General features: G+C 70.0%; 392 protein-coding genes, 3 tRNA genes, 3 pseudogenes and 2 riboswitches (2 of these 400 only partly in view). Of the genes and pseudogenes, 161 read left to right on the forward strand and 237 right to left on the reverse strand.

Translation table 11 applies throughout. The annotated features are described in order from the left end of the window. A protein-coding gene (locus AB3X07_RS20405) for a YceI family protein (protein ID WP_369940727.1) crosses the window boundary here: on the reverse strand, nt 1-615 show its 5' portion. Its footprint begins 18 nt before the window's first position; only the first 615 of its 633 coding nucleotides appear in the window; it begins with the start codon at nt 613-615; its stop codon lies off the left edge, out of view. Nucleotides 616-705: 90 nt separating this feature from the next. Then, nucleotides 706-1,296 (reverse strand): malonic semialdehyde reductase, encoded by a 591-nt coding sequence (locus AB3X07_RS20410; RefSeq protein ID WP_369940729.1) that lies wholly within the window; start codon nt 1,294-1,296, stop codon nt 706-708. A 129-nt stretch (nt 1,297-1,425) separates the two neighbouring features. Between AB3X07_RS20410 and AB3X07_RS20415 the strand changes: the two genes are divergently transcribed. The 4 genes from AB3X07_RS20415 (at nt 1,426) to AB3X07_RS20430 (ending at nt 6,978) form a co-directional block, all read left to right on the forward strand. Next, nucleotides 1,426-2,394, forward strand: a complete 969-nt coding sequence (locus AB3X07_RS20415) for a mitochondrial fission ELM1 family protein (protein ID WP_369940731.1) — start codon at nt 1,426-1,428, stop codon at nt 2,392-2,394. A 212-nt stretch (nt 2,395-2,606) separates the two neighbouring features. After that, nucleotides 2,607-4,919, forward strand: a complete 2,313-nt coding sequence (locus AB3X07_RS20420) for a TonB-dependent receptor (RefSeq protein ID WP_369940732.1) — start codon at nt 2,607-2,609, stop codon at nt 4,917-4,919. Nucleotides 4,920-4,999: 80 nt separating this feature from the next. Next, on the forward strand, nt 5,000-6,076 hold the full coding sequence (locus tag AB3X07_RS20425) for a glycerophosphodiester phosphodiesterase (protein ID WP_369944826.1): 1,077 nt from the start codon (nt 5,000-5,002) through the stop codon (nt 6,074-6,076). Nucleotides 6,077-6,387: 311 nt separating this feature from the next. Next, nucleotides 6,388-6,978 (forward strand): VUT family protein, encoded by a 591-nt coding sequence (locus tag AB3X07_RS20430; protein WP_369940734.1) that lies wholly within the window; start codon nt 6,388-6,390, stop codon nt 6,976-6,978. Between the two features lie 623 nt (nt 6,979-7,601). On the opposite strand, the gene glnE is transcribed toward AB3X07_RS20430, so the two are convergent. Next, entirely contained in the window at nt 7,602-10,430 is a 2,829-nt protein-coding gene (glnE, locus tag AB3X07_RS20435; RefSeq protein ID WP_369940736.1) for a bifunctional [glutamate--ammonia ligase]-adenylyl-L-tyrosine phosphorylase/[glutamate--ammonia-ligase] adenylyltransferase, read from the reverse strand. Between the two features lie 783 nt (nt 10,431-11,213). On the opposite strand from glnE, the gene proP reads away from it, so the two are divergent. Continuing rightward, on the forward strand, nt 11,214-12,695 hold the full coding sequence (gene proP / locus AB3X07_RS20440) for a glycine betaine/L-proline transporter ProP (RefSeq protein ID WP_369940737.1): 1,482 nt from the start codon (nt 11,214-11,216) through the stop codon (nt 12,693-12,695). A gap of 591 nt (nt 12,696-13,286) precedes the next feature. Here the strand turns inward: proP and AB3X07_RS20445 are convergent. Beyond that, complete coding sequence (locus tag AB3X07_RS20445; protein WP_369940738.1) at nt 13,287-15,503, reverse strand: hypothetical protein; 2,217 nt, start codon at nt 15,501-15,503, stop codon at nt 13,287-13,289. A 116-nt stretch (nt 15,504-15,619) separates the two neighbouring features. Between AB3X07_RS20445 and AB3X07_RS20450 the strand changes: the two genes are divergently transcribed. Together AB3X07_RS20450 and AB3X07_RS20455 are read left to right on the forward strand one after the other, a co-directional pair. Beyond that, nucleotides 15,620-17,140: an acetyl-CoA hydrolase/transferase family protein gene (locus tag AB3X07_RS20450; protein ID WP_369940740.1), complete on the forward strand. Its 1,521-nt coding sequence runs from the start codon at nt 15,620-15,622 to the stop codon at nt 17,138-17,140. Nucleotides 17,141-17,179: 39 nt separating this feature from the next. Next, on the forward strand, nt 17,180-18,343 hold the full coding sequence (locus AB3X07_RS20455) for an AAA family ATPase (protein WP_369940742.1): 1,164 nt from the start codon (nt 17,180-17,182) through the stop codon (nt 18,341-18,343). 202 nt (nt 18,344-18,545) lie between these two features. On the opposite strand, the gene AB3X07_RS20460 is transcribed toward AB3X07_RS20455, so the two are convergent. From AB3X07_RS20460 to AB3X07_RS20480, 5 genes are all read right to left on the reverse strand, one after another. Further along, nucleotides 18,546-18,857, reverse strand: coding sequence for a GIY-YIG nuclease family protein (locus AB3X07_RS20460; RefSeq protein ID WP_369944827.1), 312 nt, complete (start codon nt 18,855-18,857; stop codon nt 18,546-18,548). A 468-nt stretch (nt 18,858-19,325) separates the two neighbouring features. Continuing rightward, complete coding sequence (locus tag AB3X07_RS20465) at nt 19,326-20,399, reverse strand: 3-deoxy-7-phosphoheptulonate synthase (RefSeq protein ID WP_369940745.1); 1,074 nt, start codon at nt 20,397-20,399, stop codon at nt 19,326-19,328. A 311-nt stretch (nt 20,400-20,710) separates the two neighbouring features. Then, nucleotides 20,711-20,956 (reverse strand): hypothetical protein, encoded by a 246-nt coding sequence (locus tag AB3X07_RS20470; RefSeq protein WP_369940747.1) that lies wholly within the window; start codon nt 20,954-20,956, stop codon nt 20,711-20,713. Nucleotides 20,957-21,035: 79 nt separating this feature from the next. Continuing rightward, nucleotides 21,036-22,682 (reverse strand): chaperonin GroEL, encoded by a 1,647-nt coding sequence (gene groL / locus AB3X07_RS20475; RefSeq protein ID WP_369940749.1) that lies wholly within the window; start codon nt 22,680-22,682, stop codon nt 21,036-21,038. A gap of 152 nt (nt 22,683-22,834) precedes the next feature. Further along, on the reverse strand, nt 22,835-23,122 hold the full coding sequence (locus AB3X07_RS20480; RefSeq protein ID WP_003470504.1) for a co-chaperone GroES: 288 nt from the start codon (nt 23,120-23,122) through the stop codon (nt 22,835-22,837). A 273-nt stretch (nt 23,123-23,395) separates the two neighbouring features. Between AB3X07_RS20480 and AB3X07_RS20485 the strand changes: the two genes are divergently transcribed. From AB3X07_RS20485 to AB3X07_RS20500, 4 genes are all read left to right on the forward strand, one after another. Beyond that, a complete protein-coding gene (locus AB3X07_RS20485) occupies nt 23,396-25,165 on the forward strand; it encodes an endonuclease (RefSeq protein WP_369940752.1) in 1,770 nt (589 codons plus the stop codon). Nucleotides 25,166-25,623: 458 nt separating this feature from the next. Further along, nucleotides 25,624-25,956, forward strand: a complete 333-nt coding sequence (gene cutA / locus AB3X07_RS20490; RefSeq protein ID WP_369940755.1) for a divalent-cation tolerance protein CutA — start codon at nt 25,624-25,626, stop codon at nt 25,954-25,956. A 4-nt stretch (nt 25,957-25,960) separates the two neighbouring features. After that, complete coding sequence (locus tag AB3X07_RS20495; RefSeq protein WP_369940757.1) at nt 25,961-28,249, forward strand: protein-disulfide reductase DsbD family protein; 2,289 nt, start codon at nt 25,961-25,963, stop codon at nt 28,247-28,249. Continuing rightward, nucleotides 28,249-28,821 carry a TlpA disulfide reductase family protein gene (locus AB3X07_RS20500; RefSeq protein WP_369940759.1) on the forward strand — a complete coding sequence of 191 codons (573 nt, stop codon included), beginning with the start codon at nt 28,249-28,251 and terminating at the stop codon, nt 28,819-28,821. Before AB3X07_RS20495 ends, AB3X07_RS20500 begins: the two co-directional genes overlap by 1 nt. Nucleotides 28,822-29,085: 264 nt before the next feature. On the opposite strand, the gene AB3X07_RS20505 is transcribed toward AB3X07_RS20500, so the two are convergent. Next, entirely contained in the window at nt 29,086-30,477 is a 1,392-nt protein-coding gene (locus AB3X07_RS20505) for an FAD/NAD(P)-binding protein (protein WP_369940761.1), read from the reverse strand. Between the two features lie 518 nt (nt 30,478-30,995). Between AB3X07_RS20505 and aroQ the strand changes: the two genes are divergently transcribed. The 4 genes from aroQ (at nt 30,996) to accC (ending at nt 33,844) form a co-directional block, all read left to right on the forward strand. Further along, nucleotides 30,996-31,442, forward strand: coding sequence for a type II 3-dehydroquinate dehydratase (aroQ, locus tag AB3X07_RS20510; RefSeq protein WP_369940763.1), 447 nt, complete (start codon nt 30,996-30,998; stop codon nt 31,440-31,442). Between the two features lie 105 nt (nt 31,443-31,547). Continuing rightward, a complete protein-coding gene (gene accB, locus AB3X07_RS20515; protein WP_369940765.1) occupies nt 31,548-32,027 on the forward strand; it encodes an acetyl-CoA carboxylase biotin carboxyl carrier protein in 480 nt (159 codons plus the stop codon). Between the two features lie 17 nt (nt 32,028-32,044). Next, a complete protein-coding gene (locus AB3X07_RS20520; protein WP_369940767.1) occupies nt 32,045-32,422 on the forward strand; it encodes a four helix bundle protein in 378 nt (125 codons plus the stop codon). Nucleotides 32,423-32,476: 54 nt separating this feature from the next. Next, nucleotides 32,477-33,844, forward strand: coding sequence for an acetyl-CoA carboxylase biotin carboxylase subunit (gene accC, locus AB3X07_RS20525; RefSeq protein WP_369940769.1), 1,368 nt, complete (start codon nt 32,477-32,479; stop codon nt 33,842-33,844). A gap of 195 nt (nt 33,845-34,039) precedes the next feature. On the opposite strand, the gene AB3X07_RS20530 is transcribed toward accC, so the two are convergent. After that, nucleotides 34,040-34,933, reverse strand: coding sequence for an AraC family transcriptional regulator (locus AB3X07_RS20530; RefSeq protein WP_369940771.1), 894 nt, complete (start codon nt 34,931-34,933; stop codon nt 34,040-34,042). A gap of 99 nt (nt 34,934-35,032) precedes the next feature. Here AB3X07_RS20530 and AB3X07_RS20535 point away from each other — a divergent pair, with 99 nt between their 5' ends. Continuing rightward, nucleotides 35,033-35,806 carry an SDR family oxidoreductase gene (locus tag AB3X07_RS20535; RefSeq protein WP_369940773.1) on the forward strand — a complete coding sequence of 258 codons (774 nt, stop codon included), beginning with the start codon at nt 35,033-35,035 and terminating at the stop codon, nt 35,804-35,806. A gap of 76 nt (nt 35,807-35,882) precedes the next feature. On the opposite strand, the gene AB3X07_RS20540 is transcribed toward AB3X07_RS20535, so the two are convergent. Further along, nucleotides 35,883-36,236 carry a hypothetical protein gene (locus tag AB3X07_RS20540; RefSeq protein ID WP_369940775.1) on the reverse strand — a complete coding sequence of 118 codons (354 nt, stop codon included), beginning with the start codon at nt 36,234-36,236 and terminating at the stop codon, nt 35,883-35,885. Continuing rightward, nucleotides 36,233-37,171: a hypothetical protein gene (locus AB3X07_RS20545; protein WP_369940777.1), complete on the reverse strand. Its 939-nt coding sequence runs from the start codon at nt 37,169-37,171 to the stop codon at nt 36,233-36,235. The genes AB3X07_RS20540 and AB3X07_RS20545 overlap by 4 nt, the downstream gene beginning before the upstream one ends. Nucleotides 37,172-37,373: 202 nt before the next feature. On the opposite strand from AB3X07_RS20545, the gene prmA reads away from it, so the two are divergent. Further along, entirely contained in the window at nt 37,374-38,294 is a 921-nt protein-coding gene (gene prmA, locus AB3X07_RS20550; RefSeq protein WP_369940779.1) for a 50S ribosomal protein L11 methyltransferase, read from the forward strand. Between the two features lie 42 nt (nt 38,295-38,336). Here the strand turns inward: prmA and AB3X07_RS20555 are convergent, their stop codons facing one another. Further along, entirely contained in the window at nt 38,337-38,882 is a 546-nt protein-coding gene (locus AB3X07_RS20555; protein ID WP_369940781.1) for a hypothetical protein, read from the reverse strand. Nucleotides 38,883-38,976: 94 nt separating this feature from the next. On the opposite strand from AB3X07_RS20555, the gene AB3X07_RS20560 reads away from it, so the two are divergent. The 3 genes from AB3X07_RS20560 to fis all read left to right on the forward strand — a co-directional run bounded on the left by AB3X07_RS20560 (nt 38,977) and on the right by fis (nt 40,886). Next, complete coding sequence (locus AB3X07_RS20560) at nt 38,977-39,345, forward strand: helix-turn-helix transcriptional regulator (RefSeq protein WP_369940783.1); 369 nt, start codon at nt 38,977-38,979, stop codon at nt 39,343-39,345. Nucleotides 39,346-39,955: 610 nt separating this feature from the next. After that, nucleotides 39,956-40,498: a DUF3426 domain-containing protein gene (locus AB3X07_RS20565; protein ID WP_369940785.1), complete on the forward strand. Its 543-nt coding sequence runs from the start codon at nt 39,956-39,958 to the stop codon at nt 40,496-40,498. 115 nt (nt 40,499-40,613) lie between these two features. Further along, entirely contained in the window at nt 40,614-40,886 is a 273-nt protein-coding gene (gene fis, locus AB3X07_RS20570; RefSeq protein WP_003471008.1) for a DNA-binding transcriptional regulator Fis, read from the forward strand. Nucleotides 40,887-41,173: 287 nt separating this feature from the next. On the opposite strand, the gene AB3X07_RS20575 is transcribed toward fis, so the two are convergent. The 9 genes from AB3X07_RS20575 to AB3X07_RS20615 all read right to left on the reverse strand — a co-directional run bounded on the left by AB3X07_RS20575 (nt 41,174) and on the right by AB3X07_RS20615 (nt 49,860). Continuing rightward, a complete protein-coding gene (locus AB3X07_RS20575) occupies nt 41,174-42,148 on the reverse strand; it encodes a phosphatidate cytidylyltransferase (RefSeq protein WP_369940787.1) in 975 nt (324 codons plus the stop codon). Next, nucleotides 42,145-42,777, reverse strand: a complete 633-nt coding sequence (locus tag AB3X07_RS20580) for a lysophospholipid acyltransferase family protein (RefSeq protein ID WP_369940790.1) — start codon at nt 42,775-42,777, stop codon at nt 42,145-42,147. The genes AB3X07_RS20575 and AB3X07_RS20580 overlap by 4 nt, the downstream gene beginning before the upstream one ends. Then, the gene (locus AB3X07_RS20585; RefSeq protein ID WP_369940792.1) at nt 42,774-43,427 is read right to left on the reverse strand and encodes a CDP-alcohol phosphatidyltransferase family protein; all 654 of its coding nucleotides are present in this window, start codon (nt 43,425-43,427) and stop codon (nt 42,774-42,776) included. Before AB3X07_RS20585 ends, AB3X07_RS20580 begins: the two co-directional genes overlap by 4 nt. Beyond that, on the reverse strand, nt 43,427-44,926 hold the full coding sequence (locus AB3X07_RS20590; protein WP_369940794.1) for a TIGR04222 domain-containing membrane protein: 1,500 nt from the start codon (nt 44,924-44,926) through the stop codon (nt 43,427-43,429). Before AB3X07_RS20590 ends, AB3X07_RS20585 begins: the two co-directional genes overlap by 1 nt. Before the next feature lie 13 nt (nt 44,927-44,939). Continuing rightward, entirely contained in the window at nt 44,940-45,374 is a 435-nt protein-coding gene (locus tag AB3X07_RS20595; RefSeq protein WP_369940795.1) for a hypothetical protein, read from the reverse strand. Next, nucleotides 45,371-46,708, reverse strand: coding sequence for a phosphatase PAP2/dual specificity phosphatase family protein (locus AB3X07_RS20600; protein ID WP_369940796.1), 1,338 nt, complete (start codon nt 46,706-46,708; stop codon nt 45,371-45,373). Before AB3X07_RS20600 ends, AB3X07_RS20595 begins: the two co-directional genes overlap by 4 nt. Then, nucleotides 46,705-48,459, reverse strand: a complete 1,755-nt coding sequence (locus AB3X07_RS20605) for a bifunctional alpha/beta hydrolase/class I SAM-dependent methyltransferase (RefSeq protein WP_369940798.1) — start codon at nt 48,457-48,459, stop codon at nt 46,705-46,707. The genes AB3X07_RS20600 and AB3X07_RS20605 overlap by 4 nt, the downstream gene beginning before the upstream one ends. A 61-nt stretch (nt 48,460-48,520) precedes the next feature. Then, nucleotides 48,521-49,135 carry a CDP-alcohol phosphatidyltransferase family protein gene (locus AB3X07_RS20610; RefSeq protein WP_369940800.1) on the reverse strand — a complete coding sequence of 205 codons (615 nt, stop codon included), beginning with the start codon at nt 49,133-49,135 and terminating at the stop codon, nt 48,521-48,523. Between the two features lie 98 nt (nt 49,136-49,233). Continuing rightward, a complete protein-coding gene (locus tag AB3X07_RS20615; protein WP_369940803.1) occupies nt 49,234-49,860 on the reverse strand; it encodes a hypothetical protein in 627 nt (208 codons plus the stop codon). A 144-nt stretch (nt 49,861-50,004) separates the two neighbouring features. Between AB3X07_RS20615 and purH the strand changes: the two genes are divergently transcribed. The 5 genes from purH (at nt 50,005) to yccS (ending at nt 56,908) form a co-directional block, all read left to right on the forward strand. Next, nucleotides 50,005-51,591 (forward strand): bifunctional phosphoribosylaminoimidazolecarboxamide formyltransferase/IMP cyclohydrolase, encoded by a 1,587-nt coding sequence (gene purH, locus AB3X07_RS20620; protein WP_369940805.1) that lies wholly within the window; start codon nt 50,005-50,007, stop codon nt 51,589-51,591. 16 nt (nt 51,592-51,607) lie between these two features. Beyond that, nucleotides 51,608-52,477, forward strand: coding sequence for a hypothetical protein (locus AB3X07_RS20625; protein WP_369940806.1), 870 nt, complete (start codon nt 51,608-51,610; stop codon nt 52,475-52,477). 58 nt (nt 52,478-52,535) lie between these two features. Then, nucleotides 52,536-53,825 carry a phosphoribosylamine--glycine ligase gene (gene purD, locus AB3X07_RS20630; RefSeq protein ID WP_369940808.1) on the forward strand — a complete coding sequence of 430 codons (1,290 nt, stop codon included), beginning with the start codon at nt 52,536-52,538 and terminating at the stop codon, nt 53,823-53,825. Between the two features lie 115 nt (nt 53,826-53,940). Continuing rightward, nucleotides 53,941-54,618 carry a uracil-DNA glycosylase family protein gene (locus tag AB3X07_RS20635; RefSeq protein ID WP_369940810.1) on the forward strand — a complete coding sequence of 226 codons (678 nt, stop codon included), beginning with the start codon at nt 53,941-53,943 and terminating at the stop codon, nt 54,616-54,618. A 67-nt stretch (nt 54,619-54,685) separates the two neighbouring features. Beyond that, nucleotides 54,686-56,908 carry a YccS family putative transporter gene (gene yccS, locus AB3X07_RS20640; RefSeq protein WP_369940812.1) on the forward strand — a complete coding sequence of 741 codons (2,223 nt, stop codon included), beginning with the start codon at nt 54,686-54,688 and terminating at the stop codon, nt 56,906-56,908. Here the strand turns inward: yccS and AB3X07_RS20645 are convergent. Next, complete coding sequence (locus AB3X07_RS20645; protein WP_369940814.1) at nt 56,853-58,064, reverse strand: MFS transporter; 1,212 nt, start codon at nt 58,062-58,064, stop codon at nt 56,853-56,855. The genes yccS and AB3X07_RS20645 overlap by 56 nt on opposite strands. 103 nt (nt 58,065-58,167) lie before the next feature. On the opposite strand from AB3X07_RS20645, the gene AB3X07_RS20650 reads away from it, so the two are divergent. From AB3X07_RS20650 to AB3X07_RS20685, 8 genes are all read left to right on the forward strand, one after another. Further along, nucleotides 58,168-59,058, forward strand: coding sequence for a LysR family transcriptional regulator (locus tag AB3X07_RS20650; protein ID WP_369940816.1), 891 nt, complete (start codon nt 58,168-58,170; stop codon nt 59,056-59,058). A 183-nt stretch (nt 59,059-59,241) separates the two neighbouring features. After that, nucleotides 59,242-61,164 carry an MFS transporter gene (locus AB3X07_RS20655; protein ID WP_369940818.1) on the forward strand — a complete coding sequence of 641 codons (1,923 nt, stop codon included), beginning with the start codon at nt 59,242-59,244 and terminating at the stop codon, nt 61,162-61,164. Between the two features lie 106 nt (nt 61,165-61,270). Then, the gene (locus AB3X07_RS20660; RefSeq protein ID WP_369944828.1) at nt 61,271-61,558 is read left to right on the forward strand and encodes a CD225/dispanin family protein; all 288 of its coding nucleotides are present in this window, start codon (nt 61,271-61,273) and stop codon (nt 61,556-61,558) included. A 52-nt stretch (nt 61,559-61,610) separates the two neighbouring features. Next, the gene (locus tag AB3X07_RS20665) at nt 61,611-61,892 is read left to right on the forward strand and encodes a CD225/dispanin family protein (protein WP_369940819.1); all 282 of its coding nucleotides are present in this window, start codon (nt 61,611-61,613) and stop codon (nt 61,890-61,892) included. A 67-nt stretch (nt 61,893-61,959) separates the two neighbouring features. Beyond that, nucleotides 61,960-62,379 (forward strand): DUF2752 domain-containing protein, encoded by a 420-nt coding sequence (locus tag AB3X07_RS20670; protein WP_369940821.1) that lies wholly within the window; start codon nt 61,960-61,962, stop codon nt 62,377-62,379. 94 nt (nt 62,380-62,473) lie between these two features. After that, nucleotides 62,474-62,815: a CD225/dispanin family protein gene (locus tag AB3X07_RS20675; RefSeq protein WP_369940823.1), complete on the forward strand. Its 342-nt coding sequence runs from the start codon at nt 62,474-62,476 to the stop codon at nt 62,813-62,815. A gap of 5 nt (nt 62,816-62,820) precedes the next feature. Then, nucleotides 62,821-63,228 (forward strand): DUF2752 domain-containing protein, encoded by a 408-nt coding sequence (locus AB3X07_RS20680; RefSeq protein WP_369940825.1) that lies wholly within the window; start codon nt 62,821-62,823, stop codon nt 63,226-63,228. Then, nucleotides 63,195-63,590, forward strand: coding sequence for a hypothetical protein (locus AB3X07_RS20685; RefSeq protein ID WP_369940826.1), 396 nt, complete (start codon nt 63,195-63,197; stop codon nt 63,588-63,590). The genes AB3X07_RS20680 and AB3X07_RS20685 overlap by 34 nt, the downstream gene beginning before the upstream one ends. Nucleotides 63,591-63,624: 34 nt before the next feature. Here the strand turns inward: AB3X07_RS20685 and AB3X07_RS20690 are convergent, their stop codons facing one another. The 5 genes from AB3X07_RS20690 to AB3X07_RS20710 all read right to left on the reverse strand — a co-directional run bounded on the left by AB3X07_RS20690 (nt 63,625) and on the right by AB3X07_RS20710 (nt 67,196). Continuing rightward, on the reverse strand, nt 63,625-64,521 hold the full coding sequence (locus AB3X07_RS20690) for a cobalamin biosynthesis protein (RefSeq protein ID WP_369940828.1): 897 nt from the start codon (nt 64,519-64,521) through the stop codon (nt 63,625-63,627). Nucleotides 64,522-64,593: 72 nt separating this feature from the next. Further along, nucleotides 64,594-65,529: an NAD(+) diphosphatase gene (nudC, locus tag AB3X07_RS20695; RefSeq protein ID WP_369940830.1), complete on the reverse strand. Its 936-nt coding sequence runs from the start codon at nt 65,527-65,529 to the stop codon at nt 64,594-64,596. A 48-nt stretch (nt 65,530-65,577) separates the two neighbouring features. Beyond that, entirely contained in the window at nt 65,578-65,964 is a 387-nt protein-coding gene (gene erpA / locus AB3X07_RS20700; protein ID WP_263111202.1) for an iron-sulfur cluster insertion protein ErpA, read from the reverse strand. 31 nt (nt 65,965-65,995) lie between these two features. Further along, complete coding sequence (locus AB3X07_RS20705) at nt 65,996-66,448, reverse strand: bactofilin family protein (protein ID WP_369940832.1); 453 nt, start codon at nt 66,446-66,448, stop codon at nt 65,996-65,998. Nucleotides 66,449-66,455: 7 nt separating this feature from the next. Beyond that, a complete protein-coding gene (locus tag AB3X07_RS20710; RefSeq protein ID WP_369940834.1) occupies nt 66,456-67,196 on the reverse strand; it encodes a DUF6776 family protein in 741 nt (246 codons plus the stop codon). Nucleotides 67,197-67,378: 182 nt separating this feature from the next. Here AB3X07_RS20710 and AB3X07_RS20715 point away from each other — a divergent pair, with 182 nt between their 5' ends. Genes AB3X07_RS20715 through AB3X07_RS20725 form a run of 3 tightly spaced genes read left to right on the forward strand, consistent with a single transcriptional unit; the run spans nt 67,379 to nt 72,427 of the window. Then, entirely contained in the window at nt 67,379-68,011 is a 633-nt protein-coding gene (locus AB3X07_RS20715) for a DUF4126 domain-containing protein (protein WP_369940836.1), read from the forward strand. A 40-nt stretch (nt 68,012-68,051) separates the two neighbouring features. After that, nucleotides 68,052-69,950, forward strand: a complete 1,899-nt coding sequence (locus tag AB3X07_RS20720) for an EAL domain-containing protein (RefSeq protein WP_369940838.1) — start codon at nt 68,052-68,054, stop codon at nt 69,948-69,950. A 35-nt stretch (nt 69,951-69,985) separates the two neighbouring features. After that, a complete protein-coding gene (locus AB3X07_RS20725) occupies nt 69,986-72,427 on the forward strand; it encodes an ATP-binding protein (RefSeq protein ID WP_369944829.1) in 2,442 nt (813 codons plus the stop codon). A gap of 337 nt (nt 72,428-72,764) precedes the next feature. Here AB3X07_RS20725 and bfr read toward each other — a convergent pair whose 3' ends face one another. The 3 genes from bfr to AB3X07_RS20740 all read right to left on the reverse strand — a co-directional run bounded on the left by bfr (nt 72,765) and on the right by AB3X07_RS20740 (nt 74,246). Next, the gene (gene bfr, locus AB3X07_RS20730) at nt 72,765-73,235 is read right to left on the reverse strand and encodes a bacterioferritin (protein ID WP_369940840.1); all 471 of its coding nucleotides are present in this window, start codon (nt 73,233-73,235) and stop codon (nt 72,765-72,767) included. A gap of 110 nt (nt 73,236-73,345) precedes the next feature. Continuing rightward, complete coding sequence (locus AB3X07_RS20735) at nt 73,346-73,555, reverse strand: (2Fe-2S)-binding protein (RefSeq protein ID WP_369940842.1); 210 nt, start codon at nt 73,553-73,555, stop codon at nt 73,346-73,348. A 79-nt stretch (nt 73,556-73,634) separates the two neighbouring features. Next, nucleotides 73,635-74,246 (reverse strand): RNA pyrophosphohydrolase, encoded by a 612-nt coding sequence (locus AB3X07_RS20740; protein ID WP_369940844.1) that lies wholly within the window; start codon nt 74,244-74,246, stop codon nt 73,635-73,637. A gap of 119 nt (nt 74,247-74,365) precedes the next feature. On the opposite strand from AB3X07_RS20740, the gene AB3X07_RS20745 reads away from it, so the two are divergent. Then, a tRNA-Met gene (locus AB3X07_RS20745) sits at nt 74,366-74,442 on the forward strand. A gap of 44 nt (nt 74,443-74,486) precedes the next feature. Continuing rightward, nucleotides 74,487-74,561, forward strand: a tRNA-Gln gene (locus tag AB3X07_RS20750). A 552-nt stretch (nt 74,562-75,113) separates the two neighbouring features. Here AB3X07_RS20750 and rpsI read toward each other — a convergent pair. Together rpsI and rplM are read right to left on the reverse strand one after the other, a co-directional pair. Next, nucleotides 75,114-75,506: a 30S ribosomal protein S9 gene (gene rpsI, locus AB3X07_RS20755; protein ID WP_369940847.1), complete on the reverse strand. Its 393-nt coding sequence runs from the start codon at nt 75,504-75,506 to the stop codon at nt 75,114-75,116. A 2-nt stretch (nt 75,507-75,508) separates the two neighbouring features. Continuing rightward, nucleotides 75,509-75,937, reverse strand: a complete 429-nt coding sequence (gene rplM, locus AB3X07_RS20760) for a 50S ribosomal protein L13 (RefSeq protein ID WP_184412931.1) — start codon at nt 75,935-75,937, stop codon at nt 75,509-75,511. Nucleotides 75,938-76,152: 215 nt separating this feature from the next. Between rplM and coq7 the strand changes: the two genes are divergently transcribed. Both coq7 and AB3X07_RS20770 read left to right on the forward strand, forming a co-directional pair. Beyond that, nucleotides 76,153-76,797, forward strand: a complete 645-nt coding sequence (coq7, locus tag AB3X07_RS20765; protein WP_369944830.1) for a 2-polyprenyl-3-methyl-6-methoxy-1,4-benzoquinone monooxygenase — start codon at nt 76,153-76,155, stop codon at nt 76,795-76,797. 76 nt (nt 76,798-76,873) lie between these two features. Further along, complete coding sequence (locus AB3X07_RS20770; protein ID WP_369940849.1) at nt 76,874-77,491, forward strand: hypothetical protein; 618 nt, start codon at nt 76,874-76,876, stop codon at nt 77,489-77,491. Nucleotides 77,492-77,622: 131 nt separating this feature from the next. Here AB3X07_RS20770 and sugE read toward each other — a convergent pair whose 3' ends face one another. Next, on the reverse strand, nt 77,623-77,940 hold the full coding sequence (sugE, locus tag AB3X07_RS20775; protein WP_369940850.1) for a quaternary ammonium compound efflux SMR transporter SugE: 318 nt from the start codon (nt 77,938-77,940) through the stop codon (nt 77,623-77,625). Nucleotides 77,941-78,060: 120 nt separating this feature from the next. Next, on the reverse strand, nt 78,061-78,855 hold the full coding sequence (gene speD, locus AB3X07_RS20780; protein ID WP_369940851.1) for an adenosylmethionine decarboxylase: 795 nt from the start codon (nt 78,853-78,855) through the stop codon (nt 78,061-78,063). A 146-nt stretch (nt 78,856-79,001) separates the two neighbouring features. Between speD and crp the strand changes: the two genes are divergently transcribed. From crp to AB3X07_RS20795, 3 genes are all read left to right on the forward strand, one after another. Next, complete coding sequence (gene crp, locus AB3X07_RS20785) at nt 79,002-79,691, forward strand: cAMP-activated global transcriptional regulator CRP (protein ID WP_046979198.1); 690 nt, start codon at nt 79,002-79,004, stop codon at nt 79,689-79,691. A gap of 52 nt (nt 79,692-79,743) precedes the next feature. Further along, the gene (locus tag AB3X07_RS20790) at nt 79,744-80,502 is read left to right on the forward strand and encodes a sulfite exporter TauE/SafE family protein (RefSeq protein ID WP_369940853.1); all 759 of its coding nucleotides are present in this window, start codon (nt 79,744-79,746) and stop codon (nt 80,500-80,502) included. 191 nt (nt 80,503-80,693) lie between these two features. Next, nucleotides 80,694-81,704, forward strand: coding sequence for a glycoside hydrolase family 5 protein (locus tag AB3X07_RS20795; RefSeq protein ID WP_369940856.1), 1,011 nt, complete (start codon nt 80,694-80,696; stop codon nt 81,702-81,704). A 268-nt stretch (nt 81,705-81,972) separates the two neighbouring features. On the opposite strand, the gene AB3X07_RS20800 is transcribed toward AB3X07_RS20795, so the two are convergent. The 13 genes from AB3X07_RS20800 to AB3X07_RS20860 all read right to left on the reverse strand — a co-directional run bounded on the left by AB3X07_RS20800 (nt 81,973) and on the right by AB3X07_RS20860 (nt 93,728). Next, nucleotides 81,973-82,695 (reverse strand): haloacid dehalogenase-like hydrolase, encoded by a 723-nt coding sequence (locus AB3X07_RS20800; RefSeq protein WP_369940858.1) that lies wholly within the window; start codon nt 82,693-82,695, stop codon nt 81,973-81,975. Continuing rightward, nucleotides 82,692-83,486, reverse strand: a complete 795-nt coding sequence (trpC, locus tag AB3X07_RS20805) for an indole-3-glycerol phosphate synthase TrpC (protein WP_369940860.1) — start codon at nt 83,484-83,486, stop codon at nt 82,692-82,694. Before trpC ends, AB3X07_RS20800 begins: the two co-directional genes overlap by 4 nt. A gap of 245 nt (nt 83,487-83,731) precedes the next feature. Continuing rightward, the gene (locus AB3X07_RS20810) at nt 83,732-84,664 is read right to left on the reverse strand and encodes a hypothetical protein (RefSeq protein ID WP_369940862.1); all 933 of its coding nucleotides are present in this window, start codon (nt 84,662-84,664) and stop codon (nt 83,732-83,734) included. A gap of 280 nt (nt 84,665-84,944) precedes the next feature. Further along, on the reverse strand, nt 84,945-85,985 hold the full coding sequence (gene trpD, locus AB3X07_RS20815; RefSeq protein ID WP_369940864.1) for an anthranilate phosphoribosyltransferase: 1,041 nt from the start codon (nt 85,983-85,985) through the stop codon (nt 84,945-84,947). A 19-nt stretch (nt 85,986-86,004) separates the two neighbouring features. Then, nucleotides 86,005-86,361, reverse strand: a complete 357-nt coding sequence (locus tag AB3X07_RS20820) for a hypothetical protein (RefSeq protein WP_369940866.1) — start codon at nt 86,359-86,361, stop codon at nt 86,005-86,007. A 2-nt stretch (nt 86,362-86,363) separates the two neighbouring features. Continuing rightward, on the reverse strand, nt 86,364-86,942 hold the full coding sequence (locus AB3X07_RS20825; protein ID WP_369940869.1) for an anthranilate synthase component II: 579 nt from the start codon (nt 86,940-86,942) through the stop codon (nt 86,364-86,366). 10 nt (nt 86,943-86,952) lie between these two features. Continuing rightward, a complete protein-coding gene (locus tag AB3X07_RS20830) occupies nt 86,953-87,732 on the reverse strand; it encodes an SIMPL domain-containing protein (RefSeq protein ID WP_369940870.1) in 780 nt (259 codons plus the stop codon). Nucleotides 87,733-87,753: 21 nt separating this feature from the next. Continuing rightward, entirely contained in the window at nt 87,754-88,827 is a 1,074-nt protein-coding gene (locus AB3X07_RS20835; RefSeq protein WP_369940872.1) for a threonine aldolase family protein, read from the reverse strand. After that, nucleotides 88,824-90,299 (reverse strand): anthranilate synthase component I, encoded by a 1,476-nt coding sequence (trpE, locus tag AB3X07_RS20840; protein WP_369940874.1) that lies wholly within the window; start codon nt 90,297-90,299, stop codon nt 88,824-88,826. The genes AB3X07_RS20835 and trpE overlap by 4 nt, the downstream gene beginning before the upstream one ends. Before the next feature lie 670 nt (nt 90,300-90,969). After that, nucleotides 90,970-91,908, reverse strand: coding sequence for a lipid kinase YegS (gene yegS, locus AB3X07_RS20845; protein ID WP_369940875.1), 939 nt, complete (start codon nt 91,906-91,908; stop codon nt 90,970-90,972). A gap of 324 nt (nt 91,909-92,232) precedes the next feature. Next, the gene (locus AB3X07_RS20850; protein WP_369940877.1) at nt 92,233-92,715 is read right to left on the reverse strand and encodes a GNAT family N-acetyltransferase; all 483 of its coding nucleotides are present in this window, start codon (nt 92,713-92,715) and stop codon (nt 92,233-92,235) included. Nucleotide 92,716: 1 nt separating this feature from the next. Next, a complete protein-coding gene (rpe, locus tag AB3X07_RS20855; protein ID WP_369940879.1) occupies nt 92,717-93,385 on the reverse strand; it encodes a ribulose-phosphate 3-epimerase in 669 nt (222 codons plus the stop codon). 10 nt (nt 93,386-93,395) lie between these two features. Then, nucleotides 93,396-93,728 carry a J domain-containing protein gene (locus AB3X07_RS20860; protein WP_369940881.1) on the reverse strand — a complete coding sequence of 111 codons (333 nt, stop codon included), beginning with the start codon at nt 93,726-93,728 and terminating at the stop codon, nt 93,396-93,398. Nucleotides 93,729-93,871: 143 nt separating this feature from the next. Between AB3X07_RS20860 and AB3X07_RS20865 the strand changes: the two genes are divergently transcribed. The 5 genes from AB3X07_RS20865 (at nt 93,872) to AB3X07_RS20885 (ending at nt 98,071) form a co-directional block, all read left to right on the forward strand. Beyond that, entirely contained in the window at nt 93,872-94,798 is a 927-nt protein-coding gene (locus AB3X07_RS20865) for a phosphoribosylaminoimidazolesuccinocarboxamide synthase (protein WP_369940883.1), read from the forward strand. Nucleotides 94,799-94,930: 132 nt separating this feature from the next. After that, a complete protein-coding gene (locus AB3X07_RS20870) occupies nt 94,931-95,614 on the forward strand; it encodes a hypothetical protein (protein WP_369940885.1) in 684 nt (227 codons plus the stop codon). Between the two features lie 187 nt (nt 95,615-95,801). After that, complete coding sequence (locus AB3X07_RS20875) at nt 95,802-96,284, forward strand: hypothetical protein (protein WP_369940887.1); 483 nt, start codon at nt 95,802-95,804, stop codon at nt 96,282-96,284. Nucleotides 96,285-96,664: 380 nt separating this feature from the next. Continuing rightward, entirely contained in the window at nt 96,665-97,138 is a 474-nt protein-coding gene (locus AB3X07_RS20880; RefSeq protein WP_369944831.1) for a hypothetical protein, read from the forward strand. 450 nt (nt 97,139-97,588) lie between these two features. Then, a complete protein-coding gene (locus AB3X07_RS20885) occupies nt 97,589-98,071 on the forward strand; it encodes a DUF962 domain-containing protein (RefSeq protein WP_369940889.1) in 483 nt (160 codons plus the stop codon). A gap of 13 nt (nt 98,072-98,084) precedes the next feature. On the opposite strand, the gene AB3X07_RS20890 is transcribed toward AB3X07_RS20885, so the two are convergent. Continuing rightward, nucleotides 98,085-99,005: an SDR family oxidoreductase gene (locus tag AB3X07_RS20890; RefSeq protein WP_369940890.1), complete on the reverse strand. Its 921-nt coding sequence runs from the start codon at nt 99,003-99,005 to the stop codon at nt 98,085-98,087. 289 nt (nt 99,006-99,294) lie between these two features. Between AB3X07_RS20890 and AB3X07_RS20895 the strand changes: the two genes are divergently transcribed. The 6 genes from AB3X07_RS20895 to AB3X07_RS20920 are packed head-to-tail and all read left to right on the forward strand — an operon-like array spanning nt 99,295 to nt 105,198. Beyond that, nucleotides 99,295-102,126, forward strand: a complete 2,832-nt coding sequence (locus AB3X07_RS20895) for a monovalent cation/H+ antiporter subunit A (protein WP_369940892.1) — start codon at nt 99,295-99,297, stop codon at nt 102,124-102,126. Next, nucleotides 102,126-102,485 (forward strand): Na+/H+ antiporter subunit C, encoded by a 360-nt coding sequence (locus AB3X07_RS20900; protein WP_369940893.1) that lies wholly within the window; start codon nt 102,126-102,128, stop codon nt 102,483-102,485. Before AB3X07_RS20895 ends, AB3X07_RS20900 begins: the two co-directional genes overlap by 1 nt. Further along, nucleotides 102,482-104,044 carry a monovalent cation/H+ antiporter subunit D gene (locus AB3X07_RS20905; RefSeq protein WP_369940895.1) on the forward strand — a complete coding sequence of 521 codons (1,563 nt, stop codon included), beginning with the start codon at nt 102,482-102,484 and terminating at the stop codon, nt 104,042-104,044. The genes AB3X07_RS20900 and AB3X07_RS20905 overlap by 4 nt, the downstream gene beginning before the upstream one ends. Before the next feature lies 1 nt (nt 104,045). Beyond that, complete coding sequence (locus AB3X07_RS20910; protein ID WP_369940897.1) at nt 104,046-104,546, forward strand: Na+/H+ antiporter subunit E; 501 nt, start codon at nt 104,046-104,048, stop codon at nt 104,544-104,546. Beyond that, nucleotides 104,543-104,827: a K+/H+ antiporter subunit F gene (locus AB3X07_RS20915; protein WP_369940899.1), complete on the forward strand. Its 285-nt coding sequence runs from the start codon at nt 104,543-104,545 to the stop codon at nt 104,825-104,827. Before AB3X07_RS20910 ends, AB3X07_RS20915 begins: the two co-directional genes overlap by 4 nt. Then, entirely contained in the window at nt 104,824-105,198 is a 375-nt protein-coding gene (locus AB3X07_RS20920) for a Na+/H+ antiporter subunit G (protein WP_369940901.1), read from the forward strand. The genes AB3X07_RS20915 and AB3X07_RS20920 overlap by 4 nt, the downstream gene beginning before the upstream one ends. Before the next feature lie 122 nt (nt 105,199-105,320). On the opposite strand, the gene AB3X07_RS20925 is transcribed toward AB3X07_RS20920, so the two are convergent. Both AB3X07_RS20925 and AB3X07_RS20930 read right to left on the reverse strand, forming a co-directional pair. Further along, the gene (locus tag AB3X07_RS20925; RefSeq protein WP_369940903.1) at nt 105,321-106,271 is read right to left on the reverse strand and encodes a calcium/sodium antiporter; all 951 of its coding nucleotides are present in this window, start codon (nt 106,269-106,271) and stop codon (nt 105,321-105,323) included. A gap of 185 nt (nt 106,272-106,456) precedes the next feature. Next, nucleotides 106,457-107,110 (reverse strand): lectin, encoded by a 654-nt coding sequence (locus tag AB3X07_RS20930; protein WP_369940905.1) that lies wholly within the window; start codon nt 107,108-107,110, stop codon nt 106,457-106,459. Nucleotides 107,111-107,433: 323 nt separating this feature from the next. Here AB3X07_RS20930 and AB3X07_RS20935 point away from each other — a divergent pair, with 323 nt between their 5' ends. Then, nucleotides 107,434-107,934 carry a hypothetical protein gene (locus AB3X07_RS20935; protein ID WP_369940906.1) on the forward strand — a complete coding sequence of 167 codons (501 nt, stop codon included), beginning with the start codon at nt 107,434-107,436 and terminating at the stop codon, nt 107,932-107,934. Nucleotides 107,935-108,010: 76 nt separating this feature from the next. Here AB3X07_RS20935 and hmgA read toward each other — a convergent pair whose 3' ends face one another. The 3 genes from hmgA to hppD form a co-directional block, all read right to left on the reverse strand. Beyond that, nucleotides 108,011-109,309 carry a homogentisate 1,2-dioxygenase gene (hmgA, locus tag AB3X07_RS20940; protein WP_369940908.1) on the reverse strand — a complete coding sequence of 433 codons (1,299 nt, stop codon included), beginning with the start codon at nt 109,307-109,309 and terminating at the stop codon, nt 108,011-108,013. Nucleotides 109,310-109,327: 18 nt separating this feature from the next. Continuing rightward, nucleotides 109,328-109,720 carry an endonuclease domain-containing protein gene (locus AB3X07_RS20945; protein ID WP_369940910.1) on the reverse strand — a complete coding sequence of 131 codons (393 nt, stop codon included), beginning with the start codon at nt 109,718-109,720 and terminating at the stop codon, nt 109,328-109,330. A 137-nt stretch (nt 109,721-109,857) separates the two neighbouring features. Continuing rightward, nucleotides 109,858-110,970: a 4-hydroxyphenylpyruvate dioxygenase gene (gene hppD / locus AB3X07_RS20950; protein ID WP_369940912.1), complete on the reverse strand. Its 1,113-nt coding sequence runs from the start codon at nt 110,968-110,970 to the stop codon at nt 109,858-109,860. 134 nt (nt 110,971-111,104) lie between these two features. Here hppD and AB3X07_RS20955 point away from each other — a divergent pair, with 134 nt between their 5' ends. Then, nucleotides 111,105-111,590: a MarR family winged helix-turn-helix transcriptional regulator gene (locus AB3X07_RS20955; RefSeq protein ID WP_369940914.1), complete on the forward strand. Its 486-nt coding sequence runs from the start codon at nt 111,105-111,107 to the stop codon at nt 111,588-111,590. A 113-nt stretch (nt 111,591-111,703) separates the two neighbouring features. Here AB3X07_RS20955 and AB3X07_RS20960 read toward each other — a convergent pair whose 3' ends face one another. From AB3X07_RS20960 to AB3X07_RS20970, 3 genes are all read right to left on the reverse strand, one after another. Continuing rightward, a complete protein-coding gene (locus tag AB3X07_RS20960) occupies nt 111,704-112,312 on the reverse strand; it encodes a thioredoxin family protein (protein WP_369940916.1) in 609 nt (202 codons plus the stop codon). 16 nt (nt 112,313-112,328) lie between these two features. Next, nucleotides 112,329-113,948 carry a peptide MFS transporter gene (locus tag AB3X07_RS20965; protein ID WP_369940918.1) on the reverse strand — a complete coding sequence of 540 codons (1,620 nt, stop codon included), beginning with the start codon at nt 113,946-113,948 and terminating at the stop codon, nt 112,329-112,331. A 329-nt stretch (nt 113,949-114,277) separates the two neighbouring features. Beyond that, nucleotides 114,278-115,204 (reverse strand): tryptophan 2,3-dioxygenase, encoded by a 927-nt coding sequence (locus AB3X07_RS20970; protein WP_369940919.1) that lies wholly within the window; start codon nt 115,202-115,204, stop codon nt 114,278-114,280. A 251-nt stretch (nt 115,205-115,455) separates the two neighbouring features. On the opposite strand from AB3X07_RS20970, the gene AB3X07_RS20975 reads away from it, so the two are divergent. From AB3X07_RS20975 to AB3X07_RS21005, 7 genes are all read left to right on the forward strand, one after another. Beyond that, the gene (locus tag AB3X07_RS20975) at nt 115,456-119,019 is read left to right on the forward strand and encodes a lamin tail domain-containing protein (RefSeq protein WP_369944832.1); all 3,564 of its coding nucleotides are present in this window, start codon (nt 115,456-115,458) and stop codon (nt 119,017-119,019) included. 428 nt (nt 119,020-119,447) lie between these two features. Further along, nucleotides 119,448-120,536 (forward strand): pyruvate dehydrogenase (acetyl-transferring) E1 component subunit alpha, encoded by a 1,089-nt coding sequence (gene pdhA, locus AB3X07_RS20980; RefSeq protein ID WP_369940921.1) that lies wholly within the window; start codon nt 119,448-119,450, stop codon nt 120,534-120,536. Further along, complete coding sequence (locus tag AB3X07_RS20985; protein WP_369940923.1) at nt 120,529-121,608, forward strand: alpha-ketoacid dehydrogenase subunit beta; 1,080 nt, start codon at nt 120,529-120,531, stop codon at nt 121,606-121,608. The genes pdhA and AB3X07_RS20985 overlap by 8 nt, the downstream gene beginning before the upstream one ends. Before the next feature lies 1 nt (nt 121,609). Next, nucleotides 121,610-121,960, forward strand: coding sequence for an SH3 domain-containing protein (locus AB3X07_RS20990; protein ID WP_369940924.1), 351 nt, complete (start codon nt 121,610-121,612; stop codon nt 121,958-121,960). Continuing rightward, complete coding sequence (locus AB3X07_RS20995; protein WP_369940926.1) at nt 121,957-123,399, forward strand: dihydrolipoamide acetyltransferase family protein; 1,443 nt, start codon at nt 121,957-121,959, stop codon at nt 123,397-123,399. The genes AB3X07_RS20990 and AB3X07_RS20995 overlap by 4 nt, the downstream gene beginning before the upstream one ends. 564 nt (nt 123,400-123,963) lie before the next feature. Next, nucleotides 123,964-125,538 (forward strand): M4 family metallopeptidase, encoded by a 1,575-nt coding sequence (locus tag AB3X07_RS21000; protein ID WP_369940928.1) that lies wholly within the window; start codon nt 123,964-123,966, stop codon nt 125,536-125,538. Nucleotides 125,539-125,871: 333 nt separating this feature from the next. Next, nucleotides 125,872-127,146 carry a DEAD/DEAH box helicase gene (locus AB3X07_RS21005; RefSeq protein WP_369940930.1) on the forward strand — a complete coding sequence of 425 codons (1,275 nt, stop codon included), beginning with the start codon at nt 125,872-125,874 and terminating at the stop codon, nt 127,144-127,146. Between the two features lie 294 nt (nt 127,147-127,440). Here AB3X07_RS21005 and AB3X07_RS21010 read toward each other — a convergent pair whose 3' ends face one another. Then, nucleotides 127,441-127,761, reverse strand: coding sequence for a DUF6172 family protein (locus AB3X07_RS21010; RefSeq protein ID WP_369940932.1), 321 nt, complete (start codon nt 127,759-127,761; stop codon nt 127,441-127,443). 208 nt (nt 127,762-127,969) lie between these two features. On the opposite strand from AB3X07_RS21010, the gene AB3X07_RS21015 reads away from it, so the two are divergent. Both AB3X07_RS21015 and AB3X07_RS21020 read left to right on the forward strand, forming a co-directional pair. Then, nucleotides 127,970-128,731, forward strand: a complete 762-nt coding sequence (locus AB3X07_RS21015) for an SDR family NAD(P)-dependent oxidoreductase (protein WP_369940934.1) — start codon at nt 127,970-127,972, stop codon at nt 128,729-128,731. A gap of 781 nt (nt 128,732-129,512) precedes the next feature. Then, entirely contained in the window at nt 129,513-130,805 is a 1,293-nt protein-coding gene (locus AB3X07_RS21020) for a carbohydrate porin (protein WP_369940936.1), read from the forward strand. A gap of 226 nt (nt 130,806-131,031) precedes the next feature. On the opposite strand, the gene AB3X07_RS21025 is transcribed toward AB3X07_RS21020, so the two are convergent. Then, complete coding sequence (locus AB3X07_RS21025; RefSeq protein ID WP_369940938.1) at nt 131,032-131,664, reverse strand: NAD-dependent dehydratase; 633 nt, start codon at nt 131,662-131,664, stop codon at nt 131,032-131,034. Between the two features lie 494 nt (nt 131,665-132,158). On the opposite strand from AB3X07_RS21025, the gene AB3X07_RS21030 reads away from it, so the two are divergent. Continuing rightward, nucleotides 132,159-133,085 carry a carbohydrate kinase family protein gene (locus tag AB3X07_RS21030; RefSeq protein WP_369940939.1) on the forward strand — a complete coding sequence of 309 codons (927 nt, stop codon included), beginning with the start codon at nt 132,159-132,161 and terminating at the stop codon, nt 133,083-133,085. 119 nt (nt 133,086-133,204) lie between these two features. Next, the gene (locus AB3X07_RS21035) at nt 133,205-134,809 is read left to right on the forward strand and encodes a diguanylate cyclase (protein ID WP_369940940.1); all 1,605 of its coding nucleotides are present in this window, start codon (nt 133,205-133,207) and stop codon (nt 134,807-134,809) included. Nucleotides 134,810-134,902: 93 nt separating this feature from the next. Here the strand turns inward: AB3X07_RS21035 and AB3X07_RS21040 are convergent, their stop codons facing one another. Then, on the reverse strand, nt 134,903-135,799 hold the full coding sequence (locus AB3X07_RS21040) for a DUF808 domain-containing protein (protein WP_369940942.1): 897 nt from the start codon (nt 135,797-135,799) through the stop codon (nt 134,903-134,905). Nucleotides 135,800-135,936: 137 nt separating this feature from the next. On the opposite strand from AB3X07_RS21040, the gene AB3X07_RS21045 reads away from it, so the two are divergent. Then, on the forward strand, nt 135,937-137,562 hold the full coding sequence (locus AB3X07_RS21045; protein ID WP_369940944.1) for a dihydroxyacetone kinase subunit DhaK: 1,626 nt from the start codon (nt 135,937-135,939) through the stop codon (nt 137,560-137,562). 203 nt (nt 137,563-137,765) lie between these two features. Here AB3X07_RS21045 and AB3X07_RS21050 read toward each other — a convergent pair whose 3' ends face one another. From AB3X07_RS21050 to AB3X07_RS21060, 3 genes are all read right to left on the reverse strand, one after another. Further along, nucleotides 137,766-138,101 carry a hypothetical protein gene (locus tag AB3X07_RS21050; RefSeq protein ID WP_369940946.1) on the reverse strand — a complete coding sequence of 112 codons (336 nt, stop codon included), beginning with the start codon at nt 138,099-138,101 and terminating at the stop codon, nt 137,766-137,768. A gap of 176 nt (nt 138,102-138,277) precedes the next feature. Continuing rightward, nucleotides 138,278-139,432 carry an XAC2610-related protein gene (locus AB3X07_RS21055; protein WP_369940948.1) on the reverse strand — a complete coding sequence of 385 codons (1,155 nt, stop codon included), beginning with the start codon at nt 139,430-139,432 and terminating at the stop codon, nt 138,278-138,280. Between the two features lie 80 nt (nt 139,433-139,512). Further along, complete coding sequence (locus AB3X07_RS21060; RefSeq protein ID WP_369940949.1) at nt 139,513-139,653, reverse strand: hypothetical protein; 141 nt, start codon at nt 139,651-139,653, stop codon at nt 139,513-139,515. A 387-nt stretch (nt 139,654-140,040) separates the two neighbouring features. Between AB3X07_RS21060 and AB3X07_RS21065 the strand changes: the two genes are divergently transcribed. Continuing rightward, nucleotides 140,041-141,729, forward strand: a complete 1,689-nt coding sequence (locus AB3X07_RS21065) for an ABC1 kinase family protein (RefSeq protein ID WP_369940952.1) — start codon at nt 140,041-140,043, stop codon at nt 141,727-141,729. Nucleotides 141,730-141,847: 118 nt separating this feature from the next. On the opposite strand, the gene AB3X07_RS21070 is transcribed toward AB3X07_RS21065, so the two are convergent. The 8 genes from AB3X07_RS21070 to AB3X07_RS21105 all read right to left on the reverse strand — a co-directional run bounded on the left by AB3X07_RS21070 (nt 141,848) and on the right by AB3X07_RS21105 (nt 152,005). After that, the gene (locus tag AB3X07_RS21070; RefSeq protein WP_369940954.1) at nt 141,848-142,048 is read right to left on the reverse strand and encodes a hypothetical protein; all 201 of its coding nucleotides are present in this window, start codon (nt 142,046-142,048) and stop codon (nt 141,848-141,850) included. 277 nt (nt 142,049-142,325) lie between these two features. After that, nucleotides 142,326-144,704 (reverse strand): DUF3772 domain-containing protein, encoded by a 2,379-nt coding sequence (locus tag AB3X07_RS21075; protein WP_369944833.1) that lies wholly within the window; start codon nt 144,702-144,704, stop codon nt 142,326-142,328. Nucleotides 144,705-144,870: 166 nt separating this feature from the next. After that, the gene (locus AB3X07_RS21080; RefSeq protein ID WP_369940956.1) at nt 144,871-145,914 is read right to left on the reverse strand and encodes an NAD(P)H-quinone oxidoreductase; all 1,044 of its coding nucleotides are present in this window, start codon (nt 145,912-145,914) and stop codon (nt 144,871-144,873) included. A 503-nt stretch (nt 145,915-146,417) separates the two neighbouring features. After that, nucleotides 146,418-147,773, reverse strand: a complete 1,356-nt coding sequence (locus tag AB3X07_RS21085) for a histidine-type phosphatase (RefSeq protein WP_369940957.1) — start codon at nt 147,771-147,773, stop codon at nt 146,418-146,420. 10 nt (nt 147,774-147,783) lie between these two features. Next, nucleotides 147,784-149,370 carry a TonB-dependent receptor domain-containing protein gene (locus AB3X07_RS21090; RefSeq protein ID WP_369940959.1) on the reverse strand — a complete coding sequence of 529 codons (1,587 nt, stop codon included), beginning with the start codon at nt 149,368-149,370 and terminating at the stop codon, nt 147,784-147,786. A gap of 42 nt (nt 149,371-149,412) precedes the next feature. Then, entirely contained in the window at nt 149,413-150,291 is an 879-nt protein-coding gene (locus AB3X07_RS21095; RefSeq protein WP_369940961.1) for a TonB-dependent receptor plug domain-containing protein, read from the reverse strand. A gap of 117 nt (nt 150,292-150,408) precedes the next feature. Then, entirely contained in the window at nt 150,409-151,497 is a 1,089-nt protein-coding gene (locus AB3X07_RS21100; RefSeq protein WP_369940963.1) for a FecR family protein, read from the reverse strand. Beyond that, nucleotides 151,490-152,005 carry an RNA polymerase sigma factor gene (locus AB3X07_RS21105; RefSeq protein ID WP_369940964.1) on the reverse strand — a complete coding sequence of 172 codons (516 nt, stop codon included), beginning with the start codon at nt 152,003-152,005 and terminating at the stop codon, nt 151,490-151,492. Before AB3X07_RS21105 ends, AB3X07_RS21100 begins: the two co-directional genes overlap by 8 nt. A gap of 484 nt (nt 152,006-152,489) precedes the next feature. On the opposite strand from AB3X07_RS21105, the gene AB3X07_RS21110 reads away from it, so the two are divergent. From AB3X07_RS21110 to AB3X07_RS21120, 3 genes are all read left to right on the forward strand, one after another. Continuing rightward, nucleotides 152,490-153,254 carry a helix-turn-helix transcriptional regulator gene (locus tag AB3X07_RS21110; protein WP_369940966.1) on the forward strand — a complete coding sequence of 255 codons (765 nt, stop codon included), beginning with the start codon at nt 152,490-152,492 and terminating at the stop codon, nt 153,252-153,254. Between the two features lie 365 nt (nt 153,255-153,619). Further along, nucleotides 153,620-154,687 (forward strand): pirin family protein, encoded by a 1,068-nt coding sequence (locus AB3X07_RS21115; protein WP_369940967.1) that lies wholly within the window; start codon nt 153,620-153,622, stop codon nt 154,685-154,687. Between the two features lie 319 nt (nt 154,688-155,006). Beyond that, nucleotides 155,007-156,869 carry a M3 family metallopeptidase gene (locus AB3X07_RS21120; RefSeq protein WP_369940969.1) on the forward strand — a complete coding sequence of 621 codons (1,863 nt, stop codon included), beginning with the start codon at nt 155,007-155,009 and terminating at the stop codon, nt 156,867-156,869. A gap of 46 nt (nt 156,870-156,915) precedes the next feature. Here AB3X07_RS21120 and AB3X07_RS21125 read toward each other — a convergent pair whose 3' ends face one another. After that, nucleotides 156,916-157,518: a DUF4142 domain-containing protein gene (locus AB3X07_RS21125; RefSeq protein ID WP_369940970.1), complete on the reverse strand. Its 603-nt coding sequence runs from the start codon at nt 157,516-157,518 to the stop codon at nt 156,916-156,918. 143 nt (nt 157,519-157,661) lie between these two features. Between AB3X07_RS21125 and AB3X07_RS21130 the strand changes: the two genes are divergently transcribed. Both AB3X07_RS21130 and AB3X07_RS21135 read left to right on the forward strand, forming a co-directional pair. Continuing rightward, entirely contained in the window at nt 157,662-157,802 is a 141-nt protein-coding gene (locus AB3X07_RS21130) for a hypothetical protein (RefSeq protein WP_369940972.1), read from the forward strand. A 91-nt stretch (nt 157,803-157,893) separates the two neighbouring features. Next, nucleotides 157,894-158,634 (forward strand): GntR family transcriptional regulator, encoded by a 741-nt coding sequence (locus tag AB3X07_RS21135; protein WP_369940974.1) that lies wholly within the window; start codon nt 157,894-157,896, stop codon nt 158,632-158,634. Nucleotides 158,635-158,846: 212 nt separating this feature from the next. Here the strand turns inward: AB3X07_RS21135 and AB3X07_RS21140 are convergent, their stop codons facing one another. The 10 genes from AB3X07_RS21140 to AB3X07_RS21185 form a co-directional block, all read right to left on the reverse strand. Beyond that, the gene (locus tag AB3X07_RS21140; RefSeq protein ID WP_369940976.1) at nt 158,847-160,202 is read right to left on the reverse strand and encodes an SLC13 family permease; all 1,356 of its coding nucleotides are present in this window, start codon (nt 160,200-160,202) and stop codon (nt 158,847-158,849) included. A 113-nt stretch (nt 160,203-160,315) separates the two neighbouring features. Further along, nucleotides 160,316-161,236, reverse strand: coding sequence for an acyltransferase domain-containing protein (locus AB3X07_RS21145; RefSeq protein WP_369940978.1), 921 nt, complete (start codon nt 161,234-161,236; stop codon nt 160,316-160,318). Continuing rightward, the gene (gene mdcB, locus AB3X07_RS21150) at nt 161,233-162,114 is read right to left on the reverse strand and encodes a triphosphoribosyl-dephospho-CoA synthase MdcB (protein ID WP_369944834.1); all 882 of its coding nucleotides are present in this window, start codon (nt 162,112-162,114) and stop codon (nt 161,233-161,235) included. Before mdcB ends, AB3X07_RS21145 begins: the two co-directional genes overlap by 4 nt. 281 nt (nt 162,115-162,395) lie before the next feature. Further along, a complete protein-coding gene (mdcG, locus tag AB3X07_RS21155; protein ID WP_369940980.1) occupies nt 162,396-163,052 on the reverse strand; it encodes a malonate decarboxylase holo-[acyl-carrier-protein] synthase in 657 nt (218 codons plus the stop codon). Further along, nucleotides 163,045-163,749 carry a biotin-independent malonate decarboxylase subunit gamma gene (gene mdcE / locus AB3X07_RS21160; protein WP_369940981.1) on the reverse strand — a complete coding sequence of 235 codons (705 nt, stop codon included), beginning with the start codon at nt 163,747-163,749 and terminating at the stop codon, nt 163,045-163,047. The genes mdcG and mdcE overlap by 8 nt, the downstream gene beginning before the upstream one ends. Next, nucleotides 163,749-164,666, reverse strand: coding sequence for a biotin-independent malonate decarboxylase subunit beta (locus tag AB3X07_RS21165; RefSeq protein WP_369940983.1), 918 nt, complete (start codon nt 164,664-164,666; stop codon nt 163,749-163,751). Before AB3X07_RS21165 ends, mdcE begins: the two co-directional genes overlap by 1 nt. A gap of 358 nt (nt 164,667-165,024) precedes the next feature. Further along, entirely contained in the window at nt 165,025-165,339 is a 315-nt protein-coding gene (gene mdcC, locus AB3X07_RS21170) for a malonate decarboxylase acyl carrier protein (RefSeq protein WP_369940985.1), read from the reverse strand. A 9-nt stretch (nt 165,340-165,348) separates the two neighbouring features. Then, nucleotides 165,349-166,992, reverse strand: coding sequence for a malonate decarboxylase subunit alpha (gene mdcA, locus AB3X07_RS21175; RefSeq protein ID WP_369940988.1), 1,644 nt, complete (start codon nt 166,990-166,992; stop codon nt 165,349-165,351). Between the two features lie 344 nt (nt 166,993-167,336). Further along, nucleotides 167,337-167,789 carry a hypothetical protein gene (locus AB3X07_RS21180; protein WP_369940990.1) on the reverse strand — a complete coding sequence of 151 codons (453 nt, stop codon included), beginning with the start codon at nt 167,787-167,789 and terminating at the stop codon, nt 167,337-167,339. Between the two features lie 87 nt (nt 167,790-167,876). After that, on the reverse strand, nt 167,877-168,635 hold the full coding sequence (locus AB3X07_RS21185) for an IclR family transcriptional regulator (RefSeq protein WP_369940992.1): 759 nt from the start codon (nt 168,633-168,635) through the stop codon (nt 167,877-167,879). Between the two features lie 298 nt (nt 168,636-168,933). Here AB3X07_RS21185 and fucP point away from each other — a divergent pair, with 298 nt between their 5' ends. The 6 genes from fucP (at nt 168,934) to AB3X07_RS21215 (ending at nt 173,748) form a co-directional block, all read left to right on the forward strand. Next, complete coding sequence (fucP, locus tag AB3X07_RS21190) at nt 168,934-170,253, forward strand: L-fucose:H+ symporter permease (RefSeq protein WP_369940994.1); 1,320 nt, start codon at nt 168,934-168,936, stop codon at nt 170,251-170,253. A 1-nt stretch (nt 170,254) separates the two neighbouring features. Next, a complete protein-coding gene (locus AB3X07_RS21195; RefSeq protein WP_369940996.1) occupies nt 170,255-170,632 on the forward strand; it encodes an L-rhamnose mutarotase in 378 nt (125 codons plus the stop codon). Nucleotides 170,633-171,146: 514 nt separating this feature from the next. Next, a complete protein-coding gene (locus tag AB3X07_RS21200; RefSeq protein WP_369940998.1) occupies nt 171,147-172,043 on the forward strand; it encodes a hypothetical protein in 897 nt (298 codons plus the stop codon). Nucleotides 172,044-172,097: 54 nt separating this feature from the next. After that, nucleotides 172,098-173,006: a WD40/YVTN/BNR-like repeat-containing protein gene (locus AB3X07_RS21205; protein ID WP_369941000.1), complete on the forward strand. Its 909-nt coding sequence runs from the start codon at nt 172,098-172,100 to the stop codon at nt 173,004-173,006. Then, on the forward strand, nt 173,003-173,281 hold the full coding sequence (locus AB3X07_RS21210; RefSeq protein WP_369941001.1) for a hypothetical protein: 279 nt from the start codon (nt 173,003-173,005) through the stop codon (nt 173,279-173,281). Before AB3X07_RS21205 ends, AB3X07_RS21210 begins: the two co-directional genes overlap by 4 nt. A 62-nt stretch (nt 173,282-173,343) precedes the next feature. Next, a complete protein-coding gene (locus tag AB3X07_RS21215) occupies nt 173,344-173,748 on the forward strand; it encodes a DUF6795 domain-containing protein (protein WP_369941003.1) in 405 nt (134 codons plus the stop codon). A gap of 250 nt (nt 173,749-173,998) precedes the next feature. Here AB3X07_RS21215 and AB3X07_RS21220 read toward each other — a convergent pair whose 3' ends face one another. From AB3X07_RS21220 to AB3X07_RS21255, 8 genes and pseudogenes are all read right to left on the reverse strand, one after another. Further along, nucleotides 173,999-175,318 (reverse strand): L-fuconate dehydratase, encoded by a 1,320-nt coding sequence (locus tag AB3X07_RS21220; protein ID WP_369941004.1) that lies wholly within the window; start codon nt 175,316-175,318, stop codon nt 173,999-174,001. Between the two features lie 255 nt (nt 175,319-175,573). Beyond that, on the reverse strand, nt 175,574-176,428 hold the full coding sequence (locus tag AB3X07_RS21225) for a fumarylacetoacetate hydrolase family protein (protein ID WP_369941006.1): 855 nt from the start codon (nt 176,426-176,428) through the stop codon (nt 175,574-175,576). A gap of 33 nt (nt 176,429-176,461) precedes the next feature. After that, nucleotides 176,462-177,208, reverse strand: a complete 747-nt coding sequence (locus AB3X07_RS21230; RefSeq protein ID WP_369941008.1) for an SDR family oxidoreductase — start codon at nt 177,206-177,208, stop codon at nt 176,462-176,464. Then, a pseudogene (locus tag AB3X07_RS21235) lies at nt 177,205-178,102 on the reverse strand (amidohydrolase family protein). The gene AB3X07_RS21230 and the pseudogene AB3X07_RS21235 overlap by 4 nt, the downstream one beginning before the upstream one ends. Continuing rightward, nucleotides 178,099-179,094 carry an aldo/keto reductase gene (locus AB3X07_RS21240; RefSeq protein WP_369944835.1) on the reverse strand — a complete coding sequence of 332 codons (996 nt, stop codon included), beginning with the start codon at nt 179,092-179,094 and terminating at the stop codon, nt 178,099-178,101. The pseudogene AB3X07_RS21235 and the gene AB3X07_RS21240 overlap by 4 nt, the downstream one beginning before the upstream one ends. A 378-nt stretch (nt 179,095-179,472) precedes the next feature. Beyond that, nucleotides 179,473-180,117 carry an HAD-IA family hydrolase gene (locus tag AB3X07_RS21245; RefSeq protein WP_369941010.1) on the reverse strand — a complete coding sequence of 215 codons (645 nt, stop codon included), beginning with the start codon at nt 180,115-180,117 and terminating at the stop codon, nt 179,473-179,475. 95 nt (nt 180,118-180,212) lie between these two features. Then, a complete protein-coding gene (locus AB3X07_RS21250) occupies nt 180,213-180,428 on the reverse strand; it encodes a hypothetical protein (RefSeq protein WP_369941011.1) in 216 nt (71 codons plus the stop codon). Nucleotides 180,429-180,432: 4 nt separating this feature from the next. Next, nucleotides 180,433-180,996, reverse strand: coding sequence for a peroxiredoxin family protein (locus AB3X07_RS21255; RefSeq protein ID WP_369944836.1), 564 nt, complete (start codon nt 180,994-180,996; stop codon nt 180,433-180,435). A 553-nt stretch (nt 180,997-181,549) separates the two neighbouring features. On the opposite strand from AB3X07_RS21255, the gene AB3X07_RS21260 reads away from it, so the two are divergent. Continuing rightward, entirely contained in the window at nt 181,550-181,768 is a 219-nt protein-coding gene (locus AB3X07_RS21260) for a hypothetical protein (protein WP_369941013.1), read from the forward strand. Between the two features lie 113 nt (nt 181,769-181,881). On the opposite strand, the gene glpK is transcribed toward AB3X07_RS21260, so the two are convergent. The 4 genes from glpK to AB3X07_RS21280 all read right to left on the reverse strand — a co-directional run bounded on the left by glpK (nt 181,882) and on the right by AB3X07_RS21280 (nt 187,174). After that, on the reverse strand, nt 181,882-183,381 hold the full coding sequence (glpK, locus tag AB3X07_RS21265) for a glycerol kinase GlpK (RefSeq protein ID WP_369941015.1): 1,500 nt from the start codon (nt 183,379-183,381) through the stop codon (nt 181,882-181,884). A gap of 93 nt (nt 183,382-183,474) precedes the next feature. After that, complete coding sequence (locus tag AB3X07_RS21270) at nt 183,475-184,293, reverse strand: MIP/aquaporin family protein (protein ID WP_369941016.1); 819 nt, start codon at nt 184,291-184,293, stop codon at nt 183,475-183,477. Nucleotides 184,294-184,480: 187 nt separating this feature from the next. Next, complete coding sequence (glpD, locus tag AB3X07_RS21275) at nt 184,481-185,995, reverse strand: glycerol-3-phosphate dehydrogenase (protein ID WP_369941017.1); 1,515 nt, start codon at nt 185,993-185,995, stop codon at nt 184,481-184,483. Between the two features lie 312 nt (nt 185,996-186,307). Beyond that, nucleotides 186,308-187,174 carry a DeoR/GlpR family DNA-binding transcription regulator gene (locus AB3X07_RS21280; protein WP_369941018.1) on the reverse strand — a complete coding sequence of 289 codons (867 nt, stop codon included), beginning with the start codon at nt 187,172-187,174 and terminating at the stop codon, nt 186,308-186,310. Between the two features lie 205 nt (nt 187,175-187,379). Between AB3X07_RS21280 and AB3X07_RS21285 the strand changes: the two genes are divergently transcribed. After that, nucleotides 187,380-187,853, forward strand: a complete 474-nt coding sequence (locus AB3X07_RS21285) for a DUF1456 family protein (RefSeq protein ID WP_369941020.1) — start codon at nt 187,380-187,382, stop codon at nt 187,851-187,853. A 445-nt stretch (nt 187,854-188,298) separates the two neighbouring features. Next, complete coding sequence (locus AB3X07_RS21290) at nt 188,299-189,270, forward strand: IS110 family transposase (RefSeq protein ID WP_369939651.1); 972 nt, start codon at nt 188,299-188,301, stop codon at nt 189,268-189,270. A gap of 121 nt (nt 189,271-189,391) precedes the next feature. On the opposite strand, the gene AB3X07_RS21295 is transcribed toward AB3X07_RS21290, so the two are convergent. Next, complete coding sequence (locus AB3X07_RS21295) at nt 189,392-189,898, reverse strand: hypothetical protein (protein ID WP_369941022.1); 507 nt, start codon at nt 189,896-189,898, stop codon at nt 189,392-189,394. 575 nt (nt 189,899-190,473) lie between these two features. Then, nucleotides 190,474-191,106, reverse strand: coding sequence for a type B chloramphenicol O-acetyltransferase (gene catB, locus AB3X07_RS21300; protein ID WP_369941024.1), 633 nt, complete (start codon nt 191,104-191,106; stop codon nt 190,474-190,476). Between the two features lie 624 nt (nt 191,107-191,730). Here catB and AB3X07_RS21305 point away from each other — a divergent pair. Next, nucleotides 191,731-192,549: an HDOD domain-containing protein gene (locus AB3X07_RS21305; protein ID WP_369941026.1), complete on the forward strand. Its 819-nt coding sequence runs from the start codon at nt 191,731-191,733 to the stop codon at nt 192,547-192,549. 113 nt (nt 192,550-192,662) lie between these two features. On the opposite strand, the gene AB3X07_RS21310 is transcribed toward AB3X07_RS21305, so the two are convergent. From AB3X07_RS21310 to AB3X07_RS21320, 3 genes and pseudogenes are all read right to left on the reverse strand, one after another. Then, nucleotides 192,663-194,051, reverse strand: coding sequence for an FAD-containing oxidoreductase (locus AB3X07_RS21310; protein WP_369941027.1), 1,389 nt, complete (start codon nt 194,049-194,051; stop codon nt 192,663-192,665). After that, a complete protein-coding gene (locus AB3X07_RS21315; RefSeq protein WP_369941029.1) occupies nt 194,048-194,512 on the reverse strand; it encodes a DUF4126 domain-containing protein in 465 nt (154 codons plus the stop codon). Before AB3X07_RS21315 ends, AB3X07_RS21310 begins: the two co-directional genes overlap by 4 nt. 467 nt (nt 194,513-194,979) lie before the next feature. After that, nucleotides 194,980-195,936, reverse strand: a pseudogene (locus tag AB3X07_RS21320) (exodeoxyribonuclease III); the annotation flags it as partial. A gap of 76 nt (nt 195,937-196,012) precedes the next feature. On the opposite strand from AB3X07_RS21320, the gene AB3X07_RS21325 reads away from it, so the two are divergent. The 3 genes from AB3X07_RS21325 (at nt 196,013) to AB3X07_RS21335 (ending at nt 198,182) form a co-directional block, all read left to right on the forward strand. Beyond that, nucleotides 196,013-196,210 (forward strand): hypothetical protein, encoded by a 198-nt coding sequence (locus AB3X07_RS21325; protein ID WP_369941031.1) that lies wholly within the window; start codon nt 196,013-196,015, stop codon nt 196,208-196,210. A gap of 197 nt (nt 196,211-196,407) precedes the next feature. Beyond that, the gene (locus AB3X07_RS21330; protein ID WP_369941032.1) at nt 196,408-196,764 is read left to right on the forward strand and encodes a DUF1428 domain-containing protein; all 357 of its coding nucleotides are present in this window, start codon (nt 196,408-196,410) and stop codon (nt 196,762-196,764) included. A 596-nt stretch (nt 196,765-197,360) separates the two neighbouring features. After that, entirely contained in the window at nt 197,361-198,182 is an 822-nt protein-coding gene (locus AB3X07_RS21335) for a lysophospholipid acyltransferase family protein (RefSeq protein ID WP_369941034.1), read from the forward strand. Between the two features lie 36 nt (nt 198,183-198,218). Here AB3X07_RS21335 and AB3X07_RS21340 read toward each other — a convergent pair whose 3' ends face one another. Continuing rightward, the gene (locus AB3X07_RS21340) at nt 198,219-198,605 is read right to left on the reverse strand and encodes a hypothetical protein (protein WP_369941036.1); all 387 of its coding nucleotides are present in this window, start codon (nt 198,603-198,605) and stop codon (nt 198,219-198,221) included. A gap of 35 nt (nt 198,606-198,640) precedes the next feature. Next, nucleotides 198,641-199,639: a DUF6348 family protein gene (locus AB3X07_RS21345; RefSeq protein ID WP_369941038.1), complete on the reverse strand. Its 999-nt coding sequence runs from the start codon at nt 199,637-199,639 to the stop codon at nt 198,641-198,643. A gap of 344 nt (nt 199,640-199,983) precedes the next feature. Between AB3X07_RS21345 and AB3X07_RS21350 the strand changes: the two genes are divergently transcribed. Beyond that, nucleotides 199,984-200,220: a hypothetical protein gene (locus AB3X07_RS21350; RefSeq protein WP_369941040.1), complete on the forward strand. Its 237-nt coding sequence runs from the start codon at nt 199,984-199,986 to the stop codon at nt 200,218-200,220. 3 nt (nt 200,221-200,223) lie between these two features. Continuing rightward, nucleotides 200,224-201,678 carry a DUF692 domain-containing protein gene (locus tag AB3X07_RS21355; RefSeq protein WP_369941042.1) on the forward strand — a complete coding sequence of 485 codons (1,455 nt, stop codon included), beginning with the start codon at nt 200,224-200,226 and terminating at the stop codon, nt 201,676-201,678. A 430-nt stretch (nt 201,679-202,108) separates the two neighbouring features. Here the strand turns inward: AB3X07_RS21355 and AB3X07_RS21360 are convergent, their stop codons facing one another. Beyond that, entirely contained in the window at nt 202,109-202,840 is a 732-nt protein-coding gene (locus tag AB3X07_RS21360) for a hypothetical protein (protein ID WP_369941044.1), read from the reverse strand. A 270-nt stretch (nt 202,841-203,110) separates the two neighbouring features. Between AB3X07_RS21360 and AB3X07_RS21365 the strand changes: the two genes are divergently transcribed. Next, nucleotides 203,111-205,201 carry a TonB-dependent siderophore receptor gene (locus AB3X07_RS21365; protein WP_369941046.1) on the forward strand — a complete coding sequence of 697 codons (2,091 nt, stop codon included), beginning with the start codon at nt 203,111-203,113 and terminating at the stop codon, nt 205,199-205,201. A 63-nt stretch (nt 205,202-205,264) separates the two neighbouring features. Here the strand turns inward: AB3X07_RS21365 and AB3X07_RS21370 are convergent, their stop codons facing one another. The 3 genes from AB3X07_RS21370 to AB3X07_RS21380 all read right to left on the reverse strand — a co-directional run bounded on the left by AB3X07_RS21370 (nt 205,265) and on the right by AB3X07_RS21380 (nt 209,147). After that, nucleotides 205,265-205,675 carry a DUF6393 family protein gene (locus AB3X07_RS21370; RefSeq protein WP_369941048.1) on the reverse strand — a complete coding sequence of 137 codons (411 nt, stop codon included), beginning with the start codon at nt 205,673-205,675 and terminating at the stop codon, nt 205,265-205,267. A 67-nt stretch (nt 205,676-205,742) separates the two neighbouring features. After that, nucleotides 205,743-206,390: a CPBP family intramembrane glutamic endopeptidase gene (locus AB3X07_RS21375; RefSeq protein WP_369941050.1), complete on the reverse strand. Its 648-nt coding sequence runs from the start codon at nt 206,388-206,390 to the stop codon at nt 205,743-205,745. A 1,839-nt stretch (nt 206,391-208,229) separates the two neighbouring features. Continuing rightward, nucleotides 208,230-209,147 carry a LysR family transcriptional regulator gene (locus AB3X07_RS21380; RefSeq protein WP_369941052.1) on the reverse strand — a complete coding sequence of 306 codons (918 nt, stop codon included), beginning with the start codon at nt 209,145-209,147 and terminating at the stop codon, nt 208,230-208,232. Nucleotides 209,148-209,264: 117 nt separating this feature from the next. Between AB3X07_RS21380 and AB3X07_RS21385 the strand changes: the two genes are divergently transcribed. The 4 genes from AB3X07_RS21385 (at nt 209,265) to AB3X07_RS21400 (ending at nt 211,961) form a co-directional block, all read left to right on the forward strand. Beyond that, nucleotides 209,265-210,005: an SDR family oxidoreductase gene (locus tag AB3X07_RS21385; protein WP_369941054.1), complete on the forward strand. Its 741-nt coding sequence runs from the start codon at nt 209,265-209,267 to the stop codon at nt 210,003-210,005. Nucleotides 210,006-210,043: 38 nt separating this feature from the next. After that, nucleotides 210,044-210,373 (forward strand): hypothetical protein, encoded by a 330-nt coding sequence (locus AB3X07_RS21390; RefSeq protein ID WP_369941056.1) that lies wholly within the window; start codon nt 210,044-210,046, stop codon nt 210,371-210,373. Next, nucleotides 210,370-210,879, forward strand: a complete 510-nt coding sequence (locus AB3X07_RS21395) for a DoxX family protein (RefSeq protein ID WP_369941058.1) — start codon at nt 210,370-210,372, stop codon at nt 210,877-210,879. The genes AB3X07_RS21390 and AB3X07_RS21395 overlap by 4 nt, the downstream gene beginning before the upstream one ends. 440 nt (nt 210,880-211,319) lie before the next feature. Then, complete coding sequence (locus AB3X07_RS21400; RefSeq protein WP_369941060.1) at nt 211,320-211,961, forward strand: hypothetical protein; 642 nt, start codon at nt 211,320-211,322, stop codon at nt 211,959-211,961. Between the two features lie 205 nt (nt 211,962-212,166). On the opposite strand, the gene AB3X07_RS21405 is transcribed toward AB3X07_RS21400, so the two are convergent. From AB3X07_RS21405 to AB3X07_RS21420, 4 genes are all read right to left on the reverse strand, one after another. After that, complete coding sequence (locus AB3X07_RS21405; protein ID WP_369941062.1) at nt 212,167-212,511, reverse strand: hypothetical protein; 345 nt, start codon at nt 212,509-212,511, stop codon at nt 212,167-212,169. A gap of 177 nt (nt 212,512-212,688) precedes the next feature. Next, the gene (locus AB3X07_RS21410; RefSeq protein ID WP_369941064.1) at nt 212,689-213,030 is read right to left on the reverse strand and encodes a hypothetical protein; all 342 of its coding nucleotides are present in this window, start codon (nt 213,028-213,030) and stop codon (nt 212,689-212,691) included. A 266-nt stretch (nt 213,031-213,296) separates the two neighbouring features. Then, the gene (locus AB3X07_RS21415) at nt 213,297-213,641 is read right to left on the reverse strand and encodes a hypothetical protein (RefSeq protein ID WP_369941066.1); all 345 of its coding nucleotides are present in this window, start codon (nt 213,639-213,641) and stop codon (nt 213,297-213,299) included. A gap of 200 nt (nt 213,642-213,841) precedes the next feature. Next, complete coding sequence (locus AB3X07_RS21420; RefSeq protein ID WP_369941068.1) at nt 213,842-214,492, reverse strand: pyridoxamine 5'-phosphate oxidase family protein; 651 nt, start codon at nt 214,490-214,492, stop codon at nt 213,842-213,844. 377 nt (nt 214,493-214,869) lie between these two features. Here AB3X07_RS21420 and AB3X07_RS21425 point away from each other — a divergent pair, with 377 nt between their 5' ends. Beyond that, nucleotides 214,870-215,286 carry a hypothetical protein gene (locus tag AB3X07_RS21425; protein WP_369941071.1) on the forward strand — a complete coding sequence of 139 codons (417 nt, stop codon included), beginning with the start codon at nt 214,870-214,872 and terminating at the stop codon, nt 215,284-215,286. Nucleotides 215,287-215,716: 430 nt separating this feature from the next. Here the strand turns inward: AB3X07_RS21425 and AB3X07_RS21430 are convergent, their stop codons facing one another. The 7 genes from AB3X07_RS21430 to AB3X07_RS21460 form a co-directional block, all read right to left on the reverse strand. Then, nucleotides 215,717-216,304: a hypothetical protein gene (locus AB3X07_RS21430; protein ID WP_369941073.1), complete on the reverse strand. Its 588-nt coding sequence runs from the start codon at nt 216,302-216,304 to the stop codon at nt 215,717-215,719. Between the two features lie 339 nt (nt 216,305-216,643). After that, entirely contained in the window at nt 216,644-218,326 is a 1,683-nt protein-coding gene (locus tag AB3X07_RS21435; RefSeq protein ID WP_369941075.1) for an RNA-directed DNA polymerase, read from the reverse strand. Between the two features lie 504 nt (nt 218,327-218,830). Continuing rightward, on the reverse strand, nt 218,831-220,540 hold the full coding sequence (locus tag AB3X07_RS21440) for a UvrD-helicase domain-containing protein (RefSeq protein WP_369941077.1): 1,710 nt from the start codon (nt 220,538-220,540) through the stop codon (nt 218,831-218,833). Between the two features lie 5 nt (nt 220,541-220,545). Beyond that, entirely contained in the window at nt 220,546-222,345 is a 1,800-nt protein-coding gene (locus tag AB3X07_RS21445) for an ATP-dependent nuclease (RefSeq protein ID WP_369941078.1), read from the reverse strand. A gap of 453 nt (nt 222,346-222,798) precedes the next feature. Further along, nucleotides 222,799-223,638 carry an NrdJb gene (locus AB3X07_RS21450; RefSeq protein ID WP_369941080.1) on the reverse strand — a complete coding sequence of 280 codons (840 nt, stop codon included), beginning with the start codon at nt 223,636-223,638 and terminating at the stop codon, nt 222,799-222,801. Nucleotides 223,639-223,726: 88 nt separating this feature from the next. Next, complete coding sequence (locus AB3X07_RS21455) at nt 223,727-224,401, reverse strand: hypothetical protein (RefSeq protein ID WP_369941082.1); 675 nt, start codon at nt 224,399-224,401, stop codon at nt 223,727-223,729. A 193-nt stretch (nt 224,402-224,594) separates the two neighbouring features. Continuing rightward, nucleotides 224,595-226,748, reverse strand: coding sequence for an adenosylcobalamin-dependent ribonucleoside-diphosphate reductase (locus AB3X07_RS21460; RefSeq protein WP_369941084.1), 2,154 nt, complete (start codon nt 226,746-226,748; stop codon nt 224,595-224,597). Between the two features lie 475 nt (nt 226,749-227,223). Here AB3X07_RS21460 and AB3X07_RS21465 point away from each other — a divergent pair, with 475 nt between their 5' ends. Further along, the gene (locus AB3X07_RS21465) at nt 227,224-228,669 is read left to right on the forward strand and encodes a Do family serine endopeptidase (RefSeq protein ID WP_369941086.1); all 1,446 of its coding nucleotides are present in this window, start codon (nt 227,224-227,226) and stop codon (nt 228,667-228,669) included. Nucleotides 228,670-228,694: 25 nt separating this feature from the next. Here the strand turns inward: AB3X07_RS21465 and AB3X07_RS21470 are convergent, their stop codons facing one another. Continuing rightward, entirely contained in the window at nt 228,695-228,922 is a 228-nt protein-coding gene (locus AB3X07_RS21470; protein ID WP_369941088.1) for a hypothetical protein, read from the reverse strand. 160 nt (nt 228,923-229,082) lie between these two features. Between AB3X07_RS21470 and AB3X07_RS21475 the strand changes: the two genes are divergently transcribed. The 6 genes from AB3X07_RS21475 (at nt 229,083) to AB3X07_RS21500 (ending at nt 233,955) form a co-directional block, all read left to right on the forward strand. Continuing rightward, nucleotides 229,083-229,451 (forward strand): hypothetical protein, encoded by a 369-nt coding sequence (locus tag AB3X07_RS21475; RefSeq protein ID WP_369941090.1) that lies wholly within the window; start codon nt 229,083-229,085, stop codon nt 229,449-229,451. Nucleotides 229,452-229,456: 5 nt separating this feature from the next. Next, complete coding sequence (locus tag AB3X07_RS21480) at nt 229,457-229,954, forward strand: phage holin family protein (protein WP_369941091.1); 498 nt, start codon at nt 229,457-229,459, stop codon at nt 229,952-229,954. Further along, nucleotides 229,951-230,409 carry a hypothetical protein gene (locus tag AB3X07_RS21485; protein ID WP_369941093.1) on the forward strand — a complete coding sequence of 153 codons (459 nt, stop codon included), beginning with the start codon at nt 229,951-229,953 and terminating at the stop codon, nt 230,407-230,409. The genes AB3X07_RS21480 and AB3X07_RS21485 overlap by 4 nt, the downstream gene beginning before the upstream one ends. Before the next feature lie 145 nt (nt 230,410-230,554). Continuing rightward, complete coding sequence (locus AB3X07_RS21490; protein ID WP_369941095.1) at nt 230,555-231,676, forward strand: AI-2E family transporter; 1,122 nt, start codon at nt 230,555-230,557, stop codon at nt 231,674-231,676. A 112-nt stretch (nt 231,677-231,788) separates the two neighbouring features. Then, nucleotides 231,789-232,505 carry an HAD family hydrolase gene (locus AB3X07_RS21495; RefSeq protein WP_369944837.1) on the forward strand — a complete coding sequence of 239 codons (717 nt, stop codon included), beginning with the start codon at nt 231,789-231,791 and terminating at the stop codon, nt 232,503-232,505. Nucleotides 232,506-232,584: 79 nt separating this feature from the next. Beyond that, nucleotides 232,585-233,955, forward strand: coding sequence for a leucyl aminopeptidase family protein (locus tag AB3X07_RS21500; RefSeq protein WP_369941096.1), 1,371 nt, complete (start codon nt 232,585-232,587; stop codon nt 233,953-233,955). Nucleotides 233,956-234,267: 312 nt separating this feature from the next. Here AB3X07_RS21500 and AB3X07_RS21505 read toward each other — a convergent pair whose 3' ends face one another. Next, nucleotides 234,268-235,014, reverse strand: a complete 747-nt coding sequence (locus AB3X07_RS21505) for an anti-sigma factor family protein (RefSeq protein WP_369941098.1) — start codon at nt 235,012-235,014, stop codon at nt 234,268-234,270. Beyond that, nucleotides 235,011-235,526: an RNA polymerase sigma factor gene (locus tag AB3X07_RS21510; protein WP_369941100.1), complete on the reverse strand. Its 516-nt coding sequence runs from the start codon at nt 235,524-235,526 to the stop codon at nt 235,011-235,013. Before AB3X07_RS21510 ends, AB3X07_RS21505 begins: the two co-directional genes overlap by 4 nt. Nucleotides 235,527-236,375: 849 nt before the next feature. Between AB3X07_RS21510 and AB3X07_RS21515 the strand changes: the two genes are divergently transcribed. Further along, nucleotides 236,376-237,479, forward strand: coding sequence for a catalase family peroxidase (locus tag AB3X07_RS21515; protein WP_369941102.1), 1,104 nt, complete (start codon nt 236,376-236,378; stop codon nt 237,477-237,479). Further along, on the forward strand, nt 237,476-238,045 hold the full coding sequence (locus tag AB3X07_RS21520; protein WP_369941103.1) for a cytochrome b: 570 nt from the start codon (nt 237,476-237,478) through the stop codon (nt 238,043-238,045). The genes AB3X07_RS21515 and AB3X07_RS21520 overlap by 4 nt, the downstream gene beginning before the upstream one ends. A 292-nt stretch (nt 238,046-238,337) precedes the next feature. Here AB3X07_RS21520 and AB3X07_RS21525 read toward each other — a convergent pair whose 3' ends face one another. Beyond that, nucleotides 238,338-239,150, reverse strand: a complete 813-nt coding sequence (locus AB3X07_RS21525; protein ID WP_369941105.1) for a ThuA domain-containing protein — start codon at nt 239,148-239,150, stop codon at nt 238,338-238,340. Between the two features lie 401 nt (nt 239,151-239,551). On the opposite strand from AB3X07_RS21525, the gene fhuE reads away from it, so the two are divergent. Further along, nucleotides 239,552-241,690 (forward strand): ferric-rhodotorulic acid/ferric-coprogen receptor FhuE, encoded by a 2,139-nt coding sequence (fhuE, locus tag AB3X07_RS21530; RefSeq protein ID WP_369941107.1) that lies wholly within the window; start codon nt 239,552-239,554, stop codon nt 241,688-241,690. Between the two features lie 264 nt (nt 241,691-241,954). Here the strand turns inward: fhuE and AB3X07_RS21535 are convergent, their stop codons facing one another. The 4 genes from AB3X07_RS21535 to AB3X07_RS21550 form a co-directional block, all read right to left on the reverse strand. Next, a complete protein-coding gene (locus AB3X07_RS21535) occupies nt 241,955-242,557 on the reverse strand; it encodes a response regulator transcription factor (protein ID WP_369941108.1) in 603 nt (200 codons plus the stop codon). A gap of 51 nt (nt 242,558-242,608) precedes the next feature. Continuing rightward, the gene (locus AB3X07_RS21540; RefSeq protein ID WP_369941110.1) at nt 242,609-243,796 is read right to left on the reverse strand and encodes a sensor histidine kinase; all 1,188 of its coding nucleotides are present in this window, start codon (nt 243,794-243,796) and stop codon (nt 242,609-242,611) included. 121 nt (nt 243,797-243,917) lie between these two features. Next, on the reverse strand, nt 243,918-244,805 hold the full coding sequence (locus AB3X07_RS21545; RefSeq protein WP_369941111.1) for an ABC transporter permease: 888 nt from the start codon (nt 244,803-244,805) through the stop codon (nt 243,918-243,920). Next, a complete protein-coding gene (locus tag AB3X07_RS21550) occupies nt 244,802-245,707 on the reverse strand; it encodes an ABC transporter ATP-binding protein (protein ID WP_369941113.1) in 906 nt (301 codons plus the stop codon). The genes AB3X07_RS21545 and AB3X07_RS21550 overlap by 4 nt, the downstream gene beginning before the upstream one ends. Before the next feature lie 247 nt (nt 245,708-245,954). Between AB3X07_RS21550 and AB3X07_RS21555 the strand changes: the two genes are divergently transcribed. Beyond that, nucleotides 245,955-247,199, forward strand: coding sequence for an efflux RND transporter periplasmic adaptor subunit (locus AB3X07_RS21555; protein WP_369941115.1), 1,245 nt, complete (start codon nt 245,955-245,957; stop codon nt 247,197-247,199). 296 nt (nt 247,200-247,495) lie between these two features. On the opposite strand, the gene AB3X07_RS21560 is transcribed toward AB3X07_RS21555, so the two are convergent. Then, the gene (locus tag AB3X07_RS21560; protein ID WP_369941117.1) at nt 247,496-247,798 is read right to left on the reverse strand and encodes a hypothetical protein; all 303 of its coding nucleotides are present in this window, start codon (nt 247,796-247,798) and stop codon (nt 247,496-247,498) included. On the opposite strand from AB3X07_RS21560, the gene AB3X07_RS21565 reads away from it, so the two are divergent. From AB3X07_RS21565 to AB3X07_RS21580, 4 genes are all read left to right on the forward strand, one after another. Next, nucleotides 247,797-248,489: an ABC transporter ATP-binding protein gene (locus AB3X07_RS21565; RefSeq protein ID WP_369941119.1), complete on the forward strand. Its 693-nt coding sequence runs from the start codon at nt 247,797-247,799 to the stop codon at nt 248,487-248,489. The two genes, AB3X07_RS21560 and AB3X07_RS21565, sit on opposite strands and share 2 nt — an antisense overlap. Before the next feature lie 58 nt (nt 248,490-248,547). Further along, a complete protein-coding gene (locus tag AB3X07_RS21570) occupies nt 248,548-249,705 on the forward strand; it encodes an ABC transporter permease (RefSeq protein WP_369941121.1) in 1,158 nt (385 codons plus the stop codon). A 46-nt stretch (nt 249,706-249,751) separates the two neighbouring features. Then, complete coding sequence (locus AB3X07_RS21575; protein WP_369941123.1) at nt 249,752-251,065, forward strand: ABC transporter permease; 1,314 nt, start codon at nt 249,752-249,754, stop codon at nt 251,063-251,065. Nucleotides 251,066-251,457: 392 nt separating this feature from the next. Beyond that, a complete protein-coding gene (locus AB3X07_RS21580) occupies nt 251,458-252,615 on the forward strand; it encodes an alpha/beta hydrolase (protein WP_369941125.1) in 1,158 nt (385 codons plus the stop codon). Between the two features lie 106 nt (nt 252,616-252,721). On the opposite strand, the gene rarD is transcribed toward AB3X07_RS21580, so the two are convergent. The 6 genes from rarD to AB3X07_RS21610 form a co-directional block, all read right to left on the reverse strand. Then, nucleotides 252,722-253,627: an EamA family transporter RarD gene (gene rarD / locus AB3X07_RS21585; protein WP_369941127.1), complete on the reverse strand. Its 906-nt coding sequence runs from the start codon at nt 253,625-253,627 to the stop codon at nt 252,722-252,724. Beyond that, on the reverse strand, nt 253,624-254,526 hold the full coding sequence (gene yedA / locus AB3X07_RS21590) for a drug/metabolite exporter YedA (protein ID WP_369941128.1): 903 nt from the start codon (nt 254,524-254,526) through the stop codon (nt 253,624-253,626). The genes rarD and yedA overlap by 4 nt, the downstream gene beginning before the upstream one ends. A gap of 549 nt (nt 254,527-255,075) precedes the next feature. Continuing rightward, nucleotides 255,076-256,296, reverse strand: coding sequence for a PQQ-dependent sugar dehydrogenase (locus AB3X07_RS21595; protein ID WP_369941130.1), 1,221 nt, complete (start codon nt 256,294-256,296; stop codon nt 255,076-255,078). Between the two features lie 130 nt (nt 256,297-256,426). After that, nucleotides 256,427-258,082, reverse strand: a complete 1,656-nt coding sequence (locus AB3X07_RS21600) for a M28 family metallopeptidase (RefSeq protein WP_369944839.1) — start codon at nt 258,080-258,082, stop codon at nt 256,427-256,429. Between the two features lie 184 nt (nt 258,083-258,266). Continuing rightward, entirely contained in the window at nt 258,267-259,190 is a 924-nt protein-coding gene (locus tag AB3X07_RS21605; RefSeq protein WP_369941132.1) for an MBL fold metallo-hydrolase, read from the reverse strand. Nucleotides 259,191-259,603: 413 nt separating this feature from the next. Beyond that, the gene (locus AB3X07_RS21610) at nt 259,604-260,896 is read right to left on the reverse strand and encodes a tryptophan--tRNA ligase (RefSeq protein WP_369941133.1); all 1,293 of its coding nucleotides are present in this window, start codon (nt 260,894-260,896) and stop codon (nt 259,604-259,606) included. Nucleotides 260,897-261,003: 107 nt separating this feature from the next. On the opposite strand from AB3X07_RS21610, the gene AB3X07_RS21615 reads away from it, so the two are divergent. Then, the gene (locus AB3X07_RS21615) at nt 261,004-261,846 is read left to right on the forward strand and encodes a hypothetical protein (RefSeq protein WP_369941135.1); all 843 of its coding nucleotides are present in this window, start codon (nt 261,004-261,006) and stop codon (nt 261,844-261,846) included. Between the two features lie 68 nt (nt 261,847-261,914). On the opposite strand, the gene AB3X07_RS21620 is transcribed toward AB3X07_RS21615, so the two are convergent. From AB3X07_RS21620 to rocF, 4 genes are all read right to left on the reverse strand, one after another. Then, complete coding sequence (locus AB3X07_RS21620; protein ID WP_369941137.1) at nt 261,915-262,130, reverse strand: CsbD family protein; 216 nt, start codon at nt 262,128-262,130, stop codon at nt 261,915-261,917. A 186-nt stretch (nt 262,131-262,316) separates the two neighbouring features. Continuing rightward, nucleotides 262,317-262,451, reverse strand: coding sequence for an entericidin A/B family lipoprotein (locus AB3X07_RS21625; protein WP_010341024.1), 135 nt, complete (start codon nt 262,449-262,451; stop codon nt 262,317-262,319). A 95-nt stretch (nt 262,452-262,546) separates the two neighbouring features. Beyond that, the gene (locus AB3X07_RS21630) at nt 262,547-262,699 is read right to left on the reverse strand and encodes an entericidin A/B family lipoprotein (protein ID WP_369941139.1); all 153 of its coding nucleotides are present in this window, start codon (nt 262,697-262,699) and stop codon (nt 262,547-262,549) included. A 147-nt stretch (nt 262,700-262,846) separates the two neighbouring features. Beyond that, on the reverse strand, nt 262,847-263,770 hold the full coding sequence (rocF, locus tag AB3X07_RS21635) for an arginase (protein WP_369941141.1): 924 nt from the start codon (nt 263,768-263,770) through the stop codon (nt 262,847-262,849). 351 nt (nt 263,771-264,121) lie between these two features. On the opposite strand from rocF, the gene AB3X07_RS21640 reads away from it, so the two are divergent. Beyond that, nucleotides 264,122-264,301 (forward strand): hypothetical protein, encoded by a 180-nt coding sequence (locus tag AB3X07_RS21640; RefSeq protein WP_369941143.1) that lies wholly within the window; start codon nt 264,122-264,124, stop codon nt 264,299-264,301. A 390-nt stretch (nt 264,302-264,691) separates the two neighbouring features. On the opposite strand, the gene AB3X07_RS21645 is transcribed toward AB3X07_RS21640, so the two are convergent. From AB3X07_RS21645 to birA, 4 genes are all read right to left on the reverse strand, one after another. Next, nucleotides 264,692-264,767 (reverse strand) — tRNA-Thr (locus AB3X07_RS21645). Between the two features lie 85 nt (nt 264,768-264,852). After that, a complete protein-coding gene (locus AB3X07_RS21650; protein ID WP_369941145.1) occupies nt 264,853-265,755 on the reverse strand; it encodes an SPOR domain-containing protein in 903 nt (300 codons plus the stop codon). A 9-nt stretch (nt 265,756-265,764) separates the two neighbouring features. After that, a complete protein-coding gene (locus tag AB3X07_RS21655; protein ID WP_369941147.1) occupies nt 265,765-266,505 on the reverse strand; it encodes a type III pantothenate kinase in 741 nt (246 codons plus the stop codon). After that, nucleotides 266,502-267,491, reverse strand: coding sequence for a bifunctional biotin--[acetyl-CoA-carboxylase] ligase/biotin operon repressor BirA (gene birA / locus AB3X07_RS21660; protein WP_369941150.1), 990 nt, complete (start codon nt 267,489-267,491; stop codon nt 266,502-266,504). The genes AB3X07_RS21655 and birA overlap by 4 nt, the downstream gene beginning before the upstream one ends. A gap of 138 nt (nt 267,492-267,629) precedes the next feature. On the opposite strand from birA, the gene AB3X07_RS21665 reads away from it, so the two are divergent. Both AB3X07_RS21665 and AB3X07_RS21670 read left to right on the forward strand, forming a co-directional pair. Further along, on the forward strand, nt 267,630-267,911 hold the full coding sequence (locus tag AB3X07_RS21665) for a hypothetical protein (protein WP_369941152.1): 282 nt from the start codon (nt 267,630-267,632) through the stop codon (nt 267,909-267,911). Continuing rightward, nucleotides 267,878-268,666, forward strand: coding sequence for a zinc-dependent peptidase (locus tag AB3X07_RS21670; RefSeq protein ID WP_369941153.1), 789 nt, complete (start codon nt 267,878-267,880; stop codon nt 268,664-268,666). Before AB3X07_RS21665 ends, AB3X07_RS21670 begins: the two co-directional genes overlap by 34 nt. 385 nt (nt 268,667-269,051) lie before the next feature. Here AB3X07_RS21670 and AB3X07_RS21675 read toward each other — a convergent pair whose 3' ends face one another. From AB3X07_RS21675 to AB3X07_RS21705, 7 genes are all read right to left on the reverse strand, one after another. Beyond that, nucleotides 269,052-270,242, reverse strand: a complete 1,191-nt coding sequence (locus AB3X07_RS21675) for a DUF1501 domain-containing protein (protein WP_369941155.1) — start codon at nt 270,240-270,242, stop codon at nt 269,052-269,054. A gap of 62 nt (nt 270,243-270,304) precedes the next feature. Then, the gene (locus AB3X07_RS21680) at nt 270,305-271,885 is read right to left on the reverse strand and encodes a DUF1800 domain-containing protein (RefSeq protein ID WP_369941156.1); all 1,581 of its coding nucleotides are present in this window, start codon (nt 271,883-271,885) and stop codon (nt 270,305-270,307) included. Between the two features lie 142 nt (nt 271,886-272,027). Beyond that, nucleotides 272,028-273,398 (reverse strand): sensor histidine kinase, encoded by a 1,371-nt coding sequence (locus AB3X07_RS21685; RefSeq protein ID WP_369944840.1) that lies wholly within the window; start codon nt 273,396-273,398, stop codon nt 272,028-272,030. A gap of 88 nt (nt 273,399-273,486) precedes the next feature. Continuing rightward, entirely contained in the window at nt 273,487-274,170 is a 684-nt protein-coding gene (locus tag AB3X07_RS21690) for a response regulator transcription factor (RefSeq protein ID WP_003469280.1), read from the reverse strand. 78 nt (nt 274,171-274,248) lie between these two features. Then, nucleotides 274,249-274,626, reverse strand: a complete 378-nt coding sequence (locus tag AB3X07_RS21695; RefSeq protein WP_369941158.1) for a hypothetical protein — start codon at nt 274,624-274,626, stop codon at nt 274,249-274,251. Between the two features lie 384 nt (nt 274,627-275,010). After that, the gene (gene dusA, locus AB3X07_RS21700) at nt 275,011-276,003 is read right to left on the reverse strand and encodes a tRNA dihydrouridine(20/20a) synthase DusA (RefSeq protein ID WP_369941160.1); all 993 of its coding nucleotides are present in this window, start codon (nt 276,001-276,003) and stop codon (nt 275,011-275,013) included. An 80-nt stretch (nt 276,004-276,083) separates the two neighbouring features. Continuing rightward, nucleotides 276,084-277,028 (reverse strand): aromatic alcohol reductase, encoded by a 945-nt coding sequence (locus AB3X07_RS21705; RefSeq protein ID WP_369941162.1) that lies wholly within the window; start codon nt 277,026-277,028, stop codon nt 276,084-276,086. A gap of 141 nt (nt 277,029-277,169) precedes the next feature. Between AB3X07_RS21705 and AB3X07_RS21710 the strand changes: the two genes are divergently transcribed. Next, the gene (locus tag AB3X07_RS21710; RefSeq protein WP_369941164.1) at nt 277,170-277,565 is read left to right on the forward strand and encodes a winged helix-turn-helix transcriptional regulator; all 396 of its coding nucleotides are present in this window, start codon (nt 277,170-277,172) and stop codon (nt 277,563-277,565) included. 427 nt (nt 277,566-277,992) lie between these two features. Next, a riboswitch (cobalamin riboswitch) is annotated at nt 277,993-278,246 on the forward strand. Between the two features lie 213 nt (nt 278,247-278,459). Further along, on the forward strand, nt 278,460-280,751 hold the full coding sequence (gene metE / locus AB3X07_RS21715; RefSeq protein ID WP_369941166.1) for a 5-methyltetrahydropteroyltriglutamate--homocysteine S-methyltransferase: 2,292 nt from the start codon (nt 278,460-278,462) through the stop codon (nt 280,749-280,751). A gap of 379 nt (nt 280,752-281,130) precedes the next feature. Here metE and AB3X07_RS21720 read toward each other — a convergent pair whose 3' ends face one another. Beyond that, nucleotides 281,131-282,246 (reverse strand): PDZ domain-containing protein, encoded by a 1,116-nt coding sequence (locus tag AB3X07_RS21720; protein WP_369941168.1) that lies wholly within the window; start codon nt 282,244-282,246, stop codon nt 281,131-281,133. A 245-nt stretch (nt 282,247-282,491) separates the two neighbouring features. Here AB3X07_RS21720 and AB3X07_RS21725 point away from each other — a divergent pair, with 245 nt between their 5' ends. Beyond that, a complete protein-coding gene (locus AB3X07_RS21725; protein WP_369941170.1) occupies nt 282,492-284,483 on the forward strand; it encodes a choice-of-anchor X domain-containing protein in 1,992 nt (663 codons plus the stop codon). Nucleotides 284,484-284,668: 185 nt separating this feature from the next. On the opposite strand, the gene AB3X07_RS21730 is transcribed toward AB3X07_RS21725, so the two are convergent. Genes AB3X07_RS21730 through AB3X07_RS21740 form a run of 3 tightly spaced genes read right to left on the reverse strand, consistent with a single transcriptional unit; the run spans nt 284,669 to nt 290,499 of the window. Beyond that, nucleotides 284,669-286,123: an efflux transporter outer membrane subunit gene (locus AB3X07_RS21730; protein ID WP_369941172.1), complete on the reverse strand. Its 1,455-nt coding sequence runs from the start codon at nt 286,121-286,123 to the stop codon at nt 284,669-284,671. Then, nucleotides 286,120-289,266, reverse strand: a complete 3,147-nt coding sequence (locus AB3X07_RS21735; protein ID WP_369941174.1) for an efflux RND transporter permease subunit — start codon at nt 289,264-289,266, stop codon at nt 286,120-286,122. Before AB3X07_RS21735 ends, AB3X07_RS21730 begins: the two co-directional genes overlap by 4 nt. 9 nt (nt 289,267-289,275) lie before the next feature. After that, nucleotides 289,276-290,499: an efflux RND transporter periplasmic adaptor subunit gene (locus AB3X07_RS21740; RefSeq protein ID WP_369941175.1), complete on the reverse strand. Its 1,224-nt coding sequence runs from the start codon at nt 290,497-290,499 to the stop codon at nt 289,276-289,278. 160 nt (nt 290,500-290,659) lie between these two features. Here AB3X07_RS21740 and baeS point away from each other — a divergent pair, with 160 nt between their 5' ends. Beyond that, the gene (gene baeS / locus AB3X07_RS21745; protein ID WP_369941177.1) at nt 290,660-292,039 is read left to right on the forward strand and encodes a sensor histidine kinase efflux regulator BaeS; all 1,380 of its coding nucleotides are present in this window, start codon (nt 290,660-290,662) and stop codon (nt 292,037-292,039) included. Next, nucleotides 292,036-292,719, forward strand: a complete 684-nt coding sequence (locus AB3X07_RS21750) for a response regulator (RefSeq protein ID WP_369941179.1) — start codon at nt 292,036-292,038, stop codon at nt 292,717-292,719. The genes baeS and AB3X07_RS21750 overlap by 4 nt, the downstream gene beginning before the upstream one ends. 109 nt (nt 292,720-292,828) lie before the next feature. Here AB3X07_RS21750 and purU read toward each other — a convergent pair whose 3' ends face one another. Further along, nucleotides 292,829-293,680, reverse strand: coding sequence for a formyltetrahydrofolate deformylase (gene purU / locus AB3X07_RS21755; protein ID WP_369941181.1), 852 nt, complete (start codon nt 293,678-293,680; stop codon nt 292,829-292,831). 342 nt (nt 293,681-294,022) lie between these two features. Here purU and AB3X07_RS21760 point away from each other — a divergent pair, with 342 nt between their 5' ends. Continuing rightward, complete coding sequence (locus AB3X07_RS21760; RefSeq protein ID WP_369941182.1) at nt 294,023-294,946, forward strand: IS110 family transposase; 924 nt, start codon at nt 294,023-294,025, stop codon at nt 294,944-294,946. A gap of 235 nt (nt 294,947-295,181) precedes the next feature. Here AB3X07_RS21760 and AB3X07_RS21765 read toward each other — a convergent pair whose 3' ends face one another. The 4 genes from AB3X07_RS21765 to AB3X07_RS21780 form a co-directional block, all read right to left on the reverse strand. Next, entirely contained in the window at nt 295,182-295,592 is a 411-nt protein-coding gene (locus tag AB3X07_RS21765; RefSeq protein WP_369944841.1) for an XVIPCD domain-containing protein, read from the reverse strand. Between the two features lie 150 nt (nt 295,593-295,742). After that, entirely contained in the window at nt 295,743-296,618 is an 876-nt protein-coding gene (locus AB3X07_RS21770) for an NAD(P)-dependent oxidoreductase (RefSeq protein ID WP_369941183.1), read from the reverse strand. Nucleotides 296,619-296,664: 46 nt separating this feature from the next. Continuing rightward, on the reverse strand, nt 296,665-297,810 hold the full coding sequence (locus AB3X07_RS21775; RefSeq protein ID WP_369941185.1) for an NADH:flavin oxidoreductase/NADH oxidase: 1,146 nt from the start codon (nt 297,808-297,810) through the stop codon (nt 296,665-296,667). An 81-nt stretch (nt 297,811-297,891) separates the two neighbouring features. Then, nucleotides 297,892-298,752, reverse strand: coding sequence for an NAD-dependent protein deacetylase (locus AB3X07_RS21780; RefSeq protein ID WP_369941187.1), 861 nt, complete (start codon nt 298,750-298,752; stop codon nt 297,892-297,894). 241 nt (nt 298,753-298,993) lie between these two features. Here AB3X07_RS21780 and AB3X07_RS21785 point away from each other — a divergent pair, with 241 nt between their 5' ends. Continuing rightward, a complete protein-coding gene (locus AB3X07_RS21785; protein ID WP_369941189.1) occupies nt 298,994-299,734 on the forward strand; it encodes a response regulator transcription factor in 741 nt (246 codons plus the stop codon). Here AB3X07_RS21785 and AB3X07_RS21790 read toward each other — a convergent pair. After that, nucleotides 299,715-301,127, reverse strand: coding sequence for a sensor histidine kinase (locus AB3X07_RS21790; protein WP_369941191.1), 1,413 nt, complete (start codon nt 301,125-301,127; stop codon nt 299,715-299,717). The two genes, AB3X07_RS21785 and AB3X07_RS21790, sit on opposite strands and share 20 nt — an antisense overlap. 128 nt (nt 301,128-301,255) lie before the next feature. Here AB3X07_RS21790 and AB3X07_RS21795 point away from each other — a divergent pair, with 128 nt between their 5' ends. Continuing rightward, nucleotides 301,256-303,589, forward strand: coding sequence for a YadA family autotransporter adhesin (locus AB3X07_RS21795; RefSeq protein WP_369941192.1), 2,334 nt, complete (start codon nt 301,256-301,258; stop codon nt 303,587-303,589). Between the two features lie 57 nt (nt 303,590-303,646). Then, nucleotides 303,647-305,602, forward strand: coding sequence for a S8 family serine peptidase (locus AB3X07_RS21800; RefSeq protein ID WP_369941194.1), 1,956 nt, complete (start codon nt 303,647-303,649; stop codon nt 305,600-305,602). 37 nt (nt 305,603-305,639) lie between these two features. Here the strand turns inward: AB3X07_RS21800 and AB3X07_RS21805 are convergent, their stop codons facing one another. Next, nucleotides 305,640-306,020 carry a VOC family protein gene (locus tag AB3X07_RS21805; protein ID WP_369941196.1) on the reverse strand — a complete coding sequence of 127 codons (381 nt, stop codon included), beginning with the start codon at nt 306,018-306,020 and terminating at the stop codon, nt 305,640-305,642. Between the two features lie 33 nt (nt 306,021-306,053). Continuing rightward, nucleotides 306,054-307,247 (reverse strand): MFS transporter, encoded by a 1,194-nt coding sequence (locus tag AB3X07_RS21810; protein WP_420018526.1) that lies wholly within the window; start codon nt 307,245-307,247, stop codon nt 306,054-306,056. A 157-nt stretch (nt 307,248-307,404) separates the two neighbouring features. On the opposite strand from AB3X07_RS21810, the gene AB3X07_RS21815 reads away from it, so the two are divergent. Next, nucleotides 307,405-308,310 (forward strand): LysR family transcriptional regulator, encoded by a 906-nt coding sequence (locus AB3X07_RS21815; RefSeq protein WP_369941201.1) that lies wholly within the window; start codon nt 307,405-307,407, stop codon nt 308,308-308,310. Between the two features lie 103 nt (nt 308,311-308,413). Here the strand turns inward: AB3X07_RS21815 and AB3X07_RS21820 are convergent, their stop codons facing one another. The 7 genes from AB3X07_RS21820 to AB3X07_RS21850 form a co-directional block, all read right to left on the reverse strand. Continuing rightward, entirely contained in the window at nt 308,414-309,082 is a 669-nt protein-coding gene (locus AB3X07_RS21820) for a VOC family protein (protein ID WP_369941203.1), read from the reverse strand. Nucleotides 309,083-309,243: 161 nt separating this feature from the next. Beyond that, complete coding sequence (locus tag AB3X07_RS21825) at nt 309,244-309,576, reverse strand: thioredoxin family protein (protein WP_369941204.1); 333 nt, start codon at nt 309,574-309,576, stop codon at nt 309,244-309,246. Between the two features lie 90 nt (nt 309,577-309,666). Continuing rightward, complete coding sequence (locus AB3X07_RS21830; RefSeq protein ID WP_369941206.1) at nt 309,667-310,221, reverse strand: flavodoxin; 555 nt, start codon at nt 310,219-310,221, stop codon at nt 309,667-309,669. Between the two features lie 96 nt (nt 310,222-310,317). Continuing rightward, nucleotides 310,318-311,358, reverse strand: a complete 1,041-nt coding sequence (locus AB3X07_RS21835; RefSeq protein ID WP_369941209.1) for a ribonucleotide-diphosphate reductase subunit beta — start codon at nt 311,356-311,358, stop codon at nt 310,318-310,320. Nucleotides 311,359-311,465: 107 nt separating this feature from the next. Further along, nucleotides 311,466-313,880, reverse strand: coding sequence for a ribonucleoside-diphosphate reductase subunit alpha (locus AB3X07_RS21840; RefSeq protein WP_369941211.1), 2,415 nt, complete (start codon nt 313,878-313,880; stop codon nt 311,466-311,468). 179 nt (nt 313,881-314,059) lie between these two features. After that, nucleotides 314,060-314,283, reverse strand: a riboswitch (cobalamin riboswitch). Nucleotides 314,284-314,622: 339 nt separating this feature from the next. After that, complete coding sequence (locus tag AB3X07_RS21845; RefSeq protein ID WP_369941213.1) at nt 314,623-314,913, reverse strand: hypothetical protein; 291 nt, start codon at nt 314,911-314,913, stop codon at nt 314,623-314,625. A 106-nt stretch (nt 314,914-315,019) separates the two neighbouring features. Next, nucleotides 315,020-315,559, reverse strand: coding sequence for a hypothetical protein (locus AB3X07_RS21850; protein ID WP_369941215.1), 540 nt, complete (start codon nt 315,557-315,559; stop codon nt 315,020-315,022). Nucleotides 315,560-315,736: 177 nt separating this feature from the next. On the opposite strand from AB3X07_RS21850, the gene ompR reads away from it, so the two are divergent. The 3 genes from ompR to AB3X07_RS21865 all read left to right on the forward strand — a co-directional run bounded on the left by ompR (nt 315,737) and on the right by AB3X07_RS21865 (nt 318,766). Further along, on the forward strand, nt 315,737-316,459 hold the full coding sequence (ompR, locus tag AB3X07_RS21855; RefSeq protein WP_369941217.1) for a two-component system response regulator OmpR: 723 nt from the start codon (nt 315,737-315,739) through the stop codon (nt 316,457-316,459). Beyond that, entirely contained in the window at nt 316,456-317,724 is a 1,269-nt protein-coding gene (locus tag AB3X07_RS21860; RefSeq protein WP_369941219.1) for an ATP-binding protein, read from the forward strand. The genes ompR and AB3X07_RS21860 overlap by 4 nt, the downstream gene beginning before the upstream one ends. A 133-nt stretch (nt 317,725-317,857) precedes the next feature. Next, nucleotides 317,858-318,766, forward strand: a complete 909-nt coding sequence (locus AB3X07_RS21865) for an alpha/beta hydrolase (protein ID WP_369941220.1) — start codon at nt 317,858-317,860, stop codon at nt 318,764-318,766. Nucleotides 318,767-318,924: 158 nt separating this feature from the next. Here AB3X07_RS21865 and AB3X07_RS21870 read toward each other — a convergent pair whose 3' ends face one another. From AB3X07_RS21870 to AB3X07_RS21895, 6 genes are all read right to left on the reverse strand, one after another. Then, nucleotides 318,925-319,692 carry an SIR2 family NAD-dependent protein deacylase gene (locus AB3X07_RS21870; protein WP_369941222.1) on the reverse strand — a complete coding sequence of 256 codons (768 nt, stop codon included), beginning with the start codon at nt 319,690-319,692 and terminating at the stop codon, nt 318,925-318,927. Nucleotides 319,693-320,330: 638 nt separating this feature from the next. Further along, a complete protein-coding gene (locus AB3X07_RS21875; RefSeq protein ID WP_369941225.1) occupies nt 320,331-321,254 on the reverse strand; it encodes an IS110 family transposase in 924 nt (307 codons plus the stop codon). A 947-nt stretch (nt 321,255-322,201) separates the two neighbouring features. After that, nucleotides 322,202-322,633 (reverse strand): organic hydroperoxide resistance protein, encoded by a 432-nt coding sequence (locus tag AB3X07_RS21880; RefSeq protein WP_369941227.1) that lies wholly within the window; start codon nt 322,631-322,633, stop codon nt 322,202-322,204. A 110-nt stretch (nt 322,634-322,743) separates the two neighbouring features. Then, the gene (locus tag AB3X07_RS21885; protein WP_369941229.1) at nt 322,744-323,211 is read right to left on the reverse strand and encodes a MarR family winged helix-turn-helix transcriptional regulator; all 468 of its coding nucleotides are present in this window, start codon (nt 323,209-323,211) and stop codon (nt 322,744-322,746) included. 321 nt (nt 323,212-323,532) lie between these two features. Further along, on the reverse strand, nt 323,533-324,627 hold the full coding sequence (gene zapE, locus AB3X07_RS21890) for a cell division protein ZapE (RefSeq protein ID WP_369941231.1): 1,095 nt from the start codon (nt 324,625-324,627) through the stop codon (nt 323,533-323,535). Between the two features lie 49 nt (nt 324,628-324,676). Further along, nucleotides 324,677-325,342 carry an alpha/beta hydrolase gene (locus AB3X07_RS21895; protein ID WP_369941233.1) on the reverse strand — a complete coding sequence of 222 codons (666 nt, stop codon included), beginning with the start codon at nt 325,340-325,342 and terminating at the stop codon, nt 324,677-324,679. An 83-nt stretch (nt 325,343-325,425) separates the two neighbouring features. On the opposite strand from AB3X07_RS21895, the gene AB3X07_RS21900 reads away from it, so the two are divergent. After that, complete coding sequence (locus AB3X07_RS21900; RefSeq protein ID WP_369941235.1) at nt 325,426-326,289, forward strand: EamA/RhaT family transporter; 864 nt, start codon at nt 325,426-325,428, stop codon at nt 326,287-326,289. A gap of 160 nt (nt 326,290-326,449) precedes the next feature. On the opposite strand, the gene AB3X07_RS21905 is transcribed toward AB3X07_RS21900, so the two are convergent. Continuing rightward, on the reverse strand, nt 326,450-327,775 hold the full coding sequence (locus AB3X07_RS21905) for a GTP-binding protein (protein WP_369941237.1): 1,326 nt from the start codon (nt 327,773-327,775) through the stop codon (nt 326,450-326,452). A gap of 75 nt (nt 327,776-327,850) precedes the next feature. Between AB3X07_RS21905 and AB3X07_RS21910 the strand changes: the two genes are divergently transcribed. Continuing rightward, a complete protein-coding gene (locus AB3X07_RS21910) occupies nt 327,851-328,234 on the forward strand; it encodes a MerC domain-containing protein (RefSeq protein ID WP_369941239.1) in 384 nt (127 codons plus the stop codon). 229 nt (nt 328,235-328,463) lie between these two features. On the opposite strand, the gene AB3X07_RS21915 is transcribed toward AB3X07_RS21910, so the two are convergent. From AB3X07_RS21915 to AB3X07_RS21925, 3 genes are all read right to left on the reverse strand, one after another. Then, entirely contained in the window at nt 328,464-330,191 is a 1,728-nt protein-coding gene (locus AB3X07_RS21915) for an ExeM/NucH family extracellular endonuclease (protein WP_369941241.1), read from the reverse strand. Between the two features lie 105 nt (nt 330,192-330,296). After that, complete coding sequence (locus AB3X07_RS21920; protein ID WP_369941243.1) at nt 330,297-330,815, reverse strand: c-type cytochrome; 519 nt, start codon at nt 330,813-330,815, stop codon at nt 330,297-330,299. A 293-nt stretch (nt 330,816-331,108) separates the two neighbouring features. After that, the gene (locus AB3X07_RS21925; RefSeq protein WP_369941245.1) at nt 331,109-331,729 is read right to left on the reverse strand and encodes a TetR/AcrR family transcriptional regulator; all 621 of its coding nucleotides are present in this window, start codon (nt 331,727-331,729) and stop codon (nt 331,109-331,111) included. Nucleotides 331,730-331,861: 132 nt separating this feature from the next. On the opposite strand from AB3X07_RS21925, the gene AB3X07_RS21930 reads away from it, so the two are divergent. The 3 genes from AB3X07_RS21930 to AB3X07_RS21940 all read left to right on the forward strand — a co-directional run bounded on the left by AB3X07_RS21930 (nt 331,862) and on the right by AB3X07_RS21940 (nt 337,724). Then, the gene (locus tag AB3X07_RS21930) at nt 331,862-333,025 is read left to right on the forward strand and encodes an isovaleryl-CoA dehydrogenase (protein WP_369941247.1); all 1,164 of its coding nucleotides are present in this window, start codon (nt 331,862-331,864) and stop codon (nt 333,023-333,025) included. 112 nt (nt 333,026-333,137) lie between these two features. Further along, on the forward strand, nt 333,138-334,748 hold the full coding sequence (locus AB3X07_RS21935) for a carboxyl transferase domain-containing protein (RefSeq protein ID WP_369941248.1): 1,611 nt from the start codon (nt 333,138-333,140) through the stop codon (nt 334,746-334,748). 966 nt (nt 334,749-335,714) lie between these two features. Then, nucleotides 335,715-337,724 (forward strand): acetyl/propionyl/methylcrotonyl-CoA carboxylase subunit alpha, encoded by a 2,010-nt coding sequence (locus AB3X07_RS21940; protein ID WP_369941250.1) that lies wholly within the window; start codon nt 335,715-335,717, stop codon nt 337,722-337,724. Nucleotides 337,725-337,769: 45 nt separating this feature from the next. On the opposite strand, the gene AB3X07_RS21945 is transcribed toward AB3X07_RS21940, so the two are convergent. After that, nucleotides 337,770-338,693, reverse strand: a complete 924-nt coding sequence (locus tag AB3X07_RS21945) for an IS110 family transposase (RefSeq protein WP_369941251.1) — start codon at nt 338,691-338,693, stop codon at nt 337,770-337,772. Between the two features lie 577 nt (nt 338,694-339,270). Between AB3X07_RS21945 and AB3X07_RS21950 the strand changes: the two genes are divergently transcribed. Next, on the forward strand, nt 339,271-340,005 hold the full coding sequence (locus tag AB3X07_RS21950; RefSeq protein WP_369941254.1) for a DUF6065 family protein: 735 nt from the start codon (nt 339,271-339,273) through the stop codon (nt 340,003-340,005). A gap of 128 nt (nt 340,006-340,133) precedes the next feature. On the opposite strand, the gene AB3X07_RS21955 is transcribed toward AB3X07_RS21950, so the two are convergent. From AB3X07_RS21955 to AB3X07_RS21990, 8 genes are all read right to left on the reverse strand, one after another. Then, nucleotides 340,134-340,334: a hypothetical protein gene (locus AB3X07_RS21955; protein WP_369941256.1), complete on the reverse strand. Its 201-nt coding sequence runs from the start codon at nt 340,332-340,334 to the stop codon at nt 340,134-340,136. Between the two features lie 253 nt (nt 340,335-340,587). Further along, entirely contained in the window at nt 340,588-341,133 is a 546-nt protein-coding gene (locus AB3X07_RS21960; protein ID WP_369941258.1) for an excalibur calcium-binding domain-containing protein, read from the reverse strand. A gap of 86 nt (nt 341,134-341,219) precedes the next feature. Beyond that, complete coding sequence (gene chrA / locus AB3X07_RS21965) at nt 341,220-342,395, reverse strand: chromate efflux transporter (RefSeq protein ID WP_369941260.1); 1,176 nt, start codon at nt 342,393-342,395, stop codon at nt 341,220-341,222. A 515-nt stretch (nt 342,396-342,910) separates the two neighbouring features. After that, a complete protein-coding gene (locus AB3X07_RS21970; RefSeq protein ID WP_369941262.1) occupies nt 342,911-345,850 on the reverse strand; it encodes a glycosyl hydrolase 115 family protein in 2,940 nt (979 codons plus the stop codon). 322 nt (nt 345,851-346,172) lie between these two features. Continuing rightward, nucleotides 346,173-346,544 carry a VOC family protein gene (locus tag AB3X07_RS21975; protein ID WP_369941264.1) on the reverse strand — a complete coding sequence of 124 codons (372 nt, stop codon included), beginning with the start codon at nt 346,542-346,544 and terminating at the stop codon, nt 346,173-346,175. A gap of 207 nt (nt 346,545-346,751) precedes the next feature. Continuing rightward, nucleotides 346,752-347,102 carry a hypothetical protein gene (locus AB3X07_RS21980; RefSeq protein WP_369941265.1) on the reverse strand — a complete coding sequence of 117 codons (351 nt, stop codon included), beginning with the start codon at nt 347,100-347,102 and terminating at the stop codon, nt 346,752-346,754. A gap of 114 nt (nt 347,103-347,216) precedes the next feature. Then, nucleotides 347,217-347,627 (reverse strand): hypothetical protein, encoded by a 411-nt coding sequence (locus AB3X07_RS21985; RefSeq protein ID WP_369941268.1) that lies wholly within the window; start codon nt 347,625-347,627, stop codon nt 347,217-347,219. 12 nt (nt 347,628-347,639) lie between these two features. Next, nucleotides 347,640-350,336, reverse strand: coding sequence for a bifunctional acetate--CoA ligase family protein/GNAT family N-acetyltransferase (locus AB3X07_RS21990; protein WP_369941270.1), 2,697 nt, complete (start codon nt 350,334-350,336; stop codon nt 347,640-347,642). Between the two features lie 735 nt (nt 350,337-351,071). On the opposite strand from AB3X07_RS21990, the gene AB3X07_RS21995 reads away from it, so the two are divergent. After that, nucleotides 351,072-352,901, forward strand: coding sequence for a monovalent cation:proton antiporter-2 (CPA2) family protein (locus AB3X07_RS21995; RefSeq protein ID WP_369941271.1), 1,830 nt, complete (start codon nt 351,072-351,074; stop codon nt 352,899-352,901). Nucleotides 352,902-353,465: 564 nt separating this feature from the next. On the opposite strand, the gene zwf is transcribed toward AB3X07_RS21995, so the two are convergent. Both zwf and AB3X07_RS22005 read right to left on the reverse strand, forming a co-directional pair. After that, a complete protein-coding gene (gene zwf / locus AB3X07_RS22000; protein ID WP_369941273.1) occupies nt 353,466-355,301 on the reverse strand; it encodes a glucose-6-phosphate dehydrogenase in 1,836 nt (611 codons plus the stop codon). Beyond that, nucleotides 355,298-357,088 carry a glycoside hydrolase family 15 protein gene (locus AB3X07_RS22005; RefSeq protein WP_369941275.1) on the reverse strand — a complete coding sequence of 597 codons (1,791 nt, stop codon included), beginning with the start codon at nt 357,086-357,088 and terminating at the stop codon, nt 355,298-355,300. The genes zwf and AB3X07_RS22005 overlap by 4 nt, the downstream gene beginning before the upstream one ends. Nucleotides 357,089-357,213: 125 nt before the next feature. Here AB3X07_RS22005 and AB3X07_RS22010 point away from each other — a divergent pair, with 125 nt between their 5' ends. Next, the gene (locus AB3X07_RS22010; protein ID WP_369941277.1) at nt 357,214-357,930 is read left to right on the forward strand and encodes a response regulator transcription factor; all 717 of its coding nucleotides are present in this window, start codon (nt 357,214-357,216) and stop codon (nt 357,928-357,930) included. Here AB3X07_RS22010 and AB3X07_RS22015 read toward each other — a convergent pair. After that, entirely contained in the window at nt 357,927-359,288 is a 1,362-nt protein-coding gene (locus AB3X07_RS22015; protein ID WP_369941280.1) for a sensor histidine kinase, read from the reverse strand. The genes AB3X07_RS22010 and AB3X07_RS22015 overlap by 4 nt on opposite strands. A 213-nt stretch (nt 359,289-359,501) precedes the next feature. On the opposite strand from AB3X07_RS22015, the gene AB3X07_RS22020 reads away from it, so the two are divergent. Both AB3X07_RS22020 and AB3X07_RS22025 read left to right on the forward strand, forming a co-directional pair. Continuing rightward, entirely contained in the window at nt 359,502-361,829 is a 2,328-nt protein-coding gene (locus AB3X07_RS22020; protein ID WP_369941282.1) for a YadA family autotransporter adhesin, read from the forward strand. 64 nt (nt 361,830-361,893) lie between these two features. Continuing rightward, complete coding sequence (locus AB3X07_RS22025; protein WP_369941284.1) at nt 361,894-363,780, forward strand: S8 family peptidase; 1,887 nt, start codon at nt 361,894-361,896, stop codon at nt 363,778-363,780. Between the two features lie 486 nt (nt 363,781-364,266). On the opposite strand, the gene AB3X07_RS22030 is transcribed toward AB3X07_RS22025, so the two are convergent. Both AB3X07_RS22030 and AB3X07_RS22035 read right to left on the reverse strand, forming a co-directional pair. Next, nucleotides 364,267-367,581, reverse strand: coding sequence for an ankyrin repeat domain-containing protein (locus AB3X07_RS22030; protein WP_369941286.1), 3,315 nt, complete (start codon nt 367,579-367,581; stop codon nt 364,267-364,269). Beyond that, nucleotides 367,578-367,835 (reverse strand): YcgL domain-containing protein, encoded by a 258-nt coding sequence (locus tag AB3X07_RS22035; protein WP_369941288.1) that lies wholly within the window; start codon nt 367,833-367,835, stop codon nt 367,578-367,580. Before AB3X07_RS22035 ends, AB3X07_RS22030 begins: the two co-directional genes overlap by 4 nt. 217 nt (nt 367,836-368,052) lie before the next feature. On the opposite strand from AB3X07_RS22035, the gene AB3X07_RS22040 reads away from it, so the two are divergent. Genes AB3X07_RS22040 through AB3X07_RS22055 form a run of 4 tightly spaced genes read left to right on the forward strand, consistent with a single transcriptional unit; the run spans nt 368,053 to nt 372,477 of the window. Next, on the forward strand, nt 368,053-369,252 hold the full coding sequence (locus AB3X07_RS22040; protein WP_369941290.1) for a beta-ketoacyl-[acyl-carrier-protein] synthase family protein: 1,200 nt from the start codon (nt 368,053-368,055) through the stop codon (nt 369,250-369,252). A gap of 8 nt (nt 369,253-369,260) precedes the next feature. Further along, complete coding sequence (locus AB3X07_RS22045) at nt 369,261-370,037, forward strand: beta-ketoacyl synthase chain length factor (protein ID WP_369941292.1); 777 nt, start codon at nt 369,261-369,263, stop codon at nt 370,035-370,037. Next, nucleotides 370,034-370,855, forward strand: coding sequence for a glycosyltransferase family 2 protein (locus AB3X07_RS22050; protein ID WP_369941294.1), 822 nt, complete (start codon nt 370,034-370,036; stop codon nt 370,853-370,855). The genes AB3X07_RS22045 and AB3X07_RS22050 overlap by 4 nt, the downstream gene beginning before the upstream one ends. Continuing rightward, nucleotides 370,852-372,477 (forward strand): NAD(P)/FAD-dependent oxidoreductase, encoded by a 1,626-nt coding sequence (locus AB3X07_RS22055; RefSeq protein ID WP_369941296.1) that lies wholly within the window; start codon nt 370,852-370,854, stop codon nt 372,475-372,477. Before AB3X07_RS22050 ends, AB3X07_RS22055 begins: the two co-directional genes overlap by 4 nt. Before the next feature lie 222 nt (nt 372,478-372,699). Here AB3X07_RS22055 and fabG read toward each other — a convergent pair whose 3' ends face one another. Next, nucleotides 372,700-373,437 (reverse strand): 3-oxoacyl-ACP reductase FabG, encoded by a 738-nt coding sequence (gene fabG / locus AB3X07_RS22060; protein ID WP_369941297.1) that lies wholly within the window; start codon nt 373,435-373,437, stop codon nt 372,700-372,702. 191 nt (nt 373,438-373,628) lie between these two features. Between fabG and AB3X07_RS22065 the strand changes: the two genes are divergently transcribed. Further along, nucleotides 373,629-373,997: a tetratricopeptide repeat protein gene (locus AB3X07_RS22065; protein WP_369941299.1), complete on the forward strand. Its 369-nt coding sequence runs from the start codon at nt 373,629-373,631 to the stop codon at nt 373,995-373,997. 43 nt (nt 373,998-374,040) lie between these two features. On the opposite strand, the gene AB3X07_RS22070 is transcribed toward AB3X07_RS22065, so the two are convergent. The 8 genes from AB3X07_RS22070 to xanC all read right to left on the reverse strand — a co-directional run bounded on the left by AB3X07_RS22070 (nt 374,041) and on the right by xanC (nt 380,549). Beyond that, nucleotides 374,041-374,484 (reverse strand): phosphotransferase, encoded by a 444-nt coding sequence (locus tag AB3X07_RS22070; protein ID WP_369941301.1) that lies wholly within the window; start codon nt 374,482-374,484, stop codon nt 374,041-374,043. Continuing rightward, a complete protein-coding gene (locus AB3X07_RS22075; protein ID WP_369941303.1) occupies nt 374,481-376,847 on the reverse strand; it encodes an MMPL family transporter in 2,367 nt (788 codons plus the stop codon). Before AB3X07_RS22075 ends, AB3X07_RS22070 begins: the two co-directional genes overlap by 4 nt. Before the next feature lie 82 nt (nt 376,848-376,929). Continuing rightward, on the reverse strand, nt 376,930-377,577 hold the full coding sequence (locus AB3X07_RS22080; protein WP_369941305.1) for a LolA-related protein: 648 nt from the start codon (nt 377,575-377,577) through the stop codon (nt 376,930-376,932). After that, nucleotides 377,501-378,475: an acyltransferase gene (locus AB3X07_RS22085; RefSeq protein WP_369941306.1), complete on the reverse strand. Its 975-nt coding sequence runs from the start codon at nt 378,473-378,475 to the stop codon at nt 377,501-377,503. The genes AB3X07_RS22080 and AB3X07_RS22085 overlap by 77 nt, the downstream gene beginning before the upstream one ends. Next, entirely contained in the window at nt 378,472-378,699 is a 228-nt protein-coding gene (locus tag AB3X07_RS22090; protein ID WP_369941308.1) for a hypothetical protein, read from the reverse strand. The genes AB3X07_RS22085 and AB3X07_RS22090 overlap by 4 nt, the downstream gene beginning before the upstream one ends. A gap of 71 nt (nt 378,700-378,770) precedes the next feature. After that, on the reverse strand, nt 378,771-379,520 hold the full coding sequence (locus AB3X07_RS22095; RefSeq protein ID WP_369941310.1) for a lysophospholipid acyltransferase family protein: 750 nt from the start codon (nt 379,518-379,520) through the stop codon (nt 378,771-378,773). Between the two features lie 53 nt (nt 379,521-379,573). Then, nucleotides 379,574-380,305: a ketosynthase gene (locus tag AB3X07_RS22100; RefSeq protein WP_369941312.1), complete on the reverse strand. Its 732-nt coding sequence runs from the start codon at nt 380,303-380,305 to the stop codon at nt 379,574-379,576. Continuing rightward, nucleotides 380,280-380,549, reverse strand: a complete 270-nt coding sequence (xanC, locus tag AB3X07_RS22105; RefSeq protein WP_003470209.1) for a xanthomonadin biosynthesis acyl carrier protein XanC — start codon at nt 380,547-380,549, stop codon at nt 380,280-380,282. Before xanC ends, AB3X07_RS22100 begins: the two co-directional genes overlap by 26 nt. 169 nt (nt 380,550-380,718) lie before the next feature. On the opposite strand from xanC, the gene AB3X07_RS22110 reads away from it, so the two are divergent. The 4 genes from AB3X07_RS22110 (at nt 380,719) to AB3X07_RS22125 (ending at nt 384,091) form a co-directional block, all read left to right on the forward strand. Then, nucleotides 380,719-382,044, forward strand: a complete 1,326-nt coding sequence (locus tag AB3X07_RS22110; RefSeq protein WP_369944842.1) for an NAD(P)/FAD-dependent oxidoreductase — start codon at nt 380,719-380,721, stop codon at nt 382,042-382,044. Then, nucleotides 382,041-383,051: a pteridine-dependent deoxygenase gene (locus tag AB3X07_RS22115; RefSeq protein WP_369941314.1), complete on the forward strand. Its 1,011-nt coding sequence runs from the start codon at nt 382,041-382,043 to the stop codon at nt 383,049-383,051. Before AB3X07_RS22110 ends, AB3X07_RS22115 begins: the two co-directional genes overlap by 4 nt. Nucleotides 383,052-383,161: 110 nt before the next feature. Beyond that, nucleotides 383,162-383,506 carry a hypothetical protein gene (locus AB3X07_RS22120; protein ID WP_369941316.1) on the forward strand — a complete coding sequence of 115 codons (345 nt, stop codon included), beginning with the start codon at nt 383,162-383,164 and terminating at the stop codon, nt 383,504-383,506. Nucleotides 383,507-383,554: 48 nt separating this feature from the next. Beyond that, nucleotides 383,555-384,091, forward strand: coding sequence for an AAA family ATPase (locus AB3X07_RS22125; RefSeq protein ID WP_369941318.1), 537 nt, complete (start codon nt 383,555-383,557; stop codon nt 384,089-384,091). A gap of 46 nt (nt 384,092-384,137) precedes the next feature. On the opposite strand, the gene AB3X07_RS22130 is transcribed toward AB3X07_RS22125, so the two are convergent. The 5 genes from AB3X07_RS22130 to AB3X07_RS22150 all read right to left on the reverse strand — a co-directional run bounded on the left by AB3X07_RS22130 (nt 384,138) and on the right by AB3X07_RS22150 (nt 389,817). Beyond that, nucleotides 384,138-385,502 (reverse strand): AMP-binding protein, encoded by a 1,365-nt coding sequence (locus tag AB3X07_RS22130; protein WP_369941321.1) that lies wholly within the window; start codon nt 385,500-385,502, stop codon nt 384,138-384,140. 136 nt (nt 385,503-385,638) lie between these two features. Further along, nucleotides 385,639-386,655 carry a cytochrome d ubiquinol oxidase subunit II gene (gene cydB / locus AB3X07_RS22135; protein WP_369941323.1) on the reverse strand — a complete coding sequence of 339 codons (1,017 nt, stop codon included), beginning with the start codon at nt 386,653-386,655 and terminating at the stop codon, nt 385,639-385,641. Further along, nucleotides 386,655-388,055: a cytochrome ubiquinol oxidase subunit I gene (locus AB3X07_RS22140; protein ID WP_369941325.1), complete on the reverse strand. Its 1,401-nt coding sequence runs from the start codon at nt 388,053-388,055 to the stop codon at nt 386,655-386,657. The genes cydB and AB3X07_RS22140 overlap by 1 nt, the downstream gene beginning before the upstream one ends. 347 nt (nt 388,056-388,402) lie before the next feature. Continuing rightward, entirely contained in the window at nt 388,403-388,855 is a 453-nt protein-coding gene (locus AB3X07_RS22145; protein ID WP_369941327.1) for a HEAT repeat domain-containing protein, read from the reverse strand. Continuing rightward, entirely contained in the window at nt 388,852-389,817 is a 966-nt protein-coding gene (locus AB3X07_RS22150; RefSeq protein ID WP_369941330.1) for an RHS repeat domain-containing protein, read from the reverse strand. The genes AB3X07_RS22145 and AB3X07_RS22150 overlap by 4 nt, the downstream gene beginning before the upstream one ends. An 894-nt stretch (nt 389,818-390,711) precedes the next feature. Between AB3X07_RS22150 and AB3X07_RS22155 the strand changes: the two genes are divergently transcribed. The 4 genes from AB3X07_RS22155 (at nt 390,712) to AB3X07_RS22170 (ending at nt 395,412) form a co-directional block, all read left to right on the forward strand. Further along, nucleotides 390,712-393,093, forward strand: coding sequence for a prolyl oligopeptidase family serine peptidase (locus AB3X07_RS22155; protein ID WP_369941331.1), 2,382 nt, complete (start codon nt 390,712-390,714; stop codon nt 393,091-393,093). Between the two features lie 161 nt (nt 393,094-393,254). Beyond that, complete coding sequence (locus AB3X07_RS22160; RefSeq protein WP_369941333.1) at nt 393,255-393,806, forward strand: hypothetical protein; 552 nt, start codon at nt 393,255-393,257, stop codon at nt 393,804-393,806. Between the two features lie 434 nt (nt 393,807-394,240). Next, complete coding sequence (hemF, locus tag AB3X07_RS22165; protein ID WP_369941335.1) at nt 394,241-395,140, forward strand: oxygen-dependent coproporphyrinogen oxidase; 900 nt, start codon at nt 394,241-394,243, stop codon at nt 395,138-395,140. Continuing rightward, a complete protein-coding gene (locus tag AB3X07_RS22170; protein WP_369941337.1) occupies nt 395,137-395,412 on the forward strand; it encodes a DUF2164 domain-containing protein in 276 nt (91 codons plus the stop codon). The genes hemF and AB3X07_RS22170 overlap by 4 nt, the downstream gene beginning before the upstream one ends. 104 nt (nt 395,413-395,516) lie before the next feature. Here AB3X07_RS22170 and AB3X07_RS22175 read toward each other — a convergent pair whose 3' ends face one another. Both AB3X07_RS22175 and polA read right to left on the reverse strand, forming a co-directional pair. Continuing rightward, nucleotides 395,517-395,996, reverse strand: a complete 480-nt coding sequence (locus AB3X07_RS22175; RefSeq protein WP_369941339.1) for a DUF421 domain-containing protein — start codon at nt 395,994-395,996, stop codon at nt 395,517-395,519. A gap of 821 nt (nt 395,997-396,817) precedes the next feature. Beyond that, the gene (gene polA / locus AB3X07_RS22180) at nt 396,818-399,586 is read right to left on the reverse strand and encodes a DNA polymerase I (protein ID WP_369941341.1); all 2,769 of its coding nucleotides are present in this window, start codon (nt 399,584-399,586) and stop codon (nt 396,818-396,820) included. A gap of 233 nt (nt 399,587-399,819) precedes the next feature. On the opposite strand from polA, the gene AB3X07_RS22185 reads away from it, so the two are divergent. Then, nucleotides 399,820-400,107, forward strand: coding sequence for a DUF2782 domain-containing protein (locus AB3X07_RS22185; protein WP_369935073.1), 288 nt, complete (start codon nt 399,820-399,822; stop codon nt 400,105-400,107). Between the two features lie 358 nt (nt 400,108-400,465). Here the strand turns inward: AB3X07_RS22185 and AB3X07_RS22190 are convergent, their stop codons facing one another. The 4 genes from AB3X07_RS22190 to AB3X07_RS22205 all read right to left on the reverse strand — a co-directional run bounded on the left by AB3X07_RS22190 (nt 400,466) and on the right by AB3X07_RS22205 (nt 410,156). Further along, on the reverse strand, nt 400,466-406,990 hold the full coding sequence (locus AB3X07_RS22190) for a filamentous hemagglutinin N-terminal domain-containing protein (protein ID WP_369941343.1): 6,525 nt from the start codon (nt 406,988-406,990) through the stop codon (nt 400,466-400,468). Nucleotides 406,991-407,001: 11 nt separating this feature from the next. Continuing rightward, entirely contained in the window at nt 407,002-408,672 is a 1,671-nt protein-coding gene (locus tag AB3X07_RS22195) for a ShlB/FhaC/HecB family hemolysin secretion/activation protein (RefSeq protein ID WP_369944843.1), read from the reverse strand. 392 nt (nt 408,673-409,064) lie between these two features. Further along, on the reverse strand, nt 409,065-409,511 hold the full coding sequence (locus AB3X07_RS22200; protein WP_369941344.1) for a universal stress protein: 447 nt from the start codon (nt 409,509-409,511) through the stop codon (nt 409,065-409,067). Nucleotides 409,512-409,595: 84 nt separating this feature from the next. Next, entirely contained in the window at nt 409,596-410,156 is a 561-nt protein-coding gene (locus tag AB3X07_RS22205; RefSeq protein WP_369941348.1) for a maltose acetyltransferase domain-containing protein, read from the reverse strand. A gap of 227 nt (nt 410,157-410,383) precedes the next feature. On the opposite strand from AB3X07_RS22205, the gene AB3X07_RS22210 reads away from it, so the two are divergent. From AB3X07_RS22210 to AB3X07_RS22230, 5 genes and pseudogenes are all read left to right on the forward strand, one after another. Further along, nucleotides 410,384-411,007: a hypothetical protein gene (locus AB3X07_RS22210; RefSeq protein ID WP_369941350.1), complete on the forward strand. Its 624-nt coding sequence runs from the start codon at nt 410,384-410,386 to the stop codon at nt 411,005-411,007. A gap of 18 nt (nt 411,008-411,025) precedes the next feature. Next, nucleotides 411,026-412,896 (forward strand): annotated as a pseudogene (locus AB3X07_RS22215) (XVIPCD domain-containing protein). 388 nt (nt 412,897-413,284) lie between these two features. Beyond that, nucleotides 413,285-415,222 (forward strand): M61 family metallopeptidase, encoded by a 1,938-nt coding sequence (locus AB3X07_RS22220; RefSeq protein ID WP_369941352.1) that lies wholly within the window; start codon nt 413,285-413,287, stop codon nt 415,220-415,222. Between the two features lie 368 nt (nt 415,223-415,590). Next, nucleotides 415,591-416,085: a hypothetical protein gene (locus tag AB3X07_RS22225; RefSeq protein ID WP_369944844.1), complete on the forward strand. Its 495-nt coding sequence runs from the start codon at nt 415,591-415,593 to the stop codon at nt 416,083-416,085. A 110-nt stretch (nt 416,086-416,195) separates the two neighbouring features. Further along, nucleotides 416,196-416,582, forward strand: coding sequence for a VOC family protein (locus tag AB3X07_RS22230; RefSeq protein ID WP_369941354.1), 387 nt, complete (start codon nt 416,196-416,198; stop codon nt 416,580-416,582). 45 nt (nt 416,583-416,627) lie between these two features. Here the strand turns inward: AB3X07_RS22230 and uvrD are convergent, their stop codons facing one another. Then, the gene (uvrD, locus tag AB3X07_RS22235) at nt 416,628-418,829 is read right to left on the reverse strand and encodes a DNA helicase II (RefSeq protein ID WP_369941356.1); all 2,202 of its coding nucleotides are present in this window, start codon (nt 418,827-418,829) and stop codon (nt 416,628-416,630) included. A 70-nt stretch (nt 418,830-418,899) separates the two neighbouring features. Next, complete coding sequence (locus tag AB3X07_RS22240) at nt 418,900-419,781, reverse strand: LysR substrate-binding domain-containing protein (protein WP_369941358.1); 882 nt, start codon at nt 419,779-419,781, stop codon at nt 418,900-418,902. A gap of 117 nt (nt 419,782-419,898) precedes the next feature. Here AB3X07_RS22240 and AB3X07_RS22245 point away from each other — a divergent pair, with 117 nt between their 5' ends. Then, nucleotides 419,899-421,416, forward strand: a complete 1,518-nt coding sequence (locus AB3X07_RS22245) for an MFS transporter (RefSeq protein ID WP_369941361.1) — start codon at nt 419,899-419,901, stop codon at nt 421,414-421,416. Between the two features lie 193 nt (nt 421,417-421,609). Here the strand turns inward: AB3X07_RS22245 and AB3X07_RS22250 are convergent, their stop codons facing one another. From AB3X07_RS22250 to AB3X07_RS22300, 11 genes are all read right to left on the reverse strand, one after another. Continuing rightward, on the reverse strand, nt 421,610-423,040 hold the full coding sequence (locus AB3X07_RS22250; protein ID WP_369941363.1) for an FAD/NAD(P)-binding protein: 1,431 nt from the start codon (nt 423,038-423,040) through the stop codon (nt 421,610-421,612). A 115-nt stretch (nt 423,041-423,155) separates the two neighbouring features. Continuing rightward, the gene (gene cls, locus AB3X07_RS22255) at nt 423,156-424,574 is read right to left on the reverse strand and encodes a cardiolipin synthase (RefSeq protein WP_369941365.1); all 1,419 of its coding nucleotides are present in this window, start codon (nt 424,572-424,574) and stop codon (nt 423,156-423,158) included. Between the two features lie 169 nt (nt 424,575-424,743). Beyond that, on the reverse strand, nt 424,744-426,534 hold the full coding sequence (locus tag AB3X07_RS22260) for a serine hydrolase domain-containing protein (RefSeq protein WP_369941367.1): 1,791 nt from the start codon (nt 426,532-426,534) through the stop codon (nt 424,744-424,746). Nucleotides 426,535-426,622: 88 nt separating this feature from the next. Then, nucleotides 426,623-426,790 carry a 50S ribosomal protein L33 gene (gene rpmG, locus AB3X07_RS22265; protein ID WP_169411268.1) on the reverse strand — a complete coding sequence of 56 codons (168 nt, stop codon included), beginning with the start codon at nt 426,788-426,790 and terminating at the stop codon, nt 426,623-426,625. 10 nt (nt 426,791-426,800) lie between these two features. Further along, nucleotides 426,801-427,037 carry a 50S ribosomal protein L28 gene (gene rpmB, locus AB3X07_RS22270; protein ID WP_160969509.1) on the reverse strand — a complete coding sequence of 79 codons (237 nt, stop codon included), beginning with the start codon at nt 427,035-427,037 and terminating at the stop codon, nt 426,801-426,803. Nucleotides 427,038-427,210: 173 nt separating this feature from the next. Continuing rightward, on the reverse strand, nt 427,211-427,876 hold the full coding sequence (locus tag AB3X07_RS22275; RefSeq protein WP_369941369.1) for a cation transporter: 666 nt from the start codon (nt 427,874-427,876) through the stop codon (nt 427,211-427,213). Between the two features lie 3 nt (nt 427,877-427,879). Further along, nucleotides 427,880-431,092, reverse strand: coding sequence for an efflux RND transporter permease subunit (locus tag AB3X07_RS22280; protein WP_369941372.1), 3,213 nt, complete (start codon nt 431,090-431,092; stop codon nt 427,880-427,882). A gap of 143 nt (nt 431,093-431,235) precedes the next feature. Next, entirely contained in the window at nt 431,236-432,492 is a 1,257-nt protein-coding gene (locus AB3X07_RS22285) for an efflux RND transporter periplasmic adaptor subunit (protein WP_369944846.1), read from the reverse strand. Between the two features lie 11 nt (nt 432,493-432,503). Then, the gene (locus AB3X07_RS22290) at nt 432,504-433,841 is read right to left on the reverse strand and encodes a TolC family protein (RefSeq protein WP_369941374.1); all 1,338 of its coding nucleotides are present in this window, start codon (nt 433,839-433,841) and stop codon (nt 432,504-432,506) included. A 54-nt stretch (nt 433,842-433,895) separates the two neighbouring features. Beyond that, entirely contained in the window at nt 433,896-434,264 is a 369-nt protein-coding gene (locus AB3X07_RS22295; protein WP_369941376.1) for a hypothetical protein, read from the reverse strand. A gap of 427 nt (nt 434,265-434,691) precedes the next feature. Further along, complete coding sequence (locus AB3X07_RS22300) at nt 434,692-436,530, reverse strand: DUF885 domain-containing protein (RefSeq protein ID WP_369944847.1); 1,839 nt, start codon at nt 436,528-436,530, stop codon at nt 434,692-434,694. Between the two features lie 189 nt (nt 436,531-436,719). On the opposite strand from AB3X07_RS22300, the gene AB3X07_RS22305 reads away from it, so the two are divergent. Beyond that, the gene (locus AB3X07_RS22305) at nt 436,720-437,202 is read left to right on the forward strand and encodes an REP-associated tyrosine transposase (protein WP_369941378.1); all 483 of its coding nucleotides are present in this window, start codon (nt 436,720-436,722) and stop codon (nt 437,200-437,202) included. Between the two features lie 137 nt (nt 437,203-437,339). On the opposite strand, the gene AB3X07_RS22310 is transcribed toward AB3X07_RS22305, so the two are convergent. The 8 genes from AB3X07_RS22310 to AB3X07_RS22345 all read right to left on the reverse strand — a co-directional run bounded on the left by AB3X07_RS22310 (nt 437,340) and on the right by AB3X07_RS22345 (nt 443,604). Then, nucleotides 437,340-437,681 (reverse strand): lipid-A-disaccharide synthase N-terminal domain-containing protein, encoded by a 342-nt coding sequence (locus AB3X07_RS22310; RefSeq protein ID WP_369941380.1) that lies wholly within the window; start codon nt 437,679-437,681, stop codon nt 437,340-437,342. 1 nt (nt 437,682) lies between these two features. Then, nucleotides 437,683-438,405 carry a glycosyltransferase family 2 protein gene (locus tag AB3X07_RS22315; RefSeq protein ID WP_369941382.1) on the reverse strand — a complete coding sequence of 241 codons (723 nt, stop codon included), beginning with the start codon at nt 438,403-438,405 and terminating at the stop codon, nt 437,683-437,685. Nucleotides 438,406-438,514: 109 nt separating this feature from the next. After that, the gene (locus AB3X07_RS22320; protein ID WP_369941384.1) at nt 438,515-439,480 is read right to left on the reverse strand and encodes an NAD-dependent epimerase/dehydratase family protein; all 966 of its coding nucleotides are present in this window, start codon (nt 439,478-439,480) and stop codon (nt 438,515-438,517) included. Between the two features lie 40 nt (nt 439,481-439,520). Beyond that, complete coding sequence (locus AB3X07_RS22325; protein ID WP_369941386.1) at nt 439,521-440,246, reverse strand: suppressor of fused domain protein; 726 nt, start codon at nt 440,244-440,246, stop codon at nt 439,521-439,523. 119 nt (nt 440,247-440,365) lie between these two features. Next, nucleotides 440,366-441,292 carry a ParB/RepB/Spo0J family partition protein gene (locus AB3X07_RS22330; RefSeq protein ID WP_369941388.1) on the reverse strand — a complete coding sequence of 309 codons (927 nt, stop codon included), beginning with the start codon at nt 441,290-441,292 and terminating at the stop codon, nt 440,366-440,368. Then, on the reverse strand, nt 441,292-442,089 hold the full coding sequence (locus AB3X07_RS22335; protein ID WP_369941390.1) for a ParA family protein: 798 nt from the start codon (nt 442,087-442,089) through the stop codon (nt 441,292-441,294). The genes AB3X07_RS22330 and AB3X07_RS22335 overlap by 1 nt, the downstream gene beginning before the upstream one ends. Nucleotides 442,090-442,188: 99 nt before the next feature. Further along, on the reverse strand, nt 442,189-442,830 hold the full coding sequence (gene rsmG, locus AB3X07_RS22340; RefSeq protein ID WP_369941392.1) for a 16S rRNA (guanine(527)-N(7))-methyltransferase RsmG: 642 nt from the start codon (nt 442,828-442,830) through the stop codon (nt 442,189-442,191). A 138-nt stretch (nt 442,831-442,968) separates the two neighbouring features. Continuing rightward, nucleotides 442,969-443,604: a 4'-phosphopantetheinyl transferase family protein gene (locus AB3X07_RS22345; protein WP_369941394.1), complete on the reverse strand. Its 636-nt coding sequence runs from the start codon at nt 443,602-443,604 to the stop codon at nt 442,969-442,971. Between the two features lie 129 nt (nt 443,605-443,733). Between AB3X07_RS22345 and AB3X07_RS22350 the strand changes: the two genes are divergently transcribed. Then, on the forward strand, nt 443,734-443,985 hold the full coding sequence (locus AB3X07_RS22350; RefSeq protein WP_369941396.1) for a GlsB/YeaQ/YmgE family stress response membrane protein: 252 nt from the start codon (nt 443,734-443,736) through the stop codon (nt 443,983-443,985). A gap of 66 nt (nt 443,986-444,051) precedes the next feature. Here AB3X07_RS22350 and AB3X07_RS22355 read toward each other — a convergent pair whose 3' ends face one another. Together AB3X07_RS22355 and xth are read right to left on the reverse strand one after the other, a co-directional pair. Continuing rightward, nucleotides 444,052-444,483: a GFA family protein gene (locus tag AB3X07_RS22355; RefSeq protein ID WP_369941398.1), complete on the reverse strand. Its 432-nt coding sequence runs from the start codon at nt 444,481-444,483 to the stop codon at nt 444,052-444,054. Next, a complete protein-coding gene (gene xth, locus AB3X07_RS22360) occupies nt 444,480-445,265 on the reverse strand; it encodes an exodeoxyribonuclease III (RefSeq protein ID WP_369941400.1) in 786 nt (261 codons plus the stop codon). The genes AB3X07_RS22355 and xth overlap by 4 nt, the downstream gene beginning before the upstream one ends. An 85-nt stretch (nt 445,266-445,350) precedes the next feature. Here xth and AB3X07_RS22365 point away from each other — a divergent pair, with 85 nt between their 5' ends. Further along, a complete protein-coding gene (locus AB3X07_RS22365) occupies nt 445,351-446,586 on the forward strand; it encodes a hypothetical protein (RefSeq protein WP_369941402.1) in 1,236 nt (411 codons plus the stop codon). Nucleotides 446,587-446,606: 20 nt separating this feature from the next. On the opposite strand, the gene AB3X07_RS22370 is transcribed toward AB3X07_RS22365, so the two are convergent. The 4 genes from AB3X07_RS22370 to AB3X07_RS22385 form a co-directional block, all read right to left on the reverse strand. Next, on the reverse strand, nt 446,607-448,043 hold the full coding sequence (locus tag AB3X07_RS22370) for a coniferyl aldehyde dehydrogenase (RefSeq protein WP_369941404.1): 1,437 nt from the start codon (nt 448,041-448,043) through the stop codon (nt 446,607-446,609). 426 nt (nt 448,044-448,469) lie between these two features. After that, on the reverse strand, nt 448,470-449,150 hold the full coding sequence (yjjG, locus tag AB3X07_RS22375) for a pyrimidine 5'-nucleotidase (protein WP_369941406.1): 681 nt from the start codon (nt 449,148-449,150) through the stop codon (nt 448,470-448,472). 136 nt (nt 449,151-449,286) lie between these two features. Further along, nucleotides 449,287-450,945 (reverse strand): MFS transporter, encoded by a 1,659-nt coding sequence (locus AB3X07_RS22380; RefSeq protein ID WP_369941408.1) that lies wholly within the window; start codon nt 450,943-450,945, stop codon nt 449,287-449,289. 129 nt (nt 450,946-451,074) lie between these two features. Beyond that, entirely contained in the window at nt 451,075-452,481 is a 1,407-nt protein-coding gene (locus tag AB3X07_RS22385; protein ID WP_369941410.1) for a DcaP family trimeric outer membrane transporter, read from the reverse strand. A gap of 215 nt (nt 452,482-452,696) precedes the next feature. On the opposite strand from AB3X07_RS22385, the gene acs reads away from it, so the two are divergent. Continuing rightward, nucleotides 452,697-454,026: the 5' portion of an acetate--CoA ligase gene (gene acs / locus AB3X07_RS22390; RefSeq protein ID WP_369941412.1), read on the forward strand. 614 nt of this gene lie beyond the right edge of the window; only the first 1,330 of its 1,944 coding nucleotides appear in the window; the start codon lies at nt 452,697-452,699; its stop codon lies off the right edge, out of view.

Consider the following 454,026-nt stretch of genomic DNA (forward strand, 5'->3'; position numbering starts at 1 on the left):
CGCCTCGGTGGTGATGCGGATCTTGACCTCGTCGCTGACGTTGGGCACGTACGCGCCCAGGCCGAAGTCGCTGCGTTTGACCGTGGTGGTGGCGTCGAAGCCCAGCGCCGGCACCTTCTTCATCGGGTGCGGACCGGCACCGTTGAGCGTCACCGCCAGCACGACCGGCTTGGTCGTGCCCTTGATGGTCAGGTCGCCGGCCACGGTCAGCTTGTTGGCGCCGGCCGCGGTGACCTTGGTGCTCTTGAAGGTGGCGGTCGGGAACTTGGCGGCGTCGAAGAAATCGCCGCTCTTGAGGTGTTCGTCGAACTTGGCGGTGAAGCTGTTGAGGCCCGACAGCGGCAGGGTCACGTTGACGCTGGACTTGCTCACGTCCTGCGCGTTGTACACCAGGGTGCCGTCGACGTCGCCGAAGTGCGCGCTCGGGTTGGAGAAGCCGAAGTGGCTCCACTGCACCAGCACGTCGGTGTGGCTCGGGTCCAGCTTGTAGGTACCGCTGGTGCCCTTGACCGCGGCGGCGGCGGCCGGCGCGGCGAAGGCGGTGCTGACCGGCTGGGCGACGACGACGGCCAGCGCCAGGGCCAGCGGGAGCAGCAGGGTGCGGGTCTTGTTCATGGGCGGAACGCTCCTGGAAGTTCGGTGGTTGGGAGAAACTGCGGCATGCGCAGGCACAACGGTGTGAGGGTGCAGCGAAAACGCGTGGCCTTACTCGATGCGCGCGGCCTCGTCGAAGCTCAGCCGCGGCGAGCGCGGGAACAGGCCCGCCGGGTCGCCGTAGCCGAGGTTGATCAGGAAGTTGGACTTGATCGCGGTGCCGGCGAAGAACGCGGCATCGACCTTGGCGTTGTCGAAGCCGGACATCGGACCGGTGTCCAGTCCCAGCGAGCGCGCGGCCAGGATCAGGTAGGCGCCCTGCAGGGTGCCGTTGCGGAACGCGGACTCGCGGCGGCCTTCGCGCGGACCGTCGAACCAGCTCTTGGCGTCGGCGTGCGGGAACAGGTACGGCAGCTTCTCGTGGAAGTCCTCGTCGTGGGCGACGATCACGGTCACCGGCGCGGCCAGGGTCTTGGCCAGATTGCCTTCGGACAGCGCCGGCTTGAGCTTCTCCTTGCCGGCGGCCGAGGTCACGAACACGAACCGCGCCGGGCTGCTGTTGGCCGCGGTCGGGCCCCACTTCACCAGGTCGTACAGGGCACGCAGGGTCTCCTCGCTGACCGGCGTGTCGCGGAAGGCATTCTGGGTGCGGGCGGTGCGGAACAATTGATCCAGGGCGGCATCGTGCAGGGCGTCGGACATGCGGGCGTTCCTTTGAGTCGTCGGGGGGGAGCCGCCGCCCGTGGGCAGCGGTCTCGGCGCAGGGGGGCCAGTGTAGAGTGGCACGATAGCCGCAACACCCAGCCGCAATGCAACGGATTACTACCAAACGTGAAACGATCGGACGCGCCCTGGGCGATTAGCGACGGGCGCGCCGGCAACGCACGCCAGGCCGATGCGCTGGCCGCGGCGCTGGCCGGGGCGACGCCGCGGTCCGCACCGGGGCTGGTGCTGCAACCACGTGCGCCGTGGCGCTGGCTGGCACCACGGCGCCTGCCCGGCGCCGCGCAGGCCTATGGCCACGGCTTGGCCGAACTGCTGCGGCAACCGCCGGCGCTGGCGGTCGGCTGCGGTCGCCAGGCGGCGCTGGCGACGCGGCTGCTGCGCGCGCGCGGCAGCCGCGTGGTGCAGGTGCTGGATCCGCGCCTGTCGCCGCGGCACTGGGACCTGCTGGTGGTGCCCGAGCACGATCGCCTGCGCGGCGCCAACGTGCTGACCCTGCTCGGCAGCCTGCACCCGGTCGATGACGCCTGGCTGGCGGCCGGGCGCGCCGCGTTCCCGGCGTTCGCCGCACTGCCGTCGCCGCGCACCGCGGTGCTGGTCGGCGGGCCCGCGGCGTTGGCGCCATGGACTGCCGAAGACGCGACGACGACGTTCCGGCACCTGGCGGAGGACGTGCGCGAGTACGGCGGCAGCGTGTTGGCCAGCACCTCGCGGCGCACGCCACCGGCGGTGGCCGCGGCACTGCGCGACGCGTTCGCCGGCGTGCCCGGCGTGGTCTGGTGCGGCGAGCGCGATGGCCCGAATCCGTATGCCGGCCTGCTGGGCTGGGCCGAGCGCATCGTGTGCACGCCCGATTCGGTGAACCTGCTGTCGGAAGCGTGCGCGACGCGCGTCCCGGTGAGCGTGGCGATGCCGGCGGCGGCGCGAGGCCGGGCGCGCGACTTCCATGCGGCGCTGCGCGCGCGCGGCCGCCTGAGCGAACCGGCACAGGACGACGCCGCGCCCCGCACGCCGCTGCGCGAGACGGCGCGCATCGCCGCGCAGGCGCGCGCGCTGCTGGGACTGGATGGCGCGTAGCGTCGCTGCACCGGCAAGCCTCCTCGCACACGCGGCGCACGCCAACGCGATCGCGACCGCTGTCATCGCAGTGTCAGCGGCGTTGCATCTGCCGTTAACAGTTCGGCAACACCCTGGCCAGCGGAATCGCGCCACGCCGCGCTCGTTGCGGCGCACAGGCGCACGGCCTGTGCCTGGCGATTCCGCCCTCCCCCGCTGCCATGGAATCGCCGATGCTCCGTCCCTATCCGCTCGCCACCGCCCTGGCGCTCGCCCTGTCGTCCCTCGCCGCGCAGGCCGCCGCCGCCGATCCCGTCGCGACCGATGCCGCCGCAGCCGGCACCAGCGACGTGCAGCAACTCGATGCGGTGTCGGTGATCGGCCAGGGCGAGACCCGCCAGGTGCAACGCATCACCGCGCAGGACGTGGCGGTGCTGCCGCCGGGCACCAGCATCCAGAAGCTGCTCAACCGCATCCCCGGCGTCAACGTGCAATCCAACGACGCCTTCGGCGCCAACGAGGAATCGCAGACCATCAGCCTGCGCGGCTTCAACGGCGTGCGCCTGGGCTACACCCTCGACGGCCTGCCGCTGGGCGACAACGCCTACGGCAACTACAACGGCCTCAACATCAGCCGCGCGCTGATCGCCGAGAACTTCGTCGGCGTGGAGCTGGCCTCGGGCATCGGCAGCCTGGGTACCGCCTCCACCAGCAACCTCGGTGGCACGGTGCAGTACTACTCCGACGATCCGTCCACCGAAGTCGGCGTGCGCCTGTCGCAGACCGTCGGTTCGGACAACAACCGCCGCACCTTCCTGCGCTTGGATACCGGCGAGCACAACGGTTTCTCCGCCTACCTGTCCGGCATCTACGCCGACGCCGACATGTGGGCCAAGCCGGAATCGCCGACCCACACCGCACAATTCAACGGCAAGGGCGTGTACCAGTTCGAGGGCGGCAAGATCACCGCCTTCGTCGACACCTCGCGTACCTCGCAGGCCGACTACGCCTACCTGTCCAAGAGCGGCCTGCACCGCGGCCTGGGCTGGGACTGGAACCTGTACGCGCCGGACTGGCAGCGCGCGCTGGCCGCGGCCTACTGCGCGCCGGCCACGCGCGATCCCAGCCGTTGCGGCTACAGCGGCGGCGTGGACAACATCGACGACGCCTACTACCAGAGCCGCGCGCTGCGTAACGACGACCTGTACTACCTGGCCGGCGACTTCCAGCCGTCCGATGCGGTGAGCGTGCATACCCAGGTCTACCACCACGAGAACGAAGGCCAGGGCCACTGGTGGTCGCCGGGCCAGCCGTCCTACCCGGGCACGCCGCAGGCGCTGCCGATCTCGATCCGCAGCACCAACTACACCATCAACCGCACCGGCGGCATCGCCTCGCTGGGCTGGGACATCGGCCCGCACCACCTGGAAGCCGGCGTGTGGTACGAGCGCAACAAGCACCACGTGGAGCGCAACTTCTACTGGATCGACGGCCCGATCGACGACGACCTCTTCCTGAGCAACCCGAACCGCCGGCTGTTCTCGCAGGACTACGTCATCACCACCAAGCAGGCCTACGTGCAGGGCACCTTCAAGCTGCTCGACGATCGCCTGACCCTGGACATCGGTGCCAAGAGCCCGCACACCACGATGACCGCGCGCGAGACCCCGGGGATCGCCGTGGAAGCGCCCGTGGCCAACGGCGAACTCAAGGCCAGCAAGGCGCTGCTGCCGCAGGCCGGCGTGCGCTACCGCCTGGCCGAGGGCCAGGAAGTGTTCGCCTCCTACGCCGAGAACATCGCCGCGTTCCAGGGCGGCGGCGCCGGTGGCCCGCTGCTGGTGACCCAGGCCTCGTTCGACGCCAGCGTCGGCGCGTTGCAGCCGGAGAAGTCCAAGACCTTCGAAGCCGGCTACCGCCTGGTGCGCGACCAGTTCGAAGCCTCGCTGGTCGGCTACGACGTGACCTTCGACAACCGCCTGCTCTCGCTCAACCCGTGCCCGAGCATCCAGCAGGGCACCACCCCGGCGTGCACCACGCGCTTCTTCAACGTCGGTTCGGTGAGCAGCCGCGGCGGCGAGCTGACCTTCATCTGGAAGCCGAACGCGCACCTGCAGTGGTACAACTCGGCCTCGATCAACCGCTCCACCTACGACGACAACTACGTGCAGAACGGCGTGGTCATCCCCACCGCCGGCAAGTACACGGTGGATACGCCCAAGCGCATGTTCGCCAGCGAACTCAGCTGGACCTGGAACGGCTGGAACGCCAACCTGCGCGGCAAGTACACCGGCCAGCGCTACTACACCTACACCAACGACCAGGGCTTTGGCGGCTACACCTCCTTCGATGCCGGCGCCGGCTACGATTTCGGCGCGGTGTCGTTCCTGCAGGACCTGAAGCTGTCGTTGAACGTCACCAACCTCACCGACAAGCGCTACGCCTCCAACCTCACCGCCTTCAGCAACAGCGACCCCAACGGCCGCGCGCTGGCCTTCCACGCCAGCGCGCCGCGGCAGGCATTCCTGACCCTGGACGCGCGCTTCTGAGCGCGTCCATCCTGTCCGTCCGCCCCCGAACCGGAACGCATGCGATGATCCGATCCACCTCCTGGTTGTTGGGATGCGCGATGGCCGTGTTGGCGACCACCGCGGCGGCCGCACCGGCCGCCGCACCTAGCGAGAGCAAGCCGCTGGTGATCGGCCATCGCGGCGCCAGCGCGCTGCGCCCCGAGCACACCCTGGCGTCCTACGCCAAGGCCATCGCCGACGGCGCCGACTTCATCGAACCGGACCTGGTCTCGACCAAGGACGGCGTGCTGGTGGCGCGGCACGAGAACGAGATCGGCGGCACCACCGACGTGGCCGCGCATCCGGAGTTCGCCGCGCGCAAGACCGTCAAGCAGATCGACGGGCAGCGCGTGGAAGGCTGGTTCACCGAGGACTTCACCCTGGCCGAGCTGAAGACCCTGCGCGCGCGCGAGCGCCTGCCGCAACTGCGCGGCACCGCCTTCGACGGGCAGTTCCAGGTGCCGACCCTCGACGAGATCATCGACTTCACCGCGGCCGAGTCGGCCACGCGCGAGCGGCCGATCGGGCTGATCCCGGAGATCAAGCACGGCACCTACTTTCGCGGGCTGCGCCTGGCGATGGAGGACAAGGTCGTCGCCACGCTCGATGCGCATGCCTACACGCGCAAGGCGCCGCTGGTGATCCAGTCGTTCGAGATCGGCAACCTGCAGTATCTGCACGACAAGCTCGGCAGCACCCATCCGAACGTGCGCCTGGTGCAGTTGCTGGGTGACCCCAAGGAGCGCCCGGGCGACCAGTTGCGTGACGGCCCGACCTACGCGCAGATGGGCAGCGCGCAGGGCCTGCGCGCGATCGCCAGGTACGCGCAACTGGTCAGCCCCAACCTGCGCGCGATCGTGCCGGTGAACGCCGACGGCGCGCTGGCCGCGCCCACGTCCTTCGTCGCCGACGCGCATGCAGCCGGCCTGCAGGTGATTCCGTACACGTTCCGGCCCGAGAACTATTTCCTGCCCAAGCAACTGCAGGACGCGCGCGGCCCGGCCGCGGTGAACGCCGAAGGCAGCATCACCGAGATGCGCGCATTGCTCGACACCGGCATCGATGGCTTCTTCACCGACGATCCGGCGGTGGGCCGTGCGGCGGTGGATGGGACGGCGGCGGCGCGCGGGCGCTGAGGCAGCGCGCGGCGTATCCCGTTTGTGGGCATCTTCGGTCGACTGACTGTCTCGGGAAAGCCCATCGCAACTGAAGTCGCTCCCACGGAAAAGCATCACTGCTCCTGTAGGAGCGGCTTCAGCCGCGACAGAAACCATCCGACGCTGGCCGCTGCCTGTTGCGGCTAAAAGCGCCTTCTACCCAAGGTATCCGTCGCGGCTGAAGCCGCTCCTACAAGAGCGTGCCGGCGTTGGGTGGCGTACCGCGCTGGCTGCGACGCCGTGGCACCGCGATAATGTGGCGCTTCGCCCCTTCCGCAACACCGCCGTCCGTGCACCGTTCGTCCCCGTCCCCCACCTTCGCCGCACTGACCCCGCGCGCGCTGCTGCTGTCCGTGCTGGCGATGGGCGCGGTGGTGCTGCTGTCGAACGTGCTGGTGCAGTTCCCGATCAACGACTGGCTGACCTGGGGCGCCTTCAGCTATCCGGTCGCATTCCTGGTCAGCAATCTGATCAATCGCCGCTTCGGCCCGCGCGCGGCACGGCGGGTGGCCTGGTGCGGCTTCGCGCTGGCGGTGCTGCTGTCGATCTGGATCGCCACCCCGCGTATCGCCGCCGCCTCGTGCACCGCGTTCATCGCCGCGCAACTGCTGGACATCACCGTGTTCGACCGCCTGCGCCGCGGCCACTGGTGGCGCGCGCCGATCGTCGCCACCACCTGCAGCGCGACGCTGGACACCACGCTCTTCTGGTCGATTGCCTTCGGCGGCTCGGTGCTGCCGTGGGTCAGCTGGGCCGCCGGCGACCTGGCGGTGAAGCTGGGCATCGGCGTGTTCCTGCTGGCGCCGTTCCGCGCGCTGCTGTGGCGGACCGCCCCGCCGGCCGCCGCCGATGCAGCGGCCACGCGCTCGCCGCAGCGTTAGGGCGAACCCGCTCCGCTTGGCGGCCGCCGTGGAAGCAGGTACCCCCGACGTTTGCGCCACGGCCCGACCTGGCGACGCGCCGCCACGCAAGCGCCAATGGACCGATCCGCTGCACCCGCCACAGCAGGCCGACTTTGGCACTCTCGTCGCCGAGCCCGTGCAATGGACCGGACAACGCCGCGACGTGCGATCGCACTCGCGCCTCCGACCCAGCACACACCTCGCATTCTTCCCCGCGACGCACCGACGGGGCCACGCCTCGGACGCGCATCGGCCATCTCACAAACGAAAGGAAGAAAAGACAGATGACATCGAACTCCAGGCGCATGCTCCGCGATCCACTGCTTCTCCCGTTGTTGCTCGCCTCGCTTTTGAATGCGCTTTGCGGGAATGGTCCTTGGCGGAAAATTGCGACCGCATGCGGCCTCGGCCCCGGTTGGCCGGAATTGCTGCAGCGACTCTGCGGCGTTCTTCTGCTGGTGCTCATGCTCATCAGGGCGCTTTGGCTCAGGAAGCGCATCACCCCCGGATGACGGGCACAGCCCGTGTCCGCCTCAGGAGCGTGTCATCCAGGACCGGGAAGGCCGGGCCGGATCCGGCGGGCCGTCGGCGGGCCCGTCGCGCTATCGTCCGCTGCGTCCCGGCTCGAAGGCCAGTTCCCTGGCCTGCGCCACGGCGGCAATCGCCGCGCGCGCGCGCGCGATCGCGGGCGTCATGACGGTCAGTCGCGGGCGCCGATCCAGCGTGCAGGCCAAGCCGGCATCGACCAGCGTCGCGTGCGCCTCGTGCAACGCGGCGGCGGTCGGCGCATCGAACCATGCGCTCGCCGCCAGCGCGTCGATCAGGGCGGGCGTGGCGCGCGGCGCGGTCAGCCCGGCATGCTGCGCGGCGCCGAGCAGCACCCCGGCCTGCAGCAGGAATTCCAGGTCGACCAGGCCGCCGGCGCCCTGCTTCAGGTCGAAGCGCGCCGCGTCGCTGCGGTCCAGTTCGGCGCGCATGCGCGCGCGCATCTTCACCACTTCCTCGCGCAGCTGCGCCGCGTCGCGCGGGCGCGCCAGGGTCTGCGTGCGCACCTGTTCGAAGCGCTGCAGCAGGCCGGCATCCCCGGCCACGCCGCGCGCGCGCACCAGCGCCTGGTGTTCCCAGGTCCAGGCGCGGTCGCGCTGGTACTCGGTGTAGCTGGCCAGCGACGACACCAGCGCGCCCTTGCCGCCATCCGGGCGCAGGCGCACGTCGATGTCGTACAGGCGACCGCCGCCGGTGACCGCGCCGAGCAGCGCGATCACCTTCTGCGCCAGCCGCGCGAACCAGCGCCCGCTCTCCAGCGGGCGCGGCCCGTCGGAGGCTTCCACGCCGGCCGGATGGTCGTACAGGAACACCAGGTCCAGGTCCGAGCCGATTCCCAGCTCGATGCCGCCGAGGCTGCCGTAGCCGACGATCGCGAAGCTGCCGCCCGGCACCTCGCCGTGCGCGGCGACCAGATCGGCACGGGCCAGGCGCAGCACGGTCAGCACCACGCCTTCGGCCAGTTCGGCGAGTTGCCGCGCGCTGTCCACCGCCGGCTGGCGCCGATCCAGCGCGGCCAGGGCGATGCGGAAGCTCAGCGCCTGGCGTGCTTCGTTGAGTCCGCGCAGCGCCGCTTCCGGATCGTCGCCGGCCGCGGCCACGGCGCCGTCGCACAGCCGCCGCATCGCCGCGCGGTCGGGCATCGGCCCGGCGACGCGGCTGTCGAGCAGTTCGTCGAGCAGCACCGGATAGGCCACCAGGCGTTCGGACAGGAACGCGCTGCGCGCCAGCACATCGACCAGCCGCGCCAGCGCGCTGGGCTGTTCGTCGAGCAGCGCCAGGTAGCTGGCGCGGCGCAGGATCGCCTGCAGCAGGCCGAGCACACGGTGCAGGGCGGCATCGGCCTGCGGCGAACGCGCCGCGGCATGCAGCAGCGCCGGCAGCACCCGGTCCAGGCGCGCGCGCGCGGCATCGGACAGCGTGCGCACGCCCAGCGATTGCACGAACCCGCGCAAGGCCTGGTCGGCGCCGCCGGCATCGGCGAAACCGGCCGCGGCCAGCGCCTGCGCGTCGCCCTGCGCGGGCAGCCCGCGCCAGTAGCGGGCCAGCGCATCGGGCGCCTGCGCCTGCACCCGCGGCGCCAGCAGTTCGGCGAATTCGGCGGCGACGCGATCGCGCTGCGCCTGCAGCGCGGCATACAACTGCGTCCAGTCGGCGTACCCCAGGGCCAGGGCGATGCGCGCGCGGTCCAGCGGGTCCTCGGGCAGCGCGTGGGTCTGCGCGTCGCGCAACATCTGCAAGCGGTTCTCGAGCCGGCGCAGGAAGCGGTAGGCCTGCACCAGCGCCGCGCCGTCCTCGGCCGCGACCTGGCCGCCGGCGACCAGCGCCTGCAGCGCCGGCAGCAGGCGGCGTTCGCGCAAGACCGGCTCGCGGCCGCCGCGGATCAGCTGCAGCGACTGCACCAGGAATTCGATTTCGCGGATGCCGCCGGGGCCGCGCTTGATGTCGTCCAGGCGGTCGTGGCGCGCGACTTCGGCGGTGATCGCCGCCTTCATCTCGCGCAGGCCGTCGAGCGCGGTGAAGTCGAGGTAGCGCCGGTACACGAACGGACGCAGCGTCTGCAGCCACGCCTCGCCGGCGGCGACGTCGCCGGCCACCGCGCGCGCCTTCAACCAGGCGTAGCGCTCCCAGTCGCGGCCTTCGCGCTGGAAGTAGTGGTCCATGCCGGCGAACGACAAGGCCACCCGCCCGGCGCTGCCGAACGGGCGCAGGCGCAGGTCCACGCGGTGCGAGAAGCCATCGGCGGTGGTCTCGTCCAGCAGCCGCGCCAGGCGCTGGCCGAGCCGGGCGAAGTATTCCTCGGCGGCGAGCGGACGCGCGCCATCGGATTCGCCGCCCTGCGGATAGGCGTAGACCAGGTCCACGTCGGAGGAGAAGTTCAGTTCGCCGCCGCCGAGCTTGCCCAGGCCGAACACCACCAGCCGCTGCGCGCTGCCGTCGGCGGCACGGACCACGCCGTGGCGCGCGGCGAACTCGCCTTCCAGCGCCTGCAACGCCAGTGCCAGGCAGTCCTCGGCCAGCGTGGTGCTGCCGGCCAGGGTCGCCTCGACGTCGTCCAGGCCCAGGACGTCGCGCCACACCAGCCGCGCCGAGGCGGCGGCACGATAGCGGCGCAGCTGCGCCGGCCACGCCGCCGGTTGCGCCGGATCCAGCTGCGGCAACGCCAGCGGCGGCGGGTCCGGCTGCGCCAGGTGCGCGAGCAAGGACGGCTGCCGGCACAGCGTGTCGAGCAGGAAGTCGCTGGCCGGCAGCGCGCGCGCCAACGCGGCCTCGAAACCAGGCAACGACGGCCACGGCTGCGCGGCCACGGCTTGGCGCAGGCGCGCCAGGTGGCGGTCGAGCATGGGCTGCAGCGCGTCGGGAACCACGAAGGAAGCAGAGGACATCGGCCGATGATGGCATCCCGCGGCGACCGCGGACAGGACCGGGGCGGCGATGCGGCCAGACGCGCGTTGCCGGACGCGGCGAGCGCTAAGGAGAGCGCAAGAAGAGCGCCTCGATCGTGGGAGCGGCGCTGCTCAGTGCTGCATTGCCGGGGCTGCATGGGGGACTTCGGTCGCACCCCGCCGATTCGGCCGACGTTTGTTGCATCCCCCACCCACCGCGCGTCGCGGTGAAGCCGCCCCCACACCGACAGCATCCACATTGTCGAGAACCACGCTTTGGGGGAGCGACGTCAGTCCCGACCCGAAGGCCCGGCCGCCCCTTGCTGCATCCCGCATCCCCGCGTGTCGCGGCTGAAGCCGCTCCCACACTTGCGTCACCCACACTGCCGGGAACTGCGCTATGGGAGGGACATCCGTCCCGACCCGACAGGCACGTCCGGCCCGTCATGCACGCCCACCTTCGCGTGCCACGGCTGATGCCGCTTCACCGCGCGACTTGCAAGATTCGCGTAGAACGCAGCTTTTCGGCGCTTTTCAATGTGTTTCACTGACATTGCCGCCAGCCTCGCCGCGGCGATGGTGTATCATGCGCGCCCCAATGGAGCCTGCGCGCCTGCGCCGCCCGCTCCGTCCTTCGATCCCGCAGCGCCGTGGTGTTGACGCGGCCGTCCGGGATCGTGCCCCCGCGGACAAGTCCGGCGCCTCTGCGCCCTTCCGTCTTGCTTTGCCCTGCCGCGTGCGGGCCGGGGGTCATCACCCCACCGTTCCAGGACAGGAGAAGACATGTCGGAGTTCCACAGCCATTTCGGATGGTTCAAGCGCCGCCGCCAGCTGCGGGTCGAGGACGTCACCGTCGTCGACAAGCCGATGCTCAAACGGGCGGTGGGCGCCGCCGCGCTGGGCAACGCGATGGAATGGTTCGACTTCGGCGTGTACGGCTACCTCGCCGTGACCCTGGGCAAGGTGTTCTTTCCCAGCACCAGCCCGACCGCGCAGCTGATCGCCACGTTCGCGACCTTCACCGTGGCGTTCCTGGTGCGCCCGCTCGGCGGACTGGTGTTCGGCCCGCTGGGCGACCGCTACGGCCGGCAGAAAGTGCTGGCCGCGACCATGATCCTGATGGCGCTGGGCACCTTCTCGATTGGCCTGATCCCGTCCTACGAGCGGATCGGCGTGTGGGCGCCGATCCTGCTGCTGCTCGCGCGGCTGCTGCAGGGCTTTTCCACCGGCGGCGAATACGGCGGCGCCGCCACCTTCATCGCCGAATATGCGACCGACCGCAACCGCGGCTTCATGAGCAGCTGGCTGGAGTTCGGCACGCTCGGCGGCTACATCGCCGGCGCCGCCACGGTGACCGCGCTGCACGTATTGGTGAGCGATGCGCAGATGCGCGACTGGGGCTGGCGCGTGCCGTTCCTGATCGCCGGTCCGCTGGGCCTGCTCGGCCTGTACATGCGCATGAAACTGGAGGAAACCCCGGCGTTCCGCGCCTATGCCGAGGAAGCGGAGAAGCGCGAGCAGGAAACCCCGGGCCTGGCCGCGCTGTTCCGCGTGCACTGGCCGCAGCTGCTCAAGTGCGTGGGCCTGGTGCTGGTGTTCAACGTCACCGACTACATGCTGCTGACCTACATGCCCAGCTACCTCAGCGTCACCATGGGCTATGCCGAGAGCAAGGGCCTGCTGCTGATCATCATCGTGATGCTGGTGATGATGCCGCTCAACGTGGTCGGCGGCCTGTTCAGCGATCGCCTGGGGCGCCGGCCGATGGTGATCGGCGCGTGCGTCGCGCTGCTGGTGCTGGCGGTACCGTGCCTGCTGCTGATCGGCACCGGCAACGACTGGCTGATTTTCCTCGGCCTGATGCTGCTGGGCGTGGCGCTGGTGTGCTTCACCAGCTCGATGCCGTCCACCTTGCCGGCGCTGTTCTACACCCCGGTGCGCTACAGCGCGCTGTCGATCGCCTTCAACGTGTCGGTGTCGCTGTTCGGCGGCACCACGCCGCTGGTCACCGCCTGGCTGGTCGAATGCACCGGCGATCCGCTGGTCCCGGCGTACTACCTGATGGGCGCGGCGCTGATCGGCATGGCGACCATGGCCTTCGTGCGCGAGACCGCGGGTCTGCCGCTGCGCGGCTCGCCGCCCGCGGTGGCCAGCGAGGCCGAGGCGCGCGCGCTGCTGCGCAGCGACGAACCGGTGACCGTCGATCCGACCCCACCGACGCTGCCGCCATCGCCGGAGCCGCCTTCGCAGGCGATGCCGACCTGACGCCGTCGCGGCCACCCGGCGCGTGATGGCGGGTGGCGGGTGGCGGACGTGCGCGGCGCCGATGGCGTCCGCGCGCGAGCAGACCGCGCATCGCTATCGCCGCCCGCGTCCGACGCGGCGGGATCGCATCCGGCAGCGCTTGCCGTACAGCCCCGGCGACGACGGCGGCCCCGAAAAAAGACCAAAAAAAAGCCCGCTTGCAGCGAACTGCCAGCGGGCCTTGCTCCCTCCCCCACGTCGGGATGCAGGGCGATCTTGGTCCCTTTTTTTGGGCATTGCACGCTGCAGTGCAAAACGATACCGGGCAGTACATTCTGCTGCGCTGCACGATCCGCCCGGGAGGCGGCGCGCGCCGATTGCGGCACCGAATCGGGATCGCGGGACCGCGCGTCGTTCCCTGGCAACGCGCACGTTCGGGCGACGCCACGGACAGCGATGATCGCGCCTGCCGCCACCATGCCCTGGATGCGTGCAGCGCTCGCGCAAGCCCGCCTCCGATCCTGCGAATAATCGCCTGGTCACGGCGCGCGTGCGCGACGGCCCCGTGCATGACGCGCCGGACGCGAGACGGATACCGTCAGCGGCGCTCGCTCACGGTGGCGAAGGCGCCGGCGTCGCGCCCTCCGGTAGCCACGCGGGCTGCCGTTCGTACCAGTCGCGCGCGTTCAGCAGATGCCATTGCCGTTGTTCGCCGCGCAAGGCGACGCCGACGCCGAGCACGCCCCAGCGCGCGTACAGGTCGCCCTGGGTGCCGGCATCGCCGACGCGCAAGCGCGCGCGCAGCGCCACGCGCTGGTTCTCCGCGGCGAGGCGATCCAGCCACAGCGCATCCTTGCGCCAGCGCAGTTGGGCGCTGGCATCCAGCTCCCCGGCATCGGCCAGCTTGAGCAGCCACGCCGGCGCGTCGCTGCGCTGCGCGAACACCGCCAGCACCGGGCCGGCATCGCGCATCTGGATCTGCAGTTGCGCATCGACCTGCTTCGCCGGCTCGGCGGCGATGCGCCCCTGCGGCACGCGCAGCGTGGCCCACCAGTCTCGTTGTTTCGCCGCTTCGCCGTAGCGCACGGCCTGCAGGCGCAAGGTGCTGCCGCTCAGGTCGAAGCGCTTGTCGCGCAGGTCCGCGCGCCGCAGCCGCGCATCGAGGTCCAGGTCGCCCAGCAGCGCCAGGCCGGCCGCCTGCAACTGCGCCTGGCGGCCACGCAGGCGCACAGCGCCCGCACCGACCTGTCCGGCCGCATCCAGGCGCAGGTCGCCGCTGAGCGATCCGCTGCCGCCGAGCACACGCACCTGCGACGCCGGCAGGTAGCGGTTGTAGGCGCGCAGGTCGGGGACGCGCGCATCGTCGAAACGCAGACGCGCCTGCAGCGAGTCGTGCAGGGTCGCCAGCGCGCCGTCGCCTTCCAGAGCCAGGCGCAGGTTCTCGCCCTGCACGAACACCGCCTTGGGTTCGGTCACCGGTGCCAGCGCGAACGTGCGCATGCGCACGTCCATCTGCGTGCGCGGCTGCGCGGCGCTGCCGACGATGCGCCCGGACGCCTGCGCCTGGCCACGCACCTGCACCTGCATCACGTCGGCCATGGCCTGTACGTCGGGTACGTCGAGCCGGCTGCCCGGTTGCAAGGTGCCCTGCGCCAGGCGCAGGTCGGCATTGACGTCGCCGCCGCCGGCGAGCCGGAACCAGGGCTTGCGCACCAGCAGGTCGCTGATCCAGTTGAGCGACTCGAAATGCCAGCGGCCCTGCAAGGTGCCGGACAGACGCGGCAACACCGCCGCCGGGTCGGCGAAGGGAATGCGGCGCCCGGCGATGCGCAGGTCGGCATCGAGCATGCTGCGCGGATCGACCTGACCGGGCAGGCGCGCACGCACACGCACGTCGTGGTCCACATCGAGCAGCAGCGCCAGCACGCCACGGTCGGTGGCGCCGACGCCGGCATGCAGCGGCACCCGCCAGTTGAGCATGCTGCCCGGTTGCAGTTCGCCGCGGCGCAGGCGCAGGTTCGCCTCCACGTGACCGAGCCCGGGCTCGGTGCTCAACCGGGTCTGGCCGCCGGAGGTATCGATGCGCAGCGCCACGCTGCGCCCGCGCAGCTGCAGCGCCAGATCGGTGATGTCCAGCTTGCGCAGGCCCGGCGCCTGCGCGCGGTAGTGCCGCGGGAACGAGAAGCGCGCGTCCACATGCGCCTGGTCGGCGATCTGGCGCGTGCCGTAGCGCACGCTGGCCTGGTCGAACACGATCTGCGAGGGAAACAGTTCCGCCGGGCCGCCGCGGAGCTGCTTGAGGAAACCGACGGTGCCATGGCCCTTGCCTTCGATCGCCAGGTCGCCGAAGCGCGCGCGTTGCAGCGTGCCGCTGTGGATCGCGTCGAAGCGCAGCGTCCAGCCCTGGTCGCTCTGCGGCGGCGGCGCGATGGCGTCGGCGACGCGATCCATCTCGCCGATCACGTTCACCGCTTCCAGCCACGGCAGGCGCACTTCGCGGTGCAGCAGCGGCAGCACGGCGATGCGCGCGCTGACCCGGTCCGCGCGCAAGGTCCACACGGTGCGCTGCACATGGCCGCGCATGCGCACGTCCCACGCCGTGACCAGCCCGGGCAGCACGGTCAGCGCCGGGCCGGTCTGCATCCGGAACTTTTCCGGCTTGCGGTTGGTGGCCATGTCGAACAGCGGCGTGTTGAGGAACACGTTGCCCAGCAGCAGGTACGCCAGATAGGCGATCAGCAGGCCGCGCAGCAGCAGGCGCCATGGCCGCGGCAGGCGCCGGTAGCGTTCGAGGGCGGCAGCGGGCAGGAGGCGGGCGAAGGGTGGCACGCCGGCACTATCGCCGCGGCGCGGCGTCGGGCGCGTGAAAGCCGCTGCTTCGCCACGCGCCGGACGCCGGCGCGATCCGCGATAATTGCGGCCTTCCCCTTTTCGCCTGGTTGCCCATGTCCGCCGAACGCATCCTCCACCCGCGCCTGCGCGAGCGCGTCGTCACCGCCGAGGCCGCTGCCGCGCTGATCCAACCGGGCGAGACGGTGGCGATGAGCGGCTTCACCGGTTCCGGCTATCCGAAGGCCGTGCCGATCGCGCTGGCGCAGCGGATCGAGGCCGCGCACCTGCAGGGCCAGGCGTTCAAGATCCAGTTGATGACCGGCGCCTCCACCGCGCCGGAACTGGACGGCGCCCTGGCCAAGGCCGACGGCATCGCCCTGCGCATGCCGTTCCAGTCCGACCCCGACGCGCGCCAGCGCATCAACGCCGGCACCCTGGACTACATCGACATCCACCTCAGCCATGTCGCCCAGCACGTGTGGTTCGGCTTCTACGGCGAGATCGACACCGCGGTGGTGGAAGTGTCCGGCATCCGCGAAGACGGCAGCCTGATCCCGTCCACCTCGATCGGCAACAACAAGACCTGGCTGGACCTGGCGAAGAAGGTCATCGTCGAGGTCAACGACTGGCAGCCGGCCGGCATCGACGGCATGCACGACGTGTACTACGGCACCGCGCTGCCGCCGCAGCGCAAGCCGATCCCGCTGCTGCACGCCGAGGATCGCATCGGCGAACCGTCGCTGCGCTGCGACCCGGACAAGATCGTCGCCGTGGTGCGCACGCATGGCCCGGACCGCAACAGCCCGTTCACGCCGGCCGACGCGACCAGCGCGCGCATCGCCGCGCACCTGATCGAATTCCTCCAGCACGAAGTGGCCAAGGGCCGGCTGCCGGCCAACCTGCTGCCGCTGCAGTCGGGCGTGGGCAACATCCCCAACGCGGTGCTGGCCGGGCTGGCCAGCAGCGGCTTCCGCGATCTGAGCGCGTTCACCGAGGTGATCCAGGACGGCATGCTCGACCTGCTGCGCAGCGGCGTGCTCAAGGTCGCCTCGTGCACCGGTTTCGCGCTGAGCCCGGAGGCCAACGAGGAGTTCAAGCGCAACATCGCCTTCTACCGCGAGCGCATCATCCTGCGCACGCAGGAGATCTCCAACCACCCGGAACTGGTGCGGCGGCTGGGCTGCATCGGCATGAACGGCATGATCGAGGCCGACCTGTACGGCAACGTCAATTCCACCCACGTGATGGGCAGCCGCATCATGAACGGCATCGGCGGCTCCGGCGACTTCGCGCGCAACGGCTTCCTGTCGATCTTCCTCAGCCCCAGCACCGCGAAGAACGGCAGCATCTCGGCGATCGTGCCGATGGTCAGCCACGTCGACCACACCGAGCACGACGTCTCCATCATCGTCACCGAGCACGGCCTGGCCGACCTGCGCGGCCTGCCGCCGCGGCAGCGCGCGCAGCAGTTGCTCGCGCACTGCGTGGACCCCAGCTACCGCGCGCAGCTACAGGACTACGTCGACCGCGCCCTGCACAGCAGCTACGGCAAGCACACCCCGCACCTGCTGCCCGAGGCGCTGTCCTGGCACCAGCGCTGGCTGGATACCGGGACGATGCACGCGGGCGGCTGAGCGGCGGAAACCGCAACGGCAGCGGGGTATGCTGCGCCGATGCTGACCACCTTAGCGGTGTCCTCCTACCGTTCCCTGCGCGAGCTGGTGCTGCCGCTGGCGGGGCTGACCCTGATCACCGGCGCCAACGGCAGCGGCAAGTCCAACGTCTACCGCGCGCTGCGCCTGCTCGCCGACACCGCCCAGGGCGGGGTGATCGCCGCGCTGGCCCGCGAAGGCGGCCTGCCGTCGGCGCTGTGGGCCGGCCCGGAGACGCTGAGCCGCGCGGTCCGGCGCGGCGAGCATCCGGTCGAGGGCACGGTGCGGCAACGCACCGTCGGGCTGAAACTGGGCTACGCCAGCGACGCGTTGGGCTATGCCATCGACCTGGGACTGCCGATGCCGTCTTCGTCGGCGTTCGCGCTGGATCCGCAGATCAAGCGCGAATGCATCTGGGCCGGGCCCTGGCTGCGCCCGGCCAACCTGCTGGTGGACCGCAACGGCCCGGCGGTGCGCCTGCGCACCCAGGACGACGGCTGGAGCGATGCCGGCGCCGGCATCGCCAGTTTCGACAGCGTGCTGGCGCAGTTCTCCGATCCGCGCGCGGCGCCGGAGATGCACGAAGTGCGCGAGAACATCCGGCGCTGGCGCTTCTACGACCACTTCCGCACCGACGCCGCGGCGCCGGCGCGCATGGCGCAGATCGGCACGCACACGCCGGTACTGAGCAACGACGGCGCCGATCTCGCGGCCGCCCTGCAGACCATCCTGGAGATCGGCGATGCCGACGGCCTGCATGCGGCGGTGGACGATGCCTTCCCCGGTGCGCGGCTGACGATCGAGGTGCATGCCGGCCGCTTCGACCTGGCGATGCATCAGCATGGCCTGCTGCGGCCGCTGTCGGCTGCGGAGTTGTCCGACGGCACCTTGCGCTATCTGCTGTGGATTGCCGCCCTGCTGAGCCCGCGCCCGCCGGAACTGCTGGTGCTCAACGAACCGGAAGCGAGCCTGCACCCGGACCTGTTGCCGGCGCTGGCGCGGCTGATCGGCGGCGCCGCGCGGCATGCGCAGATCATCGTGGTCTCGCATGCCAGCCGCCTGATCGCGGCGCTGGAGCAGCAGCCGGATTGCCTGCACCACCTGCTGATCAAGGAACACGGCCAGACCGACGTCGCCGGCCTGCGCGCGCTCGACCGCCCGGCGTGGCATTGGCCCAGCCGCTGAGGCGGACCGTGCCTGCGGCGGCACGCCTGCTGCGGACTGCGGCATGCCTGGTGGGCGATTGTGGCGTCGTTCGAGTCCATCGCGTCGGGACTGAAGTCCCTGCCGCACGGGTGTGCGTGCACGCCCGACGCGCTCCCCTGTAGGAGCGGCTTCAGCCGCGACGGGGCGTTACCGGTAGCGGCTGTCGCGGCTGAAGCCGCTCCTACATCACCGCGGATTCGGCGGTCGCTTGCGGGGTATCGGACACCGGCGCGGGCTCCGACGCGCTCAGGAACGCCAGCTTGCGGCCACGCGGCAGTTGCTTGAGCGCGTATTCGGCGCGCGAGGCGGCGGCGCGGTCCGGATAGGCGCGGCTGGCGAGCAGGCGCACCGGCGGGTTGGCGCGGGTGTACTTGGCGCCGGTGCCGCGCAGGTGCGCCTGGAAGCGCGCCTGCAGGTCGGGGGTGATGCCGGCGTAGTAGCTGCCGTTGCGGCATTCGAGCAGGTACAGGAACCAGGGCGAGTCGGCGGCCATGCGCGCATTATCGACCATGCCATGGCATCCGCCAGCGCGTGCGGCAGACCATGCGATCGGACACGCCGCCTTCGCTCCGGCCCTCACGACGTTGCCGCCCGCGATCGCGCTTGCCGTGGCCACGGCATGCAGGCGCATCCGTCTTCCATCCATTGGAAGTGGCCTTCCGGCAAGGCACGCGACGCGTCTGCCCAGTGCCTCGATCCCGAACACCCGGGGCGAACATGCCCACCGCGCTGAACCCGCGACAACAGGCTTTAACGCCCCGCGAACACCTTGCCAGCCACTGCCACACACCGGCATATCGCGGCGATCAGGGAGGCGGATAACGTCATCACCGGCTCGCAGCCGTCGACACCGAAGCTCTCTCCCTTCGCATTCGGCGGCGCGGCCGGCCCCTCTTCGGGCGAGCCCCGCCCTCCACGCACGCAGCCGGCCAGGCTGCGTGCGCTTTCCGAACGACAGCCCTCAGGCCGCCTGCGCCACGCGCGCCTGGCGCCGCGCGCGCACCGCCTGCGCCAGCCGCTCCAGCACCTGTACCGAGCTGTCCCAGTCGATGCAGCCGTCGGTGATGCTCTGCCCGTAGACCAGCGGCTGGCCGGCGACCAGTTCCTGGCGCCCGCCGACCAGGTGGCTTTCCACCATCACCCCGACGATGCGGGGCTGCCCGGCCTCCAGTTGCGCGGCGATGGCGTCGATCACCTTGGGCTGGTTGTCCGGATTCTTGCCGCTGTTGGCGTGGCTGGCATCGACCATCAGCCGCGCCGGCAAGCCGGCCTTCTCCAGCGCCTGGCCGGCGGCGGCGACGCTGTCGGCGTCGTAGTTGGGCTGGGTGCCGCCGCGCAGGATCACGTGGCAGTCGGGGTTGCCGGCGGTGGCCGCGACCGCGGTCTGTCCGTCCTTGGTCACCGCCAGGAAATGGTGCGGATGCGAGGCCGCGCCGACCGCGTCGACCGCGATCTTGACGTCGCCGCTGGTGCCGTTCTTGAAGCCCACCGGGCACGACAGGCCCGAGGCCATCTCGCGGTGCACCTGGCTCTCGGTGGTGCGCGCGCCAATCGCGCCCCAGGCCACCAGGTCGGCGATGTACTGCGGCGAGATGATGTCGAGGAACTCCACGCCGGCCGGCAGGCCGAGGCGGTTGATGTCGCGCAGCAGGCCGCGCGCCAGGCGCAGGCCCTTGTTGATGTCGAAGCTGCCGTCGAGGTTGGGGTCGTTGATCAGGCCCTTCCAGCCGACCGTGGTGCGCGGCTTCTCGAAGTACACCCGCATCACGATCTCCAGCGCATCGCCGTAGGTGTCGCGCAGCGGGCGCAGGCGCTGCGCGTACTCCATCGCCGCGACCGGGTCGTGGATCGAGCAGGGGCCGATCACCACCGCCAGGCGGTCGTCGCGGCCGTGCAGGATCTCGTGCAGCGCCGCGCGCGCGGCGGCCACGGTCTGCGAGGCCTCCTCGTCGCAGGGCAGCAGCGCCAGCAGTTGCGAGGGGGGAGTCAGCGGTTCGATCTTGCGGATGCGCAGATCGTCGGTGTGGGGAGCCATGGGGAATCTCTCGGTCGGGTCTGGGTGGGGGCCAGTCCGGCGGCATGAAAAAAGCCGCCAGGTTCGCTGGCGGCTTTCGGGATTGCGGCTGAAGTGTCCTTCAGGGTGAACGCGATCCTTCCTCCGCCAGCGGCATCGGAAAACCGTAGTACCAAAAATAAAAGCTGCGGCAGGAAGCGTTCATGGGATGCAGTGATAACACAGGGTTTGCGGCGGCGCCACAGTTGCATTGGCAACTTTGGGGCTGGGAATCGGGATTCGGGAATGGGGAATCGCAAAGCAGCGGTGCCGCGACCGGTTGCGGTGCTGGACTACCGGTCTTCCACTCGCGGCGCCCGGAAATCCGATGCGTACTCCACCGCCGCTTGGCGGTCGATCACGTTGTCGGAAGGGCGGTTGTCGCGCTGGTGGTCGTAGTGGCGCTTCTTGTCGCGCGAGCGCGACCAGATGCGCGCGACGCATTCCTCCAGCGATGCGACCGGCGGATGCGCCGACGGGTTGGCCAGCTGCGCGACGCCTGCAAGCGTGGCGGGCGAGCGCAGCGGCAGGCCGCGCACCGATACGCAAAAAAAGAGCCCCGCATCGCTGCGGGGCTCCTTTCGACTGCGTGGAACGGGTCGGCCGAGGCCGGCTGGATCAGAAATCCATGCCGCCCATGCCGCCCATGCCGCCGCCCATGCCGCCCGGCGCGGCCGGCTCGTCCTTCTTCGGGGCCTCGGCCACCATCGCTTCGGTGGTGATCATCAGGCCCGCGATCGAGGCGGCGTTCTGCAGCGCCGAACGGGTCACCTTGGTCGGATCCAGGATGCCGAACTCGACCATGTCGCCGAACTCGCCGTTGGCGGCGTTGTAGCCGAAGTTGCCGGTGCCTTCCTTGACCTTGTTCAGGATCACGGACGGCTCTTCGCCGGCGTTGGTGACGATCTCGCGCAGCGGCGCTTCCATCGCGCGCAGCGCGATCTGGATGCCGTGGGTCTGATCTTCATTGGCGCCCTTCAGCTCGCCGATCGCGGTCAGCGCGCGCACCAGGGCCACGCCGCCGCCCGGGACCACGCCTTCTTCCACCGCCGCACGGGTCGCGTGCAGGGCGTCTTCGACGCGCGCCTTCTTTTCCTTCATCTCGATCTCGGTCGAGGCACCGACCTTGATCACCGCCACGCCGCCGGCCAGCTTGGCCACGCGCTCCTGCAGCTTCTCGCGGTCGTAGTCCGAGGAGGTCTCCTCGATCTGCGCCTTGATCTGCTTGATGCGCGACTCGATCGCCGTGGTGTCGCCGGCGCCGTCGATGATGGTGGTGTTCTCCTTGGAGACCTGCACCTTCTTGGCGCGGCCAAGGTCCTTGATGGTCGCCTTCTCCAGCGCCAGGCCCACTTCCTCGGAGATCACGGTGCCGCCGGTCAGCACGGCCATGTCTTCCAGCATCGCCTTGCGACGGTCGCCGAAGCCCGGGGCCTTGACCGCCACGACCTTGACGATGCCGCGGATGGTGTTGACCACCAGGGTCGCCAGCGCCTCGCCTTCGACTTCCTCGGCGACGATCAGCAGCGGCTTGCCGGCCTTGGCCACGCCTTCCAGCACGGGCAGCAGGTCACGCACGTTGGAGATCTTCTTGTCGTGCAGCAGGATGAACGGGTCGTCCAGGTCGGCCTGCTGGCTCTGCTGGTTGTTGATGAAGTACGGCGACAGGTAGCCGCGGTCGAACTGCATGCCCTCGACCACGTCCAGCTCGTTCTCCAGGCCCGAACCTTCCTCGACGGTGATCACGCCTTCCTTGCCGACCTTCTTCATCGCGTCGGCGATGATGTTGCCGATCGACTCGTCGGAGTTGGCCGAGATGGTGCCGACCTGGGCGATCGCCTTGTCGTCGGCGGTGGGCTTGCTGATCTTCTTCAGCTCGGCCACGGCGGCCACGACGGCCTTGTCGATGCCGCGCTTGAGGTCCATCGGGTTCATGCCGGCGGCGACCGCCTTGGACCCTTCGCGGATCAGCGCCTGCGCCAGCACGGTGGCGGTAGTGGTGCCGTCGCCGGCGTTGTCGGAGGTCTTGGAGGCGACTTCCTTCACCATCTGCGCGCCCATGTTCTCGAACTTGTCGGCCAGTTCGATTTCCTTGGCGACGGAGACGCCGTCCTTGGTGATGGTCGGGGCGCCGAAGCTCTTCTCGAGCACGACGTTGCGGCCCTTCGGGCCCAGGGTCGCCTTGACGGCATTGGCGAGGATGTTGACGCCGCGCACCATGCGCGAACGGGCGTCTTCACCGAAACGGATATCTTTGGCAGCCATTGGAGTTACCTCGGGAATAGGGAATGGAGAACAGGGAATAGGAAGATCAAGAGCGGAAGGTCGGGACGGGACGGAAATCGCAGGCGGGCAGGAAACCCGCTCTTGCCGATTCCCGATTCACCATTCCCGATTCCCGCGAGCGGCGGCGCTTTTTAGCCGACGATCGCCAGGATGTCGTCTTCGCGCAGCACCTTGTACTCGACGCCTTCGGCCTTGTAGCTGGAGCCGGCGTACTGGCCGTAGATGACCTTGTCGCCGACCTTGACCGCCGGGGCGCGGACGCTGCCGTTGTCCAGCGGCTTGCCGCTGCCGATGGCGACGATCTCGCCCTTGGTGGACTTTTCCTTGGCCGAATCCGGGATCACGATGCCGCCGGCGGAGATTTCGTCGGCTTCGATCGGCTTGACTACGACGCGGTCGTGAAGCGGCTTGATGCTCATTGAGTGAGACCCTCTTAAGTGATTGATTGGTCTAGGAAAGGTCGGCGATGTTAGCACTCGCATGTGACGACTGCCAGCAGCGCTCGCGAAAAAACCCGGTACGCCGGGATGCGCTTGATGTGGTGCTGGCCTGGAGGCTTTCAAGGGCCCGGGCGCAAAAAATTTCGCGATGGCCGCCGGCCCGACGCCGGAACTGGTAACCGGATTCCGCACGCTGTCACACAGGCAGGCTAGGCTCGCAGGCCAGGGGGGATCGTCCAAAGGGAGTTGTCGATGAAGCCATCCGCCGTTGCGTTACCTCTCGCCTGTCTGCTGGCCCTGGCCGGCCATGCCCAGGCCGCCGTGTTCATCAACGAATTGCACTACGACGACGCCACCGCCGCCGGCGATACCGGCGAAGGCGTGGAGATCGTCGCCACCGCCGGGGAGAGCCTGAGCGGCTACAAGGTCTACCTCTACAACGGCAGCAACCCCGGCGCCGCCACGGTCTATGCCACCAGTGCGGTGCCGGCCGGCAACCTGGTCAGCTGCGGCGGTCAGGTCCGCATCGCCACCGTGAGCTATGCCAGCAACGGCGTGCAGAACGGCCCCAACGACGGCCTGGCGCTGGTCGACGGCAGCGGCCAGGTGGTGCAGTTCCTCAGCTACGAGGGCGCGATCACCGGCGGCGGCGGCCCGGCCGCCGGCCTGACCAGCCAGAACCTGCCGGTCAGCGAGAGCAACAGCACCGCGGCCGGGACCTCGCTGCAACTGCGCGGCAGCAACGGCAGCACCGCGGCCGACTTCACCTGGGCCGGCAGCTCGGCCAGCAGCTTCGGCGCCTGCAACAGCGGCCAGACCTTCAGCGGCGGCAGCGCCAATACCGCGCCATCGGTGACCGCGACCACCCCGGCACAGGGCGCCAGCAATTTCCCCGCCGCCGGCGACCTGGCGGTCAGCTTCAGTGAGGCGGTGACCCTGTCCAGCGGCGCGTTCGCACTGAGCTGCAGCCAGTCCGGCACGGTGCCGCTGAGCTACCCCAGCAGCGGCAGCCAGTTCGCGATCTCCACCAACAGCGCCCTGGCCGCCGGCGAAAGCTGCAACCTGAGCATCCTCGCCGCGCGCGTCAGCGACGCCGGCGGTGCGCATCCGGCGCAGGACAGCAGCATCGCCTTCAGCGTCGCCAGCGGCACTGGCGGCGGCGGCAGCGGCTACTACTCGCGGGTCAACACCTCCAGCCCCAGCCAGTTGCGCTGCTCGCTGCACGAGACGATCAAGGGCCACACCGTCTACCCGTACAGCAGCAGCTCCGGCACCAATACCTGGACCATCCTGGAGATCGCCGACGAGGACCCGAACAACAGCGGGCGCATCCTCGACGCCTACCGCAACCGCAGCTACGCCAAGGTCGCCGACCGCGCCGGCAGCGGCAGCGGCCTGAAGTACAACCGCGAGCACAGCTGGCCGAACTCGCTGGGCTTCGGCAGCGCCACCGGCGACAAGGGCCTGCCCTACGCGCCGTACACCGACACGCACATGCTGTACCTGACCGACTCGGCCTGGAACGCCGACCGCGGCAACAAGCCCTACGCCAACTGCGACAGCAACTGCGGCGAGCGCGCCACCGAGGCCAACGCCGGCTTCGGCGGCGGCAGCGGCGCCTATCCGGGCAACTCCAACTGGGTGCGCACCCCGGACGGCAACGGCGGCAGCTTCGAGGTGTGGAACCACCGCAAGGGCGACATGGCGCGCGCGGTCATGTACATGGCGATCCGCTACGAAGGCGGCACCGACGCGGCCACCGGCCAGTCCGAGCCGGACCTGGAACTGACCGACGACCGCAGCAAGATCGTCAAGACCTCGTCCTCGCCGGCGTACATGGGCCTGCTGTCGACCCTGATCGCATGGAGCCAGCAGGATCCGCCGGACGACGCCGAGCGTGCCCGCAACGAGGTGGTCTTCAGCTTCCAGGGCAACCGCAACCCGTTCATCGACCATCCGGAGTGGGCGACGCCGTCGCTGTTCACCTCCGCCAAGCCGGCCAGTTGCCAGTTGCTCAACTGACCCGTGCCTCCCGGCGCGCCGCAATGGCGCGCCGGGACTTGCGTGGCCCCAGGTGCGCCGGATGACGCGCCGGCGGTGCCACCCGGAACCGCCCCCGCACGGCGCTCCACAGCCATCGCCGCGCGCTGACCTTGGTTGGACGTGTGCAGCGCCGAACGGCCAATCGCGGCCAGGCGTTCGCCTCAGGCTACGCTCCCGCCTCGATCGCAACTGGACGGATCGCCACGCCAGCCGGTGGTGGATGGCCGCGCACTGCACCTGCGGAAGCAGCCCGGTGGCCGACCGCCCCTGCCCCGGCCTCGCAACCGCCGCGACCCGCAATGGGAGAGGGGAATTCGGGGTTCGAAAGAGCCACCGCCAGACGCAACCTCGTTGCAGCGGACGCAGCACCAACGCTGTCGCTCTTGCCATTCCCGATTCCCCATTCCCGATTCCCCACTCCCTATACTGTCGGCCGCATGTCGTCGCCCCCACTCCGCCTGCTGTTCAGCACCTGTCCCGACCCGGCCAGCGCCGCGCGGGTCGCCCAGGCCTTGGTCGAGGAACGCCTGGCCGCGTGCGTGAGCCGTCTGCCCGGCGTGCAGTCCACCTACCGCTGGCAGGACACCGTGGAGCAGGCCGACGAAGTGCTGCTGCTGATCAAGACCGCCGCCGACCGCGTCCCCGCGCTGCAACGGCGGCTGGGCGAACTGCACCCCTACGCGGTGCCGGAACTGGTCGAGGTCGAGATCGCCGGCGGCCTGCCCGCCTATCTGCAGTGGGTGCACGCCGAAACCCGTGAGGAACCGTAAGCCGATGACCTTGCTGCACCGTATCGCCGCCCTGTGCCTGCTGGCCGCGGCCGCCTTCCCCGCCCTGGCGGTGGACGAGAAGGACCTGCTGCCGGTCGACCAGGCCTTCGCCCTGAGCGCGCGCGCGCCGGAGCGCGGTCGCATCGAACTGCACTGGAAGATCGCCGACGGCTACTACCTGTACCGACACCGGATCGCGGTCCGCGTGGAGAGCGGCTTCAAGGCCAACCCGACCCTGCAGTTGCCGGCCGGGCACAAGAAGGTGGACCCGTATTTCGGCGAAGTGGAGACCTACCGCGGCCAGCTGAGCGCGGTGCAGACCGGCGCCGCCGCCAGCGGCGTGGACACCCTGCAGGTGGAAGTCCGCTACCAGGGCTGCGCCGACGCCGGGGTGTGCTACCCGCCGCAGAAGCGCCTGCTCAGCGTGGCCTTGCCGGCGGACCAGACCACCACCGCGGCGGCCCCCTCGCCGTTGCCGGGCAGCGGCCCGGGCACGGCCGGCGGCCCCGCCACGCCGCTGTTCGGCGCCGGCGCCGGTGCCGGCGCGATGCAGGGCCTGCCGCTGCCCTCGGACCAGGCGTTCGGCTTCGAGGCCATCGTCGGCGACGGCAACACCCTGCTGCTGCGCTTCACCCCGGCGCCGGGCTATTACCTGTATCGCGACCGCACCGCGCTGGCGCTGGAAGGCGCCCCGGGCATCCGCACCGGGATGCCGCATTGGCCGCAGGGCCGCTCGCACAAGGACGAGCACTTCGGCAACGTGGTGGTGTACTTCGACCAGGCCGAGGTCACCGTGCCGCTGCAACGCCAGCGCGCCGACGCGGCCGAGGCGACCTTGGTGGCCACCTTCCAGGGCTGCCAGACCGACGGCATCTGCTATCCGCCGATGACCCGCCGGGTGAAGCTGTCGCTGCCGGCCGGCAAGGTCAGCCCCGCCGACCAGGCCCAGGTGGCGCCGCTGCTGGTGCCGCCGCTCGCCAGCGATCAGGCCGACGCCAGCGACGCCGACGCCGATGCGGCCCCGGTGACCGCGCCCGACGCGACGACGGCGCCGGATGCGTCGGCGCACAACGCCGCGCGCAGCGCCGCGCCGCCGCAGGCGGAACCGCAGAACCTGCTGTGGATCCTGCTGCTGGCGCTGTGCGGCGGCCTGGTGCTGAACCTGCTGCCGTGCGTGCTGCCGATCCTGTCGTTGAAAGTGCTGGGCGTGGCGCAGAGCGGCGAGAGCCGCAGCCGCGCGCGCAGCCATGCGCTGTGGTACACGCTGGGCGTGCTGACCTCCTTCGCCGTGGTCGGCGGCATCGTCGTCGCCGCGGGCCTGCTGTGGGGCTTCCAGTTGCAGCGCCCGGGTTTCGTCGCGACGCTGGTCTACCTGATGTTCGTGGTCGGACTGAGCCTGTCGGGCGTGTTCACCCTCAGCGCCAACCTCGGCGGCCTGGGCCAGTCGCTGGTGGCGCGCAGCGGGCCGGTCGGCGACTTCTCCACCGGCGTGCTGGCCTGCGTGGTGTCCAGCGCCTGCATCGGCCCGGGCATGGGCACGGCGCTGGGCTACGCGCTGACCGCGCCGCCGGCGACGGCGATGCTGGTGTTCCTGACCCTGGGCCTGGGCCTGGCGCTGCCGTTCCTGCTGATCGGCTTCGTGCCGTCGCTGGCCAAGCGCCTGCCCAAGCCGGGCGCGTGGATGGAAACGCTGAAGCAGGTGCTGGCGTTCCCGATGTACCTGACCGCGATCTGGCTGCTGTGGGTGCTGGGCAAGCAGCGCGGCGTGGACGCGGTGGCGCTGCTGCTGGTCGGCGCCACCCTGCTGGCGCTGGGCCTGTGGTGGTTCGAGCGCGCGCGCTGGCGCGAGCACAAGACCGGCATGCGCCTGGCCACCGTGCTGCTTGTGGCGGCGCTGGTGCCGGCCTGGGGCGTGACCCGGCTGCCGCCGCCCGGCGCGACGGTGGAACGCAACACCGTGGCCTATTCGCCGGAGATGCTGGACCGGCTGCGTACCGACAACCGCGTGGTGTTCGTCAACATGACCGCCGACTGGTGCGTGACCTGCAAGGCCAACGAACGCAACGTGTTCAGCGGCGACGCGTTCCGCGACACGCTCAAGCGCGTCGATGCGGTGTACATGAAGGGCGACTGGACCAACGAGGACCCGCGCATCAGCGCCTTCCTCGCCGAGCACAAGGCGGTCGGCGTGCCCTTGTACGTGGTCTACGGCCCTGGCGCGCCGCCGACCGTGCTGCCGCCGGTGCTGAGCCAGGCGGTGGTCGAGGACGCGCTGCTGCGCGCGGCGCGATGATGGCCACGCCGCCGCGCCTGCTCGCGGTGGCCGCGGTGGCGGCGGTGCTGGGCGTGGCCGCCGCGCAGTTGTGGTGGCGCGAGCCGGCGCCGGCGGCGGAAACGGGCGCGGCCAAGCCGGCGACCGCGGCGGCGGCGCCCGCCGTCGCCGCGCGTCCCGGCGACCTGGCGCCGGCGCTGCAGTTGCCGACGCTCGACGGCGGCCGCCTGACCCTCGACCGCTTCCGCGGCCGCCCGCTGCTGGTCAACGTCTGGGCCAGTTGGTGCGAACCGTGCGTGCGCGAAATGCCGGAACTCGATCGCCTGGCGCAGGCGCAGCCGGCCGACGGCCTGCAGGTGCTCGGCATCGCCCTGGACCGCCCCGAGGACGTGCGTGCGTTCCTGCAACGGGTGCCGATCACCTATCCGATCGCGCTGGAGACGCCCGGCCCGGCCGACGCCAGCGTGCGCCTGGGCGACACCCAGGGCCTGCTGCCGTACAGCGTGCTGATCGACGCCGACGGCCGCATCGTCAGGCAGAAGCTGGGCCCCTTCGCGCCCGGCGAAGCGGAGCGCTGGGTGCAGTTGCCGTAGGCGGCAGCACGAGGCTGCGCCCGTACCCTCATCCGGCCCTGCCGGCCACCTTCTCCCGATGGGAGAAGGAACAGCGGCTAGCCCCTCTCCCACCGGGAGAGGGGTTGGGGTGAGGGTCCGGCGCGAAAGCGACTCGCAGAGTTCGGGGACACGAAACTTCCCCCCTGCCGAACGACGCCGGAGCGGCCGCACCCTCAGGCAGACGCCGCGGCCCGTTCGCGCCAGGCGCAGCCGCGCATGGGGCCGGCGGCGGATCGAATGCCCCTACACCGCCTGCCGCTGCGCCCCACCCTCCACACCACCGCCTCGTGCCTGCCCCAGCGCCGCCAGTTCCGCGGCCAGGCGTTGCGCGCCGGCGCGCAGTTCCGGCACCGCGGTGATTTCCCACAGCCCGCCGCGCAGCAGCGGCCCCAGGCAGTACAGCCCGGCGACCGGATGGCCGCCGCCGTCGCGGACCTGCAGGCGCTCGTCCACCACCAGGCCCAGGCCCAGCGGATCGGCCTGCAGCAGGCCCGCGTCGCGCATCGTGGCGATCAGCGGATGGCTGGTGCGGGCGACGTCGGTGTCCAGCCCGGTGGCGCGGATTAGCACGTCGAACGCTTCGGTCCGCGCGCTGCTGCTGCCGCGGTCGCGGATCACCGCTTCCACCGCGGCCTCGCTCAGCCGCGCACGCAGCAGGCGCCCGGCGCGGATGCGCAACTGCTCCTGCTGCTGCATCTGCGCCAGCGCGGTGGCCGCGGCCGGCGCCAGCCGATGCCGCGCCGCTTCCCAGTACGGGCGCAGGTGGCGCAGGAAACGCGCGCGCGCCGCCGGTGCCAGGCCTTTCCAGAACGGCTGCAGATGCGGGCGCAGCGCATCGACCACGCAGCGCCAGTCCTCCACCACCGTGGTCAACTGGCGCAGGCTGCGCACCAGGCCGCCGAGGTCGTGGTTGCGCAGCGCCTGCGCCACGCTCGGCGGCAGCGTCACCGGCGCGCCCGGCTGGACCAGATGCGCCTGCGGCGCCAGGCCGCGCCGCGACAAGGCGGTGATCGGGCCGCGATGGCCGCGACGGCGCAGGGTCAGCGCGACATCGGCCATGGTCAGGCCGGTGCCGACCAGCAACAGCCGCGCCTGCGGCGGCACCTCGTCCAGCACCCCGTCCTGCCACGGCCAACCGATGTAGCGCCGGTGCACCGCCAGGCGCGGGCCGATGCCGGGCAAGGCCGCCGGCGGCAGCGCGCCGATCGCCAGCACCACCACGTCGCTGACCACGTCCTCGCCATTGGCCAGGAAGATGCGGAAACCGTCCGGCCCGCGCTCCACCGCCACCGCCTCCTCGCTCACCCGCGCCACGTCCACCTTCGAGGCGGCCAGCGCCGCGTCCAGGTGCTGCTCCAGGTAACGGCCGTAGCGCAGCCGCGGCAGGAATTCCAGGCGCTGCGCGGCGTCGAGCTGCAAGGCGTCGGCGAACCCACCCGGATCCTGCGGGTCCACGCCCAGGTCCTTGGCGCGCACGTTCAACAGATGCTCGGGCCGCGCCGCGCCGTAGGCGATGCCGCGGCCGAAGGTCTCCGCCACGCCGATCAAGGTCAGCCGGCTGGCCGTTCCCTGCCTGGCCACCGCCGCGGCCAGCACGTTGCCGCAGAATCCTGCGCCGATGATCGCAATTCGCATGGCTCGCCCTCGGGGCCGGTCGGGGCGTCCTTTGTGCCCGGGATGCCGGCCGCAGGTGTAAATCGCCGGTTAATGCACGCCAAGTGGCGCATTCCGATCGGGCATCACCACATGCGTTTGGTCCATAAGCCGCGCCCGCTGGGCTCCGGCCATGGCGGCACGCCGTGCCTGCACTCTCCAGCACGGCATGGCGCATTTCCCGCATCGCCCGCAACATGCATCAAGGAGCGCGCCGACCTCACAGACGCGGGTGCGAGCCGCTTCGAAAAGCGGACGGCGCCACGCCTCGTGGCACACCGCGCATCGCGGCCATATCGCGGAAGACAGCGCCGCGCCCGACCTCGGCCTGGACGGGCTAGGATGCAGATCGGCGATCGCCCCCCCGCTTCGCGCCCGGCCTGCCAGCGACACACAGGCCACGGAACCAAACATCCGTTTAAAACGCGCGCAACTTCGCCGAACTGGACAGTAATCCCGGCTTCGCGCAGACTGCCGCCCTTTCCGCTGCTTTGTCTTCCATGGCGCGACTGCTGCTGCTGCATGGCCCCAACCTCAACCTGCTCGGCACCCGCGAGCCGGGGGTCTATGGGCACACCACGCTGGCGCAGATCGATGCGGCCCTGCTGGCGCAGGCCAGCGCGGCCGGGCACCAGTTGGACAGCCTGCAGTCCAACGCCGAGCACGTGCTGGTGGACCGAGTGCAGGCCGCGCGCGGCGACGGCACCGCCTTCATCCTGATCAACCCGGCCGCGTTCACCCACACCTCGGTGGCGCTGCGCGACGCGCTGGCGGCGGTGGCGATCCCGTTCATCGAGATCCACCTGTCCAACCCGCACGGCCGCGAGCCGTTCCGCCACCACAGTTACTTCAGCGACCACGCGGTCGGCGTGATCTGCGGCTTCGGCGCCGACAGCTACCGCTATGCGATGGACGCGGCGCTGGCGCGGCTGGGAGCGGGCGCGTGAGCGGCCGCCTGGGCTTCAGCGCGCGTGCACCGGTACCGCGCCAGCTTGTCCGAGTTCGCCGGGCCACGCGCCCGGTCATTTCCCGATTCACCTCAAGAGGCCGTTATGGATCTCCGTAAAATCAAGAAGCTGATCGACCTGCTGGAAGAATCCAATCTCGCCGAAATCGAGATCAAGGAAGGCGAGGAAAGCGTGCGCCTGGCGCGCACCCCCAAGGGCATGATCAGCAGTGCCCCGCAGCAGTACGCCGCCCCGGCCCCCGCCGCGCCGGCCGCCGCGCCGATGCCGATGAGCTCGCCCACCGAGGCCTCCACCGGCGGCAGCGCCAAGCCCGGCAACGCCCTGCCCGAGGGCCACGTGCTGCGCGCGCCGATGGTCGGCACCTTCTACACCTCGCCGGCGCCGGACAAGCCCGCCTTCGTCAGCGTCGGCCAGGCGGTCAAGGCCGGCGAGACCCTGGCGATCATCGAGGCGATGAAGATGTTCAACCCGATCGAGGCCGACGTCTCCGGCACCATCGTCGCCATCCTCAGCGAAAGCGGCCAGCCGGTGGAGTTCGACCAGCCGTTGTTCGTGATTGGCTGAGGCGCCGGGACTCGGGAATGGAGAATGGGGAATCGTCGAAGCGGCCGCACGAGCGGCTCGACGTCTGGCGAGACTCCATGGATCTGGTGGAAATGATCTACCGCCTCTCCGACGCGTTCCCGGCAACGGAACGCTTCGGGCTGACGGCGCAACTGCGCCGCGCGGCGGTCAGCATCCCCGCCAACATCGCCGAAGGCGCCGCGCGCCGCTCCACGCCCGAGTACCTGCGTTTCCTGTCGATCGCGCGCGGCTCGCTATCCGAGGCCAGCACGCACCTGCAGATCGCGCGCCGGCTCGACTACACCTCCGACATCGCGGCACTCGACGGATTGATCGATACGATCTTCGCCAAACTGACCGCATTGATGAATGTTCTGAGCAAGCGCGGAGATTGACGATGCACGCCGTCCTCCATTCCCGATTCTCCATTCCCAATTCCCGGCCTTCCCATGCTCGATAAAGTCGTCATCGCCAATCGCGGCGAAATCGCGCTGCGCATCCTGCGCGCGTGCCATACGCTCGGCATCCGCACGGTCGCGGTGCATTCCACCGTGGACCGCAACCTCAAGCACGTGGCCATGGCCGACGAGTCGGTGTGCATCGGCCCGGCGCCCTCCTCGGAGAGCTACCTCAACATCCCGGCGCTGATCGCCGCGGCCGAGGTCACCGATGCCCAGGCCATCCACCCCGGCTACGGTTTCCTGTCGGAGAACGCCGACTTCGCCGAACGCGTGGAGCAGTCCGGCTTCATCTTCATCGGGCCCAAGGCCGACACCATCCGCCTGATGGGCGACAAGGTCGAGGCGATCCGCGCGATGAAGGCCGCCGGCGTGCCGTGCGTGCCCGGCTCGGGCGGCCCGCTGGGCGAGGACATCGTCGCCAACACCAAGATCGCCCGCGAGATCGGCTACCCGGTGATCATCAAGGCCGCCGGCGGCGGCGGCGGCCGCGGCATGCGCGTGGTGCATTCGGAGGCGGCGCTGAAGGCGGCGATCGAGACCACCAAGTCCGAGGCCAAGGCCGCCTTCAGCAACGACCAGGTGTACATGGAGAAGTTCCTGGAGAACCCGCGCCACGTGGAGATCCAGGTGCTGGCCGACGGCCAGGGCAACGCCATCCACCTGGGCGAGCGCGACTGCTCGATGCAGCGCCGCCACCAGAAAGTGGTGGAGGAAGCGCCGGCGCCGGGCATCACCGAGCAACTGCGCAACGAGATCGGCAAGGTCTGCGTGGACGCCTGCATCCGCATCGGCTACCGCGGCGCCGGCACCTTCGAATTCCTGTTCGAGGACGGCCGCTTCTACTTCATCGAAATGAACACGCGCATCCAGGTGGAGCACCCGGTCACCGAGCGCATCACCGGCATCGACCTGGTCTGCGAGCAGTTGCGCATCGCCGCCGGGCACAAGCTGAGCATCAAGCAGAAGGACATCGTCCTGCGCGGCCATGCGATCGAGTGCCGCATCAACGCCGAGGACCCGGAAACCTTCATGCCCAACCCGGGCCTGATCACCGGCTTCCACCCGCCCGGCGGCCCCGGCGTGCGCGTGGACACGCACATCTACAGCGGCTACAAGGTGCCGCCGAACTACGACTCGATGATCGGCAAGCTGATCGTGCACGGCCCCGACCGCGAGACCGCGATCGCACGCATGCGCGTGGCGCTGAGCGAGATGGTGGTGGACGGCATCAAGACCAACATCCCGCTGCAGCAGCGGATCATGCGCGACAAGGGCTTCCAGGCCGGTGGGCAGAACATCCACTACCTGGAAAAGCGCCTGGCCGAGCGCAAGAACAAGTCGATCGCGTTGGTTTGAAGGCGGGGAATGGGGAATGGGGATTCGGGAATCGCAAAGGCGGTTTCCGGGTCCTGATCCGTTCCTGGGGATGACGGCAGGCGCGGCGGGGCGCTCTTGCCCTGTCGCCGAGGCGTTGCGGGTGGCGGAGATGGCACGGAGGCTGCTCGCGTGGCCGGTAGATCGCGCCGCCACGCTGGGATCGCCGCGCCTGCATCAGCGCCTGGCGTAGTGGCTGGGCGGTTCGCCCGCGTGACGGCTGAAGGCGACGCTGAAGCTGCTGGTGGAGCCGTAACCGACGCGTTCCGCCACCTCGGCCACGGTCGTTCCGTCGCGCCGCAGCAGGTCCTTGGCCACCTGCATGCGCCAGGCCTGCACGTACGCCATCGGCGCCACGCCGACGGTGCGGGTGAAACGCTCGAAGAAGGTCGAGCGCGACAGCGCCGCCACCTTTGCCAGTTCGCCCACCGTCCAGGCGTGGTCGATGCGTGCGTGGATCTGCTTGAGCGCCATCGCCAGTCGCTCGTCGCCCAGCCCGCGCAACAGGCCCGGCGGCGCATTGCCCGCGCTGCTCCAGCGCATGGCCTCGACCAGCAGCAGCTCCACCAGCCGCGACAGCATGTAGTCGCTGCCCGGTTTGCGGTCGCGGTACTCCTCGCCCACCATCCGCACCAGGTGCATCAGGCGGCCCGCCCCCCGCACATGCACTACCGTCGGCAACAGCGAGGCCAGCAACCCGGCATTGGCGCTGTCGAACACGAAGGCGCCGCCCAGGGCCAGCATGTCCGGCGCGCCGCCCTGCTCGCCGTGGCGGAGCTCGCCCTGCCCGCCCGGGACCAGCGTCGGATCGATGAACACCGGCGGCGCCGGCAAGACGCCGGAGAGGGTGAACGCCGGCGTGGTCGGCAGCAACACGAAATCGCCGGCGCCGATCGCGATCGGCGGATGCCCGTCCACCGCCAGCACCGCGCCGCCTTCCAGCACGATGCAGAACCCCGGCTGCCCGTACGCGGCGTAGCGCACCGCCCAGTGGCCCTTGCCGCTGATCAGGTTGGCGAACACCGCCTGGGGGTGCAGCAGACGCACCACATCGGAGAGCGGATCGTGCATTTCGGACGTTCACTAAAACAAAACGGATTCCGCATTATCGATCATCCGGATAATCCCGCCTATCGTGTCCTCCCGACCCACTCGCTCCTGGAGAACACAATGAAGACCGCCCTGATCACCGGCTGCTCCTCCGGCTACGGCCTGGAGACCGCGCGCCATTTCCTGGCGCAAGGCTGGCACGTCGTCGCCGGCATGCGCCAGCCGCGGCAGGACCTGCTGCCGGCGTCGCCGCGGCTGCGCCTGCTGGCGCTGGACGTCACCGATGCCGACAGCATCGCGCGGGCACTGGCCGCCGCCGGCCCGATCGACGTGCTGGTCAACAACGCCGGCGTCGGCCTGTTCGGCGCGTTCGAGGCCACGCCGATGGCGACCGTGCGCGAGGTGTTCGAGACCAATACCTTCGGCCCGATGGCGCTGTGCCAGGCGGTGATTCCGCAGTTCCGCGCGCAACGCGCCGGAACCATCGTCAACGTGACCTCCAGCGCCACGCTGGCGCCGTTCCCGCTGGTGGCGGCGTATACGGCCAGCAAGACCGCGATCGCAGGCTTCACCGCGTCGCTGGCGCACGAACTCCAGGCCTTCGACCTGCGGGTCAAGCTGGTGGAGCCCGGCTACGGCCCGTCCACCCGGTTCACCGCCAACGGCCAGCAGCGCATGCAGGGGCTGATCCCGGACGCCTACGCGCCCTTCGCAAACGAAGTATTCGCGCACCTGGGCCAGCCAGCGGCGGTGACCACGCCCGGCGACGTCGCCCAGGCGATCTGGGACGCCGCCCACGACGCTAGCGACCGCCTGCACTACCCCGCCGGCGCCGACGCCCTGGCGCTATCCGCGCAGGGCCAGCAGCGCTATGCGCCCGCCGAACAGCGTTGATCGCCCAACCGCACAGACCTCACAGAACCCGGGAACCCGCCTTGGCAATTCCCCATTCCCGACTCCCCACTCCCGGCTACTTCCCCTGCGTCCCCGGCATCGGCTCGGCGCCCAGGCTGGAAGTGGGGCTGACGATCACCACCGTCTCGGTGGAGCCGTCCGGCCAGACGATCTGGAAGGTGCTGCCGGGCGGCAAGGTGGAGAACGGCATGCCGCTGCGGGCGCGGTAGATCGCCGCGACCTGCGCGGCGCCGGCGCGGCGCACGTCGGGCGCCGCGTGCGTCGTGGTCAGTTCGACCTTGGACAGCCCGCGGTAGCGTTGCTCGCTGGTGTCGATCAGCAACAGGCCCGCCGCCGCCGCCGAATAGGCGACCAGGGCCAGGACCCAGAACCAGAACTTGGCGCCGTGCAGCCATCGCCGGTACGTCATGAGCCTGCTCCTGTCTGCATCAACCGATTGACCATCTCGTTCATCGTGTCCGTGCCTTGCCGCGGAACCGCGGCATCGTAAACAAAACTCGGGAAATCCTGGGTGGGGTCCTGCGAGCAGATCCCGCCGTTGGCGCAGTAGCGCGTCATCAGTTCGCTGTCCGGGCCGCAATCCAGCCCCAGCCGGCATGCCGCCAGTTGCCAGGCCAGTTCGGTGAACTGGGTCCCGGCGATGCGCTCGTCCAGGCTGTCGTCGCCGCGCGCGGCCAGGCCCATCGCCGGCGCCAGGGCCATGTACGCGTCCGGATCGCCGGAGGCGCGGACCCGTTCCACCAGGTCGCGCTTGTAGTCGGCCGACGCTTGCAGCGGCTGCCCCAGCGCCAGCAGCGCGGCCTCGGCGGCCAGGTTGCCGCCGCGCGCGGCCTGCACGCGCTGGGCGACGATGGCCTGGCGGGTCAGGCCGTCGCCGGGCACGAAGCCGGCGCAGCGCTGGCCGACCCGCGCCCGCGCCGCGACCATGCGCGCGGACAGCGGCAACTGCGCCGCGCCGATCGCGCGGGTGTCGGCGGCGAAGCCGGCCGGATCCATCGCGTAGCCGGCGCAGTAGTCGTAGATGCGGCTCAGCAGCCAGGACGCATCGGCATCGCCCTGGGCCACGGCGGCGGACAGCTGCTGCGCGGAGCGGTACAGGTCGGGGCTGCGCTCCAGCGCGGCGCGGCGGTCGGATGGCGCGGCGTGCGCCAGGCCCGGCACCGCGCTCGATGGCCGCTGCTCCGGCGGCGCCCGCGTCAGGTCGGGCGCGACCGCCGCCACGGCGCTGGCCGGCGCCGCGGGCGCGGCCGTCCGCGGCACGGCGGCGCGATACGCGACCACGCCCAGCAGCAGCGCGGCGGGCGCCAGCAACAGCCAGGTTGTGCGGGACACGGCGAAGGACATGCGCGAGGACGTCGGGACGGCGGGCGGCGCTGGCGGCCGCTCCGCTGAAACCGGCGGCCGCCGCGATGTCGCAGTCTAACGCAGCCGATGGCGGGCCACGGCAGACAATGCCGGCCGCGGTCACGGTACGCAGGCGACCGGCGCGGTGCGGGCCTGCGGCGGTCGTCTAAGATACGGGGTCATTTTCCTCCGTACCCGACCGATGCCGTTCCTCGAACTCACCGTGCGCTGCACCGATGCCACCCAGCCCCGCTACGAGACCGCGCTGGAGGACGTCGGCGCGCTGGCGGTCACCCTGCTCGACGCCGAGGCCGACACCAGCAACGAGCGCGCGATCCTGGAACCGGGGGTCGGCGAGACCCCGCTGTGGGGCACGCTGGTGCTGACCGCGCTGTTCCCGGCCGAGCAGGACGCGTTGCTGCTGCTGGCCGCGCTGGAGGCCTTCGATCCGGGCCTGGACTGGACCCAGGCGACCTTCCGCAAGGTCGACGACCAGGATTGGGAACGCGCCTGGCTGGACCAGTTCCAGCCGATGCGCTTCGGCGCCCGCACCTTCATCGTGCCGTGGAACCACGACCTGCCGGAGGAGGCGCGCGGCGCCGAGGCGGCGGTGGTGCGGCTGGACCCGGGTCTGGCGTTCGGCTCCGGCACCCACCCGACCACCGCGCTGTGCCTGCGCTGGCTCGACGCCCTGGCCGCCGACGGCGCGCTGGCGCAGGCGCGGGTGCTGGATTTCGGCTGCGGCTCCGGGATCCTGGCGCTGGCCGCGCTGAAGCTGGGCGCGGCGGCGGCGGTGGGCGTGGACAACGACCCGCAGGCGCTGCTGGCCACGCGCGACAACGCCGAACGCAACGCGGTCGGCGATCGGCTGGCGGTGCACCTGCCGGACGAGGAGCCGGTCGCGACCTATCCGGTGGTGGTCGCCAACATCCTGGCCTCGGCGCTGGACGCGCTGGCGCCGACGCTGGCGGCGCGGGTCGCGCCGGGCGGGCGCATCGCCCTGTCCGGCATCCTGCACGGCCAGGAACAGGAGCTGCTGCAGCGCTATGCGCCGTGGTTCGACCAGTTGCGCAGCGAACAGGACGGCGACTGGATGCGCATCGACGGCGTCCGCCGGGGCTGAGGCCCGCACACCGTTTCGCCGCTGGCGGGACGCGCCGGAACGTCAGAACCGCCGCGCCGCGACGCTGCGGATCGCCGCGCTGAGCAGGGCGGCCTGCGCATGGATCGCCAGCACCCGCGTGCACGGCCGCCAGCCCTGCGCGCGAAGGCGGCGCTCGTGCCAGCGATGGCCGCGCCAGGCCCGCGGCAGCCGCCAGGCAAGTTCCAGCAGCAGCCCGGCCAAGGCCACGGTGCCCAGCGCCTGCAGCAACCCCACCCAGGCCGCGGCATGCGGCAGCAGCCACAGCGCGGGCGGCAGCGACGCCGGCGGCGCTGGCGGATACGGCAGCGCGAACACCTGCCACGACCAGCCCTGCTTGACCGCATGGCGGCATTCGCCGGCATCGGCCCAGATCCGGTAGCAGTGCACACCCAGGCCGGGCGGCGGGCGGTGCCGCGCGCGGGGTTGCGCGCAGGCGAAACGGGGGTGGCGGGCATCCCGCCGGCTGGCATCCTGCATGGGCATCGGCGCGTCCTGGTCCTTGGCGGCGATCGGTCTGGCGGGCGCATGCGCGGCGGCCTTGCCGGCAACGTATGCGTCCGTCGCCACCGACAGTATCAACAACAAACCACCCATTGAAAGCCCTGCGAACCATCCGCTCGGGTCGGCGCGGCTATACCTCGCCTCCCCTGCGGAGGTGAGCGTGAGCAGCAAGCTGTACGAACGGGTGCGCGAGGCGCGCAAGCTGACCGGGCTGACCCAGGAAGCCCTGGCGCTGGACCTGGGAGTCACCCGCAGCGCCGTGGCGCAATGGGAAATGGCCAATGGCACCGCGCCGGCGGTGGAGCACCTGATCGCACTGGCCTGCCGCAGCGGGCTGACCCTCGAGTACCTGGGCACCGGCCGCGGCGAGCGCGTGTTCGGCGAACCGGTGGCCGTGGCCGAGGAAGCGGCCCAGTACCGGCAGTTGTCCGACCAGCAGGCGCGCCTGCTGGACTGGTTCGAGACCCTGAGCCCGCGCCAGCGCGCCGGCCTGCTGGACCTGATCGGCGCCGGCCGCAAGCGGCGCTGAGCGGCGCCCGCGGCAACGCGCTTCCTGTAGGAGCGGCTTCAGCCGCGACAGACACCTCCGGTAAGTCTCTGTCGCGGCTGAAGCCGCTCCTACAGAAGGCCATGAGGCCGGCGCCACGCTGCAGCCCGCGCCCACGCATGTTTGAATAGCGCCTTCGTTGCCGCCCTCGCCTCCGCGCATGCCCGATCCCGTCCCGCCGCGTCCCAGCCTCGCGACCCTGCTGCGCCAGCCCACGCGTCCTGCGCCGGAGCGGACCGACGACGCCGCACCGGTGGACGCCGGCGCGAATGCGCCCGGCTCTGGCGTCGGCACAGACGCTGGCACCGGCACCGGCACCGGCTTAGATGCTGGCACTGACGTCGGCACGGCCGCAGGCGCTGGGGCCGACGCCGCGTCCGCATCGGCACCGGCCACCGCCGCTGCATCCGTCGCCACACCCGCGTCGCAGGCGGACACGGACGCAGCGGCGGCCATCACGGTTTCGCCGCCGGCCCTGGACGATGCCGAGGCCGAGGCCGGCGCACCGATCGCGCCGCGCGCTGGCGCATCGACGTCCGCACGGCAACCGGGCGCTCGGGAGCCCGATGCCGAACCGGCGCCGGCGCCGAGCGTGGTCAGCGCCCATCCGGGCGCCAGCGCCGCGCCCAGTTTCATGCGCCAAGGCCGGGCACGCCGGCCGGTGCTGCGCGCCGCGCCTTGGCAGTGGATCGCGCTGGTCGGCCTGTGCCTGTTGCTGGGCCTGCAGATCCTGGTCGCCGACCGCCAGCGGCTGGGCGCCGATGCGCGCTGGCGGCCGTGGGTGGCCGGGGTATGCCAGGCGCTGCGCTGCAGCCTGCCGCCGTGGCGCGAGCCGAGCGCGTTCACCATGCTCAGCCGCGAAGTGCGGCCGCTGCCCGGCCGCGCCGGCACGCTGCAGATCCAGGCCACCTTCCGCAACGACGCGCGCTGGGCGCAGGCCTGGCCGCTGCTGCAACTGTCGCTGGCCGACGCCGATGGGCGCACCATCGGCAGCCGCGTGCTGCGCCCGGAGGAATACCTGGGCCGCGACCGCCCCGACGCGGCGACGCTGGCACCGGGACAGAGCGCACAGGTGGCGTTCCAGGTGCGCGAACCGGCGGCGGGCACCGCGGCATTCAGTTTCGACTTCCACTGAAACGCTGTGACACCACGATCCGCCATGGCAGCCGGGCAGGCCACGCGCTAGACTCGTCCCCCCGCGCCGGCCCTCCAGCCTTCCGGCGCCGCTGTCATCCGGGGATCCGTCGAACTTGAACGCTGCCACCACTCGTCCTGACTCCAGTCGCGGCGCGCCGAAGCCGCCGCTGCGCGAACACGTGGCGCAGTCCGTGCGCCGCTACCTGCGCGACCTCGATGGCTGCGACGCCGACGACGTGTACGAGATCGTGCTGCGCGAGATGGAGATCCCGTTGTTCGTGGAAGTGCTCAACCACTGCGAAGGCAACCAGAGCCGCGCCGCGGCGATGCTGGGCATCCATCGCGCCACGTTGCGCAAGAAGCTGAAGGAATACGGGTTGGCGTGAGGCGGGGATTCGGGATTCGGGATTCGGGATTCGGGATTCGGGATTCGGGATTCGGGATTCGGGATTCGGGATTCGGGATTCAAGGCTCACGCTCCGCGTAAATTTCTGTCAATCAGCTCCATGAAAAAAGCCGCCTTTTGGCGGCTTTTTTAGTTCAGTGCTGACGCTTTCTGCAGGAAGACTCCAGCCCCGACGCGTCATCGGTAAGGCGTCGCGGCTGAAGCCGCTCCTACAGGAGGCGGGGCGCTTGTGCGAATCCCCGATCCCGAATCCCCAATCCCGGCCCCTCACACCCATCCATAGCGGATCAGGTGGAAGAACACCGGCGCGGCGAAGCACACCGAGTCCAGCCGGTCGAGCACGCCGCCGTGGCCTTCGATCATGTGGCCCCAGTCCTTGATGCCGCGGTCGCGCTTGATCGCCGACATCACCAGGCCGCCGAAGAAACCCATCAGGTTGGCCACCAGCGCCAGCGCGAACGCCTGCAGCGGCGAGAACGGGGTGATCCACCACAGCGCCGCACCCAGCGCGCTGGCCGTCAGGATGCCGCCGACGAAACCCTCCACGGTCTTGGACGGCGACAGCTTCGGCGCGATCAGGTGCCTGCCGAGCAGCTTGCCCCACACGTACTGCAGCACGTCGGAGGACTGCACCACGATCACCAGGAACGCGAACAGCAGCAGGTTGCGCCCCTCGTAGCCGGGGATCTCCAGGTTCAGCAGCGCCGGCACGTGCGAGATGCAGAACACGCAGATCATCAATCCCCACTGCACCTTGGCGGTGCGCTCCAGGTAGCGCGTGGTGTCGCCGCCGATGGTGGCCAGGATCGGCAGCACCAGGAACGCGTAGACCGGGATCAGCAGCGTGTACAGCCCGTACCAGCCGCTCCACACCAACCAGTACTGCCACGGCAGCACGATGTAGAACGCGGCCAGCAAGGCGTAGTAGTCGCCGCGCCGGGTCGGCGCCAGGGTGATGAACTCGCGCAGCGCGAACAGCGACACCAGCGCGAACAGCACGATCACGCCGATGCGCCCGAACACGAACGCCAGCGCCACCACCGCGGCCATCACCCACCACGCGCGGATCCGCGCCACCAGGTTGTCCAGCACCGCGCTGGGACGTTCGCGCGCGCGCCAGCGCAGGGTTTCGGAAATCAGCGTGGCCAGCACCAGCACCGCGGCGATGCCGAGAAACAGCCAGAGCGTCTGCTGGCGCAGCGAGGATTGCTGCAGATGGTCGCTGAGGGCGATCGGGCTCATCGGGCGGCCTCCATCTGCTCCGGCGCCAGCGCCAGCAGCGCCGTGCGCGTGCGCTCCAGGAACGCCTGCTTGTCCTCGCCGGGGCCCAGCCGCAGCGGTTCGCCGAAGGTGGTGGTGCACAGCAGCGGCAGCGGCAGCCACTTGCCCTTGGGCATCACCCGTTTCAGGTTGTCGATCCACACCGGCACGAATTCCAGCTCCGGCCGTTGCCGCGCCAGGTGGTAGATGCCGCTCTTGAACGGCAGCACGCCTTCCTCGGTGTTGCGGGTGCCTTCCGGGAACAGGATCAACGAGCCGCCGGCATCGACCGCCTCGCACAGGCAGTCGATCGGATCGCGCGTGCGCTGCGCGGGGTCGCGCTCGATCAGCACGCCGTTGAACACGCCATGGATCAGGTAGCGGCGCAGCGCGTCGCGCTGCCAGTAGTCGGCCGCCGCCACCGGCCGCACCTCGCGCCGCAGCGGCGCCGGCAGCGACGACCAGATCAGCACGAAGTCGCCGTGGCTGGCGTGGTTGCCGTAGTACACGCGGCGCTCGCTCGAGGGCACGCAACCGCGCCACAACGCGCGCGCGCCGGTCAGGGTACGGATCGCGGCGCTGCAGCCGCGGGCGATCAGGCGTTCGATCATCTCCACTCCAGTTCGCGCACGATGGCGCGCAGGCGGATCGCGATGGTAAGGGCGGCGGCCGCGACCAGCAGCGCCAGCGCCGCGGCGAACACGGCATGGGCGAGCGCGTCGTGCCGCAGCAGCAGCGCGGCGGCGCCCAGCAATGCCGCCAGCGACAGCCAGTGCATGCGTTGCACGCGCGCCATCGGCCCCTGCAGCGGCTCGCGCACGCCGCAGGCCAGGCCGAGCATGCGCACATAGGCGGTGCCCACGCAGGCCAGCGCCGCGGCCCAGCCCAGCTCCGCGCCCCACGGCAGCACCTGCTGCAGGCCATAGCCGGCGCCCAGGCACACGAGCACGTCGGAGAGCCGGTCCGGCGCCTCGTTGTAGACCTCGCCGGCACGGCCGACCATCTGCGCCTGCCGCGCCATCAGCCCGTCCAGGCGATTGCACAGCAGCCGTCCCTGCAGGCCGAGCGCGGCCAGCACGAGCAGGCCGGCGGCGGCGCGCGGCGGCTCGCGCCAGGCCAGGAAGAACATCAGCGCCGCCAACGCGGCGAAGCCGGTCGCGGTCCACGACAGGCCATTGGGCGTGGCGCCGCGCGCGCGCAGCGCCAGCGCCAGGCGCGCGCGCCACAGCGCACGACGTTCGCGCAGGCGCATGCGCGCCATCAGTCGCCGCCTCCGCCGCAGCCGCCACAGCCGCTGCTGCAACTGCTGCCGCAACTGCTGCCGCCGCCTCCGGCATCGCCACCGCCGCTGCTGCAGCCGCTGCTCCCGTTGCCGCCGCCGCTGCCGCTGGCCACCGGCGCGCGCAGGGCGTGATACTCCGCCCATGGCGTGGCCATCAGCACGCCGGTGCCGGCCAGCGCCAGCGGCGTGGCCAGATGCGCGCCCGGCGTGTCGGAGGAAACGTAGGTCCCGGCGCGCCATGCCGCATCGCGCTGGGCCAGCAGCCGGTCGCCGGCAACGCTGCGCCGCGGCGGGGTCAGCAGGAAGCCCAGCGCGATGAGCGTCACCGCCACCATCGCCGCGACCAGGAAGCCGACCGGGCGCTGCAATTGCAGGCCGATCTGGATCTTCATCGCGCCCACGGCCCACAGCGCCGCCGGCGGCGCGGCGCCGAGCAGGCGCGCACACCAGGCCTGGCCGCGCCCGAGCAGCAAGCGCTTGCCGATCAGCGCCTCGCGCACCGGCAGCGTGTCCTCGCGCAGCGCCTGCAGCGCCTGCTGCAGAGTCGGGTTGGCGCGGACCAGTTGCAGCGCGTGGCGCAGCGACGCCGGCACCGCCACGCGGTCCACGACCAGCAGCGGGGTCGGGTCGCGGCGGCGCCCGGACAGCGTGGACAGCGTCGGCCGCAACTGCACCGCGCCGCAGCTCAGCAGCAAGGCCAGTTGCATGTCCGCCACGCGCTCGCCGCCGCCGGCCAGGAACGCCAGTTCGGCGTGATCGACCACGGTGGCCGCACGTCCCTGGCCGAGGCCGCGCACCGCGCGCCGCAGCCGCGCCGCCAGCGCCCAGGCCAGGCCGATGCCGGCCAGGTACAGCACGATGAAGGAACCGCCGCGCCAGTGCAGCGGCGAGATGGCGCCGTTGTCCGATCCCAGCGCCCATCCCAGCAGCAGCGTGAGCGCCGCCCACAGCCACAGCGCCTTGCCGGAGGCGCGCGGGCTGGCCCAGCGGCGCGCGCGGGGATCGTCGCGCGCCGCGGGCCGGGTCCCGGCCGGCGCCGGCCAGCAGGCCGCCGGCGGTTCCCCGAAATAGCAGCGGTAGCGCGCCAGCGTGGCCCGGTATTGCGCGGCGTGGCGCTCCGCGTCGGCGGTATCGCCGCGCCCGGGCCGGTGATGCAAGGTGGTCTGCAGCACCTGCGGGCAGAACCGCTGCCAGTACTCGCGGGTATCGGTGAGGTGGGTATGCCAGACCTGGTCGATCAGCGCGCTGGGGGTGACATCCTCGCCGCCGCTGCAGGCCAGGAAGCAGAAGCGCCGGTATTCCTCGATCGCCTGCGCGGCCACGGCCAGCGACACGCCGGCCTCCCTGGCCACGCGGCGCACGAACACCGGCAGCGCGTCGTCGGCCTCGCCGAAGCGGTAGTCCTGCAGCCGCTGCCACAACGCCTGTTGCTCGGCATCGGCATGGGGCAGCGGTGCCGGACCGGTCGTCTCGGTCATGCGCGGAACTCCTTCATGTAGCCAGCGCCACGATCAGCGTCGCCAGCAGCGCCGCCAGTTGCAGCGCCAGGCTGGCCAGTTGCCGCCGCAGCAAGCCACGCATGCCGCGCCAGCGCGCCTGCCAGTCGCGCGGCGGCGGCAGCCGGCGCAGCAGGCCGAGCTGGTGCAGGGCGCGATCCAGGTCGGCACCGGCCTGGTCCGGATCCGGTTCGGCCAGCACGGCCTCCAGCAGCGCCACGTCCAGGCCGACGCGCGCGGCCCAGTAGCGCTGCAACAGCCCGGCCAGCACGCCGAACAGGCACAGCGCCGCGGCCAGCGTGGCGCCGGCGCTGGCATACCACGCGCCCAGCACCACGGCGATGGCCAGCAACGCCAGCGACAGCCGGTCCAGCGGCGCGGCCTGGCGCAGCACCGCCGCCATCGTGCGCAGTTCCAGCGGCGTGCTCATGCCGGCAGCTCCCGCGCCTGTAGCGGGGCCGGTGGCGCGGCGCAGGCGGCGGCGATGGCGGCACGTTGCGCCGGCCCCAGCACGATCCGCGGCGCGCGCGCGCGCAGCAGCGCCAGCGCGGCGTCCGGCGCGGCGGCACGGCCGCTGTGCAGCAGCCAGGTGGCGACGGCGGCCGCACTGCGCGAATAGCCCAGCGCGCAGCAGACCAGCACCGGGCCGTGCTGGCGTGCCGCGTCGATCGCGCGCGCGGCGGCGCGCAGGGCGTCGGCCGGCGGCGCGACCAGGTCCAGCATCGGCACGCTGCGGTCGTGCAACGTGGCGTCAGGCAGCGACAGTTCGGCGCTGACATCGACCACCGCGGCGAAGCGGGCGCGCTCGCCGCGCCCGGGCATGCGCCCGAGCCAGACGCCGTCGGCGATCTCCCGCGGCGCCGGGTCGCGCCAGGTCCAGGCGCGCGAGTTGAGCCAGGCCGCGGCCAGGTACGGCGCGTACAGCCAGCGCGCGGCCAGGCTCAGGCGGCCGTCGGCGCGCTTCTGCAGGCCGAGCGGGCCGAGCAGCGCATAGGTCAGCGCGACCAGCAGCAGCGACAGCGCCGGCCACAGCAGCCACCAGCCCGCGCCGCCGATGCCAACGGCCAATGCCACGCATGCCGCGCTGCCGAGCAGGTACGCCAGCGCCAGCCGCCAACGTGCCGGGTCGCGCGCCACGGCCAGCGCGCGCCACGGCGGCGCGATCCGCTCCGGCCACAGCCACACGCACAGCCAGCCGGCGGCCAGGCCGGTGGGGATGTCCAGGAAATGGTGCTGGTAGGTAGTCAGCACCGAGAGCCCGATCAGCGCGAACCACAGGTGCAGCGCGCCGCGCGCCAGCCCGCGCAGGTGCTGCGCATAGCGCACCCACAGCACCACCAGCAGCACGATGTGCAGCGACGGCGCCTGGTTGAACGGCTTGTCGAAACCGAGCAGCACCGCGAACAGCCAGCCGAACACGCTCTCGGTCGGCGGCCGCTCGAAGCTGAAGCGCAGCGGCCACAGCAGGAAGCAACTCACCGCCAGCAGTTGCGCGGTGAGCAGCCGCCTGGCGTGCGTGTCCAGTTCGGCGCGGCTGCGGCAGACGAAGAACGAGGCCACGTAGAACAGGTCGATCGACCAGTACGGCACGATGGTCCACGGCCAGAACGGGATCTGCGTTTCCCATGCGAACGGCAGCGACGGCACGTCGCCGCGGCGCTCGGCCAGGCCGTTGGCCAGGCCGTAGCTGAGGAAGAAGAACGGCCCCAGCAGCGCCAGCCACGCCAGCGCACGCCGCCACGGCCGCGGCGCCGGCGCGGTCACGGCGCGATCCGCTGCGCCAGCGACACGGTGAAGATGCCCCACGCGTCGATGCGCTGCTCCAGCTTGCGGAAGCCGGCCGCGCGCACCAGTTCGTCCATCTCCTGCTGGGTGCGCCGGCGCATCACCCAGGCCGCGCCGCCGCGGTGGCTGGTCAACGCGCGGGCGATGAACTCCAGTTGCGGGTGCCAGGGCTGGCCGGTGTAGGCCAGGTAGCCGCCCGGTTCGACCGCCGCGGCCACGCCCTGCAGCGAACGCAGTACCTGGTCGTTGTCCGGGAACAGTTCGTACAGGCCCGACACCACCGCCAGCGTCGGCCGCGGCTGCAGCGCCGCCAGCGCGTCGCGGTCGAAGGCATCGCCCTGCTCGAAGCGGGCGATGTCGGCGGCGCCGACCTCGGTGATCAGCGCGCGTCCGCGCTCCACGTTCAGTTCACTGAAATCGCGCAACAGGATCGCGTCGGCGCGCGGCCCGGCGCCGGCCAGCGCTTCGAGCACGTACCGGCCATGGCCGGCGGCGATGTCGAGCACGCGCACCGGCGCGCCGGCGTCGCGCAGGCGCTGCATGGCCAGCCGCAGCAGTTCGTGCAGGTGCTGGCGGCGCACCCGGATGCCGCGCCAACCGATCGCGTCCAGGTAGTTGCGGTCGATGAAACGGCCCAGCGGGCCCTTGCCGGCGGCGCGGTCGCGGTACACGTAGTCCAGCGTGCTGCCGGAATCGAAGCCGGTATGCAGGCCTAGCGCCACGCCCTCGGACAGGGTGCCGCCGAAACGCAGGTTGGCGCGCACGAAGCGCCAGCGCAGGTCCTGCAGGCTGTACTTCTCCGGCGGCCAGGCCAGCCGCTCGGCTTCCTCGAACGTGGGGCCGTGGCGGTGCGCCTGCAGCAGGCTGGGTTGCGCCGGCGCGGCGGCGAAGCGCTCGCGCACGAAGCGGCGGATCTGCGCCAGCGCCGGCGCGCGGTCGCGCTCGCCCAGGGTATCGTGGAAGAAGCCAGGCAGCAGATGGCGCTCCTTCACCGGCGAGGACAGCCGCTCGTAGAAGCGGTCCTGCGGGCCGCGGTGTACCACGAAATCGCTGCCGGAAACCAGCAGTTGCACCGGCACGGTGATCGCCTGCGCATCGCCGACCACGCGGTCGGCCGCGGCGTACAGGCCCAGCAACACCCGCACCGAGATCGGCCGCGTGATCAGCGGATCGCTGCGGTAACTCTCGACCCGCGCCGGATCGTGGGTCAGCCACTGCGGCTTGACGTAGCTGTTGACGAAGAAGTTGCCGCGCAGCTTCTGCATCAGGGCCAGCCCGGGCCGCGCGAACGGCACGTACAGCTTGACCTTGAACGCCGGCGAGGCCAGCACCAGCGCGCGCAGCGGCGGCGCGTAGTCGTGCACCCAGGTGCTGGCGATCACCGCGCCCACGCTCTGCGCGACGACGACGATGTCCTGCACGGCGATGCCGTGGACCTGCCCGATGTGCGCGACGAAGCGGTCCAGGTCGCGCACCAGCGCCGGGAAGCCGGTCGCATCGCCGCGCGCGCCGGGCGAGCGGCCGTTGCCGCGCGCATCCCACGCGAACAGCGCGCAGTCGTCCAGGCCCAGTTCCTCGGCCAGGTGCATGACCCGCCCGGAATGCTCGTGGCCGCGGTGCAGCAGCACCACCGCGCGTGGCGGCGCGACCGGCGCGGTGGCCGGCCAGTGCCGGTAGAACAGCCGGGTACCGTCGAAACTCTCGAACTCGCTCTCGTTGACCTGCCGCATCCGTTGCCTTTGTCCTGTTTGCCTTGAATCCTTGCTCCCACGGCCATGATGGCCGCCCCGCTCAGCCGCGCGCGGCCGCCTCGCGCAAGCCGGCCGCGACCCGGCGCAGCACCGTCGCCGCGCACAGCAGCGCCACCGCGATGGCGACGCCGCCGACCGTCGCCGCGCCGATCCAGCCGCCGGCCAGCAGCACGCCCAGCACGCCGACCACGAAGGCGCGGTCGCTCTTGCCCATCGGCCCATCGTAGCGGCGACTGGCGCCGACCATCAGCCCCAGCACACCGGCATATTCGGTCAGCGCCGCGCTCAGCGCCATCAGCCACAGCCAGCCGGCGCCCACGCCCGGCACGCCGAGCAGGCTCAGGTACAGCGCCGCGTCGGCGACCACGTCGCTCAGTTCGTTGAGGTAGGCGCCCAGTTTGGACTGCTGCCCGAACTCGCGCGCCAGCATGCCGTCCACCGCGTTCAAGGCCATACGCAGCAGCATCCACAGCGGCAGCAGCGCGTACCACAGCGGCTGCGCCGGCCCCAGCGCGTACACCGCCGCGGCCACCAGCAGCGACAGCAGCGCCGCGGCCACGGTCACCTGGTTGGCGGTGACGCCGAGCCGGTACAGCGCGCGCACGCCGGGGCGCAGCAGATCCTGGAAGCGTCCTTTGAGGGCATAGATCGACACGCGCGTGGTCCTGGCGGCGGGGGCGGGCGGCGACAGCCTAATGCATCGCGGCCGCGCCGCGCGCGATGACTCGGGGACGCCTGCCAGCCCTACGCGGCCTACTCGGCAATCGACGACACCTCCAAGCCGCCCAGCCACGCTTCCCACGGCAGCCGCCGGTCGACGTGGCGGCGCGCCCAGCGTGGGTCGTCGACGCGCTGCAGGATTGCGCGCAATCCCGCCTGCATCCTCGCGCACACCTGTGCGCTGGCATTCGAACCCTCCAGCGCGCTCACCCGGAACGGACCGCCACGCGTGCGCTGGAAGCGGATGACGCCGCCGCCGGGCAGCAGCACCGCCCCTTCGTCCAGCGCCGGCGTGTAGATGTACAGGTCGAAGGTCGACAGCATCCCGCGCGCGGCCATCGCCTGCAGCAATTCGCGCAGGCGCGGCTGCCTGCGGTACAGGCGCAGGGTGTCGGCGTAATAGGCGCCGTGCTCATCGAGGTGGATCTTGAACTCCAGGCCATGCAGGCGCCGGCGTTCGCGCCGCTCCAGCCACCAGGACAGGATCGCCGGCGCGCTGCCCCACACCTCGTCGGCCTCCGCGCGCAAGGCCGGCGCTTGCGCCGGCCGCAGCCAGGGACGCGTGTCGCCATCGCACCGCGCTTCGTGCGCGTAGCGCGCCAGGAATCCCAGCACGCCGTGCGTGGCGAGCGCGTCCTGCAGGGTCTGCTTGAGCGGCATGTCGGGCTCCGCGGCAAAGGGGCGCCCACCCTGCGTCAAGGCCGGCGCCAGCGCAATCGGCAGGCCGCCGCTGCCTTGCGCCCGGGCGTCGGCCGGCGCCAGCGCCTACAATGGCGGCCCGTTCCGCTGCCCCCGCCCCGCCCCATGTCCTCCGATTTCCTGCCCGTGCGCCGGGCATTGCTGTCCGTTTCCGACAAGACCGGCCTGGTCGACCTGGCCCGCGCGCTGGCCGCACACGACGTCGAGCTGCTGTCCACCGGCGGCACCGCCAAGGCGCTGCGCGAGGCCGGGCTGGCGGTGAAGGACGTGTCCGAGCTGACCGGCTTCCCGGAAATGATGGACGGCCGGGTCAAGACCCTGCACCCGCTGGTGCACGGCGGCCTGCTCGGCCGCGCCGGCACCGACGAGGCGGTGATGGCCGAACACGGCATCGTGCCGATCGACCTGCTGGTGCTGAACCTGTATCCGTTCGAGCGGGTCACCGCCGACCCTGCCTGCACGCTGGACACGGCGGTGGAGAACATCGACATCGGCGGCCCGGCGATGCTGCGCTCGGCGGCGAAGAACTTCGCGCGCGTGGCGGTGGCCACGGACCCGGCGCAGTACACCGAACTGGTGGGCGAACTGGAAGCCAACGACGGCCAACTGTCGGCGGCCAAGCGCTTCGCGCTGTCGGTGGCCGCGTTCAACCGCGTCGCGCAGTACGACGCGGCGATCAGCAACTACCTGTCGGCGGTGGTCGAACACAACGCCGCCGGCGTGTGCCGCAGCCCTTTCCCGGCGCAGAGCAACGGCAACTTCGTCAAGGTGATGGACCTGCGCTACGGCGAGAACCCGCACCAGCAGGCCGCGTTCTACCGCGACCTGCATCCGGCGCCGGGCTCGCTGGCCACCTTCGCGCAGTTGCAGGGCAAGGAACTGAGCTACAACAACATCGCCGACAGCGATGCGGCCTGGGAATGCGTGCGTCAGTTCGACGCGCCGGCCTGCGTCATCGTCAAGCACGCCAATCCCTGCGGCGTGGCGGTCGGCGCCGGCTGCGGCGACGCCTACGAGCTGGCCTACGCGACCGACCCGACCAGCGCCTTCGGCGGCATCCTCGCCTTCAACCGCACGCTGGACGCGGCCACCGCCAAGGCCATCCTCGACCGCCAGTTCGTCGAGGTGCTGATCGCCCCGGACTACGAGGAAGGCGCGCTCGACTACGCCAGGAAGAAGGCCAACGTGCGCGTGCTGCGCATCCCGCTGGCGCCGGCTTCCAGCGGTTTCACCGACACCAAGCGCGTCGGCTCGGGCCTGCTGATGCAGACCGCCGACGACCGCGTGGTGAGCCGCGACGAACTCAAGGTGGTGACCCGCCTGGCGCCGAGCGAGGCGCAGTTCGCCGATCTTCTGTTCGCGTGGAAGGTGGCCAAGTACGTCAAGTCCAACGCCATCGTCTACGCCAAGGACCAGCGCACCATCGGCGTCGGCGCCGGGCAGATGAGCCGGGTGTATTCGGCGCGCATCGCCGGGATCAAGGCCACCGACGCGAACCTGGTGGTGGAAGGCTCGGTGATGGCCTCCGACGCGTTCTTCCCGTTCCGCGACGGCATCGACGCCGCCGCGGCCGCCGGCATCAAGGCGGTGATCCAGCCCGGCGGTTCGATGCGCGACGCCGAAGTGATCGCCGCCGCCGACGAACACGGCATCGCCATGGTGTTCACCGGCGTGCGCCACTTCCGCCACTGAGTCTGGAGCGATACGGATGTCCATGAAGCCCACCCAAGCGTTCGCCCCGCTGGCCCTGGCCGGCACCCTCCTGCTGGCCGGCTGCAAGCCTGAGGCCGCACCTGCGCCTGCCGCCCCGGCCGCCCCAGCCACCGCGCCGGCACCGGCCGCGGCGACCGAGACCGCGCACGTCAGCCGCACCGCGCGCCTGCAGGCGTTCTTGGTCGAGCGCTACGGCAGCGCCGCCAAGCTCTCCGGCAGTTGGCCGGACACGTGGACACAGGACGGCGAGGCGCACGCGGTGGACCGCGAGGTCTGCGCCGAGCAGCCGGTGGTCAGCGGCGACGGCTGGCAACAGCTGCTGGCCGTGTGCGGCGCGCTGCGCGACGCCGGCCACCCCGAGCCGGGCACGATCGACTTCTACGTGTTGCGCCCGGACGGGCAGCGCTTCGCCGTCGCCGCCGAGCGCGTCGGCGGCACCTACGGCAGCATGGGCAGGCCGGGCGAGGTCGGCATCGTGCGCGCCGGCAGCGATTTCTACGGCTTCCGCGTCGAGGACGGCTGGTTCGGGCAAGGCTATGCCTTGCAGTCGCAGACCCTGATCCTGCCCGGCCCCAAGGGCCTGGTGGATGCCGGCAACCTGCGCAGCCACATCGACAACACCGCGAGCGCGGACTGCGACGAGCCCGAGGCCGCCGCCGACTGCCGCGCGCGGCAGTTCAACATCGATTTCGCGCTGCACTTCGACGACAGCGACCGCGCCGCGCGGGTGTGGCCGCTGCGGGTGGAGGAGACCGGTGTCGACTGCGGCAACCGCAAGGTGCGCCGCGAACACCGCTTCACGCTCGATCCCAAGACCTGGACCTACGCCTTCCCCGAGGCGCTGCAACGCGAAGACTGCCAATGACCGCGCGGCGCCGCCGCGCGCTCACGCGCTCCCTTCCCCTGCTTTCTGGAACCCCACGATGAAACTGCTCGTCATCGGCTCCGGCGGCCGCGAACACGCCCTGGCGTGGAAGCTGGCCCAGTCCCCGCGCGTCAGCGCCGTGCTGGTCGCTCCCGGCAATGCCGGCACCGCGACCGAGGCCAAGTGCCGCAATGTCGCGGTCAAGGTCGACGACCTCGATGGCCTGCTCGCGCTGGCCCGGGACGAGGCGGTGGCGCTGACCGTGGTCGGCCCGGAAGTGCCGCTGGTGCTGGGCGTGGTCGATCGCTTCCGTGCCGCCGGGCTGCGCATCTTCGGCCCCACCGCCGCCGCCGCGCAGCTGGAAGGCAGCAAGGCCTACGCCAAGGCGTTCCTGCAGCGCCACGGCATCCCGACCGCGTTCTACGAGGTGCATACCGAGGTGGACGCGGCGCTGGCCTACGTCCGCGCCAAGGGCGCGCCGATCGTGGTCAAGGCCGACGGCCTGGCCGCGGGCAAGGGCGTGATCGTGGCGATGACCCTGGACGAGGCCGAGGCCGCGGTGCGCGACATGCTCTCCGGCAACGCCTTCGGCGACGCCGGCGCGCGCGTGGTGATCGAGGAATTCCTCGATGGCGAGGAAGCCAGCTTCATCTCCATGGTCGATGGCGCCACCGCGCTGCCGATGGCCACCAGCCAGGACCACAAGCGCGTCGGCGACGGCGACACCGGCCCCAACACCGGCGGCATGGGCGCCTATTCGCCGGCGCCGGTGGTCACGCCGGAGGTGCATGCGCGGGTGATGCGCGAGGTGGTGGAGCCGACCGTGCAGGGCATGATCGCCGACGGCGTGCCGTTCACCGGCTTCCTCTACGCGGGGCTGATGATCGACGCCAGCGGCGCGCCCAAGGTGATCGAGTTCAACGTGCGCTTCGGCGACCCGGAAACGCAGCCGGTGATGCTGCGCCTGCAGTCGGACCTGCTGGACCTGGTCGACGCGGCGATCGACGGCCGCCTGCACGCCACCCAGGCGCAGTGGGATCCGCGCCCATCGCTGGGCGTGGTGCTGGCGGCGGCGCCGTATCCGGAGACGCCGGTCACCGGTGAAGCGATCGACGGCCTGGACCAGGTGCCCGCGAGCGCCAAGGTCTTCCACGCCGGCACCGCGCTGGACGCGCAGGGCCGCGTGGTCAGCGCCGGCGGCCGCGTGCTGTGCGTGGCGGCGCTGGGCGACAGCGTGTCCGAGGCGCAACGCAACGCGTATGCCGGCGTGGCGCAGATCCACTGGGCCAGCGAGTTCCATCGCAGCGACATCGGCTGGCGCGCGATCGCGCGCGAACGCGGCGCATAGGCCGCCCACCGCCCTTCTGTAGGAGCGGCTTCAGCCGCGACAGGCTTCACCGATACATCCTGTCGCGGCTGAAGCCGCTCCTACAGGCGACACCATCGGCATTCGAGGACAGTCCATGGCGCTGGATCCCGAACTCCGCAAGCAATTCCGCGCGCTCGCCGCGCAGACCGGCGGCATCGACACCGCGGTCTACGCCGCGTATGGCAAGGACCCGCTCGACCCCATTATCGGCCTCGGCCGCCGCGAGGCGCGGGTGTGCATCCTCGGCCGCGACCCGGGCCGCAGCGAGGTCGAACACAGGCAACCCTTCGTCGGCAGTGGCGGCCAACTGGTGCGCAAGGCGCTGTACCGGCACCTGCACGACGGGGCGCCGATGCCCGATTTCGCCGCCGGGCTCACGGCCGGCCGCGTCGCGTTCTGGCTCAACACCGTGCCGTACAAGCCGGTGGGCAACAAGGCCTGGGCGATGCCGGTGAAGCGGCGCTTCCATCCGCTGATGCGGCGCCTGCTGCTCGAACAGTGGCGCGGCCACGCCATCCTCACCCTCGGCCGCGAGGCCTTCCTGTGGTTCGGCATCGACCAGCCGCGCGAGGTGCGTGCGGCGCTGGACGCGTTCTGGGAACGCGACGATCGCTTCCATGCGCAGATCGAGGTGGCACTGCGCAGCGAGGACGGCCGCCGCGCCCGCCGCGTGACGCTGCACCCGCTGCCGCATCCTTCGCCGCTCAACCAGGCCTGGTACAAGCGCTTCCCGGCGCTGCTGGAAGCCCGCCTGCAACAGCTCGGGGTCTGATCGTCCGCGCGCGCCGATTCCCATCCCGAGGGGATCGCAGACAGCGACGGTGCGCTATCGTGTCGCCGTGCCGACCCCCTCGATCGAATCCCGCCTGAGCCGCCTGTGGGCCCACGAAAAGGCCAGCTACGGGCTGCGCGTGTTCATCGCGCTGGCGGTGGCGATGGGCGTGTGCTGGCACCAGCAGCAATTGGAAGCGCTGCCGGCGATCTTCCTGGGCACCATCGCCAGCGCCATCGCCGAGACCGACGACAACTGGCTGGGCCGGATCAAGTCGGTGCTGCTGTCGCTGCTGTGCTTCGCCGCCGCCGCCGCCGCGGTAGTGCTGCTGTTCCCGTATCCGTGGCCGTTCGCGGCCGGCCTGGCGCTGTCCACCTTCGCCCTGACCCTGCTCGGCGCGCTCGGCGAACGCTACGCCTCCATCGCCCAGGCCACGGTGGCGCTGGCGATCTACGCGATGATCGGCCTGGACCACGGCAACCAGAACGGCCACGTCGGCGGCGACGCCTGGCACGGCGTGGCCCTGCTGCTGCTCGGCGCCAGTTGGTACGCGGTGCTGTCGGTACTGTGGACGGTGCTGTTCGCCAACCGGCCGGTGCGCGAGCGGCTGTCGCGGCTATACCTGGAGCTGGGCCGCTACCTGCGGCTCAAGGCGGCCCTGTTCGAGCCGGTGCGGCAGAGCGACCTGCACGCGCGGCGGCTGGCGCTGGCCGAGCAGAACGCACAGGTGGTGGCGGCGCTGAACGCCGCCAAGACCGCGATCATCAGCCGCTTCGGCCGCTCCGGCCGGCCCGGCGTGCAGTCGGGCCTGTACTTCCGCCTGTACTACATGGCGCAGGATTTCCACGAGCGCGCCAGTTCCTCGCACTACCCGTACGAGGCGCTGACCGACGCGTTCTTCCACAGCGACGTGCTGTACCGCTGCCAGCGCCTGCTGGCCCTGCAGGGCAAGGCCTGCGCGGCGCTGGGCGAGGCGATCCGGCTGCGCCAGCCGTTCGACTACGGCGAGCAGACCCAGCAGGCCACCACCGACCTGCGCCAGTCGCTGGACTTCCTGCATGCGCGCGCCGATCCACGGCAGGCGCGGCTGCTCGGCTCGCTGGAATTGCTGGTGACCAACCTGCACAGCATCGAGCGGCGCCTGGCCGAGGCCGCGCAATCGGACACCACCAGCGACACCCTCGACACCCGCCTGCGCGACTCCTCCCCGCACACCCTGCGCGAGATGCTGCGGCGCCTGGGCCAGCAGCTCACGCCCGGCTCGGTGCTGTTCCGGCACGGCCTGCGCATGGCGATCGCGCTGGTGGTGGGCTACGCCATCATGCAGTCGATCCACGCCAGCAACGGCTACTGGATCCTGCTGACCACCGCCTTCGTGTGCCGCCCCAACTATGGCGCCACCCGCCTGCGCCTGGCCCAGCGCATCGCCGGCACCCTGATCGGCCTGGGCGCGGCGTGGGCGCTGATGCAACTGTTCCCCGGCATCGAGCTGCAGTTGCTGTTCGCCCTGCTCGGCACCCTGGTGTTCTTCGTCACCCGCACCGACCGCTACATGCTCGCCACCGCGGCGATCACGGTGATGGCGCTGTTCTGCTTCAATCTGATCGGCGACGGCTTCATGCTGATCTGGCCGCGCCTGCTCGACACCCTGATCGGCTGCGCGATCGCCGCCGCCGCCTCGTTCCTGATCCTGCCGGACTGGCAGGGCCGGCGCCTCAACCAGGTTCTGGCGACGGTGCTGCACAGCAACGCCCGCTACCTGGCGCAGGTGCTGGAGCAGTACCGCAGCGGCATGCGCGACGACCTGCCCTACCGCATCGCACGCCGCGACATGCACAACGCCGACGCGGCGCTGTCGGTGGCGCTGTCCAATATGTTGCGCGAACCCGGCCGCTACCGCCGCAACCTGGATGCCGGCTTCCGCTTCCTGGCCCTGTCCAACACCCTGCTCGGCTATCTGTCGGCGCTGGGCGCGCACCGCGCGGCGCTGGCCGGGGAGACCGATCCGGACATCGCCCGCGCCGGCGACTACCTGCCGCAGGCACTCGGCGCGCTGGCCGACGCGCTGGCCGAGCGGCGCGCGCTGCCGGCCGCCGACGAACCCGCCGAGATCGCGCTGGCCGAGGCGCTGGAGCGCGAGGACGGCATCGACGAGGCCAAGCGCCGGCTGGTGCGCAACCAGTTGGCGCTGACCCTGCGCCTGCTGCCCAAGCTGCGCGCCGCCGCGCAGGCGGTCACCGCTCCGGCAGCGGCGTCAGCGCCGCCTTCCGCGCTGCCGGCCGCACGCTGAGGCCCATCCACAGCAGCGCCGCCAGCGCCAGCGCCGCGCCCACCGCCACCACCCCGTTCCAGCCGGCGTAGGCGTAGGCCGCGCTGCCGAGGCTGGAACCGATCGCGCCGCCGATGAAGTAGCAGGTGACGTAGGCCGAGGTGATGCGGTTGCGCGCGTTCGGATCGAGTTGGTAGATCGCGTGCTGGTTGCCGATGTGCACGCCCTGCACCGCCACGTCCAGCAGCAGCACGCCGACGATCAGCAGCCACAGCGAGTGCGGCGCGGCGGCCAGCAGCAGCCAGGACAGCAGCAGCATGCCCAACCCGCCCCAGCCCACCCAGTGCCCGCCGCCGCGGTCGGCGAGCTTGCCCGACAGGTTGGCGGCGAACGCGCCGGCGGCGCCGATCAGGCCGAACAGGCCGATCGTGGCGGTGCCGTAGCCATAGCCCGGCCCGGACAGCAGGAACGCCAGGGTGGTCCAGAAGATGCTGAACCCGGCGAAGATCAGCCCGCCCAGGATCGCGCGCGCGCGCAGCACCGGCTCATCGCGCAATAGCGTCAGCACCGAGCCGATCAGGTGCGGATAGGACAGCCGCCGGTTGCCAGGATGCCGCGGCAGCGCGCGCCACAGCAGCCCCGCCACCAGCAGGATCAGCGCCGCGGCCACCCAGTACACGGTATGCCAGCCGCCGGCGCCGGCCAGCAGCCCGGACGCCGTGCGCGCCAGCAGGATGCCCAGCAGCAGGCCACTCATCACCGTGCCCACCACCCGGCCGCGCTCGTGCGGCGCGGCCAGCGTGGCGGCGAACGGCACCAGGATCTGCGCGGCCACCGAACTCATGCCGGTGACCAGGGTGCCTAGCAGCAGCAGCGCGAAGCTATTGGAGACGGCGCTGATCAGCAGGCCGACCGCGCTGAGCGCATACAGGCCGACGATCAGGCTGCGGCGCTCGACCCGGTCGCCCAGCGGCACCAGCAACAGCAGCCCGGCGGCATAGGCCAGTTGCGCGGTGGTCACCACCGCGCCGGCGCGGCGCACGTCGATCGCGAAGGTCTGCGCCAACACTTCCAGCAGCGGTTGCGCGTAGTAGTTGCTGGCCACCGCCAGGCCGGTGGCGGCGGCCATCAACAGGACCAGGCCACGGCGCAGCGGAGGATGCGGGGACGTGTCCATCGTCGAATCCAGGAGGGTGAGGAAGAAGGGCGCCAGTCTGGTCCGGCGCCATCGATCGTTCCAATGTATTGTTTTCACATCATCCATCTTGTTTCGAGATGCCATGCTGACCCTGCGCCAGCTCGAATTCGCGGTCGCGGTCGCCGAGGAAGGCAGCTTCACCGCCGCCGCGCGCCGCTGCCACACGGTGCAGTCGGCGCTGAGCCACCAGATCGCCAAGATCGAGGAGGCGCTGGGCGCGCGCCTGTTCGACCGCGGCGCCCGCCAGGTGCGCACCACCGCCGCCGGCGAGGTGTTCCTGCACAACGCCCGCGAGACCCTGCGCGCGGCCGAGCGCCTGCACGAGGAGATGGCGCAGGCGCTGGGCACCGTGCGCGGCCGGCTGCACATCGGCCAGATCTCCTCGCTGACCACGGTGCAGGTGCCGGCGCTGCTGCGCCGCTTCCGCGACGCGCACAGCGCGGTCGACGTGCACCTGCGCACCGGCATGAGCGATGCGCTGCTGCTCGACCTGGGCGAGGGCCGGCTCGACGTGGCCCTGGTCGGCGTCGGTCCGCACGTCGCGCTGCCCGAGCAGCGCCTGCTGCTGCACGAGGAACCGCTGGCGCTGATCGCGGCCCCCGGCAACCGCTTCGCCGCGCGGACCGAGGTGGCGCTGCACGAACTGGAGGACACGCCGATGGCCGGCCTGATCCCCGGCGCCGGCGTGCGCGGCATCATCGACCGCGCCTTCGCCGAGGCCGGCCTGCGCCAGCGCCTGCAGTACGAGGTCACCCATGCCGACCTGCAGCGTCAACTGGTGGTCGCCGACCTGGGCCTGGCGATCGTGCCGCAGACCATGGCCGCCGCCATGCACGGCGTGGCGGTGATCGCGCTGCGCGAGCGCTTCCGCTTCCTGACCTACGCCACCTGGCGCGCGGATCCGACCCCGGCCGCACGCGCCCTGATCGCGCTGCTGCGGCAGGGCCAGGCCGACGCCGGCGCACCCCTGTAGGAGCGGCTTCAGCCGCGACGAACGAAGCCCGTCCCATGGCACTTCCACCAGATCCTCAACACGCGCAGGCCCACGGACGGCGGCACGAACACCGGCCACCTCCCGGCAACACCCCACCCCACCACCGCCGCATCCACCGCGCGGCGAACCTGTTAGGCTGCGCGCGTTCGCAAAGGAGCCTGCATGTCCGGCCATAGCCAGTTCGCCCTGCTGAAGCAGCGTCGCTTCCTGCCGTTCTTCGTGGTCCAGGGATTGGGCGCATTCAACGACAACGTCTACCGGCAGGCGATCATCGGCCTGCTGTTCTATCTCGGCGTCACCCCCGAGCAGCGCACGCTGTACACCAACCTGGCGCCGGCGCTGTTCATCCTGCCGTACTTCCTGTTCTCCGCGTTGGCCGGGCAGATCGCCGAAAAGCTGGAGAAATCGCGGCTGGTGGTCATCACTACCACCATGGAAATCGCGATCATGTCGCTGGCCGCGGTCGGGTTCGTGACCGAGAACATGGTGCTGCTGCTGGTCGCGTTGTTCTGCACCGGCCTGCAATCGACCCTGTTCGGCCCGGTGAAGTACTCGATCCTGCCCTCGGTGCTGAAGCCGGAGGAACTGACCGGCGGCAACGGCCTGGTCGAGATGGGCACCTCGATCTCGATCCTGTGCGGCATGATCCTGGGCGGGCTGATCTTCCAGATCGCCGGCAGCCACGGACCGGTGGCCGCGGCCACCGCGGTGGTCGCGCTGGCGGTCACCGGCAACCTGGTGGCGCGCTGCATTCCCAAGGTCGACGCCGGCGCGCCCGAGCTCAGGATCAACTGGAACCCGCTGCCCGAATCGCTGGCGATCATGCGCCTGACCCGGCGCCAGTTGGCGGTGCGCAACGCCATCCTCGGCGTGTCCTGGTTCTGGTTCATCGGCACGGTGCTGACCGCGCAGCTGCCGACCTACGCCGAACTCAACCTGGGCGGCGCGCAGGACCTGTACATCTTCGCCCTGGCGCTGTTCTCGATCGGCACCGGCACCGGCTCGCTGCTGTGCGAGAAACTGTCCGGGCGCACCGTGGAGATCGGCCTGGTGCCGCTGGGCGCGTTCGGCATCAGCGCGTTCATGCTCGACCTGTACTTCGCCCGCCCGGGCGCCGCGCTGCAGGCCGGGCTGGGCATCGGCCAGTTCGCGCACCAGGCCGGCAGCTGGCGGATCATGCTCGACCTGGTCGGCATCGGCCTGTGCACCGGCCTGTTCGTGGTGCCGCTGTTCGCGCTGATCCAGAGCCGCACGCCGAAGGCGGAACTGTCGCGCGTCATCGCCGGGCTCAACATCCAGAATTCGCTGTTCATCGTGCTCGCCGCGATGATCGGCATCGCCCTGCAGATGAAGCAACTGACCCTGTTCGGCACGCGGATCCCGATGCCGGGGTTGAGCATCCCGCAGGTATTCCTGGCGCTGGCCATCGCCAACACCGTGGTGGCGCTGTGGATCTTCAGCATCGTCCCCGAATTCCTGATGCGCTTCCTCAGCTGGGTGATGGTGCGCGCGCTGTACCGGCTGCGCCTGCACGGCATCGAACGCCACGTGCCCGACGAAGGCGCGGCGCTGATCGTGTGCAACCACGTCAGCTACATGGACGCGCTGGTGCTGGCCGCGTCGATCCCGCGGCCGGTGCGCTTCGTCATGTACTACCGCATCTTCAACATCCCGGTGATGCGCTGGATCTTCCGCACCGCCAAGGCGATCCCGATCGCCGGCGCGCGCGAGGACCCGGCGCTGATGCAGCGCGCGTTCGACGAAATCGACGCCGCGCTGGCCGAGGGCGAACTGGTGTGCATCTTCCCGGAAGGCGCGCTGACCAAGGACGGCGAGATCGCGCCCTTCAAGTCCGGCATGGAGAAGATCGTCGCGCGCCGCGCGGTCCCGGTGGTGCCGATGGCGCTGCGCAACATGTGGACCAGCATGTGGAGCAAGCGCGACTCGCGCTTGCGGCGCATGCGCGTGCCGCGCCGCTTCCGCGCGCACGTGGAGGTGCTCGCCGGGCCGCCGGCGCCGGCCGCCGAGGCCAGCGCCGAGCGGCTGGAAGCACAGGTGCGGCAGTTGCGCGGGGACGCGGCCTGACACGCACTGGGTGCCTGCGCACGCCGCTTCAGGTAGATTAGGCGCCGGGGAGACGCCTGCATGCTGCAGCGGCGTCCATTTCAAGGGTCGATCAGTGAGTCAGGTTTTGCCACCACCACCGCCTCACGGCGCGGGTATCTACGTCCCCAACAATCTGGTGTGGGCGATCCTGTCCACGCTGTTCTGCTGCCTGCCGCTGGGCGTGGTGTCGATCGTCTACGCCTCGCAGGTGGACGGCAAGCGCGCCGCCGGCGATGTCGCCGGCGCCCGCGAGGCCTCGCGCAAGGCCGGCCTGTGGGCGATATGGTCGGCGCTCGCCATGCCGATCCTGCTCGCGCTGTGGTTCCTGCTGTTCGGCGGGATGGCGATCCTCGGCAGCCTGCTCCAGCACTGACACGCAGCTTCACGTTTTTCCACGTTCCACCACGCAACCGGAGTTAACACGGATGAATACCACCGCACCGCAAGTATCCAACAACCTCGTCTGGGCGATCCTGAGCACGCTGCTCTGCTGCCTGCCGCTGGGCATCGTCTCGATCGTGTTCGCCTCCCAGGTCAACACCAAGCTCGCCGCCGGCGACGTCGCCGGTGCCCGCGAGTCGGCCGACAAGGCCAAGAAGTGGGCGATCTACTCGGTGATCGGCTGGGTGGTGATGGTCGTGCTGTACCTGATCTTCTTCGTCGTCCTCGGCGGCATGGGCATGATGCAGCAGTCCACGTCGTACTGATCGCGCCGGACCGCCGCGGCCGCGTGCCGCGGCGGCCCTCCTCGATCGCGCACGTTCCTGTCCTCCGATGCATTGGCGCAACCGTCCCCTGCCCCGCTGGCTGCCGCTGGCCGCGCTGAGCGCCGCCGGCGCCGTGGCGACGCTGGTGCTGCGCCGGGTCGATCCCAACGTGCCGGGCAATCCGTTGCCGGCCTGTCCGTTCTACACCCTCACCGGGCTGTACTGCCCCGGTTGCGGCAGCACCCGCTGCCTGCACGCCCTGGTCCACCTGGACCTGGCCCATGCGCTGGCGACCAATCCGCTGCTGGTAGTGGCGCTGCCGCTGCTGGCCGTGATGGCGCTCAACGCCGCCGGACTGCGCATGCGCCCGCTGGCGCCGCTGCTGAAGATCCTCGCCGATCCGCGCCTGTGGCTGTGGCTGCTGCTCGGCTACGCCGTGCTGCGCAACCTGCCGTGGTACCCGTTCACGCTGTTGGCGCCGCCCTGAGCGCCACCACGCCAGCCGCGCGCGATGGAGGCGCGGCCGGCACCTCGTCTAGACTTCCCCCACGCCCCGCGCACCCCCCCTCAAGGAGATCCACATGAGCACCGTCAGCCCCGTCACGCCCCCGCCCGCCCCCGTGCCAGGCGCGATCCCCAACTATCTGGCCTGGGCGATCATCTCCACGGTGCTCGGCTTCTGCCTGTGCTGCCCGGCGCTGATCACTGGCATCGTCGCCATCGTGTTCTCCAGCAAGGTCAACGGCCTGCTCAACCAGGGCGACCTGGAGGGCGCGCGCCGCGCCTCCAACAACGCCAAGATCTGGTGCTGGGTGACCACCGCGCTGGCCATCATCGGCCTGCTGATCAACATCGTCATGCTCGCCACCGGCGGCATGCAGGGCTACATGGACTACATGCAGCAGATCCAGCACGCGGGCTGATCAGCATGCGCGCCTGGCAACAACGGGCGTGCCTGGGCGCCGCCGCCGCACTCGCGGCCGGCGGCGCCACGCTGTTGTACCGCTTCGATCCCAACGCCGCGAACAACCCATTCGCGCCGTGCATGTTCCATGCGCTCACCGGCTACTACTGCCCGGGCTGCGGCATGACCCGCGCGCTGCATGCGCTGGTGCACCTGGACCCGGTGGGGGCGTTGGCGATGAATCCCGGGGCGATGCTGGGCCTGGCCCTGCTGCCGGGCCTGATCGCCTGGAAGGCCGGCTGGCGCGCGGCCTGGTTCGCGCCGGTGATCGGCGTGGTCTCGCGCCCGAACTTCTGGCTGGTCGCGCTGCCCGGCTACTGGATCGCACGCAACCTGCCGTGGTTCCCGTTCACGCTGCTGGCGCCGCACTGAAGGCGATGCCGCGCTTCGGCATCTACAGCCATGACCTGCTGATCGGCTGGTCCGACCTGGAGTCCGGCGATCCGCCGATGGGCGTGGCCTTCGGCCGCTTCATCCCGACGCCGGCCTATCGCACCATTCAATCGCGCGTGGTCGCGGCGCAGGGCATGGCCTTGGACGACCTGCAATTGTCGGCACGCACGACGGACGGGACAGCGCTGGCCTGTGCCACCATCGCCATCGGCGACCTGACGGCGGACCTCGGCGAGAGCGGGCTGGAGGTCACGGTGCTGTGCGTCGACCATGCACGCTATGCGCAGGCGTTCCCGCAGCACGTGGCGGCCTACGCCGCGCGCTTCGCGGCCAAGGACTGACCCGCGCCGCGGCGCATGCGCGGCCGCGCCGGCCTCAGCTGACCCAGCCGGCGATCACCAGCAGCGCCAGCACCACCAGCCACAGCAGCAGCACCCGCCAGATCTGGCTCATCGCATCGCGCAGTTCCGGCAGGCTGCGCAATGCCGGCACCAGCATGCCGGCGTCGCTGTAGTCGTGCGCTTCGGCGTCGAGTTCGCCGCGCACGCTGGCGCAGGCGACCGGGCCAAGGAACCCGCCATCGAGCCGCCAGCGATTGCCGCCGGCCGCGCGCCAGGCACCGAACACGCTTTCGAAGTTGCCGACCAGCGCCAGCGAGAAGGTCATCAGCTGCGCCACCGGCCATTCCATCGCCGCCAGCGCGACGCGCGCGCCGGCGGCGGTGCCCAGCGGCAACCGCGGCGCGTACGGCCCGACCGCGGCCAGCGCCAGCAGGCGGTAACCGAGCGCGCCGAACGGCCCCAACAGCAGGAACCAGAACAGCGGCGCGAACCAGCGCCGCAACGCACTGAACGCCACCGCCTCGACCAGGCCCGCCGGATCCTCCCGCAGCTGCACGCCGTCGGCCTGCAGGTGCGCGATCGCCAGGCGCCGCGCGGCGAGGTCGTCGGCCTCGATCACCGCCTCCACGTCGCTGTCCAGATCGCGCGGCCCCCAACTGAAGGCCAGCACCAGCACGCCGAACAGCAGCGCCAGCAGGCCCAGGTGCGGCGCGGCCAACAGCCACTGCAGCAGCGCCACCAGCAGCAGCGCCGGCAGCAGCGCCAGCGCGATGCCGTAGCGGCCGCGCCAGGCGCTGCCCTCGCCGGCATGCGCGTCCAGCCACGACAGCCAGTCGCCATACGCGTCGAACCGGCGCAGCGAGGCGACCATGCCGGGCGCGACATGGCCCAGCACCAGCGCAACGATCACAGCGACGAGAGTAGTGAACATGCAGGTCCTCCGGGACCGTGTTGAAGCGGGTGCGCAGGCAGCGGCGGCGCCGGGTCGGCGCGGCACCACGGCCTACGCGTGGTCGCCGTCGCGGCGATACCAGTCCATCACCAGCGCCCGCGCGATCGAGATCCGCGGCGGCAGGCGCAAGCCGTGGCCGTCGTCGGCACCATCGCCGAGCGTGGCCGCGCGCTGCAGCGCCGCGCCGATCTCCTCGCGCTCGAACCAGCGCGCGTCCTCCAGTTCGCCATCCACCTGCGGCGCATCAGGTTCGGCCAGCGCGCGGAAGCCGAGCATCAGCGCGCCGGGAAACGGCCACGGCTGCGCGCCGTAGTAGCGGCAACTGCCGGGCCGCACCCGCACCTGGGTTTCCTCGGCCACCTCGCGCGCCACCGTCTGCTCCAGCGATTCGCCCGGCTCGACGAAGCCGGCGATCACCGAGTAGCGCCGCGCCGGCCAGCTCGCCTGGCGGCCCAGCAGCAGCCGGCGGCCATCGCTGACCGCCACGATCACCGCCGGATCCACGCGCGGATAGTGCTCGCTGGCGCACTGCGTGCAGGTGCCGAGAAAGCCGCCACGGCCGAACGCGATGGCGCCGCCGCAGACGCCGCAGAAGCGGGTGCGCGACTGCCAGTGCAGCATTCCGCGCGCGTAGGCGAACAACCCGGACGCGGCGGCCGGCCACTCGGCCGCGGCGCGGCGCAGGTCGATGCGCTGCGGCGGGTCGAATTGCGCGTCGAGCGCGGCGGCGGCCAGCGCGAACCAGGCCGCGCCCTCGCGCAGGCCGAGGAAGATCGCCTGCGCGGCGGCGTCGCCCAGCGTCGCGCCGGTCGGCGCCAGCAACTGGCCCTGCGCATCGGCGTAGGCGTGGCCGTCGGCATCGAGCAGCAGCACGCGCGCCTGCGGCCAGGCGCGGCGCAAGGCCTCGGGATCGTTGCGCAGCGCATCGGCGCGGTCGATGACCGCGTCGGCGAAGACGAAGGAAGTGGGCGGCGTCAGGTCGGACATGCGGCGCAGGGTGCCGGCAAACCGCGCGTCCGGCAAGCCGCAGCGTGTCTACACGCTGAAGCTGCTGCCGCAGCCGCAGGTGGTCTTGGCGTTGGGGTTGCGGATCACGAACTGCGCGCCATGCAGGCCTTCGCTGTAATCCACTTCCGCGCCCATCAGGTACTGCAGGCTCAGCGGATCGACCAGCAGGGTGACCTCGTCGGTACGCACCGACAGATCGTCCTCGGCGCGGTTCTCGTCGAACTCGAAGCCGTACTGGAAGCCGGAACAGCCGCCACCCTGGATGTACACGCGCAAAGCCAGCGCGTCGTTGCCTTCCTCGCGGATCAGCTCGCGCACCTTGGCCGCGGCGGCGTGGGTGAAGTTCAGCGGCCGCTCCAGCGACTGGTAGTCGGGCGCGGGCGCGGCACTGGGCAGGGAAACGAGGGTGCTCATGGCAGCAGGATGGGGGCGGCCGCGGGGCGAATCAAGCGTCCGCCTTGGCCAGCACGCGCTGCGCCGGCTCGGCCTGCGGCTCTTCGTGCGAGTGCTCCGGCGGCGCCAGCGCGGCCATGCTGCCGACGTGGATCAACCGCCCGGTCAGCTGCGCGCCGGCGTTCATCTCCACCACCTGATAGTGCACGTTGCCCTGCACCCGCGCCTTCGGCGCCAGTTCCACGCGCTCGGCGGCATGCACGTCGCCGATCAACTGGCCGTTGATGACCACGATCGGCGCGCGCACCTCGCCCTCGATGCTGCCGTGCTCGGACAGGGTCAGCGTCGCCGGCGCCCCGTCCTCGGCCAGCACCTTGCCGAGGATGCGCCCTTCCACGTACAGGCCGCCGCTGAACACCAGGTCGCCGCGGATCGTCACCTGCGCGCCGATCAGAGTATCGACCACGGTCTGGCCGCTGTTGCGGCCATTCTTGTTTCCGAACATAAGCTGCTTACTCCCCTTTGCCGTTGCCGTTGCCGGCCAGTGTCCAATCGAAACTCTGCGTGACCGGCGCCCCCCCGCCGGACAGCGATACTCGCACCCGCTGCGGGGTGAAATCCTTGGGCAGGATCACGCTGCCGTCCAACTGCTGGAAATACCGGAACGAATAGTCCTGGCCCGGCACGCCGCTCTTCTGGTGCAGTTCGTCCCAGCCGACGGTGGTCAGCTTGCCGCCGCGCACGCCTTCCACCGCCAGGCGCATCTGGCCCTGGCTGATCGCGCCGCGGTTGAGGTTCTGGGTCAGCACCACGTTGTAGTGCCAGGTGCCGCCGGCCTCGGCCGAGAACTCCGCCGAGTGCACGGTCAGCCCCTTGCGCTGGCTGGTGGCGCCGACCAGGCGCTCGTAGAACGCCACGTCGGCGCGCAGGCCCGCGATCTCCTCGTCGCGCTCGGCCAGCGAACTCTGCACCGCGTTGTTGGCGGCGCGGCTGATCTGGTCCGAGCGCGCCAGGGTGGCCTGGCGCTGGTTCAGCGTGTCGATCTGGCGCTGCTGCGCCTGCAGCTTCGCCTCGGCCGCGTGCAGTTGCGCGCGGACCGAGCCCAGTGCCGGCGCAGCCCGGCGGCTGGCCAGCCACCAGGTCGCGGCCAGCGACAGCAGCCACACCACGGCGATCAGCAACCACAGGCCGCGGCCGCGGACCGGCGCGGCACCGTTGGGCACGATCTGGAAACGGGGGACGGGTCGGTTCATCGTCAAAGCCGCGCCGCCAGGGCGGCGGCGGCGTCGATCCTCGCGGGGGTTCGGCCGGCCAGCTAGTGTAAGCCACGCGCCTGACCGGCGCCGGACCGCCCGCGGCGCTAGCCGCCGCCAGGCTGGCCTTCGCCGCACGCTTGGCCGATAGTGGCCGCCACCCGCGCGCACAGGAGCGCCCCATGACCGACGCCCACCTCTTCGTCATCGGCATCCTGCTGGCCTGGCTGGCCGGCATCCGCGTCTATCTGACCGTGTTCGGGGTCGGCGTGGCCGGCCTGCTCGGCTGGCTGGACCTGCCGCCGGCGCTGCAGGCGACCGAGTCGTGGTGGGTGCTGGGCACCTCCGGCGCGCTCGCCGTGGCCGAGTTCTTCGCCGACAAGATTCCCGGCGTGGACTCCGGCTGGGACCTGCTGCAGACCCTGACCCGGATCCCCGCCGGCGCCTTCCTGGCCGCGGCCACGCTGTCGCCGGACGGCGAACTCGGCGCCGGCGCGCTGGCCACCGGCGCCGGCGTCGCCCTGACCAGCCATGTGCTGAAGTCCGGTTCGCGCGCCTTGCTGAACACCTCGCCAGAACCGGCCAGCAACTGGATCGCCTCGCTGACCGAGGATTCGCTGGTGCTGGCGGCGTTGGCCCTGGCCCTGGCGCACCCGTGGCTGGCATTGGGCGTGGTGCTGACGGTCAGCGTGCTGGGCGCGCTGCTGGTGTGGTGGGTGTGGCGCCTGCTGTGGCGCGGGATGCGCCGCCTGCTGGCGGTGCCGACGGGCACCGGCATCGCCAGGCCGCCCGTGGACGGCTCGCCGTCTTCGTGAACTTCATCGCATAATGCCCGTGCACCAGGATAAAGACGCGATGGCCGCCAGAGACACCGCACCGCTTTCCAGTCGCGACGAGCCGCGCTCGCGCAACGTCCGTGCCGAAACCCCGCCTCCGCAGTACTGGCGCCGCTGGGTCGCCGACGCCGCGCCCGAGCCGCCGGCACCGGCGCCGGACCTGCCGACGAACACGCAGGAGGCCTCGGCCGCGGCCGCCGCGATCGCCGACCAGGCCAGCCACCTCGAGTCCGCGTTGGAGCCGGCCGGCGACGACGCTGGCGCGCCGCCGCTGGAGGCGCCCTACCGGATCCTGATCGTCGAGGACGACCGCTCGCAGGCCCTGTTCGCGCAGAGCGTGCTGCACGGCGCCGGCATGCAGGCGCAGATGGAAATGCGCGCGGAGGGCGTGCAGCAGGCGATCGCCGAGTACCGCCCCGACCTGATCCTGATGGACCTGCACATGCCCGGCCTGGACGGCATGCGCCTGACCGCGCTGATCCGCCAGCAGCCGCAGCACCAGTTGCTGCCGATCGTGTTCCTGACCGGCGACCCGGATCCGGAACTGCAATATGAAGTGCTCGACAGCGGCGCCGACGATTTCCTGACCAAGCCGATCCGCCCGCGGCACCTGATTGCCGCGGTGTCCAACCGCATCCGCCGCGCGCGCCAGCAGGCGCAGCAGAACGCCAGCGACAGCGCGCCGCTGAACAATCCCGAGACCGGCCTGCCGACCCGCAGCCACGTGCTGAAGCTGCTCGGCGAAACGCTGCACGCGCGCGCCGGCGGCGGCCTGTTCTTCATCGAGATCGCCAGCGCCCTGGGCCTGCGCGAGCGCTACGGCTATGCCGCGTTCGAACGCCTGATGACCCAGGCCGGACGCCGCCTGGCCAGCGTCACCGCGCCGCAGCCGCTGGCCAGGCTCAACGACAACAGCTTCTTGCTGCTGGCCCGGGACGACGCCGCGGACGCCTTGGCGCAGCGCGCGCAGAGCCTGCGCGAGGCCCTGTCCAGCCATGCCTTCCCGCTGCGCGAGGACGACGCCGTGCACCTGCGCTGCGCGATCGGCTACGCCGACCTGGCGCAAGGCTTCGAGGACGCCGGCAGCGCCCTGGAGGCGGTCGAGCGCACCGCGCTGCAGGCGCGCCTGCACCCGCAGGGCGTGGCCGCGTACGCGCCGCCGCGCGAGGATGAGGACCTAGGCCGGATCGCCATGTTCGAAGGCCAGCTGGAACCGGCCTACCAGCCGATCGTCGCCGTCGCCGGCGGCGACACCGCGCAGTACCAGGTGCTGCTGCGCCTGCGCCAGCGCGACGGTACCCTGCTGTCGGCCGGGCAGGTGCTGCCCGCGGCCGAGGCCGGCGGGCGCATCGCCGACCTCGACCAGCAGGTGCTGGACCATGCGCTCGGCCTGCTGCACCTGTACCAGCACGCGCAACCGCCGCTGCGCCTGTTCGTCTCGCAGTCCGCGCGCACGCTGGCGCGCGGCGCCTTCGCCGACTGGCTGGTCGAGGCGATCGGCCGCCGCGGCATCACCGGCACCTCGCTGGTGATCGACCTGCGCCTGGACGATGCGCTGATCCACACCGTCACGCTGCAGCAGTTCTGCGCGCGGCTGATGCCGCTGGGCGTGCAGTTCTGCCTCAGCCAGTTCGAACCCGGCGCCGAGCACGAGGCCTTGCTGGCGCAACTGCCGCTGGGCTATCTGCGCCTGTCCGCGCGCTTCGCCAACGCGCATGCCGATGCCGCGCTGCGCGATCAGCTGCGTGCGACCATCGACCTGGCGCACCGCGCCGGGCTGCTGATCATCGGCCAGCAGATCGAGGAAGCGCAGGCGGCCGCGGCGATGTGGATGGGCGGGGTCGATTTCATCCAGGGCAATCTGGTGCAGTCCGTCGGCCACGAACTGAACTTCGACTTCCAGAACGCGGTGCTGTAGCGATGCCCGCACGCCGGCGCCGGCCCCTGCCGTGGCTGGCCGCGTCGAGCGCGGCGCTGGCGGTCGCCGGCGCGTTGCTGGCGGTGCCGGGACTGGCGCCGGCGCCCTGGCCGCTGCTGGCGCCGGCCTGCATCGGCGCCGCGGTGCTGCTGGCCGCGCTCGCGGCCTGGCGCGCGCGGCAGCAGGCGCGCGCGCTGGACGCGGCGCTGGCGCGCGCGGCGCTGGCCGAAAGCGAACGCGACGCCCTGCAGCGCGACGTGCACCTGCGCGAGCGGCTGGAACGCGAACTGGTGCAGGCCAAGCAGGCGGCCGAGGCGGCGGTGATGGCCAAGGGCGAGTTCCTGGCCACGATGAGCCACGAGATCCGCACCCCGCTCAACGGCATCATCCCGATGCTGGAACTGATCGCGCGCGGCCAGCTCGGCGACGACCAGCGCGAGATGCTGCGCGCCGCCAACGACTCCTCGCTGCAGTTGCTGCGCATCGTCGACGACATCCTCGACTACTCCAAGCTGGAAGCGAACCGGCTGGAACTGGAGATCACCACCTTCAACCTGCGCGAACTGCTCGACGGCGTGCTGCAGCTGATGCAGCGCCCGGCCGAGGCCAAGGGCCTGCGCGTGGCGCTGCAACTGGACCCGGCGGTGCGCCTGCCGGTACGCGGCGATCCGCTGCGGCTGCGCCAGGTGCTGGGCAACCTGATCGGCAATGCGATCAAGTTCACCGCGCGCGGCGGCGTGGACCTGCGCATCCGCCGCCTCGGCGAAACCCCGGCGCAGCACCTGCTGCGGTTCGAGGTGCGCGACACCGGCATCGGCATCAGCGCCGAGCAGCAGGAGCGCCTGTTCCGCTCCTTCACCCAAGCCGACGCCTCCACCACCCGCCTGTATGGCGGCACCGGGCTCGGCCTGGCGATCTGCAAGCGCATCGTGGACCTGATGGGCGGACGCATCGGGGTGGAATCGGGCAGCGACCAGGGCGCCACCTTCTGGTTCGAGATCCCGCTGCTGAAGGTGATCGGCGACCTGCCGCAGACGCAGGGCGCCCTGCCGCGGCAACACGCGCTGCTGGTCGGCGCCGACCAGCGCCTGTACCAGCGGCTGAAACTGCTGCTGCCCGGTTGGGGTGTGCAACTGAGCAAGCTCGACTCGACCCAGGAAGCGCTGGAGCGGCTGCGCGACGGCAACGCCGCCGCGGTCCGCTACGACCTGGTGATCGGCGACCTCGACGGCCTGCGCAACAGCGCACGCGCGCTGCACCGGGCGGTGATGCGGCTGCCGGCGCCGCACACGCCGCGCCTGATCTGGCTGTACGGCGAGGTGGAGATCCCCGAGGAGATCCGTGCCCACGGCGCGCTGCTGCCGCGGCAGGCGGCGGACCTGGACGTGCGCAGCATGCTCGCGTTCGCCGCGCCCGATCTCGCCAGCGCGCAGGCGATGCCGGCGCCCGCGGCCGACGCGGCGGCGCCGGCGCCACTGCCGGCGATGGCGGACGTGGAACAGGCCACTGCCGGACCGGCCTCGCCCAGCGCCGATTACCGCCTGCTGCTGGTCGAGGACAACCCGGTCAACCTGATGGTCGCGCAGAAGCTGCTGGATCTGCTCGGCTACCGCAGCGACCACGCCACCGACGGCGCCGCGGCGCTGGCGCAACTGGCCGCGAACCACTACGACCTGGTGCTGATGGACTGCCAGATGCCGGTGCTGGACGGGTACGCCGCCACGCGCCAATGGCGTCAGTGCGAGACGGCGGCTGGGCGCGAACGGATGCCGATCGTGGCGATGACCGCCAATGCGATGGCCGGCGACCGCCAGCGCTGCCTGGACGCGGGCATGGACGACTACCTGTCCAAGCCGGTGAACCGCGACCTGCTGGCCGCCTGCCTGCAGCGCTGGCTGCCGCATCGCGCCGCCAATGCCGGGACCGCGCCGTCACACGGCGACGCGGCTGCCGCCAGCGCCCCCGCACCGACGAATGCGCAGGCAACGGCACAGGGGACTGCGCCTGCGCCCGCATCCGCGCCGCTTGCTGCGGACAGCGGCCCGGCGCCAGCCGTGACCAGCACCAGCGCGACGCCGTACGCCGAGCCGCTCCCGCCGACGCCGTTGCCGGTGCTGGACATCGCCGTGCTCGACGAATTGCGCGAACTCGCCGGCAGCGCGACCACCGCGCAGATCGTCGAACTCTTCCTGGGCGATGCGCCGCAGCTGATCCAGCGTTTGGAACAGGCCGCCGCGGTCCCGCAGCTGGAGCCGCTGCGCGAGGCGGCCCACACGCTGAAGTCCTCGGCCGCCAATGTCGGTGCGCTGGCGCTATCGGCCGCGGCCCTGCGCATCGAGGCGGGCGTGCGCGCCCATCAACTGGAGCGTCCCGCGGTGGCGGTGGCGCTGGTCATCGCCGAATTCGCGCGCGCGCGGCTGGCACTGAAGGGCTACCGCACCACCCTGCACGACACCGCCGAACGCGCCACGCCGTAGGCGATGCGTGGCATTGGGGCGTTTCTGGTGTTCCTGGCATCTGCTGCCGGCGGGCGACCCTGGTGTCCCCTGGTGCAGGCGACGGTCCCCGGATCATTGACGCCGGCTGCGGTACGAGTGTCGCTGGACACAGGACGTCCGCAGCGGTCTCGACGCTCCTGTAGGAGCGGCTTCAGCCGCGACAGGATCTGACAGGATCCGTCGCGGCTGAAGCCGCTCCTACAGAAAAACGAGCGTCGCCTAGAGAACGGGCGGCACCTGGATCGACGCCGCGCTTCGGCGTGTTCGCGCCGCTACGTATGGGGCCTGTCAGGCACAGCGCCGGCGCGTACCGGGCTCAGTCCTCGAGCTTGGTCAGCAGGTAGTTCGGCTCGCCGATCCGCGCGATCAGGTCGAGCTGGGTCTCCAGCCAATCGATGTGCTCTTCCTCCGACTCCAGGATGTCGGCCAGCAATTGGCGGCTCACATAGTCTTGGATCGACTCGGCGTAGGCGATGCCTTCGCGCAGGGTGATGGTGCCATCCTGCTCCAGGGCCAGGTCGCACTCGAGGATTTCCTTGGGATTCTCGCCGATGCGCAGCTTGCCCAGCGCCTGGAAGTTGGGCAGCCCCTCGAGGAACAGGATGCGGTCCGCCAGCTTGTCGGCGTGCTTCATCTCGTCGATCGATTCCTTGTACTCGTGTTCGGCCAGTTCCTTCAGGCCCCAGTTCTTCAGCATCTTGGCGTGCAGGAAGTACTGGTTGATCGCGGTCAACTCGTTGTAGAGGACCTTGTTGAGGAACTCGATGACCTTGCTGTCGCCTTTCATCGCAGTGCTCGCTGATGCGTGGAAAGCGCAGACTTTAGCGAATCGACCGCGGCGGTGAAGGAACGCGAATCGTGATCATCCCGCTGCGCATGCGCACAGCGCGCGCGGCCTCAGGCGGCGCGGGCCATGCCGCCCAGCACGGGCAGCGGCAACTCGCGCAGCAGGGCGCGCTCCAGCAGGTCGCCGGCCATGTCCAGGCACGAGCCGCAGGTGGCCCCGCAGCCGGTGCGCATGGTCAGTTCGGACACGGTGCAGCAGCCGGCGTCGGCGGCTTCGCGGATCTGGCGATCGGTGACCCCATTGCAGATGCAGACGTACACGATGGCGTAGGCGGCGGGCGGCGCGGACTGCGCCAGCGCCCATTCAAACCAAAGTGAGAATGGTTGTCAATTCCGCCCGTTAATCGTTATTAATCCGCGCCGCCCAGGGCCCGCCGCGCTTGCGGGGGCGCTTGCGCGGGCGCTCGTGCCCGGCGGTGTTGCCCGGCATCCACGCCTCCTGCGCCACGGCCGGCATGGAACGGATGCCCGGCCCGGCGATGCGTTGCGCCAGCGGCGCCAGGTGGCGCAGCGCCCGCGCGTAGACGCCGCGCTTGAACAGCACCACGTGCTCCACGGGATACCAGAAATCGACCCAGCGCCAGTGATCGAACTCCGGGGTCTCGGTCAGTTCCAGGTTCAGCTGGCTCTCGTCGCACTGCATCTGCAACAGGAACCAGACCTGCTTCTGGCCGATGCAGACCTGGCGTTCGTTGCGGCGGATGGCGCGGCTGGGCAGCCGATAGCGCAGCCAGCCGGGCGTGGCGCCGAGCACTTCGACGTGCTCGGGCAACAGCCCGGTCTCTTCGCGCAACTCGCGGTACATGGCCTCGACCGGGGTTTCGTCGGTATTCATGCCGCCTTGCGGGAACTGCCAGCCGTCCCGGCGCACACGACGTGCCCAGAACACCTGACCGTCCGGCCGCATCAGCACGATGCCCACGTTCGGTCGATAGCCGTCCGGATCGATCACGATGCGGACTCCTGAAAATCTACTGGCTCCGACTCTGCCATGGCCGCGCCTGGCCCACAAGCGTGGCGCAACCCCATTGACAGCCGCCCGGTTTACCATAAGAATTGGCGGTTCACCAAGGCTATGTAGCTCAGCCGGTTAGAGCACAGCACTCATAATGCTGGGGTCGGTGGTTCGAGTCCACCCATAGCCACCATGGTATCCACGCCACAGGCGTGCGATAATTGCAGTCCGCGACATTGCCCCGTCGCCAAGCGGTAAGGCACCTGACTCTGACTCAGGCATTCGGTGGTTCGAATCCATCCGGGGCAGCCAAACAAAAAAGAAAGGCCGATCCTTGATCGGCCTTTCTTTTTTGTTTGGGGTTTGCGCAGGCGCTGCGCGCCTGCGCCCCACGCCTTGCTGCGCAAGGCATGGGCCCCAGCCCTCCCCCTCCACATCCCCGCGCCTGTCGGCGCGCCCCCTTGGACTCCAAGGGAGCTTTTCACCAGATACATCACGCACGTCGGCGGATGAAAAGCCTCGATCGACGCCGTCGCAGCGACGAACTTCGACGCCTGTGCCTCCTTTGGCCGCTTCACCTCGATACGAGCTGCATGCACTCCACCGCAGCGTCAGCCTGACGAGTGGCACCACATCACTAACACGACCCCGCCAGCGATGGGCCGGCATCCGAGGATGAGAGCCGCCAGACGCCATATTCGGCTCAGCTCGCCCTGGCTCGCCGCCATCGTCAGGCGACCGCATTCCATTCCTCGTTCAGCACTACGACGCGCAACCGGCCCCAAAACGACAAAAGCCCGGCCGAAGCCGGGCTTTTGCGGATCCCAGGGGAATCCCGAAGGATTCCGCACCAGGCGCGGTGGATCAGCGCTTGGAGAACTGGGTGGCGCGGCGGGCCTTGTGCAGACCGACCTTCTTGCGCTCGACTTCGCGCGCGTCGCGGGTCATGAACCCGGCCTTGCGCAGCTCGGTCTTCAGGGTTTCGTCGTACTCGACCAGCGCGCGGGCGATACCCAGGCGGATCGCACCGGCCTGGCCGGTGGTGCCGCCGCCGGCGGCGGTGACGAAGATGTCGAAGCTTTCGGTGTTCTTGGTCAGCTCCAGCGGCTGGCGCACGATCATGCGCGCGGTCTCACGGCCGAAGAACTCGTCCAGCGGACGGTTGTTGACGGTGATGTTGCCGGTGCCCTTGCGCAGGAACACGCGGGCGGTGGAGGACTTGCGGCGGCCAGTGCCGTAGTTTTGCGAGATCGCCATGATTAGATATCCAGAACTTGCGGCTGCTGGGCGGTGTGCGGGTGCTCGGAGCCCTTGTAGACCTTGAGCTTGCGGTACATGGCGCGACCCAGCGGGCCCTTCGGCAGCATGCCCTTGACCGCGATTTCGATCACGCGCTCGGGATGGCGCTCCAGCGCCTGCTCCAGGCTCTCGGTCTTCAGGTTGCCGATGTAGCCGGTGAAGCGGTGATACTTCTTGTCCTTGAGCTTGTTGCCGGTGACCGCGATCTTCTCGGCGTTGATCACCACCAGGTAATCGCCGGTATCGACATGCGGGGTGTAGACCGGCTTGTGCTTGCCGCGCAGGCGGCGGGCCAGTTCGGTGGAAAGCCGGCCCAGCGTTTTGCCGGCGGCGTCGACGAGATACCAGTCGCGCTGGACGGTCTCGGACTTAGCAGTGAAGGTGCTCATTGAAAGACTCGGTTGGTCGGGCGGATTCCTGCAGGGTCGCTGCCTGAACTTTGCCACGCGTTGTGAATTGCGGAAACGCAAGAGGCGGAATTCTACGCGGCAGCGGCGGCGCATGCAAGCGGGCCCGGTCAAGGCGGCAACGGCCGGCCGCGGCGCTTGGCATAGCGACCACCCGCAGGGAAAATCCCGTGTCCCCCACCGCCCACAGCCCCGCGATGACGGCTCCCCGCCTGCACACCCCGCTCGACCGCGTCCTGGTCGAGGCCCAGCGCGCACTGGAAACGGTCTTCGGCGACCCGCCGGCGCAGCGCCCCTACCCGGCCGCGGCCACCGCCGACGTGGTGCTGGCGCCGGACGAACGCCGCCACGCCGCCGGGCTGATGCGCATCAACCATGTCGGCGAGGTCTGCGCGCAGGGCCTGTATTTCGGCCAGGCCGCGGTCGCGCGCGATCCGGCCACGCGCGCGCACCTGCTGGAGGCGGCGCAGGAAGAGACCGACCACCTGGCCTGGTGCGCGGCGCGGCTGCGCGAACTGGACAGCCGGCCGAGCCTGTTCAACCCGGTCTGGTACGCCGGCAGCTACGCCATCGGCACCCTGGCCGGGCTGCGCGGCGACGGCTGGAACCTCGGCTTCGTGGTGGAGACCGAGCGCCAGGTGGAGGCGCACCTGGACGAACACCTGCAGACGCTGCCGCCGGCCGACCTGCGCAGCCGCGACGTGCTGCGGGTGATGAAGGCCGATGAGGCGCGCCATGCCGACCATGCCGAGCAGGCCGGCGCACGGCGTCTGCCGGCGCCGATCCCGTCGCTGATGGCGGCGGCGTCGCGGCTGATGAAGGCGGTCGCCTACCGGCTGTGAGCATGCGTCCGACCGCGCGCGCCGGCGTGCTGGCATTCGCGCGGGATCCGGGTTAAAGTGAACGAAAGCTGACTGGTTGCCGCGTCCGCCCACCCGTCCAGCGATCGGCGCACCCATTCCGGCGCCGCCCGATCCGCCGCATTACCGCACCGCGCCATCGCACTGCGCCGCCTTCCAGACCGATATGCCCGCACGCTACAGCCCCCTGCCCTCGCCTCGGACCCGCTGGCTCTCGCGCCTGCTGTTCGCGAGCCTGTTCGCGCTCGGCGGGGGCGCGCTGCTTTTCCACCTGCTCGGCGACTACCGCCATGCCAGCGCGATCCTGCGCGACCACTCGGTGGCGACGGTGCCGGTGATCGCCGACGGCGCGTTCGGCGCGCATGCCGAACCGCTGTCGCGCTACCGCTTCCACTATGTGTTCGAGAGCCGGGGCCGGCTGCACCGCGGCGCGTTCGAGACCAGCGCCGCCGAAGCCGGGCCGCTGCTGCTGGACGGCGCGACGGTGGAGATCGCCTACGCCAACGCCGACCCGTCGCGCTTCGGCCGCCTCGACCAGTTGCAGCATGCCGGCAATCTCGGCGGTGTGATCACCCGCCTGGCGATCGCGCTGTCCATCGCCGCGCTGCTGGCCGCGGCCGCGCACCAGGTGCTGATCGGGCGCGTGCTGCGCCCACGTCGGACCGCCACGGCCTGAGCCGCGGGCCGAGACGACCTTTGCGCGTCTCGGCATGCCAATGCCGGACATGTCACCAGGGCGTCTGTCGCGGCTGAAGCCGCTCCTACAGGGACTTGCGGTAGGTGTCTGCGCGCCCCGATTGCCGGCGCTCAGGACTGGACCAGCTTCAGGCCGATCACCCCGGTCACGATCAGGCCGATGCAGGCCAGTCGCGCCGGCGAGGCGCTGTCGCCGAACAGCACGATGCCCAGCGCGGCCGTGCCCAGGGCGCCGATGCCGGTCCAGATCGCATACGCCGTCCCCAGCGGGATGTCCTTCAACGCCTGGGTCAGCAACCACAGGCTGATGCCGGCGCCGGCCAGCGTGCCCAGCGTCGGCCATAGCCGGGTGAAGCCTTCGCTGTACTTGAGGCCGAGGGCGAAGCCGATCTCGAACAGACCGGCGAGCAACAGGTAGATCCATGGCATTGTCTTTCTCCGTAGACAAATGAAAACGAAAACGGCCCGATGTCTGCACATCGGGCCGCCGTCGGCAGGGGTCGCAGCGCAAAGCGCCGCGGGGCGGGCCGCCCCGCCGAATGTGATGGACTACTCGGCCAGATTGCGACCGTGGAACAGTTCCTCGATTTCCCGCTTGAGCAGCGCCTCGATCCGCATGCGCTCCTTGAACGAGAGGTTCTTGGCCTTTTCCTCGAACAGGTACTGGTCCAGGTCGAAGTCCTTCAGGTGCATCTTGGTGTGGAAGATGTTCTCCTGGTAGACGTTGACGTCGAACATCTCGTAGCGCGACTTGATGTTCTTGGCCAGGAAGTTCTGGATCGAGTTGATCTTGTGGTCGATGTAGTGCTTCTTGCCCTTCACGTCGCGGGTGAAGCCGCGCACGCGGTAATCCATGATCACGATGTCCGATTCCAGCCGCTCGATCAGGTAGTTGAGCGCCTTCAGCGGCGAGATCACCCCGCAGGTGGCGACGTCGATATCGGCGCGGAACGTCGCAATGCCGTGCTGCGGATGGGTTTCCGGGTAGGTATGGACGGTGATGTGGCTCTTGTCCATGTGCGCGACCACCGCGTCGGAGATGATCTCCTTGCCGGCCAGCTTCTTGTCGATCACCGGCTCTTCGGAGATCAGGATGGTCACCGACGCGCCCTGCGGATCGTAGTCCTGGCGGGCGATGTTGAGGATGTTGGCGCCGATGATCTCGGCCACGTCGGTGAGGATCTCGGTCAGGCGGTCGGCGTCGTACTGCTCGTCGATGTACTCGATGTAGCGCTGGCGCTCCTCTTCGGACACCGCGTAGCAGACGTCGTAGATGTTGAAGCTCAACGCCTTGGTGAGGTTGTTGAAACCTTGCAGCCTCAGGCGAGGCAACGGCTTGACCACGGCGGATCCTCTAAAAGATGGGCGGGGGAGAAAGGGCATCAATTATGGGCCAAACGCGCGCCTGGCGAAACGCCGGAGCCGGCGCTGGTTTGCCGCAGGCAACGCGTCCCGTTAAGCTTCGGGAATTACGCAGTAGCGAAGCCGCCATGAGTCCTGGAAACACCTCCACCGCAACCCCTGTGCGCATCGCTCCAAGTCCTCTGACGTTGGACACGGCCACCATCGACCGCTTCCTGGCGCATAGCCACCGTCGGCGCTATCCGGCGCGGACCGATGTGTTCCGGCCCGGCGATCCGGCCGGCACCCTGTACTACGTGGTCAGCGGCTCGGTCAGCATCATCGCCGAGGAAGATGACGACCGTGAGCTGGTGCTGGGCTACTTCGGCAGCGGCGAGTTCGTCGGCGAGATGGGCCTGTTCATCGAATCCGACCAGCGCGAGGTGATCCTGCGCACGCGCACGCCCTGCGAGCTGGCCGAAATCAGCTACGAGCGCCTGCACCAGCTGTTCCTCGGCTCGCTGTCGGCCGATGCGCCGCGGGTGCTGTACGCGATCGGCGTGCAGCTGTCCAAGCGCCTGCTCGACACCTCGCGCAAAGCCAGCCGGCTGGCGTTCCTGGACGTCACCGACCGCATCGTGCGCACCCTGCACGACCTGGCGCAGGAGCCGGAGGCGATGAGCCATCCGCAGGGCATGCAGTTGCGCGTGTCGCGCCAGGAGCTGGCGCGGCTCGTGGGCTGCTCGCGCGAGATGGCCGGCCGCGTGCTGAAGAAGCTGCAGGTCGACGGCATCCTGCACGCCCGCGGCAAGACCGTGGTGCTGTACGGCGCGCGTTGAGCGCAGCGCCGACGATGGCGCGCCGCGCTAGCGGCGGCCGCGGACCGGCACGATGGTCCTGAGCGAGACGTTCTACTGGTTCGTGCTGGTCGGCCTGGCCGCCCAGCTGGTCGATGGCGCGCTGGGCATGGCCTTCGGCCTGGTGTCCTCCTCGGTGCTGCTGAGCATGGGCCTGCCGCCGGCGGCGGTGAGCGCCAGCGTGCACAGCGCCGAGGTCTTCACCACCGGCGCCTCGGGCCTGTCGCACCTGGCGCTGGGCAACGTCGACAAGCGCCTGTTCCTGCGCCTGGCCCTGCCGGGCATGGCCGGCGGCGTGCTCGGCGCCTATGTGCTGACCCAGCTGCCCGGCGATCTCATCCGCCCGTTCGTCTACCTGTACCTGCTGGGCCTGGCCGTGCTGATCCTGCTGCGCGCCACCGGACGGGCGCTGCCGAAACGGGAGGTGCGGCGCGTGCCGCTGCTCGGGTTCGTCGCCGGCCTGCTCGATGCCAGCGGCGGCGGCGGCTGGGGTCCGGTGGCGACCTCGACCCTGCTGGCCCGCGGCGGCCAGGCGCGCACCACGATCGGCACGGTCAACGCCGCCGAGTTCCTGGTGACGCTGTCGATCTCGCTGACCTTCCTGCTCAGCATGGGCGTGCGCCACCTGGAGATCGTGCTCGGGCTGCTGGTCGGCGGCATGCTGGCCGCGCCGCTGGCGGCGGTGCTGGTGAAGCGGGTGCGCGAGCGCTGGGTGCTGGTGGCGGTGGGCGTGCTGGTGCTGGGGATCAGCCTGTATCAGGTGGGCGGAGCGCTGTATCGCTGGCTGGGGTGAGGCCGGGAATCGGGATTGGGGATTGGGGATTGGCAACAGCCGCATCTGGGCGCCTGAGGCATCTGCTCGGGTGGCCTGATCTGCGGTTAGGCCGCGTTCGCTTTTCCCGGGGCGGGCCGCGCGATGATCGCGGCCGGACGCTGCCGCCGATCGCCGCACGTCTCGCCCCGCCCCTGCCCCGCGAGACCGCCATGCACCGTGCCATTCCGCTTTTCCTGGCCTTGTGCCTGGCGCTGCCTGCGCCGCGCGCGCAGGCCGACGACGCCTTCGCCCGGCTCGGGCGCGGGATCAACATCCTCGGCTACGACCCGCTGTGGAGCGACCCGGCCAAGGCGCGCTTCCGCCCACCGCTGTACCGCACGATCCAGGACGGCGGCTTCCGCACGGTGCGGGTCAACCTGCAGGCCTTCGCGCACATGGACGCGGACAACCGCCTCGACCCGACCTGGCTGCGGACGCTGGACACGGTGGTGGACCAGGCCACGGCGGCGGGCCTGAACGTGATCCTGGACGAGCACGACTTCCACCCCTGCGCCGCCGACGCGGCGCTGTGCCGGACCAGGCTGCTGGCGTTCTGGAGCCAGATCGCCCCGCGCTACCGCCATGCGCCGTCCTCGGTGCTGTTCGAGATCCTCAACGAGCCCGGCGGACAGCTGAGCAGCGACGCCTGGAACGCGCTGCTGCGCGATGCGCTGCAGATCATCCGCCGCGACAATCCCACGCGCACGGTGGTGGTCGGGCCGGCCAGCGGCAATTCCTTCACCGCGCTCGACAGCCTGCGCCTGCCCGACGATCCGCACCTGCTGGTCACCGTGCACTACTACAACCCGTTCCGCTTCACCCACCAGGGCGCGCCCTGGGTGCGCGCGGACATCCGCGATCACACCGGCGTGACCTGGGGCAGCGCCACCGACCGGGCCAAGCTGTATCGCGAATTCGACAGCATCACGGCCTGGGCCGCGGCGCATCGCCGGCAGGTGCTACTGGGCGAATTCGGCACTTACGAGCAGGCACCACCAGCAGATCGGCTGGCCTGGACCGTGGCCGTGGTCAACGCCGCGGAGAAGCGCCATTTCGCCTGGGCGTACTGGCAGTTCGAGGGCAGCTTCGGCAGTTACGACATCGACCGGGGCCAATGGAACGTGCCGCTGCATCACGCCCTGGTGTCCAGCGATAGCGCCTATGCCGAGCGTGGCCACTGAGCGCAGCGAACATGCAACGCCACGGCACGATCACGCGCTGCTGCGGACGTCCTGGAAGCCGGCACTGCCCGTGTGCGAGGGCAACGCCAGCCGTGCGTGCAGCCGACACGTCCGCGTCATCGCATTCCGGGCGGGGGCGTCGGGTCCGGCAGACGCGTGGCCGGTATCGGGTCGGGCGTGTCCGCGCAATCGCGCCTCCACGGACGCATCCTCACCGCGACGCCCTTGCTGACCGCGCGACGCGGCATGCTCGGGCGCGAGGAACCGGCTAAGCGCCGCCAGCGTCGCCGGCGCGGTCGCGGCAACCCCAGTTCAGGATCGGCGTGGCGGCCGGCAGTTCGCGGCGGAAGCGCGTCACCGCCGAGGCCTTGGGATTGACCACCACCGGCGCGGCGGCCGCGCGCAGCAGCGGCAGGTCGGCGGTGCTGTCGGAATAGGCGATGGCGATGTCGGCGTAGCCCAGCTCGCGCAACATGCGCATCTTTTCCTCGTTGTGGCAGTGGCGGGTGGCGGTGACCGCACCCAGCCGCGGGCCGATCAGGCTGCCGATCACCGGCACGTCCTGGTGCGCGACGAAGGCCAGGATGGCGCGCGCCAGCTCCGGCGGCGCGCCGGTGGCGACCACCACCCGGTCGCCGGCGGCGCGGTGCCGGGCGAACACGGCCAGCGCCTGCGGCAACAGCCGCTGGCGGATCCGCGCCTCGTGGCGCAGCACGTACTGGTCGATCACCCGGTTGAACTCGCGCGCGCGGTGCAGGCCGAAGCTGGCGATCCACACGTAGCCGGAGATGCCGGTGCGCCGGGTCGGCAGCATCGCCACCAACGGCCCCAGCAGCGGGGTGGCCAGCAACGCGGCGGCCAGGCGCAGCGGATTGCGCCGGATCAGCCAGGCGAACAGGTGGCTGCCGGAATCGCCGTCGTAGAGGGTGTGGTCGAAATCGAACACCACCAGCGGCGCATCGGCGCGCGGGGTCGGATACGTGGCGCTCATGCGTCGAAGAACAGTTGGCGCAGCGCCTCGCCGGGTTCCTCGGCGCGCATGAAGGTCTCGCCGACCAGGAAGGCGTGCACGCCCGCCGCGCGCATCGTCGCCACGTCGGCCGGGCCGAGGATGCCGCTCTCGGTGACCAGCAGGCGGTCGCGCGGCACCGCGTCCTTCATCGTCAGCGTGGTCTGCAGCGAGACCTCGAAGGTGCGCAGGTTGCGGTTGTTGATGCCGATCAGCGGCACCGGGACCTGGATCGCGCGCTCCAATTCGTCGATGTCGTGGACCTCGACCAGCACGTCCATGCCCAGTTCCAGCGCCAGCGCCGACAGCTCGGTCAACTGCAGGTCGTCCAGCGCGGCGACGATCAGCAGGATGCAGTCGGCACCGAGCACCCGCGCCTCGTACACCTGGTACGGATCGACGGTGAAGTCCTTGCGCAACACCGGCAGCGTGCAGGCCTCGCGCGCCTGCTGCAGGTAGCGGTCGTGGCCCTGGAAGAAGTCCTCGTCGGTCAGCACCGACAGGCAGGCGGCACCGCCGAACTCGTAGCTGACCGCGATGTCGGCGGGGTGGAAGTCGGGACGGATCACGCCCTTGGACGGGCTGGCCTTCTTGACCTCGGCGATCACCGCCGGCTCGCCGTTGGCGATGGCGGCCTGCAGCGCGCGGGCGAAGCCGCGCGGCGGCGGGGCCGTGGAGGCGCGGGCAGCCAGCTCGGCCAGCGGCACCCGCGCACTGCGCGCGGCGATCTCTTCGGCCTTGCGGGCAAGAATGGTGCGGAGGATGTCGCTCATGCGCTCAGGATTCCGGGGGACGGGCCATTATCGGCCAAGTGGGGCTGAATCGGCGGGGAGCGGGGAGCGGGGATTGGGGATTGGGCGACAGCGTCGGCGCTGGGCTGCGAGTGACGCAATGCGTGTCGCACCATGGGCCCCGGCGCGGCGGTCGGCGCGTGGCGAACGGGTCGTCGGCGTTCGCCACGCAGCGGGGCTTCGGTCGAATGCAGCGCCCAGCTACCAGGCGCGACAGGACGGCGACGTCAGCCCCTGGCCCTGCGCGCCTCGAACTGCGCCCGATTCGACAGTTCGAAATACAGCACCTCGGACCAGTTGCCGAGTCCCAGCGGGCGCTCGGTGCCGCCGCGGACGTCGTCGCACTTGTCGTCGAAGCGCAGCCCGTGAAACGCATCGAGCGGCGGCGCCCCTTCTTCGACCGCCAGACGACGCAGCCACTGCGCGGCCTCATGGAGGTCCGTCGGCAAGGCCTCGAACGCGGCGCCCACCGCGCGGCAGCGCTCGATCTCCTCCTCGACGCAGCGACGCAGCCCCGCTTCGTCGCCCGCCGACATCATGTCCAGCTCGACGGTTTCCAGCAACAGGAAGGCATCGCGGTGCGCTTCCAGAAACGCGACCGCCTCGTCCAGCCAGTCCGGCAAGTGTTCCACCGTTTCGTGCGTCGTGGCGGGCGCGACGGGTGCGGCAGGAACGGCCGGGGCGGCGGGCGCGGCGGGCGCTGCCGAAAACAGGCGCTTGAGGCGTCCGAACAGGGAGTCGGACGGCGCCGCGGACGGCACAGCCGGAGGCGTGACCGGAGGCGTGGCGATCATGACCTTGACGATCTCGGCCAAGCGCCTGACCCGTGCCAGGCCCGGCGCGAACGGACTGCTGATCGCATGCAGGCGCACGCGCTGATCGGCAGCGCCGGCATCCGCTTGCGTGGCGTTCTCCACGCCCTGGGTCGCGTCTTCGCCCTCTTCCTCTTCCTCTTCCTCCTCTTCCTCTTCCTCGTCGTCCTCGTCATCCAGACCCTCCGCCACCAGCGACGCGCACAGCTGCGGGTCGGCCGACAGCAGCAGGCGGTACACGAACGGCACGTCGTATGCCCATTCGGAGAGGCTGGAAATCGTCTCGGGCCGGTCGGCGTACGCGGCGGGCCGGTTGCTGAGGCTGTAGAGATAGGATCGGTTGGCCATGGCATTCCTTGTCGTCGTGCGCCGCCGATGCGGCGCCGGGGAAGCTTACGTGGCAGTTGCCGCGCCGGCCATCCTCGCCGACGTTGCACGGCACCGCATTCGCGTGGCCCGGCGCGTGCGCGCGGCGGCGCTACGCGAATGCGGCGTGCATGAGCGCTGGCACCCAGCAGGCAGTAAACACGCTTACCCGCCGCGGTCGGCGCCTAGGGCGTGTCATCACTCCCCGAGCACGCGGGGAGTGGTGACACGCCCTGGGCCTGCAACGCGGGGCCACCTGCCTTCAGGCGGGCAGCTCGGCCAGGCGCTGCGTGCAGGCCACGTACGCGTCCAGCTTGGCGCGCGCGCGGCCGTCGGCGATCGCCGCGCGCGCCAGCGCGATGCCTGCGCCGATGTCCTCCGCCACGCCGGCCACGTACAGCGCCGCGCCGGCGTTGAACGCGACGATGTCCAGCGCCGGGCCGGGCACGTTGTCGAGCACGCCGCGCAGCATCGCCATCGACTCGGCGGCATCGGCCACCTTGAGGTTGCGGCTGGCCGACATGGCGATGCCGAAATCCTCCGGATGCACCTCGTACTCGCGCACCTGGCCATCGCGCAGTTCGCCGACCAGGGTGCCGGCGCCGAGCGAGAGTTCGTCCATGCCATCGCGGCCCCACACCACCAGCGCACGCTCGGCGCCCAGCTCGTGCAGCACGCGCGCCTGGATGCCGACCAGGTCCGGATGGAACACGCCCATCAGGATGTTCGGCGCGCCGGCCGGATTGGTCAGCGGACCGAGGATGTTGAAGATGGTACGCACGCCCATCTCGCGCCGCACCGGCGCCACCACCTTCATCGCCGGGTGGTGTACCGGCGCGTACATGAAGCCGATGCCGGTGGCCTCCAGCGCCTTGGCCACCTGTTCGGGCTGCAGTTCGATCACCGCGCCCAGCGCTTCCAGCGCATCGGCGCTGCCGGACTTGGAGGAGACGCTGCGGTTGCCGTGCTTGGCGACCTTGGCGCCGGCCGCGGCGGCCACGAACATCGCGCAGGTGGAGATGTTGAAGGTGTGCGAACCGTCGCCGCCGGTGCCGACGATATCGACCATGTGGGCGCGGTCGGCGACCTGTACGGTCCGCGAGAACTCGCGCATCACCGCCGCCGCGCCGGCGATCTCGCCGATCGTCTCCTTCTTCACCCGCAGACCGGTGAGGATTGCCGCGGTCATCATCGGCGACACTTCGCCGCGCATGATCTGCCGCATCAGCCCGACCATCTCGTCGTGGAAGATCTCGCGGTGCTCGATGGTGCGTTGCAGGGCCTGTTGCGGAGTCAACGTCATTGCGGTTCCCGGAAAAGGATCAGAGGCTGGCGTGCTCGAGGATTTCCTGGCCCATCAGCACGCAGTCGCCGTCGGCCATCGGGTAGTACAGCAGGCGCATGCGGTACTCGCCCTTGTAGATGGAGCCCCATACCTGCAGCACTTCGAAGCGCTGCTTCGGATTGGCCGGGTTGACGATGGACGGCAGCCGTTCGACCGTGTCGTCGACCTTGGCGCGCTCGTCGTTGCCGGAATGGAAGGCGAGCAGCTTGCCGGCCTGCTTCACCGCCTCGGCCGCGCAGCGCGGCGCGGCCGGCTTGGCGGCCGGCGCGGCGAGGCATGGAGCGCTCAGCAGCAGCGCGATCGCGGCGGGCAGGAATCGGGAATGCAGGCGCATGCTCATCGCTCCAGGAAGTTCTTGAGCAGGGCGTGGCCGTGCTCGGTGAGAATGGATTCGGGATGGAACTGCACGCCCTCGACCGGGAACTGGCGGTGGCGCAGGCCCATGATCTCTTCCAGCGTGCCGTCTTCGTTTTCGGTCCAGGCGGTCACTTCCAGGCAGTCCGGCAGCATGGTCTTCTCCACCACCAGCGAGTGGTAGCGGGTGGCCTCGTAGCGGTCCGGAAGACCGGCGAACACGCCGCGGCCTTCGTGGCGGATGCGCGAGGTCTTGCCGTGCATGATGGTGCCGGCGCGCACCACCTGCCCACCGTAGGCCTGGCCGATGCTCTGGTGGCCCAGGCACACCCCCAGGATCGGCGTGCGCGGGCCGAGCCGCTCGATCAGCTGTAGCGACACGCCGGCCTCGTTCGGCGTGCACGGCCCCGGCGAGATGACGATGCGCTCAGGCGCGAGGCGCTCGATCTCCTCGACGCTGAGCGCGTCGTTGCGCACCACCTTGACCTCGGCGCCGAGCGCCTGCAGGTACTGCACGAGGTTGTAGGTGAAGCTGTCGTAGTTGTCGAGCATCAGCAGCATGGCGAAGGACTCATTGCGCGATCAGGAAGACCGCATAGACGTTTTCGGAAAGGGTGAGGCTGCCGGCTTCGAGGGATTCGGCCAATGGCGCCGCGGCCGCACGATTGCCCGTCACCTGGATGGCGTCCAGGCTATATCCGTAGCTTTCACCGGCCTGACTTCGCCCTCCTTGCCAGGTTCCTGCCTGAATTCCGTAGGCGAAGTTGGGAGCGACCGTGGAAATCGTGTAGAGCCCGCCCAGCGACACCCCGTAAGCGCGTGCCAATTCTTGCGCCGAGGCACGCGTCTGCTGGACGGCCTGGCGCTTGAGTTCGGCGCGCACCTCCGCTTCCTTGCTGTAGGCGGGAGCGATGGCGGAGACCTGCAGGGACTGGCTGGTCTTCAACTCCGCCAAGAACTGGCGGACATCGTCGAGCGTGGAAAAGTCCGCGGACAAGGTACGTTGCACCTTCGTTCCCTTGAACACCTGGCGCTCGTTCTCGTAGCGCCGTTCGGGCGCGATCGACAAGGTGGACGCCTGTACGCTGTTGCTCAGGGCATGATGTTGCTTGAAGGCGGACAGGACGCTGGTCGCATCCTCCTGCACCCGCTTGCGTGCCGCTTCCGGCGCGACATCGACGGCTTCCAGCGTCAACTTGACGTTGAACCGATCAGGAATCACCTCGCGCTGCGCCTCGCCCTTCACCAACAGATGCGGCTGCGACGGCAGGCTGTTGACCTGCGCGCTGGCGAACGCAGGCAATGCCAGCAACGCGGCAATGACCCAGGAACCGATCGTGTTCGTCTTCATCCTTCCTCTCCTTGGCGAATGTCAGCCGGCGGCGCGTCGCGCGCCGGTTCGGGTCAACGCAGCGAAATCCTCGATCAGCGTCTCGACCGCCGTGGCCTGTGTGGCCCACGAGGTCACGAACCGGATCACCCAGCGGCCGTCGCCCAGCACCTGCCAGCGCTCGAAGTCGTAGCGCCGTGCCAGCGTCTCGACGTCGGCGGCCGGCAATGCGACGAACAACTGGTTGGTCGGCGAGTCCGAGGCGAACTGCGCACCGGCCGCGGCCAGGCCCGCGCGCAGCCGCGCGGCCATGCGGTTGGCGTGCGCGGCCAGTTCGTAGAACAGGCCGTCCTCGAACAGCGCGGCGAACTGCGTGCCCAGCACCATGCCCTTGGCCAGCAACGCGCCGCGCTGCTTGAGCAGGTAGCGGAAATCCGCTTTCAAGACGGGGTTGACGACCACCAGCGCCTCGCCGAGCAATGCGCCATTCTTGGTGCCGCCGATGTAGAACGCATCGGTCGACGCGGCGACGTCGGCCAGCGTCAGGTCGTTGCCTTCGGCGGTGAGCGCGCTGCCGATGCGCGCGCCGTCCAGGAACAGCAGCAGGCCGTGCGTATCGCAGAATCCACGCAGGGCCAGCAGCTCATGCTTGCGATACAGCGTGCCGACCTCGGTGGTATTGGAGACGTAGACCAGTCGCGGCTGCACCATGTGCTCGTTGCCGTGCTCGACCAATAGCGGCGCGATCCGCTCCGGCGTGAGCCGGCCGTCGGCCGCGTCCACGGTAAGCACCTTGTGCCCGGTGGCCTCGATCGCGCCGGTCTCGTGGGTGGCGATGTGCCCGCAGGCCGCGGCGATCACCGCCTGGTGCGGGCGCAGGAACGCGGCGATGGCGGTGAGGTTGGTCTGGGTGCCGCCGACCAGCAGGTGCACGTCGGCCTGCTCGCAGGCGCATTCGCGGCGGATCAGGTCGGCGGCGCGCGCGCTATGCCGGTCCAGGCCGTAGCCGCCGTTCTGCTCGGCGCTGGCCGCGGCCAATGCGGCGAGCAGGCGCGGATGCGCGCCTTCGCTGTAGTCGTTGCGGAAGCCGATCCGCGGCGCGGCGGACACGCTCACAGCCCCTTCGCCGCCTCGGCCACCGCGCGGAACAGCGCGCGGCCCTTGTTCATGGTCTCGTCCCATTCGGCCTGCGGATCGGAGTCGTAGACGATGCCGGCGCCGGCCTGCACATGCAGGCGGCCATGCTTGATCACCGCGGTACGGATCGCGATCGCGGTATCAGCGTCGCCGTGCCAGCCGAGGTAGCCGATGCTGCCGGCATAGACGTTGCGCTTGATCGGTTCCAGTTCGCGGATGACTTCCAGCGCGCGGATCTTCGGCGCGCCGCTGACGGTGCCGGCGGGGAAGGTGGCGCGCAGCACGTCGGCGTAGCTGAGCCCGGGCAGCAGGGTGCCGGTGACTTCGCTGACGATGTGCATGACGTGGCTGTAGCGTTCGATCACGAAGCGTTCGCCGACCGCGACGCTGCCGGCCTGCGACACGCGGCCGGCGTCGTTGCGGCCCAGGTCGATCAGCATCAGGTGCTCGGCGCGCTCCTTCGGATCGGCCAGCAGTTCCGCTTCCAGCGCCTGGTCCTCTTCCACGGTCTTGCCGCGCGGACGGGTGCCGGCGATGGGGCGCACCGTGACCTGCCCGCCTTCCAGCCGCACCAGGATCTCCGGCGAGGACCCGACCACCTGGGTGTCGCCGACGTCGAGGAAATACATGTACGGCGAGGGATTCAGCGCGCGCAGCGCGCGATACACGTCGACTGGGCGCGCGTTGAACGGCACGCTCAGGCGCTGGCTCAGCACCACCTGGAAGATGTCGCCGGCGCGGATGTAGTCCTTGGACGTCTCGACCGCGGCGATGAAGCCCTCGCGGGTGAAGCCGGAGACGAAGTCGCCTTCGTCGAGCACGTCGCGCGCCAGCGGCGCCGGATAGCCGGCGCCGGGCTGGCGCAGGGTGGCGGTCAGCGTGTCCAGCCGCGCCTGCGCCCGTTCCCAGGCATCGGCCTCGCGCGGGTCGGCGTGCACGATCAGGTACAGGCGGCCCTTGAGGTTGTCGAACACGGCGACCTCTTCGGACAGCATCAGCAGGATGTCGGGCGTGTCCAGTTCGTCGCGCTTGTCGCCGCCGGCCAGGCGCGGCTCGATGTAGCCGATGCACTCGAAGCCGAACCAGCCGACTAGGCCGCCGGTGAAGCCGGGCACGCCGTCGAGCTTGGGCACCGAATGCGCCAAACGCAGCGCCTCGACCTCGGCGAATGGGTCGGCGACCTCGCGACGCTCGATCAGCTCGCCGTGGTCGCGCACCTCCAGCGTGTGTCCGCGGAAGGTGTACACGCGGCGCACCGGCAGACCGATGATCGAGTAGCGGCCGAACCGCTCGCCGCCTTCCACCGATTCGAACAGGTAGGTATGCGGCGCGGCGGCGAGTTTCAGGTAGACCGACAGCGGCGTGTCCAGGTCGGACAGCACTTCGCGGACGACGGGGATGCGGGTGTGACCTTCAGCGGCGTAGCGCTGGAACTGCTCGCGGGTGATCAAGACGGCTTTCCTTCCGGGACTCGGTGGCGGGGCGGACGACGGCTGCAGGCCACCATCGCCACGCACGGCGAGCGGAAGGGAAGGAACGCGGGGTCGTCAGGCTGGACACGGCGGCTACTTTACCGCAACTGCGACGACTGGCAACGGTTGCAGACGGGACCATCAGCGCTGCGCGGCAGGGGCGGTCGCGCAGATTGGAAAGCGGCAGGATTGGCTGGGGCGGATGCAGTCGGGACTGAAGTCCCTCCCACAGTGCGCCCAGCCAGCAGGCCTCGCGCCCCTTGTGGGGGCCACTTCAGGGCGCCACTTCAGGGCGCCTCCAGTAACTTCAGTCCGGAAGCTCCACGTTGCGTGCGTCGATGGCATATCGTTTTCCTGTCGCGGCTGAAGCCGCTCCTACAACGGCGCGCGGTGCCCGTGTAGGAGCGGCTTCAGCCGCGACAGGAAGACGAAGTGGCCGCGATGCCAAGGCATCCATGGGAAACGCGTCCGCAACGCCACCAAGTCCCATCGCCAATGCGCCTTTGCCACGCCAGGACATCCCGAACGCCTCGATGCCGAGTGGGCGCATCGGCGGCTCGAAATGCATCGACATGCTTTTGGGGATTAGTAGAGGCGCCCTTCAGTCCAGACGCGCCCCGCCCTGCGGCAATCGACCAGCAGGGCGCCGCTATCCCGCCCGGCCGCGCAGCAAGGCCGAACCGGTCGGCAGGTGCATGCGCAGGCGCCCCGGCACGCAATCGATGCGGAAGTGCCGCGAGGTCTCCGGTTCGCCGTCCAGGTTCAAGGTCAGCGGCATGGCCGCGTCGATGCGCACCCAGGGCAGTTGCGCGCGCACCGCGACCCGTTCCAGCGCGGCCTGCTTGCCGGAGGTGACCAGCGTGCCCAGGGTCGCGGCGACTTCGCCGCTCATCTCCGGGACGATGGTCAGGTCGAGCAGGCCGTCGTCGAGCAGTGCGTCCGGACACAGCGCCTGGCCGCCGCCGGCCTGGCGCCCGTTGCCCAGACCGAGCGCGATGAATTCGCCTTCCCAGGCGAACTCCGGCCCCTCGAAGCGTGCCTGGATCGGATCGATCTGGCCGAGCTTGCCCATCCCGGTGATCAGATAGGCCAGGCCGCCGAGCATCTTCTTCAGGCCCTCGTCGGTTTCCACGGTGACCTGGGTGCCGAAGCCGCCGCTGGCGACGTTGGCGCACCAGTGCGGCCCGTGCTCGGCCTCGATGCGCAGCAGGTCGATGGCCACGGCCGGCGCCTGCGCGACCAGCTCCAACGCCTCCAGCGGGGTGGCGGGGATGCCGGCGGCGGTGGCGAAATCGTTGGCCGTGCCCAACGGCACCAGGCCCAGCGCCGGCAGCGCCACGGCATCGGCGTCGTGGTGCGCGAGCGCGCTGGCCACTTCGCTCAAGGTGCCGTCGCCGCCGGCGGCGACGATGCAGTCGGCGCCGTCGGCCACCGCTTCGGCCACGTAGCGCTCCGCGTCGCCCTCCTCCCAGGTCACCCGCACGTGCAGCTGGATGCCGCGCTCGCGCAGCGCGGACACGGCCTCGCGCAGCGGCTCGTCGCCCGCCGACTTGCCATTGAGGATCAGACGCCAGTGCGGTGCTGCCATGCGGACCTTCCCGAGATCAGGCCTGCAGCCTAGCCGGCGGCGGATGCGGACATCGTGAATGCGCGGCGCGCCGGCGCGCGGACCATGGGCACTGCGCTCGGCACGCGCTGCGGCGGGTCATCGGCACCGGCTGGCCTGCCGTGGTCGGCTACCGGCGCAGGCACGGCCAGCAGCGCGATGGCAACCGCACTGTCATACCCGCGTCACCGATCGCCCGGAACATGGAAGGCCATAGCAAGGACGACGGATGGAGGCAGGATCAGCCTCCGATTTCTCCCAGGGGCCGCACTGGCGACAGTGCGGCTTCTTCTTGTTGCGCGCCGCTCAGCCGGCCGCGAACCGGGCCAGCGCCTCGCCCTGCAGCCGGTACACGGTCCACTCGTCCTGCGCCCGCGCCCCGACCGCTTCATAGAAGTCGATCGCCGGCTGGTTCCAGTCCAGTACCGACCATTCGAAGCGCCCGCAGCCTTCGGCCACGGCCTGCCGCGCCAGATGCTGCAGCAGCGCCTTGCCGGCGCCGACGCCGCGGTGCGCCGGATCCACGTACAGGTCTTCCAGGTACAGGCCGTTGCGGCCGAGCCAGGTGGAATAGTTGTAGAAGTACACCGCGTAGCCGACCGGCTGGCCGCCGGCTTCGCAGATCAGCGCGCGGGCGCTGGCGCCCGGGCCGAACAGGCTGGCGCGCAGGCCGGCCTCGTCGGTCTGCACCGCGTCCTCGGCGCGCTCGTAGCGGGCCAGGTCGCGGATCAGGCGCAGGATCAGCGCGGCGTCGTCGGCCGTGGCCGGGCGGATGTGCAGCGCCGCCATCTCAGCGCGCCGCCACCGCGGCGCGCATCTGCGCGATCACCGCGGCATAGTCCGGCGCATTGAAGATGGCCGAGCCGGCGACGAAGGTGTCGGCGCCGGCGGCGGCGATCGCGGCGATGTTGTCCGGCTTGACCCCGCCGTCGATCTCCAGCCGGATCGGCTTGCCGCTGGCGTCGATGCGGGCGCGGATCGCGCGCAGCTTGTCCAGCGCCGAGGGGATGAAGGCCTGGCCGCCGAAGCCCGGGTTGACCGACATCACCAGCACTAGGTCCAGCTCGTCCAGCACCCAGTCGAGGATGTCCACCGGCGTCGCCGGGTTGAGCACCAGCCCGGCCTTGCAGCCGTGCGACTTGATCAGTTGGATGCTGCGGTGCACGTGGCGGCTGGCCTCGGGGTGGAAGCTGATGAGGCTGGCGCCGGCCTCGGCGAAATCCGGGATCAGCCGGTCCACCGGCTCGACCATCAGGTGCACGTCGATCGGCGCGGTGACGCCGTGCTTGCGCAGCGCCTGGCACACCATCGGGCCGATGGTCAGGTTCGGCACGTAGTGGTTGTCCATCACGTCGAAATGGATCCAGTCGGCGCCGGCCTTGAGGACGTTGTCCACTTCCTCGCCGAGGCGGGCGAAATCGGCGGAGAGGATGGACGGGGAGATGATGCAGTCGGACATGGCGAAGGTCTCAGCGCTTGCGCAGGGTGCGGATACGGTCGTAGGCGGTGTTGAGCTGGCTGGCCTTCTTCTCGGCCCGCGCACGCAGCTCCGGACTGGCGCCGGCGACCTTGTCGGGGTGGTACTGAGAGATCAGCCGACGGTAGGCCAGTTCGATCTCGGCATCGGTGGCGTCGCGGCCCACGCCCAGTTCGCGGTAGGGATCGTCGCGCTGCCCGAGCTTGAACCAGTCGGCGTCGAAGGCATGCCCGATCAGCATTCCGAGCACCGCGCCGAACACCGGATTGGGCCGCAGCAGCAGCGCCCCGGCGATGGCGCCGAGCAGTTTTCCGTACCAGGGCATGGGCGAGGGCGGGCTCGGCGGACAAGGCCTCGTATTTTACGGCACAGCGGGGCTTTCCGGCCGTACACTACGCGGCCCGCTGTCGCGCCGCGGGCCCGCCGGGTCCCGGGACAGCCGCCATTGCGAAGTCCGTAGGAGTGCCTGTGTCCACCACGCTGTTGCAATCCGATCTGCCCGGCCTGCCGTTGCGCCATCGCGGCAAGGTCCGCGACGTCTTCGATCTGCCCCGCGAGCGCCTGCCCGCCGACGCGCCGCCCGGCGACTACCTGCTGATGGTCGCCACCGACCGCCTGTCCGCCTTCGACGTGGTGCTGCCCGACCCGATCCCCGGCAAGGGCGAGATGCTGTGCCAGGTCTCCAACTTCTGGTTCAAGAAGACCGAACACCTGATGCCCAACCACCTCACCGGCATCGACGTGGCCGCGGTGCTGCCCGAGGGCGTGGACACCGCCCTGTACGCCAAGCGCGCGGTGGTGACCCGCAAGCTCAAGCCGGTGCCGGTGGAGGCGATCGCCCGCGGCTACCTGATCGGCAGCGGCTGGAAGGACTACCAGCGCACCGGCAAGGTCAGCGGCATCGAACTGCCCGACGGCCTGCGCCAGGCCGAGAAGCTGGCCGAGCCGATCTTCACCCCCTCGACCAAGGCCGCGGTCGGCGACCACGACGAGAACATCGACTTCGACGCGATGGTCAAGAGCGTGGGCGCCGAACTGGCCGAGCGCGTGCGCGACGCCACGCTGCGCATCTACCGCTTCGCCGCCGACTTCGCCGCCGAACGCGGCATCCTGCTGGCCGACACCAAGTTCGAGTTCGGCACCGACGCCGACGGCCGCCTGTACATCATGGACGAGATGCTGACCCCGGATTCCTCGCGCTACTGGCCCGCCGACGAGTACGAAGTGGGCACCAGCCCGCCGAGCTACGACAAGCAGTTCGTGCGCGACTACCTGGAGACGCTGGACTGGGGCAAGACCGCGCCCGGCCCGCGCCTGCCGCAGGAGGTGATCGACCGCACCCGCGCCAAGTACGCCGAGGCGCTGCAGCGGCTGGCGGGCATTTCGATCGACTGACGACGCGACGGGCGGGCAAGGACGGCAGGGCCTGGCTGCGCGCGGGCCACCTGCCCCGCGCCCACCGGCACGCGTCACTTCACCGCCTGCGCGCTCACCGTGCAGGCCAGGCTCCATCAAGCAGAGACCGCCATGACACCGTCCACCGCGCTCCGTTCTTCTCTGCCGCGCACCCTGGCGCTGGCCGCTACGCTGCTGCTCCTGGCGGCCTGCAACGCGGGCGAGCCGCCCGCCACCACGGCGCCCGCAGCGGCCCCGGCCACGCCTGCGGCGCAACCGGCCAAGCCCGCGCCCGCCGGCACGACGCCCGCAGCGGCGACGGCCGACGCGATGCAGGCACTGATCCAGGCCAGCGGCACGCAATGCCCCGATGCCACCGGCAGCCGCGGCTGCGAGGCCGGCAACCTGGAGGCTGGCGACTTCTACGACGTGGATCTGTCGCCGCAGTGCGACGCCTACAGCTTCGCCGGTGTGGTGCGGGACGAGGGCGTGGACGCGCTCGACCGGGTGCCGACCACCGGCAGCGCGTCGCAAGCGCGCGCGCATTTCGCACCGAATCAGTTCGTGTGCGTGCAGGCCATCGCCCGTGCCGGGCAGAACCCGATGTACTACTACGTCGTCGCCGTCCCCACCGCCAGCGTCGAACAGTGCAAGGGCAAGGACATATGCAGCACCTACGGCGATCGGCCGATTCAGCGCCGCGTGCCCGGACAGGGCGGCGCGTGCCGCCTCGCCGCGCCTGGCATCTATGTCGGCGACTGCGCGCAGGGCTGGGTGAGTGCCGAGGCGCTGGAGGTGTTCTCCAACGGCATCTAGCAGGTTGCGGGAGCGAGGCCGCGGCGGTCCTGCCATCGCCGCGCATGTCCACCGCGGGAACGCGCCTGACCAGGAACACGTGCCGGCGTCGCGCCACCATCGCCGGCTTCACCGCTCGTTTACCCTGCCATCCTAGAATCGGCCGCCCCGCATGGGGTGATGGCATCAAACAGATCAGGAGGATCCGTTGGCTCTCGTCCGCACGCTTTCGACCGCACTGGCGCTCGCGCTGGCCCTTGCCGCCTGCAAGCCGCACCAGGGCGAGCCCGCCGCCGGGGCCACGCCGCCTGCGGCGACCGCCGCCGCTCCCGCGCAGGCCGCGCCGCGCTGCCCCGACACCGATTTCGACGGGTTCCTCAAGCGCTTCGGCGCCGAGATCGCGGTGCAGGAAAAGGCCACCGCCGATCCGCTGACCATGATCCATGTGGATGCGGACGCCGAGCCCGAACCGAAGCCGGTGCGTCGCGAGGTGCCGCTGGCCGAGGTCACCTGGCCGGTCATCCCGAATCTGGAGATCGCCCGCGCCAACGGTCGCGAGGTGGTGGTGTCGGAGACCGCCGAAGGCCGCGAGGTGCTGGTCCGAACCCCGGACACCGGCGACCAGCAGGTCTACCTCTTCGCCCAGCGCCCGTGCTGGACGCTGGTGAAAGTGGACGATCAAGCGCTGTAACGCCGCCGTTCGACGCGTCCAGGCGGCACGCTAGGCGACGCATGACGTGCGCGTCGCCGCGGCGTGTTCGGGAACCGAAGCCCATCGCGCGCCATCCCGTCTCACCCGCGCGCCGCCGCCGAGACGCTCCATCGCTCCTTGCCAAGGACACCTCTGTGCAGCCTTCCAGACTGATCGCCCCCGCCCTGGTCCTCGCCCTCGCCGCATGCAGCGGTCCGCACGCCGAGCGCAATGCCGCAGCCGACGGCGCCACGCCACAGCAGCCAGCCGCGGCCGCCGCTGCGCCGACCACGGTGGCCCCGCAGCCAAGCGCCGCGCCGAACACCGTCCCGCCCGCGAACGCGCCGGCGCCCAGCGTCGATGCCTTCGTTCCCGCCGGCATGCAGCGTGTGGACGCCGTCCGCGGCGACCTGACCGGTGCCGGCCGTGCGGACGCGCTGCTGGTGGTCTCGCCGCCGACGGGCGACGCCAAGCTGGGCGAAGGCGCGCCGCGCACGGTCATCCTGCTGACCCAGGACGCGGCGGGAGCGCTGCACAAGTCCGCGGAGAACACACGGCTCGTGCCCTGCGCGCGCTGCGGCGGAATGGCCGGCGACCCCTACGCCTATGCGCGCATCGAGTCCGGACGCTTCACCATTTCGATTTCGGGCGGCTCGCGCGAACGCTGGGCCGACGACATCGCGTTCCGCTACGACGCCGCGCGCAAGACCTGGCTGCTGGACAAGGTGGTGCGCGAACTCACCGACACGCAGACCGGGCAAAACAAGACCCTGGAGCTGTCGTCCAAGGAGCTGGGCGAGGTGACCTTCGCCGCGTTCGATCCGGCCACCCTGCCCAAACCCGCGCCGCTGTAACCGCCACACCCGGGCGCCGCGCACGCCGCAACGATTCGAACGGCTACCCGTCCCGCGTTTCGCCGCCGCGAGTCCCGATCTAGCCCCTCTCCCACCGGGAGAGGGGTTGGGGTGAGGGTCGGCGCGAAAGCGTCTCGCGGAGTTTGGGTGCACGAGGCTTCGCCCGTACCCTCATCCGCCCCTGCGGGGCACCTTCTCCCGACGGGAGAAGGAAGAGCCTAGCCCCTCTCCCTCCGGGAGAGGGGTTGGGGTGAGGGTCCGGCGCGAAAGCGACTCGCGAAGTTTGGGTGTGCGAGGCTGCGCCCGTACCCTCATCCGCCCCTGCGGGGCACCTTCCCCCGAAAAGGGGGCTATGGTCCCGACGGGAGAAGGAACGGCCGCGGGACGCGTCGCGTGTCTCCGCATCGCCGCGCCGATGGCGCTATGCTGGCCCGGTTCCTGGGAGGGATGATGGATACCACCGCCTACGCGCGCCCGATCGACCGCTATTTCGCCGGCTATTCCGACGATCACCGCAACCGTGCCAACCAGCGCATCCATGTGCTCGCGGTGCCGGCGATCCTGTGGTCGGTGGTGGCGCTGCTGTGGTGCATTCCGGTCGGCGGCACCTGGTTCCAGAGCGGGCTGTGGGCGGCGCTGGGCATGTTCGCGGCGTGGATGTACTACAACCGGCTGTCGCGGACGCTGGGCTACGGCATGCTCGCCGCGTTCTTCTTCTGCGGCTGCCTGTGCCGCCTGCTGGAGGCGCACGTCGGCCTGCAGGGCCTGCTGTGGCTGGCGCTGGGCGTGTTCGTGGTGGCCTGGATCGCGCAGTTCGTCGGGCACAAGCTCGAAGGCCACAGGCCCAGCTTCCTCACCGACCTGGTGTATCTGCTGATCGGGCCGGCCTGGGTGCTGGCCAAGCTCTATCGGCGCATGGGCTGGCGCTACTGAGGCCGCCGCGCGCTCAGCCGGGCAGGCCGAGCATCGTCGCATCCGGCGCGAACGCGCGCGGCGCATAGCCGAAATCGCGCCGCGCCGGCTCCAGATCGAACACCAGATCCTCGCCCATGCGCTGCACCGCGGCGCGGTTCATGCCGCGCAGGCGGCCGAGCGCATGCGCCAGGGCCAAGGCCAGCGCGAACAGGGCGTGCGGCAACGCCAGCAACCTCGGCGGCGGGCGCAGCGCGCCGAGCACCCGCCGCACCATGTCGCGGTAGCTGAGCACCTCGCCGCCGCCCAAGGCATAGCTGCGGCCGTGCGTGGCCGGGTGCGCCAGCACCGCCAGCGCCGCGTCGGCGAGATCCTGCACGTGGACCGGCTGGCGCAGGCCACGGGCGCTGCGCGGCAGCACGAACCAGCCGCTGCGCCGCGCCAGCGCGGCGATCGCGCTCAGCGTGCGGTCGCGGCCGGCACCGTAGACCAGGGTCGGACGCAGCACGGTGACCGCCGCGCCGCGCTCGGCGGCGGTGCCGAATAGCATGGCCTCGGCCTCGCGCAGGCGCCGCGCGACGTCGCGCTCGGCCGCGTCCAGCGAATCGCGCTTGACCTCCAGGCTGGTGGAGCCGAAGGCGACCACGCGCGGCACGCGCAGCGGCGTACGCCGGTACCAGTCGGCGAACGCGTCCAGCGGGCCGCAGCTGAAGATGGCGTCCACCGGCGGCGGCGCCTGCAGCGTGCCCAGTTCGCCGGCATGCCAGGTCACGCCGGCGCGCGGCGGCTGCGCGGCGCGCGAATAGGCATGCACCTGCCAGCCATCGGCCAGCAGGCCCTGCAGCACGCGCTCGCCGATCTGGCCGCTGCCGCCGAACAGCAGCGCCACGCGCGCGCCGGCCGCGTGCACGGGCGCGGAGGAGGCAGCGGCGGCGACGGTGGGCGATACGGTCATCGCACAAGCATAGCGAGCGCGCGCCGTCGCGCCCAATGCCGCCGCCGCGCCGCATGCGAATGAAGCCTTGCGGCCGAGCGCGATGCGGGCGTCGCAACTGGCTATCCGGGCTGCGCACCGCCCCCGCCCGGCGTGTCGGCCTGCGCCATCGCGGCACGCTCGCAGGCGCATCACTCCAGGCGCGGTAACGTGTGCGGATGACCTCGCATGCGCCGTTTTCCATCGCAGGCGGACGCCATTGGGCGCCTGTTACACTCGGGCCCCTGCTCGCGAATCTCGTATTCCCTGCATGATCCCCGTTCTGGACATCCTGCTGGCCTTGCCATTCCTGATGGCGGCCGCCGTCGTCGCCTTGCGCCAGCGTTCGCGCGCCACGCTGGCCTGGGCCGCGGCGGCCGCGCCCTTGGCCGGGCTGGTGCTGCTGGGCATGCTGGCGCCGAGCGTGCTCGACGGCGACATTGTCCGCGCCGACCACGCCTGGCTGCCGCAGATCGGCCTGCAGTTCTCGCTGCGCCTGGACGGGCTGGCGTGGATGTTCGCCGGCCTGGTGCTGGCGATCGGCGCGCTGGTGGTGATGTACGCGCACTACTACCTGGGCGCGCGCGAGAACGTGGCCCGCTTCTATGGCTATCTGCTGCTGTTCATGGGCGCGATGCTGGGCATGGTCATCGCCGGCAATCTGCTGCTGCTGATGGTGTTCTGGGAACTGACCAGCATCAGCTCGTTCCTGCTGATCGGCTTCTGGTCGCACCGCAAGGACGCGCGCGATGGCGCGCGCATGGCGCTGGTGATCACCGGCGGCGGCGGCCTGGCCCTGCTCGGCGGCGTGCTGCTGCTCGGCCGCATCGTCGGCAGCTACCAGCTCGACGCGGTGCTCGCCGCCGGCGATGCGATCCACGCCAGCGCGCTGTATCCGTGGGCGCTGGGGCTGATCCTGCTCGGCATCTTCACCAAGAGCGCGCAGTTCCCGTTCCACTTCTGGCTGCCGCACGCGATGGCCGCGCCCACGCCGGTGTCGGCCTATTTGCACTCGGCGACGATGGTCAAGGCCGGCGTGTTCCTGCTGGCGCGGCTGCATCCGGCGCTGGCCGGCAGCGACCTGTTCTTCTACACGGTCAGCGGCATTGGCGCGATCACCCTGCTCACCGGCGCCTGGTTCGCGATCTTCCAGCACGACCTCAAGGGCCTGCTGGCGTATTCGACGATCTCGCACCTGGGCCTGATCACCATGCTGTTCGGCCTGTCCACGCCGATGGCGGTGGTGGCGGGCGTGTTCCACATCCTCAACCACGCGGTGTTCAAGGCCTCGCTGTTCATGGCCGCCGGCATCATCGACCACGAAACCCACACCCGCGACATGCGCCGGCTCGGCAATCTGCGCCGCTGGATGCCGGTGACCAGCGCACTGGCGATCATCGCCTCGCTGGCGATGGCGGGCATTCCGCTGCTCAACGGCTTCCTGTCCAAGGAAATGTTCTTCGCCGAGGCGCTGGGCGCGGACGGGCCGGCGGCGATGCGCGTGTTCACCGCCGGCGCGGCGCTGCTGGCCGGCGTGTTCGGCGTGGCCTACAGCCTGCGCTTCGTCTACGAGACGTTCTTCGGCAGCGGGCCGCGCGACCTGGAGGCGATGCCGCACGAGCCGCCGCGCTGGATGAAGATTCCGGTGGAGATCTTGGTGCTGCTGTGCGTGGCGGTCGGCGTGGCGCCGGCGCTGACGGTGGCGCCGGTGCTGCGCACCGCGGCCGGCGCGATCCTCGGCGACGCGCTGCCCGCGTACAGCCTGGCGGTGTGGCACGGCTGGAACGCGCCGCTGGCGATGAGCATCGCCGGTGTGGTCGGCGGCGTGGCGCTGTACTTCGGCCTGCGCCGGCTGACCGCGCTGTACACCGAGGTGCGCCGCTCGCTGGGCAAGCGCGTGTTCCACTGGCACGTGGAAACGCTGTTCGGCATCGCCGCACGCTTCACCCGGCTGCTGACCAACGGCAGCCTGCAGCGCAGCCTGCGCTGGCTGCTGCTGGCGGCGGTGGTGGTCGCGGCCGCGCCGTTCGTCGCCGCGCCGGCGCCGTGGACGCAGTGGCCGGCGCCGCAGCCGATGCCGTTGCTGGGCTGGGCGCTGTGGCTATTGATCGTCAGCTGCGCGCTGGCCGCGCTGTTCCTGTACCGGCAACGCCTGCTGGCGGTGCTGGTGATCGGCGGCAGCGGCCTGGGCGTGAGCCTGGTGTTCGTGTTCCTGTCGGCGCCGGACCTGGCGCTGACCCAGTTGCTGGTGGAGATGGTCACCCTGGTGCTGATGCTGCTGGCGATGAACTACCTGCCCAAGGCCTCGCCGCTGGAGCCGGGGCGCTGGCGCCAGCTGCGCGACGCGGTGCTGGCGATCGCCGCCGGCACCGGCATGGCGCTGCTGGCGTATTCGGTGATGACCCGGCCGGCGGACACGATGGCCGGCGAACTGCTGCGGCGCGCGCTGCCGGAAGGCTACGGACGCAACGTGGTCAACGTGATCCTGGTGGATTTCCGCGGCTTCGACACCTTCGGCGAGATCACCGTGTTCGGCATCGCCGCGCTGGTGGTGCACGCGCTGCTGCGGCGCGCGCGGATGGCGCCGGAGAAGGTGATGCCGGGGCCGCCGATCAAGCTGCCGGTGCCGGCCGACCTGGCGCAGCTGATGTTCCCGCTGACCCTGACCGTGTCGATCTTCCTGTTCCTGCGCGGCCACAACGCGCCCGGCGGCGGCTTCATCGCCGGGCTGGTGCTGGCGGTGCCGCTGCTGATGCAGTACGTGATCCAGGGCGCGGCCTCGGTGGAATCGCGCTTCGGTTTCGACTACATCCGCTGCATCGGCCTGGGCCTGCTGCTGGCCGCGCTCGGCGGCATGGCCTCGATGGCGTTCGGCGTGCCGTTCCTGACCAGCGGCCACTACGACCTGCGCCTGCCGCTGATCGGCGACATTCCGCTGGCCAGCGCGCTGGGCTTCGATACCGGCGTGTACCTGGTGGTGTTCGGCGGCACCATGCTGACCCTGTCGATGATGGGCACGATCAAGCCCTCGCGCACCCGCGCGTCGCAGCGCGGCTGGATCGATCCGGCGCAACGTTCGCCACGCACCGGGGAGATGCGCTGATGGAACTGGCATTGGCGAGCGCGATCGGCGTGCTGACCGCGGTCGGCGTCTATCTGATGCTGCGCGCGCGCAGCTTCGACGTGATCCTGGGCATGACCGCGCTGTCCTACGCCACCAACCTGCTGATCTTCGCCGGCGGCCGGCTGGTGCAGGGCAAGGCGCCGGTGCTGCGCGACGGCGTGGCGCCGACCCTGGCCGAACACGCCGATCCGCTGCCGCAGGCGCTGGTGCTGACCGCGATCGTGATCGCCTTCGCGATGACCGCGGTGAGCATCGTGCTGGCGATGCGCAGCCGCAGCGACAACCACAGCGACCACGTCGATGCGCGCGTCGATCACGATGGCGACAGCGCGCTATGAACCATCTCGTCATCCTGCCGATCCTGATCCCGCTGCTCGGCGCGGCCGTGTCGCTGTTCGTGGAGCACCGCCGCTACGGCCGCCACGTGCGCCGCGCGGTGGCCTGGACCGCGATGGCGGCACTGGCGGCGGCGGTGGTCGCGTTGTTCGCGCGCGCCGGCGACGGCCAGGTGCAGGTCTACCTGCTCGGCGACTGGCCGTCGCGGCTGGGCATCGCCTTGATGGCCGACCGCCTGTCGGCGTGGATGCTGCTGACCACCACCCTGCTCGCCGCAGCCTGCCTGCTGCACGCCTGCGCCGGCTGGGACCGGCGCGCGCCGCACTTCCATGCGCTGTTCCAGTTCCAACTGGCCGGGCTCAACGGCGCGTTCCTGACCGGCGACGTGTTCAACCTGTTCGTGTTCTTCGAGGTGATGCTGATCGCCTCCTACGGCCTGCTGCTCAGCGGCGGGCGCGGCCTGCGCCTGCGCGTGGGCTTCCATTACGTGGTGTTCAACGTCACCTCCTCCACCGTGTTCCTGATCGCGCTGGGCCTGCTGTACGCGCTGCTCGGCTCGCTGAACATGGCCGAGCTGTCGCAACGCGTCGCGCAGGCGCCGCCGCAGAACGTGGCGCTGATCAAGACCGCGTTCGGCCTGTTGCTGCTGGTGTTCTGCGCCAAGGCGGCGCTGCTGCCGCTGTACCTGTGGCTGCCGGAGACCTATGCGCGCGCGCCGGCGCCGGTGGCGGCGCTGTTCGTGATCATGACCAAGGTCGGGCTGTACGCGGTGCTGCGGGTGAGCACGCTGATCCTCGGCAGCCAGGCGCAGACGCTGGACGGCTATGGCCGCGACTGGCTGCTGTGGCTGGGCATCGGCACGCTGCTGCTGGCCGCGCTCGGGGTGCTGGCCGCGGTGCGCCTGCGGGTGCTGGTCGGCTATCTGGTGATCGTGTCGGCGGCGACGCTGTTCGTCGCCTTCGCGCTGGACGCGCCGGGCACGCTCGGCGCCGGCCTGTACTATCTGGCGCACAGCAGCTTCGTCGCCGCGGCGCTGTTCATGATCGCCGACCTGATCCGGCGCCGCCGCGGCGACGCCAGCGACCGCAAGGAGATCATCGCGCCGCTGCCCGGCAAGACCGTGCCCGGCGTGCTGTTCCTGATCGCGGCGGTGTCGGTGGCCGGGTTGCCGCCGCTGTCCGGGTTCCTGGCCAAGGTCGCGATCCTGGGCGCGACCCCGGCCGGCGTCACCGGCCCGGTGTGGGCGGCGGTGCTGCTCAGCAGCCTGATGGTGATCATGGGCCTGACCCGCGCCGGCGTGCGCCTGTTCTGGCGCGTGCCGGGCGACCAGCACCGCGACGACGACGGCCTCACGCAACTGCCGCAGCCGCACCCGCGCAAGGCGCGCGCGCGGCCGCTGGAAACCGCGGCGACGCTGCTGCTGCTCGGCTACGGCGTGGCCATGACCGTCGCCGCCGGGCCGATGCTGCGCTACACCGACGCCGCCGCCGCGCAGTTGCTGCGCCCGGGGGACTACACCCACCAGTTGCGCGCCACCACGCCGGCGCTACGGGAGCCCTGACATGCGCCGTTCCTGGTTGCGCCGCCTGTTCCCCTCGTGGCCGCTGAGCATCACCGTCACCGTGTTCTGGCTGCTGATGAGCGACAGCTTCAGCCTGGCCCAGGTGCTGCTGGGCGCGCTGTTGGGCGTGGCGGTGCCGCTGTTCGCCGCGCGCCTGGACCGCGAGTTCGCGCGCATCGGCTCGCTGCGCTCGGTGCCGAAGATGCTGTGCGTGGTCGCCTGGGACATCGTGCGCTCCAACGTGGTGGTGGCGCTGCAGGTGTTGGGCCCGGAATCGCGGATCCGTCCCGGCTTCATCTGGGTGCCGCTGGACATCGGCAACATCCACGGCATCGCCGCGCTGACCAGCATGATCACGCTGACCCCGGGCACGGTGTCGGCGGCGCTGTCGGACGACCGCAAGTACCTGCTGGTGCACGTGCTGCACCTGGACGACGCCGAGACCGTGATCCGGCAGATCAAGACGCGCTACGAGGCGCCGCTGATGGAGATCTTCCCATGACCAGCCACATGTTCATCGAGACCACGATCGTGGTGTGCATGCACGTGGTGGCGCTGGCGATGCTGCTGGCGCTGTGGCGGCTGCTGCGCGGCCCGACCGTGCCCGACCGCATCCTGGCGCTGGACACGCTGTCGGTGACCGCGATCGCCGAACTGATGCTGTTCGGCATGCACCTGGATTCGCCGGTGTACTTCGAGGCCGCGCTGATCATCGCCATGCTCGGCTTCGGCAGCACCGTGGTGCTGAGCAAGTACGTGCTGCGCCGGGACATCGTCGAATGATCGCAGCACTGCAGGTCGGGCTGTCGCTGCTGCTGATCGTCGGCTGCGGCTTCATCCTGCTCGGCGCGCTGGGGCTGGTGAAGCTGTCGGACTTCTTCAAGCGCCTGCACGCGCCGACCAAGGCCAGCACTCTGGGCGTGGGCTGCGTGCTGCTGGCCTCGGTCGGCTACCACCTGTTCCTGGGCCAGGACCCGCAGCCGCGCGAACTGCTGATCACCGCGTTCCTGTTCATCACCGCGCCGATCAGCGCGCACATGATGGCCAAGGCGGCGCTGTCGCTGATGCTGGAACAGCGCCCGCAGGTGCCCGGCAGCGCCGAGCATGCCGACAAGGAAGGCCTGCCGCCGCCGGCGGAGCAGGACGAAGCCTGACGCTGGCATGCGCGTGTAGGAGCGGCTTCAGCCGCGACCGGGCCTTCCCGGGAAGGCCCGGTCGCGGCTGAAGCCGCTCCTACAGGGAGTGGTGTGCGGCGAATGGCCGGTCCGGCCCCGCCTCACCCGACAAGCGCCACTTCCAATCCGATCCAGGCCACGAACGCCACCAGCAGAACCGCGCCTTCGCCGCGGCTGATGCGCATGTCGCCGCGCAACATCGGATACAGCACCACGCTCAGCGCCAGCGCCGCCGGCAGTTCCAGGCGCACGAACGAGGCCGGCAACGGCAGCGGCCGCAACGCCGCCATGCCGCCGATCACCACCAGCAGGTTGAACAGGCTGGAGCCGAGCACGTGCCCGACCACCATGTCGCCCTGGCCGCGCCGCGCCGCGGCGATCGCGGCGGCCGCTTCCGGCAGCGCGGTGCCGATCGCGACCGGCAGCAGGCCGACCAGCAGCGGCGACAGGCCCCAGGCGGCGCCGAGTCGCGGCGCCGTACCGACGACGAGGTTGGTGCCGAGGTACAGCAACACGATCGCGATCAGCAGGCGCAGCAGGTTCAGGCCCAGCCCGGTGCGCGTCACCGCATAGCCGGACAGGCCGAGCTGGCGCGCGGCCTCCTCGCTGCGCCCGCGGCGCAGCAGGAACATCAGCACGCCGACGAAACCCAGCAACAGCAGCCCGCCTTCCAGCCGCGAGATCGCCCCATCCAGGCCGAAGCCGATCAGCGCCAGCGTCGCCACCCCCAGCATCAACAGCAACGGCGCCAGCATCCGCGTGCGCACCAGCAGCGGCGCCGCGAGCGCGGCCAGTGTCAGGGTCAGGCCGAGGTTGGCGATGTTGCTGCCGACCGCGTTGCCCAGCGCCAGGTCCTGCGCGCCGACCAGGTAGGCGCGCATGTTGACCGCCAGTTCCGGCAGCGAGGTGCCAAACGCCACCAGCAGCAGCCCGGCCACGAACGGCGAGGCGCCGCAGCGCTGCGCCAGGCCGGAGGCCGCCTTGACGATCGAGTCGCCGCCCAGGGCCAGCAGCAGCAGTCCCACCACCACCAAGCCGATCGCGCTCGCCATCGCCCACCCCTCGCCGTTCGATGCGCGATTCTATGCCCGGTGTGGATGATGTGGCTGTCATTGCGGGGCGGAGCGGACGCAGCGCTTGGGGCGGCGTTGCGTGTCTGCGGTGATTCAGCCGCGACGCGTGTCGCCAACCACGACTGCCGTGCAACGACTTGGCTGGCGGTATGCAGCGGCTTTCGCTAGCCGCAGCCCTCCACATAGTCCACCTGCGGCGGCAGACCCACGCGCCAGGCGGTCGCCTTGCCCGCGGCATCCACCTCGAACACCAGCACGCCGGCCTGCGCGTTGGCGCCCGCGATCCGCAGCACCTTGCCGCCTTCGACGTACTTGTGCGGTTGCTCTTCCACGCGTCCGGCATATAGCGTGCGCAGTTGCGCCAGGTCCATGCCGACCTTGCCGCCGCCTGGCGCGGTTTCCTTGGCGGTGCGCACGTCGTAGCGCACCAGCTTGTCGCCCTCGAACATCAGGCCGAAGTTCGCGTTGTCCTTGGCCCAGCGCGGCCTGAGGACGTAGCAGCCGCCGGCCTCGCCCGCCTGTCCGTCGAGCTCGCCACCCCAGGCCGCGCGCGCCTGCGCCGCGCTCATGCCCAGGCGCAGGTCGCCGTAGCCGTCCTCGCGCGCCAGTTGCCCTGCCGACGCCGCCATCTCCGGCGGCATCGCCGCGGCCGGGGCCTGCGCCGGGGGCACGTCGCCATCGGGCTGGTCCAGCGCTGGCGGCGCGTCATCGGCATGCGCCGCCGCAGGTGCGGCGGAAGGCGGCGCGGCGGGTGGCGGCGTGTCGCAGGCGCTCAGCGCGAGCAGCAACAAGGCGGCGGCAGGCAGGGTCGGCTTCATTGCATTTCCTCGCGGGAGCAGCGCATAGGCTAGCGCGCGCCGCGCATGCATGCATGCACTGGCCGATGGTGCGTTATGTATCGCGTCTCGCCCGGCCACAGTGCGCACGCCTGCACGGCCATTCGTTCGGCATCTAACTCCACGTCAGCGGCGAGTCCGGCGCAGACCGGCTGGGTGATGGACGTTCGTGCTGCTACGGCCGCGCTCGCGTGCGCCAGCTCCTCGCCGCCACGGTCGCGCATTGCGCGACGTGTGCTTGTGCGGCGCCTGTCATCGCCGTTTCACCGGCAACGGCGAAGCTGGGTCTGTTCCGGACCCCGCCCATGCCTCCGCGCAAGACCGCCCTCGCCATTGCGGCACTGCAATCCCACGCCGCGCCGCTGGACATGCGCCAACGGCGCGTGCTGATCCTGGCCGATGGCCAGCGCAGCGTCGACGACCTGATCGCGCTGGGCGGCAACAATGCCGCCACGATCGTGCAGGAGCTGTTGCAGCAGGGATATCTGGACGATGGCCGTCCCAGCGGCGCGCCGCCGAGCGCGGCGCCGGCAGCGCCCAGCCCAGCGCCAGCGGACCCGCGCCGCGCGTTGCTCAACGCGCGCATGTATCTGCTCGACCTGCTGCAGTTGCAGCGCCACCCGGCCTCGCGTCCGCTGCAACAGCAGTTGCGCGACGCGCGCGAGGATGCAGCCACGCTGCAGGCGATCGCGCAGGCGCTGCGCGCGATGCCGGAGATGACCTCCGAACGCTACGCGCAGCGCATCCGCGAGCGCGTGCTGGAAGTGCTGCCCGCGCCGCTGCACGCGTCGCTGGCGGCGGCCTGAGCGGATCGCCTCAGGCGTTCTTCGGCATGAAGCGTTCCGGCATGCGAGGCGCGCCGGCGCGGCGCGCGCTCCGCGCTCAGGGCGCGCGGAAGTGGCGGCGCAGCCCCTCCCAGCACTGCTGGTAGTCGCGCTGCCGATGCGCGGCCGCCAGCGCCTGCGCGGTCGGGCGCAGCACGGCGCGGGTCTCGAACATGAAGGCCATGGTGTCGGCGATCACGTCCGGTCGCGACAGGTCCGCCTGCGAGGCCTTGTCGAAGGTCGCCGCATCCGGGCCGTGTCCGCTCATGCAGTTGTGCAGCGAGGCCCCGCCCGGCGCGAAGCCCTCGGCCTTGGCGTCGTAGACACCGTGCACCAGGCCCATGAACTCGCTGGCCACGTTGCGGTGGAACCACGGCGGCCGGAAGGTGTGTTGGGCCACCAGCCAGCGCGGCGGGAAGATCGCGAAATCCATGTTGGCGGTGCCCGGCGTGTCGCTGGGCGCGGTCAGCACGGTGAAGATGCTCGGATCGGGATGGTCGAAGCTGATCGAGCCGATGGTGTTGAAGCGGCGCAGGTCGTACTTGTACGGGGCGTAGTTGCCGTGCCAGGCGACCACGTCCAGCGGCGAATGCGCGATCGGCGCACGCCACAGATGGCCCTGGAACTTGGCGATCAGCTCGAAGTCGCCCTCGTCCTCCTCGTAGCTGGCCACCGGGGTCAGGAAGTCGCGCGGGTTGGCCAGGCCGTTGGCGCCGATCGGCCCCAGGTCCGGCAGCCGCAGCAGACCGCCGAAGTTCTCGCACACGTAGCCGCGCGCGTCGCCGTCGGGCAGTTCCACGCGGAAGCGCACGCCGCGCGGGATCACCGCGATCTCCTGCGGCGCCAACTCCAGCGCGCCCAGTTCGGTGCACAGCCGCAGCCGGCCGAGCTGCGGCACGATCAGCAGTTCGGCGTCGGCGTCGTAGAAGAAGCGCCCCTGCATCGATGCGTTGGCCGCGTACAGGTGCGCCGCCACGCCATGCTGGGCCTCGGCCGAACCGTTGCCGGCCATCGTGTACAGCCCGTCGACGAAATCCACCGGTGTCTGCGGCAACGGCAGCGGGCTCCAGCGCATCTGGTCCGGCGGCACCGGTCCGGCGTTGAAGTCGTTGTGGAAGGCATGCGCCTGGGTGTAGGCGGCGAACGCGCCGTGCACCGCCGCCGGGCGGATCCGGTACAGCCAGCTGCGCCGGTTGGCGCCGCGCGGCGCGGTGAACGCGGTGCCCGACAACTGCTCGGCGTACAGGCCATGGGCCACGCGCTGCGGCGAGTTCTGCCCGACCGGCAACGCGCCGGGCACGGCCTCGGTGGCGAACTCGTTGCCGAAACCGTACAGGTAGCGATGATGGTCATGCATATGCTTGAACCTTGGGAATCAAGCCTCTCTCCCATCGGGAGAGGGGTTGGGGTGAGGGTACGGCGCCGCGGTCGCGTCGCAGATGGACTGAATCACCGCGTCAGTCGAGAGCAGGACTTCGTTGTTCCAGAAGCGAACGATCCGCCAGCCTTGCGATTCGAGCCAATGCGTTCTTGTGGCATCACGTGGCTCGGTGTGTTGTGCGCCATCGATTTCGACAATCAGCTTCGACGCCACACAGCAGAAATCCGCGACATACGGCGGGATCGGATACTGGCGGCGGAACTTGAAGCCTTGCAACTGCCCACCTCGCAGGCGCTTCCATAGCATGCGCTCGGCGTCGGTCATGGTTCGACGCAGTTGGCGTGCGATTTCCAGCGTTGCGGTGGGGAGCGGCGGCTTGAGTCTCATGACACCACCGTACCCTCACCCCAACCCCTCTCCCGGTGGGAGAGGGGCTAACGCGGCTGTCGGAACTCTCCGCGCTTGGCTGTCGGCATCACTCGCTGCCAGAACCTGCCGTCGGAACCTGTCGCCGCAAACCGCCGTCAGAGCACGCCGCGCTTCATCTGGTCGCGCTCGATGCTCTCGAACAACGCCTTGAAGTTGCCTTCGCCGAAGCCTTCGTTGCCCTTGCGCTGGATGATCTCGAAGAAGATCGGGCCGATGCAGTTCTGGGTGAAGATCTGCAACAGCTTGCGCTGCTTGGTCTCCGCATCGGCGTCGATCAGGATCTTGTTCCTGGCCAGCCGCGCCACGTCCTCGCCATGGTTGGGGATGCGCTGGTCGATCACCTCGAAATAGGTGTCCGGCGTGTCCAGGAACGCGACACCGGCCGCGCGCATGCGCTCGACCGTTTCGTAGATGTCGTCGGTGAAGCAGGCGATGTGCTGGATGCCTTCGCCGCGGTAGGCGTCCAGGTATTCGTTGATCTGGCTCTTCGGGTCGGACGACTCGTTGAGCGGAATGCGCACCACGCCGTCCGGCGCGGTCATCGCCTTGGACACCAGGCCGGTCTTGGCGCCCTTGATGTCGAAGTAGCGGATCTCGCGGAAGTTGAACAGGCGCTCGTAGTAGTCCGACCAGCGCTGCATGTTGCCGAAGTAAAGGTTGTGGGTCAGGTGGTCGATGAAGGTCAGGCCGAAGCCGGTCGGATGCTGATCCGCGCCGGGCACCGGCTCGAAGTCGGCATAGACCGAACCCTTGTCGCCGTACTGGTCGACCAGGTACAGCATGCAGTCGCCGATGCCCTTGACCACCGGCGCCGGCACCGCGCGGGTGTCGGCCTTGTCGGCGATGGCTTCGCCGCCGTTCTCCAGCACCTTGGCGAAGACCTCGTCGGCCGGGCGCCGGAAGCGGATCGCGAAACCGCAGGCGCAGGGGCCGTGCGCGGCGGCGAAATTGGCGGCGAACGACTCCGGGTCCTCGTTGACCAGGAAGTTGACCCCGCCCTGGCGGTACACGGTGATCGCGCGGTGGCGATGACGCAGCACCGCGCTGAAGCCCATGCTGCGGAAGTAGGCGTGCAACTGCTCGCCCTGCCCGGCCGGCGCGGCGAATTCGACGAACTCGAAGCCGTCGATGCCCATCGGGTTCTCGAAGGTGGTGACCTGCATGCCCAAGTTGGCCGGCTGGGACGGATACGTCGGTTGTGCGCTCATGGCTCGTCTCCTGGAGGACGCGGGCGGTGGCCGGCCGAAATTTCGGATGCGGACGGACGCCAGACTCGCGAGAATGGACGGTAGTGTCCTCCGTTATAGTTACAAATGAAACCACCAGCAAGGTGCAATGCAACATGACGATCGCTTCCGCCACGCCCTCCGTCCCCGAGCAACCCTCGCTCGACCTGGAGCAGTTCCTGCCCTACCGCATCAGCGTGCTGTCCAACCGGATCAGCAGTAACATCGCCCGTGTCTATGGCGAGCGCTACGGCATGGCGGTGACCGAGTGGCGGGTGATGGCGGTGCTGGCGCTGTACCCGGGGCTGTCGGCCGGCGAGGTCTCCGAGCGCACCGCGATGGACAAGGTGGCGGTGAGCCGGGCGGTGGCGCGGCTGCTGGAGCGCGGCTTCATCCAGCGCGAGACCCATGGCGACGACCGCCGCCGCTCGGTGCTGCACCTGTCGGCGGCGGGCGTGGAGGTCTACCAGGTGGTCGCGCCGATGGTGCTCGAATGCGAGCGGCGCCTGCTGGCGCCGTTCAGCGAGGAAGAGCAGCGCGTGCTGAACCGGTTGATCGACCGGCTGGCGGCCGAGGGCTTGCCGAGCATGACCGGCAAGTGAGGCCAGGGCCGCGCGTGGCCGCGCGCCGCAGGCGCAGGAGCGGCTTCCGCCGCGACAGGCCCTACCGGTAAAGCCCGTCGCGGCGGAAGCCGCTCCTACAGGAAGCCGCCGCCTCAGGGCTGCGGCGGCGCCCACTCCTTGAGGAAGTCGAAGAACTTCTTGCGGTCGTAGCCCTTGCCCTTCTCCAGCTCGCCGGTGAGCTGCGAATGCAGCAGCTTGCCGTCGGCATCGAGTACCAGCAGATGCGGGTAGGCGGTGATCTTCGGGTACTGCGCCAGGAACGCTTCGTTCCTGTTCTCGTCGCTGACGTTGACCTTGACCCACACGTAGTTGGCATCGCGGAAGCTGCGCACCTCCGCGTCGCCCTCGATGAATTCGTCGAGGACGTGGCACAACTCGCAGGACTCGCCGCCCACGTCCAGCAGGATCCGCTTACCGCCGCGCTTGGCCTCGACCTCGGCGGTTTCCAGGTCGTTGGCCGGATCGCGCTTGGGATCGAACTGCGCCCCCAGCGCGGCCACCGCGGCCACGTCGGCGGCGGCGGGCGTATTGCCCGAGGCCACCGGCTGGTTGGGATCGGCCACCGGCGGCTTCTGCACCGAGGTGTCCAGCGGCTTGGCCGGCGCCTGTTCGGCTTCCGGCGCGACCGCCTTCTCGCAGCCCGTCAGCGCCAGCAGCAGCGCCACCGTGCCGGCCATCGTCTTGATCGTCTTGTTCGTCATTGCGATCTCCCTCACGTCATTTGACACCGTGCATCAACTTGTTGATCAGCGGTGCAATCAGGAACAACACCACGCCGGCGCCAAGCAGCGCCCAGAACCCGAAGGTATACCCGTCCAGGGCGGAAGGTACCGTCATCCCGTCCTTGCCGCTGACATGGCTGGCGAAGATGCCGGACAGATTGTTGCCGATGCCGGTGGACAGGAACCAGCCGCCCATGCCGAAGCCGACCAGCCGCAGCGGCGCCAGCTTGGTCACCATCGACAGGCCGATCGGTGACAGGCACAACTCGCCCACCGACTGGATCACGTAGACCATGAACAAGGTCCAGAACGGGATCTTGCCGGCGTCGTTCACCAGGCTCGACAGCGCGAACATCAGCAGCAGGAAGGCCAGGCCGTTGAAGGTCAGGCCCAGCGCGAACTTGCGCGGGATCGAGGGATTGAAGCGGCCGGATTTGACCCAGATCCAGGCGATGACCGGCGCCAGGGTGATGATCGCCAGCGAGTTCACCGACTGGAACCAGGCGGTGGGGAAGGTCCAGTCGCCGAAGCGGCGGTTGACGATCTCGTCAGCGAGGAAGGTGAAGGAGCTGCCGGCCTGCTCGAAGAACATCCAGAACAGCACGTTGAAGGCGAAGATGATCAGCATCGCGATCACCTTGTCGCGCGCCACCTTGCCGTTGCGGATGCCCTCGATCAACAGCATCACCGACAACGCGATGAAGATCGCGCCGAGAATCCAGGCCAGCACGGTGGCCGCGGCGAGCGTCTTTTCGTAGTTCAGAACACCTTCCACGTGGACCGGCGTCAGCCACCCGAGTGACATCAGGGCGTCGGCCACATACCGGGCGAGCGCGCCGCCGAGCACGAAGTAGATGACAGGAATCGCCAGCACGCAGCCGAGCACCACGGCGAGGACGCGGCCGCTGCCGCCGGTGCCGGGCGCGGCGGCGCCGATCCCCTTGAGCTGGGCGCGGCCGACGAAGAACCACAGCAGGCTGATCAACATGCCGATGCCGGAGGCGATGAACACCATCTTGTACGAGGGCATCGCCAAGGTGCCGAACACTTTCTCGGCCAGCATCTGGGTCAGCACCGGCGAGACCATGGCGCCGATGTTGATGCCCATGTAGAAGATGGTGAAACCGCTGTCCCGGCGCGGATCGGCCACGCTGTAGAGCTTGCCGACCATCGCCGAGATGTTCGGCTTGAACAGGCCGTTGCCGACGATGATCGTGGACAGGCCCAGCTCGAACACCTGCTGGTTGGGGATGGCGATCATGAACAGGCCGGTGGCCATCACCGCCGCACCGAGCAGGATGGAGCGCTGGTAGCCGAGCACCCGGTCGGCGATGTAGCCGCCGAAGATCGCCGCCGCGTACACCAGCGCCAGGTAGGCGCCATAGGTGGCGCTGGCCGGCGACTGGCCCGCCCCCTGGCCGTCATAGAACTGCGCCACGATGTACAGCACCAGCGCCCAGCGAATGCCGTAGAACGCGAAGCGCTCCCAGAATTCGGTCATGAACAGCATCCACAATGGCCGTGGATGGCCCAGCAGGGTCTTGAATTCGGGCGGTTGCGCTGACGGCGGCTGCGGTGAGGCGGGGTTGTTCGACGCGACGACGTCAACGCTCATGCGGTGTTCCCTTGCGTATTCAGTATGGGCTGGGCGTGTCCCGGTTGCGACCGGGGCAACGGCCGAGGATCACCGAGGGACGCCGTCGCGTCAAATGCGGGGGAACAGCCGCGACCTGGGACGCAACCCCTCCCGGGAGCCCCGAAGCGCGGGGGAGACGAGGACGAGAGGCCGCTCGCGGGACGCGGAACCGCAGCGATCCGGGCAAGCGAGCCTCGGCAGGACCGTGCCTTACACCCTGGAGCGCAGCGGCGCTCAGGCAGCGCGTGGCGGCCACCGGCACAGATCCGGCGCCTGCGCGGCGGACGTTACACGGGGGCCTGCAGCGATCACTGGGCGCTGGTGTCCCCGCGCGCCCCGGGTTCCGGGTCGCGCGCGCCCGCTGCCCCGGTGTCCCGCGCCTCCAGCCCCACCGAGGTGCGCACCTCGAACAGTTCCGGGAAGAAGGTCAGCGCCAGCGCCTGCTGCAGGAAGCCCACGCCGCTGGAGCCGCCGGTGCCGCGCTTGAAGCCGATCACCCGCATCACCGTGCGCATGTGCCGGAAGCGCCACAGCTGGAACTGGGTCTCCAGGTCCACCAGGTCCTCGCACAGCGAATACTCGCGCCAATAGCGGTCGGTGTTCTCGTAGATGCGCTCGAACACCGGGCGCAGCAGCGGGTCGCTGACATGCGGCTGGCGCCAGTCGCGGGCGTGGTACGGCGCCGGCACGGCATGGCCGAAGCGCGCCAGGTAGCGCAGGAACTCCTCGTACAGGCTGGGCGCTTCCAGCACCGCCTGCAGCGCGGCCTGGCCGTGCGGGTCGTGGCCGAACACGCGCAGCATCTGCGCGTTCTTGTTACCGAGCATGAACTCGATGGTGCGGTACTGCAGCGACTGGAACCCGGAGGACGGCCCCAGCACGTCGCGAAAGCCCATGTACTCGGACGGGGTCAGCGTCTCCAGCACCGACCACTGCTCGGTGAGCTGGCGCAGCACCTGCTTGCTGCGCGCCAGCACCTTGCGGCATTGCCAGACTTCGTCGCGCTGCAGGTGCATGATCGCCGCGCGCAGTTCGTGCGCCAGCAGCTTCAGCCACAGCTCGGAGGTCTGGTGCTGGATGATGAACAGCATCTCGTCGTGGTGCGGCGGGTCCGACAGCGGCTGCTGCGCCGACAGCAGTTGGTCCAGCCGCAGGTAGCCGCCGTAGGTGACGCGGCCTTCCAGGTCGGTGTGGATGCCGGCTTCGAGCGGGCGCTGGTTCTGTTCGACGGGCATGGGCGGGAACGGCGATCCGGGGCCGGCAAGGGTACCGCAGCGGCTGAGCGTGCCGACCACCAGCGCGCGCCATCGCCACGCCCAGCGCCCCCTGCACTGCATTTGCATCTGCCTGGCGACGGCCGCGAACTGTGTCACACATTCGTCAGCACACGCTGACAAACTCCGGCACAATCGTCGGCGGCGCCTGGGGGGAGCCGTCGGTTCATCTGCGTTAGTCCACGTCTTCAAGGATCGGGGAGATCTTGTTCATGCGAACCATGCTGCTGCGAGCTGCGGTGTTGTCGTGCGCGTTGGGGTGTGCCGGGTATGCCCAGGCCCAGGTCGTCATCAGCCAGGTCTATGGCGGTGGCGGCAACAGCGGCGCCACCTACAAGAGCGATTTCGTCGAATTGCACAACAACGGCAGCGAGGCGGTGAGCCTGGCCGGCTGGTCGGTGCAGTACGCCTCGGCCGCCGGCAGCAGCTGGCAGGTCACCGCGCTGAGCGGCAGCATCGCGCCGGGCGGCTACTACCTGGTCAAGCAGGCCGACGGCAGCGGCGGCAGCACCGCGCTGCCCACGCCCGACGCCACCGGCACCATCGCCATGAGCGGCAGCGCCGGCAAGATCGCGCTGAGCAAGAGCAGCGCCGCGCTGAGCGGCGCCTGCCCGGCCGGCAATGCCGACTTCGTCGGCTACGGCAGCAGCGCCAGTTGCGCCGAAGGCAGCGCCCCTACCGCAGCGCCCAGCAACACCCTGGCGGTGCTGCGCGGCAACGGCGGCTGCACCGACAGCGACGACAACAACGCCGACTTCGCCACCGGCGCGCCGACCCCGCGCAACAGCGCCGCGCCGGTCAGCCTGTGCGGCGGCGGCAACCTGCCGGTGGCCAGCGTGGCCAACGTCAGCCGCGGCGAAGGCGACAGCGGCAGCACCGCATTCGTGTTCACCATCGCCCTGAGCCAACCGGCCGGCAGCGGCGGGGTCGGCTTCAGCGTCGCCACCCGCGACGGCAGCGCGACCGCCGGCAGCGACTACCAGGCGCTGGCCGCGACCAGCGTGACCATTCCCGCCGGCGAGAGCAGCGCGCAGGTCAGCGTGCTGGTCAATGGCGACACCGCCAACGAACCCGACGAGACCTTCTACCTCGACATCACCGGCATCAGCGGCGCCTTGCCGGCCACGCTGACCGCCAGCGGGGTGATCCTCAACGACGACTTCAACCTGGTGCCGATCCACAGCATCCAGGGCAGCGGCGCGCGTTCGCCGCTGGTCGGGCAGATCGTCGCCACCAGCGGCATCGTCACCGCGCGGCGCAGCGCCGGCTTCTTCCTGCAGGCGCCGGACGCCGAGGCCGATGCCGACCCGCTGACCTCCGAGGGCATCTACGTCTACACCGGCAGCGCGCCGCCGGCCGAGGCCGCGGTGGGCAACGCGGTGCGGGTGCAGGCCACCGTGCTCGAGTACGTGCCCAGCGCCGACCCGACCCAGCCGCCGCTGACCGAACTGGGCAGCCCGACCGTGCTGCTGCAGTCCACCGGCAACCCGCTGCCGGCCGCGGTCGAGCTGACCACCCGCTTCCCCGACCCGAACGGCGCCTACGACCAGCTCGAGCGCCTGGAAGGCATGCGCGTCACCGTGCCCAGCCTGACCGTCAACACGCCGACCCTGGGCAGCGTCAACGAGACCAACGCCAGCGCCACCAGCAATGGCGTGTTCCATGCCGTGGTCACCGGCCTGCCGCGCGCCTGGCGCACCGCCGGCGTGCAGCAGCCCGATCCGTTGCCGGCCGGCTCCCCGGCCGGCGTGCCGCGCTGGAACACCAACCCGCAGGTGATCGCGGTGGGCAGCGCCGGCCTCGGCGGCGAGCGCATCGACGTGGCCAGCGGCTGCGTGGTGCTCGGCGTCAGCGGCCCGCTGGACTACAGCTTCCGCCGCTACACGATCTATCCGGAAACCGCGCCCAGCGTGCAGTGCAACGGCGCCGACCAGCCCAAGCCGGCGCCGGCGCCGCAGGCCGACGACGTCAACGTCGCCACCTACAACATGGAGCGCTTCTTCGACGACCAGAACGACCCGGCGATCGGCGAACCGGTGCTGACTCCGGCCGCCTACCAGGCCCGCCTCAACAAGGCCTCGCTGGCGATCCGCAACTACCTCAACACGCCCGACATCCTGGGCACGGTGGAGGTGGAGAACCTGAGCGTGCTGCAGACCCTGGCCGCGCGCGTCAACGCCGACGCGGTCGCCGCCGGCCAGCCCGATCCGCAGTACGTGGCCTACCTGCAGGAAGGCAACGACGTCGGCGGCATCGACGTCGGCTTCCTGGTCAAGACCGCGCAGGTCGGCGCCGGCATCGCGCGGGTCGAAGTGGTCTCGGTGAGCCAGGAAGGCAAGGCCGCCACCTGGACCGAACCCAGCGGCACGGTCAGCCTGCTCAACGACCGCCCGCCGCTGCTGCTCAAGGCGATCGTGCATTTCGCCGACGGCCGCGCGCTGCCGCTGACCGTGGTCGAGGTGCACCAGCGCTCGCTCAACGGCGCGGAGACCGACGACGCCAGCGGCCAGCGCATCCGCGCCAAGCGCCAGGCGCAGGCCGTGTTCCTGGCCAACCTGCTGCAGGCGCGCCAGGCCGCCGATCCCGGCGAGCAGTTGCTGGTGATGGGCGACTTCAACGCCTTCGAGTTCAACGACGGCTACGTCGATGCGATGGGCACGGTGACCGGCCTGCCGTCGGCCGACGCGCAGACCGTGGTCGAGGGCGACGGCGCCGACCTGGTCGAGCCGGACCTGTACAACCTGACCCTGCTGTCCACGCCGGACCAGAGCTACTCCTACGCCTACGACGGCAATGTGCAGTCGCTGGACCACATCCTGGCCAACCGCGCGCTGATGCAGTCGGCGCAGGTCGCGGGCCTGGTCGAAGGCCATGCCCGGCTCAATGCCGACTTCCCCGCCATCGCGCGCAACGATGCCAACTCGCCGGCGCGGCTGTCCGACCACGACCCGGCGGTGGTGCTGCTCAAGCTCAAGCCGCTGCAGCGCGCCGACCTGGGGGTGACGGTGAACGCCGCCAATGCCGCGGTGCACGCCGGCGATACCATCCGCTACGGCGTGGAGGTCGGCAACGCCGGCCCGGACGCGGCGCGCTTCGCCGCGGTCGCCTTCGCCCTGGACGCGGCGGTGACGCCGAGCGTGACCGCCGCGCCGGGCTGGGCCTGCGCCGCGCCGGAGATCGCCGCGCAGACCGTGGTCACCTGCACCACCACGCAGTTCGCCGCCGGCGCGGCGCAGCGCTTCGAGTTGGCGGTGCCGGCCGACGCCGCCCTGGTTGGGCGCAGCCTGACCCTGGCCGCCTCGGCCGCCTCGCAGACCGAGGACCCGAACAGCGCCAACAACGGCGCCAGCGCCGCGGTGGCGGTGCAGGCTGCACCGGCCGGCAATCTGGCAGTACGCATCGACGGCCCGGCGACGCTGCCGCTCACCGCGTTCAGCGCCAGCTACCGCATCGCCCTGCGCAACCACGGCAATGCGCCGGTACGGCGCGCCAGCCTGAGCGTCAGCGGCAACACGCTGTCGGTGCTGTCGGCGCTGGTGCCGCCGCGCGGCTGGCAGTGCGTGCGCCAGGCGCACGGCCTGCGCAGCGCGCAGTTCCAGTGCAGCACCCGCGCCGACCTGGCGCCGGGCGCCAGCACCGCGTTCACCCTGGCGGTGGCGACCCGCCCGCTGCCGGCCGACCGCAGCATCGTGATCGAGGCCAGCGCCAGCTCCGCCTCGGCCGATGCCGATCCGGCCGACAACACGGCGCGCTTCAGCACCCGCATCGGCCGCTGATCGCAACCGCCGGCAACGACGAAGGGGCGCGGCCGCAAGGCCGCGCCCTTTTCGTTGGCGGCGCGCACGCGCGTCGCCACCTCAAAGCCAGGGCTGCTCAAACCCCTCTGCCTCCGGGAGAGGGGGTGGGGTAAGGGTAGGGGCGAAGCCACCTCGCACTCCATGCCACTGCAATCGCGTCGGCACCGGCATTCGCCGACCCACCACCTCCGCCGCCACGCACGACCCGCGGCTGCACTCGCAACGCGCCAACACCGCGGCGCAACACGCCGCCAGCTAAACGGCAGCAACGCCTGCAGCGCACAGGACACGCGGTTTTGCTGCAATCCAGCAACACGCCGTGCTGCGGTGCACGACGGCTTTTGTGCACGGCTTCCTTAACATGCCAGGTCATATCATTTGAAACTGTTGTCGAGAGTGCCGCCGTCATGACCATCGCCGCGCAATTCGAAATCGAATCCCTGCAGTACCTCGACGCGAGCGGCCAGCCGGTCCGCGACGCGCTTCCGGCCGATTCGGCCAACCCGCAGACCCTGCTGGCGCTGTTCAAGCAGATGCTCTACGTGCGCACCTTCGACAGCAAGGCGATCGCCCTGCAGCGCACCGGCAAGCTCGGCACCTACGCGTCCTGCCTGGGCCACGAAGCCACCCACATCGGCATCGGCGCTTCGCTGCGCAGCGGCGACGTGCTGGCGCCCAGCTACCGCGAGTACGGCGCCATGTTCATGCGCGGCGTGCGCCCGCGCGAGGTGCTGCTGTACTGGGGCGGCGACGAACGCGGCAGCGATTTCCCGCGCGATTCGGATGCCGCCCGCGATTTCCCGATCTGCGTGCCGATCTCCACCCAGTGCCTGCATGCCGCCGGCGCCGCGCTGGCGTTCAAGCTGCGCGGCGAGGGCCACGTCGCGGTCGCCACTTGCGGCGACGGCGGCTCGTCGAAGACCGACTTCTACGCCGCGCTCAATTCCGCCGGCGCCTACCAACTGCCGCTGATCCTGTGCGTGATCAACAACGGCTGGGCGATCTCGGTGCCGCGCGCGGCGCAGACCGGCGCGCAGACCCTGGCACAGAAGGGCCTGGCCGGCGGCCTGCATTGCCTGCAGGTGGACGGCAACGACCTGATCGCGGTGCTGGAGGCGATGCGCCAGGCGCGCGAGCGCGCGCTGTCCGGCCAGGGCGGCACGGTGATCGAGTTCATGACCTACCGCCTGTCCGACCACACCACCGCCGACGACGCGCGCCGCTACCGCGACGACGCCGAGGTCAAGCGCGCCTGGGCGAACGAACCGCTGCTGCGGCTGCGCGCCTGGCTGACCGCGCAGGGCCTGTGGAGCGAGGCCGAGGAGGCGGCGTGGAAGCAGGAGTGCGCGCGCCTGGTCGACATCGAGGTCGACGCCTACCTGGCCACGCCGGTGCAGCCGGTGGAGGCGATGTTCGACTACCTGTACGCCGATCCGCCGCCGGACCTGCTCGCGCAGCGCGCCGAGGCCATCGCCCTGGAGCGCCGCCATGGATGAGCTCAACCCCCGCCTCGCCGACACCGCCGCCGCGCACGCGGCCGGCACCGCCCACAGCGCCGCCACCGCGCGCGGAGACAGCCCGATGACCAGCACGCCCATTACCCTGATCGAGGCGGTGACCCAGGCACTGGCCTGGGAACTGCAGCACGACCCGTCGGTGCTGGTGCTGGGCGAGGACGTGGGCGTCAACGGGGGCGTGTTCCGCGCCACCGCCGGCCTGCAACAGCGCTTCGGCGCGCAGCGCGTGCTCGACACCCCGCTGGACGAGACCACCATCGCCGGCCTGACGGTCGGCCTGGCCGCGCAGGGCATGAAGCCGGTGGCCGAGGCGCAGTTCGACGGCTTCGTCTACCCGATGGTCGATCACCTGATCTGCCACGCCGCGCGCCTGCGCAACCGCACCCGCGGCCGCCTGCACTGCCCGATGGTGCTGCGCGTGCCGTGGGGCGGCGGCATCCGCGCGCCGGAGCACCACAGCGAAGCCAACGAGGCCATCTTCACCAACGTGCCGGGCCTGCGCGTGGTGCTGCCGTCCTCGCCGCAGCGCGCCTACGGCCTGCTGCTGGCGGCGATCCGCGAGCCGGATCCGGTGATCTACATGGAACCCAAGCGCATCTACCGCCAGTACAAGGAAGTGGTCGCCGACGACGGCGAAGCGCTGCCGCTGGACGTGTGCTTCGTGCTGCGCGAAGGCAGCGACGTGACCCTGGTGGCCTGGGGCGCGCAGGTCAAGGAAGCGCTGGAAGCGGCCGACAAGCTCGCCGCCGACGGCATCAGCGCCGAGGTCATCGACGTGGCCACGCTGCGTCCGCTGGACTTCGACACCATCGCCGAATCGGTGGCGCGCACCGGCCGCTGCGTGATCGTGCAGGAGGCCCCGCGCAGCGCCGGCTTCGGCGCCGAGATCGCCGCGCGCCTGGCCGAGCAGTCGATGTACGACCTGGTCGCGCCGGTGCAGCGCGTGACCGGCTACGACACGCACATCCCGTTGTTCAGGCTGGAAATGAAATACCTGCCGAGCGTGGACAAGATCGTCGCGGCGGCCAAGCGTGCCGTCGCCGCCGGCTGACATGCGCGCGCGCCTGCTTAGCGATCACCGCGCCGCCTACCCGCACCCGATCCGCTTCGCCGCCGGCGAGCGGGTGGTGCTGGGCGTGCGCGACGAGGAATGGCCCGCGTTCGTCTGGACCACCACCGCCGCCGGCAACGCCGGCTGGGCGCCGCTGGCGTGGTTGCGGCCGACCGGGGACGGCCACGCCGAGGCCTTGCGCGACTACGACGCGCGCGAACTCGATGCCGCGCAGGGCGACACCGTGACCCTGCATCACGAACACGGCGGTTGGTGGTGGGCCGAGCGCGCCGATGGCGCGCAGGGCTGGCTGCCGGCACGCGACCTGGAACTGCTGGAAGAGACCACATGAGCGAAACCAAGACATTCAATCTGCCGGACCTGGGCGAAGGCCTGCCCGATGCCACCATCGTCGAATGGTTCGTCAAGGAAGGCGACACCATTCGCCTCGACGAACCGCTGGTCTCGATGGAGACCGCCAAGGCCGTGGTCGAGGTGCCCTCGCCGGTATCCGGCAAGGTGCTGAAGCTGGCCGGCGCGCCGGGCGACATCGTCGTCACCGGCAGCATGCTGGCGCAGTTCTCGCTCGATGCCAGCCTGCCGCAGCGCGCCGAAGGCCAGGACACCGGCCACCACCACGGCGGCGCGGCGGCCCCGGCCCACGCCGGCAAGGGCGCCGGCGCGGACACCGCCGCGGCCGACGATCGCGTGGTCGCCTCCGACGACGGCGGCGAACTGCACGACGCCGACAACGCCGCGCCGGCTGGCGCGCGCGACGATGCCGGCACCGTGGTCGGCGCGATGCAGAGCTCCAACGCCGTGCACAGCGAGCGCACCGTCTCGGTGGGCGGCGTGCGCGCGATGCCGGCGGTGCGCGCCCTGGCCCGGAAGCTGGGCGTGGACCTGGCGCGGGTGCGTGCCAGCGGCGGCGACGGCGCGGTGACCCTGGCCGACGTGAAGCAGGCCGCGGCCGATGGCTCGGCGCAGGTGGGCACGTCTGTAGGAGCGGCGTCAGCCGCGACTGCACGCGGCGCACAGGTCGCGGCTGAAGCCGCTTCTGCAAACGCTCACACGGCAGCGGCAACCTCCACCCGTGCCCCGCTCTCCGCCGCCGGCAAGCCGATGCGCACGCAGCCGCCGGGCGTCGCCGCGCAGGGCCAGCCCGAGCAGCTCAAGGGCGTGCGCCGCAACATGGCGCGGGTGATGGCCGACGCGCACGCCAAGGTGGTGCCGACCACGCTCAACGACGACGCCGACGTGCATGCCTGGGCGCCCGGCAACGACATGACCGTGCGCCTGGTGCGCGCGATCGTCGTCGCCTGCCGCGCGGTGCCGGCGCTCAACGCCTGGTTCGACGGCGACGCGCTGACCCGCACCCAGCACGCGCACGTGGACATCGGCATCGCCGTGGATACCGACGACGGTCTGTTCGTGCCGGCCCTGCGCAACGCCGACATGCTCGACGCGCGCGGCGTGCGCGAAGGCATCAATCGCCTGCGCCAGCAGGTGGAGGCGCGCAGCATTCCGGCCTCGGAACTGAGCGGCTACACCATCTCGCTGTCCAACTTCGGCATGTTCGCCGGCCGCTACGCCACGCCGGTGGTGGTGCCGCCGTGCGTGGCGATCGTCGCCGCCGGCCGCGCCCGCCACCAGGTGGTGCCGGTGATGGGCGGCATCGAGACGCACCGGGTGATTCCGCTGTCGGTCACCTTCGACCACCGCGCCTGCACCGGCGGCGAGGCGGCGCGCTTCCTGCGCGCGATGATCGACGACCTGGCGCTGGTGGACTGAGCAGGCGCACCTCGCCGCCGCGTGCGGCGAGGTGGCGGAGATTCGGACGCGCGTGTGCGAGAACATCGCCGCGCGGACAGCGCGTTCGACGTCTACGCTTTGCTGTTCCTTGCAGGGTTCGTCGCACGCGCGCAAGCCATCGTCCGCCCCGTGTAGGAGCGGCTTCAGCCGCGACACGACCCCCCCGATAACGCCGCATTGCGGCTGAAACCGCCCCCACACCGCGCCTTCCGAGCGAAGCGTCCACATCGCGCCCGCACGAAACGACGTGGTCCGCATCGCGTCTCGAACAAAGGGCGGCGCATGACGCCGTGATGGCGCACCCATCCACCGCGACCGCGCATCGCACATCGCGACACTGGTGCGCATCGCCGCCAGACCACGCGACATCCCGAGCGCCACCTGTCTACCACACGACGCAATGCCGCCGTTATGGTCGCTGCACAGGGGGAGGCACTGCGCCGATCGGCCGCACTGCCCTGAACGTCATGCCACGCACCGCGCCACGGCCGCTTCGCCGCCGCACCGGCGCGTCCTTCCTTTTCGCGTTCGAGGATTCCGCTCATGACCCTGTCGCTTCGTCATCGTCCGCTGGCGCTGCTGCCGTCCCTGCTGCTCGCGCTCGCCGCCACCTCCGCCAGCGCCGCGCAACGCGTGGACCTGCATGCCAAGGATCCGAACACGCTCGGCACCCAGTACCGCAGCGCGGCCGCCCGCGTCGGCGGCATTCCGGCCGCCGCCGCGGTCCGCCATGCCGAACTGATCGGGCTGGACGCCGAATCCGTGCTGACCCTGCTCGGCAGCAGCGAGGACCCCGACGGCACCGTGCACCGCCGCTACCAGCAGACGTTCCGCGGCATTCCGGTGTGGGGCGAACAGGTGATCGTCAGCGAGCGCGCCGACGGCAGCGTGCACAGCCTGTTCGGGCGCTCCGTCGCCGGGCTGGCCAGCGAACTGCCGGCCACCGCCGCCAATGCCTCCGGCGCGGCATTGAGCGCCGATCGTGCGCTGCTGCTGGCGCAGCGCGCCGCGTTCGGCGCGGCCCAGGGCGAGCGCCGCCTCGAACGCGCGCAGGCGCCGCAGATGATCTATCTCGACGACAGCGACCGCGCGCACCTGGCCTACGTGGTGTCGTTCTTCGCCGATGCGCCGCAGGGCGGCGCGCCGAGCCGGCCATTCGTGATCGTGGATGCGCGCAGCGGCGCGATCCTGAAGCAGTGGGAGGGCCTGACCACCCGCGACGCCACCGGCCCCGGCGGCAACGCCAAGACCGGCCAGTACGAGTACGGCACCAGCGGCAGCATCCACGGCTTCCTGGACGTGGACAACAACTGCCGCATGCAGAACACCAACGTCAAATCGGTGAACCTCAACGGCGGCAGCTCCGGCACCACCGCGTACCAGTTCACCTGCCCGCGCAACACCTACAAGGCCATCAACGGCGCCTACTCGCCGATCAACGACGCGCACTACTTCGGCGGCGTGATCGAGAAGATGTACCGCAGCTACGTCGGCGTGGCGCCGCTGAGCTTCCAGCTGGTGATGCGCGTGCATTACGGCTCGCGCTACGAGAACGCATTCTGGAACGGCTCGACGATGAACTTCGGCGACGGCAACACGCGCTTCTATCCGCTGGTCAGCGCCGACGTCGCCGGCCACGAGGTCTCGCACGGTTTCACCGAGCAGCATTCCAACCTCACCTACTCCGGCCAGTCCGGCGGCATCAACGAGGCGTTCTCGGACATGGCCGGCGAGGCCACCGAGTACTACCTCAAAGGCAGCAACGATTTCCTGGTGGGCGCGGAGATCGTCAAGGCCAGCGGCGCGCTGCGCTACATGGCCAATCCGACCCAGGACGGCGCCTCGATCGACAACGCCGCCAACTACAGCAGCGGCATGAACGTGCACTACTCCTCGGGCGTCTACAACAAGGCGTTCTACACCCTGGCCAAGACCTCCGGTTGGAACACGCGCAGCGCCTTCGAGGTCTTCGCCCGCGCCAACCAGCTGTACTGGACGCCCAGCACCAGCTTCAACAGCGGCGCCTGCGGCGTGCAGACCGCCGCCAGCGACCTGAGCCGTTCGGTGACCGCGGTGCGCAATGCCTTCGCCGCCGTCGGCGTGAGTTGCCCGCAGTAAGATCCGTGCCGGCACGCGTGGCCATCCGCGATGGATGGCCACGCGCTGCGGGGTCACGCGGGCAATCCAGAATCGCTGGCGGTGCCACGCTGTTGTAGGAGCGGCTTTAGCCGCGACGGATTTTCGGTAACGCGTGTCGCGGCTAAAGCCGCTCCTACACGTAGGCCGTTCAGTCGCGCCTGGCAATCTTGGCCAGGGCGCCGCGGCTGATCCCCAAAAGCAAACAGAAGCCACTCCCACATGAGCGCGTGGCGTGCCGACAGGCGACGCACCGAAGCCGCTGATGCATCGGGTCGGCGATACTGTGGCGTCTTCTACGTCCTTCCGCTCCCGATGCCCTTCGCTTCCCTGGGTCTGTCGCCCGCGCTGTATCCCGCCTTCGCCGCCGCGCTCGCGCGTGCCGGCTGGCGGACGCCCACGCCGATCCAGCAGCAGGCGGTGCCGCTGATCGTCGCCGGCCACGACCTGCTGGCCATGGCGCAGACCGGTTCCGGCAAGACCGCGGCATTCGCCTTGCCGTTGCTGCAGGCCTGCGCGCAGGCGGCCAGGCCGGCGCGCTCCACCCGCGTGCTGGTGCTGGTGCCGACCCGCGAGCTGGCGGCGCAGGTCGCCGACACCTTCGTCGCACTGGGCCTGGAACTGCCGCGGCGGCCGCGGGTGGTGGTGGCGGTCGGCGGGGTCTCGATCAATCCGCAGATGCTGGCGCTGCGCGGCGGCGCCGACGTGGTGGTGGCCACGCCCGGACGCCTGCTGGACCTGCTGGAGCAGCGCGCGCTGCAGCTGGACGCGGTGGCGCACCTGGTGCTGGACGAGGCCGATCGCCTGCTCGATCTGGGCTTCGCCGACGAACTGGGGCAACTCCTGGCGCGGCTGCCGGCGCAGCGGCAGACCCTGCTGTTTTCGGCCACCTTCCCGGCGCCGGTCGAATGCCTGGCACGGCGCCTGCTGCGCGAACCGCGACGCGTGGACGTCGCCGCCAGCGCCACGCCCGACGTCGCGCCGGCGATCCGGCAACGCGCCATCGAGGTCGATGCCACACAGCGCACCGCGCTGTTGCGCCACCTGCTGCAGAGCGAAGCCTGGCCGCAGGCGCTGGTGTTCGTCGCCAGCCAGCGTGGCGCCGAGAACGTGGCCGAGAAACTGCGCAAGACCGGCGTGGTCGCGCAGCCGCTACATGGCGAACTGAGCCAGGGCCGGCGCCGCCAGACCCTGGAGGCGTTCAAGGCGAATCAGCTGCAGGTGCTGGTCGCCACCGACCTGGCCGCGCGCGGGATCGACATCGCGCAGTTGCCGGTGGTGGTCAATTACGACCTGCCGCGCGCCACCGTCGACTACACCCACCGCATCGGGCGCACCGCGCGCGCCGGCGCCGCCGGCATGGCGGTGAGCTTCGTCGATGCGGCCAGCGCGGCGCATCTGCGCCTGATCGAGAAGCGCGAGCAGCAGCGTGTGCCGCGCGAGCGCATCGCCGGGTTCGAGCCGGCTGCGGCGGCCGCCACGCCCGAGACCGCGCCACGGACGGGGGGGATCAAGGGCAAGCGCCCGAGCAAGAAGGACAAGCTGCGCGCGGCGCTCGCGCAGCGTGGCGGAGCGCCTGCGAAGGAGTGAGTGCGTTGCGTGCGCGGCATGCGCGATGGCGCGCGCCGGACACGGGTGCGCTTACGCACGCGGTTCAGATGCATGACACGGTGCGTGCACGCAGTGTCTGCTTGCCGACGTTCTGTCGCGGCTGAAGCCGCTCCTAGAGTGTCTTGGTGCACTGTAGGAGCGGCTTCAGCCGCGACACACCCCTCATCGGCAGCCGCCGCATGCCTGCGTCGGGCATCTCAATCTTTCAGGGCCCTTCGGGTTTCTGTCGCGGCTGAAGCCGCTCCTACAGAAACGGGCGGAATGGAACCGGGCTCAATCGTCGAATGGATCGACAGCGGCGTCGCCCTTCGGCCGCGGCGTGCGCTTGCCCGGCTTGCTGCGGATCTCCACGTAGAACTGGGTGCCGCCGGCGGCGACCAGCGCATCGACCGAGCGCAGCAGGTCCGCCGGTGACACCTCCACGGCGCTGGCTTCTTCGCTCCCGAGCCGGGTGTCGAAATCCCAGTAGTCGGCGCCGGGCGGCAACGCCTTGCGGCGCTCGCGGCGGATGTACTTGCGGATGTCGTGCTTGCTGGCATCCAGCAGGCGGTCGGGATGCTTGCCTTCGATGCGGAGCTGGTACGTCTTCTTCACTGCGGAATCCTGGAAAGTGGGAGCGCGGGCGCAGCGCGATGCGGCGGCGGCCCGCAGGCCGGGGAGGCGCGGCCCGCCGGGCGACGCCGACTGCCGGCCGCCTGCGGGCGCGGCGGGCGGCCATGGTGCCAGAACCGGCGCCGCGCTGCGGGTTGGCCGATAATCGGTGCCGCTGCATGCTGTGCGCAGTCCCTCCAAGGAGCCGCCGATGACCGATCCTTCCACGTTCGCCGGTCGCCGTGTCCTGGTCGCCGGCGCCAGCCGCGGCATCGGCCTGGCCATCGCCGATGCCTTCGCCCGCCACGGCGCGGCGGTGGCGATCTGCGCGCGCAACCCCGACGACCTGGACGCTGCCGCCGCGCAGTTGCGCCTGCACGGCCAGCCGGTCTCGGCCCAGGCCTGCGACCTGGCCGATGCGGCGCAGATCCAGCAATGGGTGGCGCAGGCGGCCGCGGCCCTGGGCGGCACCGACGTGATGGTCAACAACGCCTCCGGCTACGGCCATGGCGACGACGACGCCAGTTGGCAGGCCGGGTTCGACATCGACCTGATGGCGGCGGTGCGCTGCAACCGCGCCGCACTGCCGTTGCTGCGCGGCAGCGCCCACGGCTGCATCCTCAACATCAGTTCGATCAACGCGCTGCGGCCGACACCGCGCGCGCCGGCCTACTCGGCGGCGAAAGCCGCGCTGAACTACTACACCGCGAACCTGGCGGCGGAACTGGCGCGCGAGCGGATCCGGGTCAACGCGATCGCGCCGGGCTCGATCGAATTCCCGGGCGGGCTCTGGGACCGCCGCCGCGAGCAGCAGCCGGAACTGTATCGGCGCATCCGCGCCACCATTCCGTTCGGCAACTTCGGCGCGCTCGAGGATGTCGCCCACGCCGCGCTGTTCCTGGCCTCGCCGCAGGCGCGCTGGATCACCGGCCAGGTGCTGGCGGTGGACGGCGGCCAGTCGCTCGGCGTCTGAACCACGGGGCGCGCGGCCGCACGCGCGCCGCGGCCGGCGAGCCTCGACTGGCCCGGTGGCGTCCCGCCATGCCCGCCTCGCCCGGCGACGCCAGGACCAGACCTGCAGCCGAAGCGCTCCCGGCCGCCCAGGACGGCATGCTCGCCATGCGCGGCTGCGCCGACCGCGGATCTGATCCCCCCTGCATTGCAGGCGCGCCACGCCGGCGGTCACCGGATCCGATCAGCCGCGCCTGATCAGATCGGCGATAGCCGCTGGCAGCGCCGCAGTGCTCCGCGAATGCGCCCGCCTCGTGCCTCCTGACGCTGCATCGCACAAAACGCACATCGTTGCCGGCGTCTTTGCGCACGGCGCGAGGAGGCTCGATGTCGTGCGAAAGCCCCGCCACACAAGGCTATCTGGTCGAATCGGCTGCAGCGACCCAACCCTTCGCCTGAATCAATAAAAAACAAAAACGTCACAATTCGAACAATAACGAACATGAAACGCGCATGACGCCGCTATCCTCCAGGCCACAGGGTTGCACCGTTGTTCCTCCAACCACGGCGCTGCCCGTGGCTTGGAGACCAGGAGGCCACGTGGACCAACCACACATCGACACCGGCACCTGCCCGCCTTCCGCGCGGCGTACGGCGCGTGCCGCGGTCACGAGGTCTGCGCGCCCTGAACCCCGCGCCGTCGCCGGCCGCGGCCCCCTGCTCCACGCGGCAGCCGCCGCGCCGGGGTCCTTTCCGATGAACCGGCCGCGCAGCCTGCCGGCCCCATGCAGAGCGAGTCATCCATGAACAAGTACCCATGCATCGCGTTGGCGGCACTGTCGGCGGCCCTGTGCTGCGCGCAGGCCGCGGCCCAGGACTTCGACCCGGCCAAGACCCTGACCGGCGACTGGGGCGGCGCGCGCTCGCGCCTGGTCGACAGTGGCGTGGACCTGCGCCTGTCCTACACCGGCGAGTTCGCGCACAACAACTCCGGCGGCCTGCGCGACGACACCTACGCCTATGCCGACCAGTTCTTCCTGGCCGGCACCTTCGACCTGGACAAGCTGTGGGCGTGGCATGGCGCCACCTTCAAGGTGGAAGTGGCCAACCGCAACGGCGACGCGCTCAACGACAAAGCCGGCTTTCCCACCCTGCTGGGGGTGCAGGAGATCCACGGCCGCGGCTCGGTGACGCGCCTGAGCCAGTTCTCGTTGACCCAGGAACTATTCGACGACCGCCTCAGCATCAAGCTCGGCCGCCTGTACGCCAACGGCGATTTCTTCTCGTTCTCCTGCAAGTTCCAGAACCTGAGCTTCTGCGGCGGCCTGCCCGGCTATGTCAGCAACGGCTGGTACGTCGACCCGATCAGCCAGTACGGCGCGGTGGTCACGTTCAAGCCCAACGACGCCTGGCGCTTCAAGGTCGGCGCCTACGACGTCAATCCGAACAACCTGGACCGCGACCAGGGCCTGAAGCTGAAGACCGACGGCGACAGCCAGGGCACGCTGCTGGTGGCCGAGGTCGAATACCTGCCCAGCTTCGGCGATGGACTACAGGGCCATTACCGCGTCGGCGGCTGGCGCAACAGCGCCAACTACCGCAACACCGTCACCGCCAGCGGCCTGCCCTCCGACCTCAGCAACGACACCACCGCGGTGATGGACAGCGAAAGCGGCTACTACGCCACCGCCGAGCAGGTGCTGTGGCGCGCGCCCGGCGGCGGTGCGCTGCGCGTGTTCGGCAACTGGGTGCAGGCCGACAAGGACACCGACCGCATCGACCAGATGCTGCAGGTGGGGGCGTGGCTGGACGCGCCGTTCGCGTCGCGCCCGGACGACCGCATCGGCTTCGCCGCCGGCCGGACCCGCGTCAGCGCGCGCCTGGGCGACGCGCAGCGCCGCTACAACGCCGCGCTGCCGGCCGGCGCGGCGGCGGTGGGCGTGCAGGAATACGAGTATCCGCTGGAACTGAACTACCAGTTCGCCATCACCCCGGCGCTGTCGCTGATGCCGAACCTGCAGTACATCCGCAACGCGAACGGCATCAAGGACAACAACGGCGTGGTCGGCGGATTGCGGGTCAGCATGAACTTCTGATCGCCGCATGCGGCGTCGCGCCGCCGCGATGGCGGCGCGACACGGGCTCGTTCTGGCGTGGTCGGCGCGAGCGTGGCGCGATGCGCGACGACGCGCGCCGGGTGGTCAGCAAGCCGATGCCGCCGCGGCGCTCGGTCAGTGCGCTCCGGCAGCGGCGCGTGCGCCGTGGCGCCACGCGCGGCGGCGGGGCCTGTCCTTGCATCGAGCGGCGAGAGACGCCCTGTGCTCAGACCAACTGATCGGAACCAACCACATGGAACCCGGCACGCGGCCGCAACGCGCCGTCCACCAGCGCGGCGGCGACGTGCGTTGCCGGATTGATCCGGTAGCGCCGCGGCACTAGCGGTCCCAGTGCGCGCAGCAACACGCCGGCCATGCGCTCGGCGCTGCGCGGCTGCGCACGCGCACCGCCGATCAGGCCCGGGCGCACCAGGGTCAGCGAGGCGAAGCCCAGCGCCTGCAGGTCGCGCTCCAGTTCGCCCTTGACCCGGTTGTAGAAGACCCGCGAGCGCGGATCGGCGCCCAGCGCCGAATTCAACGCGAACGCGGTGGCGCCGTGCTGCAGCGCCAATTGCGCGATCGCCAGCGGATAGTCGTGGTCGACGCGGCGGAACGCCGTGCGCGAACCGGCCTGCTTCATCGTCGTGCCCAGCGCGCAGAGCGCCGCGTCGACCTGCCACCACGGCGCCTGTGCCGGCAAGCGGTCGAAGTCCACCAGCGGGTTGTGCAGCTTGGGATGGACCAGATCCAGCGCGCGCCGGGTCGGCGCGACCACCGCGCTGCACGCCGGCGCGTCGAGCAGTTGGGCCAGCGCGTGACGGCCGACCAGGCCGGTGGCCCCGGCGAGCAGGATCTTCATCGCAGCCTCCTTGAAGGCGGTGGAGCGAAGTGGCGACTATCGCAGGCGTGGCGGCAAGGGGATGTCGGGATTGCGCGTGGCGGGCTCGGCTCCCGAGGCGCTTCGCGCCCGTACCCTCACCCCCAACCCCTCTCCCGGTGGGAGAGGGGCTAGCTGCTGTTCCTTCTCCCATCGGGAGAAGGTGCCCCGCAGGGGCGGATGAGGGTACGGGCGCAGCCTCGTGCGCCCACACACCGCGAGACGCTTCGCGCCGGACCCTCACCCCAACCCCTCTCCCGGTGGGAGAGGGGCTAAGGCTCTTCCTTCTCCCCTCGGGAGAAGGTGCCCCGTAGGGGCGGATGAGGATACGGACACAGCCTCGCACCCGACACGCACACCATGCGCCTACCGCGCAGCCCACCCAACCCCGGCGGTCGCCGCCCTGCGGCTTGTACGCCACAATAGCCGGCCATCGCGCCAGCCGGCGCCGCTGCAGCCAACCGAGGAGTCGTTCGATGTTCGTGGTGTGTGGAGAGGCCTTGTACGACATCTTCATCGACGGCTACGCCGGCACCTCGGTCGGCATGACCGCGCGCCAGGGCGGTTCGCCGTTCAACGTGGCGATCGGCCTGGCCCGCCTCGGCACGCCGTCGGCGCTGTTCACCGGCCTGTCCACCGATCCGCTCGGCCGCCAACTGCGCGCCACCCTGGAGCGCGAAGGCGTGGCGCCGGACTACTGCATCGACAAGGCCGAGGCGACCACCCTGGTGATGGTCGCGCTGGACGCGCAGGGCGTGCCCAACTACGGCTTCTACGGCACCGGCTGCGCCGACCGCGCGCTGACCGACGCCGACCTGCCGGCCTTCGACGCGGCGGTCGGCGGCCTGCACTTCGGCTCCTACACCCTGGTCGCCGAAACCACCGCCAGCGCTTTCCAGACCCTGGCCGAGCGCGAGCGCGGGCAGCGCCTGATCTCGCTGGATCCGAACGTGCGGCCCACCGTGGAACCGGACATGGCAGTGTGGCGCGCGCGCCTGCAGCGCTGGATCGCGCTGGCGCACGTGGTCAAGGTCAGCCAGGAGGACATCGAACTGCTGTACCCGCGGCAGGACCCGTTCGCGGTCGCGCGCGGCTGGCTGCAGCACGGTCCGTCGCTGGTGGTGATGACCCTGGGCGGCGACGGCGCGGTGGCCTGGCGCGGCGACGCCGAGGCGCGGGTGCCCGGCCGTGCGGTGCAGGTGGCCGACACGGTCGGTGCCGGCGACAGCTTCCAGGCCGCGCTGCTGCACCAGGTGCCGGACCTGGCCGCGCTCGCCGCGCTGGCGCCGACCCCGGCGGCGCTGCGGAACGTGCTGGACTTCTGCGTGGCCGCGGCGGCGATCAACTGCACCCGCGCCGGCGCCAACCCGCCGAACCTGGACGAGGTCCGCGCCGCGCTGTGAGGCCGGCGACGCGCCGGCTCAAGCGGGCGTGGCCGGCGCCGATATCCTGTTCCTGAGCGCCGTCCCGGTCGCCGCGTGCAGCGGCAGGGCGACGCCTTCACTGGAGAGGAAGCGTCCGCATGTCGGATCCACGCGACGAACCGCCTGCGAGCGGGCTACGCAAGCTGTTGTCGCCACGCCGCCGCGAACCGGCACCGGCCGCCGGCGCGCCGCTGGCGACGCGCACGCGCGCCCATGCGCGCGCGCCCGGTGCCGCGCCGACCGCCAGCGACGGGCACACCGATCCGGCCGCGGCCACCGCGGCGCTGATCCGCCTGTTCCACCACGCCCACCAGCCGCTGGACCTGCTCGGCGCCTTCGCCGACGGCATGGCCAGCCTGCACGGCGAGCTCGGCGACATGGGCCGGCGCCTGCAGTCGGCGGCCGCCAGCGGCGACTGGCCGAGCTACGGCCGCGCGCTGCGCCAACTGATCGACAAGTACATCCGCACCATCGACGTGGACGACCCGCTGGCCGGCCCGAGCGACGTGGAACGGCTGCGCGACCTGCTGCGCCAGGCGGTGGCCGGCGCGCTCGCCGCGCTGCTGCACACCCTGCCCGAACTGGCCAGCGAGTCGGAAGCCACCGGCGAGGCGCTGCGGCAGTGGCACCCCGGGCAGCCGCTGGAGCCGCTGGCGCAGCGCGTGCGCGAGTTGTGCCACCAGGTGGCGCTGCGCGCCAGCGACAGCCAGGAGCAGCAGACCCTGCTGCTGGGCCTGTTCGACCTGCTGCTGGAGAACGTCGGCGAACTGCTCGACGACACCAGCTGGCTGCAGGGCCAGATCGCGGTGGTGCGCGACCTGATCAGCGGCCCGCTGGACCGCTACTCGATCGACGAGGCGCGCGGCAGCCTGCGCGAGGTGATCTACAAGCAGGGCCTGCTCAAGCAGGGCATCGCCGAATCCAAGGAAGCGATGAAGGAGATGATGGTCACCTTCGTCGAGAACCTGGACGGCATGGCGATCAGCACCAGCGAGTTCCACGACCGCATCGCCGACTACTCGCAGACCATCCGCGACGCGCGCAGCATCGGCGATCTCAACCGCCTGCTGCAGGAAGTGCTGCAGGACACCGGCCAGGTACAGCAGCAGGCGCTGCGCGCGCGCGACCACCTGATCGCCGCGCGCCAGGAAGTGGACGCGGCCGAGCAGCGCATCCTGCGCCTGGAGCAGGAACTGCTGGACGTCAGCGGCCTGGTGCGGGTCGACCAGCTCACCGGCGCGCTCAACCGGCGCGGGCTGGAAGAGCTGTTCGCGCGCGAACTGGCGCGCACCGAGCGCGGCGCGCAGCCGCTGTGCGTGGCGATGCTGGACCTGGACGATTTCCGCAGGCTCAACGAGACCTACGGCCATCCCGGCGGCGACGCCGCGCTGCGCCACGTGGTCGAGGTCGCGCGCACCACGCTGCGCGCCAGCGACGCGATCGCCCGCTTCGGCGGCGAGGAATTCCTGCTGCTGATGCCCGACTGCACCATCTTCGAGGCCGCCGCCGCGGTGACCCGGGTGCAGCGCGCGCTGGCCCAGCGCGCGGTGGTGCACGAGGACCAGCGCATCTTCGTCAGCTTCAGCGCCGGTGTCGCGCTGCGCCGCGCCGGCGAGCTGCAGGACGCGATGGTCAGGCGCGCGGACCGCGCGCTGTACGAGGCCAAGAAGGCGGGCAAGAATCGGGTGGTGTCGGGGGACTAGCGCCGGCGCAGCCGGCGCGGGATTGGGGATTGGGCATTCGGGATTGGCAACAGCGACAGCGCACCGCCGTTGCGAATCCCCACTCCCGAATCCCTAATCCCGGACCTTCTTGAACAGCAGCACCGCACCCAGCACCACCGCGCCGGCGATCACGCCGACCACCGCATTGCCCAACGCGAGCACCACGCCGCGCAGGCCACCGGTCGGGGCCATGGCTTCCATGGCATGGTGCAGCGGGCCGATGCTGTGCACCAGGATGCCGCCGCCCACCAGGAACATGGCCGCGGTGCCGGCGATCGACAGCACCCGCATCAGCCACGGCGCCAGCCACAGGATGCCGCGGCCGATCGATGCCGCCGCCGCGCCCTTGCGGGTCAGGTACAGGCCCAGGTCGTCGAGCTTGACGATGCCGGCGACCAGGCCGTACACGCCGACCGTCATCGCCAGCGCGATCGCCACCAGCACGGTGAGCTGCTGCAGGAACGGCACGCCCGCGACCACGCCCAGCGACAGCACGATGATCTCGGCGGACAGGATGAAGTCGGTGCGGACCGCGCCCTTGATCTTGTCCTTCTCCAGCGCGACCACGTCCACCTGCGTGTCGGCCAGCGCCTGCAGCTGCTGCGCATGCCGCTGCGCATCCTCCTCCTTGGAATGCAGGAAGCGGTGCGCCAGCTTCTCCACGCCCTCGAAGCACAGGAACGCGCCGCCGATCATCATCAGCGGAGTGATCGCCCACGGCAGCCAGGCGCTGATCGCCAGCGCCGCCGGCACCAGGATCGCCTTGTTGAGCAGCGAGCCCTTGGCCACCGCCCATACCACCGGCAGCTCGCGGTCGGCGCTGACCCCGGTCACCTGCTGCGCGTTCAACGCCAGGTCGTCGCCGAGCACGCCGGCGGTCTTCTTCGCCGCCACCTTGGTCAGAACCGCCACGTCGTCGAGCAGGGTGGCGATATCGTCGAGCAGGGTGAACAGGCTGGCGCCGGCCATGGGGGGATTCCATTCGGGGGTGAGCGGAGATTCTCGCCGATTCCGCCGCACAGGTGGGTGAGCGGCGCGGCCTCAGCCGCGCATAACGCAGGCTCGGTTACCGTGCGCCGCAGACCCGCACCGCACAGGACCTTCGCATGGACCAGTTCCTCACCGCGCCCCGCGCCATCGTCGACGACGTGCTCGACGCCGTCGCCGCGCTGCAACCGCTGCTGCGTTCGGACCCGGCCAGCGGCACCCGCATCGTGCTGCAGGCCGAGCGCGACCCCGCGCAGGTCGCGGTGCTGTCCGGCGGCGGCGCCGGCCATGAACCGGCGCACGCCGGCTTCGTCGGCCCGGGCATGCTCAGCGGCGCCATCGCCGGCGACCTGTTCGCCTCGCCCGGCGTGGAAGCGGTCCTGGCCGCGATCCGCGCCTGCGCCGACGCGCCCGGGGTGCTGCTGGTGATCAAGAACTACACCGGCGACCGGCTCAATTTCGGCCTGGCCGCCGAGCGCGCCCGCGCCGAGGGCATCGACGTGGCCAGCATCCTGGTCGCCGACGACATCGCCCTGCCCGACGCCGCGCAGCCGCGCGGCATCGCCGGCACCGTGCTGGTGCACAAGTACGTCGGCCACCTGGCCCGCGAAGGCGTGGCGCTGGCCGAGCTGACGCGGCGCGGGCAGGCCTTCGCCGACCGCCTGCTGTCGCTGGGCATGGCCCTGTCCAGTTGCACCGTGCCCGGCCAGCACGCCGGCCGCCGCGCGCCGGAACTGGGCCTGGGCATCCACAACGAGCCGGGCACGCGCAAGGTGCAGCCGGCCTCGGTCGAGGAGGCGCTGGCCTTAGTGCTGGAGCCGCTGCTGGCCCAGGCCGATGCGCGCTACGGCGCCGACGCGAAACTGGTGCTGATGCTCAACGACCTCGGCGGCTGCTCCACCCAGGAACTGGGCGTGCTGACCCGGTTGGCGCTGCAGCACATCGGCGTGGCACGCGTCGCGCTGATGACATTGCCGGCGGCGCTGATGACCTCGATGGACATGCACGGCTTCTCGGTCACCCTGGCGCCGGCCGACGCCGACGTGCTCGCCGCGCTGCAGGCGCCGGTGCAGACCCTGGGCTGGCCGGGCGTGCGCGTGCCGCATGCGCCCAGCCACTTCGCCCCCGCGTTGTCGCGCAGCGACGCGCACCGGCATGGCGCCCGCGATGCGCGGCGCGGCGCGGCCCTGGCCCGGGTCGCGCAGGCGCTGATCGCCGCACAGGCGGAGCTGGACGCGCTCGACGCGCGCACCGGCGACGGCGATGCCGGCAGCACCTTCGCCGCCGGCGCCCGCGCGCTGCAGCAGGCGCTGCACGAGGACGCGCTGGCGACGGGCGAGGCCGCCGCGCTGGCGCACGGCCTGGCGGCGACGATCGAACGCAGCATGGGCGGCTCCAGCGGCGTGCTGCTGTCGATCCTGCTCACCACCGCGGCGACCGAGCTGGAGGCCGGACGCGGCTGGGTGCCGGCGCTGCGGGCCGGCGTGGCGCGGATGCAGCACTACGGCGGCGCGCAAGCGGGCGACCGGACCATGCTCGACGCGTTGCTGCCGGCGCTGGAGGCGCTGGCGCGCGGCGACGGTCACGCCGAGGCGGCGCGCGCCGCCCGCGCCGGCGCCGACGCCACCGCACGCCTGGACCAAGCCCGTGCCGGCCGCTCGGCGGCGGTACCGGCGGACGCCTTGCGCGGCGTGGTCGATCCGGGCGCCGAGGCCGTGGCGCGCGCCTTCGCGGCGTGGGAATGACCTCTCTCTCGTGCAATTGTTGTGTAGGAGCGGCTTCAGCCGCGACAGGGATCCTGCCGGAAGTTTCTGTCGCGGCTGAAGCCGCTCCTACAACAGCCTCGATCCGGCGCGATCACGACCGGCTTATTGCGCCTCGGCCGCCTGCGCATCGCGCAGCGCCCGCGCCACCGCCTGCAACGAGCCGTGTACCGAGCCGGCCTGCTTTAGGGCGACTGCAAAAATTTGTGGTCGAGGTAGTCAAAAAGGCTCTCAGCCACGCACTCGGCATGCTCCTTTTTCACAATCAGCGAAAATACATAATGCTCATCCACTGCCGCATGAGCATCGGGGTGTGATATCAAAAAGAAGTCCAAATACGACTCATATATTTTGCGCACTGATTCTGAAATTATCTCCAGCGGTACGCGCAAATTTGTCACGTCATAAAACACTCTGCTGTACTCTCCATCCACATCCTCAATTGAAATGAATGGGGATTTATTTCTCTCGCACCAAAGCCAGTGAGATGCGTCATCGTTTTTCTTGTATGTGAATTTCACCACTGCTCCTGACATTTGAAGTGCGCCTTCGCGGCGTGGAGATAGCCTCCATCCTCCCTGCAGCGGCTTGTGCTTGTGTAGGAGCGGCTTCAGCCGCGACAGGCCCCTTCCGGAAGTTTCTGTCGCGGCTGAAGCCGCTCATACAACAGCCGCGATCCGGCGCGATCGCGACCGGCTTATTGCGCCTCGGCCGCCTGCGCATCGCGCAGCGCCCGCGCCACCGCCTGCAACGAGCCGTGCACCGAGCCGGGCTGCAGCGCCAGCGTCTGGGTCTTGCCGCGCACCGCGACCTCCATCCGCTGCGGCGCGCCGTGCGCATCGCCGACGATGCGGTAGGTGGTGTCGCCGCGGTCGAAACTGAGTACGTGGCGCTCGGCGTCGTAGTCCATGGCCTCGCGTTCGGCGTCCGGATACAGCAGATCGACCCGCTGCTGCGCGCCGAGCGCCGCGTAGTACGGCCGCGTCGCATCGTTGCCGTTGGTGAACACCACGATGCGCTTGCCGGCCGGCGCCAGGCGGAATTCGAGCAGGATCCTGCGCTCGCCCGCCGCGGTGCCGCCGTCCTCGTCCCACAGGTAGCGCTTGTCGGCCACGCGCTTGCCGCCCTGGTCGCGGTAGCGCGTCTCCTGGGCCAGCCCCGACGACGCGCCGGTCGCGTCCTCGACGATCTCGCGCTCCAGCAGTGGCTCGCCGTTGCGCACCGAATAACTCGCGACCTGGTGCCAGCAGCAGCCGTCCTTGCTCATGGTGCGGATCTCGCGCGCCTGCGCATCCACCTCGAACAGGCCGCAATTGCTCTGCGCCAGCTCGGTGAAGCCGGGGCTGGCCTCGAAACCGTCGGCGCTGCCCAGGTACACCTGGTAGGAGGGACCGTGGTAGCAGCTGTTCTGCCCGTCCATCAGCGCCAGGTCCTTGATCCCGTCGAAGTTGAAATCGGCGTAGATCAGCACGCTCTGCTCGCCATAGGGCAATTGCTGCACATTGGCCTTGACCTTGCCGCCCTTGGGGCTGGTGTCCAGCACCAGTTCGGGCGAGGCCACTTCGATCAGCGGCGTGGCGCTGCCGCGCGCGAACACGCGCACGATGCCCGGACGGAACACCTCGTCGCTGTCCTGCACTTCCAGCGTCGCCCGGTAGCGCTCGGAGAAATCCTGCACGTCGTAGCTGCGGCGCTTGCTGGCGGCAAAGGCCTGCGCGTCGAACGCCTCGCCGACATAGCGTTCCGTAGGCGCCGCCGTGGCGGCCAGCGGCAACGCGCACCACAGCGCCAGGCACGCGCACGCCGACCGGAAACCGAAACGACGCAGGACACGCGAAACGACGGAGGACATGGCGGCAATCCTTGCAGGTGGCGAAACGCAAAGGGTAAGGCCGGTCGCAACGCCGGAACAGGGGCCGCGGGCCAACGGCGTCAGAACAGCATGCGCGACAGGGCCTGCAGGACGCTGCGCGCCTCGGTGGCGACGCCGCCGCCGTCCTCGCCCAGCCAGGCGACCGCGAGCAGCACCACGACCACCGCCGAGACGCGTAACGCGAGACGGCGCAAGCTCATCGCGCGATGCCCATGCCGGCCGGGCGCGTCCGCGCGCACCTGCCGGGTTGCGACAACGCGGCGACCGTCCTGCGACGGCCACCGCCACCTCCTCCGCTGCCTGGCAGCGTTTCTCATGCTTCGCCCCGCCGCACGGCGTTCTTCCCCATGCATGCCTGCTATCGCTGCGCGGCAGGATAGGCGGCGGCACCGGCTATCCCGTGGACAAGCAGGGTGGAAGACGGCCCGCAGCCCGGGCTCGCCGCGCCTGCCGTCGTCGCAGCCGCCAGTACCTGCGCCCGTTGCACGCAAGGCCACCATCCCGCACCCGCGCGAAGCGGATTCACCGCGCGACGACCCGTCCGTCGCCACACTCGTCGGCGACTTTCGACCCTGCCCGGAGCCACCATGAGCGCGACGCCCGACGCTGCGGACACCCCGCACGTGGTCGGTGGCCTCAGCCGCCGTACCCAGATCCTGCGCCTGCTGCTGCGCTACCGCGGTTCCGGGGTGTTCTCCGGCATGGACGTGGAGGCCGCCGACGCCGAGCACGCGCTACCGGAGGGCACTCCCGAGCAGTTCGTCAGCGACCTGGAAGCGCTCGGCCCGACCTTCGTCAAGCTCGGGCAGATGCTGTCCACGCGCCCGGACGTGGTGCCGCCGGAATTCGCCACCGCGCTGGAACGGATGCAGGAGAACACCACGCCGATTCCGGCCGAACGCATCCGCGAGATCGTCGAGGCCGAACTCGGGGTGGCGGTCAACAAGGCCTTCTCCGCCTTCGACGACACCCCGCTGGGCACCGCCTCGCTGGCGCAGGTGCACCGCGCCGCGTTGCGCGACGGCACGCCGGTGGCGATCAAGGTGCAAAAACCCGAGGTCGCCGCGCAGGTGCGCTCGGACCTGGAGGTGCTGAAGAGCTTCGCCAACGCCGCCGACAAGCTGACCGGCCTGGGCCGGCGCATCCGCTTCGCCGACTGGCTGGCCGAGTTCGGCAAGGCGCTGCTGGCCGAACTGAACTACGAGGCGGAGGCGGAGAACCTGGCGCGCTTCGGCGACCACCTCAAGCCGTTCCCGCAGCTGTGGGTGCCGCAGCCGATCTGGGACCTGAGCAGCCGCCGGGTGCTGACCATGCAACTGGCCGAGGGCGTGCGCGTGGACCGGATTTCCGGCCTGCGCCGCACCGAGCAGCCGATGGACGACCTGGCCGCGGCGCTGGTGCGCGGCTATCTGGACCAAATGTTCGTGCACGGCGAGATCCATGCCGATCCGCATCCCGGCAACCTGCGCGTGCTCGGCGACGGACGCCTGGCGATCTTCGACCTGGGCATGGTCGCGCACGTGCCGCCGAAGCTGCGCGAGCGCCTGCTCAAGCTGCTGTTCGCCGCGGTCGACGGCCGCGGCGAGGAAGTGGCCGAGGAGACCATCGCGCTGAGCACGCGTCTGGAGAATTTCGACGAGGACCACTACCAGCGCGAGACCGGGCAGATGATCGCGCGCTACGCCGCGCACGACGCCACCTCCGAGGGCCGCGTGGTGCTGGACCTGGTGCGCATCGCCACCGCCTACGGACTGCGCACGCCGCCGGAGCTGAGCCTGCTCGGCAAGACCCTGCTGAATCTGGAAGCGGTGTGCCGCGCGCTGTCGCCCCACCTGGACACGCGCAGCGTGGTCGAGGACCAGTTGCAGCACGTGATGCGCGCGCGGCTGAAGAAATCGCTGTCGGCGGCGAACCTGGCCAGCGAGGCGATGGAGATGCAGGCGCTGCTGCGCGAGGGGCCGCGCAAGCTGTCGGACATCCTGACCCTGGCCGCGGAAAACCGGCTGCAGGTGCGCGTGGCGGGGCTGGAGGAATCGCGGCTGATGGAGAGCCTGCAGAAGATCGCCAACCGCGTCGCTGCCGGCATCGTCACCGCCGCGCTGATCCTGGCCTCCACGCAGATGATGCGCATCGACACCGGCGCCAAGCTGTTCGGCTACCCGGCCATCGCGATGGTGTTGTTCCTGCTCGGCGTGGTGCTGGGCCTGGGCATCATCGCCAGCGCGGTGCTGTTCGACCGGCGCACGCGGGTGCGCGAGGAACGCGGCCGGCGCTAGGGGCTGGGAGTCGGGAGTCGGGAGTCGGGAGTCGGGAGTCGAAGCATTCCGAAGCCATCGCCACCATGCAAGCCGGGGTGCACCTCGGCCAAGCAGGCGATCGCGAAGGCGCAGGCGGTTAACCGAGCCACTGATTGTCGAGGGACCGCCGACGCACGTCGGCAAGCAACGGGAACGACGCGCCTGCCAGCCCGGGCAGCTTCTTTTCGTAGTTGTTGATGCTGGCTTCGAAGAAGTCGAAGAACGCGCGGCCCATGATCCGGCGCTGCGCGGCCTTGCTTCGCTTGTGCGGAAGCAGGCGCTCCTCTTCGATGGACACGTCCAGGACGAGCGTCCTGTCTTTCGCATGGGAGCGGCGGAACGTCGTCCTCCCGATGCTGCGCGGCAGACAGCGCAGGCAGATTCCTAGGTCCCACTCCAAGGACGGTTAGCGCGTCTCGACGATCGCGCCCAGCGCGGTCAACTCGTCGGCTATCTCGAACACCTTCGTCCAACTCGGCGAATCGGACGTGATGTCTCACCGCATACGCGCCTCCCGCCGCCCTGCTTGAACGCACTGCCCCACGACCCGGCCATCGCGATCGTGCGCCGCGACCTCACGCCTCCTTGCGCAGCAGCCGCACTTCCTGCGGCGACTCCAGCGCGATGCCTTCCTCGGCCAGCCGCTGCAGCAGGCTGAAGAACAGGTCGCTGCGGGTGCCGTAGGCGAGCCGCGGGCTGGCGACATAGGCGAAGCTGTTGAGGGTGACGTGTCCGCTGGCGATGGAGTCGATGAACACCGACGGCGCCGGATCCTGCAGCACGCCCGGATGCGCGGCATACAGCTCCAGCAGCAGCGCGCGCAGCTTGGTCACGTCGGTGCCCAGCGACACCGCGAACTGGATCTGCACCCGCCCCAGCGGCCCAGCCAGGGTCATGTTGCGCAGGGTCTTGGTGATCAGTTCGGAGTTGGGCACGATCAGGGTGGAGCGGTCGCCGACCTGGATCTCGGTCGAGCGCACGCTGATCTTGCGCACGTCGCCTTCCTGGTCGCCGATCTTGACCCAGTCGCCAATCTTGACCGGGCGCTCGGCCAGCAGGATCAGGCCGGACACGAAGTTCTGGGTGATCGCCTGCAGGCCGAAGCCGATGCCCACCGACAGCGCGCTGACCACCAGCGCGATCCGCTCCAGGCCGATGCCCAGCGCGGTCAGCGCCCACAACGCGGCCAGGATGATGCCGACGTACCGCGCCACGGTGCTGATCGAGTTGCGCGAACCGTCGTCCAGTTCGGTCTTGGGCAGATAGGTCTGGGTCAGCCAGCGATGCAGGTACTGCATCACGCCCAGGCCCAGCAACAGCACCAGCACCGCGCGCACGATCTCGCCCGGGTGCAGCACCACCTTGTCGCTGAGGCGGATGCCGTTGGACAGCAGCGAGAACCAGTCCGAGACGACCGACACGTTGGTGCCGAACGGGATCAGCAACGCGCCGATGCCGATCAGCAGCAACAGCACCCGCAGCAGCGCCGAGGTCAGCACGCCGGCCTGCTCCAGGCTGCTCGAGCGCACCCCGAACGCGCCGTTGGCGGCGCGGCCGATGCGGCCTTCGCTGGCGAACAGCCACAGCGCGAAGTCGTCGGCGAAGGTCATCAGCAGGCGCACCGCGCCGACGATCATGGTGATCCAGATGATCTGCCGGGTAATGAACAGGCCCAGGTGGATATACCCCAGCAGCGCGGCCAGCAGCGCCACCACCACCACCACCCGCACCAGCACCCCGACCAGCGCCAGCACGCCGCCGTGCGGCCCCGGCGGCGGCGGCTGCGCGTCGGCCAGCGCCTGCGCCGCCGCCTCGGCGTACTGGCGCCGGCGCAGCCGCGACAGGCTGGTCAGGATCGCCAGGATCAGCGCCGCGTAGGCCAGCGCGATCAGGCCGTCGGCGGCCACGGTCGCCGACTCGCTGGTCTGGCTGGCGCGGTTGATCACCAGCAGCATGCTGCTCAGCCAGGCCAGCGTCGCGGTGGCCCAGGTGTACTTGCGCAGGCGCCGCGCGGTGGCGTCGTCGATCGGGAACAGCCGCCACGAGGGCTGGTTCGGCAGCAGCACGCTGGCGCCCAGCGAGCCCATGAACGCGGCGGCGAAGCTGTACACCACGAAGCCGTGCAGCGCGGTCTCCAGCGCCGCCGGCACCGCGCCGATGCCGCGCAGGGTCTCGGCCAGCACCAGCGCGGCCAGGCCCGGGGTCAACGTGCCCAGCAGCAGGAACCACAGCGCCAGCCCGGAACGGCGCAGGCGACTGCCCGGCGCGCGCGACACCGCATAGCGCTTGCCCAGCCAGCGCAGCAGGTAGCGCAACGGGAACAGCAGCACGAACGCGATGACCACGCCGACGCCGAGCGCGCCGGCGCCGTTCTCGGCGACCGCCTCGTCCAGCGCCTGCGCGCAGAGCCGGGACAGGGCCAGCAGGCGATCGCGATCGGCGGGGAAATCGCTGGCGATCTGCCGCCACAGCGACGGCGACAGCGGCGAAGCCGAGCGCAGCGACAGCTCCTGGCTGAAGTGCTCGGCCTGCACGCTCTCGATCTGCTCGCCGAGCTGCTTGGCCTCCAGTGCCAGCAACTTGCCGCGCTTGATGTCCGAATCCAGGCTGGTGTGCTGCTTGGCCAGGTCCTTGCGCTGCGCGCCGATGTCGGAGGCCTCGCCGGGGACGGCCTGGCCCAACTCCGTCAACCGCGCCTGGACCTGCGCCATCTGCGGCGCCAGCGCCGCCGCCGCGGCCTCGGCGTCGCGCTGCGCATCGGTGACCTTGCCGAGCAGCTCGCGCAGCGCCGTCTGGTCCTCGGCCGCATCGTCCAGTCCGCGCCGCGCCGTCTTCAGCGTCTGCTCGGCGCCTTCCAGCAAGGCCTGCGGGTCCGGCGGCGGCGGTTCGTCCTGCGGCTGCGCGGCCGCGGCCGCGCTCAGGCACAGGAACAACGACAGCAGCGCACAGCGCAGCAACGGCAGCACGGCGAAACGGGAAGACAGGCGCACGCGGAGGACCGGCGGTGGAGCGCGGACCACCGCGCGTGCGGCGCAATATACGGCGTGGGGCTTGAATGGGGCCAGCGCGGCACCGGGGTGATGCGTGGCCGGGAGGTGGGTGTCGCGGCCGAAGCCGCTCCTACAGGGGGGCGGTGGCCGCCGCCCCTGGCTCGGCCAGCAACACGATCTTGCCGATGTGCGCGCTGGACTCCATCAGCGCGTGCGCCTGCGCCGCCTCGGCCAGCGGGAAGCAGCGGTCCAGCTGCGGCTTGATCCGGCCCTGCGCCAGCAGCGGCCACACCTGCTGCTCCAGCTCGCGCGCGATCGCCGCCTTTTCCGTCACCGAGCGCGGGCGCAGGGTCGAGCCGGTGTGGGTCAGGCGCTTGGCCAGCAGCGGCATCAGGTCCAGCTCGCGCACCTTGCCCTGCTGGATGCCGATCTGCACGATGCGCCCGTCCAGCGCCGCGGCCTGGTAGTTGCGCGCCAGGTAGTCGCCGCCGATCAGGTCCACGATCACGTCGGCGCCGCGGCCCTCGGTCAGGCGCATCGTCTCGGCGACGAAGTCCTCCTCGCGGTAGAGGATGGCCGCTTCCGCGCCCAGCGCCAGGCTGGCTGCGCGCTTGTCGGCCGAGCCGACGGTGCTGATCACCCGCGCCCCGAAGGCCCGCCCCAGCAGCGTGGCGACGCTGCCGATGCCGGAGGTGCCGCCGTGCACCAGCAGGGTCTCGCCGGACTGCAGGCGGCCGCGCTGGAAGACGTTGGTCCACACGGTGAAGAAGGTTTCCGGCAGCGCCGCGGCCTCGGCCAGGCTCAGCGCCTGCGGCACCGGCAGCGCGTTGCGCTCATGCACCACCGCGTACTCGGCATAGCCGCCACCGGCGACCAGCGCGCAGACCTGGTCGCCCAGGCGATAGCGCTCCACGCCCTCGCCCAGGCCGACCACCTCGCCGGCGAACTCCAGCCCCGGCAGCGGCGAGGCGCCCGGCGGCGGCGGATAGCTGCCCTGGCGCTGCATCACGTCGGGGCGGTTGACGCCGGCCGCGGCCACCCGCACCAGCAGTTCGCCGCGCCCCGGACGCGGCAGCGGCACGCGCACCGGCACCAACACCTCCGGCGCACCGGGCTGGCGGATCTCGATCGCGGTCATCGTCTCGGGCAGCGTGGCGGCATAGGTCGGGGACATGGCGGGGTCCTGGCAGGAGCGCGCGGCGCGTGCAGGCGTCCGGCGCGGTGGGGGAGTGGCGATGATCGACCTTTCGCGCGAAGGGGTCCGTGACGGCGGATGGCGGTTTCCGCAGCAAGCGGCCCCAGGGAATTTGGCGAGGCGGCTTCGGTCGCGACGGACATCGTCGGGGACGCCCTGTCGCGGCTGAAGCCGCTCCTACAGCGCATCGACAACGAATCGCTTGACCATCGCAGCCCCGCACTTTGTAGGAGCGGCTTCAGCCGCGACAGGCACCATCCGAAAGGTCCGGTCGCCGCCGAAGCCCCCACCGCGCATCGGCATGGAACATGGCAACCGCCCATCCCAGCCCGTCTTTCGCGAGCCGCATGCCATGCGCAGCGTGCTGAACGTTGTGGGAGCGGCTTCAGCCGCGACGGGCATGCCCGGGAACATCGATCACCGCACCCGAACACGACGGCGCCCTACACAACACTTGCCCGGCCGCCGACCGCAAGCGCTGGCTAATCGCGCTGCGGTGCCGCCTGCGCCGGCCATGCGCTCAGTGGCGGCAGCTCGGCCTGAACCCGCTGCGGATCCAGACGCGCCTGCAGCGCCGGCAACGCGATCGCCAACGGACAGCGCAGGCGCCCACCGCATCCGGGCAAGGGCCAGCGCCGCTCGCGCAGGCCACGCCCAGCGAAGCGATTCGCACGCAGCGCCCGCAGGGTCGGCACCACGCTGCGCAGGTCCAGGAAGTCCTGGCCGTCCTGCCGCACCAGGTCCAGCACCAGCGCCCCACCGGGCGGATACGCGTCCGGCTGGCCGGGCACGGCAGGGTCGATGCCGAACAGGCCGGCGAGGTGCGCCAGATTGGTGTCGTGACCGAGCAGCACCAGCGCGCGCGCGTCCACCGGCGCCAACGGCGCCACCGCTGGCGGCTGCCCGGCCGCGGCCTGCAGCGTCGCCAGCAGGTGCGCGAGCAGATTGGAACCGCCCGCGCGCGCGGCCGGCAGCGCGCGCTTGCTGTACGCGAAGGAGGCGTTGTGCAGGCCGATCAGCCGCTGCAGGGACGCCGCATCGGCACGGCCCCACGCCACCTGCGCCGGCGGCAGGCCCTGCGCGTACTCCAGCATCAGATTCTCGGCCAGGCTGCCGGCGGTCTTCAGCAGCTTGGCCGCCTGCGCGGGATCGTCCAGCCGCCGCGGATCGTCCACGCGCGGGGTGTCCTGGCCAGGCGCCTGCGCGGCGCAGGCAGCGCCGCTGCATCCGGACAGGACCCGCTGCAGCGCGCGCAAGCGTGTCCGCGTGGCCGCATTCGGATGCAGCGGCGCAGCCACCGCATCGTCGTCCTTGTCCTCGTTCGCGCTCTTGTCCTTGCCCGCCGCGTAGTGGAACAACGGATTGTTCTGTTCGGTCGGCAGCGCCAGGTAGTGGGCGCCGCAGCCGGGCTGCAGGCCTTCGCCGAACGCCGCGGCGCTGGCGTGGTTGCGCGGCGTGCTGTCGGCGATCACCACCATCTGCGCGGCCGCGCAGTCCGGCGCCAGCACACCCTCGGCCAGCCAGCGCTGCCGGTAGCGCGCGCCCAGCGCCTGCATCCCCGCCGCGCCGTGCGCGGTGAGCATGCCCGGCGCCACCGGCCATTGCGGCCATGGCTGCGCCGCGTACTTGACCAGCGCCTGTGGATCCTGGGTCGGCGCGCGCACCCCGTGGCGCATCACCACGATGGTCAGGCGCACTTGCGCTGGTGGGCTTGCGCGGCTGCGTGCCGCGGCCATGGCCGGCAATGCCGCCGCGGTCAGCAGCAACAGCGCCGCCAGGCAATACAGGTGGCGCCGCGCACGCGTGGCGGTGACGGGCGCTTCGATGGAGACGCGCATGACCCCGGCCTCAGAACTTCAGCGACAGGTCGAGGAACACGCCGCGTCCGGCCAGGCCGAAGTACAGCGGTTGATTGTCGGAAGCGCGCGTGCCGGCATAGCCGATCAAGGCGTGCCGATCGAGCAGGTTGTTGACGTCCATGCTGATCGAATAGCCCTTCAACCCGTAGGGGCCATGCGTGCTGCGATAGCCCAGCGCCGCATCCAGGCTGGCATAGCCGCCCAGGCGCTGGTCGTTGCCGAACACGGTGGCGCCGCTGGCGTCGGTCGTGTTGTCCACGCCGTACTGCGCGCCGACCACCTTTTCCATCAACGAGCCGAAGTAGCCGGTGCCGCTGTTGTACAGCACGCCCAACGCGCCGGTCACGCGCGGGGTACCGGCGACCTGGGTAGTGCTGCGCTTGTAGGTCGCTTCGTTGTAGCTGGCATTGGCGTACAGGCTCAGCGTCGGCGTCAGCGCGTAGGTGGCTTCGGCCTCGGCGCCGCGGTACACCGCACCGCCGCCGTTGACGTAGGCGCTCTCGGTGCCGCTGTCGGTGGCGACCAGGGTCTGGCTGATGTAGTTGCTGAAATCGATGTAGTAGACGTCGGCGCCGAAGGTCAGGCCGCGCGCGGCGTAGCTGGTGCCGAGCTGGTAGTTGCTGGTCAGCTCCGGCTGCAGGCCGCGGCTGCCGTTGAGTTCGATCACGTCGATCGGCGGCGCCAGGAAGCCGCGCGCGGCCTGCAGGTAGCCGCTCCAGTGCTCGCTGAAGGCGTCGTGCAGGCTCAGCGACGGCAGCGTCGCGTCGTAGCTGGCGCTGGCGTGGGACGGCGCCGGCGGCGTGCTCTTGTTGAGCTGCGCGTCGAGCTGGCGCTCCACCCGCGAATAGCGCACGCCGGGGCTGAGGGTCAGCGTATCGCTCAGTTTCCAGTCGTACTGCGCGTACGGCTGCAGCGTGTCGGTGCGGTCCCGCAACTGGTAGTTGTACGGATACCCGTACTTGGTGCCGCTGGCCGCGCCGGTGCTCATGTCCACCGGCAGCTGATTGCGTTCGTCCAGGTTGCGTTCCACCCACACGCCGGTCTGCACCTGGCCCGGGCCCAGATCGCGCGCCAGCCGCAACACGTCGCCGAAGGCGTGGTAATCGTTGTCCGACAGTTTGCCGGGCACGTCGATGGCCGCCTTGGACAGCTTCTTGCCGGTGCTGGAGTAGAAGGTCACGCCGTTGTCGGCGGCGCTCTCGCTGGTGGGGATGCTGCTCTTGGCGGCGGTGTGGTCGAAGCTGTTGTAGTAGACCTTGTTGTCGATGTCCCAGTCGCCCAGGCGCGTGCTCAGGCCCAGGTAGCTGAAGCTGGAGTAGTACGCGGCGCTGTTGTAGCCGGTGTAGTTCTGCAGGATCGGATCGTCGCCCAGGCCGTAGCGCCAGCCGTGCTGCGCGAGTTGCGCGCGGGTGGCGCCCTGCACGGTGTTCTGGTGTTCCTGGTTGTAGCTGCTGACGAAGGTCAGCGTGGTCGCCTCGCCCAACTCGGTGACGGTCTTGACGAAGGCGTGCTCGCGGCGGTCGTCGGTGCCTTTCAGGTAGGTGTCGCTGGCTTCCCTGGACAGGTCGGCGAACACGCGGGTATTGCCGATGTGCTCGTCGGCGCTGACCCCGGTGGATCAGGTGTCCCAGCTGCCGCCGGTGGCGTAGACGGTGACGCCGTCCACCGTGCTGGGGTTGCGCGTGCGCAGCGCCAGCGTGCCGCCGAAGGTGGCGTTGCCGATGGTGGCGCCGCCGCCGGGGCCGCGGTCGATCTCGGCCTGGCCGAGCACATGGTTGTTGAAGTACGCCGACGTGGTGTGGTGCAGGTCGCTGGCGTCGCCGAACGGGATGCCGTCGAAGGTGATGTTGAACTGGCCGTCCTGGAAGCCGCGGATGCTGATGCCTTCGTTCTTGCCAAGGCCGGGGCCTTCCGGCGAGGTGGTGACCACGCTCGGCGCGTACTTGATGATGTCGTCGTAGTTCGCGTTCAGGCGCAGGCCGTCGCGGATGAAGCGTTCGTCGATCACCGAGGTCGGCTGGCTCGCCTCCAGCGGCGCGGCGCTGGGCGCCAACGTGTCGACGCTGTTGGCGGTGACGTTGATCGGCGCCAGTTCGCGCGGGCCGTCGTCGCGGTCGCCCGGGTCGTTGGCCGGCGTGGCGGCGGCGTGCGCCGCGCGTGGCGCGGCGGCGTTGCGGGGCGCGGCCACGGCGCTGCGCACGATGCTGACCGTGCCCGGCGTCGGCATGCGGTACTCCAGGCTGGTGCCGGCCAGCAGTTTCTGCAGCTGCTGCGCCGGCACCAGGCCGGCCGGCGCGCCGTTGCTGCGTTGCCCGGCCGCCAGTGCCGGGTCGTACATCAGTTGCAGGCCGCTGTTGCGGGCGAACCGCTCCAGCGCCTGGTCCAACGGCATCGGCGCGATCGCCGGCGCCGAGGCGGCGAGGGGGGCCGACCAGGCCGGCAACGAGGCGGTGCTGCCGAGCAGCAGGGCGATGGAAACGACGAGCGTGGTGCGCATGGGACGTGTTACCGGAGGGGAGAGGGAGGCGGCCGTGCGCGTCCTGCACGACGGCCATGCCTACCTAGGACGGCCGCACAGCGCCGCGCGGCTACCGGTATTTGCATGAATTTTTTCTTACAGCGGCCCCGGCGCGCTGCGGATCGTCACCGCCTGCGCGTCGCGCTGCACCTGCACGTTCGGCAGGCTGCCCAGGTAGGCGACGAAGGCATCCGGATCGCGCAGGTGGAATACGCCGCTGATGCGGCGCGCGGCCAATGCCGGGTCGGCGATGCGCAACGGCCGCGTGGTGTAGGCGTTGAACAGCCGCGCCACCTCGCCCACGCTGCGGTCGCGCACGCCGACCTGGGCCGGTAGCCAGGCGGTGGCGCCGGCGATGTCGGCATGCGCGTCCATGTCCAGCAGCCGCCCGCGCGCGTCCAGCCGCGCCTGCTGGCCGCCGCCCAGGTCCGCCAACTGCGCGCCTTCGCTGGGCAGCACGCTGCGCCGCCACCACGGATGCGCGCCGCGCAGCACGTGCACGCGTCCCTGCAGCACGGTGACGCGGGTGGCGCCATCGTGCTGGTCGACGCCGAACACGGTGCCGATATCGCGCAGCACCAGTGCGCCGACGCTGACCCGCAGCGGCCGTGCCGGATCGTGGCCGAGGTCGAACAGCGCCTTGCCGCGCAGCAGTGCGATATCGCGGCGCTGTGTGCCGTAGCGCACGGCGATGGCGCTGCCGCGGTCCAGGCGCACCACGCTGCCGTCGGCCAGCGCCACCTCGCGCCCGGCATCGTCGCCGGCGGCGTAGACCGTCACCGCGACCGGGTCCGGCGCCGCCAGATGCGCGGTCACGCCGATCGCCGACAACGCCAGCACGGCGGCCAGGCCGAACGCCCAGCGCCGGCGGTGCTGGCGCTGGCGTGGCGCCGGCGCCGCCTGCGGTCGCGGTGGCCTCGCCTGCCCGAACTCGGGCCGCAACGGCACCACCACCGCGCCGCTGCGGCGCGCATGCGCACACAGTTCGTCGCTGCTGGCCTGCTGCGATTGCGCCGCGGACCGCAGGTCCTGGTGCAGGTGCGCGACGGCCAGGTATTCGGCCACGTGCGCGGGCGATTGCCGCAGCCAGGCCAGGAACTCGGCCTGCTGCAGCGGCGCCAGCGGCGCTTCGCGGTGCGCCAGATACCAGGTCGCGGCCGCCGCGGCGATCGGCGATTCACGCATAGCGCGCCATGCCCTGCCGGCACACCGCCAGGCCCTTGATGATGTATTTCTTGACCATGTGGCTGGAGATCTGCAACCGCTCGGCGATGTCCTGGTAGCCGAGTTCGTCGCGATAGCGCAGCACCATCGCCGCGCGGCATTTCGGAGGCAGCCGCGCCATCAGTTCGGCCAGGCGCTGCCGGCGTTGCGCGCGGTGCACGTGCGCATCCGCGTCGCACGGCACCGCCAGCCGCTCCAGCACGTCGTCCAGGCAGGTGTCGCGCTGCGTGCTGCGCTGGTTGAGCAGCGCGTGCTCGCGCATCAGGTTGGCGGCGATGGTGAACAGGTAGGCCTCCGGATTGGCGATCTCCGGCGCGTGCGCCTCGCTGCGCTGCAGGCGCAGCCACACTTCCTGCACCAGGTCCTCGGCGTCCCATGCCGCGGCGCGGCGACGCAGGAAGTAGCGGCTCAGCGACGGTCGCCATTGCAGGAACAGCCGCGACAGGGCCGGCAAGGGTTCGGGACGCACCAGACGCTCGCAGGGTCGAAGGGCCTGCGATGCTGGTCACGGCAGATGACAGTCCAGTGACGCGCCGGCAACGCAGGCGCGGATAGCGGATTGCGCTCCAGCCGGCATTCAGGTGCGCGTCGCCGCGCCGTGACCAGGGAAGCCGAGGTGGCGCATCCAGCGTTTTCCTTGCGGGACGGAAGGTCGCCGCCTCCCTCTCGGCGGCGTTCGCGCGAAGGACCGCTACATGACCGACCCCTCTTCCAGATCACGACGCTGGGCGTCCCTGCGCCACGCGCGACGCGTCAACGCCACAAGCGCAGACGGATGGTGAAGCGATGGCGGGCCGCGGTCGGCTTCACCGGCGGGTCCCGCGCACCTGAAGCCGGTCCTGCCTGTATCGGCCGATGCGCGCGACGGGCGCTGGCGTCAGCGGCACCCTGGTACCGGCCGCGGCGACAGGCGCGTAGGATCGCAGACAGCCTCGCCAGGGAAGCAACGCCGCATGCTCGCCACTCCGCTGCCGCTGCGCCTGCAGCGCTACGCCGCCGGCGCGACCATGCCCGGCCATGCGCACGATGACCCATGGCTGTGCCTGGTGCTGGCCGGCGGCTACGAGGAATCGACCCTGGGCCGCCGCCGCTTCCACGGCGTGGGCGATCTGTTGTTCTGCCCCGCGCAGACCGAGCACAGCCAGCGCTTCGGCGCCGACGGGGCGTTCAAGCTGTTGCTGGCGCCGCCGCCGCAGTGGCTGGACTACCTGCGCGAGCGCGGCGTGGCGCTGGCGCAGGCGCCGCATCTGCGCGGTTCGGCGCAGGCCCTGCGCATCGGCCGGCAACTGCGCCTGGAGCAGGCGACCGACGATGCCTATTCGGCGCTGGTGCGCGAAGGCCTGGCGCTGGAACTGCTGGCGAGCCTGGGCCGCGGCCAGGCCGATGGCGGGCCGAACAGCGCCCCGCCCTGGCTGCGCCGCGTGCGCCAATGCCTGGACGAGGCGCCCGCCGACCTCGACCTGGCCGAACTGGCGCGGATCGCGCAGCGGCATCCGGCGCACCTGGCGCGCGCCTTCCGCGCCTGCTACGGCTGCACGCCCGGCGACTACCGGCGACGCGCGCAGGCCGATCGCGCCGCCGCGTTGCTGCGCGGCTCACGACACCCGTTGCTGGAGATCGCCCTGGCCTGCGGCTACGGCAGCGCCGCGCATTTCTCGCGCTCGTTCAAGGCCGCCTACGGGGTGACGCCCTCGCGCTACCGGGATGGCAGCCGGTAGCGCCGCCACGGCGATTCGAGGGGGAGCATCGATCCGGGGCGCGTACGACGGTTCCGCAAACGCCTGCCGCCACGACGGCGATCCAGCGCGCCCCTGCGGTCGTCGTCGCAGCCGGGAGATGGCCGGCAGCAGGCCGGCAAGAGACTCGAAAGCCGCACTCGCACGGACGCCACGCCGACCCCCGGGGCGATGCCGCCGCGCCTGCGCCGCGCTCGCGCCGATGCCGCGTCGACACCGCGCCGATCGGCGGCGTTCCGCGTGCGGGACAGGATGTCCTCCGCACCGGCCTTCCTTTCCCACGCCCCTGCCCCATCCTTCTGGGATGCCGCATCCATCCTTGGCCGGCGCCGCAACGAGGAGCTTCCATGACCGACCCCATCGTCCAGATCAAGCCGCTCGGCTTTCCGTGGGCCACGATCGACCCGTTCCTGTTCTGCGTCCACCACGACGACGCCTATCCCGCCGGCAACGACGCGATGGGGCCGGCGGTGCCGCTGGACGACCGCGACCTCGGCCAGGACTTCAGCCGCAAGGACGGCTGGAGCATGTATCACGGCGAGGAGGTGCCGGGCTTTCCCGGCCACCCGCACCGCGGCTTCGAGACCGTGACCATCGTGCGCCAGGGCCTGATCGACCACGCCGACTCGCTGGGCGCGGCGGCGCGCTTCGGCGCCGGCGACGTGCAATGGGTGACCGCCGGTGCCGGCATCGTGCATTCGGAGATGTTCCCGCTGCTCGACGCGCAGGCGCCGAACCGGCTCGAACTGTTCCAGATCTGGCTCAACCTGCCGGCGCGCAACAAGCTGGTGGCGCCGCACTTCACCATGTTCTGGGCCGAGAACCTGCCGCGCTTCACCGCCACCGACGCCGCCGGCCGCGGCACCGAGGTCGCCTGCGTGGCCGGCCGCATCGGCCCCGTCGCGGGCGCACCCGGCACCCCGGGCGGCCCGCTCGCGCCGCCGCCGGATTCGTGGGCCGCGCAGGACGACGCCGACGTGGCCATCTGGACCATCCGCATGGCGCCCGGCGCGCGCTGGACGCTGCCGGCGGCGCAAGGCCGCGGCACGCGCCGCAGCCTGTACTTCTTCAAGGGCGCGGCGGTGACCGTCGGTGGCCGCGACATCGCCCAGCACGCCGCCATCGAGTTGCGCGCCGACCAGGCGGTCGAACTGGTCAACGGCGATACGCAGGCCAGCGAATTCCTGGTGCTGCAGGGCCGACCGATCGCCGAACCGGTGGCGCAATACGGGCCGTTCGTGATGAACACCCAGGCCGAGATCGCCCAGGCCATGACCGACTACCGCCGCACCCAGTTCGGCGGCTGGCCGTGGCAGGACGCGGCGCCGGTGCACGGGCGCGACCCGCAGCGTTTCGCGCGCCATCCGGATGGGCGCGAGGAACGGCCGGGGACGGTGACCGAAGGCAGCGGCTGAGCGCGCTTCCGGCACCGTCACGCGCGTTGCCGGGTGACAGCGGCAACGTCGGGCGGCGGCGGCCGGAACAAGGGCGATGCCGCTCCCGTGGCGCTTGTGGGTTTGGACTCACGCGCATGGCTGCCCGCACCTGGATACGCTACGGCCCGCAGCCCGGCTGGGTAGCGCTCGCCGACCTGGGCGGCCGACAAGCGCCGGGGGGCGGTTCATCGCCGATCGCCATGTCGCCACGCAACGAGCGTGCAAGAACGCTGCTGGCGCGCAAGCGCGCGGCGGTCGCCGGCCGTACAGTGGCCGCTCCGGACCGCCGCCCACTGCCATGCGCATCGCCTGCATCATCAGCCTCTCCGTGCTGCTCGGCAGCATCGCCACCGTGGCGAACGCCGCGCCCGCCGCGCCGGCGCCCCTGTCGGCGCGCATCGACGAAACCGCGTACTTCGCCACGCCGCATATCGAGCGTACGCAGCGCGCCTCCCTGATCGCGGCGATCGACGCCTTCGCCGCGCAGCCGGCGCCGTCCATCGCGCAGTTGGATGCCTACATGGCCCAAGCCGCCGCGCTGCTCGAGCGCGGCCGCCGCCACGACGCCTACCTGCACCTGCTGGCCGCGCGCGACCTCGACGACAGCGCCAGCGAAGCCGCGCAAAGCGACACCGACAATGCCATCGGACGGCTGCGCCGCGCGGTCGATGCGAGCCTGCGCGGCATCGCCCGGCAAGGCGTGCCGGGCACGGCGGCGGCGTCGCGCTACGCCTACCTACTGCAACAGGCGCAGCGCCGGCAACCGCACGAACTGCCCGCCGATCAGGCCGCGCTCGTCGATGCGCTGGCCGACCCGGCCGCGTCCAGCGATTGGGCCGTGTACCAGCAGCTCCGGCGCAGCACGCCGCCGCTCAGGATCGCCACGGCCAGCGGCGAACGCGACGCCAACCGCGATGCCGACCTGCTCGCCGGCGACCCGCAACGCAGCGTGCGCCAGGCGGCCTGGGAGCGACGCTGGGACGGTTACGCGGCGCAGGGCGAGGTGTACGCGGCGCTGTTGCTGGGCAGGTTGCGCCTGACCGCCGCGACCGCGCAGCTGCGCCACTTCGCCAGCGCGCCCGATGCCGCCTACTTCGGCCGCGGGTTCGACCGCGCCGATGTCGCGCGCACGCTGGCCGTGGTCAAGGCCGGCGCCGCGCATTACCTCCAGTACCAGCGCATGCGCGCCGCGCATGTGCAGGCCGTGCAGCACCTCGACAGCGCCGCGCCGTGGGACATGAAGCTGTCGGAACCCGGCTTCGCCGTGCCGCAGTTCACGCTGGCGCAGGGGCGCGCGGCGGCGATCGCCGCGGTGCAGCCGCTGGGCGGCGACTACGTCGCGCAGTTGCGCGCCCTGCTCGATCCGGCGCAGCGCCGCTTCGATGTCGACGGCGCGCAAGGCCATCGCGTCGACGACGGCTTTTCGCTCAGCGCCGCGGGCGTGCCGTCCGGTCTGTTCGTCGGCCGCTATCCCACGTCGATCGAGGGGCCGCGCGTGCTCATCCACGAAGGCGGCCATGCCGTCCACCAGCAACTGATGAGCGAGCGCGGCCTGTCGCCGTTCTACCGCAATGGGCCGAGCTGGCTGTTCGAGAGCTACGCGATCCTCAACGAGATGCTGCTGTACGACCACCTGTACCGCAGCAGCACCGATCCGCGCGCCAAGGCCTACTACCTGCAGGCGCTGATCGACGATCTGGCGTTCCAGATCTTCACCTCGGCCGAGGAGACCGAACTGGAGCAGTCGATCTACGACGGCGTGGCCGCCGACACCTTGCACAACGCCGACGACTTCGACGCGCTGACCGCGCGCATCTGGGGCCAGTACGGCGACTGGCAGGCGCGCTACCCGCAAAACCGGCATGCCTGGATGGGCAAGCGACTGCTGTACCAGGATCCGCTGTACCTGGTGAACTACCTGTACGCCGGCCTGTTGGCGAGCAGCCTGTACGACCAGGCCAGCGCCGGCTCGCCGGATTTCCCGTCGCGCTACCGCACGCTGCTCAGCGACGGCTTCGCCGCGCCGCCGGACGCCCTGCTCGGCACGTTCTTCGGCCATCCGGTGACGCCGCAGGAACTGATGCAACAGGCGATGGCGGTGTTCGACGCGCGCGTGCGCGAACTGGCGCAGCTGTACGCCACGTTGCCGCCGGCGCGGTGAGAGTTTCACCGCGCCGCGGCCGCGATCCGGCGGCGCGCGCGCTGGCCTAGTAGCGCGCCGAGGCCAGCGCCTGCGCGCGTTCGAGCTGTTCGGCGATGCGCTTGCGCGCCTGCTGCAGTTCCTGCTTGGTCGCCTCCTGTTGCGCCGCCGGCACCAGTTCGGCGTCGATCACCGCCAGCGCGTCGGAATAGCTGCGCACCATGGTCGCGATGTAGCTGTTCATGTAGGCCGAATCGTCCTTTTCCTGCGCCAGGGCCTGCAACTGCGCCTGGCCCTTGGCCACCTGCGCGGCGATCTTGTCCTCTTCGCCGGCACCGCCCTTGCCGGCGTGCGCCACCGTGGCGCCCTGATGCGCGGCGACCACCTCGCGGGCGAAATCGGCGACGCTGGCGCTGACGTTGCGCGACAGTGCCTGCTGCGACAACGCCACCGCATTGCCTTCCAGCACCTGCAGCATCGCCTTGGCCGAGGCGTCGTCGGCGATCGGGGCACGCCCGCTTTCGCCGCCGACCGGTGCCGCGGTCGGCGCGGGCGAGGTGGCGGGTGCGGTGCGCGAACTCTGGTCGCCCGGCTTGCCGCAGCCGCTCAGTGCGACGGCGGCCAGCGCCGCGAGAAGCGAAAGCCGGGGCGTGATGGACCTCGGGGTCATGGGGTACTCCTGGTTTGCCAGCGTCCACCTTGCCCAGGCCGCATGCAAACCCGCGTGAATCGCCACGCCGTTCCGTGACGCGGCGTTGACGCGGCCAGGCGCACGCCAGGCGTGCCGCAACCGCGGCATCGCGGAGACCGCACATGGCGAACAACGAGAAAACCGGCGCCAAGGCCGGCAACGCCGCCTCCAAGGTGCTCAAGGACGGGCGCACCGGAAAGGACAGCAAGACCGCCGCCGCATCGGCGCTGGCGCAATGGCCGGACAAAAAGCGGGGAAAATGACGGCGACACGGGCACGCCGCGGCGGCGTGTCGCGGCGGCCGCTAGAATGACGGCATCGCCGAGACCGGCTCCAGAGCATTGCGATCCGCCGATGACCCTCGCGCCCGACACCCGCACGCCGCGCAAGCGCGTGGCGCTGTACGAAGACGTGGCCGAGCGGCTGCGGCAGAAGATCTACGAGTACGTGCTGCCGCCGGGCGAGTGGATCGACGAACCGGCGCTGGTCGCCGAACTGGGCATCAGCCGCACGCCGCTGCGCGAGAGCCTGAAGCTGCTCGCCGCCGAGGGCCTGGTGCAGATCGAGCCCGGCCGCGGCGCGCGCGTGACCCGGCTGACCCTGGAGGACCTCAACGAACTGTTCCCGGTGATGGCGCTGCTGGAAGGCCGCTGCGCCTACGAAGCCGTGCGCAAGGTCGACGCCGCCGGCCTGGCGCGCCTGGAAACGCTGCACGCGCGCATGGAGCAGGCCGCCGACGAGGGCGACCTGGCCGAGTACTACCGGCAGAACTACCTTATCCACGAATCGGTGCAGGAATTCGCCGGCAATCCGTGGCTGATCCGCGTCACCCACGACCTGCACCGCATCCTCAAGATGCACCGCGGCCGGCAACTGCTGGCGCCGGGACGCATGCAGCAATCGTTGTCCGAACACCGCGAACTGATGGACTGCTTCCGCCGCGGCGACGCCGAAGGCGCCGAGCGCACCATGAACCGCCACCTGCAGAGCCAGGGCAACGCCCTGGCGCTGTACGTGGCCGCGGGCGGCAAGTTGAATGTGCCGGCGCCATTGCCTAGGGGCCGGGAGTTGGGAATGGGGAATGGGGAATCGTAAGAGCGGGTCTGCGCGATCGAATCGGCATTCCTTAGCGTTCCAAACAGCATCGGCCCCGAAGGGCCGATGCTGCAGAGAGAGAACCGGTGGAGCGTCCGCTCGCAGGACCGCTTACCCCATTCCCGATTCCCGGCTCCCCATTCCCGGCTCAGAGCATCCGCACGCGGGAACCGCTTAAACCCATTCCCGATTCCCGAATCCCCATTCCCAGCTCAAAGCCATCCCGGCACCACCAGCAGCAACCACGCCAGCAGCGGGCCGAACAGGACCACCAAGCCGCTGTAGATCAGGAAGCGCTTGTACAGCGCTTCGCGCTCGTCCGGGGCCGCCGAGGCCACCACCAGCGCGCCGTTGGTCGAGAACGGGCTCACGTCGACCACGGTGGAGGAGATCGCCAGTGCGCAGATCACCCCGGCCGCGCCGAGATGGCCCTGCAGCAGGAACGGCACCGCCAGCGGGATGGTCGCGCCCAGCACCGCCGCCGAGGAGGCGAACGCGGACACGATACCGCCGACGTAGCACACCAGCAGCGCACCCAGCAGCGGGATGCCGATGCTGGACACGCCGTTGCCGATGTAGTCCACCGCCCCGCCCTTCTCCAGCACCGCCACGTAGGTGACCACGCCGCTGATCAGCAGCACCGTGGACCAGCTGATGCCGTCCACCGCGCCCTTCTGCGCCTTCGGCGACAGCAGCGCCAGCACCACCGCCACGGTCATCGACACCAGGCCGACGTTGAGGTTGTAGATCAGCGAAGCGATGCCCAGGCCGAGCAGGCCGAACAGGGTCAGCACGCGGTCGCGGTTGAGGCTCACCGCCTCCAGCGCCACCGGATCGGTCGACAGCGTGCCGCCGCCGGCGGACAGCAGCGCGCCGTGGCCCTCGATCGCGAACTGGCGATGCGAGGACACGTCGCCGACCGGCACGTACTCGGCGCTGGCCAGCGACGGCACCTGGCCGCGCCGCAGCAACGCCAGGCCGCCGAAGGCGAAGAAGCAGATCAGCGCCATCAGCAGGTTGAAGCCGAGGCTGGTCAGGAACACCGCCATCTCGGTCACGTCCAGCCCGGCCTTCTCCACCACCTTGTTGGTGATGCCGCCGTACACGCTGATCGGCGAGAACCCGCCGGCCTGCGCGCCGTGGATCACCAGCAGGCCCATCAGCAACGGATTGATCCTGTACTGCTTGGCGAAGCGCAGCGCGACCGGGCCGATGATCGCCACCGCCGCCGGGCCGAGCGCGCCGAACGCGGTCAGCACCGCGGTGACCACGAACATCACCCACGGAATCGCCACGATCTTGCCGCGCACCGCGCGCACCGCCCAATGCACCAGCAGGTCGATGGTGCCGTTGTTGCGCGCGATCGCGAACAGGTAGGTGATGCCGACCAGGGTCAGGAACAGGTCGCCCGGGAACCCGGCCAGGACCTCCTTCCCATCCATGCCGACCCACAGGCCACCGACGATGAAGGCCAACGCGAACGCGACCGCGCCCATGTTGACCGGCAACGCCGTGGCCACGATGAACATGACGATCAAGCCGATGATCGTCGCGATTTGTGGACTCATGCGCCCTCCCGAGCTTGCTGATCCGTACCACTGCCGCGAATGGCCACCCGCCATCCTGGGTCGATCGCCGATTGCCTGGCGCCGGCGCGGCGGCTCCCATCGCCGCGCCGGCCTCACTCCATGCGTTGCTGCGCCTGCCGCACCCACGCCGCCGCGGCGGCGAGGCTGCCGAACTCCTCCACCGAGCGCGCCTGGCAGTCCGGCAGCAGCGCGCGCGCCATGCGCGCCAATGCCGCGCCCGGACCCAGTTCCAGGAACACACGTGCGCCGCGCTCGGCGGCCTGGCGCAGCGTGCCGGCCCAATCCAGCGTCGTCGCCAGCTGCGCCGCCAAGGCGGCGATGGCCTCGTCGCGGTCGCCGATGCGGCGCCCGTCGATGCCGGCCAACACCGTGCGACGCGGTGCGGCCAACGCCGCGGCGCGCAGATCGTCGGCGAAGCCGCGTGCCGCCTCCGCCAGCAAGGGCGTATGCGCCGCCACCGCCACCGGCAGGCGCGTGACCCGCGCGTGCTGCGCGCGCGCCTGCCGCTCGCCCTGCGCCAGCGCGTCGGCATGGCCGCCGAGAATCAGATGGTCGTCGCCGTTGACGATCGCCACATGCAGGCCGGTCTGCGCGCACAGGGCCTCGACGGCGTCGCGCAACAGGCCCTGCACGGCGATCAGGCCATCGCCGTCGCGGCTGGCGGCATCCATGCGCTGCGCACGCCGCACCGCCAACGCCAGGCAGGTGGAGGCCTGCAGACCACCACCCAGGGCGTGCGCGGCCAGTTCGCCGATGCTGTAGCCGAGCAATAGCGCCGGCGGCGGCAACTGCGGCAGCACCGCCGCGGCATTGGCCAGCGCCGCGGCGCAGACCAGCGGCTGCGCGACCGCGTTGTCGTAGCGCGCATCGGTGCCGGCCAGCGCGCGCGGATCGGCACCGAGCGTCTGCGCCGCGGCGGCCAGCACCGCCTCGGCCGCGGGGACACCGGCGACGTAGTCGAACATCGCCGGATGTTGCGCGCCCTGCCCCGGGCATAGCAGGGCCAGGCTCATGGCTGCTCCTGGCGCTGCAGGAACCAGGCGCAGGCGAGCAGGTCGGCGCTGCCGCCCGGACTCAACCTGCGCGCGACGAAGGCCGTGCCCAGGCGGACGAGTTGCGGGCGCCAGTCGGGCTGGCGCACGCCGCCGGCCGCCAGGAAGGCGTGTGCGCGGCGCTGCGCGAAACGCAGGCCGTCGCGGCCGCCGCGGTGCAGCAGGTTGAGGTCGTCGGTATGCGCGATCAAGTGCAGCAGGGTTTGGGCCATGGCCGCGTCGTGCCCGAGGCCATCGCGCCGGGCGCCGCGCAGGGCCGGCAGCGCCACCTCGCGCAACAGCGGGAAGCCCGCGGCGGCCTGCTCGCGCACGCCGGCCACGCCGTGCAGGCGGCGCATGCGCTGGCCATGGCTGTGCGGGTCCAGCGGCGCGTCCAGCAGCGCATCGCGCCACGTGGCCACCGCGGCGCAGACCGCCTCGCCGGTGGGTGGCGTGGTGGCGCCGGAACGCAGACGCGCAGCCGCGGCGACAAGCAGACCGAGGCTGAAGATCGCGCCGCGATGGGTGTTGATGCCGCAGGTGGCGCGCAGCATCGCGCGCTCGGCGTCGATGCCGAGCTGGCGCAACGTGGCGAAGGGCGCGTCGGCAGCACCGGCGGCGGCGATCGCGACGAAGTAGCCGCGCAAGGCGAACAGGCTGCGCATGAACGTGCCCGCGTCCATGTCCTCGTGGCTGCCGCGGTCGAACGGTGTGACCAGGCCGGGCTTGTGCGCGCAGGCCAGCTCGGCGTGCAGGCTGGCGACGGCGAGGCGGCCGAGGCGATGTGCGTGGGAGGTGCTGCCGGGGTTGCCACCGGCGGCGTTCGCCTGGGGCGACGGCGCTGGCGTCGCGTTGGAGATGTGGGCTGTTGATTGAGCTTCGGCGCCGATTGCTTTCGGGACCTGGACGATCTGTGCTTCGTTCGTCGCGGCTGAAGCCGCTCCTACAGGGGGGCGCGGAGCGCTGGCCATGTGCGCTGTGGGAGGGACTTCAGTCCCGACGGGTTCCGGCATCGGAAAAATGGACGCTGTACGCATTGCGCCCAAAGCCGCTTGTGCTGCGAACGCCATGCGCGTTGCGGACGATGCGATCCCCGCCGGGAAGTCGTTGCCTTCCACACCGCGCAGCGCCTGCACTTCCATCACGCCGCTCCCCATGCCTGCAGCACGTCCGCGCGCGGTTGCAGCCGGCAGTCGTGCCGCGCCTTGACCAGCAGTTGCGCGCTGCTGCCGGCCAGTTCGCGCCAGCTCACCGCGCTGCCACCGGGCAGCAGCACCTCGCCATCGGCACGCTGGCCATGACGCTGCTCCCAGTGCGCCAGGTCGGCGAACAACGCCGCCGCCTGCGCCGGCGACGGCACCCGCCACAGCAGGTCGATGTCCGAACCCACCCGAACATAAGGCAGCCCGGTCAGCGCCTGCCAGGCGAAGGCGCCGAACACGCGCGGCGCCAGGCCATGGCCAGCGGCCAGCGCCTGCAACGCGATCAACGGCGTCTGCCAATCGGAGACGTCCCGCACCTGCGCGCAGACCTCGTCCAACGTCGGTGGCGCGCGCCAACGCGTCACCGCCGCGCGCTCGACCGACAGCGACAGCCGCTGCTTGCCCTCGGCCGGCGGCAGCGGGACGCCCAGGCGCAGTCGCTGCGCGTCGTCGTGGTGATCGCCGCGCGCGACGATCGCTGGATGCCCGGCCGCGAACCAGGCATGCAGCCGCGCCTGCGCGCCCGGCGTGTGCGCCTGCCACGGCGCATCGGCCGCCAGCCACACCAGATCGTGCCGGGCGAGCGGCTCATGCATGGCCGGCCGCCACCTGCGCGGCGATCGGCGCGGCGAGCAGGCGGCCGTTGCGCTCGGCGCCGCGTTGCGCGCGCTCATCGCCGTGCAGCGGCGCCTGTAGCGCCGCGACCAGCGCCTGCGCCAGGTCGCCCTCCCACAGCGCCTGCACCGCGCCCATCGCCACGTAGTTCTCCACGCCCGGCGCGAACACCGGCGAGTGCTGGCTCAACGCCTGCAGCTTCTCCAGCGGTTGCTTGGTGACCCGCGCCATCGCACGCAGGTCCATCACCCGCACCTGCGCGTCGGGCAGCGCGTAGATCGCGTCGGCCATCAGCCCGAAGGCGAGGAAGCCGCCGCTGACCGATTCGCCGTAGACCAGCGTCAGCAAGCGCGCGCCACGCCGCCGCGCCAGGTCCAGGCATTGCGCCAGGTGGCCGAAGTAGCCATTGATGCCGAGCAGTTCGTCCTTGCGCGACGGCCGTTGCCCGGCGGTATCGACCAGCATCACGATCGGCCGCCGCGGATGCGCGCGGGTGCTGTCCAGCACCGCCGCCGCCAGCGCCAGCGCGTGCTCCACACCCACTTCCAGCTTGTCCGCGCTGCCGATCACGGTGACCTCGCCCAGCGCGGTGCTGGCGCTGCCGCCGATCACGCCGTCGCGCACCTCGACCTGGTGGCCGAGCGGGAACAGCTTCTCCAGCAAGGGGATCAGGTCCATCACGGCGTCCTCCGGTCGGCGACGGCCGCCAGGAAGGCGGCGGTGTCCAGCAGCGGCAACGCGTCCGGGTCGGCGATGCCCTGGCGACTCCAGATTTCCGTGCCGTCGCGGCAATCGCCGTAGGCCTGCAGGCGCCGACGCAGCGCCGCGTGCTCGGCGGCGATACGTTCCAGGCCGGCGTCGTCTTCGGCCGCGGGCGCGGTCGCCAGCGCGGCGATCGCCGCGGCGCGGAACGCGTCGATGGCGTCGGCGACCAGCGCCTGCGCCTCGCCGAGCAGATAGCGATGCTTGCCGCCGGTGACGCGCCACACCAGAGCGCGATCGCGCGCGTCGAATTCCTCCACGCCACGCACCGTCTCGATCACTTCCGGTCCCGAAAGGCCCAGGCGCCCTTCTTCGGACATGACGATGCGCGTGCAGCAGCGGCTGACGATGCCCATGCCGCCGAAGCAGCCGTTGCCGCTGCCGATCAGCGCCAGTACCGGCACGCCGGCAGCGCGCGCGTCGAGGGTGGCGCGCATGATCTCGGAGATCGCGATCAACCCGGCGTTGGCCTCGTGCAGGCGCACACCGCCGGTGTCGGGCAGCAGCAGCACCGCCGCCGGCCTGGTTGCCGCGGCGCGGCGCAACAGTCCGGTGAGCTTGGCGCCGTGCACCTCGCCGACCGCGCCGCCCATGAACTGGCCTTGCTGTGCGGCGATCAGCACGGTGCGCCCGTCGAGCCGGCCTTCGCCGACCACGATGCCGTCGTCGAAGGCGCCGGGCTGGTCCAGTTGCGTCAGGTGCGGACTCATCGCGCGTTGGCGCGGGCCGACGAATTCGCGGAACGAGCCGGGGTCGAGCACGCCGGCGATGCGCTCACGCGCGTCGGCCTCGTAGAAGCTGCGCGGACGACGGTTGTTCGGGATCGCGCTCATGCGCAGCTCCGGTGTGGGGGGATGACTCCCCGAATGGGCCGCGCGGGACCATCGTGCATCGCTTGCGTCTGGATCGCGGCCATCCAGGCGCTGCCGGAGGATCGCGTCGGGGCCGAAGCCCGTCCCACAAGGTTCCTCTCACGCATGTGCTGCCTTGTGGGAGCGGCTTCAGTCGCGACGAACGAAGCGCGGGCTGCCGCAGACGCTCTCGCAACGCCTCGAACAAGGACGATGCTCCCTGTAGGAGCGGCTTCAGCCGCGACAGTGTCCGGCACCGGCGAGATTTCAGCTGCGTTCGTCGCGGCTGAAGCCGCTCCTACAGAGAGCGCGGCGATTGCAGATGTACGGACTCGACGCATCACGCATCCTCCTGCAAGGCTTCCACCGCCTGATCCAGGCGCAGTCCGACCACCGCCGGCGTAGCGCCGACGTCGTTGATCGAAATCCGCACGTCGCGCAGCGGATGGCGGGCGGCGAAGTCGTCCAGCACCGCCTGCCAGATCCCCCCGAAGCCGTCGGCGGCGGTGACGATCTCGATCTGCATCGCCCCGCCCAGGTCCTGCGGTTCGATCAGCACTTCCAGGTTGCCGGAAGACACCACTCCGACCAGCACATGGTCGAGCCGGCCGTTTGGCGCCAGGCGCCCGTCGTAGCGATAGCGGAGGGTTTCCATCGACATCCCTTACCAGTTGCGGAAACGTTGCGGCGGCGCGTACAGGCCGCCGGACCAGCGCACCAGGTCCTTGACGCTACGCGCGGCCAGCAGGTCGCGACTGGCGTCGCGCAGGCGGATGCCGAGGTCGTCGGGGCGGCGGATCACGCCGCGGTCGCGCAGGTTCTCGACCATGCGCCTGTCGCGGCCCAGGCCCACCGCGGTGTAGCCGGCCACGCCGCGGATCGCCTGTTCGCGCTCCTCCGGCGTGCGGCACAGCAGCAGGTTGGCGATGCCTTCCTCGGTCAGCACATGGCTGACGTCGTCGCCGTAGATCATCACCGGCGGCAGCGGCATGTCGGCGCGCTCGGCCAGCTCCCAGGCATCGAGCCGATCGACGAAGGCCGGCGCCATGTGTTCGCGGAAGGTCTCCACCATCTGCACCACCAGCTTGCGCCCGCGCGGCATCTCGCCGGGGCGCGCGGCTTCGCGTCCGGCCTTGAGCCAGGCGGCGCTGCCGTGGCGGCGGCCGCGCGCATCCGAGCCCATGTTCGGCGCGCCGCCGAAGCCGGCGATGCGGTCGCGGGTGGCGGTGGAACTGTTGCCCTGCAGATCTATCTGCAGCGTGGAGCCGATGAACATGTCGCAGGCGTACAGGCCGGCGGTCTGCGAGAACGCGCGATTGGAACGCATCGAACCGTCGGGGCCGGCGAAGAACACGTCGGCGCGCGCGGCAATGTACTTCTCCATGCCGAGCTCCGAGCCGAACGAATGCACCGATTTGACGAAGCCCGACTCGATCGCCGGGATCAGCGCCGGATGCGGATTCAGCGCCCAATGCCGGCAGATCTTGCCGCGCAGGCCGAGCGACTCGGCATAGGTCGGCAGCAGCAGTTCGATCGCTGCGGTGTCGAAGCCGATGCCGTGGTTGAGCCGGTCCACGCCGTACTCGGCGTAGATGCCCTTGATCGCCATCATCGCCATCAGCACCTGGATCTCGGAGATCTGCGCCGGGTCGCGGGTGAACAGCGGTTCGATGTAGTGCGGGCGCGGCGCCTGCACCACGTAGCCGATCCAGTCGGCGGGGATGTCCACGCGCGGCAGCGTGTCCACGATCTCGTTGACCTGGGCGATGACGATGCCGCCCTTGAACGCGGTGGCCTCGGCGATCACCGGCGTGTCCTCGGTGTTCGGCCCGGTGTAGAGATTGCCGTGGCGATCGGCGGCCTGCGCGGCGACCAGCGCCACGCGCGGGGTCAGATCGACGAAGTAGCGGCCGAACAGTTCCAGGTAGGTGTGGATCGCGCCGATCTCGATGCGCTTGTCGGCGACCAGCCGCGCCAGGCGCAATGCCTGCGGCCCGGAAAAGGAGAAGTCCAGGCGCTGCGCGATGCCGCGTTCGAACACGTCCAGGTGCGACGGCAGCGCCAGTACCGACTGCAGCAGGTGCAGCCCATGCACCCGCGCCGGATCGACCTCGGTCAGGCACTGCGACAGGAAATCGGCCTGTTTCTGGTTGTTGCCCTCCACGCACACGCGGTCGCCGGGCTCGATCACCGCCTCCAGCAGCGCCACCGCGTCCTTGGCCTCCACCAGACGCCCGCGCGCCAACCCTTCGGCGCGCTGCAGACGTTGCCGGCGATTGTCGGCGAGCGTGTTCCAGTCCTGAGGCATAAGGCTTTCCGTCGGCGGTGGGAGGGCGGGGGCGCCACGTGGCGCGCCCACCCGAATCGTAATTACGATGTAATTATGAAACAGTGAGCAATGCACGCTGCGCCGCAACAGGGGCTCCTGCGCGCATCATCAGCGGCTGAAATGCGCGGCGATGCCCACGCGACTCACGACTCGCACGCGCCAACCGGCAGGTCGGCAAGCGCTGGGGTGGTCGGGTCACTCGCCGCCGCGATGGGGGCTGCGCCGTCCGGCCCGCAGGCCAGGGGTGCCCCTCGCCTGGGTGCCCCGCTCTCCAGCACCGCCTGCCTGTCAGACAGCGCGTCGCCAGGGACCAATGCCCTGCCCTAGACCGTCTCGGGCGAAGCGCCGAATACGCGCCGATAGGTGGCGCGATCGAAGCGCAGCACGGCACGCACGCGCTGCTCGGTCAGCGGCCGCACGACCCACTGCACCTCGATCCGCCCGTGCCGCGCGCTCACCGACGGAATCGCCAGGAACCAGCGCCCGCCAGGGCCACTGCAGTACCAGAACGCATTGCTGCCGTTCATGGCATCGCGTTCGAACATCAAGGACGCGTCGTAGTTGGCGTCCATGAACTGCTGCACCCGCTTCACCACCACCAGGTCCGCGCCAGTGAGGCGCACGCCGTCACTGGTCACGGACATTCGGCGAAAGGACTGTTCAACCGCCCGCTCCATTCGGTGATCGCGGCGACGCTGCAACCAGACGAGCCACGCCGCAAGGGCGATGGCCGCGCCGAGAGCGGCGGCTACGACGATGTCATGCGCTGCGCTCAACGGCGTCCGCCCCCGCGTGTGTCGCCGTCGTCATGCAACGGCGGTTGCACCGCACACAGCGCGGCCCTGCGCACGGCGTGCGCCCGCCTATCCGCCCAACGCCGCGGTGATCTCGGCCGCCGCCGCGCACACCGCTTGCATCGCCGCCTGCGCATCGATCTGCTGCGGGCGGCGTTCGATGAAGGGCACGGTGAGCGTGTAGCTGGCGCTGCCGTGCTGCAGGATCGGCGCGGTCAGGTCGATCACCCCGACCACCGCTTCGCTGGCATGGATGCTGTAACCCAGCGTGCGCACCTGGGCGGCGGCGGCGAGGAACGTCGCGCGCTCGTAAGGCACGTCGCTGGCGTCCAGGCGCTGCAGCAGCCGCGCCTGCGCGTCCGGCTGCTGGAAGGCGAACAGCACCAGCCCGGAGGTGGAATGCGCGAGCGGGCGGCGGTGGCCGGGACGCACCACCAGCCCCAGGTCGCTGGGCACGTCCACTTGCGCGATCACCACGATCTGGTCGTCCGACGGCGCCACCAGGTGGCAGGGCTGGCGGATCGCATCGGCCAGGCGCCGCATCACCGGCAGCGCCAGTTCGGTGACGTTCTGCACCTGCGGCTGTTGCATGCCGAGCATGAACAGGCGGTTGGTCAGCACGTAGCCGCCCTCGCCCGGCCCGCCCTTGCTCAGGTAGCCGCGCTCCTCCAGCACCTGCAGCATGCGGAAGATCTCCCCGCGCGAACGGCCGATGCCCTGCGAAATCTCGCTCATCGTCATCGGCCGCGCGTCGCGCGCCAGCAATTCCAGGATATCCAGGCCCTTGTCCAGGGCGGGGGCGCGGTACTTGGGCGGGGGCGTAGTCATTCCGTCGAGGCCCGGCTGGGGGTGGAAGGGCGCTAGGGTACAGGGAATGCCGACGCACGCAGCGCGTCGATCCGGCCTGTGCGACGGCCCATGCAATCGCTTGGGCGCAACGCGGCCACCGTGCGTTCCGGTCACGACGCTTGGTGCGGAGCCAGTCCGCGCGGAACAGCCCAAGGTCCGAATCGCACCGCCGATGCACATATAAACACGAATTTTATATTTGCATGACGGCGGCGGCCGCAGTACGCTCCGGCGACAACCCAACGCGACGCGGCACATCCTGGGAGGGGTAGGCGGCATGCACTACAGCAGCGACACCGCGGCAGCGGCGCGCGGCGGCCTGGCGCGCACCGCCATCGCGCCGCTGGTCCTGATCGTCAGCCTGTTCTTTCTCTGGGGCATGGCGAACAACCTCAACGACATCCTGATCAAGCAATTCAAGAAGGCGTTCGAACTGACCGACCTGCAGGCCGGGCTGGTGCAGAGCGCGTTCTATCTAGGCTACTTCGTGTTCGCGATCCCGGCGGCGATGTTCATGCGCCGCTTCAGCTACAAGGCCGCGGTGGTGCTGGGGCTAGGGCTGTACGCGGCCGGCGCGTTCCTGTTCTATCCGGCCGCGCAGGAGCACACCTATGGACTGTTCCTGCTGGCGCTGTTCGTGATCGCCAGCGGCCTGGCCTTCCTGGAAACCACGGCCAACCCGTTGGTCACCGTGCTCGGACCGACCGAAGGCGCGGCGCGACGGTTGAACCTGGCGCAGGCGTTCAACCCGCTCGGCTCGATCACCGGCGTGCTGATCGGCCAGCACTTCATCCTGTCCGGCGTGGAGCACACGCCGCAGGAGCTCGCGGCGATGACGCCGGCCGCGCGCGCCGGCTTCTTCGCCGCCGAATCGGCGGCGGTGCAGACGCCCTACCTGGTCATCGGCGCGGTGGTGGTGCTGTGGGCGCTGCTGATCGCCATGACCCGTTTCCCGGCGACGCGCGACACGGGCGACGCCGCCGGCAAGGGCGGCGGCAAGGCAGACTTCGGTGCGTTGCTGCGCAACCGCCGGTTCGTGTTCGCGGTGGTGGCGCAGTTCTTCTACGTCGGCGCGCAGGTCGGCATCTGGAGCTACCTGATCCGCTACCTGCAGGACGCGGTGCCCGGCACCCCGGAAAAGACCGCGGCCAGCTTCCTCACCGTCTCGCTGGTGCTGTTCATGGCCGGCCGCTTCATCGGCACCGCCTTGCTGCGCTTCGTATCGCCGGCGGTGCTGCTGGGTGCGTTCGCCCTGCTCAACCTGCTGCTGTGCGGCGTGGCGATCGCGTTGCCGGGCTGGACCGGCCTGTACGCGCTGGTGGCCAGCAGCGCGTTCATGTCGGTGATGTTCCCGACCATCTTCGCGCTGGGCCTCGAGGGCTTGAACGACGATGCGCGCAAGCTCGGCTCGTCGTTGATCGTGATGGCGATCATCGGCGGCGCGGCGCTGACCGCGTTGATGGGCGCGGTGTCCGACCACGCCGGCATCCATTGGGCGATGGCCGTGCCGACGCTGTGCTTCGCGGTGATCCTGGCGTTCGCCGCCTACGCGCGCGACCTCGCGGCCGCGGCGCCCGCCCCTGCCACCGGAGCCTGAGATGCCGCGCCACTGCTACCTGCTCGATCTGCACGACGACCCCGCACTGATCGCCGAATACGAACGCTGGCACCGCGCCGACACGGTGTGGCCGGAGATCGTCGCCTCGCTGCGCGACGCGGGCATCCGCGAACTGGATATCCACCGCTGCGGCGACCGCCTGGTGATGCTGATGGAGGTGGACGACACGTATTCGCCCGAGGCCAAGGCCGCCGCGGACGCCGCCGATCCGCGCGTGCAGGCCTGGGAGGAATTGATGTGGCGCTTCCAGAAGCCGCTGCCCGGTTCGGCGCCGGGGGAGAAATGGCGCGAGGCGGTGCGGATCTTTTCGCTGCAGGCGGCGATAGCGGAGCAGGCGCGGAGACAGGAGCGAAGCTGAGGCATCGGCCGGCGCCGCCGAAGCACGTGTCCGCCGACTTGGCCGCACCTGGATCAGTCGACAGGCGGCGCATCCCCATCAAGGGATACCAGGACGAACGCAACACACGCCAACAGGCGCAAGCATGCTTGTGCCCCCGCATCACTGCGGCAGGAGCCAACGGGGTACCGGGCCGCGATGATACTCACGTGCCCGGCATGCCTGACGGCAGCGGCCAAGTCTCCGGCGACGATCGGCGTTCCGATCAGCGAAACACCGCAGCGGCGCCGCCCGCTTCCAGAAATGAATTGAGATCAGCACCTATGGCGCTGACAACGCATGGCGCCGCATCGCTATCGGGAGGCATGCCGACTGGCCGCATGTTGCCCACATGACCATAGGCGGACGACCGAACCAATGCATCGGCTAAAATTACTTGGGCAAGCGCTAAAGCCGAAAGCAGATTGGCCGAGCAAAGCTTGGCAAAAGTGCGAAGAGAGCAACTGATGATAGATTCTTGTGGAAGTGCCAGGCAATGATGTTCAAGGATGTCGGTTACCGCTACCGAAGCGGAGCTGTACGCTACGGCGACCTTGCCTACGTGTTGTGCATCGATCCCGATCTTGCGGCGGACGGCCTGCCGCATACGTCCTTCTATGCCTGGGACAATGGCGGCTGGGGCATGTATGAAATAGGGCGCTGGAACGCCCACTCGATCTGCATCACCCAGATCCCGAAAGACCAGGCCATCGCGCTGGGCGAACATGGCGACGTCCGGGTAATGGGCAACAACGACGATTACGACGAGCGGATCTCGTGTCCTGGGGTCACGCTCAGCACCATGCGGGAGATACGCAATATCGGCGGCTTCGCCTATGTCTGCGGCATGGATCGCCAGGTCTTCAAGCGAGGCAGCCCGGGCAACTGGATGGCGCTACACGGCGACATGCCCAGCCATCCAGCCAAGGACATGGTGTTCGGATTCGAATCCGTTCATGGCTACAGCGAACAGGACATCTACGCTGTTGGCTGGCATGGCGAGATCTGGCATTTCGACGGCGCCACCTGGAGGAACTGCGCCAGTCCCACCAACATCATCCTGACGCGCGTGTGCTGTGCCGAAGACGGCTGGGTCTATGCCTGCGGAATGCGGGGCGTTCTTTTGCGCGGCAGAAGAGACCAGTGGGAGGTCATCGACCATGGGGCGACCGATGCGGATTTCTGGGACCTCGAGTGGTTCGCCGGCAAGCTGTATGTTTCCACATTGCATGCGCTGTACTGGCTCGACGATGACCGACTCGAGTTGGTCGACCTCGGCGATCTGACCGCCAGCAGCTACCATAGTTTGAGTAGTGCCGATGGGCTGCTCTGGTCAGTCGGGGAGAACGACATTCTGGCCTTCGACGGCACCTTCTGGACGCGTATCGAGTAGTCACGCTGCTCGTGGAGGCACCGCAGCATCACCTAAGCTCTCAAGGACGAACCCATGTCGAATGCCTACACCTTTCTCCATGGCTGCATGCAGAATCGCAACATCGGCCGCGTCATCGCGCAGATCGATGTCCTCACGCAGAGCGGCTCAACGTTGTCGACGTTATTGAAGTGGGACAGATCCCAGAACCGTTGGTTTTCCTTCAAGACCGATTGGCACGCGTCGCGCATTAGCGCATTCGAGACGCCCGAAATCACCGTGTTGGCCACCGGCCCGGACGGCATCGTATCAGCCAGCACGCTGGCCGGCCCGACCAAAGAAGAGATCGACGCCTCCGCGGACGGACCTGCCCGACGCGGCCCCATCCGCGACCTTCAACTCATCGCAGGCGTGCCCTACGCGGTGGGCATGGGCCGTCAGGTCTACCGCCGTGACGGTGCCGACAACTGGACCCGCCAGGACGAAGGGGTCGTCCTGCCGCGAGGCGAAATTCAACTCTGTGGCTTCAACGCGATCGATGGCCTGAACGAGGACGCGATCTACGCAGTAGGCTTCAATGGCGAAATCTGGTTGCGCAACCACGGCACATGGCAACAGCAGGACAGTCCGACCCGCCTCGTGCTGCACAAGGTCAAGGTGGTGCGCGACGATCTTGTCTTCGCCTGCGGGCAGATTGGGACGTTGCTGCGCAGCGATGGCGACCACTGGGAAAGCATCGCGCAGGATGCGACCACCGATGATCTGTGGGGCATGGAGTGGTTCGAAGGCGAGCTGTACGTGGCTTGCGACAGCGGACTCTTCAAGCTCGACAGCACGGATCGGCTGGTCGAGGTGGATATGCGGCTCTCGCCCAAGCCAAGCTGTCGCCACCTGCACGCCAACGACGGGGTCCTCTGGTCGTGCGGGCCCAAGCACGTGACCTGGACGGAAGACGGCCGGAACTGGGTTGACGTGACGCCATGAAGCCGGTGATCTTCGGCGAAGACCTGATGTTGGCCACCAGCCCCGACCAGAATGCCGAAGCATCCATCTTCACTGCTGATGTGCCCTGGAAACCAGGCCGGATCGACCTTGAAATTGCACGCAGTTGCACATGGCAGCGAATGCCGGCACTTCACACGAAGACACTACGGATGCCTACAAGCAAGATCGGCCATCAGCGAGTTCGAAAACTGACATTGCGTTTCGCGATGCCCGCCCTTCTACGAAAGCACCGACCCGGTGGGGAGCGACCTTGAACCGCAAATCGCCATTTTTGTACGCACTGCTTCTTATCGGACTACTGACCCAGGGTCACGCCATGGCTATCTCCAAGACGCTCTACTTGTTTTCCGAGGTCGAAGGCACCGTCCTGCTGGACGGCAAACCTGTTCAGGGCGTGGAGATCGAGCAGGCCTATCACTGGCACTGGAAAGATCGGCAGGGCACGAAGAACGCGAAGACCGACATGCTTGGGCGCTTCCACCTTCCGGCAGTGACAGACACCTCGTTGACCGCGAGCTTGATGCCGCACGAGCCGGTGATCGGCCAACGCATTACGCTGCGCTATCAAGGCAGGGAACACAAAGGCTGGGTATTCACCAAGCACAACTACGAAGCGTCCGGTGAAGTGAAGGGCCGGCCACTGAAGTTCATCTGCGAGTTGAATAGCGAACCCGTCGCACATCCTGAAACAGAGACCTTTGGGATCTGCGTTCTTCAGTAGCGCCAGCTCTCACCAGACGAGGATGATCGGTCCGTCGCCACAGCTATCGTCGGGAGCTGTTAGCGCACCCTCTTCGTTCGTCGCGGCTGAAGCCGCTCCTACAGGAACTTGCGGCGAGCCGGCTGGGTGCACTGTGGGAGGACTGCAGTCCCGACGGCTTCCGGAGCCGTCGAGTCCGAAGCTTCGTTCGTCGCGGCTGAAGCCGCTCCTACAGTAGGCGCGCGCGACACTGGGCGCGACGTTCGTCGCGTCAGGCCTGCTGTGCCGCCAGGTCCGCGCTCCAGAACGGGCCGTCCGGGTAAAGGTACTGGGTGACCGATTCCGCATGCATCTCGGCCGAGAAGCCGGGCTGAGTCGGGGCTAGGTAACGGCCATGGTCGATGCGCACCGGGTCGACGAAGTGCTGGTGCAGGTGGTCGACGAATTCGATCGCGCGGTCCTCCATCTTGCCGGTGATGGCGACGAAGTCGGCCATCGCCAAGTGCTGCACCAGTTCGCACAGGCCCACGCCGCCGGCATGCGGGAACACGCGCACGCCGAACTTCGCCGCCAGCAGCAGGATCGCCAGGTTCTCGTTGACCCCGCCCACGCGTGCCGCGTCGATCTGGATCAGGTCCACCGCGCCGGCCTGCAGCAGCTGCTTGAACACCACCCGGTTCTGGGTGTGCTCGCCGGTGGACACCGGCACCGGGGCGATGCCGCGGCGGATCGCGGCGTGGCCGAGCACGTCGTCGGGGCTGGTCGGCTCCTCGATCCAGGCGATGTCGAAGTCGGCCAGTTGGCGCATCCAGGCGATCGCCGGACCCACGTCCCAGCGCTGGTTGGCGTCCACCGCCATCGCGATGTCCGGGCCGATCGCTTCGCGCGCCAGGCGGCAGCGACGGATGTCGTCCTCCACATTGGCGCCGACCTTGAGCTTGATCGTGCGAAAGCCCTCGGCCACCGCGTCCTTGGCCAGGCGCACCAGCTTCTCGTCCGAGTAGCCGAGCCAGCCGGGCGAGGTGGTATAGGCCGGATAGCCCTGCTCGAGCAGCGTGCGCATGCGCTCGGCGCGCAACGGCTCGGCCGCGCGCAACAGTGCCAGCGCTTCGTCGGGGGTGAGCGCGTCGGTGAGATAGCGGAAGTCGATCGTCGCCACCAGCTGTTCCGGCGACAGCTCGGCGATGTAGCGCCACAGCGGCTTGCCGGCGCGTCGCGCGGCCAGGTCCCAGGCGGCGTTGATCACGCCGCCGATGGCCATGTGCATCACGCCCTTCTCCGGGCCCAGCCAGCGCAGTTGCGAATCGTCGGTGAGGCTGCGCGCGAACCCGCCCAGGTCGCCGATCACCTCCTCCACCTCGCGCCCGACCACGTGATGCGACAGCGCCGCGATCGCCGCGCTCTGCACATCGTTGCCGCGGCCGATGGTGAACACCAGGCCGTAGCCGGCCAGGCCGTCGTCGGCATCGGTGCGCAGGCGCAGGTAGGCGGCGGAATAGTCCGGATCCGGATTCATCGCATCGGAACCGTCCAGTTCGCGCGAGGTGGGGAAACGCACGTCGAAGGTGTCGAGGGCGACGATTTTGCTCATGGGGATCCTGGTGGGTGGTGCGGACGAGTAGAAATGCAGTGAAGAAAGCCCCTCTCCCCCCGGGAGAGGGGTTGGGGTGAGGGTGCGGGAGTGCACGACTGTCGCCGCCCCCGCAAATCACGAACGAAGTAAAAACACGTAGCCGTGTTGCACACGCGAGATGAGAAGGCGCGAGCGAGGACCGCACCCAGATGGATCGCGAGTGGCTTCGCCCCGTACCCTCACCCCCACCCCTCTCCCGAGGGGAGAGGGGCTTTACAGGTCGCGGGAATGGGCGACCACGGCCTGGCGCTGCTCGCCCAGTCCTTCGATGCCCAGCGTCATCACGTCGCCCGGCTTGAGGTACACCGGCGGCTTCTGCCCCAGGCCCACGCCAGGCGGCGTGCCGGTGCTGATCACGTCGCCCGGCATCAGCGTCATGTAGCGGCTGATGTGGCTGACCAGGTCGGCCACGCCGAACACCATCGTGCGCGTGCTGCCGTTCTGGTAGCGGTGGCCATTGACCTCCAGCCACATCGCCAGGTTCTGCGGGTCCGGCACGTCGTCGCGGGTGACCAGCCACGGACCGATCGGGCCGAAGCCGTCGCAGCTCTTGCCCTTGACCCACTGCCCGCCGTGTTCGAGCTGGAAGGCGCGCTCGGACAGGTCGTTGATCACGGCATAACCGGCGACGTGGTGCATCGCCTCCTCCACGCTCACGTCGCGGGCGATGTCGCCGATCACCACGCCCAGTTCCACTTCCCAGTCGCTCTTCTGCGAGCCGCGCGGGAGGGTCACGGTGTCGTTGGGGCCGCTGATCGCGGTGGTCGCCTTCATGAAGAGGATCGGCATTTCCGGCACCGCCATGCCCGATTCGGCGGCATGGTCGGCATAGTTCAGGCCGATGCAGATGAACTTGCCGACCCGGCCCACCGCCGGTCCGTAGCGCACCTCGCCGTCGACCTTGGGCAAGGTCGACGTATCGAGTGCGCGCAGCCGGCCCAGGCCGGCGGCGGTGAGGTGGTCGCCGGCGACGTCGTCGATCACCGCCGACAGGTCGCGCAGGTGGCCGTCGGCGTCGAGCAGGGCCGGACGTTCGTGGCCGGGTTCGCCGTAGCGCAGCAGTTTCATGGGATGTCCTCCGTCAGGTAGGGAGAGCCGCGGTCAGTTCGACCAGCCGCCGTCGATGATGTGGGTCTGCCCGGTGGTGAACGACGATTCGTCCGAGGCCAGGTACACCACCAGTTGCGCGATCTCGCGCGGGTCGCCGAGGCGGCCCATCGGCTGGCGATCGGTGAAGCTCTTCCACACCGCCTGCTCGTCGCCGCCCAGCGCCTTGACCCGCTCGCCCAGCGACGGCGTCTTGATCGTGCCCGGGCAGATCGCGTTGCAGCGGATGCCCTTGGCCACGTAGTCGGCGGCGATGGCCTTGCTCAACCCGATCACCGCCGCCTTGGTCACGCCGTAGGCGAAACGGTTGGGCACGCCCTTGATGCTGGAGGCCACCGAGGACATGTTGACGATGCTGCCGCGGCCCTGCGCCAGCATGCCCGGCAGCACCGCCTGGCACAGGTAGTACATCGCATCGACGTTGATCGCGAACGAGCGCCGCCACGCCGGTTCGTCGCAGTCGAGGATGCTGCCCTGGTGCACGTAGCCGGCGCAGTTGAACAGCACGTCGAACGGCGCGTTCGCCGCCACCAGCGCCTGGATCGCGGCGGCGTCGGTGACGTCCAGCGCCTGCGTGGCGATCGTGGCGGATTCGGCGGCCAGCGCCTGCAACGCGGCAGCGTCGATGTCGGTGGCCAGCACCTGCGCGCCTTCGCGCGCGCAGGCCAGCGCGCTCTCGCGGCCGATGCCGGCGCCGGCGGCGGTGATCAGGCAGCGCTTGCCGTGCAGGCGGCCGCTCATGTGCGGCTCCGGAGGTGAAGGATCATCGTGGCAGTTCCGTGCGGGGGAAGGAGGGAATTCGGGCAGGTGGTAGAACCGTCGCGCGGTGCCGGCGAACACGTCGGCGGCATGCGCGGCGGCGTGGCGCGCGACCAGCGCCCGCGCCTGCGCGAGCCAGTCGCCGTAGCCGGCGCGCTGGGTCAGCACCGGCCAGTCGCTGCCCCACATCACCCGCTGCGCGCCGAAGCAGGCGAACACTTGCGCCACGTATGGCGCGATCGCGGCGGCAGCGGCACCGTCCGGCAGTTCGGTGAGCAGGCCGGACAGCTTGCACAGCACGGTCGGGTGCCGCGCCAATTGCGCCAGGCCGTCGGCCCACGCGGCGAAGCCGTCGCCGCCGATCGCCGGCTTGGCGGCGTGGTCGAGCACCACGCGCAGCTGAGGGTGGCGCTGCAGGCGCGCCTGCAGCGCCGGCAGATGCAGGGGCTTGACCAACGCGTCGAACGCCAGGTCGTGCCGCAGCAGCGCATCGAACGCGGGGTCCAGCGACGGCCGCGCCAGCCACTGCGGATCGGCCAGGTCCTGCACCATCGGCCGCAGGCCCTTGAGCAGGCCACCGCCCTCGGCGCACAGCGCGGCGATGCGCGCGGCGGCATCGGCGGCGTCGAAGTCGACCCAGCCGACCACGCCGGCGATGCGCGGCTGCGCGCGCGCCAGTTGCAACAGGTAGCGTGTCTCCGCCTCGGTCTGCGCCGCCTGCACCGCGACGATCGCGTCCACGCCATGCGCATCGAGCGTGGCGATCAGGTCGTCGGGCACGAAGTCGCGGTACAGCGTGGCGAGGTCGGGCGTCAGCCAGGCGTAGTCGCCGCGCGCCAGCCGCCAGAAGTGCACGTGGGCGTCGACCACGGTCACGGCGTCGGCACCTGCGCCTGCAACAGGCCCTGGTTGCGCAGGTCGCGCCACAGCGCGCGCGGGATCGCGGCGTGCAGGCGTTCGGCGGCGCTGGCCACCTCGGCCGGGGTGCGCATGCCGGCGACCACGCTGGCGACCGCCGGATGCGCCAGCGGGAACTGCAGCGCCGCCGCGCCCACGTCCACCGCGTGCGCGGCGCAGGCCGCGAACAGGTGCTGCGCATGCTGCAGCGTGCGCGGATCCACCGGCGCGTAGTTGTAGGTCGCGCCGGGACCGCGCGCGTCGCCGAGCAGGCCCGAACTGTACGGGCCGGCGACCAGGATGCCGACCTGCCGGCGCAGTGCCTCGGCCATGAGCCTCTGCGCCGCATGCTGTTCGAGCAGGGTGTAGCGGCCGGCCAGCATCACGCAATCCAGCGGGAACAGCGGCAGCAATTCCAGCGCGATGTCTTCCTCGTTGACGCCGATGCCGATCGCGCCACAGGCGCCGCTGGCCTTGAGCTCGGCCATCGCCGGCAGGGCCTCGTCGAGCGCCTGGCGCAGCATCGCCGGGTGGCGCTCGCCGTGGGTGAGGCGGCCGATGTCGTGCAGCAGCAGGATGTCGACATGGTCGGTGCCGAGCCGCTGCAGGCTGCCCTCGAGCGCACGCAGCACGCCGTCGCGGCTGTAGTCGAAGGCGGCGCCGCGCCCGGCCACGGCGAAGCCGTCGCGCCCCGGCGCGGCGCCGGGATCGTCGTAGACGCGGCGCCCGACCTTGGTCGAGAGCGTGTAGCTGGCGCGCGGCAGCCCGCGCAGGCCGTCTCCGAGCCGGCGCTCGCTCAATCCATAGCCGTAGTAAGGCGCGGTGTCGAAATGGCGGATGCCGGCGGCGTGCGCCGCGGCCACCGCGGCCAGCGCCACCGCCTCGTCCACTTCGGTGTAGAGGTTGCCGATCGGCGCGGCGCCGAAGCCGAGCGTGGCGATCCGCACCGCGCTTTGGCCCAACGGGCGCATCGCGATGGTCGCCGCCGCGGCATCGGTCAATGGCATCGGCGCGGCCCTGCGCCGCGGACCGGCACCGAACACCGGCGCGAACGCCACGACCGGGTGCTGCTGGAATTGCACATGCCACGCCTCCGCCCACCGGGGCCAGGATCGGATGGGACCGAACGCGACGCGATGATAGCCACGCCGCCTACCGGTGTTCGTATATGAATATAGCAATCATAAGTGAACAATCCACGACGCGGTGCAGCATGGGGCGGGGAATCGGGAATGGAGAATCGGGAATGGGGAGAAGCGGCCCCCTGGCGCGGCGGGATTGCCAGCGGACAGGCCGCGCAGAGGGCCGGATCGGAGTTGCGAGTTCGGCCCGGTAGGGCCAGGCGGCGATCAGGCCGGAATGGGCAGGCCCAGCCGGTCCCACACGTCGGCTGGACGCCGCAGCAACGGCAGCGGCGTGTGCGGTTGCAGCGCGTGCGGCAAGGTGTAGCCCCAGCCGACGCCGGCGAAGGCGATGCCGGCCTGGCGCGCGGCATTGGCGTCGCGGATCTCGTCGCCCACGCACAGGGCGCGCGCGGCCGGCACGCCGCACGCCTTGAGCGCGGCGCGCAGCTTGCGGCGCTTGCCCAGCACCGCGGCGCCGCAGTCGATGTGGCGGAAGCGCGCGGCCAGTTCGGTCCCGAGCACGCGCTCGACGTTGTCGCGGCTGTTGGACGTCACCAGGGCCAACTGCACGCCGGCCCCGGCGAGCGCGTCGAGCAATTCGGCCACGCCGTCGAACAACGCGATGCGCTCGATCTGCGCGGCCATCAGCGCGCGCATGCGCCGCGCCACCGCCGGCACGCGCCACCAGCGGATGCCGCTGCGCGCCATCAGTTCGCGCGCGCTCAGGCTGCGGATTTCCTGCAGGCGCGCCGGCTCGAAGCGGCGGAAGCCGAATTCGTCGGCGACGTCGTTGATGGTGTCCAGGAACCAGGCGAAGGAATCGGCCAGGGTGCCGTCGAAGTCGAAGATGATCAGGTCGTAGCGGCACATGCCGGCGCAGCATGCCGCAGCCGCGGCCACGCGACCAGCGCGGCCTGTGCAAGCGTCGACGCCGGAGCCGGCCGCCGCCGGCCCCGGCGTACGGCTCAACCGCAGCAGTAGCAGGTCAGCGGCTGGCCGGGACCGCCCGGCCCCAACTGGCCGCCGAACGGCGCGCACTCCTTCTCGCATTGCCAGGCGCTGCACGCCGCGTCCTTCTCGATCCCGTCGCCCGCGGTCGCCTGGACCGCGCCGAAGCCCATGCAGGCCAGGAACACGGCCGCGGCCATCCCGTTGCGCAATGCTGTCCAACGCTGTTTCATGAGTTCACTCCTCGACAGTTGCCAAAGCCGCCGGCGCTTCCGTGCGTCGCACCGCGGCCACCAGGTCCTGCACCCGCTCCGTGGTATCGAAGACGCCGACGCGCGCGTAGCGCACCCGTCCATCGCGGTCCAGCGCCAGCATCAGCGGCACGTTGCGCGCGCGGAACAGCATCAGCGCGCGGCGCTCGGTGAGCGTGGTTACCGGGAAGGCGAACCGGTGATCGGCGGCGTAGCGGCGCGCCTGCTCCGGGCTGCACTGGCACACGCCCAGCACCTGCACGCGGCCGCCACCCTGCTCGGCCAGGCGCTGCGCCGCCTGCACCACGCTGGGCGCCGAGCGCCGGCAATACGGGCAGGTGGTGGTGAAGAAGAACAGCACTTGGTAGTCCGCCGCCGGCACGCCCAGGGTCAACGGCGTGCCGTCCAGCGCGGTGGCCGCGATCTTCGGCAGGTACATGCCCAGGTACGGCTCGGTGGTGCGGGTCACCAGCCAGCGTCGCTCCTCGCGCAGCGTGCGGTTCTGCCACGCCAGCACCGCCACCAGCGCGCAGGCCGCGAGCAGCGCCAACCAACTCCAGGGAAAACGCCGTGCCATGCGTGGGATCCAAGCGCCCGTGTCCGCAGCAGGCTGCGCAGCCACGCCGCCGCGGTCAACGCCTGGCGTGCGCTTTTTGCGACCGCGTGGCGATGCTGGGGAAACAATCACGCTTGCCGCGGGCGCGCATTCCAGTGGCGTGCGGTGCGCGATCGCATGCGAAGCGACGGCGCATGCGTCGATCGCTTGTCTGCGCTGCGCGTCCTTCCGCGATCGTCCGTTGGCAGCATGCGCCGCTGGGAGCAGGTGGCCGGGATAGCGTCGGCCTCAGGGCATGCGCGGCGGCATCCTGCACCTGCGCGATAGCGCGCTCAGGCAATGTGTCCCAGCGGCGGATTCACCACGCCAGGTTGCCTGACTGATGACTTCACGGTGTGCGCATCGCGGTTCGATGGTCTGACCGCAGGCGGTCCACCACGCGCCGCTATCGCAGCGGTCTCTTCATCCACTCTTGCCATCGGCTTCACCCGCTGCGCCTGGCATCACGCGCACGGTGTCCGCTCACGCCCCACCGATGGAGACATGCATGCAGATGCAAAACCCCAACCCCGGCCAAGACCCGCAACAACCACCGAACGAGGTGCCCGGCCAAGTACCCAACCCCGGCGTGGACCCCACGCCCGACCGTCCGGTGGATCCGGTGCCGGACCAGCCCATCGATCCGACCATTCCGCCGATCCGCGATCCGGTGGGCGATGGCGATGCGCCGGTACCGGGACCGCGCGGGCCGACGCAGTACGTGTAGCACCAGAAAGAAGCGAAAACCTGTAGGAGCGGCTTCAGCCGCGACCGGGCGTTATCGGTAAGGCCCGGTCGCGGCTGAAGCCGCTCCTACAGGGCGCACAGGCGCATCGTGGCTCAGCGAATGCGGAAGCCCATCGTCGCGTCCACTGCCTGCTTCCAGCCGGCATACAGTTCCTCGCGGCGCTCGGCCGGCATGCTCGGCTCGAAGCGGCGATCCACCGCCCACTGCTGCGCGATCTCCGCGCGGTCCTTCCAGAAGCCGGTCGCCAGGCCCGCCAGGTAGGCCGCGCCCAGCGCGGTGGTTTCGGCCACCTCCGGGCGCAGCACCGGCACGTCGAGGATGTCGCTCTGGAACTGGGCCATGAAGTCGTTGCTGATCGCGCCGCCGTCGGCACGCAGTTCCTTCAGCTCGATGCCCGAATCGACTTGCATCGCGGTCAGCACGTCGCGGGTCTGGTAGGCCATCGACTCCACCGCGGCGCGGATGAAATGTTCCTTGGTGGTGCCGCGGGTCAGGCCGAACACCGCGCCGCGGATGTCGCTGCGCCAATACGGGGCGCCCAGGCCGACGAAGGCCGGCACGAAATACACGCCGTCGTTGTCGCCGGCGCGCTCGGCATAGGACTGCGAATCGCTGGCCTTGCCGAGCATGCGCAGGCCGTCGCGCAGCCACTGCACCACCGAGCCGGCGACGAAGATGGCGCCTTCCAGCGCGTACTCGACCTTGCCGTCCACGCCCCAGGCGATGGTGGTGAGCAGGCCGTTCTTCGACGCCACCGCCTTGTCGCCGGTGTTCATCAGCATGAAGCAGCCGGTGCCATAGGTGTTCTTGGCCATGCCCGGCTCGAAGCAGGCCTGGCCGAACAGCGCCGCCTGCTGGTCGCCGGCGATGCCGGCGATCGGCACCGCGTGCCCGTAGAAGTACTGGCCCTGGGTGTTGCCGTAGATCTCGCTGGACGAGCGCACCTCCGGCAGCATCGAGGCGGGGATGTCCAGCATCCGCAGCAGTTCCTCGTCCCAGCGCAGTTCGTGGATGTCGTACAGCAGGGTGCGCGAGGCGTTGGTGTAGTCGGTGACGTGGACCTTGCCGCCGGTGAGGTTCCAGATCAGCCAACTGTCGATGGTGCCGAAGGCCAGTTCGCCGCGCTGCGCGCGTTCGCGCGCGCCTTCGACGTGGTCGAGGATCCACTTGACCTTGGTGCCGGAGAAGTACGCATCGATCAGCAAGCCGGTCTTGGCCCGCACCATGTCCTCGTGACCGTCCGCCTTGAGCTGTTCGCAGATGTCCTTGGTCTGCCGCGACTGCCAGACGATGGCGTTGTAGATCGGCTGGCCGGTGGCGCGGTCCCAGACCACCGCGGTCTCGCGCTGGTTGGTGATGCCGATGCCGGCGATCGCGCTGGCGTCCACCTGCTGGTTGTTCAACAGCTCGGTGATCGTGGTGTAGACGCTGGTCATGATCTCGCGCGGGTTGTGCTCGACCCAGCCCGGCTGCGGGAAGATCTGCGAGAACTCGCGCTGCGCCATGCCGGCGATGTGGCCCTTGCGGTCGAACAGGATCGCGCGCGAGCTGGTGGTGCCCTGGTCGATGGCCAGGATGAATTTCTTTTCCATCGGTGACTCCTGCGGGTCGTGAGGGCGCGCGCCGTGGCGGCGCCCGGAATGGGGGGAACGCGCCGGCGGTGCCGGCGCCGGGCGTGCGCGGACTCAGGTCCGGCGCGACGCCGCCTCTTCCTCCAGCGCCTTCACCCGCGCCGGCAGGAACGGATAGATCAGCAGCTGATAGGCGCCGCCGCCGATCACGCCGCCGATCAGCGGACCGACGATCGGAATCCACCAGTAGCTGTTGGCCGACGGCAGCGCCGAGGAACCCCAGCCGGCGAAGTAGGCGAACAGGCGCGGCCCGAAATCGCGCGCGGGATTGATCGCCCACGCTTCCAGGTAGCCCATCGAGGCGCCGATGGTCGCCACCAGCAGGCCGATGATCAGCGCGCCGGAATTGGCGGTGGGCGCGGCCTCGTTGTAGCGCTCGGTGATGGCAAAGATGCCGAAGATCAGGAACGCGGTCAGAATCACCTGGTCGCGCAACGCGTGCATCGGGGTGATCGCCAGGCCCGGCGCGGTGAAGAACACGCCGGCTGCGCCGCCCGCCTCGCGGGTCAGCTGGTGGGCCTGGTTGTAGTGGTCGATCACCGGCGCGAACAGCAGGTAGACGATGCCCGCGCCGAGGAAGGCGCCGACCACCTGCGCCGCCCAGTACGGCAGCACCTTGTTCCAGGCGAAGCCGCGGAACACGGCCAGCGCCAGGGTCACCGCCGGATTGGCGTGGGTGCCTGACACCGAACCGGTGACGTAGATCGCGATCGTCACCGCCAGGCCCCAGGCGATGCACACGCCCCAGTAGGCGTTCTGGTACGGGCTGGGGTCGTACAGCACGTACATGCACGCCACCGAACAGCCGAAGGCGATGATGATCAGCATCGCCACCGCTTCGGAAATCAATTCGCCAAGCAATTGCCGGTTCATGCGCGCCACTCCCGCGCCGCTGTCCGCGTCGTGCCGCCGCTCTCGCTGCTGTCGCTCGTTGTCGTGTACATGCCTGCCACCCTCCACGGTCGTTCCCAGGTTCGCGCGCGGCGGCGGGGGCCGACGCGCACGGCGATTGCGCACCCGGCCGGCGCCCACGACGGGAACGCCGGCCGCGGTGCTTGCCTCATGCAGGCGCGGCGGCCACCGCGGCCGGCGCCTGTTGCAGATAGTCGGCCAGGCGCTGGCGCCCGGTCGCGTCGATGCGCAGGCCGAGCTTGCTGCGCCGCCACAGCAGGTCGTCGGCCTGGGTCACCCATTCGTGGGCGCGCAGGTAGTCCACCTCGGCCTGGTACAGGTCGGCGCCGAAATGCGTGCCCAGGTCCTGCAGCGAGGCGGCGTTGCCCAGCAGTACCTCGGCGCGGGTGCCGTAGTTGCGCGCCAGCCGCGCGGCGGTCGCCTCGCCCAGCCATGGCCGCGTCGCGCGCAACTCCTGCGCCAGCGCGCGGATGTCGCGGCGCTCGCCACCGGGCAGCGGCGCGCCGCGCGCGGTCCACGCCGGCGCCTTGCGCCCGCTGTGCGCCACCAGCCGATCCACCGCTTCCTCGGCCAGTTTGCGGTACGTGGTGAGCTTGCCGCCGAACACGTTGAGCAGCGCCGCGCCGCCGGCCGCGTCCAGTTCCAGCAGGTAGTCGCGGGTGACCTCGGCGGCGTTGTCCTCTTCGTCCTCCAGCAACGGGCGCACGCCGCTGTAGCTCCACACCACGTCGCTGGGCGCGATCTGCTTGAGGAAGTAGCGGTTGGCGGCCTCGCACAGGTAGCGGGTTTCGTCGGCGTCGATCTTCGGCGTGGACGGATCGGCGCGGTAGTCCACGTCGGTGGTACCGATCAGGGTGAAATCGTGTTCGTAGGGGATGGCGAACACGATGCGCCGGTCCGGCTGCTGGAAGATGTAGGCGTGGTCGTGCTCGAACAGGCGCGGCACCACGATATGGCTACCCTTGACCAGACGCAGCGCGTGGTCGTGCCCGACCTTGGCCACCTCGTCCAGGAACTGCACCGCCCACGGCCCGGCCGCGTTGACCAACGCGCGCGCGCGCACGTCCTGGCGGCGGCCGTCGGCATGCTGCAACTGCACCTGCCAGACGCCGTCGACGCGGCGCGCGCCGACGCAGGCGGTGCGGGTCAGGATGCGGGCGCCGCGCTGCGCCGCATCCATCGCATTGAGCGCCACCAGCCGCGCATCCTGCACCCAGGCGTCGGAGTAGACGAAGCCGGTGCGGAATTCCTCGCGCAGCGGCGCGCCGACCGGGTCCGCGCGCAGCGCCATGCGCTTGGAGCCAGGCAGGGTGCGGCGGCCGCGGCCGAGATGGTCGTACAGGAACAGGCCGGTGCGGATCATCCACGCCGGGCGCAGATGCGGCTGGTGCGGCAGCAGGAAACGCAGCGGCCAGATGATGTGCGGGGCCAGGCGCAGCAGCACCTCTCGCTCGGCCAGCGCCTTGCCGACCAGGGCGAACTCGTACTGCTCCAGGTAGCGCAGCCCGCCGTGGATCAGCTTGGTGCTGGCGCTGGAGGTGTGCGAGGCCAGGTCGTCGCGCTCGCACAGGCACACCGACAGGCCACGGCCGACCGCGTCGCGGGCGATGCCCACACCGTTGATGCCGCCACCGACCACCAGCACATCGTAGATCTCGCTCATTGCCTGACTCCGGAAGCTCGTGTCCCGAGACGGATCAGCGACCGCCGGGGACGAAAAGATCGTAAACGAACATTTCCGAACATATCACGCTGCAGTGCAGCGAAATGTGTCCGACGAGCTAGCTTTGTCGCGAAATGGTGAATTAGGCGTTAGTCCTGTGGTCAGGCAGCGATATGCCCAGCCCACCGGCAACACGATTTAACGCCACAATAACGAAATAATACGAACACAACCGCACATCCAGGCGAAACGCGCCCAGGACGACGCCGGCGCCAGGTCCAGGCCGTCAACGCCCTGGCCACGAGCCATCGCTCAGTCCGGGTCCGGCTCGGCCTCACCGGCAGCCGTCGCATCGGCCGGATCCTCGCCCTCGGCGACGAACACGCGCGTGCCGGCCTCGGCCAGCACCGCGGCCAGTTCCGGCGGCGGCGCGCGATCGGTGAACCAGGCCTGGACCCGCGCGATCGACCCCAGCCGCACCATCGCGTTGCGGCCGAGCTTGCTGTGGTCGGCGGCCAGGAACACCTGCCGCGAATGCTCGATGATCGCCTGCGCCACCCGCACCTCGTGGAAATCGAAGTCCAGCAGGGTGCCGTCCGGGTCGATGCCGGAAATGCCGATCACGCCGAAATCCACCTTGAACTGGCGGATCAACTCGATGGTCGCCTCGCCGGTCACGCCCTGGTCGCGGCCACGCACGCGCCCGCCGGCCACCATCACCTCGAAGCTGGGATTGGCGCTCATCATCACCGCCACGTTGAGGTTGTTGGTGATCACGCGCAGGCCGCTGTGGCCCATCAGCGCGCGCGCCACGTCCTCGTTGGTGGTGCCGATGTTGATGAACAACGAGGCGTCGTCGGGAATGTGCTGCGCCAGCAGCGTGGCGATGCGCCGCTTCTCCTGCGCCTGCAGCGTCTTGCGCGCGGTGTAGGCCAGGTTCTCCACGCTCGACGGCAGGCTGACCCCGCCGTGGTAGCGGCGCAGCACGCCGGCCTCGCACAACAGCGTCAGGTCGCGGCGGATGGTCTGCGGGGTCACGTCGAAGCGCGTCGCCAGCCCATCCACCTCGGCGTAGCCCTGCTGCCGCACCAGCGCCACCAATTGCTCCTGGCGCGGATTGAGCGCGGGCACCGCGCCCATCTTGGGAATCGTGTTGTCCATGCGCCGATGATGGCGCATGCGCGCACGGATGCAAACGCCGGCGCGGTGGCGCACCTACCCGGCCACGGACGACACGGCCTAGGGCGTGTCCCCACTGCCCGAGCATGCCGCGCGCAACCGCGGCCCTTCGGGTTGGGCCTGGCAACGCGGCATACCCGGGGAGTGGGAACACGCCCTAGACTACGCACCCCGCCGGACGCCACCCGGCAGCACCGGACCGGCCATGATCAACAACGACGTATTGCGCTCCATTCGCTACATGCTCGACCTCAGCGACCAAATGATCGTCGATCTGGCGCAGCTCGCCGATCCCGCCTTCCCGCTCGACAAATCGCAGGTGCCGGCCTATCTGAAGAAGGAGGACGAGGATGGCTTCGTCGAATGCAGCGACCAGGTGCTGGCGCACGTCCTCGACGGGCTGGTGTTCCACTTCCGCGGCCGCGACGACAGCCTGCCGGCGCGCCCGGTGGAGACGCGCGTGACCAACAACGTGGTGCTCAAGAAGCTGCGCGTGGCGTTCCAGCTCAAGGACGTGGACATGCACCAGATCTTCGCCGACGCCGGCTTCCCGGTCTCCAAGCCGGAACTGTCGGCGCTGTTCCGGCAGCCGGAGCACAAGAACTTCCGCCCGTGCGGCGATCAGTTGCTGCGCAATTTCCTCAAGGGCCTGACCTTGCGCGTGCGCGCGGCGGGTTGAGGCGCGGCACGCCTGGGTTTGCCTTCTGTAGGAGGGGCTTCAGCCCCGACAGGACCGATGCCGATGCGCTCGCCGCACGCGGCATCGCGGTTGAGATCGGTACTCGGTACCGCCGTCGCTGACGGCATGCCGCTGTGTCGCTGCCTGGACACCGTTCAACGCCGTCGGGTTCGGCGCTTCGCTCGTCGCGGCTGAAGCCGCTCCTTGTATCTGGACATGAGGCCCACGTGGCCTTATGTCTTCCGACTGATCATCGGAGCAGTGCGGGAAGCCCAGTCGCTCCTAAAGCCACGAGCTTGCATTGTAGATTGGCTCCCGCATTGCATATGCTGGCCCATCGGTGTCCGTACGGTATCCAGAGTCCGCCGCAGGCGTGAACTCGCATCCACAAGGCAGGACCGGGCGCAGCGGTGATCGTGTTCACCCTACGATGGAGGAATTCCCCATGTCCCCAGTCGTCGGTATCGACGTCGCCAAACACCGTTTCGACCTGGCCATCGACCTGGCCAACGGCAAGTACCGCACCAAGGCCAAGCTTTCCAACGATCCGAAGGGGTTCCAGGCCCTACGGACGTGGCTGCAGAGCCATGCGCAGGCGGACAGCTGGATCGTGATGGAAGCCACCGGCACCTACCACGAGGCCCTGGCTGAGTTCGTGCACGCCTTGGGCTACCGCGTATGCGTCCTCAACCCGGCGCAGACGGCGCTGTATGCGCGCAGCCAGCTGACCCGGGTCAAGACCGACCGGAGCGATGCCAAGCTGATCGCCAGCTACGGCCTGCGCCATGCGTCGCAATTGCGGCCGTGGCAGTCCGATCCGCCGGCGCTCAAGCACCTCAAGGCGCTGGTGCGTCGGCGCGAGGACCTGCTGCAGATGCTGCAGATGGAGCGCAACCGCCTGGACGTCGCCGCGCCGGTGGTGCGCGACTCGCTGCTGGAGATCATCGGCCAGTTGCAAGCGAACATCGCCCAGATCGAACGGGCCATCGACGACCAGATCGACAAGGATCCTACCCTGCGCGGGCAGCGCGAGCTGCTGGTCAGCATCGACGGCATCGCCGAGAGGAGCGCGGCGCTGTTGCTGGCCGAGCTCGGCGACGTGGAGCGCTTCTCCCAGGCCTCGGCGGTGACCGCCTTCGCCGGGTTGAATCCACGGCTGCAGGAGTCCGGCAAGCGCAAGGGGCAGGTCTGCATCTCCCGTACCGGCTCCCCACGCCTGCGCGCCGGCCTGTTCCTGCCGGCCTTGGTCGCCATGACCCACAACCCGGTCGTGCGTGCGCTGAAACAACGCCTGCGCGAACGCGGCAAGGCCAACAAGCAGATCATCTGCGCCGCCATGCGCAAGCTGCTGCATATCGCCTACGGCGTGCTCAAATCGCGCACGCCCTTCGACCCTCAAAAGGCCCTTGCCTGTTAGGGGGGAAGACGGTATCTACAGGGAAGCGACAGCGCGCCGTGAGGCCGGATGGCGGTCGCTGCCGCCACAGCACCGTTGGCGTCCGACGCTGCCTACAGCAGCGACGCCGGATGCGAGCCGCTCAGCGGATCCGGTACACCCGCGCCTTCGGCAGGTCTTCGTCCACCTGCAGGAACCAGCGTCCGGCGATGCCGGGCACGACCTTGGTCGCCGGCGACGCCAGTGCGGTGCGCAGGGTCATGCTGCCCTTGAGCACCTTCCATTGCTGGCCGTTGTCCAGCACGAACACGGTGCCCGGCGCCCAGCCGGCGACCTCGCCCTGGACGCGGGCACTGATCGGGCCGTCGTCCAAGCCGATCAGCATGCCCTGCTCGGCCTGGGCGTCGCTGGCCGACACCGCCGTCGACGCAGGCGCGGGCGCAGCCTTGGGACGTGGCGGCGCCTGGGCCGCGTCGCGCGCGTCGGCGTCGCGCAGCAGGCGGTTGAGCGTGGCCAGTTGCGCCGGGGTCAAGCCGACCTCGCGCAGTTGCTCGGCGCTGAGCCGGCGCTCGATCTCCACATATCCCGACTGCGCCAGCGCTGCCGGAGCCGCCAGGGCGCATGCCAGCGCCAGCACTACGTATTTCATCGTTCGATCCTGCCGCCTGCGCGGATGAGAAAAAGCCGCGCGGCCCGACGGGGCCGGCGCCCGGTACGGCGAGTTTGGGTCAGTTCGGTGACAGTGCGGTGACATCGTCCGCGCGGTGATGCGAAGACGCGCAGAAGCACGGCGACGGCGGCCGCAGCGTTGTCGATTGCGGTGCAGCCGAGGCCGGGGCGTGCGGACCACTGCGGCGGCTGCGGCTGCGGCTGCGGCTGCGGCTGCGGCTGCGGCTGCGGCTGCTGCGGCGGCGGCGGCGGCGGCGGTTGCGGCTTTGTGGCAGTGGCAGTGGCAGTGGCAGTAGCAGTAGCAGTAGCGGTAGCAGTGGCGGTGGCGGTGGCGGTGGCGGCGGCGGCGGCGGCGGCATGAAGATAACGATGACGTGGCGGTGGCGGCGGCGGCGGCATGAAGATAACGATGACGTGGCGGTGGCGACAGCGCCGACCAAGCTCAACACCCAGCCGCGCCGCCCCGCTTTCAGCCGGCGGCATGACCTGGGCGGACGCAGTCCAGTGATGCCCTGACTTACCGCGTGGACGCGTAGCGGATCGAGGATGGCGCGCTCATCGATCGCGTTCTTGCGAGTATCGATACAAGCCGGCGATATCCGACGAACACAGCAGCGGCATGGCCTGCTCGAGGCGATCCAGCGGCCAGTCCCACCATGCCATGTCCAGCAGCATCGCGATGTCTGCTTCGCAAAAGCGCTTCCTGATCGGCTTGGCAGGGTTTCCGCCGACGATGGTGTAGGGCTCGACGTCCTTGCTCACCAGGGCGCGGCTGGCGATGACCGCACCGTGACCGATGCTGACACCCGGCATGATCATGGCCTCGGAACCGATCCACACGTCGCTGCCGACGACCGTGTCGCCCGCGCGCCGAAAGGCATCGCGCGATTGCGCGAACGCCGGCTCGTCGTCCAGGTAGAAGAACGGGAAGGAGCTGATCCAGTCGTAACGATGGCCCTGGTTGCCCGCCATCATGAACACCGCTCCGCTGCCGATGGAACAGAAGCTGCCGATGATCAAGCGATCGACGTCGTCGCGGTCCGGCAGGAGATAGCGCGCGCACTCGTCGAACGCGTGGCCATGGTAGTAACCCGAGTAGTAGCTGTAGCGCCCCACCTGGATGTTGGGGTTCTCGACCTGCTCGGCCAGCGGCTTGCCCTTGAAGGGGCTCTGGAAGTAGTTGTTCATAACGCCTGCGATGAAGTTTCCGGCACGATGCCGATGCCTGCCGTTCGCTCGAGGAAGCGTGTCGATCGAAAGGCAATGCATCGCCTGAGCGCTTGAAGATAGCCTCACTGCCGCAGGAAAGGCCATGCTTGCGGATCCTGGACATTGCCCGCTCGGATGTGGGGTCCTGCTTGTCGCCGCGTGCGCCTGATCCTCCGCGTCAGCACCGATCCGGCGGCCGGCGGCGGCGGCACATCGCCGCCTTTGCCGCTGCGCTCTTCGTGCTCAAGCCCACCACCTGCGACATCGCGCCATACCCCGGGCGGGCACAGCGGTATCGCCGACCACGTCCGCCTGCCAGCGGGCGCGCAGCCGCGGGAAGGCGCCACGCGCCGTACTCATGCGAATGTCGCCGTCGGTATCGGCGCCGGTCGCCGCGTGCCGCGGCGGACAGCGAACGCCGGCGCGCTGGCGATGGTTGTCCACCAGGGAGACGCGCTGTCCAGATGGCACCGGCAGGATGCAGCGTAGGCGAGATGTGCACGCCGCCCGCCACGATTCGGTCTACGATGCGCGGGCTGCGCCGCCCTCCGGCGGGCGCCGCCCGCCGGCGGCGGGCCTTCCCCGTTCTGTCTTGAGGTCTCCATGAAACTAGAGGTGCTGTTCGACCAGTTGCACACCCTGCCGACCATCCCCAAGGTGGCGCAGGACCTGATCCTGCAATTCGACAATCCCACCACCAGCCTGGACAGCGTGGCGCGCAGCATCGAGCGCGATCCGGTGATCGCGGCCAAGGTACTGCGCCTGGCCAACTCGGCGCGCTTCCGCGGCGCGCGCGATTCCACCAGCGTCGAGGACGCGGCCCTGCGCCTGGGTTTCAACACCCTGCGCACCCTGGTGCTGGCCTCGTCGATGACGGACGCGTTCCACGCCCCCGCGCATTTCGACCTGCGCGCGTTTTGGCTGCACAGCTTCGAGGTCGCCGGCGTCTGCCGGCTGCTGGCCAAGCAGAAGGGCCTGGACGCGGAAACCGCGTTCACCTGCGGCATGATGCACAACATCGGCGAACTGCTGATCCAGACCGGCGCGCCGGATTACGCGGCGCAACTGCATCCGGACGCGTCCTCCAGCGGCCGCGCCGCCGAGGAGACCGTGCAACTGGGCTTCGGCTACCCGGAAGTGGGCGCCGAACTGGCGCGGCGCTGGCACCTGCCGCAGGTGATCCAGACGGCGATCGCCTACCAGGCGCGGCCGCTGCAGGCGCCGGAAGGCGAGCCGATGCCGCGCGTGGTGGCGCAGGCGGCGCTGGTCGCCGATGCATTGGAGCGCCACGGCGGCGCCACGCCGGAAGCGCGGCAGGCGGTCAGCGGCCCGCTGCTGGACGACGTGGACCTGGACGCGCTGTTCGACGCCCTGCCGGCCGTGATCGAAGCCGACCGCGCGTTCACCGAGATGCTGCGCTAGGCACGCACGCTGCCGGTCTCCCCTGTAGGAGCGGCTTCAGCCGCGACGCTTTCCCGATGACGCCCGGTCGCAGCTGAAGCCGCTCCTACAGGTCGTGACCACGGGCGCTGGCGCTAGCCGCCTGTGGCCTGCGTCTGCAACGCACCGACCACGCTCGGCCACAGCTCCGACACGGTCGGGTGGATCGGCACCGCCCATTGCAAGGTTTCGAACGGCTGTTCGGCGTTGATCAGGTCGAGCACGCCGTGGATGGCCTCGTCGCCGTTGATGCCGAGGATCGCCGCGCCGAGGATGCGGTGGGTCTGCGCATCGGCGATCAGTTTCATGAAGCCGGCGGTCTCGCCGTTCTCGCGGGCGCGCCCGACCTGGGTCATCGGCCGCTTGGCCAGCAGCAGCGGGCGGCCGCTGGCGCGCGCCTGCGCCTCGGTCAGGCCGACCCGGCCCAGTGGCGGATCGGTGTACAACGCATAGCCGGGCACGCGCTGCGACACCCGGCGCTGGCCGCCGTCGAGCAGGTTGGCGGCGACGATCTCGTAGTCGTTGTAGGCGGTGTGGGTGAACGCGCCGCGGCCGTTGCAGTCGCCCAGCGCCCACACGCCGGCGGCGCTGGTCGCCAGGGAGTCGTCGACCACGATGTAGCCGCGCGCGTCGGTGGCGATGCCGGCGTGTTCCAGGCCCAGCTCGTCGGTATTGGGCTGACGCCCCATCGCCAGCAGCACATGGCTGGCGACCACTTCCGGCGCGCCGTCCTGGCAATCGACCCGTACCGCCACGCCCTGCGCATGCGGCGCGAAGGCGATGCAGTGCGCGCCGGTGCGCACGGTCACGCCCTCGCCTTCCAGTACGCTGCGGATACAGTCGGAAACGTCCTCGTCCTCGCGCGCGATCAACCGCGCTTGCTGCTCGACCACGGTGACCTGCGCGCCCAACCGACGGAAGATCTGCGCGAATTCCAGGCCGATGTAGCTGCCGCCGACCACCGCCAGGTGCGACGGCACCTCGCGCAACCGCAGGATCGAGGTATTGGTGAGATAGGCGATGCGTTCCACGCCCGGCAGCGCCGGCACGTGCGCGCGGCCACCGACGTTGAGGAAGATCTTCGGCGCGGTGATGCAGACCTCGCCCACGCGCAGCCGTTGCGGCGCCTCGAAGCGGGCATGCCCGCGCAACAGGGTGAGCCCGGGCATACCGCCCAGCCATTGTTCCAGGTTGTCGCGCGCGTCGTGGGTGACCGCATGCGCGCGCGCCATCACCCGCGCGATGTCGATGCCGACCTCGCCCTGCACCTGCACACCGTAGTCGGCGGCGCGGCGCGCCAGATGCGCCACGCGCGCGCTGGCGACCAGGGTCTTGGTCGGCATGCAGCCGGTGTTGACGCAGGTGCCGCCAACCAGGTGCCGCTCGACCAGCGCCACCTGCATGCCGGCCGCGACCAGGCGCGCAGCCAGCGCGGGCCCGGCCTGGCCGGCGCCGACCACGATCGCATCGAAGGCGCGGCTCATCGCAGCAGCGCCATCGCCAGCACGCCCAGCGCGATCGCCGCGGCGTCCTCGAGCAGGGCCGCCGGTTGGTCGCGACCGAAACGGCGCGCCATCGCCGCGCGCGCCGCGGCGCCGCCGAAGGTGCCGAGCACCGCGCCCAGCGCACCGGCGACCAGCGCCGTCACCCACAGCCCGCCGGCCATGCCCACGGCCGCGCCGCATAGCCCGCCCACCGCGATGCGCGTGGCGAACTGCAGCGGCACCGTACGGCTGGGCGTGCGCGGCAACTGGTCGGCGATCAGTTCGCCGATGGCCAGCAATGAGATCAGCCAGGGCGTGGCGCGCCACCCGAGAAAGGCCAGCGGCGTGCCCATCAGCGGCAGCACGCCGAGGCTGGCGGCCCAACTGACCACCGCCGGGGCCGTCATCGCGCGCATGCCGGCGACGACCCCGATCAACAACGCGACCACAAGCAGGTGCATGGCGGCGACTCCGGCAAACGGCGAGAGGACATCCGGAACATCCTGACGCGTGCGCCGCGTGGTCCGCGGCGGCGATGCACGAGTATAGGCAGCGCCGCGTGGCAGCCGCAGTGCGCAGGCCAGTTGCGCACGCGCATGCAATGCGCTCAGGAGGACGGAGCCGGCTTCGCACGCCTGGTGGACCGGCTCTGTTTCGCCGGCCTGGCCGGCGCGGTCGCTCCGGGGGTTTTCGCCGGCGGCGTTGCTTTGGTTGCCTTGGTTGCTTTGCCTGTCTTGGTTGTCTTGGAAGCTCTGGTCGATTTGGTCGCGCCGCTTGCCTTGGATGCCTTGGTGCTCTTCACGGCTTTGACGGTCTTGGCCTTGCTGCTCGGCTCGACTGCCTTGCTCGCCTTCGTCCCGGCCGTCGGCGCCGGCTTGGACCGCTGCTTGTTCAAAGGCATCCTGACCGCCCTGCGCGCTTTCGACAGCGCGGACGGTACCGTCGCGTCCGACACCTCGACCGCCTTGGCGGAAGCGGACGACGCACGCACGGGGCGTTTCGGCCTGGCCGGCGCCGCGCCGGATCGCCCGGTGGCGGTCCTGTCGCCTTTCGCCGGGCGATCGACCTTCCGCGTGGGCACCGCGGCACCCGCGCGTGGGGCCGGCGCCTTCAGCGCGATCCAGGTCGGCGCGTGGTCGCTGGCATGCGGCAGATCGCGCACCCAGCGATCCACGCCGGCATCGCGCAGGCGCGCGGCCAACGGCGGATTCAACAGCAGGTGGTCGATGCGCAGGCCCGCATCGCGCTGCCAGTGTTGCCGGAAGTAATCCCAGAACGTGTAGATCCGGCGGTCGCCGTGCACCTGGCGCAGGCTGTCGGTCCAGCCCTGCGCCAGCAGGTCCGCATACGCCTGGCGGCTCTCCGGCTGCAGCAGCGCATCGCGGCGCCACGAGGCCGGATCGTAGATGTCCGTATCCGTGGGCACGACGTTGAAATCGCCGATCAGCGCGACCGGATGCGGCAACGCCACCAGTTGCCGCGCATGCCGCTGCAAGCGCGCGAACCAGTCCAGCTTGTAGTCGAACTTCGGCCCCGGGCGCGGATTGCCGTTGGGCAGGTACAGGCAGCCGACCAGCACGCCGTGCGCCATCGCTTCCAGGTAGCGGCTTTGCGTGTCGCGTGGGTCGCCCGGCAGGCCGCGCCGGCTTTCCACCGGATCGCAGCCCTTGGCCAGGATCGCCACGCCGTTCCACGACGACTGCCCCAGCCACAGCGCGCCGTAGCCGGCGGCATGCAGTTCGCCGATCGGAAAACCGGCGTCCACGCTCTTGAGTTCCTGCAGCCCGACGATGTCCGGCGCCTCGCGCCGCAACCACTCCAGCAACTGCGGCAGACGGCTGCGGATGCCGTTGACGTTGTAGGTCGCGATCCTGAGCGTGTTCATCGCTTGCGCCGTTGCAGAGCCGGTCATCACCTTGCCCGGGCTAGGCTCGGCGCATCGTGAAAGCCCGGAGCGCCGCATGACCCCACTGGACAAGCCGTTGCGCCGGGAACTGGATATCGACGGCACCCTGTACACGCTGACCATCGACCCGGAGGGCCTGAAACTCACCGAGAAGGGCCGCCGCAAGGGCCTCGCCTTGCGCTGGAGCGAACTGGTCAGCGGCGATGCGGCGCTGGCGAGCGCGCTGCAGGCCTCGCTCGCCGCCAGCAAGTGAGGCGGGCGATCCGGGACCCGCGGTGCCGAATCCCGGGAGTGGGGAATCGGGAATCGGGAATGGCGACGGCAGGCGCGGGGGCGGGCGCCCAAGATGACGGAGCGACCGGGGCAATGTCGTTGTTTGTCGATATGCCACGCCCTGGCACGTCGTAAACGCGAAGGCGCCCATCCGGCGCGCCGATCGAGGAGGTTTCCATGTCGTATGTCGATGGTTTCGTACTGGCCGTGCCCACCGCCAACAAGCAGGCGTTCCTCGAACACGCGCGCATCGACGCGGTGTTCATCGAATACGGCGCGCTGCGCGTGCTCGAATGCTGGGGCGAGGACGTGGCGCGCGGCCAGCACACCGATTTCTTCCGCGCGGTGGACGCCAAGGACGACGAGACCGTGGTGTTCTCGTGGATCGAATGGCCGGACAAGGCCACCCGCGACGCCGGCATGCAGCGGATCATGGACGACCCGCGCATGGACCCGGCCAACAACCCGATGCCGTTCGACGGCAAGCGCATGATCTACGGCGGCTTCGTGCCGGTGCTGGAGGTGAAGCGATAGGTGTGGCGTACCGTATGGATGACGGCGCATTCGCCGCGGTCTCGCCACCGGGCGGGAAGTTCCTTCCTCCCTGCGGGAGAAGGTGCTCCAAAAGGGGCGGATGAGGGTGCGTGCGCAGCCTCGTGCATTCAAACTCCGCGAGTCGCTTCGCGCCGTACCCTCACCCCAACCCCTCTCCCGAGGGGAGAGGGGCTCACGGCTGTTCCCTTCTCCCTGCGGGAGAAGGTGCCCCGCAGGGGCGGATGAGGGTACGGGCGTAGCCTCGTGCACCCAACTCCGCGAGTCGCTTCGCGCCGGACCCTCACCCCAACCCCTCTCCCGGCGGGAGAGGGGCTCACGGCCGTTCCCTTCTCCCCTCGGGAGAAGGTGCCCCGCAGGGGCGGATGCGGGTACGGGCGGAGCTTCGTGCGTCCAACTTCGCGAGTCGCTTCGCGCCGCACCCTCACCCCAACCCCTCTCCCGGCGGGAGAGGGGCTTTTGAGCCACCGACAGTTCGCTGCATCGCGCTTGAGCATGCCGCCACGCTGCGCGGCCGACAGCGGTCGGCATCGCAGGTAAACTGCGCGGCATTCAGCGCCGCCCCGTCACTCCACGCCATGCCCCCTGTTCCCCCTCGGCCCGCGTCGCATTCCCTCTTCGCCAACCTGCGCAGCGCCGTCCGGCTCGCCGCGTTCGTGCTGGTCAGCGTGCTGCTGATACCGCTGCAGTGGCTGCTGATGCGCGTCATCCGCGGACGTGGCGCCTTCGTGCTGCCTCGGCTGTGGTTCGCCTGCCTGCGCACACTGCTGGGCATCCGTGTGGAGACGGTGGGCACGCCGCGCCGCGGCGGCGGCACGCTGTTCGTCGGCAACCACATCTCGCATTTCGATATCGTGGTGCTGGGCAGCCTGCTGCACGCGCGCTTCATCGCCAAGAACGACATGGAACGCTGGCCCGGCATGCGCCATATCGGTGCGCTGGCGCAGACCGTGTTCATCAGCCGCCGCCGGCTCGACGCGGCCCAGGTCGCCGCCGCAGTCGCCGCGCAGATCCGGCCCGAGCACGACGTGGTGCTGTTCGCCGAAGGCACCACGTCCTCCGGCGAGCGCGTCGCCCCGTTCAAGTCGAGCCTGTTCTCGCTGTTCCTGGGTGGCGACGCCGCCGCGCGGCCATGGACGCTGCAGCCGTTCACCCTGGACGTGTTGTCCGTCGATGGCCGCCGCCTGGCGCACGGTGGCGACCGCGACGCCTACGCGTTCTACGGCACGATGCAGGCCGGCGCGCATGTCGCGCAGTTCCTGCGCCTGTCCGGCGCGGTGGTGCGGGTCACCTTCCATACGCCGATCGCGATCGCCGCCGGCAGCGACCGCAAGGCGCTGGCGCAGCAGGTGCACGCGATCGTGGCCTCGGCGCTGGCAGCGCCCGACGGCGCGCCCTAGGCCGGACCACTGCGCCGACGCGGCGCCACGCCACGCCTAGGGATCGATCGGCTGGCTGCGCGAACAGGTGGCGATGAAATCCGCGGCGCCATTGAAGAACAACCGCCAATGCCTGCGCAAACGGCCGTTGCGGTTGCTGGCGCTCAGCGGCTGGACCACGCGCTGCCCGCACATGGCGGGAGACACCGTGGTCCGGGTTTCGAACGTCTGCGCGAGCGCCAACGGTCCGCGCATGGACCGCGTTACCTTCCAGCGCACCACCTCGACCACAGGCGCCAGCGGCAGCACGGCGTCGACCGATTCCTCGTACCGCAGCGACAGCATCTCCGCCTCGACCGCGATCGGCGCACGCTGCTCCGCGTCTTCCGGACTGTCGTACATCACGCAACTGCACGCCGCGGCGGCGAACGGCAGCAGGCTCAACAGCAGGGCGCACAGCGTCCTCGCCGGTGCCGCCGTCATGCATGCCCCTCGGACGCCAGGTCGTGCGCAGGCGGCGCAGCCAGCGGTTCGGGCGGAAACACCACCACGTACTGCTTGCGGAACTCGAGCCCGGCATACGCCGGCCAGGTGGCGGCATAGCGACGCAGGCATGCGGCGCCCTCGGGGAAATCGACGCCATTGATCCGGCAATCGGCCGCGATCTCGCCCGCGGCGTCGCGCGTGGCGAACAGACGGATGCCGAGCATGCGCGTGTCGCCTTCCAGCAGCGGCAGGAACGCCTCCAGGCTCTGGGTGAACAGGCAGCACGGGCAGAACGCGTGCGCCTGCTCGTCGTCGTCTTCGTCGTCTTCGTCTTCGTCTTCGTCTTCATCGTCATCGACGTCATCGTCGACGTTGCCCTCGCCGTCGAAATCTTCGTCGTCGTCTTCGAAGTCGTCTTCGTCTTCGTCTTCGTCATCGCCGACGGCGCAGGACGCGGCCGGCACAGCACCCCCCAGGCGTGCGACCGGCCCGAGCACGACCTCGCGCAGATGCGCGGCCGGCGGCGGCAACTCCAAGCGCATGGTCATGCAGCGACGGTCCTTCCGCGCCACCGACACCGCCTCGGAAAGCGCGAGCAGGTCGGTGCGCGCCCAGGTCGCGAAGCCCGACGCCAGGCTCTGCTCGACATCGTTCCCCGCCGCGTGCTGGAACTCGGTAAGACCATCGGGAAACAGCGCGCTGTGACGGACCTGGATGGCGGTGGCGGTGCGAACTCCGTCAGGCGGCAACTCCGCCACCTCCATCAGTTCGACGAACACCCGCAGCTCGCCATCGAGGAGCAGGTGATCCGCGTGCAGCACCGGTGTCCGGCCCGCCTCTTCCAGCACCTGCGCCAGCAAGGCGCGCAGGCCGCTGCCGTCGATGGGCGGGGCGCCGGCCGCCGAGGCACCATCGGCTGGCGCCGCGGCCTCGGTCGTGGCCGGCTCGGGCGGCCGCGTGTCGGCGGAACGGCGTCGCAATCGCTTGAACATCCTTGCTCCAGTGGCATCCGAGAGAATCCTCGCGCGCCAGAGTATAGAGGTCGGCAGGCGCCGGCCGACCGCGCATGACGGCGCGCGACAAGCCGGCCTCGGCACCGCCCGTGTCGCCTGCCGGTCGTGCCGTGCGGCCTCCGGACAGACGCCCGCCCCCATCTGTCTACAGCGCCCGTGTCCGCTGCGCGGCGGTCGTGGCGTTGTCATCGGCAGGCGACAGCGACCGGCGCGGCGTCATCCGACCCGCACGGCAAGACCCGCCGCCGCCCGCCTGCCATGCGCGCCTCCCCACCTGGATGGCGTGCGCGCAGGCCCATCCCAATCGTTCATGGAGAACGCACATGAAGAGAACCAGGACCAGCTCGTCGCTCCGCTCCCCGCACGCGGTCACCGTCGCGATACCGGTCGACGTCGGCAACGATCTCGACAAGATGAACAAGGTCACCCGCGAAATCCTCGGCCGGCTCGGCTGCGCCGGCTGCCATTCCGGCTTCGACCTGCGCTTCGTGCTCGAACGCGACTTCCGGGTCAATCCGGCGCTGGAGATCGAAGGGTTCATCCCGCGGCTTGGCGGCTGAGCGATGGCGTCGGCGCTGCACGCGCTGCCCGACCTCGGCGTCGGCCTGGTGCTGTGGCCGGCGTTGATGCCGGTTCTGGCCGAGGACGACGGCGCGATCGGCGTGGTCGAGATCGAACCGGAATTCTTCTGGTTCGAGAGCGGCGACGCGCAGGCGCCGATGCGCATCGACAGTGGCATGGTGCGGCAGCTCGCCGAGTTGCCGCACCACAAAATCGTGCACGGCGTGACCGCGCCGGTCGGCGGCGGCATCGGGCCGACGCCGCACGGCCTGCAGCTGATGCGCGAGGTGGTGCAGCGCCTGCAGGCGCCGTGGGCCAGCGAACACCTGAGCTTCAACGCGGTGCCGGTGGACGGCGGCCCGGTCGATTCCGGCTTCCTGCTGCCGCCGCTGCAAACCGTCGAGAGCGCACGCCAGGCGGCGGCCAACATCCGCACGATGGCGCGCGGGTTGCGGGTGCCGTTCGCGGTGGAGAACAACGTCAACTATCTGCGCCCCGTGGCTGGCGAACTCAGCGACGGCGCCTTCCTGGCCGAGGTCGCGACACTGGCCGACTGCGGCATCCTGCTCGACCTGCACAACCTGTGGACCAACGAGAAGAACGGACGCCAACCGGTGCGCGCGGCGCTCGCCGCGCTGCCGCTGGAGCGCGTATGCGAACTGCACCTGGCTGGCGGTTGCGCGCATCGCGGCTATTGGCTGGACGCGCATTGCGGCCTGGTGGACGCGGCCCTGATGGAGCTGGCGGCGGAGGTGGTGCCGGCACTGCCGAACCTGCGCGCGATCGTGTTCGAGATGTTGCCGACCGCGTTGCCGCAGGTCGGCATCGCCGATGTACGACGGCAGATCGACAGGCTGCATGTGCTGTGGGCGCTGCGCCGGCCGGGCACGCGCGCGCCGCCCTCGGCGCCGGACCGCCACCGCGACGACGCCCATGGCCTGCCGTCGCCGGCCGCCTGGGAGCGCACGCTGGGCGCACTGGTGCGTGGCGATGCGCCGGATGCGGATCCGGTCGCCGTATTGCTGGGCGACCCCGGTGTCGCGCTGCTGCGCGAACTGGCCGGCCACGCCCGCGCCGGGCAGATCGCCAGCGCCGCGCGGCTGACCACGCGCATGCTGCTGGCGCACGGCGGGGAGGCCGCCTTCCAGGCGCTGTTCGCGGACTATGCGGTGCGGCAACCGCCGCGCCAGTTCGCCAGCAGCGAGGCGCTGGCCTTCCTCGATCACGTGCAGCGCGCGGCACCGGCGATCCCGCACCTGGCGCAGGTGGCGGCGTTCGAATGCGCGGTGATCGGCTCCGCGCTGCACGGCAACGCCCGCCGCGTCGCCTTCGAGGGCGACCCGGTGCCGCTGCTCACCGCACTGGCCGAACGACGCACGCCGCCCGCGACGCTGGCGCCCGGCCGCTTCGCGATCGAGTTGCAGGGCGGTGCGGTGGTCGCGATCCGGACGTGCTGAGGGGCGGGTGGACGCTGCGATTGCGTGCGTCTGTGTGTCGCGCCGATACCAGCGGCGGTGGTCGATGCGCAATGGGAGGCGTCGTTGCTGCTTCGCTGGTGTTCGCGCGCGCGTGGGGCGCGATGCGGACGAGGTGAGGTTCCTGGCGTGGCGATTGCGATGCGCTGACGGCTGGGCGTGCAGGACGCCGGTGATGCGCTGGGGCCGCTACCGAAGCAGTGAGCGGTGACCGTCGCTGTGGCGGACTGTTGGGGTCATGCGAGCTGCAGCCTCGATTCGCGTTAGTGAGGTTCTGTCGCGGCTAAAGCCGCTCCTACAGGAGCGAGTTGCGGCCTGGATTCGCGTGGCGGGGTTTCTGTCGCGGCTGAAGCCGCTCCTACAGGGGGCGGATCCGGTGTTGGGCGGATCCGCGTCGCTTGGCGGCGGACCGCTACGGCTTTGCCGCCTCGCACAGCTTGCGGTTGAACCAGGTGGACTTGGCGATCGGCAGATAGCTGTCCCAGTCGGTCGGCGGCAGCATGCTGCCGCTGTCGTCCAGTTGCTTCTGGAACGACGCCTCGTCGCGGCTGCGGCCCGCCATGGTGCTGTCCAGCGCAGCCAGGCATTCCTTCGGACGCCCCAACCGCAGCAGGGTGATGGCGCGGTCGTTGATGAAGCGGTCGCGCTCCAGCCAGTTGAAGAAGGTGCCGCATTCCTTGTCGAACGCGTCCATGCCCGCCAGCGCCTGCGCATAGCGCTTGCCGCGATAGTCGGCCAGGTACGCCGTGCGCCGCTTCTGCTCCGCCGGCGCGGTGCAGCCCGCCGGCAAGGCCAGGTACTCGTCTTCGAAGCTGGCGCGCATGCCGCAGTAATCGCGGCAGCTCTCCTGGGTCAGCGCCTTCACGTCGAAGCCGCCGGGCGTGGGCTTGAACGACACCCGACACGGCGTGTCGCCGGCGTCGTGGGTCTCGCCGATCTCGCCGCGCAGCGCGCCGGACAGCGTGCAGGTGTGGCCATTGGCCCCCACCGACTCGATCGAGAACCGGCGCGCGCTGCCCTGCCCGCTGATCTCCAGGCTGCCCCAGCCGCCCTTGGTGGCGTACTCGCCAGACGCCGACTCGGCCGCCGCGGCGCCGAACGCCATGGCGCACAACAGCGCCGTCCATGTCCATCGTGCTGCCATCGCGATTCCAGAATCGTGGGGGAGGCGGGATTGTCCTCCATCCGGCGCGGCGCGGGCCAGTGAGCGGCGCGCGACTCCTGGTGTCGCGCGGCATCGCCCACCTGGCCGAGGTCGGGACGCCGCGCGCCGCGGCAGCCAGGGTGGCTACCGCGGCGGCCAGCGCGACCACGGCGGGGAACAGCCAGCGCCGCCGGCATCAGCGTCGCGAACGCCACGCAACCCCTCCCCATTCAGTTAACATATGAGATTAGTTCTCATTCCGGATCCGTCATGCCCCAGCCTCCCCGCCTCCGCCGCCTGCCCTTGGCCATCGCACTCGCAGTGGGGTCGGCAGGCCACGTCGCCGCCGCGCAGGAGGCCGGGACCGATGCGGTCACCCTGGACCAGATCTCGGTCTACGGGCGCGTCACCGACGCGACCACCCTGCAGATTCCGCAGACCGTGGACGTGATCGACCGCGCGATGATCGACGCCACCGGCAGCGAGACCGTGGGCGATGCGCTGCGCTTCGTCCCGGGCGCCTCGCGCGATGGCTCCACGCTCGACGCATTCGGCGACACCTACCTGATCCGCGGCTTCGCCGCGAACCAGACCGTCAACGGCATGACCGCCAACGCGCTGCGCCAGGCGCGCGATGCGGTCGCCATCGAGCGCATCGAAGTGCTCAAGGGCCCGGCCTCGGTGCTGTACGGGCAGTTGCAGCCGGGCGCGGTGGTCAACATCGTCACCAAGCAGCCCGAACGCGTCTGGGGCTTCGAAGGCACGCTCAAGTACGCGCGCTTCGACGACTGGCGCGGCACCGTCGATCTCACCGGCCCGCTGTCCGCCGACGGCGCGGTGCGCTTCCGCCTGACCGGCGCGGTCGACGACAGCAAGTCGTTCGTGGACTTCTGGAACCGGCGACACCAGTTCATCGCGCCGTCGCTGGCCATCGACCTGGGCGAGCGCACCACGCTGACGCTGGAGGCGTTCCACACCCGCAATCGGCTGCAAGGTTTCTACAACGGCGTGCCGGCCGAAGGCACCGTGCTGGCCAACCCGAACGGCCGGCTGCCGCGTTCGCTGAGCTTGGTCGATCCCACCTTCGATCCCTCCATCCGCAGCAACACCGATGTCAGCGCGCGCCTGGAGCATGCCTTCAGCGACAACGTCCGCTATCGCGCGGCGGCCTCCTGGACACGCGAAGAGGTCGACGAGGAAACCGTGTTCGGCGTGCTCGGCTGGGACGAGCCGCAACGCACCCTGACCCGCGCGGTGCTCGACGGACACGCGCGCGGCGAGGCCTGGTCGGCGCACAACGACCTCGCCTGGCAGGCCAGCACCGGCGCGCTCAGCCACGACATCGTCGCCGGCGCCGACTACACCCGCTTCAACCGCCACAGCGCCAGCGCCACCGGCCTGGCCAGCAGCCTGGACCTGTACGCGCCGGTCTATGTGTTCGACCGCCGCCCCGACGTGATCCCGCTGCCGTCGCGCAGCAGCACCGGGCACGAGGCGATACGCACCCTTGGCCTGTTCGCGCAGGACCGCATCGGCCTCACCGAGACGCTGCGGGCCGTGGTCGGCGCGCGCTGGTCCTCGTACCGGCAGGACACCGCCTCGTGGTCGGGCCGCGCCGGCAACGGCCGCTTCGCGCAGACGCAGGAGGCGTGGACCACCCAGTTGGGGCTGCTCTACACGCCAAGCGAGGATCTCGCCCTGTTCGCCAATCGCACCACCTCGTTCCTGCCGGTGTCCGGACTGACCGCGCGCGGCACGCCGCTGCAGCCGGAAACCGGCGTGCAGTACGAAGTGGGCGCGAAGTCCTCGTTCTGGAACGGACGGCTGGTCGCGACCGGCGCATTGTTCCGGCTCGAACGCCAGGACGTGGCGGTCGCCGACCGCGACAATCCCGGCGCGCTGGCCGCCATCGGCAAGCAGCGCTCGGAGGGCGTGGATCTCTCGGCACGGCTGGGCCTGCACGGCTGGCAGCTGCAGACCGGCTACGCCTACACGCACGCCAGGACCATCGAGGACAGCAACGCCGCCCTGGTCGGCGCGCCCATCCGCAACGTGCCGCGGCACAGTTTCGTGCTGCAGACCGACTACCGCTTCAACGACGGCGCGCTGAGCGGCCTGCGCGTCGGCGCATCGGCCACCTACACCGGCACCCGCAGCGGCGACGTCGAGGACAGTTTCTCCCTGCCGGCGTACTGGCGCACCGACCTGTCGCTGGACTACGAACTCGGCCAGCGCCTCACGCTGGGCATGCGCGTGGACAACGTGGCCGACCGGCGCGGCTACACCCACGCCTTCAGCGCCTTCGAAGTCTGGCCGGACATCCCGCGCACCACCAGTGTCACGCTGAGCTATCGCTACTAGGCTGGTGCGCGCGCCCGTAGCTCCAGCCACTCGCGCGCATGGCCGTGGACACGCGCTACCGCGCTATTGGTGCTTGAGGTGCACCGCCTCGATGCCCGCCACCTTGCCGTCCGTGCCGAGATGGAAGGTCATCACCACCGAGCGCGGATCCGGATCCAGCATCGCCCGGCCGCGATCGTCTCGGACCACCAGCGTGTCGGCGCCGCTGGCGACAACGCGCGAACTTGGAGAGTGCGCGAACATCGCCAGGATCTCGGCCTTCGGCGTCCCCAGCGGGATGTACCGGGCCACGATCGCGCCGACGTCGATGCGCTCAAAGCCGTGCGGCTGGCCGGATCCGTAGATCGCCTCGAGCATGGGAGCGACCGCGGCGTTCGCCGCGGTCGGGCGGACTGCGGCGTCGCGCGGCGTTTCGGTACACGCCGGCACCACGACCGCAAGCGCGAGTGTCAATGCGACAAGAGCAATCTTCATCGTCGTCCGGATGCCGAGCGTTGCAGCGGATGCTACAAGATCCGGTGAGGGCGCGCGGCAGCGCCGCTCAGGCATAGGCGAGCAGCGCGACCAGATCCATCAGCCCATGGGCAATGATCGCCGGCCACAGCCGGCCGGTGCGCGCGAACCACCAGCCGAGGATCAACCCGACCACGACCAGCGACAGGGCGCCGACCGGTCCCTGGTACAGATGGTAGGAGGCGCGGATCGCGACGCTGACGTTCACCGCGACCGCCCGACTGTGGGTCCGCTCCACCGCGCGGATCACGTAGGCGCAGACGAACACTTCCTCGAACACCGGATTGACGAGCGAGATCGCCACGATCGCAGCCAGCGACAACTGGCCGCTCACCATCGCGTCCATCGACGGGTTCATCCCCTCGGCCATGAACCCGTCCAGCCACTTGAGCGGATAGCACGCCAGCACGCAGGCGAGCATCAAGCCGATCCCTGGCCACGGATCCGCGCGTTGCCACTGCAGCCCCAGCGCCCGCGGCCGCCACCCCCGGTACCACAGCACGGGCAGCAGCAGCGCCATGACCAGCAGCTCGTAGACCACCATGGACCACAGGCCGTCCTCGGAAAAGGACCCCGCGACATCGCCCGACAGCAGCGCCGACGTGCTGGACCAGATCAGCAGGCCGAACGCGACCGCGACCACGAACAGCAACTCGCCCCACCTGGAAGATGCCATGTCGCGTCCTTGCATGATGTCCGTAGGGTGCCCTGGTTCCACGTGATCCGGATGGCCGGCGCAGTACAACATGCGCCGCGCTTGCGCGGGAAGCCCGCAGGCACGCGCCGCGGCAGTGGCGTCCCATGATGGACCTGCGCGGCCATGGCGACGAATGGCATCCCCAAAGCGGACACTTGCCAACGTTCAATCGCGCACACACACCTCCTGCGGCGGCAAGGCATGCCGTTATCGCGGACCAGGGTGCTGCCAGCCAGCGCTACACGCGGGCCGGTGATTCATCGGGACGTCGACGCGGGCCTGCGCTGCGGATCGCGGTCCGGTCACGTCCACCTCGCCGGCCGGCTAACGCCATCGCTGCCCCAGCCGCTGCCCGGCGCGCCGCGAGCGGCGGCAGCCGACCCGCCTATTCGGACAGTTCCCGATACCGTTGCAGCGCCCGGTACAGCGTCATGGCGACCATGGTGAAGTGCATGTTCTCCCGCTTCAGCGACGGCGTGTGGAACTGCAGCAAGGCCAGTTCGCGCCAGCCCTGGCGCGCGGCGTCCCGCTCCGGCGCACCGTACTCCAGCCACAGCTGCAACACCCCCGCATCATGGGGAAACTGCGCATACGCACGCTGCAGCAGCGCCTTGCCCTGCTCGGACAACGCGCCCTGGACGATCTCGCCGCGGACGCGGCTGGCGGCGTACTCCGCCGCGCCGTAGCGCTCCCAGCCCAGCATATCGGTGTCCTTCAGCGCGGGATCGTTGAGATTGTCCTGCAGCGCGGCCAGCACGTGCAGCGCCTTGGGGTCGCCACGCGTGGAGCGGGCGCGCTGGTCCAACGCCTTCCCCTGCCTGGCCAGCACGTCCTGGTACGTCGCGATCTCCAGGTTGAGCGCGTTGACCAGCAGGAACTCGAACAGCACCGCGCTTTCGGGAAGCGGATCGGCATCGACGGACAGCTTGCACTCGGCCGTTTGCGCCTTCCACAACGCGCGCAGCCGATCCGTGGTGGCTCGCTCGCCGGCGGGCTGCGTCCCGGCGTCCGCGCCAGCCGCCTTGCCGGCCTCGCTCGCGAATACCGGGCGCAGGCACGCCAGCGGGCCGGCCAGATCGCTGTGCGGGGCACGTGTGGCGGCATCGGCGATGGCCAGCAAGGCCTGGCCGCGATCGGCGCCCATGTCGAAGCGGATGGCATTGGCCAGCGCCGCCTCCAACGCCTGCACGTCGCCGCTCTGGTTGAAGGCCTGCATGCGCTCGGCGTGGACCGCCAGCGCGATCGGCTTGCCCCAGAGCTCCTGCAACAGCTGCTCCAGACCGCCGTGGCGCGACTGGGATCGATCGATCATCGCGAATGCGGCCCGGTCCTGGCCGAGTTGCAGATAGCAGTAGCCCGCCACCATGGGCAGGTGGCTGTGCAGCAAGCCGGCCTTGTCGATCTTCTGCCAGGCCGCGACCGCTTCGGCGCACTGCTCGTGCCGCGTGTATTCCAGGGCCAGTTCCACCAGCGCATGGGGATCGTCGCCGCTCATCGCGGCGGCGCGGCGATGCCATTGCAGGGACTGCGCCGGATCGAACGCCCAGGCGTGGTCCCCCAACGCCAGCACGGCCAGCCAATCCGTTTCGTCCACCGCACCGCGCAAGCGCGACCAGGCCCGATCCGGGTCGCCGCGCAGATAGTCTTCGACCACCGCCTCGCGTACCGGCGCAAGCTGCCTGGCGATGGCCTCGGCACGCCTGGCATCCCAGCGTTTTTCCTTCGCTGCCGCCGGCGCAATCGCCGCCATCGTCACGGCCACGCCCACCACGCACCGCGCCGCCGCGCGCAGCATGCCGGCGATGCCCCATCGCAGCTTCATCTTGTTTCCCCTGGGCGCGCGAACGCCTCGTCGTACAGTGTGCTCAGCCAATCGATGAAGACCCGCACCCGCGGCGACAACTGCCGGTGCTGCGGGTACATCGCCGACAAAGGGTAGTCCGGACTCGGCCAATCGCCCAGCACTTCGATCAGACGCCCGTCGCGCAACTCCGCTTCGACATGGAACCGCGGCAACTGGATCAGGCCGCAGCCGCGCAACGCGCAGATCACGTAGTTCTCGGCGTCGTTGACCGCCATCCAGCCGCCGAGCGCGATCGCGCGGACCTGGCCGCCGATGCGCAGGTCCAGGGTGTCGTCGATGGTGCCGGTGCTGGAGAAGAACTTCACCACCTGATGCGCGGCGAGTTGGTCCGGATGGCGCGGCGTGCCGAAGCGGGCGAGATAGTCCGGGCTGGCGCACACCACCTGCGGCATGTTCGCCAGCCGCCGCGCCACCAGCGAGGAATCGCGCGGCGGGCCTGCGCGGATGACGCAGTCCACGCCCTCGCGCACCAGATCGACCAGCCGGTCGCCACTGCTGACGACCAGCTCGATGCCCGGATAGCGCGCGCGGAACGCGTCGATCCTCGGCAACACGATCCGCGTCGCATGCGCCCCGTGCATGTCCACGCGCAGCACCCCGCGCGGATTGGAGGCGATGTGCCGCAGCGAGGATTCGGCGTCGTCCAGTTCGCTGAGCACGTGCACGCAGCGCTCGTAGAACGCTTGCCCATCCAGGGTCGGACGCACGTGGCGGGTGGTGCGGTCGAGCAGGCGGGTAGCGAGCCTGGCTTCCAGCGCCTTGATCGCGTAGGTGGCGGTGGCGCGGGGAATCTCCAGCGCGGCCGCCGCCTGGCTGAAACTGCCCAGTTCCACGATCCGGGTGAACAACAGCAGCGAATCCAGGCGATCCATGGCGCCGATTGTTGTCCTTGATTGAATTTAGATACCAATTTAGCAGGATTTATCCCATTGCCGCGAACCCGGACACTGCGACTCCACGGGCACCCGCCCGCTTCCCAGGAGCCAGCCATGGACACCCACACAGTGAAGACGGCCCTCGTCACCGGCGCCTCGCGCGGCATCGGCCGCGCCATCGCGCAGCGCCTGGCCGCCGACGGCTTCGCCGTCGTCGTCAACTACGCCGGCAACGCCGCCAAGGCGCAGGAGACAGTGGCGGCCATCGTCGCGGCCGGCGGCCAGGCCATCGCCGTGCAGGGCGACGTCGCCGATCCCGACGCCGTCGCCGCGCTGTTCGACGCCGCGCGCGCCGCCTTCGGCCGCATCGACGTGGTGGTCAACAGTGCCGGCATCATGCCGATGGCGCGGATCGGCGCCGACAGCCTGGCCGACTTCGACAAGGCGATCGCCACCAACCTGCGCGGCGCCTTCCTGGTGCTGGGCCAGGCGGCCGCGCAGCTCGGCGCCGGCGGCCGCATCATCGCGCTGTCCACCAGCGTCATCGCCAAGGCCTTCCCGGGCTATGGCCCCTACATCGCGGCCAAGGCCGGCGTCGAAGGGCTGGTGCGCGTGCTCGCCAACGAACTGCGCGGCAGGGGCATCACCGTCAACGCCGTCGCGCCCGGGCCGGTCGGCACCGAATTGTTCCTGCACGGCAAGAGCGCCGAGCAGATCGAGCAGAGCGCCAAACTGGCGCCGCTGGAACGGCTGGGTACGCCCGAGGACATCGCCGGCGTGGTCGCATTCCTGGCCGGCCCCCACGGCGGCTGGGTCAACGCCCAGGTGCTGCGCGCGAACGGCGGCTTCGCCTGAGCCGCGGCGTTCGCTCCGCCCATAGAGGAGTCCTTCCCATGAACCAGGTGATTCTGGTGACCGGCGCGTCCAGCGGCGTCCCGGACGACACGGCGCGGCAGCGGGCGTGCGACGCGGGCGCCGCCCGCGGCTTGGCCGACATCGCACTGAAGAACCTCGTCGCCTACGAACTGATCGATACCAATCCGGCCAGCGTCGCGCGCGCGGTGTTGGAGGTAGTCGCGGCGCCCTACGGCCGCGTGCACGTCGATCCATCCGACGACGGCTGCGCGATGGTCGCCGCGGCGGCCGACCGCATCCGCGCCGATGGCCTGCGTCGCGTGGCACCGGGCAATTTGCTGCGACCGTTCTCGGCGGAGTTCTTATGAACGTCCCGAGCGCGTCTCCCCGATCCACAGCGAGCGCATGGGCCGCGCATTTCGAACCCGCGCTCTACGCCCTGCTGCGCATCGTCTTCGCCATCGTCCTGTTCACCCACGGCCTGCCGAAAGCGCTGCGCATTCCACATGGCTCGATGCAGGACCCGATGGCGGGATCGATCGGCCTGATCCAGAACGTGCTCGGCCTTCCCTTCGCGCCGCAACTGGCCTTCCTGGTGATGCTGCTGGAGAACGGCGGCGCGCTCATGCTGGCGCTGGGCCTGGGCACCCGGCTGGTCGCCTCGCTGATCGTGCTGCAGATGACCGCGATCAGCGTTGCGCTGGGCCCGACCTGGCCCTGGCTGGACCGCGGCATCGAGTTCCCGGTACTGATGGGCATGCTGGCGCTGTACATCCTCGCGCGCGGCGGTGGGCGTCATGCGCTGGATGCCTGGCTGAGGCGGCGCAACGAAACGGCCGCAACGACACGTGCTCGTCACAACGCGGCGTATTGACCTCCCAAACTCCCGCGCTCAGAACCAATGCACAGCGGGCAGTAACGTGCCGCCAGACGTGCGCGCGGCGGCTGATGCGCCTTCGGAACCCACGTAAGCGGTGTAGTCGATGCGCCTTGGCTACAAAGCCACCCCGACTCCCTCGCTTGCCGCGCAGTCTCTCGACTCTGCGTTCGCAAGGTGGGGGCCGACGGACCCGCGAGCAAAGGGCGACCAGCAGCGCGATTGAAGGCCCGCCCCAACCTCGCTACGCTGGCCCCGGGGAGCAAGCGGTTCGCCAGCCAAGCAAGCTCCCCGAAGCCGGGCCGAGGAAGCGAACGCAGGTGACATGCCATTGGAAAGTTCTTGCATTCCTGGCGCCCCTCGTCTGTTCCGAGCCCAGTACGCCCTGTTCGCCGCACCGATGGCGGACATCCATCGCTTTCTCAAGGAAGATGCCCATGCTCACTCCTCGCCCCCATCATCTTGCGCTGCTCCTGCTCGGTACGACGCTGGGCGCCAGCGCCGCCCAGGCCCAGACGTCGAATGCGATCGATGCGATGCGCCAGTTTCCGGCCTACCACGGCGCCGTGGAATCGGTGATGCAGCAGTACGAATCCTCGCTGCGCACCAAGTGCCCCCGCATCCAGGCCGATTGGAGCCAGGCCACCGCGCACGTCGCCCTGGAGCCGACGCTGGACGACCAGGGCCGGATCGTCAAAGCCGTCTGGGTGGATACCGTCCCGGGCACGGCCTGCGGCCAGAAGCGGCGCTACAACGCCATCACCATCTTTAACAACGGCGAGCCCACCGTGCTGCCGCTGTTCCCCGGCGAATCGGAGTCCAATCCGGTCCTGCAGCGGGACACCGTCCCCTACGTACGCAACGCGCTGGTCATGCAGCAGGCCCTGCCGAAGGACTGCGAGATCGACGTGCTGGAAACCCAATTGCCGGGCGGCCATCCCGCGGCGAAGCAGCCGTGGAGCGAACAATGGCGCGTCGATGCCTGCGGCAAGCAGTATTGGGCGAAGGTGCGTTACATCCCGGACGCGACCGGCACCACCATCACCGTCGGCCCCAAGGACATCACGCCCGCGAAGTAACGGGGAACACGCCCTTCGCCTGACGTGACCGAAGCGGATGTTTCGGCACGGCAGGCGCGGGCATGCGCGCGGGCAGCGCCGATCGACCGTAGATGCCGGTCGGCGCGAGAGAAGACCGATCCCGCCCTACCGCGCGGCGTCTCGGCACACGGGATGCGCGTGGCCGTCCAACCAAGCGGCGCTGGCCCGGTTGCATTACCGGGCATCAGCGATTGAACACGCCCAGGTCGATCGCCGCGTACAGCAGGATGTTGACGAGCATCAGCACCAGCGAAACCGTCGATGCCACAACGGACATCTTGCTTCCCATGGTGGACGCCTTTCTTCGAACGAGGAAGCCGGCCAGCGTCAGCACGGCCATGACCGACAGGTAGATCACCCGGTACAGCGGCGGAACCGTGATGCTTGCGCTGGAGGCGCAAGTGATCTGGGCCTGGCCCTGCAGAAGGAAGAAGATCGGCGTGCCCAGCACTGCCAGCAGCAACGCCGATAGAACTAGAATCGCCAGCGAAGCGATGCCGATCACCGTGGCTTTTCTGGTTGCAGGCATGGTTCACCTCAATGGATGCGCTGAGCCAGGCACTACGGCACAGCAGCGACGCGCTGTCCGCGCCCCGGATGATGCGTCTCGCCAAAAGCGGGACGTCGATCGACCACACCGACCCTGGACTGATTCGTAGCGACTGGCCCAGCGCGGATCGCTGCACGGCCTGTCCAAGGCGCGCTCCTAAGCGAATCGAATCCAAATTCCAACGATGCAGAACACGGTGTTGATCAACATCAACACTGTGGACATCGTCGATGTCCACACCGTGAATGTGTTGCCGAGGGTGGCGGCCTTTACGCGAACGGCCAGGGAAACAAGCAATAGCGAGGTAATGACGGACAGACTGATGACATATAAGAAAGGAGGTGTTTCGTTGACGACATCAGAAGCGCAAGTGAGCTGCTCTTCGACATGCGGCGTAGGAAAAAGAGACATGCAGGATGCTGCAAACAGCAGCGCCGAAAGCACAAGAACCGTTAGCGACACCAGGTTGATCATCCTGTAGCTTTTAACTTCGCTCATGAAATAGCTCGATAGGGAAGCGAAATGCAGCCACCACGGCAACGGTTCGAGCTGGGCGCTGGATGATGCGCACGCTCATGGAGCCACTCATCACACGAGCGCCAGCGCTTCCGAAGTGTGCACAAAAACGTACCGCCAGAAGGCGATCCACCGTGACGTTCTCGGCTGCTGGCATGGTCCGCGCCGATCGTCTCTCACCGATGCTTGATCAGCGCGTGGCGACGGGGTCATGGCAGAGCTTTGCTCGACCTTCGCAAGAAGCACTCTTAATCGAACGGAGCCCAAACGCATACGATGTAGAACAGGGCGTTGATTAGCATAAACACCGAGGATATCGTGGATGTCCAAACCGTGAACTTGTTGCCGATGGTAGCCGCCTTTACGCGGATGACCACGGAAGCAAGCAATAGCGAAACGATGACGGACATACTGATGACGTGGATGAAAGCAGGTATCTTGATTCCCGTACTGGGAGCACAAGCACTGATGTATCCATCGTCCACCGGCGGAGCGAGTATCGGCGCAAGGAACGCTGCAAGTAGCGATGCCGAAAGCACGAGGACCGTCAGCGAAACCAGGTTGATCATCTTGAAGCTTTTAAGTACACGCATGAAGTACCTCGATAGGTAAGTGGAGTCTAGCCGGTGCGGAAACGGCTCAGTTGGGGACTAGATGCTCCGCACGATCAGGCAAATGGTTCATCACAGCAGCGCTAACGTCTCTGTAGTCACAACGTAGTGCCAGAAGGCGATTGCGTAGCGGCGATATCCGTACCAGGCCGTAACACCGCCCCACCCACATGGCCGGTGCGCTAATACAGCGAATCCCGAGTGCGCTGCGGCAGTTCCCGGTCATAGGCTTCGGCGTCGAAGGCACCGTCGGCCAGATGCGCGTGCATGGTGCCCGGACTAGGCAGCCGATCCCGCGGCAGGTGCCGGGCCGGATCCCACAGCTGCGAACGCACCATCGCCTTGGCGCAGTGGAAGTACGCCGCCTCGATGTGCACCACGATCACGCTGCGCGGCAAGCGCTCGCCGATCGCGAACCGCGCCAGCAGGTCCGGATCGACACGGATCTCCGCGCGACCGTTCACGCGCAGGGTTTCGCCGATGCCCGGCACCAGGAACAATACCGACAGGCGCGGATCCTGCACCAGATTGCGCAGGGTATCGACGCGGTTGTTGCCCGGACGGTCCGGCAACGCCAGCGTGCGCGCATCCAGCACCTGCACGAACCCGGGCGCATCGCCGCGCGGCGAGCAGTCCAGGCCTTCGGCGCCCACCGAGGCCAGCACCACGAACGGTGACGCGCGCACGAAGGCCTGGTAGTCGGCGTTCAAGTGATCGAGCTGCTTGCGCACGGCGCGCTCGGCCGGCTGGCCGTACAGCGCCACCAGCGCATCGAGTGTCGTGATGCGACCGGACGCGTCCATGTCGGTCTTATGCTCAGGCAGCGTAAACATCGGCAGTGGCATCCATGGCGGCGATCTCCTTTGGCCGGGCAGGACCCGCCGGCTCGGACGCTATCATCGCACCGTTGGATGCGCTCCGTCTGGATTCTGCCGCACATTGTCGGGCCAGGAGGTCGCTGCGGCCGAATGGCGCGGTTGCGCTGAGTGGTACAAAAGCGCAAGCGCCGCTGAAGCCGCACAATCGAAGCAGCCGCGGCTTTATACGCCTTCAACACAGCCCCTTGCCCATTGGCGCGATCCTGGCCTGTGGCACTCAAGGTGATCGGCGACTGCCTCGGCCTGCGTTGTCTAGGCCTGGCCTGCGTCGGGAGAGTATGTTTCCCTCGTCGCCACACCTACCCTCCTCATCGGCCGAGACCAGCAAGCCCATGACGCACGACGACGTTCTTGCCCGCACCAACGCGCTCGCCCGGCAACACGGTGTGCTGCAGATCCAGTGGTATGGCTTCGCGGAGAGCACGCTGACGCTGGCAGCGAGTCGGGACCCCCTGTACTACCACTCCCTGGAACTGCGCTTTCATCGGCCCGTCCTCGTCCGTGGCAGGACGGCATTCGATCTCGATCCGGAGCGCGGCATCCTCCACGCCTGCGCTCTCGACGGTATCGGTGGCGGCCTGCTGTCCTCCGAAGCGGACCGACCGCTGCGAGGGTTTTTCCTCCCGGCGGACGAAGGGGAAGACCTGGTGATCGTCGCCGAATCGCTGACGATCGACGACACCACCGTGTACTACTATCGCCGCGATCCGCTCGCTCCCGGCGAGCGCCTTGCGCCTTGGGTGAAGTGAAGGCGAGCCGTCGCATCAGGCGACGACGCTTTGACGTGCGCAAGCTGCCGATATCGAAGCCCAGTAGCACCATCAAGCCTGATCGACTTGAAAGTGCACCTGACCCCGTTACCCCGACGGCACGGGTTGGCAGACCGGACTCAGGGACCGGCAGGCCTTGCGGCCTCCACGTACCGCCCGCCATGAAGCATGCGAGCTATTGCCCACGAGAATGCCGGGCAACAAAAAAGCGCCGGACATCGAAGATGGGCGCTGGTGCGCCTGAGTGATCGGGCTGCCAAGCCCGGCTGCGTGATTTAACGCAGCGATTCAATCTTGCTCTTTGACATGGTCGGCGTCAACGAGCTTTGTATACAGAAATGCAGGTTGTGCACCAATCGAAAATTTACTCTGATCCCACCATCCCGCTGCAGTGTAAGACCTCCGGGTGTCACCGCTTGAGGCCCGGGAAGGGATCGAATCCGGGAGTGTGGAGGCCATCTGGAAAGGCCCTCAAGCGATCCATGATTTCGTGGAAGCGGTCAGGGTTCAACACGACTACATCGCCTTTCTTGAACCACTGCAGGACCTCGAAGGGCTTGGAGGTATCCACCCGGCCACCCGCGTGCAGAAGGCTGTTCCGCATACGACGGATGTCGGAAAACAGGGGAGAGCGCACAGCGTTCAACTCTATGCCCAATGCCTTTCCAATCTCTCCCCGGGTTTTATCCTCCCAATGAGCAAAGATCGACACAATGCCCAGTGATGACAGAGCGCGGACGTTGAAACCATCGGGCGCGCAGGCGTCGAGGCGAGCGCCCAGAGTGGACACATGCCGCACGTTCTCGGGGGTCGGATGGTCTACCCCGTGGATCAGCGGGGACATTAGGGCCTGCTCACGGGTCATACCCTTTTTGACCTGGCTGTCTACGAGCAACTCAAGCATCTTTGAGAGCTGTTCCCAACCCCGCAAACTGTCCATGAAGAGGCCACAGGTGGCCTCAACGTGGTCATGCAGGATGTCTATGGCCTGCTTCATCTGAGACACCTGCTCGCCGTATCGCTGCATCTGCTGCGGGGTCGGCCGTCCTTGCATTGGGTCTATCCGTAAAGGGTGCTTAGGCGAACCCTACGCCCGCTGCGACGCGAGCTCAACGGCCCTCAGGCGCACCCCGGCATCCCTTCTGCCCTGATCGAGGACACGTTTGAAATGGCAGAACAGACAGAGGCTTAGCAGGCACGAGTAGCCGAGCAGCGGCCTCCGAAACCTCTACCCGAGGCCGCTTCCGGCCAGGAGCGGACATGACAGATAAGGCCTGCCGTCGCGACCTCGCTTAAGAACGCTTAGGCGACGCTGTAACTCCGACTGAGAGGAGGGCTAATCGTCCTCGTCTTCCTCGTCTTCCTCGTCTTCCTCGTCATCCTCGTCTTCCTCGTCGTCCTCGTCGTGTTCATCGTCGGTATCGAAGTACTCTTCATCCATGTCGTCGAAGTCGAAATCGCTGGCAATATCGTCATCGGAGTCAAACTCGATGACTTCGCCCGCATCGCCCTTCAGCTTAAAAATGGGCGGCAACCGGTGATCTGGGTCATAAAATTCAACACCCGCGCGGAACATCGGCCCAAAGTATGGATCACTCTTTATGTAGCTGATCTTCGTGTTGCCGAGCCACTTGCGGCGCCCTGCCTCATAGGCGAGGAGCCAATACTGTCCTTTGAGGGCGAGCGCATTCGTGTGGGGCTGTAGGTATTCAACAGGAATCGGCCTCGGCGCGATCCCGTTGTGATGGAGGTCAAGTAGGATCAGCGTACATGCCGAACTCCCCATCTTCGCGACTTCCAAGACAGCTGCATCGGCGAGCGTCACTTCGAGCTCCTTGCTTATCCATAGAAGCCAAGCAACTTCGCCATGGTGATTTGACGCCGCGCAGGAAATTAAAAGGTTATTACAGAATCTTGTGGCAGCCTGATGATCTATTTCGTAACCATGGAATTTGTACGTGGAAAGAAAGTGAGCCACGATCTGAATTGTGTTCGGGAACCCGTAACCGCACTTATACAGGTAGGCCTCAAGAACATCCCAGTTGGGCTTCTTTACGATCATTGAAGAAAGTTGCTTAAGGCCATACTTGACGATGCTCTCATCTTTGAAGCGTTTCTCCAGAGAAAAGAGTGCCTCAAAGTAGTGATGTAGGTCATTACGCTGCGCACGCCGCTTTGGGCCAATACGGAGCTTTTTAACGGAGAACTTCCAAGAATCTTCAACGATATCCTGAACTTCTACAATCCGCGTCTTGGCCGGGTTTATCTGCAGCTCGTAGATGCCAGCGGCCTTCACAACGGCGGCTAGCGCGCGCTCTGCATCTGCGCGTTCATTGAAGAAGAGATAGAAATCGTCAACATAACGAAATCCAGCAGGTTTGGCGCCCAAAGAAGCTGCGACTTCGATGTCGATGGCGACACCTATCGTCTCGGCAATGATATGTGATGTATCGGGACCAATAGGTAGACCAATAGTTTGGCCGTCTTGCGCGTTCTGGCTGCGCGCATCTATCCAGTTACCAAAGAATTCGGCGGTCTTCTCTCGGTTGGCCTTCGCAACCACTTTGCTGTGAAGAGCCCATGGAATCGAATGCGTATAGATCGATGGAAAGAAGCTGGAGATATCGGTAACGAGAGCAAATCTGAATCCCGAGGATTCAGTGACCTTGTCCTCCTGTAGCTCACTGAACTTGGTGAGTTTGATCGCACGAAGCGTTCCTCCAGATTTCGGGATGCTCCGCGATGTGTTGCTCTTCTCGTAATGCTCTTTGATCTCGCCGCAATAGAGACTGACTTTTTGCGCAAGATGGTAAAAACCTATTGGATTAAGGATGGCGGTATTGCGCCGATAAAAAGATGACCGCGGCACGGAGAACCGCTCCGCCATCGTTGTAGGTGGCTTCTCTGGCCAGTCGTTCTCATATGAGCCACGCTCGCTACTGAAGGTCGAAGTGGTGAAACCTGGCGGAAGTTGAATCGGAAAATATCCTCGACCGAGGAGATCATCAAAGAGAGACATAGCATCCAAGCTCTGAGCGGGACAAAGGGGGATCGGTCGGCTGGGAGCCGAGGCGGAATATCTGCCTGCAGGGTGGTTTCGATTTCGCAAAGAGGGCCTATCACGCCCCAGGATATTTAATAATCGTATCAGAAATATGAGGGGCGTTATCGCTTTCTCGGTGATCGGCGATTGATGCCCACAGGCAATGCTTCACCTCGTTTGAGGTCCTTAGTAAAAACGACTAGGCAACTGGACAGCGTCGCAAGACAAGCTGGCTACCGGCGCCAGGCTGTGGACACTCAACATCGCACCGACATCCGTTTTCGGCGAGAAGCAGCCATCCATAACCGATTGATTGGATTCGCCACGTTGCAGTGCCTGAGTCCAATCCGTAGTCCAAAATTGACTGATGTCTCTGCAAATTCACCAAGTGAGCCGTTTGCCGCGGATCAGCATCTCAGAACGGCCGAGCTCGTTCGGGAATGTTCGGTTGTTTATTTCCTCGATCGTGCTGCTCTGAGGCTAGAGGAAAAGGCAGCCATCACGCTGAGGTGTCACGATCGTTGTGCGACGAATGGCCCGCGTGACCGCGACGCGCAGCGCTAACCGTGACTGCGCGATGCGCTTATCGTCGGCGTTCGCCGCCACTATGCGCCCGGAAAAGGTGCCCTCATAGATGACGACTTCATCAAACTCCTTCCCCTTGGCTTTGTGAATCGTCATCACATGCAGGCCACGCCACTCCTTCTGCGTGGCGACGAAATGTTCCTGAAGCAGGGCTTCGCCAAGCGCCACCTCGGCACCTGCATAGTCGCCCCGAGCCCTCCACATCTCGCTGAGCGCCGTGCGAAGCGCGGAGCCCCTGTGCAGCAGGCGGAGGAACCGCGCATCCTCGCCTACACGGGCTACTTGGCGTGCGGTAGACGTGGCGATCAGCTCTCGCATGGCAGCCCAGTCTTCTTCGGGATTTCCTGAGAGTCTGAGATCTGCACGCTCGGCAGCTATCCGTTGGCACTCTTTGATGATGAGCTCCCTGCTTTTTCCGCGGATTTTTCCTGTCGAAATGTAAGCGCCGATCGCGCCCGCGAGGTTCATCTCAGCCTGAGCTGGAGCCTTGTTGCCACCACGGCCACGGATATGGGTGTGCAGCGAGGTGACCAAGCGTGACGCCAGCTCTGCGGGCGGGCCTCCTCCCAGCAACACGGCGATTACATTTGCAGCCAAGGAAGGCGACTCCGCGTCCATCGACACATCGTGCCGAAGTGCAGGGAGGCCATCTAGGTCCGAGGACAGGTAGTGAGAGAACTGCAGCATGAACGCCTTCGACGGCACAAGTACGGCCACCGACGTGTTTGGCTCATTGCGCAGGCGCCGGAGAGCGGCCAAAACCTCCGCCTTCGCTCGGAAGTGTGGGCTCTGATTTCTGCGAAAGCCGTAACGCACAATATTCACGTGCGTGTAGTTCTTGCCGCGGTTACGGCCGGCCAATAGATCGTTTCCAAATGTGGTGATGTCAGTCCCATTGCTTCGATGGTTTTCGCCCGAAAAATCAAAGTTCCCAGGCTGGAACGTCTCGACAAATTCACCCAAGCGGCGGGGATCGGCACCTCGGAATTCGTAGATGCGTTGCTCAGGGTCGCCAAGCGCGATAAGACAGCTGTGTCGTCCCAGCTGACTGATAAGCGCCCACTCGTCGGCGTTGGTGTCCTGAAACTCGTCGAGGATGACAAGAGGATAGGCGTCGCAGTAGATGTTAGCCAACCGATCACTACGCTGGAAGATCTGTGCGGCCAGCCGGGCGAACAGGTCAAAGTGCATCCGTCCTTCCTCTTCAAACAGGCGAAGCATCTCCTGCTCGCGGGAGCCGGCGTCCACGTCCGCGAAGTGGGCTGCCGCCTCCGGAGGCGGCAAGAGGGTGATCGCCTTCGCGGTGTTTAGCAGATAGCCGTGACTGCGCAGGATGCTCCACGCAAACCCATGGTAGGTGTTGATTTCGAGGTATCTGAGCTCCTCTGGCCTAATGAGCTCCGCCGCCTTCTCGACGATGCGCGCGACTGTCGCCCTAGCAAAGCTTAGGAATAGCACCTTCTGGCCCGGCTTCAGCGCCCCACTGACGATCTTCTGCCGGGCTTTGACGAGCGCCACGTGTGTCTTGCCGGCGCCCGGGCCTGCGAGGGCAAGAGCGTGCCCGGGGCAGGCCAGGAAGGCAAACTTCTGCGGACTCCAGACCATGGACTTTAAGCCGCAACGGGTTCAACTGGAGGCGTGGGTGGCAGGGGTGGAGGCAGAGGCTCGATGACTCGAAATATGGCGTACAGGCATCGGGCAATGTATTCCGGCATCTCCTGCCAGCTTGTGCAGGACGCCAGCAGGTCCGCTGCCTGGCCGCTCCCTTTTCCCCAGGAAAAGTATTGCGACAGTGCGTGTCTGAGCGTAGCCAGATCAGCGTTGGCATTCGGCGTGACAGCCATTAGGTGCTGTGGCCAGTCGCCGTCAGCCACAACGCTCAGCGCGTAGCGCCTGATCGCGTTCTCGTTGCTACCCTGCAGCACCAATGACTCAAATCCTTTCATCGGCGATTCGTACGGATAGTCGACAGCGGCGCAGATGAGGGCGAGTTGCGTTTCTTCCTGCTTGTCAAAGGCCGCGAAAACGGTCTTGCCAAGCGTCCTGAAGAAGTGGCCTAGCGGAGCCACCTGGGTATCCGTCTTGGCATCGATGACCGCTACGCCGAGCGCCTCGAACGACTTGAAATTCTGTGGATCGACCTTGCTGAGCTTGCGCGCAGCCGCTGGCAGCGCATCGAATTCCGTACGCCCCTCGACGATTAATACATACTTAGCCAGAAGCGCCTCGCAGAAGCGCGCTCGAAACTCAGCCTTGTAGGCCTTCGGCTTTATCGTTGGCGGCAGGCTGGCGGAAACCGAGGTAAGCACGCCATCTGCTCGCTTGAGAACCTTGATCTGAGCTGGATCAAACTCCTCGAGCACGTATGGAGAGTGAGAAGTGAATAGGGCCTGCGCCGACTTCTCGCATACGCTGTTGACGATGCGCTTCTGAGTGTGCGGAGGAAGTGCCGTCTCGGGCTCCTCCATAGCGAAGATGACGTTTTGCTTGAGCTCGGCAATGATGGAGAGCAGCGCTAGCACAAGTGTATTGATGGTGCCCGTGCCCTGGTGTTGATACGGCGCCGCGTAGCTGCTGCCGTCTGGTCGCCTCGCGCCCGTACCCATAAAGACGGTCAGAGTGCGGCGCAGGGTCTCCCGGGTTAAATCCGAGACGCGCATATGCGGGTCCTCGGCCCAGTCCGATGGGACGAATTTTTTGATCGAGGCCTGTACAGCGGACAGCAGAGTGGTGACACCAAGCTCTGGTTGGTCGGCGACCGGCAGGACGCGCAGCGAAGCCAGCAGTTCCTCCCACATCTTGAGGCGCGATTCTTGAAGGCGAAGTATCACGTCCAGTAGCGAGCCGCGCTCTAGGCTGAGCGCGCGCGAGCCGGTGCGAACCGTTCGCAAATAAAGGAAGCCGCACTTGCGCTTGTCTGAGGAACGGAACGTCTGGTATTCGCCGGCGCCGATAGGGGCGGGCAGCGCAAAGAACGTGTTGCCCAGGAAGTCGTCTTCTTCTGCGTCGTAGGCGCCACGGAAGAAGACACGAAGCGCGGGTCCGACACCGGCGGCATCTGTGCCCTCGACCGGCGGGCCTGCTAGCAGTGTCTTCGAGTTTGTGTTCCACCATTCCAAGTGCTCGCGGAAGTGCCGGAGCTGCTCCTCGTTGAGGTCGGCGACGATAACCTCGACTGCCAGTAGGATCGGCCGACCTTCGGCGTCAATGTACTGGCCCGCATAGAAGTCGTGCTCGTCCACAACCGGGCGGCGTGAGAGTCGCTCCGGACCCAACACGAGGTCAATCGCCTCAAGCAGCGTCGACTTGCCAGCGTTGTTATCGCCAACGAGCACGCTGTGCCCATCGAAGTGAGCAGTGCCCTGCATGATCCCGCGGAAATTCGCGATACTGACCTGGACGATCTTCATTGAGCCTCCCCGTGCGGCTCGTTAGTGCTTCCGACCACATGAATACGTGCTCTGCCGCGGCGGAGCAAGATGTAGGCCCCGTCTGCCCCCCTGCCAGCACTAAGATGACGCTCGCGCAGCAACCAGCGCCAGTTCAGCGGGGGTCTTCGCGAGCTCGCATTGTATGTCCGCTTCGGGTCGTAAGGAGCCCTTCCCTACCCCCCGATGAATTTTCTGTATCGAGCTACCGCGCAGCCCAGCGTACTACCGGGCCGGAGTCAGCATGAAACAGAAAGGAAATCTCATGAAGCGTCCCCTTTTAATTTTAAGAAAAACTACTACAGAAGACGAATCTCTGACGGCCAGCGCTCCAGCGTAGTGCATCAGTACATCCCACTAGCAGCTTATGCCTGTCCGACTAGCAGCTTATGTCTATCCGCACAATCACTCCACATCCTTGCTTTACTTAGTCAATCACCCACACTTCGAATACCCACAATTCAAACAAGTAGCACACCCGTCCATGATCACCAGGGCCTTGGTGTTGCACTTGTGGCACATCGTGGCCGACGGCGGGAAGCTCGCGCCGTCGCCGGTGACGGCGATGTCTTCTTCGTGGTCGGCGGTGGAGTCGGCGGAAGCCGTACCCTCATCCGCCCTTCGGGCACCTTCTCCCGTAGGAGAAGGAACAGCCGGCTTTACTTCACTGTTTTTTTTTGAGCGTTCTTCGTACTGCTTGCGCTTCTCGGCGATCAGCGCGCGCTGGTGGTCGCTCATCTCCGGGTCGTGCAGCAGGCCGATCGACTTCATGTGTTCTTCGACGATGCTGCCCAGCTCGGCCACCAGCGACGGCATGTACACGCCGCCGGCCTTGAAGTAGCCGCCCTTGGGGTCGAATACGGCCTTCATCTCGTCGACCAGGAAGGTGACGTCGCCGCCCTTGCGGAACACGGCGGACATGATGCGGGTCAGCGCCACGATCCACTGGAAATGTTCCATGGACTTGGAGTTGACGAAGATCTCGAACGGGCGGCGCAGTTCGTGCTCGGTGCCGGCGTTGAGCACGATGTCGTTGAGGGTCACATACATGGCGTGTTCCACCAACGGCGATTTGATCTTGTAGGTGCTGCCGATCAGCACGTCCGGGCGCTCGATGCGCTCGTGCATGTGGATGATGTTGTCGGCCGGGGCCTCGGCCTCGGCGGTGGCACGGTCGATCGACGTGGCGGGCACGGGCGGTGCGGCCTCGCGCGCCTTGTCCTCGGCGGTGACGACGGCGTAGCCCTTGATTTTCTTGTCGATCTTGACGGCCATGGTGCGTTCCTGATGTGTGTCGTGGTGGGCGCGCGCCCCTCGCCCGGCCTCTCTCCCGCGGGCGGGAGAGAGGGTGCAGCGGGACGGCTTACTTCCTGGCGCGGGTGGCCGCGGCCTTCTTGCCGGCGCTCTTGCGCACGGCGGTCTTCTTCACCGCGGCGGTCTTCTTGGCGACCTTGGCGGTGCTCTTCTTGGCGGCCTTGGCGACCTTCTTCACCGCCTTCTTGGCGACAGCCTTGCGCGCGCCGACGATCTTCTTGACAGCGGTCTTCTTGGCGGCCACCGACTTCTTGGCAACGGCCTTCTTCGCGGCGACCTTCTTGGCGGCCTTCTTCGGCGCCGCCTTCTTGGCCGGAGCCTTCTTCACCGCCGCCTTCTTGGCGGCGGCCTTCTTCGCCGGCGCCTTCTTCGCGGTGGCCTTCTTGGCGGTCTTCTTGCCGGCCTTCTTCAGCGCGGCGGCTTCGGCCTGGGCGTTGGCCTTGGCCGCTTCCAGCTTCTTGCGCGCGTTGGCGACGGTCTTCTTCACCGTCTTGCCGGCCTTCTCGGCGCGCTTGGCGACGGCCTTTTCGGCCTTCTTGACCGCCTTGCGGGTCTTGGCGACCTGGTCCTGCACGCGCTTTTGCACGTTCTCGGCGGTCTGCTTGACGCTGGCGACGGCCTCGCTGGCGGTGGCGGCGACGGCCTCGCCCACGTTGCTGGCGGTTTCTTTCACGTTCTCGACGACCTGCGTCAGCGTCGCCGTCACACCATTACCGTTGCTCATAAAACCCTCCTCAGGGTGTCAGTGTTTATGTAACGCGGGCGATGCTATACCGATTGCAACGAAGCGTGGAACCGGAGGCGGCGACACATGACGGGCGGTAGGCAAGCGTTGGGGAAACGCGGAGGGCCGCACCCCCCGGGCCTGCCCACCGCGACCGCTCCCCGCGCCGGCACGCGGGGAGCGACGGGCGGCCTCAGAACTTGCCGTAATACCCTTCCTTCAGCGCGTCGAACAGGTTGGCGGCGGTGTGCAGTTCGCCGTCGTATTCGATTTGCTCGTTGCCCTTCACTTCCACCACGCTGCCGTCTTCCAGTTCGAAGCGGTAGGTGGTGTTCTCCAGGTCCGCTTCCTTGACCAGCACGCCCTGGAAGGCGGCCGGGTTGAAGCGGAAGGTGGTGCAGCCCTTCAACCCCTGCTGATGGGCGTAGCGGTAGATGTCCTTGAACTGCTCGTAGGGGTAGTCGGTGGGGACGTTGGCGGTCTTGGAGATGGAGCTGTCCACCCACTTCTGCGCGGCGGCCTGCACGTCCACGTGTTCCTTGGGGTGGATGTCGTCGGCGGCGATGAAGTAGTCCGGCAGCTGCGCGTCGGCGGCCTCGGCGAACGGCATCGCCTTGGGGTTGACCAGGTGGCGGTAGGCCAGCAGTTCGAAGGAGAACACGTCCACCTTCTCCTTGCTCTTCTTGCCCTCGCGGATCACGTTGCGGCTGTAGTGGTGGGCGAAGCTGGGCTCGATGCCGTTGGAGGCGTTGTTGGCCAGGCTCAGCGAGATGGTGCCGGTGGGGGCGATGGAGCTGTGGTGGGTGAAGCGCGCGCCGACCTCGGCCAGCTCGTCCACCAGTTCCGGCGCCACCTCGGCGATGCGCTGCATGTAGCGGCTGTACTTGGCGTGCAGCAGCTTGCCTTCGATCCGCTGGCCCACGCGCCAGCCGTCCTTCGCCATTTCCGGGCGCTGGCGCAGCATCGCGGCGGTGACTTCGAAGGTCTCCTGCATGATCGGCGCCGGGCCCTTTTCCTTGGCCAGGCTCAGCGCGGTTTCCCAGCCGGCCACGGCCATCTCGCGGGCGATGGCTTCGGTGAACTCGCAGGACTGCGCGCTGCCGTACTTCATGCGCAGCATGGTCATGGTCGAGCCCAGGCCGAGGAAACCCATGCCATGGCGGCGCTTGCGCAGGATCTCCTCGCGCTGCTGCTGCAGCGGCAGGCCGTTGACCTCGACCACGTTGTCGAGCATGCGGGTGAACACCCGCACCACTTCCTTGTATTCCTCCCAATCGAAACGCGCGCGGTCGGTGAACGGGTCGCGCACGAAGTGGGTGAGGTTGATCGAGCCGAGCAGGCAGGCGCCGTACGGCGGCAGCGGCTGCTCGCCACAGGGGTTGGTGGCGCGGATGTTCTCGCACCACCAGTTGTTGTTCATTTCGTTGACGCGGTCGATCAGGATGAAGCCCGGCTCGGCGTAGTCGTAGGTGGAGACCATGATCATGTCCCACAGGTGGCGGGCGCGGATGTGCCCGTACACCTTGCACGCGACCAGGCCGTCGTCGCGGACGATGTAGTTGGTGTGGGTCGGCCAGTCGCGCCAGACCACGGCGCCGGCGTCGGCCAGGTCGATGTCGGCCTCTTCTTTGCGGTTGACCGGGAACACCAGGGGCCAGTCGGCGTCGGTCTCCACCGCCTGCATGAAGCCGTCGGTGATCAGCAGCGACAGGTTGAACTGGCGCAGCCGCCCGTCCTCGCGCTTGGCGCGGATGAAGTCCTTCACGTCCGGGTGCGACACGTCGAAGGTGCCCATCTGCGCGCCGCGGCGGCCGCCGGCCGAGGACACGGTGAAGCACATCTTGTCGAAGATATCCATGAACGACATCGGCCCGGAGGTGTAGGCGCCGGCGCCGGCCACGAACGCGCCGCGCGGGCGCAGCGTGCTGAACTCGTAGCCGATGCCGCAGCCGGCCTTGAGGGTCAGCCCGGCTTCGTGGACCTTCTCCAGGATGCCGTCCATCGAGTCGGTGATGGTGCCCGACACGGTGCAGTTGATGGTGCTGGTGGCCGGCTTGTGTTCCTGCGCGCCGGCGTTGGAGGTGATGCGCCCGGCCGGGATCGCGCCGCGGCGCAGCGCCCAGGCGAAGCGCTCGAACCAGTAGGCGCGCTTGTCCTCGGTGGTCTCCGCATCGGCCAGCGCGCGCGCCACGCGCTGGTAGGTGCCGTCGATGTCGGCATCCAGCGGCTCGCCCTGCTTGGTCTTCAGGCGGTACTTCTTGTCCCAGATGTCCTGCGACGCAGGCTGCATCGGGATGGGGCTCTGCTTGGACTCGGTCTGGACGACTTCCAGGCGCACCGTGCTCATTCTGTTGTGTTCTCCTCGAACCTGTCCCGATGGGGCGGATGGCCTGGCCGTCCGCCGTGTCTCTTAGTTGTATGTGGTCTGCGCTGTGCCACGACGACAGCCGTGGCGGCGCGGATGGCGCGGCCCTGCGTTCGATGGGAATGCGTTGGGCAGGCGACTGCCCCTGTCACGTCCACGCCCCTGCGTCACTGCGCGCGCCCCCTGGGATGTGAAGACCCAGTGAAAAACCCCTAGTAGTTGGGTTGAACAGCCGCCCCACCGCTACATGTAGTGGCAGAACGAAGACGCCACGCTAACCCTGGGCGGGCCCGCTGTCAACGCTGAACCGGTGTCGAGCGGCGCTGCCGTACGCCGCCGTGGGTTTGCCTGGCATCGGGCTTTCACTGGCGGTTAAACGCCGCGCGTTCATCTTGATTTATGCGCCCCGGCGCCCACCTGTCCTGCGTCTCCCGCCGTGTCATCCGGAACCCGACCCATGCGACCGCTGCCCACGCTGCTGACCCTGACCGCCGCCGCCGCTTTCGGCGGCTTCGCCGCCACCGCGATCAATGCGCACCTGGACAACCGCGCCGAGGCCGCGCCCGCCCCGGCCGCGCCGGTGGCGCAGACCGTGGCCGGCAGCGCCGCCTTGCCGGCCTCGGTGGCCGGGCAACCGCTGCCGTCGCTGGCGCCGATGCTGCAGCAGACCATGCCGGCGGTGGTGAGCATCAACACCAAGCAGGTGGTGCGGGTCCGCAACCCCTACTTCAACGACCCGTTCTTCCGTCGCCTGTTCCCGGACATCCCGCAGGAGCGGATCAACGAATCGCTGGGCTCGGGCGTGATCATCGACGCCAAGAACGGCTACGTGCTGACCAACCACCATGTGGTGGAGAACGCCGACGACGTGCAGGTGACCCTGGCCGACGGGCGCAGCTTCAAGGCCGAGTTCATGGGCTCGGACGCGGACACCGACGTGGCGCTGATCCGGATCAAGGCCGACAAGCTCACCGAGATCCGCCTGGGCGACAGCAGCAAGCTGCGCGTGGGCGATTTCGTGGTGGCGATCGGCAATCCGTTCGGCTTCACCCAGACGGTGACCTCGGGCATCGTCTCGGCGATGGGCCGCAACGGCATCCGCGGCCTGGGCTACCAGAACTTCATCCAGACCGACGCCTCGATCAACCCGGGCAACTCCGGCGGCGCGCTGGTCGACCTGCACGGCGAGCTGGTCGGCATCAACACCGCCAGCTTCAATCCGCAGGGCAGCATGGCCGGCAACATCGGCCTGGGCCTGGCGATCCCGTCCAACCTGGCGCGGGCGGTGGTCGATCAGTTGCTGAAGAACAACGGGGTGATGATCCGCGGCACCTTCGGCATCGAGACGCAGAACCTGACCACGCAAATGGCGCAGGGCCTGGGCCTGGACGCGCCGCGCGGGGCGCTGGTGACGCGGGTGCTGAGCGGGTCGGCCGGCGCGGCCGCGGGTCTGCAACCGGGCGACGTGGTGGTCGGCGCCAACGGCGAACGCCTGGACAGCGCCGAGGCGCTGCACAACTACGAGGGCCTGCAGCCGGTGGGCAGCACGGTGACGCTGGACGTGCGCCGCGACGGCAAGCCGCTGCAGGTCAAGGCCACGCTCAAGGAACAGCCGCGCGCGGTGAGCGGCGAGTCGCTGGACCCGCGCCTTGCCGGGGCGACCTTCACCGACCTGCCCGAATCGCTGCGCCAGTCCGGCATCAACGGCGTGCTGGTAGGCAACGTCGCACGCGGCAGCCGCGCCGCGCGCAACGGCCTGGCCGGCGGCGACATCGTGGTGGCCGCCTCCACCGGCGAGTTCGCCGACCTGGCCAGCTACCGCGCCAACTTCGCGCGCCGGCCGGCGCAGCTGGTGCTGCGGGTGATCCGCAGCGGCGCGCAGGCCGACCTGCTGATGCAGTGAGGCGCCGCGCCGGCGGGCGCCGCGCTCACGCCAGGCGCGCGGCGTAGTCGTCGCGCACGTGCTGGTTGAGATAGGTGCTCAGGCCGCGCCCGGCCGCGGCCAGGCGCTGCATCTCCGCCACGTGCCAGGGCCCGGGGTGGCGCGCGTCGTAGCGGTAGGTGGCGCCATCGACGAAGCGCAGCACGATCCAGTCCGGGCCGCTCTCGTAGGCGACCACGCCCGAGCCGCCGCGATTGTTGCCGTATGCCTGCATCGCCCTTCTCCTCTGGCCACGCGCCGCGTCAGCGGCGACACTGCGCGCGGCGTCTGGCCTAACGAGCCGTACACCCCCGCGATGGTATTGCTGTCGCCCGCGCTCCGCGATGCGTTCGTGCGCAGCGGGCGGTCGCCCCTCATCCCTCAGGAGATTCACGATGAATGCCAGCCCCACCAATACCGAAAACCTCAAGGACAACCTCAGCGAAGCCGGATCGCACCTGAAGTCGGCCGCCAGCTACGCCGGCGAGGCGATCAAGGGAGCCGCCGGCGCGGCGGGCGAGGAGCTCAAGCTGGGCAAGGCCAACGTCAAGGCCGAGCTGTCCGATAGCGCGCTGTCGGGCCTGGCCGCGGCCGAATTCGGCGGCGCCGCGGCGAAGGAGCAGGTGGACGTGCTGTTGGACAAGGGCCGCGACCTGGTCGACAGCGCCGCCGAACTGATCCGCGAGCGTCCGCTGGCCGCGTTCGGCGTGGCCTTCGCCACCGGCTGGATCATCGCCAAGCTGGCCCGCAGCAGCGACAAGTAAGCCACGTGAGCGAGAGCCAGGCTCGCGACGGCGCCGCCGACGCGCCCGACCCCGCGGCGGCCGCACGGCCGACGCTGGAGGAATCGTTCCGCGAATTCGGCAACGCCGGCCGCGAGGGCCTGACCGCCACGCTGGAAGCCAGCCGTGCGCTGCGCAAGCTGGTGGCGGCGGACCTGGCCCTGGCGCGCGCGGCCTTGGCACGCGCGCTGGTGTGGCTGACCGTCGCGGTCGCGTTCGGCGGCTCGGCATGGCTGCTGCTGATGGGCGCGATGATCGCGGTGCTGCAGCGCCTGGGCTGGTCGTGGCTGGCGTCGATCTCGGCGACCGCGGCCTTCAGCCTGGTGGTTACCGCGCTCGGCGCCTGGCAGGCGCTGCGCTATTTCGAGATGAGCAAGCTCGACGCCACCCGCCGCCAGCTGGCCAAGCTGGGCATCGGCGGCGACGACGACGAGGACGACCATGCCCGCGGCGCCGCCGCCGCGGCGGAGGAAGCGCGCCGATGAAGTTCGACCAACTGCAGCGCCGCATCGCCCGCGCCGAGACCGTGCTGGAGGGCCGCCAGCAACAGATGCAGACGCAATGGACCACGCTGCAGCGGGTCTGGCGCGAAGGCTGGACGCCGCTGCGCATCATCGCCGTGGGCGTGGGCGCCGGGTTCCTGGCCGGACGCGCGGAGCCGGCGGCGGCGATCGGCAAGCTCGGCGGCGCGCGCTGGCTGCAGATGATCAGCGCGGTCTCCAGCCTGCTGACCGCGACCCAGGCCAAGGAAGCCTCCGATCACGCCGAACGCGCCGCGGACACGGCGCAGGATGCGGCCAGTGCGGTCGCCCCGGAGGCCGCCGCCGCTGGTGTCGCACCCCGGCAGCCAGCAGCCCCAACGCAGGCGGCGGCCACGACCGCGGACCAGCCGGCGCCGCCGCACGCGGCCGAAGCGGCCACCGAATTGTCCGTGCGCTGAGCGCGGTCAGCGCGTACGCCCCCTCCGCCACGCGGTCTTCATACCGCGCGGCCCAGGATTCGGCCTACACTCCGCCTCCCTCTTTTTCGCCGAACGGTGCGCGTGCGCAGGACGCGTGCCGGGGCAGGTCCGCAGCGCAGGTCAGATGAGCACACTCTCCGAATCCGTGGCCGACGCCGGCGACGTCGCGCCGCCCCCCGAGGACGCCCTTCCGCCGCCGCCGGCGCCGCGCCCGCGCGGCCCGGTCTCGCTGGTGGTGCTGGCGACGCTGGCGGTGGGCTATACGCTGTGGGCCGCGCAGGAGGTGATCCTGCCGGTGCTGCTGGCCGCGTTCTTCGCCCTTGTCGGCAACCCGATCATCCGCGGCCTGCAGCGGCTGTACCTGCCGCGCTTCCTCGGCGCGCTGCTGGTGCTGCTGTCGGGCATGGCGGTGGCGACCACGCTGACCATGCAGTTGGCCGGCCCGGCCGCCGAATGGGTGCAGCAGGCGCCCGGGCAGATGCGCCACATCGCCACCCAGGTACGCGACCTGACCAAGCCGATGCAGCAGGCCAACCAGGCCGCGGAGAACTTCGCGCGCGCCGCCGGCGGCGAGAGCGGACGGCGTGTGCAGGTGATCCGCACGCAGATGGACGACCCGTACCGGGCACTGGTGCGCACCCCGCGCCTGGCCGCCTCGGTGCTGGCGGTGGTGCTGCTGACCTTCTTCTTCATGGTGTTCGGCGAGAACCTGCAGCGGCACGCGATCGCGCTGCTGCCGAGCCGCCAGCAGCAGAAGTTCACCACCGACATCCTGCGTTCGATCGAGCGCGAGGTGTCGCGCTACGTGCTGACCATCAGCGTCATCAACACCCTGGTCGGGCTGATCTTCGCCGGGATCCTGGTGCTACTGAAGATTCCGCTGCAGGAGGCGCTGCTGTGGGGCACGGTGGTGGCGCTGCTGAACTTCGCCCCGTACGTGGGGCCGCTGATCGGCGCGATCCTGATGCTGCTGATGGGCTTCGTGGAATTCCGCGATCCGCTGAGCGCGGCGCTGCCGGCGATCCTGTACCTGGCGCTGCACATGCTCGAAGGCCAGGTGGTGACGCCGATCGTGCTCGGCCGGCGCATGGCGATCTCGCCGCTGATGCTGATCCTGGCGCTGATGCTGTTCGGCTGGCTGTGGGGCATGATCGGGCTGCTGCTGGCGGTGCCGCTGCTGGTGTGCATCAAGATGGTGCTGGCGCGGGTGGAGGGCATGCAGCGCTGGGCGCGGTTGCTGGAGTGAGGCCGGGAGTGGGGAATCGGGAATGGGGAAGCGCAAAAGCGCCGGCATGCTGTCTACGGCGCGTGGCCCGCGGCGGCTGGGGCGCTTGGCGTAAAATGTGCCGGTGACTTCCCTGCCTTCCTTCCCCGTTCGCGCGATCACGCTGGACCTGGACGATACGCTGTGGCCGTTCGCGCCGATCGGCGCGCGCATCGAGCAGGTGCTGCACGACTGGTTGCTGCAGCACAGTCCGCGCACCGCCGAGATGTTCCCGATCGCGGCGATGCGGCAACTGCGCGACGACGTGTTCGCCGCGCATCCGCACCTGGCCCACGACCTGAGCGAGCTGCGGCGCCTGACCCTGCGCCGCGCGCTGCGCGACAGCGGCGCCGACGAGGCGCTGGTGGAACCGGCGTTCGCGGTGTTCTACGCCGCGCGCAACCAGGTGGAGTGCTATCCGGACAGCCTCGCGGCGCTGGCGCGGATCGCCGCGCGGGTGCCGGTGGCGGCGCTGAGCAACGGCAATGCCGACCTGGCCACGATCGGCCTGTCCGCGCATTTCGCGTTCCAGCTCAGCGCGCGCGAGCACGGCGCGGCCAAGCCCGATCCGGGCATCTTCCACGCCGCCTGCGCGCGCCTGGGCGCGCCCTGCGCGCAGGTGCTACACGTCGGCGACCACATCGAGATGGACGTGCTGGGCGCGATGCAGGCGGGCCTGCGCGGTTGCTGGATCAACCGCGACGCGCAGTCCTGGCATCCGTCCACGCCGCCGGACCTGCAATTCGCCACCCTCACCGGCCTGGCCGACTGGCTGGACGCCACCCAGCCGGCCAGCGCGGCGCACGCATGAGCGCCGCCGCCCGCGCCCGTCCCTTCTTCGCCCAGGCCGCGCTTGTCGGCGGCCGCGCCACCCCCACAAGGACCTGCTGATGTCGCTGCCCTCCGGCTTCACCGATGCTCCCGACCACGCGTTGCCGCTGTACGTGCTGGACCGCGAAGGCCTGGCCGAATGGCGCGCCGCGCAGGCGCCGGCGTGGGTGGCGTGGCTGGACGCGCAGCAGTTCGTGGCCGCGCCCGGCACAGCGCTGTTGCTGCCCGGCAGCGATGGCGTGGCCGCGGCGGTGCTGGGCGTCGGCGACCGCGGCGACGCCTATGCCTATGCGCATGCGCCGCTGGCGCTGCCGGCCGGCAGCAGCTGGCGCCTGGCCAGCCCGCTGCCCGACGACGAGCAGGCCGCGCTGCACCTGGGCTGGGGCCTGGGCAGCTATCGCTACGCGCGCTACAAGCAGCCGGCGCGGCTGCCGGCGACGTTGCTGGCGACGCCGAGCGCGGAAGTGCGCGACCTGCTGGACGCCTGCGTGCGCGTGCGCGACTGGGTCAATACCCCGACCGAGGACATGGGCCCGGAGCAACTGGAAGCCACGGCGCGCGCGCTGGCGCAGGCACATGGCGCGCAGTGCGAGAGCATCGTCGGCGAGGCGCTGCTGGCGCACAATTTCCCGGCGATCCACGCGGTCGGCCGCGCCTCGCACCGGGCGCCGCGGCTGATCGTGCTGCGCTGGGGCGAGGCCCACCATCCGCACGTGGCGCTGGCCGGCAAGGGCGTGTGCTTCGACACCGGCGGCCTGGACCTGAAGCCGGCCGACGGCATGCGCCACATGAAGAAGGACATGGGCGGCGCGGCGCATGCGCTGGCGCTGGCCGGCTTGGTGATGGCGCAGCGGCTGCCGCTGCGGCTGACCGTGCTGATCGCGGCGGTGGAGAACGCGGTCGGCCCGAACGCGTTCCGCCCCGGCGACGTCATCGCCACCCGCCAGGGCATCAGCGTGGAGATCGACAACACCGATGCCGAGGGCCGGCTGGTGTTGTGCGACGCGCTGACCTACGCCAGCGAGCAGACGCCGGACGCGATCCTGGATTTCGCCACGCTGACCGGCGCGGCGCGGATCGCGCTGGGGCCGGACCTGCCGGCGCTGTTCTCGAACGACGACGCGCTGGCGCAGGCCTGGATCGCCGCCGGCGAGCGCACCCGCGACCCGGTCTGGCGCATGCCGCTGTGGCGCCCGTACCTGCGCTATCTGAGCAGCCCGATCGCCGACCTGGCCAATGCCGGCTCGCGCATGGCCGGCGCGGTGACCGCGGCGCTGTACCTGGAGCGCTTCGTGCCCGCGCGGCAGGCCTGGGCGCACCTGGACGTCTACGCCTGGAACGACAGCGACCGCCCCGGCCGCCCGGCCGGCGGCGAGGCGCTGGCGCTGCGGTCGGCGTACGCGATGTTGAAGGCGCGCTACGCGGGGTAAGGGCGGCGCGGTGGTGGATGGCGGCGGGCGGGCGGCGGGCGGTGTGTGCTTTGCTTTTTGTGGGAGGGACTTCAGTCCCGACGCTTTCCGTTGGCGGCACCTGCGCAGCTTCGCTCGTCGCGACTGAAGTCGCTCCTACAAAAGAGCGCGCGGTTCGTTCGATGGGTGCCCTGTAGGAGGGGCTTCAGCCCCGACAGGCAGCCTGAATCTGCAGGATTCCGACTTCGCTCGTCGCGGCTGAAGCCGCTCCTACAGGGGCGTGGCCGGGGTATCGGCACCACTGCCTGGCGGCGCGCACGGAGGACGACCCGCTCACCCCTGCCCGCGCAGCAGCGGAGCGATCTGGCGCATGCGGGTCTGGGTGGCCGGGCCGACCAGGGCGAAGGCGGTGCCGCCCTCGGACCAGTACTGCGCCAGCAGGCGGCCGTCGCGGCGCTCGCCCTCGTGCAGGCGACTGCTGCCCGGACGCAAATACAGGCCGATGCGGGCGCCACTGGCATCCTGGTACACCAGCATCGCGGCCGCGCCCTCGGGCGTGGACAGCAGGCGCCCGCCGCGCAGCGCGAAGCCCTGCGCCTGCAGGTCCGGCACCGCGCCGGCGGCACCGAAATGGGTGTGCAGCCAGCCCTGCAAGTCGGTGCGCCGGGCCGCGTCGAACTCCAGCGGCTGCTCGCCGTCGGCGAACAGGCGGTAGGCCGCCACCGCGTCGGCCATCGGCAGGCGCTCGCCGCCCAGGCGGCTGTCGCGCAGCTGCCAGCCCAGCCCGGTGCCCAGGCCCAGCATCAGCACGCAACTGGCGGCCATGCCCGCCAGGGTGCGGCGGCGCTGACGCACCCGCCGACGCAGCGCCGACGCGCTCAGTGCGGGATTGGCCGGCAGCGCCTCGGCGCCGGCCCAGGCCGCGCGCAACGCGTCGGCATCCTGTTTCCAGCCGGCCACGCGCGCGGCCTCGGCAGGGTGGGCCTGCAGCCACGCGGCGACCTGGGCGCGCTGCGCCGGGTCCAGGCGGCCATCGACATAGGCGTGCAGGGTTTCGTCGTCGGGACGGAAGAGGCTCATTTCAGTACTCGCAAGGCAGGGCCGGTGCCGCTGCGGCCTTCGCCGATCTGGCGCAGTTTCTCGCGGGCGCGCGACAGCCGCGACATCACCGTGCCGATCGGCAGGTCCAGCGCGGTGGCCGCGTCGCGGTAGCTGAAGCCTTCGACGCTGACCAGCAACAGCAACGCGCGTTGCTCGGCCGGCAACTGCGCGAACGCGGCCAGCAGCGCGCGGCCCTCGTGCACCTGTTCGGCCGACGGCGCCTGGGTCGGCTGCTGCGGCGCGAACAGGGCCAGCACCCGCTGCCAGCGCTGCGCGCGCCGACGCGTGTCGACGAACTGCCGGTACACGATCGCGAACAGCCACGGCTGCAGCGCGTCGGCATCGCGGCGGCTGGACCAGCGTCGCAACGCGCGCTCCAGCGCCGCCTGCACCAGGTCGTCGGCGCTGGACGCATCGCCGCACAGCGACTGGGCGAAACGCCGCAGCCGCGGCATCACGGCGCGCAGGGATTCATCGTCGAGGTCGTGCATGGCGTTCGCGGCAGCGTTCGGAAGCGGGCAGTTGCGGGTAGGACGCACGGCGAGGCGGATTATTCCCCAAGGCTGGGCTGGTTGCTTGGCGGGTCGGAGAGGGGCAGCCAGGAGGCCTCCAGCGGCAAGGCGTCGGGGCTGAAGCCCCTCCCACAGGAAGCGACTGTGCGGGAGGCTCCTGGAGAAGATTCCCATGGAAGCCCGTTGCCACACGCAAGCGGCTTCACCGGAAAGCGCCACCGGCGACTGTGACGATCGGCGAGGCGCTTGGAGCAGAGTCCCCATAGAGGCCGGTTGCCACGCGTAAACCTTCGCGCCAGAGCCTCACCCCAATCCCTCTCCCGGCGGAAGAAGGGACTACCCTGTTCCTTCTCCCCTCGGGACCATGGCCCCCTCTTCGGGGGAAGGCTGTTCCTTCTCCCGTCGGGAGAAGGTGCCACGCAGGGCCGGATGAGGGGACGGGCGAAGCCTCGTGCATCCAAACTTCGCGAGTCGCTTTCGCGCCGTACCCTCACCCCAACCCCTCTCCCGGCGGGAGAGGGGCTCTGTTCTTCCTTTTCCCGTCGGGACCATGGCCCCCTTGTCGGGGGAAGGTGCCCCGCAGGGGCGGATGAGGGTGCGGGCGTAGCCTCGTGCACCCAAACTTCGCGAGTCGCTTCGCGCCGGACCCTCACCCCAACCCCTCTCCCGGCGGGAGAGGGGTTCCCGCTTCACCGCAAGCGCCACCGGCGAATGTGACGATCGGCGATGCCGCGCTGCCAGCCCGACGACGAAAGAGTTGACCGCACCGGGAATAGAACGCGACGCCATGCGTCTCACTGCCAATCGCCGCCGCCACTGGAGTCCCCCATGTCCCTCCCCGATCCCACTTCGCCACCGCCGCGCCCACGCCCCTTGTGGCCGCTGGCGACCATCGCCGCGATCGCCGCCACGCTCGCCGCCGCCTTCGCCTGGAGCGCCGGCTGGCTCGGCGGCCCGCAGCGGCTGACCGCGCAGCGCATGACCGACGCCATCGAGGCCGGCGGCCCGCCGCATCCGGGCTTCCGCCGCGCGCACAGCAAGGGCATGTGCGTGAGCGGGCATTTCGAAGGCAACGGGCAGGCGCGCGCACTGTCCTCGGCACGGGTGTTCACCCAGACCGCGGCGCCGGTGCTGGGCCGCATGTCGATCGGCGGCGGCGATCCGCACGGCGCCGATGCCAGCGCGCGGGTGCGCAGCATGGCGCTGCTGCTGCGCAGCGACGACGGCCAGCAGTGGCGCACGGCGATGAACAGCTTCCCGTTCTTCGTGGTGGCCACCCCGGACGGCTTCATGGCGCAGACCCTGACCGCGCAACCGGACCCGGCCACCGGCAAGCCGGACCCGGCAAAGATGGCCGCCTTCCTGCAGCGCTATCCGGAAGCCAAGAAGTTCCAGCAGTGGGCCAAGACCGCGCCGTGGTCGGACAGTTGGGCCAATACCCAGTACAACGGGGTCAACGCGTTCCGCTTCATCGCCGCCGACGGCAGCAGCCGGTTCGTGCGCTGGTCGATGCGCCCGCAGACGCCGTTCAAGGAACTGTCGGCGGCGCAGCGCGTGCAGGCCGATGCCGATTTCCTCGGCGAGGATCTGCAGGCGCGACTGGCGCGCGGGCCGCTGCGCTGGGACCTGGTACTGACCGTCGCCGCGCCCGGCGATCCGGTGAACGATCCGTCGCAGCCGTGGCCGCAGGACCGGCAGCAGGTGGTCGCCGGCACCCTGGTGATCGATCATGCCGAACCGCAGGCCAGCGGCCCGTGCCGCGACCTCAACTACGATCCGCTGATCCTGCCGCGCGGCATCGCCGGCTCCGACGATCCGATCCTGGCAGCCCGCTCGGCGGTGTATTCGCAGTCCTTCAACCGCCGCGAGCGCGAGATCGGCCGCGGCCAGGCGCCCGAGGCCACCGGCCAGGCGCGGGGAGGTGCGCAATGAGCCGCGCCAACGCCTCCGGGCATTTCAACCTGACCGCGCGCGTGCTGCATTGGCTGATGGCGGCGATGATCCTGACCATGCTGTTCGTCGGCGTGGGCATGGTCGCCTCGGTGTCGCAACGGCCGTGGCTGCTGGACCTGCATCGTCCGCTCGGCATCGCGATCGGGCTGCTGGCGATCGTGCGCCTGGGCAACCGCCTGCGCCACCGGCCGCCACCGTTGCCGGCCGACCTGCCGTGGTGGCAGAAGAGCGCGGCGCTGGCGTCGCATTGGCTGCTGTACGCGTTGATGCTGGCGATGCCGTTGCTTGGCTGGTCGCTGCTGTCGGCCGGCGGCTATCCGATCGTGCTGTGGCCGGGCGTGCAGTTGCCGCCGATCGCGCCGCACAGCCCGGCGCTGTATGCGTGGCTGCGCAGTGCGCACGGGTGGCTGGCCTATCTGTTGTTCGCCACCGTGCTGGGGCATCTGTGCGCGGCCCTGTTCCATGCCTGGGTGCGCCGCGATGGGGTGTTTTCGAGCATGGCGCGCGGGGGTCGGGTGGCAGAGCGGCCGCGTGAGGAGACTTGAGGGAAGTTTGCGCTGTTCCAGGCCATGCGTGATGTTTGGCGATCGGTCTCGATGGGCGTTGTCGGGGGTGCCTGTCGCGATTGAAGTCGCTCCCACAAGTGGCGCCGCGGGGCGCTGATAGGGCTTGTGATGGCTGGCTCTGGCGCGGATGAATGTTCCGACCGGGGCTGGCGTTCTGTCGCGGCTGAAGTCGCTCCTACAAAAGCACTCCGGCCGGCACGCCACCCGCCTTTGTAGGAGCGGCTTCAGCCGCGACGGATCGCCCGGCCGCGCGCGTGCGGCGCGAGCGGATTCAGCGCGGGCGTGCCGCCGGCGTGGCCGTCTCGTCGGCGATGCCGCGGCCGGTGGCGGCCCAGTAGATGCCGCCGTACAGGTGCTCCAGGTAGCGCGCATCGTTGTAGGCCTCGGCCTGGTGGCCGAGCGCGGTGGCGAACACGCGACCGCCGTCGAAGCGGTGGTACCAGGCCACCGGATGCGGCGTGCCCATGCCCTTGGCGACCTGCCCGGGCCAGATCAGCGTCGGGTCGTAGCTGGTCTCGTCCACGGTCAGCAGGGTGACCAGGTCGTCGCTGTACGGCGGGTCGTATTCGTACCACTCGTCGGACCACAGCCAGCGCTGCGGCAGACCGGCGGTGGCCGGGAAGTTGCGGTCGACCACGTCCACCATCGCGGTCTGCAGGTAGGGATGGGTGCGGAACGAACGGCCGATCATGCGGTCGTACCAGTCCCATTGCCCGCGCGCGATGGCGAACGCCTTGTGCACCGCGACCACGCCACCGCCGCCACGCACGTACTTCTGGAAGTTGGCGCGCTGCGCCGGATTCAGGTCGGTGGCGGGCGTATTGAGCAGCACGATGGCCGCGTACTGCGACAGGTCGCCCTCGAAGGCCTCGGCGTTCCAGGCCCACACCAGCTCGAAGTAGTGCTGCCGCGCCATCGCCTCGAACCGCGGCTTGGCCACCGGGATGTAGTCGTGGTGGTAGGTGTTGGGAATCGCCGCGACAAGCACCTTGAACTGCCCGTCCGCCGCCCGCGCGACCGCCGCCGGCCACAGCCACGCCAGCCACAGCGACCATCCCAGGCACAGCACGCGCAGCCAGGTCATCCCGCACTCTCCATCGACAGAAGCCACCGAGCATAGCCAGTGGCGGCTGCGCCACCGCACGGCCACGCACAATTTCATAGGCGCCTGCCGAACCGGCATACCGGCGCAGGCCCGGCAAGGCCATGCCGGCATGGCCTTGCAGAGCCCGCGCCGCTACACTTGCAGGCGTGGGCTTCCCCTGATGTCACGGCCACGAAGCCCGTTCCGAGACCCCGTCCTTCGTCGGCCCGCCGTAGCGGCGGCCGGCTGCATCGACAGCGCCAGCCAGGTGCCGATGCCCCGCAGTACAGGCCGCGCCTGGGTGCGGCGGCCCGCTCCAAGCCAGCCTCCCAACCCGACCATCGCGCGGCGCCGCATGCGGCGCCGGCGACGGCCATGCCTGCTTGCCTGGAGTCCCTGCAATGACCCGTGTCCTCCCCCGCCTTCCACGCCGCTCGGCCCTGGCCGCGGCCTGCCTGATCGCCGCGCTGCCCGCGCTCGCCGCCGAAGCGGCGGCCGACAGCGCCGCCGACAGCGACGTCACCACCCTGGACAAGATCAGCGTCAAGGGCGAGCGCGCCGAAGGCTACAGCGTGCGCAAGACCACCGCCGGCACACGCTTCGAACTGGCACCGCGCGAGATCCCGCAATCGGTGAGCATCATCAGCCACCAGCGCATCGAGGATCAGGGCCTGGACGACATCATCGACGTGCTGGCCAACACCACCGGCGTGAGCAGCACCCAGTCCGACAGCGAGCGCACCGAGTTCTATGCCCGCGGCTTCTACATCGACAACTATCAGTTCGATGGCATTCCCACCACGATGGTGCAGAACTGGAGCTATGGCGACTCCGGGCTGGACCTGGCGCTGTACGACCGGGTGGAAGTGGTGCGCGGCGCCACCGGGCTGATGACCGGCGCGGGCAATCCGTCGGCCTCGGTGAACCTGGTGCGCAAGCACGCCGACAGCGCCGAGCTGACCGGCAGCGTGTCGGTCAATGTCGGCAGTTGGGGCCGCACCCGCAGCACGGTGGACGTGACCACGCCGCTCAATGCCAGCGGCTCGGTGCGCGCGCGGGTGATCGGCAGCTATCTGGACACCGACGCGGAGATGGACCGCTACCAGCAGCGCAAGACGCTGGGGTATGCGGTGATCGATGCCGACCTGAGCCCCGATACCCAGCTGAGCGTGGGCTACGACTACCAGCACAAGAAGGCCACGGGCGTGACTTGGGGCGGCTTCCCGATGTGGTTCTCCGACGGCAGCCCGACCGACTACCCGACCTCGTTCAATCCGTCGCCGGATTGGACCTACTGGGACACTACCAGCAAGCGCGCCTTCGCGACCCTGCAGCACCGCTTCGGCAACGGCTGGCAGGTCAACGTCGGCGCCACCCACGACCGCACCGACGCCGACGACAAGCTGTTCTATCCCTTCTTCGGCGCCGGCTTCGACAAGGCCGGCGGCGGCGGCATCGTGCCGATGGCCGGCTACTACAACACCGAGCGCAAGGTCGATGGCGTCGATGGCTATGTCGACGGCCCGTTCCAGCTGTTCGGGCGCGAACACCAGTTCATGGCCGGCGCGAGCTACAACCGTCGCGAATTCGCCAACCATGGCGACTTCCAGACCGGGTGGGCGCCGCTGGACAACTACCTGGCCTGGAACGGCAGCTTCCCCCAGCCGAACTGGCTGGACACGCTGCCGCTGCAGAGCCGCGGCAGCATCACCCAGAAGGCCGGCTACGCCGCCACTCGCCTGTCGCTGGCCGAACCGCTGAAGCTGATCCTGGGCGCGCGCTACACCGACTGGCGCAGCGCAGGCGAAGGCGCCGATCGCTCGCATGAGGTCACCACGCCCTACGCCGGCCTGGTCTACGCGATCGACGCCGACTGGTCGGCCTATGCCAGCTACACCGAGATCTTCCAGCCGCAGACCGCGCGCGACCGCAACGATCGCTATCTCGATCCGGTCGAGGGTAAGAGCTACGAGGTGGGCATCAAGCGCGCCTGGTTCGACGATCGGCTGAACGCGGCGCTGTCGGTGTTCCGCATCGAGCAGGACAACGTGGCGCAGTTGACCAACGAACCCATCCCCGGCCGTCCGGGCGAGTTCGCCTCCGTCGCCGCGCGCGGCACGGTCAGCCGCGGCGTGGAGTTCGAGCTCAACGGCGAACTGGCGCCGGGCTGGAACGGCAGCCTCGGCGCGTCGCGCTACGTCGCCAAGGACGCCAGCGGCGCGGACATCAACACGCAACTGCCGCAGACCACGCTCAAGCTCTACACCAGCTACACCCCGCGCACGCTTAGCGAATTGACCTTCGGCGGCGGCGTCAACTGGCAGAACCGCATCTATTACGTCGATGCGACCTACGGCCGCTTCGAACAGGAGGCCTATGCGCTGGTCAGCGCGTTCGCGCGCTACCGGCTGGCGGACAACGTGACGGTGCAGGCCAACCTCAACAACCTGCTGGACAAGAAGTACTACACGCAGATCTACGGCTACGGCGCGTGGGGCGAAACCCGCGGCGGATCGCTGACGTTCACCTGGTCGTTCTGATCGGCTTGCCGGCCCGTCGCCACGCGGCGATGGGCCTGCACGCCATCGCCGCTGCCGCTGGCCGACGCCGGCGGCAGTCCGGTTCGCGGCGGTACGGCGTGCGGTGCGCGAACGCCTGTTAGGGCACATCCAATAGTGTCCCTGTAGGAGCGGCTTTAGCCGCGACGGGCGTTACCGGGAACGCCTCGTCGCGGCTAAAGCCGCTCCTACAGGACAAACTGCGTCTGACTTGCATTGTGGCGAAAGCAAGGTCTTAGAGATGCCCTATAGCCAACCCTTCTGCCGCGCCAGCCGCGCCGCCTCGATGCGGTTGCCGACGCCAAGCTTGCCGATCGCCTCGGACAGATAGTTGCGCACGGTGCCGTGCGAGAGCCCCAACTGCGCGGCGATGTCGCCGGCCGAGGCGCCCTCGCCGGCCAGGCGCAGCACCTGGCGCTCGCGGTCGTTGAGCGGATCGGCCTCGGACCAGGCCTCCAGCGCCAGCTCCGGATCGATCGCGCGGCCACCGCGATGCACCTGGCGAATCGCATCGACCAGGCGCTCCGGCGGCGCATCCTTCAACAGATAGCCGCCAACGCCGGCGTCCAGCGCGCGGCGCAGGAAGCCGGGGCGGGCGAAGGTGGTGACGATGACCACGCGGATCGGCAGCTGCTGGCGCTGCACGCGCTGCGCCAGTTCCAGGCCGCTGAGCCCGGGCATCTCGATGTCGGTGACCAGCAGGTCCGGCCGGTGCGCCTGCAGCGCGCGCCACGCGGCCTCACCGTCGGCGGCGCTGGCGACCACGGCGAGGTCCGCTTCCAGGCCCAGCAGCGCGCCCAGCGCGCCGCGTACCATCGCCTGGTCTTCCGCCAGCACTAATCGAATCACGCGACCCCCGATCCTTGTCGGCGCATTGTAGGGCGGCCTGCGCGGTGTCGCTCAACGCAGCGCGGCATCCTCGCAGTCGTGCGGCGGCGGCGTGGGGTCGGCCGCCTGCGCCGGGGTGCGCGGCAACGGCGCCGACGCCAGCAGGCGGGTGCCGCGGCCGCGTTCGGCGTCGATCCGCAGCGACCCGCCCACCGCCTCCAGCCGCTCGCGCATGCCGACCAGGCCGGTGCCCGGCTGCATCGCGCCGCCGCGGCCGTCGTCGCGGATCTCCAGCCAGGCCTGGCCACGCTCGCACCATAGCCGCAACTGCGCATTGCGCGCGGCGGCGTGGCGCTGGATGTTGGTGGCGGCCTCGCGCAGCACCATCGCGAACACCGTCTCCAGCTGCGCGCACTGCGGCAAGGCGTCGACCTGGTAGCGGAACGCGACGCCCGACGATTCCAGCAGCAACTTGGCCGAAGCCATCTCCGCCGCCAACTGCGCCGCGCGAATGCCGCTGACCGCGCGCCGCACCTGTCCCAGGGCGTCGCGCGCGACCCGGCTGACGTCCTCCATCTCCTGCCGCGCCGCCGCCGGGTCGCGTGCCAGCAGGCGCGCGGCCAGGTCCGATTTCAGCGCCACCAGCGACAGGGTGTGCCCGAGCAGATCGTGCAGGTCGCGGCCGATGCGTTCGCGTTCGGCGACCGCGGCCAGCCGCCGCACTTCCTCGTGGCTCAGGCGCAGCTGCGCATCGGCCCGCGCGCGGCGCTCGAAGCTGATGTTCATCAGGCCCACCGCCAATCCGACCAGCACCGCGCTGGCCATGTACAGGGGCGACCAGCCCCGCGACCACCAGGCCCCCGCGAACAGCGCCAGCAACAGCAGCATCGCCAGCAGCGCGCGCGGCGCGGTGAAGCAGAACGGCAGGAACGCGCAGGCGAAGATGATGTAGCACTGCGCGCCGGGGTTGTACGGCAGCAGCACGAAGGCCAGCGCGGCCATGCCGGCCACGCACCAGCGCAGGTAACGGCGATGGCGGTAGTAGGCGCAGTAGTACAACGCCAGGAACACGGCGTAGCTGGTCATGGTCGGCCAGAACCAGCGGGTGAAGTAGTGCGGTTCGTACAACGGGGTCACGAACAGCCAGATCGACCAGATCAACGACAGCCACACGAACCAATGCGCGCTGCGCGTGGCCGCGGTCGACGTCAGGCGCCGGGCGATCAGCGATTCGGGCGAGGCGTGCAGCAAGGCGATCACGGCAGGCTCCAGGGGCGGCGTGGCCGCGCTGCGTAGCATAGCGAGTGAGCGCGGCGGCGGCGCGGCGGGGCGAGTGCGTACGCCTCCGACCACGCCCGGACGTGCTGGCAGGAACCGCCCATCAGCCTTGGCGCAGGCGCCGATGCGCCAGTGCGTAGAACACCACGGTGACCGCCAGCAACGCCGCGAGATGGCCGACGTTGCTGCCGCCGCCATCCTGGCCAACCACGCGCAACGCCAGCTGGCCGAGGTGATACGACGGCCACAGCGGCGCCAGCGTCCCCAGCAGCGGCGGCAGCAGTTGCAACGGGATCCACAGCCCGGACAGGAATGCCATCGGCAGATAGACCAGATTGACCAGCGCCGGCGCGCCGCTCCCGCCGACACGGCTGCCGATGTACAGCCCGATCGCGCAGAACGGCAGCGTGCCCAGCACGTCCACCAGCAGCAGCAAGGCGCGCTGCGGCAGCGCCAGCCGCACCCCGCCGAACAGGCCGCCAAACAATTGCAGCAGCGCCCCGATCGCCAGCGCGAACAGCATCGCCAGCGCGGTACGCGCCAGCAGCAGCGCGGCGGGCGGCACCGGCAACGCGCGCTTGAGGGTCAGCAGGCCACGGTCGCGGTCCAGCGCCAGGCCCACGCCGAACCCGAACAGCGCCGGCGCCATCACCCCGAACACGCCGTAGCTGGCCATCAGGTACACCGCGGCGGCCGCGTTGCCGTGGTTGAGCACCACGCCAAACAGCAGGTAGAACATCGGCGGGAACAGCAGCGTCGGCAGCACGAACGAGGGCGTGCGCAGCCAGCGCAGCAGTTCGTAACGGATTTCGCGCAAAAGCAGTGCGGCATGGTCGCGCAGGAGCAGCGCGGTGGGATCGCGTAGGGGCAGTGCATGATCGTCGGGGAGCGGCGCTGCGTTGTCGCGCGCGATGGAGGCGGCGCGCACGCGCTGCACGGCATCGTCGTGCAGCGCGACCGGCGCGGGATGGCGGGGGTCCGGCGTGTTCATGCGGCCTCCTTGCGGGTGATGGCGAGGAACGCCTCGGCCAGGCCGGCGCGGCGCACTTCCAGTTCGTCCAGCGCCGGGTCGGCGGCGAGCAGCCGCGCCACCACCGGTTCCGCCGGCTCGGCGACGATCTCCAATATGCCGTCGCGCGCCTGCGCGCTGCGCACCTGCGGCCAGGTCGCCACCTGCGCAGCATCCACTGCGCTGCGGCAGCGGATGCTGCGTTGCTCGAAGCGCGCGCGCAGCTGCGCCACGCTGCCTTCGGCGATCAGGCTGCCACGCTGCAGCACCGCGACCCGGTCCGCCAACGCTTCGGCCTCTTCCAGGTAATGCGTGGTCAGCAACACCGCGCAGCCGTCGCCGACCAGTTCCTGGATCGCCCGCCACACCCCTTGCCGCGCCTCGATGTCCAGGCCGGTGCTGGGTTCGTCCAGGAACAGCACCCGCGGCCGGCCGCAGATCGCCAGCGCGAATTGCACGCGCCGCTGCTGGCCGCCGGACAGGCTGCCGTAGCGGCGCGACAACAGGCCTTCCAGCCCCGCCAGCGCCACGCAATCGACGACGCTGCGCGGGCGCCGGTAGTATCCGCGCACCTGCTGCAGCAACTCGCCAGCGCGCAGCGCGTCCGGCAGGCCCGCCGACTGCAGCATCACCCCGGCCTGGCGCCGTGCGTCGAGCGTGCGCGGATCCCGGCCGCACAGGCGCACATCGCCGGCGTCGGCAGCCTGCAAGCCGAGCAGCAACGCCACCGCGGTGCTCTTGCCTGCGCCGTTGGCGCCGAGCAAGGCCAGCAGTTGGCCGCGCTGCAATTGCAGATCGACGCCCTCGAGCGCGACCACCGCGCCGTAGCGTTTGTGCACGGCGCGCAGTTGCGCCAGCGGGAGGGTGTCGGAAGCGGCGTGCATCGATGTGGCCCGGTCGTGGCAGGAGCGCTCATGCTGGGCCAAGCCGCCGCCGGCGCCCAGTGCGGCGCGTCAGCCGCCGTGGGTGACAGCTGTCACTGGCGGCGGCGGCGCGATTGCCGCATGCTGCGGCCCACGCCATGGGGAATGGCGCCGCAGCTGCCGCAGCCCGCGCAGAAAGTGACTTCCGGCAACTGGAATGCGCGCTTCGCCGGCCCACACTGCGCCCACCGATGCATCCAGGGACACGATGAGTACTTCCGCCGATCTGCTCAAGGAACTTCGTATCGACCGCAAGGCGCCGCCGAGCGCACCACCGTCGCGGCGCGGGCTGTGGATCGCCGTGGCCCTGGTCGTGCTGCTGGCGCTCGGCCTGGGCGGCTGGCTGCTGTTCGGCCGCGGCAAGGCCATCGAGGTGACCACCGCGCCGGTGGTGGCGATCGCCGCCGGCGGCAGCAGCGCCTCGGTGCTGGACGCCAGCGGCTACGTGGTGGCGCGGCGCATGGCCACCGTCTCGGCCAAGATCACCGGCAAGGTGCGCGAGGTGCTGATCGAGGAAGGCATGCGCGTGGAACAGGGCCAGGTGATGGCGACGCTGGACCCGATCGACGCCGACGCGCAGCGCCTGCTGTCGGCCTCGCAACTGGACGCGGCGCGCAGCCAGGTCGCGAACATGCAGGCGCAGCTGCGCCAGGCCGAGGCCGATGCGCAACGGTTGCAGACCCTGGCCGGCCAGCAGTTGGTGTCGCGCTCGCAGTACGAGCAGGCGGTGTCGCAGCGCGACGCCCTGCGCGCGCAGTTGCAGAGCGCGCAGCGCAACGTGGTGGTGGCCGGCAACCAGTTGTCGATCTCCGACCTCAACGTGGACAACACCATCGTGCGCGCGCCGTTCTCCGGCGTGGTCACCGCGAAGGCGGCGCAGCCGGGCGAGATCGTCTCGCCGCTGTCGGCCGGCGGCGGCTTCACCCGCACCGGCATCGGCACGGTGGTGGACATGGAGTCGCTGGAGATCGAGGTGGAAGTGGGCGAAGCCTTCATCGGCCGGGTCAAGCCGGGCATGCCGGTGGAAGCCACGCTCAACGCCTATCCGGAGTGGAAGATCCCGGCCGAGGTGATCGCGATCATTCCTTCGGCCGACCGCGGCAAGGCGACGGTGAAGGTGCGCGTGGCGTTGAAGCAGAAGGACGCGCGGATCGTGCCGGAGATGGGCGTGCGCGTGAGCTTCCTGGAGGCGCCGCAAGCGCAGGCGCAGGACAAGCTGCAGGGCGTGCGTGCGCCGGGCGCGGCGATCGTCAAGCGTGGCGGCCAAGACGTGGCGTTCGCGCTGAAGGAGGACAACACGGTCGAGCAGCGCGCATTGAAGACCGGCATCGCCCTGGGCGACGACCGCCAGGTGCTGTCGGGCCTGGCGGCCGGCGACACGGTGGTGCTGGATCCGCCGGAGGGCTTGCGCGATGGCGTCAAGGTGAAGATGGCGGAGGCGACCGAGCAATAGCGGTGGGCGCAAGCGTGTGAGATAGCGCGCGCTGGCGCGAACCATAGCAGGGAGCAGGCTTGTGCTCTGGCTTGTGCTTCTGCCCCTGCTTTGGCTGTTGCTCTGCTTTTTGCTTTTGACTTACCGGGTTCCCTTCCGCAGCGGCGGATGGACCGGGGAAACACCCGAAGGGCGGCGCACATGGATGTGCGCCGTCCGCGGCAGGGGCAGGATGCCCCTTCCGCGGATCCCCGGTGCATCCGCGGACCCGTAGCGCGCAGCGCGGAGGGCGCGAGGCAGGGCGTGCTTTCTTTTGGTTACTTTTCTTTGCACGAGCAAAGAAAAGTGACCCGCCGCCAGGCGGAAGCTCTGGCTTTCGGGTGTCGCTTTGGTTTTGTTTTTGTAGGAGCGGCTTTAGCCGCGACGGACACTTCCTGGAGGAATGTCTCGGTCGCGGCTAAAGCCGCTCCTACAGGGGATCGGTTCTCACGCAACAGCAAGTGCAAGAGCAACAGCAGCAACAGCAGCAACAGCAACAGCAACAGCAACAGCAAAGCAGCATCCGCGTACCGCTTCCGCCCTCGCATCCACCACCCGTCCATTGCCAGGAACACCACCATGTCCACCCTCGTCACACTGCGCAACGTCACCAAGACCTACCAGCGCGGACCCGAGAAAGTACAAGTCCTGCACGGCATCGACCTGGAGATCGAACGCGGCGACTTCGTCGCCCTGATGGGGCCCTCCGGCTCCGGCAAGACCACCCTGCTCAATCTGATCGGCGGCCTGGACACCCCCAGCAGCGGCGAGATCGAGATCGAGGGCGAACGCATCGACCGCATGAGCGGCGGCCAGCTCTCCACCTGGCGCAGCCAGCACGTCGGCTTCGTGTTCCAGTTCTACAACCTCATGCCCATGCTCACCGCGCAGAAGAACGTGGAACTGCCGCTGCTGCTGACCAACCTCGGCGCCGCCCAACGCAAGCGCAATGCCGAGATCGCGCTGACCCTGGTCAACCTCGCCGACCGCCGCAGCCACCGCCCCAACGAACTGTCCGGCGGCCAGCAGCAGCGCGTGGCGATCGCCCGCGCCATCGTCTCCGACCCCACCTTCCTGATCTGCGACGAACCCACCGGCGACCTCGACCGCCACGCCGCCGAGGAGATCCTGCAGCTGCTGCAGCAACTCAATCGCGAACACGGCAAGACCATCATCATGGTCACCCACGACCCCAAGGCCGCCGAGTACGCCAGCCACACCGTGCACCTGGACAAGGGCGAACTGGCCGACGCGCCGCTCTCGGCGCATTGAATCGGCCGCCGACGCGCGCACCCCGCGCATCGGCATCCCGTCCCCTGGAGGATCGAACATGAAGTATTTCTCGTTGATCTGGGCGCAGCTGTTCCGCAGCAAGACCCGCACCCTGCTGACCCTGCTGTCGGTGGTGGCCGCGTTCCTGCTGTTCGGCATGCTCGACTCGGTGCGCGTGGCGTTCAATTCCGGCGGCAGCGTCGAAGGCGCCAACCGCCTGATCGTGTCCTCGCGGCTGTCGATCACCCAGTCGCTGCCGGTCAGCCTGCAATCGCAGATCGAATCGGTGCCCGGGGTGAAGAAGGTCACCTACGCCATGTGGTTCGGCGGCATCTACCAGGACCCGAAGAACTTCTTCCCCAATTTCTCGGTGGCGCCGAACTTCTTCGACGTCTACAGCGAATACGACGTGCCGCCGGCGCAGCTCAAGGCGTTCCGCGAGACCCGCACCGCCGCGGCGGTGGGCGCGGCGCTGGCCAAGAAGCACGGCTGGAAGATCGGCGACACCATCCCGCTGCAGGCCACCATCTTCCCGCGCGGCGGCAGCAACGACTGGCCGCTGACCCTGACCACCATCTTCAAGGTCAAGGACCAGAAGAACGTGCAGGCCGAAAACCAGTTGATGATGAACTGGAAGTACTTCGATGAGTCCAACGACTACATCAAGAACAAGGTCAGCTGGTACACGGTGCAGTTGGGCAACGCCGACCAGGCCTCGCGGGTGGCGCAGGCGATCGATGCCTTGTCGCTCAACTCCGACCACGAGACCAAGAGCCAGACCGAGGCCGCGTTTTCGCAGGCCTTCGCCAAGCAATTCGCCGACATCGGCCTGATCGTCACCGCGATCATGGCCGCGGTGTTCTTCACCCTGCTGCTGCTGACCGGCAACACCATGGCGCAGGCGGTGCGCGAGCGCATCCCGGAACTGGCGGTGCTCAAGACCCTCGGCTTCCGCGACGGCACCGTGCTGACCCTGGTGATGGTGGAGTCGGTGCTGCTGATCGTGCTCGGCGGCCTGATCGGCATGGGCCTGGCGGCGCTGATCATCCCCGGCGTGGCCGCGGCCAGTGGCGGCATGATGCCGATGCGCAGCGTGCCGGGGCAGACCTGGCTGGTGGCGCTGGGGCTGATGGTCGCCATCGGCATCGTGGTCGGCCTGCTGCCGGCGCTGCGCGCGCAACGGCTGAAGATCGTGGACGCGCTGGCCGGGCGCTGAGCCCGCCGCCGCACCGCTCCCTTTCGCATATTCGGAAGACGCCCTGATGAAACTCAAACTCTGGCTGGGAAACCTGCTCTCGCTGCTGTTGCTCGGCCTCGGGCTGGCGCTGTGGATCGCCCTGCCCTGGTACGGCGTGCTCGCACTGGCGCTCGGCGTGGCGCTGTGGCTGCTGCTGACCCGCGGCGGCCGCCTGGCGCTGGCCGCCACCCGCATCGGCGTGGCCAGCCTGCCGCAGCGCTGGGGCGCCTCATCGGTGATCGTGGTCGGCATCGCCGGCGTGGTCGGCGTGCTGGTGGCGATGCTGGCGATGGGCGAAGGCTTCCAGGCCACGCTCAGCAGCACCGGCGACGACACCACCGCCATCGTGCTGCGCGGCGGCTCCGGCGCCGAGACCAATTCGGTGATCACCCGCGACCAGGTGCCGCTGGTCGCCAGCCTGGCCGGCGTGGCCAAGGGCGCCGACGGCAAGCCGCTGGTGTCGCCGGAGCTGTCGCAGGTGATCAACCTGCCGAGCAAGGCCGACGGCACCGACACCAACGTGCAGTTCCGCGGCGTCGGCGACACCGGCTGGGCGGTGCACGACAAGGTGCGGATCGTGGAGGGCCGCCGCTTCGGCGCCGGCCTGCGCGAGATCGTGGTCGGCCAAGGCGCCAAGGCGCAGTTCCGCGGGCTGGAGGTCGGCAAGACGCTGAGCCTGGGCCGCGAGCAGTGGACCGTGGTCGGCGTGTTCGCCTCCGGCGACGCGCACGATTCGGAGCTGTGGGCCGATGCGCAGACCCTGGCCTCCACCTACCACCGCAGCGCCTATCAGTCGATCAGCGTGCGCACCGCCGGCAAGAACGGCTTCGCCCAGTTCAAGGCGGCGATGGCCGCCGACCCGCGGCTCAAGCTCGACGTGGAGACCACCCGCGCCTACTACGCCAAGCAGGGCGGCAACCTCAGCAAGCTGATCAGCGTGCTGGGCACGGTGATCGGCGCGATCATGGCGGTCGGCGCGGTGTTCGGCGCGCTCAACACCATGTACGCGGCGGTGGCCACCCGCGCCCGCGAGATCGCCACGATGCGCGCGATCGGCTTCCGCGGCCTGCCGGTGGTGACCGCGGTGATGCTGGAGACGATGCTGCTGGCGCTGCTCGGCGGCGTGTTGGGCGGGCTGATCGCCTGGGCCATCTTCAACGGCTACAGCGTGTCGACCCTGGGCAGCAACTTCAGCCAGGTGGTGTTCCAATTCAAGGTATCGCCGCAGCTGCTGTGGAGCGGCCTGAAGTGGGCGCTGGGCATCGGCCTGGTCGGCGGGCTGTTCCCGGCGCTGCGCGCGGCGCGGCTGCCGATCACCACCGCCTTGCGCGCGCTGTAACCGGCGCGGCGCGAAGCACGCGCCCGCCAGGCGACGCCTGCCTGGCGGGCGGGATTGCACCGCGCGCGCCGTGCGCGCAGGCTCGGGGCCGAAGGACACGCGGCAAGGCGCTGCCGATGCCTGCGCGGTACTCAAGCCATGTACACGACGCGCCGTTGCCACCTGCAACGCGCCACGAAACGGGTGCCGGCAAGTGCCGCCACCGACCCATCGTGGCGGCCGTCCCAGTGCCGGCCCCTCCAGCGCACCGGCGCAGCCGGTGAAAACCGCGCAGACGATCCCGACTCCCAGCCAAACGCCCGGGCCGCGTCATCGTTCCGTCATCCAATTGCGGTAGAGCCGCGCCGGCGAAGGCGCTAGCCTGCGCGGCCGTTCCTCCACCGCCCACCGCCATGTCGTCGCGCCTGCGCCTCCTGCTCGTCCTCTGCGCCAGCCTGTGCCTGACCAGCCTGGGCCTGGCCGCGCGCTCCTCCACATCGCTCAGCGACCGCCTGGTCGCGCCGGGCGGCGTGTCGCCGCTGATGGACGAGGAGCGCATCCAGGGCCTGCTGGCGGCGCTGCCCAATCGCAGCGGGCACGTGCTCGTGCCCGGCGGCATCCCGATCTTCTGGCGCGCGATCGATCCGGGCGACTACCGCATGCGCTACCGCTACGAGCACGCCGGGCGCGACGCCAATGGCCATGAGCGCGTGGATTTCGCGATGGACGTGGCCGCGCCGCAGCCCGGCGCCCACGCCGCCCCGCGCGGCACCGTGGTGCTGCTGCATGGCTGGATGATGGACGGCGATTCGCTGCTGCCGTGGTCGCTGGACCTGGCCCAGGCCGGCTACCGCAGCATCAGCATCGACCTGCGCAACCATGGCCGCTCCGGCGGCGGCCCGGCCGGCTACGGCACCCGCGAGTCCGACGACGTGGTCGCGGTGATCCGTGCGCTGCGCGCGCGCGGCGAAGTGCAGGGCCCGCTGTACCTGTTCGGCGTGTCCTACGGCGCCGCCACCGCGCTGTTCGCCGCGCAGAAGCTGGGCAACGAGGTCGATGGCGTGGTCGCGATGGAATCCTTCGCCAACGCCGGCCGCGGCATCCGCGACATGGTCCCGCACATGCTCGCCAGCCGCCCGCAGGGCTGGATGGCCAGCGCGGCGATGGGCGTGGTGCGCTGGCGGTACGCCGGGCAGAACCTGGATGCGGTCATCGCCAACGCCAACCAGCGCCTGGCGCTGGACCTGGACCGGGTCGACGTGACCGCCGCCGCGCGCGCCGCCCCGGCTTGCCTGCTGCTGCTGCACGGCGCCGCCGACCAGCACATCCCGGTCGCGCACGGGCGCCTGCTGGCGCTGGACGCGCCGCGCGCGCACTACCTGGAGATGCCCGGCGAAAACCACATCAGCCTGCCGATGCGGCTGGACCTGCTGGCGCCGACCGTGGAGGACTGGTTCGCCGAACTGCCGGCGCAGCGCGACGACGGCCACTGCCCGACCCCACTGGCCCCGCGCGTGGACGCCACGCAGCAGCTGACCGGGACACCATCCGCGAGCGCCAGCCGGGGCTGAGCGGAGATTGGGGATTCGGGATTGGGGATTCGTAACGGCAGCCTGCGCCACATCGGGAGCGGCATCCGCTTTTACGAATCCCCAATCCCCAATCCCCAATCCCGGCTCAGAAGCGCCTACGCCCCCATCCCGAGCGCCACAGGCTCTCGCCGGCGAACAGCAGCAGGCCGACCCAGATCGCGGCGAAGCCGATCGCCTTGCCGGTATCGAATGGCTCGCGGAAGAACCACACGCCGAGCAGCAGCTGCAGCGTCGGCGCGATGTACTGCAGCAGCCCGACCAGCGACAGCGGAATGCGCCGCACCCCGTAGGCGAAGCCGATCAGCGGCACCGCGGTGACCACGCCGCCGAACACCAGCAGCAGGTCGTTACGCCAGCCCCAGCCGCCGGCGAAGCCGCCGCCGTGGCCGGCCTCGCCCCACAGCACGAACGCCAGCGCCGGCAGGAACAGGTACAGGCTCTCCACGCCCAGCCCGGCCACCGCGTCCACCTGCACCAGCTTGCGCAGCAGCCCGTACAGCCCGAAGGAGCCAGCCAGGCTCAGCGCGATCCACGGCAGCGCGCCGGCATCGACGGTGAGCCAGGCCACGCCCAGCGCGGCGCAGGCCACCGCCAGCCACTGCACCGCGCGCAGCCGCTCCTTCAGCACCAGCACGCCGAGCAGCACGTTGACCAGCGGATTGATGAAGTAGCCCAGGCTGGCCTCGATCACGTGGCCGGCGTTGATCGCCCAGATGTACAGGCCCCAGTTGAAGGCGATCGCCAGGCTGCTCAGCGCCAGCACGGCCAGCGCGCGCGGCTGCGCGGCGATGGCGCGCCACCACTGCAGGCGCGTGCGGTACAGCAGCCAGCCCACCACCAGCACCGCGCTCCAGACGATGCGGTGGGCGATGATGTGGAACGACGGCACCGCCTTGAGCAGATGCCAGTACACCGGCACCACGCCCCATAGCGCGAAGGTCAGTGCGGTGATCAGCAACCCGCGCCGCGTGTCCTGGTCGCTGGCGGTCATCGGCAGGCCCGCGCCACGGTGATGACCACCACGCCGGCCAGGATCACCGCCATCGCGCCCAGGTCGCTGGCGCTGAAGCGCTCGGCGCCGAGCCAACTGCCCAGCGCCACCGCGATCACCGGATTGACGTAGGCGTAGCTGCCGGCCAGCACCGGACGCACGTTCTGCAGCAGCCACACGTAGGCGGTGAACGCCACGATCGAGCCGAACACGCACAGGTAGGCGATCGCCATCAGCGCGTGCGGCGCCGGCCAGGCCTGGGGGCGTTCGCCGCTGAGCAATCCCACCGCGACCAGCAGCAGGCCGCCGCACAGCATCTGCCCGGCGGCGGCCATGAACGGCGTCGGCAGGTCGCGGCCGCGCGACCACACCGAGCCGAACGCCCAGCCGATCGGCGCGATCAGCAGCAACACCAGCCCCTGCGGGCTGGCGCTCAGACTGCTGCCGGCGTTGAGCCAGACCACCCCGACGAAGCCGACCACGATGCCGAGCCATTCGCCGCGGCTGGCATGCTGCCCGCGCAGCGCGCCGAACAGCGCCATCCACAACGGCACCGACGCCACCGCGACCGCGGCCAGGCCCGAGGACACCTGGCGCTCGGCCAGAACCACCATGCCATTGCCGCACACCAGCATCAGCGCGCCGAGCACGACTAGCGACCGCCACTGCACGCGTGTCGGCGCCGCCACGCCGCGCCAGCGCAACACCGTGTACAGCAAGGTGCCGGCGACCACGAAGCGCGCTCCGGACACCAGGGTCAGCGGCGGCGTACCGCCTTCCAGCGCGAAGCGGATCGCCAGATAGGTCGAGCCCCACACGACATAGACCAGCAGCAGCGCGAGAACGACGAAACCACCACGCGCGGGAACGGCGGCGGCGGGAGCAGGCGGGGACGACATGCGCAAAGGGACCGGGCGGTGTGGACGTGGATTCTAGGCCAGCGGCCACGGCCAGCGACAGCGCGGCGGCGCGTCATGCGCGGCACGCTGTTTTGCGGGTGGCGCGCGCGGTCGCATGCATCGACGATGTGAGCACCATCTCCAATCATGGATGCACCGCGTTTTCGCGCAGGAGCGGCCTTATCGAAGTTTGCGCATCGCGGCGCGGTGCCGCGACGTCAGGCTCACCCGCGTCGGGACGGAAGTCCCTCCCACAATGCACCGCCATGCTCGCCGCAAACATCTGTAGGAGCGGCTTCAGCCGCGACCAACGAAGCCGGATCACACCGGCTCCGGACACTGCCTGTCGGGGCTGAAGCCCCTCCTACAGTGCACCCAGCCGGCATGCCGCAAGCATCTGTAGGATCGGCTTCAGCCGCGACGAACGCAGTCGGAAACCGCACCGGCTCCGGGGCATCGTCATGCACCGGTCGATAGCCTTCTGCATGACGGCAATTCCTCGCGACCGAGCAGGCGCACCCGACCATCGCCAGGAACAGCGCCTGCGCGCTACTTCGGCGTGAGCCGGTACAGACCACCGGGCTTGGCGTCTTCCAGCAACCACAGCGAGCCATCCGGCGCTTCCTCGATGTCGCGGATGCGCTTGCCGATGCTCCAGCGATTGACCGCGTTCGCACGGCCCTTGCTATCCACGGTCACGCGGACGACGCCCTGGCTGGACAGGCCGCTGATCAGCGCGCTGCCCTTCCACTGCGGGAACAGGCTGCCCTTGTAGAACATCAGGTTGCCGGGCGCGATCACCGGCGTCCAATAGATCGCCGGCCTGACAAGATCGGGCCGCGTCTCGGGCTTGGGAATCGGCACGCCGTTGTAATTGATCCCATACGACACCAACGGCCACCCGTAGTTCTTGCCGCGCTGGATCAGGTTCAGTTCGTCGCCGCCATTGGGACCGTGCTCGAGCTCCCACAGCCGACCGTCAGGAGCGAAGGCAAGACCGTAGGGCGTGCGATGGCCGATGGACCAGGTTTCGGCCGGGGTGAGGTTGGATGTGGGGAAGGTGTAGGTACTGACCACCGGTGCCGTCTTGGCCGCCTCGGTATCGCTCGCCGGATCGATCAGCGGAATGGTGCGCGCGCCGCCCCTGCCTGCCCACGGGTTGCCCGGCGCGGGCTTGCCGTCCAGCGTCAACCGCAGGATCTTGCCGACCGGTTGATTGAGATCCTGTGCCGGGGTGAAGCGCTGGCGGTCGCCCACGGTGAGGAACAGGTACTGGCCGTCCGGCGAAAAGGCGATCTGCGCGCCGGCCTGGCCGCCCTTGCCCGTCGGCATCTGGCGCCACAGCACCTTGAAGTTGTCCAGCCGGGCCTCGTTGCCCTCCATCACGAGCCTGCCTCGGCCCATGGTCAGGCCGCCGCCGTAGTCGCCGGGTGCGACATACGTCAGGTACACGCTCTTGTCGATGGCGTAGTGGGGCGACAGGAACACGCCCAGCATGCCGTTCTGGCCTTCCACGTAGCTGGCCGGCACGCCCTTGAGCTCGGTCTTGGCGCCTTGCGGGGTCACCAACTGCACGCGGCCGACCTTCTCGGTGATCAGCATGCGTCCATCGGGCAGGAACGCGATGCGCCAGGGCAGATCGAAGCTGGCCACCTGGGTGACGGTGAAAGGGAGGTCGGGGTCGGGCTTCTGATTGCCTGCGTTGGTCTGCGCGTGCGCAGCACTCGTCAGTAGGACTCCGAGCAGGACCGCATGTGCCAGCGTCTTCATCTGCATGATTCCTCGCGTCCAGGTGGCGCGAGGAATCCTAGTGTGTTCGACGCCGCCTGGGTGTGACGGCGGCCGGTACTGGGATGTCGGTCAGAACAGGCAGTGGACAAGCAACTCAGACCTCGAGAACTCAGTGCCGCGCCGCCTCGCTGGCATCGCGCGCCGGCTTGAATTCGGAACCGTCATCCCAGCGCGGCCATTCGCGGCTGTCGGCCAGGCGCTGGCCCAGGTCGTACAGCAGCAGCGTGTCGGCGGCATGCCCGGCCGGATCCCAGGCCGGCGTCCAGCGATCGCAGGGCTGGTGGTAGCAGTCGGCGAAATAGCGGTCGCGGATCGCCTTGCCCGCGGCCACGCCGCCGTCGCGCTTGTCCAACCCGGGCCCCACGGTGATCGCCGGCACGCCGACGCGGGCGAACGCGAAATGGTCGGCGCGGTAGAAGAAGCCCGCTTCCAGGTTCGGATCCGGCGAATAGGCGCGGCCGCGCGCCTGCGCCGCGGCGGCCAGGTCGCGCTCCAGCGACACCCGCCCGCGCCCCCACGAGGCGATGTCGCGCATCGCGCCGTCCGGGCTGAACATCTCGCTGTTGATCACCGCCACCGTGGTCGCCAGCGGCGCCAGCGGATGCGCGGCGTAATGGGTCGCGCCGAGCAGCCCCTTCTCCTCGGCGGTGAGCGCGATGAAGTACAGCGTGCGCTGCGGCCGCGGCCCGGCCGCGAATACCCGCGCCAGCTCCAGCACGCTGGCCACGCCGGTGGCGTTGTCGATCGCGCCGTGGCGGATGCGGTCGCCGCCGGCGTCGGCCGCGCCGATGCCGAACGCGTCCCAGTGCGCCGAATAGATCACCGTCTCGTCCGGGTGCGTGCTGCCTTCCAGCTTGGCCACCACGTTGTGGGTCACCACGCGCTCGCGCTTGAGCGCGAAGCGGACCGACAACGCGGCATCGCCCAACGCCCGCGGACGGAAGTCGGCGCGCTGCGCGCGTCGCTTCTCCGCCTCGAAATCCAACCCGGCGCGCTCGAACAGCGACACCGCCAGCGCGCGCTGCATCCAGCCGCGCACAGGCACGTGCTGCGCGCGCGCCTGCGCGTCGCTGCGCTCGATGTCGAACAACGGCGACAGCCCGGAACTCTTCACCGTGGCCCAGCCATAGGCGGCCGGCGCGGTCTCGTGCACGATCAGCACACCGGCCGCGCCCTGCCGCGCGGCTTCCTCGTACTTGTAGGTCCAACGTCCGTAGTAGGTGACCGCGCGGCCGTCGAAGGCGCCGGGCTGCGGCGTCTCGAAGTCGGCGTCGTTGATCAGCATCACCGCGATCTTGCCCTTGAGGTCCACGCCCTTGTAGTCGTCCCAGCCGCGCTCGGGCGCGTGGATGCCGTAGCCGACGAATACCAGCGGCGCGTCCTTCAGCGCGACCTTGCGCCCCGGGCGCAGGCTCTGCAGCACCACGTCCTCGCCGTTGACCAGCGCCTGCGTGGCGCCGGCCACGCGCAGCGTCGCCGTCACCGGTCCGTCCACCTGCGCGCGCACCAGCGGCACCGCCTGGGTCCAGCCGCCGTCGTCGCCGGCCGGCTGCACGCCGGCCAGGCGGAACTGCTCGCTGAGATAGGCGATGGTCTTGTCCTCGCCCGGCGTGGCCGGCGCGCGGCCCTCGAACGCGTCGGAGGCCAGCGTGCGGACATGCCGCTCCAACGCCTGTGCATCGATGCCGCCGCCGGGCAGCACGTCGTTGGCCGCCTGCGCGGCGCCTCCCATGAACAGGCAGGCGGACAGCAGCAACATGCGCATCGGATTCACGGCGTTACCTGAAAAACGTGGCTGCACAGTGTAGGGCTGATGCTTCCGTGAAGCATCAGGGAATGGGGAATGGGGAATGGAGAATCGGGAATGGGAAGAGCGGAAGCGCCGCGCTTTTTCCATTCCCCATTCCCCATTCCCCATTCCCCATTCCCGACTCCCGATTCCCGGCACCTCATCGATCCAGCCAGCAGGCCAGGCCCTGCGCGTTGAGTTCGATGTCCATGGCCAGTACCTGCTCGACGCCTGCGTCGTCGAGCGGGCAGCCGTGCAGCCGCGCGCGCTCCAAGTACAGCGCGGTCAACGCCGCGACCAGGCAGCGGTGGCGATCGGAGCGGCCGTCGCAGCCACGCGCGATCGCAACCATCGCGTCGAGTTGCTCGAACAGGTCCGCGGCCAGCGTCTGTGCGTCGCCGACCGCGCCGAAATGCGTGAGATACAGCGTGTCCGGCGCGTGGTCGAGCATGCGCTGGATCGAGGCGCGCATCGCGTCCGGGTCGAACTGCACCGGCGAGGACGCGGGGATCGCGAACGCTCCCTTCGCGCTATCCAGTTCGCGATACGACAGGCCGAAGGTGTCGCCGGTGAACCAGCTGCGGCTGCGCGCGTCCCACACGCACAGGTGGTGGCGCGCGTGGCCGGGCGTGTCGATGCACAGCAGTTCGCGCTCGCCCAGCCACAACCGCTGGCCATCCTCGGCCACGACCACACGCTCGGCCGGCACCGGCACGATCGTGCCGTAGCTGCGCGCGATCTCGGCCTCGCCGTACACCGCGGTGGCGCCGGCGATCAGCCGCGTCGGATCGATCATGTGCGGCGCGCCGCGCGGATGCACCAGCAGGCGCGCAGTCGGCAGCTGCGCCAGCAGCGCGCCGGCGCCGCCGGCATGGTCCAGGTGCACGTGGGTCAGGATCAGCCAGTCCACATCGCCCGGCGCCAGGCCAACACCATCGAGCGCGGCCAGCATTGCCGGCAACGAATGGCTGGTGCCGCAATCGACGAACGCGCCGCGCCCGTTCTCCACGATCAGGTAGGCCGCGTCGAACTGCGCGCGCTGGAAGCCGGTGTCGATGAGATGGATGCTGGGATCGCGTGGCATGGCGCAGGGCGGCGGCTGGGCGAAGATCCATTCTAGGCCGTATGGAGGCGGTTGCCAGCCCTGCACGGGCCTCGCCTCGGCGCTCCATTGCTCCGCCTTTGTCGTCACGACATGTGCGGGCGGTGCGACGCAGGTGTTTCGCCGCCATGGCGACCTGCGCTTCCTGGTCTGATGGGAGGGGCTTCAGGGCAACTCCAATAACTTCGAAGTTCCTGTAGGAGCGGCTTTAGCCGCGACGGGTTATCGGGAACGCTTCGTCGCGGCTAAAGCCGCTCCTACAGGGCAAACGGCATCTGACTTGATTCGCGAAACGGGCTATCAGAGGTGCCCTTCGGTCGCGAGGCATTGCCGCCAAGGCCTCGTCAGGACTGAACACTTCCCACACCCCTTCATGTCCGGACCAACTTCCGCGCTCAGCCCGCGTCGCGCAGCCGCTGCAGCGCCGCCAGCACCGTCTCGGCCGGCACCGCCAGGGCCAGATCGGCGCCTTCCAGCGCATCGGCCTGCTGCGCCTGCTTGAGTGCGCCGATCACGCGCCCGGCATCGCGCGGCGACTCGAAGCCGCCGCTCTGCAGCAGCAACGCGCCTTCGCCGTCGAGCAGCTTGAAGTAGAAACGGCCGTCGCCTTCGCGGTATTGCTTGAAGCTCGGCAACGCCTGCCTGGCCGTCGCCGCCTCGGCCTGGCCGGCGTCGCGCAGCGACAGATCGCGCAGGCCCACTGCATGGCGCAACTCGGCCAGGAACGGCGTGGCGTAGCGCGCGCGCAAACGCTGCGCGTTGTCGCGCAGGATCGCCTCGATGTCGCCCGGACGCGCCATCAACGCTTCGTAGCGCGCGCGCATCGGCGCGATCTCGGCGTCGATGCGCTCGAACAACTGCTGCTTGGCCTCGCCCCAGCCGATGCCGTCGGCGAAGGCCTGCGCGAACGCCGCGGTCTCCTCGACGCTGGCGAAGGCCTGGTACAGCTGGAACAGCGCCGACCCTTCCGTCTCCTTCGGCTCGCCGGGCGCGCGCGAATCGGTGACGATCGCGAACACGCGCTTCTTCAGCTCCTCGCGCGGGGCGAACAGCGGAATGGTGTTGTCGTAGCTCTTGCTCATCTTGCGCCCGTCCAGCCCGGGCAGGGTGGCCACCTGCTCGTCGATCAGCGCTTCGGGCAAGGTGAAGTAATCGCGCCCATAGACGTGATTGAAGCGCTGGCCCATATCGCGCGCCATCTCGATGTGCTGGATCTGGTCGCGGCCCACCGGCACCTGTTGCGCATTGAACAGGAGGATGTCGGCGGCCATCAGCACCGGATACATGAACAACCCGGCGCTGACCCCGGCATCGTCGTCCTCGCCGTCGGCGCGGTTCTTGTCCACCGCCGCCTTGTAGGCGTGGGCGCGGTTGAGCAGACCCTTGCCGGCGACGCAGGTCAGGAACCAGTTCAGCTCGTTGGTCTCCGGCACGTCGGACTGCCGGTAGAACCACACCTTCGACGGATCCAGCCCGGCCGCCAGCCACGAGGCGGCGATTTCCAGGGTCGAGCGCTGGGTCCGCGCCGGGTCCTGCGCCTTGATCAGGCTGTGCAGGTCGGCCAGGAAATAGAAGCTCTCGATGCCGGGGCGCAGGCTGGCCTGCACGGCGGGGCGGATCGCGCCGACGTAGTTGCCCAGATGCGGGGTGCCGGAGGTGGTGATGCCGGTGAGGACGCGGGTGGTCATGCGGAAGATCGAAGGCCGGAAGAAACCCGCCGAGTTTAACCGCTGCGCGGCAACCCCGTTCCGCCGCGCCGCGCGTTCAATGCCAGGTCCCTCCCTGGAGTCGTCCCATGCGTCCCCTCGCTCGCCCGCTTTGGATCCGCCGGATCGGCCCGCTCTCGGCCGCCCTGCTGTGCATCGCCCTGTTGTGCGGCTTTCGCCCCTACCCTGCGCCGCCGCCCAACGCGCCACTGGTGGCCCTGAACGTGGTCGATCGCGATGCCGGCGGTGAAGTTCTGCCGGAATACCGGCAGCGCGGACAGCGCTGGATCGCCGCCACGCCGGGCCACCGCTACACGCTGCGCCTGACCAACCTCACCGGCCGCCGCGTGCTGGTGGTACTGGCGGTGGACGGGGTCAACGCGGTCAGCGGCGAAACCGCCGCCAGCGACCAGCGCGGCTACGTGCTCGCGCCGTGGCGGAGCGCCGAGATCGCCGGCTGGCGCAAATCGCGGCAGGAGATCGCGCAGTTCGTGTTCACCGACCTGGCCGACAGCTACGCCGCCCGCACCGGCCGCCCCGACGACGTCGGCGTGATCGGCATGGCGGTGTTCAACGAGGCGCCCACGATCGTGCCGCAGGTCGCCATCGAAGGCCGCGCGCGTGCCGCCGCACCCGCCGCGCCGATGCCGGCACCAGCGCCAGCCATGGCGCCCATGCAGGAAAGCGACGCCATGCAGCGCGCCGAGCAGCGCCTGGGCACCGGGCATGGCGAGCGCGAATGGTCGCCGTCCAGCCTCACCACGTTCGAACGCGCCAGCGACGTGCCGAAGGAGCGCCTGCAGCTGCGCTACGACAGCCGCGCGCGGCTGATCGCGCGCGGCGTGATCCCGCAGTGGCGGCCGTCCCCGCGCGTGGCCGAGGCGCCGCGCGCCTTTCCCGGCGACTTCGTGCCGGATCCGCCGGCGCGCTGAACCGCGCGCACGAACGAAAACGGGTCGCGAACGCGACCCGTTGGGGGCAACAAGGCGCGTGGCTGGCCTCAGTTGCGGTACTCCTTGTCCAGACCGTCCTGGAACGTGCGCACCTCGCGCTCGGCGCGGTCGCGATCCCAGCCGTAGCGCTCCTGCAGCTTGCCGGACAGGTACTGCGCATTGCCCTCGGCCACGTCGAAATCGTCGTCGGTCAGATCGCCCCACTGGGCCTTGATCTTGCCTTTGAGCTGGGTCCACTTGCCGGAAATGATGTCTTTGTTCATAGCGTCGCTCTCGTTGGGTCGCGGCGATCGAACCGCACGCCCAGCATCGCGCCGCCGCCGTTGCCCGCCGATCAATGCACCGTCAACGCGGCATGAGGGCGGTGAACCGTTTACCGTGCGGCGCCCGGCGACCGCGCAAAAAGAAAGGGCCGGCAAGCCGGCCCTTTCGATCACCGAGCGCGTGGCTCAGTTCTTCGCGGCGTCTTCGACCTTCTCGCCGGCCTTCTGCACATCCTTGCCCGCACCGGCCACGGTGTTGCAGCCAGACAGCAGGCCGACCGAGAACATCGCCAGCAGCATCCACGCAAAGGTACGCTTCATGGTTTCACTCCTTCGTTGATTGTGGGAACACGACGCGCGAGGGCGCCTGGATTACGGTTCGAAACGGGACACACGCAACAGCGACAGCGGAGGGATCAGCACGTGCCGTCGCTGCAGTCGGCCGCCTTGTCTTCCACCTTCTCGCCCGCCTTCTGCATGTCCTTGCCGGCACCGGCCACGGTGTTGCAGCCGGACAGCAGGCCGGCGGAGAACAGGGTCAGCATCATCAAGGTGAGCAGTCGCTTCATCGTGGAATCCTCGCAGTAACACGGCTTTAGGGGGACAGCGGCGATAGCCGTTGCCGAGCTACCGTCTGGCGGTGAATCTGACTTCACCACTGTGGATTTCACGTGAATGAAGCGCCTGAATGTTCAGCTTCGTTCCGGAAACCCGCGTCAGTCGCGCATCAGCGTGGACTTGCCGAACAGGCTTTCGACCAGGTCCACCGCCAGTTCGGCGGTCAGGTTGCGATGGTCCAGGACCGGGTTGAGTTCGACGATGTCCAACGACCCCATCCGCCCGCTGTCGGCGATCATCTCCATCACCAGCTGCGCTTCGCGGTAGTTGGGCCCGCCGGGCACGGTGGTGCCCACGCCCGGCGCGATGCTGGGATCGAGGAAGTCCACGTCGAAGCTCACGTGCAGATGGGTGTCGGCATCGAGTCCGTCCAGGGCGGCTTCCATGGTCCGCTTCATGCCCATCTCGTCGATGTAGCGCATGTCGTACACGTCGATGCGGTGCTGCTTGATCAGGCGCTTCTCGTCCGGATCCACCGAGCGGATGCCGATCTGGCGGACCTGGTCCGGGCGCAGCGCCGGCGCCGTGCCGCCCAGTTCGGTGAGCGCCTGCGGCCCCAGGCCGCACAGGCAGGCCACCGGCATGCCGTGCACGTTGCCCGACGGGGTCACCTCACTGGTGTTGAAGTCCGAGTGCGCGTCCAGCCATAGCACCCGCAGCTTGCGCCCCTGCTCGCGGCAATGCCGCGCCACCGCGGTGATCGAGCCGATGCCCAGGCAGTGGTCGCCGCCGAGCATGATCGGCATGCGCCCGGTGCGCAGTTCGGCGTAGCTGGCCTCCATCAGCGCCCGGTTCCAGGCCACTACTTCGTCCAGATGCCGATAGCCGTCGACCGGCGATTGCCAGGGATTGCGTGGACCGTCGAGATTGCCGAGGTCGCGCACCTCGATGCCGCGCGCGGCCAGCGCCTCGTGCAGGCCGGCGATGCGCAGCGCCTCCGGCCCCATGCGCGCGCCACGGTGGCCGGCGCCGATGTCGGTGGGAACGCCGATCAGGGACACCGGCGGAAAAGAGGAACTCATGCGGACGTGCTCCAGCGAAAAATGTGCGCCAGTCTAACGAGACCGACGCGGCGCGCCTTGCCGCGACGCAACAGGCAGCGCGCGCTTGCGCTCGCGGCGGCGGATGTTCACTTCGGCCAACGCGAAAGCATGGCGTAGCGCCTCGGTGTAAGCCCAAGCACCAAGGCGCGAGTGCCAATGCAGGTGGCGCCGAGACGCGCATTCAAGGCCACGCACTCAGGCCGAGCGCCCGGCGTCGCTCGGCCATTGGGGGTGCCGACCTGCTCCAGCCGGCTTGTTCCGGCAAAGACCGCGTGCGCTGCACAGGCCAGGCACACGGGTTGGACGTCGGCAGCACGCGCTGGCTAAGCTGTGCCGCTGTTCCTGGAGGTCGCCGTGGAAACGCCCCTGATCGTGTCCCTGGAAGCCGCGTTCGCGGGGCTGACGTTCCTTCCTTGGTTCGCATGGGCGCACAACAGCCTCGATCCCAGGCTGATCCTCCACGCGGACCATGTGGAGTACCGCGTCCTGCGCACGCGTACCCGCGCGTAGCGTGAAATCGCCAAGGTGGACTATCGGAGGGCACGGGACACCGAGAACGTCGTGCTGGAATTTCATGGCGCGAAGGCGACGTTCATCGCGAACACCGGACTGGTCCGGCGCACCAGGGAGGCCATCGCCTTCCTCGATCGGCGGGGGTGTCCGCTTTCCGCGCACGCACGCGGCTTGCTGCTGCCAGGCGCGTAGGTCAACAGCAGTACAGCGCCCAGGTCTGCCTACTCAAGTCGCACAGCGACGCTCGGCGCCACGGAGGCAATATCGGCGTCCTGTTCGCGACTGCCGCACATTTGCGCCCGCGAAAACGCGCCGGTCTTTGATCGCGCCGGATCGTCTTCGAACAGGCTTCCTGCGCGGAATCGGCAGCAAGGATGGGAAACGGGGTGGTGCCGCTTATCCGAATCGAACGGATGACCTACTGTTTACAAGACAGTTGCTCTACCGACTGAGCTAAAGCGGCAAGACGGGTTGCGGTGCCACTGCGGGCCGCCGCAGTCTACCTGCTTGCGGGCCGCCACGGCATGCCGCGGCGGCGGCGGCGCATTCTAGCGCAGCGTGGCGCAGTCCAGCGTGCGCTGCCGCGACGCGCCGAGTTGCCGGCGCACGGCCGAGGCCTGCGCCGCGTTGCTGGCGCGCAGGTCCAGCCACCACTGCGACTGGCCGCTGCCGCCGCTGGGAATCAGGTCGGCGTTGAAGCCGGCACGGGCCAGTTCGGCCTGGCGGCGTTCGGCGCCTTCGCGGCTGCGGTACTGGCCCAGGGCGATCGCGTTGCCGGCATCGCCCTGGCGCAACGGGTAGTAGTCGCGGATGCCGGCAGCGACGATGCGTTCGACAGCGGCCTTGATGCCGTCCTCGCCGCCGATGGTCGGCAGCACCACGCGAAAGCTGGTGGCGTCGCCATCGCCGACCTCGCGCAGGCGCGGACGCGGCGCGGCGCCGCCGAGCCTGGCCACCGCCGCCTCGGCCGCGGCGCGATCCGGATACGGCCCCAGGCTCTGGCACACGGGTGCGCCTGCCGGCTCGGTCGCGGCGACCTGGACGTCGGTATTGGCTGGCTTGGCAGGTGCAGGCGTAGGTGCAGACGGTGCTGATGTAGATCGCGCTGGTGTAGATGGCGCGGCGGCGACCCCGGCCGGCGCAGTGGTGGCCGCCACCGCGGCGCTTCGCGGCGCATCCGCCGCGGGTGCGCCGAGCGTCGGGCCGGCGGCCGTCGATGCGCCTGCGCCAGGATCGGCCGTCTTCGCGTCCACGGACGCGGCAGCGGTACTCGCCGGCGCCGCGCCAGGCGCCTGTGCGGCGGCCGGCGCCTGCACCAACTGCAACGTCGCCACGCCCGCCGGCACTGCCGGCATCGGCACCGCCGGCGGCGTCTGCGGCTGCGTCGCCCACCACAGCGCGACGCCGAGGTTGAGGATGGTCAGGACGACGAGCAGGGCGCGGACGAGCATGCGCCGATTCTACCCGGCGGCTGCGGCCGCGGCGTGCGCCTGCGCCCACAGTGCCAGCCCGTCCAACACCAGCGATGGGCGTTGTTCGGCGCGCGGCAACGCATGCAGCAAGGCCGGCGCGCCGCCGCCGTGGAGCAACAGATGCAACGGCCGCCCCAGCAGTGCCTGCCCCTGCTGCAGGCTGCGTTCGATCAGCGCCAACGCCGCGCCATCGCAGCCGGAAGCCAGCGCATCCGTGGTTTCGGTGGCGAACTCGCGATAGGCACCGCCCTCGGCCGGCAACTGCGCGGCGCGTTGCTGCAGCGCCTGGCGCATCGTGGTCGGCGACGGCGCGATGCGCCCGCCGTGGTGCAGGCCATCGCGATCGAGCAGGTCCACGGTCAGCGCGGTACCGACCCCGACCACCAGCACGTCGCCACCGTCATGTGCGGCGAGCAGGGCCAGAAAGCGGTCCACGCCGAAGCGTTGCGGCTCTGCGTAGGCGATGCGTACGCCGGCGCAGGCGGCCTCGGTGCGCGCCACCCGCACCTGCGCGAAGCGCGCGCGCAGCGCCTCCAGCACCGCCGCGGTCAAGGCCGGCGCGGCGACGCTGGCGACGTAGGCGGTGTCGCCGCGCGGCAAGGCCGCCACCGCGGCCGCCTCCATGGTCTCGGCACCATGCGCCCAGGCCTGCACCGGGCCGGCGCCGCCGCGTTCCAGCGCGGCGAACTTGAAGCGCGAATTGCCCAGGTCGAACAACCAGTCGCTCATGCCGGCCGCACGCTGACTTCGCCGGCATGCAACGGCCGCTCGCCATCGGCGAAGGCCACCCGCAGCGCGCCGTCCTCGGCCAGGCCCAGCGCCACACCCTCGCGCGGCGTGCCGCCGTCGTCGATGCGGATCGCGCGCCCGGCGAGCAGGTCCAGCGCCGCGTAGCGCGGCAGGAACGGCGCCAGGCCCTGCGCGTCGAACAGCGCCAGCGCCGGTAGCAGATGCGACAGCACCGCGGCGGCGATCGCGTTGCGCGAAACCTCGGCGCCGGCCAGTGTGGCCAGGTCGGTCCACGGCTGGTCGATGGCCGCGGCACTGGCCGCCGGCATGCGCACGTTGAGGCCCAGGCCGATCACCGCCCGCGCCGGGCCGGCGAACTCGCCGCCGCCCTCGACCAGCAGCCCGCCGAGCTTGCGCCCGTCGGCGAGCAGGTCGTTCGGCCATTTCAGCCCGACCGTGGCGAAGCCGGCCGCGCGCAACGCCTCGGCCACGGCTACGCCGGCGGCCAGGCTCAGCCCGCCCAGCCGCCCCAGCCCGCCGTCGAAGCCGCGCGCCACCGACAGGTACAGGTGCGCCGCCAGCGGCGAGGCCCAGACCCGGCCGCGGCGGCCGCGGCCGCCGGTCTGGCGCTCGGCCAGCAGCACGTCGCTGCCGTGGGCCGGCACCGGCCGCGCCAGCAGCGTGCTGTTGCTGGAGGCCAGGCTCCAGGCGATCTCCAACCCGGCCAGCTCGGCGCGTGCCGCCGGCGCCAGCGCGGCGCGGAGGCGCTCGGCGTCGAGCAGTTCCAGCGGCCGCGCCAGCCCGTAGCCGTCGCCGGCCCGGCCGTCGATCTCCACCCCGGCCGCGCGCAGCGCCTGAATGCGCTTCCAGACCGCGGCCCGGGTCAGCCCGAAGGAGCGCGCCAGGGCGTCGCCGGAAAGGCGGCCCTGGCCGAGCCGGGCCAGGAGTTCGCGCTCGTCCACGCCGGTTGCATCGCCTCGTTTCACCCCGCACGCCCCCGAAGACGCGACCCAGAAGCGGAAAAGTATGCGGGAAGCGCCGCCCGCGCGCGCGGCGGCGGCCCTGCGCCGGGTAAAAACCGCGCTAGAATCGGGATTCACCGCCGCTCGCAATGGATGCCGACGATGCGCCGCTTTCTGCCCTGCCTGATCCTGCTGCTGCTCCCGCTGGCCGCCGCGCACGCGTCCAACGCGCTGGCAAGCAAGCAGCGCAACGACTGCGTCTACACCGACGCCACCGATGCCGGCGCCACGCAGGCGCACCCGACCGCCGCGGCGCGTCCGCCCGGCTCGGCCAAGCCGGCGACCGCGGCGCCGAGCGGCAATGGCGGTGGCGGCGACGGCGATCTGGTGCCGCGCCTGCACATGCCCAAGTGGCACAGCTTCCTGCCGGGGATGTTCCGCTGATCCCACGCTGGTTGCGCCGGCTGCTGCCGGCGCCCGATCCGATCGACGAGGCGACCTGGCACCTGGTGCGGCAACGCTGCCCATGGGTGCCGGCGCTGGACGCGGCGCGCGAGCAGACGCTGCGTGCGCTGGCGGCGCAGTTCCTGCACAGCAAGACCATCTCGCCGCTGGCCGACCTGCAGCTCGACGCGGCGCAGCGGACCGTGCTCGCCGCCTTGTGCTGCCTGCCGCTGCTGGAGTTCGGCGCCGAGGGCCTGCGCGGCTGGTCGCAGTTGCTGGTGTATCCGGATGCCTTCCGCGTGCAGCGCAGCCACGTCGATGCGGCCGGCGTCCTGCACGAATGGGAGGACGAACTGATCGGCGAGTCCTGGGACAGCGGCCCGCTGATCCTGTCCTGGGCCGACGTGCAGGCCGACCTGGACGACCCGCGCGCCGGCTACTGCGTGGCGGTGCACGAAATGGCGCACAAGCTCGACGTGCTCGACGGCGCCCTGGACGGCACGCCGCCGCTGCCGCGCGACTGGCAGCGGCAATGGGCCGCCGACTTCCAGCGCAGCTACGACGCGTTCTGCGAGCGCGTGGACCGCGGTCGCGCCAGCGAGATCGACGCCTATGCCGCCGAAGCGCCGGAAGAGTTCTTCGCCGTGGTCAGCGAATACCATTTCTCCGCGCCGGAGCGGTTGCAACGCGAGATGCCGGAAGTGGCGGCGCATCTGGCGCGGTTCTATGGCCGCTCTCCGTTCGCTGCCGCATAGGCGCTCGGTATGGGGGGTACGCAAGAGGAGATCGCAGCACGAGGAAGCTCCTGCAGGACCTAGTTCGACCACGACGCGCGCAGTGGTGAACCTTCCAGCTTCGGATGCCGTCGGGACCGAAGTCCCCCACAGTTCACCCGATCGGCTCACCGCAAGCCCCTTGTAGGAGCGGCTTCAGCCGCGACCGAACGAAGTCGAAACCGCACTGACTCCGGACACTGCCTGTCGGGGCTGAAGCCCCTCCTACAGTGCACCCGACCCTCTCGACGCGCGCCCCTGTGGGAGCGACTTCAGTCGCGATGGGCGGAGCGGCAGACCTGACAATGTCGAACGGCATCGGCGCCTAGCCCTCGGTCGCGCATGCGACAAGGCCACACCGCATACCTCACACCAGTTGCAGATCCCGCGCATGCGCTTGCGGGAACACCTTCTGCAACTGCGTCGGCGACAGTCCCCACATGCGACCGAGCAGCCCGGCGAACAGATCGCGATAGTTGGTCAGCACCGGGTAGTCGCGATCCTGGAACAACTTGTCCTTGCTCACCGCCACCTGCTCGCCGGCGATGCGGCCACCCTTGACCGCGCCGCCCAGCACCCAGTACGTGGTGCCATGGCCATGGTCGGTGCCCTTGTCGCCGTTCTCGCGGAAGGTGCGGCCGAACTCGGACAGCACCACCACCACCGTATTGCGCCACTCCGGCCCCAGCGCGTCGGCATAGGCCGCCAGCCCTTCGGACAGGTTGCCCAGGTTGGTCGCCAGCGGACCATCGGTGCTGCCCTGGTTGACGTGGGTGTCCCAGCCGCCGACGTCGACGAAGCCGAGCCGGTAGCGCTCGCGCATCAGCGTGGCGATGCGCCGGGTCTCGTCGGCGAAGGTGCGCGCGCTGGCGGCGCCGCGGTTGGCCTGCTGCATCTCGTCGCGCAGCGCCTGCGAGACCTGCTGGCGCAGCGCCAGGCCCTCGTGCGCGGCGCTGGCCAGCGGCGTGCCGTGGTACATGCCGGACAGGATGTCGGCCTGACGCTGGTCGAAGGCCGGGGTGGGATTGCGCTTGAGCGAGAGGTTGGGGATGTCGCCGCCGCCCTGGAAGCTCAGCGGCAAGGAGTCGGTGAAGGCGATCGACGGCGTGCCGGTGGCCACCTGCGACAGCCGCGCCAGGAAGCCGGTGCGGTAGTCGCTGCGCTGGCCGGCCGGTTGTCCGGCCTCGATGTTGTCCTGGGTCTCGAAATGGCTGCGCGACAGATCGTCGGTGCCGGCGAAGGGCACGAAGGCCAACTGCTTGTCGGTCCACAGCGGCAGCAGCGTGTCGCGCAGCCGCGGGTTCAAACCCCACTGCGCGTCCAACGCGATCGCGCTGTTGGGATTGGCCGGATCCGGCCTGGCGATCGCCAGGCTCGGGCGCGAGGCGTAGTAGAAATCGCTGGCGTAAGGCACCAGCAGGTTGTTGCTGTCGTAGCCGCCGCGCAGGAACACCACCAGCAAGCGCGGCGAGGGCGCCGGCGCGGCGAACAGGCGCCCGGCGAACGGCAGGCTGGCGGCCGCGGCGGCGGAAGCGAACAGGAACTGGCGACGGTGCATGACGGTATCTCCGAGAGCGTCGGGCGCGGCGGCGATCGCCGCGCCCGGCGCGATGGGCCGGATCAGCGGTAGTTGAAATCCGGCGAGGCCAGCAGGAACGCGTTCCACTCCTGTTGCGAACGCGCCTGCGCCAGCGCCTGGCGGGTGGCTTGCCCGAGTTGCGGTTCGATCGCCTGGTAGTACAGCGGCGTGGTCAGTTGCGGAAAGCCACCGCGCTGCTGCCCGTCGCTGGTGAACAGCTGCGTATTGCCGCCGCCGATCGCGCGCGCGATCTCGAAGCGCTGCGCCATCTGCCCGGAGCTGTTCCAGGCGCTGGACTGCAGCGGCCAGCCGTCGGGCGTGATGCGGCCGTAGGTCGGCTCGCCCATCTGGCTCAACCAGCCCAGCAACGGCTGTGGATTGACGATGGTCTGCCCGTCGTAGGCCAGGCGCAGCGACGACACCAGGAAGCGGTACGGATCCTTGAACTTGCGCGGCGCCCCGGCGGCCATTTCCGGCGCGGTGAACATCACCTGCAGCACCTGCGCGATATCGCCGTCGCTGCGCTGGAACACGCGCGCCATCTTGTCCACCAGCGCCGGCGGCGGATCGTCGGCGACGAAGTATTCGGCCAGGCGCTGCGACACGAAGTGCGCGCAGGCCGGCTGGCGCACGATCAGCTGCACCGCGCGCTCGACCTCGTCGAACCCGCCGCCGGCGATGCGCTGGCCGAGCAGGGTCTTGTCGCCGGGTTGGTGCCGCGCCGGGTTGAACTCGAACGCGCCGCGGCGCAGATACTGCGCCTGCTGTTGCGGCGGCAACTTCGGCGGCGCGTCGCGGTTGGGCGGGGCGATGCCGACGCCGGTGAGGATCAGCGCCAGCTGCTGCACGTCGTGCTGGCTGTAGCCGCTGTTCACGCCGAGCGTATGCAGTTCCATCAGCTCGCGCGCGTAGTTCTCGTTGACCTTGCCCTTGGCGTTCTGCGCGTTGTCCAGGTACTCCAGCATGGCCGGACTCTGCAGCGTCGCCATCACCAGGTCGGAGAACTTGCCCAGCGCATGCGGGCGGATCGCGTTGTCGGTGTAGTCGGCGACCGTCCAGTGCAGGCGTCCCTTGTCGGCGAACACGCTGAAGTGGTTGAGCCAGAACCACACCATCTGCTCGCGCAGTTGGTCGGGCGAATACACCGCGCGCAGCAGCTGCGCCTGCCGCGCCTGCGCCAGCATCGCGTCGGCGCGCTGCTGCAGCTCCTTCTTCGCCGCGACCTTGGCGTCGCCGTCGGGCATGGCCTTGATGTACTGCTGGCGCGCATCCAACTGCTTGAGCAGTTCCTGCACCGGCGTATGCAGCGCCTCGTAGCCGTCCAGTTGCGCGCGCACCGCCGCCGGCAACGCGGCGTCGCCGCTGGCCGCCTGCAGTTGTTCGCGCAGGAAGCGCTTGCGCCCGTCGCGCTGCAGTTGCTGCACGCTGCCGCTGTCCAGGCCGGCGCTCATCGATTGCAGCCAGCGCGCGTCGTCGCGTTCGAGCACCTTCTGGCTGCCGGCGATGGCGGCCACGGTGAACAACACCAGCAGCAGCGACAGCAGCAGGCGCTGCGCATTGCGCAACGCGCGGCGTCCGTGCACGCGCAGACGCGAGGCGGAAGGTGGCCGAGGCTTGGGCATGCGGCGCTCCTTGACCGGTAACCGGGTGTGAAGACCCGCGCAGTATCCGCGTCTGCCCGTGTCGCGCGTTAAGCGGTTGTCGGAAGCGCCCGCGGCATTTGCGCGGGATTCACCTGGCGGCCCTGGTGGCCGATCGATCCAGCTACAGGCCCGGCGGCAGGGTCACCAGGAAGCGCGCGCCGCCCAGCTCCTCGGACCGGCTCACCTGCAGTTCGCCGCGGTAGCCCTTGACCAGGTCCTGCACGATCGCCAGGCCGATGCCGTGGCCATGCACGCGCTCGTCGCCGCGCACGCCGCGCTGCAGGATGTGCGCGACCTCCTCCGGGGCGATGCCGGGGCCGTCGTCCTCCACCGAGATCACCAAGCCGGCGCGGCGGCTGCCGGTGGCCGGGGCCGGATGCACGCTCAGCAGCACCCTGCGCCGCGCCCACTTGAACGCGTTTTCGAGCAGGTTGCCGAGCAGTTCCTGCAGGTCGCCGGGTTCGCCGTGGAAGCGCGCGCTCGGCTCGATGTCGAACTCGCACAGCACGCCCTTGGCCGCGTACACCTTCTCCAGCCCGCGCACGATCTCCTCGGCGTTGGGCTCGATCGGCAGCGGCGCGGAGAACAGCTTGTGGCCGCTGGAGGCGGCGCGGCTGAGCTGGTAGGTCACCAGGTTGTTCATGCGTCGCAGCTGCACGTCCAGTTCCTCGCGCAGTTCCGGGCCCTGGGTGCCGCTGTCGAGCTGGGTGCGCAGCACCGCCAGCGGCGTCTTCAGGCTGTGCGCCAGGTCGGCCAGGGTGTTGCGCTGGCGGTCCAGGTTCTCGCGCTCGCTCTCGATGAAGGCGTTGATGCTGTCGGTCAGCGGTTCCAGCTCGCGCGGATGGCGGTCGCCCATGCGCAGCGCTTCGCCGCGCTGCACCTTGGTCAGTTCGTTGATCACGCGCCGCAGCGGGCGCAGGCTCCACTGCAGGATGAAGGCCTGCAGCAGTAACAGGATCAAGCCGGCGCCGCCGAGGTTGAACCACACCCGGTGGCGGAACACCAACAGCTGCGCGCCCAGCGCGCGGGTGTCCTCCATGATGTAGATGGTGACCGGGGTTTCCTTGTCGCGGCGCACGTAGGCCAGGCCGATGCCGTAGCGGTAGACCTCGCCTTCGCTGCCGTCGATCTGGGTCATCGGCCAGGGGCCGTCGAAGGTTTCCTGGCGCGGCTCGAGCATGCCGCCCGTGGGCGGCAGCGGGCCTTCGCTGGACATCGAGACCCACCGTTCGTTGGGCATCACGATCTGCGCGTACAGACCGCTGCCGGGCCGGTCGAAATGCGGGTCCGGCGGCGGCTTGTCGCTGTTGATGTACAGCGAGCCGTCGCGCGCCACGTCCACATTGTTGGCGTAGGCGGTGGCGTAGCTCTTCAGGCGTTCGCGCAGGTTGCTCAGTGCGGTATCGGCGAAGGCCTGGTCTAGCGCGTAGCCGGCCGCGGCCAGGAACGCCACCAGGCTCAGGCTGGCGGCCAGCAACTGGCGCGCCTGCAGCGAGCGCGGGCGCCAGCGCTTGTACCATTTGGGCCGTGCCGGCACGCCTTCGCGTCCTTCGATCACGCGTCGCAGCGGCGTGCGCCGATCAGCCTTCGGTGCGCGGGATGGCGAAGCGGTAGCCGCGGCCGCGCACGGTCTCGATCGGCTTCAGTTCGCCGTCCGGGTCCAGCTTCTTGCGCAGGCGGCCGATGAACACTTCCAGCACGTTGGAATCGCGGTCGAAATCCTGCTGGTAGATGTGCTCGGTGAGGTCGGCCTTGGAGACCAGTTCGCCGGCATGCATCATCAGGTACTCGAGCACCTTGTACTCGTAGCTGGTCAGGTCGACGTTGCTGCCGCTGACGCTGACCGTCTGCGCCGCCAGGTCCAGCGCGACCGGGCCGCATTCCAGGGTCGGCTTGCTCCAGCCCGCGGCGCGGCGCAGCAGCGCGTTGACCCGCGCCAGCAACTCCTCCACGTGGAACGGCTTGACCAGATAGTCGTCGGCGCCCTGCTTCAGGCCCTCGACCTTGTCCTGCCAGCTCGAGCGCGCGGTCAGGATCAGCACCGGAAACTTCTTGCCTTCGTCGCGCAGCGCCTTGATCAGTTCCATGCCCGACATCTTCGGCAGGCCGAGGTCGATGATGCCCACGTCGAACGGCACCTCGCGGCCCATGTACAGGCCTTCCTCGCCGTCCTGCGCCGCATCCACCGCGAATCCCTCGCGCTTGAGGCGGGCGGCCAGGGTCTCGCGCAGGGGGGCTTCGTCTTCGACCAGAAGGATACGCATGAACTCTCCCTAGTGACTTCTTACAGATGGCCGGCGGCCGGGACGTGGGTATTGCAAGCTGAACGAAACTATCCGGGCTCAGGGGTTATCGTTGCGTGGTGGTTCCTGCGGATCGGCCGGGCGCGGCACGCGTGGCGGCGCGGCGCCGGGCGGCTGCGGGTCGTCCATGTAGCGCACGCGCCCGCGGCCGTCCATGTACTTGACCCGGTTGATGTCGCGGCCGTCGAACGGCACGCGCTCGGCGCCGAGGATCTGTCCGCCGGTGGAGCGCTGCACCCGGCGCACCGCGTCGGACAGCGAACTGCCGTGGTAGTCGCGCGACCGCGGCGGCTCCGGCGCCATGCGCGGCGCCGGCGGGCCCGGCGGACCCGACTGCGCCCAGCCATCGCTGACGGCCGTGAGCGCCAGGGCGATCACGACAGCGGTTCGGCAGTGGCGGAGAGTGGCGGAGGTCACGACAGGCATCCTAACGGACTGATCGGAAACGTTCAAAAGTTGTGAAACCAGCCGCATGGCGGCGGCGGCACGATTTCGCAAAATCGAGGCAAATTCTTGATTTTTCGGGGTGAATCCGATCTGAACTTTTCCGGCGACGACCGCCCGCGTTCAGTGAAATGAACTCGTATCGCCCTGCCCCTCGGACCATACCGGCGCCGCCCGCCCCGCTTCGACAAGGGTCTTGCGACCCTGCGCCGACGCCCTGGCCCAGTCCCGCAAGCTGAACAATCTAACTGAATGCGCGGCCGAGGCGGGGCTGCGGCCCCATTCGAAACGGCATGCACGGTCAGGCGGGAATGGCGCTGGCAGCGGGCGCCGTGGCGCCGTGGCGCCGGGGGGACGCTAGGCTGCGATGTGCCGCACGTTCTCGGTCATGTCCAAGGCCTGTTCCAGCAACGCCCAATCCGCGCCCGGCCGGTGCGCCCCCTCGCTGAGCACCTGGCGGAACGCGCGGCCGCCGGGCTGGCCGTGGAACAGGCCGAGCAGATGGCGGGTGATGTGCTTCAGTGCCAGACCCTCGGCCAGGCGCGCCTCGACGTAGGGCCGCAGCGCGCGCAGCAGAGCCGCGCGCGGACTGGGGGTGGCGCCTGTCAGCGCCGCGTCCAGCCGGTGCAGGACATACGGATCGTGATAGGCCGCGCGCCCCAGCATCACCCCGTCGACCGCGTCCCACTGCGCCCGCGCCGTGTCCACGTCGGCCAGCCCGCCGTTGAGCACGATCTGCAGATGCGGCCGCTCGCGCTTGAGCCGGTAGGCCCAGTCGTAGCGCAGCGGCGGCACCTCGCGGTTCTCCTTGGGCGACAGGCCCTGCAGCCACGCGTTGCGCGCGTGCACCACGAACAGCCCGCAGCCGGCCGCGGCGACCTGATCGACGAAGGCGAGGAACACCGCGTAGTCGTCGTCCTGATCCACGCCCAGCCGGCACTTCACCGTCACCGGGATGTCCACCGCCGCGACCATCGCCGCCACGCAGTCGGCGACCAGCGCCGGCTCGCGCATCAGGCAGGCGCCGAAGCGCCCGGCCTGCACCCGGTCGGACGGGCAGCCGCAGTTGAGGTTGATTTCGTCGTAGCCCCAGTCCTGCCCGATCCGCGCCGCCTGCGCCAGCAGCGCCGGCTCGCTGCCGCCGAGTTGCAGCGCCACGGGATGCTCGGACGCATCGAAATCCAGCAACCGCGCGCGATCGCCCAGCACCACCGCGTTGGCGTGCACCATCTCGGTGTACAGCCGCGCGGACGGCGCCAGCAGCCGGTGGAACACCCGGCAGTGGCGGTCGGTCCAGTCCATCATCGGGGCCACGGACAGGCGGATTTCCTGAATGTTCGGCGTATGCATGCGTTGGTATGTTTAGCGGCGCGCACGGGCGCCGCATCAGTGACAGCGGCCATTATCCCGCAACGCGGCGCCGGTAGCGTTCAGGTCTGGCGGACGTTCGCCCGCAGCCAGCCCTCGACATCCTGAAGTCGGGCACCGACCATGTGGTTGAAGGTCCGCTCGACCTCCCATGAGACGCCCTTGCCCTGGGCGAACGCTGCACGATACTTCTTGATCATGTTCGCAGGATCCTGCGCCAATTCCTGCATCAATTGCGGGACGCTCCAGACCGACAGCTCGACATGCAGGCCGAGCGCCCTCTCCAGGATGTCCGGCAACTCGCCGTAACGAATCGTGTCGCCGGCGAGGTAGACGATCGCGTTCCGAATCACCGGCGAATGGAACACGATGCGCGCGGTCATCGCCCCGATATCGTCCGGGGTCGTCAAGGTGACGCCGTTGTCTGCGGAACCCAGCGCATTGACCCGTTTCGCCGCGAAGTCGACCACGCCGAAATCGGGCTCGAACAGGTAGCTGGTGAACATCCCGGTGGAAATGATCACCCAGTCCATCGCCGACTGCGACCGCAGGTACTCACGCACGTCCAACTGGGCGTCGAACAGATCCTGCGGTCCGCCGCGACCGATGGCGTCGAAGTCCACGCCGAATTGCCAGGGGAAGTAGCGCGGGATCCCCGATGCGACTGCGGCGCGGGCAACCTTCATCGGCATATCGCGGCCAGCGGCATATCCGGTGCAGCCGATGACGGTGTCGAACCGGGAGAACACGGCCGCCAGTTCGTCCACGGAAGCGGCGACCAGATCGCCGGCGACGCGTTCGACGCCGAGCGCGCGAAGTTCTTCCACCACTTCGCGTTTTTCTGGCAGTTGGGAGTCGATGGACGCCTGCCGCAGCATGACGCTGACACGAGTCCCAGGGTGCTGCTGCGCGAGTCGGGCGAGGTTGCGAATGACCGGCAAGCCAAGCTCGCCGGCGCCAAGGACCAGGATGGACCTGGAGGGTGCACTGTGCTGTTGGGAGGACATCGGATGACCACGTGTGTGTACGATGGCGCCGATTCTGCCTCCCGTGCAGACAGCGCATAAGAAGGCACACGCATGATACCGATCGCTCCAGTCATGAGTTCCGAGGAGCTGCTGCAGCACTCTCAATCGATATGCGATGGCATGAGTGCAGACGACGACGGCTTGCGTCGCGAGGTGCTGTCGCATGCGGGAAATCGCTGGTCCCTCGGCATCATTCACGCGCTTGGCGTATACGGAACGCTGCGTCATGCCGACGTGGCGCGCCGGATGCGGGGAATCACGCAGCGCATGCTGACACGGACCCTTCGTCACCTCGAGCGGGATGGATTGATCAGCAGGCACGATTTCGGAGAGGTTCCGCCCCGCGTGGAGTACACCATCACGCCACTGGGCAAGGACCTGCTGATCCTGATGATTCCCATGTGGACCTGGGTCGTCGAGCGGGCCGAAGACTTCCGCACATGTCGCCAGGCGTTCGATGCGGCGCACGCGGACAACGTATCTGCTCGCACGGCATCCAAGGAAGACCTGGCGTAGCGCTGACGTTGTTCGCGCGGTCGCTACCGTTGGCGTGGGCACTCTCACGCTCGTGCACGTCGGCTGCAAAGACGTGGCCTGCTGTGGAGTGGTTCACCCAGGCCGCGGGCATGGCATTCGGATCGGTGGAGACGTAGATGACCGCAGCGCAGGTGATCAGGCCGAAGCGCGGGTGATGCCGGGCACCGGGCCGCCGATGCATCGACGCCCAGATCGTTGCCGGCCCCGGCAAGATAGGGCAAGGGACCGGTCACGACGCGGTTCTGCACGTCCGCGACGAAGCTGCCCCACTACGCCGCACACCATGCCGGGCGCAATCAAGCGATCCGTATAGGCCGATACCTGAGACCAGGAACGCCGGCTCACCCCTGGCGTGATCCCGGCACAGCGCGTGGCGCGGGTGCTTGACCGCTGCTCGCATCCGCCCTATCGTGCGCTCGCCGAAGGTATTCATCGCTTCATTCGGATGAAGGGATGAATTTAAACGGGAATCTGGTGACGGCTGGCGCCGCAAGCGCCAGCCCATTCCGGAGCTGCCCCGCAGCGGTGAATGGAAACGACCTCCGTCAATGGCACTGGGCCGGCGCATGCCGGCCTGGGAAGCGACGGACAGTAGGTGCGCAGCCGAGACGGTGCGCGTGTCCATCAGCCCGAATACCGGCCCCGGCCGGAGGACCGTGCGTCCTCCGATTCGACCTGGCGCCTCCGCGGGGAGGCGGCCGGATGCCGTGCCGTGGCCCCGCGCCGCGTCACGCGCCTCCGCCTGCCCGCGGGGCGCCGGTTCGCCCGCGGGGGCGAAGGTCGCTGGCGTGGCGGGCGGTCCCTGCGAACGGGACGCGCGGCGCGCGGTTCCTTCGTTCCTCAATGCCTATGAACGCAATGAGGAAACGCAACATGACGATCGTGACCAACCTGGGCTTCCCGCGCATCGGTGCGCGGCGCGAGCTCAAGCAGGCGCTGGAACGCTACTGGCGCCGCGACATCGACGGCGCGCAACTGCAGGAGACGGCGCGCGACCTGCGCCAGCGCCACTGGCGGCTGCAACGCGAGGCCGGGGTGGACGTGCCGCCCAGCAACGACTTCAGCCTGTACGACGCGATGCTCGACACCGCGTTCCTGTTCGATGCGATCCCGCAACGCTACCGGGCGCTGGCCGATGCCGATCCGCTGGCCGGCTACTTCGCGATGGCGCGCGGCACGCAACAGGATGGGCTGGACCTGCACGCGCTGGAAATGACCAAGTGGTTCGACACCAACTACCACTACCTGGTGCCTGAGCTGGCCCAGCACCAACCCTTCCGCCTGCGCGGCGACAAGCCGGTGGCGGAATTCCTGGAAGCCAAGGCGCAGGGCATCCAGACCCGGCCGGTGCTGATCGGGCCGGTGACGTTCCTGGCGCTGTCCAAGACGGTGGACGGCAGCGATCGCTGGGCGCTGCTGGACAGCCTGTTGCCGGTGTACGCCGAACTGCTGCAACGCCTGCATGCGGCCGGCGCCGGCTGGGTGCAGTTGGACGAGCCGGCGCTGGTGCTGGACCTGGACGACGCCGCGCGCGAGGCGTATCGCCGCGCCTACGCCTTCCTGGCGCAGGCGCCACGGCCGAAACTGCTGCTGACCAACTACTTCGGCGAGCTGGGCGACAACCTGGACCTGGCGATGGCGCTGCCGGTGGACGGCGTGCACGTGGACCTGGTGCGCGGCGTGGCGCAGCTGGACGCGGTGCTGCAGGCGTTGCCGGCCGGGCGCGTGCTCTCGGCCGGCCTGGTCAACGGCCGCAACGTATGGCGCACGCCGCTGGACAACGCGCTGACCCTGGCCCGCTACGCCGCCGGCCATGTCGGCCACGAGCGGCTGTGGCTGGCGCCGTCGTGCTCGCTGCTGCACGTGCCGGTGGATCTGCAGCAGGAAACCAAGCTGGACCGCGAACTGATCGGCTGGCTGGCCTTCGCCCGGCAGAAGCTGCAGGAGCTGCGCACCCTGGCCGATGCGCTGGACGATCAACCGCAGGCGCAGGCCGCGCTGGCCGAGGCGCGCGATGCGCTGGCCAGCCGTCGCGCCTCCACCCGCGTGCACCGCGCCGAGGTGGCACGGCGGGTGGATGCGCTAACGGAGGATGCCGGCCGTCGGCAGTCGCCGTATACGCAGCGCCGCCAGGCGCAGCAGGCGGCGTTGCGGCTGCCGCTGTATCCGACCACCACGATCGGCTCGTTCCCCCAGACCGAACAGGTGCGGCAGGCGCGCGCGCAGCACAAGGCCGGCAAGCTCGACGATGCCGCATACGACGCGTTTCTGGCCGCGGAGACCGAGCGCTGCGTGCGTGCGCAGGAGCAACTGGGCCTGGACGTGCTGGTGCACGGCGAGTTCGAGCGCAACGACATGGTCGAGTACTTCGGCGAACAGCTCGACGGCTTCGCCTTCACCCGCCACGGCTGGGTGCAGAGCTACGGCTCGCGCTGTGTGAAGCCGCCGATCATCTACGGCGACGTGCAGCGCCCGGCGCCGATGACGCTGCGCTGGACCCAGTACGCGCAGTCGCTCACCGACAGGCCGATGAAGGGCATGCTGACCGGGCCGGTGACGGTGCTGCAGTGGTCGTTCGTGCGCGACGACCAGGAACGCGCGCAGACCTGCCGGCAGATCGCGCTGGCGCTGCGCGACGAAGTGCGCGACCTGGAGGCGGCGGGCATCGGGGTGATCCAGATCGACGAGCCGGCGATCCGCGAAGGCCTGCCGCTGCGCCGCGCCGACTGGCAGGCGTACCTGGACTGGGCGGTGCAGTGCTTCCGCATCGCCGCGGCCGGCGTGCGCGATGCGACGCAGATCCACACCCACATGTGCTACTCGGAGTTCAACGACATCATCGAGGCGGTGGCGGCGATGGACGCGGACGTGATCTCGATCGAGACCTCGCGTTCGCGGATGGAACTGCTCGATGCGTTCGTGCGCTTCCGCTATCCCAATGCGATCGGGCCGGGCGTGTACGACATCCACTCGCCGCGCGTGCCCGGCACGCAGGAGATGGTGGCGCTGCTGGACAAGGCGCGGGCGGTGCTGGATCCGCAGCAACTGTGGGTCAATCCGGACTGCGGCCTGAAGACGCGCGGCTGGGAGGAAACACGCAGCGCGCTGGAGGCGATGGTGGCCGCGGCGCGACAACTGCGTGCGCAACCGGCGCAAGCGGCGTAATCGAGCCGCTTGCGCACACGATGCCCGGCATATGAACATGCCGGGCATCGCTGTGGCAGGACGGCCCGGCAGCAGTGCGCGCCGCCCGGTTGCTGCGTTGTGGGAGGAACTTCAGTCCCGACGTGGCTTGCACCCGTCGGGGCCACCGCTGCGTTCGTCGCGGCTGAAGCCGCTCCTACAGAGAACGGTTGCGCCGTCCGTTGCGGGCCGCAGCATCGCAGCCAATCCCCTATTCCCAGGCACGCGGCATGGGCGTCCTTCGCCACACCTGCCGGCGACATGGACGGCACGCGTGCGGCGCCCCCGGCGTAGGCGGCATCCGCCGCGGCGAGGGAGGACCTGCACTGTTGCCGCATGCGCCGTGGGCAGCTACCGCGTCTTACTGGGCAGCCGGTGCCGTCGGTGCCGGCGCAGCACCCGCCGGGAACACCACGCTGAGTTCTTGCGCGCGGCGATCGCGCCAGAGTTTCACCGGCACGGGAACATCGGCCGCCGCCGCCGCAACCAACCGCGGCACGTCCTCGAAGCCGGCGACCGATTGACCGGCGATCTCCAGCAGCACGTCCATCGGCTTGATGCCGGCGCGGGCCGCGATGCCGCCATCGAACACTTCCACCACCCACGCTCCGCGCGGCGACGGCAGGCCCGCTGCCAGCACCAGTTCCGCGGTGACCGGCACGATGCGCACGCCCAGCAGCCGGGGCGCCGCCGGCGCCGCGGCGGGCGTCGCCGGCGTGGCCGCGAGCGCGGCCGGCGCCGTCTCGCTCGGCCGCCATGGCACCTCGGCGAACTTGGTGTTGAAGCCGCCCATCAACTTTCGATAGTCGCGACTGGCCTTGTCCGCTTCGCCCTGCGCGTCGTACGCCGTGCACATCGTGCCGTCCTCCGGCTGCCCGTGCGCGCGCACCACCTGCTTGAACGCCTCGGCATAGGCCTGGCTCTGGGTGTAGACCGCCATCGGATCGGCACCCACCGGCATGGCGAAGACCTGGCTGGCGACGGTGCGCGCGCGATCGCTGCGATCGGGAATGTCCACCTGGGTGGCATAGCAGTAGAAGTAGCCCGTGCGCTGCGCCGGCGCCTGGGCAACGGCATCCTCGGCCGACGGCGTCCAGTCCACGTCGCGCCAACTGCCGACCTTCATCAGAAACAGGCGCTTGCTCCATAGCGCGCGTTGCTGTTCGCGCAACGCCTGGACTTCGTCGCGTTCGGCGGCGAGCGCGCATTCCTTTTTGCCTGCACCGCCCAGGGTGCCCACGTGGCGCAGGAACGCACCGGCCAGCGCGTTGCTGCGCTGCAGTTGGCCGCCGACGTCGGCGGGATAGGACAGCGCGAACACCGACGAGACCCAGACCCTGGCCGGCACGCTGCCGGTATCGGTCACGCTGCAGTAGGCGAATCCGGACTGGCTCGGCGCCGGCGATTGCGCGCGGACCGCGACCGGCGCCAGGCCGGCGAAAAAGACCACAGCGAGGTACACCGCATTGCGCAGCATCTGGAATCCCCCTAGGCACTCGGTACCGCCATCGGCGCCACGGCGCCGCCCCGCTGTGCACACTATCCCATCTTCGCGCTGGCCGCAGCCTGCGGCGGCAGCGGTGCTGCAGCGCAGAGTGGAACTGTCATCGCAGCGGGGTATAACGCAGGCACGTCGTAGCGAGGGGGCGCTGCATCCGCTGTCCAGGCGGCCGTCGCGATGGCGTGCCTGTTCGGCTTCCGCTGTTCAAGGAGAGAGCCGTCATGTCCACGCTGCCGACATTGTCCCTGCTGTCCACGCTGCTGCTGTCGCCGCTGCTCGCGCAGGCGGCCGACCTGGTGCCGAAGCAATTGGCCGGTCCGCCCGAGGAGTTCGCGCAGATGCGCGCACCGGCGCCGGCCGAGGCCGCGATCCTGTCCAAAAGCGCGCTGCTGCCGGTGGAGTTCTCCGCCGCGCGCAGCGGCGGTCCGGCGCAATGGCAAACCGCCCTGCCGGTGGAGAACGGCAAGCTGCGCTTCGTGGTGCTGTCCGGCGAGCAAGATTGGCAGCCGCGGCTGAGCGCGCCAGCCACGTCCAACGCCCGCGCAGGCACCGCCGCCGCAACGGCGATGCTCGCACCCAGCGCCAAGGCCACGCAGTTGGGCGCCGGCGGCGCCGCGCTTCCGGCCCGCGAGTATCGCGTGGACACCGCGGCCAATGGCGAGTGGACACTGACCCTGCAGGCCGACGGCAACGCCGCGCAGCAGCGCGGCTATGTGTTGATGGAAGGCGATCCGCGCACGCAGTTGGCCTCCTATCCCAGCGACCGCGCGCAACTGCAACGCGGCCAGCGCATCGGCCTGACCGCGATGCTCGGCGGCATCGATGCGCAGGGCGGCGTGTCGCTGGCGCGTAGCGCCGGCACCGGCCGCATCGACACTGCGCAGCTGCGCGTGATCGCGCCCGACGGCGGCATCAGCCAGTGGCCGATGGCCGACGATGGCCGCCACGGCGACGGCGCCGCGGGCGACGGCGTATACACGGGCGACTTCCCGGCGACCGCCACCGGCACCTACATCGCACAGGTGGTGGTGCGTGGTCACGATGCCGGCGGGCAGGCCTTCGTGCGGACCAGCGAACACGTGTTGCCGGTGCTGGACACCACGCTGCGCATCAACGCCGATGCCATCGCCGCCAGCGCGCAGCCCGGCATGCGCCTGACCCTGCCGATTCCGGTGCGCATCGGCGGCGGCCAGGCGCCGGCGCACTACCGCGTGCTCGGCGAACTGTGGGGCACCGGCCGCGACGGCAGCGCGGTGCCGGTGGCCTGGCTCGGCGGCATGCTCGCGCCGCAGGACGGTCGCCTGCCGCTGAGCGTGGACGAACGCTGGATCGTGCGCGCCGGCGCGCGCGCGCCGTTCACCCTGCGCAACCTGCGCGTGGAGGATCCGGACAACTTCGTGCCGCTGGCCACGCGCGCGACATTGCCGCTGACCCTGCCGGCGCTGCGCCGCAGCAGCGTGGCGCGCAGCACCGGCGCGATCGACGAGAGCATGCGCATGGGCGAGCGCCCGGCGCAGCTGAGCGCCGCCACCACCGACATGCAGGCGCAGGCCACCGGCAAGCGTCTGGTGCTGGTGCACGGCTACTGCTCGGGCGGGGTGTGGCCGGTGGCGCAGTTCAGCAATGCCTCCGCGTTCCTGGACGTCAACCAGAACCGCAGCAACGACCAGTTCGCGCAACGCCTGGCGCAGTTCGGCAGCCAGTGGAACTCGTTCGGCACGGTGGCGCACAGCCAGGGCGGCATGGCCGCGCTGCATCTATACGTGTACTACTGGAGCGGGCTAGACAACGCCAGCGGCGGGCGGGTGATGCAGTCGGTGGGCACGCCGTACCAGGGCACCAACCTGGCCGGCATCCTGGCCACGGTGGGCTCGTGGTTCGGCGTGGGCTGCGGCACCAACAACGACCTGACCTACGACGGCGCCAAGGCCTGGCTGGCCGGCATCCCCAACTCGGCGCGGTCGCTGGTGAACTACTACACCACCTCCTTCGCCAAGACCAACTGGTATACCAACGACTACTGCAATGCGGCCTCGGACCTGGTGCTGAGCGATCCGGAGGACGGCACCGTGGAGCAGGTCAACGGCCAACTGCCCGGCGGCGTCAACCGCGGCCACACCACCGGCCAATGCCACACCACCGGCATGCGCGATCCGGCGCAGTACCTGGACGCCAGCCGCAACGCGACGATGAACGCCAACGCGGCGCGTTGAAAAGCCGGGATTGGGGAATCGGGAATCGGGAATCGGGATTGGTAAGCGCTGCGCGGACGTGGCAGTTCGGTGCGGCGCTGATTTCGACCGAGATGCGGCTCTTGTAGGAGCGGCTTCAGCCGCGACAGGCGGTGTCGATAGCGCCTGTCGCGGCTGAAGCCGCTCCTACAGTCGTGCGGCCTGCGCTAACGCGTCGTTTCCGCCACGGGCTCGCCGCTCTGCGCGTCCGCGCCGCCGCCGAGCACCTTGTACAGGGTGACGCGGTTGCCGGCCTCGGTCAGCCGCAGCGTGATCAGGTCCTGCTGCGCCGCGTACAGCGAGCGCTGCGCGTCCAGGGCATCCAGATAGCTGTCCACGCCGTTGCGATAGCGGGCCTCGGCCAGGTCGTCACTGCGCTGGGTGACGGCGACGAGGGCGCGCTGCGCATCCATGCGTTCGTCCAACTGCGCGCGCGTGGCCAGCGCATCGGCCACTTCGCTGAAAGCGCTCTGGATGGCCTTCTGGTAGCTGGCAACGTTGACGTCGCGGGTGATCCGGGCCACGTCCAGTTCGGCCTTGAGCGCGCCGGCGCGGAAGATCGGCACGCTGACGCTGGGCACGAACGACCAGGTGCGGTTGCCGGCATCGAACAGGCTGGACAGCGCGGTGCTGCTGCGCCCGGTGGAGGCGGTCAGCGAAATGGTCGGGAAGAACGCCGCGCGTGCCGCGCCGATGTCGGCGTTGGCCGACTTCAGCGTGTGCTCGGCGTACAGCACGTCCGGGCGCTGCAACAGCACGCGCGATTCCAGTGGCGCCGGCAGCGGCGCCAGCGCCACGCCGCCCTCCAGCGCGCCGGCCTGCGGCAGGGCGTCGGCCGACACCGGTGCGCCGACCACCAGGTCCAGGGCATTGCGCGAGGTGGCCAGCTGCGTGGTGTAGCTGGCCACGTCGGCACGCGCGCTTTCCACGCTGGTCTGCACCTGCGCCAGGTCCAGCCCGGAGGCGATACCTTCGCGGTGCCGTGCCTCGGTGAGCACCAGGGTCCGCCGCTGACTGTCCAGGGTCTGCTGCGCCAGCGCCAGGCGCTGCTGGTCGGCGGCCACGGCCAGCCAGTCGGCCGCGACCTCGGCAACCAGGCTCAGGCGCGTACTGCGCTGGGTCTGCGCGGTGGCCAGGTAGGTTTCCAGGGCTTCGTCCTTGAGGCTGCGGATGCGTCCGAACAGGTCCAGCTCCCAACTACTGATGCCGACGTCGACCGCATCCGTGCGCGCTACCTCCGAGCGCCCGCTGGCGCTGGTGGATGCGCTGCTGCGCGTGGCGCTCTGGCTGCCGCTCAGGCTCACCGACGGGAACAGGTCGGCGCGCTGGATGCGGTACTGCGCGCGCGCCTTGTCGATGTTGAGCACGGCCACGCGCAAGTCGCGGTTGTTGTCCAGCGCCTGCGCGATCACCTGCTGCAGGCGCGGATCGAGGAACACCTGGCGCCAGTCCAGGGTCGCGAGGTTGGCGCCGTCGCCAGCGGCGCCGCTGCCGCTGTCGGCGAAGGTGGCCGGCACCGGCGCGTCGGGACGCGCGTAGCTCGGCGCCAGGCTCGCGCAGCCGGCGAGCAGGCCGGCGCAGGCCAGCGCCAGCGCCGAGCGGGCCAGGGTCACGGGGGTCATCGGTTCGCCTCCTGCAGTTGCGCCGGTTCCGGTTCGAGGCGCTTGCCGGGGAACACACTGCGCACGATCACGTAGAACAGCGGCACGAAGAAGATGCCAAGCGCGGTCGACACCAGCGTTCCGCCGAGCACGCCGGTGCCCAACGCGTGGCGGCCGCCGGAGCCGGCGCCGCTGCTCACCACCATCGGCAGCACGCCGAGCATGAACGCCAGCGAGGTCATCAGGATCGGCCGCAGGCGCAGGCGCGCGGCATGCAGGGTGGCGGCGACCAGCGGTTGGCCCTTCTCTTCCAGTTCCTTGGCGAACTCCACGATCAGGATGCCGTTCTTGGCCGCCAGGCCCATCGTCGCCAACAGGCCGACCTGGAAGTAGATGTCGTTGGACAGCCCGCGCAGCCACGTCGCCAACAGCGCGCCGACGATGCCCACCGGCACCGCCAGCATCACCGAGATCGGGATCGACCAGCTCTCGTACAGCGCGGCCAGGCACAGGAACACGAATACCAGCGACACCGCGTACAGCATCCAGGTCTGCGCGCCGGCGGCCTGCTCCTGGTAGGACATGCCCGACCAGGCATAGCCGACGTCCTTGCCGAGCTTGCCCACCAGCGCGGCGATGCCATTCATCGCATCGCCGGAACTGATGCCGCTGGCGGCACTGCCGGTGATCTCCATCGACTCCACGCCGTTGAACCGGCTCAGCACCTGCGGCGCATACGCCCACTGGCTGCTGGAGAAGGCCGAGAACGGCACCATCTCCGCGCTGCTGTTGCGCACGTACCAGCGACCGATGTCGGCGGGCAGCATGCGGGCGGCCGGCTCGCCCTGCACGTACACGCGCTTGACCCGGTTGCTGTTGAGGAAATCGTTGACGTAGCTGCCGCCCATCACCGTGGCCAGCGTGGCGTTGATGTCCGAAGCGCTCAGGCCCAGCGCGCCGGCCTTGGCGTCGTCGATCTGCACCCGGTAGGTCGGTGCGTCTTCCAATCCGTTGAAGCGCACCGCGCTCAGCTCCTTGTCGGCGTTGGCCAACTGCAGCAGCTGCTGGCGCGCGGTGACCAGCGCGTCGTGGCCCTTGCCGGCCACGTCCTGCAATTCCAGCGTGAAGCCGGACGTAGTGCCCAGGCCGTTGATCGCCGGCGGCGACAGCGCGAACACCTGCGCATCCGGCAGCGTGCCCATCATCGCGCCGGTGATGCGATTGGCGATCTCCTGCGCCGAGGCGCCGCGCTCGGCCCAATCCTTGAGCTTGATGAAGCCCATGCCCGAATTCTGGCTGCTGCCGGCGAAGCTGAAACCGGTGATGGTCATCATGCCGGCCACCTCCGGCTGCTTGAGGATGAAGCCGGTGGCCTGGTCGATCGACTGCTGGGTGCGTTGCTGGGTGGCGCCGGCCGGCGTGGTGAACATCACCATCAGCATGCCTTGGTCCTCGTCGGGCAGGAACGAGCTGGGCAGGCGCCAGAACAGCAGCGCCATCACCGCGAGCAGCACCAGATAGACCAGTCCGCCCAGTTTGCGGTGGCCGATCAGCTTGCCCACGCCGCGGCCGTAGCCGTCGGCGCCCCGGTCGAAACGGGTGTTGAACCAGCCGAAGAAACGCCCGAGCAAACCCTTGCGCGACACATGCCCGCCGCGCGCGATCGGCTTGAGCAGGCTGGCGCACAGCGCCGGACTCAGGGTCAGCGCCACCAGCAGCGACAGCAGCATCGCCGCGGCGATGGTCACCGAGAACTGCCGGTAGATCTCGCCGGTGGCGCCGCCGAAGAACGCCATCGGCAGGAACACCGCGGTCAGCACCAGGGCGATACCGACCAGTGCGCCGGAGATCTGCCCCATCGAGGTGTAGGTCGCCTGCCGCGGCGACATGCCGTCCTCGCTCATCAGGCGCTCGACGTTCTCCACCACCACGATGGCGTCGTCGACCAGCAGGCCGATCGCCAGCACCATCGCGAACATGGTCAGCGTATTGATCGAATAGCCGAGCAACGCCAGCACACCGAAGGTGCCCAGCAGCACCACCGGCACCGCGATCACCGGCACCAGCGTGGCCCGCCAGTTCTGCAGGAACAGGTACATCACCAGCACCACCAGCACGATCGCCTCGAGCAGGGTCTTGACCACTTCCTCGATGGAAATGCGCACGAACGGCGTGGTGTCGTAGGCGATCTCGTAGTTGAGCCCGGTGGGGAAATAGGGCTTGAGCTGTTCGAGCTTGGCGTCCACCGCCTTGGCCGCATCCAGTGCATTTGCGCCGGTCGCCAGTTCCAGGCCCATGCCGGAGGCGGGCTTGCCGTTGTACTTGGAACTGGACGCGTAGGACCTGGAGCCCAACTCGACCCGCGCCACGTCGCGCAGGTAGACGGTGGCGCCACCGGGCTGCGACTTCAGCACGATCGCCTCGAATTGCGCCGGGGTCTTGAGCTTGCTGCGCGAGGTGACCGTGGCGTTGAGCTGCTGGCCCTGCACCGCCGGCAGCGCGCCCAGCGCGCCGGAGGAGACGTCGGCGTTCTGCGCCGAGATCGCATTGCTGACGTCCGAGGGCATCAGCGCGTAGGTGCGCAGCTTTTCCGGATCCAGCCACACTCGCATCGAATACTCGGAACCGAACACGTTGACCCCACCGACGCCGTTGAGCCGGCTGATCGGATCCTGCAGCGTGGACACCATGTAGTCGCCGATGTCGGTGCTGTCCATGCTGCCGTCTTCAGAGGTGAAGGCCAGCACCATGAACATGCTGCTGCCCATGGACTTGGTGACGGTCACGCCATTGCTCTGCACCGCCTCCGGCAGCATCGCCTCGCCTTGCGAGACCTTGTTCTGCACCTGTACCTGGGCGGTGTCCGGGTCGGTGCCGGAGTCGAAGGTCAGGGTGATCGAGGCGGTGCCGGCGGAGCTGCTGCTGGAGGACATGTACAGCAGGTGGTCCAGGCCGGTCATCTGCTGCTCCAGGATCTGCGTCACCGAGTTCTGCACGGTTTCCGCCGAGGCGCCGGTATAGGTGGCGCTGACGTTGATCGATGGCGGGGCGATGTCCGGGTACTGCTCCAGCGGCAGCGACAGGATCGAGAGCGCGCCGGCCAGGGTGATCACGATCGCGATGACCCAGGCGAAGATGGGACGGTCGATGAAGAAACGGGCCATGGCGGTTCCTCAGTCGGCCTTCGGCGCCGCGGCAGCGTTGCCCTGGGAGGCCGTGGTTGCAGTGGCGGCGGCATTGCCGGTCGCCGCGGTCTCGGTCACTTCCACCGCCTTGACCTCGGCGCCGACCGACACCTTCTGCAGGCCCTGCACGACGACCCGGTCGCCGGCCTTCAGTCCGTCGCGCACCACCCACTTGTCGCCGATCGCATCGCCGGTGGTCAGCACGCGCTGGGCGACCTTGTTGTCGCGGCCGACCACCATCGCCACCGCCTCGCCCTTGCTGTTGCGGCCGATCGCCTGCTGCGGCACGAGGATGGCCTGCTCGTCCACGGCCATCGACAGCATCGCCTTGACGTACATGCCCGGCAGCAGCAGGCGATCGGGATTGGGCACCACCGCGCGCAGTTTGACCGTGCCGGTGGCGGTATCCACCGCGGCATCCACCACCTCCAGCGTGCCGCTGCGCGCGTAGGTGCTGCCGTCCTCCAGTTGCAGCTTCACTTCGGCCTTGCCGTCCACCGCCTTGAGCTGGCCGGCGTCGAGCTGGCGGCGCAACCGCAGCAACTGCGCGCTGGACTGGGTCACGTCCACGTACATCGGGTCGAGCTGGTTGATGGTGGCCAGCACCTCGCTCTGGCCGGCGTTGACCAGCGCGCCCGGCGTGTAGCTGGAGGTGCCGATGCGGCCGGAAATCGGCGCGGTGATGCGGGTGTAGTCGAGATTGATGCGCGCGGTCTGCAAGGCGGCCTTGGCTGCGACCACTGCCGCCTCGTTCGCGCGCAGCGTGGCCAACGCATCGTCGCCGTCCTGCCTGCTCACCGCATCCAGCCCGACCAGGGTCTGGTAGCGCTGCGCCTTGGGCCTGGCCGACAGCACCGCCGCCTCGGCCTGCGCCAGGTCGCCCTTGGTGGTGTCGTACGCGGCCTGGTAGCTGGCCGGATCGATCTCGTACAGCACCTGCCCGGCCTGGACGTCCTGGCCTTCGGCGAACAGCCGCTTGCGCAGGATGCCGCCGACCTGCGGACGCACCTCCGAGCTCATGTAGGCCACGGTCCGGCCGGACAGGGTCTGGTCGAGCGCCAGGCGCTGCACCTTGACCGTCTGCACGCCGACCTGCGTCTGCGGCATCTGCGGCGGCGGCTTGGAGGAACAGGCGGCCACGCCCGTGAAAACGACGGCGAGCAGCAGCCAGCGCGAGGGCGACATGGAGAAACGACGGACGACGGGCAGCATGCGGCGAACTCACGGGAGATCCGAAGGTGGCCACGCTAGGGCGGGAATGTGCAGCAAATTTGGAGATTGCCGACGACGGCGTGGATTCGCTTGCTTTCCCCTGCCGCGACGCGGCTAATACGCAGCATCTGTCGTTCCCGCGCCGCGCCTTGCCTCTCCGATGAAACTGGGCCTCACCGCCAAGCTGTTCCTCGCCATCCTCGCCGCATGCGTGACGGTGCTGCTGATCAATGGCCTGGCCGTACAGGCCTTCGTCAAACGCCAGTTCCTGGACTACCTCAACCAACAAGGCGTGGAGCGCATGCTGGAGACCTTGCCGCGGGTCAGGGCCGAGTATGCCCGGCACGGCAACTGGGACTTCGTGCGCGACAATCCCGATGTGTGGTTCGTGCTGATGCGCCCGGAGCATGGCCCTGGTACACCGCCCAGGGCACCTCCGATTTCCGACCAGACCGGCGCGGTGTTTCGCTTCGCGCTGCTCGACCAGGACTACAGGCCGGTGATCGGCAATCCCGATGTCGGTCGGGACGACATCCTGCGCCCGGTGGTGGTCGGCGGCCGTACCGTCGGCTGGATGGCGATGCTGCCATTCCAGAAGGCGCTGGCGGCGGCAGACGCACGCTTCTACGCGGCGCAGCAACACGCATGGTGGATGATCGGCAGCGCCTCGCTGGTGATCGCCGCACTGCTCGGCTGGCTCCTGTCGCGCGCCTTGCTGCGGCGCATGCGTGGTCTCACCGGCGCCACCCACCGCCTGGCCGCCGGCGACTACGCCACCCGCATCGACGCCAGTGCGCGCGACGAACTCGGCCAGCTGGCGCGCGACTTCAACCTGCTGGCGCAGGCGCTGGAGCACAACGAACGCGCGCGGCGCGACTTCATGGCCGACATCTCGCACGAGCTGCGCACGCCGCTGGCGGTGCTGCGCGCCGAACTCGAAGCGCTGCAGGACGGCATCCGGCCGATGACGCCGGACTCGCTGGGTTCGCTGCACCAGCAGATCGGCCAGCTCGGCAAGTTGATCGAGGATCTGTACGACGTGTCGCTGACCGACGTCGGCGCGCTCGCCTACCGACGCGCGCCGGTCGACCTGGCGGTGATCCTGTCCACTGTCCTGGACGGCATGCGCGCGCGCTTCGTTGCCGCGCAGCTGCAGGTGCAGGTGCAGATCGACGCCGGCCCACTGCAGGTGGACGGCGACGAGCGCCGCCTGCAGCAACTGCTCGGCAACCTGCTGGAGAACACGCTGCGCTACACCGACGCCGGCGGCACGGTGCAGGTGCGCTGCATGCGTCGCGACGCGATGCTGGAACTGGTGGTGGAGGACAGCGCACCGGGCGTGGAGGCAGACAAGCGCGCCCGCCTGTTCGAGCGCTTCTACCGTGCCGAGGCCTCGCGCAACCGCGCCAGCGGCGGCAGCGGCCTGGGCCTGGCGATCTGCCGCAACATCGCCGAGGCCCATGGTGGTGCGATCGACGCCGAGGCCTCGGCGCTCGGCGGATTGCGCGTGTTGTTGCGTTTGCCGGCGCTGGCCGCATGAGCGGCCTGGACCCGATCGGGCACGTGCTGATCGTCGAGGACGAACCGCGCCTGGCCGCGGTGCTGGGCGAGTACCTGCACGCGGCCGGCTATTCGCACGACTGGATCGCCGATGGCGCGCAGGCGCTGGGCGCGTTCCGCGCGCAGAAGCCGGACCTGGTGCTGCTGGACCTGATGCTGCCCAACCGCGATGGCCTGGAGATCTGCCGCGACCTGCGCAGGGAAAGCGCGGTGCCGGTGATCATGGTCACCGCGCGCGTGGAGGAGATCGACCGCCTGCTGGGCCTGGAGATCGGCGCCGACGACTACATCTGCAAGCCGTTCAGCCCGCGCGAGGTGGTGGCGCGGGTGCAGGCGGTGCTGCGTCGCCATCGCCATGATCCCAAGGGCGCGCCGGCGCCGGGCCTGCGGATCGACGAGGACGCCTGCCGCGCCAGCGTGCACGGCCGCGACCTGGACCTGACCCAGGTCGAGTTCCGCCTGCTGCGCACCCTCGCCGCCGCACCGGGGCGCGTTTACTCGCGCGAACAACTGATGGACCGTCTCTACGTCGACCACCGCATCGTCACCGACCGCACCGTCGACAGCCACGTCAAGAATCTGCGCCGCAAGCTCGCCGACGCCGGCGTGGAGGACTGGGTGCGGTCGGTGTATGGGGCCGGTTATCGCTTCGAGCCGTGATTGGGGATTCGGGATTGGGGATTCGCAAAAGCGGCTTGGCTGATCGCCGTTGCGGTTGCAGCGCTGCCGGCTCTGGCGAATCCCCAATCCCGAATCCCCACTCCCCGCCTCACCGAAACACGACCGTGCGATGCCCATTGAGCAGGATGCGATGCTCGACGTGGCGGCGTACCGCGCGCGCCAGCACCTGCGATTCGATGTCGCTGCCCAGGCGGACCAGATCGCGCGGGGTCATCGCGTGATCGACCCGGGCCACGTCCTGTTCGATGATCGGACCCTCGTCGAGATCGCCGGTGACGTAGTGCGCGGTGGCGCCGATGATCTTGACCCCGCGTGCGTACGCCTGGTGATACGGCTGCGCGCCCTTGAAGCTGGGCAGGAAGCTGTGGTGGATGTTGATCGCGCGCCCGGCCAGCGCCGCGCACAGCATGGGCGAGAGGATCTGCATGTAGCGCGCCAGCACTACCAGATCGATATTTTCGCGCTCGACCAGGGCCAGCAGTTGCGCCTCCTGCTCGGCGCGGTTGCCGGCATCCACCGGCAGGTGATGGAACGGCACGTCGTAGGAACCTGCCAGCGCGGCGAAATCCTGATGGTTGGACGCCACCGCGGCGATGTCCACGCGCAGTTGCCGGCTGTGCGCGCGGAACAGCAGATCGTTGAGGCAGTGGCCCTGCTTGCTGACCAGCACCAGCAGGCGCGCGCGGCGGCGCGCGTCGTGCAGTTGCCAGTCCATCGCGTAGTCGGCGGCGAGCGGCTCCAGTTGCACCTTCACCGCGGCGACGATGCCGTCGGCGGGCACGTCGAAGTGCACGCGCAGGAAGAAGCGGCCGCTCTCCTCGTCGCCGAACTGCTGCGCGTCGAGGATGTTGCAGCCATGCTCGAACAGCAGGCCGCTGACGCGGTAGACGATGCCGGTACGGTCCGGGCAAGACAGGGTCAGGATGTAGTCGGGGCGCATCCGGGGATGATAGGGGAGAATCGCAACCCGGAAGGCAGGATGCGGCAGATCGCCAGGCATCTCCTGTAGGAGCGGCTTCAGCCGCGACAGGCATTCCCCGAGGAGCCTGTCGCGGCTGAAGCCGCTTGTGTCAAAAGAGGGTCTATCGTTGAAGGTGAGAGCGGGGTGCGGCAGGCCGTTAAGCCGCAGTGCCAAGCGAGCACGAGTAGGAGTCAGCGCCGCCGCACCCCGGTTCTCCTGCCTGACAAGCCCGAACAGTTGCCTGAGCCGGGAGCTCGAACATCACAAGCCTGGGCATTGGCAGGAGCGCTCTCGACCCTAAGTCTACTGCGGAGAAAGTCTATGCGGCGCTTTGTCGGGATCGATGTTGCCAAGGCCGAACTGGTCATTCATGTGCTGCCGGACGCACTGGCCTGGACCCAGCCCAACACGCCGCAAGGGCGCGTTGAGCTGGTCCAGCGTCTGGCGAGGCTGGAGTGCGAACGGATCGTGCTGGAAGCCAGCGGTGGCTACGAACATGAGGTGCTGCGGACGTTGCGCCAGGCCGACTTGCCGGCGGTGCGGATGTGCGCGCAGCGCCCGCGGGCGCTGGCCAAGGCGCTGGGCATCAAGGCCAGGACCGATGCCCTGGACGCGCGCCTGTTGGCGGTTGCCGCCCAAGCCATTGCGGCCACCCCGACGGACGTGTTGCCCGAGCACCTGCAGCACCTGCGCGAACTGCTGGATCTGCGCAACGCCCTGGTCGGCCAGCACGACGCCCTCCGGCGGCGTTTGGAGCACATCACCAGCCCGGAGGTGCGGCGCCACTGCCAGGAAGCGATCGACCTGCTGAAGCGGCAGAGCGATGCGCTGAAGCGAGACCTCCAGCAGCAGGCCGACGCGTGTTCGACCCTGCCCAAAGTGCCGGGGCTGGGGCCGATCCTGCGCGCCACCCTGGCCGCAGGTCTGCCGGAACTGGGAACGCTGCCGCCGCGCAAGCTGGCTGCCCTGGTCGGGCTGGCACCGTTCAATCACGACAGCGGCCGCTGGCAAGGCCAGCGCCGCATCAAAGGCGGGCGCAGCGACGTGCGCCGCGCGCTGTACATGGCCACCTGGGCCAGCATCCGCGCCAAATCCCCCTTGGCCCAGACCTATGCGCGCCTGCAAGCGGCCGGCAAACCGGCCAAGGTCGCCATCGTCGCCTGCATGCACAAGTACCTACGCTGGCTCAACGCCATCGCACGCGATCAGGCCTCTTACGCGCCTCCCGTCATCGCTGCTGCATGACAGTTGACTCCTACAGGGATCTGCGGCGCACGGGCGGGGTTCATCGCGGTAGGGACTGCGGTCCCTACCCTTTCCGGCACCGCAAGCTCGCCACTTCGTTCGTCGCGGCTGAAGCCGCTCCTACATAAACAGGGGCTTGCGGCACGCCGGCCGAGTGCACTGTGGGAGGGACTTCAGTCCCGCCGCTTTCCATCGCCGGAAACGCACCGCGTCACTTGCCTGCGCCAGCCTGCGCTCAGTCCGGCCGCAGCCGCAGCGCCAGGCGCCGGTTCACCTTCTCCAGCCGCGCCAGCGACTCCTCCACCGACATGCCGACCGCTTCGTGGGTGGTGATGTGCGCGCGCAGGTGCGCCGGATCGTCCAGGTCGCCGCGCACCAGGAACACGTTCTCGCCATCCTCCACGTCGCCGATCTCGCGGCTGAGCACCACATGGTCGACCTGGTCGAAGCCGTACTCCTTGGCCAGCGGCAGCAGCCGCGCCACCATGCGTTCGCTGATCGCGTCGGGCGCGCGGCCGCAGGCGGCGTCCAGTGCGTGCACGCCTTCGCGGATCTGCGCGTACAGCAGATGATCGGGATGGTCCGGATGCTCGGGGCCGAGCATGGCCTCGCGCTCGACCGCGCGTGGCGGCTGGATGGGCGTCATGGCGCCGGGGTCGGACGAATTCGGGCTCATGGCATCCTCCTATGATGCGCCTGCGGGGCCGCCGCACCTTAGCGGCAAGCGTGCGCCAAGCTCAAGCGTGGCGCAGCAGTGTGCACCACGCCGCGACAAGGCCGCCTGAAGATCGCGCGCTCAGGCCTGCCCGGCGTGGCGCGCGGCGACCTTGGCCAGCGCCGACCAGTCCAGGTCGCCGTCGCCGTGCGCGATCGCGTCGATGAACTGGTCGCGCAGCACCGCCGCCAACGGCATCGGCACGTGCCGGGTTTCGCCGGCGCTCAACGCCAGGCGCACGTCCTTGAGTCCCAGCGTGGTCTTGAAGCCGGCCGGGCTGTAGCGCTGCTGCGCGATCATGCCGCCGTAGGTCTGGTAGGCCGGCGCGGCGAACAGGGTGTTGCCGAGCATGCCCAGGAAGTCGGCCGCCTCCACGCCGTGGCCGCGCACCAGCGCCGCCGCTTCGGCCATGGTGCCGATCGCGCTGGCCAGGCACAGGTTGGCGGCCAGCTTGACCGCGTTGGCCTGCTCCGGCGCCTCGCCGAAGTACCAGGTCTTGCGCCCAATCACGTCCAGCAGCGGCTGCACCCGCGCCAGCGCGGCGGCCTCGCCGGCGGCGAGCAGGTTGAGCTGGCCGGCGGCGGCCACGTCGTTGCGGCCCAGCACCGGGACGGCCAGATACGCCACGCCGCGCTCGGCATGCAGGGCGGCGAGCTCGCGCGCCAGCGCCACCGAGATCGTGGCCATGTTGACGTGCACGCTACCGGCCGGCAGCGCGTCCAGCGCGCCGCGGTCGAGCAGGGTCTCGCGCACCGCCGCGTCGTCGGCCAGCATCGAGAACAGCACCTGGCCGCGGCCCGCGTCGGCCGGCTGCGCGGCCAACTGCGCGCCGGCCTCGACCAGCGCCTGCGCCGCGCCCGCACTGCGGTTCCACACGGTCAGCGCATGTCCGGCGCGCAACAGGTTGTGCGCGATCGGTTGGCCCATCGTGCCCAGGCCGAGAAAGCCGATGCTCATCGCGAACTCCTTGCAGGATTCAATGTCGGGGGGGTGCGTGCGCGGGTCACGCGTCGAACAAGCCGCGCGCCGAGCGCGGCTCGCAACGCAGGTATTGCGGCGCCGGCGTGAGCTTGGCGCCCAGCGCGGCGGCGGCGTGCCACGGCCAGCGCGGATCGTAGAGCAGGCCGCGGGCCAGCGCGATCGCATCGGCCCGGCCCTCGGCCAGGATCGTCTCGGCATGCTGCGGTTCGGTGATCAGGCCGACCGCGATCACCGGCATCGTCACCGCGCGATGCAGCGTCTCGGCCAATGGCACCTGGTAGCCGGGCGCGACCGGGATCTGCTGGCGGCGATCGAGACCGCCGCTGGACACGTGCAGGTAGTCGCAGCCCTGCGCCTGCAGCGCCTGCGCCAGCGCGACGCTCTGCGCCACGTCCCAGCCGCCGTCGACCCAGTCGGTGGCGGAGATGCGCACGCCCACCGCCATCGAGGCCGACACCGCGGCGCGCACCGCCGCGTGCACGCGCAGCAGCAGGCGCATGCGGTTGTCCAGGCTGCCGCCATAGGCATCGTCGCGCTGGTTGCTCAGCGGCGACAGGAACTGATGCAGCAGGTAGCCGTGCGCGGCATGCAGTTCGATCAGCTCGAAGCCGAGCCGTTCGGCGCGCTGCGCGGCGGCGACGAAGGCCGCGACGATGGCATCGATCCCGGCCAGGTCCAGCGCCTGCGGCGGCGTGCCCTGCTCGGCGAAGGCCAGCGCCGAAGGCGCCACGGTCTGCCAGCCGTTGGGCTGGTCCGGCGCGATCGCGCCGCCGCCGTCCCAGGGCTTTTGCGTGGAGGCCTTGCGCCCGGCATGGGCCAACTGGATGCCCAGCGGCATCGGCGACCAGCGCCGCACCGAAGCCAGCACGTCGCGCAGCGCCGCTTCGGTGGCGTCGTCCCACAGGCCCAGGTCGGCGTAGCTGATGCGCCCGCGCGGCTCCACCGCGGTGGCTTCCAGGATCATCAGGCCGGCGCCGGACTGCGCCAACTGACCCAGATGGATGGTGTGCCAGTCGCTGGCCTGGCCCTGCTCGGCGGAGTACTGGCACATCGGCGCGACGACGATGCGATTGGACAACGACAGCGGCCCCAGGGCGAGGGGCGAGAAGAGATGGCTCAAGGCGGCATTCCGTGGGGGGCGTCCGCCCTGCGGCGGGCAGGTCGCCATTGCACTCCTGACGCCGCGGTCGATCAACCACCGCCGATGGATCAGTTCGTGCGCGGATTCGGAACGTGTGGCGTCGCGCGGTCAGGCCGCCGCGCGCGGCAGCAGGAAGTCCAGCGCCTGCGCGCAGGAGCGGGACACCTTCAGACTCAACAGGTCGTCGCCGCGGGTGCGGCCCAGGGTGACCGCGGCGATCGGCAGGCCGGCCTTGGCCGCGGCCTGCACGAAGCGGAACCCGGAATAGACCATCAGCGACGAGCCCACCACCAGCATCGCGTCGGCCTGCTGCAGATGCGCGGAGGCGCTGGCCACGCGCTCGCGCGGCACGTTCTCGCCGAAGAACACCACATCCGGCTTCAGCACGCCGCCGCACTGCGTGCACGCCGGCACCACGAAGGCGGCAAAGTCCACGTCCTCCAGGTCGGCGTCGCCATCGGGCGCCTGCGCAGCCTGCAACGACGCCCACTGCGGGTTGTGTTGCAGCAGCTGCTGCTGGAACGCCTCGCGCGGCAGGCGCCGCTCGCAGCCCATGCAGCGCACCACGTCCAGGCGCCCGTGCAGGTCGATCACCGCCTGGCTGCCGGCCGCCTGATGCAGGCGGTCCACGTTCTGGGTCAGCAGCAGTTCGACCTGACCGCGCGCCTCCAGCCGCGCCAGCGCCGCATGCGTGGCGTTGGGACGGGCGTGGCCGAAGCGCGGCCAGCCGACCAGGCTGCGCGCCCAGTAGCGTTGCCGCGTCGCCACCTCGCCCATGAACGCCTGGTAGGTCACCGGCTGCGCGCGCTTCCAGTCGCCGGCCGCATCGCGGTAGTCGGGAATGCCCGAATCGGTGCTGCAGCCGGCACCGGTCAGCACGAACAGGCGCCGATGGCGCGCGACGAACGCCTCCAGCGCGGAAGACGCGGCCTGCGCGGACGCGGCGTGATCGTGCGGCAATTGCGACATCGTGGACATCCCGGGCGTGATGGATGCGGGCCACGGCGGCGTGGCGTGTTCCTATCTAGGGCGTGCGCCGCGGCAACGCAAGCCTCGGACGCCGCGCTCGCTGAAGCGTTGCCACGCGCATTGAAAGCCCGCTGGAAACTGGCTACTGTCCAGGACGCGGCAGGATGCTCGGCGGTCACGGCCAGCTCGACGCCGCACGCTGCCTCCGTGAGGAATGCCGTCCCTTCGCCGATTCCGCCTCGTGAGCCGCGTTTCCGATCCAACCCCGCCCCCGCTCGCCGCCACCGCTTCCGCGCCATTGCGCGTGGCGTTGCTGGAGGACGACGACGTGCTGCGCGACCGCGTGCTGCTGCCCGGGCTGCTGCGGCACGGCTTCGAGGCGATCCCGCTGCGCACCGCGCAGGCGCTGTGGGCGGCGCTGGAGGCGCAGCGGTTCGACCTGATCGTGCTCGACATCGGCCTGCCCGACAGCGATGGCTTCACCTTGACCCAGCAGCTGCAGGACCGCCGTCCCGGCATGGGCATCGTCATCCTCAGCGGCCGCGGCGAGCAGCCGGATCTGGTGCGCGGGCTGATCCAGGGCGCCGACGCCTACCTGATCAAGCCGGTACAGATCGAGATCCTCGCCGCCACCTTGTTCAGCGTGGCCCGGCGCATGTTGCGGCCGAGCGCGCCGGCCAGCGAGGAATGGCAGTTGCAGGACGACGGCTGGTGCCTGTTCGCGCCCGACGGGCAGGCGGTGCCGTTGACCGCCTCCGAACGCAAGGTGCTGCAGAGCCTGTGGCAGGCGCGCGGGCGCCTGGTCAGCCGCGATGCGCTGATCGGCATGCTCGGCGGCAACGCCGGATTGGAGATCGATCCGCACCGGCTGGACGCATTGCTGCACCGGCTGCGGCAGAAGGTGCACGAGCGCACCGGCGTGCCGCTGCCGCTGAAGTCGGTACGCGGCGAGGGCTACCTGCTCATGCCGCAGGAACGCTGAGTCCGGCCAGCGGCAGACGCAGCACGAAACAGGTTCCCGCACCGGGCGCGCTGCGCACCTGCAGGCTGCCGCGCGCCTGTTGCGCCATCTCGTACGCCACCGCCAGGCCCAGCCCGGTGCCCTGCCCGGCCGGCTTGGTGGTGAAGAACGGCTCGAAGATCTGCCGTTGCACGTCCGCGCTCATGCCGATGCCGGTATCGGCGATCTCGATGCGCGCGAAGGCGTCTTCGCGCTGCAGGCGCAGCGAGAAACAGCCGCCGTCGGGCAGCGCATCGCGCGCGTTGGCGGCGAAGTTGAGCAACGCCAGGTCGAGCTGGCTGCGGTCCAGGAACAGCGGCAACGGTTCCGGCGCCAGGTCCAGTTGCAGCCGCACCGTCGGCCCGAACAGCTGCCGCAGCATCGGCTGGATGGCGGACACGGCCTCGTTGGCGTCGAAGCGTTCGGGCACGCTCAGTTCGCGGCGGCTGAAGCTGAGCAGCTTGCGGCTGATCGCCACGCCGCGCTGCGCGGCAAGCTCGATGCCGTGCAGCGCCTCGGCCATCGCCAGCGCGTCGCCATGCGGCTCGAAGTCCAGCTCGTGCACGCGATGGCGCTGCTCGGTGTAGCCGACGATCGCGGCGAGGATGTTGTTGAAGTCGTGCGACACCCCGCTGGCCAGGTGCCCGACCGACTCGATCTTCTGCAGGTGCAACAGCCGCTGCTGCGCCTGCGCGCGTTCGCGCATCTCCACGCGCAGCAGCGCGGCGTTGCGGCGCGCGCGGCGCAGGCTCTCGCGCAGCGCGGCCACGGTGCGGTCGAGCACCAGGGTGATCATCAGGTAGCTCAGCGCCAGCGACGGCAGGTTCTGGAACGGGCTGCGGTTGCCGCGCGGGTCCTGGCCCCACGGGCTCTCCATGCCCAGCCAGAAGATCAGCGGAATGCACAGGTACACCAGCCACAGCGCGCGGCGCCCGATCACCAGCGCGGCCAGGGTCAGCATCATCATCGGATACGGATCGAAGGCCTGCAGCTGGTAGCCGAACGCCAGGTTGGCGGCGACCGCCGAGCACAGCACCACCGCGATGAACGCGGCGGCGGCCTGCTTCAGCAGGCCGCGGCGGATCATCCAGATCCCGCCCCAGGCCGCGGCCGCGACCGCCGCATCGGTGCCGGCATCCACCGCCAGTTGCCCCGTGCTCATCTGGATGCGCGGCGCGGTCAGCAGGTGGTAGAGCTTGTTGAGCGGGATCTCGCTGCCCAGGAACAGGAACAACACCTGCAGCGCCGGAGCATTGCGCCGGTCCACCGGGTCGGCGATCGGCACCCGGCGCAGCCAGGCCGAGGCGCGGCGCCACAGCCGCGCGCCCAGGGCCAACGCGGGAATGTGCGATGCGCGTCGCGGACCGGCTCCCATGGCGGTGAGTCTAGCGTGAGGAAACCGTGAATTTACGTGCATTGAAGCGGGACGCCGCCTGTCGCCTTAATCGGGTCTAAACCCATCGCCGGCACGCCCAGTGCCCGGCATCAGCCCTGGATCCGACCATGCCCCTTCTGCCCGCCCCGGCGCGTTCGCGCCAGACGCCCGCCCACCTTCGCATGCTGCCGCCGCTGTCTTACGGCCTGTTGACCGCCGCGGTGCTGCTCGCCCTGGCACCGCTGGGCGCCGGCGCCGCCGAAGCGCCGGCCGTGCGCACCGTCGCCGCGCAGACGGTGCCTGCCGCGCAGGCCGAGGACACGACCGCGGCCGACGACGGCGCCGACGACCCGGCGCAACCGGTGCAGCCGGGCAGCCAGAACACCACCCGCTACTTCCTGGCCGAAGGGCTCAACGACGGCAGCGACTACGCCAGCGCCGCCGGCCTGCGCGCGGTGGCGATGGGCGCGCGCGCCGATGCCTCCGACGCCTTCGCCATCGCCATCGGCCACCACACCGTCGCCTCGGACAGCGCCGCCATCGCCATGGGCGACGGCGCGGTGGCCAGCGGGACCTCGGCGATCGCGGTCGGCGGCAGCTTCTTCGGCAGCGCCGTCGGCGATTCCGCCGGCGCGCAGAGCACCGGCTTCGGGGCGCTGGCGATCGGCACCGCCGCCGCCGCCACCGCCGGCAACGCCAGCGCGCTGGGCTGGAACGCCAGCGCCGATGGCGACAGCGCCACCGCGGTCGGCTCCACCTCCTCGGCCAGCGGGCTGTACGCGACCGCCGTCGGCGGCTCGGCCCGCGCGGAAGGCGAACAGGGCAGCGCCTTCGGCTACGCCGCCTGGTCGTCCAATGTCGGCGCCACCGCGATCGGCGGCTACAGCGACGCGTCCGGCTACTTCGGCACCGCGCTGGGCTACACCGCCGCCGCCAGCGGCGATGGAAGCGTGGCGATCGGCGAAGGCGCCGCGGCTTCCGGCCAGCAGAGCGTGAGCATCGGCGCCAGCAACAGCGGCATTCCGGCGCAGGCCAACGGCCTGGGCGCGGTGAACGTGGGCGCCGGCAGTTGGGCGCTGTCGGACTACGGCGTGGCGCTGGGCTTCGACAGCCATGCCGATGCGGTGCGCAGCATGGCGCTGGGCGCGCAGGCCCTGGCGACCAGCGAGAGCGCCACGGCGGTGGGCGGGCAAGCCTACGCCGACGGCGTGGAGGCCAGCGCCTTCGGCAGCATCGCCAGCGCCAACGGCGCCGGCGCCACCGCGCTGGGCAGCGGCGCCAGCGCGATGGCCGCCGGTACCGTGGCATTGGGCTACAACAGCGCCGCCACCGGCGCCAACAGCGTGGCGATCGGCGCCGGCTCGCTGGCCGACCGCGACAACGCGGTCGCCTTCGGCAACGACGGCGCGCTGCGCCAGCTCACCTACGTCGGCGCAGGCACCGCCGACACCGACGCGGTCAACGTGCTACAGCTGCGCAGCCTCGCCAGTGCGCTAGGCGCCGGCGGCATCGGCAGCGACGGCAGCTTCAACGGCGGCAGTTACCTGATTCAGGGGCGCAGCTACGGCAACGTCGGCTCGGCGCTGTCGGCGCTGGATGGCGCGCTGTCGGCGCTGGACACCCGGGTCGGCACCCTGGCGCAGAGCGGCGGCGGCGCGGTGGCGATCGGCAGCGGCGCCGAGGGCGGCCCCAGCGTCGGCGCCGGCACCAATGCAGTGGCGGTCGGCGCGCAGGCCACCGCCAACGGCGAGAACGGCACCGCCATCGGCTCCAATGCGCTGGCCTACGGACCCAACGACACCGCGCTCGGCGGCAACGCGCGGGTCAATGCCGACGGCAGCACCGCGGTCGGCGCCAACGCCAGCATCAGCGCCAGCGCCACCAATGCCGTGGCGGTGGGCGAAAGCGCCACGGTCACGGCCGCCTCCGGCACCGCGCTGGGCCAGGGCGCCTCGGTCTCGGCGGACAACGCCGTGGCGATCGGCCGCGGCTCCTCCGCCACCCGCGCCAACACCGTCTCGGTGGGCAGCGCCGGCAACGAACGCCAGATCAGCAACGTCGCCGCCGGCAGCGCCGCCACCGACGCGGTCAACGTCGCGCAGATGCAGGCCGGCGACAGCGCCACCCTGAGCAGCGCCAAGGCCTATACCGACAGCCGCCTGGCCGGCTGGGACGACAACCTGACCAAGCTGCGCAACGACACCGACCAGCGCTTCCAGCACCTGGACCGGCGTATCGACCGGATGGGCGCGGTCAGCGCCGCCTACGCCGGCATGGCGACCAACACCTCCGGCTTGGCCGGGGCCAACCGCATCGGCGTCGGCGTCGGCTCGCAGGGCGGCGAAAGCGCGCTGGCGGTCGGCTACCAGCGCGCGATCGGCAACCGCGCCAGCGTCTCGCTCGGCGGCGCCTTCTCCGGCAACGAGAAGAGCGTGTCCGCCGGCGCCGGCTTCAGCTGGTGAGCCGTGCCTGATCGCCTTACGCCTGCCCCGCTTCCGACCTTTCGTAGAGAACCCGCCATGTCCGACGTTTCCTCGTTTCCCCGCAACCTCCTGGCGCTGGCACTGGGGGCCGCGCTGGCCTCCAGCGCGCACGCGCAATCCGCTGCGCGCTTCGCCGTGCTCGACACCGCCGCGCCCGGCCAGTCCAAGGTCTACGACGGCCTGATCGTGACCTACCGCGACGGCAGCAGCGAGCGCCGCGATGCGGGCGCCGCCGCCACCAAGCTGAAACAGATCATGGCCGCGCGCAGCGCCGCCAACGTGTGGGCGACCACCTACCGGCAGAGCGCGCCGGCGCTGAACCGAGTGCGCCGGCTCGCGATCGGCGCCGATCTGGTGCGGCCCGACCGGCGCCTGAGCCAATCGCAGTTGGAGACGTTGATCGCCAACCTCAAGGCCGACCCGGCGGTGGCGCACGTGGAGCCGAACCTGTTGCTCAAGCCGGTGCGCAGCACCGCGCAGGCCACGGCCACGGCGACCGCCGCGCCGAACGACCCGGGCTACTCCGTGCAGTGGCACCTGCGCACGCCCGATGGCCACCTGGAGACGCTGGCGCCGGAGACCACCGGCTATCCCAACCGCGGCGGCATCGACCTGCTGCCGGCCTGGCAGTACGGCACCGGCCAGGGTGTGGTGGTCGCGGTGATCGACACCGGCATCACCGCGCATCCGGACCTGGACACCTCGCTGGCCAGCGCCGGCTACGACTTCATCAGCGATGCGCTGCTCTCCGGCCGCGCCAGCAACGGCCGCGTGGCCGGCGGTTGGGACACCGGCGACTGGACCACCGAAGACAAGTACCTGGTCGCCAACGGCGGCTGCGCGCAGCCGGCGGACCAGAAAGGCAGTTCCTGGCACGGCACCCACGTCGCCGGCACCATCGCCGCGCGTACCAACAACGGCGTCGGCATGGCCGGCGTGGCGCCGGACGCCAAGATCCTGCCGATCCGCGCGCTCGGCCACTGCGGCGGCACCACCGCCGACATCGCCGATGCGATCGTATGGGCCTCCGGCGGCCACATCGACGGCGTGCCGGACAACGCGAACCCGGCCGAGGTCATCAACATGAGCCTGGGCGGCGGTGGTTCCTGCGCGCAGGATTCGGTGACCGCCAACGCCATCGCCAGCGCCATCGCGCGCGGCAGCGTGGTGGTGGTGGCCGCCGGCAACGACAACGCCGACGCCGCCGGCTACTCGCCGGCCAGTTGCCCGGGCGTGATCAACGTGGCGGCCAACGGCATCACCGGCGGCCGCGCCTACTACTCCAACTACGGCAACACCATCACCCTGTCGGCTCCCGGCGGTGGCGTGTATGCCAACGACGCGGCCAGCGGCGCGGGCTCGGTGCGCACCGGCCTGGTCTGGTCCACCCTCAACACCGGCGAGAAGGGCCCCGACCAGCCGGCCTACGCCGGCTATGCGGGCACCTCGATGGCCTCGCCGCACGTGGCCGGCGTGGTCGCGCTGGCGATCAGCGCCGCGCTCAACGCCAACCGCCCGGTGCCTTCGCTGGCGCAGTTGCGCGACATCCTGACCCAGACCTCCATTCCCTTCCCGAGCAAGCAGACGCCGTACATCGGCGCCGGCATCCTCAACGCCGGCAAGGCCGTCGCCCGTGCCGCCGGCGCCGCCGGCGGCGGCGACGAGGCCAGCGCCATTAGCGTGGGCCGCGGCACCATCGCCAAGCTGTCGGCCGCGGCCGGCCAGGGACCGCTGTACCGCCTGGACATGCCGGTCAACGCCCGCAACCTGCAGATCCGCACCCTCGGCGGCAGCGGCCAGCTCAAGCTGTACGTGCGCGCGGTGCGCGCGCCCGGCGCCGACGGCAGCAATGCCGACTACAGCTCGGTGCGCAGCGGCACCACGCAGAACGTGCAAACGGCGCTGCCGGCCACGGGCAGCTATTTCTTCCGCCTGGTCGGCGGCAGCGGCGGCTATGCCAACGTGACCCTGTCGGTGAGCTACTCGGAGTAACCGCGCGGCGCGGGCGCTGCCGCGGCGGCGCCCGCCGTCACACCGGGTTGGCGACCTCGATCAGGCTGCCGTCCGGGTCGCGGAAATACAGCGACAGGATTGGGCCGGTGGCGCCCGTGCGTTGCACCGGCCCGTCCTCGATCGGCACGGCGGCGGCCTTCAATTCCTCCGCCACCTGCGCCAGCGGCGTGGCGGTGAGGAAGCACAGGTCGCCGGAACCGGGCGTGGGCGCGCGCGCCTTCGGCTCGAATTCGCGGCCGGCGGCATGCAGGTTGATCTTCTGCCGGCCGAACGCCAGCGCGGTGCGGCCTTCGCCGAAGCGCTGCACCTGCATGCCGAGCACGCGCGTGTAGAACGCGCAGCTGGCCTCGATGTCGGCGACGGTAAGGACCAGATGGTCGAGGTGGTCGATCTGCATCGCGGCAGTCCTGTTGGATGATGCCGGCGCGGCTCACTCGCCGCGCGGCGGATGCGGCCCGAAGCGGCCGTAGGGGCGGCTGTCGTCGGCGCCGCGGCGCAGCACCTGCGCGGCGACCAGGCCGATGCCCAGCAGCACCAGGCAGCAGGCGACCAGCGCGTTCCAGCCGCCGTGCTGCCAGGCCGCGCCGCTGAGCGAGCCGATCAGGCTGGCGCCGGCGTAGTAGGCCAGCAGGTACAGCGAGGCGGCATGGCCCTTGTTCTGTCCGCCGAGGCGGCCGACCCAGGCGCTGGCCGCCGAGTGCGCGACGAAGAAGCCGATGGTCAACAGCACGATGCCGGCGATGACCACCGCCAGCACGTGCGCGACGGTCAGCGCCACGCCCAGCGCGGCGGTGGCGAGCCCGGCCAGCACCACCGGGCCGCGGCCGAAGCGGTCCGATGCCGCGCCGGCCACCGACGAGGACACGATGCCGAACACGTAGGCGCTGAAGATCATGCCGAGCTGGCTCTGGCTCAGCCCGAACTCCGGCCCGCCCAGGCGAAAGCCGGCGTAGTTGTAGACGCTGACGAACACGCCCATCGCCAGGAACGGAATCGCGAACAGCCACGGCAGGTGGCGGTCGCGCAGGTGCCCGGCCCAGGCCTGCAGGTGGAAGCGCAGGTTGATGCCGCGGCGGCGCACGAAATGCCGCGACGGCGGCAGCAGCAGCACGAAGCCGACCGCGACCAGCAGATCCAGCGCGGAGAACACCGCCAGCGCGGTGCGCCAGTCGAAATGATCGGTCAGCACGCTCATGCCGATGCGCCCGACCATGCCGCCGAACGCGTTGCCGGCCACATACAAGCCGGTGGCCGCGCCGAGCTTGCGCGCGGGCAGTTCCTCGGCCAGATAGACCATCGCCACCGCCGGCACTCCGCCCAGGGCCACGCCGGACAGCGCGCGCACCACCACCAGCGCGCCCCAGTGCGGCAGGTACGCGGCGAGCAGGTTGAGCAGCGCCGCCAGCGCGATCGACACGAACATCAGCCCGCGCCGGCCCAGGTTTTCCGACACCGCGCCGGCGCAGAAGATCGCGAGCGCCAGGCCGCCGGTGGCCAACGACAGCGGCAGCGAACTGGTCGCCGCGCTGACCTGGAATTCGCGCGCGAACGCCGGCAGCAGCGGCTGCACGCTGTACAGCAGCGAAAAGGTGGCGAAGCCGGCCAGGAACAAGGCCAGGCGCATGCGCGCCAGCGGCGCAGTCTGCTCGATCGGCACTGGCGGGCATTGGCTGGAAACGGTCACGACGGCACGGCGGCGGAAAGGGATGGCCAGTATTTGCCTGCGCCAGGCCGGCGTCCAATATATGATCCAGGCTGTTTCCATATCTTCTGGATATGACATGGAACTGCGCCATCTGCGCTACTTCCTGGCCGTCGCCGAGGCCGGCCATTTCACCCGCGCCGCGGCGCAGCTGGGCATCCAGCAGCCGCCGCTGAGCCAGCAGATCCGCGCGCTGGAGCAGGAGCTGGGCACGCCGCTGTTCGTGCGCACGCCGCGCGGCGCCGACCTGACCGAGGCCGGGCGCGCCTTCCGCGGCGAAGCCAGGCGCGTGCTCGCCGACCTGGAACGCGCCGGCGACGCCGCGCGCCGCGCCGCGCGCGGCGAGAGCGGCGTGTTGCGGCTGGGCTTCACCGCCTCGGCCGCGTTCAACCCGGTCGTGCCGACGCTGGTGCGCAACTTCCGCCGCGGCTGGCCCGCGGTGGCGCTGGCACTGGAGGAAACCAATACCGCCGGCCTGCTCGCCGCGCTGGTGCAGAGCCGACTGGATGCGGCCTTCATCCGTTACAGCGTGGCCACGCCGCCGGAGTTGCAACTGCTCAAGTTCCCGGACGAGCCGATGAAGATCGCGGTGCCGGCCGCGCACCGCCTGGCCAAGCGCAAGCGTGCACCGCTGTCGGCGCTGGCCGGCGAACCGTTCATCCTGTTTCCGCGCAGCTTCGGCACCAGCCTGTACGACGAGATCCTCGATGCCTGCCGCCAGGCCGGCTTCGACTTGCAGATCCAGCAGGAGGCGCCGCAGATGTCCTCGATCGTGAACCTGGTCGCCGCCGAACTCGGCGTGTCGGTGGTGCCGGCCTCCACCACCCAGGTGCAACTGCCCGGCGTGCGCTACCTGGACATCGACGGCCGCGTGCCGATGGCGCGGCTGGCGCTGGCGACGCTGCCGGCCACCGCGCAGGCGCTGCCGGTGGTGCGCCACCTGTGGCAACTGGCGCAGGCGCACGCGGCGGGCAAGCGCGGATAGCCAGAGATTAGCTCCCTGCAGGAGCGGCTTCAGCCGCGACAGGCATCATCCGAAGGTTCTGTCGCGGCTGAAGCCGCTCCTACAGAACGCACACGCACGCGGCTCATTGCGACACCACTTCCCACCCCGCCGCGTCGCGCAGCGCCTGCCCGCCGCGCACGCCTTCGACCAGCACCCGCACGCCGTGCGCGAACGGCAGCTGGCGCTGTTCGGGAAACCAGCGCCGCTGCGCATCGACCAGGATCAACAGGCCCTCGTGATCGCCGAGCGGCGCGAACACGTCGGACGGCGGCATGAACGCCGGAACCGCCATGCCCGCCTGCGCCGCGGCGGCCACCGCGGCGACCTGCGCGCTGGGCAAGCCGACCTCGCTGATGCAGAGCAACTCGGCCGCGGAAAAGGCGCCGTCGGCGACGGCCTCCACCTGCAACGGCTGACGCGCGATCAGTTCCAGCACCGCGCCGTCGGGTCCGGCGAAATACACCGACTGCGACTGCCAGGCGGCGCCGAGGCTGAAGCGGGATTCGCCCAGCGGGTCGCGCAGCAACGGCACGCGCTGCGACAGCCAGTCGCAAGCGGCGGCGAAGCGCGCCGGGGGAATGTTGAAGGCCAGGTGCGCGCTGCCGACTGGAGCGTCTGCAGCCACCAGGTCGAGTCGGCTCCAGCCGACGCTGACGCATGCCCCGTCGACCGGCAAGTGCAGCACGTCGCGATAGAAGGCGGCGCTGGCCGTGGGGTCGTTGCTGGACAGGCGGATGTGCGTGATGCGCATGGCGGCTCCTTGTGCGGGGAGCCGTATTGAACGACCTCAAGTGTGGTTGAGGTCAAGCGCGACGCCTGGGCATGGCTCTTGTAGGAGCGGCTTCAGCCGCGACAGCACCTCCGGAAGGAACCTGTCGCGGCTGAAGCCGCTCCTACAGGAATGCGTGGCGCTCAGGCCAGATGCGCGCGCACCGCCTCGTCGATCTTCGCCGGCGGCACGAAGCCCGGCACGCGCGCCACTTCCTCGCCCTGGCGGAACAGCATCAGCGTCGGCGTCTGGCGCAGGCCCTGAGCGCGGAAGAAGTCCTCGCCCACGTCTTCCATCTTCACCTTGAGCAGGGTCACGCCCTGCGCGCTCTCGCCCTCGGCGAAGCGCTCCAGCGACTTGTCGAGCATGCGGCAGCCGGGGCAGTTGTCCTTGTTGAAATCGGCCAGCACGCGCGGATGCGCGGCGATGGCATCGGCGAACTGTTCGGCGGTGGCGACGGTGATGGTGGTGAACATGGAGCGGAACCTTGTCTGATGTCGGAGGATACCCGGCGCGGGATGGCGCAACGCCGGCGTTGCCAGGAAAACGAATGGACCGATGCGGCGTCAACCGCTGCCGCGCAGCGGCAACGCCATCGCCGCGAACCCGGCCGTACTGCCGGACGCGGGCTCGGCCACCGGCGCGGCGCCGTCCGGCCGCGCGCGCGCGGCGCGCAGCGCCAGCACCTGCGTGCACCAGGCGTCGATCGCGGCGTTGTCGCGGTCGCCGTGCGGCATCTGCTCGATCTCCAGCAACGGATAGGCGCTGTCGAAGAAACGGGCGATGCGCTTGACCGCGCCGCAGTAGTACTCCAGCCCCCACTGCGTCTCGCCGGTGCCGAACGCCGCGACCTCGATCGTCTTGCCGGTCGCCTCGACCAGCTCGGCGATGTAGCGCTTCATCTCCGCCGGCGTGCGCCCGGCGTTGTCGCTCCAGCTGCCGAGCAGGTGCAGGTCGAACTCGGCCGCGCGCGCGGCGTCGCCGAGCGCACCGTGCAGGGTCTGCAGGTCGGTATGGATCCAAGTCACCGCATGCCCGGCCGCCTCGCACTGCGCATGCACGCGGCGGGCGACGTCGCGGGTATTGCCGCTGAGCGAGGCGTAGGCGAGCAGGATACGCATGGGGCAGAGATTGGGGATTGGGGATTAGGGATTCGTCAGAGCGGGCGCGCGGTTGCTTTTACCAATCCCGAATGCCCAATCCCAAATCCCGGCCCCTCAGAGATCGTCGAAGCCGTTGTCCGAGTTGGTCTTCTTGTAGCTGGCGTTGCGCATCTCGAAGAAGTCGGTCTTGGTCTCGGTGAAGTTGTCGGCGTAGGCCTTGATCCACGGCATCACGTTGTCGCTGGCGTCGGTGTACAGCTTCTCGATGCCGAGCATGCCGGACATCTTGTTGGCGCGGTACTTCACGTACTGGATCATCTCGTCCACGTCGATGCCCTCGATGCCGTCGAGCACTTCCGAGGACCACTCGGTCTCCAGGCGGATCGCGTGTTCGAAGGCCTGGTGCACGTAATCGGTCAGCTCGTTGGTCTGAAGTTCGGTGTTCTCGCCGATGATGGCGCGGATCAGCTCGCTGATGAACTTGGTGTGGGCCAGCTCGTCGCGGTTGATGAAGCTGATGATCTTGCCGGTGCCGGTCATGCGGTTCTGCCGCACCAGGTTGTAGAAGTAGGCGAAGCCGGAATAGAAGTTGATGCCTTCCAGGATCGAGGACTGGATCAGCGAGCGCAGCAGGGTCTCGGCCGTCTTCTCGCGCATGAAGTCGTCGTAGGCCTGCATGATCGGCTGGTTGCGCGCGATGATGGTCGGGTGCGTGCGCGCGATCTCGAACACGCGGTTCTGGTCGGCCAGGCCGGCGATCGAGGCCAGCACGTAGGAGTAGCTCTCGTTGTGGATCACTTCCTGCTGGCCGATGATCGCGGCATTGGCGTGCGCGGCCGGGTCGGTGATGTATTCGGCGACGTTGTAGATGAAGCGCGTCTGCGGCGAATCCAGCGTGGCCAGCAGGCCGATGATCGAGTCGTAGGCGTTCTTCTCGCGCGCCGACAGCTCCCCGTACTGCTTGGCATCGCCCTTCATGTCCACTTCGTCGGGGATCCAGAAGTTGGTCGACAGCTCCTTGTACGCCCGATAGAAGGACGGGTACGGGATGTCGTTCCAGTTGAGGATGCCGCTGGTGGTGCCGTTGATGATGCCGGTGGAGCGGTTGGGGTGCAGCGGTTCGAGGATCTTGATGCGGTCGAGCGCGATGGCCATGGACGTTGCTTCGGTAGTCGGGTGGACGGCGCCGGCGAACGGCGCGGGGAATGCGGGACGCGCGGCGGGACGGCCCGCCGCGCGGCGCTGGCGTCAGGCGCCGGCGATCAGCTCGAGCACCACTCGCACTCGCTGATGTCGATGTCGTTGGAACGCACGTAGTAGGTGGTCTTCAGGCCTTCCTTCCACGCGGTCATGTGCAGGTCGAGCAAGGTGCTGGCGCGGATGGTGCTGGGCACGTAGAAGTTGAAGCTGATCGACTGGTCGACATGGCGCTGGCGGCGCGCGTTCTGGCGCACGCTGGCGAACTGGTCGACCCGGTAGGCGCCCTTCTCGTAGTACGGATAGGAGTCCACGGTCAGGCCCGGCGCCACCACCGGGCGGCGGAAGTCCTTCTTCTCTTCGTAATAGAACGCGCTGTAGATCGGGTCGATCGAGGCGGTGGAGCCGGCGATCTGCGCGGTGCTCATGTTCGGCGCCACCGCCACCATCCAGGCGTTGCGCACGCCGTTGATGCTGACCTGCGCCGCCAGTTCCTGCCACTCGGGGCTGGTGTAGCCGCGCTTGCTGAAGTACTCGCCGTTCTGCCAGTCGCTGCCCTTGAACACCTTGTAGGCGCCCTTCTCCTTGGCCAGCGCCAGGCTCGCCTGGATGGTCAGGTAGTTGATGCGCTCGTACAGCGCATCGCTGTACTCCTCGGCCTGCTTGGAGTTCCAGTCGATGCCCTTCTGCGCCAGCAGGTGGTGCCAGCCGAAGGTGCCCAGGCCGATCGCGCGGTACTTCTGGTTGGTGATGGTGGCCTGCGGCACCGGCAGGTCGTTGAGGTCGATGACGTTGTCGAGCATGCGCACCTGCACCCGGATCAGCCGCTCCAGCACGTCCGGCGTCAGCAGGTCCGGCTGCGCGGTGACCGCGCGGCCCAGGTTCACCGAGGACAGGTTGCACACGACGAAGTCGCCGGCCTGCTTGGTGGTGACGATCTGGTCGCCGCTGATCATCTCCTGGATGACCCGCGTCGGGCTCATGTTCTGCAGGATCTCGGTGCACAGGTTGCTGGAATAGACCATGCCCTGGTGCTTGTTCGGGTTCATGCGATTGACTTCGTCGCGATAGAACATGAACGGGTTGCCGGTCTCCAGCTGGCTGACCATGATCCGCTTGAACATGTCGATGGCCTTGACCACCTTGCGGCCGATGCGCTCATCGGCGACCACTTCCTCGTACTTGGCGCGGAACGTGCCTTCGCCGCGCTTCTCGTCGAAGAAGTCCTGCAGGTACCAGCCCTTGACCTCCTTCACCTCGTGCGGGTCGAACAGGTACCACTCGCCGCGGCGCTCGACCGCTTCCATGAAGATGTCCGGCACGCACACCGCGGTGAACACGTCGTGCGCGCGCAGGCGCTGGTCGCCGTTGTTCAGGCGCAGGTCCAGGAACGCCTCGATATCGCGATGCCAGATGTCCAGGTACACGGCGATGGCGCCCTTGCGCTGGCCGAGCTGGTCCACCGACACGGCGGTGTTGTTGAGCTGCTTGATCCACGGCACCACGCCGCCGCTGGAGTTCTTGACCCCGCGGATCGCCGAGCCGGAGGAACGCACGTAGCCCAGGTAGGCGCCGACGCCGCCGCCGTGCTTGGACACGCGCGCCACGTCGGTGTTGGAGTCGTAGATGCCCTGCAGGCTGTCGTCCACGGTATCGATGAAGCAGCTCGACAGCTGCCCGCCGATCTTGCCGGCGTTGGCCAGCGTGGGCGTGGCGACGGTCATGTACAGGTTGGACAGCGCCCAGTAGGCCTCGCCGACCAGTTGCATGCGGCGCTCGCGCGGCTTCTCGTCCTGCATCAGGTACAGGGCGATGGTCAGCCAGCGCTCCTGCGGCAGTTCGTAGACCTTGCGCGAGGTGTCGGTGGCCAGGTAGCGCGTGGCCAGCAGATAAAGGCCGTTGTAGGCGAACAGCTTGTCGCGCTCCGGGTCGATCATCCTGCCGGCTTCGGCCAGTTCGTCCTTGGAGTAGTTCTTGAGGATGTCGATCGAGTACACGCCGCGGTCGGCCAGGCTCTCCTGCAGGCCGACGTAGGAGCCGTACTTCTCGCCGGCATCGTAGAAGCGGTTCTTGCTGGCGCGCTTGTACAGGCGGTGCAGGTACAGGCGCGCGGCGAAGTACTCCCACTCCGGGGTGGCGATGTCCACGCGCGACTCGGCCTCGCGGATCAGGTAGTCGACCATGTCGTCGGCCGACAGGCTTTCCTTCTTCTCGACGAAGGCGAAGGCCTTGCGCTCGTAGTCCGCCACGTCCAGTTGCGGGAACTCGGCGTGGATCCGGTCCAGGGTGCGCTGCAGGCGCGAGCGATCGAAGGCCATGCGGCGGTTGCCGCCGTCCTTGACGATCCAGGTCACGGCGCGCTGGTCGTTGCTCGGCTCGCTGGCGGCCACGTCGGGCTGCGCGGCGGCGGCGGCCGGCGTGGAATCGACGTCGGCGGCGTCGAGGGGGGCGGCGGCCGGCAGGCTGTGGGTCTGGCTCATGAAGGTCTCCAAGCGTGGTTGCACCGGCTGCCCGACCCTCGCAGGCAGGCTCCGACCGGATCAGCAGCGTGGGGACGCGGTGTCGCAGCGACCGCGACGGCGCAGGCATGCGGCCTGCGGGCGGTCACCGCTTCACCGACCCTCTCCCCCCGGAGATTCAACGGTCGGCGCCGCGCTGTGTGCATCGCGCGGCTGTCGGCAGGTCTTCGGGCTGATGGGCGGCGGCCGATGGCCGGTGTCCTAGCCCGTCGCTTCCCAAGGCGGGACGCCTCAGTGCGGGTGACGGGTTCGTTCCCAATTACCGCTGCGGGGCAGCGCCGGACTGAGCGCCTTTGCGCCGCACCGGCTTCCCTTTTGATCCCGCAGCCTGGTGGCTGCTGGAACCGACCACCACAAGATAGTGGGGTACCTGAGCGTCGTCAACGCTAAATGTAGTCGTAAATGCGCAAAGCCAAGCGGGACAACCGTTTGCCGCAGGGACCCCGCAAATCCCCGCTACGGCGCGCCGGATCGGACAGGAAACGGCCGCAGCGCCCATGCCGCAAGGGCCTGGGCGCGCCTATCGGCGGCCGCCCGCGCATCGCGGTGCGCGCCGATCTGCGCCAACTGCGCGGGGAGCGGGCCACCGCCACGCCGGCAGCGGGCGAACGGTCGCCGCGCGCGGCGCCCCTGCAACCCGGCGGCGCCGGCCGTTGCACGGACTTGGGTTGCAGGCACGATGCCGCTGTCGCGCCGCGCCGGCTCAGCGCGAGCGCTGGCCGGCCTGCTGCCTGGCCTGCTGCACCGCCGCGCGCAGTTCGTCCGGCGACAGCTGGCCGTCGTGATTGCGGTCCAGCGCGTCGAACCGCTTGGCGAGGCGCGGCAGCGACGCCTCGGCTTCGCTGCGGCTGATCAGGCCATCGCCGTTGGCGTCGGCGGCCTTGAGCTTTTGCTGCAGTTGCTCCTTCTGTGCGGCGCTCGGCGCGGTCTGTGCGGCAGCGGTGCCGGCCAACAGCAGGCTGCACAGCAGCCCATGGGCAATGCGTGTCTTCATGGCGGTCTCGGATAGGGGGTGGACGGAAGAGTGGCGACCCGGGCGAGGAACCGACGCGGCGGACTGGCCGACGCGGGGGCGGGCGCCACGCCAGGGGTGTGGCCGGCTACGGACGGCAGGCCACGACCTCGCCAGCGGCGTTGGTGCAGGTTCCGGTGTGGGTGACACTGCCGTCGGCGACCGTGGTCGAGCCCTGGTAACTGCCGCCGTTGGCACCGCTGGCACTGGTCTGGCGGCTACCGGTGACGCTGCCATCGGCGCTCCTGGCGATGCTGCCGCTGCTGCTGGCGCTGCCACCGTTGGCGGTGGTGACGCTGGCGCTGCCCTGGCGGCCGGCGCTGCCGTCGGCGTTGCGGTAGGCACTGGACTGACGCGCGGCCGCCGCGCCGTTGGCGCCGCTCGCGGCCGCACTGCGGCTGTTCGAGACGTTGCCCTGGCCATCGGCCTGCCACTGCCGCGCGCGGGTCCGGCTGCCGTGGGTGCCGCTGGCGCTGGCATTCACCGCGGCACTGCGGGCGCCATCGACGTGACTGGCGGTGCGGGTCCGGGTGCGCTCGCGCGCCTGTGCAGCGGGCGCCGCCAGCGCGGTCAGGCCGCTGATGGCCAGGGCGAGCAGAAGAAGCGAAGTGCGGGGCGAGAGGGTCATCGTCGTTCTCCGTGGAGCAGCGCAGCGCTGCGGTGGAACCACGGTAGGCCGCTTGCAGGCGCCAGGTGCGGCGTTTCGGCCAGCGGATGTTTCCGCGCACGGCGGCGGAAACATCCGCTTACAACTTCCGTGCGCCGGGCATTGCCGTGCGGGCGCGGCGCACCCGATAGTGGCCCCATGAACGACGCCCCCGCCCGCCTGCTCCTGGTCGACGACGACGAACGCCTGCGCGAGCTGCTGCGTCGCTATCTCGACGGCCAGGGATTCGTGGTGAAGGCGGTGGCCGATGGCACCCAACTGCAGCAGGCGTTGGCGCGCGGCCACTACGATCTGGTGGTCCTCGACCTGATGCTGCCCGGCGAGAACGGCCTGGAGATCTGCCGGCGCCTGCGCGGCCAGGGCGACAGCACGCCGATCGTGATGCTCACCGCCAAGGGCGACGAGATCGATCGCATCGTCGGCCTGGAGATCGGCGCCGACGATTACCTGCCCAAGCCGGTGAGCCCGCGCGAACTGCTGGCGCGGATCCGCGCGGTGTTGCGGCGCACGCGGCCGACCGGCACCGGCGCGCCGCAGCCCGACGGCGGCGAGATCGGCTTCGGCCGCTTCCGCCTGGATCTGGCCCGGCGCGAATTGCGCCGCGACGGCCAGCCGCTGAAGCTGACTACCGCCGAGTTCGCGGTGCTGTCGGTGCTGCTGCGGCATCCGCAACAGCCGCTCAGCCGTGACCGCCTGATGAGCCTGGCGCACGGCCGCGAGCACGACGCCCTGGCGCGCAGCATCGACGTCACCGTGGCGCGCCTGCGCAAGCTGCTCGAGGACGATGCGCAGACGCCGCGACTGATCCAGACCGTGTGGGGCATCGGCTACGTGTACGTGCCGCCGCAGGCCGCGCCGTGAGCCGCCGCCACCTGCACGATGGCTGGCCGCGCAGCCTGTTCGGACAACTGGCGTTGGTGATCGCGCTGGTGCTGGCCGGCGCCGGCCTGCTGGCATTGCTGCTCGGCCGCGAACTGGCGCTGCGCCCGGCCGCGCAGCAGTTGCTGCGGACGATGGACGGCTTCGCCAACGTCGCCGAGGCGCTGCAGCGCTCGCCGGCGGCCGCCACGTTGCGCCCGGCGTTGCGCGAGGCCGGACTGCAGATCCGCGACCGTCCGCCGCCGCCGGCGAACACCCGCGGCGGCCCGCTGGCCGACGAACTGCAACGGCACGCGGCCGGCCAACTCGGCGCGGGGCGCGAACTGCGCCGCGGCGACGACGGCACGGTGTGGCTCAAACTGGCCACGCCCGAACCGCTGTGGGTGGCCTTCTCCGGCGAACGCCGCGGCCACGGCATCCGCCGCTTCTCGGTCGCCTTGCTGGCCGCCTGCGCGCTGCTGGTGTGGCTGGCCGCGGCCTACTTCGCGCGGCGCCTGGTGCGGCCGCTGCGGCAACTGGCGCAGGCCGCGCCGCAACTCGTGCGCGGCGACGGCGCCGTGCCGATCGCCGCGGGCGGCCCGCGCGAGGTGGCCGACCTGGCCCGCGCCCTGGCCGACGCCAGCGCCGAGGTGCGCGCCGCGGCCGCCGAACGCACCCTGCTGCTGGCCGGCATCTCGCACGACGTGCGCACCCCGCTGACCCGCCTGCAGTACGCCCTGGCGCTGCTGCCGCAGGTCGAGCCCGAGCTGCGCGAGGGCATGGAACGCGACATCGGCGAGATCGACGCGATCCTGGCCCAGTTCATCGCCTACGCCCGCGACGGCCGCGACGAAGCCAGCGAGCCGCTGGACCTGGTCGCGGTCTGTCGGCAGGCGCTGGGCGCGGCGCAGGCGACCTGGGAAGCCGACCTGCCGGCGCAGGCCCTGCTGTCCGCCAAGCCGATGGCGCTGCAGCGCGCGCTCGGCAACCTGATCGGCAATGCCGAGCGCCATGGCGCCGCCCCATTCCAGTTGCGCCTGGCGCGCGACGGCGACGGCTGGCGCATCGAGGTGCGCGACCACGGCCCGGGACTGGATCCGGCGCTGGCCGCGCGCGCGCGGCAGCCGTTCGTGCATGGCGGCCACGGCGGCAGCGGACTGGGCCTTGCGATCGTCGAGCGCGTCGCCCGTCAGCACCACGGCGAGCTGCGCCTGGACACGCTCGCGCCGCACGGACTGCGCGCCACGCTGCGCGTGTGCGCGACATGAACACCGAAGCAGGGGCGACACCGGACGCCCTGCCCATCACGACAACCGCTGCCGCCGCGCGCGCCGCACGTCTCTCGGCAACGCATCGCGCCCGCCTCCCCTTCCACGCCTGCGCCCCGCAAGGACTCCGCCCATGACCTCGCCCGCCCGCCTCTTGTTCGGTGTCACGCTGCTGCTGACCGCGCTGCACGCCGCGGCGCTGCACGCGCAGGATGGCCGCCTGCGCGAGCGGCTGCGCGCACGGCTGGCGCAATCGGCCACCGCGCCGCGTGCGCCGCTGCCCGAAGGAGCACGCGTGCTGCGCGATGTCGCCTATGGCGCCGATCCGGCCCAGCGCTTCGATGTCTACCTGCCCGCCAATGCGCGCAACGCACCGCTGATCGTGATGGTGCATGGTGGCGGCTGGGCGAACGGCGACAAGGACAATCCCGGGGTCGCCGCCAACAAGGTGGCGCACTGGTTGCCGCAAGGCTACGCGCTGGTGTCGGTGAACTACCGGCTGCTGCCGCAGGCCACGCCGCTGCAGCAGGCCGGCGATGTCGCCCTCGCGGTGGCCAAGGTGCAGGCGCTGGCCGCGGGCTGGGGCGCCGATGGCACGCGGACGATTCTGATGGGGCATTCGGCCGGCGCGCACCTGGTGACGCTGCTGGACCTGGCGCCGACGCTGCTGGCGCAGGCCGGCGCGCGCGCGCCGCTAGCCACCGTGGCGCTGGACAGCGCGGCGATGGACGTGGAGCAGGTGATGCAGGCGCGGCACCTGCCGCTGTACGACCGTGCCTTCGGCAGCGACCGCGACGCCTGGATCGCCGCCTCGCCCTACCACCAGATGGGCGCGTCCGCGCCGCCGCTGCTGGCGGTGTGCTCCAGTCGCCGCGCCGATGCCTGCGCGCAGGCGCGGCACCTGGCCGACAAGGCGAACGCACGGCGGATCCGGGTCGAGGTCCTGCCGCAGGACCGCAGCCATGCCGAGATCAACCACGACCTGGGCCTGCCGTCGCCCTACACCCAGGCGGTGGACGTGTTCCTGCGCTCGCTGCACTGAGCGCCGTCGCATCGCGCACCCGCGCGGCGCGTGCGCAAGTAGCCGATGCCCGTCGCGCCGCCCACGCTGAGCAAGGCGCTCGGCGGCCGGCGCCTCCGTCGGCGGCGCCAGGGACCGGCGCAAGACGCACTTGCCGATGGATGCCCGTTCGGCGCCGATTACTCCGGCCAGCGTTGCAGCAGCAACGGCAAGGCCAGCGCGGCGGTGTCGCGCCAATGCAGATCGGCGTGCGCGGACAGCGCGCTGGGTTCGGGATTGATCTCGACCACGCAGGCGCCGCGCTCCTTGGCGCGCAGCGGCAGTTCCGCAATCGGGTAGACCAGGCCGGAACTGCCGATCACCAGCACCAGATCGGCCGCCTCCGCCGCGCTCGCGGCGCGCGCCCAGTCCGCCGCCGGCAGCGGCTCGCCGAACCACACGACGCCCGGCCGCACCATGCCGCCGCAGGCCGCGCAGGTCGGCGGCGCCAGGCGCTGGGTCGGGGCCTGCGTGTCGATCGGCGGCAGCAGGCCGTGCCAGGGCTGGGCGCAGTCGCTGCAGCGCAACGCCGACAGCCTGCCGTGCACGTGCGCGACGACCTCGCTGCCGGCGCGCTGGTGCAGGTCGTCCACGTTCTGGGTCGCCAGGGCCAGGTGTTTGAGGGCGGCCAGGCGCACCAGCGCATGGTGCCCGGCATGCGGCTGCGCCTGGGCGACGATCGCCATGCGCCAGCGGTACCAGCCCCAGACCAGCGCCGGGTCGGCACGCCAGGCCTCCTCGGTGGCCAGTTGCAGCGGATCGAAGCGGGCCCACAGGCTGTCGTCCTGGCCGCGGAAGGTCGGCACGCCGCTCTCGGCGGACATGCCGGCGCCGGTGAGAACCAGCAGGCGGCGCGCGCCCTGGATGAAGGCGGCAACGGTCTCGGCGTTATAGACGGAACTGAGCATGGCCGCACGAAGGTGATCAATCTCCCACTATCACATTGACTCTGTTCCACCTCAACCTGCACTGCCGCATGCGGCTATGGCGGATGGTGCTGGCGCTCGTGCGGCTGTCGGTAGGGACGGCAAGTCCATTGGGGCAAGAAGGCGGTGCGATCGCGTTTGCAATGACATGCATCCCACCACCGGCGTTGCTGTGGTCATTGGCCCTGCCGATCCGTGAGCCGTTGCCCTTAGCTGTTGTTGCTGCTGCGCGTGTTGTTGCTCCCCCTGTTGCTCTGCTGTGGCTGTGGCTGTGGCTGTGGCTGTGGCTGTGGCTGTTGTTGCTGTTGTTGCTCCCGCTGTTGCTGTGGCTTTTGACTTACCGGGTTCCCTTCCGAAGCGGCGGCCATCGCGGGGAAACACCCGAAGGGCGGCGCACATGGATGTGCGCCGTCCGCGGCAGGGGCAGGATGCCCCTTCCGCGGATCCCCGTGATGGACGCGGACCCGGAGCGCGCAGCGCGGAGGGCGCGAGGCAGGGCGTGCTTTCTTTTGGTTACTTTTCTTTGCACGAGCAAAGAAAAGTAACTCGCCGCAAGGCGAAAGCCTTTGCTGTTGCTTGGGGTTTTCGTGTCGGACGAGGCGTACTGTAGGAGTCAACTGTCATGCAGCAGCGATGACGGGAGGCGCGTAAGAGGCCTGATCGCGTACGATGGCATTGAGCCAGCGCAGGAACTTGTGCATGCAGGCGACGATGGCGACCTTGGACGGCTTGCCTGCTGCCTTCAGGCGTGCATAGGTGTTGGCTAAGGGGGAGCCGGCGCGGATGGAGGCCCAGGTGGCCATGTACAGGACCCGTCGCACGTCGGCGCGTCCGCCGGTGATGCGGCGTTGGCCTTTCCAGCCACCGCTGTCGCGATTGAACGGGGCCAGCCCGACCAGGGCGGCGAGCTTGCGCGGCGGCAGCGTTCCCAGTTCCGGCAGCCGTGCGGCCAGGGTGGCGCGCAGGATCGCTCCGACCCCAGGGACCTTGGGCAGGGTCGAACATGTTCTGGCCTGTTGCTCGACCTGCCGGTCCAGCGCCCGGATCTGTTGATTCATCAGGGCGATGACCCGCTCGCACTGGTGGCGCACGTCGGGACTGGTGATGTGATCCAGGCGGCGCCGATGGGCATCGCGCTGGCCGACCACGGTGGTGCGCAGGTCGAGCAGTTCGCGTAGCTGCTGCAGGTGCTCTGGCAGCACGGTCGTGGGCGTGGTCGGGATGTGCTCAGCCGCGATGGCCAGCAGCCGCGCGTCCAGGGCGTCGGTCTTGGCATGCAGGCCCAGTGCGTTGGCCAACGCACGCGGGCGCTGGACAGACATGCGCACCGCCGGCAGGTCGGCCTGGCGCAGAGCCCGCAGCACCGCCGTCTCATAGCCGCCACTGGCTTCCAACACGATCCGCTCACAAGCCATCGTGGACAGACGCTGGACCAACTCACGCCGTCCTTGCAGCGTGTTGGGCTGGGTCCAGGCCAGTCCGTCCGGCTGCACATGGATGACCAGTTCGGCCTTGGCCACATCGATTCCGACAAAGCGCCGCATAGACGTTCTCCGCAGTAGACTCAGGGACGAGAGCGCTCCTGCCGATGCCCACGCTTGTGAGGTTCGAGTTCGCGGCTCGGGCAACTGTTCGGGCTTATCAGGCAGGAGAAACGGAGTGCGGCGGCACTGACTCCTACTCGTGCTCGTTTGGCACTGCGGCTAAACGGCCTGCCGCACTCCGCTCTCACCTACAACGATAAAGCCTAGTAAGACACAAGCGGCTTTAGCCGCGACCTGGACCATGGTGATGGAAAGAACCTGTCGCGGCTAAAGCCGCTCCTACAAAAAGCTTTAAAGCAACAGCTTCCGCTGACGCGGGTCACTTTTCTTTGCTTGTGCAAAGAAAAGTAACCAAAAGAAAGCACACCCCGCAGCGCGCCCTCCGCGCTACGCGCTCCGGGTCCGCAGCCACGACGGGGATTCGCGGAAGGGGCATCCTGCCCCTGCCGCGAACGGCGCACATCCATGTGCGCCGCCCCTTCGGGGTTTTTCCCCGCCGTGGCTGCCGCGCCGAGGGGACCCGGCAGATCAACAGCCAAGCAACAGCAACAGCAACAGCAACAGCAACAGCAACAACGATATGCGCGGATACATCGCTTGTCGCGGCAACGGCCGCCACGCTTGCCGAGCGATGCGATTGCGCGGCCCAGAACCTCGAACCAGAACGCTTCCGTCGGTTGCATTCACCACCGCAACATCCCCAGGAACAACCCCACCGCGTCTGTACCAGATGGATGACAACGCCCCCACTCGCGCACTGGCACAGGGGTGCCTCGCACTCGAACCATCTTCCGACCGGTAGCCTTGAAGACAGTTCCTCGGCGGCACACGCCGCCCTTGGCATCGAGACCATCAAGACGGCTCAACCGCCCTCCACCGCACCCCACACGGCAAAAAACCCCGCCGCGCAGGCGCGCGGCGAGGCTCTTGCAGACGTGTCGCGTTGCTTAGTCGACGACGACCAGATTCACGTCGATGTTGCCGCGGGTCGCATTGGAATACGGGCAGACCTGATGCGCCTTCTCGACCAGCGCCTGCAATTCCTCGCGCGGCATGCCCGGTACCGAGATGCGCAGCTCCACGGCGATGCCGAAGCCGCCAGGAATCTGGCCAATGCCGACGCTGCCCTCGATGCTGACCTCGCCCGGCAGCTTCTGCTTGCCCTGCGCCGCGACCGCCTTCATCGCGCCGATGAAGCAGGCCGAATAGCCCGCCGCGAACAGCTGCTCCGGATTGGTGCCGTCGCCGCCGGCACCGCCCAGCTCGCGCGGGGTGGACAGCTTCACGTCCAGCGCCTTGTCCGAGGACACGGCGCGGCCTTCGCGGCCGCCGGTCGCGGTGGCGTGGGCGGTGTAGAGGATCTTTTCGGGTGAGGCCATGGTGGTGCTCCTGGTAAGGCGCGTCGCGCCGGTTGATTGAATGCTATTAAATAGCACACTACTTAATTAACGAAACGTCATGAACCTGCGGCGATCGGGTGACAGCGACATCAGCCGCCGCCCAGATTGCCGCGCAGAGTTTCCAGTTGCTGCTTGAGCCGGCGCAGATCCGGCAACGAACACGCCGCCGCGCAGAACACCTGCTCCGGCACCGCGCCCGCCTTGTTGCGCAAGGCGCGGCCGGCGGCGGTCAGGCGCACGACGACCTGGCGCTCGTCGTCGGCCGAACGCTCCCGGGTCACCAGACCGCCGGCCTGCAGGCGCTTGAGCAGCGGCGTCAGCGTGGCCGAGTCCAGGAACAGGCGCTCGCCGATCGCGCCGACCGTGCGTGCGTCCTCTTCCCACAGCACCAGCATCACCAGGTACTGCGGATAGGTCAGGTCCAGATCCTTCAACAGGCCGCGGTAGAGCTTGTGCATCGCCAGGTTGGCCGAGTACAGCGCGAAGCACAGCTGCTGGTCCAACTGCAGCGCGGCATCGCGGCTGGGGGTCTCGGCAGGGGTGCGCTTCTTCGGCATGGGTGCAATTTATATCGCACGCTATTTAATTGCAAGCACTCTCTTCTGGCGAGGCAGCGGGTAGCCACATTGGTCCGCGTCTTCGTCGCGAGCGTCGGCCCGGACAGGACTGCGTCATCTGCCGAGCGCATCGCTTCGTTCGTCGCGGCTGAAGCCGCTCCTACAGGAACCGCGGGAGGGTCGCTGGGTGCACTATAGAAGCGGCTTCAGCCGCGACGAACGCGGCGATAGATGTTGCGTGTACACGGACACGCCGGGCCATGCCCGCAGGCACAGCGCGCCCCACCCTCGCCAGCGCTTGCGGCAGCCCGCGCGCCGCACTCAGGCGCGGTGCGCGGTCGCCAGGTACTCGGCGCTCTGCATCTCGATCAGGCGCGAGGCGGTACGTTCGAACGCACCGGCCAGGCGCTCGCCGGTGTACAGCAGCGGCGGCGGGTCCTGCGCGGTGCAGACCAGGTTGACCTGGCGGTCGTACAACTCGTCGATCAGGTTGACGAAGCGCCGCGCCGCGTCCTCGTTCATGCGGTCGAAGTGCGGGATGCCGCCGAGCAGCACGGTGTTGAACTCGCGCGCGATCTCGATGTAGTCGGACGGCCCGCGCGGGCCTTCGCACAGCGCGGCGAAATCGAACCAGGCGATGCTCTTGCCGCGGCCGCGCACCGGAATCTTGCGCGCCTCGATCACGATGTTGCCGCTGCGCGCGGCGTCGTTGCCGCTGAGTTCGCCCAAGCGCCCGTGCAGCCAGGCATCGGACTGCGCGTCCAGCGGCGCGCGGTACACCGGCGAGCGGGTCAGCGCGCGCATGCGGTAGTCCTCGGTGCCTTCGGCGTACAGCTCCACGCAATACTTCTGCAGCAGCGCGATCGCCGGCAGGAAGCTCTCGCGCTGCAGGCCGTTGAGATACAGGTTCTGCGGCGCGGTATTGGAGGTGGTGACCAGGGTCACGCCCTCGGCGAACAGGCGCTCCAACAAGCGCGCCAGCAGCATCGCATCGCCGATGTCGGTGACGAAGAACTCGTCCAGCACCAGCACCCGCAGGTGGCTGCGCCACTCCTGCGCGATCCTGGCCAGCGGATCGCTCTGCCCGGCATGTTCGCGCAGCCGCTCGTGCACGCCGCGCATGAAGCGGTGGAAGTGGGTGCGGTATTTGCGCTCGATCGGCAGGCCGTCGTAGAACAGGTCGACCAGGAAGGTCTTGCCGCGGCCGACGCCGCCCCAGAAATACAGGCCGCGCACCGGTTCGGGCTTCTTCCAGAACGCCGACAGCCGGTCCAGCCAACCCTCCTGGTCGCTGTCCACGATCGCGGCATGGATGCGATCCAGTTCGGCCAGCGCCGGGTGCTGCGCCGGGTCGTCACGCCAGTCGCCGCGCGCCACGCCGGCGGCGTAGCGTTGCGAGGGCAGGTCCGCGCTCATCGGCCGCCGCCCGCGCGCCGCGGCGCGCGCCAGTCCGCCCGCGAGCCGCTCACGCCGACGGCGCCGGCAGCCAGGCCTTGACCGCGTGCTGCAGGGCGCCGCGCAGGTCGATCAGCTTGCGGTGGAAGAAGTGGCTGGTGTCGGGCATGCGCACCAGCACCGGTTGTTGCTCCAGCGTCTCCAGCCAGTCGTACACCGCCTGCGGATCGACGATCTCGTCGGCGTCGCCCTGGATCACCAGCCAGTGCGGCGGCGGCTCCACGCCGGCGAAGTCCCAGCGCCCGGCGGGCGGCGCGATCGAGATCAGCGCCTGCGGCTGCAGCGCGGCGCTGGCGCACAAGGACACGTAGGCGCCGAAGCTGAAACCGGCCAGCCACAACGCATCGTGCGGGCGCTGCGCGCGGACCCATGCCGCCACCGCGGCCAGGTCCTGCTGCTCGCCGTCGCCGTGGTCGAAGCTGCCGGCGGAGGCGCCGACGCTGCGGAAATTGAAGCGCACCACCCGCACGCCGAGTTCGCGCAAGGCGCGCGCGACCATCGTCACCACCTTGTTGTGCATGGTGCCGCCCTCGGTGGACAGCGGGTGGCAGACGATCGCGGTGACCGGCAGCGCGGCCACGCCGGCATCGGGCAGATCGACCGCGGCCTCGATCGGGCCGGCGGGGCCGTCCAGCGTCACGGCGCCGGATTCGGAGGGGAAGGCGGGAGAGGTCATGCGCTCATAATACTGGGGCTGCGTACAGGCCACATGCAGGCCGCAGGCACACAGCGTTTCCTTCCCGACCGGATCTTCTGCGCGTGGCGTTCGTTCTTCTGAGTGTGGTGTGCAGCGTGCTGGTCTCGGCGCTGCTGAAGCTGGCGCCGCGGCGGCGGCTGGATCTGGCCCAGGTGGTGACCTGGAACTACCTGGCGGCGGTGCTGCTGTGCGCGGCGCTGCTGCAGCCGCCGCTGGACAGCTTGCGCAGCGCGCAGGCGCCGTGGCCGGCGCTGCTCGGCCTGGCGGTGCTGTTGCCGACTCTATTCCTGGTGCTGGGCCACGCGGTGGCGCTGGCCGGCATCGTGCGTACCGACGCGGCGCAGCGGCTGTCGCTGCTGCTGTCGCTGGCGGCGGCGTTCGTGCTGTTCGGCGAGCGCGCCAACGGCGCCAAGCTGGCCGGCCTGGCGCTGGGCCTGCTGGCCATCGCCGGCATCGTCCATCGGCCCGGCACGGCGGCCGCCGGTACCGCGCGCGCGACGCCCTGGCTGCTGCTGGTATGGGTCGGCTTCGCGCTGATCGACGTCCTGCTCAAGCGCATCGCCCAGGCCGGCACGCCGTTCGCCGCATCGCTTCTGGTCGCCTTCGCGATCGCCTTCGTGCTGCTGCTCGCCGTGCAGCTGTGGCGGCATCTGCGTGGCCGCGCGCCGCTGGCCTGGCGCAACCTGGGCGCCGGGCTGCTGCTGGGCGCGCTCAACTTCGGCAACATCGCCTTCTACGTGCGCGCGCACCAGGCGCTGCCGGACAGCCCGGCGGTGGTCTTCGCGGCGATGAACCTGGGCGTGATCGTGCTGGGCGCGCTGCTCGGCGTGCTGGCCTTCGGCGAGAAGACCAGCGTCTGGAATCGCGCCGGCCTGGTGCTGGCATTGGGGGCGATCGGGCTGATCGCGGTGGGCGCGCGCGGTTAGCGGCGCGCGGGAGGGGTTCTGTCGCGGCTGAAGCCGCTCCTACAGTGCACCCGTCGGGCATCCCGCTTCTGTAGGAGCGGCTTCAGCCGCGACGGACACGATGCAGCGCCAGCGGTTCCGGCCAGCGCATCCTCCGCACACCTCCCGCGGCGGCGATGCGTCAGCGCTGCCAGCGCGGAAACGGATCGGCCAGCGCCTGCCAGGCCAGCGGCCCATGCCGAAGTTCGGCGTCGTCGAGCAGGCAGGCGTCGAGTTCGGCGCGCACCCGTGCCTCGTTCAACCCGACACCGATCACCGCCAGTTCCTGCCGGCGATCGCCCCACAGCGGGTGCCACAGCGCGCGCAAGGCCGCATGTTCGCGCGCATCGCCCACCTCGTCGACGCGCGGCGGGGGCGCGCTCCAGCAGGCGCTGTGTTGCCGCTGCCACCCCAGTTCGGTGTACGGCAGCGGACGCGGCGGCAGCGGCGACGGCGTGTCCAGCAGGCCCTGCTCCACCCGCTCGCGCGCGGCGTACCAGAAGCCGGCGGCCTGGGTCTGGGTGGCCGCGCCGGCGATGGAGAGTTCGCCGACCCAGTCCATGCGGCTGGCCAGCCAGAAGAAGCCCTTGCTGCGGATCACCTCGGGCAGGCCGCGCTGCGCCAGCCGTGCGAAGCGCAGCGGATGGAACGGGCGCCGCGCGCGGTAGACGAAGCTGGCGATGCCGAACTGCTCGGTCTCCGGCGCATGCTCGCCGCGCAGGGCCTGCATCCAGCCCGGCGCCAGTTGCGCGCGGACGAAGTCGAAGCGGCCGGTGTTCAGCACCAGGTCCAGCGGCACATCACCGCCGCGCGCCTCGACGATCCGCGCGTCGCGGTTGAGCGCGCGCAGCACCGCGCGGGTACGCGCCACCGTGTCCGCGCTGGCCAGGTCGCACTTGCCGATCACGATCACATCGGCGAATTCGATCTGCTCCACGAGCAGGTTGACCAGGCCGCGCTCGTCGTCGGCCCCCGCCTGCAAACCGCGCTCGGCCAGCCGCTCGGCCGATCCGAAATCGCGCAGGAAGGCAGCGCCATCGACCACGGTGAGCATCGTGTCCAGCCGCGCCACATCGGCCAGGCTGCGGCCGTGTTCATCGCGCACGGCGAAGGTGGCGGCGACCGGCATCGGCTCGGAAATCCCGGTGGATTCAATCAGCAGATAGTCGTAGCGGCCGCTGTCGGCCAGGCGCTGCACCTCCTGGCGCAGGTCCTCGCGCAGCGTGCAGCAGATGCAGCCGTTGCTGAACTCGACCAGGGTCTCCTCGGTACGGCTGAGCGCGGCGCCGCCGTCGCGCAGCAGTGCCGCGTCGATGTTGATCTCGCTCATGTCGTTGACGATCACCGCCACGCGGCGGCCGTCGCGATTGCGCAGGATGCGATTGAGCAAGGTGGTCTTGCCGGCGCCGAGGAAGCCGGACAGGACGGTGACGGGAAGCCGGCGATCGGAAACGGCTGAGGTGGACATGGCGGGCATCGGCGCGAAGGCATGGCGGGCAAGAAATGTTACTATATAACAATTAACGCACTGGAGTGGATGTCCATGAAGTCCCTGCCGCACGCTGTCTTCGATGCCTCGGCGATGGTGTTGTCCGGGCTATGTCTGCTGCACTGCTTGGCGCTGCCGTTGCTGGCCGCGGCGCTGCCGCTGTTCGGCGTCTGGGCCCAGGCCGAGTGGGTGCACGTGCTGTTCGTGGCGATCGCCATGCCGTTGGCCGGACTGGCGTTGTGGCGCGGGCACCGGCGCGACGCCCTACCCTGGCCGCTATGGACGCTGGCGGCGCTGGGCCTGCTCGGTCTGCTGGCCGGCGCCTTCGGCATTCCCGACGAGTCCAGCGAAACCGCGATGACGGTGAGCGGTAGCCTTGCGCTGGCCAGCGCGCACCTGTGGAACTGGCGCCGGCACAGGCAGCGTTGTCACCCCTGAGCGCAGCACCTGCTGTTGCTGTTGCTTTCGAAGACAGCGCTCACGCGCAAAGACCAGGTGCGCGCAGCACGGCGTGCCTAACACCCAGGACACCTACTCACGGCAAGCCGTCATGCGCCTCACGCATGACAGGAGCCCCGGCCGGAATTTCACACATGTCGGAGTGGAGAAAGGAAGGCCAGACGATCGGCCTTTCCGATTCCCCATTCCCGATTCCCCAATCCCAGCCCTACAGCTCGAACCCCAGCAACAACGGATCGTGATCGGAGCTGCGCCACGGCCCCGGCAGGTTGCGCCCGCGATAGCCATCCTGGTCCGGCAGGTCCGCGTTGACGTGCCATTCGGCCGCGCCGCGCAGCAGCGGCGCCAGCGCCGGGCTCAGCAAGGCGTGGTCGAGGCGGCCGCTGAGGCCGCGGTAGACGAAACTGTACGGCTGTTCGACATGCGCCTCGGCCAGCGCATCGCGCCAGCCGGCGTCGCGCAGCAGGCGCAGCGGATCCTCCATCGCATAGGCGTTGAAATCCCCGAGCAGCACGCTGGCGCTGCTGCCGGTGCCGGTCGGATCGGTGCGCAGCCAGGCATCCAGGCGCCGCGCCGAGTCGGTGCGGGTGGCGTTCCAGCAGCCCTGGCCGTCGCCGCGGTCGGCGTCGGCGCCGGCCGCCTCGCCGCAGCCCTTGGACTTGAAGTGGTTGGCAACGACCACGAACGGCTGTCCGTTGCCGCGCCGGAATGCCTGCGCCAGCGGCACCCGGCTGTGCTCCGCGAACGGGCCGCCTTCCAGCACCGCCGGCTTGCCGACCGGGCTGACCCGCGAGGCGCGGTAGATCAGGCCGACCCGGATCGGGTTGTCGCCGGGGCCGCGCCCGGCATCGACGAAGCGCCAGTCGCCGCCGTCGCCGGCATTGAGCGCGGCCACCAGCGTGGCGATCGCCGAGGTCGGCCCGTAGCCGTCGTTCTCCAGTTCCATCAGCGCGGCGACGTCGGCCTGCAGCGGGCGGATGGTGGCGACCAGCTTGGCCAGCTGCGCCTGGAATTCGGCCGCGCCGCGCGCGCCGCGCGGGGTCGGGAAGCCGCCGCCGCGGCCGTCGCCGTTGAAGAAGTTCTCCAGGTTGAACGCGGCCACGCGCAGCGTGCCCGCCACCTGCGGCGGGGCCGGTTCCGGCGGCGACGTCGGCTGCACCGGCGCGGTCGGGTACAGCCGCGCCGCGCCATCGACCATGCCGCCGACGATGCCCTCCACGCCCTGCAACGTGGCGCCGGCCCGCGGCGCGGCGGCGGCCTGGCCGACGCCCAGGTAGGCAGGCAGGCTGTCGGGTGTGTGCGCGGCGAGCTCGCCCAGGCGCAGCAGGCGCCGCGCGTTGTCGGCGACCACCGCGGCGAGCTCGGCGCTGCCGGGCGCGGCCACCTCGCTGGGCTGCCACAGCCGGCCGCCGAAGGCGACGCCGAGTTCGCCGGCCTTGGCCAGCGCGTCGGTATCGACCACGGTCAGCGGCGCATCGATGCGCACGCGCATCCCGGCCAGCGCCGCCCAGTCGGCCGGTGCGGCATCGAGGGTCTGCAGCGGCAGCGGCTGCGCGCGCGCCAGCACGGTGTGCCCGGCCTCGCGCACGCTGCGCGCGGCGAACGCCGTGGTCGCCTCGGCCTGGCCGCTCGCGCGCCGTGGCGCCAGTTCGCCCCAGACCCGCACCCGGTCGCCCGGCGCCAGCGCGGCCTCGGCATCGCCGCGCACCAGCAAGGCGTCGGCGGTGAGCGGATCGCCGTCGCCGGCGTCCTGCACCAGATAGCCGGCGCCGCCGGCCTCCACGCGCGCGGTGACCACGCCTTCGAACACCACGTTCTGCCCGCTGTCGGCCGGCCGCAACTGCCCGATCGGGACGGTCGGCGGCGGCGTCAGGGCGTGGGCGGCGGGAGCGCCGGCAACCAGCAACACGACCAACAGCGGGGGCAGGACGCGCATGCGATCACTCTCCTTAGTGCGCCGGCGCGCGGCCGGCATCGAATACGAAAACGCCGCCCGGAGGCGGCGCTGGAACCCGCGGATCTCGAGGGCCGGTGCGGCGGATTATTTCAGGTTGGCCAGCATCCAGTCGACCGTGGCGTGGATCTGCTCCTCGGTCAGCCCGGGATTGCCGCCCTTGGGCGGCATGATGCCGCCGTCGGGGCCGGTGTAGCCCTCGATGGCGTGCTTGTAGAGCGTGTCCTTGCCCTGCGCGATGCGCTTGTCCCAGTGCGCGTGGTCCAGCGTCGGCGCCTTGCCCACGCCCGTGGTGTGGCAGGCGGTGCACAGGTTGTTGAAGATCACCTTGCCGTCGGTGGTGCCGCCGTAGGCCGCCTGCGCCGAGGCCTTGGCCAGCGCCGCCGCCTGCGCGGCGGCCTGCGCCGCGGCGCCGGTGCTGCCGGCGTAGACCGCGCCGACCGGCGCGATGCGCTCCTCGGTGCGCTTGAGCGCCACCGGCGACACCTCCGGCGGGATCGCCCGCTGCAGGTAATGCGCGAACACGATCAGGCCGAGGGTGATCAGCACCAGCAGGCCGATCACCATCGAGAACCGCTTGAGAAATTCGAGGTCGTAATTCCGCACATCACACCCCTTTGGCACGTGGTGAGACCACCGCTACGCGGCCGAGTATAGCCAGCGTTTGCCGCGCACGGCAGCCCGGCGACGCCGCCGAATGCAGGTAATTGCGTGCTGCATCGCAGCAGTCGGCGCAGGCCGGCGCGCCAACGCGTCGTCCAAGGCGGGAGGCGATGCGACGAACACAATGCCGCATGTGCCACCGCCGCGATCGTGGCGCACGCGCGGCGCGTACCGTGCCTCTCGCGCAACGCTATCGGGCCGCGCGCCGCGCGCATCGGATGACGCGCGCAACGGGACTAGCCGGGGGTCTGTCCGCTGCCGACCGCGCGCAGGCAGAACCCGCAGACCGCCTCGACCAGGCGTTCGCTGTCGCGCGGACCGTCGCGGCTGGGCGCGGTCGGCCCGACCAGGGCTTCGGTATAGGCGCCGACCAGGCAGGCCGCGGCGGCGTCCAGGTCCTGCGCCGGGAACTCCCCCGCGGCCACGCCCTCGGCGAGGATGGCCTTGAACAGATCGCCGAACAGGCGCCGGCAGCGGATGCGCTCGGCGTCCACCTCCGGCTCCACCGGTTCGGCGATGAAGGCATAGGCCAGCCCCGGCCCGGCCAGGGCGCGGCGCACGAACGAGGCGATCGCCGCGCGCAGGCGCTGCGCCGCCGGCGCCGGCTCGGCGGCGATCTGGCGCAGGATCGCCAGTTCGTGGTCCACCGCCGCGGTCAGCACTTCGACGAACAGTTCGGCCTTGGAGGGGAAGTGGCGGTAGATCAGCCCGGTGGACACCCCCGCCTCGGCCGCCACCGCGGTCACCGGCGCCCCGCGGAAGCCGCCGGCGGCGACCAGCCGCCGCGCCGCCAGCAGGATCCGCTGGCGGTTGCCGGCAAGGCGTTCTTCCATCAGCGCGGAGCGTTTGTAGGCCATGGGGTGATTCTATGTTCAATTAATGAATTCCTGTTCACTTCTTTGCCGTTCCCGGCTACGCTGGCGTCCATTCCCTGGCGCCGCCTGGATTCTAGGCGCCCCATCCGCCGCACGCCGCTTCCGGAGCCCGCCATGCTGATGCCGTCATTGAATTTCGACCTGGGCGAGGACATCGACCTGCTGCGCGAAACGGTCGCCGCCTTCGCCGCGCGCGAGATCGCGCCGCTGGCCGAGCAGGCCGACCGCGACAACGCCTTCCCCACGCCGCTGTGGCGCAAGCTCGGCGAGCAGGGCCTGCTCGGGCTGACCGTGGAAGATGAGTACGGCGGCAGCGCCATGGGCTACCTGGCGCATGTGGTGGCGATGGAGGAGATCTCGCGCGCGTCCGGCGCGATCGGCCTGTCCTACGGCGCGCATTCGAACCTGTGCGTGAACCAGTTGCGCAAGAACGGCAACGCCGCGCAGAAGGCGCGCTACCTGCCCAAGCTGTGCAGCGGCGAACACGTCGGCGCGCTGGCGATGAGCGAACCCGGCGCCGGCTCGGACGTGGTGTCGATGAAGCTGCGCGCCGAGGCGCGCGGCGACCGCTACGTGCTCAACGGCAACAAGATGTGGATCACCAACGGCCCCGACGCCGACGTGCTGGTGGTCTACGCCAAGACCGACCCGGCCGGCGGCGCGCGCGGCATCACCGCGTTCCTGGTCGAGAAGGGCATGCCCGGCTTCAGCACCGCGCAGAAGCTGGACAAGCTCGGCATGCGCGGCTCCAACACCTGCGAATTGGTGTTCCAGGACTGCGAAGTGCCGGCGGAGAACGTGCTCGGCACCGTCGGCGGCGGCGTGCGCGTGCTGATGTCCGGCCTGGACTACGAGCGCGTGGTGCTGTCCGGCGGCCCGCTGGGGCTGATGGCGGCGGCGCTGGATGTGGTGCTGCCCTACGTGCACGAGCGCCGCCAGTTCGGCGAGGCGATCGGCAGCTTCCAGCTGATGCAGGGCAAGCTGGCCGACATGTACGTGGGCCTCAACGCCTGCCGCGCCTATGTGTACGCGGTGGCGCGCGCCTGCGACGCCGGCCGCACCACCCGCCAGGATGCCGCCGGCGCGATCCTCTACGCCGCCGAGAAGGCGACCTGGCTGACCGGCCAGGCGATCCAGGTGCTGGGCGGCAACGGCTACATCAACGACTATCCGACCGGGCGCCTGTGGCGCGACGCCAAGCTGTACGAGATCGGCGCGGGCACCTCGGAGATCCGGCGCATGCTGATCGGTCGCGAGTTGTTCGAGCAGACCAAGTGATGCGATGCGCTTCGTGCTGTAGGAGCGGCTTCAGCCGCGACACGTTCCTGGCGAAGCGTCGCGGCTGAAGCCGCTCCTACAGGGACTCACCTTCTCTTCCAACGGCCCAGCCATGAGCGCGATCCAGACCCAGTTGCAACCCGGCAGCGACGCCTTCGCCGCCAACGCCGCGGCGTTGCGCGCGGTGGTCGACGACCTGCAGCAGACCCAGGCGCGCATCGCCCAGGGCGGCAGCGCCGCGGCGCGCGCCAAGCACCAGGCGCGCGGCAAGCTGCTGGCGCGCGAGCGCATCGACGCGCTGCTCGATCCCGGCAGCGCCTTCCTGGAGATCGCGCCGCTGGCCGCGTTGGGCATGTACGCCGACGAAGTGCCGTGCGCCGGCGTGGTCGCCGGCATCGGCCGCGTGTCCGGCGTGGAATGCGTGATTGTCGCCAACGACGCCACGGTCAAGGGCGGCACCTACTATCCGATGACGGTGAAGAAGCATCTGCGCGCGCAGGAGATCGCGCAGCAGAACCGCGTGCCGTGCATCTACCTGGTCGATTCGGGCGGTGCGTTCCTGCCGCTGCAGGACGAGGTGTTCCCGGACCGCGACCACTTCGGCCGGATCTTCTACAACCAGGCCAACCTGTCGGCGCAGGGCATCGCCCAGATCGCCTGCGTGATGGGCTCGTGCACCGCCGGCGGCGCCTACGTGCCGGCGATGAGCGACGAGACGGTGATCGTGCGCGAGCAGGGCACCATCTTCCTCGGCGGCCCGCCACTGGTGAAGGCCGCCACCGGCGAGGAGGTCAGCGCCGAGGACCTGGGCGGCGCCGACGTGCACACGCGCATCTCCGGCGTGGCCGACCATTTCGCCGACAACGACCTGCAGGCGCTGGCGCGGGTGCGCGCGATCGTGGCCCAGCTCAACTGGCGCAAGCCGGCGCCGGCGCTGGCGTTGCGCACGCCGGAACCGCCGCTGTATCCGGCCGAGGAACTGTACGGGGTGATTCCGGCCGATCCGCGCAAGCCGTTCGACGTGCGCGAGGTGATCGCGCGGGTGGTGGACGGCTCGCGCTTCGACGAGTTCAAGGCGCGCTACGGCACCACGCTGGTCACCGGCTTCGCGCACCTGCACGGCTATCCGGTCGGCATCGTCGCCAACAACGGCATCCTGTTCTCCGAGTCGGCGCTGAAGGGCGCGCACTTCATCGAGTTGTGCGCGCAGCGCGGCATTCCGCTGGTGTTCCTGCAGAACATCACCGGCTTCATGGTCGGGCGCAAGTACGAGCACGGCGGAATCGCCAAGGACGGCGCCAAGCTGGTGATGGCGGTGGCCTGCGCCAAGGTGCCCAAGTTCACGGTGGTGATCGGCGGCTCGTTCGGGGCCGGCAACTACGGCATGTGCGGCCGCGCGTATTCGCCGAATTTCCTGTGGATGTGGCCGAACGCGCGCATCGGAGTGATGGGTGGCGAGCAGGCCGCAAGCGTGCTGGCGACGGTGCGCCGCGACGGCATCGAGGCCAAGGGCGGCGACTGGTCGGCGGAGGACGAGGTGGCGTTCAAGGCGCCGATCCGCGAGCAGTTCGAGCGCCAGGGCCATCCGTACTACGCCAGCGCGCGGTTGTGGGACGACGGGATCATCGATCCGGCGCAGACGCGGCGGGTGCTGGGGCTGGGGTTGTCGGCGGCGCTGAATGCGCCGGCGGAGCCGAGCCGGTTCGGGGTGTTCCGGATGTGAGTGGGCGTGTGCGCTCGCGGTGTCAGGCGCCTGCGCGCCGGGATCGGCGGTGGCCACGCAGGTGGTCGCTGACGGTGTCGGCAACGGCGTGCCCGGCCGTAGCGGCCTCGCCCGGCTCCACTGCGGCGGCGCACGTGATTGCCCTCGCTGTTGCTCCGGCTGTTGCTCCGGCTGTTGCTCCGGCTGTTGCTTCGGCCGTTGCTCTTGCTTTGCCTTTGACTTACCGGGTCCCCTCGGCGCGGCAGCCACGGCGGGGAAAAACCCGAAGGGCGGCGCACAGGGATGTGCGCCGTTCGCGGCAGGGGCAGGATGCCCCTTCCGCGAATCCCCGTCGTGGCTGCGCACCCGGAGCGCGCAGCGCGGAGGGCGCGCCGCGGGGTGTGCTTTCTTTTGGTTACTTTTCTTTGCACAAGCAAAGAAAAGTGACCCGCGTCAGCGGAAGCTGTTGCTTTGAAGCTTTTTGTAGGAGCGGCTTTAGCCGCGACAGGTTCTTTCCATCACCATGGTCCAAGTCGCGGCTGAAGCCGCTCCTACAGTGCGCCGCGTCCAACACGCAAACCCCAAGCAACAGCAAAGGCTTTCGCCTTGCGGCGAGTTACTTTTCTTTGCTTGTGCAAAGAAAAGTAACCAAAAGAAAGCACACCCTGCCTCGCGCCCTCCGCGCTGACGCGCTCCGGGTCCGCGTCCATCACGGGGATCCGCGGAAGGGGCATCCTGCCCCTGCCGCGGACGGCGCACATCCCTGTGCGCCGCCCTTCGGGTGTTTCCCCGCGATGGCCGCCGCTACGGAAGGGAACCCGGTAAGTCAAAAGCAACAGCCAAAGCCAAAGCACAGCAACGGCCGAGGCAACAGCCACAGCCACGGCAACGGCAACGGCAACGGCAACGGCAACGGCGCGCAGTGTCGTCCGCACGTCGTCTCGCCGGCACCGCACCCTCTCTGAATCCATTTCCCAGGCACCGACCATGGCCCCCCCCGACCTGCCGACCTTCGACAAGATCCTCATCGCCAATCGCGGCGAGATCGCCTGCCGGGTGATCGCCACCTGCCGCAAGCTCGGCATCGCCACCGTGGCCGTGTACTCCGACGCCGACCGCGACGCCCGCCACGTGCGCCTGGCCGATGAAGCCGTGCACATCGGCGCCGCCCCCGCCCGCGACAGCTACCTGCGCGGCGAGCGCATCCTCGACGCCGCCCAGGCCAGCGGCGCACAGGCGATCCACCCCGGCTACGGCTTCCTCTCGGAGAACGCCGAGTTCGCCGAAGCCTGCGCCGCGCGCGGCATCGTCTTCATCGGCCCGCCGCCGGCGGCGATCCGCGCCATGGGCGACAAGAGCGCCGCCAAGGCCTTGATGCAGGCCGCCGGGGTGCCGCTGACTCCCGGCTACCACGGCGAACGCCAGGAGCCGGAGTTCCTGCGCGAGCAGGCCGATGCCATCGGCTATCCGGTGCTGATCAAGGCCAGCGCCGGCGGCGGCGGCAAGGGCATGCGCCGGGTCGACCGCGGCGAGGACTTCGTCGCCGCGCTCGCCGCCTGCCAGCGCGAAGCGCAGGCCGCGTTCGGCAACGCGCACGTGCTGGTCGAAAAGTACGTGCTGCGCCCGCGGCACATCGAGATCCAGGTGTTCGGCGATACCCAGGGCGAACTGGTCTATCTGTTCGAACGCGACTGCTCGGTGCAGCGCCGCCACCAGAAGGTGCTCGAGGAAGCGCCGGCGCCCGGCATGCAGGAAGGCCGTCGCGCGGCGATGGGCCAGGCCGCGGTGGAAGCGGCACGCGCGGTCGGCTACGTCGGCGCCGGCACGGTGGAGTTCATCGCCGCCCCCGATGGCGCGTTCTACTTCATGGAAATGAATACCCGCCTGCAGGTGGAACACCCGGTCACCGAATGCATCACCGGCACCGATCTGGTCGAGTGGCAATTGCGCGTGGCCGCCGGCCAGCCGCTGCCCAAGCGCCAGCACGAACTGGCGATCCGCGGCCACGCGTTGGAAGCGCGGCTGTACGCGGAGGATCCGGCACGCGGCTTCCTGCCCTCGACCGGCACGCTGCGGCATCTGCGCCTGCCGGCCAGCGACGCGCATACCCGCGTCGATGCCGGCGTCGAACAGGGCGACGTCATCAGCCCGCACTACGATCCGATGATCGCCAAGCTGATCGTCTGGGACCAGACCCGCGAGCGCGCGTTGCGGCGCATGCAAGCGGCGCTGGCCGCCTGCCAGGTGGTCGGCGTCTCCACCAACGCGGCGTTCCTGCAGCGCCTGGTCGGCACCGCCGCGTTCGCGCAGGCCGACCTGGACACCGCGCTGATCGAGCGCGAACACAGCGCGCTGTTCGAGACCGTCCCGGCCACCGCCGCGTCGCGCTGGAGCCTCGCCGCGCTGGCCTGGCTGCTGCACGACCATGCAGAGGCCGCGCAAGCGGACGACCCGCATTCGCCGTGGGACCTGCGCGACGGCTGGCGTCTGGGCGCGCCGGCGCCGCGCCACCTGACCCTGCAGCACGGCGAGGAGCGGCGCACGCTGCGCGCGGTCGCCACCGACGACGGCTGGCGCATCCACGACGACGCCACCGACGCCACCTTGCTGGCCGGCGGCCGCCTGCACGCGGGTCGCCTGCAGGCCACGCTCGATGCGCAGCGGCTGCAGGCGGACGTGGTGTTCGCCGAAACCCGCCTGCATCTGTTCGTCGATGGCCAGGCGCTGCTGTTCGAACTGCACGACCCGGTGACCGAGGCCGACCAGCCGCTGGCCGACAGCGGCGGGCTGACCGCGCCGATGCCGGGCCGCGTGGTCGCCCTGCTGGTGGCGCCCGGCACGCAGGTGACCCGCGGCACGCCGCTGCTGGTGCTGGAAGCGATGAAGATGGAACACACGCTGCAGGCCCCCGCCGACGGCACCGTGCGGGGCTACCGGGTGCGCGAAGGCGACCTGGTCGGCGATGGCGTGGCGCTGCTGGAATTCGAGGCGGCCTGAGGACACCTCCAGTAACTTCGGAACGTGTCCTGTAGGAGTCAACTGTCATGCAGCAGCGATGACCGGGGGCGCGTAGGAGGTCTGATCGCGTGCGATGGCATTGAGCCAGCGCAGGAACTTGTGCATGCAAGCGACGATGGCGACCTTGGACGGTTTGCCTGCGGCCTTCAGGCGCGCGTAGGTGTTGGCCAGGGGCGACCCTGCGCGGATGGAGGCCCATGTGGCCATGTACAGGACCCGTCGCACGTCGGCGCGCCCGCCTGTGATGCGGCGTTGACCTTTCCAGCCGCCGCTGTCGCGATTGAACGGGGCCAGCCCGACCAGGGCGGCGAGCTTGCGCGGCGGCAGCGTTCCCAGTTCCGGCAGCCGTGCGGCCAGGGTGGCGCGCAGGATCGCTCCGACCCCAGGGACCTTGGGCAGGGTCGAACATGTTCTGGTCTGTTGCTCGACCTGCCGATCCAGGGCCCGGATCTGTTGATTCAGCAGGGCGATGACCAACTCGCACTGGTGGCGCACGTCGGGACTGGTGATGTGATCCAGGCGGCGCCGATGGGCATCGCGCTGGCCGACCACGGTGGTGCGCAGGTCGAGCAGTTCGCGTAGCTGCTGCAGGTGCTCTGGCAGCACGGTCGTAGGCGTGGTCGGGATGTGCTCGGCCGCGATGGCCAGCAGCCGCGCGTCCAGGGCGTCGGTCTTGGCATGCAGGCCCAGTGCGTTGGCCAACGCACGCGGACGCTTGGCAGACATGCGCACCGCCGGCAGGTCGGCCTGGCGCAGAGCCCGCAGCACCGCCGTCTCATAGCCGCCGCTGGCTTCCAGCACGATCCGCTCACAAGCCATCGTGGACAGACGCTGGACCAGCTCATGCCGTCCTTGCAGCGTGTTGGGCTGGGTCCAGGCCACGTGGTCCGGCAGCGCATGAATGACCAGTTCGGCCTTGGCAACATCGATCCCGACAAAGCGCCGCATAGACGTTCTCCGCAGTAGACTCAAGGACGAGAGCGCTCCTGCCAATGCCCACGCTTGTGAAGTTCGAGTTCGTGGCTCGGGCAACTGTTCGGGCTTGTTAGGCAGGAGAAACGGAGTGCGGCGGCACTGACTCCTACTCGTGCTCGTTTGGCACTGCGGCTAAACGGCCTGCCGCACTCCGCTCTCACCTACAACGATAAAGCCTAGTAAGACACAAGCGGCTTTAGCCGCGACGAGGCGTTCCTTGTAAAGCCCGTCGCGGCTGAAGCCGCTCCTACAGAACCAACTGCATCTGACTTGATTGTGGCGAAAGCAGGTTGTTAGAGGTGCCCCTGAAACGCTAGGCGTCGCGCATGCTTCCAAGACAGAGGCATGCGCCCGTCTACAGATCGAGACCGCGCCATTCTCTTGTAGCGCCGGCCTGCAATAGAGGCTGGGCTGACAAGCGCCAATGCCACCGTCGCAGCGATTCTGCGAAGACGGCATTGCACATCGCGCCGCGCCGCCACACTCCCCGGTCGCCATGCCGGCGCCGACGCGTCACACTCGGCGCACGTCTCCCGCCGATGCCGCCGCCATGAAACTCATTGCCCACGTCCTCGACGGCCACACCCTCGACGTGCGCCCGGCACCGCGCGAGCGGCCGTGGATGGACCGCACCAACCAGCGCTTCGCCTACCGCTGCCTGCCATTGGACATCGCCAACGCGCACGGCTGGGAGTTGCTGTGCCAGAGCGGATTCGAGGCCGAGTGGAACGGCGGCGACGCGCTCGATGCGATCCGCCTGCACGCCGACCCCGGCACGCAGGCGCCGGCGGTCAGCCACTTCGGCTACGGCGTGCTCACCTTCCACGTGCCCTGCCTGTTCCGCACCGAGCCGGGCGTGGAACTGTACGTCACCGCGCCGGTCAACCGGCCCAAGGACGGCATCGCCGGGCTCACCGGCCTGATCGAGACCGACTGGAGCCCGTATACCTTCACCATGAACTGGCAGTTCACCCGTCCCGGCCGCGTGCGCTTCGACGCCGGCGAACCGTTCTGCCATTTCTTCCCGGTGCAGCGGCAACTGCTGGCCGAGACCGAACCGCGCTGGCAGCCGCTGTCGCAGAGCCCGGAGCTGGAGCGCGACTACCAGGCCTGGATGCGCAGCCGCGGCCAGTTCCTGCACGACCTGGCGCAGGACGATCCGCAGGCGAAGCGCGAAGGCTGGCAGCGCAGCTACTTCCGCGGGCCGGCACCGGGGCAGTGCCCCGCCGGCGTCGAACACCGGGTCAAGTTGCGGCTGGCGCCGTTCACCCGCGACGACGACTGACCTGGCGTCCACGCATCGCCGAGACAAGTGCCGTTACCGTGCCGACGGCTGGGTGAATGGAGTCGGCTGCGCACAAAGCCGGATGTCGAAGCAAAGCCGCACGGCCGTATCGGGAGTTCTGTGAAGCTTCAACCGGCATGCGGCCATTTGCCCGGCCGGCCTGCCCGGAGGTAATCGAGGTAGTCGGACTGCGCGACGCCTTCATTCACCCAGCGGCCGGGATCGGCAGCCAATGCGGCACGCGCATAGGCAAGCGCGTCTTGCGGATCGGCGAATGTGGCCGCCGGCGCGTCGGGCCCGTCCGGCTCCAGAGACGGGAAGTCGTACACATCCAGTTAGTCCTCGCTGCCGATATCCTCGACGTCGTGCACCCAGAGCTGTATCGCTCCCTCGCAGGGGCGCAACTCTACGTAGCGAATGCACGCCGTGCCCTCGCCGCTGCGGCCAAGGAACTGCTCTACTGACTTTCCACGACGAAACGCCGCGGGAATATCGATCGCCGCAAGATACCGCACGATGGCCTGGCACCTGGTCTGAGCCGCATCGCCAAGCATAGCGGCTTGCGTGAGCGAAGCGCTGGCCCTAATGACACCACTGCCGCTCGCACGGCACGCCATCGTGGTTGCCGTCCATCTGCACGCCGGGGCAGTTGCGCAGGAAGTAAGTCGCTTCTTCGCAGGAGGTCATCTGCGCGCAATGGGTGCGTCCGTCGCAGTGAAAGGCCTGCCGAGGCGACACCGGGGCCGTTGCCGCGGCCGGCGCCGCCTCGCGCGCCGCCGGCGGGTCGGCCAGGCGCGGCGCGATCAGCCGATACGCACCGACGCCGACCGCGAGCACCAACAGCGCCAGCAGCACGCGGCCGCGCACGCTGCAGCGCGGCGTGTCCGCTGTGGCAGGGCGCACCGGCGCGGCGGTTGCCTGCCCGGGGCGCATCACCCGCACCGCGCGCGGCCGTCCCTGCGCATCGCGTTCCAGATCGAAGGAGATCAGCTCGCCGATGCGCGGCGGCCGTCCGTCGCGCGGGAACGCGGCGAGGTGCACGAACACTTCGCCCTGGCCATGCGCCGGGCGCACGAAGCCGAAGCCCCTGGCTTGGTCCCACTTGATCAGCGTTCCGTGCGTGCGCATGCGATCACTCCGAGGAGAAACGCGTCGTGCCGTGCGTCATGCACAGCAACGTGGCCAACGCCCGGCCGCGGCCAGCGACGGCGCGCCTACCCGCCGAACGCAGCGAGGCCGAGCGCCGCCACCGTACACCATGCCACGACCCACAGCGCCGGGCGCTGCAGGCGCGCCATCAACAGCAGGCCCAGCGCCACCACCAGCACGTCCACCGGGTGGCGGATGCCGTCGCGCCACAGCGGGTCGTACAGCGCCGCCGCCAGCAGACCGACCACCGCGGCATTGATCCCGGCCAGGGCCCGCGCCAGCAGCGGTCGTCCGGCCAGCGCCCGCCACAGCGGCAACAGCGCACCCAGGGCCAGCAGGCCCGGCGCGAACAGGGCCGCCAGCGCCAGCACCGCGCCGGCGCCCGGGGCGATGCCACCGCCGACGCTGGCGCCCAGATAGGCGGCCAGCGCGAACATCGGACCCGGCAGCGCCTGCGCGGCGCCGTAGCCGGCGAGGAAGGTGTCCGCCGCCATCCAGCCGCTGGCGACCAGTTCGTGCTGCAACAAGGGCAACACCACGTGGCCGCCACCGAACACCAATGCGCCGCTGCGATAGAACGCCGCGGCGAGCGCGACCGGTGCGGGCGTGGCGGTGGCATGCGCGGACGCCCACAAGGCCGCCAGTCCCAGCACGCCGAATGCCAGCGCACATCCCAGCCCCACGGCGCGGCGCCAGCGCCACGGCGCCGCCGCCGGCGGTGGCGGGCGGCACCAGGCGATCCCGGCCACCGCGCCCAGCGCGATCGCCAGCGGCTGGCCCCAGGCGCGGTCCAGCCACAGCGCCATGGCCGCGGCGGCGAGCGCCAGCATTGCGCGGCGCAGGTCCGGGGTCAGGCTGCGCGCCATCGCGTACACGCCATGCGCCACCACCACCACCGCGACCAGCTTGAGCCCATGCAGCAGGGCCGCCCCGCCCGGATGCCGCAGCCACTGCGGCGCGGACAGCGCCAGTGCGAACATCAGCAGCGCCGACGGCAGGGTGAAACCGACGAAGGCGGCCAGCGCCCCGCGCCAACCGGCGCGCTGCCAGCCGATCGCCACCCCGAGCTGGCTGCTGGTCGGGCCGGGCAGCACCTGGCACAACGACAACAACTGCGCGAACCCGGCCTCGTCCAGCCAGCCGCGGCGACGCACGAATTCCTCGCGGAAATAGCCCAGGTGCGCGAGCGGGCCGCCGAAACTGGTCAGCCCCAGGCGCAGGAACGCGCGCAGGACGGGCATGGCGCGTCTCGACGTGGACATCGGCGGAGGCTCGGCCATTGACATGCGGTATCCCCTGGCGCAACGCCAGCAGCGGCGCCGGACGCCAATTCTGCCAGGGCCAGGCGTCCCCTACCGAGTGGCCGATGCGATCGGCACACCGCCGCCCGCACCCTCATCGGTCGCCATCACTGCGCCGACGAAGGTGGCACCGACCGGGACCATTCGGGCACAAGCGCGAGCCGACGGCGCCGCGAACTGCGGCTGCGGCAAGTGTTGCTTTTCGGCGTGCCACCGGCGCGACGTCGCCACTCACGTCGAGACGATCGCCTAGCGTCGGAACCGTCGCGCGCTGCGGCCGATCGCGCGCGCGACGCGCGGCCGGCGCACGCTACGCCACCTTGCAGGGAGCCGCAGTCTTGATCCCCGAGGCTGCCCCGTGCCGGCGCGTAGCGTGCGCACGCGACACAACCCCACGGCGCCTGCCGGACGCGGCATCGCGCCGCGCTGACGGCGAAGCGCACGCCCCCCACGACTCAACTCGGATGCGCCGCCACCTCCGGCGGGCCGAAGTACGAGGCCGGCAACGGCTCGCTGCGCACCACGATTTTCTGCACCACCATGGTCGGGTCGACCATCATGAGCTTGAGCACATGTCGCCCGGGGGCGGCAACCGACTGCGCGACGGTCAGAATGCGCGCGTTGTTGCGTGCGTTCTCGTAGAACGCCTCACCCAGGAAGTCCTGCGACGCCTGCTGCTCCGGCGTGAACACGCTGACGACCTGCGGCGGCTGATCATCGAAGGCAACGGCGACGCTGAGTTGGTGGGTGGTGTCGACGTTGAGCGTGGGGTTGGTGACCAGATCGATCTCGTAGCGACCGGCCCTGGCCAGGTACACGGGATATTCCAGGCGCGGCGCGGTGCGCGGGTCGGCGAACGACGGCGCGGTGACGGGAAAGACCGACATCGCGGCCCGCGCGCGGCCGTAGTCCGGAATGCGCTCCCAGCGCACGCCGTTGACGGCGACGTTGCGTTCGAACGCATCGGCGGCGATCGCGATCGGCCCCCGCAGGCCGCCGAATGCGCCACGCGCCTGGCGCTGCTGCGCCGCGGAGGCCTTGATCGCCTTGACCCGGATCGTCCGCTCCTCCTGCGTGCCGGTGACCACGATCGTTCCGCTCTGCTCGCCGACGGCGGCCTTGTTCCAGTCGATCTCGACCCAGAAGCGCCGGTCCTCGCGCCCGACCCCGAACGGCTTGCCTTCGGTGATCACGATCCAAGGCTCGGCCGCCGCCATCTTGAACGCGATCGGCCGGGCGCCGCGCGGGAACACGTCGACGTAATGCCGCTGCCGGCACAGGCTGTCGAACGTCGGCAACTCCGGATCGAGCCAGAAGCCAGGCCAACCGGGCACCGAGCCTTCGACCGCCACCGCATAGTCGGCGGTGTCCTGCACGTCCAGCGCGACGACGCCCGGCATGATGTTCGCCGGCGGCGAATACCAGTCGAAATAGCCCAGATGCACCTGGTCCATGAGGTGGTTCCATTTGCCGCCGGCCAGGCGCGTGTTGTAGTACGCGGTCAGCTCGCGGTCGCGCTGGAACAGCCGGCGCACGTGTTCGGCTTCGGCATTGGCGCTGGCGCGGCCCTGTTGCGCATAGAACCGGTTGCGGGCCGCGGCGATGTTCAGCTCGGTCGCCGTCGCGCACGCCTTCACCGGATGCAGCACCAGTTGGTAATAGGCGTCGAGCGCGTCCGCCGGCAGCGCCGACTGGATGCTTTCGGCCTGCGCCACCAGCGTGGTCCAGGCGTCCAGCACGCGCTCGGCCTCGCGATAGTGCAACAGGCTGAAGGTGTCCGGCTTCACCAGTTCCGGCTTGCGCCAGGCATTGTACTTCGCATATTTCGCGACGATCTCGGCGATCGGCACCGCGTGCTCCGCGCCGAACTCGCGGCTCGCCCAGCGCTGCGTCCAGGCGGCGACATCCTCCCTGCCGATCGCGTCCGGTTTCCACGCTAGCCGCAGGAAGAACTCGATCGGGATCTCCAGCGGCTTGAAATCGCCGACGTTGGCGATCCAGATCCGGTCGGCGCCGTAGCGGTACGCCAAGTTCATCTGCTCCCAGATCTTCGGCAGCGGATTGCTGTTGAGCCACTTGTACGAGAACGGCCCGCCGTTCATGTCCATGTGGTAGTAGATGCCGGAGCCGCCGGCACGCTGGCGCTCCACGGGCTTGGGCAGCCGGCGCAGATTGCCGACATTGTCGTCGGTGAACAGCAAGGTGACGTCGTCCGGCAGCGTCAGGCCAGCGTCGTAGAACTTCTGCACCTCGGTGAACAGGGCCCACAGTTGCGGGACCTCGCTCGGGTCCTTGCCCAGTTCCGTGGCGAGGATGCTGCGCTGGTCGGCGATGATGGTTTCGAGCAGGCGCATGTCGGCCTGCAGATCGCCGGCACTGGCCATGGCCACGTCGCCGTCGCCGCGCATGCCCACCGTCACCAGCACTTCGTGCGCGCGGTTGCGCGCGATGCCTTCGCGGAAGAAGGTCTGCAGCGCGTCCTTGTTGGTGGCGTAGTTCCATTCGCCGTTGCCGTACCGGTCGCGGTGGTCGGTCCACTCCTTGTGCGCACGCATCATCGGCTCGTGGTGCGAGGTACCCATGACGATGCCGTACTCGTCGGCGAGCCGCGCATTGTCCGGATCGTCCTGCGCGAACGCGTTGTCCCACATCGCCGGCCACAGGTAGTTCGCGCGCAGGCGCAGCAGCACTTCGAACAGCCGGGTATAGAACGCCGCGTTCATTCCGCCGAATTTCTCGGTGGTCCACTTGCCCAGGCATGGTTGCTCATCGTTGAGGAACACGCCGCGATACTTCACCGCGGGCGGGCCTTGGAAGTGCTTGCCGCGCCGGATCGCGATCGCCGCGCGGCGGCGCACCGGCACGTCCGCCCACCAGTACCAGGGCGACACACCGATCTGCTCGGACAGCTCATAGATGCCGTAGATGGTGCCGCGCTTGTCGCTGCCGGCGATCACCAGCGCTTCGGCCACTCCCGGGGCCGGTTCGGTGACGGTCTGCAGCGTGTAGGACTCCCACTGCCCGCGGATCGGCGCGACATCGAGCTTGCCGACCGCGACCAGCGCATCGATGAGCGCACTTTTGCCGAGGGTGCCGACCAGTAGCACCGTCGCGCCCGCGGCGGCGGGAGCGGGGGCGTGCAGGACCTGCGCCGGCGTGCCGGACACGCGGCCGATGTCCTCGGCGAGGTCGCGCGCCGCCCTCGCCACACCGGGGAAATCCCGCGCATCCACATGGATCGGCACGGCCTGCCCGTCCGCGGCGATTCGAAATTCTGTGTTAGCGCTATCAAAAATGGCCATGGCGTGCAGCGGCGAGGCGAGGATTGCCACGCTCCCGGCACCGGCAATGAAATCGCGGCGCGACAGGAGGAAGGAGGAACTCGATTCGGACATGGGGTGGACTCGGTGGCGAATGGAGTGAGAGCACGCGCGACGCCCAGCGACGGGGCCGCGCCCGATTTCGTTGGAACGGCGCTGGCCGGCCCATGCAGCGACTGGGAACGAACGGACGATAGGCGGGACATCACGCGGTTCGCAAGACAAATGCGGTGCCCCACCCTTTGCCGCGGTATGGCGCGGCAAATTCTGGCGCTACTGCTGCACGGCAGCATGGGCTTGCGCTGGTTTCGCCCTGCTCAAGCGCCGGCGTCCGGCCCGCGTGACCGAACCGCCGGGGATTCCGCGCTCGCGGCGGCTGGGCGTAGGCGCTTGGCCGTCAGCCGATCTGCTGCCCCACCCACCAGGTCGTGCCGCCTGCGTCGCCGCGGCGGTCCGCATCGTCCTTCTGCACCGGTTCCTGCACCGCGACCGCGCCAGCGGCCAGCGCGCGCCGATAGGTCGCGTCCACATCGCGCACATAGACGTGGATGTGCGCCGGCTGCGCCGGCCAGCCCTCGACCGCGTCGCAGAACATCAACACGCTGTCGTCGATGCGCACCTCGCCGTGCGCGAGCGTGCCGCCTTCGCCGGGAATCTGCCGCAGCGGTTCTGCATCGAACACCGCGACCAGGAACGCGATGGTCCGCCGCGCGCCGTCGACGATGAGATAGGGGGACACCGCGTTGTAGCCGTCCGGCTTGAAGTGCATATTTCCTCCTTGGCGAGCATCGGATACGAATGGGTACGCCGGACCATAACGGTTCAACTCGCCGGCGCACATGCCACCGCAGGCCCGGGTGCAGATGCGCCTGTCGCCGGCATCCGTCACAGCGGCGTCCATTGCCATAGCGGCTGCATGACGCCGATACGCGTTACCACGTCGCGCGGCGCGGACATGCGCCAGGCGGGGATCGGCTCAGGTGGCGTGGCGCGCGCGCCATCCATGGATGATCTCGGCGACCACATAGGCCACGAACGCCAGCGCCAACACCCCCATGTTCCAAAACGGCAGCAGGCGCAGGCGGTCGTAAAAGCTGTTCTGGACCTCGAGCTGCACGACCTGCCCGGTCGGTCCGCCACCCTGATCCCGCACGGGTACCGCATCCTCCATAGAGGGCGAATCCACCAGCCGCACCTCGACCGCTTTCGCCGGAAGGCTATGCCACATGCCCTTGTACAGAATCGCCATCGACGAGAAGGTATAAAGGTTGAGCGTCAGCAGCAGCAGGAAGGTGAGGAACACGATCACGCGTTGCGCAAGATTCATGTCGGACTCCTTGTACGCCTTGCGTGTCATATGCAATCGATGCGTCATTGATCGTGCAATGCCGGCTTGGCGAGATCAACCGCCGCGGCGCGCGCGCATGCGGCCCGCATCGGCTCACAGCGCGCAGGAACTCACCCGTGCAGCCAGGGTGAAGGGCACCTTGCCCAGGTCGTCGAGCCCTTCGAAATCGAACACGTAAGTCCCCTTGACCACGACGGTCAGTTCCCCGTCGCGCGAGGCATGGAAGGTCAGCGAGGCGACATCGACCGGATGGTGCGCATGCTCCAGCAGGATCGAGCCGTCGATGCTGCCGTCCTCCGGGTCCAACGGGAAGACGAAGTGCTGTCCGGCCAGCTCGCGCAAGTGCAGCGACGGCAGCGCGATGCCGTCCAGGCGGATCGCCGTGTCCACCAGCGCGCCTTCGTGCAGGAACGGCCGCAGCAGGATCTCCATCGATGCCGCGTCCGCCGCGCCGAACAGAAAGGCATGCCGCGGTTGCAGCAGTTTGACCGGGAAATTCGCCATGTTCGTGTGTCCTTACGAAGTCGCCACCGGCAGCACCACATCCATCAGCGTGGCATCGTCCGGGTCGGGCGTGGCCTTGAAGCCGAGCTGCTGGCACATCGCCAGCATGGTGCGATTCTCGCGCAGCACCTGGCCTTCGACCACGTTGAGGCCGAGCCAGCCGGCGTACTCGATCATGATCCGCATCAGTTGCCAGCCGATGCCGTGGCCCTTGAGGTCGGAGCGGATCAGGATGCCGTATTCGCCGCGGTCGTAGTCGGCGTCGGCGTGCAGGCGCACCGCGCCGAGCATGTCGCCGCTGCGCGGTTCGATCGCCACCAGCGCGATGGAACGCGCGTAGTCGAGCTGGGTCAGGCGCGCGATGAATTCGTGGCTGAAGTGCTTCACCGCCTGGAAGAAGCGCAGGCGCAGGTCCTCGTCGGTGACGCGGGCGAAGAAGCTGCGGAACAGCGCGTCGTCCTCCGGCCGTACCGGGCGCACGAACGCGGCGGCGCCGTCGTTGAGCACGATGCGCCGCTCCCACTCCTTGGGATACGGGAAGATCGCGAAGCGCGGGTGGCCGCGGCCCTTGTGCAGGCGCCGCGGCGGCGCCACCGCCACCCGCGCGTCCACCGCGATCACGCCGTCGCGGTCGGCCAGCAGCGGATTGATGTCCAGTTCGCGGATCTCCGGCAGGTCGGCGGCCAGTTGCGCCAGCTTGACCAGCACCATCGCCACCGCGCGCTCGTCGGCGGCGGGCACGTCGCGGTAGGCCTTGAGGATGCGGCTGACGCGGGTGCGGCCGATCAGTTCGTGGGCCAGGCGCAGGTCCAGCGGCGGCAGCGCCAGCGCCTTGTCGTCGATCACTTCCACCGCGATGCCGCCACGGCCGAACACGATCACCGGGCCGAAGGTGGGGTCGTCGGCGATGCCGGCGATCAGTTCGCGCGCCTTCGGCCGCAGCAGCGAGGGCTGCACCAGCACGCCGTCGATGCGCGCCTGCGGCCGCGCGGCGCGCGCCCGCGCGAGGATGCCCTCGGCCGCATCGTGCACCGCCTCCACGCTGACCAGGTTGAGGCGCACGCCGTCCACGTCGGACTTGTGCGGGATGTCGGCCGAGTGGATCTTCACCGCCACCGCCAGGCCCTGCGCCAGCATCGGCGCCGCGGCCGCCGCGGCCTCGGCGGCGGTGGCGGCATGCACCACCGGCGCGGTGGGAATGCCGTAGGCGGCGAGCAGGCGGTTGCTGTCCAGCGGATCCAGCCAGGTCTGGCCGGCGGCCAACGCGGCATCGACGATGCCGCGCGCGCTGGCCGCGTCGAACACGAAATCCTCCGGCAGGCTCGGCGGCGTCTCCATCAGCGCCGCCTGCGCCTCGCGGTAGCGCACCAGGTGCATGAAGCCGCGCACCGCGTCGGCCTCGGTGGCGTAGGTGGGGATGTGCGCGGCGTTGAGCGCGGCGGTGGCGCTTTCGTCGTTGCCGAGCCACACCGCGAACACCGGCTTGTCGCGGTGGTGGCGCGAACGCAGCCCCAGGATGCGGGTCAGCGCCTGCGCGGCGTCGGCCGAGGAGGTGAAGGCGGTCGGCACGTTGACCACCAGCACCGCGTCGTTCTCCGGATCGGCCAGCAGCGCCTCGGCGGCGGCGGCGTAGCGCTCGCCGTCGGCATCGACCACGATGTCCACCGGATTGGCGTGCGACCACTCCTGCGGCAGCGCCTGCTCCAGCCGCTGCAGGGTCTGCGGCGACAGGCCGGCCAGGGTGCCGCCGAGATCGGCGAGCTGGTCCACCGCCAGGCGGCCGACGCCGCCGCCGTTGCTGAGGATGGCCAGGCGGCGGCCGGGGAAGGTGCTGAGCCGGCCCAGGGTCTCGGCCGCGGCGAACAGTTCGTCCAGCGCACGCACGCGCAGCAGGCCGGCGCGGGCGAAGGCGGCGCCGTAGACCGCGTCGGAGCTGGCCAGCGCCTGCACGTGGGTGTCGGCGTTGGGATCGATGCGCAGCTGGCGGCCCGACTTCACCACCACCACCGGCTTGGCGCGCGCGGCGGCGCGCGCGGCCGACATGAACTTGCGCGCATCGCGGATGTGTTCGACGTACAGCAGGATCGCGCGGGTGCGGTAGTCGGTGGCGAAGTAGTCGAGCAGGTCGCCGAAGTCCACGTCCAGCGCATCGCCCAGCGACACCACCGCGGAAAAGCCGACCGAGCGCGCCACGCCCCACTCCACCAGCGCCGCGGCGATGGCGCTGGATTCGGAGACCAGCGCCAGATCGCCGGGCTGCGGGCAATGCGCGGCGATACTGGCGTTGAGCTTGGCGTGCGGGGCGATCACGCCCAGGCAATGCGGGCCGAGCAGGCGCAGGCCCTTGGCGCGCGCCGCCGCCTCGGCCCGCGCCGCGGCCGAGCCGGGGCCTTCGCCCAGGCCGGCGGTGAGGATGATCACCGCGGCCACTCCTTGGCGCGCGGCGATGGCAACGATGCGCGGCACCATCCGCGCCGGCACGGTGATGACCACCAGATCCGGCACCCACGGCAGATCGGTGAGCCGGCGCACGGTGGGCATGCCGTCGATCTCGCGGTAGCGCGGGCTGACCCAGCCGATCTGGCCGGGGAAGCCGGCGGCGCGCAGGTTGCGCACCACCGCGCGCCCGGCCGAGCGCTCGCGCGGGCTGCCGCCGACGATGGCGACCGAGGCGGGGCGGAACACGGACTGCAGGTGGTAGGTGCTCATGGCGGGCGCGGGGCGGGCAAGCGGTGCGACAACGGTACACGGGTGATGCGGGCGCGGGGATGATCGGTGGATGCGGATGCGCCGCGGCCTGTCGCGTCGCTGCGTCGGCCGCTACGGGAAAGGCGGTGGATTCCGGCGTCCATGCGTCGGGGGCTGAAGCCCCTCCCACAGTGCTTTCGCTGGCATTCCGGTGCCGATTCCGGCGGGGCCGAGGCTCGTCCTACACCATGCCAGGACGCTGGCCAGGGGTTCCTGCGGGAGCGACGTCAGGGCACCTCTACTACCTTCAGTCCGGAAGCTGCACGCTGCGCGTGTCGATGGCATGTCGTTTTCCTGTCGCGGCTGAAGCCGCTCCTACAACCGCGCGCGGCGCCCCTGTAGGAGCGGCTTCAGCCGCGACAGAAGAACGAAGTGGCCATGATGCCAAGGCCTCCATGGCAACCGCGGCCGCAACGCCACCGCGTCCCTTTGCCAACGCGCCTTTGCCACGTCAGGACATGCCGAACGCCTCGATGCCCGGTGGGCGCATCGGCGGCTCGAAATGCATCGACATGCTGTTTTGGGGGGTATTAGATGTGCCCTACGTCACGCGGGAGCCGACGCCAAGGGGTCCCCTCCCGCGGCCCGCCCGATCTCCGACGCTGCCGAAGGCCGGCTCCGGCCCGCGGCCTCCCCCCAATCAGGGTAAGCGGGCAGTCGCATCGCGGCCGCATAATGGCGCGATGGAGACGACTCGTGCATAGCGGCGGCCTGGAGCTGGCGCTCGTATTGCTGCTGGCCGCGGTGATCGCGGTGCCGGTGTTCAAGCGCCTGGGCCTGGGCGCCGTGCTGGCCTATCTGGCCGCCGGCGTGGTGCTGGGGCCGGACGGGCTGGGCTTCGTGCAGGACACCGAGCGCATCCTCAACGCCGCCGAGATCGGCGTGGTGATGCTGCTGTTCCTGATCGGCCTGGAACTGTCGCCGGCGCGGCTGAAGCTGATGCGGCGCGCGGTGTTCGGCGCCGGCACCGCGCAGGTGGCGCTGACCGCGCTGCCGCTGGGCGTGCTGCTGCTGTGCCTGGACGTGAACTGGAAGAGCGCGCTGGTGGTGGGCCTGGCGCTGGCGCTGTCGTCCACCGCGGTCGGCCTGCAGCTGCTGGCCGAGCGCAAGGCGCTCAACAGCGACTACGGCCGGCTCGGCTTCGCGATCCTGCTGTTCCAGGACCTGATCGCGATCCCGCTGCTGGCCGCGATTCCGCTGCTCGGCGGAGCCAAGAACGACACCCTGACCTGGTCCGAGGTGGCGCAGGCGCTGGGCGCGTTGGCGCTGGTGGTGCTGTGCGGGCGGCTGGTGCTGCGCCACCTGTTCCGCATGGTCGCGCGCACGCGCATGCCCGAGGTCTTCACCGCCAGCGCGCTGCTGGTGGTGCTGGGCAACGCCTGGTTCCTGCAGAAGGCCGGGCTGAGCCCCAGCCTGGGCGCGTTCCTGGCCGGCGTGCTGCTGGCCGATTCGGAATTCCGGCACGAACTGGAGGCGCAGATCGAGCCGTTCCAGGGCCTGCTGCTGGGCGTGTTCTTCATCGCCGTGGGCATGGGCATCGACCTGGACCGCATCGTCGCCGAACCGTGGCTGATCGCCGGCGGCGTGGCCACGCTGCTGCTGGTCAAGTTCGGCCTGCTGGTCGGCATCGGCCGGGTGGCGCGGCTGCCGCTGCGCAGCGCGCTGCTGCTCGGCAGCCTGCTGTGGCTGGGCGGCGAATTCGCCTTCGTGGTGTTCACCGAGGCGCAGCGCGCGCAGTTGCTCGACGACGCCAACCACGACCGCCTGGTCGCGGTGGTCGGCGTGTCGATGGCGCTGACCCCGCTGCTGCTGATCGGCATGCAGCGTCTGCTCGACGGCGGCGAGGCGGCCAAGGCCAGGCGCGTGCCGCCGCCGGCCGCCAGCTACGACACCGTCGATGCGCAGCGCGCGCAGGTGCTGATCGCCGGCATGGGCCGCTTCGGCCAGGTCGTGGCGCGGCTGCTGACCGCGCAGCGCATTCCGTTCGTGGCGCTGGAGCACAACCCGGACACGGTCGAGGACCTGCGCCGCTTCGGCAACAAGATCTACTACGGCGACCCCAGCCGCCCGGACCTGCTGCGCGCGGCCGGCAGCGACAGCATCGGCATCTTCGTGGTGGCGATGGACGATCCGGAAACCAACATCAAGACCACGCGGCTGATCCGCCGCCTGTATCCGAAGGCGCAGGTGCTGTCGCGCGCGCGCAACCGCCAGCACGCCTGGCGGCTGATGGACCTGGGCGCCGAACCGTTCCGCGAAGTGTTCGCCTCCAGCCTGGAGCTGAGCGAGAAGGTGCTGGTGAGCCTGGGGCTGAGCGCGGACACCGCGCGCGACCGCATCGCCCGCTTCCGCCAGCACGACGAGCAACTGCTGCGCGCGCAGCACCTGGTGTACGACGACGACGCGGCGGTGGTGCAGACCTCGCGCGATGCGCGTGCGGATTTGATGCGGCTGTTCGAGGCGGACGTGGGCGAGACGCCGCCGGACGCGGCGCGCGATGCGGGTGCGGCGAAGACGCAGGCGTAGGACGTTGCGGTGGAGTGTGGTGCGGCGCTTGCGTGGCGTGCGCGGTGGAAGGACGGCGGTGCAGCGGCCGGTCGTGGCGGGTGCTGGATGGGCGCTGGATCCGTGCTTCGTTCGTCGCGGCTGGAAGCCGCTCCCACAGGCGTTGCGGCCGGCTTGCCGGTTGTGTGGAGGGAGAATCTCGATGGCGTCGGGACGTTGGCTCCGACAGCATCCGAAGCCCGACGATTGTGCGGCTTCGTTGGTCGCGGCTGAAGCCGCTCCTATAGGGGCGCGCAAGGTGGGTGCCCTTGTAGGAGCGGCTTCAGCCGCGACAGCATGCCGAACCTGGCGCCACGTCATGCCTCGCCGTCGCGCCCGCTCCTGCCCGGCCTTGGGTCGGTGCACTGCAGCGCCCAGGTCGGCGCGCTGCGGCAGCCGCGGCTGGGCACAGCGAATACGCCGTGGGAAGGACTTCCGTCCCGACTGCCGCCAACACCGAGCGCGACGCATGGCCACAGGCCATCCGTCGCCGCTCCCACGAGAACGACGCCCCGCCACCTCGCGCAGGACGGTGCGCGGCGCCGGTCAGCGCTTCGCCGCCGCGCGCTTGACACCAGTCGCTGGCGACGCCTTCGCCACCGGCTTGCTCGCTTTCCTGGAAGCGGACTTGACGGCCTTCCTGGGCGCGACCGTCTTCTTGGATGCGGCTGTCGTCTTCCCCGCCGTCCTCTTGCCCGGGGTGACCGCGCGCTTGGCCGAAGCCGCACGCTTGGACGTGCCGGCGCCGGCCGCCTTGGCCTTGGAGACATCCGGCTTGGCGGCCGCCGACCGCTTCGCCGGTGCCGCGGCCTTGGCGTCGGTGCCGCCTTCCGGCGCGCGCCGCGGCGGCGGACGGCGGCCGGCGGTCAGGGTGCGCCAGCTGTGGCCGCCGCTGAGCGCGAGCAGCGCGTCGGCCGCGGCCGGGCCGGCGCTGCCGGCCGGGTACTGCGGCACTTCGTCCGCCGACCCGCGCCACGTGTCCAGGATCGGCTGCACGATGCGCCACGCCGCCTCGACCATGGTCGCGTCCTGGAACAGGCCGGCCTCGCCGTTCATGCAGTCCTGCAGCAGGCGTTCGTAGCCGACCGTGTATTCCTTCGGGAACCAGTCGCGGTAGCGGAAGTCCATGCGCACTGGCGCCAGGCTGACCCGCGCGCCCGGGCGCTTGACGTCGAACTGCAGCGAGATGCCTTCGTCCGGCTGGATGTGCAGCACCAGCCAGTCCGGGCCGTAGCCGCCGATCTCGGCGCTGCGCAACGGCGCCAGCGGCGCCGGCTTGAAGCGGATCGCGATCTCGGTGGTGCGTTCGCGCAGGCGCTTGCCGGTGCGCAGGTAGAACGGCACGCCGGCCCAGCGCCAGGTGTCGACCTGCAGCTTCATCGCCACGTAGGTCTCGGTGTTGGAATCGGCCGGCACCGTGTCCTCCTCGCGGTAGCCGGGCACCGCGTTGCGTCCGATCGCGCCGGCCGCGTACTGGCCGCGCACCACGTCCGCCGGCGCCAGCGGCCGCACCGCCTCGATCACCTCGGCGCGCCGGCGCAGCATCGCCGCCGGGGTGAACGCGGCCGGCGGCTCCATCGCGATCATCGCCAGCAACTGGAACAGGTGGTTGGGCACCATGTCGCGCAGGCAGCCGGTGGGATCGTAGAAGCCGCCGCGGCCTTCCACGCCGATGGTCTCGGCGGCGGTGATCTGCACGTGGTCGATGCGGTCGCGGTTCCACACCGGCTCGAACAGGCCGTTGGCGAAGCGGAAGGCGAGGATGTTCTGCACCGTTTCCTTGCCCAGGAAATGGTCGATGCGGAACACCTGGTCCTCGTCGAGCACGCGGCCGACGATGGCGTTGAGATCCTTCGCGCTCTGCAGGTCGTGGCCGAACGGCTTCTCCACGATCACCCGCCGCCAGCCGCCGCCGGCGTGCTGCCTGACCAGCCCGGCCGCGCCCAACTGCTCGATCGCCGGGGCGAAGAAGCGCGCCGCGGTGGCCAGATAGAACAGCACGTTGCCGCCGGTCTGGTACTGCGCGTCGTATTTCTCGATCACCTGGCCGAGCGCGCGATACGTTGCGGCATCGGCGAAATCCCCGCGCAGGTAGTGCAGGCGCGTGCGCAGCCAGTCCCACACGTCCTCGTCCAGGCCGTCGGCCTTGAACTCGGCGTCGCGGTCGGCCATCAGCCCATGCAGCGCGGTGCCGAGCAGGCGCCGCCAGGTGGTTTCGCTGATGTCGCCATGGTCCACGCCGATCACCGCGAACTGCTCGGGCAGCGCGCCGCTGCGGCGCAGGTTGTACAGCGCCGGCAGCACCAGGCGCCGGGTCAGGTCGCCGCGCGCGCCGAAGACCACGATCAGGCAGGGCGGAGTCGCTTGTGTCGCATCGCTCATGGATGGGTTTCCTGGTTGCCGAGTAAGCCATGCAGGCGCAATGCGGCGTGGACCAAGGCCACGTGCGAATAGCCCTGCGGAACGTTGCCGAGCATGCGGCCGCTGCGCGGATCGTATTCCTCGGCCAGCAGGCCGACGTCGTTGCACAGCCCGAGCAGGCGCTCGAACAGCGCGCGCGCCTGCTCGGCGCGGCCGAGCAGCGCGTAGTTCTCCACCAGCCAGAAACTGCAGGCGATGAAGGTGCCCTCGCCGGCCGGCAGGCCGTCGCCGCTGTCGTCGTCGGCGCGGTAGCGCTCGACCAGGCCATCGATGCTCAACCGCTGCGCGATCGCGTCGGCGGTGGCGGCCACGCGCGGATCGTCCGCCGGCAGGAAGCCGACCAGCGGGATCAGCAGCGTGGCTGCATCCAACCGCTCGCTGCCGTAGCTCTGCACGAAATAGCCGTCGCGGTGCACGCCCTGCTCCAGCACCTGCGCATGCACTTCGTCGGCCAGCGCGCGCCAGTGCGCGCGTTGCGCGGCGTCGGCGTCGGTGACCCCGTCGCGCGCGCCGCAGTCGAACGCCAGCCACGCCATCACCTTGGAATGCACGAAGTGGCGGCGCTGGTCGCGGATCTCCCAGATGCCTTCGTCCGGCTCGCGCCAGCGCTGTTCCAGCACCTCCAGCAGTTGCCGCGCCAGCGAGCGGCCATGCGCCGCGGTGGCCATGCCTTCGTGGCGGCCGCGATGGAACGCGGCGATCACCTCGCCGTAGACGTCCAGTTGGAACTGGCCGGCGGCGGCATTGCCGACCCGCACCGGCAACGCGCCTTCGTAGCCGGGCAGCCAGTCCACTTCCCATTCGGGCATGCGCCGTTCGCCGCCGATCCCGTACAGCGCCTGCAACTGGTCCGGCGAGCCGGCCACGGTGCGCTGCAGCCAGCCATGGAACGCGCCCGCCTCCTCGGAATAGCCGGCGGCGTGCAGCGCGGTCAGGGTGAACACCGCATCGCGCAGCCAGCAGAAGCGGTAGTCCCAGTTGCGCTCGCCGCCCAGGCGCTCGGGCAAGGAGGTGGTGGGCGCGGCGACGATCGCGCCGGTGGGCAGGTAGCTCAGGCCCTTCAGCACCACCAGCGAGCGCCGCACCGCGTCGGTCCACGGCCCGGCGTGCACGCAGCGGTGCGACCAGCCGTGCCAGAAGGCCTCGGTCTCATCCAGCGCCTGTTCCGGCGCCAGCGGCGGCGGCAGTTCCAGGTGCGAGGCGCCGTGGCTGAGCACGAACCAGGTGCTCTCGCCTTCCTCCAGCGCGAAGTCGGCCTCGGTGGCGAAGCCATGGCCCTGCATCGGCTGCGGGCTGCGCAGCGCGATCTGGTCCGGCCCGGCGATCGCCTGCAGGCCGCCCTCGATCTGCGACACCCACGGAATGGTGCGGCCGTAGTTGAAGCGCAGCTGCAACTGCATGCGCATCGGCACGCGGCCGCGCAGCCCGCGCACGATGCGCACCACGTGGTTGTGCGGTGCGTCGTTGTGGCTGGCGACCATGAAGTCCAGCACCGCGACGGCGCCTTCGTCGGTCTCGAACTCGGTTTCCAGGACCAGGCTGCCGTCGCGGTAGCGGCGCGTGCTGCCGAACGCGCCCTGCGGGGCGATCGACCAGCGGCCATGCTCGGGGGTGCCCAGCAGCGCCGCGAACAACGCGTCCGAATCGAAGCGCGGCAGGCACAACCAGTCGATCGAACCGCGCTTGTCCACCAGCGCCGCGCTGCGGCAATTGCCGAGCATGGCGTAGTCTTCGATAGGTGAGGCCATCATGCGCGCCGTGGCGGGGGAGCGGCGAGTGTGCCAGCGCCCGCGTTTGGACGGCGTAAGTGCCGTGCGCGCCGACCCGCGCCGGCGAGCGCGGGTCGCCCGCTGCGGCTACACTGCGCGGGCGCATGAATGCCGATACCGCTGCCACCGCCCTGCGCGTCGCGCTCCTGGAAGACGATCCGACGCTGCGCGACCGCATCCTGATCCCGGGCCTGCGCCGCTTCGGCTTCGAGACCGCCGGCTACGGCACCGGCGCGGAGCTGGAGGCACGCCTGCAGCAGGCCGCCGCCGACATCGTGGTGCTCGACGTCGGGCTGCCCGACACCGACGGCTTCACCCTGGCCGGCGCACTGCGGCAACGCTACCCCGACCTGGGGATCGTCATGCTGACCAGTCTGGCGCAGACCGAGGACCGCGTCCGCGGCCTGACCGGCGGTGCCGACGCCTATCTGGCCAAACCGGTGGAAATCGACCTGCTGGCGGCGACCCTGCACAGCCTGGCGCGGCGCCTGGGCACGCCTGCGGCGCCCGCGCCGGCGACGGCGCGCGGGCGCTGGCAACTGAGCGAGGACGGGTGGTGCCTGCTGGCGCCGTCGGGCGCGGCCGCGGCGCTGACCGGCAGCGAGCGGCGCCTGTGCCTGCGCCTGCTGGAGCAGCCCGGGCTGCTGGTGGCGCGCGAGGCGCTGATCGCCGCGCTCACCGACCGCGTGTACGACTTCGACGCGCACCGGCTGGATTCGATGGTGCACCGCCTGCGCACCAAGGTGCAGCGCCGCTGCGGCGCCGCGCTGCCGCTGGCGGCGGTGCACGGCCAGGGCTACATCCTCGACCCGAGCGGCTAAGCCGCGGGCGCCGCGTCGGCCCGCGGCAAGGCGATGCGGAAGCGGGCGCCGGCGCCGGGCGCGCTGTGCACCTCGATGCGCCCGCCGTTGCGCACCACCAGGTCGCGCACCACCGCCAGGCCCAGGCCGGTGCCGTGGTCGGCCGGCTTGGTGCTGTAGAACGGCTCGAACACGCGCGCGGCCACGTCCGCCGGCATGCCGTGGCCGTCGTCGGCGATCTCCACCACCACCCATGCGTCCTCGTGGCGCACGGCGATGTCGAAATGGCCGCGCTCGGCGATCGCGTCGCGGCTGTTGGAGGCCAGGTTCAGCAGCATCAGTTCGAACTGGCTGCGCTCGAAGCGGATCGGCGCCGGCGCCGCGGGCAGGTCGCAGCGCAGCACGATGCGCGCTTCCAGCAGTTGCCGCAGCATCGGCTGCAGGGCCGCGATGGCGGCGGCGACGTCGAAGCATTCGGCGTGCTCGGCGTCGCGGCGGCTGAAGCGCAGCAGGCGGCGGCTGATCGCCATGCCGCGCTGCGCCGAGTCCTCCACCGCCGCCAGCATCTCTTCCAGTTGCGCGGCGCGTTCGGCATCGCTGTCGGCCGCGTCGTCGTGGCGCGCGGCGGCGAAGCCGACGATCACCGCCAGCACGTTGTTGAAGTCGTGCGCCAGGCCGCTGGCCATGCGCTCGGTGATCTCGCGTTTCTGCGCGTGGATCAGTTGCGCCTGCGCCTGCTCGCGCTCGAGCATCTCCTGCTGCAGGCGCTGGCCGCGGGCGTTGGATTCGCGCAGGCTCTCGCGCAGCGCTTCGGTGGTGCGGTCCAGCAGGGCGGCCACCAGCAGGTAACTGAACAGCACCGGCAGCACGTTGTAGAACGCTTGCGCCGGCGTGTCGGCCAGTTCGAGCAGCGCGTCGTGGGCGACGCCGATGCCGAGCATCAGCAGCAAGGCCGCGAAGGTCATCCACAGCGCGCGGCGCCCGAGCACCAGGCCCGCCAGGATCAGCATCAGCATCTGCGCCAACTGGTCCGGCAACTGCTTCTGGAACCCATGGATGGCGGCATTGACCAGCAGCGAGGCGAGCATCGCGCCCAGCACCAGCCGCACGGCGCCGCGCAGCGCGCCCTGGCGCACGCGCACGACGCCGATGGCCGCGCACACGCCGATCAGCAGGCTCATCGTCAACGACACGACCAGGCCCGGCGGCACCGGCCGTTCGCGCAGCTGCGGCCAGGCCAGGACCAGCGCGACCACCAGGGTGGCGGGGATGGTCACCGCCAGGAACAGCAGCAGCAGTTGGATCACGCGCGCGTTGCGCCGATCCACCTCGTCCACCAGCGGCGCGCGGCCCAGCCAGCTCCAGAACGCCTTCGCCATGCCGCCCGCCCCCCATTCCCGTTCAGTGAGAATCCGATGATGATCATGCGAGAACTTGCAGGTGACAAGCCGGTGACGGCGGGCCTAAGTTCGCATGACGGAACGCGCCCGGGGACGACGGCGCGGCTTCCGGACCACTCCCGACCGAGGCGGAGGCGCACGCGCGCCGCCGACGTCGCCTTCTGCCCTGCCGTTTCCCAGCCCGAGATCGCCATGAACGACTGCACTTCCCCCCGTGGCACCGCCGCCCGTCATCCGGTTCCCCGCGCCTACAGCGCCCTGGCCCTGGCCTGTGCGCTGGGCCTGGCCTCGACGGCGATGGCGCAGACCCCCAGCGCCACGGCGTCCGCGCCGGTCGGCGGCGTCCAGGCCGACGGCACCGACGCCACCGCCAACGACGCCGGGACGGCCGCGACCACCTACGACCCCAGCGTCTACTTCAAGGCCACCGGCAGCGCCGACAGCGACGCCGGCGCCGAGGCCGATGGCGACGAAGCGCTGGCCGCCGGCGAGGCCGCCTCGGCGGTGGGGACCGGCACCATCGCGCTCGGCGGCGGTGCGGTCGCCTACGCCAATCACGCGCTGGCGGTGGGGCACAACAGTTTGGCCACCGAGGTGTCCACCACCGCGGTCGGCGGCATGCTCGACGTGGATTACTCGTATCAACCCTACGGCGTCGTGATCCTGCAGCAGACCTCCGCCACCGGCATGGCCGCGACCGCGCTGGGCGCCGGCGCCCAGGCCAGCGGCAAGTTCAACGTGGCCGCCGGTGCCGGCGCGATCGCCAGCGACCGCTCCAGCGTCGCCGTCGGTGGCATCGTCGACGTGGGCGAAGACGGCCTGAGCGGGGAAGGAACGCAGTTGCAGGCCACCCAGGCCACCGGTCCGCTGTCCACCGCGCTGGGCGGCGGCGCGCTGGCCACCGCCTACAACGCGACCGCGGTCGGCGCGCTGGCCGAGGCCAGCGCCAACCGCACCGTCGCCGTGGGCTCCACCGCGCTGGCCAACCAGTACGCCGCCGTGGCAGTGGGCGCGCAGAGCCAGGCCACCGCCGAGTGGGCCACCGCCTTCGGCAACGGCGCACGCGCCCTGGGCGCCCACAGCGTGTCCATCGGCCCCAGCGCGTACGCGCAGAGCGACGACGGCACCGCGGTCGGCCCGGCGGCGTTCGCCGGCGGTGTCGGCGCCACCGCGCTCGGCAACGGCTCCTGGGCCGGCGGCACCCGCAGCCTGGCCCTGGGCGGGGCGATGGTATGGAACGGCAGCTTCTTCGTGGATACGCCGGTGCTGTTCTACGACAGCATCGCCGTGGGGACAAAGGCCGATGTGTTCGGCGACCGCTCGATCGCGATCGGTGCCGATGCGCGGGTCGGCAGCACCGCCTTCGTCAACGACAAACAGAGCCCGACAAACAACAGCGTGGCGCTGGGCGCCGGGTCGGTCGCCGAACGCGACAACACCGTGTCCATCGGCGCCGCCGGCGCCGAACGCCAGCTCACCAACCTGGCCGCCGGCACCATGGACACCGATGCGGTCAACCTGGCGCAGTTGCGCAACGTCGCCGCCGCGTTCGGCGCCGGCAGCGTGGTCGATGCCAACGGCAACCTTATCGGCGGCAACTACCTGGTGCAGGGCTCGCACTACACCGACCTGGGCTCGGCGATGGGCGCGCTCGACAGCGCCCTGACCGGATTCGGCAGCCGCCTGAATGCCATCGGCAGCTCCGGTGGCATCAGCGGCGGCGGCGGCGGCGAGGCGACCGCGCCCAGCACCGGCGCCGGCACCAACGCCGTGGCCGTGGGCTCCGGCGCCACCGCCAACGGCGAGAACGGGCTGGCGATGGGCGCGCAGTCGCTGGCCTACGGCCCCAACGACACCGCGATCGGCGCCAACGCCAAGGTCAACGCCGACGGCAGCACCGCGGTCGGCGCCAATGCCCGCATCGCCGCGGTGGCGACCAATGCGGTGGCGCTGGGCGAAAGCGCCAGCGCCTCGGCGGCCTCGTCCACCGCGCTCGGCCAGGGCGCCTCGGCCAGCGCCGGCAACGCGGTCGCGCTCGGCCAGGGCTCGGTCGCCGACCGCGCCAACACGGTGTCGGTGGGCAGCGCCGGCAACGAGCGCCAGATCGCCAACGTCGCCGCCGGCAGCGCCGCCACAGATGCCACCAACGTGGCGCAGATGCGCGCCGGCGACAGCGCCACCCTGAGCAGCGCCAACGCCTACACCAACACCCGCGTCACCGCGCTGGACGACAGCTTCAACCAGTTGCGCACCGAGACCGAGCACCGCCTGGACGGCATGGACCGGCGCATGGACCGGCTCGGCGCGATGAGCGCGGCGATGCTCAACATGGCGGTCAACGCCGCCGGCACGCAGAGCCCGCGCGGGCGCGTGTCGGTCGGCGCCGGCTTCCAGGGCGGCGAGCAGGCGCTGTCGATCGGCTACGCCAAGAAGATCGGCGCGCGCGCCTCGTTCAGTCTGGGCGGCGCCTTCAGCAGCGGCGAATCCTCCGCCGGCATCGGCGTGGGCATCGATCTGTGACCCGCCGCGGCGCCGCGCGCGCCGCGCTTTCTCCTCCACACCTCTTCATTTCTAGGATCCGCAGATGACGTCCTCCAACACGCTCGCCGCCGCGCTCGCCGCCGTCCTGTTCGCCGGTGCCGCGCAGGCGGCCTCTCCCACCATCGGCCAGGGCGGCATGCGCGGCCCTGTGCCGCAAGCGGCCACGGCCAACGACCTGGGCCAGCGCTTCATCGTCAAGACCCGCACCAGCGGCACCCAGGCGCGCAGCCTGCTGTCCACCACCCTCAGCGGCGCGGTGGCGCGCAGCGGCATGCAGCAGGCCAAGGCCGCCCGCGGCGGCCTGGCGGCGCGCAGCGCGGTCAGCGCCACCGTGTTGCGCGACATGGCGGTGCCGGGCTGGCACGTGGTGCAGACCTCGCGCCACCTCAGCGACAGCGAGCGCAGCGCCTTCATCAACGAACTGAAGGCCGACCCGTCGGTGGTGTCGGTGCAGGTCGACCGGCTGTACCAGCGCCTGGACGAGGCCCGGGTCAGCTTGCCGCGCGCCACCGCCGCGGCCGCCACCGCGCCGAACGATCCGGCCTACGCGCAATTGCAGTGGAACTTCCACAACGCGGTCGGCGGGGTCAACGCCGAGCAGGGCTGGACCCGCTCCACCGGCCAGGGCGTGGTGGTGGCGGTGATCGACACCGGCGTGGTCAAGGACAACCCCGACCTGGCCGCCAACGTGCTGCCCGGCTACGACATGATCACCGACCACCGCGTCTCGCGCCGCGACAGCGACGGCCGCGTGCCCGGCGGCTACGACCTGGGCGACTGGGTCGAGGCCGACTACTGCACCGCGCTGGGCGCCTCGGGCAACGCGCCGGAACCGAGCTCGTGGCACGGCAGCCATGTCTCCGGCACCATCGCCCAGGTCACCAACAACAACCTGGCCACCGCCGGCCTGGCCTACGACGCCAAGATCCTGCCGGTGCGCGTGCTCGGTTCCTGCGGCGGCTTCGGCAGCGACATCGCCGACGGCATGCTGTGGGCCGCGGGCCTGCCGGTGGCCGGCCTGCCGACCAACCCGAACCCGGCCGAGGTGATCAACATGAGCCTGGGCAGCGGCGGCCCGGACAGCTGCCCGCAGATCTACCAGGACGCGATCGACCAGATCAACGCCAAGGGCAGCATCATCGTGGTCGCCGCCGGCAACTCCAACGCCGACGCCGCCACCTACACCATGTCCTCCTGCAACGGCGTGATCAGCGTCGGCGCCTCGCGCGTCAACGGCGGCCGCGCCAGCTACTCCAACTACGGCACGCGCGTGGACATCGCCGCGCCGGGCGGCGGCGGCGATGTCGACGGCAACCCGAACGGCTACATCTTCCAGGTGGTCAACGGCAGCACCACCTCGCCGACCGGCGACTGGCAGATCGGCGGCATGGCCGGCACCTCGATGGCCTCGCCGCACGTGGCCGCGGCGGTGGCGATGGCGCAGAGCATCGCCACCACGCCGTTCACCTGGAGCGGCATGCGCGACCTGCTGCGCGCCAGCGCGCGCCCGTTCCCGGTGGCGATCCCCAGCAACACCCCGATCGGCGCCGGCATCCTCGATGTGGACATGCTGCTGCAAATGGTCACCACCCCGCCGTGCCAGCCGTCGGACAGCAGTTGCGTGCCGCCGACCAAGACGCTGACCAACAAGGTCGAGATGCGCGGCCTCAGCAGCCAGGGCGGCGATGGGTTGTACAGCTTCCAGGCCACGGCCGGTACGCCGGTCAGCTTCATGACCTTCGGCGGCACCGGCAACGTGGCGATGTACGTATCGGCGGGCAAGACCCCGACCAGCAGCAGCTACGACGCCCGCTCCACCCGCGCCGGCAGCACCACCCAGACGGTCCGCGTGACCCCGTCCAGCACCACGACCTACTACGTGCGCCTGAGCGGCAGCTACAGCGGCCTGACCCTGGTCGGGCGGCAGTAAGCCGCTGCGCGGCGGCGCCGTTCGCCGCCGTGCCGGCGGGCGCGGGAGGGCCTCCCTCCCGCGCGCGTTTCCCAGGAAGCGATTTGCCCGCCATCCGGCGGGCTTTTTTTTGCGCCACGCCATGGAGCACGCGCCGTGAGGGCGATCGCGCGCGGCACTCCGCAGCGCCTGGAGCAGCGCGAACGCATCGCCCGAGTGCGCCACCGTGTGGTCGCGACGTCCGTGCGCGTCATCGTCGCAACAGATCGCGTTGCGCCTGTGGCGGGTTGCCGCCGATGCGGCGCAGCGCCCCAACCACGCTCGGGCCGGACGCCGACAAACCCGGTGCTGGTCACTCCCCAGCAAGGCGGCGCATGGCCCGCGATCGCGGGCTGGCCGCTGCGGCCTGACGGCGCGACCCGCGTGTGCCTGCGCGTGCACTGCGCGCTCGCCGCGTCCTTCCTGCAGGCAGGTGCGAGCGCGCCGCGCGGGATCCAGGACAGGCCGCTAACGGCTCTCGCGCAGGAACCGCGCCATCGACGACACCCCCGGCAGCGCCGGCTGGAACTGGCCGGCGACGTCGACGAAGCCGCGCATCACCGCGATCTCGCGCGGCGGGCGGTTCAGGGTATCGCGCAGGTCCGGATCGGCGCCGGCGCGCAACAGGCGCTGCACCAGCAGCGGCAGGCCGTGCAGCGCGGCCAGGTGCAGCGGGCCGAAGCCGCGCGGGTCCTGCACGTCCAGGCTCACTTCTTCGTCGAGCAGGCGCTCCACCCCGGCCAGCACCACCGTTTCCTCGCAGGCGGTGCCCGGCTCGGCGCGCGCGCCGAGCAGCAACAGCAACGGCGTGACCCCGCCGGCGGCGCTGCGGTCGGCTTCGGCGCCGGCCAGCAGCAAGGTGTCCAGCAGCGCCAGCAGACGCGACTTGTCGCGCGCGGTGAAGCCGTACAGCGCGGCGCAATGCAGCGGCGCCAGTTGCTGCGCGTCGCCGGCATGCACGTCGGCGCCGGCCGCCAGCAGCCGCGCGGCGATGTCCGGCAGGCCCAGCGCGCAGGCCAGCATCAGCACGGTGACGCCGCCGGGCAAGCGGTGTTCGATCTGCGCGCCGGCCGCGAGCAGCGCGGCGACGATCTCGGTCTGGCGCATGCTCACCGCCGCCGACAACGGCGTGGCGCCGCTGGCCGCGGCATGCTGCAGATCGGCGCCGCGCGCCAGCAGCAGGTCCACCGCCGCGGCATGGCCGCCGCCGGCGGCGCGCAGCAGCGCGGTGCAGCCCTGCGCATCGACCGCGTCCACCGCCAGGCCCAGGTCGATCAGGCGGCGGATCGCGTCGGCATCGCCGACCATCGCCGCGGCCGGCAGGTCGGCCGCGCGCAGCGGGCGCCGCGGCAACGGCCAGATCCGCCAGTCCAGCCAGTCGGCCAGGTCGCGGCGGCCGCTGGCCAGCGCCACGCCGAGCGGGGTCTGGCCGTCGGCGGCGCGCGCCTCCGGCGAGGCGCCCTGCTGGATCAACAGTTTCAGCGAGGCCTCGCGGCCCAGCGCGGCGGCCAGGTGCAGCGCGGTCATGCCGTGGCTGTCGCGCGCCTCGCGGTCGGCGCCGCGTTCGAGCAGATGCAGTTGCAGCCGCAGCCAGCCCAGCCGCACCGCCAGCGACAGCGGCGGATCGCCGGCCGGCGACGGCGCGAACGGATCGGCGCCGCGTTCGAGCAGTTCCAGCGCCAGTTGTTCCAGCGCGCGCGAGGCGTGATCGTGCTGCGCGCAGGCGGCCAGCAGCCGGGTCAGGCCGCCGCGGCCGGCCGGCGACACGCCGTGGCGCAGCATCGCCTGCAGGCTGGGCACCGCCTCCACGCCGCGCGAGAGCAACGCGAACATCGGCGTGTCGCCGCAGGCGTCGAGCACGTCCGGCGAGGCGCCGTGCGCCAGCAACCAGTCCACCGCCTGCGGGTTCAGCGCCAGGTGCGGATCGTGCAGCAACGCGCCGAGTTCCTCGGCGGCGCACAGCCGCGCCAACGCCGCCAGGCCATCACGCTGGCCCAGTTGCAGGCCCTCGCGCAGCAGCTCCAGCGGCGGCCGGTCGGGCAGGCTGGCGCGGCCGACCTCGCCCTGGCCGTCGCTGACCGCGGCCGGCAGCGGGTAGTCCGGGTCCAGCGCCGACACGATCGCCCAGCGCCCGGCCTCGGCGGCCAGGTCCACCGCGCGGCGGCCGCCGTGGTCCGGCTGCGCGGCGGCGACGCCCAGCTCCAGCAGGCGCCGGATCAGCCCCGGCGAGACCTGGTCGGCGGTGCAGGCCAGCAGCACCGCGTTGCGGCCGTCGCCATCGACCGCGATCAGGTCGGGCTTGTGCGGCAGCAAGCGTTCCAGCACCGCGACCCGGCCATGCCGCGCCGCTTCCAGCCACGGCGTGCGGCCCAGCGCGTCGCGTGCCTCCAGGTTGGCGCCGGCGCCGAGCAGCGCCTCGACGATGTCGACGTGGCCGGCCTGCGCCGCCTCGTGCAGCGCGCTGCGGCGCTGCCGGTCACGCGCATCGACCCGCGCCTTGTGCTTGAGCAACAACTGCACGCCGGCCGGATCGTCTTCCTCGGTGCCGGCCGCGGCCAGCAGCACCGGGCTGCCCTCGGCCGGTTCCGGCTTGGCGCCACGTTCGAGCAGGAACTTGGCCATGCGCCAGTTGCCGACGTGGCAGGCCACCGCCAGCGGGCTCAGGCCGTCGCGGTTGAGCGCGTCCAGTTCGGCCGCGGCGTCGCGCAGCAAGGCGGCCACGCCCGGGTCGGAACTGCGCGCGGCATGGTGCAGCGGGGTGTTGCCGTCGGTGTCGCTGGCGCGCGGGTCGGCGCCGTTGGCCAGCAGGGTCATCACCGCCTCGGGGCGGCCATGCCAGCTGTCGCGGGTCGCGGCCAGCAGCGGGGTCATGCCCAGGTGCGGGCGGTTGACGTCGACGCCGCGCACGATCAACTCGCGCAGCAGGCGCAGGTCCGGCAGCACCGCCGCCAGCACCGGCAGGCTGCGCTGGTCGCGCCAGTCCGCCGCCGGCAGCGCGTGCGGGTCGGCGCCGGCCTGCAGCAACTGCAGCGCGCGATCGACGCGGCCGCCGCGCGCGGCGTCGTACAGCGCCGCATGCAGATCGTCCGCGGCCGGCGCGGCCTCGTCCTCGCGCGGCGCGGCGGCCGCGCTCAGTTCGGCGAACAGGTCCGCCGAGGTCGTCGGCGGCGCCAGCGCCTGCGGCGCGGCCACGCGCTGCAGCAGGCCGTGCAGCAACGGCGACAGCAACGCATAGGCCAGCGCCAGCGGCCAGCGCGCGGCGGCGGCGAGCAGGTCCGGCCAGGCCAGCAGCACGCCGATGCCGGCCAGCAGCAGCACCAGCGCCGCCACCGCCAGGCCGCGCCAGGCCTGCACGTCCTGCTGCGCCAGCGCCTGCCAGCGCGCGCGCAGCGGGCCGCCCTCGCATTCGCTGCCGTGCCACAGCGGCCAGGTGCGCCACAGTCCGAGCAGCGCCGCGCTGGCGGCCACGCTCAGCGCCAGCGCCGCGGCCAGGCTGCCGCTGTCGCGCAGCGCCGCCAGCGGCCAGGCCACCAGCACCGCGACCAGACCTAGGCCACCGGCCCACAGCAGCAACAGCGGCGCCAGCTCGCGGGCCACGGCCTGCAGGCTGGGCGGACGCGGGCGGCTGCCGCGCGACCACGACAGCGCCAGCGCGAACGCCGGTTGCGCCAGCCACGCGCCCAGCGCCGCGGCCAGCGGGCCGGCCCCGGCGAGCAACGCCAGCAGCGCGCCCAGCGCGGCGGCGATCCAGGGAGCGCGCGCGCGAAACGGAGAGTCGGTCATCGTGTCGGATCGGTCCGGCCGTCGGGGAGCGGCGGCAATTGCAGATGGAAGCCGCAGCCGGCCAGGTTCGCGCGCACCGCCGCCGGATCGGCCCGGGCCAGGGTGCGTCCGGCGGTCAGCGCCACGTCGAGCACGAACGTCAGCGGCTGCAGCGACGCCAGCAGCGCCTGCGGCAGGCAGCCGAAGTCGTCGCGCTTGGCGAGGTAGAGATAGGTGTCCGGCTTGCGTTGGCTTTTGTAGACGTAGGCTTGCATGCCCGTGGCGTGCGCCTGGCGTGGAAAGGCAAGCGATTGTGGAGGAAATGCGCCAGCGACGAAAGCGCACGCCGCGCGCTGCATTTAGAAACGCATGCGCTGCGCCTGTTCACATTTCGACAGCCGCGCGTTTCACGGCAGCGCCGGCCACGCCGATATACTCCGACCATTCACTTTGTCGGAACATCGCGTGACCGAAGCGCCCCCGTTGCCCCGCATGGCTCCCGTCGCACTTCGTGCGTACACCGCGACCACCGCGCTCGGCAGCGGATTGCAGGCCCAACTGTCGGCCCTGCGCGCCGGCCGCAGCGGCCTGCGCCACAACGATTTCGGCGCGCAGCCGCTGCCCTGCTGGATCGGCCGCGTGGACGGGCTGGAAACGCAGCCGCTGCCGCCGGCGCTGGCGCAATGGGACTGCCGCAACAACCGCCTGGCGTGGCTGGCGCTGCAGCAGGACGGCTTGGCCGAGGCGGTCGCCGCCGCCGCGCAGCGCCATGGCGCCGAGCGCGTGGCGGTGGTGATGGGCACCTCTACCTCCAGCATCGGCGCCAGCGAGGAGGCCTACACCCGGCTGGACCAGGATGCCGAGGGCGCGTGTTTCCCTGCCGACCTGCGACGCCCGATCGTGCACACGCCGCATTCGCTGGGCGATTTCGTGCGCCACGCCACCGGCTTGCGCGGGCCGTGCATCACCGTCGCCACCGCCTGTTCGTCCAGCGCCAAGGTGTTCGCGCAGGCGGCGCGGCTGATCGCCGCCGGCGTGGTCGATGCGGCGCTGGTCGGCGGCGTGGACACGCTGTGCGGCAGCGTGCTGTTCGGCTTCAACGCGCTGCAACTGGTGTCGCCGGAGCCTTGCCGGCCGTTCGACGTGCGCCGCGTCGGGCTGTCGCTGGGCGAGGCCGGCGGCTATGCGCTGCTGGAACGGGTCGATGCCGCCGCGGCGCCGCCGGCGCTGGCGCTGCTGCGCGGCTATGGCGAATCCAGCGACGCGCACCACATGTCCGCGCCGCATCCGCAGGGCCTGGGCGCGCGCCTGGCGATGGGCGCGGCGCTGCGCCGCGCCGGCGTGGACGCGGCCGAGGTCGGCTACCTGAACCTGCACGGCACCGCCACCCCGGCCAACGACAGCATCGAGGCCGCGGCGGTGGCGGCACTGTTCCCGGCCACCCTGCACGCCAGTTCGACCAAGGCCTGGACCGGGCATACGCTGGGCGCGGCCGGCATCGTCGAGTCGGTGTTCGCGCTGCTCGCGCTGGGCGAGGGCCTGTTGCCGGGCACCCTCAACAGCGACCAGCCCGACCCGCAATGCGGTCCGCAGATCCGTTTCGCCACCGCCCACGCACAGGTCCGTTACGCGATGAACAATTCCTTCGGCTTCGGCGGCAACAACTGCTCGCTGCTGTTCGGCCACGCATGAGCACGCCGATGTTGACCGCGACCATCGAAGGCATCGGCTTCTGGACCGGCGGCCTGCCCACCTGGGCGGCGGCGCGCGCCTTCGCCGACGGCAGCGGCGGCACGCAGGAGACGCCGGCGCGGCCGGCCTCGCAGTTGCTGGCCGCCAACGAGCGGCGGCGCGCGCCGGACACCGTGGCGGTGTCGCTGGAAGTGGCGCTGGCCGCGTGCCAGGACGCCGGCCGCGATCCGGCCGCGCTGCCGTCGGTGTTCACCTCCACCCACGGCGACCTGGCGATCACCGACTACATGTGCGCCACCCTGGCCAGCGACCCGCTGGCGATCTCGCCGACCAAGTTCCACAACTCGGTGCACAACGCCGCCGCCGGCTACTGGACCATCGGCGCCGGCGCCACCGCCGCGGCGACCGCGATCAGCGCGCACCAGGCCAGCTTCGCGCAGGGCCTGCTGGAAGCGCTGTCGCAACTGGCCGCCGGCGAGGAGGCGATCGTGCTGGCCGGCTACGACAGCCGCTCGACCGGCCCGCTGGGCCGGGTCTCGCGCAGCGAAGGGCTGCTCGGCGGCGCGCTGGTGCTGGGCGCCGCGCCGCGGCCGGGCAAGCCGCGCCTGCGCGTGCGCCTGGCCGATGGCGCGGCCACCGCCGGCGACGGCGCCCTGGCGCGGCATGCCGCCGGCAACGCGATGGCGCCGATGCTGCCGCTGTTCGACGCGCTGGCCGCGGGCGCCGGCCAATGCGTACTGGACGCAGGCGGCGGCCGTTGCCTGCACGTGGACCTGCTGACGTGAGCCGCGCGCCGCTGCGCGCCGACGAGGCCGCGATCCTGATCCCGGCGCTCAACGAACGGCTGCGCATCCGCGAGGTGGTCGCCGACGCGCTGGCGCACTGCCCGCGGGTGATCGTGGTCGACGACGGCTCCGACGACGGCACCAGCGACTGCATCGCCGACCTGCCGGTGACCCTGATCCGCCATCCGCAGCGGCGCGGCAAGGGCGCCGCGCTGCGCAGCGGCTTCGCCGAGGCGCAGCGCCAGGGCGCGCGCGCGGTGATGACCATGGACGGCGACGGCCAGCACAGCGCCGCCGATTTCCCGCGCCTGCTGGCCGCGGCCAACCGCCATCCCGGCTGCGTGATCGTCGGCGCGCGGCTGCGCAAGCGCGCCAGCCAGCCGACCATCCGCCGCATCGGCAACGACTTCGGCGACTGGGGCATCGCCTGGGGCTGCGGCTTCCGCCTGATCGACAGCCAGAGCGGGCAGCGCCTGTACCCGCAGGCGGTGTACACGCTGCCGAACGTGCCCGGCGAGGGCTTCGTGTTCGAGGCGCAACTGCTTATTTCCGCCGCGCGCCAGGCCGGCGCGCGGGTGGTGGCGGTGCCGATCGAGACACGCTACGCCAACCAGACCCCGGGCACCTTCCGCAAGAGCCATTTCCGCCTGGTGCGCGACCTGTGGAAGATCACCTCGCACGTGATCGTGCAGGTCTGGCGGTACGGTCACGTGGTCCGCGAGTACCGCCGCGCCCGCACCACCCCGGTGCTGATCGACGACGTCGCCGGCGAGTTCGCGCCCGCGCCCGCCCCTTTCCACAAGGAAGAAACGACATGAACGAGCAGCACGCGGATGTGGTGATCGCCGGCGGCGGCCTGGCCGGACTGACCCTGGCCCTGCAACTGCGCCAGCGCGATCCGCAGTTGCGCATCAGCGTGCTGGAACGGCGCGCGCACCCGGTGCGCGAGGCCGCGTTCAAGGTCGGCGAATCCTCGGTGGAGATCGGCGCGCGCTACTTCGCCGACGTGCTCGGCCTGCGCGAGCACCTGGAGACCGAGCAGATCCGCAAGTTCGGCTTCCGCTTCTTCTTCTCCGACGGGCGCGAGGACATCGACCGCTGCACCGAGCTGGGCGTCAGCCGGCTGCTGCCGACGCCGTCGTGGCAGATCGACCGCGGCCGCTTCGAGAACTTCCTCGGCGAGCGCGCGCGCGCGCTGGGCGTGGACTTCATCGACGGCTGCACGGTGCGCGGCATCGACCTGGCCGAGGACGACGCCGACCACCAGGTGCGCTACGAACGCGACGGCGCCGCGGCCACGCTGCGCGCGCGCTGGGTGGTGGACGCCAGCGGCCGCGCCGGCCTGCTCAAGCGCAAGCTCGACCTGGCCCAGGACAACGCGCACAACGCCAACGCGGTGTGGTGGCGGGTGGACGGCCTGGTCGATCCCAACGCTTGGTCGCAGGACACGGCCTGGCTGCAGCGCTGCACGCCGCCGGACCGCTGGCGCTCGACCAACCACATGTGCGGGCCGGGCTACTGGTTCTGGCTGATCCCGCTGTCCTCCGGCGCGCATTCGCTGGGCATCGTCTGCGATGCGGCGATGCATCCGCTGGAGACGATGAACACCCACGCCAAGGCGATGGACTGGCTGCGCGCGCACCAACCGCAGGTGGCGCGCACGCTGGAGCGCGGCGAACACACACTGCAGGACTTCATGTTCCTGCGCGACTTCTCCTACGGCTGCAAGCAGGTGTTCTCGGCGCGGCGCTGGGCGCTGACCGGCGAGGCCGGCGTGTTCCTGGACCCGTTCTATTCGCCGGGCAGCGACTTCATCGCCATCTCCAACACCTACATCTGCGAACTGATCGGGCGCGATCGCGCCGGCGGCGACATCGCGCCCTACGCCGAGTTGTACCAGCAGCTGTACTTCTCGTTCTACGAGAACACCCTGACCCTGTACCAGGACCAGTACCCGCTGTTCGGCGACGCGCAGGTGATGCCGGTCAAGGTGATCTGGGACTACACCTACTATTGGTCGCTGCTGGCGCCGCTGTACTTCTCCGACCGCGTCGCCGACCTGGCCACGCTGGGCCGGCTGCGCCCGGACTTCATGCATGCGCGCGCGCTCAACCTCGGCGTGCAGGCGCTGCTGCGCGACTGGGGCGTGCACAACGCCGCGCAGGGCCGACCGGAAACCGACGCACGCCTACTCGACCAGTACCTGATCGGCTGGTTCCACCAACTCAACGGGGCGCTGTCGGACGTGTTGGACGATGCGGCGTTCCTCGCCCGCATCCGCCAGAACGTGGCGCGGATGGGCTGGCTGGCGCGCGAAGTGCTAAGCCAGGCGCGCGAGCAACATCCGCAGATCGAGGCCCATGGCCTGGACGCGTTGCTCGCCGATCTGCCGAACGGCGAATGCTCGCTGGCCGACGCCTGGTACGCGCGCGCCGCTTAGGTGCGCAGCCGCAACAGCCGTTCCAGGCCGCTGCAGCGACCGGAGCCGTCAGGCCACCGCCCGGTTCGACGCATGGCCAGCCGCTGTCGCTCCACAACGCCGGGCATGGCAGGAAGGCGAGCACGGCGGTGTCGACGCCCGGCAAGGCGCTACCGGATGCGCACTCGTCGGTCCTTGCCCGCCAGGCAATGACCATCGACAGCCGCGTGCCGCTGTGCGCGCTCAGCCCATGCCGCCGTTGATGCCGATCACCTGGCCGTTGATGTAGCCGGCCGCGTCCGTGCACAGGAATGCCACCAGCGCGGCCACCTCCGCCGGCCGGCCGGCGCGGCCGGCGGGCACCATCTGCTTGATCGCGTCGGCGGCGAAGGCCTCGCCGGCCATCGCGCCTTCGATGACCCCCGGCGCGACCACGTTGACGCTGATCCCGCGGCTGGCCATTTCCCGCGCCAGCGACTTGCTGGCGCCATGCAGCGCGGCCTTGGCCGCGGCGTAGTTGGTCTGCCCGCGATTGCCCAGCACCGCCGCCACCGACGACACGCTGACGATGCGGCCCCAGCGCGTGCGCGCCATCGGCAGCAGCAGCGGCTGGGTCACGTTGAAGAAGCCGTGCAGCGACACGTCGATCACCTTGTGCCACTGCGCGGCACGCATCCCCGCCAGCGGCGCGTCGTCGTGGATGCCTGCGTTGTTGACCAGCACCTGGATCGGCCCGGCCTCCAGCAGCGCGGCCAGCGCGGCGGCACTGGCCTCGGCATCGGCCACATCGAACGCCACCGCCTCGGCGCTGCCGCCGGCGGCGGCGATGTCCTCCACCACCGCGGTGGCGCGCGCGACGTTGGCATTGGCGTGCACGATCACGTGCAAGCCGTCGGCGGCGAGGCGCCGGCAGATCGCCCCGCCCAGGTCGCCGCTCCCGCCGGTGACCAGGGCGCGGCGTTTGCTCGAAGGATCGGTCATGCGTGCGGTCTCCGTGTGCCTTGCTGCAGGACCCGGCATCCTAGAGCATCGCGGCGCGCCGGGTCAGCCGATTGCACCGCAGGCCCGCGGCAGCGCGCGTTGCACGCCAGCGCCGACCGCCATAGCATGCCGGCGGCCGCCATGCGGCCCGCTCCTGTCGCGATCGACGCGCCCCCCAACGGAATTCACCCATGCATGTCCTGCTTCGCGCCCGCGCGCTGGTCCAGGCGATTTACAAGGAACCGCAGCGTTGGGACGCCAACCTTGCCGAAGCGGAGGCGCTGCTGCGCGAGGCGCTGCGCGGTCGGCCGAACGATCCGGAACTGCTCACCGGGCTGGGCACGGTGCTGTGCGACCAGGGCCGCCACGGCGAAGGCGAGTCGGCATTGCGGCTGGCAGTGGAGCACGGGTCGGACGATCGCAATACCTTTTTCAATCTCGGCGCGTCCATGATGAACCGCGCCGAGCGCGGCTCCGCGCCGGCATATTTCGCCAAGGCCAACACGCTGCAGCCCTCGCCGCGCACCTGGGAAGCCTACTTCGACCCGCAAGCGCACTGAGCGGCGCCGGCACTCGCCGCCGCGAACGCAGGCGCTCGATCGGCTACGCCGCGCCCAGCATCACCGTGGCGCGGCCTTCGGCCAGCAGCTGCGCGCCATGCACGAGGCGGAAACCGTACTGCTGGCTGTCGTCGGCCTGCAGCAGCACCTCGGCCTCGCATTCGATCGCGTCCGGCAAGTCGTCCAGGTAAGCGACATGCAGTTGCACCCCGCGCAGCGCGACCAGCATGCCCGGACGCACCGGCTGGCCGCTGGCGCGGCCGAGCAGGCCGCCGTGCACCGCCATCGCCTGCGCGCCGTACTCGCACAGATGCAGCGCGCGCAGGCGGCCGCCGCTGCGCAGCGGGTGCGCGGCGGCGCGGTGCGCATGGCTGCGCAGCACGATGCGCTGCGCGTCCCAGGCCACCACCTCCTCCCACAGGCACATCAGGCCCTGGTGCGGGATCAGCGCGGCGATCGCCTCGCGCCCGCGCGGCAGGTCGCTCATGCGTGCCCCTCCCGGTGCGCCAGCGGCGGCGCCTCGCTGGCGGTCTCGCGCGAGACCAGCAGCGCCAGCACGAAATTGAACAGCACGCCCAGCGCCACGGTGCTGCCGATCGCGCGCAGCACCGGAATGCTGGACGCGGCCAGCAACGCGAACACCAGCAGCGTCATCAGGCTGCACACGATCAGCGCGTGCAGGGTGCGCAACTGGTCGGCGCGGTCGTCGCCGGCGTGGTCGAAGAACAGCGCGTAATCCAGGCCCAGGCCGGCCGCCAGGATCAGCGCGATCAGGTGGAACAGGTTCAGTTCGACCCCGCAGCCGCGCAGGATCGCCAGGATCAGCAGTGTGGTCAGCGCCATCGGCAGCAGCACGCGCACGATCCGCCGCGGCGTGCGCAAGGCGATCGCCACGGTCAGCGCCAGCAGCAGCGCGGCGATGCCGAGCGCGGCGAGTACGCGGCCGCGGTAGGCGGCGACCAGCGATTCGGAGGCGTCCTTCAGGTCCAGCAACTGCGCGCCGCTGCCCTGCACGGCCGCGGCCAGCACCGCCGGATCGCGCAGCCCGGTCAGCGATACCAGCGCGGTGGCGCGATCGCGGCGGTCCAGCAGCAGGCCATCGACGGTGGTCGCCAGCGGCGTGCCGTGCAGGTCGCGCGCGGTCAACGGCGGCGCGGCGCGGGCGTGTTCCAGGTCGGCCAGGAACGGGGCGAAGGCGTCGGCGCGGAACGGCGTGGCGGCGACCGCGGCGGCGGTGATCGCCTGCGCCTGCGCCGGATCGGGCAAGGCGGCCTGGCGCCGGCGCTGGGTCGCGGCGCTGGGCAGGTAGCGCGCGGCCATGTCGTAGCCGGCCAGTTCGCCGCGCGCCACCAGCGCATCCAGGCGCGGGCGCAGGCGTTCGGAGGCGGCCAGCGCGGCGTCGGCGGAGGCCGCCGGCAGCGCCAGCACGTAGCGCACGTCGGGCGCGCCCAGCTCCTGGCGCAGGTGCGCGTCGCGGGCCAGGCCTTCGGCCGGCACCGGGGTCAGCTTGGACAGGTCGTTCTGCCAGAACGGACCGGGCGCGAACGCGATCACCGCCGCGGCCGCCAGGGCCAACGGCAGCAGCGACCAGCGCGGCCGCGGCAGCCGCGCGATGCCGCGCCACAGCCGCTCCAGCAGCGGCGAGTCGGCATGGTCGCGCGGCGAGGGATCGATCAGCGCCGGCAGCAGCAGGCGCGTGGTCAGCGCCGCCACCAGCAGGCCGGCGATGGTGAACACCGCCAGCTGGCGCAGGCCGTCCACGCCGGAGAACAGGAAGGTGACGTAGGCGATGCAGGTCGAGACCACGCCGGTGGCCAGGGTCGGCCACAGGTGGCGCGCGTTCTCGCGCGGATCCAGGCCCGGGCGCTGGTGACTGAACAGGTGGATCGGGTAGTCCTGGACCACGCCGATCAGGGTGAAGCCGAAGGCCACGGTGATGCCGTGCACGCCATCGAACAGCAAGGCCACCGCGCCCAGCCCGGCCAGGCCGGCGCTGGCCAGCGGCAGCACGCCCAGCACCGGGATCTTCCAACTGCGGTAGGCGACCAGCAGCAGCACGATCAGGCCCAGCGTATCCAGCATGCCGATCCACTGCGCCTCGTTCTGGGTGCGCCCGCCGATCTCCACCGAGAACGCGCCCGGGCCGGTCAGGGTCAGCTTGCTGCCGGTGCCGGCGCTGGCCTTGGCGAAGGCGGCATGGATCGCCTCCACCGCCTGCTGCTGGCCGGTGGGGTCGAAACCGGCGGCGCGGGTCTGCGCCACCAGCAGCGCGTCCTTGCCGGCGCGGTCGAACCAGACCCCGTCGCGCTGCTGCGGGCCGCCGGCCGGCTGCAGGCTTTCGGCCAGGTGCAGCACCTCCATGGTCGGGTCGCGCGGCAGCAGCGGCTCGACCATCGCCGCCGCCGGCGAGCCCAGGTCCTGCAGCCGTGCCTGCAGCGCGTCGGACAGGGTCGCGGTGTCCAGCGGATGCGCATCGAAGCTGTCGCTGAGCAGGTAGCGGTAGGCCAGCAGGCGCTCGGGAATCGCGTCCAGCCCGGCATCGGCGCCGTTGGCGACCAGCTCGAAGGTGTCGTGCTGCGCCGCCAGTTCCGCGCGCAGCGCCTGCGATTGCCGCGCCAGGGTCGGCGCATCGGCGCCGGACAGCGACATCAGCAGCAGCCGCGAGCCCGGGCCCTCGCCGAGTTCGTCGAGCAGGAGTTTCTGCGCGGGGGTGCGGGCTTCCGGCATGAACTTGCGCAAGTCGCCCGACACCTGCAGCACATTGCCCAGCCACATGGCGGCCACGGTCAGCAGCGCCAGCCACAGCAGCGCCAGCGTGATCCGCGCCTTGGAACTCAATTGGCGTTTCATCGCGGCGACCACGCAAACGCCAACGCGTTCAGATCCGGGACCGTGCGCGGCACGGCCCGCCTGCAACGACTAGGGACCGCCATCAGTGCGCGTCGCCGTGGCACAGCGCGGTCAGCGCGTCGCTCTCGGTCAGGCCGGCCGCGTCGCGCGCGGCGCCGGCCAGCAGGGTGCGCTGCACGTCGCCCTTGGCCGGGGTGGTCTCGATGCAGCGCAATTCGGCGCCGCGGCCGTACAGGCGCAGGCTGCGCACCTGCGCGGCCAGCGCCGCGTCCTTGGGCTGCAGCTGCAGCTGCCAGCGCTCGCGGGTGCCGCTGCTGCTGAGCGCGTAGTGCTGTTGCAGCTGCGCCTGATCGCCGGACAGCAAGGCGCCGAAACCGTTCTGCAGGCCGGCCAGTTCCGGCACCCGCGCCAGCGAGAAGCGCCGCGGCGCCTTGCCGGCACGCTCCAGGGTCGCCTCGCCGCCGCGCAAGGTGGTGGTTTCGCGGTACGGCGCGGTCACCTCGCGTACCAGGGTGGCGTTGTCCGGGCGGCGGTACTGGCCTTGCACGCGCAACGGCGCCTTCAGCAGCGCCGAACCGCGCAGTTCGACGAAGTCGGTGCTGACCGGCGCCGGCCGCGCCAGCTTCTGCAGGATCCAGCCGGCGTCCAGCGGCTCAGGCGACGCGGCGCACAGCGGTGCGGCGCTGCACAGCAGTATCAGCATCCACGGCAAGGTGCGGCGCATCGGCATGGCGGTTGTTCCAGAAATCGTAGAAGTTGAACCAGTTGTACGGCGCGGAGCGCGTGTAATGTTCCAGCCTGGCGGCGTAATCGCGGATGAGCGCCGCCAGCACCGGCGCGCGCTGCCGGCGCGGCAGGTCCAGGCCTTCGCTGAAGGTCTCGAACACCAGCTGGTAGCGGTTGCCGCCGCGGTACAGGCCGAACGCCAGCACCACCGGCACCTTCAGCGCCGCGGCGATCAGCCACGGCGAAGTCGGGAACAGCGCGCCCTGGCCGATGAACGCGGCCGGCAGCGCCGGATCCTCCGGGCGCGGCCGGTCCACCAGCAACGCGACCAGCGCGCCTTCGTCGGTGGCGTGCTTGATCGCCATGACGATGGAGGTGCTGTCCATGCCGGCGTCGATGATGTTGGCCGCCAGCTGCGGGTTCAGCGCGCCCAGCAGTTCGGTCATCGCCGGGTTGTGCGCCTTGTCCAGCACCACCTTGACCTGCACGTCCGGGCGTTCGGTGGCCAGCACCCGCAACGCGTCGAAGCTGCCCAGGTGCGAGCCGAAGATCAGCACGCCGCGGCCGCGGTCCATCTGCGCGTGCAGCTGCTCCAGGCCCTGGATGTCGACCTGGAAGCGGTGCATCTGCCCGCACAGCATGAACACCCGGTCGAGGATGGTCGAGGCGAAGGTGTGGATGTGCCGGGCCACGTCCAGCAGCGTGGCCGGACGGCCGAACACGCGGCCCAGGTAGTCGCGCGAGTCGCGCCGTTCCGGGCCGCGCACCAGCAGGAAATACAGGGTGATCGGATACAGCAGCAGGCGCCCGACGGTGCGGCCGCCGTGGCAGGCGATGCTGCGGATCAGCCATAGCGCGAAGCGGCCGCCGCCTTCCGGGCGCTGCTTCCAGCTGGCGCTCATGGCGCCGCCTCGGCGACCAGTTCGCCGCTCACCAGCAGCTCCTCGCCGCGGCGCACGCGGAAGCGCCAGCGCGGCGCCGCCCCGTCCAGTTCCACCCGCGCCGGCTGGCCGGGCCGCAGCGGCTGCAGGAACTTCACCTGCGGCAGGCGCAGCGGCCCCCGCGCGCCATGCGCGGCCTCCACGACCTGCAGAACGTGGTCCAGCACCACCACGCCGGGCACCACCGGGCGACCCGGGAAGTGCCCTGGCAGGCTGGGATGATCATGCGGTACGACGAAATCCATAGGGGTACGACTCAGATCCTGGGTTCGAGCATGGCACGGACGGCGTGATGCGCCCGCTGGGTCAGCTGTTGCCGGTCCAGCGGGCCATCGGGGCCGTTCACTTCGATCGGCGCGCCGATGCGGACCCGGATCACCCCGGGCCGGACCCGGAACAGGCTGGTCGACGGCAGCACCTTGCCCGCCCCGTCCAACGCCACCGGCACCACGTTCACGCCGGCATCGATAGCGGCCTGCAGTAGCCCGGCCTTGAATTCGGCCAGTTCGCCGCTACGGCTGCGGGTGCCCTCCGGGAACAGGCACAGGTCCTGGCCCTGGCGCAGCAGCGCCGCGGCCTGGCGCCGCACCATGGCCCCGGCGCGGCGGCTGTCGCGGTCCAGGAACAGCATGCCGGTGGCGCGCGCGTACCAGTTCACGAACGGCACCCGCAGCATTTCGTCCTTGAGCAGGAAGCGCAGCGGCACCGGCAGCGCCGCGAACAGGGCGCAGATGTCGATGATCGACTGGTGGTTGCTGACGAACAGGTGGTTGCGCGACCAGTCGACCCGCTCCCGGCCTTCCACCACCAGGCGCGCGCCGGCGCCGAAGAACAGCACCGGCGCCCACACCCGCGCGCCCATGCGCAGCGGCAGGCGCGGCCCGGACAGCAACAGCAGCCCCAGCGCCACGACGATGCCCACCGCGGTGAAGGCCAGGGTGAACAGCAATTGCACGGCGTTCCACACGGCCCAGGCCATGCGCGACGGCATCCCTGCCTGCGGCATCTTCATTTTTTCCTTGATGATCTGCACAACCCTCTGCCCCCGCGATGCGCGCGTCAGCGCAACAGGTCGCGCCAAAAAACCGGCCCCAGCCGCGCCAACTGATGCAGGAAGTCCGGCAGATTACGGTAGGGACGCTGCGGAAACCAGCGCCCGCGCAGGATGTACTCGCCGACGAAGAAGCCGCCGATGACCCCGTAGCCCAGGACATTGGCCATCAGCGAGGCGCGCGCGTCGCCGATCGGCAGCGGCGAGGCCTGCCCCAGCTGCGCCAGCACCCCGCTGGGCACGGCACACAGCGCCAGCACCAGGTTCAGCACGGTCAGCGCCGCCAGCAACAGCGCCCAGGCCAGGGTCAGCCGGCGCGTGTAGCGCAGTTGCGCCGGGGTCAGCGCCAGGCCGGCCTGGCGGTACAGCGCCTCGACGATGCGCGAGATCAGCGGCGTGCGCCCGCGCTGCAGGCTGCGGCCGAAGAACCAGGCCACCCAGGCGGTGAACAGCACCGGCGGCGCGGCCAGCAGCAGCAGCGCGTGCGGCGAGCCCCACAGCGGCAGCAGCGCCGCCAGCGCCAGCAACGCCAGCGCCCAGGCCCACGGCCGCCGCCGCGCCATCGGCTCCACCAGCAGCATCAGCACCAGCGCCGCGCCGGCCAGGACGGCCAGATCGGAACGGTGCGCGGCATTGGCCCAGTGCGCCAGCGGCGAATACGCCAGCGCCAGCAGCACGCTCAGCGCCAGCGCCCACGGCGCCGCGGCGGCCGGGTCAGCTGGTCTTGTTGGCTTCGACATGCGCCGACAGCGCGCGCAGCGAGGCGAAGATGCGGCGGTTCTCGTCGTTGTCCGAGCGCAGCTGGAAGCCGTAGCGCTTGCTGATCGCCAGCGCCAGCTCCAGCGCGTCGATCGAGTCCAGTCCCAGCCCGGTGTTGAACAGCGGCGCCTCCGGATCGATGTCGCCGGGCTGCACGTCTTCCAGGTTCAGGCTCTCGACCAGCAGCTCGGCCAGTTCACGTTCGGCGGCGGTTTGCGAAGACATCCAGGGGCTTCCAGGCGGTGAGGACAGGTGCGACACGATGGTGCATCGCGGGCAGCGGCGCAACTGTCCGGCCCGGGCCGGCAAGCTATCATGGCAACCGTCTTACACGCCCACCGAAGGTTTTTCCAGGATGAATGCCACCGCCACGGCCCATGCGCCCTCGCCCGGCATGCCGCCGACGCCCGCGGCGGAAACGCCCGACGTGCTGGTGATCGGCGGCGGTCCCGCCGGTTGCGCCGCGGCCACGCTGCTGGCGCAGAAGGGCTGGAAGGTGACCCTGCTGGAGAAGGACCACCACCCGCGCTTCCACATCGGCGAATCGCTGCTGCCGATGAACATGCCGATCCTGCAGCGGCTGGGCGTGCTCGAGCAGGTGCGCGCGATCGGCGTGCTCAAGCTCGGCGCCGACTTCCCCAACGATGCCGGCGGCTACAACACCTTCCGCTTCGCCGAGGCGCTGGACGCGCAATCGGACTTCGCCTTCCAGGTGCCGCGCGCCGAGTTCGACCGGGTGCTGTTCGCCCACGCCCGCGCCGCCGGCGCCGAGCTGCACGAAGGCGTCAAGGTCGAGGCGGTGCAACTGGACGGGGAACGCCCGCTGGTGCAGGCGCGCGGCGCCGACGGCGTGCGCACGTTCCGCCCGCGCTACCTGATCGACGCCAGCGGCCGCGACACCTTCCTCGGCAACAAGCTCAAGCTCAAGCGCGCCAACGCGCGGCACCAGTCGGCGGCGCTGTTCAGCCATTTCCGCGGGGTGACCCGGCGCCCGGGCGAGGATGCCGGCAACATCAGCATCTATCGCCACCCGCACGGCTGGATGTGGCTGATCCCGTTGCCCGACGACGTGATGAGCGTCGGCGCGGTGTGCTACCCGGAGTACATGAAGACCCGCCAGGGCTGCGACAGCGAAACGTTCCTGATGCGCACCCTGGCGCTGAACCCGGACGTGACCGCGCGCATGGCCGGCGCGCAGCGCGTGGCGCCGGTGCACGCCACCGGCAACTACGCCTACGAATGCACGCGCATGAGCGGGCCGCGCTGGCTGATGCTCGGCGACGCCTACGCCTTCGTCGACCCGATGTTCTCCTCCGGCGTGTACCTGGCCATGCACAGCGCCGAGCGCGGCGCGGCGATGGTGGACGCGGCGCTGCGCGATCCGGCGCGCGAGGCGCGGCTGCAGCGCGGCCTGGAGAAGCACCTGCGGCGCGGCCTGGACGAGTTCAAGTGGTTCATCTACCGCTTCACCTCGCCGACCATGCGCGAACTGTTCGCCAACCCGCGCAACGTGCTGCAGGTGGAAGCGGCGGTGGTGGCGATGCTGGCCGGCGACGTGTTCGACAACCGCGCGGTGCTGCGCCGGCTGCGCGTGTTCCGCGCCATCTACGCCATCTCCGCGGTGGCGATGCTGCCGCGCGCATGGGCCGCCTGGCGCCACCGCCGCCGCCAGGCCCGCGAACAGTTCCAGGGCGACACCTTGCATGGAGACACACGATGAGCCGGCCGCACCCGCAGTTCCCGTCCCACGACCAGCGGCATCCGCAGCTGCAGGTGGACTACGTCGCCGAGACCGATCCGGGCGACCTACTGCGCGACGAGCGGGTGCTGGCGGTGTTCGGGTTCGGCAACGACGCGCCGCGCCACGACGATCCGCGCTACCTGCGCGTGCCGCTGCAACCGCACGGCCCGCGCGTGCTCGAGATCTGGCGCACCGACGCGGCGGTGCGCAGCGGCCGCGACGGCGACATCGCCTGGGCCAGCGACGGCCGCCTGCAGTTCGGCGTGATCGAGATCGACGAACAGGCGCTGGACATCGAGGAAGCCTCGGCGCTGGCCTATGCGCAGATCACCGCCTTCGTCGCCGGCAGCGCCACGCCGCGCCTGCTGCGCATCTGGAACTACCTGGACGCGATCACCCTGGGCAGCGGCGACCGCGAACGCTACCGCCAGTTCTGCGTCGGCCGCGCGCGCGGGCTGGGCGATTTCGACACCAGCCAGCTCCCGGCCGCCACCGCGGTGGGCCGCTGCGACGACGCGCGGGTGATCCAGATCTACTGGCTGGCCGCCGCGCAGGCCGGCACCCCGCTGGAGAACCCGCGCCAGGTCAGCGCCTACCGCTACCCGCGCCAGTACGGCCCGCAGTCGCCGAGCTTCGCCCGCGCCATGCTGCCGCCGGCCGGCAGCGACATGCCGCTGCTGCTGTCCGGCACCGCCAGCGTGGTCGGCCACGCCTCCATGCACAGCGGCCAGTTGCTGGCGCAACTGGAGGAAACCTTCGCCAACTTCGACGCGCTGCTGGCCGCCGCCCGCGCGCATGCGCCGGACCTGCCGACGCAGTTCGGCGACGGCACCCGGCTGAAGGTCTACGTGCGCGAGGCGGCCGACCTGCCGCTGGTCGCCGCCGCGCTCGATGCCCGCTTCGGCGACCGCGTGCCGCGCCTGCTGCTGCACGCGGTGATCTGCCGCGACGAACTGGCGGTGGAGATCGACGGCGTGCACGGCTGAACCGGCGCTAGCGCGGTGGCGGGCCGCCACCCGCCGCGCCATCGACGCGACACAATCGCCGCCCGCGTCCGTGCTAGCGTGCGCCCACCACCGCGCTCGTGGAGACACCCATGCTGTTCCTGGCGTTCCTGCTGGCCGCGTCGGCGTCGGCCCAGCCGCAACGGATGATCGGCGAGGCGTTCGAGGACCTGGCCCAGCGCACCGATGCATTGTGCCCGGCACGCGGCGTCCGCGCGATCTCGCCCGCCGACCTCGACTATGCGCAGGAGCGCTTCGAGGAGGCGCTATCGACGCAGCAACGCGCGCGCCTGGACGCGGCCAACAGCGCCGACACGCGCTGCGCGAACGAGAACGGCGTGACCTGCCCGGCCACCGCGACGCTGGAGGCCATGCGCAAGGCGCAGCTGACCTCGCGCTTCGCCGATTACCTCTGCGCGCACCCGGATCCCAAGTAGCGGCGCGGCCGCCGCGGGATCCGCGCCGAGTCCATGCGCCAACCGTCCATGTCCGACATTCGCCGCAAGATCGTGATCGTTTCCGGCGCGCCTGGCGTGGGGAAGACCACGTTGGCGATACCGCTCGCCAAACGGCTCGGCTTTCCGCTGTTCTGCAAGGATGTCATCAAGGAAACGCTCACCGACCGCCTCGGCGATCGCTGCGGCGATCTGGACGCCTCGCGCCGCATTGGCGGCGCGGCGATGGAAGTCCTCTGGTCGCTGGCGCGGCATACGCCGCACGCGGTGCTGGAGGCCAATTTCCGGCCGCGCAGCGCCTACGAACGCGACAAACTGGCCGGCTTGGAGGCGGTCATCGTCGAGGTCCACTGCGACTGCGGTCGCGAGGAAACCACCCGACGTTTTCGGGATCGCGCAGCGGTAAGCGCACATCACCCCGCGCATCCCTTGAAAGAACTGCCGCCGGACATGCTTGCCGAATACGACGGTCCCGTGGGGCTCGGGTCGGTCGTCGCGGTGGATACGCGCGTGCCGGTGGACGTGGAGCGCCTCGTGGCGGAAGTGTCGAGACGCTTGTCGGAGTAGGGCCCACCTTCGCTTCCGGACTTGCACGACGCCGGAACACGCAGGCTCAAGGGCCCGCCAACAACGCCAGCAACCGATCGCGCGGCAGCTTGCCGGTCTCGTTGCGCGGCAGCGCGTCGAGCTTGCGCAGCCGGCGCGGCAGGAACACCGGATCCAGTTCGCGGCGCAGCGCGGCCAGGATCGCGGCATCGTCCAGGCCCGGCGCCACCACCACCGCGGCGATGCGACCCACCGCCTGGCCCGGCTCCGGGTCCAGTTGCAGGATCGCGCCATCGACCACGCCCGGCAGCGCCAGCAGGCGCCGGGTCAGGTCGGCCAGCGAAGCGCGCTTGCCGGCGATTTCCAGCAGATCGGCCTGGCGCCCGCGTACCTGGAAGCGGCCGTCGGCGTCCACTTCCATCAGGTCGGCCAGCAGCACCGGCTGCGCCAGGTGCGGCGCATGCACCAGGGTGCCGTCCGGCTGCGGCGCCACGCGCACGCCGGGCAACGGCGTCCACGGCAGCTCGCAGGCGGTGCGACGGCTGGCGAATACGCAGGTTTCGGTGGAGCCGAACATCTCGCGCACCTGCCCGCCGAAGCGCTCCTCGGCCGCCGCGGCCAGCTCCTGCGCCAGCGGCGCGGTGGCCGAGACGATCCCGGCCAGCGGCGGCAGGGCGACGCCGGATTCGACCAGCGCGCGCAGGTGTACCGGCGTGGTCACCAGCAGTCGCGGCGCCGGCACCTGCGCCAGCGCGCGCGCCACGTCCTCCGGGAAGAACGGCCGCCCGGCATGCACCGCCAGCGGCGTGACCAGCGGCAGCAGCACCGACAGCTCCATGCCGTACATGTGCTGTGGCGGCACCGTCGCCACCACCTGCGGCACGGCCTCGGCCGGCCACAGCCCGGCCAGCGCCAGCAGGTCCTGGCGGGTGCTGGTCAGGAAGCTGCCCCAGGTCTTGGGATTGGGCTTGGGCGCGCCGGTGCTGCCGGAGGTGAAGCCGATCGCGACCAGCGCATCGGCCGCCAGCTGCGGCATGTCGCCATCCAGGCTCGGCAGCGGCTCGGGCAACCGCCAGTAATGCGGCGGCGGCTCGGCCAGCGCCTGGTCGCCCAGGCAGTAGCTGTCGGCATGGCTGCGCTGCACCTCGGCGACCACCGCCGGCGCGCGCGAGGACGGCAGCAGCGAGGTCTGTCCGCGCAAGGCCACCGCGCAGAACGCGACCATGAAGCGGTAGCGGTCCTCGCACAGGTTCAGCGCATAGCGGCCCGCCGGCAGCGCCGCGGCCAGGCCGCGCACGTGGCCGAGAAACGTGGCCAGATCGATGTGCCGGTCGCCGGCGAAGGCCAGCGCGCGCTGCGGCGCGCCGACCGCGAGCGGATGCAGGCGCGGTGCGGAAACAGGGTCGGAAACGGAATCGGGAACGGCGGACATGCGTGGCGACGGCTCGGCGGGCGGCTGGCCCGCGGCGAACGGCGGGAGCGCCTAGCTTGGCCGCCGCCACCGCCGCTGGCAAGCCGCCCGCGCCGGCGGCGGCGCGCGCGGCGCCGCGGCCGGGCGCCGCGCGGGGTCAGTGGTGGTAGCCGCTGTCGGCGGTGATCTTGCCGCGGAACACCCGGTACGACCACGCGGTATAGCCCAGGATCACCGGCAGCAGCACCGCCAGCCCGGCCAGCACGAAGCCCTGCGAGGACGGCGGCGAGGCCGCGTCCCAGATGCTCAGTCCGGGCGGCACGATGTTCGGCCAGATGCCCAGCACCAGGCCGAAGAAGCCGAGCACGAAGAAGCACAGGGTCAGCACGAACGGGCGCGCGTCGCGGCCCTGCGCCATCGTCGCGCGCCACAGCGCGAACGCGTTGAGCAGCACCAGCAGCGGCACCGGCGACAGCCACCAGAAGTTCCCGTCGTGGAACCAGCGCGCCATGATCCGCGAGTCCAGGAACGGCAGCCAGGCGCTGACCAGGCCCATGAACACCACCACCACCAGCACCAGCGGCCGGGTCAGCGAACGCGCGACGCGCTGCATCGCGCCCTCGGTCTTCAGGATCAGCCAACTGCCGCCAAGCAGGGCGTAGCCGAACACCACCGCCGCGCCGGTCAGCATCGAGAACGGGCTGAACCAGCCGAGCACGCCGCCCAGGTACTTGCCGTCCTGCAGCGGCATGCCTTCGACCAGCGCGCCGAGGATCACGCCCTGCCAGAACGCCGCGCACAGCGAGCCGGCCGCGAACGCCCAGCCCCACAGATACTTGGAGCTGTGCGCCTTGAAGCGGAACTCGAACGCCACGCCGCGGAACACCAACGCGATCAGCATCAGCAGCACCGGCAGATACAGCGCCGACAGGATCAGCGCATAGGCCTTGGGAAACGCCGCCAGCAGGCCGGCACCGCCGAGCACCAGCCAGGTCTCGTTGCCGTCCCAGATCGGCGCGGCGGTGTTCATCATCAGGTCCAGTTGCGCCTCGTCCTCGGCGAACGGGGCCAGGATGCCCAGGCCGAGCACGAAGCCGTCCAGCAGCACGTACATCAGCACGCCAAAGCCGATCACCCCGAACCAGATCACCGGCAATACGGTCGCCATGTCCATCAGCGCGTCTCCTCGAGGTCGTCGTCGGCCGCCGAGATCGGCCGCGCCGGGGTCTTCTCGCCATCGTGCAGTTGCGGCTCCGGCTCGTGCGGCAGCGGCCCCTTGCGCAGCATCTTGAGGATGTACCAGCCGCCGAAGCCGAACACGAAGGCATAGGCGAGCACGTACACGCTCAGCGACACCCACACCATCGCCGGGCTGACCGCACTGGCCGCGTCGTCGGTGCGCAGCAGACCATAGATCACGTACGGCTGGCGCCCGATCTCGGTGACGAACCAACCGGCCAGCAGCGCCACGAACCCGGCCGGCAGCATCGCGTTCCAGGCCAGGTGCAGCCAGCGGCGCCGCAGCAGCGTGCCGCGCCACCAGAACCACAGCGAGACGAATGCCAGCAGCAGCATCGCCATGCCCAATCCGACCATGATCCGGAACGCGTAGAACACCGGCTTCACCGGCGGCCGCTCGTCGGCCGGCACCGAGGTCAGCGGCGCGATCTCGCCGTCCAGGGTATGCGTCAGGATCAGGCTGCCCACGCGCGGGATCTTGACCTCGTAGTCGTTGCGCTCGGCCTGCTCGTTGGGCACCGCGAACAGCACCAGCGGCACGCCGGCGCCGGGGGCTTCGTCATGCCAGTGCGCCTCCATCGCCGCCACCTTGATCGGCTGGTGCTCCAGCGTGTTCAAGCCATGCGCGTCGCCGGCGGCGATCTGCAGCGGCACGGCGATGGCGGCGAACGCCACCGCCAGCTTCAGCATCCGCCCGGCCAGTTCCACGTGCACGCCACGGCGCAGATACCAGCCGCTGACCCCGCCGATCACGAAGCAGGTGGTGATGAACGCGGCCAGCACCATGTGCGCCAGCCGGTACGGGAAGGAGGGATTGAAGATCACCTCGCGCCAGTGCGCCGGCTGGAACACGCCATCGACGATCGCGTAGCCGGCCGGCGTGTGCAGCCAGCTGTTGGCCGACAGGATCCAGAACGTGGAGATCAGCGTGCCGATCGCGACCAGGCAGGTGGAGAGGAAATGCAGTTTCTCCGGCACCTTGCGCCACCCGAACAGCATCACCCCCAGGAACGAGGCTTCCAGGAAGAACGCGGTCAGCACCTCGTAGCTGAGCAGCGGCCCGAGGATGTTGCCGGCGCGCTCGCTGAGCACCGACCAGTTGGTGCCGAACTGGAAGCTCATCACGATGCCGCTGACCACGCCCATGCCGAAGGACACGGCGAAGATCTTCAGCCAGAAGAAATACAGGTCGCGCCACAAGGTGTCGCGGGTGCTCAGCCAGCGCCACTCCAGGAACGCCAGCCAGCTCGACAGGCCGATGGTGAAGGCCGGAAACAACACGTGGAAGCTGATGACGAATCCGAACTGGATGCGCGAGAGCAGCAGGGCGTCCATGAGGTGCGCCTGAGGCAGCGGGAACGGTGCCTATTGTTGTTGCGACGCGGCGAAATGGCATGTGACGGTTTGTCGCAGCATCTTGCCGATTGGTGCTGCTATGCGCTGATCGTGGCGCCTTGGCTGAAGGGGCCAATCTGCTGCGAATGCCGATGCGCTGGCTCGGAAGCCAGTCTAGCGGCAAGAAAACACACGCAGCCCACGCGAGCTGGTCTCATCTGCGCAAGTCATCATACGCTTACATATCCGCACACGTCGCTGGCGGGTTCGGCAGCGTCGCCCACTATATTGAGACGGATACATGCAAGCCGAAATGGATGGCTGTAACCACCTCGGAAGGCAGTTCCCTAGCGCTCCCCTTCAATTCTCTCGATAGCCAACCCGATGGCCTTTTCCGCCTCTTGTCCCTGAAAGAGGGCGCCACCACCAAACTTCGGCTTTGAATCCGCCTCAGCAGCACGCAACCTGGGAAGTGCAATCGTTGCGGCTTTCCCCATCGCCCCCAAGATGCGAGCAGCGCGATATCTGACCATGTAGTTCTCATGACCCAGCAAAGAACAAACCGCCATGATTGAGGCGTCATCGATCTTCGCACTCAGCTCAACATTACTCATGTCGTATATCTGGTAAAAATAGTCATCCAACCGCTCATAGCATGAACTTTCAGGCAAATCTTCGTGGCTACAAAAATCGACGGAAGAAACGAGAAGTGAAGAAAACTCACTCCGATTTCGCGCCTCTGTTTTGAGTGTAAAAATTAAAAATACAAAACAAAAAAAATGGAAAATATTTTTAATCATGGCCAATCCAACCTGAAGTTGTACTCAACTACATTTGATGCGTTGGACGCATCGAGATTTGGGTCATTGTAGGTCGAGTATAGCTTTCCAGCCTCGCGGGCGCCACCCCTTGTAAAGCTGCCTGGCAAAATCAGGCCCTCATAGTAACGCGCAGTAGCTTTTAGGGTAATACTTCCTTGTGGGGACACCCCTAGCGGAGATGGAACATAAAATTTATCATTTTCCACAGAGTGCTGCTGACCCTTATATATGCGAAAGGCCTCCCAATATTGCTGGTACTGATTTTTAACTACGATTCCATTGTCACGCCCTATCAAATCGGCTCTAATTTTCTGAACAATCCATCCATCACTTAAAGAAGGGCTAGTCAAACCAAATCTACGCTCCATACCGCCACTTCCATCAGCCTCTTGATAGGGCCTCACTACGATTTCCGCCATAAGTGTAACTGGCTTATCCGTATTTTGTTTTCCAGCACCCGCTATTTTACTTACGCCAAATCTCTCTTCGGGCGGAATATACCTTGCACACAATCCACACTCTGTTGATATCCGACCATCCAAATCCACGAAGCGATAGGGGCTATTATTAGCATATGCATATCTATTGAAATTTGACCCGCTATAACCATTCACAGAGATCGGATCAGCACTAAGGAAGCTTCCAATCGATGAATCGTAGTATCTTTGCTGCATATAATTCAGCCCGGTCGAGACATCCTTAACATGTCCTGTGTAACCAGGACCATCCTTGATCGAACTACTCAACAGGCTTCCATAAGGCTCATATTCGCTTCGCTCTAGTGCATTGCGGTTCTTATCCGTCTCCAGCACGACAGAGCCTAGCCCATCCGTGTGAATGTACCGGATCGTCTGCGCCGAAGCACCGAAAACAACGAACAATGAAAAGGCGGCCACAGCCACATAGCGCATCGCCGCACAAATCCCCTTTAACTTTGGCATCACTCGTCCTTGCGATTGGAACCTACACATGCACGACATAGAGGCGACTTCTCTCGCAAAAGCAGAACGACATCGCTTCTCCTAGAAACATTGCGGTGCAACATACCCAACGGAACCTACAATGCATATCCGCAAGAAAGAAAACCATTAGAAATGGCGCAGCCCTGACTCAGCAGATTGATCTTTCGCTTGTTAACCAACGCCGTCATCAAGGTCGCGAGCGATGCTATGCCACCCGGGCCGATCCTCTTCAAAGCGCGAAATTCCTGTGTCGTCGACTGCCGAGGTGGCAATCGCAACGGATTGCACAACTTATGTGACCGGGCAAGCCGGTGCCGAACGAAGCGACAATCCATGTTTCCCCCTAGTTTCAACATAGTGCAAAGGGGGCACAGCACAAATCGTCGGCGCATGGCGCATGCCAAATGCTGCACGTCTGCCGCAGATTGGATCCCCGATTGGAACTGTGATGGAACGCACCGAAGACTGTCAAGGATATTCTGCGATCGCAGCAAGTCGTACCCAAACAGCGGACTACCTTCTCCTTCCGCCAATTAATCGGCCCACGTTTATCAACCGGGTTCGATTCCACATCGGCATCGAAGGCTTTGTCGAACAAGTATCTTGGGGTCAGGCACGATTGGCAGGCGTGAGAGGCGCCAACCGATTTAGCGCTCTTGACCACGAGTATAGGTCGCCCAAGGATCGACCATCGGCTTCGATTCTCTGCCTCGGCTCCATGTGCGCTACTTACTCTAATCGCCACATGTTTTGACAACATCTCCAGCAAGCGCCACCAATGCGGATGCTCTTGGTCGCCCATGACCGATGGCGCAGTCGCCCGCGTTCGGCCGGCTGCTACGCTTGCGGTTTGCCGTTCGCCCGGAATTCCAGATGCGTCGCTTCGCCCTGAGCGCTGTTGTGTTGCTGTCCCTGTCCTGCCAGCCGCCGCTGGCCGCGGCCCAGGATGCCGCCCCGTTGACCATCGAGCAGGCGATGGCCGATCCGGACTGGATCGGGCCGCCGGTGGAGGAGGCGTGGTGGGCCTGGGACGGCAAGCAGGTGCAGTACCAGCTCAAGCGTGCCGGCAGCCCCGTGCGCGACACCTACCGCCAGGGCCTCGACGGCGGCGCCGCGCAGCGCGTGGAAGATACCCAGCGCAGCAGCCTGGACGCGGCCAATCCGGTCTACGACGCCCGCCGCCAGCGCATGCTGTTCGTGCGCAACGGCGACGTGTTCCTGCGCGACCTGCGCAGCGGCGCGCTGACCCAGTTGACCCGCAGCAACGAGGCCGCCGCGCGCCCGCAGTTCACCACCGACGGCGGCGCGCTGTGGCGCGTGGGCAACGACTGGTACCGCTGGAGCGCCGGCGGCGGCACCCAGCAGGCCGCCGTGCTCAAGGCCGAGCGCGATCCCGACGCCACGCCCAAGCCCGACGCACTGCGCGAGCAACAGCTGCGCACCCTGGAGACCCTGGCCCGCGACCGCGCGCAGCGCGACCTGGCGCGGCAGCAGGAACAGGCCTGGCGCCGCGCCGACGGCAGCCGCGCGCCGGCGCCGGTGTACCTGGGCGAGGACGTGGCGATCGACGACAGCGCGCTGTCCCCGGACGGCCGCCACCTGCTGGTGGTGACCCACGCCAAGGGCGCCGACGAAGGGCGCGACGGCAAGATGCCCAAGTACGTGACCGAATCGGGCTACGAGGAATTCCAGGAAACCCGCACCCGCGTCGGCCGCAACCCGCCGCTGGCGCAGACCCTGTGGCTGGTCGACGTGGCCGTCGGCAGCGCGCGCAAGCTCGACGTGGCCGCGCTGCCGGGCATCGATGCCGACCCACTGGCGGCGCTGCGCAAGGCCGCCAAGCAGGAGCCGCTGAAGGGCCCGCGCGCGGTGCGCGTGGAGACCGACGGCGACGGCACCGGTCCGGCCATCCACTGGAGCGAGGACGGCCGCAATGTGGCTGTGCTGCTGCGCGCGGTCGACAACAAGGACCGCTGGATCGCCAGCGTCGACCTGGACAAGGCCACTCTGCGCAACCGCCACCGCCTCACCGACGCGGCCTGGATCGGCTGGAGCTTCAACGACTTCGGCTGGCTGCCGGACAACCAGACGCTGTGGCTGCTGTCCGAACAGTCCGGCTATTCGCATCTGTACACCCAGCGCGGCAACGAGGCGCCGCGGCAGCGCACCTCCGGCAAGTGGGAGGTGTCCGCGCCGCTGGTCAGCGCCGACGGCCAGGGCTTCCTGTTCCTGTGCAACCGCAAGTGGCCGGGCGATTACGAGGTGTGCAAGCTCGATCTGCGCGACGACCGCGTCGCCGAGTTGACCGCGCTCGACGGCGTGGAGGACTTCGCGCTGTCGCCGGACGGCAAGCAACTGCTGGTGCGCTACTCCGGCAGCTACCTGCCGCCGCAGCTGGCGCTGGTACCGGTCGCCGGCGGCGAGGCGCGCGTGCTCACCGATACCCGCAGCGCCGCGTTCAAGGCGCGCCCCTGGATCCAGCCGCAGTACGTGCAGGTGCCGTCCAAGCACGGCGCCGGCGTGGTCTGGGGCAAGTACTACGGCCCGCGGCATCCCGAGCCCGGCAAGCGCTACCCGATCGTGATGTTCGTGCACGGCGCCGGCTACCTGCAGAACGTGTCGGCGCGCTACACGCCGTACTTCCGCGAGCAGATGTTCCACAACCTGCTGGTGCAGAAGGGCTACATCGTGCTGGACCTGGACTACCGCGCCAGCGCCGGCTACGGCCGCGACTGGCGCACCGCGATCTACCGCAACATGGGCCATCCGGAACTGGAGGACTACCTGGACGGCCTGGACTGGCTGGTGGCCGACAAGCAGGGCGACCGCGACCGCGCCGGCATCTACGGCGGCTCCTACGGCGGCTTCATGACCTACATGGCGCTGTTCCGCAGCCCGGGCACGTTCAAGGCCGGCGCCGCGCTGCGCCCGGTCGGCGACTGGAGCCAGTACAACCACGAGTACACCGCCAACATCCTCAACACCCCGGAGCTGGACCCGGAGGCCTACCGCGCCTCCTCGCCGATCGAGTACGCCGCCGGCCTGCGCGACCACCTGCTGATCGCCCACGGCATGGTCGACGACAACGTGTTCTTCCGCGATTCGGTCAGCATGACCCAGAAGCTGATCGAGCTGCACAAGGACAACTGGGAGATCGCCCCGTACCCGCTGGAGCGGCACGGCTTCACCCGCGCCGACTCGTGGCTGGACGAGTACAAGCGGATCCTGAAGCTGTTCGAGGAGCAGGTGAAGTAAGCCTCGCCAGCCGCCGCGGCGGCTGGCGGCGACCGGCGACCGCCGCGATGGGCGCGCCAGCGGCGGTCGCGGCCAGGCAGCGATGCCCCGACCGCAAGCGCCCTCTATCCTTGCCGCACGCGGCGCGCCGCCGCTGCCGCCCCCCCACCGAAGGACCGCCGATGCCGCCCCCGCCCCTGCCCGTAGCGCGCAACCCGATGATCGATTCGATGGCGCAGCTGTCGCTGCTGCTGGGCCTGCTATGGGTGCTCTACGCGGTGGCGCAGGCGCTGCTGGTGACGGCGCTGCCGGCCGGTGCGATCGCCGGCTTCCTGGGCGCGATCGAACTGCGGCTGCCGCCGCTGCTGCAATGGTTCCACGCCCATCTGCTGGCCCTGTCGTGGCTGCAGGTCGTGCTCGCGCTGGGCTTCTGCGCCGCGTCCTGGGCGCTGCTGCGCCGGCGCGAATGGGCGCGGCTGGCGTTCGTCGCCTTCCTGGTGCTTACCGCGCTGGCCAACTTCGTCAGCCTGCCGCTGCTGTGGGAACTATTCGATGCCTTGCAGGCCTGGCTGCCGCAGGGCGTCGATGCATCGGAACTGCAGGCCGAACTGCGCACCGGGCGCATCACCGCCATGTTCACCGCGGCGGTGACCTGCGTGGTCTTCGTCGCGTTGCACGGCTGGATCGTCTACCTGCTGTACCGGCCGGCGGTCCGCGCCGAGTTCCGCAACTAAGTCGCCAGGGACGCGCCAGCGCTGTCACGACCATGTCGCGTTGCCGCCGCACCGCCTTGCCGACGCGGCCCGGCGCCGATCACGCGCGTCCTGCCGCAAGACGGCGGCGGGCCCAGGCCGAATGCGCGGCCGGCGGTACCGGCGGACGATGCACGGGACGCCGCATTCGCTCGCCGCGTGATTCGCCGCTCGGCCTGGATCTCGGACGCCACGCAGTGGCGTCCCGCGCCGCACGCCGATCCATGCGGCGTCCCGCCTGCGCCGCACAGGCATCTCCAGCGCGACCAGGCAGCCAACGCTGCGGCCGCCCAGCCCCGCGCCATGCCGGGTTAACAGGCACCGCGCCGGTGCACGCAATAATGGGCGCCGCGCCGCCCGCCCTGCCGCCAACGCATGCGGGGGCCGCCCTCCCCCGCCAGTAGCCAATCGACGCCATGACCGAGTTCGACCGAGTACGCGACTACCTGACCGGCCTGCAGGACCGCATCTGCGCCGCCATCGAGGCCGCCGACGGCCAGGCTCGCTTCGCCGAGGACCTGTGGGAGCGGGCGGAAGGCGGCGGCGGCCGTACCCGCATCCTGCGCGACGGCGCGCTGTTCGAGCAGGCCGGGATCGGCTTCTCCGACGTGTCCGGCACCCGCCTGCCGCCCTCGGCCAGCGCCAACCGTCCGGAACTGGCCGGGGCCTCGTGGCGCGCCACCGGCGTCTCGCTCGTGTTCCACCCGCACAGCCCCTACCTGCCCACCACCCATGCCAACGTGCGCTTCTTCCGCGCCGAGCGCGATGGCCAGACCGTGGCCTGGTGGTTCGGCGGCGGCTTCGACCTGACCCCGTACTACCCGTTCGACGAGGACGTGCAGCACTGGCACCGCACCGCGCAGGCGCTGTGCGCGCCGTTCGGCGAAGACCGCTATGCCGCGCACAAGCGCTGGTGCGACGAGTACTTCTTCCTCAAGCACCGCAACGAGACGCGCGGGGTGGGCGGCCTGTTCTTCGACGACCTGCACGCCGATTTCGAGCGCGACTTCGCCTACCAGCGCGCGGTCGGCGACGGGTTCCTGGACGCTTATCTGCCGATCGTCGAGCGCCGCCGCGCGCTGCCGTGGGGCGAGCGCGAACGCGAGTTCCAGCTGTACCGGCGCGGACGCTATGTCGAGTTCAACCTGGTCTACGACCGCGGCACCCTGTTCGGCCTGCAGAGCGGCGGGCGCAGCGAGAGCATCCTGATGAGCCTGCCGCCGCGGGTGCGCTGGGAGTACGGGTTCCAGCCCGAGACGGGCAGCGCCGAAGCGCGTCTGGCCGAGTACCTGGTGCCGCGCGATTGGCTGGCATGAGCGCGCCACGGCGCACGCCGCAGCCGTCGAGCGTGCTCGGCCGCGACGACAAGGCCCGCATCGCCGAACAGCTGCAAGCCTACGTGCGCGAGGAACTGCAGCACGACATCGGCGGCTTCGAGGCCGGGTTCCTGCTCGATTTCGTCGCCGAGCGCATCGGCGCGCACTTCTACAACCGCGGCCTGCAGGACGCACGCGCGCTGCTCGCCGCCCAGTTGGACGCGCTGGACGACGCGCTGTACCAGCTCGAACGGCCGACGGAGGCGCGATAGGGCGCCCCGGCGTCCTGTAGGAGCGGCTTCAGCCGCGACCGGGCCTTGCCGGGAACGCCCCGGTCGCGGCTGAAGCCGCTCCTACAGGGGCCGCCGTGGCGCGCTCAGCCACCCTTGCTGCTGAGGATGGTGATGTGGCCGTTGGTCTCCAGCAGCGCCAGCTTGACCTCGTCCAGTTGCAGGCAGCCCTGCTGGCGCATCGCCGCCTCGAAATCGGCGTTGCTGACCAGTTCGCGGCGCAGGACCTGGCGGAACACGTGGCCATCGCGCGCCAGCACCACCGGCTCGCCTTCGATCAGCCGCTCGGCGCGCACGCTGCGCGAGGTGATCAGGCCGACCCCGAAGTTCAGCGCGATCAGCGTCGCCGCCAGCAACAGACCGCCGCCGAGCGAGGTGTCCTCGCCGAGCAGGGCGTTCTGCACCGCGTTGCCGAGCAGCACGATCAGCAGCATGTCGAACGGTGTCAGTTGCCCCATCGCGCGCTTGCCCGAGACCCGCACCATGGTCAGCACCGCCACGTACACCACCACCGCGCGGAAGACGAACTCCCACCATGGCATCGACAGATGGAAAAGATCGGGCATCGCGCGCCTCGCAAGCAGATGGGAGCCGCGACGGGCGGTTCCGGCGGCAGCGGCGCTACAGTGGATTTTTTCGCGGGAAATAAAAAGCCCCGCGGACCAGGGGGAGGTCGGCGGGGCCAGGGAACGGAGACTTGGGGAGGAGTCGCCGTTCCTAGATCTGCTCCAGGGGATGGGAGGAGATCCGCGACAGGTATTGCGCCTGTCGAGGGATATAAAAACACTTTGCACCTTGCTCGTTCGTGAAGATTTTAGTTAAAAATTCGTCGGATTAAGGACAGATTCATTCGCGAAATTCAGTGCAACGCAAGGTTCCAAAAACAACTGTGTTTTATAGGGCGAATCCATGCGCAAGAAACGCGCGGCGATCGCCGCGGGACGCGTCGTGGATCACGGAATCGTGCGCTGTCGCGCATTTGGTGCACCCGTGATCCAGCCCTGTCGCCGGTAAGGTGCGGACGGCGGCGATGGAAGCCGAAAACGGAATGGCGGCGACATGGGTAGCGATAACGCCGACTCCCGCAAAAGCCCTTTGTCGCTGCCCATGAAGGCATTCAGTTGTGCGCCGCAGCGCATTCATGCCGCCGCTGGTCATCGACGATGGCCGGCGTGCACCCCGCCTTGATCGGCAACTTCCGCGCGCTCACCGGCCACGCTGCGAAGAGGATGGACTGAGCCCACCTCTCGCCTGCCGCCCCGGGTCGGGTCGGGTCGGGTCGGGTCGGGTCCGGACCCGACTCCCGACTCCCGACTCCCGACTCCCGACTCCCGATTCCCGATTCCCGACTCCCGATTCCCGATTCCCGATTCCCGATTCCCGGAACCTAATGCGCCTCGTCCCAGTTGTCGCCGACGCCGCTGTCCACCACCAGCGGCACCTTCAGCTCGGCGGCGCCGGCCATCAGCCGGGTCACCTCCGGCAGCAAGGTGTCGACGAAGTCGGCGTCGGCCTCGAACACCAGTTCGTCGTGCACCTGCAGGATCATCAGCGCGCGCGCGCGGTGCTGCGCCAGCCAGGCGTCCACGGTGACCATGGCGCGCTTGATGATGTCCGCGGCGGTGCCCTGCATCGGCGCGTTGATCGCGGCGCGCTCGGCACCGGCGCGCAGGCCCTGCTGCTTGGCGTTGATGTCGTTCAGGTACAGGCGGCGGCCGAACAGGGTCTCCACGTAGCCCTGGGTGCGCGCCTGCTCGCGCATGCGCTCCATGAAGTCGCGCACGCCGGGGTAGCGGCTGAAGTACAGCGCTACGTAGTCCTGGGCCTCGCCGCGGCCGATGCCCAGGTTGCGGGCCAGGCCGAACGCGCTCATGCCGTACATCAGGCCGAAGTTGATCGCCTTGGCGGCGCGGCGTTCGTTCGCGGTGACCTCCTCCAGCGCGCGCCCGAACACCTCGGCGGCGGTGGCGCGGTGCACGTCCACGCCGGCGCCGAAGGCGCGCAGCAGGCCGGCGTCCTCGGACAGGTGGGCCATGATCCGCAGCTCGATCTGCGAGTAGTCGCAGGCGATCAGCTTGCGCCCGGGCGGGGCGACGAAGGCGCGGCGGATGCGGCGGCCGTCGTCGGTGCGGATCGGGATGTTCTGCAGGTTCGGATCGGCCGAGGACAGCCGCCCGGTGGCGGCGCCGGCCTGGTGGTAGCTGGTGTGCACGCGGCCGGTGTCGGGATTGATCATCTCCGGCAGCTTGTCGGTGTAGGTGCTGCGCAGCTTGGCCAGGCTGCGGTACTCCAGGATCACCCGCGGCAGCTCGTGCTGCTCGGCGATCGCCTCCAGCGCTTCCTCGTTGGTGCTGGGCTGGCCCTTGGGGGTCTTCAGCAGCGCCGGCAACTTCAGTTCGTCGAACAGCACCGCCTGCAACTGCTTGGGCGAATCCAGGTTGAAGCTGCGCCCGGCCAGCGCGGTGGCCTTCTGCTGCGCGGCGAGCATGCGCTGGCTCAGGTCCTGGCTCTGCTTGCGCAGTTCGGCCATGTCCACGCTGACCCCGTTGGCCTCGATCCGCGCCAGCACCGGCACCAGCGGCATCTCGATCTCGCGGTAGACCTTGGCCAGCGCCGGCTCGGCGTCCAGCTGCGCGGACAGCGCGCGGTGCAGGCGCAGGGTGACGTCGGCGTCCTCGGCGGCGTAGCCGGTGGCGTCGTCGATGGCCACCTGCGAGAACGCGATCTGCTTGGCGCCCTTGCCGGCCACGTCCTCGTACTTGACCGTCTCGTAGCCCAGGTAACGCCGCGCCAGCGAGTCCATGTCGTGGCGGCTGGCGGTGGAATTGAGCACGAAGCTCTCCAGCATGGTGTCGTCGGCGTAGCCGCGCACGTCCACGCCGTGGCGGCGCAGCACGTGCAGGTCGTACTTGCCGTGCTGGCCGACCTTGGCCTTGGCCGGGTCTTCCAGCAGCGGCTTCAGCGCCGCCAGCGCCAGTTCCTTGTTCAGTTGCACCGGCGCGCCGGGGTAGTCGTGGCCCAGCGGCAGGTAGTCGGCGCGGCCCGGCTCGGTGGCGAAACTGAGTCCGACCAGGTTGGCGCGCATCGCGTCCAGCGCGTCGGTCTCGGTGTCGAAGGCGAAGCCGTCGGCGGCGCGCAGGCGCGCGAGCAGCTCCTCGAACTGCTCCGGGGTCATGATCGCGGCGTAGGCGCCCTTCGCCGCCAGCGCCGGGTCCAGCGTGGCGTCGGCCGGCGCGGCGGCACGGGCGTAGCCGGCGGCGGTGCCGCGCAGGCTGGGAGTGGTCTCGGCGGCGCCGGCCGGGGCCGCCACGCCGCCCTCCAGGTCGCGCAGCGCCTGGGTGAAGCCGTAGCGCTGGTACAGGCCGCGCAGTTGCTCCGGCTCCTGCTCGCGCAGGCTCAGCGTGCGCGGCCCGCCGGGCAGCGCCACGTCGGTCTTGATGGTGACCAGGTCGCGATTCAGCGGCAGGCGCTCTAGCGCCGCGCGCAGGTTCTCGCCGATCTTGCCCTTGATGCTGTCGGCATGGGCGATCACTTCGTCCAGCGAGCCGTACTCGGCCAGCCACTTGGCCGCGGTCTTGGGGCCGCACTTGTCCACGCCCGGCACGTTGTCGATGGCATCGCCCATCAGCGCCAGCAGGTCGACGATCTGGTGCGGCCACACGCCGAACTTCTCCATTACCGCCGCATCCGAATCCATGCGGCTGCCGCTCATGGTGTTGACCAGTTGCACGCCCGGCCGCACCAGTTGGGCGAAGTCCTTGTCGCCGGTGGAGATGGTCACGTCGAGGCCATCGGCGGCGCCTTGCAGGGCCAGGGTGCCGATCACGTCGTCGGCCTCCACCCCGCTCTCGCGCAGGATGGTGATGCCCAGCGCATGCACGATCTGGCACATCGGCTCGACCTGCGCGCGCAGCTCGTCGGGCATCGGCGGGCGGTTGGCCTTGTACTGCGGGTACAGGTCGTCGCGGAAGGTCTTGCCCGGCGCGTCGACCACGAAGGCGACGTACTCGGGCCGTTCCTTCAGCGTGGCGCGCAGCATGTTGACCACGCCGAACAGCGCGCCGGTGGGTTCGCCGGCCGGATTGGTCAGCGGAGGAAGCGCGTGGAACGCGCGATACAGGTAACTGGACCCGTCGATCAGGACTAATCGGCTCATCCGCCGATTCTACGCCGGGTGGGTTGGCGACCCGGGAACTGGGTGCTTTGTCCGAGCTTAGCCCCTCTCCCACCGGGAGAGGGGTTGGGGTGAGGGTCCGGCGCGAAGCGACTCGCAGACTTGGGTGCACGGTCCCGATGGGAGAAGAAAACGCAAGGCAACCCTTCGCGCGCCGACCGCGGCTGCGCGGCGCATAATCGGCGGCGACGACTTCGGCTGTGGAGAATGCTGCGATGAAAGCCCTGATGCTGGTTCCACTGTTGCTGCTGGCGGGCTGCGCCTCGACCGGGATCGGTCCCGATGGCCCGCCGGTGGACGTGCGCGGCGCGGACGTGACCCACCGCACCATGGACAACGGCGACACCGTGGACGAGTACCGCGTCTCCGGCCAGTTGCGCGCGGTCAAGGTGACCCCGGCCAACGCCCCGGCCTACTACCTGTACGACCAGAACGGCGACGGGCACATGGACGGCAACAAGGACAACGTGTCGCCGGTGTACTGGAAGCTGTACAGCTGGTGAGACGCGACCGGCGCGCCGCCATCCCCGGCGGCGCGTCGGTCGGGTCCGTCGGCGCGAAGCGGGCGCACGCACCGGCAGGAATCGCGCGCCGGTCACCGCGCCGGGTCGCGCCCCCGGGGAATCCACGCATCGCCTGCGTCTGGCGCGATGCCGCAAGTGGCGCACGCCCCCCATGCGCCGGGCGAACCGCCGCCCACCGCATCGCCCAGGCGCGATTGCCAGGACAGGCCGACCTCGTGCGGCAGCACCGTCCCGTGGCTGGCGGCAATCGCCGGGCGCCGATCCAGCACAAACGCACTCCCTTCCACCTCCGCGCCCAGCGCTGCGCCGCGGCGCCGCACCCGGAGGCGACCGCAGGCTAAGGCGCCAGGCAGTCGCGCTCGCCGGCTTCGCACGGCCGTGCCTGGTCGGCAGGCAGTCGCAGGCCCGGCCCGACCACGGTCGGCTCCGACGTGTCGGCGTTCGCCGAGCCGGCCTCGCCCGGATCGCCCGGCGCCGGAGCATCGCCCGGATGGCTGGCGGCGTGCTGGACGCGCCCGGCCAATGCGACCACGCCCTGCGCGCCGCCACCGGAACCGGTCACCGCGAGCGGGCGGCCGTCCGCCGTGACCGCATCGATGTAGGCCGGCGGCATGCCGGCCATCGCCTGCTGCTCGCCGATGCCCAGCACGTACACCGGGAGCGCCGCCGTGCCGATCCGGCCGCTGGCCGAGAACGTGCCGGTGCCGTTGCGCAGGCGTGCGCGGTCGGCCTGCAGCAGGTCGCCACGCACGTCCAGCGCGACCGCCGCGGTGCCGGCGTCGATGCTGTAGGTGCTGCCATCGAGTGCGCCCAGGGTCAGGCTCTGGCCGTTGCTCAGGCTGAATCCGCCGGGCGAGACGACGTCGCCGATGCGGTCGATGCGGTTGTCGATCGGCGCCGCGGCGGTGCCCAGCGCGGTGCGGCCACCGACCCGTCCGCTCAGGCTGCCGGCGACGATGCGCCCGCCCTCGACCGCTGCCAGATCGGCGCCGGCCTGCAGCCAGGCGCTGCCGCCGCTGACCGTGCCGGCCAGGGTCATGCCGCCGCCGGCCTGCAGGCGCAGCGCACCGGTGGCGGCGACCGGGCCGGTCACCCGCAGGTCGCCCAGCGTACGCACATCCAGCTGGCTGGCGCCGAAGGCGCCCAGCGCGGCGATCGCGTTGTCGCCGGTCAAGGCGGTGGCGCCCACGGAACTGCCGCTCACGCTCGCCGCGCGCAGCGCACCGGCGGTCTGCACGATGCTGCCGCCGCTGCGCAGTTGCAGCGCGCCGTCGCTGCGCACGTCGTGGCCGAGCACCAGATCGGCGCCGGCGCCGAGCGCGACCGTGCCGCCGCTCAACGTGCCAGCACTGCGCAAGGTTCCGCCCGCGCCAAGCGCCAGCGCCCCGTCGGCCTGCGCGGCCACCGCCAGGTCGTTGCGGTCGGCGAGGGCGATGGCGCCACCGCGCGCCTGCACCACGCCCTGGAAATCGTTGCCGGCGTCATTCAGCGCGATCGCCCCATTGCCGGTGTCGAGCGCGGTCTCGCCGCTCACCCGCAACGCGCCGGTCTGGCCGAGCGCGCCGGTGCCGGTGAGCTGCAGCGTGGTGGCGGTGGAGGCGCCCAGGGTCAGCGCGTCGAGTGCGTCGATGCGGACGGCGCCGCCGTCGAACGCCAGCGTGCCGGCGAAGCGGTTGGCCTGGTCCAGGGTGATCGCGCCGCTGCCGGCCGCCAGGCGGGTGGCGCCGCCGATGGCGAGCGCGCCGCGCTGGGTGATCGCGGCGTTGCCGCTGGCGGCCTGCAACGCGCCGCGGACCGTCCCGCTGCCCAGATTCAAGGCACCGCCGCTGGCCACGTCCAGGCTGTCGACCGACAGCGTGCCCAGGGTCAGCGCGCCGCTGTCGCGCAGCTGCGCCGCGCCGCCGGCGATGGCGACGCTGCCGGCGAAATGGTTGCCCGCCCCGGTCAGGGCGACGCTGCCGCTGCCGGTGGACACGGCCGTGTCGCCGCCGACGGTCAGCGCGCCGCCCGATTGCACGATGGCCGCGTTGTCCGTGCTCAGCAGCAGGTTGCCGCTGGCGGCGACATCGTCGCCCAGGATCAGGCCGCCGCCGCCGCTGAGGGTCAGCGTATGGCCGCGCAGCGCGCCATCCAGGCGCAGGGTGCCTTGGCGGGCGACCAGGCTCAGGTCGCCGCTGCCGGCGTCGATCGCACCACTCGGCAACGTGAGCGAGCCGTCCGCGCGCAGCGACAGCGCGGCGTTGTTGCCGTTGTGGACCGCGGCGATGCGCAGGTCGTTGCGGTCGGCGAGCTGGATGCCGCTGCCGCGCAGATCGACCGCACCGACGAAATCGTTGCCGGCCTCGAGCAGCGCGATCGCGCCGCCGCCGGCATCGAGCGTGCTGGCGCCCAAGACGCCGAGCGCGGCGGATTGGCCGATGGCACCGCCGTTGCTGGTCGCGGTCAGCGCGCCGCCAACGGTGCCGCCGCCCAGGTTCAATGCCCCGTTGCTGATCGCGGTGAGATCGCCGGTGGCCAGCGCGCCCAGCGTCAGCGCGTTGCTGTCGGTGATCTGGGTGGCGCCGCCGGTGAGGCTGACCGCCTGGCCGAAGTCGTTGCCGCTGGTGGTCAGCGCGATCGCGCCGCTGCCGGCATCGAGCGTGCTGGTGCCGGCGACGGTCAACGGGTTGCTCGCCGATTGGGTGATCGCCCCGCCGTTGCTGGTCGCGGTCAGCGCGCCGCCGATCGTGCCGCTGCCCAGGCTCAAGCCGCCATTGCTGGTCGCGGTGAGGTCGCCGGTGGCCAGCGTGCCCAGGGTCAGCGCGTTGCTGTCGGTGATCGCGGTGGCGCCGCCGGCCAGGTCGACCGCCTGGCCGAAGTCGTTGCCGCTGGTGGTCAACGTGATCGCGCCACTGCCGGCATCGAAGACGCTGGTGCCGGTAACGCTCAGCGGGTTATTCGCCGATTGGGTAATCGCCCCGCCGTTGCTGGTCGCCGCCAGCGTGCCGGAGACCGTCCCGCTGCCGAGGTGCAATGCGCCATTACTGGTCGCGGCGAGGTTGCCGGTCGCCAGCGTGCCCAGGGTCAGCACGTTGCTGTCGGCGATCTGAGTGGCGCCGCCGATCAGGCTGACCGCCTGGCCGAAGTCGTTGCCGCTGGTGGTCAACGTGATCGCGCCACTGCCGGCATCGAAGACGCTGGTGCCGGTGATGCTCAGCGGGTTGTTCGCCGATTGGGTGATCGCCCCGCCGTTGCTGGTCGCCGCCAGCGTGCCGGAGACCGTCCCGCTGCCGAGGTGCAATGCGCCATTGCTGGTCGCGGCGAGGTTGCCGGTCGCCAGCGTGCCCAGGGTCAGCGCGTTGCTGTCGGCGATCTGGGTGGCGCCGCCGATCAGGCTGACCGCCTGGCCGAAATCGTTGCCGGCGGTGGTCAGGGTGATCGCACCGCCGCCGGCGTTGAGCGTGCCGGTGCCGGTGACGCTCAGGGGATTGTTCGCCGATTGGGTGATCGCGCCGCCGTTGCTGGTCGCCGCCAGCGTGCCGGCCACCGTCCCGCTGCCGAGCTGCAATGCGCCGTTGCTGGTCGCGGCGAGATTGCCGGTCGCCAGCGTGCCCAGGGTCAGCGTGTTGCTGTCGGTGATCTGGGTGGTGCCGCCGCTCAGGCTGACCGCCTGGCCGAAGTCGTTGCCGGCATTCGTCAGGGTGATCGCGCCACCACCGGCATCGAGCGTGCTGCCGCCGCTGACCGTGAGCGGGCTGCTGATGGACTGGGTGATCGCGCCACCGTTGCTGGTCGCCGCCAGCGTGCCGGCCACCGTGCCGCTGCCCAGATCGAGCACGCCATTGCTGGTCACGCTGAGATTGCCGGTGGCCAGCGTGCCGAGCGTCAGCGCGCCGCTGTCGGCGATCGCGGTGCTGCCGCCAGTCAGCCCGAGCGCCTGCCCGAAGTGATTGCCGGCACCGGTGAGGGCGATCGCGCCGCTGCCGGCATCGACGCTGCTGGTGCCGGCGACCGTCAGCGCGCCCGCGTTCTGCACGATCGCGCTGTTCACGGCAGTCAGCGCCAGCGTGCCGGTCGCGGTAACGTCGTGCGCCAGGGTGATGCCGGCGTCGCCGCTCAGGCTCACGGAGTGGCCGGACAGCGCCGCCGTCGTGACCAGTGCGCCGCCGCTGTGCAGGCTCAGGTCGGCATTGCCGGTGGCGATCGCGCTGCCCGGCAGCGTCAGCGTGCCGGCCGCGGACAGCGACAGCGCGCTGTTGGCGCCCACCAGGTTCAAGCCAGCGATGGTGAGCGCGTTGGCATCGGCGAGCGCGATCCCGCTGCCGCTCAGCGACACGGCGCCGCCGAAATCGTTGCCGGCGTCGGTCAGCATGATCGCGCCGCTGCCGGCATTGAGATTGCTGGTGCCGGTGATGGTCAGCGGGTTGCTCGCCGATTGGCTGATCGCGCCACCATTGCTGGTCGCCGACAGCGCACCGTTGACCGTCCCGCTGCCCAGGTTCAAGGCGCCGGTGCTGTTCGCGGTGAGGCTGCCAGTGGCCAGCGTGCCCAGGGTCAGCGCGTTGCTGTCGGTGATCTGAGTAGTGCCGCCGGTCAGGCTGACCGCCTGGCCGAAATCGTTGCCGCTGGTGGCCAGCGTGATCGCGCCGCTGCCGGCAGTGAGTGTGCTGGTGCCGGTGACGGTCAGCGGATTGCTCGTCGATTGGACGATCGCGCCGCCGTTGCTGGCGGCGACCAGGGCCCCGCTCACCGTGCCGCCACCCAGGTTCAACGCGCCGCTGCTGGTCGCGCTGAGATTGCCGGTGGCCAACGTGCCCAAGGTCAGTGCATTGCTGTCGCTGATCGCGGTGGTGCCGCCGGTCAGGCTGACCGCCTGGCCGAAATCGTTGCCGCTGGTGATCAGCGCGATTGCGCCGCTGCCGGCATTGAGCGTGCTGGTGCCGGTGACGCTGAGCGGGTTGCTCGCCGATTGGGTGATCGCGCCGCCGTTGCTGGTGGCGACCAGGGCACCGGTCACGGCCCCAGCGCCCAGGTTCAAGGCGCCGCTGCTGGTGGCGGTGAGGTCGCCGGTGGACAGCGTGCCCAAGGTCAGCGCGTTGCTGTCGGTGATCTGTGTGGTACCGCCGGTGAGGCTGACCGCCTGGCCGAAGTCGTTGCCGCTGGTGGTCAGCGCGATCGCGCCGCTGCCGGCGTTGAGCGTGCTGGTGCCGGTGATGGTCAGCGGGGCGCTCGCCGATTGGGTGATCGCGCCACCGTTGCTGGTGGCGGACAGCGCGCCGGTCACCGTGCCACGGCCAAGGTTCAAGGCGCCATTGCTGGTCGCGCTGAGGTTGCCGGTGGTCACCGTGCCGAGCGTCAGCGCGTTGCTGTCGGCGATCTGGGTGGTACCGCCAGTGAGGCTCACCGCCTGGCCGAAGTCGTTGCCGGTGGTGGTCAGGGTGATCGCGCCAGTGCCGGCATTGAGATTGCTGGTGCCGGTGATGGTCAGCGGGTTGCTCGCCGATTGGGTGATCGCGCCGCCGTTGCTGGTGGCGGCGAGCGTGCCGGTCACCGTGCCTCGGCCCAGGTTCAACGCACCGCTGCTGGTCGCGCTGAGATTGCCGGTGGCCAGCGCGCCCAGGGTCAGCGCGTTGCTGTCAACGATGGTGGTGGCGCCGCTGCTCAGGCCGACCGCCTGCTGGAAATCGTTGCCGGTATTGTCCAGGGTGAGCGCATGGTTGCCCAGCGAGAAACCGCTGGTGCCGTCCACCGTCAGCGCGCCGGACTGGGCCAGATCGACCGTATTGGTCAGATCCAGATTGCCGCCGACGTCGAGGCTGCCGAGGCTGGCGATGCGGTTGTTGCCGCTGAAGCTGGCGTTGCCGCCGATACTGCCGCTCACGCTGCCCGCGGTGTAGACGCCGCTCTGCTGCACGCCGCGCTCGGTGCTGATGCTGATCGCGCCGCTGCCCACATCGATGCTGCCGCTGCCGCCGATGCCGGTCTGGCCGGCGCCGTTGGCGACCAGCGACACGCTGCCGTCGCTGCCGCTGGACAGCGCCGCGGCGCTGATGACGCCGCTGTTGTTGATCAGTTGGTTGAACAGGCCCTGCGCGGCACGCGCCTGCAGGGTGATGGTGCCGCCGGGCGCGCTCAGGGTGCCGCTGTTGTCCACCGCCAGCGTGTCCAGCGCGAGTTGCAGGCCGCTGTTGACCAACACGCTGAAGCCGCCGCTTTCGAAGGTGAGGGTGACCTTGTCGGCACCGACCAGATTGATGTTGCCGGCGCTGGCGGTGATGGTGCCGCTGTTGACCACCTTGCCACCGATCAGGTCGACCGCGCCGGCCGCGGCATTGATGGTGCCGCTGTTGGACATCAGCGCCACCGTGTTGCCGCCGGCATCGAGCACGTAGTTGCCGCTCATGAAGTCGGTGGCGGTGGTGCCCAGGGTGCTCGCCACCAGCCCGCCGACATTGATCTGCGCGGTGCTGCCGAAGATGATCGCATTGCTGTTGATCAGGAACACCTGACCGTTGGCGTTGAGGTTGCCGAAGATCTGCGTGGGATTGCCGCCCTGGATCAGGTTGAGCACCGCGGCGCTGCTGGACGGCTGGTTGAAGGTCACCGTAGCCGCCGAGCCGATGTCGAACGTGTTCCAGGTCAGCGCCATCCGCGCCGAGGTCTGGTCGATGGTCAAGGTCGCGCCGCTGGCCGCATTGATGGTGCCGGTGCCGCCGGCGATGCTGCCGCCGGTGGGCAGCTGGGTGCTGGCGACGACCTGGCCCAGCGCCACGCCGGGCGCGCTGGCGACCAGTGCGGCGGCCAGGGCCAAGGCGAGCGGCGTGTGGCGCGGGCGGCGGGCGCGGGCGACGGTCGAAGCGGGGGCGGTGGCGATGGCGGACATGCGCGGATTCCTCAGAAAGTGAAACCGAAACGCGAATAGAAACGGACGTCGCGTCCGTCGGACGCTTCGCGTCCCCCGGTCGGCTTGGCGGCGCTGAGCCGCAGCTCGAAGCTCTGCCATTGCGGCACGCGCAGGGTGACGCCGGCACCGACGCCGTCGAAGGTCGTCACCGCTGGCGCCAGCGCGCGGTTGCCGCCGGCCGGATACACCCGCGCATGGTCGGCGAACACATCCAGTTCCAGCACCTCGCGCCATGGCCGGCCGGCGAACGGCGCGACGGCATCGGCGAAGCCGGGCGCATCCACGTGGTACTCCAGCGCGGTGTAGTAGCCGCGGTCGCCGAGGGCATCGGAGACCGGATAGGCGCGCACGCTCTCCGGCCCACCGACCGCGAACTGCTCCATCGGGGTCAGCGCATCGTCGCTGTACTGGCCGTTGAGCTTGAAGTACAGCCGCTGGGTCGCGGCGAGCGCCTGCATGCGGGTGTAGCCCAGCCGCGCGACGGTGAAGTGGCGATCGTGGCGCGGACTGACCAGATCCGGACTGGCCGACTGGTCGCGCAGCGATTGCCGCAGGCTCAGCTGCAACAGGTCGATGCCGCGCCAGCGCAGGTCGGTGCGGCGCAGCGCGGTGCTCAGCTCGACCACGTCGAACTTCTGGTTGGACAACTGCATGCCCACCGCGCTGAGCCGCGACTGCTCGCGCAGGTAGCGCGCGGAGGCCTGCCATTGCAGGGTCTCGCGATTGAGGAACTTCCAGTCGCTGCCGAGATAGACCACCGAGGCCGGCCCCTTTAGGCCGAGGCTGGCGAACGCGCCGTTGCGCACTTCCAGTTCGCTGCGGCTGGCGCCGAGCACCGCGCCCAGGCCCGGCACCGCCGGCACCGGCACCGCATAGGACAGCGCGCCGAGCGTGCTCTGTCGCGGATCCAGCGCATAGGCGTAGCTGGCCGAGAACACGTCGCCCAGGCCGAGCGGGCTGTTCCAGGTCAGCCCCGCCTGCGCGCGGTAGCGGCCGGTCAGCTCGGTACCGTAGTTGTTGCCGCCCAGGCTCAGCACGTACGGCCGCGCCGCTTCCTTGGCGACCAGCAACACATCGGTCTCGCCCTCGCGCGCGCCGGGCTGCAGCACCGAGGACACCGTCACCCCAGGCAGGTCGCGCAGCCAGGCCAGCGCGCCGTCCACCTCCTGCTTGCGCAGCGGATGTCCTTGTAGCGTCCGCAGCGGCGCGGCCAGCGTGCTGTCGCGATAGCGCGCGGCGCCCTCGACCTGGATCTGGCCGACGCGGCCCTCGATCACCCGGATCTCGACGATGCGGTCGGGCGCGGGCGTCTGCGCCGGCAGATAGGCGGTGCTGACGATGAAGCCGGACAGCCGGTAGGCGCGGGTGATGGCATCGGCCACCGCCTGCAGTTGCGCGAAGCGCAGCGCCACTTCCGGCTGGCCCTGCGCCAGCGCGCGGAACTGCGCGTCGGCCAGGGCCTGCACGGTGGCGGGGGTGATGCCGGCGCGCGGATGCGTGCCGACGTCGCGCACGCGGAAACCACGCACACGCAAGGTGGTCGGCGCATCGCCCTGCTGCGGCAACGCGGTCGGCTCCGCGGCCGCGCTGGCGGGCGGGGTCTGCGCCTGGACAGGCACGGCGACAAGCGACGCGGACAGCGCCGCGGCCAGATACGTCAAACGCATGCGGTTCCCCTAGAGCGATGTCCTATCGCACGCCGCCTCCGCCCCTCTGCGGCCCGGCACCGGCTGCGGCGGCGAACCGCGGCAGGCCTGAACCGGGATCGGTCGGCATGTGCGGCGTTCCGTTCCCAGCGGACCGCTCGCTCACACAGCATAACAGCAGGAACGCGACGCATGTCACGCATTTCTGACGCGCTCAGGCAGCGGACGCGCGACAGCGCGAGGGGAAGGATGCCCGGGGAATGGGCGAGGACACGCGGATCGGATGCTCACCTGCTGCATGGGCGCCACCGCCGCGACCATGCGCGGGGTGACGCCGCGTGGGGCGCCGATCGCTGCCGAGGCAACACGATGCGCCGGCGCCTGAACGGCGCCGGGCGGTCACCGGCTCAGCGGATCACCAGCACAGGAATCTTGCTGTTGGTGAGCACCTCGGCGGTCTGGCTGCCGAGCAGCACCCGGCTCATGCCGCGGCGGCCGTGCGAGGTCATCACGATCAGGTCGCTGCGGTGCGAGGTGGCGATATCGATGATGCCCTCGGCCGCGTAGCGATCGAGCACATGGCAGCCGTGCGCGGTCACGCCGGTGGCCGCGGCGGCGGCGAGCGCCGGTGCCAGGATCTGCTGCGCCCCGGCTTCGCGGTCCTGGCGGTATTCGGGGCTGGCCTCGTAGCCCACGCTCCAGCCCATCGCGTCGTACATGCCCATCGCCCAGGGCTCGGACACGGTGACGATGTCCACTTCGGCGCCGAGCTTGGCGGCCAGGGCCAGGCCCTGCTGCAGGCCTTTGGCGGACAACTCGGAACCATCGATGGCGATCAGGATGCGCTGGTACATGGGCTGCTCCGGTGGCGCCGCGCGGGGCGGCATGGGCAGCATTGCACACCCATCGCGGCGCGCCCGCCTTGACCCGGATCAAATTCAGCCGCGATGCGGCTGCAGCGCGCGCGCCGGGTTGCCGGCCACGCGCGCGCCGGCCGGCACGTCGCGGGTGACCACGCTGCCGGCGCCGATCAGCGCATCGTCGCCGATACTCACGCCCGGCAGCACGATCGCCCCGCCACCGATCCAGACGTTGCGCCCGATCGTCACCGGCCGACCGAATTCCAGCCCGGCCGCACGCTGCGCCGCATCGCGCGGGTGGTCGGCCGCATACAGCTGCACCGCCGGCCCGATCTGCGTGCCGTCGCCGATGCTGACCTTGCAGACGTCCAGGATCACGCAATTGAAGTTGAGGAACACGTCCTCGCCGAGGAAGACGTTGTAGCCATAGTCGCAATGGAACGGCGGCCGCACCACCGCCCCGCGCCCGACCGCACCCAACTGCTCGGCCAGCAACGCGCGCCGCGTCGCCGGCGGCTCGGCCAGCGCCGCGTTGTAGCGCACCATCCACGCCTTGGCCGCGGCCTGGTCCGCCTGCAACTGCGCATCGCCGGGGCGATACGGCTCGCCGGCCAGCATCTTGTCTTTCTCGCTACGCATCCTGCCCTCCCAGGCGTTGGAGAGGGCACATCATCGCATCGGCGGAGGTTAATTCGGTGCTAGAAGGAGGGGGCGCCATGCAGCGCCCGGCGCAGCGGGTCGATATCAGCGCTCAGTCCGAGCCAGCCACTGCAGAAATTTAACGCCATGCGTACACGAAGGTGACACACTTTTCCGGGTCAGCAGCAAGGAACGCGCCAATGCGGCTACCACGAACGTCTTCGCTCTTGAGTGCCTTCCTCTGCGCAACGGCGGTCTGCGCCTGCGCGCAAACTCCAAAGAAGTCAGTGATGCCCGCGAATGGAGCAGCCCACACGTCCACATCCGAAGCGCCCCAGACCAATAATCCCGCGCTCAGTGCAGAGGAAATCGGCACGCGGTTCTTGAAGCTGCTGAAGGGATTGAAATCGCGGGACGATTTGAGCCTTGAGCGCATCCAGGAGATCATCGGCCTCACCCTGAAGCACGTTTCCTATCCCAAGGAAGGACTTGAGTCCTATTTCTATGTCCAGCCACTAGAGGGCGGCTGGAGTTATTCCCTTGACTTCATGCCCGAGTACGCATCGCTCAAAAGGGGCATCAGCCTGTCTTTCGAACATGAAAAAGATGAATTTTCAGAGATGGGTGCGGTTTGTGCACTCGACTTCGATCACTACGACAAGGCGTTGAAGGAAATGGGATTCGTCGTCTCTCCGGTCTACGGTGAGATCGGGCAACTGCAAAGCTGGCGCTACACGAAATTCGCGGAGGGCGGAACCGGGGGCGACATCGATCTGTCGATCATCCCCCAGAATCTGGTCGCAGGCTCGCCGGGACGGATGTGCGTGAAATCGATCGGCACCTTGAACTAGTCGAGATAGGAGCAGCCAGTGGCAAACTCCAGTCCACAACTCGAAGCCGCGATCGCACAGTTCGCCAGCCAACAAGGCGTCAGCGCTGACCAGGTCGCACAACTGCGCTCGGCAATCACGGCCGATGCCACATTGTTGCGGCAATTCGATCAACAAGCGCAAGCAGGGCACTTGCGTGGCTTCGCCCTTCAAGGCGCGAACGGCACGGTACCGAACCTGGCGGGTACCTACGACATCCAGAGCGGCGTAGTGACGCTGCCGGCGGCAAGCTTCCAACCTTCTGCGACGGCAGCGAGCAGCGACTTGAAGGAGACATTGCAAGTCCAACAGATGTCGGTCGAATTCGGTCACAGCACGTATCAAGACGCCGCAAGAAACAGCCATCCCGTTACTCAGGACATGCTCGACAATTTGCAGTCCACCATCAACGGCTCACCCGTACTGGCCGATGAAATAAAGAAGGCGACGACGATTGCCCCGGGGGAACAACGCGCCCGATCGAGAGCTTTGGATTTGTCGGCCCTGGCACCACTGCGGGCGGCACTTATGATGGCGACAACAGGTCGATGAACCTGCCGCCGCTGGGATTGCAAACGAGATCTGCCAGCAACTCTCAAGGCAGATTCAACGACACAGACATGACCTTCGTGCTGGGGCACGAGATTCAGCACAGCTTCAATCATCCGGCAAAGACCCAAGCGACGGCCGACTTCTTGCGCGACATCGCTGCGCAAGCCCAGGTTAGAGCACCGATTCACGACTATACGGACGAATTGCGCGCGTACATCCAGGCTGGAAGAGAGGATGAAGCCAAGGCCGAGATTGCGGGATGGAATGCGCTGTTGAGCAAGGAAAAGCAGAGCAACCCGAATTCCGGCCTTGCCGCGATGTATCAGACCCGCAACGATCGCGTTATGGACTTTGTCGAAAGAGACACTGCGACACGCGCGATAAATCCAAAGCCTGGCCTTGTGTTCAACCAGGACGGCACGCTCTCGCAGACGCCGGGCAACATCGCCGCGATGGGCCAACACTACTTCGACCGCCCGTCTCCAAATTACGCCCAACCCGGCCAACGCCCCGTCAGCATCGGCGAACACAAGGACCATGCCGGCAACCTCCGACCCACCGCGGATTACCCCAACTATTACGGTACGTGGGCGATGGAAAAGATCGTGCAGGCGGAGGACCAGGCCAATGTGACGTTCCAGGGCGCTAGGCCCAGGGTCACCATCGACATGGCCGGCCTTCGATTGAGGGAAGACCTGATCGAGAACGAGGGACTGGACCTGGGCCGCAACAAGACGCCCCGGCCCTACTACGACAGCAGCAAGACGCCGCCGGCGCTACATCATTTCGACCATACCCAGGACGGCAGCGTCAGCCCTGCACAGGATCATACCTACGTACCAGCGACCGCCGCCGCGCCCGCTGCCGCTCCGTTCGGGCCGGACGATCCAGCCCATCCCGACCACGCCATGCTGGAACAGATCCGCGGTGGCGTGCGCAAGATCGACGAAGGGATCGGCAAGCCCTACGACGCCATGAGTGAATGCGTCAGCCGCAGCCTGCTGGCCGCGTGCAAGGACAACCGTGAGGCTTACCCCAACGCGGGCAACCAATCGCTTGCGGAGAACGCACTGGGCCGCGTCGATCATGTGTTGATGGGCAAGACCGGCAATATCTTCGCCGTGGAAGGTGCATTGGACGATCCCGCGCACAAGCGCGCGCATGTGTCGATCGAACAGGCCATCCAGACGCCGGTCGAACAATCGGACGCGAAACTGCAACAGGCCAATCAAGCCATCGCCCAAGAACGGCAAATGGCGCAGCAGCAAAAGCTGTCGCGCAGCATCAACGATCCCAGCCAGGGCGGACCTACCCGGTAGACCTTGCCGAGTTCAATGTCTTGCCGCATCTGGCGAGCGTCCTGTCCAAACGCCGTAGCGATACGATATGGCGCGCGACAGCCATTGCATCGCGGCCGCGCGTTTTGGCGATACAAGCCGCCGCGCGTACGCGACGGCCACCGCATAGCGCAGGCGCGCCAGCCCACGCCACTGAGCGATAACTTTGGCGCGGCACGGTCGCGTTCCCAATGGACTATCCGCAGGCTCGTAGCCAAATGCCGGCGCGATCGACCGACTACGGCGCAAGCCACTGGCCGTTGCAAAAGTTCGACCCTCACAAACCTACCGACAGCCGCACCAACCATGCCCCGCAGGTGCTAACGTCCCGCGCTCGCCCTTCCCACTTCCAAGCCGCCGGAGCGTCCGCATGTCCGTCCCAGCCATTTCTCTTCCCCTCCGCGCTCGCCTGGCGCTGGCCCTGGGCACTTCCCTGGCATTCGCGGGCACGGCCGTCGCGCACATCGTGCGCACGCCCGACGTGCCGGCGCCGCAGGACACGCCGTATCCGGGAAGCATCACGTTGCAGGTCGACGCCGGCGACGTGCGCCAGGGCATCTACCGGGTGCGCGAGACCATCCCGGTCACGGCCGGACGGCTGACGCTGCAGTACCCGCAGTGGATCCCCGGCGACCATTCGCCGAGCGGGCCGGTGGCGATGCTGGCCGGGCTCAGGCTCACCGCCAACGGCGCGCCGCTGGCGTGGCGCCGCGATACCTTCGATGTCTACAGCTTCCATGTGGAGGTGCCGCAGGGCGTGTCCGCGATCGAAGCCAGCTTCCAGTACCTGTCGCCGCGCGACGATGGCTTCGAGATGACCGACAGGATGCTGCAGCTGGAATGGAACAAGCTGGCGCTGTATCCCGCCGGCCACTACACGCATGGCATCACCGTGGTGCCCAGTGTCACCCTGCCGGCAGGCTGGCAGTTCGGCACGGCGCTGGAGACCGCCACGCAGGCCGGCGCCACCACCACGTTCAAGCCGGTCGATTTCGAAACCCTGGTCGATTCGCCGATCTATGCCGGGCGCTACTTCAAGCGCGTGGATCTCACCCCGCCGGGCGGGGCACCGGTGCATCTGGACGTCGTCGCCGATACGCCGGCGTCGCTGGAGATCACGCCCGCGCAGCTGCAGGCGCACCGCAACCTGGCCGTGCAGGCGCTCAAGCTGTTCGGCGCGCATCACTACGACCACTACGACTTCCTGTTCTCGCTGTCCGACGTGCTGGCCGGCAACGGCCTGGAACACCACCAGTCGAGCGAGAACGGGCTGGAGGCGGACTACTTCAGCGCATGGACCGACAACGCACCCGATCGCGATCTGCTGGCGCACGAGTACACGCACTCGTGGAACGGCAAGTTCCGGCGTCCGGCCGATCTGTGGACGCCCACCTTCAACGTGCCGATGGGCGATTCGCTGCTGTGGGTCTACGAGGGGCAGACCCAGTACTGGGGCTACGTGCTCACGGCGCGCGCCGGGATGTGGACGCCGGAACAGTTCCGCGATGCGCTGGCGATGACCGCGGCCAACTACGACCGCAACCGCGAGGGGTTCCAGTGGCGTTCGCTGGAGGACACCACCAACGATCCCACCGCCGCGCACCGCGCGCCGCTGCCGTACCGCAGTTGGCAGATGAGCGAGGACTACTACAGCGGCGGGCAGATGCTGTGGCTGGCGGTGGACGCCAAGCTGCGCGCGCTCAGCCACGGCCGCAAGTCGCTGGACGACTTCGCCAAGGCCTTCTTCGGCATGGACGACGGCAGCCATGCGGTCAGGACCTATACCTTCGACGACGTGGTCGCCGCGCTCAATGGCGTGGCCGCGTTCGACTGGGCCGGCTTCCTCGCACCCCGCGTGGACGCAGTGAACCCGCCGCTGCTGGAAGGGTTGCAGGCCAGCGGCTGGAAGCTGGTCTATACCGACCAGCCGAGCGCGTTCGAAAAGCAGTACGACAGCCGCCACCAGTCGGCGCGCCACCGCTACAACTTCGCCTGGTCGCTGGGCCTGGTGATGAACGACGACGCCAGCATCAACGACGTGGTGTGGGACGGACCCGCGTTCAAGGCCGGCATCAGCACCGGCGCCACGCTGCTGGCGGTCAACGGCCAGGACTACACGCGCGAGGTGCTCAAGCAGGCCATCGCCGAGGCCAAGGGCGGCACCGCGCCGATCGTGCTGACGCTGAAGTTCCAGGGCGGCGTCCGCAGTGTGGAGGTGAACTACCACGGCGGCCTGCAGTACCCGCATCTGGTGCGCGTGGACGGCACGCCGGACAGCTTGAGCCAGATCATCGCCGCGCGACGCTGACGCCATTCGGCTGCCAGGCCAGCCCCGCAGCCACTGCGCGGGCTGGCCGCGCGGGAGCGGCGCGGGCAGGATTCGAGGAACTGGCCGGCCATCTCGCCGGTGGCGCGCCATGGGCCCTCGCGCGCAACTACCGTGTCCGGGGATGGCCTCTCCTGCGCCGACCCGGCTCCGCTTGTTGCCGGGCGGCGGCAATGTTAGCGTCGCAGCGCCGGCATTCCACGGAAGGATCCCATGACCGTCTGCAGGGATCGCGTCGCTCCCGTTGGACGCCTCGGCGCGATCACGCGGTCGTGCAAGGCCCTGTCGCCGCATCGCCGCTGACCTGTTCGTCCACTGCAAGCCGAACGCCCCTGGGAGGTCACATGAAGATGCTGTTTGCCGCCGTGGTGGTGGCGATCTTGTTGCCATGCGCGGCCGCGCACGCCGACGCGCCGACGTCCTCGCCCCTGCTCGGCAGTTGGGCGGTCGATGTGTCGCGCATCCCCAAGCCGCCGCAGGAGCGGCCGAAGAGCGTGACCCTCACGTTCGGCCAGGCCGCCGATGGCAAGGTGCTTGTCAGGGCCGACATCGTCGAGCAGAGCGGCGGCACGCTGCATGCCGAAGGCGCCGCCGCCCTCGATGGCCGCGCCACGCCGGTGAAGAGCAGCTTCGAGGCCGATACCATGGCCTTGCAGCGCCCGGCGCCCAACGTGCTGGTGATGATGCTGGCCAAGGATAGGAGCGGCGCCTCGACCCGCATCTATACCGTGGCCGCCGATGGCCGCTCGATGACCGAGACCGTCGCCGCGTTCGCGCCGGACGGCAGTCCGGCGATGCGCATCAATTATTTCACCCGCGTCCCGGCAGCGGCACCGCGCCACTGACGCAACGCTGTCCAGCGCCGGGCGCTGCATCTTGCAGTGCGTCGGCGGTGCGGTTCCACACGAAGACGCCGCCTGGCGTCTTCATCACCCACCCGTTTTCCGGAGGTTGCATGAAGCGCGTCACCGGCATTGGCGGCATCTTCTTCAAGGCGCAGGATCCCGCGGCGCTGCAGGCCTGGTACAAGCGCCATCTGGGCATCGATGTGCAGGACTGGGGCGGCACCGCGTTCACCTGGACCGACGCCACCGGCGTGCCGGTCGCCGGCAGCACCGTCTGGTCGATCGGCTCGGCGCACAGCGATCAGTTCGCGCCCAGCACGGCGCCCTTCATGATCAACTACCGGGTGGACGACCTGCATGCGCTGGTCGCGGTCCTGCGCGAGGAAGGCTGCAACGTGCTCGATCGGGTGGACGACTCCGAGTACGGGAAGTTCGGCTGGGTCATCGATCCGGAAGGCAACAAGGTGGAGCTGTGGGAGCCGCCCGCCGGGCAGTGAACACCGGCGTCGCCGTTGCCGCGTACGGCAGCGGCGACGGACGCATCAGGTCATCGTCAGGTTCGCGTAGGCCATCACCAGCCATTTCGCGCCGACATCGTCGAACTGCACCTGCACGCGCGCGTGCGCGCCGCTGCCTTCGTAGTCGATGACCACGCCGGCCCCGAACTTGGGATGCTGCACGTTGGCCCCGAGCTTGATCGCCGGGGCTTCGATGACGCTGTGGCCGAGCGTGCGCGGCGCGCCCAGCGAGGCGCCGCGCGACACCTGCACCTTGGGCCGCACTTCGTGCAGCAGGTCGCGCGGGATCTCGCGCAGGAAGCGCGAGGGCACGTTGTAGTTGTCCTGGCCGTGGATGCGCCGCGACTCGGCGTAGCTGAGCACCAGCTTATGCCGCGCGCGGGTGATGCCGACATAGGCCAGGCGCCGCTCTTCCTCCAGGCGCCCGCTCTCTTCCAGCGAGCGCGCGCTGGGGAACAGGCCATCCTCCATGCCGGCCAGGAACACCAGCGGGAACTCCAGGCCCTTGGCCGAATGCAGGGTCATCAACTGCACGCCGTCCTCGCCGGCCTGGGCCTGACCTTCGCCGGCCTCCAGCGAGGCGTAGGCCAGGAACGCGACCAGCTCGGTCATCGCCTGGCGGCCCTCGTCGGCCTCCTCGTCGCCGTCGGCGCGGACGAAGCGCGAGGCCACCGACACCAGTTCGTCGAGGTTGTCGGTGCGCGATTCCGAATCCAGCCCGCCGCGGCTCTCCTTGCTCCAGTGCTCGCGCAGGGTGGAGCGCGCCAGCACCTGGTCGATCTGTTCGGGCAGCGGCAGTCCGGCCACTTCCGCGGCCAATTGTTCGATCAGTCCCAGGAACTGCGCCAGCGCGTTGCGCGCGCGCGCGGCCAGATCGCCGCCCGCTTGCGCGGCCTGCTGGGCGGCGGACCACAGCGACAACGACTGCGCACGCGCCAGGCGCCGCACTTCGTCCAGGGTGCGATCGCCGATGCCGCGCGTGGGCGTGTTCACCGCACGCTCGAACGCCGCGTCGTCGGCGCTGTTGGCGACCAGGCGCAGGTAGGCCAGGGTGTCCTTGATTTCGGCGCGCTCGAAGAAGCGCATGCCGCCGTACACCCGGTACGGCACCTGCTCGGCGATCAGCGATTCTTCGAACGCGCGCGACTGCGCATTGCTGCGGTAGAGCACCGCCGCCTCGCTGTAGCTGCCGCCGTCGCGCACCCATTGGCGCACGCGCTCGACCACGTAGCGCGCCTCGTCGATCTCGTTGTAGGCCGCGTACAGGTCGATCGGGTCGCCGTCGCCCGAATCGGTCCACAGCTGCTTGCCGATGCGGTCCGGGTTGTGCGCGATCACCGCGTTGGCGGCATTGAGGATGTTGGCGCTGGAGCGGTAGTTCTGTTCCAGGCGGATGGTCTGCGCGCTCGGGAAATCCTTCAGGAAGCGCTGCACGTTCTCGACCTTGGCGCCGCGCCAGCCGTAGATCGCCTGGTCGTCGTCGCCGACCACGAACACGTGCCCGCTGTCGCCGGCGAGCACGCGCACGAACGCGTACTGGATCGCGTTGGTGTCCTGGAACTCGTCGACCAGGATCTCGCGGAAGCGCCCGCGGTAGTGCGCCAGCAGCGGCGGATTGTCGCGCAGCAACTCATGCGCGCGCAGCAGCAGCTCGGCGAAGTCGACTAGGCCGGCGCGGTCGCAGCGTTCCTGGTACAGCGCGTAGGCGCTGCGCAGGGTGCTGGTCCACTCGTCGCGCGGCTCCGGCTGGATGTGCTGCGCGCGGCGGCCCTCGTCCTTCTGCTGGTTGATCCACCACACGATCTGCTTGGGCGGGAACTTGCCCTCGTCCAGTTCCAGCTGCTGCACCACGCGCTTGACCAAGCGCAGTTGGTCGTCCGAATCGAGCACCTGGAAGCTTTCCGGCAGCCTGGCGTCCTGCCAGTGCAGGCGCAGCAGGCGGTGCGCCAGGCCGTGGAAGGTGCCGATCCACATCCCGCGGCTGCCGTTGCGCAACTGCAGGTCGGCGCGGTGGCGCATCTCGCCGGCGGCCTTGTTGGTGAAGGTGACCGCGAAGATGCCGTGCACCGGCACGCCCTGGACTTCGTTGAGCCAGGCGATGCGGTGGGTGAGCACGCGCGTCTTGCCGGACCCGGCGCCGGCCAGGACCAGGTAGTGGCCGGGCGGCGCGGAGACGGCCTCGCGCTGGGCGGGGTTCAGATCGTCGAGCAAATGGGAGACATCCACCCGGACATTTTACCGGTTGCGGCGGCGCAGCGGCTGCGACGGCGCGCGCCGATCGGCGCGCGCGATGGCATCAATCGGCGCGGAACAGCCGTTCGGCGAGGAAATCCACGAATACGCGCAGCTTCGGCGACAGTTGCCGGCGCGACGGCCACACCACGAAGAACGCGCCACCCTCGGCCAGGTGCGCGTCCAGCACCGATTGCAGACGGCCGTCGGCCAGCGCGTCGCGGGCCAGGAACGCCGGCATGCAGGCGATGCCCATGCCGGCGATCGCCGCCGCGCGCACCGCTTCCATGTTGTTGCAGGTGAGCACCGCCGGCGGCAGCGGCGCCGGTTGCGCCAGCGGCCAGTCCTGCGGCTTGCCGGTGCCGGGAACGCGGAACAGCACGCCATCGTGCGCGGCCAGCTGCGCCGGGGTCTGCGGCACGCCGCGGCGGCGCAGGTAGTCCGGCGCGGCGCACAGACAGAAGCGGAACGGCCCCAGGCGCCGCGCCAGCAGCCGCGAGTCGGCCTGTACGCCGCTGCGGATCACCGCGTCCAGGCCGTGTTCGAGCAGGTCGACCACGCGGTCGTCGAACTCCAGGTCCAGTTCCACGTCCGGATAGCGCTGGCGGAACTCGGGCAGCAGCGGCACCAGGAAGCGGTAGCCGATGGTCGGCAGGCCGACCCGCAGCCGCCCGCGCGGCGCCTGCCGGGTCTGCGCCAGCGCGTCCTCGGCCTCGCGCAGGTCGGCCAGCACGCGCTGGCAATGCTCCAGGAACAGCGCGCCCTCGGCGGTCAGGGCGATGCGCCGGGTGGTCCGTTGCAGCAGGCGCACGCCGAGCTCGCGCTCCAGCGCGGCCACGCTCTTGCCCACCGCCGAGGCCGAGATGCCGAGCACGCGGCCTGCGCCGACGAAACTGCGCTGTTCGGCGGCACGGACGAAGGCGACGATGCCGGTGAGCCGATCCATCCCGGGATATTAGAGCGTTTCGTTCCGGAAAGAATGGAAATCGAGGGCCTTTTTCGCCAATTGCCGCACGGCTATCTCTAATGGCGACCCCGGCACCCGCCGGCAGAGCCTTCTGCGATGACGTCCCTTTCGACCTCCCTCCCCTCCTCCACGCGGCACCGCGGCGCCGCCCTGGCCGCGGTCTGCCTGGCCGCCCTGGCGCTGCCGCTGAACTTCTCCGGCGGCGCCATCGCCACCCCGGCGATCGGTGCCGCGCTGGGCGGCAGCGCGCTGGCGCTGGCCTGGGTCAGCAACGCCTTCATGCTCAGCTTCGGCAGCCTGCTGCTGGCGGCCGGCGCACTCGCCGACCGGCATGGCCGCAAGCGGGTGTTCCTGGGCGGACTGGCGCTGTTCGCCGCTGCCACCCTGGGCGTGAGCGCGGCCGGCTCGGTGGCGACGCTGGACCTGTGGCGCGCGCTGCAGGGCGTGGGCGCGGCCGCCGCGCTGGCCGCCGGCACCGCGGCGCTGGCGCAGCTGTACGACGGCGCCGCCCGCACGCGTGCGTTCAGCCTGCTCGGCACCACCTTCGGGACGGGCCTGGCGTTCGGTCCGCTGGCGGCCGGCGCGGTGAGCGAACGGCTGGGCTGGCGCGCGATCTTCGTCGGCGTGGCCGCGGTCGCGGCGCTGGCGTGGGCGCTGGCCGCACGCTGGCTACCCGAATCGCGCGATCCGGCCACCGGCCCGCCCGACCGCGCCGGCGCACTGAGCTTCAGCGCGGCGCTGGCGTTGTTCACCGCCGGCCTGATCGAAGGGCCGCACAGCGGCTGGGCCAGCGTCACGACCCTGGCATTGCTCGGCGCCGCCGCGATCCTGCTGCTCGCCTTCGTGCGGATCGAACGGCGCCTGCGCCACCCGCTGCTGGACCTGCGCCTGTTCCGTTATCGGCGCTTCGTCGGCGTACAGCTGCTGCCGGTGGCCACCTGCTACAGCTACGTGGTGTTGCTGGTGGTGTTGCCGCTGCGCCTGATCGGGGTCGATGGCCAGCCGCCCGCCAGTGCCGGCCTCACCCTGCTCGCGCTGTCGGCCCCGATGCTGCTGGTGCCGCGGCTGGCGGCGGCGCTGGCGCAGCGCATCGCCCCGGCCTGGTTGTCCGCGGCCGGGCTGGCGCTGGCCGCGGCCGGCCTGTGCTGGCTCGGAGCGCGGCCGCCGGCGCAGGCGATCCCGGCGCTGCTGCTGATCGGCGCGGGCACCGCGCTGCCCTGGGGCCTGATGGACGCGCTGTCGGTCAGCGTGGTGCCGAGCGAACGCGCCGGCATGGCCGCCGGCATCTTCGGCACCCTGCGCGTGGCCGGCGAAGGCATCGCCCTGGCCGGCGTGGCCGCCGTACTGGCGGCGCTGCTGCAGGCGCGGCTGGCCGCGATCGCGCCACTGCTGCCGCACGCGACCCTGGCGGACACCGCGCAGCGCCTGGTCGCGGGCGATCTGTCGGCCTCGGCGCAGGAGGGCGCGCTGTCCGCGGCGCAGCTGCGGTCGGCCTACGCCGCGGCCTTCGGCACGCTCACCCGGCTGCTGGCGGCGATCACCGCGCTGGCGGCGGTCGCGATCTGCATGCTGCTCGGGCGCACGCCACGGAACGCGGTGGAGGAGAAGCGCTGATCGAGGCGGGACACGCATGCGCGGGCGCTGTCTCGGCCGCGATGGGCATGACCGGCGCTGCGCGTCGCGGCGGCTGAAGCCGCCTATGCACCGGCACGCGCCGGTCCGTCGCGGCAAGCGCGCGCGACGCGAGGTGCCCGGATGGCGCCGCCGCGCCGCACTGCGTCGAGGTGGGCGACGGGTCCCGCGGCGCTCAGTGCGCGGCGGCGGGCGCCGACAGGTCCAGCGCAAGCAGCGCCTGCGCGGTCTGTTGCGCCTGCACCCGCACTTCCGGGATCGCCAGGCTTTCCCACAGGCTGCCGATGCGCAGGCTGCCGAGCACGCGCAGGCGCGGATCGGCCTGGCCATCGACATCGAGCAGCGCGCCATCGGCGGCGCTGGCCACGCCGATGCCGTGCGGCCCGGGCGCGGCGTGGCCGCAGCCGAGCAACTGGTGCAGCAGCGGATTGCGCATGGTCTGCGCGCGCAGTTCGACGCCGGTGGCGTTGACCACGCAATGCGCGTCCAGTTGCAGCGGCACGCCGTCGGCGCCCATGCCGTTGACCTGCACGCAGGCGCCGACCGCGAACGCCGTGTCCAGCCGCGCGCGGTGCAGGCGCAACTGGCCGACCTGGCGCATCGCCTGCAGTTGCGCGAACACCGGCGCGGCGATGCGGTGCCGGTGCACATCCCAGTAGCGCACCCCATGGCGCAGGAAGCGGCGCTGCTCGGCCACCGACAGCGATTGCCACAGCGCCTGCACCAGCGGCCGCACCCGGTCCATCACGCTCTGCCAGGGCTGGCCTTGCGCCTGCGCCGCGGCCGCATGCCGGCGCAGCGCGCGCATCCGCTGGCGCAACGGCATCGCCAGCAAGGCCTGCGCATCGAACTCGGCCGGTTCGCCGTGCGCGGCGTGCGGCAGCGGCAGCAACGCGTGCCGCGACACCACGTGCACCGGGCCGCGGTGCGCATTGGCCAGCAGAGTCAGCACGCTGTCGGCCATGCTCAGCCCGGAACCGACGATGCACACCGTGGCCTCGCGCGGAATCGCCTGCAGTTGCGCGTAGTCCCAGGCCTCCACCCGCGCCGGCGCGGCGAGGCTGGCGGCGCCGCGCGCCGGCAGCGGGCGCAGGCTGTTGCCCAGCGCCAGCACCGTGGCCTGCGCGCGCAGCATCGTGCCATCGTGCAAGTGCAGCGTCTGCCCGCGCGCGTCGCGGTCCAGCGCCAGCACGCGCTGCTGTCGCCAGGTCAGCTGCGCCGGGCCGGCCGCCTGCGCCTGCGCCAGGCGCGCGCGCAGGTAGGCGGCATAATGGCGGCGCTGCACATAGGCCTGCGCCAACGCCTCGGGCGACAGCGCCGGGTACAAGGCCTGCTGCTGCAGCCAGTCGAGAAAATCGTCGGGCAGGTCGGGGAAGGCGCTCATGCGTCCGGCCGGCACGTTCAGCAGATGCTCCGCGCAGGGCGTGGCATAGGCCACGCCCTGCCCCAGCGCCGCTCCCGGCTCGATCAGCTGCACGCGCAGCGCGGTGCCGGACTGGCGCAGTACCTGCAACGCGACCAGCACGCCGGCCGCGCCGCCGCCGACGATGGCGATATCGCAGGCGTTCGTACAATCGCCGGCGTCGGCGGGCTGGAGGTCGCTCATGCCTGCGATTGTAAGGGATGCCCCCACCGGCTCCGCCGCTCGCTAAGAACCATCGCGCATGTGCTGCCGAACAATGCGCATGGCGCTGCCATCACACCGTCACGTTCGCGCACGCTCACATCAGCGCATCGGCCAGGCGCGCGATGCCTTCGCGGCTGCGGCGCCAGGCCGGACGCTTGCGCCAGGCCTCCAGCGACAGCACGCGCGCATCGGCCAGGTAGTCCGCCTCCACCGCGCGCAGCCGCTGCACCACCTCGCTGCAGTAGCACAGCACGCCGATCTCGGCGTTCAACGCGAAGGAACGGATGTCCAGGTTGATCGAGCCGACCAGGGCGATGCCCTCGTCCACGCTCAGGTGCTTGGCGTGCAGGAAGCACGGCCGGTACAGCGCGATCTTGACCCCGCTGCGCAGCAGCTCGTCGTAGTACGCCTCCTGCGCCCACGCGGTGAGCCGCTGGTTGCTGCTCTCGGACAGGATCAGTTGCACGTCCACCCCGGACAGCGCGGCGATGCGCAGGGCGCTGAGCGTGGCCTCGTCGGGCACGAAGTACGGCGTCACCATCACGATGCGCCGCCGCGCCAGGTGGATCAGCGCGTTGACCGCGTCGCGCGCGTTCTCGAACGGATACGCCGGGCCGCTAGGCAGCAGTTGCGTGGCGGTGTCGGCGCCGTGTACCGCGGTGACTTCGGTCACGCGCAGGCGCTCGCCGGTCTCGATGAACCAGTCGCTGGCGAACACCGCTTCCAGGTGCGCGACCACCGGCCCCTGCACCCGCGCCACCAGTTCGCGGTTGGGATGGCCGCGCACGAACTCGGCGGCGGCCAGGTTCTGCGAACCGATGTAGCCGACGCGGTTGTCGATCACCGCGATCTTGCGGTGGTTGCGCAGGTCCATGCGCCCGCTGCGGCGCCAGCGCAGCCCGCCCGGCAGCAACGCCTGCACCTCGATCCCCGCCGCGCGCAGCCGCTTGCGGTAGCGGCGCAGTCCGCGGCGGCCGCCGCGCGCATCCAGCAGCAGCCGGCAGCGCACTCCGCGCGCGGCCGCGCGCAACAGCGCGGCCACGACCGCGTCGCCGACCGCGTCGTCGAACATCAGGTAGTACAGCAGGTGCACGCGCTCGACCGCCGCGTCGATGTCGTCGATCAGCGCCTGCAGCGACGCCGCATACCGGTCCAGCAGTTCCACCGTGTTGCCGTGGGTGGGCATGAAATCGCCCTGGCGCTCGATCAGCGGCACCACTTCGGCGATCGCGGTGTCGGCGGGCGGCCTCCAGCGCAGCGCGGTCAGCGGCACCTGCTGCTCGCGGATCACCTGCGAGGCCAGCGCCTGGCGCTGGATGCGTTCGCGCGACAGCCACGGATGGCCCAGCAGCAGGTACAGCGGCAGCCCCAGCACCGGCACGAAGCCGACCAGCAGCAGCCAGCTGCGCGCGGCGCCCGGGGTGGTCCGCGCGGGGATCCACAGCAAGGCCACCAGCCGGATCAGCCAGTCCAGCGCCAACAGCCAGGTGCCTTCCAACCAGAACGGCAGCATCGCGAGCCTTTTGCAACCAGGTCGGTCGATTCTGCGCGAGCCGGCGGCAAACGCAACCGCAGGGGCGCCTGCAGGGGCTACCGCGATCGGACCGCCTCGCAGCGGATGCGCAGGCGACGGCGGCCAAAGCGCCCGTCCGCGGCACATGCGCTCCCGGCGCGTGCGCCTGTCATTGCTTGCGGAAGGTGATCCCGGCGTAGACCAGCACCTTGCCGCCGTCCTCGAAGCGCACGGTCTGCCCCGTCATCTCCGGCCCCAGGCCGCCGGTGATCGCACGGGTCGCATCGCTGAACAGCAACGGATAGCGATAATCTCCGGTGTTGTAGCTGAGCCGCAGCATCGGCAGACGCCCATCCCAGCGCTCGACATGCGCCGCGAGCAGTTGTTCCGCACCCGCCGTCTGGTAGCCGAAATGCGTGTAGCAGCCTAGCAGCGGCGCGATGTCGACCGTCGCCGCGTCGACCCGGTGCGCCAATGCGGACTCGTCCCCGGCAGCACGGCGGAACAGCACGTGATAAGGACCGACATCGACGAAGTGCCGCTCCTCGCCGGTCGGCCGCAGCGCTCCGTCGTGCAGCGCATAGGCGCGGAATCCGCCGTTCGCCAAGGGCCGCAGCAGCGACCAGGCGCCGTCGCTGTGCTCGCGCAGGGCGGGTCCGTCGCGTTCGACGCTCAGATAGCCGTTCTTGCTGGCGTAGTCGCCCACATGGGCGGCAAGCGAGGTCGCGGCGATCTCGATTTCGCCGGCATCCGGGTCGGGCGCAGGCAGATGTGGCGCGGGCCGGATGCTGCGCGGCGCCATGCCGTGGCGCTGCAGGACGTCGAAGGCGAAATCCTGCGCCAGCCCATCGCCGCCGACCGTGTTGACGACGATCGCCGCGGCGGCGTTGCGTTGCGGCAGCAGCAACAGCGCCGCATTGGAATAGATGGTGCTCCCCGCATGATAGGGCGCGGTACAGCGACCGTCGTCGAACAGGAACCAGCCGAATCCCTTCTTGTTCGTCTCGACCAGAATGTCGGCGTTGTGCAGCGCGAACATCTCCTGCGCCACGGCGTGCGGGACCACGCTCGCCGCATCGCCGCGCCATCCGGCGATCATGCCGCGGGCATAGCGCATCAGGTCCTCGACGCTGGCGTACAGGCCGCCGGCGGGCTGGTCGCGCAACTCGAACGCAGGCGCGACGCGGCCGCCGGGATAGTGGCTTTTCGAAGGCGTCGGCAGCGCCGGATCGCCGGCGAAACCCGAGCGTGCCATCCGCAGCGGGCGCAGGATATGGTCGCGGACATAGGCCCGGTAGTCCTGCCCGCTCGCGACCTGGACCACATTGCCCAGCAGGCTGTAGCCGGCGTTGGAGTACAAGCCGATGGTACCCGGACACGCCGCGATGTCCGATTCCCGAAGCAGGCGTGGCACGTCGAGATAACTGGCGCGTTCGAGTTCCAGATCGCGGAATTCGTCGGTCGGCAGCCCGGAGGTGTGGGTGGCGATCCTGCGCAGCGTGATGGCATCGGCGTCGAAGCCACGCATGCCGATCGCGAATTCGGGAAGCAGCCGATGCAGCGGCGCGTCCAGATCGAGCTTGCGCCGGTGGTGCAGCTGCTGGAGCGCGAGCGCGGTGAAGGTCTTGGTGATCGAGCCGATGGCGACCGGCGTGCGCGTGGTCATCGCGATCGAGCGCAGGTGGTCCGCCATGCCGAAGCTCGCGCTCCACCCGATCGCGCCATCGCGCAGGATGGCGGCGCTGACGCCGACCAGGCCGTCGCTGGCCATGCGTTCTCGGATCAAGGCCGCGTAGTGGGACGCATCGGCCCGGCTGGCCGCACGCAGCGGCCGCGCGAGCATCGCCGTCGCCCCCAGCGCCAGTACCTGGCGGCGGCTGAATGTCCTCATGCCCGTCCCCCCACCCCGGTCCGTCCGGTCATTGCGGATCGTACCGGCGCCGGCGCGCGCTGTGCGCATGCGGCGAACCCCATACCCCCAGACGCACGAAACCCGCCTTGCGGCGGGTTCCGTGTCGACCTGGAAAGGCGATCCGAGGATCAGCCGATCACTTGATCTTGCCTTCCTTGTACAGGACGTGCTTGCGCACGACCGGATCGTACTTGAGGAATTCCATCTTCCCCGGGGTGTTCTTCTTGTTCTTGTCCGTGGTGTAGAAGTGACCGGTACCGGCCGAGGAAATCATACGGACCTTATCGCGCTTGCCTGCCATGATGCTCTACTCCTCAGACCTTTTCGCCGCGCGCACGCAGCTCAGCCAGAACGGAATCGATCCCGTTCTTGTCGATGGTGCGCAGCGCGTGCGCGGAAACCTTCAGCTTGACCCAGCGGTTCTCGCTGGCGACCCAGAAGCGGCGCTCGTGCAGGTTGGGCAGGAAGCGACGACGGGTTCTGTTGTTGGCGTGGGAGACGTTGTTACCCGTCTGCACACGCTTGCCGGACACTTGACATACGCGGGACATTACGCACCTCGATAGATAGTTTGAGTCGCCCATAGCCTGGGAGACGGCGGCCCCGGCAGCCTTGCGGGCGGCCACGCGACGTGGGAAATCAAGCAGTTACGCTGGGAGAGGCCGGCCGGAGATCGCGTATCCGGCCGCCGGCCCGACAGCAGTCGGGCACAGCGAGCCGCGCATTATGCATGCCTTTCCCTTGTGTCGCAAGCACTTACCGGCGTCGCGCGGGCCTGGCGCAGTTCCGCCCAGGCGCGCCGCGCCACCTGCCAGGCCGAACGCAGGAACAGCAGCAGCAGCGCCGCGGCGATCAGCAGGTCCGGCCAGCCGGCGCCGAACGCCCACACCGCGACGCTGGCCAGGATGACCGCGCCGCCTTCGTAGACGTCGTTGAGCGAGCACGCCCAGGCCGAGGCCAGGTTGATGTCGCCGCGCCGGTACGGCCACAACAGGCGCAGGCACAGCAGGTTCGCCGCCAGGTTCAGTGCCGCGGCCACGCCCATGCTCTCGAACAGCGGCAGCTGTGGGTGCAGCAGCTTCCAGCCGATGCCCACGGCCACCGCCAACGCCGCGGCCAGGATCAGCGCCGCCTTGAGCAGCGCCACCCGCGCCTTGGCCGCCAGGCTGGCGCCGACCACGGCCAGGCTCAGCGCATAGGTCAGCGCATCGCCGAGATTGTCCAGGCTGCCGGACAGCAGCGAGGCCGAACCGCTGTGCCAGGCGCTGCCCAGCAGCATCGCGAAGGTGCCGGCGTTGATCGCCAGCACCCACCACAGCACCCGCCGCTGGCGCACCTGCATCGCCGCCACGTCCAGGGTCTTGCCGCAACCGCAGCAGTCGTCGGCCATCGCTCACCTCGCCAGCGTCGGAGCATCCGCGGGGGCGGACGCAGCGGCTGCATCTTCGCGCCGATGCAGCCAGCGGTACAGCACCGGCAGCACCAGCAGGGTCAGCAGCGTGGAGGACACGATGCCGCCGATCACCACCGTCGCCAGCGGCCGCTGCACCTCCGAGCCGGCGCCGACGTTGAACGCCATCGGCACGAAGCCCAGCGCCGCCACCAGCGCGGTCATCAGCACCGGACGCAGCCGCGCCAGCGCGCCTTCGCGCAGGGCCTGCTCCAGCCCCAGGCCGTCCGCGCGCAGCTTGCGCACGAAGGCGATCATCACCAGCCCGTTCAGTACCGCCACCCCGGACAGGGCGATGAAGCCGACTCCGGCCGAGATCGACAGCGGGATGCCGCGCAGCGCCAACGCGATCACGCCGCCGGTCAGCGCCAGCGGCACGCCGCTGAACACGATCGCCGCGTCGCGCAACGAGCCGAACGACCAGTACAGCAGCGCGAAGATCAGCAACAGCGTGGCCGGCACCACCCAGGCCAGGCGCTGCCCGGCCGAGATCAGTTGCTCGAAGGTGCCGCCATACCCGATCCAGTAGCCGCTGGGCAGTTCCACCTCGGCCGCGACGCGCTGCTGCAGCTCGGCGACGAAGCCGCCCAGGTCGCGGTCGCGCACGTTGGCGGTGATCACGATGCGACGCTTGCCATCCTCGCGGTTGATCTGGTTCGGCCCCAGCACCGTTTCGACCTTGGCCACCTCGCGCAGCGGCACGGTGATCGGCGCGCCGCTGCGCCAGCCCGGCGCGCGGCTGGACTCGTCGGCGTCGCCGCGTTCGGCGTCGCCGCGCAGCGGGATCGGCAGGTCGGCCAACGCCGCCGGGTCCTGCCGCAGCGCTTCCGGCAGCCGCACCACGATGTCGAAGCGGCGATCGCCCTCGAACAGTTGCCCGGCGTCCTGGCCGCCCACCGCGGCGGCCACGGTGTCCTGCACCACGCCCGGATTGAGTCCGTAGCCGGCCAGCGCGGCGCGGTCCGGCAGCACCGCCAGCATCGGCAGGCCGGTGGCCTGTTCCAGCTTGACGTCGGCCGCGCCGGGCACCGTGCCGGCGACCGCCTCGACGCGCTGCCCGACCCGCACCAGCGTGTCCAGGTCGTCGCCATAGAGCTTGATCGCCACGTCGGCGCGCACGCCGGAGATCAGCTCGTTCATGCGCATCTGGATCGGCTGGGTGAACTCGTAGTTGTTGCCCGGCAACTGTTCCACCGCCGCCTCGATCTCGGCCAGCAACTGCGCCTTGGGCTTGCGCGGATTGGGCCATTGCGCGCGCGGCTTCATGATCAGGAAGGTGTCGGCCACCGATGGCGGCATCGGGTCGGTGGCGACCTCGGCGGTGCCGAGCTTGCCGAACACGTGCGCCACTTCCGGGAAGCGCACGATCCGCCGCTCCAGCGTGGCCTGCATGCGCAGCGCCTGCTCCAGGCTGGTGCCGGGAATGCGCATCGCGTGCAGGGCGATGTCGCCCTCGTCGAGGCTGGGGATGAACTCGGTGCCCAGCCGCGTGGCCAGCGCGGCGCACAGCAGGACCAGCGCCATGGCGCCGGCGCCGATCCAGCGCGCGTGGCGCAGCGCGCCGTCCAGCAGCGGCGCATAGAGCCGCCGCGCCCAGCGCATCGCGCGGTTCTCGTGCTCGGATACCTTGCCGCCCAAGCTGAGCGCGATCGCCGCCGGCACGAAGGTCAGCGACAGCAGCATCGCGCCGGTCAGCGCCAGCACCACGGTGATCGCCATCGGATGGAACATCTTGCCCTCGATGCCGGTCAGCGCGAACACCGGCAGGTACACCGCGGCGATGATGCCCACGCCGAACAGGCTGGGGCGGATCACCTCGGCGGTGGCCTGCGCGGTCAGCTCGAAGCGCTCGGCCGCGCTGAGCACGCGGCCCAGCCGCTGTTGCGCCTGGCCGAACCGGCTCAGGCAGTTCTCCACGATGATCACCGCGCCGTCCACGATCAGGCCGAAATCCAGCGCGCCCAGGCTCATCAGGTTGCCGGACACGCCGCCGCGGACCATGCCGGTGAGGGTGAACAGCATCGCCAGCGGGATCACCGCGGCGGTGATCAGCGCCGCGCGGAAGTTGCCCAGCAGCAGGAACAGCACCACGATCACCAGCAGCGCGCCCTCGACCAGGTTCTTGGCGACGGTGGCGATGGTGCGGTCGACCAAGGCGGTGCGGTCGTACACCGGCACCGCGCGCACGCCGGCCGGCAGGCTGCGGTTGGCCTGCTCCAGCCGGGCCGCCGCCGCCTGCGCCACCGTGCGGCTGTTGGCGCCGACCAGCATGAACACCGTGCCCAGCACCACCTCGCCGCCGTCCAGGGTGGCGGCGCCGGTGCGCAGCTCCGGTCCCTCGCCGACCTGGGCCACGTCGCGCACCCGGATCGGCACGCCTTCGCGCCGATCCAGCACGATCGCGCCGATCTCGTCGATGCCGTTCACCTGCCCCGGCACCCGCACCAGGAACTGCTGGCCGTTGCGCTCGATGTAGCCGGCGCCGGCGTTGCGGTTGTTGGCCTCCACCGCGCGCGCCACGTCGTCCAGGGTGAAGCCGAGCGCGACCAGCCGCGCCGGATCCGGGGTGATGTGGATCTGCCGCGCGTAGCCGCCGATGGTGTTGACCTCGGTGACGCCGGGCACGTTGCGCAACTGCGGCCGCACCACCCAGTCCTGCAGCGTGCGCAGGTCGGTGGCGGTCCACGCCGTGCCGTCGGGCTTGCGCGCGTTCGGCCTGGCCTCGACCGTGTACATGAAGATCTCGCCCAGGCCGGTGGCGATCGGCCCGAGTTGCGGCTCCAGGTCCGGCGGCAACTGCGACTTCACCTGCTGCAGCCGTTCGGCCACCTGCTGCCGCGCGAAGTACAGGTCGGTGCCGTCGGCGAACACCGCGGTGACCTGCGACAGCCCGTAGCGCGACAGCGAGCGCGTGGATTCCAGGCCCGGCAAGCCGGCCAGCACCGTCTCCAGCGGGAAGGTGACGCGCTGTTCGGCCTCCAGCGGCGAGTAGCCCGGCGCTGCGGTATTGACCTGCACCTGCACGTTGGTGATGTCCGGCGTGGCGTCGATCGGCAGCCGCGAGAAACTCCAGGCGCCGATCGCGATCAGCACCCCGGTCAGCGCGAGCATCAGCCAGCGCTGCGCGATGGCGAAGCGAATGAGCCTATCGAGCATGGCGGCGGCCTCCGTGGAAGGCGGCGGGCATGCCGCCGTTCTGTAGGAGCGGCTTCAGCCGCGACAGGACCCCGAACGCAAGCGACATCCCGACAGATCGGTCGCGGCTGAAGCCGCTCCTACAGGGGCGCGGGGTACGTGACTCAATGCTCATGCGCCGCCCCCGACTTCTCGATGTCTGCCTTGACCAGGTAGCTCTGCTCCACCACCACCATGTCGCCGGCCTGCAGCCCGGACAGCACCTGCACCTGGCGCGCATCGCGCGCGCCGATCCGCACCGGCCGCGCCTCGTAGGCGTCGCCGACGCGCACGAACACCACCTCCTGCTCGCGCAAGGTCTGCACGGCCGTCGCCGCGACCACCAGTTCGGCCGGCTGCTGCGCCACCGTCACCTGCGCCTTCACCGCCGAACCCGGCCGCCACAGGCCGTCGTCGTTGCGCAGCAGCGCGCGCGCCACCGTGCTCTGGCTGGCGGTGGCGGTGCCCGGCAGCACGCGCTCGAGCGTGGTCTGGGCGATCGCGCCGTCGCTGATCCGGGTCACCGTCACCGGCGCGCCGGCGGCGATGTGGCCGGCGTCGGCGCCGAAGATGTGCAGGTCCACCCACAGCGTGGACAGGTCGGCGATCTCGAACAGCGCCTGGCCTTCGCCGGCCGCGCTGCCGACGCTGGCGTTGCGCGCCAGCACCGTGCCGGTGATCGGCGCGACCACGGTGTAGGTGGTCAGGCTCAGATTGCTTTCCACCGTGGCCAGCGCCTGGCCCGCGCGCACGCGGTCGCCGACGTTGGCGCGCAGGCTGCGCACCGGGCCCGGGAAGCGCGCCGTGGCCTGCGCCTGGGCGCCCTCGGCCGGGGTCAGCAGGCCTTGCACCTCGTGCGTGTCGGCGATGCTGCCGGGGCCGACCGCGGCCACGCGGATGCCCGCCTCGTTGGCGATCCTGGCCGCGATCCGGGTGCGGCCCTCGTAGCTGGGATAGGTCCAGCGCAGCGCCTTGCCCTGCACCGTGGCGCGCACCTCCACGTCGAAGGAATGCGGCTCCCGCACCTCGCTGTCGGCCAGCAGGCTGCCGTCGTCGCGCGCGCGCAGGCGATGCGTCTCGGTGGCACCGCCCAGGCGCGCCAGGCGCACCTCGACGCTGCCGGCGGTGGGCGGCAATGGCTTGCCGTCGCGGTACAGCCAGGCCTGGTAGACCGGCGGCGTGCCGTCCTCGGCGATCGTCAGTTCGAGCGCCAGGCCGTCCTGTTCGAGCAGACGGCCGCCGTGCGCGCCCGTGCGCGCCGCTTCGGCGTGGGCTTCGCCCTCGGCGCCGTGCGCGTCGCTGTCGTCATGGGCGTCGGCGTTCTTGTCGCCGGCGCAGCCGCCGAGCAGCAGGGCCAGCAGCAACGGCGCGAACGCCGTCATGGAGTTGAGGTTCATCGTGGGGAGTCCTGATGGAGACCGGCGGCGGGCGCCGGGTCTCGGAAGATGGGCGGGGATGCGGAAGCGGCCGGCGCTGCGGCGTGCGCGATCACGAAGGGCTGGCCGGTCAGGCGCTGGATCTCGATCAGCGCGGTCTGCGCCTCGATCGCCGCGGCGAGCTGTTGCCGCCGCGCGTCGCCGTGCTGCGCCTGCAACTGCGCCCACTCCAGGTAGCTGATCGCGCCGCCGCGATAGGCGCGCTCGGCGGCGGTCTCGGCGCGGGCCAGCTTCGGCAGCACGTCCTCGCGCATGCGCGCCACTTCCAGTTGCGCGGCGCGGTAGCGGCCGTGCGCATCGGCGAGGGTGGAATACAGCGCCAGCGCCTGCGTCTCGCGCTCCACGCCGAGCAAGTCGCGCTCGGCCTCGGCGGCGCGGATCTCCGGCTGCGCGCGCGCCGCGCTACCCAGCGGCAGCGAGACCCCGGCGATCAGCGCGGTGGCGTCGCCGTCCTGCAGCCGGCGCACGCCGATCTGCCAGTCCAGGTCGGGCCGCGCCTGGCTGCGCGCCAGCCGTAGCCGCGCCTCGCGCACCCGCGCCTCGCCGGCGAAGCGGGCCAGGTCCGGGGTGGCGTCGAGCAGCGCGGCCAAGGCGCCGAACTCCGGCACCGCCGGCAGCGCCAACGGATCGCCCGCCACGCTGGCGAACGCCGGATCGCGCTCGCCCCACAGCACCGACAGATGGCGGCGCGCGGCGGCATGCTCCTGCTGCGCGCGGTCGCGGTCCAGTTCGGCGCGGGCCTGCAGCGCCTGCGTGGTCAGCAGCACCGATTCGGGCGAGGCACCGGCCTGCAGCCGCTGCCGCGCCGCGGCCACCGCGCGCTGGCGCTGGGCCACGTCGGCGCTGGTGATGGCCTGGCGCTGCGCCGCCGCGGCGATCGCCAGATAGCGGCGCGCGACCTCGGCGAGCAGGTCCAGGCGCGCCAGTTCGCGCTGCGGCGCCAGCGCATCGATGCGCGCCTGCGCCAGGGTGCGGCGTGCGTCGAGCTTGCCGCCGCGTTCGAGCACGCCGGCCAGGCTGACGGTCAGTTCGGCCTGGTCCAGGCCGCGCGTTTCGCCGCTGCCAAAGGCGTTCTCCAGGTCGGCGCCCAGGCGCAACGGCGGGCGCAGGGCGTCGCGCTCGGCCTCGGCGGCGAGCACGCGGCGCTGGCCGTCGGCCAGGCGCAGGTCGGGATGGGAGCGGGCGACGCGGGCAACCGCGTCGTCCAGGGTCAGCACAGCATCGGGCGGCACGGCCTGCGCCCACGCGCAGGGCGCGACCGCGAAGACGGCAACAGCCGCCAGTCGCAACCACATGGGATGTCTCCGGAATCGGGATCGATGGACGGGCCGGCAGGCGCCGGCGGTGCATCAGGCCGCGATCGGAGGACGCAGCGGGGTTTCCAGCAGGTGCGAGCGGTAGTCCTGGTGCGCCGCGATCGGACGCGGCTGGGCCGCCGACGGCACGCCCTGCCACAGCAGCGAGGACAGCAATGCCGGACTCTGCCCATGGCAGTAGCTGCTGTGCATCAGCGCATGCATCAGGCTGGCGCCATCGCGCTCGCCGCTGCCATCGCCGCGGTGCGACGCGTCGTCGTCCACGTGCGCCTGGTCGTGTGCCAATGCATGCACGTCGCCCAGCGCACAGGCGACCGGCGCCACCAACACGCCCAGCACCAACACCGCCAGCGCGATCAGGCGCAGCAAGGGGTGCAGCAGGCGGGCACGGCGGATGGACATGGCGCTAAGCCTAGCGATGCGGGCGGGGTTACACAATCGCAGACGGGAGAGACGCAGGCGGCGGCGGGCGCGCGCTGGTTGTGGGCGTGTCCGTGCAGCGCTGGCGGTCGTGGATCGTCCGGCGTCCTGCGCTCTCGTGCCGCGCTGGTGGCCGTCCCCTCATCCGGCGCCGTCCTGCACTCGCATGCCGCGCTGGCCGCCGTACCCTCATCCGGCGCTGCGCGCCACCTTCTCCCGCTGGGAGAAGGAGCAGCTGCCAGCCCCTCTCCCGCCGGGAGAGGGGTGGGGGTGAGGGTCCGGCGCGAAAGCGACTCGCGGCGTTTGGGGACACGGGGCTACGCCCATCCCCTCATCGCCCCTTCGGGGCATCTTCCCCCAAAAATGGAGCCATGGCCCCGATGGCAGAAGGAACCGCCGCAGGGACCGGCTACTTGGATGCGCTGGGCGCCTGGGTGCCCTGCCGATGCCGCTGCTTGCTCTCGGCGATGAAGGCGCGTACCTGTTGCTGCAGCACCGGCAGCGGCACCGAGCCCTGCTTCAGCACGGCATCGTGGAAGGCCTTGATGTCGAAGTCCGCGCCCAGTTCGCGCTCGGCCTCGGCGCGCAGCTCGACGATCGCGATCTCGCCGAGCTTGTAGCTCAGCGCCTGGCCGGGCCAGGAGATGTAGCGGTCGACCTCGGTGGTGACCTCGTGCTCGCTCAGCGCGGTGTGCTCGCGCAGGTACGCCAGCGCCTGCGCGCGGGTCCAGCCCTTGTGGTGCACGCCGGTGTCGATCACCAGCCGGCAGGCGCGCCACATCTCGTAGCTGAGCCGGCCGAAATCCTCGTACGGCGTGGCGTAGATGCCCATCTCCTTGCCCAGCTTCTCGGTGTACAGCGCCCAGCCCTCGCCGTAGGCGGAGATGTAGTTCTCGCGGCGGAACGCGGGCTGCGCGCCCTGCTCCTCGGCCAAGGCGCCCTGCAGCGAGTGGCCGGGCGAGGATTCGTGCAGGGTCAGCGCCGGCAGGTTGTACAGCGGCCGCGACGGCAGGTCGTAGGTGTTGAGCCAGTAGGTGCCGACGCCACCGCGCCCGGCGGTCCAGAACGGGGCGATGTCCGCCGGCACCGGCACGATGGTGAAGCGCCCGCGCGGCAGCGTGCCGATGAACTTGCCGACCTCCCCGTCCACGCGCTTGGCGATCCAGGCGGCGCGGTCCAGCAACTCCTGCGGGGTCTTGACGTAGAACTGCGGATCGGTGCGCAGGAACTGCAGGAACGCCGGGAAGGTCTGCTGCCCCGCCGGCGCCTTGAAGCCGACCTGGGCGATGATCGCATCCATCTCCTTCTGGATCCGCGCCACTTCGCGCAGGCCCACCTGGTGGATCTGTTCGGGAGACATGTCCAGCGTGGTGTACTCGCGGATCTGCTGCTGGTAATAGGCCTTGCCGTCGGGCAACGCCTCGGCGGCGAGCGTGGTGCGCGCCTGCGGCACGTATTCCTCGCGATAGAAGCGCAGCAGCTGCGCGTAGGCCGGGATCACCTTGTCGCGCAGCGCCGCCTGCGCCTGTTCGCGCAATCGCTGCTGTTCGGCCGCCGGGATCTGCGCCGGCAGTTGCTTGAACGGCGCATACAGCGCCGCGGCGGTGGGATCCTTGAGCTCGGCGACGCCGGCGATCGAGCCATCGCGCCCTTCCAGCACCGCGCGCGGCACGCTGAAGCCGCGCTTGAGGCCGGCGCGCATGTTGTCGGTTTGCTGCGCGAAGTAGCGCGGCACGTCGTTGAGCCGCGCGATGTAGGCGCGGTACTCGGCCGGTGTGCGCAGCGTGCGCCGCGCCATGAAGCCCAGGTCCGACCAGAACGAGCTGTCGGAATTGAACGGCATTTCGTAGGCGCGCAGGCGCACCGAGGCGGCGAGATTCTCGATCTGCGGCCGGTAGACGGCCAGGTTGACCTGGTTGTCGGCCGACAACTGCGCCGGGTCGATCGCATCCAGTTGCCGCAGCACGTCTTCCCACACTTTCAACCGCGCCGCCTGCGCCGCTGCACCGACGTCGGGCAACTGCTGGTTGTCGCCGCTGCTGTCGCTGTCCTCGTCGGCCTGCCCGACCTGCGCCTGGCGCCACGCCCACTCCTTTTCGTAGATGGCCTGGAAGCGAGCGTCAGCGGTGCCGGCCTCGGCCGTGGCCGGTGCTGCGCTGGACGACGCCGGCGGTGCGGCCAGCGCGGGCGCGGCCACGGCGAAAACGAGCAACAGGGAAGCGGCCAGCGGGGTCTTGGCGATCAGCATTGGCGGGGACGGGCTCATGGGAACAGGATTCGATGATCGCACCGTGGGGCGTGCTGGGGGTGGGCCGGAAGTCCTGTTTCGAAACTCCGAGCTCCCGGATGGATCCGCACGTTAGCGAGGCATTTCCCGACATGGCGTACAGCGACTGGACGATAGGCGACACCCGCTTATGCGCGCACGCTTCATGTCATGTCTTCATTCGCTCACATCGCAGGACATTCCGCATTGCGGCGCGGCCGACACGACGAAAGTGGGCGCCGCTATCTGCTGACTATTGTGACCTTCCAGCGCGCGCCGCTCTTTACGGACTGGCGTTGCGCATCCGCGGCGGCGGCCTGTCTTGCGGCGCCCGCCAGTTGGGCGGGTGCACGGCTGCTGTGCTGGGTGTTGATGCCCGATCATTGGCATGGCCTGATCGAACTACGCGCGAGCACGACACTGGCCGACGCGCTGCAGCGCGCCAAGGGACGCTGTGCGTTTGCGGTCAATCGCGCACGCGGCCGTGGCGGCAGGGTCTGGTCGCCTGGCTATCACGATCGCGCATTGCGGCGCGAGGACGACGCGCTCCGCGCAGCACGTTACATCGTGGCCAATCCGCTGCGCGCCGGGCTGGTCCGGCGTGTGGGCGACTATCCCTACTGGGATGCGGTCTGGCTGCCTGCGCAGCGGTGAATGCGAGTGCCGCCCAGGTCTGTGTCGCGGCTGAAGCCGCTCCTACAGGATGGCCGCGCTTCTGTAGGAGCGGCTTCAGCCGCGACGGAATCCCAGTCCCGCGAGAAACGCAAAGAGACCGCGCCGCCGCACCGCTCCTAATGCGACGCCCGATCCCGATGCCAGCCGCGGTGCTTGATGTCCAGGTACAGGCTGTAGAACGCGGTGAAGGCCGGGAACAGGTTCTGCAGCACGCCCACCGAGTCCTGCTTGGCGGAGAACAGGAAGTAGCTCAGCGTCATCAGGCTGCCGACCACGCTCATGTACCAGAACAGGCGCGGGATCACCGGCTTGCCCGCGCGCTTGGAGGCGACGAACTGCACCAGCCAGCGGCCGCCGAACATCAGCGCGCCGATGTAGCCGATCAGCTTCCAGCCGGTGACGTGCAACCCGGTCCAGTACAACGCCTGGATCGGTTCGTTGAGGAAGTGCGCTTCCATCTCAGCGTTCCTGCACCATGGTGCGGCGGCTGCGCGCGATCAGCCAAGCCACGCCGCGCAGGTCGCGGATGCCGACCAGGGCGCGGTTGAGGTTGTTGTACTTGGACACGCCGGCGGTGCGGTGGCGGTGGTTCACGGGCACGCTCACGGTACGCCAGCCGGCGCGCTGCATCAGCGCCGGCAGGTAGCGGTGCATGTGGTCGAAGTACGGCAGGTCCAGGAACGCCTCGCGTTCGAACAGCTTGATGCCGCAGCCGGTGTCCGGGGTGTCGTCGCGCAGCATGCGCGCACGGATCGCGTTGGCCCACTTCGACGCCCAGCGCTTGCTGCCCGAGTCCTGCCGCGACACGCGCCAGCCGGCGAACAGCTTGACCAGCGGGTCGGCGGCCGCGCGCGCGGCGAGCAGCTTGGGGATGTCGGCCGGGTCGTTCTGGCCGTCGCCGTCGAGGGTGGCGATCCAGGTGCCGCGCGCGGCCTTGACCCCGTTGCGCACCGCGGTGCTCTGCCCGCTCTGGGTGACGTGGTGCAACACGCGCAGTTCCGGGGTGCTCGCCTTCAACCCTTCCAGCACCGCCAGGGTGTCGTCGCGCGAATGGTCGTCGACATAGACGATCTCGAAGTCGGTGGTGCCGCGCAGCGCGGCGACGATCTCGGCCACCAGCGGCGGCACGTTGTCGCGCTCGTTGAACACCGGGACGACGACGGAAAGGGAAGGCTGGCTCATGGCTCGACTGGGCTCGACGGCAACGCAAGGGAGAGACGCGGGAAACGGCGGCGGCGACGCAAAAAAGACCGCGCATTGTGCCCCAGGCCGGTGACCCGGGGCTGAAGCCTCAGGCCGCGGCGCCGAAGTACGCGCGGCACCACGCGACCACCTGCGGCAGCCCGACCTCGATCGGCGTGACCGGATCGAAGCCGAATGCCGCATGCGCGCGGGCAGTATCGGCCATCGTCTCGGTCATGTCGCCTGGCTGCATCGGCTTGTAGATTTTCTCGGCGGGCCGGCCGGCGGCGGCCTCGATCACGCCGATGAAGCGCTCAAGCTCCACCGGGGTGTGGTTGCCCAGGTTGAACACCCGGTGCGGCACCGGGTCGGTGGGCGGATGGTCGAGCGCGCCGAGCACGCCGGCGACGATGTCGGCGACGAAGGTGAAGTCGCGGCGCATGCGGCCGTGGTTGAACACCTCGATCGGGCGCCCGGCCAGCACCGCGCGGCTGAACAGCAGCGGCGCCATGTCCGGCCGCCCCCACGGGCCGTACACGGTGAAGAAGCGCAGCCCGGTCGCGCGCAAGCCGTACAGCTGCGCGTAGGTGTAGGCCATCAGTTCGTTGGCGGCCTTGGTCGCCGCGTACAACGAACGCGGCTGGTCGATGCGCTGGTCCTCGGAGAACGGCGGCGTCGCCGAATCCCCGTACACCGAACTGCTCGAGGCGTAGGCCAGGTGGCGCACGCCGCGGTGGCGGCACAGTTCCAGCACGTTGACGAAGCCGACCAGGTTGCTGTCGACGTAGGCGTAAGGGTTCTGCAGCGAATAGCGCACGCCGGCCTGCGCGGCCAGGTGCACCACGCGCTCGGGCCGGATCTCGTCGAACAGCGCGGTCAGGCCTTCGCGGTCGGCGAGGTCGAGCGTGCGGATGTCCACCTGCGGGCACAGCGCCGCGACGCGGTCGCGCTTGAGCTGCGGATCGTAGTAGTCGTTGTAGTTGTCCAGCCCCACCACGGTCTCGCCGCGCGCGGCGAGCGCGCGGCAGGTGTAGGCGCCGACGAAGCCGGCCGCGCCGGTCACGAGAATGGTCATGGCAACAGTCCTGGGAAATCCGGAGGGCGCGGCGCGGCGTTCAGAACAGGCCGAAGCGCTTCCTGGCCACGTTGGCGCGGCCGGGCTCGATCACGTCTTGAATGCCCTTGGCGTCGAACCGGTCCAGCAGGGCCTCGGCGCCCTTTTTCAGCTTGAGCGCCATCTCTTCCGGATACAGCGGAACCAGGGTCATGAAGACGATGGTCTTGTCCGCGTCGATGACCAACTCCTCGAAGGCTTCCGGGGTGGTCACCGGCGCCAGCACGATGGTCCCGTCGAAGCCCACGCCGGGCGCGTACGGCTCGGCCGGGTTGCCATTGGGCACGGTGTGGCCGTAGCCCAGCCAGGTGTCGTACTTGTGCGGCAACCGCGCCAGACCCTTGAGCAGGCGCACCGGCCAGTAGTTGCGCTCGTCCTCGAAGTCCGCCTGCGTGAGCGGCCAGTCCGGCGGCAGGGTCACCATCAGTTCCATGAAGCGCGGCGCTTCCACGCCCTCGGGCAGGGTCATCGGCAGGTCGCTCATGCCCGAGGTCACCAGCCGCAGGTACGGCGCGTCCGTGGTGGCCGGCACCACGTGCACATCCAGATGCACGGTGTCGGAAATGATTTCGTGCAGGACGTTGGAGATCGGCCCCAGGTGCCGTTCGATGTGCGCGCTGATGTGCTCGATGCTGTCCTCGCCGCGCGCCGGCGCGAAGGGCTTCTCCTGCGCGTGGCGCAGGATCGGGCTGCCGCCCGGGCTGATGTCGTCGTGTTCGCCGTTCATGCACTGGCTCCTTGTTGAGTGAACGTTGCCGCGGCGCGAGGCGACGCTGGTCGTCGCGACCGGCGTGGTCCGCTGCGCCTTGCTCGCGGTGGGCGCCCGCGCGCGCCACCGGCACGGCCTCAGCCCTGGCGCGGGCGCAGCTTCTCGAGCACGCCGTCCAGCGTGTCCAGGTCGGTGTAGTGGATCACCAGCTTGCCCTTGCCGCCGCGGCCGTGGGCGATGGACACCTTGGTGCCCAGCGATTCGGACAGTTCGGTCTCCAGCGAGGCGATGTCGGCCTGCGGGGCGACGCGGCCGGGCTTGGCCTTGCGGTTGCTCGGCACCTTGCCGGCGGCGAACTGCTGCGCGCGGTGCTCGACCTCGCGCACCGACCAGCCCTGGTCGGCGGCGTCGGAGGCCAGGCGGCTGGCCAGTTCCGGCGACAGCGTCAGCAGCGCGCGCGCATGGCCCATCTCCAGGCGCCGCGCTTCCAGCAGCGCGCGGATCGCCGGCGGCAGCTCCAGCAGGCGCAGCAGGTTGGACACCGACGCGCGCGAGCGGCCCACCGCCTCGGCGGCCTCGGCGTGGGTCAGCGAGAATTCGTCGATCAGCCGCTGCAGCGCCTGCGCCTCTTCCAACGGGTTGAGGTCCTCGCGCTGGATGTTCTCGATCAGCGCCATGGCGATGACGGTGCGGTCGTCGAGTTCGCGCACCACCACCGGCACGTCGCTCAGCCCGGCCAGTTGCGAGGCGCGCCAGCGGCGTTCGCCGGCGACGATCTCGAAGCTGCCCGGCGCCAGTTCGCGGGCGACGATCGGCTGGATCACGCCCTGCGCCTTGATCGACTCGGCCAGTTCCTGCAGCTTGGCCTCGTCCATCTCCTGGCGCGGCTGGTACTTGCCCGGCTGCAGTTGCCCGACCGGCAACTGGCGCAGGCTCTCGCCGGGCTGGACCTCGTCGGTGGGCGCCGGCGCGGCCGCGCTGCCGCCCTTCGGACCCAGCAGCGCTTCCAGGCCGCGGCCGAGGCCGCGCTTCTTCGCTCCGAGGGCGGGGGGCTTGGCACTCATTAGAAGGTCTCCATGGCCGGGGCGGCCCGGTTGCGTTCGTTGCGGCGGCGCACGATCTCGCCGGCCAGGCCCAGGTAGGCCACGCCGCCGCGCGAGGTGTGGTCGTAGCCGACGATGCTCTGGCCGTGGCTGGGCGCCTCGGCCAGGCGCACGTTGCGCGGCACGATGGTGCGGAACACCTTGTCGCCGAAGTGATTGGTCAGTTCCGCCGACACCGCGTTGGCCAGGTTGTTGCGCACGTCGAACATGGTGCGCAGCACGCCTTCGATCTCCAGCGTCGGGTTCAGCTCGGCGCGCAGCGCCTCGATGGTTTCCAGCAAAGCGGTCAGCCCCTCCAGCGCGTAGTACTCGCACTGCATCGGCACGATCACCGAATCGGCCGCGGTCAGGGCGTTCAGGGTCAGCAGCGACAGCGCCGGCGGGCAGTCGATCAGGATGAAGTCGTAGGCCTCGCGCAGCGGCGCCAGCGCGGTCTTCAACCGCTGCTCGCGCGCCGGCTGGTCCATCAGCTGGATCTCGGCCGCGGTGAGATCGATGTTGCCGGGCAGCAGGTCGAAGCCTTCCGGCGCGGTCACCCGGATCTGTTCGGCGCTGCTCTCGCCGAGCAGCACGTCGCAGGTGGAGGCGGCCAGCTCGCGCTTGTCGATGCCGCTGCCCATCGTCGCGTTGCCCTGCGAATCCAGGTCCACCAGCAGCACGCGCTGCGACTGGCGCGCGAGCGCCGCCGCCAGATTGACCGCGGTGGTGGTCTTGCCGACGCCGCCTTTCTGGTTGGCGATGGCGATGATGCGGGCCATGCGGGAGCCTCGTCGGCGATGGGTGGGACCGGGCATTATGCGGGCACACCCCCCCGGGGCGGAAATCGGCCTCGGCGCCCAGGCCGCCGCCGCACCGGCTCAGCCGTGCGCGACCACCACTAGGTGGCGGTCGGCGCCCAGGCCGGGGACCTGCAGCGGGTGCACGGCCTGCGCCACCCAGCCCGGCGGCAGCGCGGCGATCTCCTCGTCCGGGCGCACGCCCTTCATCGCCAGCAGCCGCCCGCCCGGGCGCAGCAGGTGGCCGCCGACGGCGATGATGCCGGCCAGCGTATCCAGCGCGCGCGCGGTGACCACATCGTAGGCACCCGGTTCGTCCACCGCCTCGGCGCGCGACTCGGCCACGCGCGCGTTGTCCAGGCGCAACTGGCGCACCGCCTCGCGCAGGAAGCGCGCCTTCTTGCCGTTGCTCTCGACCAGAGTCACCCGCAGCCGCGGCCGCGCGATGGCCAGCGGGATGCCGGGCAGGCCCGGACCGGTGCCCAGGTCGGCCAGCGTGCCCTCTTCCACGAACGGCTGCATCGCCAGCGAGTCGAGCAGGTGCCGGGTCACCATCTCGTGCGGGTCGCGCACCGCGGTGAGGTTGTAGGTGCGGTTCCAGCGCGCCAGCAGCGCCAGGTAGGCCAGCAGCGGCGGCCCCAGCGCGGCGGCGTCCAGGCCTTGCGCGTGCAGGCCCTGCGCGAGCGTGGCGTGGACGGAATCGGGGAGGGAGGCGTCGTTCATCGGGCGATTATCGCAGGTGCTGCCGTGGGGGCGACGCGGCAAGGTCGCTGCGACGGTTTCTGTCGCTTGGGCGGCGGGCGTTATCGGTAAGGCCCGTCGCGGCTGAAGCCGCTCCTACAGGGGAGCTGGCCGGGGATGCTAGTGCGCGGGCTGGCCGGGTTCGAGCGGATACCAGGCCAATGCCGCACGGTAGCCAGGCGCAGGCACCCACTCGTGCACCTGCCAGCGCGCGGCCGTGCCCAGTTCCGGGTCGCACCAGACCAGGCGCAGCGTGCCGGCGCCGTCCTCGGCGAAGCGCAGCCGGTGCAGGCCGAACGACAGTCCGTGGCCGTGCGCCTTGAGCAGCGCCTCCTTGGCGCACCACAGGCGGAAGAACAGCGCCTGGCGCGCCGGCTCGGCCAGCGCCCGCAGCAGCGCGACCTCGTCGGGGTGGAAGAACCGTTGCGCCACCTCCAGCAATCGCGGCCTGGCGCGCTGGCGCTCGATGTCCACGCCCAGCCGCGTATGCGCGCCGATCCCGACCAGCAGGTAGTCGCCGCTGTGGCTCCAGCCGGTGCCGACGTGCGCCAGCGGCGCGTGCAACCACGGCCGGCCGCGCGCGTCGCGCAGGAGCGGCAGGTCCGCCTCCGGTGTCGCCAGTTCGGCCGCGAGCAGCCGCCGCGCCTGCGCCTCGCCCGGCGTGCGCGGCGGATGCGCGCGCAGCCACAGCGCCACCGGCCCGAAGCGCCAGTCCGGCGGCTCGGGGCGCAGCGCGGTGTCCACGTCGGGACTCACGCCGCCTCCACGAACCACAACCCGCGCTGCGCCCGGCATGCCTGGATACACGACCGCTTCACGACGGCGCTCCTTAAATGGCCCGCGCCCCACCGCTCCCGGTGCGGGCAGAACCGAGGAGGTCGCTCCATGGGCATCATCATCTGGCTGATCGTTGGCGGCATCGTGGGCTGGCTGGCCAGCATCATCATGCGCCGCGACGCGCAGCAGGGCATCATCCTAAACATCGTGGTCGGCATCGTCGGCGCGCTGATCGCCGGCTGGTTGTTCGGCGGCGGCATCAATCAGGTCATTACCCTGTGGACGTTCCTGTACTCGTTGATCGGCGCGATCATCCTGCTCGCCATCGTCAACCTGTTCACCCGCGGCCGCGCGCGCTGAGCGCCCTCGCCCCCGCAGGTGTCCGCGAACGCCCGGTCCGCCGGGCGTTCGCATATGAGGCGCCGCTCACGTGCTGGCGCGGTCGGCCGGATGATGCATGCCGTCGCTGACCGGCACTACGATGGCCAGCGCATACGGATCCACGCCTTCCAGGCAGCCGACGTTGTAGCCGTATTCGGTGGGATCGGAACGGCGCTGGTGATGCGTGTAGATCCCGCACACGCCGCAGAAATAGTGCTGCGCGGTGTGGGTATGGAAACTGTACAGGCGCAGTGCGTCCGCGCCCTGCCGCAGATGCAGCGCCGCCAGCGGCACCGAGGCGACGATCGCGCCGCGGCGGCGGCACATCGAGCAATTGCAGCGGCGCGGATCGACGATGCCGTGCGGCAGCTCCAGGTCGATCTGCACGGCGCCGCAATGGCAGCTGAGCCGGTGCAGCGGCGCGATCTGGGTCTCGCCGACCTTGTCCACGCAACGTCGCAGATGGCGCTCGCTCATGCGCCGGCTCCTTCGATATCCAGTTCGACCCAGGCCGGTGCGTGGTCGCTGGGACGGTCCCAGGTCCGCGGCTCGCGGTCGATGCCCGCCGCGCGCGTGCTCGCCTTGAGCGCGTCGGAAACCAGGGTCAGATCGATGCGCAGGCCGAGGTCGCGGCGAAAGCCGGCCTGGCGGTAGTCCCACCAGCTGAAGATGCCGCCATCGGCGTGGTGCAGGCGGAAACCGTCGTGCAGGCCCAGCGCCTGCAGCTTGTGCAGCGCGCCGCGCTCGGCGGTGGAGGTGAGGATGTGGTTGTCGCTCCACACCAGCGGGTCATGCACGTCGCGCGCGTCCGGGGCGATGTTGAAGTCGCCCAGCACCACCATGCGCGGATGGCGCTGCAGCTCGGCGGCGAGCCAGTCGTGCACCGCCTCCAGCCAGCGCAGCTTGTAGGCGTACTTGTCGGTGCCCACGTCCTGGCCGTTGACCACGTACAGGTTGACGATGCGCAGCCCGCCAACGGTGGCGGCGATCACGCGCTTCTGCTCGTCCTCCAGCCCGGGCACGCCGATCTGCACGTCGCTGGCCGGCGTGCGCGACAGGATCGCCACGCCGTTGTAGGTCTTCTGCCCGGCGAACACGCTGCGGTAGCCGGCCTCGGCCAGCGCCGTGTCCGGGAACTTGTGGTCCTCCAGCTTGGTTTCCTGGATACCGACGATGTCCGGCGCGAACGCGGCCAGCCACTGTTGCAGGTGCGGCAGGCGCACGTTGAGCGAGTTGACGTTCCAGCTGGCGATTTTCATGAGGTAGGACGTAAGGCGCTTGCGCGCATGCGGGCAGTACGCAACATTGTGCCATCCCTGCCAGGTACCGTCGGCGCCTCACGCCATGACCGCGATCGCCCTGCTCGACGTCGCACACGATCCTCACCTCGTCGCAGACACCTTGCTGTCTGCGCCCGGGTCGGATCCCTCTGCCGACAAGCAATTATGGTTGCCCGCGCTGGGATACGTGCGCTCGGAATGGAGCGACACTTCAGGGCCTTTCCACCTCTCCAGGCTTGCGCGCAAAACCTTTGCGCTGCCGAACCATTCTGGCATCGTGGCATTCGCCGGCAGTTGCAGCACCGCCTTCGCTTTGTGGGCGCAGTTGTCGGAGATGATCAAGCGCAACGCCGACTTCGATCCCTGCTACCGAGTGGATGCGTACACGTTGCAATCTGCATTGAGGGCGCTTGGTCCGGCGGCGCAGACCATTTCCTTGCTCGGCATCCTCGTCGATGCGCAAGGCGCACGTACGCCCTTCGTGCATGGCATGCATCGGGAAGTGACGACCGACCATTTCGGAACCTGCTTCGTCGCCGGGTCGGGAGCGGCGATGGTCGAACAGACGATCCTGGCTGCCGACCGAGCTTTTCCGCAGAGGGGCTGGCCGGCACGGGCACCGCTTACGCCTTGCGAGGATCTCGCCGAATGCCTCTCCGCCGAAATGCTGTATCGCGAGGGCGCCCGCAACAATGGGCAGGCCCCGGGTAGCCCGATCGCCCTGGGCTGCGGTGGCTTCTACGAATGGTACACAGTGACCACGGTCGGCGTGCGCTGTCTCCAACCGCGGCTGGACCTGCATGTGCATGCCAATCGCGACGGTTTGGTCTTCGACAGGATCTATTTCGCCGAGCAGCATGAGCTCTTGGATGCCTTGCAACTAGGGGTGCCGTCGCAGCGCTATTTTCTGGTGGTGATGAACCTGGGGTTGGAACCGATCAGGGTGGACCGGGCAGGGGCAGACAGGCCGGGCTATGCGTTGCGACCGGATGCGAGTTGGCTGACGCTGCTGGAATCGGCGTTCAGCGACTACGACCGCGCAGCGGAACAGCGCACGCAACGCATGGAGGGTCCGCTTGACGATGCAACGATGGAACTCCTGTTCGCGCAGCCGCTCGAACTGCGTCGCATCCGCCTGCTACTGCGCATCGATGGCGAAGCCGGCTGCATCTCCGACCGTCTGGTGCGACCTGACACCGATCCGGCACTAGCTACGCTCCGCACCGAAGACGGCATACTGGTGGTAGACCTGGCTGCGCAGGTTACACAGAAGATCGCAAAGCGCGTCTGGGGCAACTAAGCCACAGCCGGACTCCGCACTCAGCGCACCAACAGGTTCAGCAGCCGCGCGATGCGCCGGTACGGCGGCTTCAGCAGGTCGCTGCCGGCACGGCGCGACTGCCACAGGATCGGCAGGGCCTTGCTGAAGGCGTCGAAGCCGGCGCGGCCGTGGTAGGCGCCCATGCCGCTGGGGCCGATGCCGCCGAACGGCAGCGCGTTGGCGGCGAAGTGCAGCAGGCTGTCGTTGACGGTGACGCCGCCGGCGATGGTGGCGTGCAGGATCGCCTCGATCCGTGCGCGGTCGTGGCTGAAGGGGTACAGCGCCAGCGGTCGGTCGCGGCCGTTGATCTCGGCGATGGCCGCGTCCAGGGATCGGTAACCGCGCACCGGCAGGATCGGACCGAAGATTTCCTCCTGCATCAGCAAGGCGTCGTCGCCGGGCTGCAGCACCACGGTGGGCACGATCAGCCGCTCGCGCTCGGCGCGGTCGCGCGCCACCGTGGCCAGCTCGATGACCTCCAGGCCACGTGCGCGGGCATCGTCCAGGTAGCCGCGCAGGCGCCGGTACTGGCCCTCGTTGACGATGCGGGTGTAGTCGCCGGCGTCGGCGAAATCGCCGTAGCGCGCCAGCACCTGCGCGCGCAGCGCCTGCACCAGCGCCGCCTCGCGGCCGGCGTCGATCAGCACGTAGTCCGGGGCGATGCAGGTCTGCCCGCCGTTGAACCACTTGCCGGTGGCCAGGCGCGCGGCGGCCTGCTGCAGCGGGTAGTCGGCGCAGACGATGGCCGGCGACTTGCCGCCCAGTTCCAGGGTCAGCGGGGTCAGGTTGGGCGCGGCCGCGGCCATCACCTTGCGCCCGACCGCGGTGGACCCGGTGAACACCAGATGGTCCAGCGGCAGCGCGGCGAACGCGGATGCCACCTCGGCGCCGCCCAGCGCCACCGCCACCCGCTGCGGCGGGAACACCTCGGCCAGCAGCGACTGCAGGAACTGCGCGGTGCGCGGGGTGTGTTCGGAGGGTTTCAGGTAGACGTGGTTGCCGGCGGCGATGGCCGTGGCCAGCGGGATCAGCGCTAGGTTGACCGGATAGTTCCAAGGCGCGATCACCCCGACCACGCCGACCGGCACCGGCCGCACTTCCGCGCGCGCCGGCCACAGCCGCCAGCCGGCGCCGACCCGCTGCGGGCGCATCCAGCGTTTCAGATGGCGCAGCAGATGGTCGATCTCGCCCAGCACGGTCATGCCGTCGGCGAGCAGCGATTCGTGGCGCGAGCGATGGCCGAAATCGGCGGCGATGGCGTCGGCCATTTCCGGCAGGCGCCGTTTCAATGCCGCGCGCAGGCGCAGCAGATCGTCGCGGCGTTGCGCGCGGTCGGGCTTGGCCGCCTGCCAGGCCGCGCGCAGGCGCTGCAGCGTGGCGGGCAGATCGGCGAGCGGCATATCGGCGGCGCTGGAGGCCGGGTCGGAAATGGACATGCGCGCACTATACGATGCCGGCGTATGGCGCGATGCGGGTGGTGCAAGAGAGGCTGTGGCGCTGGCAGCAAGCCAGCGTGAGAGCGTTGGCGCAGGCGCCCGAGGGTTTGCCTCGTCGCGACTGAAGGGCACCTCTGGTAGCTCCCAAAAAGCTCCAACTAGGCATTCGCAAGTGACTGATGTGCTTAGCGCGCAGTTCTTGAAATCGAGGCTATTGGAGGTGCAGTGGGTCGCTCCTACCTGGGGCCGCTCGGCTTGCTGCGGCTGTCCGAACTCAAGGCGTCCGAATGCGTGACGCCGTCCATTCTGCGCGCGCTTCGATCCCCTGCCCCCAGCGGGCATGGCTTGCGCCGAGTCGGGGTGTCGCGGCTGAAGCCGCTCCTACAGGGTGCGCTTACGCCATCGCAGATGTGGGTGCTGCAGCGGTCATTGCTCGTCGAGCAACCATGCCTGCAGCTGCGCCAGCGTCGCCACTTCGTGGTGCGGCACGATGCCGTCCGGCGCAGGCAGGCCATGTGCGTTGAACCAGCAGGTGTGCAGCCCCGCGGCCAGGCCGCCGGCGATGTCGGCGTGCGGGTTGTCGCCGACCATCAGCACCTGCGCGCGCGGCGGGTCGCCCAGCTGCGCCAGGGCATGCGCGAAGATGCCCGGATGCGGCTTGGCGTGGCCGATCTGTTCGGAGATGGCGACCACCTCGAAGCGGTCGTGCAGGCCGGTGCGCATGAGGCGTGCCTGCTGCAGCGCGGTGAAGCCGTTGGTGACCAGGCCCAGCCGCGCATGCCCGCGCAGCGCGTCGAGCAACGCCACCGCGCCGTCCAGCGGCACGCACAGCTCGGCCATCGCCGCCAGGAACGCGGCGTTCAACGTCTCCGGCGTGGTCTGCAGCCGCTGCCCCCACTCGGCGAAGCGGCGCTGCTGCAACTGCAACGCGGTGATCGCGCCGTTCTGGTACTGCAGCCACAACGGCCGGTTGAGCGCGGTGTACTCGGCGTAGTCCTGCTCGGCGAAGGTCACCCCGTAGCCGGCGAACATGCGTTGCAGGCCGGCATAGGCATCGAAGTGGAACAGGGTGTCGTCGGCGTCGAACAGGATCCAGCGGTAGCGCATGCGGGGGCCGTGCGTGAGTGGGGCCGCGCAGTGTAGCCGCAGGCCGACGCCGGCGCTGCGGCGCGGGGCGCAAACGACGACGCCGGCACACAGGCCGGCGTCGTGCCGGATGCCTCCGGCGCAAGGGCGGGATCGCTTACTTGGTGATGTCCACGTTGCGGGTCTCGCGCAGGAACAGCGTGCCCAGCACCAGGGTCATCAGCGCGATGCCGATCGGGTACCACAGGCCGTAGTAGATGTTGCCGGTACCGGCCACCAGGGCGAAGGAAATCGCCGGCAGGAAGCCGCCGAACCAACCGTTGCCGATGTGGTACGGCAGCGACATCGAGGTGTAGCGGATGCGGGTCGGGAACAGCTCGACCAGGAATGCGGCGATCGGGCCGTAGACCATGGTCACGTACAGCACCAGCACCCACAGCAGCAGGATGGTCATCGGGATGTTGATGCGCGCGGTGTCGGCCTTCTCCGGATAGCCGGCCGCAGTCAGCGCGCCCTTGAGTTCCTTGCCGAAGGCGGCGGCCTTGGGCTTGGCGTCGTCCTTGCTCAGCCCGGCGGCCTCGTACGAGGCGACCTGGCTGCCGCCGATGCGCACCTGCGCCAGCGACCCCGGCGCGGCCGGCTGCACTTCGTACGGCACGCCGGCCTTGGTCAGCGCGGCGGTGGCCACGTCGCAGGAACTGGTGAACTTGCGAACGCCGACCGGATCGAACTGGAAGCTGCAGGTGCTCGGATCGGCGATCACCTGCGCCGGGGACGTGGCGCGCGCCTCCTCCACCGCGGGGTTGGCGAAGTGGGTGATGCCCTTGAACAGCGGCATGTAGGTCACCGCCGCCAGCAGGCAGCCGAGCATGATGATCTTCTTGCGGCCGATGCGGTCCGACAGCCAGCCGAAGAACAGGAAGAACGGCGTGGCCAGGGCCAGTGCCGCGGCGATCAGCAGGTAGGACACGGTCGGGTCGACCTTGAGCGTGCTCTGCAGGAAGAACAGCGCATAGAACTGGCCGCCGTACCAGACCACCGCCTGGCCAGCGGTCGCGCCGAGCAGCACGATCAGCATCAGCTTGAAGTTGCCGTCCTTGAGGCTGTCGCGGAACGGCTGCTTGGAGCCCTTGCCCTCGGCCTTCATCTGCTGGAACAGCGGCGATTCGCTCAGCTGCAGGCGGATCCACACCGATACGCCGAGCAGGATGATCGAACCCAGGAACGGGATGCGCCAGCCCCAGGCCTCGAACGCCTCGGTGCCCAGGGTCAACCGGCACGCCAGGATCACCAGCAGCGACAGGAACAGGCCCAGCGTGGCGGTGGTCTGGATGAAGCTGGTGTACAGGCCGCGCTTGTTCGCCGGCGCGTGTTCGGCGACGTAGGTCGCCGCGCCGCCGTACTCGCCGCCCATCGCCAGGCCCTGGGCCAGGCGCAGCACGATCAGGATCACCGGCGCCACCACGCCCCAGCTGTCGTAGTTGGGCAGCACGCCGACCAGGAAGGTGGAGATGCCCATGATCAGGATGGTGACCAGGAACGTGTACTTGCGGCCGATGCGGTCGCCGAGGCTGCCGAAGAACGCGGCGCCGAACGGTCGCACGAAGAAGCCGGCGGCGAAGGCCAGCAGCGCGAAGATCATGCCGGTGGTCTCGTTGACCCCGCTGAAGAACTGCTTGGCGATGATCGCGGCAAGCGAGCCGTACAGGTAGAAGTCGTACCACTCGAAGACCGTGCCCAGGCTGGAGGCGAAGATCACCTTCTTGTGGCCCTTGGTCAGGGGTTGGCCCGACGGGTTGATGGCGGTGCTGGACATAGGAAGCTCCCCTCCGAAGCGGGTGGTGTGGCGAGAATGGACGTGGTCCGGTGGCGCGGTCCGTCGCGAATGCGTGGCACGGCGGTGGCGGCGCGGCGCGCCCTCCCGGGCGCCGCGCCGGCCGCGGCCTCAGAAGCTGTACTTGGTGGTGAACTGCAGGCGGGTGATGTCGCCCTTGGCGCCGCTTTCGATCTCGCGCTTGCCGTACATCAGCTCGGCGCCGACATCGACCTTGGGCATCGGCGTGTAGAAGATGTTGCCGCGGATGCTCTGCACGGACTTGGTCACGCCCAGCCCGGTCAGCGCGGTGTCGTTGTCGTAGTCGCTGCGCGCGTAGATCAGGTTGGTGCGCAGCTTGGGCGAGAACGCGTGGCGCCAGCCGATGTAGCCGGCGATCACCCCGACCGTGTCCAGGTCGCGGTCGGCGGCGTCGTAGACCGCGTTCTGGGCGATGCCCAGGCCGACGTAGCGGCCGATGCCCTCGCCGCCGCTGAGCTGGTAGAACAGGCTGTCGCTGTCCCCGGCCACCCACTTGCCGCCCAGGGTCAGGCCGCCGGAGACCTTGCTGGCGTCGGCGCCGGTGGCGCGGTTGTCCACCTTCTGCTGGCCGATCAGGCCGCCGATGCCGAAGCTGCCCCAGTCGCCCTTCCAGCCGTAGCGCACGGTCAGGTCCGGCAGCGCGCCGCGGTCGGAACTGGCGGTGCTGACCACGCCGGCCGTGCTGCGGTTGTAGAGCGTTGTCTCCGGGTTCTCCAGGGCGATGCTGAAGCCGCCGTTGGTGTAGCGCACCTGCGCCTGCCGCACGAAGATCACGCCGTCGGTGGGGCCGATGAAGTCGGCCGCCTCCGGCAGCGCCGCCGGGTCCATGAAGTTGGACCAGGTCTGGCCGGCCAGCCAGTGGTTCCAGTACATATAGGCGTGACGCAGCGTGGCGCCGTAGGTGTTGGTGGCGGTCTGGGTGCCCAGCGAGTTGCCGAAGAAATCCAGCTCCACCAGCGCGCCGGCCTTGTTGCCGCCCTCGGTGACGCTGTCCACGCCGAAATTGATGCGCGAGAACTTGGCGTGGGCGTTGTAGTCGGTGCCGGACTTGGCGCCGCCCACCGGGGTCTGCCCGGGCAGGTACAGCGCGCGGCCGGTGGCGTCGTCGGCGAGCTGGCCGTCGCCGGTGCGGGTGGCCAGGAAGTCGGCCTTGATGAAGCCGCCGACCTTGAACGTGGTGCCGGGCGTGGCGCCGGGGGTGATGGTGGTGACCTGGATCGGCGCCTTGCCGGCCGGCAGCGCCGGTTGCGCGGCCTGGCTGGACTTCACCGCCGCGACCTCGGTCTGGGTCTGCGCGATCTGGCCCTGTTGCTGTTGCTGCGAGGACAGCAGCAACTGCACCTGCCGTTCCAGCTCGGCCACGCGGGCCTCCAGTGCCTGCTCCCGCGCCGACGGGGACTTGCCGCTCTGGGCGAAGGCCGCGCCGGGCGCGATCAGGGCGACGAACAGCGCAGCGGCCAGCGGGCCCCGTGCCAAGGATGCGATGCGGTGGCTCATTACTCCCTCCCGAATAATGGATGTCCGCCGCGCGCAGGCACGGCTGGACGCAGGGTGCGCGCCGCGGCCGGCCGCGCCTATTGGCCATTAGTCGAACGCCGGCTGCGTTACGACCATCGTCTAAGGCCCGGTGCGTGCGCGCTTAACGGTGGATGCGGCACACTGGACGATGACGCGCCGCCGCATGCGGCGCCCCGTTCATTGCAGAGGGAACCATGGCCGATCTTTATCCCGTCGATCCGCAGTTCGCCGCCCGGGCACGCATCGACAAGACCCAGTACCAAAGCCAATACCGGCAGTCGGTGGAACAGCCGGAGGCGTTCTGGGGCAAGGTGGCCGAGCGCCTGGACTGGTTCAAGCGGCCGACCCGGATCAAGGACGTGAACTTCGCCCTGGACGACTTCCATATCCGCTGGTTCGACGACGGCGAGCTCAACGCCAGCGTCAACTGCCTGGACCGGCAACTGGCCACCCGCGGCGACAAGACCGCGCTGCTGTTCGAGCCGGACAGCCCGGACGCGCCGTCCTACCGCGTCACCTACCGCGAACTGTACGAACGCGTATGCCGGCTCGGCAACGCGCTGCGCGCGCTGGGCGTGCAGAAGGGCGACCGCGTCACCATCTACCTGCCGATGATCCCGGACGCGGCGGTGGCGATGCTGGCCTGCGCGCGCATCGGCGCGATCCACTCGGTGGTGTTCGGCGGTTTCGCGCCCAATTCGATCGCCGACCGGGTGATCGACTGCGGCAGCAAGCTGATCATCACCGCCGACGAAGGCCTGCGCGGCGGCAAGAAGATCCCGCTCAAGGCCAACGTCGACGCGGCGCTGAAGCTGCCCGGCACCACCACCGTGGAAACCGTGCTGGTGGTGCGCCACACCGGCGGCGCGGTGGACATGCAGGCCCCGCGCGACCGCTGGTTCCACGACGTGGTCGACAGCCAGCCGGCCGAGTGCGAACCCGAGCGCATGAACGCCGAGGACCCGCTGTTCATCCTCTACACCTCCGGCTCCACCGGCAAGCCCAAGGGTGTGCTGCACACCACCGCCGGCTACCTGCTGTACGCGGCCTACACCCACGAGACCGTGTTCGACCTGCGCGAGGACGACATCTACTGGTGCACCGCCGACGTCGGCTGGGTCACCGGCCACAGCTACATCGTCTACGGGCCGCTGGCCAACGGCGCCACCGCGCTGATGTTCGAGGGCGTGCCCAACTACCCGAGCGTGTCGCGCTTCTGGGAGGTCATCGACAAGCACCAGGTGACGATCTTCTACACCGCCCCGACCGCGATCCGCGCGCTGATGCGCGAAGGCGAGGCGCCGGTGAAGAAGACCTCGCGGGCGAGCCTGCGCCTGCTCGGCAGCGTCGGCGAACCGATCAATCCGGAAGCCTGGCGCTGGTACTACGACGTGGTCGGCGACGGCCGCTGCCCGATCGTGGACACCTGGTGGCAGACCGAGACCGGCGGCATCCTGATCACCCCGCTGGCCGGCGCCATCGACCTCAAGCCCGGCTCGGCGACACTGCCGTTCTTCGGCGTCC

This window comes from Xanthomonas sp. DAR 35659, from assembly GCF_041242975.1.
Taxonomy (GTDB): domain Bacteria; phylum Pseudomonadota; class Gammaproteobacteria; order Xanthomonadales; family Xanthomonadaceae; genus Xanthomonas_A; species Xanthomonas_A medicagonis.

Excerpts from the sequence above, each read along its gene's own strand:
- AB3X07_RS21055 (WP_369940948.1), bottom strand. The coding sequence starts at position 139,432 with ATGTCCTCCGTCGTTTCGCGTGTCCTGCGTCGTTTCGGTTTCCGGTCG.
- mdcA (WP_369940988.1), bottom strand. The coding sequence starts at position 166,992 with ATGCCTCAGGACTGGAACACGCTCGCCGACAATCGCCGGCAACGTCTG.
- AB3X07_RS20680 (WP_369940825.1), top strand. The coding sequence starts at position 62,821 with ATGCGCGCCTGGCAACAACGGGCGTGCCTGGGCGCCGCCGCCGCACTC.
- AB3X07_RS21230 (WP_369941008.1), bottom strand. The coding sequence starts at position 177,208 with ATGAGCGGCCGCCTGCACGGCAAGCGCTGCCTGATCACCGCCGCCGGC.
- AB3X07_RS21130 (WP_369940972.1), top strand. The coding sequence starts at position 157,662 with ATGGCGAACAACGAGAAAACCGGCGCCAAGGCCGGCAACGCCGCCTCC.
- AB3X07_RS21000 (WP_369940928.1), top strand. The coding sequence starts at position 123,964 with ATGACCCTGTCGCTTCGTCATCGTCCGCTGGCGCTGCTGCCGTCCCTG.
- AB3X07_RS20895 (WP_369940892.1), top strand. The coding sequence starts at position 99,295 with ATGATCCCCGTTCTGGACATCCTGCTGGCCTTGCCATTCCTGATGGCG.
- AB3X07_RS20625 (WP_369940806.1), top strand. The coding sequence starts at position 51,608 with ATGTCCATGAAGCCCACCCAAGCGTTCGCCCCGCTGGCCCTGGCCGGC.
- AB3X07_RS21335 (WP_369941034.1), top strand. The coding sequence starts at position 197,361 with ATGCCCCCTGTTCCCCCTCGGCCCGCGTCGCATTCCCTCTTCGCCAAC.
- AB3X07_RS20410 (WP_369940729.1), bottom strand. The coding sequence starts at position 1,296 with ATGTCCGACGCCCTGCACGATGCCGCCCTGGATCAATTGTTCCGCACC.
- AB3X07_RS21510 (WP_369941100.1), bottom strand. The coding sequence starts at position 235,526 with ATGCACGACCTCGACGATGAATCCCTGCGCGCCGTGATGCCGCGGCTG.
- AB3X07_RS20885 (WP_369940889.1), top strand. The coding sequence starts at position 97,589 with ATGGATACCACCGCCTACGCGCGCCCGATCGACCGCTATTTCGCCGGC.
- AB3X07_RS20465 (WP_369940745.1), bottom strand. The coding sequence starts at position 20,399 with ATGGCTCCCCACACCGACGATCTGCGCATCCGCAAGATCGAACCGCTG.
- AB3X07_RS20705 (WP_369940832.1), bottom strand. The coding sequence starts at position 66,448 with ATGTTCGGAAACAAGAATGGCCGCAACAGCGGCCAGACCGTGGTCGAT.
- AB3X07_RS20540 (WP_369940775.1), bottom strand. The coding sequence starts at position 36,236 with ATGACGTACCGGCGATGGCTGCACGGCGCCAAGTTCTGGTTCTGGGTC.
- AB3X07_RS20930 (WP_369940905.1), bottom strand. The coding sequence starts at position 107,110 with ATGAAGCCGACCCTGCCTGCCGCCGCCTTGTTGCTGCTCGCGCTGAGC.
- AB3X07_RS20955 (WP_369940914.1), top strand. The coding sequence starts at position 111,105 with ATGACGATCGCTTCCGCCACGCCCTCCGTCCCCGAGCAACCCTCGCTC.
- AB3X07_RS21205 (WP_369941000.1), top strand. The coding sequence starts at position 172,098 with ATGTCGAATGCCTACACCTTTCTCCATGGCTGCATGCAGAATCGCAAC.
- yegS (WP_369940875.1), bottom strand. The coding sequence starts at position 91,908 with ATGGCAGCACCGCACTGGCGTCTGATCCTCAATGGCAAGTCGGCGGGC.
- AB3X07_RS21060 (WP_369940949.1), bottom strand. The coding sequence starts at position 139,653 with ATGAGCTTGCGCCGTCTCGCGTTACGCGTCTCGGCGGTGGTCGTGGTG.
- rpmB (WP_160969509.1), bottom strand. The coding sequence starts at position 427,037 with ATGTCCCGCGTATGTCAAGTGTCCGGCAAGCGTGTGCAGACGGGTAAC.
- AB3X07_RS21140 (WP_369940976.1), bottom strand. The coding sequence starts at position 160,202 with ATGAGTCCACAAATCGCGACGATCATCGGCTTGATCGTCATGTTCATC.
- AB3X07_RS21610 (WP_369941133.1), bottom strand. The coding sequence starts at position 260,896 with ATGACCACCCGCGTCCTCACCGGCATCACCACCTCCGGCACCCCGCAT.
- sugE (WP_369940850.1), bottom strand. The coding sequence starts at position 77,940 with ATGCCATGGATCTACCTGTTGCTCGCCGGTCTGTTCGAGATCGGCTTC.
- AB3X07_RS21030 (WP_369940939.1), top strand. The coding sequence starts at position 132,159 with ATGTTCGTGGTGTGTGGAGAGGCCTTGTACGACATCTTCATCGACGGC.
- AB3X07_RS21650 (WP_369941145.1), bottom strand. The coding sequence starts at position 265,755 with ATGCTCGTCCGCGCCCTGCTCGTCGTCCTGACCATCCTCAACCTCGGC.
- groL (WP_369940749.1), bottom strand. The coding sequence starts at position 22,682 with ATGGCTGCCAAAGATATCCGTTTCGGTGAAGACGCCCGTTCGCGCATG.
- AB3X07_RS22170 (WP_369941337.1), top strand. The coding sequence starts at position 395,137 with ATGAGCGCGCCACGGCGCACGCCGCAGCCGTCGAGCGTGCTCGGCCGC.
- AB3X07_RS21225 (WP_369941006.1), bottom strand. The coding sequence starts at position 176,428 with ATGAAACTGCTGCGCTACGGCGAACCCGGCCACGAACGTCCGGCCCTG.
- cls (WP_369941365.1), bottom strand. The coding sequence starts at position 424,574 with ATGCTGCCGTTCTGGTTGGAAGGCACCTGGCTGTTGGCGCTGGACTGG.
- purD (WP_369940808.1), top strand. The coding sequence starts at position 52,536 with ATGAAACTGCTCGTCATCGGCTCCGGCGGCCGCGAACACGCCCTGGCG.
- accB (WP_369940765.1), top strand. The coding sequence starts at position 31,548 with ATGGATCTCCGTAAAATCAAGAAGCTGATCGACCTGCTGGAAGAATCC.
- AB3X07_RS20455 (WP_369940742.1), top strand. The coding sequence starts at position 17,180 with ATGCTGACCACCTTAGCGGTGTCCTCCTACCGTTCCCTGCGCGAGCTG.
- AB3X07_RS20960 (WP_369940916.1), bottom strand. The coding sequence starts at position 112,312 with ATGACGAACAAGACGATCAAGACGATGGCCGGCACGGTGGCGCTGCTG.
- AB3X07_RS21775 (WP_369941185.1), bottom strand. The coding sequence starts at position 297,810 with ATGGCGACCTGCCCGCCGCAGGGCGGACGCCCCCCACGGAATGCCGCC.
- AB3X07_RS22155 (WP_369941331.1), top strand. The coding sequence starts at position 390,712 with ATGCGTCGCTTCGCCCTGAGCGCTGTTGTGTTGCTGTCCCTGTCCTGC.
- AB3X07_RS21765 (WP_369944841.1), bottom strand. The coding sequence starts at position 295,592 with ATGACGCCCATCCAGCCGCCACGCGCGGTCGAGCGCGAGGCCATGCTC.
- AB3X07_RS21710 (WP_369941164.1), top strand. The coding sequence starts at position 277,170 with ATGAGTGCAGACGACGACGGCTTGCGTCGCGAGGTGCTGTCGCATGCG.
- AB3X07_RS21520 (WP_369941103.1), top strand. The coding sequence starts at position 237,476 with ATGAGCCGCGCCAACGCCTCCGGGCATTTCAACCTGACCGCGCGCGTG.
- AB3X07_RS21720 (WP_369941168.1), bottom strand. The coding sequence starts at position 282,246 with ATGCTGCGCAATGCGGTGTACCTCGCTGTGGTCTTTTTCGCCGGCCTG.
- AB3X07_RS20915 (WP_369940899.1), top strand. The coding sequence starts at position 104,543 with ATGACCAGCCACATGTTCATCGAGACCACGATCGTGGTGTGCATGCAC.
- AB3X07_RS21820 (WP_369941203.1), bottom strand. The coding sequence starts at position 309,082 with ATGCGCATCACGCACATCCGCCTGTCCAGCAACGACCCCACGGCCAGC.
- AB3X07_RS22130 (WP_369941321.1), bottom strand. The coding sequence starts at position 385,502 with ATGTCCGCCGTTCCCGATTCCGTTTCCGACCCTGTTTCCGCACCGCGC.
- AB3X07_RS20905 (WP_369940895.1), top strand. The coding sequence starts at position 102,482 with ATGAACCATCTCGTCATCCTGCCGATCCTGATCCCGCTGCTCGGCGCG.
- AB3X07_RS20935 (WP_369940906.1), top strand. The coding sequence starts at position 107,434 with ATGCCTCCGCGCAAGACCGCCCTCGCCATTGCGGCACTGCAATCCCAC.
- AB3X07_RS21330 (WP_369941032.1), top strand. The coding sequence starts at position 196,408 with ATGTCGTATGTCGATGGTTTCGTACTGGCCGTGCCCACCGCCAACAAG.
- AB3X07_RS20715 (WP_369940836.1), top strand. The coding sequence starts at position 67,379 with ATGACCGACGCCCACCTCTTCGTCATCGGCATCCTGCTGGCCTGGCTG.
- mdcG (WP_369940980.1), bottom strand. The coding sequence starts at position 163,052 with ATGCATGAGCCGCTCGCCCGGCACGATCTGGTGTGGCTGGCGGCCGAT.
- AB3X07_RS21875 (WP_369941225.1), bottom strand. The coding sequence starts at position 321,254 with ATGCGGCGCTTTGTCGGAATCGATGTGGCCAAGGCCGAACTGGTCATC.
- AB3X07_RS21210 (WP_369941001.1), top strand. The coding sequence starts at position 173,003 with ATGAAGCCGGTGATCTTCGGCGAAGACCTGATGTTGGCCACCAGCCCC.
- AB3X07_RS22010 (WP_369941277.1), top strand. The coding sequence starts at position 357,214 with ATGAATGCCGATACCGCTGCCACCGCCCTGCGCGTCGCGCTCCTGGAA.
- AB3X07_RS21735 (WP_369941174.1), bottom strand. The coding sequence starts at position 289,266 with ATGGCCCGTTTCTTCATCGACCGTCCCATCTTCGCCTGGGTCATCGCG.
- AB3X07_RS20880 (WP_369944831.1), top strand. The coding sequence starts at position 96,665 with ATGCAGCGTGTGGACGCCGTCCGCGGCGACCTGACCGGTGCCGGCCGT.
- AB3X07_RS22335 (WP_369941390.1), bottom strand. The coding sequence starts at position 442,089 with ATGGCCCGCATCATCGCCATCGCCAACCAGAAAGGCGGCGTCGGCAAG.
- AB3X07_RS21815 (WP_369941201.1), top strand. The coding sequence starts at position 307,405 with ATGGAACTGCGCCATCTGCGCTACTTCCTGGCCGTCGCCGAGGCCGGC.
- rsmG (WP_369941392.1), bottom strand. The coding sequence starts at position 442,830 with ATGAACGACGCCTCCCTCCCCGATTCCGTCCACGCCACGCTCGCGCAG.
- AB3X07_RS21845 (WP_369941213.1), bottom strand. The coding sequence starts at position 314,913 with ATGAAGACACGCATTGCCCATGGGCTGCTGTGCAGCCTGCTGTTGGCC.
- AB3X07_RS21485 (WP_369941093.1), top strand. The coding sequence starts at position 229,951 with ATGAAGTTCGACCAACTGCAGCGCCGCATCGCCCGCGCCGAGACCGTG.
- AB3X07_RS21280 (WP_369941018.1), bottom strand. The coding sequence starts at position 187,174 with ATGCGCCATCATCGGCGCATGGACAACACGATTCCCAAGATGGGCGCG.
- AB3X07_RS22280 (WP_369941372.1), bottom strand. The coding sequence starts at position 431,092 with ATGCTCGATAGGCTCATTCGCTTCGCCATCGCGCAGCGCTGGCTGATG.
- AB3X07_RS21410 (WP_369941064.1), bottom strand. The coding sequence starts at position 213,030 with ATGAGCGAAGTTAAAAGCTACAGGATGATCAACCTGGTGTCGCTAACG.
- hppD (WP_369940912.1), bottom strand. The coding sequence starts at position 110,970 with ATGAGCGCACAACCGACGTATCCGTCCCAGCCGGCCAACTTGGGCATG.
- accC (WP_369940769.1), top strand. The coding sequence starts at position 32,477 with ATGCTCGATAAAGTCGTCATCGCCAATCGCGGCGAAATCGCGCTGCGC.
- AB3X07_RS21550 (WP_369941113.1), bottom strand. The coding sequence starts at position 245,707 with ATGCACGCCGCTTCCGACACCCTCCCGCTGGCGCAACTGCGCGCCGTG.
- AB3X07_RS21125 (WP_369940970.1), bottom strand. The coding sequence starts at position 157,518 with ATGACCCCGAGGTCCATCACGCCCCGGCTTTCGCTTCTCGCGGCGCTG.
- AB3X07_RS21455 (WP_369941082.1), bottom strand. The coding sequence starts at position 224,401 with ATGAGCAACGGTAATGGTGTGACGGCGACGCTGACGCAGGTCGTCGAG.
- AB3X07_RS20860 (WP_369940881.1), bottom strand. The coding sequence starts at position 93,728 with ATGCCCTGGTACGGAAAACTGCTCGGCGCCATCGCCGGGGCGCTGCTG.
- hmgA (WP_369940908.1), bottom strand. The coding sequence starts at position 109,309 with ATGCATGACCATCATCGCTACCTGTACGGTTTCGGCAACGAGTTCGCC.
- AB3X07_RS21145 (WP_369940978.1), bottom strand. The coding sequence starts at position 161,236 with ATGAGCCTGGCCCTGCTATGCCCGGGGCAGGGCGCGCAACATCCGGCG.
- catB (WP_369941024.1), bottom strand. The coding sequence starts at position 191,106 with ATGAACAACTACTTCCAGAGCCCCTTCAAGGGCAAGCCGCTGGCCGAG.
- rpsI (WP_369940847.1), bottom strand. The coding sequence starts at position 75,506 with ATGGCGATCTCGCAAAACTACGGCACTGGCCGCCGCAAGTCCTCCACC.
- AB3X07_RS22040 (WP_369941290.1), top strand. The coding sequence starts at position 368,053 with ATGGCTCCCGTCGCACTTCGTGCGTACACCGCGACCACCGCGCTCGGC.
- AB3X07_RS20500 (WP_369940759.1), top strand. The coding sequence starts at position 28,249 with ATGGCCACGCCGCCGCGCCTGCTCGCGGTGGCCGCGGTGGCGGCGGTG.
- AB3X07_RS22020 (WP_369941282.1), top strand. The coding sequence starts at position 359,502 with ATGAACGACTGCACTTCCCCCCGTGGCACCGCCGCCCGTCATCCGGTT.
- AB3X07_RS21165 (WP_369940983.1), bottom strand. The coding sequence starts at position 164,666 with ATGAGCGCGATCCCGAACAACCGTCGTCCGCGCAGCTTCTACGAGGCC.
- AB3X07_RS21120 (WP_369940969.1), top strand. The coding sequence starts at position 155,007 with ATGCGCATCGCCTGCATCATCAGCCTCTCCGTGCTGCTCGGCAGCATC.
- AB3X07_RS21905 (WP_369941237.1), bottom strand. The coding sequence starts at position 327,775 with ATGTCCACCTCAGCCGTTTCCGATCGCCGGCTTCCCGTCACCGTCCTG.
- AB3X07_RS20975 (WP_369944832.1), top strand. The coding sequence starts at position 115,456 with ATGCGAACCATGCTGCTGCGAGCTGCGGTGTTGTCGTGCGCGTTGGGG.
- AB3X07_RS20535 (WP_369940773.1), top strand. The coding sequence starts at position 35,033 with ATGAAGACCGCCCTGATCACCGGCTGCTCCTCCGGCTACGGCCTGGAG.
- AB3X07_RS21200 (WP_369940998.1), top strand. The coding sequence starts at position 171,147 with ATGATGTTCAAGGATGTCGGTTACCGCTACCGAAGCGGAGCTGTACGC.
- AB3X07_RS21730 (WP_369941172.1), bottom strand. The coding sequence starts at position 286,123 with ATGACCCCCGTGACCCTGGCCCGCTCGGCGCTGGCGCTGGCCTGCGCC.
- AB3X07_RS21035 (WP_369940940.1), top strand. The coding sequence starts at position 133,205 with ATGTCGGATCCACGCGACGAACCGCCTGCGAGCGGGCTACGCAAGCTG.
- AB3X07_RS20480 (WP_003470504.1), bottom strand. The coding sequence starts at position 23,122 with ATGAGCATCAAGCCGCTTCACGACCGCGTCGTAGTCAAGCCGATCGAA.
- AB3X07_RS21500 (WP_369941096.1), top strand. The coding sequence starts at position 232,585 with ATGTCGCTGCCCTCCGGCTTCACCGATGCTCCCGACCACGCGTTGCCG.
- AB3X07_RS21840 (WP_369941211.1), bottom strand. The coding sequence starts at position 313,880 with ATGAGCCAGACCCACAGCCTGCCGGCCGCCGCCCCCCTCGACGCCGCC.
- AB3X07_RS21185 (WP_369940992.1), bottom strand. The coding sequence starts at position 168,635 with ATGACTACGCCCCCGCCCAAGTACCGCGCCCCCGCCCTGGACAAGGGC.
- AB3X07_RS21400 (WP_369941060.1), top strand. The coding sequence starts at position 211,320 with ATGCTCACTCCTCGCCCCCATCATCTTGCGCTGCTCCTGCTCGGTACG.
- xanC (WP_003470209.1), bottom strand. The coding sequence starts at position 380,549 with ATGTCTTCGCAAACCGCCGCCGAACGTGAACTGGCCGAGCTGCTGGTC.
- AB3X07_RS21825 (WP_369941204.1), bottom strand. The coding sequence starts at position 309,576 with ATGTTCACCACCATCACCGTCGCCACCGCCGAACAGTTCGCCGATGCC.
- fhuE (WP_369941107.1), top strand. The coding sequence starts at position 239,552 with ATGACCCGTGTCCTCCCCCGCCTTCCACGCCGCTCGGCCCTGGCCGCG.
- AB3X07_RS21835 (WP_369941209.1), bottom strand. The coding sequence starts at position 311,358 with ATGGCCATCGCGCTCGACCGCATCAAGATCCTCGAACCGCTGCACCCC.
- AB3X07_RS21990 (WP_369941270.1), bottom strand. The coding sequence starts at position 350,336 with ATGAGCACCTACCACCTGCAGTCCGTGTTCCGCCCCGCCTCGGTCGCC.
- AB3X07_RS21365 (WP_369941046.1), top strand. The coding sequence starts at position 203,111 with ATGCCCCAGCCTCCCCGCCTCCGCCGCCTGCCCTTGGCCATCGCACTC.
- AB3X07_RS20655 (WP_369940818.1), top strand. The coding sequence starts at position 59,242 with ATGTCCGGCCATAGCCAGTTCGCCCTGCTGAAGCAGCGTCGCTTCCTG.
- AB3X07_RS20985 (WP_369940923.1), top strand. The coding sequence starts at position 120,529 with ATGGATGAGCTCAACCCCCGCCTCGCCGACACCGCCGCCGCGCACGCG.
- AB3X07_RS21250 (WP_369941011.1), bottom strand. The coding sequence starts at position 180,428 with ATGAAACAGCGTTGGACAGCATTGCGCAACGGGATGGCCGCGGCCGTG.
- AB3X07_RS20810 (WP_369940862.1), bottom strand. The coding sequence starts at position 84,664 with ATGGCCAACCGATCCTATCTCTACAGCCTCAGCAACCGGCCCGCCGCG.
- AB3X07_RS21675 (WP_369941155.1), bottom strand. The coding sequence starts at position 270,242 with ATGCACCGTCGCCAGTTCCTGTTCGCTTCCGCCGCCGCGGCCGCCAGC.
- proP (WP_369940737.1), top strand. The coding sequence starts at position 11,214 with ATGTCGGAGTTCCACAGCCATTTCGGATGGTTCAAGCGCCGCCGCCAG.
- AB3X07_RS21570 (WP_369941121.1), top strand. The coding sequence starts at position 248,548 with ATGAAGTATTTCTCGTTGATCTGGGCGCAGCTGTTCCGCAGCAAGACC.
- AB3X07_RS21690 (WP_003469280.1), bottom strand. The coding sequence starts at position 274,170 with ATGCGTATCCTTCTGGTCGAAGACGAAGCCCCCCTGCGCGAGACCCTG.
- AB3X07_RS21760 (WP_369941182.1), top strand. The coding sequence starts at position 294,023 with ATGCGGCGCTTTGTCGGGATCGATGTTGCCAAGGCCGAACTGGTCATT.
- AB3X07_RS22365 (WP_369941402.1), top strand. The coding sequence starts at position 445,351 with ATGACCGCGATCGCCCTGCTCGACGTCGCACACGATCCTCACCTCGTC.
- ompR (WP_369941217.1), top strand. The coding sequence starts at position 315,737 with ATGAACGACGCCCCCGCCCGCCTGCTCCTGGTCGACGACGACGAACGC.
- AB3X07_RS21315 (WP_369941029.1), bottom strand. The coding sequence starts at position 194,512 with ATGCACCTGCTTGTGGTCGCGTTGTTGATCGGGGTCGTCGCCGGCATG.
- AB3X07_RS21115 (WP_369940967.1), top strand. The coding sequence starts at position 153,620 with ATGACCGACCCCATCGTCCAGATCAAGCCGCTCGGCTTTCCGTGGGCC.
- AB3X07_RS21040 (WP_369940942.1), bottom strand. The coding sequence starts at position 135,799 with ATGGCCGGCGCCAGCCTGTTCACCCTGCTCGACGATATCGCCACCCTG.
- AB3X07_RS21370 (WP_369941048.1), bottom strand. The coding sequence starts at position 205,675 with ATGAAGATTGCTCTTGTCGCATTGACACTCGCGCTTGCGGTCGTGGTG.
- yedA (WP_369941128.1), bottom strand. The coding sequence starts at position 254,526 with ATGTCGTCCCCGCCTGCTCCCGCCGCCGCCGTTCCCGCGCGTGGTGGT.
- AB3X07_RS21630 (WP_369941139.1), bottom strand. The coding sequence starts at position 262,699 with ATGAAGCGACTGCTCACCTTGATGATGCTGACCCTGTTCTCCGCCGGC.
- AB3X07_RS21770 (WP_369941183.1), bottom strand. The coding sequence starts at position 296,618 with ATGAGCATCGGCTTTCTCGGCCTGGGCACGATGGGCCAACCGATCGCG.
- AB3X07_RS22095 (WP_369941310.1), bottom strand. The coding sequence starts at position 379,520 with ATGCCGCAGGCAGGGATGCCGTCGCGCATGGCCTGGGCCGTGTGGAAC.
- AB3X07_RS22295 (WP_369941376.1), bottom strand. The coding sequence starts at position 434,264 with ATGTCCATCCGCCGTGCCCGCCTGCTGCACCCCTTGCTGCGCCTGATC.
- AB3X07_RS20580 (WP_369940790.1), bottom strand. The coding sequence starts at position 42,777 with ATGATCGAACGCCTGATCGCCCGCGGCTGCAGCGCCGCGATCCGTACC.
- AB3X07_RS20520 (WP_369940767.1), top strand. The coding sequence starts at position 32,045 with ATGGAGAATGGGGAATCGTCGAAGCGGCCGCACGAGCGGCTCGACGTC.
- AB3X07_RS20650 (WP_369940816.1), top strand. The coding sequence starts at position 58,168 with ATGCTGACCCTGCGCCAGCTCGAATTCGCGGTCGCGGTCGCCGAGGAA.
- AB3X07_RS21380 (WP_369941052.1), bottom strand. The coding sequence starts at position 209,147 with ATGGATCGCCTGGATTCGCTGCTGTTGTTCACCCGGATCGTGGAACTG.
- AB3X07_RS20690 (WP_369940828.1), bottom strand. The coding sequence starts at position 64,521 with ATGTTCACTACTCTCGTCGCTGTGATCGTTGCGCTGGTGCTGGGCCAT.
- nudC (WP_369940830.1), bottom strand. The coding sequence starts at position 65,529 with ATGTCCGACCTGACGCCGCCCACTTCCTTCGTCTTCGCCGACGCGGTC.
- purH (WP_369940805.1), top strand. The coding sequence starts at position 50,005 with ATGTCCTCCGATTTCCTGCCCGTGCGCCGGGCATTGCTGTCCGTTTCC.
- AB3X07_RS21975 (WP_369941264.1), bottom strand. The coding sequence starts at position 346,544 with ATGCACTTCAAGCCGGACGGCTACAACGCGGTGTCCCCCTATCTCATC.
- AB3X07_RS21560 (WP_369941117.1), bottom strand. The coding sequence starts at position 247,798 with ATGGTGGTGTTCCTGGCAATGGACGGGTGGTGGATGCGAGGGCGGAAG.
- AB3X07_RS21620 (WP_369941137.1), bottom strand. The coding sequence starts at position 262,130 with ATGAACAAAGACATCATTTCCGGCAAGTGGACCCAGCTCAAAGGCAAG.
- AB3X07_RS21655 (WP_369941147.1), bottom strand. The coding sequence starts at position 266,505 with ATGAGCGACTGGTTGTTCGACCTGGGCAATTCGCGCTTCAAGTTCGCC.
- AB3X07_RS21110 (WP_369940966.1), top strand. The coding sequence starts at position 152,490 with ATGCTCGCCACTCCGCTGCCGCTGCGCCTGCAGCGCTACGCCGCCGGC.
- AB3X07_RS21350 (WP_369941040.1), top strand. The coding sequence starts at position 199,984 with ATGAAGAGAACCAGGACCAGCTCGTCGCTCCGCTCCCCGCACGCGGTC.
- AB3X07_RS22320 (WP_369941384.1), bottom strand. The coding sequence starts at position 439,480 with ATGACCATTCTCGTGACCGGCGCGGCCGGCTTCGTCGGCGCCTACACC.
- AB3X07_RS20870 (WP_369940885.1), top strand. The coding sequence starts at position 94,931 with ATGACACCGTCCACCGCGCTCCGTTCTTCTCTGCCGCGCACCCTGGCG.
- AB3X07_RS21195 (WP_369940996.1), top strand. The coding sequence starts at position 170,255 with ATGCCGCGCCACTGCTACCTGCTCGATCTGCACGACGACCCCGCACTG.
- AB3X07_RS21360 (WP_369941044.1), bottom strand. The coding sequence starts at position 202,840 with ATGGCAGCACGATGGACATGGACGGCGCTGTTGTGCGCCATGGCGTTC.
- AB3X07_RS21565 (WP_369941119.1), top strand. The coding sequence starts at position 247,797 with ATGTCCACCCTCGTCACACTGCGCAACGTCACCAAGACCTACCAGCGC.
- zwf (WP_369941273.1), bottom strand. The coding sequence starts at position 355,301 with ATGAGCGATGCGACACAAGCGACTCCGCCCTGCCTGATCGTGGTCTTC.
- AB3X07_RS20595 (WP_369940795.1), bottom strand. The coding sequence starts at position 45,374 with ATGAGCACGCCGCTGGAACTGCGCACGATGGCGGCGGTGCTGCGCCAG.
- AB3X07_RS21015 (WP_369940934.1), top strand. The coding sequence starts at position 127,970 with ATGACCGATCCTTCCACGTTCGCCGGTCGCCGTGTCCTGGTCGCCGGC.
- AB3X07_RS21005 (WP_369940930.1), top strand. The coding sequence starts at position 125,872 with ATGCCCTTCGCTTCCCTGGGTCTGTCGCCCGCGCTGTATCCCGCCTTC.
- zapE (WP_369941231.1), bottom strand. The coding sequence starts at position 324,627 with ATGAGCGCGGACCTGCCCTCGCAACGCTACGCCGCCGGCGTGGCGCGC.
- AB3X07_RS21600 (WP_369944839.1), bottom strand. The coding sequence starts at position 258,082 with ATGCGCATGTTGCTGCTGTCCGCCTGCCTGTTCATGGGAGGCGCCGCG.
- AB3X07_RS22120 (WP_369941316.1), top strand. The coding sequence starts at position 383,162 with ATGCTGTTCCTGGCGTTCCTGCTGGCCGCGTCGGCGTCGGCCCAGCCG.
- AB3X07_RS21930 (WP_369941247.1), top strand. The coding sequence starts at position 331,862 with ATGCTGATGCCGTCATTGAATTTCGACCTGGGCGAGGACATCGACCTG.
- AB3X07_RS21465 (WP_369941086.1), top strand. The coding sequence starts at position 227,224 with ATGCGACCGCTGCCCACGCTGCTGACCCTGACCGCCGCCGCCGCTTTC.
- AB3X07_RS21080 (WP_369940956.1), bottom strand. The coding sequence starts at position 145,914 with ATGTCCCCGACCTATGCCGCCACGCTGCCCGAGACGATGACCGCGATC.
- fucP (WP_369940994.1), top strand. The coding sequence starts at position 168,934 with ATGCACTACAGCAGCGACACCGCGGCAGCGGCGCGCGGCGGCCTGGCG.
- AB3X07_RS22125 (WP_369941318.1), top strand. The coding sequence starts at position 383,555 with ATGTCCGACATTCGCCGCAAGATCGTGATCGTTTCCGGCGCGCCTGGC.
- AB3X07_RS20545 (WP_369940777.1), bottom strand. The coding sequence starts at position 37,171 with ATGTCCTTCGCCGTGTCCCGCACAACCTGGCTGTTGCTGGCGCCCGCC.
- AB3X07_RS20790 (WP_369940853.1), top strand. The coding sequence starts at position 79,744 with ATGGTCCTGAGCGAGACGTTCTACTGGTTCGTGCTGGTCGGCCTGGCC.
- AB3X07_RS21220 (WP_369941004.1), bottom strand. The coding sequence starts at position 175,318 with ATGAGCAAAATCGTCGCCCTCGACACCTTCGACGTGCGTTTCCCCACC.
- AB3X07_RS21425 (WP_369941071.1), top strand. The coding sequence starts at position 214,870 with ATGACGCACGACGACGTTCTTGCCCGCACCAACGCGCTCGCCCGGCAA.
- AB3X07_RS20665 (WP_369940819.1), top strand. The coding sequence starts at position 61,611 with ATGAATACCACCGCACCGCAAGTATCCAACAACCTCGTCTGGGCGATC.
- AB3X07_RS21580 (WP_369941125.1), top strand. The coding sequence starts at position 251,458 with ATGTCGTCGCGCCTGCGCCTCCTGCTCGTCCTCTGCGCCAGCCTGTGC.
- AB3X07_RS21325 (WP_369941031.1), top strand. The coding sequence starts at position 196,013 with ATGACCCCACTGGACAAGCCGTTGCGCCGGGAACTGGATATCGACGGC.
- AB3X07_RS20850 (WP_369940877.1), bottom strand. The coding sequence starts at position 92,715 with ATGGCGGCGCTGCACATCCGCCCGGCCACGGCCGACGACGCCGCGCTG.
- AB3X07_RS21740 (WP_369941175.1), bottom strand. The coding sequence starts at position 290,499 with ATGCTGCCCGTCGTCCGTCGTTTCTCCATGTCGCCCTCGCGCTGGCTG.
- AB3X07_RS21450 (WP_369941080.1), bottom strand. The coding sequence starts at position 223,638 with ATGGCCGTCAAGATCGACAAGAAAATCAAGGGCTACGCCGTCGTCACC.
- AB3X07_RS20485 (WP_369940752.1), top strand. The coding sequence starts at position 23,396 with ATGAAGCCATCCGCCGTTGCGTTACCTCTCGCCTGTCTGCTGGCCCTG.
- AB3X07_RS21295 (WP_369941022.1), bottom strand. The coding sequence starts at position 189,898 with ATGAAATACGTAGTGCTGGCGCTGGCATGCGCCCTGGCGGCTCCGGCA.
- rpe (WP_369940879.1), bottom strand. The coding sequence starts at position 93,385 with ATGTCCGACTGCATCATCTCCCCGTCCATCCTCTCCGCCGATTTCGCC.
- AB3X07_RS21405 (WP_369941062.1), bottom strand. The coding sequence starts at position 212,511 with ATGCCTGCAACCAGAAAAGCCACGGTGATCGGCATCGCTTCGCTGGCG.
- cydB (WP_369941323.1), bottom strand. The coding sequence starts at position 386,655 with ATGGACATGGCGACCGTATTGCCGGTGATCTGGTTCGGGGTGATCGGC.
- AB3X07_RS22065 (WP_369941299.1), top strand. The coding sequence starts at position 373,629 with ATGCATGTCCTGCTTCGCGCCCGCGCGCTGGTCCAGGCGATTTACAAG.
- AB3X07_RS21595 (WP_369941130.1), bottom strand. The coding sequence starts at position 256,296 with ATGAAGACGCTGGCACATGCGGTCCTGCTCGGAGTCCTACTGACGAGT.
- AB3X07_RS21800 (WP_369941194.1), top strand. The coding sequence starts at position 303,647 with ATGTCCGACGTTTCCTCGTTTCCCCGCAACCTCCTGGCGCTGGCACTG.
- AB3X07_RS21680 (WP_369941156.1), bottom strand. The coding sequence starts at position 271,885 with ATGCCCAAGCCTCGGCCACCTTCCGCCTCGCGTCTGCGCGTGCACGGA.
- AB3X07_RS22230 (WP_369941354.1), top strand. The coding sequence starts at position 416,196 with ATGAAGCGCGTCACCGGCATTGGCGGCATCTTCTTCAAGGCGCAGGAT.
- AB3X07_RS21850 (WP_369941215.1), bottom strand. The coding sequence starts at position 315,559 with ATGACCCTCTCGCCCCGCACTTCGCTTCTTCTGCTCGCCCTGGCCATC.
- AB3X07_RS20990 (WP_369940924.1), top strand. The coding sequence starts at position 121,610 with ATGCGCGCGCGCCTGCTTAGCGATCACCGCGCCGCCTACCCGCACCCG.
- AB3X07_RS22290 (WP_369941374.1), bottom strand. The coding sequence starts at position 433,841 with ATGTGGTTGCGACTGGCGGCTGTTGCCGTCTTCGCGGTCGCGCCCTGC.
- AB3X07_RS22015 (WP_369941280.1), bottom strand. The coding sequence starts at position 359,288 with ATGGCGAAGGCGTTCTGGAGCTGGCTGGGCCGCGCGCCGCTGGTGGAC.
- coq7 (WP_369944830.1), top strand. The coding sequence starts at position 76,153 with ATGACGGCTCCCCGCCTGCACACCCCGCTCGACCGCGTCCTGGTCGAG.
- AB3X07_RS22355 (WP_369941398.1), bottom strand. The coding sequence starts at position 444,483 with ATGAGCGAGCGCCATCTGCGACGTTGCGTGGACAAGGTCGGCGAGACC.
- AB3X07_RS20795 (WP_369940856.1), top strand. The coding sequence starts at position 80,694 with ATGCACCGTGCCATTCCGCTTTTCCTGGCCTTGTGCCTGGCGCTGCCT.
- aroQ (WP_369940763.1), top strand. The coding sequence starts at position 30,996 with ATGGCGCGACTGCTGCTGCTGCATGGCCCCAACCTCAACCTGCTCGGC.
- fabG (WP_369941297.1), bottom strand. The coding sequence starts at position 373,437 with ATGACCGATCCTTCGAGCAAACGCCGCGCCCTGGTCACCGGCGGGAGC.
- yjjG (WP_369941406.1), bottom strand. The coding sequence starts at position 449,150 with ATGCGCTACCGCTGGATCCTGTTCGACGCCGACGACACCCTGTTCCAC.
- AB3X07_RS21945 (WP_369941251.1), bottom strand. The coding sequence starts at position 338,693 with ATGCGGCGCTTTGTCGGGATCGATGTTGCCAAGGCCGAACTGGTCATT.
- metE (WP_369941166.1), top strand. The coding sequence starts at position 278,460 with ATGACGATCGTGACCAACCTGGGCTTCCCGCGCATCGGTGCGCGGCGC.
- mdcC (WP_369940985.1), bottom strand. The coding sequence starts at position 165,339 with ATGGAAACCCTCCGCTATCGCTACGACGGGCGCCTGGCGCCAAACGGC.
- AB3X07_RS21045 (WP_369940944.1), top strand. The coding sequence starts at position 135,937 with ATGGACCAGTTCCTCACCGCGCCCCGCGCCATCGTCGACGACGTGCTC.
- AB3X07_RS20460 (WP_369944827.1), bottom strand. The coding sequence starts at position 18,857 with ATGGCCGCCGACTCGCCCTGGTTCCTGTACCTGCTCGAATGCCGCAAC.
- AB3X07_RS22160 (WP_369941333.1), top strand. The coding sequence starts at position 393,255 with ATGCCGCCCCCGCCCCTGCCCGTAGCGCGCAACCCGATGATCGATTCG.
- AB3X07_RS20910 (WP_369940897.1), top strand. The coding sequence starts at position 104,046 with ATGCGCCGTTCCTGGTTGCGCCGCCTGTTCCCCTCGTGGCCGCTGAGC.
- baeS (WP_369941177.1), top strand. The coding sequence starts at position 290,660 with ATGAAACTGGGCCTCACCGCCAAGCTGTTCCTCGCCATCCTCGCCGCA.
- AB3X07_RS21575 (WP_369941123.1), top strand. The coding sequence starts at position 249,752 with ATGAAACTCAAACTCTGGCTGGGAAACCTGCTCTCGCTGCTGTTGCTC.
- AB3X07_RS22315 (WP_369941382.1), bottom strand. The coding sequence starts at position 438,405 with ATGAGCCAGCCTTCCCTTTCCGTCGTCGTCCCGGTGTTCAACGAGCGC.
- AB3X07_RS22030 (WP_369941286.1), bottom strand. The coding sequence starts at position 367,581 with ATGACCGACTCTCCGTTTCGCGCGCGCGCTCCCTGGATCGCCGCCGCG.
- AB3X07_RS21705 (WP_369941162.1), bottom strand. The coding sequence starts at position 277,028 with ATGTCCTCCCAACAGCACAGTGCACCCTCCAGGTCCATCCTGGTCCTT.
- crp (WP_046979198.1), top strand. The coding sequence starts at position 79,002 with ATGAGTCCTGGAAACACCTCCACCGCAACCCCTGTGCGCATCGCTCCA.
- prmA (WP_369940779.1), top strand. The coding sequence starts at position 37,374 with ATGCCGTTCCTCGAACTCACCGTGCGCTGCACCGATGCCACCCAGCCC.
- AB3X07_RS20995 (WP_369940926.1), top strand. The coding sequence starts at position 121,957 with ATGAGCGAAACCAAGACATTCAATCTGCCGGACCTGGGCGAAGGCCTG.
- bfr (WP_369940840.1), bottom strand. The coding sequence starts at position 73,235 with ATGAAAGGCGACAGCAAGGTCATCGAGTTCCTCAACAAGGTCCTCTAC.
- AB3X07_RS22350 (WP_369941396.1), top strand. The coding sequence starts at position 443,734 with ATGGGCATCATCATCTGGCTGATCGTTGGCGGCATCGTGGGCTGGCTG.
- AB3X07_RS21810 (WP_420018526.1), bottom strand. The coding sequence starts at position 307,247 with ATGCGCCTGGCCTTGTTCCTGGCCGGCTTCGCCACCTTTTCGCTGCTG.
- AB3X07_RS21625 (WP_010341024.1), bottom strand. The coding sequence starts at position 262,451 with ATGAAGCGTACCTTTGCGTGGATGCTGCTGGCGATGTTCTCGGTCGGC.
- AB3X07_RS20945 (WP_369940910.1), bottom strand. The coding sequence starts at position 109,720 with ATGAGACTCAAGCCGCCGCTCCCCACCGCAACGCTGGAAATCGCACGC.
- AB3X07_RS20635 (WP_369940810.1), top strand. The coding sequence starts at position 53,941 with ATGGCGCTGGATCCCGAACTCCGCAAGCAATTCCGCGCGCTCGCCGCG.
- AB3X07_RS22260 (WP_369941367.1), bottom strand. The coding sequence starts at position 426,534 with ATGCGCACAGCGCGCGCCGGCGCCGGTACGATCCGCAATGACCGGACG.
- AB3X07_RS21830 (WP_369941206.1), bottom strand. The coding sequence starts at position 310,221 with ATGCGTATCCTGCTCGCCTACGCCTCGCTCAGCGGCAATACCCGCGAC.
- AB3X07_RS21940 (WP_369941250.1), top strand. The coding sequence starts at position 335,715 with ATGGCCCCCCCCGACCTGCCGACCTTCGACAAGATCCTCATCGCCAAT.
- AB3X07_RS22070 (WP_369941301.1), bottom strand. The coding sequence starts at position 374,484 with ATGAGCGACCTGCCGCGCGGGCGCGAGGCGATCGCCGCGCTGATCCCG.
- AB3X07_RS21385 (WP_369941054.1), top strand. The coding sequence starts at position 209,265 with ATGGACACCCACACAGTGAAGACGGCCCTCGTCACCGGCGCCTCGCGC.
- AB3X07_RS22300 (WP_369944847.1), bottom strand. The coding sequence starts at position 436,530 with ATGCTGATCGCCAAGACCCCGCTGGCCGCTTCCCTGTTGCTCGTTTTC.
- AB3X07_RS22175 (WP_369941339.1), bottom strand. The coding sequence starts at position 395,996 with ATGCCCGATCTTTTCCATCTGTCGATGCCATGGTGGGAGTTCGTCTTC.
- AB3X07_RS22225 (WP_369944844.1), top strand. The coding sequence starts at position 415,591 with ATGCTGTTTGCCGCCGTGGTGGTGGCGATCTTGTTGCCATGCGCGGCC.
- AB3X07_RS21270 (WP_369941016.1), bottom strand. The coding sequence starts at position 184,293 with ATGAACCGGCAATTGCTTGGCGAATTGATTTCCGAAGCGGTGGCGATG.
- AB3X07_RS20965 (WP_369940918.1), bottom strand. The coding sequence starts at position 113,948 with ATGAGCGTTGACGTCGTCGCGTCGAACAACCCCGCCTCACCGCAGCCG.
- AB3X07_RS21515 (WP_369941102.1), top strand. The coding sequence starts at position 236,376 with ATGTCCCTCCCCGATCCCACTTCGCCACCGCCGCGCCCACGCCCCTTG.
- AB3X07_RS21375 (WP_369941050.1), bottom strand. The coding sequence starts at position 206,390 with ATGGCATCTTCCAGGTGGGGCGAGTTGCTGTTCGTGGTCGCGGTCGCG.
- AB3X07_RS22325 (WP_369941386.1), bottom strand. The coding sequence starts at position 440,246 with ATGAACGGCGAACACGACGACATCAGCCCGGGCGGCAGCCCGATCCTG.
- AB3X07_RS21980 (WP_369941265.1), bottom strand. The coding sequence starts at position 347,102 with ATGAATCTTGCGCAACGCGTGATCGTGTTCCTCACCTTCCTGCTGCTG.
- AB3X07_RS22085 (WP_369941306.1), bottom strand. The coding sequence starts at position 378,475 with ATGAGCGCCAGCTGGAAGCAGCGCCCGGAAGGCGGCGGCCGCTTCGCG.
- AB3X07_RS22035 (WP_369941288.1), bottom strand. The coding sequence starts at position 367,835 with ATGCAAGCCTACGTCTACAAAAGCCAACGCAAGCCGGACACCTATCTC.
- rarD (WP_369941127.1), bottom strand. The coding sequence starts at position 253,627 with ATGACCGCCAGCGACCAGGACACGCGGCGCGGGTTGCTGATCACCGCA.
- AB3X07_RS20505 (WP_369940761.1), bottom strand. The coding sequence starts at position 30,477 with ATGCGAATTGCGATCATCGGCGCAGGATTCTGCGGCAACGTGCTGGCC.
- glnE (WP_369940736.1), bottom strand. The coding sequence starts at position 10,430 with ATGTCCTCTGCTTCCTTCGTGGTTCCCGACGCGCTGCAGCCCATGCTC.
- mdcE (WP_369940981.1), bottom strand. The coding sequence starts at position 163,749 with ATGGACCTGATCCCCTTGCTGGAGAAGCTGTTCCCGCTCGGCCACCAG.
- AB3X07_RS21725 (WP_369941170.1), top strand. The coding sequence starts at position 282,492 with ATGTCCACGCTGCCGACATTGTCCCTGCTGTCCACGCTGCTGCTGTCG.
- AB3X07_RS21490 (WP_369941095.1), top strand. The coding sequence starts at position 230,555 with ATGAGCACACTCTCCGAATCCGTGGCCGACGCCGGCGACGTCGCGCCG.
- erpA (WP_263111202.1), bottom strand. The coding sequence starts at position 65,964 with ATGAGCACCCTCGTTTCCCTGCCCAGTGCCGCGCCCGCGCCCGACTAC.
- AB3X07_RS20615 (WP_369940803.1), bottom strand. The coding sequence starts at position 49,860 with ATGCCGCTCAAGCAGACCCTGCAGGACGCGCTCGCCACGCACGGCGTG.
- AB3X07_RS21305 (WP_369941026.1), top strand. The coding sequence starts at position 191,731 with ATGAAACTAGAGGTGCTGTTCGACCAGTTGCACACCCTGCCGACCATC.
- AB3X07_RS20425 (WP_369944826.1), top strand. The coding sequence starts at position 5,000 with ATGGCCGTGTTGGCGACCACCGCGGCGGCCGCACCGGCCGCCGCACCT.
- AB3X07_RS21470 (WP_369941088.1), bottom strand. The coding sequence starts at position 228,922 with ATGCAGGCATACGGCAACAATCGCGGCGGCTCGGGCGTGGTCGCCTAC.
- AB3X07_RS21290 (WP_369939651.1), top strand. The coding sequence starts at position 188,299 with ATGTCCCCAGTCGTCGGTATCGACGTCGCCAAACACCGTTTCGACCTG.
- AB3X07_RS21025 (WP_369940938.1), bottom strand. The coding sequence starts at position 131,664 with ATGAAGATCCTGCTCGCCGGGGCCACCGGCCTGGTCGGCCGTCACGCG.
- dusA (WP_369941160.1), bottom strand. The coding sequence starts at position 276,003 with ATGCATACGCCGAACATTCAGGAAATCCGCCTGTCCGTGGCCCCGATG.
- AB3X07_RS21970 (WP_369941262.1), bottom strand. The coding sequence starts at position 345,850 with ATGTCCGAATCGAGTTCCTCCTTCCTCCTGTCGCGCCGCGATTTCATT.
- AB3X07_RS22145 (WP_369941327.1), bottom strand. The coding sequence starts at position 388,855 with ATGATTAAAAATATTTTCCATTTTTTTTGTTTTGTATTTTTAATTTTT.
- trpC (WP_369940860.1), bottom strand. The coding sequence starts at position 83,486 with ATGAGCGACATCCTCCGCACCATTCTTGCCCGCAAGGCCGAAGAGATC.
- AB3X07_RS21420 (WP_369941068.1), bottom strand. The coding sequence starts at position 214,492 with ATGTTTACGCTGCCTGAGCATAAGACCGACATGGACGCGTCCGGTCGC.
- AB3X07_RS20530 (WP_369940771.1), bottom strand. The coding sequence starts at position 34,933 with ATGCACGATCCGCTCTCCGATGTGGTGCGTCTGCTGCACCCCCAGGCG.
- AB3X07_RS20675 (WP_369940823.1), top strand. The coding sequence starts at position 62,474 with ATGAGCACCGTCAGCCCCGTCACGCCCCCGCCCGCCCCCGTGCCAGGC.
- AB3X07_RS20900 (WP_369940893.1), top strand. The coding sequence starts at position 102,126 with ATGGAACTGGCATTGGCGAGCGCGATCGGCGTGCTGACCGCGGTCGGC.
- AB3X07_RS21135 (WP_369940974.1), top strand. The coding sequence starts at position 157,894 with ATGACCCTCGCGCCCGACACCCGCACGCCGCGCAAGCGCGTGGCGCTG.
- AB3X07_RS20800 (WP_369940858.1), bottom strand. The coding sequence starts at position 82,695 with ATGAGCGCCACGTATCCGACCCCGCGCGCCGATGCGCCGCTGGTGGTG.
- rocF (WP_369941141.1), bottom strand. The coding sequence starts at position 263,770 with ATGAGTTCCTCTTTTCCGCCGGTGTCCCTGATCGGCGTTCCCACCGAC.
- AB3X07_RS21915 (WP_369941241.1), bottom strand. The coding sequence starts at position 330,191 with ATGCGCGTCCTGCCCCCGCTGTTGGTCGTGTTGCTGGTTGCCGGCGCT.
- AB3X07_RS20450 (WP_369940740.1), top strand. The coding sequence starts at position 15,620 with ATGTCCGCCGAACGCATCCTCCACCCGCGCCTGCGCGAGCGCGTCGTC.
- AB3X07_RS21240 (WP_369944835.1), bottom strand. The coding sequence starts at position 179,094 with ATGCGCCCGTTGGGCCAAAGCGCGGTGCGGATCGCCACGCTCGGCTTC.
- polA (WP_369941341.1), bottom strand. The coding sequence starts at position 399,586 with ATGAGCCGATTAGTCCTGATCGACGGGTCCAGTTACCTGTATCGCGCG.
- xth (WP_369941400.1), bottom strand. The coding sequence starts at position 445,265 with ATGAAAATCGCCAGCTGGAACGTCAACTCGCTCAACGTGCGCCTGCCG.
- AB3X07_RS21285 (WP_369941020.1), top strand. The coding sequence starts at position 187,380 with ATGATCAACAACGACGTATTGCGCTCCATTCGCTACATGCTCGACCTC.
- AB3X07_RS21020 (WP_369940936.1), top strand. The coding sequence starts at position 129,513 with ATGAACAAGTACCCATGCATCGCGTTGGCGGCACTGTCGGCGGCCCTG.
- purU (WP_369941181.1), bottom strand. The coding sequence starts at position 293,680 with ATGCGCCCCGACTACATCCTGACCCTGTCTTGCCCGGACCGTACCGGC.
- AB3X07_RS21310 (WP_369941027.1), bottom strand. The coding sequence starts at position 194,051 with ATGAGCCGCGCCTTCGATGCGATCGTGGTCGGCGCCGGCCAGGCCGGG.
- AB3X07_RS21415 (WP_369941066.1), bottom strand. The coding sequence starts at position 213,641 with ATGCGTGTACTTAAAAGCTTCAAGATGATCAACCTGGTTTCGCTGACG.
- AB3X07_RS21665 (WP_369941152.1), top strand. The coding sequence starts at position 267,630 with ATGCGCCGCTTTCTGCCCTGCCTGATCCTGCTGCTGCTCCCGCTGGCC.
- rplM (WP_184412931.1), bottom strand. The coding sequence starts at position 75,937 with ATGAGCACCTTCACTGCTAAGTCCGAGACCGTCCAGCGCGACTGGTAT.
- glpD (WP_369941017.1), bottom strand. The coding sequence starts at position 185,995 with ATGAGCGAGATCTACGATGTGCTGGTGGTCGGTGGCGGCATCAACGGT.
- cutA (WP_369940755.1), top strand. The coding sequence starts at position 25,624 with ATGTCGTCGCCCCCACTCCGCCTGCTGTTCAGCACCTGTCCCGACCCG.
- AB3X07_RS21355 (WP_369941042.1), top strand. The coding sequence starts at position 200,224 with ATGGCGTCGGCGCTGCACGCGCTGCCCGACCTCGGCGTCGGCCTGGTG.
- AB3X07_RS20575 (WP_369940787.1), bottom strand. The coding sequence starts at position 42,148 with ATGAGCCCGATCGCCCTCAGCGACCATCTGCAGCAATCCTCGCTGCGC.
- AB3X07_RS22385 (WP_369941410.1), bottom strand. The coding sequence starts at position 452,481 with ATGAGCCACCGCATCGCATCCTTGGCACGGGGCCCGCTGGCCGCTGCG.
- AB3X07_RS21780 (WP_369941187.1), bottom strand. The coding sequence starts at position 298,752 with ATGTCGCAATTGCCGCACGATCACGCCGCGTCCGCGCAGGCCGCGTCT.
- AB3X07_RS20825 (WP_369940869.1), bottom strand. The coding sequence starts at position 86,942 with ATGCTGCTGATGCTCGACAACTACGACAGCTTCACCTACAACCTCGTG.
- AB3X07_RS20890 (WP_369940890.1), bottom strand. The coding sequence starts at position 99,005 with ATGACCGTATCGCCCACCGTCGCCGCCGCTGCCTCCTCCGCGCCCGTG.
- AB3X07_RS22110 (WP_369944842.1), top strand. The coding sequence starts at position 380,719 with ATGCCGCCGACGCCCGCGGCGGAAACGCCCGACGTGCTGGTGATCGGC.
- AB3X07_RS21935 (WP_369941248.1), top strand. The coding sequence starts at position 333,138 with ATGAGCGCGATCCAGACCCAGTTGCAACCCGGCAGCGACGCCTTCGCC.
- chrA (WP_369941260.1), bottom strand. The coding sequence starts at position 342,395 with ATGCCCGTCCTGCGCGCGTTCCTGCGCCTGGGGCTGACCAGTTTCGGC.
- glpK (WP_369941015.1), bottom strand. The coding sequence starts at position 183,381 with ATGGAAAAGAAATTCATCCTGGCCATCGACCAGGGCACCACCAGCTCG.
- AB3X07_RS22370 (WP_369941404.1), bottom strand. The coding sequence starts at position 448,043 with ATGTCCATTTCCGACCCGGCCTCCAGCGCCGCCGATATGCCGCTCGCC.
- AB3X07_RS22205 (WP_369941348.1), bottom strand. The coding sequence starts at position 410,156 with ATGCGTAGCGAGAAAGACAAGATGCTGGCCGGCGAGCCGTATCGCCCC.
- AB3X07_RS21095 (WP_369940961.1), bottom strand. The coding sequence starts at position 150,291 with ATGCGCACCACGCTCGTCGTTTCCATCGCCCTGCTGCTCGGCAGCACC.
- AB3X07_RS21445 (WP_369941078.1), bottom strand. The coding sequence starts at position 222,345 with ATGAAGATCGTCCAGGTCAGTATCGCGAATTTCCGCGGGATCATGCAG.
- trpD (WP_369940864.1), bottom strand. The coding sequence starts at position 85,985 with ATGACGTTGACTCCGCAACAGGCCCTGCAACGCACCATCGAGCACCGC.
- AB3X07_RS21555 (WP_369941115.1), top strand. The coding sequence starts at position 245,955 with ATGAGTACTTCCGCCGATCTGCTCAAGGAACTTCGTATCGACCGCAAG.
- AB3X07_RS21065 (WP_369940952.1), top strand. The coding sequence starts at position 140,041 with ATGAGCGCGACGCCCGACGCTGCGGACACCCCGCACGTGGTCGGTGGC.
- AB3X07_RS21805 (WP_369941196.1), bottom strand. The coding sequence starts at position 306,020 with ATGCAGATCGACCACCTCGACCATCTGGTCCTTACCGTCGCCGACATC.
- AB3X07_RS21460 (WP_369941084.1), bottom strand. The coding sequence starts at position 226,748 with ATGAGCACGGTGCGCCTGGAAGTCGTCCAGACCGAGTCCAAGCAGAGC.
- AB3X07_RS21985 (WP_369941268.1), bottom strand. The coding sequence starts at position 347,627 with ATGGCGAATTTCCCGGTCAAACTGCTGCAACCGCGGCATGCCTTTCTG.
- AB3X07_RS22285 (WP_369944846.1), bottom strand. The coding sequence starts at position 432,492 with ATGACGGCGTTCGCGCCGTTGCTGCTGGCCCTGCTGCTCGGCGGCTGC.
- AB3X07_RS21085 (WP_369940957.1), bottom strand. The coding sequence starts at position 147,773 with ATGCGCGTCTCCATCGAAGCGCCCGTCACCGCCACGCGTGCGCGGCGC.
- AB3X07_RS21215 (WP_369941003.1), top strand. The coding sequence starts at position 173,344 with ATGGCTATCTCCAAGACGCTCTACTTGTTTTCCGAGGTCGAAGGCACC.
- AB3X07_RS22275 (WP_369941369.1), bottom strand. The coding sequence starts at position 427,876 with ATGGCCGACGACTGCTGCGGTTGCGGCAAGACCCTGGACGTGGCGGCG.
- AB3X07_RS21475 (WP_369941090.1), top strand. The coding sequence starts at position 229,083 with ATGAATGCCAGCCCCACCAATACCGAAAACCTCAAGGACAACCTCAGC.
- AB3X07_RS21395 (WP_369941058.1), top strand. The coding sequence starts at position 210,370 with ATGAACGTCCCGAGCGCGTCTCCCCGATCCACAGCGAGCGCATGGGCC.
- AB3X07_RS22240 (WP_369941358.1), bottom strand. The coding sequence starts at position 419,781 with ATGGATCGGCTCACCGGCATCGTCGCCTTCGTCCGTGCCGCCGAACAG.
- AB3X07_RS22150 (WP_369941330.1), bottom strand. The coding sequence starts at position 389,817 with ATGCCAAAGTTAAAGGGGATTTGTGCGGCGATGCGCTATGTGGCTGTG.
- AB3X07_RS22055 (WP_369941296.1), top strand. The coding sequence starts at position 370,852 with ATGAACGAGCAGCACGCGGATGTGGTGATCGCCGGCGGCGGCCTGGCC.
- AB3X07_RS20920 (WP_369940901.1), top strand. The coding sequence starts at position 104,824 with ATGATCGCAGCACTGCAGGTCGGGCTGTCGCTGCTGCTGATCGTCGGC.
- AB3X07_RS21790 (WP_369941191.1), bottom strand. The coding sequence starts at position 301,127 with ATGGGAGCCGGTCCGCGACGCGCATCGCACATTCCCGCGTTGGCCCTG.
- AB3X07_RS21435 (WP_369941075.1), bottom strand. The coding sequence starts at position 218,326 with ATGTCTCTCTTTGATGATCTCCTCGGTCGAGGATATTTTCCGATTCAA.
- AB3X07_RS21100 (WP_369940963.1), bottom strand. The coding sequence starts at position 151,497 with ATGCGTGAATCGCCGATCGCCGCGGCGGCCGCGACCTGGTATCTGGCG.
- AB3X07_RS22220 (WP_369941352.1), top strand. The coding sequence starts at position 413,285 with ATGTCCGTCCCAGCCATTTCTCTTCCCCTCCGCGCTCGCCTGGCGCTG.
- AB3X07_RS22005 (WP_369941275.1), bottom strand. The coding sequence starts at position 357,088 with ATGGCCTCACCTATCGAAGACTACGCCATGCTCGGCAATTGCCGCAGC.
- AB3X07_RS21870 (WP_369941222.1), bottom strand. The coding sequence starts at position 319,692 with ATGCTCAGTTCCGTCTATAACGCCGAGACCGTTGCCGCCTTCATCCAG.
- AB3X07_RS22380 (WP_369941408.1), bottom strand. The coding sequence starts at position 450,945 with ATGTCCAGCACCGCCATCAACCCGTCGGGCCAACCCCTGACCAAGGGC.
- AB3X07_RS22245 (WP_369941361.1), top strand. The coding sequence starts at position 419,899 with ATGACGTCCCTTTCGACCTCCCTCCCCTCCTCCACGCGGCACCGCGGC.
- AB3X07_RS21895 (WP_369941233.1), bottom strand. The coding sequence starts at position 325,342 with ATGACCTCTCCCGCCTTCCCCTCCGAATCCGGCGCCGTGACGCTGGAC.
- AB3X07_RS20830 (WP_369940870.1), bottom strand. The coding sequence starts at position 87,732 with ATGAAGACGAACACGATCGGTTCCTGGGTCATTGCCGCGTTGCTGGCA.
- AB3X07_RS21390 (WP_369941056.1), top strand. The coding sequence starts at position 210,044 with ATGAACCAGGTGATTCTGGTGACCGGCGCGTCCAGCGGCGTCCCGGAC.
- AB3X07_RS21345 (WP_369941038.1), bottom strand. The coding sequence starts at position 199,639 with ATGTTCAAGCGATTGCGACGCCGTTCCGCCGACACGCGGCCGCCCGAG.
- AB3X07_RS22190 (WP_369941343.1), bottom strand. The coding sequence starts at position 406,990 with ATGTCCGCCATCGCCACCGCCCCCGCTTCGACCGTCGCCCGCGCCCGC.
- AB3X07_RS21885 (WP_369941229.1), bottom strand. The coding sequence starts at position 323,211 with ATGCCGAAGAAGCGCACCCCTGCCGAGACCCCCAGCCGCGATGCCGCG.
- AB3X07_RS22075 (WP_369941303.1), bottom strand. The coding sequence starts at position 376,847 with ATGAAACGCCAATTGAGTTCCAAGGCGCGGATCACGCTGGCGCTGCTG.
- AB3X07_RS21245 (WP_369941010.1), bottom strand. The coding sequence starts at position 180,117 with ATGTGCCGCTACGACCTGATCATCTTCGACTTCGACGGCACCCTGGCC.
- AB3X07_RS20585 (WP_369940792.1), bottom strand. The coding sequence starts at position 43,427 with ATGGCGCGCATGCGCCTGCGCGAACGTCGTGCGCTGTGGCGCGCGCGC.
- AB3X07_RS22305 (WP_369941378.1), top strand. The coding sequence starts at position 436,720 with ATGTCTTCATTCGCTCACATCGCAGGACATTCCGCATTGCGGCGCGGC.
- AB3X07_RS21910 (WP_369941239.1), top strand. The coding sequence starts at position 327,851 with ATGAAGTCCCTGCCGCACGCTGTCTTCGATGCCTCGGCGATGGTGTTG.
- AB3X07_RS22115 (WP_369941314.1), top strand. The coding sequence starts at position 382,041 with ATGAGCCGGCCGCACCCGCAGTTCCCGTCCCACGACCAGCGGCATCCG.
- AB3X07_RS20720 (WP_369940838.1), top strand. The coding sequence starts at position 68,052 with ATGGCCGCCAGAGACACCGCACCGCTTTCCAGTCGCGACGAGCCGCGC.
- AB3X07_RS22200 (WP_369941344.1), bottom strand. The coding sequence starts at position 409,511 with ATGTACCAGCGCATCCTGATCGCCATCGATGGTTCCGAGTTGTCCGCC.
- AB3X07_RS20605 (WP_369940798.1), bottom strand. The coding sequence starts at position 48,459 with ATGCGGCAGGTCAACGAGAGCGAGTTCGAGAGTTTCGACGGTACCCGG.
- AB3X07_RS21430 (WP_369941073.1), bottom strand. The coding sequence starts at position 216,304 with ATGAAGCAGGCCATAGACATCCTGCATGACCACGTTGAGGCCACCTGT.
- AB3X07_RS20820 (WP_369940866.1), bottom strand. The coding sequence starts at position 86,361 with ATGCGCCTGCATTCCCGATTCCTGCCCGCCGCGATCGCGCTGCTGCTG.
- AB3X07_RS20970 (WP_369940919.1), bottom strand. The coding sequence starts at position 115,204 with ATGCCCGTCGAACAGAACCAGCGCCCGCTCGAAGCCGGCATCCACACC.
- AB3X07_RS22025 (WP_369941284.1), top strand. The coding sequence starts at position 361,894 with ATGACGTCCTCCAACACGCTCGCCGCCGCGCTCGCCGCCGTCCTGTTC.
- AB3X07_RS20645 (WP_369940814.1), bottom strand. The coding sequence starts at position 58,064 with ATGGACACGTCCCCGCATCCTCCGCTGCGCCGTGGCCTGGTCCTGTTG.
- AB3X07_RS21795 (WP_369941192.1), top strand. The coding sequence starts at position 301,256 with ATGCCCCTTCTGCCCGCCCCGGCGCGTTCGCGCCAGACGCCCGCCCAC.
- AB3X07_RS22250 (WP_369941363.1), bottom strand. The coding sequence starts at position 423,040 with ATGAGCGACCTCCAGCCCGCCGACGCCGGCGATTGTACGAACGCCTGC.
- AB3X07_RS22100 (WP_369941312.1), bottom strand. The coding sequence starts at position 380,305 with ATGTCGAAGCCAACAAGACCAGCTGACCCGGCCGCCGCGGCGCCGTGG.
- AB3X07_RS20670 (WP_369940821.1), top strand. The coding sequence starts at position 61,960 with ATGCATTGGCGCAACCGTCCCCTGCCCCGCTGGCTGCCGCTGGCCGCG.
- AB3X07_RS20925 (WP_369940903.1), bottom strand. The coding sequence starts at position 106,271 with ATGGCGAGCGCGATCGGCTTGGTGGTGGTGGGACTGCTGCTGCTGGCC.
- AB3X07_RS21925 (WP_369941245.1), bottom strand. The coding sequence starts at position 331,729 with ATGGCCTACAAACGCTCCGCGCTGATGGAAGAACGCCTTGCCGGCAAC.
- AB3X07_RS21615 (WP_369941135.1), top strand. The coding sequence starts at position 261,004 with ATGCGTCCCCTCGCTCGCCCGCTTTGGATCCGCCGGATCGGCCCGCTC.
- AB3X07_RS22330 (WP_369941388.1), bottom strand. The coding sequence starts at position 441,292 with ATGAGTGCCAAGCCCCCCGCCCTCGGAGCGAAGAAGCGCGGCCTCGGC.
- AB3X07_RS21505 (WP_369941098.1), bottom strand. The coding sequence starts at position 235,014 with ATGAGCCTCTTCCGTCCCGACGACGAAACCCTGCACGCCTATGTCGAT.
- hemF (WP_369941335.1), top strand. The coding sequence starts at position 394,241 with ATGACCGAGTTCGACCGAGTACGCGACTACCTGACCGGCCTGCAGGAC.
- AB3X07_RS21440 (WP_369941077.1), bottom strand. The coding sequence starts at position 220,540 with ATGGTCTGGAGTCCGCAGAAGTTTGCCTTCCTGGCCTGCCCCGGGCAC.
- AB3X07_RS21260 (WP_369941013.1), top strand. The coding sequence starts at position 181,550 with ATGCAGATGCAAAACCCCAACCCCGGCCAAGACCCGCAACAACCACCG.
- AB3X07_RS20495 (WP_369940757.1), top strand. The coding sequence starts at position 25,961 with ATGACCTTGCTGCACCGTATCGCCGCCCTGTGCCTGCTGGCCGCGGCC.
- AB3X07_RS21750 (WP_369941179.1), top strand. The coding sequence starts at position 292,036 with ATGAGCGGCCTGGACCCGATCGGGCACGTGCTGATCGTCGAGGACGAA.
- AB3X07_RS21525 (WP_369941105.1), bottom strand. The coding sequence starts at position 239,150 with ATGACCTGGCTGCGCGTGCTGTGCCTGGGATGGTCGCTGTGGCTGGCG.
- AB3X07_RS22185 (WP_369935073.1), top strand. The coding sequence starts at position 399,820 with ATGAAAGCCCTGATGCTGGTTCCACTGTTGCTGCTGGCGGGCTGCGCC.
- AB3X07_RS20710 (WP_369940834.1), bottom strand. The coding sequence starts at position 67,196 with ATGAACCGACCCGTCCCCCGTTTCCAGATCGTGCCCAACGGTGCCGCG.
- AB3X07_RS21865 (WP_369941220.1), top strand. The coding sequence starts at position 317,858 with ATGACCTCGCCCGCCCGCCTCTTGTTCGGTGTCACGCTGCTGCTGACC.
- AB3X07_RS22140 (WP_369941325.1), bottom strand. The coding sequence starts at position 388,055 with ATGGACGCCCTGCTGCTCTCGCGCATCCAGTTCGGATTCGTCATCAGC.
- AB3X07_RS21605 (WP_369941132.1), bottom strand. The coding sequence starts at position 259,190 with ATGCCACGCGATCCCAGCATCCATCTCATCGACACCGGCTTCCAGCGC.
- AB3X07_RS21545 (WP_369941111.1), bottom strand. The coding sequence starts at position 244,805 with ATGAACACGCCGGACCCCCGCCATCCCGCGCCGGTCGCGCTGCACGAC.
- AB3X07_RS20420 (WP_369940732.1), top strand. The coding sequence starts at position 2,607 with ATGCTCCGTCCCTATCCGCTCGCCACCGCCCTGGCGCTCGCCCTGTCG.
- AB3X07_RS21960 (WP_369941258.1), bottom strand. The coding sequence starts at position 341,133 with ATGCGCACGCACGGAACGCTGATCAAGTGGGACCAAGCCAGGGGCTTC.
- AB3X07_RS22045 (WP_369941292.1), top strand. The coding sequence starts at position 369,261 with ATGTTGACCGCGACCATCGAAGGCATCGGCTTCTGGACCGGCGGCCTG.
- AB3X07_RS21950 (WP_369941254.1), top strand. The coding sequence starts at position 339,271 with ATGAAACTCATTGCCCACGTCCTCGACGGCCACACCCTCGACGTGCGC.
- AB3X07_RS22080 (WP_369941305.1), bottom strand. The coding sequence starts at position 377,577 with ATGCCGATGCGCCGCACCTTGCCGTGGATGCTGATACTGCTGTGCAGC.
- AB3X07_RS20590 (WP_369940794.1), bottom strand. The coding sequence starts at position 44,926 with ATGACCGAGACGACCGGTCCGGCACCGCTGCCCCATGCCGATGCCGAG.
- pdhA (WP_369940921.1), top strand. The coding sequence starts at position 119,448 with ATGACCATCGCCGCGCAATTCGAAATCGAATCCCTGCAGTACCTCGAC.
- AB3X07_RS22310 (WP_369941380.1), bottom strand. The coding sequence starts at position 437,681 with ATGGAAGCGCACTTCCTCAACGAACCGATCCAGGCGTTGTACTGGACC.
- AB3X07_RS21880 (WP_369941227.1), bottom strand. The coding sequence starts at position 322,633 with ATGGCCTCACCCGAAAAGATCCTCTACACCGCCCACGCCACCGCGACC.